This is a genomic window from Niabella ginsenosidivorans (assembly GCF_001654455.1).
Lineage (GTDB): Bacteria > Bacteroidota > Bacteroidia > Chitinophagales > Chitinophagaceae > Niabella > Niabella ginsenosidivorans.
The window spans coordinates 3,114,258-3,575,630 of sequence record NZ_CP015772.1; the positions used below are offsets into that span (position 1 = coordinate 3,114,258).

Consider the following 461,373-nt stretch of genomic DNA (forward strand, 5'->3'; position numbering starts at 1 on the left):
GTGCACAAAATTGGGAGTTACAATGGATACAAAATGCATGCGCCTGTCTTCCGGCAGTTCCCGTTCTTTTTTAATCATTTCTTCATAGCTGGTATAAATACGGTCTTCGGGCAGGTACAGCATCCTGCCGGATTCCCTGGCAACATCAGGATGCTCGCTCAATGCACCGCAGCACAATTCAATTTGTCCGTCCATATTTAAACCGAGGCGGTGCACAGCACCAATAAAAGCATCTTTACCACCGCCAATCATACCCACACGCAATTTCTCTCTTTTCATATAGTAATTTTTAGTTAAAAGGAATGGTTACGAATATACATATTTCTGCCTAAAACAAAGGGCTCCGGCAAACAGCTCCCGGGATGAACGCATACATCTGTAAACAATTATGCCACAGATGCACGAATCAATAAAATACATTTTTCCCTTCTAAAATGGGCACCAATAGCGCCAAATGGCAACCTTTTGTGGCGATTGACAAAAGGTTGAAAAGAAAATAGATGAGTTGATGGTCTGGTATTGTATCAATACTCCGCAACTCATCCGAAAGTTCGGATAAGACAATAAATCACAATTACTGCACGAACCCCCTGCTAATAGGAGAAAAAGTTGTGTATGCAGCATAGCCGTCCGGTCAGGTGGGCATTCGCGGCATTGTGAATTACCTTTATTCATAGCCCATTTCAGTAAAAAATAAAGTGATGCGCCTGGCCTGAGACAGATTCCACTTTTTCTGAGCTATTATTTAGCAGGGGCTCTCAACGGCACTGCATCTGGCAGCACCGGTTCCCCGCCCGGCTCCTATACTGCCGTTCCGGCAGGGATATCCGCCTAAGCGGGGCAGCCCCTCTGCTCTGGTGCCAATGGCATCTGTTGCCGACTCCTGTTATGAACCGGTGCTGCAAATCTTTTTTCTACCACTAAAAAAAGAACGATATTGCGGCGGAATTGTTAAATGATGAAGACCTTTATAGCTACTGCTCTTATATGCATTTTATTGATAGCATGTCAGCAGCCCCATAAAAAAAGCACCAATACCCCACCGGTAGCCGTGGATACCGCCGCTGAAAAGCTACCCCCGGCACAACCGGAGCTTCCCCGGCTTACCTACTCTTTTATAAAAAAGAAAGTATGGCAATCCATGAAAGACAGTTTTCCGGGAGCCGCGCATCTTGATATCCTGACGGCAATTAACAGAACGGATTCTGCTCATATACGTAACCTGGACAGCATTCTGGTACCAAGCGATTATTCATTGCCGCTAACAGCCTATCTGCCTTTCCCAACGGAGGCCGGTTTTTTAAGCGATGTTCATAAAATCATTGTATTTTCTATACCCGCACAGGCCTTTGCTGCCTATGAGAACGGGAAACTGGTGTGGACAGGGCAAACCAATAGCGGGCGTAAAACAAAGCCCACCCCACCCCGTTTGTATTTTACCAACTGGAAGGCCAGGCAAACCATCAGCACGGTCAGTGACGAGTGGAAGCTGAAATGGAATTTTAATATACACAACACCTGGGGCATCGGGTTTCATGAATACGGGCTGCCAGGCTATCCTGCTTCTCACAGTTGTATGCGTTTACAGGAAAAAGATGCAAAATTCCTGTATTACTGGGCCGATCAGTGGATCCTTAAAGGCAATCAGTTACTTGCCTGCGGAACACCTGTAGTGGTTTATGGCACTTATCCCTTCAGTCAGCCCCGCCCCTGGTTCCGGCTGGCCGATGATCCGTCTGCATTAACCATTTCCGCCGGCCTTCTCAAAAATCAGGTAGCACCTTATATTCCGGAAATAATAAAGAGACAGCAGCAAAGGGATTCTGTAATAACAGGCATCTGAGTATGCGGTCCGCTTTGCCATTTTGCGGCGCACTTTGTTTTCAGATCAAAAAAAAGGGATACGGATTAAAAAAGAAATGCTCCAAGCAGCAGGTTTTGGTCGCATTCATTTTAGAAATAGTCAACCTTCTCTATAAGCAATTACAATTGCTAAATTATAATGAATCCTCACGCTGTTATGTTTTTTTCGGTAGAATAAGCCGTTACCGCTGCGAATACGGCAGTTTTTTCGCCGGGAGCTGTTAAATGCCCTTCTTTGTATGCTCAGAATACCACCTCAGCCCCCCCAACGGGGTAGCCCTGGCAGGCCAGTACCCTGCCTGCCGCCACTTCTTTATCAGCAAGCACTTCATTGTAAGCCATCCATATGTTTCCCTTTGTACAGGTAGCCACGGCAGCTTCCGCACCGGCCGGATACACAACTATAAGGCACCATAATACGAACTGATTTGCCGCCTCAGTTGGCGTTCCGGTACTTCCAGCCGGTTACTGAACATAAAATGAATGTTCAGCCGGTCTTTATTATTTTCCTGCAGTTGCTTCAGCGCATGATAAAAGATCGTATCCTTTTCTGACCGGTTGCTGTAAAGCAGAATGATCTTTGCCTGCGGGGCACCCAGGAGGGTCCTGATCAATGAATAGCAGGGCGTAATGCCGCTGCCGGCAGCAAGAAAACAACGTTTTTCTTTCTGTCTGTCAGGGTAAAACAAAATAACCGCTAATGCCGGTTGTTTCCAGAACAGCCCCTTCAGCAGTTTTATAGATCAGCTGCCTGCTGAATTCCCCGTTATCCGGCTTCTTAACCGTAAATGATAAAAAGTCGTCTGTATACGGGCTTGGCGAAAGAGAAAAGGACCGGCGCTGCTCGCCCAGGTAGTTATAGAACACCAGTGTGATGAACTGCCCCGACCGGTAAACAGACTTCCATCCTTCCAAAGGCGCCACAACAAAGGTTTTGGCATCAGCAGTTTCAGCTTTTTTAATATTGTGCCATTCATCCGGCTAAAAATACTAAACAGATCCGGCATGTTACAGGTTGTATAAAACACATTGGCGCGGTAAAACCACGCCAATTTTTATACCACGAAAAAAACACCTGATGTATTGTTGTTTTATATACTGGACCTGTTCAGACCTTTAGAGTTCATCATAAACAGACTGCTTCTTTTCTTTGCATCAGTACCAATAAAAAAAGCTGCAAAAGATCAGCAAACAGCCTGACAATATAAAGATAATGCTTATTAAAGCCCGGACAGAACAGGAATTGTCCAAAAGGCTATAACGATCGTCCAACAAGGCAATTGTGAGGCTGAAACAATCAGCCCCTGAAGCAGATACAACCGCCCCATTTCTGACCCTACGCCGGGATATGCTCACAAAGCAACCGCTTTGTGCCTGAGCACAGCAACAGGATCGCCTTCTGTAAAACAACGTATAATTGACCCTGAAATACGTAAGTTTGCAGGAACAGCAAAACCAAAATAACCCAACGCCGCCACATGAAAAGAATAATTTTTCTTCTAAGCCTGATAATGTTCCTGCTTTCAACAGGATGCCATACAGGATCTTTCAGAAATTATTCAAATGCTGCCAGTGAAGAATATTATGATACAACCGTAGCACCTCCCTATGTTTCAAAGCAGGACGCTGCTATTCAACCGGACAATTGCACCCGTGGCACTCCTACACCTGTTGTTAAAAAATCGGTTTATTCCAATGCCCGTTTTATCCTGAAGAAGGATAGCCTTACAGGTATTGAAACCGTATCCTTAAAAAATAATGACCGGCTTACCATTACCAATACCGGATGCGAGTATTATACCCTTATTTTTCGCTTTGAAACTTCAGCATTCAGCCAGGATTCTGTTTCAAAGGCATATTGGTTCAAAGCGGGAAGCATGCTGATGAAAAGCATACTGAAAGGGTTGGATGCGCCTATTAACCTGAAAAAAGGCATTGACAAACTGGATCATATTATTAAAAAAGACTCCGTCACCCATTACCAGAATCTTTCCTATGAAAAAGAGATCGATTTCGGAGCCGGCGATATAAGAAGCATTATAGTAGTAGAGCCGGTGCAGTGGCTGGATAATGGCATCAGCGCTGTTACCATTTCTTTCTCTGTTGGCCCGTTATAGTTTTGCGGCATTTTTTGCATCTGATTGCCAATGCCCTTCTCAGCAGTATCTCTCATTTCCGGGCAGTACAGCAAAATTCACCGGTTGGTCATTCAATGCGGCTCAGGCTGTATATTTGTATAATCAGTTATATAATTAATTATGGAAAAAATATTCTATGCGCGTACCGGAAAAATGGCATTGGGCAGCCGGTTGCGGACGTTGTCTTCCCTGTTTACAGAGGAAGCTGAAAAGATTTACACGCAGAATCATATCCCGCTCAAACCAAAATGGTTCCCTGTTTTTTACATGCTTTCACAGAACGGGGAACAGACCATCACCCAAATAGCCATTGCCATCGGTCATTCCCAGCCATCAGTAAGCAGGATCGTACGGGAAATGACCGCAAAAGGGCTCTTAACGGAAAATAAAAAACCGGGCGATAAACGCCAGACCCGTATAGCGCTCTCCCCCAAAGGCAGGGCGCTTGTTCCGCTCATAACGGACCAGTGCACAGACGTTACTAATGCTGTTGAAGAACTGACCCGTGAAGCCGTACACAACTTATGGGAAGCCATTGATGAATGGGAGTTTTTACTGGAACAAAAATCACTATCGCGCAGGGTGCTGGAACAGCAAAGGCAGCGGGAAAGCAGTTACATACGCATTGCAGACTATACCCCGGAGTATCAGTCAGCGTTCCGTTCCTTAAATGAAGCTTGGATCTCCCGTTATTTTGAAATGGAAGCTGCTGATAAACGGGCCCTGACCAACCCCCGCAAATACATTCTTGACAAGGGAGGCTGTATACTGGTAGCCCTGTATAAAGACGCGCCCGTTGGCGTATGCGCGCTCATAAAAATGAACGACCCCGAATATGATTACGAAATGGCAAAGATGGCCGTTGCTCCGGCCGCACAGGGCAAGAATATCGGTAAGCTGCTGGCCGGTGCAATTATTAACAGGGCCAAAAAAATGGGCGCCTCAAGACTTTATCTGGAAAGCAATACGCGCTTAAAACCGGCAATCAGCCTGTATTACAAGCTGGGTTTTAAAAAGATCAACAACCGCCCAAGCCCCTATAAGCGGGCCAATATACAGATGGCACTGGAACTGGAATGATAACTGTGCTGCCAGCTAAACCGTTTCCGGCAGTTCCTTCAGCTCTTCCAGCAGGTACTTGGTTATGTTACCGGGTTTGGTTGATTTGCAGGTAAGGTAGTAGGGATAGGCAATTGTTTTTTTCCGGACAATCACCTGGAACCTCCTGCCCTCAACAGCAGCGATCAGTTTTATCAGATCTCCCTCTTCCTCCTGTTCCCCAACCACCAATGGGAAGCGGATGGCAAAATGATCCAGGTGCTCCCGCAGGAAACATTCCACAGACTGGTGCAGGAAAGATCTGATCGAAAGCCCCCGGTAATTGGAATAATAGATAGCTCCCTGATCTGTCGCAGCCAGGATCGGGTCCACATCTTCAACCATCACACGTCCGTAATACAGGCCAAACGGCATACAGACGGCATTGGCAGCAAACCGGTCGCCCCCCACATGCGTGCTTTCAAATACGGGCATTTGCCGGTCATGATTTTCGATAAATTTAAAGACCGGGAACCCGAATTTAGAGCAGCATTTATCTTTTTTACCATTGGTGCATACTACAAAAAAGGGAGTGGTCTCCCAGATGGATTCGGGGTTGTCAATATAATATTCCAGCCGTATTGCAGCCAGGTCTTCCGGAACAGAATACAGTGTAAAATACCGTTGCTGTAAACAATCTACATAAATCAGTTTAACGATCCTGAAATTCGTTTTTTTATTCCGGATCAGTAAAAGCTTTGCTCTTTTGCGCTTTGCCAGCTCTTCCAGGGCGGCTATAAATTGCTGATCAAAATGTGCCTGGCTGATCTTTTCCGGAAACGGATCGCTGTGCTCTAATAAAATAAAGCCATTGTAATTAGCCGCGGACCCATGAATATCTTCTTTGAAGTACCGGGATGCAGCGCTGCAAAAGAATACGTTTTGTGTTTTTGTTTTGCTCAAAAAAAATCATTAATTGGATGAACTGTCTGCTTCTATATAAACAACACCTTCCCTGATAAGTTTAGCAATTGCTGCTTTTTTCACATCCTCGTCTGCTGCGCCCGGCAAGTCCCGCAAAGTAAAGGATTGGGTATCAAATATAAAATCGATCAGCGGTTTCAGTGTCTGCGGGAACTGGATGGTTTTACCAAAACACTTTATAAAGCAATTTCCTTCCTGCCCGCCCCGTTCAAAAAAAACGGTACTGTTCAGGCTGATCACCGAACTGCTGCTGAGGTCATCCAGGTTCAGCAGGCTTTCAAAATAACGGTTCAGCAACTGGGGCTGCAATTTCTCATATTGCACAGTGAGCTTTCTGATCCCATCTTCAACATTCAGTTTATCAATAGTGCCCTTTAGCAAGGCCGTTTTTTCTTTTATTTTATCCGGCAGATCATCCCGCCAGAAGGGGACCGCTTCCCTGAAGGCTTTTTCATTTTCCAGCTGTGTAAATAACTCGGCAAAATACCTTATCCATGTAAAGGACAGGATGCCGATAGTGATATGGGATGAAATACCATCATCGGCCACCGCATCATGCACATACCCGCGGGGCACATATAAGAAGTCTCCGGGGCTTAGCCGGATCGTCTGGATGGGCTCTTTAGAATATCCTTTACTTATAAAACCCTGGTTCTTGGTGGGCAGCTCTTTCTCAAACCCGTACAGATGCCAGGTTTTTGTTCCCGAAATCTGCAGCACAAATACATCGTGCGTATCCCAATGCGGATTAAACCCCTGCGAACGGTTGGGCGTAATATATAAATTTGCCTGGACCGGCGCATTAAATTTCCGGGACAACTCCATACAGCAGGCTGACAAATGATCAAAATAACGCTGGCCGGCCTGAATCACAAATGTGCCCCCATCATTGAACAGGGCAAATGCTTTTTCCGTATTTATGATCCCGTCTCTTTTATGATGGCCAATAGGCACGCCCTTGAGGGTATATTCCCCAGAGGGAATTTCCTTACCATTCTTTACGATGCGCAACGAGGGATAGAATACATCCTGCCGGTCCAGGAAATCAGATATTTCCAAAGAGGTAAGAATATCGCTGTAGTGCTCTTTATCATTCCGCTGCACATGCAGGATATCTTTTTCATGATAGGCATTAAAAAAGTCTTCAACAGTATATGGAGTTACTATTTTGCAAAAAAAAGAATTCATCATCTGTTATTTTTTACCTGCCAAGATAATAAAAAAGCTGCAGCAAAGATGCCGCAGCTTTTCAGCTAATACGATTTTTTTTTGAGAATGAATCAGGCATTATCAGATCCGTCAGCATCACTTCCGTCGCCATCTGCGCCACCATCACCATCGGCACCGCCATCACCGTCGGAAGCGTCTGAACCATCGCCATCACTTCCATCACCATCAGCACCATCACCATCCATTTCAGCATAACTGCCCTCCTCACTGCGCGTTACCTGTAATTCATCCTCATTAAATAATGTTTCATTCAATTCCATAATCAAAGTTTAAGAGTTTCGAAATAGTTTACATTAGTAAGATAGTTCTTTTTTTTTCAAATAAAAATTTTTTAAGTCAAATTTAATATTCTTATAACGCGGAAAGCGATGAGCCTTTAGTTATCAGTTTTTGGTTTTCAGTTATCAGTATTATTGGCTGCCGGGGAAAATGAATGGTCTGAAACTGCTGCAGTATACCTGACTGATTTTTTAACTATCTTTCTGATCATTTTTATTTTAATATGAAACAGGACAACCAGAAATCACAGCATATATTAAACGCGGCTTCAAACCTCGTGGGCATTTGTTTTATCCTGATCACTTCTTTAAGGCTTTTCAGCAACAAGGGCAGCAAAACCATTATGGATGAAGTGGCTGCTATTGCCATTTTATTTTTTATGGCCAGTTGCATCCTTTCTTTTCTTTCCCTGCGGTCTGCCGGTGCACAAAGCCGCCGGCTGGAGAATATAGCGGATTACATTTTTCTCACCGGGCTGGCGCTCCTGTTTATCACTACCCTTTTGTTTGTGTTCAATATTATTCCGTAAAAGATTGTCAGTTTTCAGTTATCAGTTTTTAGCACTCAGCTTTTACCGCTAATGATCAAAACTGCAACTCAATAAATCCACCGTTCGCGCAACTCATTTCCCTGCCTTTGCCCAGCTGTCCTTTAAAGTAACGGTACGGTTAAAGATGAAATGAGCCGGTGTGCTGTCCGGGTCCAGAGTAAAATAACCTTTACGTAAAAACTGAAAACGGTCATGAACGACAGCATTCTTTAAAGCCGGTTCTGCCAGGGCTCCTTCTATGATTTTTAAGGATTCTTTGTTGATGTAGCCGGTAAAATCTCCTTCTTCACCGGAAGGATCTTCAACGGTAAACAGGCGGTCATATTCATTGATCTGAACAGGAAAGCAATCCTTTGCATTTACCCAGTGCAGCGTGCCTTTTACATGTATGCCGGAGCTGTCCTCCCCGCTTTTGCTGTTAGGGAAATAGGAACAGTTCAGCTGCAGGATGTTGCCTTCGTCATCTTTGATTACCTCATCGCACCGGATGATATAGGCACTTTTTAAACGCACCTGCTTTCCCGGTGCCAGGCGAAAATATTTTTTGGGAGCCTCCTCCATAAAATCCTCCCGCTCTATATATAATTCCCTGCTGAAAGTCATTTCCCTTGTGCCGGCCCCGGGATCTTCCGGATTGTTTTCCGAATGTAAAATTTCCTCCACGCCTTCATAATTGGTAATGACTACTTTTAAAGGATTAAAAACCACCATCCTGCGCAGGGCAATTTTATTCAGGTGTTCGCGGGCACAAAATTCGAGCAACCCTAATTCAACAACGTTTTCTCTTTTTCCAACGCCAATGCGCTCTGCAAAATCGCGGATGCTTTCAGGAGTATAGCCTCTCCTTCTAAGCCCGGAAATGGTAGGCATCCGGGGATCATCCCATCCACTTACATATTTTTCATTTACCAGTTGCAGCAGCTTCCGCTTGCTCATGACCGTATGGCTCAGGTTACGGCGGGCAAACTCATACTGTCTGGAAGGAAATATTTCCAGCTTTTCGATCAGCCAGTCATATACTTCGCGGTGCGGCACAAACTCCATCGTGCAGATGGAATGTGTTACATGTTCAATGGAATCGCTTTGCCCGTGCGCAAAATCATACATCGGATAAATATTCCATTTGCTGCCGGTACGGTGATGGTGAGCGTGCTTGATCCGGTATAAAATGGGGTCACGCATGATCATGTTCGGGGACGTCATGTCAATTTTTGCGCGCAGCACTTTTTCTCCGTCCTGATATTTCCCGTCCCGCATCTCCTCAAACAACCTCAGGTTTTCCTCAACAGATCGTTCTGCATATTGATTTCTGCGACCGGGTTGTGTGGGCGTGCCTTTTTGTGCGGCTATTTCTTCGCTGGTGCTGTCATCAACATAAGCAAGGCCTTTTTGAATTAACCGGACAGCGTATTCATACAACTGATCAAAGTAGTCGGATGCATAAAACTCATTTGCCCATTCAAAGCCCAGCCATTTTATATCCTCCCGGATACTGTCTACATATTCCGTTTCCTCTGTTACAGGATTGGTGTCATCAAAACGCAGGTTGGTATATCCGCCGTATTTCTGCGCCAGGCCAAAATTCAGGCAGATGCTGCTGGCGTGGCCAATATGCAGGTAGCCGTTAGGCTCCGGCGGAAATCTTGTGACAATGGATTTATATTTTCCTGACGCCAGGTCCGTTTCCACAATCTCCTCCAGGAAATTCAGGCTTTTTTTCTCTTCTGTTTTACTTGCTTCCGTCATAAAATTCTTCAATACTGTCTGCAAAGGTACTTAATTGTCCGTAAACGAATTATCTCCATCTATTAATCGGGTGTATAACATTTTGGAGAAAGGCATGTGCCAGGCGAAAAATCCCGGTTCATGCCCACGAGCCGGGAAAATGCCATACGCGCCTGTTCATTTCTGTGCGTTCCATAAAAGCCCTGAGGAGTCCCCCGTTTCCTATTCGGTTTCCCGTTTCAGATCCGCCTTCATCAGAAAGACATTGTAATCTTTCCATACCGACATCAGAAAATAAAGCGTTGTGTCATTTTCAGGCGGATAAATAAAGGATCCGTATAAACCGGGATAGTCCGAAGAGCGGACCAATATTTTCGGGGAGCTCCATACTCCCTGGGGGTCAATAGCATCGCGCAGCACGATCGCTTTCCGGCTCACGTCCAGATACAGCATGATCCACCGTTGCAGCCGTTTATTATAGATCACCGACATTTCGCCGGCCGGTGCTTCAACAACGGGATCTGCCGAGCTTTCGGCCTGCTTTACCCAACCCTTCCTGCGGGCCCAGTATTCATATTCATTCTGAAAAGCAAGTTTGTTTTCCGGCACCCTTAAAAGATAGATAGCACCCTGCCGGCCGGCCGGCGTTCCATACAGGTATACATACCCGTCTTTTTTTGCCAGTGCGGCCTGAGCAAATTTACTATCCGCTGCAAAGCATACGCCGGAGCGGTTCCACGTATTTCCGTTGTCCTCAGAAAAAAAGAGTGCCGAATAATTGGTACGCCATTTTCCCGGCACCCCCCAGCAGTTGATATTCATGCAATGAACAATATCCCTGTTTCCGGCATGAATGGCTGCAGTAGGTATCATGGTATGATCACCCCTGCAATCCGGATCATGACGGCTTGGAATGATCTCCCGGGCTTCTGTTCTTCCTGTAACCGTGCGCATGCTATCGAACGTGATCCCGTCAGACAGTTCCTTATCCGCAGAAAAGGCCAGCACATTGGAGCGCCAGTCACCGGCATCCCCCGGACCGCCCGGTCCTGGTTCGAAATCACGGCCATAAGTATCCCCGAAAAAAAGCCCTACAGTGCCATTGCCCATTTCCCAGGCAATGCCCAAATCAGTGCCTCCTACATTATAAAAATGATCCGTCCGGTTCGGACCGGGAATCGTGTCCGTTGAGCGGGCAGCACCGGTTACCCGGGCCACCCTTTTTACATTACTGGGAACGATCGTTCCCTGCAGGGCACCTGACTGCCCGCATACCCCCAGAATGCCGCTCACCGTGACCCCCAGCAAAATACATTTCAATGATCGCATCACAGATAATTGTAAGGGTAATAACCCTAACCGGTAATAGCAATACCTCTCACATCAATGCTGCCATGTACCGCCCGTACACTGGCTTTTTTATTTTTATAGGACACCGTACCAAACCCTGTTGCTGTTGCAATAAAACAGGTAAAATCACCAATCTTTGAATCCACATACAGTTTTTTTTCCACAGCATCGTACCGCAACCCTGTTAAAGCCTGTAACAGGCCGTAGCTGGACATTGCCCTTGCATACCAGTGCCCGCATTCATATTCATTAAAAGGATTACGGACACGGCCGTCATACCTTCTGCGGCATGCCCTTACAATATCAAGTCCTTTTTCCACCTCCCCCATCAACATCAAATGCGCGGCCACCTGGTATTCAATACCCGTCCATACTTCATTGCTGTAAACAAAAGGTAAAGACAGTTTTCCGCCTTTAGGCCAGGTGCATAACAATAAACCGCCTTCATTGCCCAGGGCATAAGCCGGCCGCTGCGGATTAACATGACCTTTAAGAGTGGCCTTTAAATTATATTTATGCACGGAAAGCAGGTGGCTGGTTATTTTACTTTTGTCAACAGGATCTTCCAGTCCGCATACCGTTGCAATCCAGCTTCCCAGTACCCCATCAGACAAACAACCTTTGCCATACTGGTACTTCGGCCCTTCCCTTTTCAATATTTCTATGGCTTCCTTTGAATAATTTCCGCCAAAAGATTGCGCCTGGGCAGGGTTCTGTGCTTTGAGGCCCTCCCACTGTATCTGCTGGAAGAAAAACTCGCCATTGAACAACCGGGTTTCCAGGAACGCTTTCCCTTTCTTTAACAATGAGCTGTAAGCACTAACATCCTCATTCAGGAATTGCCCCATTGCTATGATGGATTGCAAAGCCCCCAGGTAAAAAGTGGTACACATAGGATCAGGGCCCCAGAATTCAATATCATAAGTATTATGATGTGGCTCCTCCAGTACGCCTTTTCCCATAGGGTCCCAGGTTGCTATACAAAAATCAAGGCTCCGCTTTACAAGCGGATAGATCTTTCTCAGCCAGGTAGGGTTTCCGCTAATGCGCCATTCCCTGTATACTTTCATAATACCTCCCAATTGTCCGTCTGCCGCTGCATGGAAATCGTGTTTTACGGGACTGATCGGCATGTTGGCCCGAAAGGTCTGGTGCCCCTGAGCGCTCTGGTCTTCACAGAATTCTGTATTCCGCAATCCTATTTCCAGTCTTGGAAATAAATGGCAGATGGCCTGGGCATAATTCCACACATGCGTACAGGTTCCGTGGCAGCAGCCGCTTTCATCGCCACACCCTTCCCAGGCCCACATGCGGCCATCGTACTGACGCAAGACCGTAGGTGATTTTAATATGGTCAGATTGGCTGCAACAGCCTCCAATACTTCCGCAGGCAAAGTGCTGCTGTAAAATGCCTCTTTAAACAAGGTTGATTTATGTTTAAGTGCATCATACTGCTGCTTCCAGTATCCGGCTACGGCCTGCACGTCTTTAAACTTAGATGCATACCAGGGTTTGTATTTGTCTCCTGTAAATTTCGGGTAATCTTCCAGCCCGGACTCCAGCGGCGTAATGCAACATTCAGCGCTATGGCAGTTTTCTTTTCCATCCGGGCCTTTGTCCTGTATCCGCAGATCTGATTCGGGAACATACCAGGCCATCATTATCCTTATTGTTTTACGGCCCCCGGGAGCCAATGTAAAAGGCACAAACAGGGAAGCCCCCGGCGCATCACCCTCTACCGGAGGGGTATTGCTTACTTTTCCGGCTTCTATCGTATTCCAGATCATTGTTACGGGGTCGAACCAGCCTCCCCTGAACCAACAATAATCGACTATGGGATGCTCATTTTCCGTAGTATAAATCGCAAAGTCTGTTTTTGTGAATGGCTTATCCTTGCCTGGCTCCTGGGTAAGGATAAACCCGTTTTCCAGTTTGCGGATACCTGCTTTTTCACCCCTTGCCACAAAGTTTTTGGCATTGTAAGAAAAAACAGCTTCTATGGTTTTTGAAGATCTGTTTACAAACTGGTATTCCAGTGCGCCCACCGGCAACCCGGAATTATCCTCATCTCCCGGAATAAAGGGGCTCCAGCCGTTTATTGCTACATCTACCGGCATCTCACTGTCTTTTAACTGAACGGTACCAAAAGGGAACCTTGCTATAAATGAAGCACTGCTAAAACGGGGCAGCCCGTAGCTGGTACCACCTGCCCCGTTTCCGGTACCCCGCTGACCGAATATCTTCCATTCCGGCACCGGCCCTTCCAGCACTTTTGCCAACGGCTGGGAACCTTTAATGGCCAGGGCAGCAAATACATTCGGCTCAAAAAATATTTCCGGCCGGTTGCTGATGGACATATGCGAAACTGCGCCGGAGCCTTCGAGACAAAACATGCCGGCCCCCAGCCCCCCAATGGGGAAAGCCACCCGGTTAAGGTATTCATCCCTGTACGGGCTGTTAAAGGCCCTGGGCGTTCCGGGCGCTTCCTTTTTTTCCTGCCGGTCGTATACAGTATTCTTCTCGCCGGGTACAACTGCACCCGCTACTCCTGATGTGACCGTGGCTAACCCGCCCAATCCTACTTTTTTCAGGAACGTTCTTCTGCTCTTATCATTATTCATTATGCTCTTTTTTATTTTATAAATTCCGGATCGTTTATGCAACCACATACCGGTATTTGTGTTGGGGCCGGGGATAACCGGGGCTGAACGCCTTGCATTGCCTGATCTCATAAAACAGATCTTCGTCAATTGTTTGAGCCAGCGCTTCAAAAACAAGCTCCTTCAGTTTCCCGGGGTCTGTCTCTACCCGCGCGTTAATGGTCATTCCGGCAATATTGCCTGTTCCTGCACTGCTGCTGAACTGTAATGTATGAAGCGGCCCTGTCTGATTACCGATTATATAATCATTGCCTGTACATTCGATCAGGATCTTTATATGACCAATTGCCATTCCTCTGCCCAGTAAACTGTTCAGTTGCTGAAAATAGCGCTTCAGCAACAGATCCCAATCCACTCCCTTTCCCTGCAATAGCACAGAAGCATTGAGCCAGCCCATTACAGCTTCTCCTTCTGCATACCTGTCATAGTCTACATCTATGATCCTGCTTCCGGAAACAGAGCTCCCGCAAACATATTCCATCCATTCTTTCACTCCTGTTCCATTCCGGGCGCTCATTGTCAGCACCTGCTGCTCCGGGTACATCAGTTTTAATTTTTCTGTCAATACCCCTAACCGCTCCGGCGCAATGGTATCTGTTTTGGAAACAAGTAGCACATCACTTTCTTCAAGCTGTTGCCGGTAAATATAGGCGGCTGACGGGTGCATGCCTGCTGTACCACCGTCAAGGATATTTTCCAGCTTCCCGGGATCGGCAACCACTGTAAAAGGAGCCATATCCACAACCGCCCGCATCTGTTCTTTTAGCGGCTGCAGGATAGTGGCAGAAATGTCGGTGCAGCTGCCTACCGGTTCGGCAATGATCACATCAATAGTTCCCTTATAATCCATCAGGCTGTTGACCACGTCAATAAACCCGCTGTAATTACAGCAAAAGCAGCTGCCACTCACTTCCTTAATAACGGTATTGTTTTTTGCCAGAAAATGGGTATCCACCAGTTCTTCAGCCTGATCATTTGTGATCAGCCCTACGGATGCCCCTTCCGCTGTAAAAAGCGCTGAGGCCTGCTGTAGTAAAGTTGTTTTGCCGGCGCCCAGGAATCCGCCAACGAAGATCAGTCGTGTCCTTTTCATTTTGAGGAATATTTTAATAAAAAATTATAGAGCAGGGCAGCCAGTGCGGAACCGCAGAACGGGGCAAAAATATACACCCAGAAAAAACCTCCGGCATTGTCCGGAAAAGCTGCCTTTCCCCAGCCTGTAAAGAAAGAAACCAGTCTTGGACCAAAATCCCTTGCAGGATTAAAGCCGGCCTGTGTTACAGATGCAAAAAGGCAGATCAACACTGCTAACCCAGCCCCTATATACAGCGCAGCCAATTTTGATCCGCCGTCCTTATCGCTCTGCTTACGGCTTACTGTAAGAATAATGGCTGTTAATAAAAAGGTACCGGCGGCCTCTGCTGCCATTGCAGATAAAACAGGATGTGGTGCATAAAACTCTCCGAACATGCGGGCTGTAACCACTGATTCATATGTACCTCTTGTAATATGACGCATGGCTTCATACTTTTGAATAGCATTTCCCAACACCATATGCAAAACGATGCCGGCCATAACCGAGCCCGCCAACTGGGCGCCAAAATACATTGCCAGCTTGTTTTTCTGAAAATTTCCGGTGATGCTCATTGCAAGGCTTACGGCCGGATTAAAATGAGCACTGCATACAGACCGAACTGCATAAATTGCAATGACAACGCCACATCCCCATACTGCTGCAATAGCAATAATGTTGGGCAGCCAGTTAAACAAAATGGATACAGCAACAGCGCCGCATCCTAAAAAAACCAGGATAAATGTACCGGCAGCTTCTCCTGAAAATTCTTTAAACGCGCTGTTCATACAATAAGGATTTTAATATATCTATGTTTATATCTGATGCACCATTGCTTCAGGGGCCAATTTATCCGATATAATTTTTATTAACTTCCCCTGCCTGCTGAACAATGCTACAAAAGGGAATCGTTGTATCTGATAATATTGCTGTACAACAAATGTATATCCTTCCGATCCGATTTTTATATTCGGATAAGCAGACAGATGGTATGAATCAGCAAATGCCTTCACTTCCCTTATATGCTCATAGGAGATCAGCACTACCTGCTTATCTTTCCATCTGTTCCTGTTCTGCAATAACGCCGCAACAAATTCTTTACAATGATCACATGTAGGTGAAAAATAAATCAGGAGTAACGGTCTGTTCTTCTCTATCTGCTGATACGTAAATCCGGTCCCATCCACAAGCCTTATTTTAAAGGGCGGGATACCGGTTCGCGTACCCTGACAAAAAGCAGTGCCTGACAAGCCAAAGCAAAACAATAAACACAATAAATATTTCAGCATGCTGGAAAATATTCAGTTAGTAACCCGGGTTCTGCTTGTATACACCAAACGAATAATTCATCTGAGGCTGCGGAATCGGCATAAACTCATCACGCCCCGGAGTAAATTTACCATCCTTCAGCCAGGATCTGCCGCGCGGATATTCTTTGGCAAAATAAGCGTTCAGCGTGGATGCCGCTATTCCCCACCGGACGAGATCGTACCATCTTACACCCTCCATGGCAAACTCCAGCCGGTTTTCAAACATCAATGCCTTCCAGGCAAACTCATTCGTCCAGTTACAATTTACTCCATTCTGGTATAAACTGATATTGTAAGGTAAGGTGAGTGCGCCATTGGCAAATTTCAGTCTTCCCGTACTGTTTGCAGCCCGCTGCCGGATCGAGTTGATGATGGGCAATGCCTCCAGCTCTCTTCCCAGCCTGATCAGTATCTCCGCTTTCTGAAGGAGGACCCTGTCGTATCGTATGGCAATTTCATTCTTGGAATTCCACATCCAGAACAGGTTTACAAGACCGGGAGAATTGGATTCCACGTTTTCTTTTAACGAATTAAAATAACCATAATTCGCCGGGTCCCGCGATCCGCTGCTGTCAAACAATAAGTTCTGCTGGTATTTCCAGGGCAGGCCCGGTATGGCTACGGTATGACTGATACGTGGATCCCATTTATTATTAGAGAAGTAGGTTTTTTTGTTTTTATCAGTAATTTCTTCTTCATTAAAATCATCAAACATCGGGATGCCTTTTGCATCTGTTTTAAACGCATTTACCATGTTATAGGAAGCTTTATGAAAATCGCAGCAGCTAAAGTATGGCGGCCACCAGGGTTCATTTAATGCTGTACCTCCATTTAAATTTCCATTGGGAGTACCATCACTGTGCGAATATTGCCATTCAAAGATCGATTCGGGCGATTTGTTATCATAATCAAAAAGAAAGTTGATGGCATAATCCGGTGCCAGGCTGTATTTACCGCTGTTGATGATACCATCGGCAATGGGTAATGCCTTGGTCAGCGTTTCTTTGTTTATATTCACCACCTTATTACTCATATCCTGTTCATAAGCCATCCACATCAGGCATTCCAGCATCAATGCCTGTGCTGCATACTTGGTAGCACGACCCACTTCATCTTGTTTTTCCGGCAAGTCTTTGGCTGCTGCTTCAAAATCATTGTAAATATTTTGCCAGATAGCAAGGTCATTCGTAGCTCCATCGGGCCGGTTAGGCACTTTCTTAATATCGTCTACTGAAACCGTTTCATCAAAATAAGGGATCCACTTATACCAGCGCTTCAGATTCAGGAAAAAATAACCCCGTAAAAATCTCACTTCGGCAATTCTTTGTTGTTTTAAAGGATAATCCGATTCATTAAGGCTATTAAGCGCTGTTAATGCATGATTACAACGTGAAACGCCTTCGTATTCTGCATACCAGATGCCATCATTATTGCCGGTAGCTGCATTGTTTAATGAAAACACCTCCCATTGGTACCAGGGCAACTGATCTCCAATACCCCCGCCACCTTTATAAGAGTCATCCGATTTAATATCGGCCAGCCAGGGGCTCATACGGGCATTAATAGTACCTTCGTGTGGCAACCAGGCATATGCTGCCAACACCAGCCCATCTACCTTATCAGCAGTGCTCACATTTGCTTCGGTAATAGCACCTTGCGGTGTTACCTCTAAAAATTTTTTACAACTACCTGCTGAAAAAATAATTATTGAAAATAATATATAACGTTTGATCTTGTTCATCTTCTTAATTTTTATTTGTGGCTCAAAATATTTTGCAATAACTTAAAAAGATATTTGAATACCTGCCTTAAAGATCCTTGGAATGACATAGGGATTGGCATAATCATTACCCTCGGGATTTTCAGGGTCGGGCCCCGTAAATTTCTTACTCTTGATCATCAATACATTTTGTCCCATCACAAACAGGTATAAATGGTCTAAGCTGATCTTTGAAATGAGTGATTTTGGGAAATTATATCCCAATTGAACATTCCTGAGTTTGACATACTGGCCGGGCTCAATAAAATAAGTAGAAGTTCTCAGCTCATCATTTGAATTATTCCAGGAAAGCGCCGGAATGGTAGAGCTTGTGTTGGCGGGCGTCCAGGCATCCAGCACCCGGGTAGGGTGATTAAACCCGTTTTGCACCCACACATTCCAGAAATCACTATAACTTTTCCAACCGTTATAAACTTTCACACCCGCCACGCCCTGCCAGAACATCGAAAAATCGAAGTTTTTATAGGCCAGGTTTACATTAAGCCCAAATTCAAACTTTGGCCGGTTGCCATTACTGATCCAGACACGGTCATAGTCGTAATCAATCTTACCGTCTGGTTTCCCATCCGGCCCGGAAATATCTTTATAACGTATCCTGCCAATGCCTTTGCCTGGCTGGTCAGGGCCGTTATCCACTTCCTGCTGGTTTTGGTACAATCCATCCGTTACAAACCCATATACAGATCCCCATTGATGGCCTGCAATTCCATCCTGCTTTTGCGCCGTACCACCATAGATATATGTTACGGAAGCCGGCAAATCATTTACCATATTCCGATTATAAGAAACATTGCCTGCCAACTGATACCTAAAATCCTTATTTGCTGCACTATTATAAGCAAGCGTTAGCTCCACCCCACTATTGGTCATATTAGCTGCGTTAATATTTTGATATCCTCCTTCTCCAATGGTACCCAAATAAGGAGGTGTTATCAACATTCCGTACGTGTATTTGCGATAAAAATCCAAAGCACCCGTCAGTGTTTGATGCAGTAATCCGAAATCCAAACCAATATCAGCTTGGGTAGTTGTTTCCCATTTTAAATTTGGATTTTCAGTTTGTAATTTGTAAAATCCCGATGGCAGATTGCCTGTTTCATTACCACCAATGGCATAAGAAGTAAAATTATAATTCACACCATAAAAAGCATATTTATTAAGTGAGTTAATATTTGAAAGGGTGCCGTTTTTCCCCCAACTGGCCCTTAGCTTTAAATCAGAAAGCACATTATTATCCTTCAAAAAATCTTCCTGGCTGATGCGCCATCCGGCAGAAATAGCCGGAAATAATGCATAAGGGTTATTGGAACCAAATTTTGAGGATCCATCATACCGTACAGAACCGGATAATAAATACTTTGAGTTAAAAGAATAATTAAATTTTCCAAAATAGGATAATAAGTTGTATTTATCTCCGCCACCTGCCACACTCATATTTCCTGTTGCTGTTCCTGCATAGGCAAAATCATAATTTTCAAAAGCCAGCCCCTGGCGGTTCGCGGTCATATTTTCTGAAACATATTTGTTAGCATCTATACCTGCTACCGCATCTAAACTATGTTTGTTTTTTCTCAGGCTATAATTTAAGGTATTGGCCCAGTCAAAAGCAGCTTCCCTCCAATACCATTGATCTACACTATTGATATTGTTGACCTTTCCTCCTCCTTCCTGAAAGGTAAACTGTATATTACGATGATAGCCATCTGTATAAATCAGCCCTAACTGGGTACGAAACACAAAATCCTTAAGAAACCGGATGCTGGCATGTACATCACCTATCAATTTATTATAGTTATTTCCATTATCTTTATTCAGCGTCAGTTCACGCACCGGGTTCCAGTAATCATCCATACCAAGGGCTACAGCAGAACCACCCCAGCCACCAGTAGTAGTATGCACAGGTATGATGGGCGGTTCTATCAACGCCTGATGCATTTGGTTATTATTACGTTCTATCAAATGCGAGGCCTCAAAGTTTTCACCAATGATAATTCTGTTATTCAGCAATTTATATTCCGTATTTACCCGTGCAGTAAACCGTTTAAATCCGGTGTAAATCTGTGTTCCCTGATTTTCGGTATAATTCAGCGAAAACAAAGAGGTGGCTTTTTCGCTGCCGCTTGAAACCGTCAGCTGATGATTTTGCTGCAGCCCCCGCTGCGAAATGGCATCCAGCCAATTGGTATTGGCCGAGGGCATGGTGGAATCTGCATTCAGGTATTGAATAGGGTTTACTTTGTCCAAGACGGGGATTCCGTTGGCATCTTTATGCCAGTCATATTTGTATATTCTTGTGGAAGTATTGGGATCCAGTCCTGTGTTTACCGCCGCCTGCCACATTGCCTGGCCGTACTGTAAGGTATTCAGCATCTGGGGTTTATTATTAAATTCGGCAAACCCCATAGTCGTGCTGTAATCTATTTTTGTTCTGCCTGCCCTGCCTTTTTTTGTTTCTATCAAAATAACGCCGGCCCCGCCCTGGGTGCCATAAATACTGGCCGAGTAAGCATCTTTTAAAACCAGTATTGAAGCAATATTTTCCGGATTCAGATCTCTTAAATTCATATAGGAGGGCATTCCATCTATTACTATAAGAGGAGATGTATTTCCAATATTGGTTATACCTCTTAGTTGTACCCCTACATTGCCGGTAGGATTACCATCTGTAGTAATGTGCAAGCCGGGTACCACTCCCTGCAGCGATTGCAGCACATTGGTAACGCCCTGCCCCTTGGTGAGCTCTTTGGAAGTGACCATTGATACGGAACCTGTAAGATCAGCCTTTCGCTGCATCATGTACCCGGTGTTTACCACTACTTCTTCCAGTTGCCGGCCTGCTTCATCAGGCAGCAATGTTATAATAACCGTTCGCTGGTTCCCGGGAGCCACATGCTGTGTCTGATATCCCACAAAGGATATTTCGAGGGTATCCTGTGCATTATTCATTTCAATTATAAAATTGCCGCTCCGGTCTGTCACGTTACTTTTAGAGTCCGATCGTAATACTTTTACAGTAGCGCCAGGTATGGGTTTGTTTGCCTCATCCTTTACGGTACCATGCAGCACCCAGCTGTTTCCCGGAATCGTATCCTGCAAATAAACACTTTCAAAAAAGCCCCTTGTCTTAAGCCTGTGGCTGCCATAGGCAGCATTGCATAGCAGGGAGCTATAAAAAATCCATACAGCAAAAAAGCAGCATTGCCATAGAGCATACCTGAGTGGATTGTTTTTTTTGGGATTCATGACATATAATTAAAATAAATAAAAAAGCAACCTTCATTATAAGACGTCTTTACAACATCCATAGCTTAATCGTTTAAACATATGCTAATAACAAGAATAACTGACCCAGCCCTCTTATCAGTCCTTTAGGCAGCCTCTCTTTTATCAGTTTATGATCACCGGATCGCAAGGCATATCGTTAAAAAATGCAATTTTCTGCAAACACCTTCTAAATTTACCAGAAACACCGCCAAGCTTAATCGTTTAAACAAATATAAAAAAAATTATCTTATTTTCAAAAAAAATTAACGCTCCGTAAAGCGCTGAAAGTGCGGCTCCGGGAAGAATTGAGAGCAGCCGTTTTCCTGCGGAGTCGCAGGGTATCCTGCTATCTGATTGAATTTAAAAAGCCCTGAGAAACAGCACCGCCTTGGCATGCACTACCTGCAAACAATCGCCAGAGCCCCTGCTGCTATTATGCAAAAAGAGCTTTTTCTTACATATTTCTGCGGTTACCTGCTGCAGGCCTGAGCATTTATCTGCTTTTTATTACTTCCAGGGCGATAGCATTCACCATCAGCCTTTTACTTTATACCCCTTAACAGCATAATAAAGAATGAACAGGAATAACGGAATAGGAACGAAAAAGCCTGTAGCCATACCAAATGTATCTGCAACCAGCCCCATCAGTGGCGGAAATACGGCCCCGCCGGCAACAGCCATAACCAGGAACGATGCTCCCTGCTTTGTTTTTGTTCCAAGCCCTTTAATAGCCAGCGCAAATATAGTGGGGAACATGATCGACATAAAAAAGAATACCGCATAAAGTGCAATTAAAGACACCCACCCCTGTTCTGAGGCAACCACAGGCAGTAAAACGCACACCGCAAGAGCATACAATGCCAACAACTTTGTTGGCTTAACGTATTTCATAAGAGCGCTTCCGGTAATCCTTCCTGTCATAAATAACAAAAAACCCAGCGATAAAAAGTAGGGGCCATACTGCACATCAAAATGCGGATGCATGTCGTGGTCAGTAACAAAATTGATCAGGTAACTGAAAACCCCGGTTTGTGCTGCCACATAGCAGGCCTGTGCTATAAAGCCCAGAACAAAATGGCGGTTTTCCCATAATGGTTTCTTTGAAATATATGCGGGGTCCTCAGGGTCTGTTATTTCAATATCTGACTCAGCACCGGGGGTGGCAGAAACACCATGACCGCCATGAGCTGCATTTTCGTCCTCTTCCGTGATCTCCGGCAGCTTCAGCCGCATAAAAATAAATGCCACTACCAATACGGCCAGGCCAATAATGGCAAAAGGCAAAACAATGGACATCATTTTCTCGCCTTCAACATGGCTTTGGTTGCCATAAATATATAAAGCGATCAATGGCCCAACCACCCAGGCAAGACCGTTGAACGACTGGGAAAAATTGATCCGGCGCTCAGCAGTTTCGGGCGGCCCTAATTTTGTGGTATAGGGATTGGCGGCCGTTTCCAGCGTGGTGAGCCCGGCGCCGATGATCAGCAGGCAAAGCAGGAATAATATAAAAGATTGCAGGGGCGCAGTGGCTGCAGCAAGCAAGGCACCTGCGGAAAAAAGAATAAGCCCGAATATGACCCCTTTTTTATAACCATACTTTTTCATGAACAGCCCGGCAGGTATGGCCATACCAAAATAAGCGCCGTATAACGAAAATTGAATAAAGCTGGATTGCCATTTTTTCAAATGCAGCATTTCCTGAAAGTTCTTGTCCAGGGTATCCAGCATGCCATGTGCCACTCCCCAAAGAAAAAACAATGCACTGATCGCCGCAAACGGCGCCGCATAATTAATGCCATCTTTTATAAAAAGAGATCTTTTTCTGCTCATGTTTTACTGTATAAAATTTATTCTTAAGTTATTATTGCTGTTCATCGTTATTTAATGGCTCAAAACAACAGGCTGATCCTGTTTGAGGCTTGAGATTTGATACGCTCCGGGCTGCTTCCGATCTTCCCCGTCCAAGGCGTTAAAATACATATTTTTCCCGGAACACCTCAATCCATATCAATATCCGGCATAAAAATGTAAAGATCATTTAATACCAGGCAATAGATCGTAGATCTCAAATCGGCAGAGCTATCAGTTCTCTGTTTTCAGTTAATAGCGCTTCCTGCATACTGTGAACATGAACTATCGACTATGAACTATCAGCCACAGGCTATTTATACAACGGTCCATAAACCGCGCAGGCCCGGTAATCTGCACCTTCGGGATCCATTCCGTAAGCGCCCCAGGCAGCAGGACGGAATATCGTATCCGCATCCACGTTGTGCATGGATACCGGTATGCGCAGCATGGATGCCAGTGTGATCAGCTGCGCGCCTATATGGCCATAGCTTATAGCCCCATGATTAGCGCCCCAGCCCGCCATTACGGAATAGACATCCTTAAATGGGCCCTGGCCGGTAAGGTTGGGAACAAACCAGGTGGTTGGCCATATGCGATCAGTCCGTTCATTCAATACCTGGTGCACTTTTTCCGGTAGGTCGATGGTATAGCCTTCCGCGATCTGCAATACAGGACCCTGCCCTTTTACCAGGTTCAGGCGGCACATGGTAACCGGCATGCCCCCTTTTGTAAGAAAGGTAGAGGAATAGCCGCCGCCCCGCATATAATCCCGGTTGGAGGGGCTCCAGGTAGTGGCGTCCAGGCAGGCCTTTGCTTCCTTATCCTTTATTTCCCAGAAAGGCTTCATAGCCGGCTGGCCGTTTTTGGTCTGCTGCCCCGTTCCATCCAGTGTAGCGGAGCCGGAATTGATCAGGTGAATAAACCCATTGGCAGCAGGGCCATCCGGCTTCCAGCCGGATACCCGCTCTGTTGCCTCGGGGCTCCAATAGGTTCTTACATCTGCAAAGATCTGGGCTGTATTGGTAAGCAAATAATTGAACAGCATTGAAACACCGTTATAACAATCATTTTCGGTTGCTACAATATATGGATTGCGGATGCCATTCCAGTCAAAAGAAGAATTCAGTATCGCTTCGGAAAAATCACCATCCGGTAAGAAGTCGGTCCACTGGCGCTGCCCCTGGAAGCCGGATACGATCGCATGGTGCCCCTGTGCTTCCTCTGCATATCCCATGTCTTTTAATCCTGGATTTCCAATCATCAGGTCACGGATGATCTGGGTCATCTTTACTACAAACTCCCAGTCCTTGTCTTTTTCCTTCCGTGATTTTATTTTTTCCTTCCGGTTATAATCTTTTCCTTCTTTACAGTTTTGCTTTACCCAGGCGATCGCTTTTTTAAATTCGGCCTGATCAAAAATATTCAGCTGAATTCTTCTTAAAATTTCAGAAGAATCCACATATTCATTCCGCATGCCCAGGTATTCCTGAAAGAACTGCGGATCAACAATAGAGCCGGCAATGCCCATTGAAACAGAACCAATAGCCAGATAGGATTGGCCCTTCATAAGGGCTACGGCCATGCCCGCTTTTGCAAAATTCAATAACTTATCCCGCACATCCTCCGGTATGGCCGCATCTCCCATATCCTGCACGTCCCTTCCATAAATGCCAAAACAGGGTAATCCTTTTTGATTATGCGCCGCCAATGTTGCTGCCAGGTAAACGGCGCCCGGGCGCTCAGTACCGTTAAACCCCCAGATGGCCTTGGGAAGGGTCGGGTGCATGTCCATAGTTTCTGAACCATAGCACCAGCAGGGCGTTACAGACAGTGAAACGCCCACATTATTCAATTCGAACTTCCTGGCGCACGCTGCCGCCTCCTTTACGCCCCCGATCGTAGTGTCCGCAATAACACATTCAAGCGGGGTACCATCCGGGTATCTTAATTCTCTGGAATATAATGCCGCCACGGCTTTTGCCATTCCCATTGTGGTGGCTTCCAGCGATTCCCGGATTCCGCCTAAACGGCCGTCAATAACAGGCCGGATGCCTATTTTAGGATAGTTGTTTATTTTTTTAACTGCCATAACTATTTTTTAAACGCTTTTTCAATATCATCAACAGAAACACCCAATGTTTTTTTAGCTATAGTGTCTAATGCCGCTTTAGCACCGGTAAAATGATAAACGCTGTGGTGATGCACTTGTTTTTCACCCGGTTTTAATAAGGCGGCAGGGGTAACACTTTCCATTTCATAAAATGGCCCCATTTGTGTTCCGTCGGCCAGGGGGCCATCGTTGTAGGCATTCATTGCATCACCACTAAACGGTGGCCTGTCTGTACGCCATTCCTGGTTCAGGTACCGGCCATTGGGGTCAATATCATATCTGATGATCGTAAGCACTTTGCCGGCTGCATCATAACTCCCCGCTATATTCTTAACCCGTTGCGGGGGGATGCCCAGTTTGCCCCTCGACTTTCCGTCTGCCATAAAGAACAGCAACCCGTTGCTGTAACGGACCCGCTCTTTTGGTATCTCGCCAAAATAATCTGTAGTGGCCACTTTACCCGCAGCATCCTTGTTATAAGGGATCACAATGGTACAGCTTTCTGAAGGTGTAAACATATCAAGGTTCCACATACAGGGTGCGCCCGTTTTTTCATTCCAGGTATTTTTGCCGGTATTGGTGATCGTGTTTACCGTCCTGAACGCAACGGACCGGCTCCCCGGTAAAAGTTCTATGCCCAGATCTTCCTTTATGGCCGCATTGTCAATAAGCGTTACAGAACGGTCTGCTTTTATCTGCAGGGATGTACCTGCATAGTTTACCAGGTTCATTTCTTTGCTCATTGTTACAGACGATGCGTCCGAAGCAACCAGTGCCCATGCTTCTGTGTCAAAAGGAGCCGGTGTTTTCCAGTTGGCAAATTCCATTTTTGCCCCTGGTTTAAAATAAAGAGAAAACGGCCCGCCTTCCGGTCCCAGCCATAAACGGTCCTCACCACCATAGGCATTCATGTGCGCGTCTGCGTCGCCGGTAAATGCTTTATAATTTACCCAGCCAAAGCTGCTGCCATCAGGGCCGTTGGCTGTTGAAGTAAACACCTTTGCCTGGTACCTGGGTGAAACAATGACCTGGCTGGCGCCATCAGCGCTTTTCAACACTACCAGCCCGCTGTCTTTTTGCTGTAAAAAGCGTAGGTCATATCCAAAGGTCCCGGAAGTATTGTTTGCCATAGTCACGTTCTCTTTTGTTGTATCCGTTTCAGCACCTGGTGATTTTGCTGCATTATTACAGGCTAACACAACAGCGCTGCTCATCAATATTGAAAAAAGACGGTAGTTCATCTGTTTATTTTGTTTGTGTTAAGATGATTGGGTCAATAGTTATTAATTCACTTCTAATACATCTGCTTCCGGAAGCCCGGGAAATTTCTGGTGCGGCTCTGTCTGGTACCAGTAGGCCACAGTAATAATGTCAGAATGCTGTGGCAGGTAGCGCCCGCCGGATCTCCATCCCAGGTCCTGTATCGTCACTTTCAGGTCCTTGTCGAAGCGGATGGGATCCATAATGTGCCAGCGATACATTCCGAAGCGCTGCTGCGATCCGTATAACCCGTCCGGTCTCAATACCTGATGCAATCCTGTATAAGGTGTTGAAAACTCCTGGTACTGATGGGTGCGCTTGTTCTCAAAATTATAGGAGCCGCAGAAATAGTCTTCTGTTCCTGTTCCAACAATGGTGGCGTGCTCTTTATCCCCGTCCATGAAGAATTTTATTTCGCCTTCTCCCCACCAGCCATTATTGGTAACGCCAACCCCCATAAAGGTGCCTACATACTGTCCCTTGCCTTTTACACCATCCAGTATGGTATGCAGTGAATTGGCATCCGGCTTACTGCGGCGGTATTGCGCATGGAAATAGGCTTCATCATTGCCTACTTCTGTAAGCGTGTAATCAACCTGGTAATATAAGCGCATCGGCTGGCTGTCTATATTCTGCATGGTAATTTTGCAGTTTTTCCTGAAAGGCATTTTCCAGTAACTGTTAAAAGCGCTGCCCGGGTTCACGGTGATGGCAAGCGAGTTAAGGGGAGAGAACTCATTCCATGCGATTCCAAAGAATGGCCCGACGGGGCTCTCCACAGAGGGGTCTGTTTCGCCGTCATAATAGATCCTGAAAATGGAAAAATTAAGGTTGCCGGTAGGCGTCATCCATATATGCTGAATAGCACCCGGCCCGGCAATATCAGCCATCGTGAATGTTTCACCGGGGTTAATGATTATAAAAGGGTTCACTTTCCAGCCTTTGCCGAGTTCGCGCGCCTCATTAGCGGCGTTGGCCACGTTCCGTTTTCCTTTGTCTGCCACGGGATCTGCCATGCCTCCTTTTCCTTTTTCACCCGTAAAATTCTCCGGGCTGATGGATCGGGTCTTGGCATCGGACAACCGGGAAAGTGTGCTCAGGTTCATATCCAATCCGTTGAATTTTCCTTCCTGGGACCAGGCAACAGTAAAAGCCACCATACATAAGAACAAGAAACTACTTTTTTTCATATTGACAAGTTTTAGTAAATGAATCAGAAAGCTTATACGTTTAAGCAAAAATAACAAGCAAAACAGAAACCACCAACTTAATCTTTACCGATTTTTGTGCAGGCCGCTGCTTTCTCCTTTTATTATGGAAGCCGGCACAATGATCCTTATGGATTTCCTGTTTTTGCCTTCAAAGGACTGTATCAGGGAGCGAACTGCATTTTCACTGATAGCCTGTAAATTCTGTTTGATATAAGTTATAGAAGAATAGAAAAAATCAAAAGTATCACTTTCATCAAAACTGATCACCCCAAGCTGTTGCGGTACCTTTATTCCTTTTGAATGAATGGCTTTCAATGCCTGAACAGAGATGCTGTTGGTTGCAAACACCAATGCGTCAATGCCGCTATCCGCCGAATCTGATAATTGATTGAGCAATGCTGCAATATGCTCCTTATAGCCCTGATAAGGCACTTTCATCAGCCACCTGGAATGGAACCGGATGCCCCCGGCCTTCAACGCATCCCTGTAACCCGCAATCCGGTCGTGCATATGCGTCAGTGGCGTATCATACGCAATCATACCAATTTTCCTGTAACCGTTCTTTATTAACAGCTTTACTGCGGTGTACATGGCATCATGGTTATCGGTCACGACCACATTCGTGTCTACTTCCTTAAAACCACGGTCCATCAAAACAAATGGAACGCCCTTATTTTTAAGCTCCTCGATCTGCGGCTGTGAGCCTGCCACAGGTGTAATGATCAGGCCATCCACCTGACGGTTTAAAAAAGTATTGATCAGGTTCTGCGATTTTTCCAGTTGCTCATCACTGCTGCCGAATAATACCGTATACCCGTTCTTCTGCGCTTCCAGCTCAATATTCCGTGCCAGCATAGCGAAAAAGGGATTGGAAATATCGGCAACGATCAGCCCGATAGTGTTTGTCTTCCCAAACTTCAGGCCGCGCGCTATGAGATTGGGCTGGTAATTCAGCTCAATAGCCACTTTCTTTATTTTTCTCGCAGCAGCCTCTCCTACCCGGGCCTCCTTTTCCTTACCATTCAGAACATAGGATACCAGAGCAGTGGATACGCCTACTTTTTGGGCAATATCCTTCAGTGATGTGCGTTTTTTAATCATATCTCTCAAATAGTATTAATAAAAATACAAGTCCTTTTGTATCTCTTTCAATTTTCAGCCATGTAATATTAGGAGCTCCCATCAACCAGCAGCAGCCGGGTTTAAAACGCAGGGTTAAGGCAGAATGATCACCGGGGCAAGCGCAAAAGGACTTATCCCTTCTCCACAATTACAGATACCAATTTACAGAGTTTTACAGATACATTTTCCTGTTTTAATAAATATTTTTGTTTATCGGTCATTCCGGACACAGCATGCTCCCAAATAGCAGCGGCTACATCCGGCATTTAACTGCATTACGATCCGGGCAGCTATTCCTGCTGAATACGCATTGCATTTAAGTAATAGAACCGGGTACCGTTATCATTCTCTTCTCCCGCCGTAATGGTGATGTATATATTCCCGTCCACGTCGGGTTTCACCCCATCTGTACAGGCGATGTCTGACGCATTATTACCTCTGAGCGTCAGTTCAATCGATTAAGCAACCATGGCCGGCATGCAGAAGCTTTCAGTTTATTATTTTTTTATAAACAGCACCCTGTCAAAAACAAAACCCGGATTCTTCTCTGCGCTTTTAAATAAAACAGATACGGGAATGAAATTGTCAGTGACGGCTACATCCCCTATCAGCAGGTTCTGCGGTTCATTTCCTTTATTTACAGCCAGCTTATTCCAGTCATGCACTTTCAGCGCATCTGCCATCTGCACCTGAATTGCACCGGTTGCAGCACTTACCTGATGCAGGTAAACCTTATACTCCCCTTTTGGGATCTCTGCAACATTGATGGTCAGGCTGGCATTATTTTTTTCTGCCAGCACTGCAACGCCATTTTTAAACTGCAGGTTCCCGTTATAAGTGAGGTGGCGCATCAGCCTTGTGTAAAAAGTAAGCGTGTCCGGCTCATACACTCTGGTTAAAGCGGTTGTGGGAGGAACAGGTGCCGCAATGGACTGATCTGCATAGTACATGGCTACTGATGTATAGTTCACCGGCCGATTATTGCCAACGGGGCCATGCTCAATACTGTGAAAGATACTTTTGTAAAAAGGCATTTTATCCATCAGGAAAAAACGGTAACCGCCCGTTCTTCCCAACGGCAAAGAATATTCCAGACAACCGCTTAAGGGGGCACCCAACCGCTGTGCCCAACCACCCGGTTGTGCATACCACCCGCCATTGAAATAATCTTCAGAACCGGTTCCATGGGCCGTCATTTGGCCGTCAATGGCTGTAGAATCGTCTCCCTCAAAGTACTCTGTAAAGTTGGTGCCATCTGTTGCCTGGCCCTGAAACAGGGTGCCGATGTATTGCCCTTTTCCCTGGCCTTGCAGGAAAACAAAGGGCTTTCCCGCCGCAGGGCGCTCCTGTTTCCAGTAAGCATAAAAGCGGCCTTCTTTTGCGGCATTGCGTTTTTCATTGGAGTAGTAGATAGTTGCCGTTATATTAACCGATTTTTCATCACCGGCTCCAGCCCGGTAAATCAATTCCGCTTTTGCATTTTTATCAAATGGCATGGGAATATAACAATACGCTTTTGCATTTGCAGCGCCCAGAAACAAGCTCTTCATTGAGGGCGTGCCATAGGCAAAACCAAAGAAATCTGCTACCGGTACATACACTGCCGGAACCGGCTCATCATCCCAGGTTATTTTCAGATCTACCTGTTTATACATCCCGGAAAATATGCCGGGCGGCTTTAATTCTATGCCCAGGATGCGGCCACCTTCTTGCAGGTCAAACAGCCGGCTGGTACTTCCGGGTACCAGTCGTATGTTTTTTACGAGGATGCGCGGGCTTTCTGCATAGCAGCTGGATACTGACCGGTCCTCGTTATTCCATTGTTCAATAGCTTTGCCCAGCAATTGCTGTGCCCGGGCACTGTATTGCTTTTTAAACGTTTGTACCTGATACCGCTTATCATACTCCCGGTACTGGATCTGGTAAAACAACATTTTCTTACCCCGGAAAACGATCTTGCAGCCGCTCTTATACGGAACGGGAATATAGCTGTAAAAGCCACCTACCTTATGATCTGCAACAGGTGCCAGAAAAGGTGCTACTGAATTACTGAAAAGATCCCTGAATTTTATGGAAAGGCCGGGAAAACGGCTGCCATCAAAATAAAAATCGAGCGTATCATCTGTTGGCGTTGGGGTCCATATCCGTTCAATAACGCCCTGCCCTTTCTGATCAAAGATAACCAGACCTCCAGCCGGTTCTTTACGGAGATAGGAGTAGTTGCCACCAAAACCATCATCATTTCCTCCCGTGGTATCATAAGATGAAACCTGCCGGACAAGACTGCCCTCGAGATAGCGGGATAGCGCTTTCAGGTCTGAAAGCCGCTCCAGTTCGGATTCAAAAGTGACCACTGTCTGTGCATGCACAAACAGCCCTTGCACAATCATCAGTAATGAGATACAGAAGTTTCCGGTTTTAAAACTTTTCATATTTTTTGCAATCGTCGTACTAAGGTATACTTAAACGTTTAAACAACCAAATAAAATCATAAATTCCCGGTTCTTTATTCGTATTTAAACATACTGCCGGTGCTCATCAGGCATCAATGTTATGCTTCTGCACTATGATGAGGCACGGATGATCTATATCCTGATCGATACCTGCACGCCTTCACTATGGTTTTCAAACTGCAGCAACAACGTACCGGAAGTTGCATCCCATTGATCCCTCTTTGCTTCAATGGTCTTCCCGTTCAGGCTTAACTGAATTTTACTGGGTTTTCCCGGAAGGTGAATACGCATGCTGTTACTGGTGTTTGAGGGGCTGCGCAAAAGAAAGCTATATGTTCTATTTTCATATTTTTCATCATATGCCCTTCCTGCAGCGGCTATTATTTTTGGCGGATCAGCCTGAACGGTTTTCAGATCATATAAAAAGGCCTGCTGCCCCGGCTTTACTTCTTTTGCAGGTAGTACGGGCAGCTCCGGATCCAGCAGATCAACTACCGGGCCATTGATCATCAATGATGTGGTGTCTGCATTTTCATCCATTACCGCTCCAATAATATAAGGGCCTCTTTGCAGTAAAAAATTATTTTTAAATACAAGCGGGCCTGCTTTTGCATAAACTCTATGGGCCTGTTCTGTTTGCTCCAGAAATTTACCATCTGCATTGCCCGTCAGCACTAATTCTTTCGGATCTTTTCTGTTTATACAGACCCATCCCTTACCTATCTTAATAAATTTTCCGTCATCAATAGTTGTAATGCCCATCTTGTTCAACAGATCCTCAGAGGGTGCATGACAGGACTTCCCTTTTGTATTCCACCACTCCTGTATATTCTGAAACGGGTCATTATCCCTGCCATAGTACAGCAGAACCCCACCATTCTTTACCCATTTTGCCAGTGCTGTATGATAGCTTTCACTAAGCGGCTTCATATTGGCATAGCTCATTATTAAAACCTTAATGTTTTTGAGCGCATTGGCATTTGCCAGGTTTTCCATATGTACGGTTGCTACCGGCACCCCGCGTTTTACCAATGGCAGTGCCATGCCATAGAAGTTGGATAACTGCGGGTCTTCATAACCTGCATGCGTAGGAAACCGTTGAAACATCATCGAGTTCGATACCAGGATCCCGATACCCTGGGTACCGCTGACTTTACCGGCAGACGCGGGCATACTGTTTAACGCATTGATCATTACCTGCATTTGTGTAGCATAGGCAGGAGATATGGGTTGTACCGCATCACTGTTCTCCAGCTTAAATTTGCCCAGGTAAATGCGGCTTGGCCAGGGCATTACCTCATAATCTGCAACCGTTGGATAAAGCAGCTGTGCCGTGAAAGTAGCTTCATAATTCCTTTTATAATCGTCCCAGGTACGCCGCGCATCTTCTATAGGGTCAGTCAGCAAAAATATTTTTTTACCGGTGGGGGCTATCATAGAAACCATAGCCCCATATTCTAAAAAGGCATTCTCAAAAACACGTTCCTTTTTAATTCCGTTATAATAAACCGGTTCCCTGGAAGTGCCCGTCCAAATCTGTGCTATATACCCATCCACCTCTTTTATGGAAGCAAGGCTTGCTTCAGGGCTAACAATCTGCCATGAAGAATAATTGAGCAGTGAATGCGTAGGCACATAGCATTGCACCTCTTTTCCAATACTTCTACTATAGGATTTTGCATAAGCAAAACATTCCTTTAAAGCATTGTAATAAAGATGATATTTCAGTTTTGATGAGCGATAAGTAGCTTCGGGCGATTCATGCTGTGGTCTCCATTCCGCTCCGTAATACTTTTTCCATTCTGTTTTGAACGCCTGGCTATATCCTGCCCTGGCCCAGAATTCGGGCTCCTCCAGGTAAATAGCGCCTGCACCGGCATCAATCGCTCTTTTAATATGCGTTTTTATGTACTGCAGATAATTTTCTGATGGTACAATATAGGGAACATCTTTTCCATGCCAGATGGTATCACCATTGCGCTGTACCTGCCCTTCATCAAAATGCGGTCTTCCATCAAACCGGCCTTTGAAATAATCCTTGTATTGTCCCCAGGCAATACCGGTCATAAAATGCACTTTATACCCTTTATCCTGCCAGCTTTTCACCCGCTCTTCAAAATTTCCGCCGGCATCGTTGATACCATACACAATGGCTATATCAGAACGCACATCATAAGCAGCATCCCAGGCGTTCGCTATCTGGAAGGCGGTTTTTTCCTGGGCGCTCACTGTTGCAGAAGCAAGCAGGGAATACAGGCAGGCAGAAAGAAGGTTCTTTTTTATCATGATATTCTATTGATGCATCTGTAAGGTAGCTTTCATTAAAAAAACATTATACGGCCCCCATATTGACCGGGTATAAAAAAGGGAGGTTCCTTTTTCACTCAGCGGATGAATAAAGGGAGCATACCCGGGCAGTGAGTCCCGGACCGGGATCATCTTTGCCCGGCTCCAGGGCCCCTGTAAGGTTACCGCATCCCGGTATACAAGACCGTTCCCTGAAAAATGGCGGGCAGGGTCCTGCCTGGCGTCATAGCTGTATAAAATGATCCAGCGCTGCAGCGTTTTATTAAAAATAAGCGAGGCTTCACCAACAGGCGCCGGAATGACCGGCGTGGCACTGCTTTCCCGGCCCTGTACCCATCTGTGCAGAGTACCATTCCAGTACTCATACCGGTTATGGCGGGTAATATCAGCTTCCCGGAAGCGCGCCAGATAGGCGGCGCTGCCACGCCCTGATAAGGAGCCAATCATATAGATCCAGTTATCTTTTTTTGCATAACAGATCTGTGAAAATCTGCTGTTGGAATCGAAAGTAACTCCGGTAACCCGCTCCCAGTTGCGCCCACCGTCATATGACCCGTACAGCGAAGAAAAATTGGTTAGCCAGCGGCCCCCGGGCGCATTCCATTTATAAATGTTCATATAATGGACAAAATCGCCATTGCCCGCATGTATGGCTGCCGTAGGAATAGAAGTTTGATATACCCGGGGATTGGCGTGTGCGCCGGCACAGATCTCCCGGGCCCGGCCGCTGTCATCAACTGCCATCTGATCTATTGTCATCCCATCTTCTAATAAAGTATCTGCCGAAAATCCCAACACGTTTGACCGCCAGTTGCTACCATTGCCACCGCCTTTGCCTGCCTGAAAACCGGCACCGTTGGTATCGCCAAAAAAAACGCCAAATCTGCCTTTGCCCATTTCCCATACAATTCCCAGATCCGTGCCGGCAACATCAAAACGGACATCCGTTCTGTTAGGGTTGGGCAGGGTTTCGCCGGGTAGCGACCCGCCGGTTACCCGTGCCAGGGGCCGGATATCCACCAGCTCTATTTCTCCGTCCGGTGGCTTGTGGCTCTGGGCTGCAACAGCACAACCAGCTGCAATAAAAAGAAAGGTTAAAAAAGTGTGCGGTACTGATCGTTTCATCATAAATTTTGTTCCTGTAAAACATCCCATGGGTCGTGCATCAACCGATAGGATGCCGGTAAATGTTCCTGCTGACCATCTTTGACAGCACAGGCTGCAAAGATACTTTGTAATGGAAATGGCATTAAGGCACATCTACCCTTATCGCTTCATTGTAATTATGTCTTTGAATATTTTCAGTTGCATAATTGATCCGCGCTGCGGCCCGGATGAATACGGTTCTGCCGGAAGGGATCGTACCCTGTGTTGTAATAGTAACCGGCTGCCCCAACAAGGCGTTGAATGCATCCCCCGAATATTCATTGATCGTTGTATACCGGTTATCCCACTCCCTGTACCCTACATAAGGCACCTCGCTTACAAATAACCGCACATCCGTAACGTTCAAAAAATCATCACTGTATCCTCCCATAGGCTCGATCTTGGCTTTAAAATCTGCAGGGCTTACTCCTCTTGTCACAATCACCGTTGCGGTGATTTTACCGTCTTTTACCGTTGGTGTGCCTACCCATTTTAACTTCAGGAATGGCTGTACTTTAAATTCAACATCTGTTACTCCGCTTATTTCAAGGGTCTTCGATTCATCAGATAAGGTATCCCCGTTTGTATTTACTCTTACAATAGGAATAAAAGCTCCGTCTACCCTGACATTATAAGTACCTTTAAAAATTTTTGTATTCTGAAAGACGCCCTCTTTCATGCAAAAGAAATCAAATGGCTCAGGCTTGGCGCTGCCTTTCCAGCTCAGCTCCAGCAAACGCACCCGTGTTCCTTCACTTCCCTGGTCGGTTAAAACAGGCTCACCGGTGGCCACATCCACTACTTTTCCTTTTATCGTTTCGGCAGGTACGGAATAATTATCTATTTTTTTACAGGACACGAACCATATACCTGTAAAAAATAAAAATAAATAAGCAAACTGTTTCATATTGATCATACTTTATTGCTAATAATAAGTTACCGTCCGGGTTGCTGATCTATAACAGGGCTTTTTGCCACTTCCCCCCCCGGAATAAGAAAATAATATTCCTGTTCTGTTATGCGGAATCTTTTCCGGGCTTCTTCAAAGCCTGCATCAAAGAAATATTTATTGGCAACGGAAGAATAAAACGGGTATAATCCCCTGTAGTAGGCTCCATCTGACTGGGTAAAACCGTTTAACCTGTCAGAATGCTGTGTACGCCACCGGCGAATGTCCCACAGGATCTTATTTTCAAAGGCTAATTCTTTACGACGCTCTTTGCGGATCAGCATTAAACCGCTCTGGCCATCAACATCACCAGGCCCTGATAACGGATCAGCGCCTGCCCTTTCCCGGATATCCCTTATAGCCTCATAGGCTACCGGTAACAGATCGTGCCCGTCTACCGACGACTCTCCTGCCAGCGACAGTTCGGAGGCGGCTTCTGCTGCATTTAGTAATACCTCCGCATACCGCATCAGTATAAAAGACTGCTCAGACCTGCCTTCCAGAACAAGCTCCTGCGGCAGATCCGGATTGAGCCATTTGCGTACGGTAAACCCGGTAAAGGCAGCAGTCATATCAGAAGTACCAAAGGGGCCGCTTTTTCCACCACCGTTCATTTTTGTCCCATCCGGCAAGGTCACCACTTCATGAGTGGTACCATTCTGGGAAAGGAATAAGGATTTTTTTCCTGCAAAAGCTCCCTTTGCAGTATAGGCATCTACCTGGTTATAGGTTTGTGGCCCGCCAATGCTATAGTTGGTAGCCCCGTTTACCGTTCGCAGCGGGGCTATTCCGCCAGCTACGCTTCCCGTAAAAATACCTCTGCGGATGTCGATCACTTCTCCTTTAAAAATATCCCCGGGCAGGATCACATTGGCTCTTAAACGCGGTTCAGCATTTGCAAAGATGTCTGTGATCTTATCAAATAAGATATACTTACCATTTGCATCCAGTACTTTAATGGTGCCATCGGGGTTTTTAGCGATCCCATCAAATAACTCCACAAAATCGAGCGTTGGACAATTGCCTGCGGAGTAACCATTTCCCCCCATTAGCTGCCTGGGAATATTATAAGCATCATACCCATGCGCCAGATCGGGCCAGCTATAGTCCTTGGTATAAATATTTTCAGGGCTTGAAGCGTCAAAGAACATATCTACCATATTCTGGTATTGCGCTTCTTTATTATTAGCCGCCCAATTCTTTTTATAGAGGGAATATTTGCCTGAAACTATGATCTGCTCCGCGGCTTTAAATGCCTCTGTAAAATATTTTTTTGAGGCAGCAGCTGCAGTGCCCGGGTCAAAACCAATGACGCGCACTTTTGTTTTTTGCCCGAACCCGGTAGTTCTGTTATATTTTGCCACACTGCCTGCAAACAGCATGGCTTCGGATTTAAAGCCCAGCGCAACATACTTGTTTGAATAGCCTTTAACGGGGCTGGTTTCAGGAAGGTTCTCAACTGCCTTGTCAAAATCTGCAAGCACCTGGTTCCAGGTTTCTTCTTCTGTTGACCGGGGCACTTCCAATGCGGCAGCATCATTTTCAGGATACTGCAGTACCCTGGTTACAAGGGGCACCCCACCATACCGCTTTGCCAGGGCATAAAAGACCATGGCCCGTGCAAAATAGGCTTCTCCTATGTAATCATTATATTCTGCGTCGCTAAAATTCGCCTTATAGTTGGGAAGGTTTTCCAGCAGGGTATTGGCATCTCTCAGTAAATTAAAGGCACGGCCCCAATACGCCCCGTTACGTGCCCAGCCCTCTGAAGTCATGGCCTCGCCTGCATCACGCCCTAAGGAAGACCCTTCATTGGTGCCCGGGGTTACCAGCCAGTCGTCAAAGAACTGCCGGGCGGGAGAATATTTAAAATCTTCAAAGGGCATCTGGCTGTACATACGGGACATATACAGCTTCATTGCATCGTTGTTGGCAAACAGATCCTGCTCCTGCACTATATTCTGAGGGGGTATGTCTAAAAACTTTTTGCAGGAAAAGAATGAAACGGCAACGCCGGCCATTGCTATGATCAAAAAAATAGATTTCGTTTTCATAACCGTTCTTTGTTCGTTTTAAAATGTAACGCTTACTCCTAAAGAAACCGTTTTATTTAACGGATACAGGTAGCCCCAGGTATCATTGGGATGTTCCGGATCTATATATTTTACTTTTGTAAACGTAACCAGGTTATATGCATTTGCATAGATCCTGGCCCTGGAGATACCGATCCTTTTGACCATTCGCAGCGGGAGGGTATACCCCAGCTCTATACTTTTTAAACGGAGATAGGCACCGTTAACGGAGTTAAAAGAGGAGTTCACATCCGGCAGCGAACCGGTATAGGCATAATGACCGGGCACCCACTGGGTTGCCGGATCATAGGGGTCTGCCGCAGGATCTGCAGGATGCCAGCGATCCATGAACTGAACCATAGCTCCGGATTCACTATTTCCCCACAGCGGCTGATAGAGCTGCTCCAGGTATTGAAATGTAGTTAATGCAGACCCCTGAAGCAGAAAATTCAAATCGAACCCTTTGTATGCCAGGTCCCCGATCAGACTGAAGTTCATTAAGGGTATATAGCCCATGTTCATCCAGTTGGTAGGGCCGTACTGGAGCGGATGTACATCCTGGTCATTAATTTCGCCATCGCCGTTCCAGTCTTCATATTTATAATCGCCGGGCAGGGTTGCCCTCCCTGTATATACAGGGCTATTGTAAATATCGTCCCAGGATGCATACTGGCCATTGCCCTGCAATCCCCACCACGTGCCCTGGTACCGGTCATTCTGGTTATTTCTCCAGTTGAGATAAGAGTTGCCAAAAGCACCGCTCTCAACATACAGCGTTTTAATACGGGTATAGGAAAGAATTCCCTTTAAGCCATAAGACAGTTCACCGATTGTGTTCCTGTGAGTGATTTCAAGATCAAATCCGGATGCCTGGTCGCTGTTTAAATTTTCCTGGGGTAGTCCTGCGCCAACAACAGTTGGTATGCCACCGTTGCGCTGTGCCAGCAACCCTTCTCTTCTCCGGTTAAAATAATCTACGGTAAAGCCTAATAAGCCTTTCCAGCCGGTAAAGTCTACCCCAACATCAAATGTTTTTGCCGTAAACCAGGTAATATAGGGGTTTACTATTCCTACATTATTAGCACTGGCCACAAAATTGCCATCAAAAACATACCCGCCGGTAAAGTTCCTTGAGTCTGTGGCGGAAGGATACAGGTATCCGGGAAACCATTGATAGTTTGATGCATTATCATCTCCTGTAACACCATAGGAGGCTCTCAGCTTTAACTGATCTATAAATGAAAGCGCTGAATTGTTCTTAATGAATTTTTCCTCGGAAAGCCGCCATCCTACCGAAGCTCCGGGAAAGAACCCCCATTGATATCCTTTTGCAAATTTTGATGATCCGTCATAGCGGAATAAAAATTCAGCAAGGTACCTGCCTGCATAGCCGTAATTAAACCGCCCGGCAAGGCCCATATTGGCATTGTTATAAAAGTCCTGAATATCATCATGAGTCCCTAAATACATATAACCAATCTGGCTGGATGAAACACCGGCAAAAAGATAAGGTAACTGCAATGCAAGATCCCGTTGCGCCATAAAGTTATCGCCCTGTTTTTTTTGCGCCTCCCAAACCAGGGTTCCGTCTACCTGGTGCTGGTCAAACCGGTTGCTGTAACTCAATGCGGTCTGACTAAGAATCTGGGTGCGGTAAAACGCTTCCCGTGTGGTGCGGTTGGGAGATTGCCTTGTAAATGACTGATAGGTATCGCTAGCTTCATCATACCTGTATTGCTCATATTGCCTTTGATAAATAGTACGATTGGAATTATTATAATCGTAACTGAAGAGCGTTTTGATATTTAATCCCTTCACACCGGGTATATCATATTGAAGACTTAATGAGGGTTGTACCCAATTGTTAACGATCTTCCTGAATCCGACAATATCCTTATCCATGAAGGAAATGGGGTTGTCTCCCTCTATTAAGCCCTGGTAGGGCTTTGTTGGATCATTATTTGCATAGGCAGGTATTTGCGGTCCCTGTCTCCAGAAAGAACGGATGATCCACCACGCATCCTGATAGGGGCGGTTAATGGTTTCGCTTACCAGGTTCACTCCCGCATCAAGTGTAAGGTAATTGGTAATCTTTGCTGTAATACTGGTCCGCAGGTTATATTTAGTGTAGTTCAGATCGTCTGTCTGAAAAAAGCTGCCCTGGTACATATACCCTCCGCCCACATAATATTTAATTTTATCATTACCCCCCGTGGCGCTTAAGTTATGTTCCGTTTGCGGGGCAAACTTCGCAAATACAAGCGGATACCAGTCAGTGCTTTTTCTGGTACCATTTCTGTACTCTTCAAAAATGTCATCACCAAAAACAGGCGTTCCGCCATTAATATTGTGCAGGGCTGCCTCGTTCCGCAATGTCATGTACTCATAAATATCTACTGTTTTAGGTAACCCTGAGGGGATCTGCCAGGTGTAGGTACCGTCATAGGATAGTGTGCTCTTATTGTTTGATCCTTTTTTTGTAGTTACCAAAACAACCCCATTGGCAGCCCGCACTCCGTATATAGCGGCTGAAGCATCTTTCAGCACAGATATATTTTCGATATCATTTGCATTCAGCCTTTGAAAATCGGTTGCGGTCCTTGGCACACCGTCTATAACTACCAACGGTGTACCCAACCCCCTTATATCAAAAGCATTATTGAATGCTCCGGGTTCTGCCGACCGTTGTACCACCCTTACCCCTGCTATCTTACCGGTAAGCATGTTCTGCGGGTTTTCATTCTTTGTTGTAATGATTTCTTTGGAAGTAATGGAGGATACCGCACCTGTCAGTGTTGTTTTCTTTTGTGTACCATACCCTACCACCACAATTTCATCCATGGCATTTGCTTCTTCCTGCTCCAGGGTTACCGTAAGATGGAATTGATTCCCAACCGCCGCTTCTTTGGTTGCGTACCCGATCGCCGAAAAAACAAGCACCACATTGCTTCCTGATACAGTAAGGCTGAACGCCCCGTTTTCATCCGTAATGGTACCTGTGGTACCTCCTTTTATCTGAACGCTTACGTTGGATAGCGGTGCGCTTTTTACATCCTGTACAACACCGGTTATTTTTTTGGGCTGATCTGTGTTCTGAGCAGACACATTTTTACAGCAAATGGCAAAACTATTAACCATTAACAGCAATAGTATATATTTCATAAAAGGGCTATTATTTTACTAACTAAAGAATATCAACTACTTCTTATTATTGAGCAAAATACCGATACGGGGCTATTACAGAATGCCTGCGACACAAGCACCAATTAGCAACTTCCAGCTACCGCCTATTACCACATCAAATAAAAAATCAGCAAGCGAAATTCAAAAATAGCAATTCAATCCAGGGTTTTATATGCAAAATCGTTTTTGTGATTCTAAATTACAACAGTCAAAATTAATTAACAAAATTTTTTTACGCAGAATTTCTGATAATAAGCTCAGGGGCAACAAAAACCCCGGTTTTCTGTTTGATTTTCTGACGACTATCCATTTGAGCCAAAAGCAATTGCATGGCACAATCTGCAATTTCCTGCACCGGCTGACTAACTACAGAAATAGCTGGGGAAGAAAAGCGGAAAAGATCAGTGTCGTCAAAACTCAGAACAGCTACCTGCTGAGGGATGGATCTGTTCAGGTCTTTAAGTGCTTTAATACCAAACATTCCGAGGTAGTTGGTAGAAAAGACCACAGCATCTATTTGCGGGTATTTTTCAAAAAACCGGGCTATATCTTTTATATACTTGTCTTTATCCTGGTAATAGGGAAGTGTTAGCAGCAATCGCTTCCGGAAAAGCTTTTGTTTCTGAAGAGTGTCTGTAAAAGCTTTTTCCCGTTCATGCATCTGTATCTGATCCAATGCTACATTAACAAATGCAATATTCTTTTTGCCTTTATCTAATAAATATTGCGTAGCCCTGGTGATACCGCCATAATTGTCTACCAGCACAAAAGGAATATTTTCATCAGGAAAATACCTGTCCAGCAATACTAAAGGCTTCCTGTTCTTTTTCAGTTTCAGTATCCCGCTTTTCATGCCGGTTGAGGGAACAATCAAAAAACCATCTACCTGTTTGGCAAGCACCTGCAGCAGGTCATTCCCTTTTTTATCGTCGTTCTCTGTGCTTCCATAGACCACCCGGTATCCGGCCCTGGCCGCTGCAAACTCTACTGATTTGGCAAGTGATGCAAAAAATGCATTTGCAATATCCTCCACAATCAATCCGATCACCTGCGTGCGGCCGGTACGCAGGCTTGCAGCTGCACGGTTAGGCACGTAGCCCGTCTTCTGTATAACGGCCTGCACATGCTTTACCATGTCTTCGCTCAAACGCATTTGCTCATGCTTCCCGTTAACAACAAAAGAAACAGTAGAAGGAGCTACCCCTGCAATCCTGGCAATATCTTTTATGGATAAATGCTTCACAAAAAGTAAAAAGGCTTTGCTAAAATAAAGAGTATGAATGATATTTCATGCATATAACGCTCCTCTGCGCAAAATATTTTTATCAGGGGCTTTCAACAGACTGCCAATAAGCAGGCTGTTTATGCATTAAAATGTCTGAGCCAGTGATATAATAGGGGGCATAAGCTCCCGCCCAGCGGGGGTAATTCTGTTGAAAACTGCTTTTTGCCTGCGCCATCAGACGTACCTGGCCGGAATCATCAACAGCGAGCCCGCCGGATGCTGATTTATACAACCAGTCCGTATGCCGCTAATTCCTGTTTGGTTTGCCCGTAATTCCGGTGAATGATGCCTTTGATCCCCAGCCCCTGTGCTACCTGTACAAATAATGGCCGGTCGTCAATATAAAGTATCTGCTCAAGGGGTACCTGTGCCATATCCAGGGCTACTTTAAAAATATCCACATCCGGTTTCCTTAGATGAACAAAGCTGGAGGATACAAAAAAATCGATAAAGCCGGTGAGCTGAAAGGTCTCGATCCGGTACCGGTTCAGCTCCCGCCCCTCATTGCTTACCACAACGGTCTTTAATTGGTATTGCGCTTTAAGCTTTTTCAACAGTTGGATCATATCCTCATAAGGCTGGGAATAGTTGTACATGAACTGCTTAAATGTTTCTTTGGAAAAGCTTCTTGGTTCGTAAAATACAATACGGTCCAGGTACTCATCCAGCAATAATTTGCCGGACTCATAAGTATCAAAGGTCAGATGGTGCCTGTCTTCCAGCTCAGCTGCGTTCAGCTTAAATTTTTCAACGGCCTCAGCGCGGGCCTTACGGTCCCAGCCATTGGTTAATAACACACCTCCGATATCTGTAAAGATGGCTGTAATTTTTTGAGACATGAATTGAGATTTGAGTTATCAGTCCCGATAGCTATCGGGATCAGTTATTAGTTTTCTGTTTTCAGCAGGCAGTAGCTTGTATCAGAGCCCGTACTTTCACTCGCCACTTCATGAACCATAAACTATGAACCACGAACTATTGACCATTGACTATACCCTCATACACCATTACGCAATGGTGATTTTCTTTTCTAAATAAACATCCTGTATGGCATTCAGTAATGCAATCCCTTCTTTTCTTGATTTCTGAAATGCTTTCCTGCCGGAGATCATGCCCATGCCGCCTGCCCGTTTATTGATCACAGCAGTGCGTACCGCTTCCATCAGGTCTTTCTTTCCCTCAGAGGCGCCGCCCGAATTGATCAAACCGGCACGGCCCATATAGCTGTTGATCACCTGGTAGCGGCAAAGGTCAACAGGATGATCTGATGCCAGCTGGCTGTACATCCTTTTGTCAAATTTTCCGTAAGAAACCCCATCCGCATTCAGCGCAAGGTACCCTCCGTTATTTTCCGGTAATTTCTGCTTTACAATATCTGCCTGTATTGTTACGCCCAAATGGATTGCCTGACCGGTCAGATCGGCTGATACATGATAATCTTTCCCCTCTTTTTTAAAGGCGCTGTTCCTTAAGTAACACCACAGCACAGTAGCCATCCCCAACTCATGCGCACGATCAAATGCACGGGCAATTTCTGTAAGCTGCCGGGTGCTTTCCTCAGAACCAAAATATACGGTAGCTCCTACTGCAGCAGCGCCCATATTCCAGGCGTCTTCTACCCTGCCGAACAATACCTGGTCAAATTTATTGGGATATGTAAGCAGCTCATTATGGTTGATCTTTACAAGAAAAGGAATCTTATGCGCATACTTGCGCGACACGGCGCCCAGCACTCCGAAAGTGCTGGCAACAGCATTACAGCCCCCTTCTATGGCCAACCGAATAATATTTTCGGGATCGAAGTATTCCGGGTTGGCGGCAAAGGACGCGCCTGCACTGTGCTCTATGCCCTGGTCAACCGGGAGAACAGAAAGATACCCTGTACCTGCCAGCCGGCCTGTATTAAAGATCTGCTGCAGGCTTCTTAGTGTTTGCCCGTTCCTGTTGGAAGGCAAAAATATTTCATCAACAAAGGCAGGATTGGGGAGGTGTAACTGGTCTTTGGAAACGGTTTTGCAGGTGTGGGTAAAAAGCGATTCGTTTTCCTTACCCAGCAATTTTACGATCTGGCTATAATTCATAACGCTTTTTTTATTACCCAAATGTAAGGTGAATTAGCTTATAGTCAATGGGGCATAGCTTATGGTTTGCCAGGGTTACCGGGTTGCATACAAAAAGCCCCGCCCGGTAATTACCAAAGCAGGGCTGCCTAAAAGGAGTCCTTTATTTAGTTTAAATGCGATTCAATTTTCTTTACAAAGTTGCCCTTGGGCTGAGCTCCTACCAGCTTATCTACCACCTGGCCGCCTTTTATAAAAAGGATGGCGGGAATGGAAGTAATACCATAGTTCATAGAAACCTGAGGATTCACATCTACGTTCACTTTACCTATATTCACTTTTCCTTCATATTCTTTTGAAAGCTCCTCAATAACCGGACCGATGGCACGGCAGGGACCACACCACTCCGCCCAGAAGTCAACTACGGTCAGCTTATCAGAGTCTAAAACCTCTGTTTGAAAATTGGAATCATTAAATTCTTTTGCCATTGCTACTATTTTAATTAATTAAGAGTTGGAAACCCAACAACAAATTTAGTTCCCAATTCAATAACAGGCAATATTGGCAAAAAGTTGTGAAGAAAATGTCAATACCCTGTACAATGCCTGACAAACAACCGCTAACAGGCGTTAATGAACCGCTGGTTGCTGTATACTATCCGGAGTATGCCTGTACCTGAATACCAGCATAAATATAATACCAATAATGAAAGCGTAGGCCGCAAAAATAAACCATACAGCCTTCCAGTTAGTACCATTATCTTCTGTATAATGCTGTATGAGCCACCCGCTGCCAAAACTTCCGATCATAGCGCCGATGCCATTTGTCATCATCATAAACAGCCCTTGCGCGCTACCACGGATCATGGCAGGCGCTTCCCTTTCAATAAAGAGCGAACCTGATATATTGAAAAAGTCAAAAGCCATACCGTATACAATCATAGAGAGTATTAAAAAAAACAAACCACCTCCGGGATCACCAATCCCGAATAATCCAAAACGTAAAAACCACGCAAACATGCTCATCAGCATAACAGTTTTAATCCCGTATTTCCGGAGAAAAAAGGGTATGGTAACAATAAAAACCGTTTCGGAGATCTGAGATATTGATATAAGAATATTAGGATATTTAACACCTGCGGTATTGGCAAAGGCCGGATCAAACTTAAAATGATCAATAAACGGCACTCCCCATTGGTTTGTAATCTGTAACGCAGCGCCCAGAAACAGTGAAAATATAAAAAAGATGGCCATTTTGGGAATCTTAAACAATTTTAAAGCTTCGATTCCAAAAGCCTGTGCAAGGGTTTGCGCGCCCTTATTATCCGGTTTGCAAGGAGGTAAGGTAAAACAATAAAGCCCGGTAACCAGTGCGCTTACGGCTGCAAAAACAAGCTGCGTAGCAGTAAGCGTCCAATGGAACAAATCCGTGAGCCACATAGCAGCGATAAAACCTATTGTACCCCATACCCGTATGGGAGGAAAGTATTTTTGCGGCTCCAATCCGTTATTCTTTAAAATATGGTAAGAAACTGTATTATTTAAAGATATCGTAGGCATATAGGTGGCACATACCAGCAGCATAGCCCAAAACATCCTGGAGGGCGTATCTATAGTAGAAGCATAATATAAAGCAGCAGCACCAATAATATGCGTTATACCCAGCAGTCGTTCAGCATTCACCCAGCGATCGCTGATAATTCCGAGGATCGGCGGCATAAATACAGAAGCGATTCCCAGTGTTAAAAAAATGGCACCTATTTCCTCACCCTTGAAATGAAGCGTTGCATACATATACCCTCCTATAGAAGTTAAATAAGCTCCCCAGATAAAAAACTGCAAAAAATTAATTATCGTCAATCTGAATTTTAAACTCATGGGCAATGGATGCTTTTAAGAGATAAAATTATGGGTTTCCGTTATATGTATTTCAAAATGTGAGAATTTTGTTGAGATTTGAGATATGAGAATTGAGATTTCAGTGTTCAGAACTCAGTCATCAGTGTCCGGATCAGGCATCGAGGATCCTGAGATGAACCACGGACCGTCCACAATTTAACTCCTGCGCCCTGCTTGCTGCCTGCCACTGCCCATGTCCTCAGTTTTCAGTCCGATCTATCAGGATCAGTTTTCAGATTCCCGTATTCCCCCCACTCCTTACTCCCATTTACTACTTACTGTTCCCCCATAATCCGGCTCGTTTTTTCAATACTTATTACCTTTGCTGAAATTTCATACTATGGCAATCGTGATGAATGAAGCAATTCTTCCAAAAGATCCTGATCTTAAACATATAGCAAAAAAAGTGTACGCAGGCGGGCGTATTACTGATGATGAATGTTTGATCCTGTTTGAAAAGGGCAGCCTTGGTTTTACAGGCGCTCTTGCCAATTATGTACGTGAAAAACTGCATGGCGATATTACCTATTTTAACCGCAACTTCCACATTGAGCCTACCAATGCCTGTATCTATACCTGTAACTTTTGCAGCTACAGCCGCGTATACGCGCACCGGGATGAAGCCTGGGAACTGGGCCTGGAACAGATGCTGGATATTGTAAAAAAATACGACAATGAGCCGGTTACCGAGGTGCATATTGTAGGCGGTGTGCACCCGAAAATGAACCTTGAATTTTTTGCGGAGTTGTTGAGAAAAATTAAAGCGCACCGCCCCGATCTGCATATAAAAGGATTTACCGCGGTAGAGCTGGACTATATGTTCCGCAAGGCAAAAAAAACGGTTGAGGAAGGCATGCAATACCTGAAAAATGCGGGCCTTGAAAGTATGCCCGGCGGAGGTGCCGAGATCTTTGCGCCGGAGATCCGCAAACAGATCTGCCCGGATAAGGTAGATGCCGATGGCTGGCTGAAGATTCATGAAACCGCGCATAACCTGGGTATGCATACGAATGCCACCATGCTGTACGGACATATTGAAAGCTTTGCAGACCGGGTGGATCATATGCGCCGGTTACGGGAATTGCAGGATAAAACAGGGGGCTTTAACACCTTTATCCCGCTGAAATTCCGTAATAAAGACAATGACATGAGCCATGTGCCTGAATCTACTTTAATTGAAGATATGCGCCTTTATGCCATTGCACGCATCTATATGGACAATTTCCCTCACCTGAAGGCCTACTGGCCCATGCTGGGCCGGCAGAATGCCCAGCTGGCGCTATCCTTTGGTGTAAATGACCTGGACGGCACTATTGATGATACCACAAAGATCTATTCTATGGCGGGAGCAGAAGAGCAAACCCCTTCCATGACAACGGAGGACCTGGTTGTGCTGATCAAACAGGCTAAGCGCCGGCCGGTAGAAAGAGGCACTCTGTACAATATCATTAAAGATTATAGTGAAGCGGAGCCGGAATATAGTTAATCAATAAGAGAGCAGCATTCAGTTATCAGACAGGAAATTAAGATCTGAACGATCAGAAACCTCAGACCGATCCCCGGCTGATTAGGATTTTTACGGTTTTTTAAATAAATTGCTGGTAAAAATATTGCTGTCATGTCAAAAGTATCTAACATTCTTTCCCGTAAAGGCCATGCTGCCATCAGCATTCCCCCTTCCACTACTGTATACCAGGCGCTGGAACTGATGGCTGAAAAGAATATAGGCTCCCTTATTGTAAAAAACGGGGACGAGTACCTGGGGATCATAACGGAACGTGATTATTCCCGGAAAGTGATCTTAAAAGGAAAGCATTCCTCAGATACAACAGTGGCTGAAATCATGTCTACCGACCTGCCCAGGATCGCTCCTGAAGATTCCGTGGAGCATTGCATGGAGCTCATGAGCGATAAGAACATCCGCTATTTGCCCGTATTCAGCAATAATCAACTGGCCGGCGTCATATCCATCAGCGATGTAGTGAAGGAAACCATCCTGCAGCAAAAGGAAACCATTGACCATTTACAGGATTATATACACGGCAACGGGTAGCACCGGCCTCAATTGCTGACGCCGGTTAACAAAAGGTTCTCCTGTCAACATACAGCCACTTTTATTGTTTAAAACAGATGAAAGCAATGTGCGCAGCCTGATGGCGGTGCAGTTACTACTGCACCGCTTCCAAAGCTCCGGGGTTTACGAGGCTCTTTTGATTTGATAAAAACAGTTGTTGCGTCAAAGAAGCGAAGCCGGCTGCAGATCAGCCATCCGGCCTTTTGATCTGGCTGCTTTTTTATGGCTTTTGAAAATCTCTTTTATGGTTCTTTTTTCTTTTCTTTTTTGCGGGGGTAGGTTCCGTTAAAAGAGCATTGCAGCGCTCCCAGCCTTGAACCACAACCTTCTACTTCCTGAAGGGTAATGCTGTTCTTTTCAAAAACAAATCTGAGCACGCAGGGGTCACCTCCCTGGCGGTAGACCGCTGTAGCCGGAGCATTAAAAACAGCTTCCCCTTTCAGTTCTCCCATGCATTGTTTGTCTCTATCTTCCAGGTGGATAAAAAAACGAAAGCGACCTTCCCGCTGCCCATCCCGTATGGAGATCAGTTCTGTTTTTCCTTTCCCGTAATCGCCTGAATATTTCTCCTTCCGGGGTAATGTATCAATCGGGTTAACCAGTTCCGTAGTGCCATCGCCCAAACTATCCGTCATGATCAGCATAAATTTTCCGGCAGCTTTATTCAGCACAAACACATCATTCCCCGTAATCTCAATTCCGTTTGCCAGTTTCTGGGTCGCATTTTTGTTGATGTTGAGCCTTGGGTCAATAGTTACAGATACAGTCTTATCTGTGCCCCTGGAAAGCTTTATCACCGGCAGCCCTGCAATAAACTTCTTTTTTTTATCGTACGCTGTGATCAGCAATATTTTTTGAGAAGGAGTCATACCTCTTGAAAGCAGATAAAAATCCCCGCTTCCCGCATCAATTGACCCAACCGGGTAGTACCGCGGCCTGGCGTTAGCGCCAAAAGCAGCAATAGTCAGTGAATCGGGAACAAACTGATGAAAAACCTGTGGCGCTATCAGGTTAGAATCATTCTCCTTTTCCGAAAAAGTAGAATCACCATATGTAAACGGGAGCGTCAGTTTAGGGTATACCTCCATAAATTCATCCATATTTACTTCATCTCCCCCGGTCATGCTCTTTTTTTTCTTTCCCCCGCACGCCGTGGCCAACAGGATGAGCATCAGCAGAAAGCAATAAAAAGGTCTGTTCATACATGATTAATTATGGAACAAAGTAAATAAAATCCTGCCTGATATTAAGAAAAATAAATTTTACCGGAATAGAAAAATATTTTAGATTAGCCTAAATTTTTGTTTAGATGGAATTAAAAATATCCCCCGCCGAGGAGAATTATATAAAGGCCGTTTATCACTTACAGCAAAATGAGCAGCCGGTGAATACCACCGGCCTGTCGGATCTGCTCAACACGGCCCCGGCTTCGGTTACAGATATGCTCAAAAAGCTAAAGCAAAAAAAACTGGTCAGCTACAAGGCCTATTATGGCTGCACCCTTACTGAAAGCGGGAGGAAACAGGCTCTGGCCATCATCCGCAGGCACCGGTTATGGGAATATTTTCTTTCCAAAAAACTGGGTTTTAACTGGGATGAAGTGCACGCAATTGCCGAAGAGCTGGAGCATGTAGGCAGTACAAAGCTGATCAACAAGCTGGATGCTTTCCTGGGGTTCCCAAGGTTTGATCCTCATGGTGACCCCATTCCTGATGAAAAAGGCAACATCATAAAAATGGAGAACAAAATGCTTACAACCGTAGCCTTACATACGCCCTGTATTGTAACGCAGATAGGGCTTCAGTCGAACGCCGTGCTGGAAATGCTGGATGAAAAAAATATTAAAATAGGTACCGTACTCGAAATAAAAAAACGTTTTCCCTTTGACCAGTCTCTTGAAATAAGAACAGGACATAAGCATATCACCCAAATTTCAAAAGAATTATCCCAAAATATTTTAGTAAAAGATTATGAGTAAGCATCATTCTGAACTTTCATTAAGCGAGGTACATGAATCGGTAGATACCACAGCATCCCACAAACCTAAATGGAGGCGCATTCTGGCTTTTTTTGGGCCGGCCTATCTGGTAAGCGTGGGCTATATGGACCCTGGTAACTGGGCTACTGATCTGGCAGGCGGCAGCCGGTTTGGGTACAGCCTGTTGTGGGTGTTGCTGATGAGCAACCTGATGGCGCTGCTATTGCAAAGCCTGGCCTCAAGGCTTGGGATTGTACGGCATAAAGATCTTGCACAGGCCAACAGGGAAGCCTATCCCAGGGGGATCAATTTTATCTTATACCTGCTTGCAGAAATAGCGATTGCCGCAACGGACCTGGCCGAAGTAGTGGGAATGGCAATTGGTTTGCAATTGCTGTTTGGCCTGCCGCTGATGTATGGCGTGTTGATCACTGTTCTGGACACTTTTTTACTGATGCTCTTACAGCGCTTCGGGATGCGCAGGCTGGAAGCGTTTGTTATTGGCCTGATCTTTATCATTGCCATGTCCTTTTTTATACAGCTGATGGTGGCCCGGCCCGATATAAAGGAAGTGGCAACCGGGTTTGTACCCAGGCTGGAGAACGACGCAGCGCTTTATATTGCTATTGGTATCATCGGCGCTACGGTAATGCCGCACAATCTTTACCTGCACTCAGCGCTGGTGCAGACCCGCAAATTCAAAAACACCGGCGATGGAATAAAAAAGGCATTAAAATATAATTTCTGGGATAGCGCAGTAGCGCTGAACATGGCCTTCCTGGTGAATGCCGCTATCCTCATTCTGGCAGCAACCGTATTCTTTAAAACAGGAAGAACGGATGTGGCGGAAATAAAGCAGGCTTATGAATTGTTGCCGGGCCGCCTGGGCAGCGAGATCACATCCAAGCTTTTTGCAGTAGCCCTGATCGCCGCAGGCCAAAGCAGTACCGTAACCGGAACACTGGCAGGACAGATCATCATGGAAGGATACCTCAAACTGCGCATCAATCCGTTAGTGCGGCGCTTATTAACACGGCTGATCGCCATTATACCGGCCGTGCTGGTCATTGCGTTTTACGGAGAGGGCGAAATCAATCAACTCCTGATCTTAAGCCAGGTAGTTTTAAGCATGCAGTTAGGCTTTGCCATTATTCCGCTGATCCATTTTGTAAGCGATAAAAAAACCATGGGGCAATTTGCCATTACTACCACCACCAAAGTAGCGGCATGGCTGATAACCGCTGTCCTTCTCTATTTAAACAGCAAAATGGTAGCAGACGAGATCAGCGCTTTCTTTACAGCCGATGTTTCCCTGTTCTGGAAGTTGATCGTCATAACAGGTACAGCAGGCCTCATTGTGCTGCTGGGCTATACCATTTATTATCCCTTCAGCAAAAGAAGCAAACGGGCCAGCTCCTCTCCTGTTCACCCGGAGCCGGCACAGCTTGATCTTTCAGATGGTTTGCGCTCACATGACGTAATAGCTATTGCAGTGGATTTTGGGAAAAATGACAGCCGTTTAATTGCACAGGCATTAAAACAGGGCTCCCCCGCAACAAAATTTGTATTAATACATATAGTGGAAAGTGTGGCCGCGCGGTTTAATAACAAGGAAATAAAAGATCAGGAATCCAAAACCGACAAAATCTATCTTGATAATTATGCAAAACAAATAAGACAGCACGGTTTCAAGGTGGTTTGGGAGCTGGGCTATGGCAGCGCTTCGCGGGAAATACCCGGAATTGTAAAACGCCTGAATGCCAGCCTGCTGGTAATGGGCGCCCACGGGCACAAGGCCATTAAGGATTTTATTTATGGCAGCACTATTAATAATGTGCGGCATAATGTAAAGATCCCGATCCTGATCATCAATAACGATGAACATCCTGTAAGCAGGTCAGAATAAGATCACAGGTTCTGCAGCTTAACGCCTGATTTGTCCGATGAAGTTTTGAAACACATTGATCTGTCCTTTAAGCGACACAAATACGACTACAAATATGATCCCGAACACGGCACCCCACAAATGCGCACCATGATTGATACGGCCACCACCCTGCCGGTCGAGGTAAGCGGAGATCAATAAATAGATGCCGCCAAAGATCCATCCCGGAATATCTACGGGAATAAAGAAAAAACGGATGGGCATGGTAGGATACAGAATAATGCTGGCAAAGATGACCGAAGATACGGCACCGGAAGCGCCCAGGCTGCGGAACTGGTAATCATCCTTATGCTTAAAATAATCCGGGATGCTTGATATGATCAATCCCCCGATATAAAGAATGATATAGTAAAGCGTGCCTTCAGCACCAAAAATAACAGGGTTGTAAAAAAAATATTCCAGGAGACGGCCAAACGAATAAAAAGCAAGCATGTTAAAGGCCAGGTGCATCAGGTCGGCATGGATCAGGCCATGCGTCAGAAAACGGTAGTATTGATGTCTTTTTGAAATAGCTGGCCCAAAAAAGATCAGTTCGTCAATAACTTTGGCATTACTGAACCCCCATAAAGAAACGGCTACGGTAATAATGGTAATGATGAGTGTAACGGTTATTTCCATTGGCTAAAAATAGCTACAATTCCCAATATCTCATTCTCAATTTCTCATTTCTTATTTTTTATTCCTTATTTATCATTTAAGAATGATGATATTTTTCATTTTTCAGGATAGTGCAGGCACGGTACACCTGCTCTGCAAGGATGAGCCTTACCAGCTGATGCGGAAATACCAATTGCGATAAGCTCCATAAGGTATTTGCCCTTCTGTGAACGGTTTCATCCAGGCCAAAAGCACCACCAATTAAAAAAATGATCCTCCGGGTGCCTGCATTGGCACGGTGCTGTAAAAAAGCTGCCAGTCCTTCTGAGGTCATTTGCCGGCCCCGCTCTTCCAGGGCAACCAGGTAATCTTCTTTTGCAATTTTGGAAAGAATGAGCTCCGCCTCCTTCTTTTTAAGCTCTTTGGGTTGCAGCTGCGCAGCTTCTTTAGGCACAGGGATCAGTTCCCATTCCAGCTTAAAATAATTCCCGATCCTGCCGGAAAATTCTTCTACTCCACTCTTTACATAATCTTCATGGTGTTTGCCCACCGCCCAGAATGCGATCTTCATGCGTGGTTTTTTTGTAAAACTATGGCTGCAAACCCATTGCAGAAAAAGAATTAGCAGGTTTTTTACAGGTGTTTTGTAAAAACCAAAAAAACACCTATCTTTGCCCCCCATAAATCGGCCCCGTAGCTCAACTGAATAGAGCATTTGACTACGGATCAAAAGGTTTCAGGTTTGAATCCTGACGGGGTCACAAAAAGTCTCAACGGAAGTTGAGGCTTTTTTGTTATCAAGAAATGATCCAAATTGAGGCTTTACATATAATTTATTTTCAATTAATTAAGATATTTTGATTGAAAAGTTTCATCAACTTTTTATCAGGAATTAATATTATTTTAAACAGAAGCTTTTATATCTCCATTTTGCTATTTCTACCTCGATTTTGAAAATTTGCAAACAAAATGCATAAAAAGATTTCAGGCAGAATAGCTGTCATATTTGATAATTTGATATCATTAATAAAAAAGAGCTTATAGCAGCTCTTCATCAGTGAAGCTGCAATAAACCTCATTAGATAACGATCAAGGTGATCTAACAACGTAATATCCAATACTCGCCACAGATTTTATTTTTTGCGTGATATACTGACCGGCTGTGCCCAGCGTAAAATTTGAACTTGGATGATTGTGAGATATAATGATGCTTACAGCATTTGCCTTTAAAGCAGCCGCAAATACTAATTCCGGATCCGCAATAGTACAGTAATACCACCGGAAGCGATGTTATCCGGGCTCCAAATAGTTTGTAGCAGATTTGCTGCATCTTTGGATGAACTGATTTTAAGACGTTCAGATGCTTTCACTGTTACTTTGCAGATCAACTCCATTTCAGCAACATTTTACCAGGCTGCAGATGTTATGGCATTTTCCATAATTCAGTCGTTTGAAAGTTAAAAATTAATTAACCCATTGCAAGCCTGTTACAGATACGTTGCCGGGCTTTGTGAAAAGGATTAGTGAGACAATAGAAAATGTGATTATATATAGAAGCTCGTTTAGAGCTGAATCAGGATTTGTACATGCTCAGTCGTTCAGTAAGTTATTCAAAAGCTAAACCCATCTTTCTCCTTTGGCGTTCAGGCAGTCGTTTAATTTAAAAACTCAATCGCTAAACTTCATTTTGACTACAACAATCCGACTTTTGGCTACATCTGTTTTTTGACTTCGTTGCAACTTTGCTTCAACAAAAAATAATTAAAATGAAAATATTTGTAACAGGGGCTTCAGGATTCGTCGGCTCTGCAGTAGTCAGAGAGTTAATCAGCGCAGGGCATCAGGTAATTGGCTTAGCGCGTTCAGAAAAATCTGCAAATATTGTCAGCGAGGCAGGTGCGGAAATTTTGTTGGGAAAACTTGAAGATTTGGACCTTTTAAAACAAGGTGCTTTAAACGCTGATGGTATTATTCACATGGCATTTTTTCACGACTTTATGCTAACAAACGACTTTTCGCAATTTATGAAAGCTGCGGAAATGGACAAAAATGCCATCAATGCAATGGGCGAAACGCTGATCGGCACAGGCAAACCAATAATAGTAACTTCAGGAATGCTGGGCTTGCCCCTCATCAACGGATTTGCAACAGAAGAAAGCACCACGCAACATTCACCACGCACTTCGGAAGCTACCGCTTTGGCTTTGGCAGAAAAAGGCGTTAACGCTTCAGTTATTCGTTTAGCACCGTCTGTTCACGACAAAGGTGACCATGGTTTTATTCCGTTCATTATTTCGCTTGCCCGCAAAAATGGCGTTTCAGCTTATCCTTCCGAAGGAACGAATCGGTGGTGTGCCGTGCATCGTTTGGATGCTGCAAGGGCTTTCCGTTCAGCAATAGAAAAAGGCATCAAAGGAGCATTGTATAATGTTGTTGGCGACACAGGCATTAAACTTAAAACAATCGCAACATTAATTGGCGAAACGCTGAACCTGCCCGTTACATCTTTGTCGGGAGAAGCGCTTACAAAACATTTTGAATGGATGAGTAATTTCATCACAATGGATAGCCCTGCCACAAGTTTCAAAACACAAGAGCAATTAGGCTGGAAACCTGAACACATCGGTTTGTTGGAAGATATGCAACAGAATTATTTTTAAATTTACGTTATGGAGCAGCGGCAACCAGTAAGAATAAGAACGATCAGCGAATTTCACCGGTTAAGAGGTTTGCCTAAACCAGAACATCCGCTTATCAGCGTGATTGATTATGCTTCTGTTAACCGGCCTGCAAATATTGACGAAGTGAGTTGGATTTTTGATTTCTATCAGGTTTCGCTTAAGCGGGGAATTGACGGAAAATTCAAATATGGGCAGCAGGAATACGATTTTGATTTTGACGAGGGTGTAATGTTTTTTATAGCGCCCAACCAGGTTTTCAGCATTACAATTGACAGTCATTCAGCAACAAAACGTTCGGGCTGGATGTTGCTCATTCACCCCGATTTCTTTTGGAACACTTCGTTGGCGAAAAACATCAGGCAATATGAGTTTTTTGATTATTCCGTGAATGAAGCCTTGTTTCTGTCAAACAAAGAAGAAAAAACACTCAACGGAATTATAGAGAATATCCGGCAAGAGTATCATTCCAACATTGACAAATTCAGCAAACAAATTATCATTTCGCATATTGAAGCATTACTCAATTATTCTGAAAGGTTTTACAACCGTCAATTCATCACAAGAGAAAAAGCCAGCCATCAGATTTTGGAACGTTTGGAAAACTTATTGACTGATTATTTCAACAACGATGATTTGACTTCAAAAGGTTTGCCCACAGTTCAATACATTGCAGATACATTAAACGTTTCACCAAAGTATTTAAGCAGTTTACTTAAAGTGCTGACCGGGCAAAGCACACAGCAGCACATACACGAAAAGCTGATTGAAAAAGCAAAAGAAAAATTATCAACCACAAATCTTTCAGTAAGTGAAATTGCTTATGCATTAGGATTTGAACATTCCCAATCGTTCAGCAAATTATTTAAAACAAAAACCAGTCTTTCGCCGTTGGAGTTCAGGCAATCATTTAATTGACACCTGGCAATGTGAATGATATTTTTACGATGTTATACCAATAATAAAAAGTTATGGATATTCCGCTTATTAAAGAGTTTTATTATAATGTATCTATTGAGAAAGTTTGGGGCGCTTTAACTGATAAGGATAAAATGAAGAACTAGTATTTTCCTCAACTAAGAAAATTTGAGCCTGCGGTTGAATATAAATTTCAGTTTGACGATAATAGCTCCGAATATCAAAAAGAATGGGTTGTAACCAAAGTGGCAGCAGGCAGAACGTTAGCACATAGCTGGGCTTATAAAGGCTATCCGGGAAGTTCAGAAGTTATATTTGATTTATTTGCGGAAGGAAACAAAACCCGGCTAAGGGTTACTCAAACCGGCCTGGAAAGTTTTCCCGATGACCCGCAATTTAAAAGAGAGCGGTTTGAATGGGGATGGGATACTCTTCTCGGACATAACCTGAAGCACCTTCTTGAAAAAGGCTAAGAAATCGGAGCGCCTCTATGCCTCCAAATAACTCAGCAGCAGAAAGATAACTTTGCTCACGCTATAGTAAGCCTGTGCACAGGAGCCTTTGGGTCACTTTTGCCTGCTTTTCCATAATTATGAGGACATGGGTTGGTAGTTTAAAAAGATCATCCCGGTATTGTATTGCCTCACTTCGGCAAGTTTTAAATTTTTCGGATTTACTTCCGGGGTAAAAAGGCTTCTACCTCCGGCAGTTAATACAGGGCAAAGCTGGATGTGATATTCATCAATAAGATTTTCCTTCATTAATGCCTGTGCAAGGGAAATGCTTCCCCATAAAACCATGTTCTTACCCGGTAATGACTTAAGATGCTGAATGGCCGGAACGGCATCGCCGCTGACGATTTCCGCATCCGGCCATTTGCCCCAGGGAGCTACTGCAAGGGTATTGGAAAAGACCATCTTTTTTGTCCCGTTCAGCTTGTCAGCAATAACTTCCTGGTCAGTGGTCGCCGTTGGCCAGAAGTCAGCAAAGAGCTGATAGGTTTTGCGGCCCAGCAAGATGGTATCAATAGTTTGCAGAAACCGTAGCTGGTCCTGATCTGAATACGTATTTTCTTCAGGCGACAGCCGGGTAAAAAAATCCAGATTTCCTTCCCTGTCGGCAACATATCCGTCTAAGGACACCCATTCCTCTAAAATCAGTTTTCGCATACTATTTTTTTGTTTAATTGGTATAGAATGATGCTCTCGCTTAATTGTCTGTTGGTTGTCAAACTTATTAAGTTACTACAAAATCAGCAGGGTGCAAACCCGTCAAAAAAGCGGGCAATTTGCGCCCGAATGAGCCATAATTGTACCCATCTACATTGCAGGAAATTATTTTTCAAAAAATTTGTGATCTTTGTCCCCGGCTTTGAATGTCAGTCGTCATTAAGATGAATCAAAAATTATAAATGATGAAAGAATTCTTATTATTATTCAGGGCAGACTATAAGTCTATGCCGAAAGAATCGCCGGAAGAAATGCAGGCAACTACGCAGAAATGGATGAACTGGTTTGCCGGGATTGCAGCCCAGAACAAATTTGTGGGAGGCACCCACCTGAATGATTCCGGGAAAGTGGTAAGAAATGGCGATGTGATCTTAGACGGGCCATACGCTGAAATCAAAGAATCCATTATGGGCTATACCCTTATTAAAGCGGCATCGCTTGATGAAGCTACGGCATTAGTAAAAGATTGCCCGATCCTTGCTTTCGGAGGTAATGTAGAGATCCGGGAAACGCCCGATTGCGGTTTTAGTGAAGAAAAAAATATGTAATAATCTTTTAAAGGCTCCTGCTGAAATGCAGGAGTTTTTCTTTTGTGATGAACCACAGTGAAATACCCGGACATTTATTTAGAACAGAGTATAGCAAAATAGTAGCCGTGCTCTGTAAAATATTTCATTTGAAACATATTGAAATAGCAGAAGACATCGCCAGCGATACCTTCCTGAAAGCATCTGAAAGCTGGGCTGTTCAGGGAATACCAGCCAACCCGACCGCATGGCTTTATACCGTTGCAAAGAATAAAACCAAAGATTATTTCAAACACATCGCTGTTTTTGAAACTCAAATCCAGGAAGCGATGAGGCCAACCGGAATTGAAACAGAACAGGAGTATGAGTTTAGCAGCCAAAACATTTCAGACAGTCAGTTAGCCATGATCTTTGCGGTTTGCAATTCATCAAATTCTATCGGAGCACAAATTTGCCTGGCACTTCAAATCCTTTGCGGCTTCAGCGTGGAAGAAATTGCCAATGCTTTTCTTGCAAAACCGGAAACTATAAAAAAACGTTTGCAAAGAGCACGGACCAATCTTCGGAATGATCATTTTCAGATATCCGTTTTAAGTGAAGCTGAAATCAAATTGAGATTAGACACTGTTTTAAAGACTTTATACCTGCTTTTTAACGAAGGTTATTTTTCAAAAACCAACAACCTGATCATTAGAAAGGACCTTTGCTCAGAAGCAATCAGGCTGGCATTGGTGTTGACAGGAAATGCATTAACCGATACTCCGGAAACAAAAGCTTTGCTGGCTTTAATGTGTTTTCAAAGTTCACGGCTTGCGGCAAGGACAAACGATTCCGGCGAGGCCATCCTTTTTGATGAGCAGGACAAAAATTTGTGGGATAAGGCCTTAATTGAAAAAGGCAATTACTATTTGATAAACGCGTGCAAAGGAAATGAAATTTCAAAATATCATTTGGAAGCAGCCATTGCTTATTGGCACACCACGCCAACGGATCAGAACAAATGGCAACACATCCTTGGCTTGTATGATCAACTGGTTACTATTGAATATTCCCCTATAACAGCATTGAACAAACTATTTGCATATGCTAAAGTTCACGGGCATGCCGGCGCCATAACCGAAGCTGAAAAATTAAACCTTGCCGGAAACAGCTATTATCACGGACTATTAGGCTATTTGTATGCAGGTACAGATGCTGATAAGGCAATCCTGCATTACGAAGAAACCATTAAACTGACAAAATCACAAATGGAAAAACAAACTTTGCAGAAGCAAATTAAAAAGCTAAGGAAGAAAAGAGCAGCAGGTGACAGAATTTGAACTATAAAGACTTGATTGTCTGAATACAGAATAAAATTGCATTATGCATAAAGTAAATTATATGTAAGCTATTCTTCGGCCAGCTTACTGCTCTGCTTTTTTCCAGCATTTTTCATACAGAAGTAACATTTTAATCAGACCTAAAAGTTTCCCGAAAACGCAACGCTTTTTTTGTTGATCTGTAATGAATTTCACTTGTATGCTATTCCCCGCTGCTCAGAAGATGCGGGAACGCAGAGGGGTTGACCAAAAAGTCTGTTTATAGTAGCTTGCCGTTCTGAACTTGTTTCAGAATCTATTGACAATAAAACGCCATTTTAGATGCTGAAATAAATTCAGCATGACAAAAGAAACTTTTTGGTCAGGGCCCTGCAGAGAACGATTGTCAGTGCTGTTCAGCGATTTCTACGGGAGTATTGAATGGCACCAGCCCTTTCTTTTGGTTCTACCGGGATGTCGGAAGTGCCATATCCTAAAACAGGTCCATCTGTTTTTAGAGACTTTTTAATGCTCTGGCTATTGAGTCGCAACACTTTGTTTAGATCTGTAATAAATTTCATTTGCATATTAACCCCAAAAGATCATCACAACTACTTCCACATAAAATCCTTTAAGACTACCTCCTTTAAAGCTGTCAGCCTATTCTGAATAAATTGGAGGGTATTAAAAATATCAAATTCCCATAAACCTGAAAGGCGCTGCTTCCCGGAAATTTGAATTTGACAAACCGTTGAAGGTAGCGTACTGTTTCAGGTCCAGCCGCATCGTTCTCACACCTCCGTTCGGCCCTTTATATACTATGCGTGTACAGGCGGCAGCTTCCTTTTGAACGAAAAGAAATGCTGCAATAAAAAATACAAGTACGTCTTTCATCATTCAACCGTTTATTTAATGAATAAAGTCTATATAGAACTATGTTATAATATTATACTTTATTGGGGTTGAGCCTATTGATCATTCGTATGGATAGCATCCCGGGAAAATACGTAAAGGCACAGCAATAAAGGGCTGAGCAGCGCAATTCATCTTCTCAAAATACACCTGGTAAGGTGTTTGAATTTAGTTGTCATAATTTTGCATTATATATTTAAAATAATAAATCATTTTCTCATAATTTCCGATACTGATGTATTCGTTCGTACTATGAATACTTTGTTGCTCAGCACTATTAATTTTAAAGGGGATAAACCGGTAAATATTTTTGCTGACAATCTGGTATTTATACGCATCTGTTCCACCTACGGTAAGATAGGGCGTTGTTAAAACACCAGGGAATACCTTTTGAATGCCGGCCTCTATCATTTGATAGGCTTTAGTGCTGGTCTGTGATACAGCGGAAGCCTCTCTTGTGTTATCGATCTCTTCCACCTCCACATCAAAGCCTTTTGTGGCGTTTGCAATATGCTCTTTCACCTCCTTAACAGTATTGCCGGGAAGTAACCTGAAATTAACTACAAACGATACTTCCGGTGAAAGAACATTAGTACCGTCACTTCCTTTCATCATGGTTAAAGCGGTGGTAGTACGAACCAATGCATTCGTAGAATTATTCTTTGTTAATTGAGACAGTAATGCTTTTTTTAAAAGCCATTTGTTGGCAATAGCCAGCCGGGTGGTAAAGGACATAGTGCCGCCAACATTATTAAAAAACTCCTGTATAAGCGGGGTAATGACCGGCTTCATCTGGTTATCTTCTAATCGCTGCATGAGGATAGCCGCCTTACCAATGGCGCTTTCCAGAGGGGGCATGGAAGAATGCCCGCCCAGGCCTTTAACTTTTATCCTTGCAGATAAAAACCCTTTCTCCGCACAACCGATCAATGCAACATCAGTATCTATCCCGCCGATACTTCCCTTTTCTAATATTACGCCTCCTTCATCATAAACCGCATCAAATTCCAATCCTTTTTTTTTAAAGTCCTCTGCAATTTTTACGGCTCCTTTTCTTCCCCCGACTTCTTCATCAAAGCCAAAGGCCAGATAAATATCCCGCTTAGGGGCATACCCTTCTTTTATCAAGCGGGTCATTGATTCCATTAAAGAAAAAAGCATTCCCTTCATATCCAGGGCTCCTCTTCCATAGATCCGCCCATTGGCAACCGCCCCTGAAAAGGGCGGATAATCCCATTCTTTGGCTACTGCTGTCACAGCCGGTACTGCCTTATCCTGGAGTCTGAAGATCTGTTCTTCCTTATTTTTAACGGGAGCATCTCCGGGAGGAACCACATCCATATGCGATAAAAACAAAATGGGTTTCAGGGCAGGGTTGGTGCCCTTCCATTTAAAAACCAATCCATAACCGTTCACCTCATAGTTTTCCGTTTGCTGATACACTAAAGGATAATTATTTCTCAGATATCTTTTGAACGCATCAAAGCTGGTATAATCAAAATCGCCCAGTTCGCCCGTAGAGACTGTCGGAATTTTTAGACCCCCGGAAAAGCGGTAAATGGCTGAATCATCTCTTGATATATTCACCGCTTCAGCCTGGTTTACCGGTATTTTTTTAAATGAATAGGTAAAGGTTTTAATCAGGACAAAACCGATTAAAACAGCCAGAATGATTAACAACCATAAAAGGATTTTTCTCACAGCTTTCATGTTAATAGCATTTATTCTTAATTATCAAACAATATTTATAAACTTTAGCAGCAGCAGTCCTGGTTAAAAAAAGCAATTCCCGAACGTCATTTTATCAAAATCTTACGCCTATCCGGGATTGGCCGCTAAAGCCCGCCTGCACTTTCTCATAATACGTGACTGCATCGGTTTGATAAAACTGAAATCCTGGTTACACCGATCAACAATATCAGTTTTTACTTTTTATATCGTTTTCTCAATCCTATTAATAAAGCCGCGTGGCCATGCTTTTCCACCTATTCTGTAATTATTATTACGTTGTAAACAATGTTTTTTTTACTAAAGGGAAATATTCTTTGAGCCTTTACTGAAGGGCTTAATAAAATGGCAGAAAAAACAGCAGCGGCTTGCATGCATTTCAGAATAAGAGGATTGTTATTAATGCGGTCTGCCAAATTTACGATTTAAATATCAATAAAAACCAAATCAATGCAGTCGTTTTTGCAGCCTGAAAGGTCAAAAAATGCGTACCGGGGCAGCAAATATTTCAAACCAACGCCCGCTGATTGGTGTTCTTTATGTAATAACAATATTCCGGATCTGTCAAAAAAAAATCCATGCTGATTGTACAACAAGATGAATGAACCAATCAATCGTTTCCGGTTTATCAAACAAGATACACCCTCAATCTGACTGTCTATCCTGCTATCCGGTGTAAATAGAACTCTAAAGTACGGGATGCCCCAAACTGGTACCTTTTTGCACTTTTTGATATTTCCATATTTACCGGTTATATACAATTTGTATCAGTTTGTATAAAAATATATTTCAAAAGTTCATTTGATATTGTACTACTTATTTTAGTTTTATGAGCTATAGCAATTTGTAGATTTCATGAAAATATTATTAACGTTTCTTGCCTGTTTTACATGTGCATTCCCGTGTTTTTCAAATAGTCCCGGCTACGGCATTATTCATAACAAGATCAATAAGACCATAAGCATTACAACACAAAATGGTCTTTCGGCTATACTGATTGGTTATGCAGAGGGTTGTTATATCCGTAAGCTATTAATAAAAGGGGAAAACAAATTATCTTCTTCGGGTGTTTATACAGGTTTCATAACCGGTTCTACTGCTTATACTTCCAAGCAGCTTTCAACAAGTCCTGATGTTTTCACAAATGCAAACAGTGCACAAATCACTAATATTACTTACGGTAATGGCAACAATAACGTTATGGAAACCTGGAATTTCGTGGTCACAAAAAAAACAATAGAATGGAGGATCACAAGACAATATACGGGTACACAGGTAATGGAGGACATTGCATTCCCCAAATGGAATTTTGCTGGTCTTTCCGTTTGGAAAGGTGGCATTATTGATAACGGTGGCATGGTTTGGTGTAAATATTTAAGTACGATAAATGATACATATGGCGTGCATACAGGCGGCACTATATATTGGAATGACAAAAACGGCGATGCCCTCTCAATCCAGGGAAAGGCCTTAAAGGGGAATTATATCGCTACAAAATATTCGCATAGCCCCGATAATGAATTTACCAGTACGCAGATCGTCTGTACACAACCCATAAGACAACGGCATAATTTAAGCCGGTTTGTACACGCCCGGCCTGATGTATTTGCGCCGGTGATCACCACAAAAGGAACGATCAGTGCACAGTATACCATTAGCTATGTTGATTATTTTAAAACATACAACAGGGGAAACTTACAAAACATCAATGCCGCTGCGGTAAGAGAATTGCTAAATACAACTGCAAGATACGGTGTAGTGGATAATAACATTGTGGGCGGCAACGGATGGATCACCAACTGGAAATGCCTGCATGAGCCTTTTTTCGCGCAAGTGGCTTTAGCTGTTGCAGACAGCAATTATACCAACAATCTTGCTGCCACGCTGGACCAGGAAGTGGCTTTAGCCCTACAGCCCGATGGACGCGTACTATCGCGCTGGCACAATGCACCGGGGGATGAAATTCCGGGCACTTTTAATGACAGCACCGGTTATTACGAAGCCATGTGGGGCTATACCATCGATTCGCAAACAGGATATGTGATCAATGTTAGCGGGTTATTTAATCTTACAGGAAATCTGGAGTGGCTGAAGAATCATGTGCGCAGCTGCCGCAAAGCATTGGACTGGTTAATCCGTCGCGACAGCAATGGTAATGGCATTTTTGAAATGATGAATAACAATATCAGCGAAGCAAAATGCAGCGACTGGACGGATATCGTATGGGTTTCTTTTGAAAACGCTTTTGTAAATGCGCAGCTATACGATGCTTTAAGGAAATGGGCTGAATGTGAACGCATATTAGGCAATATGGAAGCGGTTACCAGATATGAAACCATTGCTCAAAAATTAAAAGAGCAGTTTAACAGACCCGTTAAAGATGGCGGCTTTTGGTCAGAAGAAAAAAAGCAATTTGTTTACTGGAAAGACAATGACGGTTCGGTACATGGCGATAACCTGGTAACTCCTGTTCAATTCATGGCTATTGCTACCGGGCTTTGTGATGATAAAGAGCGTATTCATAAAATCTTACACCAAATTGAAGAACGCACCGTGGCAGAAAATCTTTTTCACTGGCCTTTGTGTTTCGACTCATATAAGCAGGAAGAAGTTTCCGGTGGTAACTGGCCTTTTCCTCAATATGAAAACGGGGATATTTTCCCGACCTGGGGGTATATTGGCGTACAGTCTTATATTCATTACGACAAGCAACTTGCTTTAAAGTACATTATTAATCTTTTAAAGCAATACGAAAAGGATGGGCTTTCATTCCAACGCTACAGCAGGGCCACACAAAAGGGGTCAGGCACAGATATTTTATCAGGAATATGTACCGGCATTACCGCGTTGTATTCAGACATATACGGTATTCAGCCCCGGTGGAACCGCTTGGTTATTTCACCCAATTTAGTGCCCGCGCTTTACGGAACGGATTTTACATATCCGTTGCGGGGCAATGATTATAAAATACAGCTGAATGAAAAGAACTATCAGGTTCGTTTTTCTTCTTATACGATAAATTACAACACCAGCTTCGGCATAGCCGGAGATAATGGCAGTCTGAGGTTCTATCCCGGCGATCAGGATAAAATATCCTTATCTGTATGTAATATTTCTAAAAAAGGCATAACGCTTTCGGTTATTGATTTTAATAAGAAGGGAATAAATTTCGGCATAAAAGAAAAAGGCAGGTATAATATTTCCTTAAGCGGGCTTACTCCCGGTACAGCTTACCCAATAACAATTAACGGTTCTGAAAAAACAGTAACCGCTGCAAAAGACGGCGTCATACATATTACAGGATACCAGATAAAATAATTGTTCAGCCGTAAACATATATAATAGCATGAAACTTCAGATACTTTGCCCGCAATGGGGACAGGAGGAACTGTCTGTTGAAGATTTTATTATAAAAGTAAAAAAAGCAGGATATGACGGCATCGATACATGGGTGCCTGGAAACAGAAGTGAACGGAACAGGTTAATGCGGCTATTAGATCAATACGGCTTAATGATGGTAAGTCATCAGCACCAGGCAGGCGGCTGTACAATTGACGAATTTTGCAGGTCATTTGAATACTACCTGTATTTGTCTGCAGAAACCCATCCTGTTTTAATTAACTCACATTCCGGCAAAGATTATTTTTCACTGGAAGATCAATGTCGGCTAATTGATATTGCTGAAAATTTTTCTTTAAAATACAAGATCCCGGTTGCGCACGAAACACATCGTGGCAGGATGTATTATTGCCCGCAAAACGCAAAAGAATTATTCAGGCTGCGCCCCTCTGTAAAACTAACGGCAGACTTTTCACATTGGGTTTGTGTAACGGAAAGTTATTTGGAAAATTTCGGGCCAATCCTGTCTGAAGCAATCGATAAAACCATTCATGTGCATGCAAGGATAGGGTTTCCCGAGGGACCGCAAATACCCGATCCCCGTTCAGAGCATTGGAAAGAGCCTGCAACTAAATTTATGGAATGGTGGAGACAGATCATCATTAATAGAAAGAACAAAGGGGCCGGAACTTTAACCATCACCTGCGAGTTTGGCCCGCCGCCTTATATGTGGACGGACAGCAATAACAACCCTGTGGCATCTCAGTGGGATGTCAATATGTATATGCAGCAATTATTACGCAAAGCATTTGAAAGCACAGAAGTATAAACAAACTCCTGTACTTTCAATCAGCCTATTTCTTATAGATTAACGGATTCTGAGCATTATCGTTCAGCAGATCCCCCACCTTTAAAGCAGCCACCTGTTCATCACTTAATATATTCCGGATGCCATTAAACGTAGCGCCATCGGGCATATAAGCGCAGGTCATGGCACGACGAAAACCATTGGTCATATTGGGGCCTGCGCCATGAATGGTTAAACCATTATGAAAGGAGCAACTGCCGGCCTTTATGGGAGCCGCCACTGAATTCGCTTTTCTGAAAGCAGGATACACATCAAAAACAGCATCCATATTTTTCCCGATGCCTAATTTTTCAAATGTTGTATGCTGATAAGATCCAGGAATAAAATAGAGGCAGCCATTTTCTAATGTAGCATCATCCAGCGCCACCCAGATAGACAATGCCCTGCGATCGCTGAACGACCAGAAAGGAGTATCCAGGTGCCATGCAGTAGGGTTTGCCCAGGGCTTTTTTATCAGTGCCTGATCGTGCCAGATACGTGTTCCATCCCAACCAGCAAGTGCTGCCACCATTTTGCCGATTCGTTCATCAAGCATTATCTGCTTTACCTTCCTATTGGTCTGCCAAAGGTTTAATAGTTGGTCAAATACTTTTCCAAAGTAGTCGCTATCTTCATTAATGCCATCATCCTCTCCTACTTTCACTTCGCGGGAAGGCATTTTTCTTCCGTTTCTATCCTGCACAGCCTCAGTTACAGCTTCACGCCAGAACTTCAGCTCATCATTATTTAAAAAATCATCAATTACCAAAAAACCATTTTGACGGTAACTTTCAATTTGTTCAGGGGTTAAATCTGTGTTCATAAACTACATTTTTTAATTATGAATATTTTAATATATGTTGCAAGCGTATTATACATTAAAAGAACACTGTCACCCGGAGGCAACCATAAAAGCGTTGCATTTAAGTTCATTCGGATGACAAGTTGTTTTTAATAGCTTCCAACACTTGTCATTAACAGCCTGACGAGCCCTGATCCGATTGTAATCTTACCCTTCGTCAGGCGGACATACCTTCACCTGGTGCCATTTAAAAGTCTAAACGGTATGACACATCAAATCTATTATCTGCAGCTGTTTAGGAAAAGCATGAAACAATTTTTTCTTTGTACGTTTTGATATTTTTAAAGCAAACCCGTCATTACTCAGAACATACTTTAAGTATTTTACAATTATGATGCAATTAAAGACGCTCCCCTATATATCCCTCGAAACTCAGTAACGGATTATAAAATACAGCCAAACCGGAGGCTATAATAATGCTGCCGGATTCATAGACAAGCATCTGACCTGTAAAACGTTTGAGTCAGCCGTTCTTTTACTAGAATTCAATACAGTTTCTGATATAGCTATGCCGGCATCTTTTCCTTTATTGATTTCAGAAAGCTGATGCGATAATTTTTTGGAGAAATACCCGTTTTTTTCTTAAACAGTCTGGAAAAATAATAAACCGATTCAAAGCCAGTCTGGTCAGCTATTTCATCAATATTTAACACAGTTGATTCCAGCAATTCCTTTGCCCGGTCTAATCTTAACTGTTGATGATATTGCTGGGGCGACTGCCCGCTGACCTCTTTAAATTTTTTTCTGAATGCTGAATAACCCATTGGCAGTTCCCTGGCAAGGCCTTCCATGTTTAAAGCCTTTTCAAATGACTGATGCATTAAAAATTTAGCCTTAGAAATCAACCTCGCAACCGGGTCATTGTCATATTCCCTGGTAATAATGGCATTATTTACCTGACCCAACAGTTGCAATAATAATCCGGACAATTGCTGCGGGTAACCCACCAATGATTGCTTTACCAAATCCAACATTCTGTTGAAGAGTGCCAATAACTCTTTATTCAAGCCTACTTTAACAATGGGTTGCCGGGAATTAAAAAATCCCTGCTTCATCAGCTCATCAGCATATGAACCATGATAACCTATCCAGTATTCTTCCCATCCTGATTTTACATCCGGTTTATAACGATGCCATATACCAGGGAAAAGGAAAAAACAGGCACCTTCTTCTATTTTTTCCGGTTCAGTATGTGCCGAACAGAAATTGCCCATGCCTTTGCTGATAAATACCAGGTAATAATCATTCAAAATCCTTCCCCTGTCCCAGGTTAGCTGGTGGCTCTGAGGATGCACTCCGGATGGGTAATTTTCATTTGCTTCCACTTTAGAATAGCCTACTGTAGTGGCATACAATCCCCACTTTTCCTCTAAGGGCCCTATTGACAGATATTTAAAAAAACTCTTACTCATACCCATTCCTGAAAACGAATGATTAACTTAATTCATTGACTGAACCCGGTTCTTTTTCATTTTTTCATCCATTTGCCGGTTAAACCGGCCACTCTTTTTACAGCAGAAATTATCAGTTCATATGTGCCCAGTACATTCAAAAATAGGCTTACTTTTTTATTTCACAATCCTGTTTTTGCTTTACCAGTCAAAACCGCAGCCTGCCATTCCATAACGACTTTACATTCCGGCCCTGCAGCATAACCCGGTATTTTTTTATCCTTTGTTCAATACTCCCGTTTACCGCCGGTTTTATCGTCTTGAACAGCCGTAACACATCAAAAAGCCGCTGCGATGATCCCGCAGCGGCCTGTTATTTTTACTTTAAGGCATTGCTTCCGGTTATTTACTGTACTTCTATTTTTTTGGGCACTTTCTTCCTGGCCTCTTCTTTTTTAGGAATGGTCAGCTGCAAAACACCATTTTCGTATTTTGCCTGAATACTTTCTTCATCCACAACATCTTTTGGCAATTGAAAAGTACGCTGGAAGGATTGATAGCTGAACTCCCTGCGGGTATAATTTGCCTTTTCTTCTTCATTATTTGTCTGCTTTTCTGAAGAAATAGTCAGCAGGTTCCCATCCAGCGTAATATGAAAATCCTTTTTGTCCATTCCGGGAGCCGCTACTTCAACCTCATAGTTGCCATCTGTTTCTTTTACATTTACTGATGGCAATGTGGTTTGTGTAGATGAAAAGTTTTTATTCCCCCAGTTAAAAAGATCGCGGCTCCAGAAATCATCCAACCAACCGGAGAAACCGGGTAAAGCTCCTTTGTTTTCGTTCCATTTAACAAGTGACATAATCAACCTCCTTTTTTTAAATGGTTAATCAGTAATAAAGATCCTGACTGTGTTAATAACAGTCCTGTCAATAAATAATCAAATGATTTACCATTGCCGGCATAGCTGAAAAATTTTCAGTTTTCCCGACAATTTATCAGCTATACAATGACTTTCTTTTTGCCAGGCAAGGCTTACTCTTTCGTTTAATACTGAACTGGAAAAGAGAATATCGGTCTGTATCCTGTTGGTTATAAAACAAATAGATTTCTGTTAGTAATAGTTTCGCCTTCCGAATGCCAGGAGCGGGAACAGTTTATTGCTGACATAACAATGGTATCTTTATACAGCAGGTCTGTTAACCACTACCAGGGGCATTACAAAACCGGTCCGTTTGTATAAAAAACAGGTGCTGCTTTCATACGCCTTTAATAAATCAAATGAACATTGATCATATTTTCATTTTTACGGATGACAATGGCAGCATAGCCGATGAGCTGGCTGATCTTGGGCTGACCGAAGGTGGCAGCCGTAATCATGAGGGACAGGGTACTGCAAACAGAACCTTTGTATTTGAAAATTTTTATCTTGAAATCCTTTGGGTACGGGATGAACAGGAAATAAAAAGCAACAAAATACTGCCTACGGGCCTGCATACAAGAGCGGGCCTTGGAACAACTCCCGCTTCGCCCTTTGGGCTCTGCATTGAAAATACGGATGAGACAGAAGCACTGTTTAAAAACGCTTTTCCATACCAGCCGGATTATTTTCCACAGGGAAAGACAATTGATATTTTGAACAGGGAGCATAACCTTTATTTGCCATGGACGTTCAGGTTACCCTTCAAACGCAACAGGCAGGGGCTTCCGGCACCTGTTAGCCATAACACCGGTATGAGCGTTCTTACAGAGGCAGTCTTCTATTACCCGGCAGCCGATGACCAGGGTTTTCTGGATCACTTTACCGGACAAAAGGCAATCCGGTTTCAGAAGGCAGATAATACAGGGCTAACGCTGACTTTTGATAAAGGAAGGCAGGGCCTTACAAATAAATTGGATGCGCTACAATTAACCATCCTATATTAAGAGAACAAGCCCATTGCCATAACGCTTTAAGCAGGCTGGTAAATCATCTGCCATAAACATTCTGGCCATAATCCCTGAATGGTACCAGAAGAATTTTGCGCCCGGATTCCCTGCAGGGTTTTCAGGATGATTGTAAACCATTGACGCTATATCCGGAGCTGTCAGCAAGGATATTTTACATATTCGCGAGGCGGCACACCAAACTTCTTTTTAAACGTCCTGGTAAAATGTGCCTGGTGGCTGTACCTCGTCAGGTCGCTTACTTCGGAAATGTTTTTTTCACCGGATAGGAGCAACTGCCTGGCCTGTTCCATTTTCACTTCTGCTACCATGCCAAATACCGTAGTGCCAAACACTTCTTTAAACCCTTTCTTCAGGGGAAATTCGTTGGTACCTGCCGGGCAAGGTCAATAAGCGAGCAGGGGTTATGCAGTTGCTTTAGTATCAGCTCTTTGCATGATACATTTTTTCTGTATCAGCAGGCTTTAGTGAACAGAACACATTACAGTCGTGCGTGGCCAGCTGTTCCAGTTGCAGCAACAGCAATTCAATCATTTTTGCTTCCAGGAAAAGGCGTTTGTACATTCCTTTTTTAGTACAGTTGATGATAGCGTTGATAATGTGCAGCATTGCGGGTGTTATAGGCATATGATGCTTGCCCAGTAACGCCGGCGATTGCTTCCGGATCAGGTGCAGAAAATGATCATACGCAGTTACATCCTGCAGGTACTTTTTAAAAACAGCGGATACACTGCACCTGGAATGGATGGATTGTTCCGTTGTCGACAACTTTACCGTAAAAGGATATACGGCAACATTTGTAAAGCAGGATACAGTTTTACGGCATACTATTTACCGGCTTAATCACCCGGTACTGCCCGGTGATAGTTTACAATGCATGATCAGGGGCAGGTTACACTGCCAGGGCTTTACCAATGGCGACTCGCAAAAAGAGCTCACCTTTAACGGAAGCTTCCTGTCGCACAATATCCTGCCTTTTTTTGGTTATGATGACCGGCGGGAGCTGAAGTCCAACCAGTACCGGCCGCAATACGGCTTGCAGAAGCTGGCCTCCCGGCTACCGGATACTACAGACCAATTGGCTTCGCGGCAGTTGTTCGCTTCCACACAGGCTAACACGATCAATTACACCTTTACGATCAGCACTTCTGCCGGTCAAATGGTTGTGGCGCCGGGGCTGCTGCAAAAAGAATGGCAGTCCGGCAGGCGGCAGTATTTCCGCTTCGTCAATCAGGCACCCGCTCTTTTTGATTTTTCCATCCTTTCTGCACGCTACGCGGTAAAAAGGAAGCGTGTTGACATAGCTGGTCAACCTGTGGATATAGAGGTCTATTACCATCCCGGGCACAGTTGGAATACGGATCACTTTATCACCTCAGCAAAAGAAGCACTGGCCTATCTGGATACGGTATTGGGCAGGTATCCTTATACTGTTTTGCGCATTGCAGAAAGGTCCTATTATGATGAAGCGCTGTATGCTTACGGCAATGTCATCACATTACCCGAAAACCATGGATGGACGGCTGATATACGCCGCCAGGAAGACCTGGATTACCTGCATTACAGCACTACAAGGTTGATTGCGGAGCAATATATGAAACAGGCTAATATCAGCCGTACACAGGGCTATCCTGTTATTACACGTTCTATTCCCGGTTACCTGGCCATACAGGAATTAAACCATTTTTACGGGGAGGCAGCGCTGCAAAAAAGACTGGGAAAAAATCATGATACCTATCTGAAAGGCCGGGCCAAAGAAGAAAATACAGAGCCCGTATTGATGCAAAGCGACGAGGAAGCGGATTATGTGTCCGAGCAAAAAGGCAGCTATGCGCTCTACCAGTTGAGCCGGCTGGCCGGAGCGCAACGGGTGAACGGGCGATCACCGCTTTTTTAGACACGCAAGGATCGCCGCCGTGCAGGTAAATGCAGGATTATTTTACCGGAACCTGCTGGCCGCAGTAGGAAAAGATCATGAAGCGTTCCTTAAGGCTGCATTTGAAAGCAATGAGGTGCTTAAGCCTGATAAAGAGGCTGCCGGTACAGCCCGGTAGCATTCAACAAAAGAACAGACCCACCATCATCGTATAAAAACCTAATACAATGGCTGATAAAAAGATCCAGACAGCAATCACTGATGCGGTAGCTGATACCCTGTTCATTCCGCTTTTTATGCGCTGCAGGGAAACACATCGCCATGATGCTATAATAAAAGACCCGCTTGTCTGTGAAATCATCCGGCAACTGAACTATGACTTCTCCAGGTACAGCAAAGGTATCATGAGCCTTACCGATGTTGCTATCCGCGTAAGACATTTTGATAATAAGATGTGGACATTTATTAACCGTAAAGCAACCTATAGTTGTTTTAATAGGCTGCGGGCTGGATACAAGGTATTACAGGCTGAAGGACGTAAATGCCAAAGCCATCTTTTATGAGCTGGATCTACCGGAGGTAATAGCCTTACTCAAGCAATTGCTGCCGTCTGCAGCCAATGATCTTTACCTGCCACACTCTATGTTTGAGACCGGCCGGGGATGGCTGCTCAAACTCATTCCCACCTTTAAGTATAGGGGCAGGATACTGAGCTACCGGGGGAGCCGCTGATCAATTCCGTCAGCACCGCTCAATCGTATTTATAGAAACACAACCCATAATCCAAAAATTTTCAAAGGCGTTCTTCTAAAGAATGCTGCTTATAATACATTTTCTAACTTTATTACCGGTAATTCTGCGGGTAATTCATCTGGCCTGATGGCAGAAAGATCAATTTCACAATCGTTTCCAACATTTTTCACTTTTAAGGACCGGTCTGCTCCCAGCAGATACGCCCCGGCACCGGCAGGCATGTGCATATTCTTTACTACTATTCTGCTTTTATAGTCTGGCAGAATACAAAACAGATCCTTTCCTTTACGGGTAAAAAACAATTCTATTGAAGCTGTATCCTTTTTAGGAGTCACCAGGTCAGGAACACTATACCCGGCCATATAACTTTTGTCGCTCCTGGCAGGCATACGGCCCGCACTCCATTGATAGGGTTGTTTATAGGCGGTTGTACCGTAAATTGCAGCTCCGTTTATTTTAAGCCAGTTCCCCATTTCTGTCAACCGCTGCTGCATAATAACCGGAATGCGGCCATCCGCTGTAGGGCCAATATCTAACAGAAGATTTCCTCCCCTTGCTACTATATCAACTAACAAAAGCAACAACTCCCTGGCGCTTTTATAATCCTTTAACTGCTCATTCCGGTTGTACCCGTAAGAATGGCCAATGCCCTGACTTTCTTCCCATACAACATCCGCGTTCATACCCCCGCCGTATTCTGAAGTAGTATAAGTAGCGCCGGTATTCTTGCCCCTGGTATTGCTGCCCCACCGGTCATTTACAACCACTTCCTTTGCTACAGGAGATTCATTAAACAGCCAGGCCAGCAGTTCGGGGCTGTGCCAGGCACTATCCGGAAGCTCCCATTCACCATCGGCAAAAATGAGGGACGGCTTATATTTAGTAACCAGGTTTTTTAGCTGGGGCAACATATGCTCCGTTACAAACCGCTTCCGGTCTTTTTGCCAAAGGGGATTAAACCATTCATACAGGGAATAGTAATATCCCATCTTTAACCCCGCAGCTCTTACGGCGCTGGTAAGGTCTCCCAGCAGATCCCGTTTGGGCGTGCCCGTTACCGCATTCCAGGGGCGCCCCCAGTTGCGATCTGCCTCTGCGCTATTCCAGAGACAATAGCCTTCATGGTGTTTTGAAGTAAGCACTACATATTTTGCTCCGGATGCTTTCAATATATCGGCCCATTGCTTGGGGTTAAACAACTCTGCTTTAAACAGGGATTCAAACTGCGGATATAAAAAGCCGGCCCCATAATTCTTCTTATGAAAGGCCATAAAATCCTTTTGCGGCTCGCCCTGTATCCGGTACCAATACCACTCTGCATAGCTAAGCCCGCTATTAGGGATTACCGGGGCATATGACGGAACTGCATAAAGCCCCCAATGGATAAAAATGCCGAACTTATCCTGCTGAAACCACTCCGGGATCTTCCGTTGGTTAAGAGATGCCCAGTTGGGCGCGTACTTTTGTGCGGGCACCACACTCCAGGTTATAACAGCTAAGAACAGCAGGCAACGTTTTTTCATTATTATGGATATTTCTTTTGGAATGGCACCGAAGATAGAGCAATTTGTGCACATTATTACTGCACTTCTTCCCATTGTGGTTGATAGCCGGCCCTGAAGGTATTCACCAGAGATCTCGGTGTTAAAACAGTTACATTTTTTAATGGTGGCTGTGCAATTGTCTTCTTATATCCAAAGGGGGTCCATTGATGCAGCAGGTGGTTTGCGACCAGGTAAGGCTCGCTCTGATACAATACAAAAACGCCATCCGGAAGACGGCTGAATGCCTCTTCGTAAGTAACTTTCTCTCCTTTTTTATTAATGCGCTCTTTATGAAGCACAGCATCAATTTCTTTTACGGGAGTTTTTTCGGTAAACCCATATTCAGGGTTGCCTTTTAACCAGCAGGCCTTAAAATGATTGAATGCCTTTCTCCTGCATTCAAAACAGGGCCGGTGGCCAGCGGCAAATGCAGTGGCTTCATCCAGGAAAAATAGTTCCGTATACCGGTTTGGCGCCATTACCACTCTTTTTCGCCCTCTGAACTCCAGCAGGCATGTGATCCATGCCTTCAGCCTGAACCGATGGGTAATCTGTTTCTTTTCATTATGAATCCTTCCGCGGTTGCCCATCCAATGACCGCGGGCTTCCGTAAAAATTAAACGGCCCAGTGGATCTACCCTGTTTTGCAGCATTTTTTATTTAAAGTTACGAATTCAGGTGCAAGCTGTTAGCAACAGATGATTAATGCTGAATGCGACTCTCTGCCCCTGACGATTGCAGATCAGATCTATCACATACACCTGCCCGCCGTAATTTTTTTTATCTTTTTTAAAGTAAAACAGAAGCCATCCCGTCTTCCTTAAAAAGGCCCATTTTTTAAACAAAAAACAAAAAAAATGAAACACAGATTTTTATTTATTCTTCCAAGACTGGCAATACTTGCAGTATTGATTGGTACCGCATCCTTAGTGCTTTTTCTCTTGTTTAAGTTACTGTTACTGGTAATAGCAATAGGTGTGATTGCCGCAATTGCCGGAAAGATCATTTCAAAAGCAAGAGCAAAATGGATGGAGAATGCCGGCTTGTCCACAGGGCGGGAGCCTTACCACCGCCAACTACATGGCCCTGCCACGCTGCAACCTGTTGCCAGCAACAGGCGTCACGCCCAGCCTGCTATTATTCCTATTAATTAAACTCTATTTACTCAACGATAAAACAAATAATCATGTTTACCCATCAATCGATCAATGATCAAGCACAAAGCCCTTTTGAAGCCCGTTTTAAGCATTGTGGTGGCTTTTGGGGCAGAAAGTTTGGCCGTCATGGCTACGGCGGTCATCCCTGGGCTCATAAATTACAGCAGTTTATGAACAGCCGAAAGGCCGCAAATATTGAAGAAACAGATCAGGCTTATGTCCTGTCTTTATATGCAGCCGGGTTAAAAAAGGAAAATTTCAGAATATCTGTAAATGATGACGTGCTTACAATTAAGTATGCAACAGATGAAACCGGCAGTGAGGTACAATATATTCTTCAGGAATACCAGCCAGGTTCATTTGAACGTTCCTTTCAATTAAATGATAAAGTGCTTACTGAGAACATAGAAGCGGTATATGTAGACGGCGTTTTAAAAGTAACACTTCAGAAAAACCCCGAAACCACAAAACCGGCTCAGGAAGTTAAAGTGGCTTAGTTTCAGATTTGCTTTGTACGCGCTCCGGGTCATGCATCCGGAGCGTTTTTGATAACAGGCTTATACTACCCTGTTTTCCGTATAAGGTAATAAACAATTGCGGTAATGATGAGTGCAATTGCCCAGTAAAGTCCTGCATCAGAGCTATTTCTGCCGCCACCTTTATCATATCCGGATGCAGTTTTTTTATAACTCTCCGGATTATTCTTTTTTGTTAACGTTCCGCTGCTGTACGATTTCGCTGTATAATGATCCGCAATCCTGTTAGCAGAACTGTGATCGGTTTTTTTGTTCATCAGCTTATTCAGCCGGTCTTTAAGATCATCCAGATCCATGTTCTTTACAGTCACCTGGTTATTTAAACCAGCCTGTATTTTTTCCCATTGCGGGCTTTCCGTTCCCTGATTTCTTTTTATAACATCAAAACCGGTGTAATGCGCATTATAGGCATTGTTCGTTTTTAGCGTTGTGATTTCTTCTGTAAAAGGAACAGTTCTGGCAAAATCTTTTATATCATTTTCCTTCAATGTTTCTACAAAAAATTGAGCATCTTTCAGGTTCATCCCTCCCTTATCCTGCACCAGTCTGACAGCCTCCAGCTTCTTGCCCTTGCGCAAAAGATCCATGACAGGGTTAATATCAATAGCGGGCTTTTCTGATCTTAGTATGGATAGCCGCTTACCCGGCTCCGTGGTATCCGCAATTTTATCCACGAAGTCTTTAGCGCTTTTCAGATCCCATCCTGTAGCATTTCTTACGGTTATGACAGCATCTGTTTTCCTGCCTTCCCGTAAAAAGGTCAAAACCTTTTTAAAATCTACCTTTTCCGTATCGGTAGCAGCATGGCTGTCTTCAACATTTTTCATTCGTTACAGCTTTATCTTTCCTATACGGATAAATGTAATTAATATTTTTTTAAAACAAAGAAGCCCCCCTCTTTTAAAACAGCCCGGGACTTTGAGTAAACAAAAAAGAGGCTGCTTCCTGCGTTTTAAAGACAAGGCAGAAAACAGCCTCTGACGGTTAGCAACGGCCCGTTATTTCACATTTACTCCATAGTGCTGCGCTGACCACCGGAGAGCATCAAAAGCTCCTGTACCAGTATTTCCGTAACCTGTTTTTTTTGCCCGCTCTTATCTTCATACCGGCGGTTCACCAGTTTGCCTTCAACGGCAACTTCCCGGCCCTTTTCAAGATATTTTTCGGCAATATCAGCCACTTTTCCCCATGCTACCAGGTTATGCCACTGGGTTTCTGTAACCCGTTCTCCCTTTGCATTTTTATAGACCTCGTTAGTGGCAATACTAAAACGGGCAACCTTTTTACCGGTTGTGGTTGCTTTTACTTCCGGGGCATTCCCCAGGTTACCGATCAGTTGAACTTTGTTTTTTAATGCGTACATGATTTTCATTTTTGTGCCTGCCGGGCAGGCGGTTAAACAATTTTTTATTTCAATTGAATCAATTGCAATTCAACAACCCAAAGATGCAGCCGGTAACAACCCTTATTCGGTTTTTAAACGTTTACTTACGTAAGTAAGCGTTTGTAAACGTTTGTAAACGGATAATTTTGTATATTGTATGCAGAAAACCAATTGAATATGCCAACAGTAACCTCTGAAGAAAAACAATGCCTTTTTTGTAAAAAATCAATAAAAGGCCGGGCCGATAAAAAATTCTGCGACGATTATTGCCGGAATAATTACAATAATGCCGCAAAAGGAGCCTCTGTAAACCTTATCCGTAATATCAATAATGTGCTTCGTAAAAACCGGCAGATCCTCAGCGAACATTTAAAAGAAAACGGGAAGACGATAAAGATCCACCGCGATAAATTGCAGTCGGCCGGTTTTCAGTTCAGGTACAATACCAATCAATACCAGACCCAGAAAGGCCAAACCTATTTTTTCTGTTATGATTACGGATACCTGCCCTTAGAAAATGACTGGTTCTTAATTGTTAAACTGGAACCTGGCATTAGTCTTTAACTATTATTTTTTTACAGGCCCAATCTGATCAGTACAGGATATTAACAATTTTTAGTCCGCAGAATTATGTAACTTACTGGTGTATTGCATCATCAACAAAACAGTTTTATATGAAAACAAGACCTGCCCTGCTGTTCCTGCTGATCATTACAGGCGTTGTCTGTTCCTGCTCATCGCAGCAGCAAATAAGCAACCGGGACTCTAAAATTGCCCAGCTGATTGATGAGCAGACCTATACTTTTGTGGCACAATCGGTACTTCCAACAGAAGACAGCCGTTATAATGTGCGTAATATGTTTCCCAACAGCAGCGCCAATCTTTACCAGCTGACCTCCCGCTATGATCTGAAGATCACGCAGGATTCGGTTATAGCCTACCTCCCGTTTTTCGGAAGGGCCTATACGGCACCCGTTGACCCATCCAAAGGCGGCATACAGTTCACTTCCACAAAATTCAGCTATAAAAAAACAATGCGAAAGGGAAGTTATGAAATCGATATCCGCCCAAAAGACAATAACGATATACAGGCATTATACTTAACTGTTTCACCTTCCGGTTATGCTTCTTTAAGAATTACGAGCCTGAATAAAACGCCCATTTCCTACAACGGGGTCATCGGACCGAATAAACAGAATAAATAAAAGGAAATCGTATTTTTTTAAAAATTATTATTTTCGGGGGCGTTATGAGCGTACCCGGAAAAATAAGAATATACATACGGTCCACCTTCGTTTGTGTGTTTGTTTTTGCAACACTGTTTCTGTATGCTGCCGGAACAGGCAGTGATACTGCTGATAAAAAGAGCTCTCCCCGGGAAGCCTTACTTTACCTGAACAGCCTTACTGGTCTGCAGCAAAGCAAATGGTGGCCTAATGTGGAACCCTCTTTGCTGATAGAAAATTTAAAAACATTCACCACACAACCTTTTGCCTTTTATGAAGGAAGGGCCACTAATTTTTGCGCCTATTCCTCCATCACTTATATTCCACTGACCTATGACCCGATGGGCTTTGCAAAATTTATGATCGCGCTGTATAAAAACGGGCAGGCAAGTATGGGGAAGGAGCAGTTCAGGCCCTCCAAGCCTGTAAGACAGGAAGCCGGGCTTTTAAGGTACAAGGGCTCACTGGATATCAACGCCGCCGGGCAGATGTGGTTCCTGACCCTTGCGGATCATTTTAAAGGCTATCTGAATTTTTTTAACCGCCGGTTCCGGAAGGGAGGTGAAAATACTTTCTGGGCATCGACCAATTATGCAAAATTCAACCGGATGCTGCGCCGGTTATTTCCCGGCACCATTAAAACCCGAGGTTCAGACCTGTTTAAGCCATCCATCAGGCATCTTCCGGAATACCTTGAAAAGCAACTGCAAAAAGGGCTTGTTTTCCTGTACCTGAACAATAAGAAGCTTTATAAAAAAACACACAGGCGGTCAATGATCAGCACACCTACCCATTACGTGTTGTTAACATCCATTCATACCTTGCAGGATGGCAATATAGAATTTGTATACTGGGACTATGGGATGAAGACATTGCAGCAGTTGCCGCCAGGCTTTTTGGATAACATTATTTACGGAGTAACAGTATGGCAGAACAAGACAGAATAGCCTTTAAAAAATACACAAAGACATGCCTGGTCCTGCTCCTGGCACTGGCGGGGTCCTGCGGGATCTCAAAGAATTTTCCTGAAAAGTTTTATGCGCAGAACGAGTCCAGATTAGTAGGTATAAAGACGGATTTTCAAAAGCTGCACGCGGCACATCCCTTTTCTGTTCTTTTTGAGGAAAGAACCTTCTCCAATATTTCCTTTGAATTTATTGAAGATTCCATAAAATATATTTATCATTTCAATATCAACGGGCCGGCATTCAAAGACAGCCTGATAGCTCATCATTATGATCCGGCTGCAGTAATACAACTGATCAATGATATGCGTTCTATCCAATGTACCTGGATCGCTAATATTGATTACTATGAAAACCTGCAGCCCCGTAAATTAGTGCAGATGACGGTGCGCAACAAAGCGCTGAACAGCAGAATAAAGGGAGAAAGCTACTGCACACTGGTATTCTTTGAACTACCCCAACCTTTCAATGATAAAGGGGTTTTTCTCGACCGGTCAGATAAAAAAAGGCGCAGACAGATCAACGGCCACATTCTCCGGAAAGTAAACGACCGGGTAGGCTATGCTATTACCAAGCAATATCGTTAACAAACCGACATGAAATTTTTCAGGCTTAAAATACACAAAGGAAGCCTGAAAAATGTCATCAAAGGTTCCTCTTGGCCAAAAACAATAATAAATATACAAGAGAAAATATACACAGTTGTTAGTAATTCTTGATCTAAATTAACTTCCGTTAAATTTCAAGTTGTTATTTTTGCCGGATGGTAAATTCGAAAGAGTGTGTTCGTTTTGCTATATTGGATATGAATGAAGGGCATTCCAACCAGGGCATGCGCTGTATAAAAGATATCGTGCACAGATGGGCAAACGAAAAACGGGTTGAATTGATTTATGATGTCTTTGAAGTTCGTTTAAAAAATGAGCTGCCGGACATGACCTACGACATTTACATTTCAAGCGGAGGACCCGGGGACCCATTGAGCAGCCGCTTTGACGACTGGGATATTCAATGGAACAAATGGTTGAATGAAACCCTTCGCTGGAATGAGAACCCGGGCAATGACCGGAAAAAATTCGTTTTCTTTATCTGTCATTCCTTCCAGTTGGCCAGCCGTTATTTTAATGCGGGGCTGATCTGCAAACGCAAATCGACCTCCTTTGGGGTTTTTCCTGTTCACCTGCTGCCGGAAGGAAGGGTGAATGTGATTTTCAAAGATCTGAATGATCCTTTCTATGCAGTTGACAGCAGGGATTTTCAGCTGATACAGCCCAATCTTGACCTGCTAGGTGAAATAGGAGCCTATATTACCTGTATTGAAAAAGAGCGGCCGCATGTTCCGTATGAACGGGCTGTAATGGGCATTTCTTTTAACCCGTATATGTTTGGCACACAGTTTCACCCTGAAGCGGATGCAGAAGGGATGCTGAAGCATTTCCAGTCGGAAGAAAAAAGAAAAACGGTCATCGACAACCATGGTGCGGCTAAGCTGAACAGTATGATCGATCAGCTAAAAGATCCTGATAAAATCATGTGGACGAACCAGCATCTGCTTCCCAATTTTCTTAATGAGGCCCATGAACATATAATGGAAGTAAATGCTGTGGCCTGATTTCCTCCTGATGGATCTCAATTATTGTATATAATAAATGCGCTCCGGAATGAAGCGCATTTATTTTTTATGAATACCGACACTCAAAACTTCAGATCCGGCCAGCCATCACGGTAAGTACGTTTTACATATTGATTCGCAGGCTCAAAGTTGGTTACCTTCATATTTGGCCCATCCCATGTTAAGGTAATGCCGCGGCCGGGAAATTTGCCTTCCGCATCCTTATAATTAAAGCTGCGGATAGCCAGGTTACCCATAAGGATGCTTTCTGTTAACGGTACAGCATATCCTATAAACGGAGAATCCACCATTTTATGCCCTTTTTCATAACCGGCAATGCAGGCGTCTACCCATTGTTTATAGTGCCCTTCAGCGCCACCCGGTATGCGCGGATATTTTTTGGGCACTTTAATATCCTTTGTTTTGGAAGTAGGCAGTAATGTAGGGTCCAATCCGTATACACCGCACATCATTTTTCCTTTGGTACCAACAAAAAGCACACCATTGCCTTTATCGCCATGGCCGCCCATGATTTCATTAGGGCCTAATTCATCCGGGCGCTCCGGCTGAATGCCACCATCCATCCAGTGCAATTTTATATCTTTTCCGTTTTTGCTTTTGTATTTAAAATGAACAGAAGAAGATACAGGCGGACTGTCCGGGAAGTATCCCTGCTGGAAATTACCTGTATAAATGGTGCTGGTGCTGCAGGTTACTTCGGTAGGAAAGCCCAGCCCTAATACCTTAAATACCGGGCCTACAATATGACAGGCCATATCGCCCAAAGCGCCGGTACCATAATCCCACCAGCCCCGCCAGTTAAACGGAACCACGTTACCTTCATATTCCCGGTAAGGAGCCGTGCCCAGCCAGAGATCCCAGTTCAATCCCTCCGGAACAGACGGCTTCTCGTTGGGCCATGCAATACCCTGGGGCCATACCGGCCGGTTGGTCCAGCAATAAACAGATTCTATTTCGCCAATCAGCCCTGCTTCATACCATTCCCGCAAATCGCGCACCCCGTCATTAGAAGAACCCTGGTCGCCCATTTGCGTTACTACCTTATAGCGCTTTGCCGCTTCTCCCAGCATTCTCGATTCCCATATATCATGTGTCAGCGGTTTTTGCACATACACATGCTTATTCAGTTGCATGGCATGAAACGCAACAATGGCATGTGTATGATCCGGGGTTCCTACGCTTACTGCATCAAAATGCTTACTTTCCTTATCAAGGAGCTCCCGCCAGTCGTTATAGTATTTGGCTTTGGGAAACAGTTTACGGTTTTGCGCTGCCTGCCGGTCATCCACATCCACCAGAAATGCTATTTCAGCATTTCCGCTCTTTGCAAAATGACGAATGTCGTCACCGCCTTTTCCGCCGGCGCCCACACCTGCCACCAGCAGCTTATCACTTGGTGCTACATAACCGCGCCCCAGAACATGACGGGGAACAATAAAGAAAGCGCTTCCTGCAAGCGCTGTGTTTCTTATAAATTTTCTTCTTGAATAATTCTTTTTTTGATTCATGATGACAAAAAAGATTTAATGAAATATGATTGAAAAAAAATGATCCTCAAATACACTTTACTATAAGGTCAGGCTCCATCCTTCACGGTAATCCCGTTTCACAAAGCGGTTGGCCTCATCAAAGTTGGTGATCTTCATGTTCTGTGCATCCCACAGGAGCTTTTTGCGGCCTGTAAATTTACTTTTGCCCCAGCCGGATATACTGGGATCCATATACAACGCGCTCCGGATGGCCAGGTTGCCCATAAGAATGCTTTCCGTAAAAGGCCCGGCATATTCAAACGGAGAGCTGGTGACTCCTTTCCCGTAACCATCAATGCAGGCATTTACCCATTGCAGATAGTGCCCGTCCTCACCGCCCGGTACCCGGGCAATTGTTTCTTTTACGGCTTTTGCGCTTTCATTTTTTGAAAGTGGCAGCAGCCTGGGGTTAGCTCCATAACAGTCTGCAAGCAATTTGCCTTTTGTACCAATGAATAAAACGCCGCCATCCCAGTTGCCAAACTCTTCTTCAGGCAACAACTCATCAGGACGTTTCGGCAGCAAACCTCCATCATACCAGGATACTTTCAGTGTGCCTTTTTTGTCTTTCCTGGGATACTCCAGGTGAATAATAGACGCTACCGGGCAACTATCAATATTATTGGCTTCCTGGTTCATCCCCGTCCATTGATTGGCAATACTGCATTCTGCTGAAGAGGGATAACTTATAGGCAGGATCCTGAAAATAGGATCCATAATATGGCAGGCCATATCGCCCAGCGCACCGGTACCGTAGTTCCACCAGCCCCGCCAGTTAAAGGGAACATAAGCAGGGTTATAATCATCTTTGGGCGCCGTGCCCAGCCACAGATCCCAATCCAGTTCTTTGGGCACTTCGAAATTCCCTTTTGGCTTAGGCACTCCCTGTGGCCATATAGGGCGATTGGTCCATGCCTGTGCTTCAATAATATCGCCAATCAGGCCCGCATCATACAATTCTTTCATCCGGCGTACCCCATCGCCCGATCCGCCCTGGTTTCCCATCTGGGTGATCACTTTATATTTCTTTGCAGCCTGTGCCAGAATACGCGCTTCATAAATATCATGTGTCAGCGGTTTTTGAGTGTATACATGTTTTCCCAGTTGCATTGCTGCTAACGTAGCAACAGCGTGCGTATGATCCGGCGTACTGATACTACAGGCATCAATGTTCTTTGCCTCCTTTTGCAGCATTTCCCTGAAATCTTTGTAATAGCTGGCTTTAGGGAACCTTTTTCTTGAATTTGCAGCAGCACGGTCATCCACATCGCACAGCGCTACTATATTCACTTTCGGGCTTTTAGCAAATGATGCCAGATCCCCTTCTCCTTTACCTCCGGCCCCGATACCTGCAATATTCAGCTTATCAGACGGAGCTATAAACCCTTTTCCTAAAACATGCCTGGGTACAATAAAAAAAGCAGTTCCTGCAAGGGCTGAGTTTTTGATAAACTTTCTCCTTGAATGATCATTCTTATCCTTCATAATGGCTTAAAAAAAATTTAACAAATCAGATTTAAGGGAAGTAAAGTAGGCATTTTCTCTGATAAAACTTGAGATGCGTATTATTTTTTTCCATTTTTTTTGAAAAATGGCTAATAATGCTGATCAACGACCCGGCTTTTTAATTCATCCTTAAAAAGAACTTCCACCTTAAAGTTCATGGGCGCATAATATTGTTCCAAGATCTTACGGATCTTATCTTTTGATTGTTGCATATATACCGGATTGCCCTCCATCTGTTTCCGGGACTCAGCGTACAGCTTTTTCTGAACCGTGGCATAATAAGTTTCATCCGGCGATTCCAGCATACCCCTGCGCGTCATCGCATCTGCCCGGTCCATTCGCAGCTCGTAGCTGAGCAGTTGCGGAGCAGGGATAACAATGTGCACCACTTTATTTTTTTCTTCTATATTCACTTGCTGTTTTTCCAGGCTCACTCCGTATTTAGCTATATAAGGGATTGAAATATTGACGGTGCGCTCCATAAACATTTTTTTGAAAGCATCTGTCATAGTGCCATCGTTGGTAATATTCGTGGTCTTAATATTGGCAGTGCCCTGCACTTCCAGCGAAGCCAGCTCGGAAACCTCCTTAACAAAGGCCGCATTCAGCGCAATATTTTCAATCGTTTTGGTGCCATTCTTTTTTCCCAGCAAATACGCCAGCACCCCTATGGCAACCGCACAAAGCACTATGATAAACGGTAAACAGCCTTTCTGCATTTTACAAAAATTATAAAAGTTTTAATCCGGGTTTAAAATTAACCGATTATACGCTAAAACCTTGTTATTAAATACCGCTTTTAAAAATCCGCCTATGATTTTAAACATTTCGTTGTATATTGGCCTGTCTTATTTAATAAATTTTAAAAGGCCATTTGAATGGAAGAATTGCAGATCAAAAAACAAGCTAAAAAATATGATGTAGTAATTGTTGGTTCCGGTGCAGGCGGTGGCATGGCGGCATACGTATTATCCAAAGCAGGCTTAAATGTCTGCATGCTGGAAGCGGGCCCCATGTACAATCCGCAGAAAGAAGTTTTCCAGCTAAAAAGACCCTGGGAGTCGCCCCGCAGAGGCCGCGCTACCAAATACCGCCCTTTTGGCGATTTTGATGCCTGTTATGGGGGATGGAATATTGAAGGAGAGCCTTACACCAAAGAGAAAGGCACTGAATGGGAATGGTTCCGGGCGCGCATGCTGGGTGGCAGAACCAATCATTGGGGCCGTATTTCACTGCGTTTCGGGCCAAGGGATTTTAAAGGCTACAGTTATGATGGTGTGGGTACCGACTGGCCCATTGGTTATGATGATATAAAACCCTACTACGACAAAGTAGACCAGTTGATCGGGGTGTTCGGGAGCGTGGAGAACCTGCCAAATGAACCGGACGGTATTTTTTTACCACCGCCCAAACCACGGCTGCATGAGCTTTTTATAAAAAAAGGCGCCCAGAAATCGGGCGTGCCGGTGATCCCTTCCCGGCTTTCTATCCTTACCAAAAAATTAAATGATGAAAGAGGCTCCTGTTTCTTTTGTTCACAGTGCGGCAGGAACTGTAGCATGGCCAAAGCTGATTTTTCCTCTTCAAACGTATTGATATACCCGGCATTAAAAACAGGTAAACTGGAAGTAATCGCCAATGCCATGGCACGCGAAGTGCTTACGAATACGGACGGAATGGCAAAGGGAGTATCCTATGTGAATAAAGAAGACATGCTGGAGTACCAGGTAGAAGGGCGCGTGGTGATACTGGCTGCCAGCGCCTGCGAAACAGCCCGGCTTTTACTGAACTCAAAATCCCAGCGACATCCAAACGGATTGGCAAACAGCAGCAATGTGGTGGGCAAATACCTTCAGGATAGTACAGGCGCTGCCATGGGGGGTATATTCCGGAACTTTTTGGACGAAAAAGATATAATGAAGATGGCGTAGGCGGTATGCACGTTTACTCTCCCTGGTGGGGCGATAATAAGAAGCTGGGATTTCCACGCGGCTATCACATAGAATATTGGGGGGCTTTGGTCAGCCGGCCTATGGGTTTGGAATGGGGCTGGAATCATTAAATGGTAAATACCCCGTAAACGGTAAAAAGAAAGAGGCCGGTGGTTATGGAAAATCCTTCAAGGAAGACCAGCGCTATTTCTATGGTGCTTCCGTAGGTATGGCCGGCCGCGGAGAAGCTATTGCGTTTGAGCATAACCGCTGTGAAATTGATCCCAATGTAGTAGACAAATACGGCATTCCTGTTTTAAAGTTTAATGTTACATTAAGCGATTATGAAATAAAACAGGCCAAGCATATGAAGGAAACCTTTAAAGAGATCATGCACAATATGGGCGCGGTGATCACTTATGGTGATGACGGTCCTGAAAACAACTATGGTATTGACAAACCAGGATATATTATTCATGAAGCCGGTACTGCACGTATGGGCGATGATCCTAAATCCTCGGTACTGAATAAGTGGAGCCAGGCACATGATTGTAAAAACCTGTTTTGTGTAGACGGCAGCCAGTTTACATCACAGGCTAATAAAAACATTACCTGGACCATTCTGGCCTTAAGTATGCGTGCAAGCGAGTTTATTATTGATGAAATGAAAAAACAGAATTTATAGTCCCGATAGTTATCAGGATGAACATTGGACATCAGATATCCAGCATACAGAAACATTAAATGTACAAACAATGAAAAGACGTGATTCACTCAAATATATAGCAGCCGGGGCACTGGCTACCGGCACCCTGGCCATTGGATGCAAGCCGGGTGAGAAAAAAGACAATTCGCCCGCAGCTACTACGGAAAAAAAAGCCGGCCTCCACCGTTATGAAGATGAAAAAAGGTACGAGGAGGAGGTAGAAAAGCTGCCGGACTTTTTTAATGCGCATGAGATGGCTACCATCACCCTTCTTGCAGATATTATCATTCCTAAAGATGAAGTAAGCGGCAGCGCCAGCGATGCAAAAGTGCCGGATTTCATCCAGTTTACGGTAAAAGACCAGCCTGAGCTTCAAACGCCTATGAGAGGCGGTTTACGTTGGCTGGACATGCAGTGCCTGAACAAATACGGGAAAGCTTTTAAGGACTGTTCTTCTCAGCAGCAAATTGAAATGGTTGATCTGATCGCCTACCCGGACAGGGCAAAAGGCAAGCCGGAACTGGCACAGGGTGTGGCCTTTTTTTCAAAGCTGCGCGATCTTACCGCCACCGGCTTCTACACCTCTGAAATCGGCGTAAAAGACATCGGTTATGTGGGCAGCCAGCCCAACCAATGGAACGGGGTGCCGGACGATGTGCTAAAACAATATGGGTTGGCCTATACCGAAAAAGAATTGAAAGAATGTGTAAGCTTTGCATAAAGATGCTGTAGTCAGAAAGCTGTGAGGCGTATCAGAAGTCGTTATATTATCCCGATTGCTATCGGGCCGATATGACGACTTCTCTTTTTTTGAGACGCCCCTGCTTTTATTGATCGCATGCCGGTATTGGATTCTCCACCTGCACAGTGATGTAAAGCCAGGGTTAGGTTCCTTTTTTCAAAAATCGTAATTTCGACCGGTGATTTCGCAAAATACCATACAGGAAATATTGTCCCGGATCGATATCCTGGATGTAGTGGGTGAATTTGTAAAATTAAAGAAGCGGGGTGCCAATTACCTGGGCCTCTGCCCTTTTCACAATGAAAAGACCCCCTCTTTTACGGTTTCTCCCACAAAAGAAATCTATAAATGCTTTGGCTGCGGCAAGAGCGGCAACACCATCAGCTTCATTATGGAGCATGAAAAATACAGCTATGTGGAAGCGCTGAAATGGCTGGCAAACCGGTATGGTATAGAAGTGGAAGAAACCTTTGCCAGCGATGAGCAGCGGGAGCAATACCAGACGGCAGACAGTCTTTTTATCATTAACAATTTTGCGGAACAATTTTTTACAAAAGCGTTAACCGCGTCTGAAGAAGGAAGGCTCATCGGCCTCAGCTATTTTAAAGAACGCGGCTTTCGTGAAGGCATCATTGAAAAATTCAGGCTGGGCTATTCCCCCAATGAAAGAGATGCATTTACAAAAGAAGCGCTGGCAAAACAATACAACAAAGAACTGCTGCTGAAAAGCGGGCTGGTGGTGGAGCGCAACGGCACCCTGATGGACAACTACCGCGGGCGCGTGATCTTCCCCGTGCACAATCACAGCGGGAAAGTAATGGGTTTTGGAGCGCGCATCTTAAAAACAACGGATAAAGCGCCCAAATACATCAATACACCGGAAAATGAAATTTACATAAAGAGTAAGATCCTGTATGGTTCTTATTTTGCAAGGGCCGCTATTGAAAAAGCCGATGAATGCCTGCTGGTAGAAGGCTATACAGATGTCATTTCCCTGCACCAGGCCGGTATTGAGAACGTGGTGGCATCAGGCGGTACCTCGTTAACGGTAGACCAGCTGCGGCTCATAAAGAAGTACACCAATAACCTTACGATCATCTATGATGGCGATGCAGCCGGCATAAAAGCCGCATTGCGGGGGCTGGATCTTGCCCTGGAAGAAAGCCTGAACGTAAAGCTGGTTCTGATCCCTGACAAGGAAGACCCGGATAGCTTTGTAAACAAGGTAGGCGCCGGTGCTTTTACAGAGTTCATCAAAAAGAATAAGAAAGATTTTATTCTTTTCCAGCTGGAATCTTCGCTGGCTGCAATCGGGGATGACCCGGTAAAAAAATCAGAGCTGGTCAATAAGATCGCAGAATCCATCAGCCGTATCAACAAGGCGGAAGATTTTACCAGGCAGCAGGATTACATCAAGGAATCGGCAACCATTTTAAACATTGATGAAGCAGGCCTGCATGCCCTGGTCAATAAATATATACGGGACCGTGTAACAACGATGGAACGCAAGGCGCTGAGCAATGCGGAAAAAGAAAAGAACCAGTCCGCAGCAGAGATTTCCAATTATGATGATGCCACTTTTGACCTGCTGTTCAAAGATCAGTTGCAGGAAAAGGAGCTGGCAAGGATCCTGCTGGAATATGGCAACCGCCCATGGGATGAAGCTACGCTGGTAGCACAATATGTATTTGATGAGATCGATGAACTGGAAATAGAAGACCCCGAAGTGAACCTGCTGATCTCTGCAATAAAAAAGCTGCTCCAAAATAATCCCGGCCAGCTCAATGATAAATATTTTATTTATAATGATGATAAAAAGCTCAGTGCTTTTGCTGTATCCCTGCTGAATCATCCTTATGAGGAAAGTGAACGGTGGGCAAAAGATTTCAGTCCCAATACCGGTTACCAGAAGGATCTGTTCAGCCAGTCTTTTGAAGATTTTACAAGGGTGATCAGCAAAGGCAATGAAAATGATCTGAACAAATACAAGCTGATCTCTGAAGACCGCACGCATCAAAAAGTAGCATCGGCCATTCAGTACCTGAAGCTAAAAAAGATCAAGCGCATGTTGCAGCAAAACCAGAATGATATGTCCGGCGAAATGAGCGATCACAAATTCCGTGAGCTGCATTTCATTCATAAATCCCTGAAAGATATGGAACGCGAGATCACAACCCTTCTGGGAGCGGTGATTATACAGTGATCAGTTTTCAGTGTCCTGTGAGGGAGGCAGAAAGCATGGACCATTGACCTCCGGTTATTTCCCGCTCCGGAGCCACATCGGCTTCTTCTTCAGGATCTTTTTGTAAACAGGACAATCTTCCGAATGGCAGCCCGGCAGGTAACCGGTGCTCATTAAGAACTCATTTACGATCTCACCACCGGTAAATTTAAAATGCCTTTTAAACAGCTTTACCCATTCTTCTTTTGTTTTGGGGTGATGATGATCCAGCCATTTTTTAAAGGAGCCAAATTCTTTTTGCAGTTGAACAATGGTTTTGGCGTTCTCAATAGCTGCATTGATCTTTAAACGGTTACGGATGATGCCCGCATCCTGTAACAATGCATCAAACTTTTTCTGATTATATTTACTTACTTTCTGAATATTGAACTGGTCAAACGCTCTATAGAAGGCGTCCTTTTTCTTAAGAATAGTTTCCCAGCTCAGGCCTGCCTGGTTGATCTCCAGCACCAGCCGTGCAAAAAGTTCATTATCCGACTCCAGCGGGAAGCCGTATTCAGTATCATGATACGTTTCATGAACGGTTCCTTTCCCTTTTTCCTTTACAAACGTGCAATAAAATGACATGCTGCAAAATGCAAAAAAAATTTTGAAAAATATTTTGTAGTTACTGTTGCGGAACCTTATCTTTGCACTCCCGTTAGCAACAACAACATGTTGCAAACAAATAAAAAAGGGAGTTTAGCTCAGCTGGTTCAGAGCATCTGCCTTACAAGCAGAGGGTCGGCGGTTCGAACCCGTCAACTCCCACCAATAGAATCAAGCACTTACAGAAATGTTGGTGCTTTTTTGTTTCAGTGATAGCAATCAAACAACAAGGCTTTTCCAGGATCAAGTTAAATATTTGGGGGAATTAGAAGCCATTGGTTCATGGTGCCGGCAAATCTGTCTGCTGCACTTTCACCGAAACCGGGAAAGAAAGGATTGCAAAAAATAAAATGGCTCATACCATTTACCATACTGAGCATAAACAGCAACTCAATTTCTTAATTCATACTATACTTTTTCGGCTTTTCTCCATTGTACGCGGCAAATATTTTAGAGAAATGACTTAGATTAATGAATCCGAGTTTATTGGCAACTTCTTTAACCGTAAATTTTCTTTGCTTTAGCATTCGTGCAGCCTCCTTCATTCTAAAAGACTGATAATAATTGAACACGCTCGTTCCGAATATTTGTTTGAATAATCGTTTTAATTTTGATTCACTCATATTTGCCATTTTCGCCAGTTGTGTAACGGTGGGAGGATTGCTAAGATGTTTCAATAAAATAGCCCTCACTTTATAAATTGCTTCCACGTCTGAAATATTTAAAGAATCTAAAGGAGATTTTTGCCGGCTTGTTAATTTAATAAAAAGATGGCAGATCAGTTCTTCCGCTTTTACTTTATAATAAAAATGCTGAAATATTTCCGGGATCTCAGCAACAGCAATCTCATCTGCTATCCTGGCAATTGATGCAGACATGCGCCTGTCTAGAATTATCGTTTGCTTCGTGTCGATGATATTTTCAAGAACTGAATTTTCAAATTTTTCATCTACCAGCTTTCTTAAATACAAAGCTTCAATAATAATCAGTATTATTCCAAAGTCGGTATTTTCAGGAATTTGTATACCGGTACTGAGCCCAATGGCAAGTACCCCGGCAGCCCCGGGTTCTGCGCTTATAGTACCGCCCTTTTGTAAAACATTCTGAAGGGCTAACACGATTGTATCACCGGATTTCACATCAGCTGTTTTTGCTTTTTTAATAGTCAAATCATGTTTAAATTTACAATTGCTGATCAGCATTTCCAGCCCTGGCGAAAACCTAAATCGCTGAAAATAGCCCTGACCGTATTTTTCCGGTATATAGATCCGGTCATTTTGAATGTCACAATTTAAATACCGGGCAAGCGCCTGCAATATTCCAATAGTCCCAAATCCGCCTGATTCTTCTTTATATTCTATATTAATCTTCATACATGCCTCTTATTATAAAACATCAAATCAATTGTTATAATTACCAAGAGTTCAGGAAGTTATTTTTCAAATAAAAAATACAGGAAACAAAAGAAATCCCTGATTCATCTTAATCATCATCTAAGTCTTAAAAAGCCAGGGCAGGTACTGCAAACCTTATTACAGTACAGAAGCCAAATAATATATAATAATTGTATGGTACCTGCATCAACCTTTAGCATATCGTTTTTATTGATGCGTTCTCTGTTATAATAAACAGAAGTAATTTTACGATCGTATTCGAAGCTCCCTGAAGTCTGTTTCAACCGCTATGCTATAAAATTGCTGTATTGCTCCCGGCGCTTCGGGGCGCGGGTTATCAATACCCAAAGGATCTGCCAGGTGCTCACATTGCATACCGGCTACAAGAAGATTTTGAGCATATCCGGCAATATGGGTAAAAAGAAAAATACTGCTGAATAATGCAACCTGTTTACATACCGTTTTAATAATGACCATTATTCAAATAATAAATATTTATAAGTATTAACTTTTATTATTACCGGAGCTTTTAAACAGCAGTTGCAATTGCTGCCCCTGCGGATGAAGCTGAAAAATGCTTTGTGCAGCGCCTTTTTTAAAACTGCCTTTTTTTGCAATCATCTGATAACTTATACCCTCAGACAGGGCATTTACCAGATGCCGTTCTATGGATACAAACGGCACGTTTTTATCTTTTGCCACAGCCAGATCTAAAAACCATTTAACTGATGGGTTGCCTGTTACGGAAATTTCCAGCTGATCTTCTTTAAAAAGGATCTGCAGCGTTCCTTTTATATTTTTTAATGGCCAGCTTACCTGCAAAACACCCTCCATTTTATCTGTAATAACAGGATCGTTCCCGGTTATGTCCACCTCTTTATTATTTATTATGGTCTTAAAACGGAGGCCTGCAAAAAATTCTTTGCTGCTCCACAGATAACCGTCAACAATCGGCAGCGTAAAAAACCTGCATTCATTGGATGAGACTGGCTTTGTAAAGTACGGAGACATCAGATTTTCGTTGAACAGGTGAATATCCCTGAAACGAAGCGTCCCCTGCTGCCATAACAAATTAGCCCTGTAAAACCTGCTGTCAAACCAAACTGTTTTTTTATCACTGCCCGGAAGGTCTTTATTGACAGTAACGGCTGTTGCAGGTGTCACCCTGAAATTTTTTTTGAACCATGCGCCTGATTCGGCCAGCGTTTCTACTTTTATCTTCCCCTGATCGCGCAGCTGCTGCATCAGGGAAAACTGAATTTCCAGGCCGTTTTTCATTGCCGGCCAGGTAAATGAATTTTCCTGACCGGCCTGTGTATATGCGAATGCCATCGATGCGCCGTTTACAAACTCCCGTAAAAACCAGTGCACCCAGGTACTGTCGCCGCCTGCATCTCCATAAACCGGTTCTAACGTAATAACGCCCTGGCGTTCATGTTCCAGGCCGGTATCATATTGACGCACCGGGTCGCTTCCCAGCATCCGGAAAACAGGCACGGGTATCTGGGCAGCCTCATTTTGCGCCGGCATGTATGAATTCACTTTGCTTGGATAATAAGCCTGGTTCCAGTAGCCACCCCAAAGCGTATAGCCGTCGGTGCCGTATTGGTCTTTACAATTTGCAGACGCTACAATGTGATATTTTTCATACATATAGTTAAGGCTGTGCGCATCAATGAACCAGGAAGCGACTGACTTTGGATAATAACCAAAGACTTTTTTGAAATCAGCCATGTATACATCAATCAGCTTTTCTCTTTCAGCAGGCGTATATCCGGTGGAGAAGCCTACATCGGCATGCCAGTCCCATGGATAGCGCCCACGCCATTTAAGCCCTGCTTTTTCTACCAGCGGCTGCGGGATCTCCCACCAGGCCCCTACTTCAAATTTAGTCTCAGGAAGGGCTTTTAATAGCTTCTCGTATTGAGGATCGGTCAACGCGTCATACTGCAGCAAAAAAGTGCCGCCAAGCTGATACTTTTCCATTAATGCAATCTGCTTTACCACCGTCTGGTACAGTACCTCTTTTGTTATATTAACGTCCCGCGGCTCAATATCGCGGATGAAATTGACGATATTTACAATACGGGGGCGCTGAGAATAGGCCTGCCCTGTACACGTACACAAAATGATAATCGCAAAAACAATTTTTTTCATTAGTTATTTACTTTTTACTTTTCCCGGTAAAGCTTATCCGTAAAATATTATTTACAGATATACCGTTTTTCTTTTGAAATCTTTATAAATAATCAGTTGTCTTTGTTACACATTTATAATAATGAAGGGTAATGCTTTCTGATAATAGCTTTAGCGGCCGCGGAAAGACTATCAACGGGAACCGGCCTGTCCCGGCTTCTGATTCCTTTCTGATTTATCTCGCCTAATAAGCTCCAGTTGCGGGTACTGCCTGACACAGGCTCCTCAGCCGGCACATCATAGCGGGTAAAATCTATTACTTTTTCATTTTCCCCGTTTGTACCGCTCAATAATGCCAGCCTGAAATCTTTATTCATAAACCAGCGGATTTTTTTGCCCGCATCTGACCCGCCGATACCCGAACCCGTTTCTTCAAAACGATAATCGAAATTATTACGCTTATAATGTTTGCGCCAAAGCATTCCAAATTCGCCCTGGGTCATCAATTTTACATCTGGCCAGCGCTTTTTGGTTTTATGCAGCCATTCTGTTAAACAGGACATATCATAAGGCAGGCACAGCTCCCAGCAGTTGGTTACCCATGCGAAACCATTTAATTTAAACCCCTCATCGAAATGAATAGCGGTTGTGTGCATCATTTCCTGAATACCGGTCTTTTTGCCGTATTTTCCCAGGGTTTCGATCGGCCCCACTCCCATCCGGCTGTTAAATCCATCCGCAAACCCTGCCCGTCTTGCGGCCAGGAAATCAACCGCCCAGCCGTCAAGATTTACACAGTCAATAAAATCTTTTCCGGATTGCGCGGGCTTGCAAAAATGTGCTTCGGAAGGATAATAGGGATACGATACAGAACCATCTCCATCCTGGTTGTCTATAGCATACTGGCTCCAGATATTTCCCTGGCACACATGAATATTTTCCTTTTCTGACAAATATTTCTGATTTGCCGAGGATAAAAATCCCGCGAGTATACTAAGAGGCCGGTAATGATGTCCCACTATCTCTGTAATTCTGGCCAGTCCATCATGCAGATCTTTGTTTACCTGGTCAGTCGTATTATACGCGTTGGCAAAATAAGCCCCAGGGATGAATGTGATTTCATCTCCATACCGGTAATGGTAGCCCGTAACAATTTTCCGGATCTGCCTGTAATTATCCGTAGTATCGTGAAGCGCTAACCAGCTAAACGCCCAGGTAATCCTTGCATCTGGAAAAGCAGCGCTTATAGCATTCCGGAATGCGATCACTTTATCCGGCGTATGCTGGTCACGCTCGTCCTGCCCGATGCTTTTATTCCTGGTAATTTCAATCTGATTGACGCGTATAACGGTATTAAAAGTAAGAAAACGATGCCCCGTCAGAGAAACTTCTTTATTCAATACCGGCTGTCCCAAAAGATTGCCTGCATAAAAAAGAAAAAGGAGTATACTATTGAATACGACAGATATTTTCATACTTTACATTTATTTTATTCCGGCAATATCAAAAGATCAGATTTTTGTTTCCGGCACCTGTTTTTAAGCCCTAAAAATGCTGCCGCTTTTTTGCCCAATCTTCAGACAGTATCCATCTAAAGCAGGGTTCTGTCCACTGAACAGCTACATTTTTTATATGATCCACTCCAAACCCGTGACCACCCCTGGCATATAAGAACATCCTTACAGGAATACGATGCTGCCTCAGGGCCGCTTCCAGGTATAAACTGTTCTCTACCTTCACGGCATTATCATCAATGGCCGCAACCAGGAACATGGGGGGTGTTTGACCGGTTACCTGCAGCTCGTTTGAATATTCTTTTATTTTTTCGGGTGTAATATCCGGACCTATTAAATGATCCCGCGATTCCAGATGTGTCAGGCTGTCTGCAAAGCTTACCACCGGATAAACTGCGATCACAAAATCAGGTCTCAGGCTCGTATGGCCGGGATTTTCCAAGTCGGTCTTCATAAAATGGGTTGCTGCGGTAGTTACCAGATGTCCCCCGGCTGAGAAGCCCATAATGCCTGTTTTCGCCGGGTTGATCTTATACAGTGCTGCATGTTCCCTTACATACTGTATGGCTTTTTGCGCATCGGTAAGCGGTACAATCTCCTTATGCTCCATCCTGTCTGCATTCGGAACGCGATAATCCAACAGAAAGGCTGTAATACCTGCTTCATTTAATTTTTTGCAGGCAGGTATGCCTTCCCAATCGTTGGCGCGACCGCCATATGAACCGCCGGAGCAGACAATGACTGCAATATCTGATTTCTTTTTTGAAGGCTGATAAACCGTGAGCTTCGGAATCTCTGTGCCTTCCCTGGCGTAAAGGATTTTCCCGTCAGGATATAAAGGAACAATTGTCTGCGAAAGCAAGACGCTGCTTCTTAACAGCATTATGCTACATACAAGGACGACTTTTTTTTTCATACTTATTATTACTATTTATAAGGCGCTCCTCATTACAGGTTTGAATACAAACCGATTTGAGATAAACACTCAATATATCCGGCTTCCCGCCGTTACAGATTTCAGTGCTTACCAACCAGGGTTCTGCTCTAACTGATCATTGAGCGATACCTGCTTGGTGGGTAATGGCAAGAGATAGTTTTTCTGCGCATTAAAGGAACGCTGGGAACCTGGCTGTAACAACTTAAACCCGTTTTCTAACTGGTTCGCAGGGCTGTTATAAAACTTGCTGGCATAGCTGCTTCCATCAATTGTTATTGTCTTCAGACTCCATTGGGTGCCTGTAACTTTAATGCTCAGCACAGATTGCGGCAATTCAGTTTCTGCAGTTTTCCACCTGCGCAGATCATCCCACCTAAATCCTTCAAAGGCCAGCTCCACGGTCCGTTCTCTCCTGATCTCTGTTCTCATATCCAATCCATTTTGGTTTACAAGAGCATTGGTTAAATGTGGCATGTTCACTCGGTCTCTTAACGCATTAACGGATAAGTCCAGATCGGCATCGGATATTGCCCCGTTACGTTCAAACCTGGCCTCTGCATAGATCAATAACACTTCTGCATATCTCAATACATTCCAATCGAAAGGACCGGTGGCATTGGGTCCCGGAGTTGGCACCTCGGAAATAAATTTATAGAGCATATAGCCGGAATTGATGTTTCTGTTATTATCGACACCCGGCCATTGCGGACGGTAAGTATCGTATTGCGGCCGTATGATGCTTTTTGCCGGCAGAATAAGAGACTGCGTCATACGGGGATCGCGGTTATAGTACTCAGAACGGCAGGAATCATAGCCTTTAAACAAGGAAGATTTTCCTATTGGCAGGCCATCTGCACACAGGTACATATCCGCTATTTTTTTAGTGGGGTTCAGGTTTCCCCAGGATACGCCATATATAAACCCGTTGGGATTAATATTCAACCGGTATTTTTTTGCTATAATGGATTCAGGGTTGTCTTCGCTGGTTTGATCAATAAATAAATACCGGTAGCTCTCAGCTCCTTTACCAGTGTATAATGAATACGCTTTACTGTCGATCACCTTTTTTGATGCTGTAACAGCCTCGTCTAAAAGCACATCTGCATCACCGGCTCCATGGTATTTCCTCCATGTTCCTTCAAACAGGCATATACGGGCCTTTAACGCCAGAGCCGCTTCCTTGCAGATCCTTCCTGTTTCAGCATCGGGTTTTGCCGGTAAGTATCCGATTGCGCGATCAAGATCAGATAGGATGGAATCGATCACTACAGCCCGGGCAGCCCGGGCTTCGTATACTTCAGGATCAGAGGGCAGCAGCACCTTATTAATAAGCGGAACCCCTCCAAACAACCTCACTAATTTAAAATAATCATATGCCCGGAAAAAATACCCTTCGCCCAGATAGGCGGCAATCTGCTCTTTGATGGAAGCGTTCTCTCCCTGTAAAATCAGTTTATTGGCATTCCTGATATCCCTGTATGCATTATCCCAATTGCCATCCTGCTCAGGGGCTACATTCGTTCCCGAGCTGACTGCGTCTACGCCGGTTCCGAATGAAATATCAGACATATTATCGTTATAATTGGGATCATCCAGTGTATTTGCATAGAACCAGTTTGCCGCCAGCTGGAAATCCTTTTTTGTTTGCCAGTACGTAGGATCGCTAATTTCTGATTGCGGTTGCAAATCAAGAAATTTCCGGCACCCGGTTACGAGCAGTAAAATAAGAACAGTGGTGATATAAATTACCGCAAGCTTTTTTATATTTCTAACTTTCTTCATTATAATCCGTTTTAAAAGTTAACACTAGCGCCTAATGAAAATGTCCGGTACATAGGATAATTATTCTCATAAAACCCGTAATTATTAGGATCGGGATTGGATTCTTCAGGGTCATACATTTTGTCCCAGGTACCTTTTGCCCATTCAAAAACGTCCTGTCCGCTTACATAAATCCTGAAGTTCTGAACCGTTAATTTGCTTAGCTTCAGATTTTTGAATGTATAGCCGATTGAAATGTTCTTCACCCTCAGATACCTTGTGTTTTCGAGCCACAGGCTGGAAAACTGATAATTGTTTCCTTTTACAGTCTCATTATTCGATAACCTGGGATACTGTGCGTCTGTGTTTTCCCCGGTAAAAGTTTTGCCATAAAAATAATCCAGCGGCTGAAACCAGAAATATCTTAACGGCACGCCAAAGTTGCCATTGCCCCTCCAGACATATTTATTTCCCGTACCCTGCAGTATGAAAGAAAAATCAAAGTTTTTATAATGAACCCCTCCGGTAGCGCTATAGGTAAACTTCGGAATTTGCGAGCCCAAAAAAGTCGCATCCCCGTTAACCCCTTTTGACTTATCCCCATAGGCCGTGATTTGCCCATCACCATCAATATCCTCATACATAACGTCTCCTATACCCAAGCCGCCATATCCGTTTGGCCGGGCAGCAGGCACTATGCCTTTTCCTGCATATTTTGCTGCATAAGCATCCAGCTCTGCCTGTGACCTGATAACAGATCCTTTATAGCCAAAATAAGAATATAACGGGTAGCCTTCTCTTGCGGCCGTTAATCCTACATTATAGGTATCCTGCCCCTGCAGGTCGGTTACTATATTGGTGTTGTAATTCAGAATGGTGCCCAGGTTAAACCGGACATCGCCTATTTTACTGTTCCACGATGCGTTTATCTCCCATCCCTTATCCAAGAGGCTGCCTGCATTTAAACTGGGTGCTACAGCGCCAAGCGTAGAAGGATAGGTAATACTAACCAGCATATTCCTGTTATTCTTGCGGTAGATATCGAAAGAAAGGGAAAGCCTGGATCTGAACATTGACAGATCAACGCCGATGTTTTTCGTTTCAATGGTTTCCCAGGTACGATCCGGTGAAGCAATGCCTTTTAAAGAAGCCATTTTTGAAATAGTACTTCCGTCTATCGGGTATTGGCCTGAAATATCAATGAGCTGTATATAATCAAATAATCCGAGTGATGGAATGTCCTGGTTTCCGGTCTTGCCCCAGGAGGCTCTTACTTTGAACAGATTGATCATATCCGCACTGATCAGGTCTTTGAAAAAAGGCTCTCCGGAAATTTTCCATGCAGCAGAAATACTGGGATACATTTCACTCCACCGTTTATCCGGTGAAAATTTTGAGCTGCCGTCTTTTCTGAAAGTTCCTTCCAGGTAATATTTTCCGGCAAATGAATACCCGCCCCGTCCAAAATAGGACAGCAACGACCAGGGATTATTATCCCAATAATTGGCGTCGGCGGCACTCAGATTTTTAGGATCAGATAACGGCAGGATAAATATCTCATTGCTGGTAAAGTCTGCGCCGGACATATATCTTGATTCCCGTGTAAATTTTTCCGCCGATCCGCCCAGCATCAGCTTTATGGCGTGCTTTCCAAATGTTTTGTCATAATTTGCATAACTGCTGAAGTTCTTATATACGGAGCTCCAGTCATAATAAAAAGCAGAATTGGGATTATTGCGAATGAGCGAGTTGACGCTATTATCCCAGTTATATTCCTCAACCGTGGCAAAATACGTTTTCTCATCATATCTTTCCAGATTAACACCCAGCTGATTGGTCCACACCAATCCTTTAACCGGCTCCCAGTCCAGCTTCACGTTATTTCTCCATCTGGAATTTCCAACCGTCCTGTTTCCTCCCATTTCCAGTTCCTGTATATTATTGCCATACCCCTGGTAAGAATAATAATTTCCTGAAGGGTTCCGAAGCGGTACATAAGAAAATATTTTCAGCCCTATATTTATATCCTCGCTAAGCATGGAGGGCTCTTTGGTTTTAAGATTATCGTAGGTTAAATTCAAATTCAGCTTCAGGTTATGCAATATATTAACCTGTAAATCAGTTCTGAGGTTATCCCTAACTGAGTTATTAACTCCTGCTACAATATTTCCGTTATCCCTGCTGTCTCCAAAAGAAACCAGGTAAGTGGCATTTTTACTTCCTCCTGAAACACTGATATTATGAGTAGGCCTGGAAGATGTTTTAAAAAGAGAGCCGTACCAGTCCCGCGACTGATAAAACATGGGGTAGGATTCAACGCTCCAATTCTCCCCGGGACCGTATCCCGGATCATTCGCTGCAATCTTCGCCAGGGTCTCATCTGAAAATGTTTGCGGATCGCCATCATTTTTATTGGCTTCGTTAAACATTTTTACAAAATGCTCCGTTGTAGCCGGCTTTTTCAGGATCGCCGGTTTTTTAAATGCCAGGTTAAAGGAATAGGACACCTGTGGCTTGTCAGAAGCTTTTCCTTTTTTAGTGGTGACCAGGAGAACGCCATCCGCAGCCCTGGCGCCATATATTGCCGCTGTAGCATCTTTTAAAACGGTAATATCCTCAATATCTTCCGGGTTAATCAGATTCAGATCCCCGGGTATGCCATCAATTAACACTAATGGAACATTGCCATTGATCGACGAAACGCCGCGGATCGATAATTGATAGCCCTGCCCTCCGGGCCTTCCGCTGTTGCGACTAATTGTGACACCCGGTATCAGGCCCTGCAATGCTTCCAAAGTTCCCGCAACAGGCCTTGAAGTGATTTTATCTGACCCCAGCCTCGCTACAGAGCCGGTCAGGTCACTTTCTTTAAGCTTTGTTCCGTAACCAATAACCACCACTTCCCCAAGCCCGGTTGTTGCTTCTTTTAAAACAATTTTAAGCATCTCATTGCCGGTTACCCGTAGTTCCTGGCTTTGATAGCCGATCCTGCTTACCACTATTATTGAATTGTCCGGAGCATCAATCTCAAACATGCCCTTTTCATTTGTTAATGTGCCCTGCTTTGTGCCTTTTATAATAACGCTCACACCCTGAAGCGGGGTTCCCAGACTGTCTGTCACCAGGCCATGGACCAGCATTTGCCGCAGCATTTGTTTTGAAGAGGTTACTGCAATTACTTTGTCATTCATAATCCTGTAAATCAGGTTATTGGAAGTAATCACCTTTTCAAGTAACTTGGAGAGCGGGATATCTTTTGCCTTTAAACTGATCCGCACATTGGGAAGAACAGCATCGGCATTATATATAAACCTGTAACTCGTTTTCTTTTCTATTATCTCAAAAGCTTTATGCAGGCTTACGTTATCAAAATTGACGTCAAGCTTAACTTCTTGCGCATATGTTTTTGCGGATACCTGAAAATAGCTTAATAACACCAGAAGAATTGTTAGTTTCATATAGGTGATCGTTCTTTTGTATGCCTTATTTCTGAAATAAAACAGCCAGAATGTTTTTTTCATATCTTTACATTAAGTGATTTATTTAGTAAAAGCCTGCTCTACCCTGCATGAAAATGGAGAGCCAGGTTGCTGAATGAACAGTATGGGAAATGTTCCAGCATTTCCCATTTTTAATTCTATGGGTATATGCGTTTATGGTTCCATCTTATATGGCATCGTTAAATTGTTAAAAAATCAGTTTGCTGTATCTGGTTCATTATTTATCTATAATATAAACACTATCCTTTTCTTTACTATATGTAAAGGGGGCTATAGCCTGTAATTCACGCAAGGCCTCGTCGGGCGTTTCATCATTAAACCTTCCGGTGAATTTGTACGCGCCGATCTGTGCCTTTTTAAATACCATTTTAATACTGTACCGTCTTTGCATCTGCAACGCGAGGTCATAAAAAGAGATATCTTTAAAGATGATCTTTTTTGCCATCCACGCCGTATCTGGTATGATATTGGTTTGCGGGTCGGGGAGTATAGATGATTTTACAAGCAATTGTTCGTTCACAGCATCAGGTTCTGCCCCCGAACTGTTTGATACCGTTATTTTCTGGTTAGGCACCAGAACTATTTTTTCCCGTTGCTTTTCTTTTTCCTTAAACGTAATTTCAATAGATCCGCTTATTAAAGAAGCTGTTGCATGCGGATCTTCGGGATAAGATTGCACATTAAACACCGTTCCCATATCGGTAACATTAAAATTCTTAGTATGTACAACAAAAGGATGCAGCGAATCGTGCTTCACATCAAACAAGGCTTCACCAACAAGCGTAACTTCTCTTTTACCGTCATTAAACCCCGTGTTATATGTAATTGTAGAATAGGAATTCAGCCATACCTTGCTCCCGTCAGGTAAGATCAAACTGGTTTTTGATTCCGCCTGTGTTGACATCTGTACAGTTTTCAGACTGTTTTGGTTATGCAGGAAATTATTTTTCGTAAAGAGCAGGAATGCTATAAAACCGAGCGGTAATACAATAGCCGCTGCGGCCGCAATTCTCTTACGCCAATACTTTTTTCCACCTGGCAGGCCTTTTAATGCATTTTGCGGCTCAATAAGATTTCCCTTCTTTCCTATCTGGATGTCTGAAAAAACTTCAGTATCCAGCGTACCATAGATATCTTTTAACGCCTGTCTTATTTCCTGCCCGTACCGTTCTTCATTTAACAGCGACATCAGCTCATCAAATTCTTCCCGGGAGGAAATTCCTAAAGCAAACTTGTTTAAAAGATCGTGAATACGCGACATACCTAATTATAGACGTATGCCAGCAGGATATGTACTACCGGTAAAATAGTTTTTTTTTACGGTAATGTATTTTTTGGGGAAAGCACCCGAACCGGAGCCATAAGACTTATTCAATAATACGCATTATTATGATCATCAACATTTTGATTTGATTCATTAAACGGCCCTGTATCATGCTATTGAAAAAGACCGGTATTACCCTGAATGTTTTTTTACGTAATGCAGGATTTGCTGTACTGCTTTGGCAAGCTGGTTTTTGACTGTATGAGGAGAAACATTCATTAAAGCCGCTATTTGATTTCTCTGAAGGCCGTCCACTTTACTCATCAAATATACCGATCTGCGTTGTGGAGATAAATGCTGTATAGCCTGGTGAATGACCTGATGAAATTCCTTCGCTTCTAAATCATTCCGGGGATCAGCACTGTATACAGGATCAGTTCTTTTCCACAATGCGTCCTTTTTTTTCTGATCAGAAGCGGCGGCACGTAAATAATCCAAGATCTTATTTTCCGTAATGCGATATAAAAAAGACGAAATATTATTAATTTCCGGTATCTGGTTGCGTATCGTCCACAACTTTAAAAAAACTTCCTGTATAATATCTTTAGCCAAAGCATCTGACTTTAGCATTTTAACTGAGAATGCATATAATTTCGATTCATATTCACGAAACAGCTCATTAAAAAGCGCTTCGAGCAGGTCGTCAGAACTGTTTGTACCATTATGAAGTTCGTCATTATGCATAATGCTTTTATTGAATAAATGGAATGGGGGATAATCTGTTTTTTTGAGCTGACCTGAAGCGCCCGGGATGCATTCTCAGAAATATAAAGCCAAATACATACAGGTGCCAATATACGATTTTTTGACCGCGCTGTAAATTATAATCCGGGAAATTACAATTTTCTGTACCACGGATGCTCACATAAAAAACTTAAACCCGGATCAAAATAAATAAAATTCAGCCAGATGCGTAAGATTGGAACTATACGAGGAATTGATCTGAAGCTTAACATAGCGCCCGCTAACAGGCGTGGAAAAGAACACTTTTTGCAACGCACCATCATTCAGCAACGTTCCCGTAAATGCCGTTTTCCACACCTGCTTATCTTCACTTAAAAACAGCTGGATATCCTGCGGCCTCCCCGAGTTTACGCCCTGGCGGGCAACAAATGCCGCTCCGCTCACCGATTGTGAAGCTCCGATGTCAATTATTATATAATGAGGCGGGCCAGGTTGGGCGCCCTGCCATTGGCTATGCCAAAATGTATTTATGTTACTATCCAAAACAAAAACCGCCCTGCCGTTATTAGCCCCTTCCCCATAGCTTTCCTGAGATGAAAAATCGATAACGCTCCATCCTTTCCTGTTAAATAAAACAGGTACTATATTAATGATGCAGAAGCTGGTCCGTAATTTTTCGTTGATATTAATGGATGCATTTTTGATGGTTACAGGCAATATATATGTTTTTGACAGATCGTCCGGCGCATTTATACCTTTTGTAATGATGGTAATCTTTAACGGTTCAGTGCTTAACCGGCCCTTGCCAATGGTTGCCGCCGCCGTATTTAACCGGTAACTTTTTTCGGGCAGTAAGCTATAGCTGGTATTATTGGCCAGGTTAAAGCTGTCTGCCAAAGCCGCATTAACAGCGAAGCTAACGGATACATCTTCGGAAGGATAACCCTGTCCGCCATAATCAGCCCCGTAAATAATGGTGGCCGTATCCCGGGCATTAGAAAAGTTATAAGTAACCGGCCCGTTTGCGGCCTGGGGCATATATACTTTTATATAATCTGACAAAGGCTGATCGGGTAAGTTTATTTCCTGTTTGCACCCGGTAAAAAGCATACCTAAAATGTATACAAGGCTGAAATATCTGATTGCTGCCATATTCATTATCTTTAGTTTTTATTAATAATATTACCAACCGGGATTTTGAACCAGCACATGATTCCTGTCCAGTTCATACTGGCTGATGGGCCACCAATAGTAAGAAGGCCGGAACAGGTGAGGCGTCATAGTGGGCACCACTTTATAAAAATCATCCCCGTCTTTACTGATATCCATTCCATGGAGTGTGCCCATAACCTGCGGGGCAATTTTCCATCTTCTGATGTCAAACCAGCGATGGCCTTCGTATGCCAGTTCTATCCTTCGTTCGGCACGTATCCGGTTACGCATTTCCGCCTGGCCGGCCGGAACAGGCAATGCATTGGATCCCGATCCATACTGGGGTATGCCGGCACGTTCACGGACCAGGTTCAGGTATTTCAGAATATCAGGGTTACCAGGGCTGTATTCGTTGAGCGCCTCAGCATAGTTCAGATAAATTTCTGCCAGCCGGAATAATGGCGCCGGCCTGTCCTGCCGTTGCCCGTTCCCGCCGGATCCGATGTTGGTAGACGGCCCTACATTTTTACGCACCAGGTACCCTGTTTTTGAAAAATCGGTCGGATGCCCGTTCCTGCCATTTGGCCCCGATACAAAAAAGCTTATCGGGGCGGCTGCAGACATGGTACCTCCCTGCCAGATGCTGTTATTATAAGTAACATCTCTGTAAAAACGCGGCTCACGATTCATATACATATTAAAAATTTTCTGCCCGTTTACATCTGTAAAACCGCTTGGATTATACAGTGATGATTCGTTGGGCAACTTACCATCAGACATAAAATAAGCATCGATGCTTTCCTGCGTAGGGCCAATACCGCACCATCCGCCAGCCTGCCGTGGTTCGCAGTGCACATCCCACTGCGCCAACCCATTTCCCTTCCTTGAAAAGATCTGCTCATCATTCCATCCCTGAAAGAAGATACCCTGCAGGGATTTTACAGGATCGCCTGAAGGATCTTTATAGAGGGAATAAATTCCAAGATCGATAACTGCCCGGGCAGCGTCGGCGGCTTTTTTCCATTTTTCAGGATCTCTGGTTTGCGAAATATAAGGCACGCCTTCGGTGTTTTTAAATCCTGATACATCCGTGTTGCCATTATATTGCGGGCTGGCAGCATATAGCAGCAGGCGCGCCTTTACCGCCAATGCCATTCCCTTAGTTGCCCGGCCCCATTCTGCATCATTGGTCTGCCCGTTTCTTTGTGGTTGCAACGGCAATACTGATGCAGCTTTATCCAACTCCCCTGCTACGTAGTTCACACAGTCATCATATGGACTGCGCGGTATCTGCATGTCGCTGGACGGCGCATCAGGTGCTATAACATCATCGCCAAGCAGGATTACAGGGCCATATTGGCGCATCAGGCAGAAGTAATAATAAGCTCTTAAAAACCGCGCCTCCGCTTTATACTGATCAATTAACTGCTGACCGCTCAGATTACGTATTTCATCGTTTTCATCAATATGATTCATAAAATAGGTCGCTGACCTTATGGCCTGGTAATATGGCGACCAGAAATCGGGCGTGGTGTTGGTAGGGCTAAGATTACCTATATTTATGGGATAATTAAAAGAACCCGACCATGTCAGATCTGCTTCATCTGAAGTGCCCACCCAGGGTACGGCATGAATAGCCTCCCATTCATCCGGAACATAGCTGTATACATTTGCCAGAAATTGTTCTGAAGTTGCTTTCTTTTTAAAGACCTCATCCATCGTGATCCTGTCATTGGGCACCTGGTCTAGGAATTTTTTACAGGATGCGCAACAAAGCGCACAGCTGAGTACTAGTAGAAAAACTGTGGTCTTTATATTTTGATAATACTGTATCATGATATTATTTTTTTAACTGTTGAACACCGGTTTTTAAAAATTACATCTTAAGCCCAGGTTATAGGTTTTTAATAACGGGTACTGAGATCCGCGGCCGTCACCCAGCTCCACATCCCAGAGCTTAAAACCGCTAACGGTTAAAAGATTGTAGCCAATAAAATATAAATCGAAGCTGGACATACCCGCGCGCTGCAGCCATTTCATATCCTTAAATTCGTAATTAAGCTGAACGGTTTGCATTCTTAAAAAAGCGCCATTTTTAACCCACCAGGAGCTTCCTTCAAAGTTCATATTGTCTGCCCCGTATGTTATCCGGGGATAAAAAGGATGAGGGTCAGGATTGCCGGGTGCCCATCTGTCAGATATCGCGGCCAGTAAGTTGCCTCTTTCGCCGCCATAGGTAAATGGCCGGAACCCATCTCCGTATAAGGCAATATCAACATTACTGATTCCTTTGAACCAGGCTGCAAGTGACCAGTTTTTCCAGCTGAATGTAGGCCCAAAGCCATACACGATCTCAGGTATGCTTCCGTAACCAATCGGCGCCTGGTCGTAAGAATCGATCCTTCCGTCACCATTAAGATCTTTGTATTTAATATCTCCCGGCTTATTCGTTCCGGGCTGGTAGGGGCTGTTGGCAATTTCATCTTCCGATTGGAACAGGCCTAATGCAATGTATCCGAACCGTTGTCCTAATTTTCGGCCGATACGTTGCTGCCAGGGATAAGGCCAGGGTGCGTTTGCATCATCCAGTACAAGGGCCCGGTTCCAGGTAAAATTTCCTTTGAACCCTAACTTAAATTCTTTACCCAGTGGTTTGTTGATTTCAAGCGTTGCATCTAACCCCTTGTTATTAACAGCGCCAAGATTGGCATAAGGAAGGCTGCCGATGCCTACAAACCACGGAACATCTCCACGCTGCCTGAATATACCTCTTCTTTCCTCTCTGAACAGCTCTGTGGTCAGGGATATGGCATCCTTCCAGGTTCTGAGCTCAATGCCCAGGTTATATTTCTTCGCGCGTTCCCAGGATACATCCACAGCATAGTCTCCAAAGCCCAAACCTCCAATCGAGTTGTTCGTATTATTGCGGCCATAATCATAGCCTCCGCCATTGCCTACTGTTGCTATGTATGCAAATCGTCGTCCTCCGATCTGGCTGTTGCCTACTTCACCATAAGTAAACCTGAATTTAAGGAATGAGATCACATCTTTAATATTTTCAAGGAATTTTTCCTGTGAAGCCACCCAGCCTACACCATACGAAGGGAAAAAGCCAAACCGGTGATCAGGCGCAAAAGTTTCCGATCCGTTATAGCCGAAATTCGCTTCAGCCAAATACCTGGTGTCATAAGCATAAGTAAGCCGGCCTGCCAGCCCCATATATCTATAAGGTATGGAGCTGATAAAATCTCCGGCAAAAGCATCTACTTTGTCTGATTGATTATACAAAAGCAATCCGCTTACCTGGTGCTTTCCGAATGTGCGGTTATAATTGATTGCCGATTCAAGGTAAAATTGTCTTGAGCCGCCATTTTCTCTCGAATAACCCAGATAATTCGTGCCGATTGCCGTTTGTGTTAAATCAAGCTCCCCCTCCTCTCCTCTGCCTGTTGCCAGGTATGCATCAACCGACTTGGTTCTGGCAATATTATGTGCGTTATTATTATCAAAGGAAAACATACCCGTCATTGAAAGCCCTTTGGTAATAAAGTCGAAGTTTTGTGTAACACGTATATTACTAAGCAACTGGCTTTCAAATCTTGTAGCATAGCCTGATTGTGTCAGCATCGTATAGGGATTTCCCATATCACCCGTACGCGGCTGCGAAAAAAGCCCGTTGGAATATTTTACCGGAATCGTTATAGGCGGCATTACATATGCAGCATTAAAGATAGCGCCTGTTGAGCTGCCGGGATAATTGCCGTTACTGATCCAGCCGGAGGCTCCAAAATCAACCTTTGTCGATTTTGTTAAATTAAGCGTCAGATTTGAAGTGAAATTATAGCGGGTGAACCTGATCGCAGAATTATACTGTGCCAACTGGTCGGTCCTGAACATTCCGGTTTCATCATAATACCCTATCGACAGGTAATACTGGGCCTTATCTGATCCGCCGCTTGCATTTACCCGCGCCCTGCGGTTATTCCCGTACCGGTTAAAAATAACATCGAACCAGTTAACATTTGGCGCCAGATCGGGGTCGGTGCCATTAGCAGTTGCATCAATACGTTCCTGTGAATACCTGGGCAACGGGTCTGAAGGATTACTGTTCCGGTAAGCCTCATTTGAAACCTGCAGGTAAGTAACGCCGTCTGCAAATTTTGGGAGCCTCGTAAATTCAGACAAGCCATAGTCAATCTGCGCATTGATCCTGGTTTTGCCGCTTCTGCCCTTTTTTGTTTCTATGAGAATAACCCCATTAGCACCTCTTACCCCATATACAGCGGTAGCAGATGCATCTTTCAGCACTGTGAAGCTTGCTATATCTTCGGGGTCAATGTTATTAAACGATCTTTCCACACCATCTACCAAAACCAGAGGAGAACTGCTGGTAAACGTAGAGATTCCCCGTATGTATATTTCGGAATTATCGAAGCCCGGCTCACCGCTTCGCTGAACACCTATAATTCCTGCAATACGACCGGCTACCAGGTTGGTAAGGTTCGCTACAGGCATTTTCAGTTCTTCTGCATTGACCGAGCTCTGAGCCCCTACTGTTGTAATCTTTTTCTGCTTTCCAAACCCTACAACTACCACCTCATTCATTTCGGAGGACAGCTGTTTTAAAGTAACATCAATAATCTTACGATCATCAACAGGCGCTTCCTGTATTTCATACCCCGTAAAACTAAATACCAGGGTATCCCTGTTTGGGGGAACAGTTATCTGATATTCACCTGCAGAATCGGTGTGTGCGCCTACAAATGAACCTTTAACGATAACGTTAACCCCGGGCAACGCCTCGCCTTTTTCATTTATAACTTTTCCGGATACCACCCGGTCCGCCTGAATGGTAGCGGCCGGTACCGCATCTTCTTTTGTTGCTGAATAGGAGGGTTGGGTAAATGACAGATAAATAACAGATAACATGAAAAGCCTCAAACAGTAACGCTTACTGCTTTCAGCATTTTTTTTCATGAACGTTAATTTTCTTTTGACAGCCACACTTTTTTTTGCAGGTGCCGGCGTTAAGAAGATTTTCATAAAACAATCATTTGATTTTAGATTTGAAAAATCGTTTTTGCAATAATTAAAAAACAAACCTGTCTTACAACAACCATCCATAATAATTGTGAAGTGGCAGCCTTTTTAAATTCCCATGGTTAGCATAAAATCAACACAAGCATTCCTCAGTTTTTGTTTAGACTTTTGTGCAAGCATCCGTTTATACTTTAATTAATTTGCAGAACAAAAATATTTTCATTGATCCCGAAACCATCCCGTACTGTCATGCTTATATTTTTTATCACCCGTATGCAGCCGATAAGGACCTTACCGGATAGTCATTCATAACCTCATGCACATCAACCGCTTATTAGCTATCTCCTGAAAGAAGATACTGTTCAGAAGTTTCGATTTCCGGTATCAGGATTGGCCGTTTAGAACTATTAAGTGACCCGATACGGATATTTTTTGAGAGACAGATTTTGCAGGCAGGGCGATAATCAGTTTACGATAATACAACTTCTGTATAACGCCGTACATACACGGCAAAACCCGGATCAGCGTTTTAACCGGTAAAGAGAGTGTGGGAAAACTCTTGTTTTTTATGTTGAGCGGAGAAAGAACTATAAGTCTTAACGAAGCGCTTTTTTATCTCCTTTATGAAGTCCGATCTGAAATATGAGATCGGCACCAAAGGTCCCGGAAAAAGGGAATGCCGGAGGCCTGGCTTATTTACTTGAAACCTAAATAGAGAACGGCAGAATAATAGCTCTTCCGTTTAAGCCCGGCAAAACCTTACCCGCAGCTTTTTTAATTGTAAATTGTATACAGGAGAATCACCGCCAGTTTTATAGTATAAAAAACAGATCCATGAACCGATCAGTCACTAAAAACAGCGCAATAATTGTGTCCCTAAAATTTGGGACAGCCATTGTTTTTTAATTGTTACATTTTTGTAAAAATTATTCACAACCCTAATTAAACCTTAAGCCTCCCTGACCGGAGGCTTTTTTGCTGATGCATTAAATTAAGACGATGTGCTCTTTTCATTTCAATTTATTATCAGCTACTCTTAAATACCCAATAGAACTGTAACGCCCATTACCAGGTTGTTGTTTCTTTTCATTCCTAAGTACTCCTTCTGTTGTATTTGCAGGATCGTCCTATTGCAGCTCTTATAAACATGCCTTCCTGATCTCCGCGATTATTTCCGGTTGTGCAGAGTCGCTCTCTTTATCAAAATCAGAAACGGAAAATGACAGAACTCCTTTAGTAATCTGACAATCTGCAGGTACGCTTCCGCCATTTTCTTTCCCGGCGCTCATTACATTATTCAGGAGCCCATTTCAACGGCGCCAGATATAATCCTTTTTTATCCCAGCCGGTATTGGAAATAAACCAGCCTTCCTTTTTATCGTAAATAATTTCAGCAGCATGTACCGGCAGGCTGCCCACCAGATTCTCAACCGGAAAATTTTCGGGATCGGCAGACCAATAAATATCCGTCTGGTTATATGCCGTCATAGCCCGGCAGATAAACAGGTAAAATAATTTACCACGGCGTACAACAAAGGGGCTCTCGGCATCACCACCCCAATCTACCTTATAAGGTTGTATGTGCACCACTTTAGGGCCGCTCCAGTGTAATAGATCAGGTCCCATTCTTACAGCTACTACGGAGCGATGATCTATTTCATTAAAGGTGCGCGTATAGTAGTAATAATAGCTGCCTTTGTATTGCATTACATAAGAATCCCGTGCATGCCCCGCATCGCTGAAAAAAGGATTCAATGCATACCGCTTCCAATGGTACAGGTCTTTGCTGGTGGCCATACACAGCTGGCCCCAGGATGCATAATCCGGCGCATGCTGCTGCAAATTCCCTATATTATAGAACATATGATAAAGACCTTTTTCGTAAAACACATAGGGTGCCCACAATACCCGCTCTGCTCCTTCTTTTGCCGTAAGGGCATAATCATGGTCTTCCCATGTGGGCTGGGTGAGCGACCGTGCGGTAATATGAAAAAATTTTGTTTCCCCGCCCCAGGGCCGTACCGGGTGATGTCCAATAATGCCATATGCATGCCAGATGCCCTTACGATCCCTGATAAACGTATGATCATTTGTGTACCAGGTTGTATCTTCTTTTGACCGGGTATCATTGGGATCAAAAATATGGACCCAGGCTCCGGCAATCAGGGGTTTTTCAGGCCCTTCATTTTGTGCCCCTGCTTTATTCAAGCAAAGCAAAACAAAACCTGCTGCTAAAAATATCTTGCTCATATTATTAATTAACTCAGTTGTGCAGCTGTTCCTGTAATGAGGATCCGGTTTACCGGAATCAACTCCGTGCACTACTTCCGGGTACGGTTTACTGCTTTCAGTTTCACATTTACCAAATCCGTGGCTGTTGACAAGTGGCCAATAAATAGCATAGCGCACACCGGCCAGGCTTTTACTCATGCCGCTGCCCATTGGGCATTGGGTGATGAAATAGTGCGCACCTGTGCTGCCGGCCAAAAAAAGCGCTGCATAAAAAATATAATGATCGCTGTTGTTTTCATTTTGCCGCTTCTTTTACAAATCGTAATTTGGCTGCCTGCATGCCGTTCAAATCCGGTTTAAGTGCAATGATATAATATTGATTATTTACTTTAATGATCTCGGGAGCTGCTACCGCTAACTGCCCCACCTGATACCGGTCATTATCAATACCAAAATCCAGCGGGTTGGGCGATGAATATTGTGTATTTAAAGCATTTTTGCCATAATTCTGATTACGGAAAAGCACGTATTGATGATCTATTTTAACTACAAAAGGGCACTCAGATGCACCACCGTACCAGCTGGTTTGTTTGGCCGGTGAACCACCGTCTGAAACAATTACAGGTTCACTCCAGGTTTGCATATCCGCCGACTGCCGGCAATATACCGCCGACTTTATAGCAATAGCCGGATCGTCTTTTAATAAATGTGCACTATAATAACAATAATAGGTATGATCAATTTTTATCACCATTGGATCGCGGGTATTTGCCATGTTGCCGGAAAACAGCGCAGGGGTACCTTTTGTATTCAAAGCACGCTTAAAATTTTTTCCATCAGTGCTTGTGGCCAGACAGATATGATTCCAGTCGCCATAAAACATATAATATCTATTTCGCTCACTAAATACATAGGGAGCCTGCAGGCCGCCCTTAGTTTCACCCACGGTCGTATCCGCCATCATAGTTATTCCTTTGGGTGACCAATTGGTATCGGTGATATTTTTCCCTTCCCAGCCAAAAAATAAACGTGTATTTCCTCCCACTCTGGTACCGCGTATGCACGACCATAATTGCCAGGTACCATCTGCTGCCTGCCAAACTCCAAAATCTACAGGTTCCTGTTTGGGAGAGGTGTATTTACCAAGATCGGGATTAGTGGTAATTGTCCACCAATTGCCATCGATTACCGGAACATAGCGGTAAGTTGTCTTTTGCCCAACAGTGGTTAAACTTACCATATTTATTGCCATGATGATTGCCCATGTTCGAAAGTATCTGTTTTTTATATCGGTCATCATTCTTTCTTAATTGAATTTTTATATCTTTTATGCGGAAGGTTACATGACTGAGATATATGTATGTTTTCAGTATTTCCCAAAAACACGTGGGGTGAATGAGCTGTTAACGATGATTTTACAAAACGGAAATAGATACCCTTAACATTGCTTAAGATAAAAGCCGGTATTGGGAAACGGGCTATTGATCCTTATTGAACACTTTTTTTAACGCTTCATTGATCCATTGCTCGCTTTTTGGAAAATCTTCATAAGAATGAAGGGCGGAAAGCAATACATCATCCGGTTGAACGCCTGCTGTTTGCAGGATCGCATAGTCCTGTAAGGATTCTGAAAATACTTCCCATCGTATGGAATCATAAGGTCCGTCAGGACCGGGATAAACGGCAAAGGGATCACCGGCTGCAATGCCGGGATAGGCATAGGCGGCTCCTTCTGTAAAAGGATCGCCGGCTTCTTCGCGATCCAGCTTATACCAGAAATTATATCCCCAGTGTAAAAATCCCTGCGCCTTTAAACGATAAAACAGCCAGCCGCTCATGCGTATTTTAGCCAGAGGTGTATCATATAACCGGTTCAGCCACTTATTGCGGGGGCCGGTACAGAAATAGACCCAATGCGGAATATTTTCTTTCCGGTAAGCTTCATCGGAACTGATGATCGGCACAGGGATGTCGGTCAGGTGCTCCCTTCCATAACGTACGTCGCTTAAAGCATCCATCACCTTCATCCAGGGTGCCAGCCGGCGCAGGATATCCCTTGCTTTTTTATAATTATCTATGTGTTCCGACCAGGGCTCATCTGATAGGTGGAAATACGAATCATTCAACATATTTTCCTTTAGCAAAAAATCATGCAGGCTGGGCAGGTACTGCTTTAAAAAATTAATATAAATGCCGGATGTTGCCGGAAGGTTTTCATCCCACAAAAGGCGATATGCATCCCCTTCTTTTTTGTAAATATGCATGGCGTTCTGTACCCCCCAGTATAACCAGAGATGCGCCCACTCAAACTTTTTATATCCCAGTTCCCTGCACATGGCTACAAACCGTTTTACCAGGGACCAGTCAAATTCATACCTGCCGGGGCTGGGTTCCTTTACGATCAGCATCTGGCAGGGCTGTTGAAAGACGGCCCTTAATTCAAAAAAATTCTGGATAAACGCCACATCGTTACCATGTTCAATCAGGTTTTTCATGCAGGCACGCGTTAATTGCCACCACTTTTCGTCAAATAGCTTTGTCTTATATTGTAAGGAGATCGCTTCCCCGCGCCACCAGTGCGTTACATGAAAGTCCTTCCTCGGCTGAATGACTAAAGAGCCCACTCTTACATTTACATACAATGTGCTGCTCTTTTCTTCCCTGCCTTCCTGCCAGGTCAGCCGTACCGGGTAGCGGTGTATGCCCGGGGCCAGCGTTGCAGGAATATGAAGGGTAATCCAGAACGAGCGGCTTTCAAATGGATTGGCTTCTGTTTTGTTTACAGGGTACAGAGGATCGGGCAGCCAGCCTGGTAAATAACCTGTTCCATCCAGTTCTTCTTTGCTAACATCTGTGTTAAAATGCGGCATGGGAACCAGCCCTACCAATCGCACCTGCGGATTCACTTCTGCGGCATTTTCTACATTACAGGAAATGTGAGTCTGATCTTTCATATTACTATGAAAAGCGACCTGGAAAGAAACGCGTCCGCTCCGCGCTGCCAGGATCTCCAGCTCCGGAGTTGTTTTTACAGGAGATTGAGGGAATACACGTTGCAGGGAGCTGACCAGCCATGTATCCATATTGCGTTGAATAGTATCCGAATTTGCATTTGCAAAAAACAGGCAATGTACATTCAGAAAAACAAGTAAGGGCTTTATTAAAAATTTCATAACGATAGGTTCTTGTTTTTATTCAGTTAATTATTTTTTTATTTATCGTATAAGAAATACTTTTTCATAATATCCGGCTGCTTTATATTTTATAAACCGCGTTTGGCAAATATCATTGTATCATTAATGGAGATACGGCGTTGGGTCAAATTTATAACGATATACATCTCCTTGTGTATCCAGCGCCAATATATCCTTGCCTATCACTGCTATTTTTTCATACTGGTTCCAGCCGGTACCAACCAGTATTTTATCTCCCGGAACTGCATCGGCGGCCATTTTGTATAACCATAAATTTCCTTCCTGTTCCAGTGCCAGTAAATAATCACCCCATGCCAGCACCTGCCTGTAATTAGCAAACCCCGTTCCCACGGTGGTTTTGGCTGCTTCAACTCTTGAAAGCAGTGGTTGCCGTAATAAATCACCAGTACTCTTGTCTACCAGTAAGAAATAGTTTTTAAACGGTATAATCGTTGTATACTTATCCCAGAAATCGCCCAGCCACCACTGAGTCCATTCCGGACTGGCATTTTGCATAGTAAGGTCGGGCTTCCATTGCATATAAAACAGTCCGGCCCAATAGGGCGTATTCCGGATTACCGCATCGGTTTCATTTATATAATACAGGTTTTCCGCATCAGGCCATTTTATTTGAGGCCAGGTTTCAGTAAGCAATCTGGATTCAGGGGCAAAAGTGCCATCTGCATTGGGTGTGTATACATGAACCGTGTTGTCTTTATAGCGCACCACCAGGGTGTTCTGCGTACCACGTGCCATTATGATCCTGTTTTTATCATTCCAGTCCAAAGCATCACCCAGAGACAGTGCTTGTTGGCGCTCTTCAATAGCTGCCATATAAGAACGGGTAAAAATATAGTAAGTAGTGCCATTGGTTTTGTTGATTTTTTGTCCATCTGCATCTGTAACACCAAGGGGCAGCATATACGCCTGAAAGGGGTTGACATCCCCTGTTTTAATATGCAGGGTAAGCGCAGGAGTTGATCGCTGACCGGAAGAGATGACTGCGGTTTTCTCAAACTGGTAGCTTCCGGCCGGCAACAGTTCATACGTGGTATTGTGCCGGAGATTAAAACTATCCACCAGCGCTTTGTTAACATCAAAGCGGATTGTTAAATCCTTGCCTTCCGTTAGTGGCCCACCCAGATATGCGCTATAAGGAAACGTGTATGTAGTATCTGCCAGCGGAAGCCCCGTTATATAAGGATTATTCACCACGGCCCGCGGCATGTATACATTACTATAAGCAGCAGGATCACTGATACCACTATGATATTTATCACAGGATGCAAGCAATGCGGCTATACACATAATGACAAAACCTGTTTTATTTTTCATTTTATAATCATTTATTTTATCATCCAGATAATTGACGAACTATGTTTAGCTGTTACCAATACATGCTTTGTAAAAGGTTGGGGTCTTTATCCAGTTCTGATTGCGGCACGGGCCAGAAGTAATCTCTGGGTGCAACAAAAATCCGTTTGTCTGCAACAGCGCGTTTGTAAAAAGAAGGGTCCTGTTGCGAGGTACCGTTGTTAATGCTCAGCCCATACAGGTTGCCATTGTTGGTTTTGGCTGCAATCTTCCATCGCCGGCAATCGAAATACCGGTGCCCCTCGAACGCCAGTTCTATTCTGCGTTCCAGCCATATTTGCTCACGCATCTGATCTTTAGTAAGGCCGGTTGAAAGGTTCGGCAGCCCGGAACGGTTTCTTATGGCATTTACATATTTGTAAACGTCTGTAACTGGTCCCTGACTTTCATTCAGTGCCTCCGCATAATTTAAATATTGTTCTCCTAAACGGAAGATTATAAAAGTTTTCAGATCCCATCCCGTGTTGGTTTGAATATTGATCAGTGGGTTGGCAAATTTTCTCAGTACATACCCGGTTTTGGAGAAATCCGTAGTATTTTTAGAAGCCCCATCTTTACCTGAAAAATACATTTGTATGGCCGACCCTTTCCATTTAGCGCCGGAATAATGAATGCTGGCATAAAAACGGGGTTCCCTGTTTATATACATATTACTTACACCTGCTTCCCAGTATTTACCAGCTCCGGCAGCAAAACCATTCTCTGTATAACCTGTGGCCGTATTAATGACAGGAGAACCATCCGCATTGTACCCTGTAATCATGCTGCGGCCCAGTGTGTCCCGGTAAGCATCTATTAATTGCTGTGATACCGATAAAATGGAATAGCCTCCATAACTTATAGGACTGGAACAACGCTCCAGGTGCTGAAAGGCCTGGAAATTCATTGCCCAAAGCACTTCTTTATTATTATTTTGCAAAAACAGGTTGGTGTAGTTTTCCACAGGATCATTACCTGGTGCCGTGTACAAACCATATCCTGCGCTTTCACAGGCATCAATACAGGCTTTGGCAGCATCTGCTGCCAGTTTCCATTTACCGGCATCAAAGGCCTGCGGGAAAAGTGCTCTTCCATCAGGGCTTTTAAAGTCTTTAAAATCTGCATTCCCGTTAAATAACGGGCTTGCAGCATATAATAATACCCTGGCCTTTAGTGCCAGTGCAGCCGCCCTGGTGGCTCTGCCTAATTTATCGCTGGTTACCGTAATTGGCAATAATCCTGCAGCCACATCACAATCTTTTACAATATAGTCTACACAGGAATCAATGGTGGAGCGGCCGATATTCTTGAAATCATCGTTGGGGTTCATTGCCATATCCATTATCGGCATCGGGCCATACAGCCGGAACACACAAAAATTATCATACGCTCTTAAAAATCGGGCTTCTCCGATCCAGTGATCTTTGTCTTCCTGTGTATATCCTTCCTGCAGGGGTAGTTGATCAATATTTTCCAGGAACAGATCCGCTTTCCGTATTGTTTGGTAGGCAAACTGCCAGCAATCCAAAATATTCTGCGCGTTCCAGCCGCCTCTGTTCATGTAATGCACATAACTACCGGGATATGTGATCTCCATCTCATCAGAAGATCCCGTCCAGGGTGCATGGTTGGGTGGATCAACGGGGTTGATATCCCAGGGTTGCCCTGCATACATGGAAGTAAGAAAGGCCTGTGTATAAAGACGATTGGTAAACACATCTTTTAATGTAAGATCTTCATCAGGGGTTTTGTCCAGATACCGCTTGCAGGAAACCAGCATGCATGCAGTAATGATGATGAGTAAGCATTTTTTTCTCATTCTTATATTTTTAATGCACTAATTAAAATTGATTTGTAATCCAAAATTCAGGGAACGTTGCAGCGGGTACATACCCAGGTTACTGCCATCTCCATTATTGGTACCATTATTGGATTCCGGATCCAGGAACTTCAGGTGATCAAACGTAAGCAGGTTGGTTCCATTGATAAAAATCCTCAAAGCACTCAAGCGGTATCGCTTTATCAATCCCGGAGGAAAGCTATACCCAACTTCTGCATTTTTTAACCGCAGATAGGCCGCATTTCTCAGATACTGCGAAGAATTCTGAAAATTATTGGAATTATTAGTAGGCGTGGCTGCCGGATAACGCGCATCCGGATTATCGGGCGTCCACCGGTTGTTATAATATTCCTCCAGTATATTATAACTACCCGGCCCTCTTAAAAAAGGATATATAGACGGACCTACTATAAAGATACTGGTTCTTGCGGCGCCTGAAAAAAACGCACTCAAATCCACCCCTTTCCAGGCTACAGTGCCTCCAAAACCATACACAATTTCGGGCGTACGGGGATACCCGTTCAGATACATATAATCATCAGCATTTACCACCCCATCTCCATTTACATCCATAAACCGGATGTCTCCCGGGTAAACAGTACTGGCAAACTGCTGCAGCGGGCTCTGGTCAATCTCTTCCTGATTCTGAAAAAGACCGATTGCCTGTAATCCGTAAGGAGCCCCGATAGGATGGCCTTTGCCTGATTGGTACGGTACATGCTTTACCGGCTCGTCATTTTCAATCACCTCATTATGTGCATAGGTAAAATTACCTATGATGGAATAATAAACGCCATCACCTGCCGGTTTGTTCTGGATTTTCAGACTTGCATCTATTCCCTTGTTTTTTACTTCACCCAGGTTGCCATAGGGAATGATCCAGGGGAAAAAACCTGACACAAAGGGAATCGTTTGCCGTTGCATTAATATACCTGTTCTTCTTTCATGAAAGGCATCTACCTGTAATTGAATTATGCTGCTAAACAGGCTGATGTCTGCTCCTATATTCTTTTTCAGAGAAGATTCCCAGGTAATATCCGGTACGCCGATCTGGCCTTCATCATATCCCGGAAATGCCTGCTGACTGGAACCGAACCAATAAGTATTGGCATTTTTAGTGACCCGGGTCAGGTACAGGAAACGGGTACCGCCTATCTGATCATTTCCGACTTTACCATAAGAACCACGGATCTTTAATTGATTGATCACATCTGTATTCCAGAATTTTTCATTAGAAACGATCCAGCCGGCAGAAACGGAAGGGAAAAAACCAAAACGTTTTCCGGGAGGAAAATTTTCTGAACCATTAACCCCAAAATCAAACTCGACAAGATAGCGGTTATTATAAGCATATGTTGCTCTTCCCGCGTAGCCTCTTCTTCTGTAAGGCAGTCCATTAATAGAACCATCTGCAACCAAATTAGTATACTCATTCTGGTTGAACAACAACAGGCCATTTACGTCATGTTTGCCGGCAAATGTTCTTTGATAATTCACAGTAGTTTCAATATAGGAATTCCGGTTATTACCAGATGTGAACGGGGCATAGCCCAGTGTGCCTCCTTCCCGGACAACATTATACCGGTCTTCTCCGGTGGCCTCATCCTTTCCCAGGTATTGTTTTATTTCATAATCCTTGATCCGGTTAATGCCACTAAAATTGTAGTAGTCATAAGCAAATTTTCCGTTAATGCTTAATCCTTTTGTAACCAACCGGGACAAATCCCATTTTACACCAAAAGTACTTTGCAGTGTATGCCTGGCCTGATCGGAATAACCATGCTGAGTAACAAGCGCCCAGGGATTTCTGCCCAGATAGGAGGCACCACCGGCAACAGATCCGTCCGGATTGGTAACAGGATATTGAATGGGGGAAATCACGCCAAGAGAACTGAAAATATCCGGGGCACTTGACCCGGGATAATGGCCATTCTGAATGATCGCACCCAGACCTACAGTCATACTCAGACTTTTTGAAAGATTCACATCAATATTCGAACGGAAATTATACCGCTTTACATTTGCATTGGTGTTGTACTGATTCAGGCCATCCGTTTTATAAATTCCGGATTGCAGCAGAAAACCTACATTCGTATAATACTTTACAATTTCGGTACCTCCGGAAACGCTCAGGTTGTTCATAGTCTGATAAGTATGCTTTTTCAGGATCGTATTGGTCCAGTCTATATTCGGATGAAAATAAGGGTCGCTGCCATCTGCATACTTCTGCAAATCTTCCGGCGTATATTGCGGGGCCAGCCCTACATGTTCCAATGCTTCATTCAGCAGGCCCGCATATTGTGTTCCATCAATATACTCCGGCAGGCGAAGAGAGGTCAGCTGTGCGGCCTCGGTTCTTAAGGTAATTGCGGGTTTACCGATCTTTCCTTTTTTGGTATTAATCAGAATCACCCCGTTAGCGCCTCTTACCCCGTATACGGCAGTTGCTGATGCATCTTTTAATATGGTAAAACTTTCAATTTCCTCAGTAGTAATATTATTCATATCCCTTTCCACGCCATCTACCAACACCAGCGGGGCCTGGCTTCCTGTAAATGTGGCCACACCCCGTATAAAAACCTGCGCCTGATCGTACCCCGGTTCCCCGCTGCTTTGCCGGGTAATGATCCCCGGTAATTTTCCACCAATAGCGTTAGATAATGAAGGTGCTGCTACCTGCTGTAACTGTGCCACCTGTACCTCTGACACGGCGCCGGTTACCGTAAGTTTCTTTTGGGTTCCATACCCCACCACCACCACTTCGTTCATTTTCTGGGAGGCCTCATCGGGGTGCATTGTAATGGCAATATTGTTCAGATTGCCGGGAGCTATCTTTTGGGTAAGGTACCCTACAAAGGAAATTTCCAACGTGTCGGATTCATTATGCATTTCAACCATAAAATTTCCGTTCAGATCAGAAAGCGTACTGCGGGCGCCTGCCCGGGTGAAATTAACAGAAGCTCCGGGTATTGGTTTTTTGGTTTCGTCCGTTATAGTCCCTTTTAATACCCAGCTTTTTTCAGGGATCGTATCCTGAAAAAAAAAGGTGTTATTGCCTGGGAAAGACGCCGCCTTTTTAGTTGCCGCCCATACCGGCTGGTGAATGATCAGCAAAGCAATCATACAGAAAACAAGCCAATAACAAAGTTGCAAACAACCAGGGGAAATGTGGTTTTTTTGGTTCATAAAATATAATTGAATAAATGGAAAACAATCTTCACCCTGCTTCCTTTCCGGAAGCTTAATCGTTTAAACAACTATAACCCAGAACTCATAAACAGGCCAAGTCAATCATTATATTCGCTTTCTTCTTTGTAACAGCTATCAGAATATCAGGGTTTCAGTTTTAATCGTTTAAGCAAACATAAATATTTTTTCTTTTTTTTCAAAAAAAATCTATCAGATCCATGCAATAACATTAAAACTCCTATTGGCTTATTATTGGAACAGGCCAGCGATCTGTTCTGAAAGGAACCAGAGGAAGGCCGTCTTTATTGAAAATATTGCCGATCCCTGTATCCGAAAATCCATAACGCACCGCAACAGGGCGTGCCACCTTTTTACTCTGTACCTCAATGATGTTGTCTTTTACTACTGCTGTTGCCGGATAAAAAATACGGTCGGCCCCCGCTATCAGTAAAGCGGAAGGTTGCTTGCCTTTTATGACCAGCCCGCCAGCGGCATCTGCAACTTCGATTACGGCTTTATCCTTCTGAATGTGCCAGGTTTTTATTACAGGGCTTTTATAAATGATACCGGGCAACCGGTAATGATCGCCCAAAGCCCAGTTGGCCAGCCGCTGCCCTACGTCGTGTTTGTTGGCCGGATGTACGTTGTGCACGTCCGATGTAAGATCGGTTGTAACCACCATTCCTGTATGCGGATAAGCAGCACTCTCTGTCTGCGCCTCCCGTAATAAAGCACCGGTATTTTCACGTGCATATTTATAGGGCGCGATCTGTACAAAATAAAAAGGCATCTGGTACTGCCAGGTCTTCCGCCATGCATCGATCATTGCAGTAAACAACCGCCTGTATGCATAGGCATTAACCGTATTGTTTTCACCCTGGTACCAGATCGTACCAGCCACACTAAAATTACTGATGGGCGCAATCATCCCATTATAGGCATATCCCGGAAGATTCGGACACTGACCATTTGCTTCAATTTTTGTTGCCGCTGCTTTTAAAAAAGGATCGTTGGTGATAACTGCTTCAGGCGTCCAGACCTCTGCAGCAGTCCCCCCCCAGGCCGCTTCAATCAACCCGACAGGTACGTGCAAATCCTTATTGAGTTGCTTTCCAAAAAAATAAGCTACCGCACTAAATGCCTTCAGGCTGTTGCTGTCGCAGGATTCCCAGTGCCCGTTACAGTTTTTCTGTGGCGAAGCGGCTGTTGCCTTTGCGATCCTGAAAAAACGGATACCTGCATTGTCTGCATGCGGCAACTCCTGCTGTATATCTTTCAACCCCCAGTTGCCACACATTTCCATATTGCTCTGCCCGGAACAAACCCAGACTTCACCGATCATTATATCCGTGAGCGTGATGGTATTGGCGCCCTTCAGTATCAACTGATAAGGTCCCCCGGCGGCCGGTGTATGAATCACCAGTTGCCAGTCGGCATTACCATCCGTGGTCACTACAGGATAGGTCTTCTGATCCCAGGAAGTGGTAACACTGATCTGCTCACCGGGTGCTCCCCATCCCCATAATTTTACATCGGCCTGTTGCTGTAAAACCATATTATTGCCAATCACATCAGGTAATCTTATCGCGCTTTTTGCGTAAAACGATAGCAGCAAAAACAGAAGGATGCACCCTATGTACTTCATTATTTTTTGTTTAAGGCAAAATGGGGTAATATATAGCTATAAACCTGATAGTCCATTTCACTCCAGGCACTCTTATTGGGAAAGGGTGTACCCGGGTACAATTCCTTATGATCAGGAATGAACCGGATCCGTATGCGTATGGCAGAACAATCTTTCGTTAATGCTGCCGGTATCAGGAATTCATCATCCCGGAAACGCCGATCGGAGGTTTTCACCACATATTTACGGGCGCCCAGCTCTTCTTTGGGTCTTGAATCAACCCAGGTGTTGGCACCTGCAAGATACCAGGTACCGGCTCTTTTCCAATCTGGCTCTTTTAAGTTCTTATCATCCGGAACGGGAGCAACAAATACTTCGGCTGTCTGGTTGGGATAACTGTAATCCAGTGTCCGGCGCAGCAGAACGCCTCTATTATCTTTCCGGATATGCACGGTAAACTCAGAAATACCATTTGTAATGCGGCCGTCTTTGGTTTGCGCGGGGTAAATTTCTTTCCCGATCAGCTCTCTGTAGTCCGCTCGTTTTGAAAGATCATAGCCCCATGCATGCGCGGGATAGGTATCCGGTCCCCATTCGTACCTGGATGTAACTGATTGCACCGCTGAAGCCCGGGGTGACCGGTATTGATGCACCTGTTCATCGGTAGTGTTTCCAATATCCAGTGAATCTGTTTTTATTAAAGAAGGAGCCGGTAATCCGTACCAGTAACAGACGCTTTCATAATGTTCTTCTGAAACATTTTCACTATGTTCAAAACGGATGACTGCCCGTTTCCCAAAGGGCATAAGGTCCGCCCATAAAAAACGATAGGCCGATTGGATCAGGTCTTTTTTATTGACGGCCGTCTTTCTTTCTGTTGCCCCGCAGGGATGCCCGGCAAAGGGCAGCGTCATATTTTCACCACCCCAGTAATCACCACCACCGGCCCACTCCTCCGTACCGGTGCCATATGCCTGTGGTGTCTGGCTGTCATCAAAAAAGAAACGGGGATCTCCTTCTAACGTATGCAATTCTGCATTGTGCGAAAAGATAAAGGAGGTGCCCATAAAACTTCCGGACCAATCCTGCTGCCCTTCGATCCCCTTTGTATCCAGCCATACAAGATCCTGACCATATGCAGGTTTTGGAAAATCCTGATACGTTGCGTGAAAATAACTGCTGGAACCTGGTAAAAGACCGGGTTTGTTTTCATAGCGGATCTCATAGCTGATCTTTGCAGCATTGGCAGGAATATCTGTTAATTCAAATTGAGCCGATTGAAAGAAAGGCATCGGGTAATAACAGGCCAGTGTTATTTTGTTCTGTGCATAATCATAACGGACATTTACCGGCAATCCTTTTACGAGATATTCTTTCTTATCCCTGTTAAAAAAAGTGCCTGCACCAAAAAACAAGCAAAGGGGTGCATCAACAGATGCATAGGGCCGGTCATCCCAGGTTATCCGCAGCCGCGCCCGTTCCAGAACTTCTGCCTGATCTAAGGGAAGGGTCAATTTAACTGCTCTTACAACCGATAAGGCAGACCGGATCTGTGCGATTTTTACTGTTTGCTTATCGAGCTGCACCGTGCCGCTGCGTTTCTTAATATGCTTCGGGGCAATATCTGTTCCGGCACGGTTTATAAGATCCGTCACATCCCGGTCCGGTAGCTGATTGCTATTCCATGATTCCGGTGAACAGGACAGTGCCTCAGGATTTGCATACAGATGATAAATATAGTAGCCGGTTCCATAAAATGTGCGCGAATAGGCAATCTGAACCGAATCTTTAAAACGCATGGGCACCCATATCAGGTCTGCCCCTTTGGTGCTGCCCCAGGTCCAGGCCAGCGGTGGGGGTAATGCTTTTCCGGGAATAAAAGCTGTAGAAGTATATTTCTTTACTGCATCCACCGGATCGGCCGTCGCCGTTTCTGACACGCTATTATCTTTTCCGTCAACTATAAAATGCCAGGGACTGCCATGCCAGTGATTCGCCCGGAAAAAATATAAAACACCATTGCCTTTTACATCCAGGGTCACATTTTCATCTTCCTTTTTCATAAACAGAAAATTTGATGCATCTGCTGATCCACCGCCCCGGTCGTAGGTACTACGCATATAGGCCCTTACGCCAATACGCTGCTGCGGCAATAGCTGCCACATCCTGAAAGCATCATACCCTGCAGGCACTTCCGGCAAAAGCTCTTTTTTTACATTTTGTGCTGCTACAGAACCTAACAGGCAAAAGCAGCAAATCACTAAATAGTTTACCCATTGTATCATGTTGTACTGGCTGTTTGATGAATTTATTTTTTCTGATACCGTCTTACTCTTAAAGCGGCCTGCTCTTTATGACCTGCAAAACCTTCTAATTCACACAAACGCATTGCATAGGTTCCTATAAGGGCACTCGCTTCCGGCGTGCAGCGCTGATACGTACAGGTTTTTAAAAATTTACCCACCCATAAACCTCCTGTAAATCTTGCATTTCTTCGTGTAGGTAGGGTATGATTGGTGCCGATCACTTTATCACCGTATGCTACATTTGTTTCCGGGCCCAGGAACAAAGCTCCGTAGTTTGTCATCTTTTCCAAAAAATAATCAGGATCTTTTGTCAGCACCTCAACATGTTCACAGGCCAGTTCATCGGCTGCCTGTAACGCCTCTTCGTAGTTATCTACAAGGATGACCGCGCCGTACTCCTGCCAGGCGGCACCGGCGATAGCCGCCGTAGGCAGTGTTTTAAGTTGACGCTCTATTTCACTGATCGTTTCTTTCGCAATTCTTTCAGAGGTCGTAATTAATGCAGCCGGCGAAGTGGGACCATGTTCCGACTGCCCCAGCAGATCACAGGCGACCAGTTCTGCATCCGTGCTTTCATCAGCGATCACCAATACTTCAGTGGGCCCTGCCAGTAAATCAATTCCTACTCTTCCAAACAGTTGCCGCTTGGCTTCGGCTACGTACGCATTACCTGGGCCAACAATCATATCTACAGGTTTTATGGAGGCGGTACCAATGGCCATAGCAGCTAATGCCTGAACGCCCCCCAGTATGTAAATTTCATCGGCTCCGGCAAAATGCATAGCGCAGACCGTTGCTTCTGGAATCGCTCCCCGGGCGGCTGGTGTACAGGCAATCACCCTGTTTACCCCGGCCACTTTGGCTGTTAACACACTCATGTGTGCAGAAGCGATCATCGGGTAACGGCCTCCGGGAATATAACAGCCAACACTATTTACCGGAATGTTCCTGTGCCCTAAAAACACACCGGGCAACGTTTCCACTTCGATGTCTTTTATGGCAGATCGTTGCTGTTCTGCAAAATGCCGGATCTGTTCCTGAGCAAATAAAATATCATCGATCTGCTGCTGAGGAACACGATTAATGATTTGCCGGATCTCGTCTTTTGTAAGCCGGAAAGCTGAGGGTGCCCACTGATCAAATGATTCAGAATAACTGCGCACTGCAGCATCACCCTGTTCTTCAATATCTTTAATAATCTGCTCAACAGTTTCTTTAATTTTCGTCTCCGCGGCTTTCAGCTCCGCATCTGATTTCCCTTTTTTGATATACCGGATCATTTTTTATACTACTTTTTTTGTTGAATTATTCTCCTGATGGTTTTGTTTGTTTTTGTGCCACAGCTGCGGGTTCACCAAAACGGGGTGATCCATCCGCATTCCAGGTAAACTTTTGTATCCGCGGGTTTCTTGTACCGCCGCAACCCTGGCCGGAAGCATTATTGGCATGATAGATGATCCAGTCTTCCTGCTCATCCTTTGATTTAAAAAAACCATTGTGTCCCGGGCCAAATACATTATTCCGGATACTCTTTGAAAAAACAGGAACTGGTTTTTTTATCCAGTCTGCCGGGTTTAGCGGATCGCCTCCGGTCTTTAACCGCAGCTGGCCCAATCCATAATCATCCGTTGCGCACTGGCTCACGGAGAAAATGATAAAGAGATCGCCGGATGGACCGATCAGCGCTTCCGGCCCTTCATTTACCTGGCCACCTGTTTTTTCCCAACTGTATTCCGGCATTGAAATCTGGATACGATGAGTTTTAAGCGTCCATGGATTTTTCATTTCTGCAATATAGATCCGCTGAATATTATCTTTACCGGAAGCCGTCCCGCTCCATATAAAATAGAGCTTTCCGTTGTACTCAAAAACAGAGCCGTCGATTGAAAAATAATCGGCATCCGGATCGCCTATTTTTCCTTTGGCGGTCCATTGCCCTGTCAGCGGATCATCAGCAGTATTTTCAAGAACGAAACAACGTTGGGTGGACAGGTCTGCCGAGGCGCCCGCGGAATAATACAGGTACCATTTTTGATTCAGATAGTGCAATTCCGGCGCCCAGATATTTTTTGAATCAGGGCCACTGGCTGGTGGTGACCATACTGTTTTTGCCGGTGCCTGTGCCAATGCCGAAATGGCTGCTGTTTTCAAAATCGTAATATTCACCCCGTTCGTGGCCATATAATAAAAGACGGTTCCTTTTTTATATACCCATGGGTCTGCTCCTGAAGGCAGCAAAGGGTTATAAAACAGGCTATCCCTTAAAGAAGAGACCGGTGCTGTGTATTGTTTCGGGGCACTGCTTTTTGCACAGGCCAGCCAGCTTATAAAAAGGGCCAAAGGCAATACAATAATGATGATAACTTTTTTCATTTTTTAATTTTTACTGATGAGCATTGTTAATATGCCCGGAGCTTTTTTATTAAAATTATTCCAAATTACCGCAGCAACCCTTAACTATGCTCATGATATGACGGGTAAGCTGCTGTTATCAAAAACGAATGTCATGGTGAGGCAACCATAAAAACATTGCATTTAAGTTCATTCGGATGACAAATTTTTTTTAATCGTCATCCCGAGCGCAGCCGAGGGATCTCTGTATTCTCAGAGAGATTCCTCCGCTCATTCCGCTCTGCTCCATTCGGTGCCAATGACAAGATATGTAATGCACTATATTTCAACTAATTTCAAGTTGTGTTTTGTAGCCAGTTTCAATAAATACTGTTGCTCGCGTTGCTTTAATTGCTGTTCATATTTAGCAGCTCCTTGTTCTAAATAAGCTGTCCCTTTAGTCAGTAAGTTATAAAATGCAATAGCAATTTTTCTGGCTCCTGCTTTTATTGCAATTGCGGGACCTTTCCTGGCGCGTATTCTGCGTATAAATGTTCCAATGGCTATATGTTTGCTATTGAGCAGCGATTGTGCGATCTCCCTGAATATCTGGCCCACTCTGGAACTGTTTTTCATTTTTGCTTTCCTGCTGCGGCTGCCGCTTTGGTTATGATCAGGGGAAAGCCCGCACCAGCTTACATAATGCTTTTCCGTAGGAAATCTACTCAGATCGGTACCTGTTTCTCCCAGCAGCTTCAACATAGAATAGTTGGTTACTCCCGGCAGACAGCCCGCATCTACACCGTATATATTGAGCAATTTTTGATTTAAATCCTTAATCATTGGCTTATGATGGCGTACGGGCTTCTCCTTATGTACCGGCGCTACAAATGAACTACCTTGCTCCAGAAAAGAAAGCAACACTTCCATACGCTGATCTACTATGAGTATTTGCTGCTCATGAATTTTCCAAAGCCTGAGGTTCTGTTCCAACAAGAACAGCCAGCTTTCATTGTAGTTGCCTTCTAAGGCCATCAATACCTCGTCTGCCTTTTTATCTTTTATACTTTTGTGACACAGGCTTAATAATACCTTTCCGTCCCTTTCCCCTCTAAGGATCGCCTCTATCATACGGATACCACTGACACCAGTAATCTGAGAAATAACCTCCGTCAATTTGATGTTCATCAACTCTAATGCCTTCTGCATTTTATTTACATAACTGCTGCCCATACTGATAATATCTTCCCGCTCCCGCATTAGCATCCGGAGTTCTTTCAATCTACCGGCCGGTATATAGCTTTGCCGTACCAATCCTGCACTAAACATTTTCTGCATCCAACAGGCATCCGCAACATCTGTCTTCCGACCTTTTACCTGCTTTACCTCTTTGGGATTTACCAGGCATACACAGAAACCGGCTTGCTCCAGCAGCTCAGGCAGCGCAATCCAGTAGACGCCTGTAGCCTCCATACATACATTTTTCACCTGCTGGCTCCTAAGATCTTCAATACACTTACGATAGCTAAACGTAAAAGTATCGTAACTTTTAACCGTAATCCCATCACAGGAAACGAAGATTTTCTTTGAGCCGATATCTATAGCGGCTGCACACGCATTGTGTTGTTCAAAACTGACTAAATTTGACATAACTACTTTTTTAAGTATTAATTAAAAAAAGCAGGTTACAGCTCAAAGAGGTTCAATAAAAAAGCAATGTGCCAAACGGGAATGCTGCTGCAAACAGTATCACCAAACATTAATGCACCATTCTTTGAAGCAAGTGTCGACAGGAGGTACAAAACACTAATCGATACGACGGCTACGCTGCTGTAACCTGCTTCTTTCAAAGATACCACTTGTCATTACTCATTAATTTTGATCCCTAATTAACAAGTCGGAATGACGTTCCTTATGTAGATTCATTTCCAATAACTTACAACACTTGTCATTAACAGCAATCATAAAAGCGTTGCTTTTATGCTCATTGAAATGACAATTATCCAATCGTCATCCCGACCAAACCCGCTTTCAGCGGGAGCGCGGAGAGATCTCATCTATTATAGAGATTTACCTTCGGTGAAATTGTTCTCCGCTTCGCTTCGGTCGAATCCGATAGCTATCGGATGACGGCATTATATATTGTTGATCTTCAAAATAATACAGGGTGACATTACTTTTAGTCAGCCTCCAATGCATTCACTATTTCTGAACCGGTTCCTGCTTACTTCATTCTGTTATGAACAAAAGCCGCTAATGTTCATCCCCCCATAATCCGGGATCATTGCCCTTATTTTTCCGCCATTCATTCCGCCAGCGCTGTATGTCTACCGGCCCGATGAGTGGCATGGGTCTGCGCGCTGCTGCACCGGGGATCGCCGGGACCCTCATTGCCTTATCCTGATACCAGTAAGCCACGCTGGCCAGATCCAGTGTCAGTACATTATTGCTGCCATGTTCTATTGTAAACTTCAACGCCTTATTAAAATAAACAGGATCTGCAATATTGAATCTGTAAATATGCGTACGCCCCAGGAAACCCATATCCTCATTTACCCTGGCGTACCCGAAATAAGGGGTGGCATAAGGTTTTTGGGGAGCACCCCATGACGTATTAAAATAGTCTTCTGTACCTGTACCATTCATTGCAGGTAAGGTGTCATTGTCAATAAACAGCATATCATCCCCTTCCCCGTACCAGTAAGGTGTGGGTGATTGTACATAATAGTTCACACCGGCAAAATGCCCCCTGCCTTTAATATCAGCAATTATATAATTACCGGCGCCGGTTTTGTTGGGCCTGTTCGGACCAAACATCCAGTGTTCATTTTCTACACTATCAGCGGAGGTCATCAGTTGCCTGTTATACCAGGCATGAAAACGGCCGGCATGTGCCGGTAGTTTTTTCATTTTTATATAATCGATATAGAAATAAAATGTATTGATAGTCTTATCCGCCTGATTTTCGATTTCTATACGCGCGCCTTTACTGAAAGGCATGGCAAAATAGCTTACCAGGCCCATTCCGTTTGCGGGAGTAGCAGCCAGAGGCGCCGATGTAAACAGATAAGATTCATTCCAGCCCTGACCAAAGAACGGGCCGATGGGTGATTCAACAGAAGGATAATCATTACCGTCCCAATACATTCTAAGGATCACATCATTCCGGCTCAGCACACCGGGCTCAGGCCCCATTGTGACCCAGATATGATCAATGATGCCCGCACCGGTTACCTGAAAGAGGGTCCGTTTTTCGCCGGGTTTGATTTGCTGTATATTATCATGATTATCCCCCGACCGGTCATAACTGCTGACACGCCTGGATTGCAGGTGCTTTTTTATCCTGATGAGGTCCATCATTTCCTGGGAGAAACCCGATTTTGCAGGCAATAGTGCATTGAAAAGAAAAAGAGCATATACGATCCGGTAAACCGGAAGACAGCTGTTCCCCCGCTCCATGTCAACAACCTCCGGTTTAGGTGACAGGCGCCGGAAAATTGTTAGCTGCTTAAGAAAAAAAAGATACGCGTTCATTGTTCGTTCCCCCATAATCCGGGATCATTTCCCTTGTTTTTCCGCCATTCATTCCGCCAGCGGTGTATATCACCTATATTGATTAATGGTTTTGGTTTCCGTCCTTCCTTATCAGGGATCGCAGCAACAGGTGCTGCTTCGCTCTGATACCAATAGGCCACACTGGCCAGATCCAGCGTTAGTACATTATTATGTCCATGTTCGATCGTGAACCGGAAGGAGCTGTTGAAAAAGAGCGGGTCATTGATATGAAAGCGGTATAAATGGGTCCTTCCCATCCAGCCGATAGCATCATTTACCCTGGGATAACCATAATAGGCATTTGAAAACTTTGTTTTGGGGCACCAGGCCGTATTAAAATAATCTTCCGTTCCGGTACCGTGCAATGTGGGCTCTTTGGCACCATCAATATAGATCATATCATCTCCTTCCCCGTACCACATGGGTGTAGGTGATTGCACATAATAGTTGACCCCCACAAACTGCCCCTGTCCTTTTATATCAGCGATCACATAATTATCCTGTCCCGTTTTATTGTAACCAGATTTACCTAATATCCCCCATTCATTTTCTCCTTCTTTTTTTGAAGCGCCCATCAGCTGCCTGTTGTACCAGCTGTGAAAGCGGCCGGTATGCGGCGGCAGTTTTTCCATAGCGGTATAATCTATGTAGTAATAGAAGGCATCAATATTTCTGCCGGACTGGTTTTCAATCTCGATTCGGGCGCCCTTTTCAAAAGGCATATTAAAATAGGAAACCATTGCCCTGCCCTGTACAGCGCTTGCGGAAAGTGGCAAAGCATTATAATCATATGCTTCATTCCATCCCTGGCCAAAAAAAGGACCGATCGGCGCCGCTACGGACGGGTATTCCTTTCCGTCCCAGTACATGCGTATGAGTATATCATTGCGGCTTAATGCAGCAGGGTCCGGCGCCATAGTGATCCAGATATGATTGATGATGCCAGCGCCTTCTACATTAAAAATGACTTTCTTTTCATTATTCCCGATCTTTATAAAATCATCCGTTCCTCCAGACCGGTCGTAGCTGCTTACTCTTTTTGAAGTAAGCCCCTGCCGTATCTGTGTAAGCGCCGAAAGATCATTGTTCAATGCCTGCGCATGTAAACAATCAGGCAGCAGTAAAATGATCCATAAGATCCATACTATCTTCAATGCAGACCATTTGTGTGTCTTCAGGTCTGCACCTGTCTTTCTTATATCAACGTCTTGTTTCAACATGTTACTAAGGTTTGGCTGTATCCAGCATCTGATGAATCAACTTTTGAGCAGGAGCCCCGATCGACGTATTTTTAGTCAGGTCCCAGTAACTCTGGTTTTGCACAATCTGTGTTTGTGTAGTTACGATCCAGCTTTGGATCCAACCCGTTAACGTGCACCATGCACCCCAGCCGGCATCTGAGTTAGAAGCCCAGTATTCCCATTTCCCATAATCAAATGCCCGGAACCACGCCCCATCCAGGTCTTTGTGTTTACTACTTTGTACCTGTATGCGTGTTAAAAAATCAGATAACTTCCGCGTGGCCTGCAGATAGTCCCTATTCCCTGTAGCAAGCGCTGCTTCATGCAGACTGAATAAGGCAAAGTTGTTGGTGTACAGCATACAACCGATCTGCTGCCCGTTTTTGGTAATCAACGATCCTTCATCTGAACCATAATCATTGTTTGTTTTCAGCTCCTTAAACATCCCTTTGCCTTTGCCCAGCTCTTCACGGATAATACCACAGCTGTCCTGGTATTTCAGTAACTCCCTGATCATTTCATCCAGCCATTGCCGGTGCTCAGGGGTATCTTCCACACGTACCAGCCAGGCCAGCGGCAGGATCATGCGCGCCCGCTGCGTTTGCAGACTGCTCCCCCACTTCCATTGATCAGGATAGTCCTTCATCGTAATGGCAATCGCTTTTTTGGTACGCTCCAGCAGCGGCTGATACCCCGTCTTATGATACAACCACAGGTACAACGCCCACATCCACGATTCAAAATGCGGAGAAGGATGTTCCAGGTCGCGGTTATAATAATAGCGCCAGCCGTTTTTTATAATATCCGCTTCTTCCAGCCGTTCTCCCCGGAACCCCTGCCGGCCCGTTGTTCTGAAATTAGCCAGGATCGCCGCTGCCAGCTCCTTGTTCCACTGACCTGTTTTAAGATACGCAGCCGCACCCAAAGCTCCCAGTATCGCCCGGGAGTTATCATCGCCATAAAAAGTACCGGCATTGGTAGTGGCCCACCCGATCAATCCGTAAGCCGGACTCTGCGGATCACTCTTTGGTCCGGCCCGCAGGTTGGACGTCTTAAACAAATAATTAATAATATTTACTGCCCTGTTCTTATAATCCGTGTTGCGCAGCAACCGGCCGGCGGCGGCAAGTGCCATGCCGGCTTCCCCCTGTACATCCGCACGCATCCAGTAACGGTATTGCTGGCTGCCGTCATAGTAGATGGTGGACGTGTGCCCTTCCAGGATACCCAATGAACCATCACCATTGGGCTGATCCTGGCTTACCGGTGGCCCTACCGGTTTTAATCCATCGCTGCCGTATTTCTCCCATTCCTTCTTCCAGACGGGATGAATGTAGAACCTGCCATTTGCATACCACTCCACCCCTTTCTGAATACTATTGCGCAGGGCATTGGCCGGCAGCTGTCCTGTCCGCCCAAACATCGGCCGCACATCCGGCTTCCACTGTTTAACAGCTGCTGATGCTCCTGTAAGTTGTGATACGATATAAGACAATACGCTTCTTACCGGCAGTTCCGGCCCATAGCGACCCGTTTTAAAATTACTGAACGCAGTAGTACCAATCAGCACCCCGTTCTTACGGAACAACAGCGGATACGTAAGGGTACTGTCCAGGCCCAGTTCTGCTTTGTCCACACCCACCACTTTTGCCAAAACAATCAACGGGTCCTTAACCGTTACCGGTAATACATGGCAGTTCTGGATGCCCAGCAAGGCCATACGTGGTGCGGCTGATCCAAACAGATCGGTTGTGACCACGCCTCTTTCCAGATGTGTTTCCAGCGGCTTTGAAGGAATATCCAATCCAGGATATGCCGCCGGATATTCTACATACAGCCGTAATCCCCGGGAGGCTGCTGTGTGCAGCAGGGCTTCACTGATCCGGTTCTCAGGATCCATTTCCGGATAATGAACGGCAGTGATCAGCACACCGGACCCTGCGGGTGCAGCCCGGATGGCCGCTCCCGGTGTCTTGTATTGTTTTAGCGGGTACCCTTCTTCTTTTAACAGCACATACAGATCATTCTGCTCACTGCCATAGTAGGCGATGCTTTTTTTACCGGTCTGTGCATTGACCATCATTCCTGCCCCCAGCCAGAACAGCAACCCAATTATATATTTTACTTGCATACATTTAATCATTTAACAAGAAGTGCATCTGTTTTATAAAACTGCTGCTGTAATAATGCTATAGCAGCTTCCTGTATCCGCTCACAGGCATCCTGTTCCAAAAAAGACCATTTTCCCGGCCCGGTTTCATAACCTCCTTCTTCAAAAGCCTTTACCGTAGGTACATATCCTATATTGTTTTCTGAAAATCCCGCAACAAGGGTCTGTTCAAAAGGCGACTGTCTTTCAATCTCCAGCGCTGTTTCCACAAAGATTTCTCCCGGCAAAAATAATACCGCCAGGGAGGTGCCGAAGTGGATCAGGCTGATACGGGCAACAGCATCCAGGGAATTGGTAATTCCTGATCCGTTTCTGATGGATAAGGGAATATTGATTTGTTTCAGGGAAAATGCCGGGCTTTCAAGGAACATTTCCGAACCGTTTTCTACCAAAGCAGCCATCGCCATTCCATGCGCTTTTGAATAGGCGGCACCCATAGAAACCGTAGGAGGATTAATATTACCAGCCGCACCGTTCAAAAAAAGGGCCACGCCATTTTTGCCGGTGCGTTCCAGCGCCGCACACAATTCTCCGGGAAAATCAGCCGATACCCGCGGGATACACATTTCGTGTACAGGATGACAAACAGCCTGCACCACAGTTGCCACACAATGCTGGTTTTTATTATTTAACTGCAGCCATTTAACCCTCCGGTCTACAGGTTGCCCGTTCATGATAGCACTATCAAGGGGTTGCAATGAATCCGAATTTACAATCCCCTCCGGTGTTTTTACCCGCCGCTGCACTGCGTGATCTTCCAGTAATGAAACCCCTGCTGACAGTTCACAGGGTAACATCTTGTCTGCAGCAATTTCTGTTGCTTCCCGTATATTGGTTTGTATTTTTTTTATCCAGCTTTTAAAAGCATCCGTCTGGTAAAGACCGGTAAGGCCCCCTGACTCCGGGGCACTATGGGTATGTGTACAGCAGAGCACGATCTTTTCAGCGGGGATCGTTCCGGCCATTCCCTGTTTAAAAGTATCCCATCCACCAACAGAAGTATCCGTAAGCGATAGTAAATCGAGCGATACGATCGCCACTTTTTCCGTGCCGGATTGCAACACCAGCACCCGTGCTTTTAATGGCGTCCGTACCGATTCAAAAGGAGCATATGTACCCTTTACGGATGAGGTCAGCAGTCCTATTTCCAGAGGTGGGGTGATGTCTGTTACAAAGGTTCCGGCGTATAATGCTGCTTCACTCATGGCTTTCTTTTTACCCAGTTATAGGCCTGCAGCCAGAAATTAGTATAGCTCTCCCACAATTCAAAATTGATACCCCAGTGTGGCGCCGGATCAGACATATAGGTCAATACCCGTCCCGCTCCATAGGTTCCTGCAACCAATAACGGATGACCGGTTTCTTTCACCCGTACAATCACTTCTCCTTCTGGTTGTTCCTGAACCTCGTTATAGCCAAATATGGGCGGAAAGCTGCTCCACGAAAGTCCTTTTACAACCGGATGCTCCGGCAGCACTACTTCTGCTGTAAAGCCCGCTGAAGATTCTACCAGGTCTTCGGTTGACAAACATCCTACCGGCAATGCTTCCTGTAACACGCTTCTTCCCCAGCCCGACCTGTTTTGAACGCCGCTGAATGACAACCAGCCACCCAGCATCATCATTCCGCCACCACCCCGGATCCACTCTTTGATCACCTGCAAACGGTCGGGAAAAGTAACTACTTTATTTTCCCTGCGCGCCCTGTCAAAAAAACTCGGATATAAATGAAAGCACTTGGCTTCCACATCACTGATGATGAGTACCGCTGATTGCTCCAGATAGGTTTCCAGCCTGCCCGGTTCCAGCCGGTACAGCTCCCAGTTAGACAGGGGTGTTACATCTGCCTCCTGTTCCAGTGCTTCGGTAAGCCGTTCACCATAAAAGTGCAGATCTGCGTCTTTTGTTTCCGTGCCAAACGGTGTTTCAATAAATGTGGGTCCTACATGGAATACCCAGTCACCCAGGTATAAAACATGTTCTTCTTTTGTTCTCACTACTTGTTTTGCTCTCATGATTGTTTATACATTAAATAGTTATTATGCCGGTTGTTTATCATTTATTTTTCAGTTCTTTTTCCCGGGGTCGCATTGCATCGCCGGTTTGTTCGGCCAGTTGATGCAGGTACCTGCCCGCCATTTTCCAGAATATGATAAAGAGGATCAGGGCTAAACCCAGTGTCAGTATTCCTGAAACATAACGGGCAAACCAGGTATGCGTCAACCCCAGTATCATTAGTGAAACGGATGTTGTACCAAGAACAGCAATACCCAGTCCTTTGAAAATGGGAGCAACAGCAACTCCATTGCCTGTTGTTGCTGCGGATGCAAAGGGACGCCAGAAACCCAGGGGTCGTGCCCGTTGATAAAATGCCTGCAGCAGCGGAGCCGGGTCCGGTTTTGTGAGTAAAGCCACGATGATCCAGAGGAATGTCGTCAGCCCCATAACCAGCAGGGTTTGCCAATACCAGGGTATGATCAACCGCTGCGCCCCGGTTATGCCAAAATAGAACAGCAGTTTGGGGCCCAATACCACGATACAAAATATAACCGCCCCGCCAAAAGAAGCGGCAATCCTTGCCGGTCCGTTAAACCGCCACCACCACCATTGCGCCCAGTTAGCCGGCAATTCAGCAGCACTGAGCGACAGCATAAAAATGGCTACATCGGTAATGATCTGTACCTTATATACAACAGCAATGGCAATGCTTAATATCAGCAGCATGGAAATTTTACCAATAAGCAGGTAATGCCGTTCACTGCGGTTATGCGCCATCCACCTGCGGTATATATCGCTGACCATTACCTGGCTTCCAAAATTCAGATTATCCCCCACAGTGGACATCGTTGCCGCCAGCATGGCAGCCACCATCAGCCCCATTGCACCGGTAGGCAGCAGCAGCTTCATTAAACGGCCATACACCAGCTCCCGGTCGGCACCCGGCAGGCGCAGCTCGGGCCATAGTACTGCGGCGCTGATACTGGGCAGCGTCACCAGCAATAACAATACAAACATGGAAATTGCCGCCACTACATACATGGTTAATGCTTCTGCCGGAGTGCGTGTAGACAATATACGCTGTCCTTCCATTGCTCCGCCCATTGGCGCTGCATCCCCTCCATAGCCAATGCTCTGGCCCAGCAGCCAGCCCAATGCAGCAGCCAGGGGAAATACCTCCTGTTTTTGCGGGGGAATGCTCCGGAGTATTTCTGCGCTTTCCGGGCCGAAGGCCTGTTCAATGGCTTTTACCATTGCGGCAGCACCGCCAAAATGATGCAGTGTAAGAAAGAGCAGCAGTAAGGTGCCGGTAAAAAAGATCAGCATCTGTATAAAATTGGAGATTACGACCCCTTTATATCCCGATGAAAATACAAACAGCAATGAAACGGGCACTACCAGGCATAAGGTCTGAAAACGGGTCAGATCAAACGCCGGGCCCATAATTTTGTAAGCTGCCAGCAAGGTAATTCCGGTCCATGCCGGCATTGCGATAAATGATGTTCGTATTGCGATCCATAACCGCATAACTCCAGCAGCTCTTTTCGGGAACCGCAGGTCATAAAACTCCAGTGATGTAAAGAGGTTCAGCCGCCTCCAGAAAAATGCGAACAGCACACCTCCCAAAAACAACGCCAGGCCAAAACGGCTCAGGTACCACCAGCAGATAAAACCACCGGTTGCCACGGCAAGTCCTCCATAACCGGTAGCGGCATCGGGGCTTACCAAAGCGGCAGTGTAAGAAACACCGTTTAGCCATCCCGGGATCTTGCGGCCGCCCAGAAAAAAATTATCCATGTTCTTATTGGCAAAACGCCGGTGCCAGAGGCCGATACCCAACATCAGCAGCAGGTATCCGATAACAATCCAAATATCAAGATGCTTCCAGATCATATTTTAAAAACAAAAAGTTTGTACTCCTGATTATTTCCATCCGGGGTTCTGTTTCAGGTTCTTGTTCAACACCAGCTCATTGGAAGGCAATGGCAACAGGTAATCCCTGCCGGGGTTGAACTGCCAGCCGCCGGATGCCGGTGTATTTTTTAATGGGAAAATATAGCCGTCTGCTGAAACGGCAATATTGTTTAAGGGCGGATCAAATGGTTTACCCACAAACTGCTGATATTTGGCTCCATATAAAGGACGCCGGATCAGCTGATCTGCGCTCCAGCGCATCAAATCATCAAAACGGTAGCCTTCCAGCGCCAGCTCCACCCTTCTTTCCCTGCGTACTTCATTCAGCAATGGTGACAGCTCCGGAAATTCCCAATGCGGGTCCGTAAATCCGACATTGGCACTTAAATGCGGCATGCTGACACGGTCTCTTAAAAGATTGATGGTCTGGTCAAGCACCTGTTGTGTTCCCTCACCCAGCTCCGCTTTAGCTTCCGCATAATTTAAAAGTACTTCAGCATACCGGAAAACGATACTGGCTGTGGAACTTCCGGTACCATCCGCATCATCGGGTGCAATGCCCTTAAAAATTTCGAACCCTGTTGTACACCGCCCATCGCCTAATAAATTAATATCCGGCAGGATAAAGCGGCCTGTAGTATCTCCGTTGGTAATGATCCTGGGGTATCCGGGCAGCAAAAATGTTTGCGCAAGACGCGGATCCCGGTTGGTGATCTGGAGCTGTAACGTATTATCGCCCCGGTATAAGGAACTGATAGCGATCGGCTTGCCGTCTGTACACAAATAATCATCCACCAGCTGTTTGGACAGTCCTGTATTTCCCCCGCCATAGGCCATCATGTTTTGCCCAAAATGGGTCAACCCAAGTGCTTTGTCAAATTTTTTCCATAAGATCATTTCCGGATTGTTGGAAAGATCTTTCTGATTAAAAAGCCGCCAGTATCCAAAACGCGGATCATCGGTTATCGGGCTGATCGAATAGTAGCCTGCATTCATCAGCTTCAATGCTGCGTCTGCTGCCTTTCTCAAATATTTAGTATAATCAGCGCCTTCCACACCAAACACTGTTCCGTTATGATACTTTTCCCAGGTACCTTCATATAATGCCACGCGCGATTGAAATGCCAGGGCCGCGCCCCTGTTAATCCTTAACGGTTCCGCCTGACCGGGAGCAGCCAGCAGGGCTACCGCCTGATCAAGATCCTGCAGGATTGAATCAACAATAATATTCCGTTTTACCCTGGGCGCCTGCAACGCTTCCATGTCTTCCGTTGTAAGCGGCCGGTTATACCAGGGAAGATCACCAAACTGTTTCAGCAGACTGAAATAAAACCAGGCCCGCCAGAAATAGATTTCTCCTACATAAGTATTCGTTTGTGCCGGATCATCGGTTGACGTCTGATAATTGGCCAGAAAATAATTAACCGCACGGATATTTCCCCAATCCCAGCCGCCACCGGATGGCGGCACAGTGCCGGTACCGGATAATTGTGCGCTGTAATTATAATTCCCGTGCACCAGGTTATCCGAGGCATTGTCCAGCCAAAAGATACCCCCGGTATAGGCGCCGGGAAACCAGCCCGGGAATGCCGGGTAAAACTGGTTGGAATACAATTTCATTTCAGTAGCCGTAAATTTTAACTGGTCATCAGGGATCTGATCCAACGGCGGTTTATCCAGTATTTTATTACAGGAGCTTACAGCCAGCACTCCGGTTAACAGACAGGTAATGAACAATATCCATTTATTCATGATCATCTTTTTTTCATTAAAAATTGATATTAGCCCCAAATGAATAGGTTTTGAGCAGCGGATAGATTTTCCCGGTTCCCCATGAACCATTTACCACCTCCGGGTCATAGTTCTTATTGATCCGGGAAAACGTGAGTATATTATCTCCGCTAAAATAAAGACGGATCCTTGCTTTGCCGGTAAGCTTCAGCAGCTGGGAAAAGTCATATCCTATCTGCAGGTTCTTGACCCGCATATAAGCACCACTTTGCAGGTAACGCGTCTGTACCTGATGATTTTTGGCGGCTTCTGAGGACGTATAAGGCCTGGGCCAGTAGGCACCGGTATTATCAGGACGCCAGTAATCCAGTGTGGTCAGATAAACATTGTTCCCGAAATTCGGAACAAATCCCCAAAAAAGACTTCCGGAATTATTCCCCGCATCTCCACCCAGCCACAGATCTCTTTTAGCAACGCCCTGCAGGAACAAAGCAAGATCAAAATTTTTCCAGTTGGCGCCCAGATTCACGCCATAGCTGTAACGGGGCGTATTGTTCCCGATCACTTTCAGGTCGCCATGATTGTCGAATGTATTATCCCCTATATTAATTTTGCCATCGCCATTCAGATCCCTGTATCCAATATCTCCCTTATTCCATTGGCCAAACAGGTACGACTGATCCGGCATGCCCGCAAGATCTGCATCCGTCTGTAAAATGCCTGCTGTTTCATAGCCCCAGATATCGCCAATAACAGCCCCGGGGTAATAACCGGACAATAATTTATTCGGGTTATAATAACGTACAATACGGGATTGGTAATCAGACAGTACAACGGAAACATTATAATGAAAATCATCCCCGATCTTATCCTGCCAGTTCAGGCTCAATTCAAATCCCTTTGTACGCATGTCCGCATTATTCTGATAAGGCACCGCAGCGCCCAGTGCAGCCGGTAATACAGAAGCAGGCCCCAGCATGTTCAGGGTGGTACGGGTATAGATATCAAAGGTCAGGCTTAATTTGTTGTGTAAAAAAGCTGCATCCAGACCGAAATCAAGTGTACGGGAGGTTTCCCATGTAAGACCCGGACTGATCAGCCCCGGCGGGTTGATATAGCCCGGTCTTTCCCCATTCAGGATATATCCCATATTGGTGCCGATAGGGATCAGTGGCAGGTATTGATAATTGGGTACGTTCTGGTTGCCCAGAGAGCCATAAGACACCCGCAATTTAAACTCGTTCACCGCTGCCTTCAGCTGTTGCCAGTAATCTTCGCGTGCCAGGTTATACCCCACAGAAACGGAAGGAAAGAATCCGAACCGGCTGCCCTCCGCAAACCGGGAAGAACCATCGTACCGGCCATTTAATTCAACAAGGTATTTCTCATCATAATCATAATTGAGTCTTCCGAACGTACCCATTGTAGCGTATTGCGTCAGCTGATCATATACATTCTGCGTACCGGTAGCCGTACTGATCGAGGGAATTTTATCCGTGATCAGGTTGGAGCGGTTGCCGCTTACGTTAAACCCCTTATACGTTTCAATCTGTGTACCTGCCAGTAATTTAAAATGGTGCTTGGCCAGGTTCTTCAGGTAGGAAGAATAGAGATTGAGCGTATTATAATTATCTGCCACGCCTCCTTCTCCAACAGCATTTACAGAAGGGCCAATGTTGTAGGTAGTACCATCAATATTCCAGGAATAAACATAGGCGCTGTGATCCTGGTAATTCCTGGCCTGATTATTATACGAATAATCCAGGTTGATTTTCCAGTTCTTTACAGGCTCTGCTTCCAGGGTACCGGTTATGGAAAGATCGTTCAAACTATTGATGCTTCTGCCACCGCTCGTCAGGAATTCTACATTGGATGCGTTGCTGAAATGTCCGTCAGGATTGCGCAGCGCCCAGTTGGGCCAACGGGTAGAAGCCATATGTACCCAGTTTCCTAACTGACTGGCATAAGGATAAGGCAGGTCTGAGTTCTGTCTGGAGAACCGGGTGATCAGCCCCAGCCTTAACCATTTTGTTGGTTCTGTGCGGATGTTGCCGGTTACGTTATACCGCTTGAAATTTTCGTTTGCATACCGCAGCTGACCATCTTCATCATAATAGCCAAAACCTACATAATACGTAGTATTACCGGCGCCCCCGCTAATATTCAGATCATGTTTCTGGCTGAACGACCAGGGTTTGAAATAAGCACGGTACCAGTCTACATTATCCGTATTCAGCGGTGAGGCATAGGTGTATTTATTGGGATTCGCCGGGTCCGGGGTGCTGACGGGCCAGGTACCGGGCTTGTTGATGTTATCCTGTATTTTGCTGATAATATCATCAGAAAAAATAATCCCCTGCCCACTGTTTACTGATGCATCATTTAATGCATGCGCAAATTGCAAAGAATTTGCCAGCCGGGGTAAGCGGGTATAAGCGCTTTGTGCCACCATGGAATTAATGGCAATATTTGATTGTTCTCCCTTCTTACCTCTTTTTGTTGTAATGAGTATCACACCATAAGGTGCCCGTGCCCCGTAAATAGCAGAGGAAGCTGCGTCTTTTAAAACAGATATATTATCAATATCCTGTGCATTGATATTATTAATATTGGTAACCGGAATACCATCTACCACGTATAACGGGCCACCACCGGATAAAGAGGTATTGCCACGAATATTGAAAGAAGCATCAGTACCGGGCCCTCCGGGATCACCGGTAGTGGTCACATTCAGGTTGGCTACTTTTCCCTGCAGGGCCTGCCCCAGATTTACAACAGGCCGGTTCTGCAACTCTTTGCCACTGATCTGGGTAACGGCGCCCGTAAGATCTACTTTCTTTTGTGTGCCAAACCCCACCACTACCACATCACTGAGTTGCTGCCCTTCTGTATCTGCATAAAGGATTACTTCAACTTTCCTCTGGTTCCCTACCAGAAGTGTTTGTGTTTTATACCCGGTAAATGAAACGATCAGAGAGTCGTCAGTACCTGTTAGTTCTATTGAAAACGTTCCTGCCCGGTCGGCGACGGTACTGGTACCGGATTTCTGAGCCTTTATGGAAGCACCCGGCAATGGTTCGTTCCGTTCATTACGGACACTGCCGGCAACCTGAAATGCCGGTGTCTGGCCCCATATACGCGAAGCGGCAGGCAGTGCCAGCAATAAGAGCAGCACAGCCTGTCTCATCCATTTTTTCGTGTTGCTTTGCATAATTGATTTATTTTAATCCGATAAACATTCATTTACGCATTTTTTAATGTTCCATTACAATCCCTTCAGCCGTTCTTCCGGTGGTGGTAAGGATGGCAGGTCATTTTCCGGTTTATCCAGATAGAAATAGGCGGTAGCCGTGCACTGATCGATGCGATAAAAATTCACCCATTCATCTTTTGGGAACCGGTCATTAAAAATATCCGGATAACCGGGCGTTTCCATTAGCTGGATCAGCCCCTTTGAAGTCATCACCGATACCGGGCGGGCTTTACCACCGGCTTTTATAATTGCCCGGATAGAATCCCGGCCACCGCCACCCATCTGCTGAATAGCAACTTTACAACTGGTGCTGAAAAAAACAGGATCGGGTATATGATACCGGTAAAAGGCGAACTGCCCTTTCTCTTTATCCACAACCGGCGCTCCCTGATAAAGATGCGCAAAGGCGCCCAGGTTCCATGCAGATCCGATATAGTCTTCTGTACCGGTGCCGGCCAGGCTGGGATGAGCCTGGTCTCCGTCCAGGTATATTTTTACTTCCCCTTCTCCAAACCAGGTGCTTCTGTAAATTTTATCAGTAGTGATGCCGATGTTTGCTCCCAGAAAACGGCCCCTGCCGGTAACCACGGGCAATACTATAAAATCCTCGCCCAAACGCGTATGGGCATTGTTACTCCAGTATGCATGGAAATAGGCACCGTTTTTATCCGGTACTTTGAGAGCGGTAAAATTGATATCATAGAACAGCAACTGCCTGCTTTTTGATTCATTGATAAATACGATTTTTGCATGTTTTCTGAAAGGCATCGGAATATAACAGTTGAATGATTTCCCCTCCGGATCTGAAAACAGGGCACTTTGGAAAGCTGTTTTTCGTCCCAGGCCGATACCAAAGAAATCACCCAGTGGTGCCGATACCGCAGGTTTTGCTGCATGGTCCCAGTACATTTCGATCCTGATGGAACGTAAGGATGCAGGGCTCCTTTCAATAAAGGTCATCCAGATACGGTTGATGATGCCGGCGCCTTCGTAATCCATCAGTACTTTGCTATCTCCGGGCTCGATCCACTCTGACGCATGCCCTTTTGCGCCTTTATTTTCGATAGCGCCCCCACCCTTCGCTCCTGTAGGATTTTCAAAGCTGATCCAGCGCGTATCCGCATCCGCAGGTATTTCAAAAAGCTGCTGTGCTGCCGGATGTAAAGGAAGCAGGGACACCAGGAGCAGGATGGTATAAATCGTCTGTTTCATTTATTCTTTAAATTATTTATGCTTTTAGTATTTCATTTTTTTGTGGCAATACGACCAACACTGTTAAGCATCATCCGGTACTATTCATTACCAGCCCGGATTTTGAACCAGCTTGGGATTTTTCTCAATCTCTCCTAAAGGAACCGGCCAGAAATAATCTTTCTTTTCAAATACCCGTTTTTCAATAACTGTTCTTTTGTAAAAAGCGTCACTGGCCATGTTAAAGGGGATGGCAGGATCATTGCCCGTAGCTTCTTTGATCACTCCGTTTACATTCAGTCCGTAAATATTTTTATTGTCAATCGTTTCCGCTGTCATCCAGCGATGGGTATCAAAATACCGGTGCGTTTCAAAAGCCAGCTCAATGCGGCGTTCATGCCGTATGGCGGTACGCATCTCCTCCTTTGACAAACCCGCCGTTAAAGCCGGCAGTCCTGAACGATCCCGGATCAGATTAACATATTTATAAACATCAGCTACCGGTCCCTGGGCCTCATTCAGCGCCTCTGCATAATTTAAGTATTGTTCGCCCAGCCTGAAGAAGACCCACGTACGTATCGGATCCGATTTTGGCTGCATCACAAATGCCGGATTGGTCAGTTTCTTCATCATATATCCTGTTTTGCTGTAGTTATCACCACTGGCAACGGGGCGGCCATCCAGACCTAATTTCCAGAACTGCAGCGGCGTGCTTCTTTTTTGCGGATCCCTCAGCCATTTATATTTCTGACCGGTGAACATGATGCTGGCGTAAAAACGCGGCTCGCGGCCTACATACATCGTGCGGGTTCCCGCCACATAATCGTTGGTTTCTTCAGCAGCCTGTCCTGATTCATCATAGCCGGATGCGGGATTGATGACCGGTGTCCTGTCTGCATTATATCCCAGGATGGGTTGTGTACCGTTTGCCATCTGGTAATCATCAACAAGATCCTGCGTGGGAGTTTGTAAAGGCCAGAACGCACCGGTCATCCCCCTGGGCTCACTATACGCATCAATATTCTGGTAGCCCGGGTCATCTCTTGTCCAGAACACCTCGTCATTAAAGTTTACATAAAAAATCTCCGCATAATTCCGCTGCGGGTCATTACCGGCAGACCGGTATAATTTATATCCGGCTGTTTCGGCCTGGTCAATACAGGCTTTGGCGGCATCAGCTGCCGTCTGCCAGCGGCTATCGTCTTTTGAAGGAAAGAGCTGCGCTCCATCCTGGTCTGCCAGCGTTACACCTCCGTTCCATAATGGACTGGCCATGTACAAAAGAACACGTGCTTTTAAAGCCAGACAGGTAATCTTACTGGGTCGTCCGTAATCCGTGGTTGCTGTGATCCTGGGCTCCAGTTTGGCGGCAGCTTTATCACATTCATCAGTAATAAAGTGAACGCAATCTGTAATCGGCTGGCGCTTAAAAGCAAGCAGATCATCGTCCAGTCCAACCGTTTTATCAATAATAGGTACCGGACCATAGGCCCGTACCAGGCAGAAATAATAGAACGCCCTCAGGAAAATGGCTTCTCCTTTCCACCGGTCAATTTTTGCTGCCGTGGCCAGTTCAGAAGGCGTCAGCTGATCAATATTTTCCAGGAATAAATTCACTTTCCGGATAGCGATGTAGCATTGCCCCCAGATATCATTTACATTAGAAGTGGGGTTCCAGTTGCCAATATTGATGTTATTGGCAAAATTGGGATCATAGCTCATTTCCATTTCATCGGATGCGGCAGTAAAAACATTGTAGGGCGCTGAACCTGCCGGCGGATTGTCTACCAGCTGTAGTTCATAAGGAAGGTGCGTGTAAATATTGGTCAGGTATTGTTCTGTATATACCGGGTTGGTAAATACATCCTTTAATGACAGATCACCATCCGGCGTTTTGTCTAAAAAACCTTTTTTGCAAGAGGAATAAGTAAAAAGCAGTACTATATATAAACTTGCCAGTATTTTATATTTCATATATGAGCTTTATTGGTTTTAAAAATTAACATCAATCCCGAAATTGTAGGTACTGGTTAAGGGATAGGCGCCCGTACTGAAGTTCGATTCCGGATCTACAATTTTTATTTTATCCCAGGTAGCCAGGTTCGTTCCCTGTGCAAATACCCTGATGTTTTTAAACGTCCATCTTTTTGTAAGCGGTGCCGGCAGCGTATATCCGATCTCTGCATTTTTGATACGCAGGTAGTCGCCACTGCGCATCCAGACGGTAGAGCCAATGTAATTATTAGTACTCACGGGTCTTACGGCAGGGAATTTTGCGTTGCTGTTATCGGCGCCGGGTACCCAGCGGTTATCATAAATTTCCGAAAGCACATTGTAAGTGCCCGCACCGCCTGAAAAGGCCCACACCGTATAAGCCTGGTTGCCGGAAGACATAAAGTAATCGCGGTGGGCCGCTCCTGTAAGAAATACAGATGCATCAAACCCTTTATACGCAAGCGTGGTACCAAACCCAAACAGGATCTGCGGCTCGGCGCCGTATTTGCCAATGACCGTTCGGTCTGCTTCATTGATCCTGCCGTCCTTATTGATATCCTGGTATTTAATATCACCGGGCCGAATGACTGATTGTAAAGAAGACTGATCCGGGCTATTATCAATATCTGCCTGGTCTTTAAAAAAGCCGATGCCCACATAACCCAGATTGGCGCCAATTGGATAACCCCGGAGCTCCTGCCAGGGGTATAAGGCCGGGGCCAGGTCATTTTCTATGATCGTATTCTTTGCATAGGTAAATGTACCGTTAACCGCATAATAAAAACCACCCTTTGTGGTACGTTTAAACTGCAGACTGGCTTCACCACCTTTATTGGTGGTAATGCCTACATTGCCAAAGGGCAATGTGTTGGCCGGATATCCTGCATAGACCGGTACGGATCCTCTTTTTAATAACTGGTCCTCCCTGCGTTCATGAAAGACATCAGCTGTTAAACTGATTGTTCCATCCAGCAGCTCCAGGTCAAACCCGATGTTTGCCTTATAGGCTTTCTCCCAGGTCACATTCATATTGCCGATAAAGCTTTCCGCCTTTCCTCCGGGGTTCACATTTTGATCCTGCCCGAAATAATAACCGGGCGCATTTTTATCAAAGGTGGAAAGGAATAAAAACCGGTCACCACCAATGCGGTCATTACCGACCAGGCCATACGAACCACGGATCTTCAGCAGGTTTACAACATTTTTATTCCAGAAACTTTCATTGGATAATAACCAGCCTGCACCAACAGACGGGAACAGGCCATATCGATTGTTCTTGGGAAACTGCTCAGAACCATTATAGGCGGCATTTATTTCCAGTAAATAACGGGTATCATAACTATAGGTGAGCCGGCTTACCAATCCCTGTCTTCTTTCCGGGAGATTCGCTTTTGAATCTGTTGTGTTTACATTTACAAATTCTCTGCGCTCTGCTGCAATCATACCAGACACGCTGTGCTTTCCAAAAGTACGTGCGTAATTCAGGATAGTTTGTACGTAGGTGGTCTTATAGTTCTCATTCAGGAGATAGAAGCCCAAAGGGGTCTCTGTAGAAACGATCTTATACACATCATTGCCCTGATCATCTTTTGTATAATTATATAATTCAGGCGTTCGCTGTCTTACATTCTGCGTAATGTCTACTACATCATAGGCTACCAGGCCGGTTAGCGAAAGCCCGGGAGTAATGGCTGAAAGATCCCATTTGGCAGACAAATTATTGACGAGTGTTGTATAGAACTGTTTGGTATATCCGGTTTGTGTGGTGATGGCATATGGATTCAGCTGAATATTTCCAAACCCACCGGGGCTGGATCCATCCGGGTTTACAACAGGATAGGCATTTGGCGGGGTAAACATAATTCCCTGGAAGATCTGCCCGGCTGTGCGGCCCGGATAATTGCCGGTGGAAATAATACCCGACAAGCCCAGGGATATGGTAAAGGTTTTTGATACCTTAAAATCTGTATTTGCCCTGAAGTTATAACGTTTGATGGCCGCATTTGTATTGTACGGTACCTTGGGATCCTCATTATAGATGCCCTCCTGTATGGTATATCCGATATTGGCATAATACCGTACCGCTTCTGTACCTCCGGAAATGCCCAGGTTATTAATCGTTTGTGCCGTATGCTTCCTGAAAACCAGATCCTCCCAGTTGACATTCGGATACAGATAGGGATCGGACCCGTCCCTGTACTTCTGCAATTCCGCGTCAGAGTACTTGGGGGACTGGTCCACATTCTGCAGCGCTTCATTGACCAGCTGCGCATATTCATACCCGTTAATATAATCCGGTAATCTCAGTGGCGTAACCACGGCAGCTTCTGTTCTTAAAGTAACCACCGGTTTTCCTACTTTTCCTTTTTTGGTGGTAATCAGCACCACACCGTTCGCACCCCGGTTACCATATACGGCAGTAGCAGAAGCATCCTTTAATATCGAAAAGCTTTCAATGTCCTGTATGTTCATCGTGGTCCAGTAATCCTGAAGCTCGCGCTCGGCACCATCCACAATAATGAGCGGTTTGTTGACCCCGCTTTGGGAAACCAGTCCGCGGATAAAAATCCGCGCTGCATCATAGCCCGGTTCGCCCGATGTTTGCCGTGTAATTACCCCTGCCAGTTTACCACCAATGGCATTGGTTAATGAGGGCGTTGAAAATTTTTGTATTTCGGATACATTCACTGAAGACACGGCACCGACCATGGTCACTTTTTTTTGTGATCCATAACCCACCACCTGTACCTCGTTGAGTTTCTGCCCTTCAACATCCGGAACCATACTGATCGTAACAGCAGGGTCATTCCCCAGGAGGATTGACTGAGAAATATAACCCACAAAGGAAACCAGCAATGAGTCGCCGCTTTTGGCTTCAATGATAAACTTACCATCCAGATTGGTTGAGGTACTCTTTCCGCTCTCCCTGATGCGTATGGAGGCATTGGGAACCGGGTTCCTGTTCTCATCCAGTACCAGGCCATTGAGTACATAGGACGGAAGCGTATCCTGTAAATCAGGATGTGTGGATGCTGTAAAATGGGATACCGGTTCCTGTGCAGTAAGCGTTGCATTTGCAACAGAAAAGGATAAACAAAAAGTAAAAGCAATCAGTCCGTGTTTGGATAAAAACAACCAGCGGCCTTTCCGTTCCGGAATCATTTTGCCCACAGGCAATGCATTCAGTATGCGGTTCTTGTTACATTTCATAATCTGAGCAATTTTTGTTTTAGCAGTTAAAGGATCTTTTTTATTTATTCAGCGTTACAGACAGGCAATATCTTTCCTTCGTATTTTGAATACGTATTCAAAATAACTCAAAAAAAATCAGCCTTTTTTTCTTACTGTATTCCGGATCACTAAATGCCCCTTCATCGCAATGATCTGTGGCTCTGCATTTTTATCGTCTATTTCTTTCAGTAACAGTTCTACCGTACTGGTTACCATATCTTCCAGTGGTTGTTCCCAGGTAGTCAGCGGGTAAGGCGTCCATCCCAGCATCCGGATATTATCAAACCCTACCACGGATATATCTTCCGGTATCCGGAAACCGACCAGCCTTACGGCATCCATTACGCCCAGTGCAATAATATCACTGCCGCAAAAAATGCAATCAATATGTTTATTACGGGTCACCAGTTCCTGGGCCGATTGGAACCCGCTTTCATAGGTATAGCTGCCCGGCACAATCGCCAGGTCGGTAATATTTCGTTCATCCAGCACTTCCCGGAAGCCCTTTAGCCGGTCAATTGTTGTGGAAGTATCGGGCGGGCCGGATATAAAAGCAAACCGCCGATGCCCCATTTCCACCAGGTAAGTGGCGATCTGCTTTGCCGCCAGGTAATTATCGCAGTACACCGCACTGCAATCCAGACCATCGGTATAGCGGTTAAAGAGAATGGATACAATGCCGTTCTGTTTCAGCTTTCTTGTGGCACCTTCTGATAAAAGCGCATCCGTAACAATGATCCCCTCAACATTATATTCCAGTAATTTCGCAATTTCTGCTTCCTGTATAACTTCGTTCTCCGAGTTATTAAAAATAAGCTGGTAACCCAAGGGTGCAAACCGCGTATGAAAAATTTCCAGTACAGCCGCATAAAAAGGATCACGGATGTTCCGCATAATGATCCCTACCATCATCGTTCTCCGGGTAATCAGGCTCCGGGCCTGGGCATTGGGCTTGTACCCGATCTTTTCAGCAATCTCCAGTATTTTCTTACGTTTCTTCTCGGAAACATTGGCGCCGCCGGCAAACACTCTTGAAACAGTGGCCTGTGATACACCTGCCATTTTTGCTACATCTTCAGATGTATAGTTTCTGCTGTTCTTATGGATTGTTTTTGCCAATGTTGTATTGCAATTTTACCAGATTGAATACGTATTCAATCCAAAAATAAATAAAATACTGAAATGAACAAATATTTTTTATTGCTTTTTCTTTTCACACAGTACGCGGGTTAATACAAGGAGAACTGGATTATAAAGAACAGTTGCTGATTAACCGGAGCAAAACAGTAAATTTATTCTCCGGCAAGTGCAGGCACCAATAGCCGTCAACTTAAGGTATTAGAGGAAGAAATCGTCAGATTTGTCGGCCTCTGTATAAAGGCTATTGTAAGACAAATATTTTCTTTAAAAGCTATTACAGGAAGCAGCATACCAGCGTGATCCGGAACAACGGAAACTTATATTACGCCGCGCTGCGGCTCTGTGATGGTTTTCGATAGGTCTATGCACATTTCTGGTGCGCTGCGCCTTTACCATGCGTTATGCTGAAGCCTGGCTGCAGAACAGCCAGATATCCGTAGCAGCCAACAACCCCGGCCTTAAAAAGGCGCGCAGCGCCGCAATATTAAAAATGTGGTTGAACGGGTGCGATCAATGACCGGAGGGAATGTTGCTGACGGAGCTGAAAAACTGATACCTGTTAATGGAAGCGCTTTTTTGTTTCGTATATAAAAGGGACCGGGGTTTTGGCATAGAGAGGACTCTAAAAAACAAAAAGCCGGAGATATGAGAAAAAAGATATCCCTGAGGCAACCCGCAGGAGCACACCTTAATATAAAAAAAGACCGCCTTTTACAGCGGTCCTGCATATACCTGTGTTTTAGATCTCATGCTTTTAAATGTTTGGACCAGCATTCTTTACTGCTGTAGGTACTAGGTTGGCATAACATTCAAAATTGCGCATAAATGCTTCCGCAAGATTTTTTGCCTGCGCATCATAAGCAGCAACGTCATCCCAGGTATTTCGCGGCGTCAAAATTTTTGAATCCACGCCGGGGCAGGTATCAGGTACCATCAGGCTAAAAACCGGGTCTTTATGATATTCCACCTGGTCAAGTTCCCCCTTCAATGCTGCCCGGATCATGGCTCTGGAATCAGCCAGCCGCATCCTGAAGCCGGTACCGTAAGCACCGCCTGTCCAGCCGGTATTCACCATCCATACTTTTACGCCATCCCGGCTGATCTTGTCTCCCAGCAGCGCAGCATATTTGCCGGGATGCAGAGGTATGAACGGGGCACCAAAACAGGCGCTGAATGTGGCTTTGGGCTCAGTAATGCCTGCCTCTGTTCCGGCAATTTTAGCCGTATAGCCGCTTATAAAATAATACAGCGCCTGCTCCTTTGTTAAACGGGCTATGGGCGGCAGCACCCCGTAAGCATCACAGGTTAAAAAGAAAATATTCCTGGGCGAATCGCCGCTTTCTCCGGGTACAGATTGCGCAACAAAATCAAGGGGATAAGCAACCCTTGTATTTTCTGTAATGGAGGCGTCGTCAAAATCAATAATATTGGTTCCGGGGTAGAAGGTCACATTTTCAACCAGGGCGCCTGGTTGAATGGCATTATAAATTTCCGGTTCCTTCTCTTTAGAAAGATGAATGCATTTTGCATAGCAGCCTCCTTCAAAATTAAATACCCTGGTGCTGTCCCAGCCATGTTCATCATCGCCGATCAGCCGGCGGCTGGGATCTGTGCTTAAAGTGGTTTTGCCGGTGCCGCTCAGGCCAAAGAACAGGGCTGTATCTCCTTTTTGCCCAACATTGGCGGAACAATGCATGCTTAGCACATTATGGGTTTCCGGCAGCAGGTAATTCAAAACAGAAAAGACCCCTTTCTTTATTTCACCGGTATAACTGCTGCCGGCAATAAGGATTAGTTTAAGCTTAAAACTTATAACGGTGGCGTTGGGCTGCCTTATACCACAACGCACAGGATCCAGCTCCAGCCCGGGAACAGAAAGAATATGCCATTCCGGTGCAAAATGCTCCAGTTCCCGGGCTGTGGGCCGGAGAAATAAATTATGGGCAAACAGGTTCATCCAGGGCAGCTCATTGACCACGCGGATGTTTAACCGGTATTCGGGCGCAGCGCAGGCGTAGCAATCGCGTATCCAAAGCTCGTGCTGCTGGTTTAAATAATGCTGCACATCTTCCAGTATCCGGTCAAAATACGGTTCATCAATAGGGTTATTGAAATTGCCCCAGTCAACAGTGGCAGCCGTTATCGTGTCCTTCACAATAAATTTATCCTTTGGAGACCTGCCCGTAAACCTGCCGGTACTGATCACCAACGCCCCGGTATGGCTCAACATGCCCTGTTTATTACTGAGGGTAGCTTCTACCAGTTCTTCCGGGTCAGACTGATAGTGTATGGTTTTGTTTGTGTTAAGGCCGATAGCAAGCAATTGTGCCGGCGGAATTTCAAATGGCTTTGTAAGCATGTTGGGTATTGTTTTTTTGTTTAGAGCGCAAAAATATAATTTGAAAAAATCTAAAAAAAATATATTTTAAACAAAAAAACAATTCTTTAAGAATCAATAAAACCATATATGTTAGATTTTATTCAAAAATTAAATAAAAAACTAACAATCGTTTATATACTTAATTCTCACACAGGCTTTTACGCATGACAGGCACAAGACATCATTTCAGCGAAAACCATGGATTATAAACCTGCTGTTTAAGCTGGTTGCCTGCTGTTTTTAATGGCCGGGGTTACCGAACGTTTATTGCAGCTAAAAAACGCACGCTCAGAAACAGGCCTTAACAGCAGGATGAATGACGGAGCCCGCAGTTTTAAACTGAAACCAAGAAGGAAAAGAAACAGGGCATTGAATATAAGGGGTTGTTTTTTTCTTTGCCTTCATTTTACTAACTTTGCGGCGGTCCGCCGGCCGGCGGTCAGGGTTCTTTAAAATTTTCCCGTTACTAACGGGATCTTATCAAGAAAGGCAGAGGGTTTGGCCCAATGAAGCCTTGGCAACCTGCAAAAGATCATTGAGCAAGGTGCCAATTCCAACCAGTCCGTCAGTTGGCGGATGGAGAGATAAGTCAGTCAGCTATTAAATAAGGTATTTACAATAAGAGCTCATCTGGTTTATCGGGTGGGCTTTTTTGCGGACAACACCGGCTTCCTGTTATAATTTTTTTTGAAATGAAACAAAACGCTACTAACTTCGTTGTCCTCATGAAACAAATGACAACAAGATCAATTACTGTTCATTGCATTACTTCTGTAATGTGTTGTTGCATTTGCTGTATGCCTTAGCAGGCATATACAATTATTTATCCCCGAAACGGGTTGCAGAACCCGGTATACTTTCCAGCTTAATTATCCACTTTATCTAAATTCATAAAACGATTATGAGCAACCAATTACATTTCGACACGCTACAGGTACACGCCGGTCAGCAGGCAGATCCCACTACCGGAAGCCGTGCAGTGCCTATTTACCAAACCACTTCTTATGTTTTTAAAAACGCAGAGCATGCCGCCAATCTTTTGGTCTGAGGGAATTTGGCAATATTTATACACGCATCATGAACCCCACTACGGATGTATTTGAGCAGCGTATTGCCGCGCTGGAAGGCGGAGTGGCAGCGCTGGCCACCGCATCCGGCCAGGCGGCTCAGTTCTTGGCGATCACAAACCTGTTACAGGCAGGAGAAAACTTTGTAACCTCTCCCTTTTTATACGGAGGTACGTTTAACCAGTTTAAAGTATCTTTTAAAAGGCTGGGCATTGACGTGCGTTTTGCAGCAGATGACCAGGTAGAAAGCTTCCGGCCTTTAATTGATGACAAAACGAAGGCTATTTATATTGAAACACTGGGTAATCCCAAGCTGAACGTTCCGGATTTTGAGCAGTTTGCTGCATTGGCCAAAGAATATGACCTTCCGCTGATCGTGGATAATACCTTTGGAGCGGGTGGCTATTTGTTTCAACCCATTAAATACGGCGCCAACATTGTGGTGGAAGCTGCCACCAAGTGGATCGGCGGGCACGGGACTTCTATTGGCGGTGTTATTGTGGACGGCGGTAATTACAATTGGGGCAATGGCAGGTTTCCCCAGTTTTCTGAACCATCCGAAGGTTATCACGGATTAAACTTCTGGCAGGTATTTGGAGAAGGCAACCCGCTGGGGCTGCCCAATATAGCTTTTGCCATACGCGCCCGGGTTGAGGGGCTGCGAGATTTCGGTCCGGCCCAGAGCCCGTTTAATTCCTTCTTGTTGCTGCAGGGGCTGGAAACGCTTTCACTGCGCGTACAACGTACCGTTGATAATGCGCTGGCCCTGGCAAAATGGCTGGAGCAGCATGACCAGGTCGATTTCGTCTGGTATCCGGGTCTGGAAAGCAGCCCCTACCATGAGCTGGCAAAAAAATATTTACCCAATGGTGCCGGCGGGGTATTGCAGTTTGGCATTAAAGGTGGCCTGGAAAACGGAAAAACATTTATCAACAGCTTAAAGCTGGTAAGTCACCTGGCCAATGTGGGAGATACCAAAACCCTGGCCATCCATCCCGCCTCCACTACCCACGAGCAATTGAGCGAGGAGGAAAGAAAGGCGGCCGGTGTTCTGGATAACCTTATCCGCATCAGCTCAGGCATTGAACATATTGATGATATCAAAGCAGATTTTGAACAGGCATTTGCCGCAGTATCCAAATAAACTTATCAGCGGCCTGTAAGGGTTTAAACTCCTGCAGGCCTTCTTAAGAAAGAATGCAACAAAGAACATTTACATATCCGGCTCCTTTCCAACTGGAAAGCGGGTATATTTTTCATAACCTGCGCCTGGCCTATACAACATATGGGACCATTAACGGGGATCAATCCAATATCATATGGATCTTTCATGCGCTTACCGCCAACAGCGTTCCGCATGAGTGGTGGCCGGAAATGATCGGGAAAGGAAAGATTTTTGATCCGGCAAAGGATTTTATTATCTGCGTAAATATGCCCGGCAGTTGTTATGGCAGCAGCAGCCCGCTGGATGTAGATCCTGCTACCGGCAGGCCCTACTATCATGATTTTCCCTTTTTCACGATCCGTGATATGGCAAGAGCCTACCAGCTTTTGCAAAAAGAACTTGGCATCACCCGGATAAAAATAGGCATTGGCGGCAGCACAGGCGGTCAGCAGTTACTGGAATGGGCAGTATTGGATCCGGAGTTATTTGAATACATTATTCCCTTAGCTACCAATGCAATGCATTCTCCGTGGGGCAGGGCGTTCAATGCGTCGCAGCGTTTTGCTATTGAGGCCGATCAGACCTGGCAGCGCCAATCGGACGATGCAGGATTAAAAGGTATGGAAGTGGCACGGGGCATTGCACTGCTCTCCTACCGGAATGCCACGGCTTACAATAAAACACAGTCGGAGCTTACGGATGACCTCCTGGAATCTTTCCGGAGCGAAAGCTATCAGCGCTACCAGGGAACAAAGCTGGCCGCACGTTTTAATGCATTCAGTTATTATATGCTCAGCAAAAGCATGGACAGCCATAACCTGGGCCGTGGGCGTGGCGGTGTTATAAAAGCGCTGGAATCAATAAAAGCAAAAACGCTGGTGCTGGCCCTTGAAGGCGACATCCTGTTTCCGCCGGAAGAGCAGGATTTTATAGCAGAGCACGTCCCTGATGCTATTGTGCGGCATATTCAATCCGATTACGGGCACGATGGTTTCCTGCTGGAATTTGAACAGATTACTGAAGCAATCAAAAAATTTATAACCCGTCACGCTGAAGGGGTGACAATAAAATAAAAATAATGAGCGAACATAAAGAGCTGGTGATCGGCTTATTCGGATTTGGTGTTGTAGGCGAAGGGCTTTATAAGGTATTGCAGCAAACACCGTCATTAAAGGCGGTGATCAAAAAAGTGTGTATCAAACACCCGGGCAAAAAACGGAACGCGCCTGAAGACCTTTTTACAACCGACCGCAATGCTTTATTAAATGACAGGGAGATCAACCTGATCGTAGAAGTAATTGATGATGCAAAAGCCGGTTTTGAGATTGTGAGCACGGCTTTAAAAAACGGGAAGGACGTGGTGAGCTCTTCCAAGAAGATGATCGCTGAAAACCTGAAAGAGCTGCTGAGGCTTCAGCAGGAAACAGGTGGCTCCCTGCTATATGAATCCTCGGCCTGCGCCTCCATACCGGTGATCCGTAACCTGGAGGAATATTATGATAATGACCTGCTGCACAGCATCCGCGGTATTATAAACGGCAGCACTAATTTCATCCTCACAAAAATCTTTGAAGAGCATCTTGCTTTTAAAGATGCGCTGCTGCTGGCCCAGCAGTTAGGATTCGCGGAAAGTGATCCTACGCTGGATGTTGAAGGGATAGACGCCTTGAACAAATTAACGATCCTGCTGCTGCATGCCTACGGGATCCTGGTACGCCCGGAACAGCTCCTGTTCAACGGCATCCAGAACATTGCCAAATCCGATGCACAGGTTGCCCGGTCGCGCGGCCAGCAGATCAAGCTGGTGGCACAGGCCCAGAAACTGATCAATGGCGGTGTGGGCGCTTATGTATTGCCCCAGTTTGTGGCCCCGGAAAGCCCGCTGGCTTTTGTAAAAAATGAATACAACGGCGTGGTCATTGAAAGCGGCTTTGCAGATCAGCAGTTCTTTTACGGTAAAGGCGCAGGCAGCTTTCCTACAGCTTCTGCGGTGTTAAGTGATATTTCGGCGCTGCGCTACTCCTACCGTTATGAATATAAGAAGCTGTACCATCACAAGCCGCACCAGCTCAATGACGACATTTACCTTAAGGTGTTTGTAAGCTTTACAGACCTGGCCTATATTCCCAAAGAGGCATTTGAATGGATTGAAGAATGGCACGCACAGGAAAGCCGCAAATATTTATCAGGTGTTATTGCACTGCAAAAACTAAAAGAGCAATCCTGGTGGAAAGAGAACGGCACTTCTTTAATTGTGGAAGCCGATGGCATTATTGAGGACATTGAAGAGCGCAAGCTGAAAAAGAAGAGTCTGGAACTGGCGGGGCTGCTGTAAGAGAAATATGAGGAGTGGGCGGTGAAAAATGAGAAGTAAAATGTCAGCTGTCACCTGTTCAATTATGAAACCACAGCGTCCAGCCTCTAACATAAAATCTAAAAACCCCGTGCCATTGAGGGAACATCCAGGCCGGCAAAATCATTTTCCAGGTATTTATAATAGCCGGTTATGGCAATCATGCCGGCGTTATCAGTACAATACTGGAAATCCGGAATAAAAGTGTTCCAGCCCTTTTCTTTTCCTAATTCTGTAAATGCCTTGCGCAGACCACTGTTGGCAGATACGCCTCCGGCAATACAAAGATCTTTTATGCCCAGATCTGCCGCTGCCTTACTGAGCTTTTTCAGTAAAATAGAAATGATCCTGCTCTGAACAGAGGCACAAATGTCATTCAGGTTCTCATCTATAAATCTTTTGCGCTCCAACTCTGTTGCTGTAAATTCTTCTTTGTACACCTGTGCTGTTCCCGCGTTCCTTAGAAAATAAAGGATCGCTGTTTTCAGACCACTGAAGCTGAAGTCATAACCGGGAACCCGGGGCTCAGGAAATTGAAACCGGTGCGGATTACCTGTTTTTGCATATTGATCGATCAATGGTCCGCCGGGGTAAGGCAGTCCTAATAATTTAGCTGCCTTGTCAAACGCTTCGCCTGCGGCATCGTCTACAGTTTCTCCGATCATCTCCAGTTGCGTTGGCCGGGTGCATTTTACAATTTGCGTATGCCCGCCGCTAACCGTCAGGCACAGGAACGGGAAAGCCGGTTTCTGATCAGGGATCAGATTCGCCAGTACGTGGGCCTGCATATGATTAACGGCAATGAGCGGTTTATTCAGCGCCAGGGACAACGATTTTGCAAATTGCCCGCCTACCAGCAGGCTCCCGATGAGGCCCGGCGCCTGTGTAAATGCAATGGCATCCAGGTCTTCCAGTTGCAGCCCGCTTTGCCGCAAGGCCACATCCACTACCGGAACAATGTGCTGCATATGCGCGCGGGACGCCAGCTCCGGCACTACCCCGCCATGTTCCGCATGTACCGCCTGTGTGGCAATCCGGTTTGAAAGGATTTTTCCATTGCTGCAGACAGCTGCAGACGTTTCATCACAACTTGATTCTATTGCCAGTATATTTATTTTATTCATTTTTGATTGATTCATGCCAAAAGCATTTAGTCTTCAGTTCTCAGTTTTCAGAATTGAGATACTGATAACTGATTTCTGATCACTAACTTCTGATCGCTACCACGGGATCCATCTTTGCGGCCTGTACCGCCGGGATAATTCCTGCAATAATACCCACCAATACACAGATCAGGAATGTCCATATCATATTACCAACAGATATGAATACCGGAAAGTTCAGGGCGTTGCTTAAGATCTGCGCCAGCAGGTATACCAGCAGTAATCCGATGATTCCGCCAAGCATACATAAAAAGGCGGATTCCAGCAGGAACTCTGTAAGGATGATCTTACGTTTGGCACCTAACGCCTTCTTTAACCCGATCTGCGGGGTGCGTTCCTTTACTGTTACAAACATAATATTGGCCACACCAAACAAACCAACAACCAGGCTGATGCCCCCGATTACAGCTCCGCCTATATTCAGGCCAACAAAAGCGCTTTCCACTTCCGCACCGATGTCATTGATATCATTCAGTGCAAAGTCATCTTCCTGCCTGGGGCTTAGCTTATGCAGACTGCGCATGGCCACCATCAGCTCATCTTTTAATCCTTTGCTGGTAATTCCTTCCCTGCCCTGCACCATAATCACCGGGTCTGTTTTAAGCTCATTATAGATCGTTCTGCCAAACTGAAACGGAATGATCATACTCTGGTCAAACCCCCAGCCACCAATCATTTGTTTACCCTGTTTTGCTATGACTCCTGCTACCAGTATTTTTTTACCGCCTACCGATACGGTTTTATTGATCGCCAGTTCCGGTTCATTAAACAGCTTTTCGGCTATTTCATTGCCAATGACCGCTACGTTTGTGCCATAACTGAATTCTGCATCGCTGATATAACGGCCATAAGCCATTGTAAGTGGCTGGATCTTTATAAAATCTTCGCTTACGCTGTAAACATTAATACCGTTGAGCACAGATCCCAGGTATTCAACGCTGCTGTTGCCCGTGCTCTGTAAAGTAAAGGCCACATATTGTGCATCAGGCGTGCGGTCCCGGATCTGCTTTACCTCCTCATACTTCGGTACCGGCCGGTTCACATATTTCCACCAGGGATAATCAGGGCCGCCATGATAATCCCATTTATCCACATAGATTGTATTGGATCCAAGCGATTTGATCTCATTCTGAATATTCCGCTGTAAGCTGTTCACCGTAGCCAGTACGCCAATGATGCAGAAAATACCAATGGTTACGCCAAAAAGGGAAAGGAATGTGCGCAGCTTGTTCTTCCACAGCTCCTGCATGGCCATGCGAAAACTACTGCCCACAATTTCCAGCGTACGTCTGAACATAGGTTACAAATATAACCAGGTTTTTATTGCCGTGGCACAGCCCGGACATATAAAAAAACAGCATCTCAATAAAAATGTTTTCAAATACGTAGTTAACTACATATATTTGTGCTTTGTAAAAAAACAAAGTATGTTCTTTATTCAGACACTCAACAACGCGCATTGCAAGGAGATCATCGATCTGGTTATATCCATTCAGCAGGAAGAGCTGCATTTACCCGTAACTCTGGAGGGGCAACCTGATCTTTTTGATATTGAAACCTGTTACATTCAGACAGGCGGCAATTTCTGGGGTGCTTTTATAAATGGCCAGCTCATAGGCACCATAGGGCTGCTCCAGGCCTCTGAACAAACAGGAGTGATCCGCAAAATGTTCGTCCGGAAAGCCTTCCGGGGCTCCGGGTATGGCATTGCGCAGGCGCTGTTAAATACACTGATCAGCTATTGCCGGGCAAAGGGCCTGCAAACCCTTTACTTGGGCACTATTGATGTATTGAAGGCAGCTCACCGGTTTTATGAAAAGAGCGGGTTTACCCGTGTGGATGTAACGGAGCTTCCCTCCTGTTTTCCAAGGATGATGGCTGATAATACATTTTATTATCTTGCCCTTAAAACAGACCAGGCATGAATACCATTGATGAGGCCGGTATACTGGCGCTGGCCACAAGGCTGCAGCGCCTCAGCGAAAAAATAAGAGCACAGGGAACAGCGATCTATAACGCCTGTGGCATCAGCTTTGACCCTAAATGGTTCCCGGTAATTTATGCGCTGCACAAAAAAGGGGTCTTGAGCGTTGTAGAACTGGCCCAGGAAATAGGCTACACGCATCCTTCCACTATCAGCCTGTTAAAGGAACTGACCAGGAACAAGCTGGTTCGCTCTAAAAAAGATCCGGGGGATGACCGCAGGCGTTTGCTGTACCTGTCGTCCGCCGGCCTTACGCTTGTAGATCACATGAAGCCGGTATGGAATTTAATAATACAGGCTATAACAAAAGTTACCGATACCAAAAACAATCTTTTTAAAGCCATTGAAGAGGTAGAAGAACGCGTAAACCGGTCGGAGATCCTTACGATTGCCTTAAGCCTGCCCCGTGCAAAAGAGTCTGTCGGCAAATCCGCATAAACTTATTCCTGTACAATTTTCGAGCGGTGCAAAATCCTTTGCAGCACTGCTTCCTGCCAGGCCGGGCTGTGCCTCCCATTTCCTTTTCTAAAAAGGGAAATATTTTTTTGTTATAAACATTCCTACCCTTACTTTTGCCGCGGAGAGATGGCAGAGCGGTCGAATGCGGCGGTCTTGAAAACCGTTGACTGTAACAGGTCCGGGGGTTCGAATCCCTCTCTCTCCGCTGAGAAGGTCTTCATCAAGAAGACCCTCTTTTTTTTCGTAAATTAATATCCCCTTTTTTTCATTCTTAAATGATTATTTACAGCTTCCCTAAAAAAATTTCTTTACAATCAAATCAGGTAGCTGTTACAATTTAAAAAAAGGGGTACTTTTTAAACAACCTTGTGTTAATGTAACTTTTTTAATTCCGAAAGAACAGCTCCTCCGACAACTTTTGCAGATTGCGGGATTTGTCCTGTTACTACTCTCTGGTCAACAGCTACGGCTGGTTGCCAAAGTTCTGATTTTTCAAATTTTGCTCCGCGTTCCTTTTTTACAGTTCACATTTGAAGCGGTGAAGTCTTTTTCCATAGCTGACCGGTTTTATGATGTATAGACGGGACTGGTACCTCCGGCGACATCGTACACTGCGCCCGTAATTTTATCGGCTGCGGAAGAAGTTAAAAAAGCTACCGCCGGAGCCACATCTTCAGCCTTTAACCACGGAAGGCCCAGGGCATCACTTTTCGCAAGATGGGCAGCAACTTCGTCTTCCGATACCTGTTTGTTTTCATATCTCCTGCCCATTGCTACCTGCCATCTCTTCTGGTTTCTTGTGAGCTTGGTATCAACCAGTCCTGGTACTACCACGTTTACGTTAATGTTATATTCACCCATTTCCAAAGCCAGCGATTTGGCCAATCCCACAAGTCCCCATTTGGTTGCCGAGTAGGCGCTTCCGTGCCACATGCCCCGCATACCTTGCGTGGAAGAGATGATAACAACCTTTCCTTTTTTGTTGGGAATCATCAGTGGCAGAAATGTTTTCAGCGTATTGACCGTACCTTTTATGTTGGTGTCCACAATATCATCCCAATGCTGCTGCGAGGACTCTATAAACGGACTGAATGCCTGAAGCGCTGCATTGGCTATAAGGATGTCTATTGTTCCGAATTTTTCTTTGATTTCAGCAGCGATTTTTTCCAGTTCTTCCACATTTCGGATATCGCCCTGGGAATAATAGAAATTGGTTCCTTCCTCCTCAACTAATTTTTTTGTTTCGAGAAAATCATCCTCAGTTGATTTTTCATATTCTGCAACAGGGCTTAACTTTTCTAAAATATCAATGCCATAAACATCAATACCTTCTTTAGCCAACGCTACCGAAAAAGCTCTGCCCATGCCGCGGGCTGCGCCGGTAATAACTGCTGCTTGCCTTTTTTTGTCCATGATCAAAATGTTTTATCTGATTTGTTGATTAAAATTCCTTTTCATGGTGTCAGCGGCTGGCCGACTTTTTATTGTTACAATTATCTTCCACCGTTTCATAACACAACGGATTTGCTTCTTCCGTTTTATTACGTCAAAAATTTGCTGATAAGCGTTTTTTATAATCTCTGCCGCTGATTTATTATATCATTTAGATTAAAAGAACACTGTCACCCGGAGTTTCCCATTTGTAAAAACAAAATTAATGAGGCTATGACAATTATTCTTACAGGTCACCCTGAAGATATCATTCAGAACTTCAATATTTCCCTGTTCCAAAAATTCCTTGTTAAATCAGATTACTACTGCTTTATTTTCCGGTTTTGTCATAATGCCTGTTTATATGCTTTGTTTGTTTTATACAATGTTAGCGGTTCGCTGTTATTTTTTCGGCTATTATTTTTATTACTTTATCCCAATAAGTTTTTGTTTCTTCCCGTTGGCTTCCGTTTAATAGTTTTTCAACATGAAATGCAATAGTTGTTTTGTCCTTGTTTGAAATCACTCTCATTTGCAGGGTTGCTTCATTTGCCCAACCTTTCAGCTTCCATTTTGTTCTTATGTGTGAAAGGTCTTTAAACGTTGAAAATTCTTTGCCCGTACCTTTGAGCCAAAGTCTGGCCCCACTTTCTGAAAACAAAAAGGCCCAAACTTCGTTTGCATTTAATGGCACACTTTTTCTAATGCCAAACTGCCAACCTGTATCTTTTGTCTGTCCGGCAATTTTTACTTTTTCCATATCAAAACATTCTTTTTAATCAGCTTTACATAAGACAAGAAAATTGAAAACACCGGATTAATACAAGTACAGTTCCCTGAATTTCGGGATATCCACATTTAGTTTTTCAGTCAGGAAATTTTCTACAGTTCCGTTGTCTTTTTTAATCCTGTCGATACCAGCCTGTAAAAACTCTTTTTTTACGGAAAACAGGCTAAGCAACGCCGGTTTGGCTTTAATGTACGTGGCAAATTTGGCTTCAATGTATTTATTAGACATCAGGTAGTCGTTCATAATATCGTTTTCATCCAGTCCCAGGGCATATAATATCAATGCGGTTGCCATTCCCGTCCTGTCTTTTCCTGCGGTGCAATGATAAAGCAACGGTATATTGCCTGACGGGTTCTGCAGCAGGACGAACATTTTCCGGTATTGTTCAACAGCGGCAGAGTCGCTTACCAGCAGCTCGTTCATCTGCATCATCGCCTTGTCTATCTGTGTGCTGTCAAGGCTCATCAGTCCAGTGAGGTTGCCAGGCGTAATGGAATATTGAAAATCGTTATGGAGCGATGCCGGATGTTTGTCCGGAGCTTCTTTAATTTCCTCGGGGCTACGAAAATCCACGACATTTATTAACGGAACGGAAGAAAGATAATTAAGGTCGGTATCGGTCAGCGTACCCAAATCGTCCGAACGGAATATTTTTCCCCATTTGACATATCGGTTATCCTTAGTTTTATAGCCGCCCAGGTCGCGAAAGTTAAACCCTCCGCTCATCGGCAAATGTCGCTCTGCAAGGATGGCACTACCCTGTGGCGTTACCAGCTCAAAGTAATACCTTTTGTCATCTGGTATGTCAAGTGTAAAATCACCTGAACCATTTCCTGTCAGGAGCGGTTTGAAAAGATCGATGGAATCCACGGATGGACCTGCGTAAAGTTCCCATTTATCAGACAGCGAAGCAACGAAAGTAGCTTGTTTCGTTTCTTTATCCCTCGTTATGCCTGCATTGACGCTGACGTCGGCTCCTTTGTAGCCTATCTCTGGTTTGGGGCTGCTTTTACAGGATGTCAAAAGCGCGATAACAATGAACTGTATTATTATTAAAAAGTATTTCATGTTTTTGGAATGATTAAAAGGCAAAGATTCTTTTTTATCTCCTTCCTGAAGTACTTTGAGTCTGGTTTTTGTTTCGCTACTGTCAAGAGTCGTAATGTCTATTCGTTAAAAAAGCTCCCGCAAATATTTCAGACCCGATTCCGCCACATCCACTGCTTCGCCCTTGCGTCCGTCCCATATCATTTTGGACATAGAAGTGGCAAACCCCTTGACCTGATCGGCTGAAATATGCGGTGGCATTTCCAATGCGTTAGGATCAGTGAATACGCTGACCATTGCAGGACCATCATATACAAATGCCTCTTTTAAGGTGCCCTCCAATTGGTCAGTATCTTTTACCGTCCAGCCCCTGATGTTCATGGCTTCCGCTACTTTTTCAAAATCAGGGTTTACCATATCGGTCTGCCAGTCGAGATACCCGGCAACCTGCATTTCCAGTTTTACCATACCCAGTGTCCTGTTGTTAAAAACGATAATCTTTACAGGGATCCTATATTGGCTGATAGTCATCAGATCGCCTAATAGCATGCTGATGCCTCCATCACCGCAAAGCGCAACCACCTGCCTTTCGGGATGGGATAATGCTGCACCGATGGACATAGGCATTGCGTTAGCCATTGACCCGTGATTGAACGAACCGGTAAGATAGCGGTTCTTTTTGCCCTTGATATATTTCGCTGCCCAGGTAGCACACATACCGGTATCTACCGAAAATATGGCATCATCAGCCGCCAGCTCATTGACCAGGCAGGCTACATATTCCGGATGGATCTTTTCTTTCCCGGATTTACCTTTTATATAGGATTCATAATTTTTTTCCACCTCTTTGTGCAGGCTGGTCATCTTATTTAAAAAGCGGTCATCATTCTTTGTTTCTATCAGCGGAAGCAATGCTTTCAGCGTAGCCTGTATATTACCACAATATCCATAATCGGCTTTGCATCTGCGTCCCAGGCGCTCCGGTTTTTCATCTATCTGCACCATAATGTTTTTTTCCGACAGAAACTCACTGTATGGAAAGTCAGTACCAAGCATCAGTACCAGCTCGGCATCGTGCATCGCTTTGAAGTTGGATTTCGCACCCAGCAGCCCGGTCAGCCCCACTGCATAAGGATTGTCTTCTTTGTCGTAAAATATTTTCCCCCTTAACGTAAATCCTAAAGGCGATTTAATTTTTCCAGCCAGTTCCAGTACTTCCTGCTGTGCATTTCGGCTGCCATAGCCACAGTACAACATGACTTTTGAATATTTATTGATCAGATCAGCCAGCTCCTTCAGGTTGCTTTCAACAGGCAAAACCTGCGGATTGGTATAGAAATTATGGCTGGAAGAATGGCTGTGTGATGCCTGCATGGCAGCTACATCACCCGGCAATCCGACTACAGCCACACCTTTTCGGCTGATGGCTTCCTGGATACCGTTATGAAATGCCTGTATGGCCTGCTGCGGCGTATTGGCCATAAAACAGAACTTGCTACAATCATCAAACAGTTTGGTTACATTGGTTTCCTGGAAATAGGAGGTACCCAGCTTATCGGAAGGAGCCGTCGTGGCTATCGCGATTACAGGATTGCCGGAACGGTTGGCATCATACAGCCCATTGATCAGATGCACATGGCCCGGACCGCTGCTGCCCATACAGCAACCAATACCGTTCAGCTCGGCATCCATAGAAGCGGCGTAAGCTCCGGTTTCTTCATGGCGTACGTGTATCCATTGCAGCCGTCCGTCCCGGCGTACGGCATCATTTACCGGATTAAGACTGTCGCCTGTTACAGCATATATTCGCTTAACCCCGGCTCTTACGAGGGTTTCGACTAAAACATCAGAAACATTTTTTGGCATAAGAAAGAATTTAAATTATTTAACCAAATTTCTTTTATGAACGAACCGATATTTTCTGCATGCTCATACTTTGAAATAATAAGACGTTTTTCAACCATGCCTCGATCTTTTCAGAGATACAATTTACAAATAGTTCAATAGAATTTTTATTGAAATCCAAAAAACTTAATCCTGATGACAACAAAAAGGGAATAATGTTGCCAACAAGATAAAGGAACATCAGCTTAATAGAGACAATGATTTTATTACAAATGCAGGAATGGAATAACGGTTGGATAAATATTGTCTATCCTTTTCGTGCCCCGGTTGTGCTGACAACAGCAGGTTGGGATATTTTTGTAATTTTATAACATTTAAGAGCCAATTAACAGGAAAAGTGAACCATGCTGACAAATCAAATTGAATGGGAAAAAAATCAGCCACCTGATGCATTAAAAGACTTCGTTGAAAGTTTTTGGATGCTTGCCAATCATTCTGATACAGAACATCAGATAATAGTATTGCCGGACGGCAGACTTGATATTATCTTCTCTATGACAACCGACAAAAATATATTTGCCACTTTAAAAGGCTTGGAAACAGAACCTCAACAAACATCTATTTTACCCAAAACGCGTTTATTGGCTGTAAGTTTTAAATTACTCGCTGTTGAATATTTGTTAGACAAAAAAGTTGATTCATTGCTCAATTTAGGCATTCGGTTTCCAGCAGGATTTTGGGATATAACAGCTAATGATTGTGGCAACTTCGATTTATTCAGCAACAAAATTGCGGCAAAAATAACTTCACTTATTAAACCCAATATTGATAACAGAAAACGACAATTATTTGAATTAATTGATGCTTCAAATGGCACTTTGACGGTAAAGGAATTATCGGAAAGAGTATTTTGGAGCAGCCGGCAAATCAATCGCTATTTCAATCACACCTTTGGGATTTCACTAAAATCGTATTGTAAAATATTTCGCTTTAAATCATCCCTGTCCCATATTAAAAAAGGCAAACTGTTTCCTGAACTTAATTACTCAGACCAAAACCATTTTATAAAAGAAGTCAAAAAAATGTCGGGAGTAACCCCTAAAGAACTTTCTAAAAACGAAAACGACCGATTTTTACTATTATCTACCCTTCAAACAGTATAATTTTAAAGGCATCAACACCTTATAGTCCTATTCCCTTTTACTTTCAAAGTACTTAGCCATTAAAAACGACCGATTTTTACTATTCTGTGCTATAACCCGAAAGTAATTTTGTATCGTAATTTAAAAGTCTAATGCAATGATACAGGAGAACGGGAAAGACCAAATAATCATTATTGGTGCAGGCATTGCCGGTTTGAGCCTGGCTATACAACTCACAGAAAAAAAGATACCCTGTGTTGTGCTCGAAGCAAGAGCAAGTTTTGGAGGAGCAACCAGTGGCGTAAGGATTTCGGCCAAAGGAGTGAAAGTGCTCGAGAATATGGGCATTCGCAACATAGGCGAAAGCACAGAAAAACTAGTAATGTATTTTGGCAACACCCAGGTAAAGTTTGATGTAAAAAACACCCCGGGCGCAAGCCCTGCCATTATAGTAACCCGATTGGCTGTTTTTGAAAAACTTCGTGAACGGATCAATGAGCTGGGCATAAAGGTCATCTATAATTTTAAGTTGGACAATGCGATTGAACATGCAGATAGCGTAGAAGCTGTTTCCTCAAATGGCCAAAGCATCAGCGGTAAATATTTGGTGGGTGCAGACGGTGTAGGTTCCAAAGTAAGAAGGTTGCTGAACCCGGGCAGCAATTCAGATAAAAGATATGCAGGATATTTGGGTATCGGGTTTATCTATCCGAGTGATAAAAAAGTAGAAATGTCACTGTTTAATAACATCAATGGCAATATCGGGCTTGGTTCTATCGGCAAAATAAAACCAGGCGATGCCTATAACAATAATTTCCTGTGGATGCATATACACATGACCGAAACAGCAGCAAAAGCCATTACCGACAAAGAGGTATACGAACAGATAACGGAGCGGGCAAAAAACTGGACGCCCTACCTGCAACAAATTTTTCAGGAATGTAAAACCAACCCCAAAACGGTGTTGTATCACCAACCTGTTTACAATGGCAGTGTACCCGATAAATGGTATAGCGACAGAATGTTTTTGATAGGCGATGCGGCTCACCCTTATGGTCCGGGCGGGCAAGGCATCAGCCTGGCAATGATGGACGCAGAAGCATTGTGCGATTTGTTAGCCAATGGCATGACTGAAGAAAAGAAAGCCAATTTCCAAACTGCAAGAGCCTCTATTGCAAAAGAAAAAGGTGAAAGCGCTGAAGAAAGAAACAAACCTGAAAATCAGACTTCTACCAAATGGGGACTGATGTTTAAAAGCATTTTAATGAAAGCATTGCATTTGTTTAGTGGTGGTAAAATGGAATTATAATTTTTTATAATGAAAGAACCTCATCCATAATATCAAGAGCAAATCTCCACCTGCCCTGTAAAGAAATCTTATCAGATTTTTGCCCATACCCATTTAAAAAACCAAAGAAGAAAAAAGAAAAATGAAGAGAGACCGGGCTTGCTCTTTTTTCATATCGTATCATTTATTTCTGTTTTGCAACCATTTGTATAAAAACAAAAGGCAGCCCGTCTTTTTAATAAGCCCTGGAAAGATATTGAAAAAGTATAGCAGAATTTGTGCAATCGTTAGCGCATATCAGAGGCAACAATTGAAATACAGATAAAAAAAATTTGAAAACAACCGGAACACCTTTAAAAACAGAATATCTTGTTGTACTGCTAACAATGGGATTACCTGCCTGATACCTGAGTTTTCTGTATCCTCAATCCTGGCTGATCAACATATCTGCAGTTCCATTAAGAAAGCGTTAAAAACAGCTTTTAGAAACATGTGATCTTCAAAGCTAAGCTCTTGCAGAGTTTATAGTATTAAGAAAATAGCTCTGGTCTCATAAAGCACTATTTATCAGTTTTTGCCAAAAAAGGCTAAAAACGGGGAATAAGGAAATATAAAATTTTTCTTTAATAAACTGGTATGACTGTTGTGCCTATAAATGTAAACAGGTTATGACTAACAGATTACATCCAGCAGATGTAATTGCCGAATTCTTTAAGGGTACCGATTACCTGGTTGCAGGCAAAACGTATTATGCCGCATTGCCGGACGACCTGCAGGAGTGGTACTGTTATACAAAAGATGGAGGGCATTGCATTCTCGTTCTTACAGAAGACCAGTTTGACGAAAGCAGGCCGGATCTCCAGAACGATCTGTGCTTGCGTCCTGCACCCGTAAAAACTGTTTTAAGAAAGTACCATATATTTAAAGGATATCCGGTTGTTGACCTGCAATGTGATTCCTCAATTGAACCAGCTTCCGAGCACGAGTATTAATGATAAATAGCAGATATCTGAAAATTCAAACCATGCCTCTTTCCGTCAAAATCTGTAGCGGATACACCGTTATAGCAGGCCAGCTGAAAGACGCTGCAAAGAATCATATCCTTAAAAAAGAAAGAATAAAAGTTCTTTAAATTAAATCTATCAAAGATGTACAGGCCTTTGCTGATAAAACATTTACCGGTTTTGGATTCAGCCAAAAGTATTTCGGCAAAGTATTGGTAATAATATTTATACATATACAATTGCAGATCGAAATCAATAAAACAATCTTTAAATGTCAGGAATATGATAGTCAAGCAAATCCCCGGTGTCCCCGAGCAGGTCAGGGGAGGATATCACGATACGGAAAGCAGCAGATGCTTTGAAAATGAAGAGAACGCTTACCAGGAGTTTTCCTTTTTAAAACAGCGGTTTCTCAACATCAATCGCTGGAAGGAATATGCAGGGGAAGGAAGCGCAGATTTTTGCCTTTACAACTCTGAAGGGAACCCTGTTGAACGGCCTCCCGTAGCAGGTGATTATATCCGCATCGATATTCCCGGACCAGGAAATATTGAAGCTAAAGGGTTTGACTGGGTACAGGTAAAAAAGATCAGCACCGGGTTTTTAAAAGAAAACGAAAAAGAGAACATGCTCATAGAATGTTCTCCATCTATTGATCCTACGCAGCCTGATCCTGGTCATATTGCCCATTTTTACAGCGAAGATGCAACTTCCACTTTTATGATTTCAAAAGATGAAAAATGTATTTACGCCTGCATTTACGGCAGAAATGAACAACCCAATTTTAAAAATGCCGGTATACCGGATAAAATCAGAAACAGCCTTATTGCAATTGGCGGTATTGCAGGGATTTCAAAAATGGAATGGAAGGCTTTAACAGAAGGACTGCTGAAAGAGAGGTAGGGCTAACTAAGAAGTTTGTTTATAGTAGATGGTCGTTCTGTACTTGTTTCAGAATCTGTTGATAATCACACGCCATTTTAGATGCTGAAATAAATTCAGCATGACAAAAGGGGCTTTTTGGTCGGCCCCAAGAAGTCATTATTCAAATCTGATCTTTTCGATGAATTCATTAATATTCTCTTTGGTTTCGCCTGTTTTCTTTTGCACTCTTCCGAGCAATTCATCTTCTTTACCTTCTTCATAAAGCAAGTCATCATCGGTCAGATTTGCCCATTTTTGTTTCAGGTTTCCTTTGATAATGTTCCAGTTCCCTTTAATCTTATCATTTACTGTATTCATAACTCCTCCATTTTAAATTAAAAAATCGATTTGATATTTGCCGGGTTCATTCATCCCTTAAGCGACAGGTTTCAAATTTGATGCCAGTACCCTGATATGCCCGGAAACTGTTACTATCCTGCGCCTGTTATACTTCTTCAATAAATCCATACTATTAATTTTTAATCGTTAATGATTTTAATCACCGGGGCCGCAAAGGCTGCGCCTGTTATATTGCCGGTAAATTCAAACCGATGCCTTCAGTTGCTGTAATAGCTTTTCCTGGAACTCCATTTTAGCGGCGGTAAAATCAGGAGCGCTGATCCATAAATTCAGCATTACCTTATAGCCGTCCGGCTCCAGCGATGAAACACCAATTCGCTTTGGCGGCACAGACAAAACATTTCCTGCATCTGTTATTGCTGCTTCCATTACTTTTTTCACCTCTCCGTAGTCGGTGTTGCTGCTGAATTTTATTTCAATATCCAGCCTGCGGTTTCCAGATGCGCTTTCATTAATGATCACCTCGTTGGATAATTTACTGTTGGGGATCACGATGATCCGGTTATCAAAGGTCGTCACGATCGTATAAAAAATCATGATCTCTGTAACCGTGCCTTCGTGCCCCTGGGCTATAATAGTATCGCCTGCCTGAAATGGCTTTAAAAACAGGATCAGCACACCACTGGTAAAATTTTGGAGGGTGCCTGATAAGGCAAGGCCTGCCGCCACACCAAAAGAAGTTACCAGGGCCGCAAATATCGTCATCCTGATACCGGCGATCTGCATTACAGCAAGGAGTAGCAGCATGCGCAACAAAGTGACCAGCATACTACGGAGAAAGGGTCTCAGCGAGCCGTTTATCTGCCTGCGCTCCATCCATTTCCGGAGATAGCCCGAAAGTGCCCGGATAACCCACAACCCAATAAATAACACAATTGCAGCAGCCAGTACAGCCGGCCCTTTATCAAGCAGCCAGGCATACATCTTCTGCAACAATGCCTCCGCATTCATTTTTGTTTCCTTTTTAATGAAAATGCTGCCATTATTCGGAACCTTCTGTCTTTACGATCTTGTTATAGATGCCGAATAATAAAAAGGGAGCGGCCCACTGGCCAATAAACAATGCACGATGATCCTGCTTGCAGATCTTTAAAGTAAGGGAAGTGACCATAGCAGCCACAGACGCCCACAGGTAAATATCTGAGGGAACTTTGGCGGTTTGCTGTTCAATGGTTTCAGCCACTTTTCCTTCTGAATGACTAAACATAATATATTTTTTTATAGTTAAAAATCAGTTGCAGTGGGGGCTTTTAAAAAGCACTCCGGGAGCCAGCACACAAGCAATAAGTTGTTGCCGGAATTATTATAAACTTTTTATTCAGCTCAAATTGCCTGCCACGACCGGGTATTGAGGCCAGGTTAATTATAAAACAAACGAAAAAAAGACCTTCCTGCTGTAAAAACATTCTAAACCTGGCTATTCTTAAATCCAACCGGCTGCTATCCTTTTCCTCATGGGGATGAGGCTCTACATAAAGTGTCGCAGATTTTTCCTTTATCCTGCTCATCGAAACAGATCCGCCTCTCCGTTTCATATCCTCCCTCATCTCCACGCGGTTGCATACCGGTACGGTATAATGTTTGAAATCAGAATAGCAGTTGCTGTTCATTGCCCCGGCTATAGCTGGCTATGAACAAAGACTTTTTACAAACCAACACTTTTAAAAGATGAAAAAAACAGCAATTGCCGTACATGGTGGCGCCGGGCCAGTTACAGAACTCATCATAAAACAGGAGCAACAGTATAAAAAAAAACGCTCTCGGCTTCAGCGCTGGCGGGTCATACAATCCTTCAAAAAGGAGGAACAGCTGTTGATGCTGTTGTAAAATCAGTAAGCATACTGGAAGATGATCCCTTATTTAATGCCGGCAGGGGCTGCTTTAAATGCCAAAGGAAAACCGGGCCTGGACGCAGCTGTTATGTGCGGGCTGACCGGGAACGCCGGTGCGGTAACAGCACAAACCCAAATAAAGAACCCTGTTTGTATGGCAAAAGCTATTATGGAACAAACGCCTTATGTATTGCTGACTGGTGAAGGCCCGGAGATTATACAAAGATCCCGTTACCGGGATACTGTTCCCATGGATTATTTCCTTACCCAACATCAGTTAAAAAAATATTTCGCTTATAAACACAGCAAGCCCAAACAAAAAGGCAAATATATAGCTGCCGGTTATACTGAACATGATCTGAAAGACACGGCAGGCGCGGTTGCTTTAGACGCGTATGGAAATGTAGCCGCAGCCGCTTCAGCCGGTGGTGCGCCCAATTGTATACCCGGCAGGGTAAGTGATAGCTGCATTATAGGCGCCGGCTGCTATGCCAGCAATCAAACCTGTGCCATCTCCGGTACGGGAGACGGAGAATATCTGATCACAGGCCTTACAGCGCATACCATATCCATGATGATGGAGCTGACAGGGTGTTCTCTCAGAGCCGCTTCCAGGCTGGTCATTGCAAAATACCCGGCAGATGAATGCGATGCAGGGATCATCGGAGTTGACCGTGAAGGGAATATTGCCATCAATTTTAATTCGGAGCGCATGCTCCGGGCATGGATTGATACAAACAACACCCGTTTTTGCTCCTTATATAATAACCATTGAGCAGGAGCACTCACTAATTTCAATCTTATTAGCATTACAGGGGAAACAGAGCAACTGTTTGTGTGGAATATATTCCACGATTAATGCATGTGAATACGCTTAATCAATAAGAACAGCGCTTTAAAACAGGTAACAGGCGGTCATAATAACCCAGGAACGATAATTGCGGGCACCAATAATAATACTTCAGGTTATAGCAATACGAACCAAACCGGGAAGTATAAATACCGTCATTTTTCAGAAAGTAAGATTTTGCCCGCTGAACTTTTTGAATACAGGTACTGTTCTACCGGCCGTTCAGCTATAACCTGTTTTTAACTATTAAATTTTAAAGTATGAAAACAATAAAAAAATTATTACCAATCGCTGCCGCTGTAATACTCTGGAGTTGTGGCAGCCCGAATTCCAATGATAGTACGGCCCGGGCGGATAGTGCTAATGCAGCAACTATTGACAGTGCCACTACGGATACTGCAGCCGCTTCTGTTAGTAAGGAGGACGCTAAATTTGCGGTAGATGCTGCCAGCGGAGGCATGGCAGAGGTGCAGTTGGGGGAGCTGGCACAAAATAAAGGCACAGACCCCCGTGTAAAAGAGTTTGGGAAATTGATGGTAACGGACCATACCAGGGCAAACGATGAACTGAAGATGTTAGCAGCCACCAAAAATATAACATTGCCTCCTGCACCGGATAACGATAAACAAAAGGCAGCCGCCGACCTGTCTTCAAAAAGCGGATCCGATTTTGATAAGGCTTATATTAAACAAATGGTGGAGGATCACCGAAAGACAATTGATCTTTTTGAAGATGCCCAGAAAAATGCAAAAGATGCCGATATTAAAGCATTTGCTGTTAAAACGCTTCCTGTATTAAGAACGCACCTTCAGCATATCCAGAGCCTGGACAAAGCAAAATAAGGCTGACCGGGGCTTTTCAAAATGCGATCATGGTACTTTAGCATAAAGCCTTGTCCTGCGCCTGCCTGTGCTGCATTACGGAAAGTGCTGCCTGGCAGGCTTACTGATTTTATTAGCTTATAAAATACGATCTATGGTTACTATGGATGGCGAAATATTAAATGATCTGCTGCGTGTTCACAAAGACCGCATTTCAGGCTATGAGCGCGCCATCGCCGAATTGACGGATGCGGAAGATGCCGACCTTAAACAGCTGTTCCGGAATTATATTGACAACAGCCAATCTTTTATTACCGAGCTGTCAGCCGCATTAACAAAAATGAATGAGCCTGTAGCCGTGAGCCCTGCAGCAACAGGAAAAATCTACAATGTGTGGATGGAGATCAAGGCTTTTTTTACCGGGAATGACCGGCAAACGATCCTTAATAGCTGTGAAGCAATGGAAGATGCTGTAAAGAAAGCCTATGAAAGCGCGCTGGATCCCTCCTCACTGCTTCCTGAGACCTTTTTATTGATCAGCCGGCAAAGCAAACAGTTGCTGAAAGCCCACAACGAGGTAAGAAAATTAAGAGATGCCTGAAAAAATGCACGGCGCGCAGACGACGATCTGTGATTGTTTTACCGATAGATAAACAAGCACAATGAGTGGGCCTGGCATACCTGTTCAATTTACCCCCTGGAACTGTTTTAATTTATTATACAGGGTTTTCCGGTCTATATTTAACATTTCGGCTGCCTTTTTCTTATTAAAGTTTACTCTTTGCAGAACGTTCATAATAGCCTGGTATTCTGCCCTGCCGGCTACGTCTTTCAGCAGGTCCTGTGTAGGTGATACTGCGGACGCCATAGGTGCCGGATCCTGCGTTAAAACATTATCAGGCACAGGAGTATGGGTAATGATTTCAGGTAGCAGCGTTTCTTCAGTAATGGTACCGCCAGGAGGGGTCAGCAGCACAGCCCTGCGAACGGCATTGCGCAACTCACGCAGGTTGCCCGGCCAGTCGTATCTCTGAAAGGCAGCAAATACATGTTCAGAAAAACCGTTTATCTTTTTTTCACTTTCTTCACAGCATTTTTTCAGGAAAAATGTTGCCAGAGGCCGGATTTCATCAGGTCGGTCGCGTAAGGCTGGCAGGTGAATGGCAAACTCATTAAGCCGGTGATAAAGGTCTTCCCTGAATTTTCCTTTCTGGCACGCAGCTTTAAGATTTTCATTGGATGCCACTATGATCCGTACATCTGAACCTATTTCCCTGTTTCCTCCAACCCGCTTGAATTTCCGTTCCTGGATGATCCGGAGCAGGATGGCCTGGATATCTGACGACAGGTTTGCTATCTCGTCCAGGAAAAGTGTGCCGCCGTTTGCCATTTCAAAATGCCCTTCTTTATCCTGTAATGCTCCTGTAAAAGCACCTTTTACATGACCAAAGAGCTCACTGCCGGCCAGCTCCCTGGAAAGCGTGCCACAATCAATAGCCACAAAGGGCTGTTTTGAGCGTTTGCTGTTCTGGTGTATGGTACGTGCTATCACCTCTTTTCCCGTGCCACTTTCTCCATATAAAACAACACTGTAATTGGTAGGTGCCACTACATTAACCTGTTGATAAAGATCTGCTGTTGCATCGGAGGTGCCGATATAATAATCCTGCTCAAACAGGATGGCTTCATTTTGAGGAAGAGCTGCCTGTTCTCCTGAATACTCCCGGTTCAGCATTTTTTTAAGAATCTCCAGTACTTCTTCAGGAACCAGCGGCTTAGGTATATAATCAAAAGCGCCCAGGCGGGTTACTTCTATGGCAGGTCTTATATCAGAATAACCGGTAATGATCAAAATAGCCACCTTGCTGTTGATCTGTTTTAATTCTCTTATCAGTTGTATACCGTCCATATCTCCCAGCCTGTAATCTGCAATTACTGCATCAAAATCACCGGTTTTATATTTGGCAATACCTTTATTACCGGAGAAAGCAGTTTCAGTAACATATCCTTTTTTAAAAAGATATCTCGAAAGAAGATGACATAAATCCACATCATCGTCTATAATGAGGAGCTTATTGGGCATATTTTACTTTTTTTTAGTATACCCAATTTACCGCGTAAATCATGCCGATTTTTCATTTTATCAACAATGTGGATTAAAAAATATTATTTTGGCAAAATAATTGTCGATCTTATTAGAGTGAACAGTCGTTTTTATGCATATAATTCCGTATCCGCATCGCCTGAACTTTTGTTTAAAACACTGATTATTGATGACGAAGATGATATGTATTTCCTGCTGCGCAACATTCTGAGGCAGCGCAAGATCGAAGCGTTATGGGCAGGTTCTATAAGTGATGCACTGGATACGCTGCAACGGGAACCGGATATCTTTTTAATTTTTCTTGATAACCGTTTGCCTGATGGCCTGGGGTATCAGCACATTCAGCAGTTTAAGGCTATTTCCCCTGCTTCTATTGTTATGATAACTGCCTATGATACCAGCTACGACAGAAAAATGGCAAAGGATTACGGGGCCGATGATTTTATCGGAAAGCCTTTTACCAAGGACTCAATATTAACAATAGTAGACCGGATCATCTCATCCCGCGCTTTATAAAACAATGCTATACAAGATTCAGGGCTACTGTAAATGTAGTGCCCATTCCCTGCTGGCTGTCTACCTTTATCGTACCCTTATGATTCAGGATGATGTTTTGTGCATTGGTAAGGCCCAGCCCGTTCCCTTTTTTCTTTAATGTAAAATATGGTTCAAAAAGATTTTGCAGTGTGTGCTCATCCATACCTTTACCATTATCACTGATTTCAATAACACATTTGTCTGCTTCCTTTCTGGTAGCAAGCGTCAGAACGCCTTCTGCACCGTTCATAGCTTCTATAGCATTTACAATAATGTTTAAAAAAGCAAGCCGGATCCGTTCTTTATCCACCATTACGTCGCAGAGATCATTGGAATAATTTTTTACAACACGTATTTTTCTTAATAATACCCGGTCCTTAGCCATAAAAAGACTTTCATCCAGAATTTTGTTAATGTCTTCTTTCTGTTTGTCCAGTTGCATGAACTTGGTAGCGTTCAACAGATCGGAAACCATCTGGCTGATCCGCACAGAGTTCCTGCTAATGATCTTAATTAAAGACTGAGCATCCTCATCTTTTTCAAGACAGGCCACGTCCCGAAGTTGCTCGGTTGCAAGGGATATATTGGTAAGCGGGTTCCTGACTTCATGCGCTACAACCCTTGCCACTCGGCCAATGGTAGCTAACTTTTCAATCCCCTTCAATTCATTCAGCGCGGTATTTTTTTCGCTCAGTTCCTTAATATTACTTTCAAGCTCCTCCCGGTACTGATTGGCAATATTGTTGGCCTTTTTTTTCTGTTTATACTGGCTGTTAAAGGTAATGACAGCATATATTATGGCTATTGCTGCCATGCACAGGGACAGTATGGTCATAGCAGCTGTACTTGTATAAAAATTATTGAGTTTTGACATCCTTTTTTTCATAAGCTGCTCTTCCTGCACGGTCATCACCTGTATTTGCCGGTAAATACTATCGGTCTGCGCCAGTTTCGCGGGCCCTACTGCAGAATTCTCCAGCTTTACGGATGCCTTCTGATGCAGCCTGATAGCTGTTGAAAGCTCAGAAAGGCGCTGATCTGTCATTATCTTTAACCGGGATTCATTTGCCGATTGTACAGGGTCTGTTCTGGTGAGTTTTTTTATTTCAGCATGCAGCATTGCTATGGAATTGCGGGCATCATAAAAGCCGTTCAGGAATTGAGGCAGCCCATTAATAATATATCCCCGTACGTTGGATTCCGCCGTGCCTATCATCATTTTTACATCCCCGATCTTGTTGATCAATGTATAATTATCCACGATCCAGTTCTTCTCCTGTTGCAGTCTCCGGTTGGTAGAAAGGATAAGGATATAGGAAACCAACAGCAACAATGATGATAGTGCATATCCAAGTCTGATCTTATTTAAAGACAATACCATAAATAAAGTGTTTTTAACCGGTATGGACTAATGAGGGACGGGGGTATACACCCGTACCGGACGTTAACTTTTGAAAAAGAAGAGTTTTTTGCCGGATTAATTTTATTGAAAAGCAATATCAGAATCCGGCAATATCCGGCGCGCTTACAAAAGCGCTTTTGATAAAAGTAATCTATTTTTTTAACAATCGCCGTATGCCGGATGGAAGTTTTTATAAACCCCTCTGAATCTTAACAGTTTACAGTTTTTGTGGAAATAATTCCACACAATCAACAGCATTCCGGACTGTTTATCCCTGTTTGGGCTGCCGGCACCGGGCATTTACAGATGGCGGATTATTTGTTGCTATAACAGAAACAAATCAATTTTTATGTACACTCTTGGAATTAATGCGGCTTTTCACGATAGTGCTGCGTGCATGGTAAAAGACGGAGCACTGGTTGCAGCAGCAGAAGAAGAACGGTTCACACAGATCAAACACGGTAAGCGCCCCATTCCCTTCTCCGCTTACGAGCTGCCTTATAATGCCATTGCCTATTGTTTGCAGGCAGCCGGCATTCATCTGAATGATGTGGATCATTTTTCTTATTCATTTGACCCGGCGCTGATGGCCGGTTATCCTGCCATTACTTCCAGCGAGATCCGGCTGCCGCTCACAACCCGCGCCGGTTACAGGGAAAACAGCGAAGCATCGCCCTGGGAATCCTTGTTCCTGTCCTATATCATCAATGCACCGGCACACCTTATTGATGGCTATCCGCATCATTTACAAAAAGATTATCATAACAGCACCATCAGGCCGGGACGCTGGCATTTTATTGACCATCACCTGTCGCACGCTGCAAGTGCCTTCTTACCTTCTCCCTTTACGGAAGCGGCCATACTTACTATTGACGGGAGAGGTGAGACCGCCACCACTACATTTAATGCAGGTACGGACACTGACATTCAGCGGATCAAACAGGTAGACCTCCCTCATTCCCTGGGCCTGTTGTACGAACGGGTCACCACTCACCTCGGCTTTCTTCATTCATCTGATGAATACCGTGTAATGGCATTAGCATCTTATGGGAAGCCCCGGTTTGTAAATGATTTCAGGGAAATGATCACCCTGCATAAAGATGGTACCTATACAATCAGCCAGGAAGACTTTGATCAGCGGTTCGGTGCCGCCCGGAAAAGAGGCGCATCTTTTACCGCACATCATTTTGACATTGCCCGCTCTGCGCAGATAGTGCTGCAGGAAGCTGCGCTTGAACTGGCCGGCTGGCTAAAGAAAGAAACAGGCATGGAGCATCTTTGCCTGGCAGGTGGTGTAGCGCTGAACTGTGTGCTCAATGCCCACATCAGGGATTCCGGAATGTTCAGGGACATCTGGATACAGCCAGCCGCCGGCGATGCGGGAACGGCTTTGGGCGCGGCTTTATGGACAGACGCGCAGCTAAATAACGGACATTCATCACGTGGTTTTAAGATGGAGCATGCTTTCTGGGGGCCGGGGTATACAGATGAAGAGATCGAGGAATTCTTAAAATGGACAAAGACTCCCTATAAAAAAATGCAGCATGTAGCAAAGGAAACAGCAGAGCTTCTGGCGCAGGACCATATCATTGGCTGGTTCCAGGGACGTATGGAATTTGGTCCGAGAGCGCTTGGCGGCCGTTCTATACTGGCTTCGCCAATAGCGCCTCATATGCAGGCACGCCTGAATGAGCTGAAAGACCGTGAAGATTTCAGGCCTGTAGCACCTGTGGTGCTGGAAGAACAGGCAGCTGCCTGGTTTGAAGCGGCCCACCCCTCTCCTTTTATGTTGTTTACACACCAGGTACGGGAGGATAAAAAAAATAAAATACCGGCAGTCTGCCACATTGATGGTTCTGCAAGAATACAAACAGTTAAGCGCGAGCAGCATCCGCGTTATTATGAAACGATCCGGGAATTTGAAACACTAACAGGAGTACCGGTATTGGTGAACACTTCTTTCAATTCTTTGGGCAAACCCATTGTCTGTACACCGCGCGATGCCCTCGAATGCTTCTGGACCACGCCCTTTGATGATCTTATTATTGGCGATTGCCATGTTAGTAAATTATAATGCATTATGTACACACTTATTTCTGTTGTTATTCCAACCTTTCAGCGGTCAGCGCTTCTTGGCAGGTGCCTGCAGGCGTTATCGCGCCAAACGCTTCATAAAAACTGGTTTGAAGTAATGGTTGTAAGCGATGGCCCGGATACAACCACCGCCGCCCTGGTAAACAGATTTAAACAATCGACCGATCTCCCAATCGAATACAGGGCGCTGCCGCATAAGGCAGGCCCCGCAGCAGCCCGTAATACCGGGTGGATCAATGCCTGCGGCAAATACATTGCATTTACCGATGATGATTGTGTTCCTGATCCTTTATGGCTGGAAACGCTGCTGAAAGCCTTTGAAAACGGTAAAGGCCAGGCTTTCTATGGTAAAGTAAAGGTGCCGGTTACCAACCCGCCCACAGACTATGAATGGAACACCCGGCAATTGGAAAAGCCGCAGTTTATAACAGCAAATGCAGCCTGCACAAAAGCCGCTTTGTGGACTACCGGTGGATTTGATGAACGCTTTCGCATAGCCTGGAGAGAAGACAGTGATCTGGAATTTGCCTTGCGCAAGGAAGGTATCTCCCCCCGGTTTCTTCCGGAGGCACTGGTGGTGCATCCTGTAAGACCTGCCCAATGGGGCATTAGCATAGCAGAACAAAAAAAAGCACTTTACAATGCGTTGCTTTACAAAAAACACCCGTTGTATTACAAAAAATATATACGGCAGTTTGTTCCACCGGCTTATTATACAATGGCATTTGCCGCAGTGCTTGCCGGCCTATTCTTTTTATTAAGAATAAACGGGATCGCATTTGTTTTCCTGCTGGTATGGGCAACCGGCTTCACCGCATTTGTTCTGAAAAGGCTCCGGCATACCAAACACGCTGCCGGCCATGTTTTAGAAATGATCTGCACCTCCGCCTGTATTCCTTTTTCCTCCATTTACTGGAACTGGCTGGGGCGCTGTAAATTCAGAAATAACTGTTTACAACAAGGTTAGCAATGAACATTGCAATTTTCAGAGTATTGAAACTGGGTGACCTGCTTTGCACCGTCCCTGCTTTCCGGGCATTGAGAAATGCCTTTCCCAGGGCACATATTATATTGCTGGGCATGACCTGGGCGGCTTCTTTTGTAAAAAGATTCAACAGCTATATTGATGAGTTCATGTACTTTCCGGGCTATCCCGGATTGCCGGAGCAGGATGCGGCACCCTCCGCCATCCGGGATTTTTTTAACCGTATCCGGAAAAAAAGGATCGACCTGTTGCTGCAAATGCAGGGCAACGGATCTGTTGTAAACGAACTCCTGGAACAGTTTCATCCCGCGCTGCTTGCCGGCTTCTGCCTTCCGGGCGATGTAAGGGAACAGCAAAGAACCTTCCTGGCTTATCCCGCTCATCTGCATGAGATTCACCGCCTCATTGCATTGCTGCAACAGCTTTCCATTCCTGATGCAGGCAACGAGCTGGAGTTCCCGCTTACCCCGGAAGACTTCAGGGCCTTTGAACAGATAAAAAGCAGTCATTCTTTAAAAAATTATCTCTGTATCCATCCCGGATCAGCCGCTGCCAGCCGCCAGTGGCCCCCGCTCCATTTTGCGCACATAGCAGATCATTTTGCAGCGCTTGGCTATACCATAGTTCTGACCGGCAGTGCTGAAGAGAAAAAACTTGCTACACATGTATCTGACCTGATGCACCATGCAGCAACCAACCTGGCAGGTGAAACAACATTGGGCAGCCTGGGTGTATTGTTAAGCAGAGCGCAGGGGTTGATCACAAACTGTACCGGTGTTTCGCATATGGCGGCTGCGCTTAAAGTGCGGAGCGTTGTAATCAGCATGGATGGCGAACCCTACCGCTGGGCGCCTCTAAATGTTCAGTTACATTATACGATTGACTGGACAACTACTGCCGACTACTCCGCTGTAGTTGCGGAAGCGGAACGGCTCTTTTCAGCATCCAGCAGTCTTTGAGCCGCCGCAACCACATTTTCTGCAGAAACCGGCGCCCCGTTCCATTGATAGTGCCGGTGCATAAACTGAAGCAGCTCATTGCTGCTTCTGAGGTTATCCGGCACGTCAAAGAACAAAACGGCAGCGGCCACCATCCACGGCAAATGCTGAGGGTTTGTTTTTGCATAAAGTGCTATTACAGGCGTCTGAACCGCGGCTGCAATGTGCAGCGGCAGGGAATTGATACTGATGAGCAGGCTACTGTTGCTAACCAGGGTGATAAACGCGCCCAGGGTGAGCCGGCCTGCTATATTAAAACAGCGCGGTCCTATCTGCTGCTGTATGAAGGCCGCCTCCTCTGCATCCTCTTCATTCCCTGTAAGCAGCAAGGGTTTGTTAATGTGCTGAACTAAAGCCCTGCCTATAGCCACCCATTTTGTTACCGGCAGTCTGCGTTTGGGATCCCGGGTTCCCGCATGCAGCAGGCAGCACCCTTCCCCGGCAGGAACTCCGCTTTCAGCGATCTCTTTCATACAGCCGGGGGCATACTGCCTGCCGGTTTGCAGCAATAATCTTTTGTTGCGCGTATACGCCCCGATTGAAGCAACCAAATCAAGATCCCGCTCTACCTGATGTTTATCCATTATTCTGAGCGGCTCCGGATCCGGTACCCAATGGGTTAATAAGCGGTATGGATTTTCCCGGCAATAGGCCAGGCGTACAGGGATGCCTGCCATATAAGCCAGCATGGCCGAAGGAAGCGGGTTCTGGCTGCTCACCGTAAAGATCACTGCAAGATCAAAACAACCGGCCCTTAACTGCTGCGCCAGGCCGGTGAGGGCATCTTCATCACCACTGTGCTGTACCCAGGGAACATCAGATAAAAGCACTTCATCGATCTCGGGAATAAAAGAAGCAATCGCCCCTCCCTGCCGGGAAGTCAGTAGGGTAATAGCTGCTCCATAGGTTTCTTTTAATGCCCTGATGGCCGGAGCGCTCATCAGCACATCGCCCATGTTATCCAGGCGGATGCACAGTATCTTCCGGATCAATTCAGGCGCCATCATATCAGGATACGGTCTTAAGGGCCAGTGAAGGATTGATCTTATGGATCATACCTGAGGTGGAACAGCCGGGCATTAACGGCAGGATATGAACGCTTCCTCCGTTTTTCCTTACCAGCTCTGCCTCGGGCAGCTCTTTTGCTGCATAATTGCCGCCTTTTACATAAATATCCGGGCGGAGCAAGGTGATCAGCTCTGTTGCGGTATCATCTTCCCTGTTTCCAAAAGGAACAATATGGGTAACACATTCCAGCGCGGCCAGCACCGTTTTTCTGTCAGCAAGCGGGTTAATGGGCCGGTGAGCGCCCTTCAGCCTCCGCACGCTTTCATCAAAGTTAAGCCCTACGATCAACACATCTCCCAGCGCCCGCGCCTGTGAAAGAAAACTGATATGCCCCCGGTGGAGAATGTCAAAACAGCCATTGGTAAAAACAATTTTTTTGCCCATGGACCGGTATACGGAGCCTATAGCTGCTATTTGCGCCGGATCTGAAATATACCGGGTGTGCAATGATAAAAAAGCATTCAATTCAGGTGCTGTGCAGGAGCAGGTACATCCGGTTTTCATCATTCCAACTGCGGCAGCTGTGGTAGCAATATCTGCTGCCTGTTGTTCCGTGCACTCAGAAAGCACCGCCAGCACAAATGCGCTGAAAAACACATCGCCGGCTCCTACTACATTAGGATGTTCCAGCCGGAAAGGAGCACAATGGCCCGCCTGTTCTCCTTTCCTGAAAATAACAGCCCCGTCAGCATCTGCCGTTAAAGCAAGCAGCTGCGCATTTGTGATCTCATATAAACGCTTGCCCAACCGGAGCATCTGTTCTATACGCCCTTTACTCCTGAAAGGAATGTTCAGCAGTTCCACTGCTTCACTGTAATTGGGCTTAACAAATGATGGTGCAAGCGCGCTGAACAATTGCAGTCTTTTGGAATCGACTGCCACATAGCTGCAGTATTGTTGTTTTAATTGTTTTAAAACAGCTATGATCGTTTCTGTAAGAATGCCCTTATCGTAATCAGAAACAACCACGGCGTCATGATTCCTGAACTCACTGGTTAAAACAGCCTTAAGCCATCCGGTTGTTTTTGCTGACACAGGAGCGGATGTGCCCTGGTCATAGCGCGCAAGCAGTTGCCGGGCGCTTATGACCCTTGTTTTTACGATAGTGCTCCGTTCCGGATCCCTTAGCACATGAAGATGGAGGTGCTGTTCTTCCATCATTTTAATCACCTTTTCTGCGGCGGCATCATCCCCTGTTACGCTGCAATAGGTAACCTGCGCTCCAAGAGCTGAAAAATTAAGCGCTACATTGGCACTGCCGCCCAGTGTGTACCGGCTGTTGGTTACATCCACTACCGGTATGGGGCCTTCCGGGCATAAACGCTCTGTTTCGCCCTGTATATAATGATCCAGGATCAGGTCGCCGACCACCAGAATCTTCCATTGTTTAAATTGTTCTGTTATCTTGCTGGGTAAGTTGTTCATATACTACGTTTTTAAGAATAACGGCCGTTGCTTCAAACAAATCCGGCACTGAAAAATCCGGTATACGGTATGGCCCGGTCTTCCATTCGGTTTCCCCGCCGTTGTCTAAAAGTATCGTCCGGCAGCCCGCCCGCTTACCGGCTTCCACGTCATCCAGTATATCTCCCACCATCCAGGATTGCTCCAGGTCAATCCCTTCCGCTGCTGCGGCTGCCAAAAGCATCCCCGGTAACGGTTTGCGGCAGTTGCATTCAACATTATAGGGAACCACAAGCCCTGCCGGGCTATGAGGACAGTAAGAAATACGATCAAATGAAACAGCGGCGGCCTTTTCAATAGCTTCCATAACTGTTAGGAAGTCTGCCTCCGAATAATAGCCCAGCGCAATTCCCGGCTGATTGGTAACCAGTATGATCTTATACCCACAGGCGCTTATTAATTTTATAAAAAAATCGGCACCCTTACCCAACTCCACCCTGTCCGGGTTTACATTGTAAGGAATGTTCTTTATAAACGTTCCGTCTTTATCTATAAATACCGCCCGATGCATGGATCCGTAAAAATTTTAGTATTAAACCACCTGTTTTATTCCAAAATCTGCAACGCTTCTTATTTCTTCATAGACCGCAGCCATTTTACCGGCAATGCCCTGCCAAGTGAACAGGGTTTGCACCCTGCTGAGTCCGTTACGGCCCAGCTGTCTTAAATATTCAGGCCGTTTGCTGAGATAAAGAATACTGTCTGCAAGTGCTACAGGATCTTCAGGAGCTACCAGCAGGCCGGTTGCTCCTTCTTTAACGCTGTAAGTAATGCCGCCTACGCCTGATCCAATAACCGGCGTCTGGCAGGCCATTGCTTCCAATGGTGTAATGCCGAAAGGTTCGTACCAGGGCGTTGTAATAAAAATATCAGCGGCCGAATAATAATATTTTAATTCCTGCTGTTCTTTTTTTCCTGCAAAAGAAACGCGATCTGCTATGCCCAGTAGTTTACAAAGATCCTGCAGCCGGGCCAGTTCCGGCTGTCCGGCAACATCCTGCGGATCCCCTCCTACTATAATCAACCTGAACGGCAGGTCTTTTTTACATAAAATATCAAGCGACCGGATCACATTTTCTATTCCTTTTCTTGGAACCATCCTGCCCAGCTGTAAAAGTGTAAAATCTTCTTTGGGTATATTTATATGTGCCCTTGCCTCTTGCTGAGGGATGCGGTAAAACTGGGCTGTATTTACCCCACAGGGTATCACGCTTATTTTTCTTTCAGGAGCACTATAAAATCTGGTCAGATCTTCTTTATCCTGCGGGCATTCTGCTATTACCCTGTCAGCAAAGCGGATGGCATCTGTTTCTATCTGTATGCGTTCAGCAGGAAAACGGTCATTGCTTCCCTGAAAAAGCCGCCGTATATGCCCCAGGGCATGGAAGGTGACCACAAACGGAATACCCATGATCATTTTTACTTCCATTGCTACCAGCGCAGACATAAAAAAATGGGCATGGATCAGCTCATAGTTTTGTCCTGTATTGCGGATAAAATCAATAAGATGCCGCCGGAAGTCTGCCATGTAAGGCAGCAGGTTCTCCTTTTCAATATACCGCCTGGGGCCGGCCTCAATATGGACCACCCGTATCCCCGGGCTGCAACAGACAACCTGTGGCAACTGCTCATTTTCCCATCTTGTAAAAATATCCACCTGATATTGCAAACGGGCCAACTCCTTGGCCAACTCCGTTACGTATACATTCTGACCGCCGGCATCCGTTCCGCCAGGTGTTGCCAGCGGGGAAGCATGCTCACTTATAAATGCAATTCTCTTTTCCATAAAATAAAATTTAACTGTATGAAAAGGCCCGTTGAGGAGCGCCGTTCTTTGCTATTGCTTTTTCAAAGACTTTTGCCCACCGGCTTAAGAACGGCTCTAAGGCAAACAGTTCCCGGGCAGTTTCCCTGCCTGCAGCGCCTATCTTTTTTGCCAAAGCAGGATCTTTTAAAAGACAGCCCATTTTTTCTTTCAGATATTCGATATCTGTATGAATAAATCCGTTTTTACCGTTCTCAATAACCGTAACCAGTTCGGTAGTGGCCAATCCTACAACCGGAACGCCATGCATCATTGCTTCGCAAACCGCCAGTGCCAGGCTGGTATGCCGCACCGGGTGAAAAAGAAAACGGTAATTGCTTCTAAACAGCGGCAGCCGCGGATGCAATATTTCGCCAATCGCACTCCTTCCATTGCCCATTCCTGCAAGATCCAGTGGTATAACCTGCCGTACCTCCCTGTATACATCCCAACCCAGCGTCCGGCCCCTGTCTTCAAGATGATTGATGACCACCAGTCCTTTTGGAAGCATGCCCTTATAGGGTATATTAAAATCCAGCACACCATGAGGAATTACCGTAACCGGCGTTTGATTATTATTCCACATCAGTTTGTTAAAATGGGTCACATGCACCAGCAATATTTCCGGGTCATCTACCCAATGCAATGTGTTTACTGCAGATTCATGCGGTGTATTGTGCTCCAGAAAAATCCTGGGCAGTTTTCTTTGTTCCGATGAAAGTATCTCATACTGGTCCTTTAAATAATTACGGGCCGACTGGAATAATACCACATCGAATTCAAGATTCCTAACTTCTGCAGCGGGTATTTCATGCACATTAGATCCAAACGGAAAGGTATTACCCCGGCCGCAGTATCCTTCTTCTGCCATTTGCTTAACAGGAATATATAGTTCAAAAGGACCCTGCGACAGGTAAAAAAGGTAGGAACCATGCACATGCCAGGTAAAAATCCGGTATCTGTTTGTTTTTGTAGTCATCCGGGAAACGTTTTTACTTTATTTCCCAAACATGAAGCCATTTCATTTTTAACAGTTATCTATAGCAGATAGCACATGGAATGTTGCTTTTTCTGCCCACATCTGCAGCCGGTGTTCCTTTTTTTCCTCGGTCGGCGCACCTTGCAAAACAATTGCAATAACAGAACCGGTTTACACCGTAAGACAATTACAAACAAGTATTTTTCACCTTATTACTGTAAGGCAACATTTTTGATGCGCTAACAATAAAGAAAAAATCATGTCAGCAACAGTAATAAAACAGGCATCCCCAAAAAAGGTACAGACGGATAAAGCCCGTAATGACTACAACGCCTTTAAAGAGTTCAAAGGAAAAATTTACACCGGTATGCAGGTAGGAAGAAGCCATAAATGGAATTATGATAAAGGCATATGGCAGGAACGGAAGGCAACTCCGGATCAATGGGACATTACTTATTCAGTTACCAAACGGCGTGCGGGCAAAGCACCGGAAGGTTCGGGTGTGCCGGTAGGCACGGGATACCATTGGTTCATTTTATCGCATCAGTTTGTGCATAAGCTAAACGCCAACGACTACAGCACAGCTATGACCGGAATAAAACTAAAGATCGCCCATAAGCGGGCTGACAAGGATAAATGGAACATTTCTGAAGCGGCCAAACGGAAGCTGCTGATAAAACTATTAAAAGAATTTATTATAAGCCTGGAAAAAGAACCTGAAAAGACCGAAGTGATTCCCCTTAATTTTACTTTCCAGTCTAAAGTATATAAAGGCAGGGCAGTACCCATGCTCACAACCTGTGCTAATGGCATCTGCCAGGATCTGGATATTACTTTGAATGACCAGCATTTTGGTATTATACGGTGCACGAAGAATGGATGGCGCATGACCAACATAAAGCCCCAGCAACTTGTAAATACCATTGGTGAACAGATAGCACTCTGGTATGAATAAAGTTTTGCCGGGGTGCACAATACCTGGCTTAGGGAACGCTTCGTTATTAAAACCATACAATAACCGGCAGGTCTTTTGAAGAGGCTATTAAAAAATAAACAGTATGACAACGCATTCAAAAAAATCAGGAAACAAGGTAGAGAAAACAATGCGCGAAATGAAAAAAGGCACGCTCAAAAGCGGCAGCGGTAAAAAAGTAACCAGCCATAAGCAGGCAATTGCCATTGGTCTTTCGGAAGCCCGGAAGGAAGGTGCCAAGGTGCCTGAAAAGGCCGCTTCTAAAAAGAAGGCCAAGGCATAATACCGGTAGCAGCGGTGGTGCAGCGTTTATTGTTTATTATTGTTTAATGAAACCGGAAAGATAGCACAAGGCCATTCTGCAAATACCATAGCGCCTGCTGCATAATACAGCTCTAGAAAAAGCCGGGTTCTTGTAACCGGCAATTTCAATACGGGTTACTTTGGAGCCCCCAGCGCATCGATCAATAGTTTTGCAGTATAGACAATTGCCCGGAGCATGATTTTTTCCGGTGATCCGGAGAATACAGATCTTCCTGAAAAAAGCACAGATCCATTCTTTATTCCACAGACAAACATTGTACCCACGGGTTTTTCAGGCGTTTCGCTTCCACCGGGTGCAGTTAAACCGGTAACCCCTACGTGAATATCAGCCGGTATCAGCGGTATCAACCCCCTGGTTATAGCAGCGGTTACCTCAGCAGATTCGGGTGTGTATTTTTTTACCAGCCGGTCTGGCACTTTTAATACCTTTTCTTTAAGAGTGGCATCATAACACACAAAGCTGCCTTTAAGAAAAGCGCCTGCATCCGGCAGCAAAGAAAATTCAGCAGCAAGCCGCCCGGCTGTGGCGCTTTCTGCAAAAGCTATGGTCAGTTTTTTTTCCAGCAGTAATTTTCCACATTGTGTGAGATACCGGTTTATCATAAACTTAAAATTTAAATACTGTTTCCATACCTGATACTATTTGGCTTGATTTTTTCGTAATCGTTATAAGAGGTGCTTACACTGCACAAATCAAAAGGCCGGGAACGTAAGGTTGCAAAGCAATATACAAATTATACGTATTCTTAAACCTTCTGCTCTTTGCGCTCTTTTCCACTATCAGGATCAAAGAAAAAATACATTTCATACAACCCCTTATAAACATATTTCCAACTTCAAAAAACAGAAATCATGACACAAACAAAACCAGGAAGATCAATGACTTCAGAAAAAAATGCTACAGGCAGCAGTGCAAAAATAACTCCTGAAATGAAAAACAGTGAGTTTCACCGGTTTTTTGTAGACGAATTAAAAGACATTTACTGGGCGGAACAGCATTTGGCAAAAGCGCTGCCTAAAATGCAAAAAGCCAGCAGCAGCAAGGACCTCGCAGCTGCATTTGAAAAACATACAAAAGAAACAGAAATGCATGCCACTACACTTGAAAAAGTTTTTGAGCTTTTAGAGGAAAAAGCGGCTGCAAAAAAATGTGATGCCATGAAGGGATTGCTGGAAGAAGCAGATACTATTATATCCGATACAGAAAGCGAAAGTTTTACCCGTGACGCAGGGCTGATACTGGCAGCACAAAAAGTAGAACATTATGAAATTGCCACATACGGTACTTTGTGCGCCTTTGCCCGGCAAATGGGTCATAGTGAAGCAGCCAAATTACTACAACAGACGCTGGATAATGAAAAAAACACTGATGCCACACTGACAAAAATTGCAGAGAGCTTTGTAAATGAAGAGGCAGTGGCAGAATAAGCCGGCATAGTTTGGGTTCTATATTTCAAAAAAAACCGTTTGTCAGCAGGCAAATGGTTTTTTATTGTTAGGACCGGTGGGTAAAAAACACCATCAATTGTAGAAAAATTTCTACAGCAGCATTCCTTATTTCCTCTGCATTATTTTCCGGGTTTCTTCTTTTTAGTTTTATTTTCCGGCTCAAAAGCTTTTTCCAGCTTTTGCATAGGAGTGGATACAGGGCCTTTCATTTCATCCTGCGGATCCGTTTTATGCAACGTTTCCGGATCGGGTTTTACTTTATTTTTCTTATTTTTCATAATCCAGGTATTCAATTTCTATTATTATAACCGCAAAACAATGCCAATAAGCCTGTTTGCAGCAGCGCCTTCAGCCTTTGCAACTTTGGCGTAATCCTTGAAAATTTTATACAATTGACCGTTTTACCTTTAAAAGATAGTTCTATGCATCCTACAGACAATACCATCCAGGAAACGGAGGCACTGAATGACCTGTTACAGATCAATATGGATAAAATAACGCTTTACGAAAAATTAAAACGCTATTGCGCCGGCTGCTATCTGGCGGAAATTATTGAGGAGCTGATTCAACAAAGCCGTTCTTTCGTCGAAGTTCTTCGCTCCTGTATACCGGAAACAGCCTATAATAACCCCGGGGTCCTTAGCCATACCATATACCGGCTCTGGAATGATCTGCGTGCATTATATTCTGTTAATGAAACCCTGGGGCTGCTGGCAGCGCTGGAATACAACGAGGATGCAACCATAAGGGCGTATGAAATTGTATTGTCGGACCTTTTTCAAAATGATGCGCTGTGCAGCCTGCTCAAACATCAGAAAGAGCTGTTACTTAACAATCAGAAAACCATCAGGCTCCTGCAGTTGCCCGGCAAAACACCAGACCAATAGCCGGGCCGGGGCCATAAAAAGACCTGACTGTTGATTTTTTTGCGCACTTAATCCATCCTGCTGTTACTCTTTTTCTTCATATTAAAGGTTGGAGCAGCTGTTGCGGCAGTATTTCCGGCCGGGGCAGCGCTCACAAATATTGGTGCTTTTATTGTTATACTAAGGTAGTTGTAGCACCATTATAAAATAAAGCCTCATGATCAGTAAACAACCCATCAACAGCACTTAAAAGAGCCCTGCCATGCTCTTTATAATTGCAGTTGCCCTGTTGTTGGCAAGTTTACTGTATGCACCTATGGAATGCCCGCTCAAACATTTAAAATAAAAAGATGGAAATACAAATAATTGATACAAAAGTGTTGACTGGCCCCAACTATTGGTCTGTTAAACACAGCCGGCTGATCCAGATGAAGATGGACCTGGGAGCCTATGAATATAAGCCCACGAACCAGTTGCCTGGTTTTAAAGAGCGGCTCGTGCAACTGTTGCCGGGGCTATTTAAGCACCGATGTTCGCCCGGATACGAAGGCGGTTTTTTAGAAAGAATGACAGAAGGCACCTGGCTGGGTCATGTTATAGAACATGTAGCCCTGGAATTACAAAGCCTTTCTGGTATGGATGTGGCATTTGGGAGAACGCGTTCAGTCATCAATAACCCGGGCATATATCATGTTGTATTTGCTTATACAACTCCCAAGGCCGGGATATATGCCGGCCAGGCAGCAGTTGAGATAGTGCAGGCTGTAGCGTTGAATAAAGATTGTTTACTTGTCAAGCACCTGCACACCTTAAAAAAAATAGCTGCGGAAGAAAAATGGGGCCCCAGCACTAACGCAATTGCAGAGGAAGCTACCAAAAGAAATATACCTGTTACCCGGCTTAACAAGGGTTCTTTAATTATGTTGGGACAGGGTATAAAAAGAAAAATGATCTGGGCCGCTGTTGCAGACAATACAAGTGGCGTAAGTATTGATATTGCCGGCAATAAGCAACTTACAAAAGAACTTTTAATGGCGGCCGGCATCCCCGTGCCCAAAGGATCCACTGTAAAAAGTAGTGCCGGAATTACGGCTGCAGTAAGGTCCGTTGGCCTGCCCGTAACCATAAAGCCGGTAAGCGCCAACCAGGGAAAAGGGGTTACTACCCGTCTTTATTGCTGGCAAAGCATTCTTGAGGCTTTTGAGAATGCCCGGAAATACGCGGAAGAAACAATGATAGAGCAACACATAGAAGGCTATGATTACCGGCTTTTAATTGTTAACTTTAAACTGATTGCTGCATCCCTGCGGCTGCCGGCAAGCGTTACCGGCAACGGGCGCTCCACCATACAGGAACTTATAGATGAAAAAAACAAACATCCCTGGAGGGGGACTGGGCATAGTCTGCCCCTTACCCTTATTGAAACAGATGAAGAAACACATAGGCTGCTGCAATCACAGCAACTTACTTTTCAAACTGTATTGCCCCCGGGGAAAGCGCTGCAGTTAAAAAACGCTGCAAACCTGTCCAAGGGAGGCTCGGCGATTGATGTAACAGACCTGGTACATCCTGATAACAGGAAAATAGCTGAACAGGCGGCCCGTTTACTGAACCTGAATATTTGTGGCGTGGATATTATTTCAAAAGACATCAGCGTTCCTTTTTATGAAAATAACGCCGCGATACTTGAGCTGAATGCATCCCCGGGTTTGCGCATGCACCTGTTTCCATCGGAAGGCCAGCCGCGGAACGTGGCAAAACCAATCGTTGACCTGTTGTTCAAACCGGGTGATAATGGCCGTATACCGATTGTGGCAATAACAGGCACCAACGGAAAAACCACTACCACCAAGCTAACAGCGCATATTATGACGCAGGCAGGGCGCCGCACAGGCCATACCACAACCGATGGCATTTATATAAACGGGGAAAAAATAATGAAGGGAGATTGTAGTGGCCCCCGCAGCGCAGGTGTTGTACTAAAGGACCCAACGGTTGAATGGGCCATCTTTGAATGTGCCAGGGGCGGCATTTTAAGAGAAGGGCTCGGCTTTGACAATAGCGCCATCAGCATTGTTACCAACATTGCAAATGATCATTTAGGCATTGATGACATTCATACTATGGAACAAATGGCCCGGGTAAAACAGGTGGTACCCTTAAGCACCTGCCCGGAAGGATATGCTGTACTGAATGCCGATGACCCGTTTGTATATGCAATGAAAGCAGCAATAAGCTGCAATATTGCTTTATTTTCAACCAATGGTTTTACAGAAGCGCTTGCTGCGCACAGTCTGAACGGAGGCCTGGTTGCTTTTACTGAAAACCAGCACCTGCTGGTAAAAGAAGGCAGCGAAGTAAAAATAGCTGTTGCGTTAAGTGATATTCCGCTTACAGAAAATGGTTCTATGAAATTTATGATCCAGAACGTGCTTGGTGCCACTCTTGCTGTTTTTATTTCGGGCATCGGGGCAACTCAGATCATTAACGGCCTGCGCACATTTTTGCCGGGTCCCGAACAGAACCCGGGCAGGATGAATCACTTTACTATAGGAAAGGCCCATGTCATTATTGATTACGTCCATAACATTCCGGGTATTGAGGCGGTGCATGAATACCTGGCGCAGACTTCTTTTTCCAGGAAAACAGGAATCATATCGGCAACAGGCGACCGAAAAGAGGAAGACATTATAGCATTTGGCCGATGGGCAGCAAAAACCTTTGACTTCATCATCATAAATGAGCAGCATGTAAGCCGTGGCCGCTCCAATGCTGCGCTGACTGCATTGCTTTATAAAGGAATTAAAAGGGAAATGCCCGCGTTGCCGGTAGCCACCGTTTACGGTGAAGCTCCTGCCCTGGAATACGCTCTTAATAATGCCTGTGCCGGTGAACTGATCTTTGCCGCAATAGATAATATTGAATCTGTAATCCAGTTCATAAATACCCTGCAGGCGCAAAGTGCAGCCTCCTCATTTGCCAAACAACCACAGCTCTATTCATTATCCATACCTGAAAGCATTGCTCCAATTGAATTATTAAAGTAAACAGATAATGGCGCTTTTCAAACAATTGGAGCAGGTGCCCTGTAATACAGCAGGTAACAGCAAACATTCGCAGCTGGTATATATTGCCTACAGGGAGCAGGGGATCAGGCGCATAAAAAAGAACAATGCCTTCATTTATACCCAAAACGGCAGGGTAGTAAAAAACAAAAAAACACTTTCCAGGATCCGGGGGCTGGCAATACCTCCTGCATGGACAAACGTATGGATCAGCGATAAAGAAAACGGGCATCTTCAATGTACGGGTGTTGATACTATGGGCAGAACACAATACAGATACCATTCCTTATGGAATACTTTGCAGAAAGAAACAAAATTTCACCGCCTGCTGCAATTTGGCAGGGCGCTGGGCCGGATCCGGAAAAAGGCAGATACCCATCTTTCCGGGCACAGGCTAAGCAGGCAAAAAATACTGGCTACCGTAGTCAGCACGCTCGACAAAACCGGGCTGAGGCTGGGCAATACTTTTTATGAAAAGCTTTATGGCTCTTTTGGCTTATCAACATTACAAAACAGGCATACGCGAATCAATGGCAATAAAGTCACCTTCAGCTTTAAAGGCAAAAAAGGGATTTATCAGCACGTTTCAATAAAGAGCCGGCGGCTTGCCCGGGTTATTGGTCAATGCAAAGAAATTCCCGGAAAGGAATTATTCCAGTACATTGACGAATCCGGCGGGCGGCACCCTATAAAAAGCGAAGACGTAAATGCTTATATCAGAAAAATTTCCGGAGGTGATTTTACCAGTAAGGATTTCAGAACATGGACAGGTACTGTAAGCTGCATCCGGCATCTTTTGGAAAAGGGACCGGCTAAAACAAAAAGTGAAGTAAAAGAAAATATTATATCCGCACTGGAAGAAGTATCCCAAACGCTTGGAAACACAAGAACTGTATGTAAAAAGCATTATGTGCATCCCCTTATCTTGAACCTGTATGAAACCGGAGATTTATTCCGGTATGCCTCCCATAAGCCTGACCAGGAGGACGACCCGGAATCCGTGCTGCTGCAGCTCCTTGCTAAAGAAACATAACCCCCTTTATTATTTCCGTAAAAGGCTATCCACCTGCCGGGCATACCGAAGATGCAGCTCCCATACCGGAAGTTTGGCCAACGCCCACTGCACAAGATCCTGGTCTGCGCCGCCGGATACGTATTGCCTGAACTCATTTATGCCTTTCATATGATCTGTTACCATCCATGACATGTATTTTTTATCAAACCGCTCTCCCTCCAGTGAGCGCAGCTCATTATACTTCTTTTTTTTATCATCACCTAAAGCAGTGGTCAGGGAAATATTTTTTTGCCGGGCCAGGGTCAGTATTTCATTATTAGCTCCTGAGTGGTCCCGGATCATCCTAAGTCCAAAATCCCTGACGCTCTGCGCCCGGGCATTGTTTTGAGCCAGCTGGCCCAATTGTATTTCCATTATTCCTCCGTTAATGGCGGTCATTGCAAAGTCTGCATCTTTTTCAAGTATTCTCATAGAAGGGTTAGCGGTATCGCTTTTATCAAACAGCGTTTCATTAGCAGCCCCGATGGTCCTCCTGTTGTCTGATGCAGTATTGCAGGCCGGCATCAGCGTTCCTGCCAATAGCGGCAACCCTATTATAAAATTCAAACAGCGTTGTTTCATAAAAATGGTTTAATCTGCAAAACCTTTTTACCCGGCACCGGCGCCTCTGTTCTGCCGTTTTCTTAGCAATAAGCGATACCATCCTGTTATCTTACGTGCAATCTTACTACCGGAAATGCCTGTTTCCATCTTAACATTGCCGGACACTCTGCTGGTCCTGTTTCCATTGATACCCGTATTTCCCTGTTGATTCAGCATATCTGAACCCGGTTTTGCCGTATAAAACGGTAGTATTTTTCCCATTATTTCTCATTTTTAACAATTGTAAAAGCTTATCCGTTAATGATCTCGCCTCCATTAGGGTGCAATACCTGTCCGGTGATAAAGCTGGCATCATCACTGGCCAGGAATAAATAACATGGTGCAATTTCATTAGGCTCCCCGGCCCGACCCATTGGCACATCGCTGCCAAACGTGGCAACCTTATCTTTGTCAAAAGACGAAACAATCAAAGGTGTCCATACCGGTCCCGGTGCTACTGCATTCACCCGGATGCCTTTCCTAACCAGGTTACCTGCAAGACTTCTTGTAAAACCAACAATAGCCCCTTTAGTGGATGCATAATCTATTAATGAAGAGCTGCCCCTATATGCGGTTACCGATGTGGTATTAATAATGCAGCTTCCTTTTTTCATATAGCCAACCGCATATTTTGATAACCAGAAACAGGAAAAGAAATTGGTGTAAAATGTTTTCAAAAGCTGTTCTGTACTGATTGCTTCAACAGACTCCTGCTCCCATTGCGTACCTGCGTTGTTAATTAATATATCCAGCCCCCCAAAGCCTTTATTGTTTCTTCAATGATCATGATACACTCTTCTTCTTTACTGATATCCCCTCTGATCAGGCTGCAGGAGCCTCCTTCGGCGTTAATAATACGCTGTGTGTCTGCCGCATCAGCATCTTCATTCAGATAAGCAATGGCCAGGTGCGCCCCTTCCTTTGCCAACAATAAGGCAATTGCTTTTCCGATGCCGCTGTCTCCGCCTGTGATCAATGCCTTTTTACCTGCCAGCCGGCCTCCTTCATACTGCTTTGGCTGGCTTTGCGGCCGGGGATGCATCTCATTTTCAGTGCCGGGTTTTTCCTGTACCTGTCCGGGGCGTAATGGTTGCTTCTTTTCCTTTTCCATAACATTTGTTTATAGATTATTTATAAAAGGGGAGCTCCATACTCCCCTTTTTATCTGTCCTCCGCGGTTAACGATGCGCCCGGGATTTTCTTCCTGCACCACGACTGCCTCCATGAGCAGCTTCGCCGCCTTTTTTTGCAGCCTGTGTCCGCTGTGCCTTGCTCATAGCTGCAAACCCCCGTTTTGAAGAGCCATTGGATGAAGAACGGTGCCCTGAAGCTGACTGGCCCTTTGACCGGCCTGATGAAGTGGAACGCCTGCTACGGCTGGCAGTGCTGCTTTCTCCTGACCGGAAACGGCCTCTGCTATCCCTGGTCCTTCCGGATTCCTCTTCCGCTTCCTCCTCTCCTTCTTCCTCATTGTAGTCCTCATCATCATGGTCGTGGTTGTCTTTTACTTCATAATCATCATATTCATCTTCATAATCCGAAAAGTCATCATCATATTCATCATCGTCATTGGCGTCTTCAAACCCGTGCTTATAACCCAGCTTGTATACTTCTTCAAAAACAGAAGTATCCGATTGATGGCTCTTACTGCTCCGTGCACCTTGCTTTGCTTTCATAATAAATGCTTTTTAAGTTTAGAAATAATCTTGAGAATATCCTTTAAAAACAAAACAAGCAACAGGCCAGCTCCTGTATATTATAAATACCCCCGGAAAAGTTGCCGGCTTTACCAGGGCTGTTTTAAAGCGCAGAACAGGCCGTATGCCTGTCTTACAGCGTTTTTACCACGTTAGGGCATTACTAACTTTTATACAGTTCTTTCAATATTTTTAGCAGGACCGTAATCTATTACCTACAGCATATGGCAGGTTCCGGTAAATATTGCAACATACTATGGGGAAAAGCCTCCCCAGGAGCCTTATTCTTTCTACGGGCTATAGATGGTCAGAAAAATAATCCCAATATTGTATAGTAGATCACTAAAAACATAAAAAAGCCGAGGACTGCTGCATTAACATGTTTATTTTCCATTGGATACAATATTAACAGGTGATAAAAATTTATTTTAAAAATGGCGCTACCCCCCTATTTATTCACTACCCGCATTCTATTAATATCAAAGTCATCACAGGATAAAGAAACTGCAAAATGAAGCACATAAGCTGCAAAGTCTATGGGCTTCATCCTTTTTTTAAATTTCTTAACCGGCAACCGGCCTTTGCCGGCAGGCATTTTCCCGTTTTTTTCGTAAGCATATAAGGTAACGCTGAACCCTTCTTTACTAAATGAAATTTTTATGTTTACGGGGGCAAACCGCTCCGGATGGTAGTTCGGAAATTCAGCAGTCAGCAATTCTTCCACTCCTTCTCTCAGATCAAGGGCAGCATAGCCAACCAGGCTATGCGCTGCCATTTCAAAAGGCTGCTCTTTCATTCTGTATAAATTTTACCGGCCTGTTAAAAACGGGGGCTATTACAAAAGGCCCCCGGTGCTACCGGGGGGCCCAGATTTTCTCATCTTCCTGCGCTGGCATTATCCAGTTCAGGTTCTACGGGTTTTTCTCAGTGCGTATCTTTCGATAGTTTCACCACCCCGGAAGAAAATCTATCAATATCATTTAAATAATTATGCCAAAAACCGGGCAGCCATTTATTTTAAGTTTTTAGTACTTTTTTATCTACACAGTGTGTATTGTTTTCTACAGTTTATTATCCTCAAAAGGCGAAAGATACCGGGGTTTCGGTCTTTTATAAAAAAAGCCCCAACAGGCAGCTGCAATAATAAAAGCAGCCGTAAGCCCTATCCTTATACCCCGGTTAAGCTTCTTATTCTTTTGGGGCGGGCGTTTGTTTATAGCGGGAATTTCCTTTACAAATTGCGCTATATACCCGTCTGAATATATGCCGTAAGCATCCAGCAATATCCCCCGTGCTCCATCCGGGGTCTGTAAAAGATACAACACAGAGTTGTCTGCCGGATCACTTCCCCCTTCAAACCGGTAAAAATTCTTTATGATAACTTCCCCGGGTGCGTACGCCTTTGGCGCTCCGTTATAAGAAAGGCCACTGCCGGTTATAAAAAAAGATCTGGTATAGCCTTCCTTTGCTGCATGCTTTATGCATTCACTGATCGTGCTCATTTTTTGCGAAGAAGTCTCTTTTTTCATCATTGTTGTTTACCGTCTGCAAAAACAAAAATGCTGCCGGCATTATAACAGTTTTCCGGATAAGGCTCCTGCATTCTGTACGGCATAGCCTGCCTGATCATTATCAAAATACAGATATACATCCAGTTCTTCTGCCTGCCATTTCCGGCACTTTTTCGCCCAGGTTTCAAGCATTGAAGCAGTGTACTTTCCCTGGTATTTACCGGCAGGCCCGTGCAAACGGATGTATACAAAATCGGCAGTGGTGATAAGCGGGCTGGTTTGCCTGTTCAAATCGTAAATACAAAAAGCGCAGTTATATTTTTTTAACAATGCATATACCTGCTCGTTATACCAGGTAGCATTCCGGAACTCAAAACTATAACGATATTTACGTGGCAGTATTTTTAGAAATCCTTCCAGCCGCTCCGCATTTACCTTCCATGCAGGTGGCAGTTGAAACAATACAGGTCCTAATTTCTTTTTAAGATGCTTTATATGAGTAAAGAAAGGCTGCAGATCCTTTTTACCAAGGTTCAGCTTTTTCATATGGGTAAAAAAACGGCTGCCCTTAACCGCAAATAAAAAATTTCCCGGCACCGCAGCAGCCCAGGCGCTAAAAGTTTCCGCGGCAGGAAGCCGGTAAAAACTGTTGTTTATTTCTACGGTTCTGAACACCTGTGCATAATAGTTCAATTGATCTTCATTCCTGACGGTATCCGGGTAAAAAACTTTCTTCCAGTGCCGGTAATGCCAGCCGGAGGTTCCGATGTTTATTGTTCCTTTAGCCATTATTCTATTTTAAGTATAAAACTGATCCGTCCGTTTGTTTCAATATAGACCCTCTGAACCCGGCTCAGATCTTCGCTTTTGGTTTCCAGCCGCAGGCTTTCCAAAAGATCTGTGCGGCTTAGTGCCGCCCGCCTCATATTATTCCAGAGAACAGTACCGTTATCATACAGCAGCAGCGGCTTGCCTGCAACCAGCTGACCAAATTTTCCGCTGGCCTGCGCCCACCAGGCTACAATGCGGTTAACCAGGATCATAACTGCAGAAGCCGCCACCGTAGCCCAGTAGGGAGAGGCGCCTACAATGCCCCGGGCCAGCACAGACCCCATTGCAATGATAATAATCGTATCAAATGCAGAGCGTTTATTAATGATGCGTATACCACCCAGGCGGATCAGCAGCAGGCAGATCAAAAATGTAACAAATGCGCGGGCCGACATTTGCCCTATGCCCAGCTCTTCGCCTTTACCAAATACCCAGTAAATAGTATTCATCCTTCATTCTTTTTAATTTGCTTTGTTGCTTCTTTGGCATTTATAAATCCCTGCGGCCGGAAGTCCTTCCCTTCTTCCCTGTTGTAATTGATAAAAAAATCCTCAAGCTCCCGCAGCAGCTTTTCCGGCAGCTCACCGGTACACCCTGTATTCCATTCATAGCCCGTAACAACAGGAGTAAATAAATACCGGTCATTACGTATCTTTTCTCCATCCTTTTCTATCTGCACTGCCTTTATAGCGCCCAGTAAGCGGCATTCGATCATACAGCCGGGAAATGTTTTGAGTGATGACAATACAAAAGCGTCCAACGGATCTCCATCTTCGCCTTTAGTACCAGGTATAAAACCAAAGTCAAAAGGGAACACCATCCCTTCCGGCAGCAGTTTCTTCAAACAAAGCATACCATATCTGGAATCATAATCATATTTTTCCCTGCTGCCTCTGGGCGTTTCTATAATGATAAATGTTTTGTACTTGCTCATAGCCGGAATTTATTATTGCTGCATCACTATTGTCCAATCTTTTATTTCACTAAAAAATTGATGCCAAACTACAGCTTATGGTACAGGAAGTATTTTGTTTTTAAGTTTCCTATCTGGAATAACAAGCGGATCATCAACAGTCAACCAGGATTAAGAAGAGGACAGATATTTGCGGCAAATTTTATTTTTGGTAACTACATGGCAAAACAGTTTCTACAATTCTATATTGGATTGATTCTTTTTTTATGGTATCCTGTCAGCCGGCAAGCCCGGATCATTTTTTTGACCAGGCAGTATTAAACAGTAATCTTGTAAGCGACTTTGAACCTTATAGCTTTGGCAAAGCCCTGGAGCAATACACTGTTGAGTATCCGGATGTACCGTCAGGTAAGAGGAAAGAAAAGGAAGCCCGGCAGGTTGTACAAACCAAGATACAATCCATAGAAGGCGCTCTGGCCAGGGTAAAAGCCCTGGATGCCGGCGATGATGAGATGCGGGCTATAAAGCAGAATTCCATTGCGCTTTTTTGAAACCGCGCTTCCTGTGTACAAAAACGAATATCTGAAATATGCCAAACTATGCGATGAAAAGTCTGCATCGCCAGAGAAAGAAGCGTTATTTAAAAAAGTAGAACAGGAGGATTTTCCAAAAGTAAATGCCTGATGGACAGCCTGTACCGGAAAGGGAAACTGTTTGCCGATAAACATTATATAAATGTCAATTGGGGCAGGTAAAAAATCCGGCTGCCTGCTCTGCAACAATCCTACCAATCATTACAGCTGTTTTCATCCTCCGTTTTGCGGGTCGTATTTTGCAAACTCATTTGTATCGGTAAATGCTGATGCGGTCATTCCTGGAGCAGGAATGACCGCCTGGTTCCAGCCTGCTGTAAAATAAACCCCTCTTTTTGCCTGCAATACCGGTACTCCACACCTGATATGTATTCAATAGTATCCGAAGCTTCTTTTTCAATTTCGTAATCATAGCTTAGCAGCCGATCCTTTAAACTTTTGTATTGGGTTTCTGTAAAAAGCTCCGGGTTTTCACCGTTATTAAAAAAACCGGCATCGTTCAGTTGCTGTTCACGATCTCTTGTTTCCGTTCTGAATAATTGTATATCGTAACTCATACTGCCGGTCTGTTTTCATTATTGTTACGCATTATCTTTCAACAATTTCTTTTACATAATCCCCATAATAATCTATTTCCAAAGCCTGCCGGTTCAGCAATACCCGCCATCTTTTAAATGTATTAAAAAAAACGATCAGCATCAACAACATTGCAATAAAGGCCAGAACCGCCAGCAAATACTGGCCATTAGGCAGGTAAATCTTCATGATCTGTTCATAGCCTGCCCAAAAAGTGATCAGCGCCATAAATATTCCGGGAATTGCAGCACACAACGCATATTTCTTCCGGTTAAGACGGATCAGCATCGTTGTACAAACGATCAATCCGCAAGCTGCCAGCAATTGATTGCTGATGCCAAACAATGGCCAGATGGAGCTGATATTTCCTGTATAGACCAAATAGCCCCATGATAAAGTAAAAATAAGACTGGTGATCACAATGCCGGGCAACCAGTTCTTATCATCGAATTTCGGAAAGATAGTACCGATCATTTCCTGTAAAAAAAATCGTCCCACTCTTGTTCCTGCATCAATTGCCGTCAGAATAAAGACCGCTTCAAACATTATTGCAAAATTGTACCAATAGGCCATCACATCATCCATAAAAGGAATCTTATCAAAAATGTGCGCCATGCCTACTGCCAGAGATACCGCGCCGCCCGTTCTTCCCATCAGGTCCACCCCAATCTTAGAGCTGATATGACCCATATCCACGGTAACCCAATCCGGGTTCTGTGCAATAAAGCCGGCATATAACCCTTTGGGAGTGTTGATACCGAAATAATCGCCCGGCATCAGCGTACAGGCCGCAATCAAAGCCATTAATGCTACAAACCCTTCCACCAGCATGGCTCCATATCCTACAAAAAGAATCTCCTTTTCATTATTCAGCATTTTAGGCGTTGTTCCGGTAGCTATTACCGCATGAAAGCCGGAAATAGCCCCGCAGGCAATCACAATAAATATAAAGGGTAAAACGGGCCCGCCAATTACTGGCCCGCCTCCGTTAACGAACTTCGTAATCGCCGGCATCTGCAGGTCCGGATGAATGATCACTACGCCTACGGTGAGCATTATAATAGTTCCGATCTTTAAATACGTAGACAGATAATCTCTGGGTACCAGTAGCAACCACACCGGCAAAACAGACGCCAGGAAGCCATAAACAGTTATGGCTACAGCGATGGTTTCCATTTTCCAGTGAAAAAGATCTCCGATTTCTTTAAATTCCATCAACCGGTGCCCGCCCACAATTGCCGCAATCAACAAAGCACCTCCCAAAATACTTGCAAATGTTAAACTGTTTTTTTTATAGCGCATAATAAGCCCCATAATGATTGCGATCGGCAAAGTAGAGATTACCGTAAATAAAGACCAGGGCGCCTCATACATGGCACTGATACAGGCAAGAGAAAGACCGGCCAGCGTTAAAATAAGAATAAAAAGAATGGCTGTTCCGGCAATGAGCCCTGTGGTTTTTCCAACTTCCTTACCGGCAATGGATGCCAGGCTTTCTCCCTTGTGTCTTACAGAAGCAAACAGCACAACCATATCATGCACACCGCCTGCCAGCACGCATCCGATCAGGATCCATAAAGTGCCGGGCAGGTACCCGAATTGCGCAGCCAGTACCGGGCCCACCAGGGGGCCTGCCGCCGCTATGGCGGCAAAATGATGCCCGAAAAGTACATTTTTGTGAGTAGGCACATAATCCTTGCCGTTAGAGAATTCGTATGCAGGCGTTGTATTCTTTGTATTAATACGGAGCACCCTTTGCGCAATAAAAATACCATACACCCTGTAGGCAATAGCAAAAAGCAATAAACCACAGAAGATTAATGTGAGCGCATTCATCCCGTTCAGGAAACTCATATATTTTTAAATTTAAAAACCATTCATTGCTTTATTATTGATATAACCATATCTTATTTATAAATTTCTTCAGGCCAGTGAAGCGCTACTCCCTGCGCTTCCAGGTACGCCTGAAAATCTTTTAGTAATTGTTCGTTTTCCCGGATTGCATGCGGTTCCGTCTTTTTTTGAAGGGAAAAGGCAACTGCTGCCCCAACGGCTTCGCCAATGCCCCACTCAACTGGGTGCAAACGGTAACAGCCGTTTGTGATGTGCGTGGTACCTATATTTTTATTTGCCGGTAAAAGGTTCCGCACCCTTTGAGGCAACAGCGCCCCCAGGGGAATCTGAAAAGGCAGGGAATCAAAATCTATATAATTATTTTTTCCTGTGCCGGGGTGCAGGTCAATATGGTAATACCCAATACCAACAGTATCAAAAAAAGAAGCTGCTTTTCCTGCATCAGCTGCTGAAGCTACCTGTTTCCGGTTCTCCTTTCCCACATGTTCTTCCAATACCCTGAATACAGGCCGGATACGGCGCGACTCGCGTATATACGGATACTGCGCTAATCCATCCGCTGTGCCCAGCATATCCGTGCGCAGCAGCAACCCCGGCCATCCCTGCCCTCCATCGGGCCGCTCCACTTCTGTCTGAAGCCAGTAGAGCAGGGACCTGCTGAGCTCTTTTCCTTTTGCTACCTGCTTATTAAACGTCCGTTCATCCACATCAATAATATTACCTAAAAAATAATCATTTTGGGGCCAGTTGATCAAACTCAGGTTGCCTTTATAAAGCCCCTCCTTAAAATTCCTGTGATCAATAATGCGCCGGTAATTCCAGAGATTTAAAACACCTTCTGTTGTTTTACCTGTTGGATCAAACCCCAGCTTTTTGGGCTTTAGTGTGGACGGGCTGGAATAATATAAGGATAGCAATTTTCCGGGCCATGACGGTTTTAACGGGGGAATAAAATCTTTCCAGAAATTATAATTTTCAGGTTTATCAATGCGGTGGTCTTCACCTTCCCTGTATTCCAGTACAAAACAGTGGGTAAAAGCCTGGTTATTTTTAGGATCAGCTACCTCCGCTGCATGCAGCTCTTTTGTCTGGCTTTTTGATTCTGCACCGGAAACATATTCAACCCCCGCAAGAGGTAATAAGTCGCCCAGTTCCGTTGCATCAATAAAATAGGCAGCTTTGAGTACCTGCTCCTGTCCTGTATCCAGGTTCCGGCATTTCATATAGTGTACAAAATCGCCGCTGCTATCTGCTGCCACCACTTTTGTACGCAACAGCAGTTCCAGTTTTCCTGCGTGCAGATAAGGCAGCAGGAAACTGTTTAAAACCGTCAGCGCCACCCGCGGTTCATGGCATAATTTAGAAACAGAACCATTTCCCGGGTTAAAAAACCTGGCGGCTTTTGCCTGCGCACTAAGCGGATAAAAACCGGTATAAAATGCACGGATCCGGGCCCGCAACTCCAGATACGATTTTGTTGCGCCAAATGATTCTATCCAGGGATGTTCATCAGGGCAGCTTACTCCCTGTTGGGTCAGCTGCCCGCCGATCCAATGCGTTTCTTCTGTCAGCACAACGGAAAGTCCGTTCCTCAATGTCGCCAGTGCAGCAGCACAGCCACCCATTCCTCCGCCAGCAATGACCACATCCGCCTTCATTTCCCTTGTGCCGGAAGTCAGCGACTTTTGTAATTTATGAGCAGCAGCCAGGTTATTGAGTCCCATCAGTGCTCCTGTGCCAACTCCTAATGAGCTTATAAAATGCTTTCTTTTCAATTTGCAAAGAGTAATACAGAAATAATGACCCGTTATAAAATTTTCTTTGGAACTGATCGCAAACCCGGGTGCCCGGTACATCAGCCTATTTTTTGCTGCTGCTTTAACAGGTTATTTTTTAACGCTGCATAATCCACTTTCTGCACGCTGCTCTTATTATCAATTGCCATTACCGCTGCTGTAGCTGCTGACTCGCCAAGGATCATGAACACAGGCTCCATCCGTATGGAACCATAGGCCACATGAGAGCTGGACAGGCAAACCGGTACCAGCAGGTTCTGACACTCAGCTGCTTTTGGCACAATTGCCCGGTAAGAAATATTGTAAGGTTTGGGAACCGCTACCCCAAAATCACCCTCATTCTGAACAAAGCCCTCTTTTGTTACATACCGCTGTATGTTATGAGAGTCCAACGTATAAGAGCCCATCCCTATAGAATCCGTAACCGCCCGTTCCCCAAGGATCTCCTGCTCTGTCATCACAAAATCACTGACCATTCTCCTTGCCTCCCTGATATACAGCTGGAACGGCCAGTTTTCATTATCTGTAAACTCATCTTTGGCCAAACCCCATTTATTAAATTCCTGCTGCACCTCACGGGGTATTCGCTGGTCTGTGGCTATAAAATAAAATAATCCCTGTTGATAGTTCCTGTGATTTTGTATGATTTGTTTTCGCTGCGTATAGGACGCATCCGGGTACAGGTAATTCATCCCGATATAATCCGTGCTAAATGGTCCGTGGTTATTCGTATCTGTTTTCAGATTGGGGATCGGATCAAATTTCCGGAACAGTTCCCGCCATCCGCTGTTAAAAACCCGGACCAACAGTTCATATTGTGTCGGATCATATCCCGAAGGCTGCGGAAATGCGACCTTGTTTTCCGGATGCGATGAAAAGCACATCCGGTAACAATACGCCTGCACTTTTTTATCGCCCGAACCATAGGCGCCGGGCGCTTCCCCTGAAATGCCCGGCAACAGCCCGCTTGAAGGTTTGCCGGGGATCTTATAGGGATCGATCCTGGATTTAAAATAATGGTCGTGATGGAACACGCCTGTAAGCACGCCTGCCCATTTTTCATTATACACACCAGCAGCCTCCCGTCCTATTGTAAAACTGACACTGGCAGCAGCCATCAGATCGCCCTCATAAGTGGCATCAATAAAGATCTTACCGGCATACACATTGCTTTTTACTGTTTTAAAGGAAATGATCTGCCCATGCTTCATCTGCACTCCATGAGGGCGCTCCAGCCATTCATCCCGGAACACGGCTATACCGTTTTCATGAATAAACCCCTCGAAGACTTTCTCCGCCGCATGTGGCTCAAAGATCCACATAGTCCTGTTTGTGCCATCTATGGCAGGAGTGCCCTGCCCTTTATTGCCATATGCTTCTTTTTGCTGCCATTGCCAGGATTTCGCATCTTCATAGTGCAAATAGATCCTGTGGTAAAACTCCCGGGCTAATCCACCGATCACCGCTTTATTCCCGGTATCTGTAAAGCCCAGTCCTCCGGAAGTCATGCCGCCCAAATGCAGTTCAGGGCACACGATCATTACGGTTTTACCCAACTGCTTTGCTTTTACAGCAGCGGTAACGGCTGCAGAAGTACCTCCATAAATAATAACATCGGCCTCCCGTCTTTCTCCTGTCCGCGCAAAAGGCTCCCAACCGGGAATACCCCCGGAAAGAACGGCTCCGCCACCTATTGCCAATGATTTGACGAAATTTCTTCTTTTCATGAGTGTAAGTTTTTTTTAGTTGGGTTTCCATCAGTCCGCTTCCCCCAGCAATGGCCCTTATTTCATCATTTCATCAATGACCTGAACCTTGCCGGCTGTTCATTTCCCTTTTTAATTGTTCGTTGCTATTTACCAAAGTAATCCTTCCTATTTTTTAGCCTTTTCCAGAAACGGGTCTTCCCGCAGCCATTGCTGAAGGCCCTGCACATCAATTTCCTGAACAGTTTTTTTCATGCGGATGGCCATAGAGGCTGCCATTGCAGCAGATTGACCCAAGACCATAAATACAGGTTCCATACGGATGGAACCATAGGCAATATGACTGGAAGACAGGCAAACGGGCACCAGGAGATTAGTGCATTCGGCTGCTTTAGGAGTTATGGAACGGTAAGCAATGGGATACGGCTGCTTTACATGCACTTCCACATTGCCTTCATTCTTTACCATCCCGTTTACCGCGATCCGGTCACAATTATGACTGTCCATGCCATAAGAAGCAAGACCTATGCCATCGGCCACCGTTACTTCACCCGTGCAATTATGCTCTGTCATCACATAAGCCCCGATCATCCGCCGGGCCTCTCTTACATACAACTGCGGTGTAAAATGGTCAAATTCCTTATACTCATCTTTCGGGTAGCCCCAATTGCGGATAAAATTCCGTAAGGTATCCGGAACTCTTTTATCTGCAGACATAAAATAGAGCAGTCCTTTTGTGTAGGCTATTCCCTCACGGATCATTGCTGCTCTTTCCGCATAACCAGCTTCTGCCCAGCCCTGGTTCATACCGATCATGTCTGTTGAAAAACCGCCACGATTGTTCACGTCCGTTTTACGGTTGGGCATTTTGCTCCAGATAAAATAGTTGTTGACCGACCGCATTTCCGGCTGTGCTTCAAGAAGCCGGACCAGCAATTCATATCTTGATGAATCATAATCAGCGGGGCGCGTAATGGGGATGCGGTTGGCTGCACTGTCTGTAAGGCATATCCTGAAATTGTATGCCTGTACTTTTTTATCGCCCGTTCCTGCCGGAACCGCCTGATTCCCGGAGATCCCCCAGAGCAGCCCGCTTTGGGGATCTCCGGGAATTTTATAAGGGCTGACCCCATCCGGGAACTGGTGATAACCCGATTGTTTATGGTATTCTGGCAACTGAAATCCATTTAAGGTTTCACCGTAGACCTTATTATCTTCCCGGCCGATAAAATAGGAAACACCGGCTTTGGCCATCAGGTCGCCCTCATAGGTGCAGTCTATAAATTGTTTAGACCGCACGATAACTTCTTTGTTCTGCCCCTGCCGGGAAAAACGGGCTTCCACTATCAAGGCGCCTTTCTTTGTCAGTTCAGAAAGCTGCGTTTGCATGAATACCGTAATTTTCCCTTCTGCTAAAAAATCATTCATTACCGCTGATGCAACCCGTGGCTCAAATGTCCATTGTTCTCCGGATTGTTGATATTTCTTAGCTACCCTTTGGTAAAACTGCCGGGAAAAACCGGTGATCGCATCTTTTGTACCCGCATCCGTTTGACCAAGTCCCCCTGTGGTCAACCCGCCAATCCAGTTTCCAGGCTCAATCAGCAAAACGGTATTGCCACACCGGGCAGCGGTATAAGCAGCTATAACACCTGCTGCAGTACCGCCATAAATACAGATGTCGGTGGTATAGGAACCGGGAACTGCTGCTCTGCCGGCAATGGCTGTATTACCCATTAGAAAACAGCTCCACATTACAACCAGTAACACAATCGTTTTATGCTTCATTATTTAATACATTTATTGTTGAATACTATTCATTTCCAATAGTCCTGCTTTCCTGCTAGTAGCCGGGGTTTTGATCTGCCTGGGATAGGGCACCATTATTATCAATTTCTTCCTGCGGGATCGGCCATAATAACCGGGCATCAATAACCGTACGGCCTACCAGGCCCATTGCCTTCTTTACGGTTCCTGTTCTTTTCAGGTCATTCCATCGTTGTCCTTCTACAATAAATTCCAGCGCTCTTTCCTTTAGCACCGTGTCGCGGAACTGCTCCTGGTTCATCCCGGGCTTAAAATCCGCCACAGAAGGTGCTAAGGGGCTGTACCCATAGGCCCGCCTTCTTATCCAGTTCAGGCGTTCCAGCGCCAGGTCAGTAGGCCCTCCGTTTGCCATACAATCGGCTTCTGCAAATATCAGGAGGGCTTCTGCATAACGGTAAACAGGATCGCTCGATGTTGCCAGGCCGGAAGCTTCCGTAATAAATTTTTTGAACAGCACGGGCGTTGCAGAAGGAAGTAAAACAGAGTCTCCGCCCGGGCCCAGGTACTTTGTATATAAGTTGAAACTTTTTCTGAGATCCTGATCATCCCAGGTGGCAAGAAAAGACTTCATATTCGGCAGCCAGGCATAAACACCCCCGCTGCTGTAATTATAAGGAGGCGTATTGGGCCGGTGCAAATAACTGGGCAGTGTGGATTGCCGCGAATCTGAATGATGAATGGACAGGACATCTTCTGAGCTTGTTGTTACTGCAAAAATTTTATAAAAGTCATCGGGTTTCTGTACACTTACCAATGTGTATACGCCGCTTTTAATGATATCATCGGCTTCTTTTGCGGCATCTGCCCATTGCTCCCTGGTTAAATATACATTTGCCAAAAGCATTTTCGCCGCCCATTTGGAGGCTTTGCCGGTTTCGCTGCCGACAGATTCCGGCAACCCGTTCACCGCTGCTGTTGCGTCCTCTATAATGAGTTTATACACTTCATCCTCCGGCGACCGGGGCACATCCACCTGGCTGATATCCACACTTTCTTTTGTCTTTAAAGGCACCGGGCCAAACCCCCTGACCAGATTAAAATAAGACATCCCTCTTAAAAAATGCGCTTCTGCAAGGATTCTGTTTTTTGCGGTTTCATCCATATCAATACCAGGCACATTTTCCAGTACGGAATTGGCGCGGTTGATGGTTTGATAAAAAGAAGACCAGATGTCGCCTGCACGCCCGATATTGGCAACATCCAGGATCTGGCTAAATACTGATATCGGGGCCTGGGATCCGCGGCCTTCCTCATAATCTGAGTGGTTGACCAGGAACAGCCAGTAATTGATCCCATAATTATCGGCCAGGGAAGAATAGACCCCTGTAATAGCGGTTTGCGCATCAGATGCATTTTTATAATAATTCGCTTTTGAAATAAAACTTTTTGGAATTTCCGTTAATTGCTTTTTACAGGAGCCCAGTAAAGCAATAAACCCTATATATATAATTATCCTTTTCATCAGTCTGTTTTTTATATTTTTTAATGGTCTTGTGAGCTTTGAAACAATCATCCTGCTTTGTTTCGTGCTGAACTGTTTATTGCTAAAAACGAAGTTCAATTCCGGCGCCAAAGACCCGGGCGTTGGGATACCCGCTTTCATCCGTACCTATAAACAGGCGATCTTCTATTGATTGGGAATCGCTTCCCCTGGTATTGACTTCAGGATCCAGGCCGGAATATTTGGTAAAGGTGAACAGGTTGGTTGCCTTTACATAAATACTGGCATAGTTCAGCCAATCCAGCTTCATCTTTTGAACGGGCAGGCTGTAAGATAACTGAACCGACTTTACACGCAGATAACTGCCATCCTCAATAAACCGGTCCGATGGCCGCATCTGGGTCAGCGAGCTCAGCCTGGGATATTTTGCGTGCGGATCAGGGTTATCTGCTGTCCAGTAATTGCCAAAAAGATCTGCAAGCTGGTTCTGGGTGCGCTGAAAGGAATTCAGGTTGGTAAATGCGGTAGCAAAGAAGATGTCATTTCCTTTTACTCCCTGTAAAAACACGGAAAGGCTGATGTTTTTGTAGGAGAAATTGGAATTGAACCCATATTCATATTTCGGATACGGGCTTCCCAGAATTACCCGGTCCGCAGGGGTAATGGCACCATCCTTATTCACATCAACAAATTTGATAAATCCTTCATCATCCAGACCGTCTTCCAGGTACCCGTAAAAAACACCCAATGGCTGGCCCACCCTGGCTAAATTATAACCGGGCAAGCCGGAGGTTTGCCCGGCTGTAACAATATCGCTGCCACCTGCGATCTTCATTACTTTATTCCTGTTTGTTGATAATTGCGCTGCAGCGTACCATTTAAATCCACCGGTTAATATATCGGCATTCAGGCTGAACTCAAGACCCTGGTTTTGAATTTCCCCAAAGTTCCTGAGCATATAGCCAAAACCGGAAGAGGGTGGAAGAGGCACAGAGGCTAACAGGTCTTTGGTATTTTTCTTATAATAATCAAAAGTGAAACCCAGGCGGTTATTTAATATGCCCAGGTCCATTCCCAGGTCCAGCTCATTGCTGGTTTCCCATTTCAGCTGACTGTTGGCAATGCCCGATGGAGCATAACCCACGCTTTCTGTGTTCCCGTTATAAATATATTTTACGGGAGATAACCGGTCAAGCGACTGGTAAGGCGAGAGCGCCGTATTTCCCGTAACCCCATAACTGGCCCTCAGCTTCAGGTTGTTTATAAAAGCCAGATGATCTTTTATGAACCGTTCTTCGGATATTCTCCATGCCAGTGCCCCGGAAGGGAACAAGCCCCATTTATTGTCTTTTCCAAACCTGGAAGATCCATCGGAGCGAATGCTGGCCGTCAGGAAATACCGGTCCAGGAAAGAGTAATTCACCCTGCCCAAACCTGAAACCAGGCTCCATTGCTCGATACCTGAAGAGGGCGGATTGATCGTCTCTGCCGATCCCAGGTTATAATTCTCCGTATTATTGTTGGCGAAGCCCGATACCGATATCCCGGAATTCCGCGTCATATAGGTTTGATAGGTAAACCCACCTGTGGCCGTCAGTTTATGGCCTCCGGAAAATAATTTTTCATAGGTCAGTACTTCTTCATTCAAAATGGAATTCCAGTAAGTGCTGCTGTTGGAAGCGCTGCCTCGGTCATTGGGGTATATAATCGGACTGAACTGGTCATTAATTGAATTCTCATATTCAAGCCCGATCCTTGACACAAACGAAAGTTCTTTTGTTAATTTAAAAGTAAAGGCATTGTTCAGAAGTATTGTATTGGCAAGCGTCCGGTTCTTATAAGGCTTTGCCCATAACATAGGGTTTCTCATATCTCCCGGATCCGTAAAAGGATAGGCTTCTCCTATGCGTACCGGCAACCCGTTCTCATCATAAACGGGACTGGTAGGAGGTGCAGACAGGGCCCCGGAAAAAAGGTTATTCCCCCTTCTTCCGTTGTCTACGGGCACCGTATACTGTTCCCGTCTGGATAAATTCAGATTCACCGCTACCTTCAGCCAGCTTTTAATTTCATGATCCAGGTTCAGCCTGAAGGAACCTCTTTTAACTCCTGAGTTAATAATGATCCCCTGCTGATCATAGTAATTCCCGGACATTGAATAGTTGGTCCGGTCATTCATTCCTGAGAAACTCAATGTATGATTCTGAACCGGTGCATTCCTGAAAATAGCATCCTGCCAATCGGTTCCGGCCCCCTGTATATCATCCAGGTTAAAGTAGGGATCCTTCCCATCGTTTTTTAAAAATTCATTTACCACCGTGGCGTACTGCCGGGCATCTAACAGATCAAACCGCCTGGCCGTTTGCTGAACCCCGTAATAGCTGTCAACCCCGATTTCATTTCTGGCACCGCCCCTCCCCCTCTTGGTGGTGACCATCACAACACCATTGGCGCCCCTGGCACCATAAATAGCAGTTGCGGAGGCGTCCTTCAGAATATCAATGGATTCAATATCTGCCGGGTTCAGAAAATTGATCCCTCCTGCTATGGGGAACCCGTCCACTACATACAACGGATCATTACTTCCGATCATGGAATTGCCTCCGCGCACCCGCACCTGGATCCTGGATCCGGGCGCGCCGGAATTATGGGCTACAGATACACCGCTTGCCCTTCCCTGAAGCGCCTCCCCGATATTGTATACAGGTACTGCCTGCAGCTCCTTATTGGAAACCTGGGCCACAGAACCCGTCAGGTCTTTCTTGCGCTGTGTTCCGTAGCCTACCACAACCACTTCATCCAGTTTGTTCTCTTCCTTATGCAGCATAATATTGCTGATCTCCTTATCTTTTACGGAAATTTCCCGGGTGGTATATCCCACAATTGATACTACCAGGATAGCGTTATCATTTGCCACCTTAATGGTAAAGGAGCCATCCGCCCCGGTAGTAGTACCATTGGTAGTCCCTTTCTCTACAATATTTACGCCAGACAGTGGCTCGCCGGTTTCATCGGTTACCACACCTTTCACATTCAAAGAAACCGTTTCACTGGGGTATCCTACGATCACCACCATCCCGCTGTTCATTTTTTTGTAGGAAAGGGAAGAGTTTTGAAGCAGCTTGTCCATAACATCATCAATAGTGGCCTTTTTGGCGTAGATGTCTATCTTCCGGCTGTTCAATTCTGCATTATCGTTATAGAAAAATCGGTATTGATACCGGCTTTCAATATATTTTATTACGGAAACAATCGTCTTTTCCTTCAGATCCAGATCTATTTTCTGCTGGGAACGCCCCTCCAGTGCAAACACCTGCAGGGAACTGAACAGAATTAATAAAACGGAGCCATTCATTACCAGAAAAAATTTCGCACACAACAACCCTACCCCACCTGTAGCAGGGTGATCATTTTTTTTCATACATTTGAGTTTGAATTAATAATTGATACCAGCAAATTGCACCTTGCAATTTTTCAATTGTTTAATTTGAGTGGAGATGTAGCAGCATTTCCACTTTTTTCTTATATATGCATAGGCATTTTTTTTATTATTAAAGTTGATTTATCTGATAATTATTGTATCGTTATTGATCCGGTATTGTATGCCGGCCGACAGTTTAAAAGACTCCAGCACTTCGCCCAGCGTTTCTTTGTAAATCTTTCCGCTGAACCGCATTGCCCCCAATGAGGGAGAAGCCAGTATAATCTTAACGCCATACCATTTTTCCAGCATAGGAATGATATCTTTTAAAGGCTGCTGGTCAAAATGAATATGACCTTTTAACCATTGTGTTTCTAAAAATCCGGAATCGATCACATTGGGCTGTACTTTGCTGATCGCAATCTCAGGCAGCGCCTCATGCTGCTCTTTTGTAAAAGTCTTATTGTTCCTGTTTTCATTTTTTATAACCAGCTTCTCACTGGGATGCAAGACAACCTTTTCACTTTCCTTCTGATTGATCAGCACTTCCACCCTACCCCTTATCAGTGTTGTTTCAGAACTACATTCATTTTTATACGCCCTTACATTAAACTGGGTGCCTAAAACCTTAACATCCATTTCCTTGGTATGCACCAAAAAGGGCTTATCCTTATTTTTGACCACATCAAAAAAAGCTTCTCCATTCAGGTAAACTTCCCTGTTTTGCCGCCCGAAATCATTGCGGAACCGGAGCTCTGTTTTTTCATTGATCCAGACCTTGCTTCCATCCGGCAAAACCAGGGAGGTCCTGGATCTTGCCGTTGTAGCTACTACCTGCATGGAGCCCGTATTACCCTTGTAGTTCAGCAGTACCAGCAACCCTATACCTGTTAAGAAAATTATGGAAGCCGCAATCCCTGTCAGTCGCCACCGGCTCCCTTTTTTAACCTTGCCGGCGTTCTCCATCTTTTTATTAAATGCATCAAGTGATTTTTCTACTGAAGCCTCGTCTGTAAATCCCGACGCTGTCAAACGATGATCAAACAACACATCCAGACAGGCTTCAATAGCCTCAATTGAAGCAGACTCATTAATCAGCCTTTTTAATTCCAGTTGTTCATCAAGATTAATGATCCCTTCCTTTCTTTTCAATAATAGCTCGAACAATCGGGTTGGTTCCATTTGATTATCGTTCTGTTATAAAGACGCTTTTCAGTTATCCAGACCCTGAAAGCAAATCCGTTTTTTTTTATTATATGGAAAAAAGATAGCCGCAAACAGATGCTGTGCCGCAACCAGATCATAAGAGATAGCAGATGAGCACATGGCGCAGACGATCAACTATCTTTAAAGTGTCAGGGAACAAAATCGCGCTGATCATAAATTTGGCAGAGCTGAATTTGTCTTGCAGGGGGCTGATGCTATAACAAGGCTAAGAAACATCCGTGCACCAGTGGCAAAATAACAAATACTGCTGCAAAATAAAGATACCCGGCCCTCTCTATCTATACCCTGTCCTGGCTTTGGATGGCATACTGGAGGTATACTCCGGCAGAGCTTCAAAAAGCGCTGTGGCAATTCTTTTATTGGCAATCATCATCTGGGTCTCCACCGTTTTAACTGAAATGTTCAATAATCTGGCCACTTCAGAGTATTTCAACTGTTCTTCTTTAACCAGTCTGAATACAAGCAGGCATTTGGGTGGCAGGGAACCAATGGCCTCCTGAATCAGGCGTATATTCTCTGCAGAAACCAGCTTGCTTTCCGGTGTAGCCATGGTATAGGTAAGCTCATCCTCAATTACATCTGTAAATACCAGCTTCTTTTTTCTCATAAAATTCATACAGCCGTTTTTTGAAGCAATGAAGATATAACTGGAGATATTCTCTATGGCGGCAAGCATCTTCCGGTTTTCCCATAACTTTAGAAATACGTCATGTATAATCTCTTCCGCTCTTTGCCTGTCCTTTACTATAGCAAATACAAATGGAAAAAGGCCGGGAAAAAAATGCCTGAATAATTCATTAAAGGCGGCCTGATCATCCTTTTCTGCAACCAGGACAACCAGTTTTTCAATCGTTTTCAAATCTGCAGGTATTTTGTTAATTATAAAAAACAGTGTTCTGAACCTCCAAAAACCCGATCCCGAATTTACGTTGTTTTCTCTATCCGGACAATTCCATTTTAATTTTTTTGGACCAGGAACAGGTATTATGCTGTTCTTTAGTAGCAGATAAAAAACAGCAGCGCAACTATTGCGCTCATCAATACCTGTGCATTCCTGACTGAATACGCATGTCACAGTTGGTGAGCAAACCACGCACAACAAACAGCCTGTGGCTTTAAAAAATAAATAGTAGCTTGCAGGAAACGATGGCTCATTTTGAATATGAAAGAAAAAAATCTCAGAAGCAGCAGCTGGTTTGGCCGCACAGGTAAAGATGGTTTTATTTACCGGGCATGGATGAAGAATAACGGCATTCCCGATCATGAGTTTAAAAAGCCCGTTATTGGTATCTGCAATACCTGGAGCGAGCTAACCCCCTGCAATGCCCATTTCAGGGATCTTGCGGCATCAGTAAAACGGGGCGTGCTGGAAGCCGGTGGTTTTCCTGTTGAATTTCCGGTAATGTCGTTGGGCGAAACGCTGATGAAACCTACTACCATGCTTTTCCGTAATCTGGTCAGCATGGATGTGGAGGAAAGTATCAGGGGCAACCCGCTTGATGGTGTGGTGTTGCTTTGCGGATGCGATAAGACAACCCCGGCCCTGGTAATGGGTGCCTGTAGTGTAAACCTGCCAGCCATTGTGGTCTCCGGCGGGCCTATGTTAACCGGCAGGCATAAAGGGCAACCTATAGGCACCAGTGATGTATGGCGGCTGGCCGCGGGTCTGGAAGAAGGCTCCGTCAATGAAGAGCAGCTGCGTTCAATGGAAGGTGATCTCTGCCGCAGCCAGGGGCATTGTGCGGTAATGGGCACTGCATCCTCAATGGCCTGCATGGTAGAAGCCCTGGGCTTATCCCTGCCCGGCAATGCAGCCATTCCTGCAGTAGATGCGCACCGTAAAGTATTAGCGCAGTTATCGGGCGGCCGGATCGTGGAAATGGTCAAAGAAAACCTAAAGTTATCCGATATTTTAAAGAGGGACGCTTTTGAAAACGCAATCATTACCAATGCAGCCATCGGCGGCTCTACCAATTTCATCATCCATCTCCTTGCCATAGCGGGCCGCGCCGGTGTTCAGCTGGAGTTAAAAGACTTTGATACCCTTTCGAAAGATATTCCGCTGATCGTAAATCTTCAGCCTTCCGGACAGTTTTTTATGGAAGACCTTTATTACGCAGGCGGATTGCCTGCTGTTTTAAAAGAGCTGAACAGTTTTCTTCATAAAGATGCAATGACCGTAAACGGGAAAACGATCAGCGAAAACTACGCCAGTGCGGAGTGTTATAATAAAGACATCATCGGTACAATTGACAAACCGTTTAACAGTGCTACCGGGCTTGCGGTATTGACCGGTAATATTTGTGAGCAGGGGGCAGTCATAAAGCCATCCGCCGCAAGTGCGCACCTGATGCAGCATACAGGCCCCGCAGTTGTTTTTGAGAACATTGAGGATTACAAACAACGCATTAACAGTGACGGTTTGAAGGTTGATGAGAACAGCATACTGGTCTTAAAAAATGCTGGGCCAAAAGGATATCCGGGTATGCCGGAAGTTGGCAATATGACCCTGCCTAAAAAGTTATTGCAAAAAGGGATTACAGATATGGTGCGTATTTCAGACGGCCGGATGAGCGGCACGGGTTTTGGCACCGTAGTATTGCATATTGCTCCGGAGGCGGCAGCAGGCGGCAATTTCAGCGTACTGAAAACAGGAGATATCCTTACACTGGACGTTCCCAAAAGAACCTTGCAGGCTCACTTAAGCGCAGAAGCGCTTGAACAGCGAAAAAAAGAAAGAAAGCCTCAGCAATTCCATGCAACAAGAGGCTATGTAAGCCTTTATATCCAACATGTACAGCAGGCCCATTTGGGAGCTGATCTTGATTTTCTTACCGGCGGCAGCGGCAGCAATGTTGCAAAGGACTCTCATTAAAATGCGAAATAACAAAATGGACTTTAACAATAAAGTAGCTATTGTAACAGGCGCCGGACAAGGGATCGGCTTTGAGATCTGTAAACAGTTGGCAGGGCAGGGAGCTTTAGTGATCCTGAATGACCTGGATGCCCAACTGGCGCAGCAAGCCTGCACGGTTATCGATCAGCAATGCCCCGGTCGTGTTCATGCAGTGCCCGGCGATTGCAGCAACATGGCGGTTATTAACCAGATGGTGGAATATGCAACCGGTAATTTTGGCCGGCTGGATATTGCAATCGCTAATGCCGGCATTACCTTATTTGGTGCTTTCCTGGATTACCGGCCGGAAGCCTTTGACCAGGTAATGAAGGTAAACCTGGCAGGTTCCTTTTTCCTGGCGCAGGCAGCAGCCCGTAAAATGAAGCAGCAGCCCGGCGGGGGCTCTATCCTTTTTATGTCGTCTGTTACAGGGCATCTGGCACATAAGGGGCTCGTTGCCTATGGTATGAGCAAAGCCGCACTGGAAATGCTGGCAAGGAATTTAGTGATCGAGCTGTCCCAGTACAGAATCAACATCAACACCGTTGCCCCCGGTGCCACATTAACAGAGCGCACTACTGAAAATAAAAATTATGAAACCGCCTGGCAAAAAATAACACCTGGCGGCCGGCCCGCTACCGTAGCGGATATCGCCAACGCGGTACTGTTCCTGGTACATGAGCGGTCAAGGCATATTAACGGGCAGAATATTGTAATTGACGGAGGATGGACAAGCGTAGGAATTCAGCCGGAATAAGGAGCATCCCATGATCGAAGTTGCCTGCTATCAAAGAGCACAATTAGGAGAAGGCCCGGTTTGGGATGAACAAACCGGTTGCATCTACTGGATCGATATTATTGCCGGCGTTGTACATCAGCTGAACGTTCAAAATAACAGGTATCAGTCCTGCCCCATCGGGCAGATGATCGGCGCTGTTACATTATGTACCAATGGCAATCTTTTGGTAGCAGCAAAACAGGGGCCCGGTATTTTGAACCTGTCCGACAAAACGTTTGTCCAATATCCCTTTCAGGAAACAGGTACAACCAATAACCGCTTTAACGATGGCAAATGCGATGTAAATGGGCGGTGGTGATCGGTACCATAGCACTGGACGAGGCAGCCGGAGCCGGAAGCCTTTATTCTATGGATGCCCATTTCCGCTTTAAAAAGCAAATCGGGAATCTGATGATTCCTAACGGGATGGGCTGGAACAATGATCATACGAAATTTTATTTTATTGATACGCTTTCTTATTCGGTTACAGCATATCATTTTAATGCCATCACGGGCCGGTTATCCAATAAGAAAACGATCATTTCTATTGATGAGAAAGAAGGAGCTCCCGATGGAATGACAATTGACAATGAAGGAATGCTCTGGATTGCACACTGGGATGGTTGGCAGGTAACACGCTAGGATCCCGGCACGGGAAAGAAACCGCTGTCAGTGCCATTGCCTGTAGCAAGAGCCACTTCCTGTACGTTTGGCGGAAAAAACCTGTCTGATCTTTATATTACGAATGCTTATGACCGGTTAAATGAAGAACCATTAAACATTCAACCCTGGCAGGGGCACTTTTCGTCTGGAGGAACTGTGGTTTTAAAGGAGTTCCTGCCAATCGTTTTAAATACTAAAAAATGAACAGTTCTTTATATCAGCAAAGCATCCGGTTAACAAAGAAGGCAAGGAATTAAGAACCCAATAAAAATGTTTGACAAGTTTTATTATTCTGGTAAAGATTGGTCACAAAAAAATGGACATACTTTGCTGCGGGCAAGAGAGCATATCCATTGAATAAAACCTGTTAAATCGCACAGCCTCAAAAGCACTTTGGTGGCTCATGTTCAACTAGCAACGGCTCAATGACGATCCGAGATCAAAATGCAGCATTATGAATGCTCAGGTCAACAACGTTGGCAATTTTGAATGCGCAAAATTATGCTAATAAGCCGGCAAACTGAACAGGCAGCGACTTAACCCCGGTTAACATCTGGAAGAAAATAAAGAAAACATACCTGTTTTATCTATATCCTGTAAATCATCTAAATTTAATGTTCAAAGCTTTTTAAATGTTTAATCATTAACAAAAACATTTTAAACACATCAAACCGTGCACGGGCAGCAAAATTAAATACTTCTGCTCCTGAAAACAGGGCATTACAACCCTATAATACTGAAGCACAATCACATAAATGATTTACAATTATTATGGAGCTATTTTGCAATAATAAACCGAAGGCACTGCAGACAGCAGTTAAAATATAGTAGACGTAGCCTCCACTGAATATCCCGAGGGCTGTAGCAATTTGGGATACTGTAATAAAATTTCTCCTGGTGAAATCTTCTTGTATTAATACACTTCCTCCCCGGCAGGGTTTTCGCTTCAACCCTGCTAACTTAGAGCTTTCATCTTATTGAATATACAAAGCAATCAAAGCCCCGACCCTTTATGGCGTGGTAAAGCCATATTTCCTATAAACAGCTTTTGCGGCTGCGCTTTTCAGGAATTCCATAAACTCTTTTGCAGCTATCGGGTGTGGTGCATTCTTTAAAAGGCCGGCCATATAAGTAGCCTGTATGTTTTCATTATCGGGGATCGGCACCAGCTCCACAGGATGATTGATCAGTTTCTGATAATATGCCTCAGAATACCACACGGGCCCGGCATCGCTTTTTTCATATAAAACCCACATAGGAGTTTGCCGGTGGTGGATCTGGGTAAGCCGGGTTGTTCCGGCTTTGACCTTGTCTTCCATAATTGTTTTCTTCAGCGCCTTTCCACCGGCCTTTATATAAGCAGCTTCAATACGTTTTCCGATGCCTTCAAATGCAGGGTTGGGCATTGCAACCAGCACGTCCTTTCGTCCAAGATCTTTTAAGCCGGCTATCCGTTTCGGGTTGTTCTTTTGTACCATAATGGCCAGCTTATTGTACGCATAGGCAATAGTGTCCGCAAAAAGATCGGCCATTTCATCAATCCTTGTTTTCCCGGCGGTATATACATCCGGTTTCAATGTAATGCGCATATTGCCCATTGTTAAAGAGCCTCCTTCTATCTGTTTGGCAAGTACCCCGGGTGGCAGGGTCTCCGCAAATATGCGGGTATATTGAGGATATGCCTTTTTAAACGCAGTCAGCAGCTCGTCAACGCACATGAACTGGTTGCCCGCAAAAAACAGCACCAGTTGTGGGTCATTGATGTCTCCGAAAAGATCCGGAACATTATCCACACCCGGAACTGTAAACAGCACCTTGCTTTCAGGGGGGATGTTCCAGGGTGGATCAAATCGATACTCCTGCGCTTTTACAGTATTTCCCAATACCATGCAAAAAAATATTCCGGTAAATAGTTGCTTCATTTCATTCCTTTAAATCTACTTATGATATTTGTTACAAAAAACACGCGGATCTTTTAAGGTTTTATAACAGACCAGCCCTCTGCCTGGCGCAGGATCAGCTCTCCGTTACCGCTGGGAACAATTGCAATAAAATCATAGAGCTGCTCTTTGTCAATCTTGCGCTCATGTAATGTATTGGCGCACTGGGCTACAATCACCCCGCGCTCAACCAGATTCTTTAAAGCTTCTTCGTATTTGCTTCCTTTCAGGTAGGCATCCGTACCCCCGCTAAATGCGATCAGCTCTGCTTTCAGCTTTCCCTTCAGCCGGGGATCATTCAGCGCATTGTTAAGGTTCCGCAGCACTTTTTCAATGATCTTTGGATCATTGTTATCCATCTGGTAAATGGCATGATATACTTTTTGTTTGGCCACTGCTCCGGTGAACCGTTTATTCTCCTGCTGGGCAGGTGTCAGTTGCTGTGCAGTTGCAGTAATGGTTAATACTGCGCTGAAAAGGATCAATAAAGCTTTTTTCATTTACTACTGGTTTTAAAATTAAAATACTCGTTATTCTATTATTCCCGTCATTTCCGGGCCCTGTATTTATTTATAAGCAGCCTGTGCCAGTTCTATGGGACCAAACGGACCGTATTTATGCTGCCGTTCTGAAAAACTGTCTATATAAGGGCCATAAGGTGCATCAACCGGTTTCTTTTTTAGCACCGGCCAGTCTGCGCTTTGGTCAAACTTCGGCCGTGGCTTGCTGAGCACATAAGCGGCTACATCCCAGGCTTCCTCATCGGTTAATTGCGGACTAAGATAAGTAGTTCCCTGCGGCATATTATTTTTTACAAAGCCTGCAAAACTGCGTATTCTGAACAACCCTGCTCCATCATTAAAACTATGAGCGCCCCATAAGGGCGGATATGTATATCCTGTACCCTCAATGTTCAGCATGCCTGCACCATCAGCACCATGGCACCGTTCGCACTGGGCGCGGTATACAATGCTGCCTTTTAACGGGTCTGCAGCCCGGTTCAGGAAGGGCAGCCGCATGATCGATGTTCCTTTATAGGCTTTTCCTTTGGGCACATCCTCCCCTACCCATTTCAGATAAGCATAAATAGCCTGCATCTCTTTTGAGGCGGTATCCAGCGGTTTCCCGTTCAGGCTTCTCTCAAAACAATCATTTACCCGCATATAAATATCCTGTATGCCATCGTTCCGGGCACGATACAGCGGATAAGTAGCAAAAACTTTCCCGAAATTATTACCAAAAGGAACCGTTCCTCCGTTCAAATGACAGTTCTGGCAGTTCATTCCATTGGTAAGGGTGGCTACAGTTCCTTTGGGGCCCATGTAATAAGAGGTATTTGCAATGAGCCGGTACCCGTATTCAATGAGCTTTCCTTCTTCCGTATAATCGGGGATCTGATAATGGTTCCATCCCCACCACGTCGTATCCGGAGACTGACTGCCGCTCGCTTCCTTTTTTATGCCATTACCTGCTTTTTTCCTGGTGTGTTCAGATAAGATCAGCACCGCAGCAGTTATAAAAAGCAGGAACGGTATCCAGAAAATCCTCATCGCTTACATTTTACTTTCCATACAAAGCTATAAGAAGCTGCTCCTCCGGGGAAATCACAAAAGTCAATCGCCGATAACTTTAAGTTATAACAGTTACAGTTTGTTATACCTTTAGCCCGTAGCACTCCTGCAAGGAGCTAAGAGTGCCCCGGTAAGCCGTTCCCCTGCCTGTTTTATTCACCTTCCAACTGGTTTTTGTACTGCTGAATATGTGCTTTTATTGTATCATCTGGTTCAGGATATTGAATCTCTTTATAATTTTTTAATACGTCCAGCATAATGGAGGCTACCAGGTAACGGCAAATATCCTTATCATCAGCAGGAATTGCATACCAGGGCGCTTTGGGGGTGCTGGTATGCCTTATTGCTTCCTCGTAGCAATGCATATAATCCTCCCAGCGCTTTCTTTCTGCAAGATCCCCGGGCGAAAATTTCCATTGATGCTTTTCTTTTTCCAGCCTGCGTAAAAGACGGTTGCGCTGTTCCTTTTTGCTCAGGTTCAGAAAAAATTTAAACACTATGGTACCATTCTCCACCAACTGCTCCTCAAAATGATTGATCTGTTCAAACCGTTTTTTCCAGAAATTACGGGGGAGGTCTTCCACCCGCTCCAGTCCGGGTATACACTCATTAAGCAGGTATTCCGGGTGCACCCGGGTTACCAGCACATTTTCATAATGCGTGCGGTTAAACACCCCAAACTTTCCTTTCTCCGGCAAGGCAATCTCATGACGCCACAGGTAATCATGCTTCAGCTCCGGCTCCGTAGGTGTTTTAAAGCTGTTGACCACCACACCACGTGCATTAAAAGCCTTAAACACTTCGCGTACCAGGCTGTCCTTTCCCGCGGTATCCATTCCCTGCAAACATACCAGTACACTATACCGGTTATGAGCATACATCTTATCCTGCAAGGCGCTTAGCTGCTTGCGTATTTTTTTCAGCGCTTTCTTGGCAGCTTCAGGATCAATGGTTCCGGACAGATCAGTGGGATATTGATCCAGCTTAAAATTATTGTAGGCAAGCAATTGTTTGCGTGTAACTTTTTTCATAAAAATCATCTGAATAATGATCTGAAGATAAACAATCTTTATCAGAAAGTACCGGGCTTCAGGCAGCCGGTGTATTCACCGCTACAGCCCTTTTATGATTACGCTTCAGGATGACAGCATGCAGTATGAGGGTAAAGCTGATGATCGTAAAACCAAAATAAAAGCCGTTATTGAGTGTCTTATTTTCCTTTAAAATAACAAAGACCATCAGTATGCCATAAAGAGGTTCCAGGTTATAGGATAAACTTACCGTAAAAGCTGATAACTTTTTTAAGGCATTCATGGAGAACTGAAAAGCGATTACCGAGCAGAACCAGGCCAGCACCAGCAGCCATAAAAAATCACTCAGGGAAGGCAGTAAGGTATTTACAGGAAATGCCTTCAGATAAAAAGGCAGCACCATTGACAGCGTAACAAAGCCACCGGTCATTTGCCAGGTCAGCACAGTTTGCATATTCACCCTGCGCATAGAAAATTTTAAAAGGATCGGGAACAGTGCCGCAAAGAAAGAAGAAATAAACCCCAGGATAATGCCCAGCTTATACTGCGTATCAAAATGAAAAATAAGATAGATGCCCAGTACCGAGCAAAGACCCAACAGCAGCTCTGTTCTTTTCACCGGCTGGCGGCTCAGCAAAGGCTCCAGGATCGAGGAAAAAAAACCTACAGCCGATAAGCATACCAACCCGATAGAAACATTTCCATATTTTATGGAAGCATAAAATAATACCCAGTGAACAGCCGATAAAAAACCGATGCCTCCTATTTTTAGCGCTTCCTTTACCGGCAGTCTTTGTATTTTTCCGGTAAGGCCCATTAAAATCCATAAAGTTACAGCCGTTATCAGCAACCGGTACCACACCAGCAGCCCGGCATTTAAAGTGATCAGTTCTCCCAGGATTCCGGTAAAACCTGCCAGCAGCACTGCAATATGTAACTGTAAGAACGCTTTTTTCATCAGAGCTGCAAGCTAATTAATTTAACCAACTTTGATGGCAAACATTCATTCCCTTATTTTTGTTAATAACAAATGTTAGCCGCTAAAGAAAAATTTTATGGAAATAAAAGTAACATCTGAAATCGGGTTATTGAAAAAGGTATTGGTGCACAGCCCGGATAGCGGCATAGGCAAGGTCATACCTTCAAAAGCACAGGACTGGCTTTTTGAAGACATCGTGCATCTGGATACGATAAGACGAAAAGAATACGACTACTATACAAAACTATTGCTGTATTTCCTGGACCCGGAGCTGATTAAAGGGAAGCTGAAGACAATAGATGCTCCAAGGAATAATTACAATTTCTACAAGCCCGGAAAAAAAGACTTCCATAATTCCCGGAATGTAATAGAAATACAGGTATTGCTGTCAGACATTCTGAAGAATGCCACCATCAAACAAAAACTGGTTGCCTCCGTTTGTGCCATAGAGAACTGCTCCTACAAGATCCAGGAGCTGCTACTACAGCAGGAAGCAGCCGAACTGGCAAAAATTTTTATAAGCGGAACGGGCAATGACCTGGATATGCTGTTTCCTCCTGTCCCTAATTTTATCTTCACCCGTGACATCGGCATTGTAATCAACGATCACATCGTTTTAAACAAGCCTGCCAAAAAAGCAAGGCTGCGTGAAGCGCTTTTAATGAAATATATTTTCTTTAATCACCCGCTTTTTAAGGATTATAAAGACAGGATCATTGAGCTGGAAGACAGTCCCTATCACTTTCTGCTGCCCGTTGATGCAGACGAGTACAACGTTACCCTGGAGGGGGGCGACGTAATGGTGGTAAGCAAAGAGCATGTGATCATAGGCATCAGCGAGCGCACCAGCCTGGCAGCCGCGCACCAGGTAGCCACGATCCTTTTTAAAAAGAACATCGTTCGTAAGGTTACACTGGTGCAGATTCCGCAAAAAAGGGAGTACATGCATATTGATACCCTTTTTACCCAGATAAAGAAAGACACCTGGGTGATGCTGGGCTCCTTTTCAAAGAAACGTGCCCAAAAAGAGCTGGATGATGCCATCCTGAAAGCCATTGAAGACCAGAAGCCGGAAACGGTCACCACTATTATACAGTTTAAAAAAGAGCAGGTTACGCGGCCGGTTTATTTTAACAGCCTTGAGGATCTGCTGACAGACATCAGCAAAAAAGACCTGAAAGTAAAAGGGCCGGTAAAGATCATTCACTCCGGCAATGATGAATTTCCTTTTGACCTGCGCGAGCAATGGACGGACAGTTGCAACTTACTGGCTTTAAAAGAAGGCGTAGTGGTAGGATACGACAGGAACGACAAAACCCTGGAAGCCTTTCGCAAAGCAGGTTTTAGCATTATTGATGTTAAGGAATTGCTGCCCCGGCTGGAAAGTGGCGCACAGACCGCCGAAAAGCTGCAGAACGTTTTCATCACCATTCCCTCTGCCGAACTTTCAAGGGCCAGAGGCGGTTTTCATTGTATGAGTATGCCGCTGTTAAGAAAAGATATTTAAAAAGAAGCTGAAAGAAGAACTGATATATGCAAACCACATCCCATTTGTTAATGATACGGCCCATCGCTTTTGGTTTTAACCAGGAAACAGCGGTCAATAATTCCTTTCAGAAAGACGTAAAGGACTGGAATGCCAATGAAAAAGCCCAAAAGGAGTTTGATAATTTTGTGACCCTGCTGAGGGCGCATCACATAGAAGTGCTGGTAGTGCAGGATCAGCCGCAACCGTATACGCCGGATTCTATCTTTCCGAATAACTGGATCTCTATGCACAGCGACGGACAGATTGTGCTGTACCCGATGTTCGCTCCCAACCGGCGCGCAGAACGGGCAAAAGGTGTTACGGATAAGCTGAAAACCCATTTTACCATCTATTCAACAGTAGACCTTACCGGTTATGAGAAAGAGAACCGTTTCCTGGAAGGAACCGGCAGCATGGTATTAGACCGGGTGCACCAAAAGGCCTATGCCTGCTTATCGCCAAGAACAGATAAAAAGATCCTTTATGATTTTTGTGAGGTGCTGGATTATACGCCCGTGCTTTTTCATGCTTTTGATAAAAACAATGCCCCGGTTTATCATACCAATGTAATGATGTGCATAGCCGAGGATTATGCAATTGTTGCCGGCGATGCCATCACCAATATACCGGAACGGAAAGGGGTTTTCAGCACACTGAAAGAAACCGGCAAGGAAATTGTGTCAATAAGCATTGACCAGATGGAACAGTTTGCAGGAAATGCCCTGCAGGTAAGGAACTCCGAAGGGCAGCGGTTCTTAATTATGTCGGACAGCGCTTATCATTCCTTAACCGCTGAGCAGCTAAAAAAACTGGAGACCTTTAACCCCATCCTGCATGCTCCGTTAACAACCATTGAACAAAATGGCGGGGGCAGCGCCCGATGCATGATAGCAGAGATTTTTCTGCCTCCGCACCATTTATCGCATCAAGAATAATAACAATGAAAAAAGAGATCCTGATTTTTCTTTTTACCCTTATAGCAGGTGCTGCTGCCGCGCAAACCACCTACAGAGACAGCCTGGAGCGTTTTTTGAAAAACTACGTAAAAGAGCACCAGGTGGTTCCGGAAGTGGATAAAAAGTATTTTCGCTTTTTTCCTGTTGATGAACAATACCGGGTTGTTGCAGATTTTACGCCCGCTACAGATACAGCCTGGTTTGAGATACCTACATCAAGCGGAAAAAATAAAAAATACAGGGCCTATGGCCGCCTGCATTTTTCCATAAACGGGCAACAGCTGGAACTGACAGTATACCAGTCTCACTTCCTGATGCAATACAATCAATACTGGAATTATTTGTTCCTGCCGTTTAAAGATGCTACCAATGGAAAAGAGACCTATGAAACAGGCCGTTACTTAGACCTTAAAACAACGGATATTAAAAATAACAGGCTCACGCTCGATTTTAATAAGGCCTATAATCCTTACTGTGCTTATGTTGCAACCGGCTATAGCTGTCCTGTACCACCAAAGGAAAATCATTTACCGGTTGCCATAAAAGCCGGTGAGCAAAAATTTGCAAAACCGCACCGGTAACAGGCAACTTCAGGTTCTGCAATTTATGATTGAGATCGATACGTCTGATGGGGAAGCCCCTGAGATCCCAGCAAAGAAATCCGGTCTGTGGAGCACGCTGCATCTATAAGCTCCTAATATGCAAGTGAAATTTATTATAGACCTGAACAAAGCGTTACGGCTAAGTTGCCGGGCATTAAAAATTCCTAAAAGCAGATGGATCTATTTTAGGATGTAGCATTCCCGATACCCCCGGATTTCCAGGCAGCACCAAAAGAAAGGGCCCGTGCCATTCAATGCTTCCGCAGAATTTGCAGAACAGCGCAGGCACCGTCCATCTGCGCTTCCGCCATTGGCGGAAGTCTGCGTTCCGAAGGTTCGGAACAGCGGGACGTAACACGACCAACAAAAAATCGTTGCGTCTTCGGGAAACTTTTCGGTCTGATTAAAATGTCATTTCCGTATAACCAATACTCTGGCGCATTTTCAGACCCAAAGAATGCCCAAATTACCCGGCCAGGGTACGTTTCAGCCCCTCTTTAAAGGAAACAGGCACATAGCCCAGCTCTTTTTTTGCCTTTGTAACATCAAGGCCGCTTTTCAGGGGCCGGCGGGCAAGCTCATTCAGTTCAGCCGTACTCACCGGCTTTAACCGGTGCGATTGTATATTCATAAAACCGGCTACAGCCATTGCCATCTGGTAAGGGGTTACAACCTCTTCCCCGCTTAAATGGAAAATGCCGGTGGCTCTTTTATTGATAATAGCGCTGATCCCTTTTGCAAGGTCTTCCGCAAAAGTAGGGGTGCGCTCCTGGTCATTCACAATACGGAAGGGTTCATTATTTTGTAACTTTTTTGCTATCATGTTAAGAAAGCAATCCCTTCCATACAAAGGTTTTCCATAAACAAAAACCGTCCTGACGATGGCCCAGCCATATTCATATTCCATAACAGCCTCCTCTGCCTCCCGCTTGGTTTTTCCATAATAGCTCAGCGGATCAGGAGCATCTTCTTCCTTATGCATCCCTTCCTTCCCGTTAAAAATAAAATCAGTAGACAGGAAAATAAAAAAGCTTTTATAATCCGCCGCGTTCAGCAACAGTTGTACCGTGCCGGCCATATTGGTTTCATAGGCCTCCGCCTGGTTCCTTTCGCAATCATCCGGTTTGCTCATAGCGCCGGAATGTACTACAACATCCGGCCGGATGCGTTCAAATGCGGTATGCACGGCATAAGGATCCGTAAAGTTGCATTGTATAAAATGATAACCGGAGCTTTTAAAACCGGAAAGATCTGCCGACCTGGAGGAGGCAAAAACGGCATCCCCTTCTTCCAGCAATTGTTTAACCACATAGCTGCCTACCAACCCGTTTGATCCTGTTACTAAGACTTTCATAATGCAATAATAGGGTTTCTGACCGGGAATCTGACATTTGAAAAGACCCGGTGAGCACTACAAAATCGGAAGCCGCAGGTAGTCCGCCCCAAACCTTTTAATGCTAATTAAAATGCAGCTGTTTGAAATGATTGCTGTAACATTAATTCCGGCATCGTATCAAATAAACTATAAAATAAAGCGCCCCGGAAAATTCCGGGGCGCTTTATTTATTTTAACCGCTGATTAACGGCTCCCTACTATCTGCTATTCACTTTTCACTATCCCAGATAGGATTTTAAGGCGCTGCTGTAGCGTGCTTTTTGTAAGCGTTTGATGGCTCTTTCCTTGATCTGGCGGATGCGCTCTTTTGTCAGGTCATATTTCTGGCCAATCTGCTCAATGGTAACCCCATTTTCGCCATCCAGCCCAAAATAAGCATTTACAATTTCAGCCTCCCGTGGAGAAAGCGATTTCAGTACCCTGCGAATCTCGTTGCGCAATGAATCTTTCATTACGTCATCATCCGTATCAGAGCCCCCTTCCAGCAGATCACCCATGGCCACGTCTTCGGCTTCATGAACCGGTGCATCCAAGGAGGTATGGCGGGTATTGCTTTGGAAAATATTATTGATCTCGGTCTCACTCATTTCCAGAAGCTCAGACAACTCTTCTGTAGAAGGTTCCCTTTCATGCTCCTGTTCAAACGCCATATAGGCCTTGTTGGCCTTGTTATAGGTTCCGATCTTATTCTGTGGTAAACGTACCAGCCTGCCCTGCTCTGCCAAAGCCTGTAAAATGGATTGGCGGATCCACCATACGGCATAGGAAATAAATTTGAACCCCTTTGTTTCATCAAAGCGCTGAGCGGCTTTGATAAGGCCCAGATTTCCTTCATTGATCAGATCACTAAGAGAAAGCCCCTGATGCTGATATTGCTTTGCTACAGACACAACGAAACGCAGGTTTGCCTGAACCAGCTTATCCAGCGCCCGCTGATCGCCCATTTTAATTTTTTGAGCAAGAGTGGTTTCTTCCTCAGGCGTGATCATAGAGATCTTAGAGATCTCCTGAAGGTACTTTTCCACCGCCTGGGAATCGCGGTTAGTAATTTGTGTAGCAATTTTTAGCTGACGCATAGTCGAATTTAATTATAATATACCGGCGCCTGACCGGATTTTTATAGAACAATATTAATGAATATTTAAAAACGCCCAAAGATACGACAGAATTTGTGAAAAACCATGTCGCAGATTGAACTTATCTTAATATAACAGTTTTTTTAAAAGATAGTTATAACTGATTAAGACGTTTTTACGGGCGTTGTTCCTGCGCGGTTTTTCCGGTTTAGGATAAGGATCATAACGACCCCGGCAATAATCAGCAAAACAGAGATCAGCTCGGCCTGCGTCGGCTCTATACCCAGCAGGTGCATTTTTACATTTACCCGTATCTTTTCGATCAGGAATCGTTCTAATCCTGTAAAAATCAAATAAATACCAAATAGCATACCGGCTATTTTAAACCGCCTCCTGAGCGCCCACAGGATGCCGAAAAGGATCAGCGCCATTATCGTCTCATAGAAGGAAGTGGGGAAAACCGGCACCGGAAGGTGAGTGCAGAATTTTCCGGCACAATTGGCCAGCGGAACACCGGCTTCGTTTACATTGTGCGGGAAATCATAGGCAAAGACCCAGTCCGGTAAAAAGCTTAAGAAACCAGGCTTGGGAAAAAATGCATGATGTGTTGAATTGCCTGCAAAATAAGCCGATTGCTGTGCCACAGTAGCGTTAAAGTCATTCAGTGTGGCAGGGAATACCCCTCCGGTTGGGGCTGTCTTAAAAGCAGCATTATAAATGCCCCAGTCCCCGTCACCCGCTACCTGGCAGCCGATACGGCCGATGCCGTAGGCCAGCATCATTACAGGCCCCATTACATCAATAAAATGCAAAAAATTAATATGGTGCTTGTGAGTATACCACCAAAGAGCAATGCCTGCACAGATCAGTCCGCCATAAAAAGTAAGGCCCGACATTGAGAAAAAGGAAGACGGGTCTTTTAAAAAGGTGTCCCAGTTTTCAAAGGTATCAAAGATCTTTGCACCCAGTAACCCAAAAATAATGGCCAGCATCGTCAGCTCTCCTACCCGGTCGTGCGGCCAGACCCTGATGACGCGTGTTTCCGGCTGTGCCAGCTTTTGCCTGTTCTTATCGCGCCATTTAATAAAAGCAAAAATGGCTCCCAGTGCAAGGCCGGCAAGCCAGTTCCCCTGTGCAGAAAAAATATAGTCCTGTGGATTTATGTTGTTTTCCTTTGTAAAGAAAAGCCCCAGTATTTTGTACCCCAGCACAAAGCCAAGCACAAAATTGATCAGCAATTCATTGACTGATGCGGGCTTGCCCACTACTACCTTTTCTTCAGTAGGCCCGAATATTCCTTCCTTACTTTTGCGCTTCAGCTCTTTGGTAAGCACAATGGAAGAGATGATAAAAGAAACTGCAACAAAAAAGCCAAATGAATTTACAAAATGCAGAAAGTTCCAATCGACTCCGAAAGCATCTTTAAAAAAGTAATACAGATTAGGATACATGCGTAAAAATTGAGCACAATATTACAAATATAATGCAGATTAAAGGTTTTATATGAACAGCATTCTTATTTAGACCATTCCGACAGCTATCAGAATTCCCGTATAATGCCCTATCAGCATAAATATCCTTTCCGGGCCAACCGGTATAACCTCATTATCCGGAAAAATACCTTTTCTTTAAAGCAGGCCGGCAAAAGAAAAGAAGCCTCACAAATAAACTATTGTAAAGCTTCTTTACCAAAAAATTCCGGTTCCTGATCAAACCAGCAGATTAATCGCAATATTCATCAAATGCCGCCATAAGATTCTGGGCAATCATTTCTGCGGAACGGCCTTCGATCTGGTGCCGTTCAATAAAATGAACCAGCTCTCCATCTTTAAACAAGGCAATGGAAGGAGAAGATGGCGGATAAGGCAGTAAATGCTCTCTTACCTTATTTACTGCTTCAATATCGAAGCCTGCAAAACTCGTTGTCAGATGATCGGGTTTCTTTTCGGCATTAGCCACTGCCATTAGCACACCAGGCCTTGCAGTACCGGCGGAACAGCCGCAAACTGAATTAATAACTAATAAGTTAGTTCCTTGTTGGGTCAGGGAAGCTTCAACTGCTTCAGGCGTTGAAAGACTTTCAAAGCCGTTATCAGTCAATTCCTCCCGCATTGGGATCACTATTTCCTGTGGATACATATTTATAATTATTTAAGATTGATAACGCAAAAATAATTAAAAGGTTGCATTCCCGGCAGTGTAAGGGAAAGAGGGTATAACATTTTCCTGATCTATGTGCAAATTCCTGGCTCACGGATCGTTCAGATTTAAGACCATGCATCAAGGGGAGACGCATAAATTTATTTTTACTGAAACGGGCTGTGAATAAGGCCAATTCACAATACCTCAGGATGTCCGGGATACGAATAAGTGCCATTGGGCGCTATTTGTATCTATTTTAAAAGAAAAAAACGTATTTTATTGATCCCTGCCCGACGCAGCCGGGTATCTGTGGCATAATCGTTTACCGATTTATGCGCTCACCCTGGACCATTGCATGAACAGCCCGGTCACCTGATCCGTGCATTTATAACGGCATCTTTCCTGATTTTTTTGACAGGCAGTTTTTTAATTTAAGACATTATGTCATACTTATTATACATCAAATGACAAAATTTCATATCCCTGTAGATTGGTTGTTAATTTGTTGCAGGAATGGCAAGTCAATATTTTAATAACTTAAAAAATTAATAACAATGACCAACGTAAAATTTAACGGAACGCCTTTCGAAAGAACGCTGACCAGCCTGGTAGACGATTTTATTACTGAAATGCCGGCTATTTTTAAAACAGAAGTAAAGAACCCTAATATAAAAGGGTTTGCACCGGTGAACATTATTGAAAAAGAAAACGAATACCAGATTGAGGTAGTAGCCCCTGGCTTTGAAAAATCCGATTTTAAGATCAGCCTGGATCAGCACGTACTTTCCATTTCTGTTGATAAGAAAGAAGAGACAAATACAACAACAGACAAAACCATACGGAAAGAGTTTTATTTAAGATCTTTTAAAAGAACTTTTACTGTTGATGATAAACTGGATACAGATAAAATTGAGGCCAAATATGTTAATGGAATCTTAATAGTTACCATCCAGAAAAAGGAAAATATAAAACCGGCGTCTAAAGATATAGAAGTTCTTTAATGATAAAAAGCATATAAGTTTTTCTCATAAGCAGTTAGTTTTGGTTTAGAGCCCGTTGTTTCTACAATGGGCTTTTTTATTGAGTTCATACGATTTTGCCTGCTGATGAAACCTTACTGATTAATAGTTCGTCCTAAAACAGTAAATTCGCAAACCATTATAACCAAACATTGGGATTATGTTTAGAAAACCTGTGCTTTTTGTCTTTGTTTTACTTGTTTGGGGAAAATTTTTAAGTGCTCAGATTCCTAATGACTCTACCCGGCAGTCTTTTGATTTTACTCCGAATCTGTATCACGGTATAGATACCTCTTTAAGAATAATTAATTTATATCCGTTCTTTTCCCTTCATGTTGATTCCAGCTTATCCTATCAGCTGCAGATCAATAAGCCGTTAAAAAATTACTATTGGTACCTGAGGGATGCACCGGTTGGTTTAAAAATAGATAAAGACAACGGCCTGCTGACCTTTAAGGCCAATAAGTCGCTTTTTATGTCGGGAAGGTTGAGCTATGATAAAAAATATGAAGTAAAGATCGGTGTTCAGAACCTGTCTAATCCCAAGGAACTGGTAGACACTTCTTTTACCATTTCTTTTTACAGTACAGATATTGTTTATCCCCGGGTGAAACCCTCGGTGGTAAGCCCCGTTTATATTGAAGAAGGAAACAAGCTGAGCTTTAACGTGCTTTGTGATAATGGTAATTTTCCTATTGAACGGATACTGGTATCCAGTAATATTTCCATCGGCAATTTTAAGTTGCCCAAAACCTGCGACGACGCATTTGAATGGACACCGGATTATGATTTTGTAAGCGATAAGGACTCCGCCGGTGTTAAGATCGTGAACCTGCTGTTTATGGGCACTACCCAGTTTAATTTTACAGATACGGCGCGTATAAAAGTTATTGTGAAAAATGCATTGAATTTTGATATTGCCACAAAGGAATATAAGAATGCCGTGAACAATATGAATGACTGGATCCTTCGGTATAAATACACTTTTTTACAGATCGACAAAAAGCTCAAAAGCACAAAAGGCGTCCGTTCCGGGTTTGACATCACCACGGCTACCACTACCACAACCGGAACCGTAATGGCCGCAACAGATCCTAATAAAGGCGTGTCCAAAATATTACCGGGCGTGGGTGTTGTGGCAATGCCGGTAAAAGAAGCGGTGGCACCTCAAAAAACGATCGAACAAAACCAGGCTACCTTATTAAGAGCAAATATTAAACGGCTGCAATACGTGCTGTTTGATAACAAGCTCAATGGAGATCGTGATCCGGATATTGCTGTAAAAACTGAAACATTGAAAAAAGAATTACGGCAAAGCCAGACCCAACTGGCCGAAGTGCCGACAGAAACAGCAGAAACAATGTCGGAAGAGCAGATCAATAAATATTTTGAAAGCCCCAAGGTTCAACGAAAGTACCGGTTAAAATAACCTTCTTTTTTTCTACCGGAACTCAAACAAACTTTCTCCGCTTATCACAAAATATGCTGCACCAGACTGTTGCTCATATCCTGTAAACAAACCGGTAAACCCGCTGAATGCAGGCAGTATAAGATAATCCTCCGCATTAATAAAGCAAGGCAGACAAACGGCCTGCCGGGCTTTTCCTTTTATAGTATACCCAGGGTGGAGGTGGCCGGAAATGGAAAAATGATCTTCATGGGCCGCTTTCATTTCATGAATAAAACGGAATTCCTTTACAAAATACTCTTCCGTTGTCTTTGTAATTGCCAGGCTGGAATAATCAATTTTTAAATGCCGGTCGTGGTTGCCGGGCACCAGCAGGAACGCTAATTGCCGGTAGGCGTTCCGCCATTCGTTAAACACTAAAATATCCCTGTTAAACTGATGATGGAACAGATCCCCCGCTACCAGTACCTGTTCCGGTTCAAACTGCCCGATCAGGTAAGAAAGCCGCTTCAGGTCGTCCTGTAAAACATCCCGGGAAACAGGTATGCCATGTTGCCGGAAATAGCCCGTTTTTCCCAGGTGCAGATCTGCCAGGATCAACATTTTCTGTGCGGGCCAGTAAACAGCCCTGCACGCGGAAAGGATGAAGAGCTCCTCTTTGATTAATAATTCTTTAGTGGGTGTTCCGGGCATTTCCTTTCTTTACTTTTTTTAACGCTTCTTCCTGCATACGCCGGATCTTTACATCCAGTTCCTCGCTGCTTAAATTCTGGCGGAGACTATCTACCTTAATAGGGAAGCTTAATGGCGTAAAAGATCTTGCATGCACAATGACCATTTTGCTCTTAAGGATCCGCTGCAGCGCGGCCAGTAACCGGAGCTCTTCCAGTTGCTGGTAAAAAACCTCATCAAAAGCCTGCCTTAATAAAAGGTTGGATGCATCATACTGTTCAAAAATGCGGAAGATGAGCCCTGATGAGGACTGCAGGTTTTTATTGGTTTTTAATTTTCCTGCATAATTCCGCAGTACCAGTCCTGCAATTACGGCAATATCCCTGAACTTGCGGCCAGCCATTTCCGCAGCATTGATGCTTTTACTGATATCCGCTGTTAAATGTTCTGCAGAGAAGATTTCCTGAACCCGCTCCTTTGTGAGCTCCAATGGCTGATCACTTAACAACTCAAAGCCATAATCGTTCATTGCCATTGAAAAAGTAATCGGCCGGGTCCTGCTTAACCGGTATGCAATCAGCGCAGCCATTACCTCGTGCACCAGCCGCCCTTCAAATGGATACATATAAATGTGGTACCCGTCTTTTGTCCGGATCTGCTCCACCAGGAACTCGTCTTCTTTTGGCACATGCGACACTTCCTGCTGCTGCGCAAATAAGGGTTGCAGAGCTTTTAATTCCCTGTCCCGTATACCGGGGGTTAATGCCTGTGTATATTTATGCCGTAATACCGCGCTCAGGTTGGAAGATAACGGCAGCCTGCCTCCCAGCCAGCTTGGGGTGATGGCCCGCTTTGCCTTGCTATGACGTACCAGTACCGTCATATCTTTGATCATCACAAACTCCACAATTTTCCCTGCCAGGCCAAACTTATCGCCCGGTAAAAGTTTGGAAACAAAATATTCCTCTACCATACCAATATAGCCGCCGCTCATGTATTTCACCTTCAGCATCGGGTCGCTTACAATAACGCCCAGGTTCATCCGGTGCATCATAGCGATCCTCCTGTTCTTTACCGTATACAGGCCGTCAGCAACCACCACTTTCTGAAATTCCTCGTATGACTGCAGCACTTCTCCGCCCCGGGTCACAAACCGTAGCAACCATTGCCACTCCTCCGGTTCCAACTGCCGGAAACACCAGGTCTGCTTTACCTCTTCAAAAAGCGCTTCCTCCCTGAAACCCTCTCCCACGGCCAGTGTTACCAGGTATTGCACCAGCACATCAAATGCCAGCACCAGCGGCACCCGGCTTTCAATGATCTTTTTTTGAGCCGCTTCTTTTAATGCAGCCGCCTCTACCAGCTCCAGCGAGTGGGTAGGCAGGAAATAGATTTTTGATGTTTCAAAAGGCGAGTGACCGCTGCGCCCCGCCCGTTGTAAAAACCGGGCGACTCCTTTTGGAGAACCGATTTGTATCACGGTATCTACAGGCTTAAAATCCACGCCCAGGTCCAGTGAGGAGGTACAGATCACTGCTTTCAGTAACCCTGTATGCAGCCGGTCTTCGATCCATTGCCGCAGTTCTGCGTCTACAGAACCATGATGCAGCGCTAACTGCCCTGCAAGATCCGGCTGCACGCTCAACAATACCTGGTACCAGAGCTCCGACTGACCGCGGGTATTGGTAAAGATCAATGTAGTGCGGCTTTCATTAATAATGGGGACCAGCCGGTCTGCCATTTTGGTGCCAAGGTGCCCGGCCCAGGGCAGTATTTCAATTTCATCCGGGATTATGGAAATGATCTCGGTCTTTTTTTCTTCTTTTGTTTGAATCTTTATCTTTTTTTGCCCGCTCCAGGGCAGCAGCACGGCTAATGCTTCATCTATATTTCCGATAGTAGCGGAGATGCCCCAAACACGTACCCCCGGCGACAATTGCCGCAACCGGGCAACTGCCAGTTCGGTCAGTACGCCCCGTTTACTGCCCAGCAGTTCATGCCATTCATCAACCGCAATGCATTTCAGCGATTTAAAAAGCGGGGAATTGTTCTTTTGCGCAAATAATAAATGCAGGCTTTCCGGGGTGATCACCAGTACCTCCGGCATCTTTCTTTTTTGCTGCTGCCGCTCTGCAGCAGTAGTATCGCCATTCCGCACGCCTACCTCCCAATCCAGCCCTATTTGCTCCAACGCCGTTTTCATAGCCCTGGCCAGGTCCTTTGCCAGCGAGCGCAGGGGCGTTATCCAAAGCAACTGCAGTCCCGGCCGGTATACTTCCTTATGATTCAGGTAATGAATAATTAACGCCAGAAAAACGGAAAATGTTTTTCCGAAACCGGTGGGCGCCACCACCATTCCTGAATATCCCTGCTCAAATTTTTCCCAGGTCTCTTTCTGAAATGAAAAGGGCGTCATAGCGGAAGCCTCCATCCAGTCTGTAATAATGGTAAAGCCGGGTGATGTTTCAAAAAGTGATGCAGACTTCCGTTTACTATTCATGAATTGTCTTATACGTTTACATTCTTGCTAAATTACAGGCGAAACCATTAAATTTAATAATAAAATGCATTTAAGAACCACAGAATCTTTCTGGCTGCTCAAAAACGGGTTGCTGCACAGTTACCCTTCTTTGCAGGAAGACCTTGCTGCAGAGATCATCATTATTGGGGGTGGTGTTACCGGCGCTCTCATCAGCCATGCCTTGCTGAATCAGGGGTATGAAGTAGTGATCCTTGACAAAAGGGATGCCGGACAGGGCAGCACTGCTGCAACAACGGCGATGCTGCAATACGAGATTGACGTGCCGCTATATAAACTGGCCGGGCAAATAGGTGAAAAAGAAGCGGTAGATTGTTACCGTGCCGGTATTGAAGCCATTGACACATTAGCGCAACTGATCCATGATGAACAGATCGATTGCGGGTTTCATAAAAAACAATCGCTGTATTACGCGCACAATAAAAAAGCCGCCGGCTGGCTTTTAAAAGAATATGAAATAAGGAACCGCTACCAGTTGGGCGTACAATGGCTGACGGCTGACGAAATACATAACAGTTACCGGCTAAAAACGTACGGAGGCATCCTGTCTGAAAAAGGGGCAAGCATGGACGCCTACCGGTTTACCCAGCAGCTCATTTATAAAAACATAAGACGGGGGCTGCGTATATTTGATCATACATTTTTTGAAAAAATTGATTACAGTCCGTCCGGAGCAACCATTTATCTTGAAAACGGGCATAAAGCACGCTGTAAAAGGATTGTTTTCTGCTCGGGGTTTGAAACGGTGCATATGTTCCCGGAAAAAACAGCCAGCCTGTTCAGTACTTTTGCCTGTGTAAGCGAATGTGCTATAAAAGTGCCCCCGGCCCTTTCTGATGTCCTGGTATGGAATACAGAAGATCCTTATTTATATTTACGGACAACCGATGACGGCAGGCTTTTGATAGGAGGAGAAGACAGCCAATATAATTCCGGAGTATTGCGGGAGCAGCTTAAGGAAAAGAAGTCAAAACGGCTCTTAAAAAAGCTGAACGCTGTGTTACCAGGGGTTGCCTTCACAGAAGATTTTTCATGGGCAGGATGCTTTGGGTCTACAAAAGATGGGCTGCCTTATATAGGCACACATACACAATATCCCGGGGCTTATTTTGTTTTGGGCTTTGGAGGAAACGGCATTACCTTTTCTGTACAGGGTATGCAACTGATACAAAAATTATTGACGAACGAGCCGGATACCCTGCTGTACTATTACCGGTTTGGGAGATAACGCTTCAGATTTTTTCCAAATATTATACAGAATAGTGCTTTGAATAAAAAACCGGCTTACTTTCGCACCTGCATGGATAGGATCTCTATTATAACCGTTCATTATAACCAGCCGGAAGTAACTGTAGCATTTTTAACATCTGTCAGGAAATATTGCGCAACCCTGCCTGTAGAAGTGATCCTGGTGGATAATGCACCCGTTCAGGATTATGAGCCGCGGTTTAAAACAGCTTATCCGGAACTGGTATACATACGGTCTGATCAGAATACAGGGTTTGCCGGTGGCAATAACCTGGGCATCCGCCAATCAAAAGGGGAATATATTCTGCTGCTGAACAACGATACAGAACTTACAGAAGGCTTCCTGGAAACACTGATCGAAACAATGGAATCCAATCCGCAAATCGGCTTATTATCGCCATTGATCAAATTTTTTCATGAAAAGGACCGTATCCAATATGCCGGCTTTACAAAAATGAATTATTATACCGGCCGTAATAACACCATTGGATATTATGAGCCGGACCGGGGACAATACCATAAAGACTACGAAACAGGATTTTGCCACGGAGCTGCCATGCTGTGCAGGAAACAGGACCTTCAAAAGGCAGGATTAATGGAAGAGCTTTATTTTCTTTATTATGAAGAACTGGATTGGTGCGAAAAATTCAAACGCATCGGAAAAAAGACCTGGTTTACGGGTAAAGCACAGATCTATCACAAAGAATCCGCCAGCGTTGGTAAAATGAGCCCGGTAAAGAGTTATTTTATGACGCGGAACCGGATGCTGTACATACGGAGGAACGCTCCCTTTTTTCCGAAACTGGTCTTTACTTTGTATTATTCGCTGCTGGTATGCCCGGTAAAAATAATAAAACTGTTGCTGCAGTCCAATACCAGCCTGGCTCTGCAAACCTTCAGGGGATTAAAATGGAATTTTACACATTCAAAAAACAGTGACCATTTGGGTTATCCAATACCATGATACTGCTGTTCTGGATATTATTACTGATCATTTTTTACTCTTTCTTCGGGTATGGGCTCCTTTTGTATGGCATTATCCGGGTAAAGCGGCTGTTCAGGAAGCAAAAAACGCAGTCCTTACCCCCTGCTCACCGGCTTCCTACGGTAACTCTTTTAATAGCCGCGTATAATGAGGAAGATTATATTGAAGAAAAAATAAAAAACTGCCGGGAGCTCAATTATCCGCAGGAACTTTTAGAGCTGCTTTTTGTGACTGATGGTTCCAGCGACAGCACGCCTGATAAAATTGCACAGCATGCCGATATTACTCTGTTTCATACCCCCGGGCGATCCGGAAAAATGGCCGCTATAAAAAGAGTGATGCCGCATGTAAAAAGCGAGATCATTGTTTTTACCGATGCCAATACCTTTTTAAATACGGATGCCCTTCTGAAGCTGGTAGCTCATTATCAAAATCCAAAAGTGGGCGCCGTGGCAGGAGAAAAAAGGATAGCCGTGGCAGAGAAAGCAGATGCCAGCTCGGCCGGGGAAGGGTTTTACTGGAAGTACGAATCTGCGTTAAAAAAATGGGATTATGAGCTGTACAGTAATGTGGGCGCGGCAGGTGAGCTGTTCAGTATCCGGAGAGCGCTTTACCAACCGGTAGAAGCCGATACCATCATTGATGATCATATGATTGCTATGCGCATAGCTGAAAAAGGTTATATTATTGCCTATGAACCTGCGGCCTATGCCATAGAAACCGCCTCGGCCAATACCAAAGAAGAACTGAAAAGAAAGATCAGGATCGCCGCCGGCGGTATCCAATCTATTGTACGGCTAAAAAAAGCAGCCAACCCTTTTCATAACCCGGTGCTGACCTTTCAGTACATCAGTCATCGTGTGCTGAGGTGGACGGTTACCCCTTTTTTTATGATCCTTTTATTGCTGGTGAATGGTTTTATGGCGCTGTCAAAAAAGTACCCGGATCTTTATACCTGGTTCCTGTATGGCCAGCTATGCTTTTACCTGCTGGCCTTTCTGGGTTTTTTATTTGAAAGAAAGAACATAAAGATCAAAGCTTTTTTTATCCCCTATTATTTTGTAATGATGAACTATGCGGTAATGGCGGGCATTTTCCGGTATTTTGGCAAAAAGCAAAGCGCTGCCTGGGAAAAATCCAAACGTAAATAACGGGCAGTTCATAATGTTATTTATTTGTCCAGGTGGTTTGTGCGGGCACTCTGCAAAAATAAGGGAGCGCATGAAACAAGGTCAATTGTGCCTATACCCCTCCTCCAGTGTTTTTGTCTCGTAGAAACGACCCATCTGTAGCCCCATTGGTCCGGTTTTGAGGTGTGTCGTAGGTATGCCCCATCTTCCTTATAATACTTTCTATCTCTGTACCTATCGTGCGAGCACATCTTGAAAAACAGTTCTGATCACAACGGGCACCAGTTTTTCAGCTCCGTCAGCAACATTCCCTACGGTCATCGATCGCACCTTCTTCACCATATTTTTCATATTGCGGCGCTATACGCCTTTTTGAGGCTATGGCTGTTTGCTGCTACGGATATCTGGCTGCTTCGCAGCTATGCTTTCTTCACAGCGCATAGTAAAGGTGCAGCGCACCGGTACTATTTATAGATCCATCCCAAACAATCACAGAGCCGCAGCGCGCGGCGTGATATCAATTTCCTCCGTTTGGGGTTATCCGCCGGTATGTTGCTGCCTGTAACAGCTTTTGAAGAAAATAGTTGTCTTTATACGATAGCCTTTATACAGAGGGCCGATAAATTTGACGAGCTCTTCCTCTCATACCTTAAATAGATGGCTATGGTGCAGCCACCAACCACGGCCCGGCTATAATGTGTGCTGACAGCTTCCGTATCTGGCTGTGCACGTTAGTTTAAAAAAGGCCGTTAAACAGCCCGGTGTTACGAATGCAGGTGTTTAAAGTATCTTTTATCCTGTTGCATTCCCGCCGCGATACCCCGGTCAGACGGGTATTTCAGCATGAAAAATAAAAACAGGTAATCAGCAGATCCTGATCCGCCAGCCGGCAGAACCCATCAGCTATCCTGCCGTGGCTTCTTTTTCCTTTACCACCACAAGGTCGTTCAGCTCCACCTGCATGGGCAGCAAACCGATCTTTACCACGGCACGCCTGCCTTTTATTTCCAGCACTTCGCCTACCTGGTGATTGCGCTTCATTTTTACTTTATCGCCTGTTTTTATTTCACCGCCAATCTCCTGATACTTGGAGTCTATTTTTTTCTGGATCTTACTGACCGCTTTTTTCTCATTACGGTTAAACAAAAGGTTATTGATCTGTTTGATGAGCTTTTGTTTGTCTTCCTCTTTTTTCCATTCAATAGTAATCTGTTTCAGCTTGCGCTCCATATCCTTCAGATAGGCGATCCGCTCCTCTGATATTTTATTCTGCTCACGCAGCACGTTCATTTGCTGGCGGTGCTTTTCCTTATCCATCACCCGTTCCATCTCTTTTTTCAGGCGTTCATTTTCCTTTATCAACCGTTCCAGTTCTCTGTCTTTTTTAGCCAGATCCCGCAGATCCTGTTCTGTCCGGTTCAATAATTTATCCAGGCGGTACTGATCATCGTTCACCATTTGCCGTGCCTGGTTAATTAAACGTTTGTCCAGGCCAATACGCTCAGCGATCGAAAAGGTATAAGAGCTGCCGGGTCTTCCCACCACCAGCTGGAACAACGGCAGCAAGTTCCTTTCATCAAAAGCCATTGCTCCGTTTACAATACCATGTGTTTTGCCCGCCATCACTTTCAGGTTCAGGTAATGCGTGGTTACGATCCCGTAAGAATGCTTTTTCAACAGCTCCAGCAAAATAACTTCAGCAAATGCACCGCCCAGGTTAGGATCGCTTCCGCTGCCCAGTTCATCAATAAAGAACAGTGTTTTACCATTGGCATGCTCCATAAAATATTTCATGTGGATCAGGTGGCTGCTATAGGTGCTCAGCTCAAATTCCAGGCTTTGCGTATCGCCAATGTGGATCATCAGCTGTTTAAAAATACCAAATTCACTATCCGGATGCACCGGTACCAGCAGTCCGCTCTGTACCATCATCTGCAGCAGGCCAACCGTTTTCATCGTCACTGTTTTACCGCCTGCATTGGGCCCGCTTACCACTAATATCCGCTGGTTTTCATTCAGCGTTATTGAAACCGGGTAGGTTTGTTTTTGTGCCCGTTTGTTGTATAAATAAAGCAGCGGGTGATAGGCATTTACCAGGTGCACCTGGGCCTTATCCTGCACCACAGGAAAAGCTCCATGAACATCCAGGGCAAATTTTGCCTTGGCACGGATAAAATCATACTCCCCGATAACAGCATGATAGGTAGCCAGCAAACCGGCGTGAGCAGATAGTTTTGCGGTCAGCTGCCTGAGGATACGGTCGATCTCTTTCCGCTCCTCATGTTCCAGGCCGCTTACTTCATTATTCAGGTGCATGGTTTCTTCCGGTTCAATAAAAGCCGTTTTACGACTATCGCTTTCTCCATGCAAAATACCTCTTACTGCACGTTTTTGTTCTGCAAACACGGCAATTACCCGGCGGCCGTTCATAAAGCTTTCTTCGATCTCTGCCAGGTACCCCTGCTTATTCAGCTTAGCTACAATCTTGTCAAAGATTCTGCGTAATTCATTCCGCTTGCGGTAAAGGCTCATGCGGATCTCCTTCAATTCCGGTGAGGCACTGTCCTTTACCTGGCCAATCTCATCAATCACCTCATCAATCAAAGCGATGATGGCCTTTTCATAATAAGTATCCTTTATAACAGCATGCAGCCCTTCATAGGCCAGCTTGCGCTCGGCATCAAACCAGCGGAAGATCTTTTCAATACTTTCCGCCAGCTTCCTTACCTGTAGCAATTGCTCTCCGGTCAATAAAGCACCGGGGATAGATAATAATTTTAATTCCTTTGCAAGATTCAGCACATAATCATTCGGAAAATGAATAGCATTCTGGATGAGCTGCTTAAACTCATAGGATTGCCTCAGCTCCGCATCAATAAACCGCTTTTGTGTATGTATGCGCAGCTCGGCTGCCTTGCGCTGGGCATAATCCGTCTCGCAATACTTTTTGAGCAGGTCTCTGATCTTGTCAAACTCCAGTTGTATATAAGCCGATTCAGGATATAACTTCATAACGATCGTTCCGTTTTTCAAATTTGCAAAGGTACGAATTTGATTGCTGGATATTGGATACTGGTTTCTTGCTGCCTGACGCCTGGGCCGGTATCCGGGATCGGAGACCTGGTATCTCATATCGGGCGTCCGGCTCCCAACTTTCAGCCCGTAACTTTGTTATCATAACAGAGATTTTTACCGGAAAAGCAAAGTTTGTACCTTGCACCTGGTTATTTTAAATTATTTTATCTGAAAATAGCATTTCCCATATTATTAATGAGCCTTGCATTGAGCGCTTGTGCCCAGAAGAAGGAAAAGCCGGTAATTTTTGCCGGGCCTTCAGTAAAACAGTCCACTATGAGTCAGCAAACAGATACAGCTACATTTGCCAACGGGTGTTTTTGGTGCACCGAAGCCATTTTCCAGGATGTGAAAGGTGTGCAGTCCGTTACAAGCGGCTATACGGATGGCCATACTAAAAACCCAACCTATGAACAGGTTTGCACCGGTACCACCGGTTTTGCAGAAGCATTACAGATCGTTTATGACCCGTCCGTTATTTCTTTTGATGAATTACTGGAAATTTTCTGGAAAACGCATGATCCCACAACCCTGAACCGCCAGGGCGCAGATGTGGGAACGCAATATCGCAGTGGTATTTATTACCATAATGCGGAACAAAAGGAAAAGGCAGAATATTATAAGGCGGAACTGGATAAAAGCGGTGCTTTTGACAACCCGGTTGTTACGGAAATAAAGCCGTTTACGGTCTTTTATAAAGCGGAAGATTATCATCAGAATTATTTTAACAATAATGAAAATAAAAACCCTTACTGCACCATGGTGATCCGGCCAAAAGTAGACAAATTCCGTAAAGTGTTTAAAGACAAGCTGAAATAGCTGGCGGAATACAGTTCTGGGGTTTCAGCATTGAGACGGCATTAATTTCTGAAGTCTTATTGCTCAAGTACCAAATCTCAATGAACCCGTACAACAAACGTTAATTATTGTATGATGCCGTAAAAAGAACCTACCTTTGCGCCTTCCAAAATTAAGGAGTCATAAATGTTAGATTTAACCAATTTTGATCAGAACGGGGTCTCCAATCCTAACAATAATGTTTTTGGTTTACCCAGTACTGAAGAAAATGCAGATCTTATAATTATTAATGTGCCCTGGGAAGTTACGGTAAGTTACAGGGCCGGAACAGCAAGAGCCCCGGAAAACGTACTGAAAGCCAGTATGCAGGTAGATCTTTATGACCCGGATTTTCCGGATGCCTGGAAAAGAGGCTACTACCTGCAGCCAACTGACAGAACTATTTTACTGAAAAGTGATTTTCTGCGCAAGGAAGCCGAGCTCTATATCGACTACATTTCCAAAGGCGAAGAGTTGCTGAAGAACCAGTTCATGTGCCGTACCATAAAAGAGGTAAATGAAGGAGGCGCCTATCTGAACAACTGGGTATACGAACAGGCCAAAGGCTACTATAACCAGAACAAGCTGGTTTGCCTTTTAGGAGGTGACCACAGTACCCCGTTGGGGTTATACAAGGCCCAGGCAGAAAAGCATGGTGCATTCGGAATCTTACAGATCGATGCACACTGCGATCTGCGCAAGGCTTATGGAGGTCTTGTATATTCCCACGCCAGCATTATGTACAATGCCCTCAATGAGGTTCCCGAAATCAAAAACCTGGTGCAGGTGGGCGTAAGGGATTTTGGAGAAGATGAATGGGAATATATTAAGAACAGTGACTACCGCGTTATTACCTATTTTGACAAAGAAATAAAAGAACGCCAGTACGGTGGAGATACTTTTAAAAATATTGCAGAGGAAATAGTCAGCAAGCTGCCCAAAAAGGTACATATCAGCTTTGATATTGACGGATTGGATCCCAAGCTGTGCCCGGATACCGGAACACCCGTTCCGGGAGGCTTTGAGCTGGACCGGGTCTTTTTCCTTTTCAAAAAAATAGTGGAAAGCGGGCGTGAACTAATTGGTTTTGACCTGGTGGAAATAGGCATCGGAGAAACCGACTGGAATGCCAATGTAGGTGCCCGTGCACTTTATAAGCTCTGCAACCTGCTGGCCGGCAGCAATTAATAAAAATAATTCCCCCTGGAATCTGTCATAACCCCGCTTATTGAACCATCGTCCGCAAAATAATGATCCTGCAGTAAAAACCGGGGAGGTGTACCAGTTTGAAGTACCCAACGCCCGTGTACTGATGTACCAGGTATTTGCCTATTGCATCATTCTGTTGAATATGCTGGGCCAGTTGTTTATAGACTACCGGTACAACAGCTCTAATCTAAAGGTCAGCATTCCTGTATATCTTACGCTCTTTGTGCTGCTCATTTTATGGGATGTGTACCTGCTGCGTAAAAAAAACACCCTGCAATCCCTGGGCATTATCATTTTAATCATCGGCTCCCGGTGGTATCAATATACTATGGGCTGGGGATTTGTTATCAACATGCTGTTATGGTTCCTGTACCTGGTAGCCCGCCGACGCTTGATAATAGCTGTTTCAAAGGAAACGGTACGTTATCCTTCTTTCCCTGTAAAAAAGATCGGCTGGAACCGGATCAGTAACCTTATTTTAAAAGATGACATTCTTACCATCGATTTAAAAAATAATAAAATCTACCAGCATTTTGTAAAATATACAGATCAGGTGGTTGATGAGGAAGAATTTAACGAATTTTGTAAAAGGCAGCTGGAGGGAAACCGGGAATTGAGAATTGAGAATTGAGATTGAAGCGGTCAGTTCCGGGTTATCAGTAATCAGTTTTTAATTCCGGTAGCTACCGGTATCAGTAGTCAGCCTTCAGGCGTGCGTTTGTATTCACCCCAGGAACAATATTAAATATCAAACTTCAAATCAGCAATGAGTTTAGCAACATCGCCCTATCTTTTGTATTCCGATGGCAAGGGGAATATTTTTGAAGACGAAAGTCTTTATGCGATCGGCCGCAGCGGCTGGGACGCATTGCCGGTTCCTGTTGAAGACTGGATCGAATTACCGGAAGGTGGCTCTCTTTATGAATTACCTGACAGAATCGGCATAGGAATGGATGTGCAGACGGGTGAGCTGCGCCTTTGCGAAAAAGGCTGGGCCGTTGCTGCCTTCATTCCGCCTGCCCATACCGGGTTTTATATTTCTGCTTTTGAAACAAAACCCGGGGCACCTACCCTCCCGCTCTTTTGCTACACGGCAGCAGGCTGGCGGAATGGAAGGTTCTATGTACCTGCTATTCGTATTGAGCAGGACATTCGCCAGGAATGCGCCGGTTTTGATGCAGAAAAAGTGCAGCTGGGTGTGGAACACCTTACCAAAGCTTACCCGCATAACCGCCTGGTGCACCACCTGGCCAATAACTGCGCACTCACCTACCATTGCCCGGCCGCAAGAAATTATTTTATTGGCCGCTGGGAATGCCCCGTGCCCGCTTCACCGGCCTGCAACGCCAATTGCGTGGGCTGCATTTCCCTGCAACCGGATGAAGAAACCATTGTATCTACACAGGACCGGCTGAGCTTTAAGCCCACCGTTGAAGAAATTGTGGAATTTACCGTTCCCCACCTGGAAACAGCGCCTTACCCCCTGGTCAGCTTCGGACAGGGATGTGAAGGAGAGCCCCTGCTGATGTGGGAAACACTGGAAAGAGCGATCATTGAGATCCGCAAGCACACCTCAAAAGGCAGCATCAACATCAATACCAACGGTTCCCGCCCCGATGCGGTGAAACGCTTATGTAAGGCGGGCTTAAATTCTATCCGCGTAAGCACCAACAGCGCGCGGAGCGAGATCTATATGCCTTATTACCGCCCGAACAACTACCAGTTTGAGGACATTGTGGAAAGCCTGAAAGTAGTGGACGGCTTTGGCGGGTGGACCTCCATTAATTATTTTGTTTTTCCCGGAATGACCGACAGCATAGCCGAGTATGAAGCCTTACGGAAACTGATCAAAACCACCCATCTTAAAATGATCCAGTGGCGCAATTTTAATATTGACCCGGACTGGTACCTGGGTAAAATAAATGTAGGCGATACCGGTGAATGCATGGGCGTAAAACAATTAATGGAGCTGATAAAAGATGAATTTCCCCATTTAAAATACGGGTACTATAACCCACCGATGGAACGCATCAAAGGGAAATACGAAGTGGATTTTGCCCATTGAGCCGTTCTTTGTTATTCCTCAGCATAAAGAAGCACAGGCAACTGCTCCCTATAAATTTGCAGCCAGGTTGCTGCAACTATTGACCAACCATGCTCTATCGACTATGGACTATGAACGCCCAAAAGCACCGGTCTGGCACAGAGTTTGAACCATTTTTAAAATCCACCTAATTCCTGATTATGTTCCGTTTCCTGCTTCAGCCATTCTTACTCCTCTTTGTGATCAGCGGCATTGCTTCCTGCGCTTCTTCAAGAACCGCAGCCCAATCTTCCGGAGACGAAGCACAACTGAGCCCAAAGGAGCTTTTAAAAGAAATAAATGCCGTCCGGGCCCGTGGCTGTAACTGCGGCGGCAGCAGGTATCCACCGGTGCCCCCTGTAAAATGGAATAATCATTTAGAAAACGTTGCGGTTACCCAGAGCCGCTATATGCAACGAACCGGTCAATTGAAGCATACGGGCGCTAATGGGGCTACGCTCCAAAAACGGGTCAGCAATGCCGGCTACCGGTGGAGCTATGTGGCTGAAAACATTGCCATGGGACAGCGCACCACCCCGGATGTGGTACAGGCGTGGATCCAAAGCCCCGGGCATTGCAGAAATATTATGAGCGCCAGCGTCAGTGAAATAGGAGCTGCCGTTTCCGACTATTACTGGACACTTGTTCTGGCTGCTCCGCAGTAGCTTTACCAACATCATCTGATAACTGATGATTGGTAGTTTATGGTCGATGATTTGTTTTGATGCCTGATATCTGACAACTGATGACTGAAGATTGACAACTCACTGCTCAACGTCTGGCTTTTCTTTATTCCCGAAGGCTTCATCAAGTATCATATAAAGCTCCGGGTGTTGCTCTTTCAGCTTTTCCGGTTTCTGAAAAAAATATTCCGTCATTACGGCAAAGAACTCAGCTTCATTAGTGGCCCCGTAAGGGTTGATGTCATTCATTTTTCCTTTACGGATGTCCTGTATGTACCGGTGCATATACTGTACCCAGGGTTTTATATTCTGATCCTGCAGGATCAGCTCCGGAACGCCGTCTGTTGCTCCATCTGACTGATCCAGCAGGTGAGCAAATTCATGGATGGCCGTGTTGGAGCCGGAATTACGGGAAAACCCAGAACGCAGATAAGGGAGCGACAGGATCATTGTCCGGTGCAGCGGCCCGTTGCCTACCATTCCGGAGATCGAACGATCACCTTTTTCCAGCTCATAGTCTTTACTGAACGCATCCGGGTATACCAGCACTTCGTTAAGGTTGTTGTAAAACCAGTTACGGTACCTGAACAAAGGAATAACAGCTGCTGCGCCAATCAATACCCGGTCTTCATCGGTTACACCAGCACCTTTCACAGGAGTGATTTTAATACGCTCCAGGAACTGGTGCACCCGTTCCGCAAAATCCGACTGATCCTGTTCCTTTAACTCTTTATAAAAATCAACCCGCTTTTCCAGTACTGCTTCAAGGGTCTGCTGCATGGGAGGAACATCAGGAAAGGATACTTTCCGTGATTTCCGGTAGGCTTTTATGCACAGATAAAACAGTAAAATGCCAATTATAAAAATGAGCGCGCCCGGGATCATTTTTCAAAATAGTTTTTAAATTATTCACCCAACAAAAACCCCGTGCCGCTGACCGGTACGGGGCTCAATTCTGAAAAACCTGTCTGGCCGACAGGCTACAATAAAACTTACACTAACTCTGCCCTTCTCTTTCCCTTTGCAGACGCCGCAGCGCTGCGCTCATTTTCACAACACTTTTCAAATCGGGTTGCTGTCCACACATGATCCAGCTCCACACTATCCTTTCCAGTGTACCCTTGATCGGTAAGTCGGCACCAGCTACGCTCCCTGTTCAAATCGGTAACGATTTTTGAGGTAGACTTCGGATGCGCTACCCAGAATTTAGTGTTCTCTTTCAATGAAGGCATCACGTCATTCAAAATACCATTCAACTGGCTTTCATTCACGGCAAAAACCAATGCAAAATCCAGCTTCCTTGACCGGAGTAAAGGAGTCATGTTTTTGGCAAATGATAATTTACTGAATTGTTTTTCGATTGAAGACGGAAGTCCTTGAATTAAGAGATTTTTTTCTTCTGCGTACTGTAATTTTTCGAACACTGTTTGAATCATAAGAACTCTGAAGGGGTTTATTAAAAAAAATCTAACTTATATCCAACATCTGGCAAACAAGATTCACACAATAGAGTGCAAAGGTACGCAAAATTGAAATGTTGACCAACACTTTTAAAACTAAACCCCTACTTATAACAAAATAAACTAATAATACATTAAATATATATTTAATAATTATTTTCCGACAGGTCGGTAATATTTCATGGCTTCCGGCATGAACTTTTGCAATTGCTCAATCCTTCTTTCCGGGCCCGGATGGGTACTGAGGAATTCCGGGGTTGATCCGCTGCCGGCCTTTGCCTGCATCCGCTGCCACAACCCAATCGCTTCCTGTGGATTGTATCCTGCCATAGCTGCCCATATGATGCCATAGTGATCTGCCTCCAGTTCCTGCTTGCGGGAAAAAGCGAGAATGCCCACCTGTGAACCTACGCCTACTGCAGCACCAAAGAGGTTACGCATTCCTGAAGATGTTTTATTGGCCATGAAAGCATCCAGGATATTTGCCCCGTATTGCGTAGCTATTGTCTGGCTCATTCGTTCATTGGTATGCCCGAATAAGGCATGACTTACCTCATGCCCCATTACATTGGCCAGCGCTGCCTCATTCTGGGTAATGGGCAAAAGACCGGTATATACCACAATTTTTCCTCCCGGCATGCACCAGGCATTTGCTTCGTTGCTTTGCACAAGACGGGTTTCCCACTGATACCCGCTCAGATCATTAGACAGATTATTTTGCCTGTAATAGCTGTTTACGGCGTTAATGATCCTTTGTCCCACCCGGTTTACCATTTCTGCATCCCGGTTATTGGCGGCAGCCGATACCACTTTATTACTGGAAAGAAATGACTGATATTCCGTAACGGCCATCTTCTGCAACTCGGCCTCCGGCAACAGTTTCATCTGGCTCCTGCCAGTGATGGCGTTTGTTGAGCAGCTGTAAAGTATTGCTGCAGCAGTTACCATAAGGATTAGATTTCTGATCATGGCTATACCAATTTTTGTTTTGATTTAAACAATCATTATACCAAAATCACCCCAGGGGAGCAACAGGATCTGATAAATGATGTATAGAAAGAAGAATACAGGAAATGTTACCCGTTATTATGACGCTGCTTTCTGCGGTCCCTGTTTTTAAAAATAGGCACTTTGCTTTCCCCACCGCGGATAATGCGGCCGATATTTTTCTGGTGCGTCAGGATAACCAGTAAAGCCACCGCGACGGCAAAAACCCTGTAAAAATGATTATCTACATTAAAAATCACCAGGATAAATACCGGAAAAGCCAGGCTGGCAAGAATAGAGCTTAGTGAAACAAACCGGGTCAGGTACAACACCAGTAAAAAAACCCCGGAACAGGCCAGAGCCGTCCACGGGCTTATACCAATAATTAGCCCAAACAGGGTAGCAACCCCTTTGCCTCCGCGGAAATTGGCCCACACCGGAAAGATATGTCCCAATACAGCCGCCATTCCAAAGATTAACTGGATATTCAAAAAGGCAATTTCATTGCTGGCATATTCCGGCAGGAACAACGCCAGCTTTACGGCCAGGAATCCTTTCAGTGAATCACAGACCATTACAAAGGAACCCCATCTGGGCCCTAACACCCTGAATGTGTTGGTGGCGCCTGCATTACCGCTTCCGTAATCCCTGATATCGATCCCGAAAAAACCTCTGCTTACCCATACAGCAGTAGGTATACTTCCCAAACAATACGCTAATAAAAAAAGAAGTACATAATTCATGTATATCCGGCTAAATGAACTACAAAGTTAATAATAAAAAATCAATGCTTCCTAATTAAAATCAGACAGATAACAGGTCTTTCTATACAGAAAGCCTGATACACAACCAGTTATTTTTCAAAACTTTATTTGTTAAAATTAAACCTGCTTCCGCGGCACAGCGCACCATATCTTCCTCGTCTTCCGCCAGTATGCCGCTTAACAATAAAATTCCGCCCGGATTGAGTTGTTCTTTTAACCGGGGCAGCGCTGGCAGCAGCACATTTTTATTAATATTGGCAAGGATCACATCAAAATGACCTCCCTGCCCTGCACTGTCAGATTGCAGCAGCCGTATTTCCCGGCAGTTATTGATGTCAAAATTTTCCCTGGCATTGGTAATGCTCCATTCGTCCAGGTCAGTAGCCAGTACACCGGCGGCTCCGAGTTGCGTTGCCAATATGGCTAAAATACCGGTACCGGTACCAAAATCAAAAACGTTTTTATTTTTAAAACTGATAGCCTGCATCTGTTGCAGCATCAGCCATGTAGTAGCATGGTGGCCGGTACCAAAGCTCATTTTGGGATTAATAAGGATCTCGTGCTGCACCTGTTTATTCGCCGGATGAAAGGAAGCCCGCACTGCTACAAAATCTGCTACCACAACGGGCTCAAAGTTCGATTCCCATACCGCGTTCCAGTTTTGCGCTTCCAGTTCATGAAGCTCATAGGGAAGCGCCTGTTGCTGTATCAGGTCATGCAGCTTTTCCGTTGTTATGGTGCTGCTGCTGAAAAAGGCCTTCAAACCATCTGCATCTTCCTCAAACCCGTCTGCCTCTTCAGCAAGAGAGGCGATTATTTTTTCAGCGGTTTCCCCGCTTATGTTCTTAAATATTACTTCAATATACTTTTCGCTCTGCTGCATTTTAAAAACCCGTTTAGCTGCTCTACAACTGCAGCCGGTAAATTAGTGAATTTACGAAACTATCTTTATGTACTCCTTATCTGAAAAAGTATTTTTTTCCGCTGGCTCTACATAAAACACAGAAACCTGTTTAAAAAAAGCCTTAATAAAAAATTAGCTGCCTTATAAATCCATACTTCTGCTTTACTTTAGTTATATTAGCAAAAAAGAGTATGTCAGGCAATCCCAATCAGTTAAAACGGTCGCTGAATGCAACTATGTTATGGGGCCTGGGAGTGGGCTATGTTATTTCCGGTATGTATTTTGGCTGGAACCTGGGGTTAGAAAAAGGAGGCACTTTAGGCATGGGCCTGGCTACCTTATTCATCACTCTTATGTACATCACCTTTACTTTTAGCTATACAGAGCTGGCCTGTGCCATTCCCAAAGCCGGCGGAGCTTTTGATTATGCAGACCGTACGCTGGGCAAGCACTGGGCTTTTTTTGCGGGCATGGCGCAAAATATCGAATTTATATTTGCTCCTCCGGCTATTGCATTTGCCATAGGCGCCTATTTTAACCTGTTTTTCCCGCAGTTTTCCATTTTATCTATTGCCGTTACAGCTTATATCCTTTTCACCGCGCTCAATATTTCCGGTGTAAAAGCAGCAGCCACTTTTGAGCTGATCATTACCATAATGGCAGTGGGGGAGCTGTTGCTGTTTGCCGGTATTACGCTGCCACACTTTGATGCAGCCCATCTGCAAAAGAATGCGCTTCCCAACGGGTGGCAGGGCATTTTTGCCAGTATTCCCTTTGCCATCTGGTTCTTTTTAGGCATAGAAGGCGTTGCTAATGTGGCCGAGGAAACAAAAAATCCGCAAAAGACCATTTTAAAAGGCTTCGGTTCTGCTATCCTTACCCTGGTGCTGCTCTGCATTCTCACTTTTGCCGGTTCAGTGGGCGTTGCCGGCTGGGAAGCCGTTGTTTATACCAAAGAAGGCGCCCCCTCCGACTCCCCTTTGCCACTGGCCTTATCACATATTGTAACCGGAAATAATTTTTTATACCATATGCTGGTAACCGTGGGCCTGTTTGGCCTGATCGCTTCCTTCCATGGTATTATTTTAGCTGCCGGCCGCTCCACATTTGAATTTGGAAGAGCCCGCTTTGCACCCGTGTGGCTGGGTCGTGTAAACAGCAGGTTCCGCACGCCTTCTAATGCATTGCTGGCAAATATGATCATCGGCATTGTTGCCCTGCTTACCGGCAAAACCAGTGAGATCATTATCCTGTCTGTATTAGGCGCCCTTACCCTGTATATCATTTCGATGATCGCATTGCTCCGGCTGCGGCAAAAGGAGCCCGGGCTGTCGCGGCCATTCAGGGCACCGTTTTACCCGGCTTTCCCGTTAATGGCACTGCTCCTTGCTATCATTTCTTTTATCGCGATGATGATCTACAATTTCCGGTTAACATGGCTCTATTTAGGCATTCTTCTTATAGGTTATATCTTATTCCGCCTGTTCCATAAACGATCGTAATGACAACCAAAGAAATTTTACACTATGTAGCCAATCATTCATCCGGCAAAGTAAAGATTGCGTACACGGATATTGATGGCATCCTGCGGGGAAAATACATCTCGGCAAAAAAGTTCCTGGGCATTGCTGAAAAGGATACTTCTTTTTGCGATGTCATCTTTGGCTGGGATGCGGGTGATGTGGCTTACGATAACTGCGGGTACACCGGCTGGCATACCGGCTACCCGGATGCCCCTGCAAAAATTGATCTGGCCAGCTTCAGAAAGATCCCCTGGGAAAATGACCTGCCGTTCTTTCTGGGGGAGATCATCAGCACTGACGGCACAGCTGCCTGTGTTTGCCCCAGGCAACTGTTAAAAAAAGTGCTGGATGACGCCCTGGAGATGGGATACGTTCCAGGCGCTGCCCAGGAATTTGAATGGTATAATTTTTCTGAAACCCCGCAGACCGCAGCCGACAAAGAATACAGGCAGTTAACTCCGCTAACACCCGGCATGTTCGGCTATTCTATTTTAAGAAGCTCCTTAAAGAACCGTTTCTTTTCTGACCTGTTTGAAGACCTGAGGAAATTTGATATTCCACTGGAAGGCATCCATACAGAAACCGGTCCGGGCACTTATGAAGCGGCTATTGAATATGCAGACCTGGTAACGGCTGCCGACCGGGCCACTCTTTTTAAAACAGCCGTAAAGGAGATTGCTTACCGGAACGGTATTATGGCAACATTTATGGCAAAGGTGAATGAAACGCTTCCTGGATGTGGTGGCCATGTGCACCAGAGCCTCTGGGACAAAGCGCGCCGGAAGAATATTTTTTATAATGAAAAAGACAACCAAAAAATAAGCGAGCTATTCCGGCAGTATATAGCGGGACAGCTTTACTGCCTGCCTTATATATTGCCGATGTTTGCGCCCACCATTAACAGTTATAAGCGGCTGGTTGAAGGCGCCTGGGCACCTACCACGCTTACCTGGGGCATTGATAACCGAACCGTAGCGCTGCGCGTGCTGCAGCAAAGCCCTGCCGCCTGCCGGCTGGAAACCAGGGTCATCGGGGCCGATGTAAATCCTTATCTGGCAATGGCCGCTGCCATAGCATCGGGCCTTTACGGGATCAGGCATCAATTAAAGCTGCAGCAGCCGGCCCTTACAGGCAACGGGTATCTTGAAACGGCTTATGGTGTATTGCCCCGTACCCTGGAGCAGGCCACCACTGCCATGAAAAGCGCTACTGTTGCCAATGAGCTGTTTGGCGAAAAATTCACCGCCCATTTTGTAAGCACGCGCGAATGGGAATGGAAGCAACACTTAAAAGCAGTAACGGATTGGGAAATGAAACGTTATTTTGAGATCATCTGATGAGTACCTGTTTCAATACCTGCATTTCCCGGAACAGACCGCCTTTACAGTGCCGGGCTTCTTTCAGCAGTTCACCAATTTTGAGTTCCGTTGAAGCTGATAACAGCAACACTTCCAAAGCAATCATTCATATTATTTTTGAATATGGCATTTGACAAAATCTACCAGTATAATTTCCCCACCACCATCCGGTTTGGTGCAGGCGCCAGTAATGAACTGGGCGACTATTTAAAGAAAAGCGGGCTTTACCAACCCCTGATCATAACAGACCCTGTAGTAGCGCAACTGGATTTTTTTAGAAAGATCCTGGCAAATTTGCAGACGGCCGGTATTTCTGTTGAAGTGTTTGACAATATTCACAAGAACCCTGTAAAGTCTGACGTTTATAAAGGAACAGAACGCTATGATGCCACCGGCAGGGACGCTGTTATTGGTATTGGCGGGGGCGCTGCCCTGGATGTGGCGCGCGCTATTGTGCTAAGAGTATACCACCGAGAGGATCTGTTTAAATACGATGACCTGATCGGCGGAGACATTTATGTAACCAATGAGGTGCCGCACTTTATTACCATACCTACTACTGCGGGCACGGGCAGCGAAGTAGGGCGCAGCGCCATCATTGCTGATGATGAAACGCATCAGAAAAAAATATTGTTCTCGCCCAGGCTGCTTGCAAAGATCGTATTTGCCGATCCCCTGCTGACAATGGACATACCACCGGCCATTACGGCAGCTACGGGCATGGATGCGTTAACGCATAATTTAGAGGCCTACCTGGTCAATATGGAGCATCCCATGTGCGATGGCATTGCGTTACAGGCCATTTCCCTGATCCGCCACTCCATTGAAAAAGCCGTCCACCACCCGGATGTGGAATCAAGAAGCCGGATGCTGATCGCTTCTCTTATGGGGGCCGTGGCCTTTCAGAAAGGATTGGGTGTAGTGCATTCCCTGGCCCACCCGTTATCCTCCTTATTAGACACACATCACGGGCTGGCCAATGCCATAAACCTGCCTTATGGAATGCGGTTCAACCTTCCGGGGCAGGAAGCTAAATTCAAAAAAATTGCGGAAGCACTGGAATTAAAAGATACCAGCGGGGATGCGGTGGTTAATTACCTCTTTGATCTAAATTACGCTATTCACATCCCACATCAATTATCCGCCATTGGGGTAACGGAAGCGCATATTGAGGCCCTCTCCGATCTTGCGATCGCTGATTTTGCGCACCCCAATAACCCCATACCTGTGTCAAGAGAAGATTTCCGTAAACTTTATTTAGAAGCTTTATCATGAAGATCGGATTAACTTATACCGGGTCAGAACAGAAACACGCGAATTACAGTAACTGGATCAAAGGATCCGATGCCATTGAGGTGGTTACGCTTTCCGCAGAAGCCGGCAACCTGGATGAAGTGGCTTCCTGCGATGGTATTGTGTTTTCCGGTGGTGTGGACCTGTCGCCCGAATATTATTCCGGAGCAACCCTATATGCCAATGCGCCCGGCCGTTTTAACAGGGAGCGGGATATTTTTGAAACCGCTGTTTTCCGGGAAACACAACAAAGAGGCATTCCTGTACTGGGCATCTGCCGGGGCATGCAGCTGATCAATTGTATTTACGGGGGCACATTGATACAGGATCTGGGAACAAAAAACGAGGTGCACCGGGTGGCAAATAATCTTGATAAAGTGCACGGCATTACCATTGTTTCCGGCAGCCTGCTGCACCAGGTGATCGGCAATGAGCACTGCGCCGTCAACAGCGCCCATCACCAGGCCATTGGCGCAACAGGTGAAGGGTTACAGATTACCGCGACCTCTGCAGATGGTGTTGCAGAAGCCATGGAGCGCACAACAACCGCCCACCAGCCTTTCCTGCTCTGTGTTCAGTGGCACCCGGAGCGCATGTATCATTTTGGATTACAGCATACGCGCCCCTCGGAAGGGATCCGGAAAAAATTTTTGGACGCAATAAAAAATCAATAAAAATGGAGGTCATCAACCCCACTACGGAAGAACGGATCACAACGCTTACTGAAGACAATGAAGCAACCCTTCAAAAAAAACGGGATCGTTTAAGTATGGCGCAGCCTGCCTGGCAGGCCCGGCCTTTAGCGGAACGCATAACCGTTGTAAAAAAGTTCAGGGACCTGTTAGCCGTAAACAGGGAGCCCCTATCGCAGGTGCTGACCAGCGAGACAGGCAAACCACTGGCACAGTCGCGCAATGAGATCAATAGCGCTACTGCCCGTATTGACTGGCTTGCAGACAATGCTGCAAAATACCTGAGCGATGAGATTATGCAGGAAACACCCGACATTGAAGAGCGCATTGCCTATGAACCTTTAGGTGTTATTGCCAACATCTCTGCCTGGAATTACCCGTATTTAGTAGGTGTAAATGTTTTTGTGCCCGCATTGTTAGCCGGTAATGCTGTTTTATATAAACCTTCAGAATACGCATCACTTACCGGACTGGAAATAGAACGGTTGTGGAAGGAGGCCGGGCTGGAAAAAGATCTTTTCTTAACAGCCATCGGCACCGGCAGCATTGGTGCGCTTCTTTTAGAAATGCCTTTTGATGGTTATTTTTTTACCGGCAGTTATAAAACAGGCGCGCATGTCTATAAGCAGGTGGCCGCCAAAATGGTGCCCTGCCAATGTGAACTGGGCGGCAAGGACCCATTGTATGTGACAGATGATGTGGCAGATATTACAGCTGTTGCAGCGGCTACCGCAGACGGTGCTTTTTACAACAACGGGCAAAGCTGCTGTTCCGTAGAGCGCATTTATGTGCACGAAAGCATGTATGAGCAGTACGTTGATGCTTTTGTAAAAGAAGTAAGCTCCTGGAAAACCGGCGCGCCTACCACAGAAGGCGTTTACTTTGGGCCTCTTACCCGCAAGGAGCAGCTTGCTGTTTTAGAAGCCCAGGTTGCGGATGCAGTGCAAAAAGGAGCACGGGTGCTTACCGGTGGAAAAAGAGGCGAGGGAAAAGGTTACTATTTTCAGCCGACCATTCTTACTGATGTTACGGCGGCTATGCAGGTAATGCGGGAAGAATCATTTGGTCCCGTCATCGGCATTATGAAAGTAAAAAATGATGAAGAGGCCATTGCCCAGATGAAAGACACTGAGTATGGCCTTACTGCATCTGTATACAGCGCTTCCCGTACAAGGGCTGAGCATATCCTGCGCCAGATCAATGCCGGAACCGGGTACTGGAACTGCTGCGACCGGGTAAGCGCTGCATTGCCCTGGAGCGGACGGAATCATTCAGGTTTCGGCACTACTTTATCGCACGCCGGTTTAAGAGCTTTTACAAACCCGAAAGCCTATCATTTAAGAAAAGTATAAAAGAATCCAGGTTGTACCCATAACAGGATCATTTGAGCTACTGTTATAAGAGCCGGCTTAATGTGTAGATCAGCAATCCTACCAGGCCACCAACCAGGGTACCGTTGATACGGATAAACTGTAAGTCCTTTCCCACTTCCAGCTCCAGCTTATTGCTCAGCTCCTTGCCCTCCCAGTTGCCTACGGTATTGCTGATGAGCCGGCCGGCCTGTTCCGTATTTCTCAGAATATAGGAATAGGCGTTGCGGCGGATCCATCCGTCAATCCGGTCCCGCAATACTGCGTCCTGCTGCAGACTTTCTTCAAGATCTTTTATGGATCTTCTGATATAGTTCCGGAGAACGGAATTACCGGATGAAAGATCCCGTACAATGCTTGTCTGCGCGCTTTTCCAGATGGATGTTGCATAATCCTTCAGCTTTTCTTCTGAAAGTAACTGGTCTTTCAGCTCCTGCAATTCTTTTTGCCATTGGGAGCTTGTTTTTAAAGCAGTTGCAAAATTCAATAACTGTTTATGAATATCCCTGCGGATCTTATGGTCCGGGTCTTTTTCAATTTCATCAAGATATTTTGCAATACCGGCGGTCAGTTTGGAGGCAATATAATTATTAACAAAGCCCGGTATCAGAAAATGACTTTCCTGTTTTACTTTTTGTTTTACCAGGGCCTCATTATCGATCACGTAATTTTTTACCTTGTTTACCAGAAAACCAAGCAGGCGTGCATGATCTCCACGGTCAATTATCAGCGTCAGCCCGTTTGCTGCAATCTCGTTAAACTGAATATCCTTTAGCAATGCACCCGACTTTTTGGTGATAAAGCTGACCACCATTGCTTCATCCGCCTTTTCCACCATCTGTTTTAAAAGATGCCCTGCTTCTGTAACCAGCAGCTCAATATTTGTCTCCTTACTGAGCCAGTTCGCTATAAAAGAACTGATCTGCAGTTTGTCTATATAAGGCCGCAGCGTTTTTGCATTTAAAAAGTTGTCCACTACAAAATTGCCCAGGTTATTGCCAATGTCCTTCTTTTTATTCTCAATAAGATTGGTATGCGGTATGGGCAACCCCAACGGGTGATGGAACAAAGCGGTTACCGCAAACCAGTCTGCCAGTGCGCCTACCATTGCGGCCTCGGCAAAAGCCTTTACATAACCGATCCATGCGTCTGTCCTTGTTTTCAACAGGTACACGCAAACAACAAACAGCGCCATCATTAACAGGAACAAACCTGTTGCCAGTGCTTTGTGCCTGCGCAGCTGCGTCCTTTTAAACGTGTCTGTTGATCTGTGATCTTTATTCATCATTATCCAGGTATAGGAACAATATCTTTATATACAAACAACAAGTATGCCCGGTTTTGCATTACAGCTAAGAGAGTAACGCCCATCTGCCGAGCGGGCAGGTAACGAAGATGTTATTTGTACCAAAACTGACAAAAAAATAATACCAATACTATTTTAAAAATATAAAAAATTGCTGTGATTCAATTTATACCTCCCTGCTGAATGTTAATTTTGCCGCGCATGAACTATAAAACAGAAGCCGGAAGAACCCTGCGCCTTGCGTTTCCTATTATTTTGGGCGAGCTGGCCCAGATTTCTTTGCACCTGGTAGATACGGCTATGATCGGCGCATTAGGATACAGGGAACTGGCCGCAGCAGCATTGGTATTAAATGTGATCAATATTCCTTTTGTGCTGGGCATAGGAATTACTATTTCTGTGGCACAAATGGTATCCCTGGCACATGGACGGTTCGACCGGCAGCTGATATCGCATTACCTGTATAATGGTTTTATTCTTTGTACCCTTACGGCTGTTCTTATTTCCGGCGCCTTAATAGGCGGTACACACATATTATACCACCTGGATCAGAAAGATCCGCAGGTAGTGGCTTATGCCATTCCGCTGATGCGGGTAATGGGGCTGTCTATTATTCCCATGATCCTGTTTATGACGCTGAAACAATTTGCAGACGGGCTGCAGTATACCAAAACGGCAATGGTGCTGTCTGTAAGCGCGGTGCCTTTAAATGCCCTGTTAAACTGGATCTTCATATACGGGCATTTCGGTATTCCTGAATTCGGCCTGATCGGCGCGGGCTATGCCACGCTCATAACCCGCACCCTTATTTTTATAGTGCTGGCAATTGTAATACTCAGGCACCGCATCTTCCGGCCCTACATCAGGGTGGCAAAGAACCAATGGAAATTACGGTGGAGCACTATACGGCAATTATTGAAAATAGGTATTCCCAGCAGTCTGCAGATCGGAATGGAAGCCGGTGCTTTTGCTGTTTCAGGAATTTTAATGGGCACCATTGACGCCACTACACAGGCGGCACACCAAATCGCTCTCAGCTGCGCCTCTTTCACTTTTATGGTGTCGATGGGATTGTCGCAGGCAGGGTCTATACGCGTAAGTACGGCATTTGGCGCCAGAGACCTGAAGCGCATTTCCGTAATCGGTAAAAGCACCATTGTGCTGGCATTGATCTACGGGTCATTCTGCTGCCTCCTGTTCATCCTGCTAAGAAAACAGCTTCCCCTGCTTTTCAATAATAATACAGAGGTGCTTTCCATTGCCGCTACGCTCTTATTTATGGCCGCCATTTTCCAGATATCTGATTCCATACAGGCCATCAGCGCCGGGCTTTTGAGAGGCATCAAAGATGTAAACGTGCCTACGCTCTTTATTGCAATTGCTTACTGGGCCTTAGGCATTCCTATCGGATCCCTGCTGGCTTTCCGGTTTCATATGGGCGGTGTGGGCATCTGGCTGGGGCTGATTGCCGGTCTTAGTTTTTCTGCCCTGTTCCTTACGATCCGCTTTTTACGGAAGGCTTCGTCAAGCTGTTACTAACAAATGTTGTAAGTTGTTGAAGATGCCTCTACATAAGGAACGCCATTCCGGCCGGATGGAGCGGAGGAATCTCTCTGATAATACAGTGATCCCCCGGCTTCTCCCGCTATCGCGGGCTACGCCCGGGATGACGATTGAAAAAATTGTCATCCCAATCAGCTTAAAGGCAATGCTTTTATGGTTGCCTCAGCCTGACATACCTTCACTTAGTACAATTTAAATCTAAATGGTATAAAGACATTCTTTTTCTGCAGCCCCCATACATCAACGAAATTCCAGATCTGTCATAAAGAAAAACTGTCTGTATCTTTCAGGCCTTATACCTAAAAACCGATCTGATCCGGATTCAGCCCCGACCATCCTTCATTCTTTATTGCATGGATAGCGCTTAGATCTGATGCATCAATGGTGAATCCTTCCACATCCAGATTGGCTTTAATATAGGCCGGCGTTACTGACTTGGGCAGCGGCAGTATCTCATTCTGCAAACAGAACCTGATGCAAAGCTGCGCCACGCTCGTCTTATATTTTTCAGCGATCTTCCTTAACAGTTCATGATTCAGCAAACGGCCGGAACCGATCGGGCTCCATGCTTCCACCAGTACCTGTTCTCTTTTACAATAGCTGACCACTTCATCCTGGGTATACCCGGGATGGTACTCGATCTGGTTCACCATAGGGAACAGGGCAGCTGTTTCTTTTAAGGCTTCCAGGTGCTTTACCATAAAATTAGAGACCCCGATCGCTCTTACCTTTCCCTGCCTGTACAGATCTTCAAAAGCCCTCCAGGTTTCCGCATTGATCGCTTTCCAGTTATCAAATTGTTTGCTGTTGGCTGGCCAATGGATCAGGTATAAGTCCAGGTAATCGGTCTGCAGCAGCTCCAGCGACCGCTCAAAAGCGTTTAGAGTGGCCGTATAGCCCCTGTCTTTATTCCACAGCTTTGTGGTAAGAAAAATGGTTCTCCGGTCAATGCCGCTGGCTTTAATAGCATCTCCAACACTCTTTTCATTATTATAGGCACTGGCCGTATCTATATGCCGGTAACCGTTATTTAATGCAGTGGAAACGGCATTGAACGTTTGCTCCCCCTTTGGCACCTGCCAGGTGCCAAAGCCTATAACCGGAACAGAAAGATGATTGCTTAAAATAAAATCCTGCATAAATCATTTTTTTGAGCTGTAAATTTACCTGCAGTAACTAAAATAATTATTGTTTCTTTGCAACACATATTAACGCCTGACATCCATCGTCAACCACTAATGCAGCAGTATCATTTTATAAAGATCCATACACCCGATGAGATCCCCTTTGGACTATTGCTGCTGGCCGATGAAACAAAAGAAGCTATTAAAAAATACATATACCGGTCAGATGTCTATCTTTTAAAGAATAAAAACAATGAGGTCATTGCGGTATGCGCGCTTTACCAGCCGGACGCAGATCCCCTTGAAATAAAAAACATGGCTGTTGCAAGGCGCTGCCAGCGTAAAGGCATTGGTTCCTTCCTGATTGAGCAGATAAAAAAGATCGCAAAAGAGCAGGGTATCCGTACATTGATCGTTGGCACCGGTGATGGAAGCCTGGGCCAGCAACGCTTTTATAAACGTAACGGGTTTACAGCATATGACACCAGAAAGAATTTTTTTATTAAAAATTATCCTGCTCCGGTTATTGAAAACGGTATCCCGTTAAAAGATATGATCCTGCTAAAACAGGATATTTAAGCAGAAAGCACGACCTTCATAATAAACCGTACGATCATGAATGAAGTTATCATAAGGGGTTACAGGGAAGAGGATCTGAACGCTGTTACGGGGCTGACGAACCAGCTGGGCTATCCCACTACTGTGGATGAAATGCAGCAAAGAATGCTCCGGCTGTCCGGAAAGGAAGATTACAGAACCGTTGTGGCTGCTGTAAACGGTGAGGTCGCAGGCTATGCGGGATTGATAAAAGGATTTTGCTGGGAAAAGAACGGCTGTTTTGTACGCATACAGGCTTTAGTGGTCAACAGCAATTACCGGCAAACGGGGATCGGTAAGAAATTGATCGCTTCCACAGAACAATGGGCCAAAGCCATTCATGCAAAGGCCCTTATTTTAAATTGCGGAATAAATCCCGAACGGGAAGGTGCACGTCTGTTTTATCCCAAAATAGGATTTGAAGCCACTTCCAAAGGCTATTATAGAACCATTGATTAACCCATTCCTTTATGAGCAATGCACGATTGCAGAAAATACTTAAATATGCTATAGCGCTTATATGGCTGATCAACGGATTATTTTGCAAGGTACTAAACGCAGTGCCAAGGCATCAGCAGATTGCAGAGAAAATACTACGGATTGAAAATGGCCGCACGATCCTTGTTCTGATCGGCGTCAGTGAAACAGCGATGGCCTTCTGGATCCTCAGCGGGCATCGCTCCCGCTTAAACGCCATTGTTCAGATAGTTGTTATTGTTTTCATGAACACACTGGAAGCTCTGCTGGCACCGGAGCTGCTTTTGTGGGGTTATGGAAACGCTTTTGCGGCACTACTACTGGTAACGGCCATTTATTTGTCTGAATTTTACTTCAACAAAAAAACCAGCTGAACATGCTTCCTTTCCTGAAAAATCATCCGTTTCCGGTAACGGCTTTTTTTGTAAGGTCCATGGTACTTACATTTGCTTTACCCAGGGAGCAACTGGCCCCGCTTATACCGGAATGCCTGTTACTGGATGAATATGCCGACCGATGGGCTTTTTTAGCCGTTGCAATAGTACAAACAAAAAACCTTCGCCCTTCAGGCTTCCCGGCATTCCTGGGACATGATTTTTTTCTGCTGGGCTACCGCATTTTTGTAAAATATATTAATAACAAAGGAAACCGGTTAAGAGGCTTATACATCCTCAAATCGGAAACCAACAAAAAGAGGATGGAATTATTAGGCAACCTGTTTACACAATACAGCTATACAACCACTGATATCGATTACAGGGCCGGCAACCAACATTTTTCTGTTGTCTCCCGGCAATCCGGCTTTTTATTACAGGCCGGTTTAACAGATGGAGAAACGTCGCTGCCGGCCGGATCTCCGTTTCCCGACTGGAAAACGGCACGGCGGTATGCCGGTCCGCTTCCGTTCACTTTCAGTTATAATAAAGAGAAAAGAGAAGTATTAATCATCAAAGGCGTGCGACAGTACTGGACACCCCAGCCATTGCAGATCGATAACTACCAGATTCCTTTTTTAGAACAACCGGCATTTAAAAATGCCCTGCTTGCAAACGCTTTTATCATCCAAAACATTCCTTACCGGTGGGAAAAAGGGAAAAAGGAAATATGGGCACCTTAAGAACGCCTTTCCGGGGCGTTGGCAATATCCTCCGCTTCAACTGGCACTTTTATGTCATTGCTGCTGTTTTTATGATAACAGCAGCAGTTTTTACTGCATTTCTGGAGTCCCCCTTCAGGAGCATTCTTTTTTTCATGGTCCTGTCGGCCGTTTTAGCCATCCTTACCTCGCTTATCCTTTCCTGGTACATTTATGACTGGTACCCTTTATATGCGTTCAACTGGATACAGGAAGATGACGAGGCGGTCAATATTATTAACATTCATGCAGGGCTTGATGAAACCAGTATTATGCTCAGAAAGAAGTTTCCCAAAGCAACAATAACTATCATGGATTTTTACGACCCGGCGGTGCACACCGAAGTTTCTATAAAGCGGGCAAGAAAACGGTACCCGCCACTGTCCGGAACACGTACCATACAAACAACTTCCATCAACTTTTCTACCGGCAGCGCCGATAAAATTTTTCTGATCTTATCGGCACATGAAATAAGAAACAATAAAGAACGGGTTCTTTTCTTTAAAGAATTAAAACGCCTGCTAAAACCGGATGGCAATATTTATATCATGGAGCATTTAAGAAATTTTGAAAATTTCATGGCCTATACCATTGGTTTTTTACATTTTCACTCTTACAGGGCCTGGCGCACTACTTTCCGAAAGGCAGGTTTACCGGTTATTAAAGAGTTGAACCAGACACCGTTTATAAAAGTTTTTGAATTAAAAAAAAATGGAGTTACAGGTTAAAATAGCAGGGAGCATAATGATCCTGCTGGCAGTTATTCACGCCAGTTTCCCCAAATATTTCAGATGGAAGGAAGATTTGAATTTCCTCAGCCCGGTAAACCGGCAAATGATGCAGGTGCATACATTTTTTGTAGCCCTGGTGCTTTTATTAACAGGGGTGCTCTGCATCAGCTCATCAGCTGAACTAATAAACACACCGTTGGGTAAGAGCATCTCCCTGGGCATAGGAATTTTCTGGGCCTGCAGATTACTGATCCAGTTCTTTGGCTATTCCTCGGAACTATGGAAAGGAAAATCGTTTGAAACAATGGTGCATATTGTGTTTTCGCTGCTATGGATTTACTTTACTTTTTTATTCTTAAAAATACCGCTGTATAACAACTTCTGGTGAAACGGGCTGCTTTATTTTTTTATGAAAAAGCAGCAATCCGCAATTACAGAATTCCTGATCTCATGTATATTATTTTCAGAGGTTATTTAAGTCAACCAAAATTTTCCCATTACTATGATCATTGCAATAAAGATGTGCGCTTCTAGTGATTCGGCCAAACGTTCATAACCCGTTGTCAGTTTTCTGTTATTCATCAATCATGCAAAGATTCGTTCTACAATATCAGAAAAGCGTCCCGCATTTATCGCATTCATAGCATTTAACGATTTTTATATTCCTTTTTAAATGCATCTTTATGCACTTATCTGATTACTACTGAAAACTGCCAGCTGTAAATAGTTTTATGAGGCACATAAGCATCTGTGCTATTAATTGATGATTGCTCCTTTACTATCCGCCAGTTTTTTACGCCATTCCCGGAGCTCTTCTGGTGTTAGTCTGTCCCAGTCTGTTACTTCTCCAACAATTTTCAGCGGTGCCTGGCTGCGATAAGAACGTGTGGGATTACCCGGAAATTTTTTATCCGTAACGTTCGGATCGTTTTCAAAACTTCCTGTAGGCTCTACGATGTAAACCCGTTCCCGCCCGTCACCTTTTGCCAGGGATGCAGCGAGCCCTGCACCATTCACCAGGGCTGTGAAATAAATATGATTCATAGTAACTTCAGGATGGTAATTGGACTCAAACCCTGCTGTCAGCAAATCGCCGGTTTGTAAATCCGCTCTGGTTCCGTGATAAAAGGGTCCTTTGTCAGGTAGCTTGTCCCTGAATGTAATTGCCAGATCGTTGTTCTTTTTTGCATTGTCAGGGTCGTTCAGGGCTTCATAGCATCTGGCAATGTTTAAATACAGAGAAGGAAAAGCGCCCTTAACTGAGTCGTTGTTTACATTTAATGCAAACTGCAAAGCTGTTTGGAACCATTTTAATTTGCCGGGAACATCTTTTTGATGCCGGGCCACATAAAAAGCAGCGGTATATTTCTCAAAGTCGTTTATCGCTTCATTCCATGCCTGAAGAAACAGCCTGCCCGCTTCTTCAGATTTGCCTGCTTCTTCCAGGTCCATACCCTGGATGCAGAGTTTCACAACATTGTTATTCGGGTTAAATTCCATTTACTAATTGTTTTTGTTATTTATTGTAACGCCAACTTAGTTACCTGTTCTCAGACCGTTAACGGTTGCTTTTAATTCAAATCACTTGTTTCTCCCTCTTGCAGGTTGAACAGGAACTACTTCATTATTTTTACATTGTTAAAAAAATCGGGCTCCCCACTCTGCATCTGACTTCGACCCGACAGCGCGTTTTATAGCCTGTCCATTCCCGGTTGATCTTTTGCCTTCCTGTTTTATTATTTTCTGTTTAAATGGTTAATGGTATCATTCATTAATTTTATATACTTCAGAAAATAGGTTTCTAAAATTTTTAATTCTCCGGACGAAAAAAAGGCTATCAGTTTTTCTGTTTCACTTTGAAACTGTTTATAATAGGGTTTTAACAAGGCCTGTATCTTTTGGGCGTCCGGCACAATAAATACTTTACGTCTGTCATTTTCATCAAATTGCCTTTTTACGAGTTTTTTTTTCTCAAACCGGTCAATTAAACCGGTTACCGCACCTGTAGTTAATCCTGATAATTTAGCAAATTCACCTGCCGTCAGTTGGCCTTTTTGCAGAAAAAAGCCTAAATACTTATGGTCTGTTCCTGTAAAACCCGCTTTCCGGGCAATAATCTCATGCATTTGAAGCGCGGTATAAGCGTACTGCTGGCTCAGCTTTCTTAATTCAATGACTTTTTCATTATCCATTTTAATCTTTATAATCAAGTATCTTAGTAACAAAGATAAGTATGAAAAAAGATCTGTCGTCAGTTTTTTCATGTTTCTTATGTCCGCTTCAAACAAATTTTAGTGCTGCAATTAGCTTCAACAGTTGTTTTATTCTTTAATAATATTGACAATCTGCTATTTATTCAAAAGTTGTAAAACATTGACCGGTATTATTTTGAACCTAAAAAAAGTTGGCCTACCTTTGCATCATGTTTTTATTGCGGCTCATATTACCTGCATTGTTCCTGTTGGGGTTGTTTTTTGTCCCCGGCCTGAAAGCAGGTGCCTGTGGAATGCATCATAAAACAGGGCAAACAGAACAGCAAAAAGAAACGGAGCCTCAAACGGACTGCTGTAAAGAGCATTCCTCTAAACACCAGCAACACCAACACCGGCAGAACGGTCACAGGCATTGTAATAATGACAATTGTACCAACAATCTTTGTCATCCGGTGTCTGTTTCCAGTCTGCATGCAGAAGAAACTATAGAAATCGTTGCACCTTCTGAAGAGGTTGCCCAGTACGTTATCCGGAGCAACGACATGCCGCTTTTTTCCTACACTTATTCTATCTGGCAGCCTCCCCGGCTCGGTTAATCAGCATACTCAGGATAATAAACAGCATCACGGGGATGTAAGGGGTTCTTACATTTCAAAGGTTATTATATATGCCCCATCCGGCGCATATATAAGATTGATTCATCTGATTAACAATACAAACATGCAATCTATAAAACAATGGTCGTTAATGGCCGTAGCCGGTCTTATGAGCTTTTCCCTGTTTGCAAAGGCCCAGATAAAAAACGCAAAAACAGAAACAGTAACCATACAGGGCAGTTCACCGGCCTGTAAAAAAATGATCGAATACGCGGGCAACCGGAAACGCATTGCCCGGCTGACCTGGAACGCAGATACAAAAACCGCGCAGCTCACTTATAACGCCAAGGCCACTACAAAGGAAGCAGTTCTAAAACGCGTAGCTCTGGCCGGGTTTGATAACGAAGTGTATAATGCTCCTTTATCTGCTTACAGAATGTTGACCAGCGAATGCTACTATAAAGGCGCGCCACAGACAACGGATATAAATACAACAGACAGTACAAAAGATGCTTCAAAATTAGCGCCTTTGTACAGGGCTTATTTTGCTATCAGCAATGCATTAGTCCGGTCTGATGAAAAAACAGCCGGGCAGAAAGCCGGCGAATTACATCATCTTGTAAAAGCAGTACAGATGGACGCGCTAAGCCCGGAAGAGCATACGGCCTGGATGCATATAAAAGCACCATTGAATGAGCAATCTGCAGCGCTGAAAGCAGCCGCCGGAATTGAAAAGCAACGGGTGACTTTTGCAGCATTGAGTGAAAGCGTTTACCAGCTGTTTAAAGCCTCAAAACTTCCTTATAAAATATATTACAATGAATGCCCGATGTTCCACGGCGGGGCTACCTGGCTGAGCAGGGAAGAAAGCATCCGCAACCCTTATTATGGCGCTGCCATGATGACCTGTGGTGCTACCAAAGCCGTCATCGGTCAGTAATAAAAGAAAGCAGGAAACAGCGGTCAGCTTAAGAATACACTTTACCTGACCGCACCTGCACAACTGCAGGCAGGCCGTTCTGTCCTTTTACGGCCAGGCAGCATCAATCAATAAGCATTTGAAAAGAAGAATAATGAAAAGAAACAGCAACCGGTTCATAGCGTTCGCTTTTTTCATGGCGCTCACCTTCAGTGCTACAGCACAACAAGTAAAACGTTATGACCTGTACGTTACAGATACAATGGTGCATTATACCGGCAAGCACAAAATGGCCATTGCCGTAAACGGCCAGATACCCATGCCCACCCTGGAGTTCACCGAAGGCGATACCGCAGAGATCGTTGTGCACAACCGGCTGAAGGAACCGACCGCCCTGCACTGGCATGGCGTTTTCCTTCCCAACCGGGAAGACGGGGTGCCCTATCTTACACAAATGCCCATTGAGCCGGGCACTACCTATACCTACCGTTTCCCGGTCATCCAGAACGGCACTTACTGGTATCATAGTCACTACGGCTTCCAGGAACAGATCGGCATGTATGGCTCCCTGATCTTTAAAAAGAGGGTGGCTGATCCCGGCTTCCGGAAAGGCATTGACGACCTGCCATCAGTGCCTGTTATTTTAAGTGACTGGACCGACATTATGCCGCACCAGATTCACCGTATGCTGCGGAATGCCAATGACTGGGCTGCTATTAAAAAGAACGCTGTTCAGAGCTATGGAGAAGCCCTGAAGACCGGGCATTTTAAAACAAAGATTATTAATGAATGGAAGCGCATGACGGCGATGGATGTAAGCGATGTATACTATGATAAGGTACTCATTAACGGGCAAAATGAAAGCCAGCTCTCACAGTTCAGGGCAGGCGATAAAGTACGGCTGCAGCTCTCAAACGGCGGGGCTTCCACCTATTTCTGGATCAATTACGCGGGGGGAAAAATGACCGTTGTGGCCAATGACGGCAATGATGTAACTCCTTTAGCCGTAGACCGCTTTATTTTACCGCCGTCAGAAACAATGGATATTGTGGTAACCATCCCGGAAAACGGTATCTCCTATGAGCTGCTGGCTACTTCAGAGGACAGGACCAATACCAGTTCTCTTTTCATCGGAGAGGGGAAAAAACAACTGGCCATGCATTGGGGACGATTGAAATATTTTGAGGGGATGAAGATGATGAACGACATGATGCGTATGGATGGAAGCATGAAAGACATGGGTATGAAAATGAGCCTGCAGCAAATGGATATGAATACGGTAATGTATCCGGAGATAACGGGCCCCGAATTATCCCAACGGCAGCGCAGAGCAAAAAGAAAAGCGGAAAAAGGGAAAGAGCAGGATCAGGACACAATGGCCGGCAAAATGCAGGAAATGCTAATACACCACCACAAGGATATGCCAATGAATGCTGATGCTACAGATACAATGGATCATAAAAAGCATACGGATAAGAGCATGGATATGTCAGATCACGGTGATGACCAGCATACAGCCCCCGGTATACCCCCTGCCCTAGTTACCTTGAACTATAACATGCTGAAGGCGCCGCAAAAGACCACGTTACCTCAAAATGCCCCGGTAAAAGAACTGCATTTTACATTAACCGGTAATATGAACCGTTATGTATGGAGCCTGAACAATAAAGTAGTTTCTGAAACCGATAAGGTACTTATAAAAAAAGGAGAGATTGTACGCATCATACTCTACAACGGGTCGATGATGCGGCATCCGATGCACCTGCATGGTCATGATTTCCGGGTGCTGAACGACAAAGGGGATTATGCTCCCTTAAAGAATGTGATCGATATTATGCCTATGGAGACCGACGTAATCGAATTTGAAGCCAATACAGAAGGAGACTGGTTCTTTCATTGCCATATCCTGTATCATATGATGGCGGGCATGGGCCGGATCTTTACCTATGAAAACCAGCCGGCAAATCCGCTGGTTCCCGATCCCCAGAAAGCGATCAGAAAACTTTACCGTGACGACCGTCAGTTTTTCCTTGGAGCTGAAAATGAATTTGCCTCTAATGGTAATTTTGGCGCCGCAGCGCTGAACAATACCCGCTGGTCGTTAAATGCGGAATGGAAGCTGGGATACGATGTGTCTGATGGTCATGAAATAGAAGCCAACTTTGGCCGTTATTTAGGACAGATGCAGTGGCTGCGGCCGTATATCGGGCTGGAATGGAAATACCAGCAAGGAAAACATATAGAGAAAAATATGTTCGGACAAACCTTCAGTCATGATGGAAAGGTCTATTATAATGCAGGTATTGCCTATACCCTTCCTATGCTGGTGACTTTGCGTGCCCAGGTAGATACAAGGGGCATTTTCCGCATCATCCTGAACCGGGAAGATATTCCTTTAACGCCGCGTTTACGCGGAGCCTTTTCCGCAGATACCCAGAAAGAATACATGGGCGGCCTGCGGTATATTGTTACAAGGCACCTGAGCGTATCTGCAAACTATACTACCAACTACGGGTTCGGTGGGGGTATTGTGTTTAATTACTGATCCGGTAGAATCTGTACAAACAGGGAGCAACGTTGTATAAAGCAGCGCCGCCCCCTGTTTTTTATATCGTTTTTCATCAGGCATTATAAGCATTTTACGGGCGCCTAAGTAATGCTGCTATTACCGTCATAGAGCTATGCCTCATTTACCGGCAAAGGGAAACAGATGTGCACTAAATATATTTTGCTATTTTTGTACACCTGTTCTTCTTTATACGATTTGAATGTTTTTACTATTTTATGATTATTCCTCCGATCATTGGCCTATTACGATAATTTGCTCCATTATTGCCGGTATTGGCTTTTATTTTTTTGAACCGCTATGAGAAAAGATCTGAAAAAGTCAGATTAAATGATGCGGCCGCAATCAAAAAAGTGGGCTTAAGGATACCGATACTATATGAACACTGTTATTTTGCATATTCAAACGACCCGGTATTGAAAAATAATCTCCGGCGGGTGCAATGGAAAGTTATCCGTCTTAAATTATTGAAAGACTTCAGCTCAACAGATCCCTGTTGCAATATTGATCCGGTTAATAGCGGAATTGTACTCTATTATATCCCAATCTTAAAAGGGGTCAGGCATACATACAAAAGCCAAAGGATCTATAAAGACTTTACAACCATCAGAAATGCTTTTGCCGATCAAAAAGTGACGCTGTATATTGACCAGAATGATTTGAATAAATATGTATTTGAAATTGAAGATTAAGAAAGCGCTCCTCCGGTGGTAAAACCGCATCCAATGCCAGGAGCTGGCTAAGACATCTTTTAAAGCAGTAATTTTGAAAATAGCTCATTGCGCATAATGCCTTTACAGGTATGGGACAAAGGGTTTTCCTTACCCGGAGGGGCCACATTTATAACAAAAAGAGATAAAACAGGAGGCTGATTCAATGATTGACGATCTGAACCTGAAAGAGCTGCGGAAAGCGCGCCGCATCGGATACTATTTTCGCTATCCGTTGCATCGCAATAATTTTCATGTTCTCGAAGCCGGGGATCATATTTACGGGCATTATACGGCAAAACCACTTTATGGTCAGCTCACCCCGGAAGGCCGTGTCGATAAATCGTCCGGATTCAATGGGGATGTGGCGGTACTTTTTGTACCATTAGCAGCCAAAAAACCGGATTTTCCATACAACGCCCGGCAACATCCGGTTACCAACGGGAAAACGGAATTGGGAAAAGATCAATAAGATGGCAGCGGAATACCTGGCAAAACAATTGGGAATAAAGTGATCCGCAGGTTTATTACCGGTAATTACAGATATTCCCAAATGGTCTTTCAGAAAGTATTTATCATTATACGTAGTTCCGATTTTCTGAGCCTATTACCGTCTTCGGTAAGTTTAACGCATTATAAGTGATCGTCAAAGGATTTGTTCCGGCCATGGGTGGCCACACTGCTATTACCATTATAGGTATAGCCCCTGGTATATCCGCCGCTTACACTTTGCAACTGGTTGCCTTTCGTTCCGTAATTATAGGTGATGGCAGTCGCACTGCTCTTAGGCCAGGTAAGGGCTGTAATATTGCCCATTTTATCATAGCTGATGCTGTCCTCATTGTACCCCTCATCACTGATCCCCTTTGTTATACGGTTGGCCCGGTCGTAAGTATAGGTATAAGTTCGGTGGGTTTGGGTACCCGCACCGCTTTTCCAAAGCTGCTGACCAATGTTTCCGTTATACTGTTTACCAGCGGCAACGGCATCATCGTATTTCAATTCTTCAGTAAATAATGATGCTGACTGTTTGATTACCCATCCACGGGCATTAAAGAAGGTTCCGATCGTCTGGTTACCTACCTTTTTTTGAGAAAGCTGCCCTACCTGGTTATAGGCAGCAAGTATGAACGCAACGAAGTAAAACCCTCCGTGGAAGTGGCAGTTAAAATAGCGGATGCCCTCGAAGTATCACTGGATTATCTGGCCGGTAATACCGACCTGCTGCTGGAAAAAAATGTGGTAAATAAAATTATCGACATCCAAAAACTAGATGCAGAAGATAAAGCGCATGTGTTCGCAATGCTCGATGCTTCCCTAAGAGACCATAAAACTAAAAAAGCGTATACTAATTAAAACAATAATAAAAGCCCGCGATTAGCGGGCTTTTGATTTTTTCCTAACAAGTTTAGTTGCGCCTCCGGGGTACTCGAACTCATACACATAAGGCATCGCAGTAGAGAACATATCTCTATATTTTCGCTTGGTCATATTGTAAATACTAAGTATATAGTAATAATGTTTCAGCCATCCTTTTTTTAAATCAATTTGATAATGATAAAGGTGCTGTTTTGTATTTTGCTGTTCCGTATAATCAAATGAAATATAAACAGTTCTGGTTACCGTATCTAATAACTTGTTGTAGTCAGAATCGCTTAATGACAAATGCCCAGGATAGTAATCCGCCTGTATTCTTTCTTCACCATTTAGGGTTACAGCAATAAAATTTAACCCAGATATTGAACTGACAATCTTTTCATCTATTGAAATAATTAAATCAATATTTTTCTGAGCATTCAATCTGATGCAACTTAATAGAAGTGCTAAACTATATGCAATTATTTTTTTCATCTTCTTAGTATTCGCTCTACGGTTCTAACAGGCAATACAAGGTATGGTGTAGTGGTTCCTCCCTTATAAATTATAACCCCATTACCGGGTTGGCTAATATTTGTTGAACCGTTTGTTTGTGTGGCAGATGCCTGTCCTCTTGGCCCAACTATTATATTAGTGCCATATTGGCTAAAAGTAGGTAAACCCACATTTGAGGGCTTTGTCGCATCATGGCTATAAATCTGCCCATTTTGCAGCACCGTCCCTGTAACATGAGAGTGGATTGTTGTTTCTGCATCTGCTGGCGTTTTTCCTGATGGTAAATCAGATAACTTCTCATCAGCTTGTAATTCATTATTAGAATTAACAAATGCGGCTGGCCCAGAATCCCCTCTCAAAACAGTGCCATCTTTCATAACGATTGAGGACTCACCATGTAAGCCCCCTTGAGGATCCGCAGTAGTTTTTGCCTCTGTGCGCTTTATAACGTCCAAAGATTCATTTAATGCAACATCGCTTGGAAGCGCTTTTGCAGAACTTACATCACTCACCTGAGTAGTACCTCCTCGTCTATCTATTCTCGCAATATCTCTGGCCTCTCTATTATTAATCACAACATATTTTTTCTTATCATCTATTCCATCTGTCCCTATTTTTCTTCCAGATTCGTCATAAAAATCTCCCGGCCACATACCGTCAGGGTCAATAAACCTGATTGGGTTATTAAATGCAAAGGTATATGGGCTGTGTCTTCTTCCTAATTCGCTGGCCGGGTCTATCACATGCCATCTTCCAATCACCGGATCATAGAATCTCGCTCCATAGTCATACTGTCCTCCGTCTGTACCACCCAACTCCTGCTGTTGCTCTTTGCCATTGTACAAATACCGGTTGGGCGTATTGGCAACTCTGGCTACACTCATACCAAATGGATAATAATCCGTTTGCTGTAATACAGTACCCGCTTTATTGAAAACGATCCGGGTATTACCTAAATGGTCTTTCAGGAAGTACTCATAATTATAGGTAGTGCCACTTCTCCGGGCAACACCTTCCGCTGTCTGTAAAAGATCTATAGCCGGGCTGGGAGTTGTAGAGTTGGTGATGTATTCAATGCCATCAATATACCACCTTGTTTCTGTTGATGTGGTCTTTTTTAGCTTGTTGCCATCAGCATCATACACATAACTTACAGTAGCACTCCCCGTTACCGTCCTCGGTAAATTTAATGCATTATAAGTGATCGTCAAAGGATTTGTTCCCGTTATGGTGGCTACACTGTCATTGCCATTATACGTATAGCTCCTCGCATAACCGCCGGATACACTTTGCAACTGGTTACCTTTGGCCCCGTAATTGTAGGTAATGGCCGTAGTGCTGTTCTTGGGACGCTTTAACTTCGTAATATTGCCCATTTTATCATAGCTGATGCTGTCCTCATTGTACCCCTCATCACTGATCCCCTTTGTTATACGGTTGGCCCGGTCGTAAGTATAGGTATAAGTCCGCTGGGTTTGGGTGCCGGCACCGCTTTTCCATAGCTGCTGGCCGATGTTACCATTGTACTGCTTATTGGCCGCTGCTGCGGTACTATCATATTCAGCTCCATCGTAAACAAAGGAGCCGATTGCTTTTTGACCTATTCACGGGCATTAAAGAAGGTTCCGATCGTCTGGTTACCTACCTTTTTTTTGTGAAAGCTGCCCTACCTGGTTATAGGCAGCAAGAATGAACGCAACGAAGTAAAACCCTCCGTGGAAGTGGCAGTTAAAATAGCGGATGTCCTCGAAGTATCACTGGATTTTTTGGTGGGCAAAACCAATGTCGAGATCGACTCCAAAGCCCTGAAGCGTTTACAGGATATTCAAAAACTCAATGACACCGATAAAGCTACCGTGTTCGAGATAGTAGATGCGTTCCTCAGAGACAGAAAAACTAAAAAAGCTTATACCAATTAAAACAATAAAGCCCGGTTTGCCGGGCTTTATTGTTACTGCCTTTTTTAATTAAGAAGGATGTAAATCAAATACGTGACCAACGTATTTATCCAACAACAAAAACAATACAACTAAAATCAACAAAACTATTGCTATAGTTATGGATACTTACACATGCTTCTTTTGTGTATTAACAAACTACTATAGCTTCTCCTTCCTAAAAAGCAAAGATTTGTAATTGACAATAAGTCGGATTATAATCAATACTTTATTGCAATATCGAAGTTGGTAAAAAAAATTATTTTCCTTCTACTACTTGTATGCTCTCAAGTGTTTTAGAATATAACAAATTATCGTAATCCTCTCTCCATTCACTTAATTTGTAATAAGCTTTTAAGGCATTTTCATATCGCACCGGCGCCACAACAGTTTCATACTGTAGTTTATCAAACTCCAATTTGCTTATAGTTTTTACTTTCTCTCCTTTATAATTTACAATCATTGCATTAGGAAAAGTACCCAACTTATAGTAGGGAAATTTAATTTTGCTCAAATCAGGAAATACATTTCCAATAATCTTCCAAAACTTATGGTATAATAAAGCATCCATTGTATATCCCAAAAATAATATCTTATCCTTAACTACTTCTTCCAAACTTGGCCAATCTCTACCAGAATAGATATTCTCATAAACAATAATAATAAAATTATTTTTGTTAGGTATTTTGACAATTTGACCAAATCCGGTTTTTTCTTCACTTACGGGAATAGTAAATATATCACCTATTCTAAGCTTCATTGTTCTTTTAATTTTTTATCTTTTTTAATAACATTTTTCTTATTTGAAGTACCTCCATTAGGATTTGGTTTATTTGTTGGCCCGCCACGTTTATCAAGAGCTCTTTGTTCTTTTTTATCTAAATTTCTTCCGGGCCTTCCTCTATCAATTTTTTTGAACTCAAAATCTGATCTGGGATTTGCTCTAGCATGTTCTTTTTGTCTTGCAGCATACCTGGCTTCGCTCTTTGCTTGACCAACATAAGGCTTTGCTATATTACCAGTCTTATCCACACGTTCACATACTATTCCTTCTCCTTTTAATAATCTTATACCTCTTCCTGCTCCGTTTGTAACCACAACAACAGTTACCTCTGCCCCTGTTTTGCCAACTACCTTTCCCAAACCATAAGTTCCTTGGTCATTCACAGTTTCATATGCATTTATTGCCTGTTTGGCCCGCCCGTGGTTACCAATTGTAACTGCGTCCAGAGCATAGTCTACCAGATTTTCCGGTTTTACCATGTTTGACAGAGTCTCTCCAGGATGTGTCACAGCATGATAGGCATCTTTAAAATATCCAGTGAACCCATCTCGTACTCCCGGCCAAAAGCCTTTAGCTGGAGGATCATCACCACCGCCGTCATATTCATCAGGATCGTCACCTAACGGATCACTATAGGTTATCGGATTATCATAGTTAGAAGCATATGGTGACCATGCTTCCATATTTTCTATCTCCGGATCAATCTGCCACCACCGACCAGTTATCGGATCTAACTCTCGATATTGAGCTTCATAAGTCCCCAACTCATCATTCTTTTCAATACCGTTATATAAGTATTTATTCTTAGGACCACTCAGATACCTGCCAATTTCCATTCCAAATGGATAATAATCCGTCTGCTGATATATAGTACCCGCTTTATTAAATACGATCCGTGTATTTGCTAAATGGTCCTTAAGGAAATACTCATAGCTGTAAGCCGTTCCGCTTCTTCTTGCAACGCCTTCTGCTGTATGTAAAAGATCTATAGCCGGACTGGGAGTTGTGGAGTTAGTAATATATTCAATGCCATCATAAAGCATCCAATGTACATCCACTTTTAATAACAAACAACACTCTTATTAAAGATGCTTACGTTCTAACTTTGATGTAAGTTTTGAAGGATAAACCACAAGAGAATTGCAGACATCCAGATAACTTGAAGTGAGTTACAAAAAGATTTTAGTACACTAAACTTATCAGAAACTTTTTTGGTATAAAACCAAAAGACCTCTATTGACGCTCCCACCCCAGATATGTTAACCTTAACATCACTTTTTTTACTTAAATAGTAATGAAAAAAAATTTTTGAAATAAAACTAATGATAAATATAAATTTCAATACTGTCATATAAACTATTTATTAGGTAAGCCTCTTGTGTAATTATCGGTATTGAAACTCCAACCTTTCCTCCCAATACAATATTCCAAAATGAGTTTAATTCATATTTGAATTCAGATTTGCTATAGCCGTTTGAATTATTTGTAAACTCTATAGTAAAGCCATATGCTGAAAAGCTTCTTTTCGATATGTTATTAACCTGCCCCAAAGAAGTTGTTTCTTTAAAGGTCTCTTTGGAGATACCAAATTCTTTAGCGTTTAATGAAAAACCTCCTGTTCCTTCTGTTCTAACCCCAGTGGATATATTTTTACCTAACAAAGTAAATTCACCAGAATTTTCATTCCCTAGTTTCCCTTCCCAACCAACTAATGTGCCTTGGCCTCCACTTATATTCCCTCCTCCAATCGAGCTGCCATTCCAATTATTTAAAGAACTCGTTCCAACACCCAAGTCAGCGGTTACAGCACCATTTATTTCTACGCCAGATAAATATGATTGTTTGAAAACTGCGTCACCAGTTCTTATTTCAGTACCACCAAGCATTGAAACAGTTTCACCATTTCCAAAAAGCTCTCCGTCTCCTCGCATTACTGAGCCGTTTTCCCTTAATTGGTAAGTTGCGAGAGTTTCATTAGTACGATAATCATACGATCGCAAAATTGTATTACTGTTTACATGCGTATATCCTTTTTGATTCCCAGAAGTATTAAGCCATATATATTGTCCCGTTTTTTGATTTTGGTACCAATCGGTAGGACTCATTCCATCCGGATCTACAAACCGTATCGGGTTATCAAAAGCAAAGTTATAAGGAGAGTGACGTCGCATTTTATCGCTGGTTGGGTCTACCACATGCCATCTTCCAATTACCGGATCATAAAACCCTGCTCCATAGTCATACTGACCTCCATCTGTACCGCCCAGTTCCTGCTGTTGCTCCTTACCATTGTACAAATACTTGTTTGGAAGGTATGGCTGTTTTGAAAAGCTCATTCCAAACGGATAATAATCCGTTTGCTGTAATACTGTTCCCGCTTTGTTGAATACGATCCGGGTATTACCTAAATGGTCTTTCAGGAAGTATTCATAATTATAGGTAGTGCCACTTCTCCGGGCAACACCTTCCGCTGTCTGTAAAAGATCTATAGCCGGACTGGGAGTAGTGGAGTTGGTGATGTATTCAATGCCATCAATATACCACCTTGTTTCTGTTGCCGTGGTCTTTTTTAGCAGGTTACAACAATACACTCTGCCCGAGTGCCGATGACGTGACAATAACAATATCGAAAGACCTTAAAAGGCTGAACTATCCTGATCTTTGTTTCGTAATGCGCCTTGCAATGGCTGAAAAAAATTATTCTTGCTGTTTCTCCTAATTCAACCCTTTTTTTAGTTTTTCAAACTCAATCCTGTATGCAGGCAATGCGTCCTGCAATTCTTGTTCATAAATGTCGACCAACTCATTAATTCTCGGATTATTCATAATTTTCGCGGCAATTAATCCCATACACGCTCTAAGAGGATATAACCATTGATGTATAGAAAGCTTTCTGGGGTTCTCATTGAGTAGTTTGTCAATTTGATCAACCGTGCTGTTTTTATTAAAATAAGAAAGTACATATTTTTCAAATCTCTTGGGGATAACTTTTATTAATGTCTGTATATCATCTTCGGTTTCTACTAAATATTCCATTGACTTTCCAGATCCGGTAGTATTACCGTTGTCAAAATATTCTATTAGCTCTCCCAGACTATTTTCTAATACTGGAGTATCTTCGTAATATTGTTTTTCCTTCGTTGCAACTTTGTGATAAATATCCAATATAGAAGGTATCTTAATTGACCATCTTGGTTCAATGAACACTCCATCTTCATTTTTATGAATCAAAAAATAAAAGCTTTGGACGCAATCAGTTGTAGTCCTTTGAAAGGCGTTTTTCCGTTTAATAAAATCAAAACCGTGTTCTTTAAATGCACCACACATGCCTTCAAATAACTCGGTTTTTACTTTTTGGATTGAAATGATTTTATTCATTTTTAATTACTTTTAATGGATCACTTGGATCAAATCGAGATACTTTATAAGGCGTAGAAGTTGAGTTAAACGTTTGACCACGAACGTTCTCAGGCAACTTCTTTCCGGTTAGAGTTACATTTTCACCCGCAGCAGCTCTACTTTGATTAGTAGAAAGTTTCGCATTTCCTGTTTTTGTTTCATTAGTGTATATAGCTTTACCAGTTTTATTATCAATAACAACATTATCATAAACTGTTCTTCCACCTTTTTCTAGCCTTCCACTCACTTGAGTAAGTACTGTTTGACCTTCTTTTGTTGAATTTTCAAGGGATTTTGTCACAATTTTTTCGCCTTCTTTTCCTGCAACTTTATTAGCTTCTAGAATTGCAGTTTTTGTTACACTTTTCTCCGCGGCTTTAACAAAAGCTCCTTCGATTTTACCTCCAGGTATTACGGAAATGACTGTTTCTGCAAATGCTTGTCCCCGTGGTTTGTTTTCTGTAAAATTGCTCTCATAACTTTTACCTGAAACGACTTCTGCTATTGGCACTAACGGATTTAAAGTCTCATTTATCCAGTCTCCAACATTTTTGGCAATTTTACTCAAGGTAGGAAATGTAGTAACGCGAAGAGGCTCAAGCCCGTCTAAGTCTATTGCATTTGGTACTTCATTTCCTGCAAACTGATATGGAGTATAATAAGTAAAATCATTCGCTAAAGGATCAATCGCATGAAAACGTCCGATCACCGGATCATAAAACCTTGCTCCATAGTCGTACTGCCCTCCATCGGTACCACCCAGTTCAGGTTGCTGTTCTTTGCCATTATATAAGTAGCGGTTTGGGGTATTGGCAACTCTGGCTACACTCATGCCAAACGGGTAATAATCCGTCTGCTGTAATACCGTGCCCGCTTTATTGAATACCAGTCGCGTATTACCTAAATGATCTTTGAGGAAGTATTCATAATTATAGGCCGTTCCGCTTCTTCGGGCAACACCTTCCGCTGTATGTAAAAGATCTATGGACGGGCTGGGAGTAGTGGAATTGGTAATGTATTCAATGCCATCCATATACCACCGCGTTTCTGTGGCCGTGGTTTTCTTTAGCTTATTTCCCGCTGCATCATATACGTAACTTACAGTAGCACTCCCCGTTACCGTCTTTGGTAAATTTAATGCATTATACACAATCGTCAAAGGATTTGTTCCCGTCATGGTGGCTACACTGCCATTGCCATTATACGTATAGCTCCTCGCATAACCGCCGGATACACTTTGCAACTGGTTACCTTTGGCCCCGTAATTGTAGGTAATGGCCGTAGTGCTGTTCTTGGGACGCTTTAACTTCGTAATATTGCCCATTTTATCATAGCTGATGCTGTCCTCATTGTACCCCTCATCACTGATCCCCTTTGTTATACGGTTGGCCCGGTCGTAAGTATAGGTATAAGTCCGCTGGGTTTGGGTGCCGGCACCGCTTTTCCACAGCTGCTGGCCGATGTTACCATTGTACTGCTTATTGGCCGCTGCTGCGGTACTATCATATTTCAGCTCCATTGTAAACAAAGGAGCCGATTGCTTTTTGATCCATCCACGGGCGTTGTAGTAGGTCCCAATTGTCTGGTTGCCCACCTTTTTTTGAGAAAGCTGCCCTACCTGGTTGTAAGCGTAGGTAATGGTATCGGGGGCCTGGGTATTGATCTTTTCGATCGCCCGTATGATCCTGCCGGCATGGTCGTATTGGTTGGTAGTGGTAATCGTGACCACAGGTGTAGTAGTATTGCCATTGGCATAGTGTTTCCGGGTGCTGGTGGTGACTTCTCCAACAAAGTTTAAGGTATTAGTGGTTACATCCGCTCCATTTAAAAGGTGTTGTTTGACCACCTTGGTTACCCGCTCCTTTTCATCATAATAACTGGCGGCATATAAATACTTTGCGCTATCCAGCACATTGGTAACGGTGATCGTCGGAAGCCCTTTTACATTGCTCCTTTCCAATGGGCTGGTGTCATTGGGCACATTAAATAAGGCCCCATAAGGATTTGCATTGACCGTGCTGTTCAAAAAACTGTAATCATCATAGAAACTCACGGTAAACAGGGTTGTTAAAGCAGTAGGAATTGCTGTATTGGTATACCCCCAGGATTTGGTATTGTCCCGGATCTCGTACAATTTGGCCTGATTGCCGGACAGCGTGTCCAGGCTGGCCCTGGTGGACACATTACTGGTTTCCCCTGTCATGATCAACCTGCCCAGCGTATCATATTTCATAAAGCCCCATACGCCACGGGCCCGCTGCATAGAGTCCTGGTTAAAAATGGGGCAATCTCCTTTATTATATACCGTATATTCCCAGCCCTTACCGGGGATCTTTTTTTCGATCAACCTTCTCCGGCCGTCGTAATGGTATGCATAGATATAGTTCCCAAAATTGGCATCTTTCTCGGTAAAACTGGTAATAGTTTCCAGGGCTGGTGGTACTACATAAGCCAATTGATTAAAGTCGTCATAAATATACTGGGTCACCATATAGGTGGGTGCATTGAGCGTATCGCCCCCATCCTGTACTTTTTTACAGACTACAAGCCCTTCTTTATCTTTGAACTCGATCACCCGGTTGCGGTTCTCATCCCAGGTAATATTCTTATATAATTGTCCTGCTCCATAATAACCCGGGCTGCCGGCACCGGTATTGACATTGCCGGATACCGTTATATTCCATAATCTTACTTCGTTTGCACTATTGATCTCATAATTGTTTCTTATCGTATGGCCGGCCCCCGGCTTCCAGCTATCGCCCGGGGCGGCTGTTTCCAGTACCCGGTTCAGGGGCGAAGCCTCAAACAAGGTCTGGCTGAACGGGTTGGTGGCTATTTTTGGAATAGAACCGCTGCCTGCACTGCTGTAAAAAGAAGCCTGGGACGTTACAGCTGTGGGTTGGTAAGCCCCTGTCTGGCTGCTATGCTCATAAGGCAGGTAGCTTTTATCCTGCCGGCCAAAAGCGTCATAGGTAACAGGGGTGATCACATCTTTTTTATTGGGAGAGTTCCGTACGGCAATATTTTGCAGCGGTCTTCCCAGGCCGTCAAAATACCGGATCTCGGCCCGCATGCTGTCTACGGGCAAAGCCGCCAGGTCAGCTGCTGTCTTTACGCCTTCTTTTACGATCATACGGGTATAAATATAATTTTGATCAGTTGAGGGAGTGACCTGGGCGTCTATCGCTGCAAAGGTCAATATAAACGACAGGGAGAGCAGTATGTATTTATACATCGTTAAGCAGGATCTATTCTGATTTAAGAATTGCATAATAACTATTTTACAGTTGACCAGCTGAAGTACATCTCTTTTCATCCTTTACAGCGTTCAGCCTACTTTCTTTCTCATTCATAAAAAATACGTTATAAGTTGCTGTCTAATCCTTAATTACATTGGTCTGCGTATCTCCGTCCACATCTCGCTGGGTAAGGGTATAACTTGTTCCAGGCAGCAGGGTAATTGGGTCTGAAGTAGCAGATGGAGCATTGGCAGGCTTACTCCAATATGCACCGGAACTCATTAAAAATTCTAAAACGGCGCTTTTCAGAGAAACGGTTGAACATTCAATCTGGTACTCACCCGGAGCAACTGATAAAGTAACCGTACCGCTGGCTTGTGACGAGAAATTACCAGACAGTACCACGGCACCGTTCTGTATAAACTGGATCTTGGTATTTAGCCCGCTTGAATGTGCTGTAAAGCTATTCCGTAACACAATAGATGCAGGAGTATTAGAACAGGTTCCGTTTGCATTAGCATAGGCCTGCCCATTTGCCGCTATATCGTCTAATGCCTGCTGATCGGCATTTGCCTGGCTGATAATAGATGAATATGTACCAGCAGGCACTGTATAAGTGACTTTGGTACCACCATACCCTGCACTACAGTTATTGCGCACATATTCACCGCTTGCAGCAGTACTATAATAAATTGGTCCATTTTCCTGCGATTGGGAATATTGATAATTATACCGTTTTACGATATTACCATCCTTATCTTTAATCAGGCTCAATCTGTTAAAATCGTCGTATTCATAATAGAGCGTATTTCCCTGCGGATCTGTTTCAGACATCATACCGGTTAATGGAGCATACGTATAAGTGCTTATTAAAGCATTTTTGGTACGACTATCTGTACGCAGCGTATTTAACAGATTACGAATATTGGTATTATTATTTACAATACCGGTCGCAGTCCGAACCTGCTCTTCAGGTACTACAGCATTAACGGTATTATAATCACTACCAATAATTTTGGCTACAGGATACCGGCCGTTATAGCCCCATAAATAAACTTCTTTGGCATTGTTTACTTTTTGCATTTCAACAATATTTGAATACGCATCAAAGCGGCTATACAAGTAGACAGGAACATACCTGCTATCCGGCGCAAATACAGATTTCGGTGCAGAGAGGCCATTAGATGCGCTGTTTGAAAATTTAAAGGCGGAACTGTTCACAGGTGCCATCGATTGCAGCTGCAGTTGTTCGCTCAACAGTACCGGTTTATCATTTCTATACTTATTTATTTTGCCATCAGTAACAGAAAAATTTCCGCTCTTCTTCTTCAAAGATACCTGCTCAACGGGTGCGGATAATATGTGATGGGTCTGCATACTATCAATGAATGCCGTTCCGGTTAAATAATCAAGAGGGTACAGGTATTTAATCACCAAACTATCGCCATTGCTTTGCCCGACAGAGCGCATGGTTAATTGTGCATGAAGCGGGTTATCGTAAACATAGGATATTGATGTAGTAAAAGAACTATCCGTATTTGTCTCATAAATATCTTCCCTTGTTCTGTTAATATAGTACCATGAGGAGATCAATTTATAGGAAGATAGCTCAAATACGGCAGGAATAATTTGCATGATCCCGTCTGGCAGATAATAGTGTGCTTCAGGCTTTATACACTGAACATTTAATCCCAGGCCATGGTATTCATTAGGAAAGGTGGGCGGTGTATAATGTGCCCCTGATTCCGAATAATTCTGATCATAATTGGGTGGTGTATATAAAAAAGTATAATAATTTGTTTTTTTTCTTTTCAATTTAAATTGCTGGCTGCTCATTTTTGAATACTCAGATTCACTCATAAGCAGTCCTCTTTGCCAATCATAACTTGTAGGAGGCGCTGGCGGCAAAGTAACATAGGACACAAGATCCTTAACGAAAGAATATTCGTAGTCTGTATATCCATTAGGTTTGGCATTATCTCCATCATATACCCGCACGTTCGTATACAAGATCGGGCTGCCCTGCAAACCGTTTAAGGGACTTATAGTTTGTGAATTCTGAATATAATAAGTACATTGTCTTTCCTCATAGTTACCACTGGCTTCAAAATCCCTTGCATATTTTGTAGTATAGTAACTATAGACTGGCCTGGCAGCAATTTTTCCGCTGGAATTAACAGACCCGAACTGATTATATTCATAACTTTTATCAAGTACAGCCGGTTTTGTTGTATCCTCATCGTTAAATTCCCTGATCCTTTTTATCCTTAATCCGCCAACCTTTACATTGGCGATAATTGTTGTATCATTTCCCGGAATAGTTACCGGCTTTTCTTTCCAAAACAAGGTTACATATCCGTCTTCAAAGGCTCCGACTTCTGTAACGGCTAATGTATAATTACCGGCTAATAAATTTAAGAAGCCCGAAACTGCTATCCCTTCATGAATCGATTGAAAAGATTGATTGACCCCATTGCCCGAGAGAGAGATGTTGAATTGAGGTGTTGCCAAATTGGGAGGGGCAGGCGTTAAATAGGAAATAGTAATACTTCCGGGAATAACATTGGAAGGAATTGTGAAGCTTTTTTGCTGATGCTGATGATCCGGGTCATAATATATAGCAACGTTCCCTCCTCCATAGGAAACGGTATCATTACTCAGACCAAGCGTGTCCTTCGCTTCGTTTAATTCGTAATCGAAAACTGAGATTCCACCTGTTGGATATTTTACCCTGGAAAGGACACCTTGTGAAGTATAATTTTGATCAGGCATACGTGAAGCGCCACTGAATCCATAGACCGGATAATCAGGATATTTTCCTCCATTAGGAGAATAGTAGCCCCAATGATCAGCTGAAACGTCAGACATCCTGTTGGGCAGCTGGTTATTTCCATAATAGGAAAAAATATATGGAGGAAGACCTTCCTGTTGTATCGAAAGTAATTTCAATCTGCAGTCATCCGGATCGGATATAGTAGAACTGCAGGAAGTATAATTATCTATATTAAAATATCCGTAAGTGAAGGTATACTTTTTGGAATAACTTCCCGTATCAGTAAATATCTTTATTTCCTTTAAGGCAAAATTGCCCGGAACGTCTAACCGGGGGCAGGTTTCGTAGGAAAACTGAACCCGGTCACCTTTATTTGTTTGAATTGATTCTATTAATCTTCCGTCTACCTGGGTAGAACTTTCGGTTCTGGTTTCATAATTATTATCAAATCCATTGGTATTTGTTGTTGCGGCCTTGTACCTTGTGTATGATTTGGGATTATTATAAGAATAGGTAACCGGCTTATATAAAAATGTTATAGTATCATTTTTTATAGTTATAATTTTTGATAAATAAAATGTTTTATTAGTGCTGGAACTGGTGTTTGGGCTAGGAGAAGGGTGTCCTGTAGAAAAATAACTAAAATACGTAATATCTTCTCCGGCATCATTAAACAGATATTTGGTTCCCATTTCATCGGTAAATACAAATTTGTGTTGTACGTACTGGATGTCAATTGGCTCATAGGGGATCGTATGATAATTTTGATCCATCCCAAGAAAAAACTTTCCACTTCTGCCACCAATGCTATAATAAAATATATCTGGTTGTCCGTCGTAGGGAGATTGTGATGAATTTCCGTCTCTATTTGTGATGATATTATTTCCGGTCAGCTTCATACATATATTATAATCACTGTTTTCAGAAGAATCAGGGTCATTATAATTGGTATAATGGGGGGTTAATTCTCTGTCCTGTGGAAAGGGGAGCATTCCATATCCTCTGCCACCATTTTGTATTCCCGGCAAATCCGGGCTACCTACTATATTTGATGAGATCATTCCTCCTGACATAATCGTCCATCCTAATCCAACATTTCCGGCCTGTTCGCTTACTTTAACCCCGGAAGAATGGTAATTAACGGTTATTGGCAATGTGCCCGTACCGTAATTGATTTCATATATTGGAATGTGTATATCAGGAACTCCGGTTGTCAGCCCAACAGGAATTTCAGTAAACTTAAATAAAGAGTAGGCCTGTGGGGTCATGGATTTTATATTCGGTGCCAGTTCCTGAGACAGAGATATATTTGCTAAAAGAAATGAGCAGCTTAGTAGGATAAAAAATTTAGTAGCGTTCATATTTATTGTTAACGTTTTTTATCTGTCACCAACTTACTTAATTATAGTTATTGGATCGGCAGTAATTCTATTATTAATGTTTTAGCTTTAAAATAACGGTCCCTCCACGCAGCAGCGTTTCTACCCATTAAGCATTAATTTTTAAAAGGTTTATAAATTCAAGGACAGTCAAAATTAAAGCAGCACATTCAAAAACGGCTATCCGGAAATACGTATTTTTAGCCCGGGAAATACGTATTTTTTATCAGTCCGGACCGGAAAAAGCAATTAGTACAGGGTAACGCTCACCATCGGAACAGGTTTCTGTCATAAAAATTAGTGACAGGAACCGGATAGCATTCCGCAAATTCTTTTTTGCCATCCTGGTGCAAATATTTTATATTCGTTTTCAAACAACCTTGATCTTTGCAGGTGTAAATATTCCTTTAGCTGACTGCCGGTTTCCTGTGGATGTTTTTACCTGACGAAGCTATTTTTAGAAAAACAGTTAAACTAACTTTTAGAGATGACCGCCTCAACCAAACTATTGATCGTAGATGCCCGGGAAATTATCAGGGCCGGACTGTATTATATCCTGCATCATTCCGAAAAGACCGCTCATTTTAATATATTCCAGGCAAAGGACCTGTTTGAAGCCAAAGTATCCATTACGGCAAATGCGCCCGATCTCATATTGCTGGCTTACCAATCAGCAGCTACAACGGAAGACAGTTTGTTTGCCTGGCTGAAAGAATACAATGTATCCATTCCTGTAATAGTACTGTTCGACTATCCGCAGCCTTTATTCCCGGAAAAAATGAAGGCCACTAACATAAAGGGATATATACTAAAAGACATAGGATCTGAAGAACTGATCCATTCCATTGAGCAGGTATTGGAAGGGCAACCGTTTTTCTCCGGGCAGGTTCAATATGTAAGCAAGCATCTCTTGCCTGAAAGTATTCTTAAGGAACTGCATATAACCAGGCGGGAGCAGGAGATCATTGGGTTTATCATTAAAAAATTAAGTTCAAAGGAAATTTCTGAAAAATTATTTTTAAGTAAGCGAACGGTTGAAACCCACCGGCAGAATATCCTTAAAAAATTCAGGGTCAAAAGTACATCAGCGCTGATCCGGGCGCTGTTAATGTAAAATGCCAATAAACCGTAATAACAGGCTGTCACCCTGAGTTTTTTACTTGCGTTGCAAAAACATCCGAACGTTCGGATGAGGCAATGACATGCTCTTTACCGTCACCTCAACCGAAGCGGAGCGGTCTCTTCATTGATTAGATGCCTCCCCGCCCGAACGTGCCGTTCGGTACGGGCGGGGGCTGCGCTCGGCATGATGATAAGTGTGATTACTCTCTAACGCATAAGGCAATAGGTCATTGGCAACCTGCCGAAGGGTATGGTTCGTCAAGCCCGTCCGACTAGGTCATCGGGCGGGCTCACCATGACAATCATTTTTATCATCCGAATGTTCGGATTTAATAAACTGAAATCCTGTTTATTTGAGGCTTATAATGACAGGCACACCACGACATTACTTATTGAGCGGGTTTTAATGTCTAAAAGGTATTACAGTGCGTTTGTTAAAGTGACAGCCAACCGACCCGACCATACGCAATATATGTGGTCTTCAGGGATCACAGGCGCTCTATCAGCTGCAGTACCCGCTTCCTCACCAATTCATTTTTCTTTTCGTATAAAAACGTATCATAAATTTCAGTGCCGGGCACAGAAGTGCCATCATGGGTGTTGACTTCCTTTTCAAATTGCTGAAACTGAAGATCCCGTTTTTTGATCCAGTTCCTTTCTTCCTTTTGCAGCGCTGACCGCTTTGAAGGAGACAGCTTGCTTAAAAGATTTTTATAAGCTACATTCAGTAAAGAATCCAAACCATCATATAAACGCCTGTTGCATTGATCTGTATGCCCCGTGGCATCAGCGCAATGCTGCAATTGTTGTTCATACAGCCTGTCCACATCTGCCCGGGTCTGCGATTGCGCATACAGGCTTATTTCAAGAAGCAGGAAAACAAACAGTTTTTTATACCGGTTTTTTTTCATTTTTTAAACTTTTGCATTTATAAAACAGGCAGCATTATTGCACTATTACATCATCCTTCATCAGGATCACATTCCCGGGATTTTTCCGGTCCGTGACCCGCACGATCGCGTGCAGTGTTTTACCTTTGAGTGCTGCAGGTATGGTATAGGTTGCTGTAACGGTCACATATTTCCCGTTCTCGGCGCTTACGCCGTCCGGTGCCTTCTCTGCAAAAATATCGGGCGCATGCAGCAGGGTCTTACCGGCATCATCATTCAGCGTCATTTCACAGGCGGGATAGGCTTTATTATCCGCCAGCGTATAGTTTGCTATATTGTATGCTACCAGTGAAAAAGAAGAATTTCCCTGTACCCTGTTATCCTTTAGCGGCTGCATATTGGCATCTACAAGAGCAAACCGTTCAGCTGTGAACCCATTATAGGTTACTGATAGCTTTGTATTCAGATCTTTCGAAAACCCTTTACTGAAACTGCACCCTTTACAACCGGATAATACCATTATTAAAATAACAGCATATAAGACAATATTCCTTTTCATAATTTCAACTTTTTACTTTATAAATACTTCTCAAAAATCATCTCATTTTACTACGGTCAGCAACGGCCTGTAAACCGGCATTTCCATGCCAGGGGTCAGGTACAGCTCATTTTTCGATCCACTGATAACAGGAAGCTATAAGAGTTCAAATTCCATTTTTTTATCTAACGTAAGAGTAAACGTAGTCTGCGGTTTAAATACGTAAGGAAACATATTGGTTCCGTTACCCAGCTTTGTAACATAGGCATGGTACTCCTTATTGCCCAGCACAGGGTTCTGATACGTAAAAATGATCAGCAGGCTTTTGAATTTAGGATCAAATGTTACAGCAGATGAAGTGCTGCCGGATCTGAGCGCCCCAAGATTATATACTTTACGGGTACCGGCTGTGGTATCTTTTGCAATATCCTCTTTTTTAGTGCCCGTAATACCATATACATACAGCACTTTGAAATCATAATCACTTTGATTGGAAATTTTAACTGAAGTGACTTTATCACCGGAACCAGGATCGCTATCCTTTTTACTGCACGAAAAAAGCAGTACCAGGGATATGACTGCAATTAAATAAAACGATTTTTTCATAAGGAATGATTTTGAGCTTAAAAATAATTGCCTGATAAAAATCAATGCGTGTATTGTTTCTCGTACAAAGTTGGGAAACCGGCAAAAAGAAAACAATCCCCGCAAACAGGGTATTTTTATACTACCCGGAAACGGGTAGAAAATTACAGCAATCCGTTCTCTACGGCTATTTTGATCAATGTTGCCGTATTACCGGCACCCAGCTTGCGCATCAGGTTTTTGCGATGCGTTTCTGCCGTAAGCGGGCTCATAAAAAGCAATCCGGCTATTTGTGCAGTGGTTTTACCATCGGCAATATGCAGCAGTATTTCTTTTTCCCGGCGCGTTAGCCTTGGCAATGGCGCGCCGCTGCCCTGCTGACCAGGCAGGGTAAGCTTTTCCTGGATACCGGCCCCCAGGTACATACCATTGTTGCAAACCGTATCAATAGCAGTTATCAGTTCCCCTGCGCCGGCGGTCTTGGCTATATAGCCGGATGCGCCATTCTGTATCATACGTGCTACACCGCTCCGCTCATAATGTGTACTTAATGCCAGGATCTTTATAGCAGGAAAATCTTTTTTGATCATTTTACACAATTCAAACCCATTGATCTCCGGAAGATTAATATCCAAAAAGATCACATCAACCGCGGGCTGCTTTTTTAAATAGGCAATGGCTTCTCTTCCCCTGGTGAAAGCTGCTGCAACCGTTATTCCCTCCCGGTTTTGAAACAGCGCTTTTAATCCCTCCAGCACCATAGGGTGGTCATCGATCAGCAATATATTTTTTGTTGTCATTTTTTATTTGTTCTCAGAACACCTTCTTCGTTTATGAAAAAATCTTTTGACCGGTTGTTCACGGTTACTGTAATGCGGATCGTTGTTCCCTGTCCGGGCTCAGATTCAATTACCATATCCCCATGCAAATAACTGATCCGGTTCCGCACGTTCATCAGCCCCACCCCTTCTGCCTGCTCCGGTGTGTTTTTAAAACCGACTCCGTTATCTTCAACTGTAATAAATACTTTATCTGCATCCTGCATACAATCCACTATAATTTCAGTAGCATCCGCATATTTGAGCGCATTGTTCAGCAGTTCCTGTATGATCCGGTAAATGATCAGTTGCTCATTCTGCGGCAGGCTTTTACTGATGTTACTACTGTAAAAATGAATCCCGGTTCGGCTGGACTGCAGGCTGTCGCACAGATCCCTGAGCGCTGCGTTCAGCCCGAAACGCAACAGGTTCTCCGGCATCATATTATGCGCTATACGCCTCAGCTCACTGCCCGCACCGGAAAGCTGGTGAATTACCCCGTCAATAGAACGATTCCCCTCCTGCCCATTAATGCTCTGCAACCGCAGCCGGGCACCCGTCAGCATTCCTCCCAACCCGTCATGCAGTTCTTTCGACAGGCGGCTGCGCTCTTTTTCCTGCCCTTCCAGCATGGCGTTATAAACGGCTAACTGCTTTTCGTTCTCCTTTTGTAAAAGCTGCTGCCGGGCCAGCTTTTTGCGGTTATTAAGGATCACTGCAGCACCGGCCAGCAGCAACAGGGTGATCAACAGCCCGGCCGCCAGTAATAAACTGGTAAAGCGGTTCTTATTTAAAGTAAGCTGCTGTTGCCGGGCTGTACTTTGTAACTGTAAGATCTCCTTCTCCTTTTTTTCTGCCTGGTATTTATTCACCAGGTCATTGATCTGCACCAACTGGTTGCGTTTGCTCACCGTATCGGATAAGGCCGTATACTTTTCCAGCCAGCCTAATGCCCTTTTATCATTACCGGTAGCCTTTTCAATTTCCCATAAAGTCTTATATTCTGTCAGCCGGTTCAGCGCTATTGTATCGTGCAGATCGTCATTTACTTTTTTAATGCTGTAAGCCACCTTTTTTGCATCCCCAAATTTCTGCTGCATAAACAAAAGATCATACTTTGCAAACAACACATTTACCAGGCTTGCCGTATCATTAATTTTTTTACCTGCATCCAGGGCCTGGTCGTAATTAGCAAGCGCATCGGAGAAGTGGCCGGATTCTTTTTCCCAATAGCCCAAAAAGTAAAAATATTTAAGCCAGGGGTAAGACATGGGAGTGTTTTTAAGGATGCGGTAGGCCGAATCAAAGCAGGGGCGGGCTTCCTGCAGCCTTTTCAGGCGGGTTAAACAAAAACCGAGGCGACTGAAGTCGGTGGCATAAAACGTTTCTTTTTTTTCTATATGCGTATCAAAAAGCTCTTTTTTATAATAAACGGCAGCTTTTTCATAATCATTAAAATTCAGGAAAGTAACGCCCAGATCAGAATAGATGCTTGCGATCCTGGCCTGGTTACCTGCTTTTTCAAAATAAGGCAGGGCTTTCGTTAAAGAAACAGCGGTGCTGGTTTCCAGGTTGCCCTGCCGGTCGTAAACAGCGCTGATCTGGTTCCAGATGGTGCCCAGTAATTCATTTTTCCGCTTTGCCGTATCAGTGATCGGAATATCTTTTGCTGATTGTAAAACGGCAAGGGCTGAATCCAGCAGCCGCATATTCATCAGCGCAGAGCCTTCCTCGAATTTGGCCCAGGCCATTCCAAAACCATTGCCTGAACTCCTGAAAACCCCGAATGCTTTACGGGCATACGGTAAAGCCGCACTGTCGGCCCCTTTATTCAACCGCTGGTAATAATCTGCAATACGCACCAGGGTATAACCGGCTTCATTACCGGATTGTATGGCCAGCGCACGTTTCAGGCTGTCGAGCCGCTGCGGGCTGGCCAGGGGATCCTGGCAAAGCCCGCTGACGGCACCACAGAACAGCAGGTATACAGCCAGTAAATACCTGTATGTGACAATGAAGTATCTCTGTTGTTCCTGCATTAGGTAAAAGATGGTTACTCCCCATTAATAGCAACAATCCTTCCAAACTTTTGCCAGGTATTATCTGTTTTCAATTGTCAGTTATCAGCCGTCAGCATTGAGCATCCACGCTATGGACTATATACTCCTCCTATTCGCTGCTGGCTGCTCCTGTTTCCCTGCTTCAGGCAAAATTGAGAATTGAGAGATGAGATTTGAGATGCCATCAACTACTGAGCCTGGATGATGAACCAGCCATGAACTTATGAGCCATGAACCATGCCCCCCTACACAAACAATCCCCAGTCATCAGTAAACTCATCTTTCTCAAAAGTGCCCACCCATACTTTAAATAACTCTTTAAATACATCAATCTCGGTGCGGATCAGCTCCACATACTTTTCTTCAACAGCGCCCTCAGCTCCTAATGACAATAAGGAACTGGCAACGGACTGGGCATTTTTGCGGATAATGGCAGCATTTTCCATACGCAGCACATACATACCCCCTACTTCCGAGCTTCTGATCTTTGCGCCTACTTCATAAGCGTCGCCTAAAACCATTTGCTTAAAATCGTCCGTATAGGATTTCAGGTGGGCATCATCCGAATGGAAATCATTTCCAAGCGCTCCGTTCAGCATTGTTATGATCTCCCGCCACTTCAGATAAAGTGCTTTACAGGCTTCACGGGTAGGCCGGGGCTTCCATTCCTCTCCTTCTTCATCATAGCGGCTGAATTTTTCATCATCCCAATCGGGCAAATCGGTAAGATCATCGTTACGCATGGCTGGTTAATTTAATTCTTCCTTTAAATACAAACCGGTATAGCTGTCTTTTATTTTTACCAATGCTTCCGGCGTGCCTTCAAACAGGATCCGGCCGCCACCGTCGCCGCCTTCCGGGCCTAAGTCAATAATATGATCTGCCACTTTTATGACGTCCATGTTGTGCTCAATTACCAATACGGTATTTCCTTTATCTGCCAGCTTATTCAGCACGCTCAGCAGGTGCTTGATGTCTTCAAAATGCAGCCCGGTAGTAGGCTCATCCAGTATATAAAATGTTTTCCCTGTATCTTTTTTTGAAAGCTCCGTGCTCAGCTTTACCCGCTGCGCTTCCCCCCCGCTAAGGGTTACAGCACTCTGGCCCAGGGTAATATATCCCAATCCCACATCCTGCAGGGTCTTTATTTTCCGGTAAATAGAAGGAACGGGCTGAAAGAATTCCACCGCATCATCTACCGTCATATCCAGCACATCGGAGATCGATTTTCCTTTATAACGGATTTCCAGTGTTTCCCGGTTATACCGTTTGCCATTGCATTTTTCACAGGGCACATATACATCCGGTAAAAAATTCATTTCGATCACGCGCATGCCGCCGCCTTCACAAACATCGCAGCGGCCGGTTTTTACGTTAAAGGAAAAACGGCCGGCATTATAGCCCCGGATCTTTGCTTCAGGCACGGAAGCAAACAGGGCACGTATATCCGTAAAAAATCCGCAATAAGTTGCAGGATTGCTCCGCGGGGTTCTGCCAATGGGCGACTGGTCTATTTCCACCACCTTATCAATGTGCTCCAAACCTTTAATGGACTTGTGGGGCATCGCCTGCATTTTGCTGGCCGGAAAACAATGGTTGCTTAACAGCGGGTAAAGGGTATCATTGATCAAAGTAGATTTCCCCGAGCCGCTTACCCCTGTTACCACGATCATTTTCCCCAGCGGGAATTTCACATGCACATTCCTGAGGTTATTGCCACTGGCGCCTTTCAGTTCCAGGAACTGCCCGTTGCCTTTTCGCCTTTCTTCAGGAACCGCTATTTTTAAATGCCCGTTCAGGTAACCGGAGGTAATGGTATCTAATTTCAAAATTTCTTTGGGCGTACCTTTTGCCACTATACGCCCGCCATGGTAACCCGCTTTTGGTCCTATATCAATCAGGTAGTCGGCTGCCAGCATAATGTCTTTATCATGCTCTACCACCAGCACGCTGTTCCCGATATCCCGCAGGTTTTGCAGGGACCGGATCAGCCGGTGATTGTCGCGCTGATGCAGCCCTATGGAAGGTTCATCCAGGATATAGGTAATGCCCTGCAACTGGGAGCCGATCTGCGTCGCCAGCCGGATCCGTTGAGATTCGCCACCACTAAGGGTTCTGGACGGGCGGTACAGGGTAAGATACGTCAGCCCCACATCCAAAAGGAACTGCAGCCGTTCGCGGATCTCCTTCAGAATATCCTTGGCAATAAGATTCTGTTTTTTGGTCAGGCGTTTTTCAAGCCCTTTCAGCCATAAGGCCAGCTTATCAAGGTTCAGAGAACTAAGCTCTGCAATATTCCGGTCATCGATCTTAAACCAGAGGCTTTCTTTTTTCAACCGGGATCCGTTGCATACAGGACACGGCTTTAGCCTCATAAACTGCTCTACCCACTCGCGCAGCCATTCCGTTGTCTGCGTTGAAAAAAACCATCGTTTCAGCATGGGAATAATGCCTTCATAATTTCCGGTATAGGTATCCGGAATGGAATCATCAGACCCATCCAGTTCCAGATCATGACTGGCATTGCCATCTCCATACAACAGCATATCCAGTTGTTGTTCCGGCAAACCTTCTATCGGTTTTGACAGGCTGATTTTATGCTTTTTTGCAAAACCCACTACCTGCTGATACACACTGGCATTGCGCTCTTCTCCCAAAGGTGCGATCCCCCCCTCACTGATGCTCAGCTTCCGGTTGGGCAGCACCGCATTCAGGTCAATAGCATAGGCCGTACCAATCCCTTTGCAATAGGGACAGGCACCATAAGGCGAATTAAAGGAAAAAGTGTTGGGCGATGGCTCTTCGTAACTGATACCGGTGTCTTCACACATCAGTTGCTTACTGTACTGCACCGGTTGCTCTTTTCCGTTCTCCAGTAAGAACAGCAGTTCCCTGCCCAGCCGCAGCGTTTCCTGAACGCTTTGGCTAAGGCGTGCCCTGGATGCATCATTCACTTCCAGCCGGTCTACCACCAGTTCAATGTCATGGATCTTATAACGATCCACCTGCATTTTGGGAACAAGGTCCTTTATTTCACCATCTATCCGGACTTTTAAATAGCCCTTCTTGCGCACCTCCTCAAACAGCTCGCGGTAATGCCCTTTGCGCCCACGCACCAATGGCGCCAGCAGGTTGATCTTTTTATCCCGGAAGCGCTCAAAAATATTTGCCACGATCTCCTCCTCGCTCCACTTTACCATTTTTTTTCCGGTATTGTACGAGTAGGCCTCGCCGACCCGGGCAAACAGCAACCGGAAAAAATCATACACCTCAGTGATGGTGCCAACGGTTGATCTCGGATTTTTATTGGTGGTTTTCTGCTCAATAGAAATTACAGGAGAAAGACCGCTGATCTGATCCACTTCCGGGCGTTCCATGTTCCCGATGAATTGCCGGGCATAGGCCCCAAAGGTTTCCATATAGCGGCGCTGCCCTTCAGAATAAATGGTATCAAAAGCCAGGGACGATTTTCCGCTTCCGCTGATGCCGGTGATGACCACCAGCTCATTTTTAGGAATAGCAATATCAATATTTTTCAAATTGTGCACCCGCGCGCCGGTTACCTCAATTACTTCATTTTCAGGTTTCAAGTGTATATAACGTTTGGAATTTTTCAAAAACAGAGCACAAATATACTAACACCGGATTGCTTTAGCTGATTAAATAAATCATAAGCAAAATTTAAAATATATATTTTTTATTCTCCGTTTTCTTTGTTTGGCATAATAATTTCAGTACAGAATATCAATTAATCGAAATTAAATAAAACAAAAAAGCATTTATGAAAAGAAAGTCGCTTCTTACAGTATTTTTAGCAATTGCTATAACAACTGTAACGTTTGCCCAGGTTTCCACTACTCCAGAAGTTCCAAAAAACTATAAACCACAACCTAAAGAATTACTACCTATGCCCGATTCCTTAACAGATGAGAGCATCTTTCCGGTGCTGGGAGCATTTAACCTGGCCGATAAGGCAGGAAATGCAGCACAGGTAACAATAACAAGGGACCCTGACAACAAAGGAATTATTTGGGTAAACGGACTGCCGGAAGGAAAGTTTAAAGCATTACTAAAAGGATCACCGGCTACTTATAAAATCCCCGCACAAAAAACACTGGCCAACGATGAAGCTACCGACGTTGCAATGGATGTTGCTGATACGGCAACTGCAGCAGCAAAGCCCAAAAGCAAGGTGGTAAGCGGCCGCTCCATACAGGAAGGAACATTGATCTACGATCAGGATGCCAATACTTTATATGTGAATATCGGCAATAAGTTTAATGAAGATAATCCTGCCATTGTTTTCCCTGAAATGAATGCAGGCACAGACAGCACAGCACTTGCCACAACAGAGAATACTACAAGTGCCGAACCGGTAAAAAAATCCAAAAAGGCCTCAAAAAAGCCTGTTATAAAAAGCGTTACATATACCGGGTCTAAAATAGATGCACCAACAACCCAGCCTGAGCCGGCCGAACCTGCTTCTACAGATTCAACCGGCACACAAAATTAATCCGGATCAATTTAAAATGTTAAAATACAGGGGTTGCCGGTTTTAAGGCAACCCTTTTTCTGTGAAAAGCCTCTTTTGGCAGAACCATTAACTAAAATATGTTTTGGCATATTATTTGGCAAAACATGAATACAAAACAAAACAAATGAAACAATTAAGAAATTTATCGCTTGGATTGGCTCTGACCGGTCTTACACTTGCAGGTTGCGACTCAATGAACCGTACTCAAAAAGGTGCTGTTATAGGAACCGGTGGCGGTGCTGCTATGGGTGCCGTTATAGGTAAAGCAGCCGGAAATGCCGGATTAGGGGCCATCATTGGCGCTGCCGTAGGAGGTACTGCCGGGGCACTTATCGGCAAAAAGATGGATAAACAGGCCGAAGAAATCAAACAGGAAGTACCCGGTGCCAAAGTAGAACGGGTAGGCGAAGGCATCACTGTAGAGTTCAATAGCGCTGTACTATTTGGTTTCGACCAGTCAAGCATTACTGCACAGGCACAACAAACATTAAACGAGCTGATCAAAATCTTAAATAAATACCCGGATACAGACCTGGAAATACAGGGATATACAGATAATACGGGTACTGCAAAATACAACCAGGCACTATCAGAAAGAAGGGCTTCTTCCGTTGCCAATTATTTAGGCAGTAACGGTATTGCTCTGGAGCGGATGACGACAAAAGGCTTTGGTTTGAATAATCCCAAATACAGCAATGATACGCCTGAGGGCCGCGCACAGAACCGCCGGGTAGAGTTTGTAATCTCTGCCAACGATAAAATGAAGGCCGATGCGCAAAAAGAAGCCGGCTCAGGCACAAACTAAACAACAGATAAAAGACACGAATCACTAAACCTTTAATGTTATGAAAATGAAAAATCAATTATTAAAAACCCTGGCTGTTGCAATAGCCGCCGTTACCCTTTCAGGCTCAGCTATGGCTCAGGTTGAAATCGGGATCAGGGCTGGTGCTAACTTTTCCAATGCAGCAATTAAAAGCGGAAGCAATGATTGGGACACAAAACTGCAGCCTGGCTGGCATGCCGGCTTAACGTTTGACATTCCGGTGGCTGATGAGTTTTATGTGCAGCCGGGTGCACTGTACAGTTCCAAGGGCTTTAAACTGGAAAGCAACGGTGCCGTAAATTCAGAAACAAAGTTCAATGCTTCTTATATTGAAGTGCCCGTTAACTTTCTTTACAAACCGGAGGTAGGCAACGGCAATCTTTTATTAGGTGTTGGACCTTATTTAGGCATTGGTTTAGGTGGTAAGGTAAAGGGTGATTTTTCTGCGGGCTCTTTTAGTTACAGCGATGATGCCAAATTACAGTTTGTAAATGATGCTGATGATGCAGACAACAACAAATTCCCTTATGCCAAGCCCATTGACTTTGGTGGCAATCTGCTCTTTGGCTATGAATTTGCCAACAAACTATCAGTACAACTGAATGGCCAGCTGGGGCTGATCAATGTAGCTCCTAAAAACGGATTTTACGACAAAATGAAAACCAGCCAGTTTGGTGTTTCACTGGGGTACAAATTCTAAACCTGCGGATAAGCAGCTGTAAAACCGCTTCCTTTAAGGAGCGGTTTTTTTCATATCCGGCATCGTTATCTTTGAAGTATGATCCAAAAAGGAAATACCTTCATCAGAAAAGCCATACCGCAGGAAGCTTCCTTAATTCATGAGCTGGCGCTTGACATCTGGCCCAAAGCTTTTGAAGAAATTTTATCACCGGAACAGATCCGGTATATGTTCCGCATGATGTACGCAACGGATGTGCTGAAAAAAGAAATGGAGCGGGGCGTGGAATTTTATATCCTGAATCATGAAGGAGCCGCCGCCGGTTACACGGCTATTGAACAGAAAAATGAAACGGCCTGGAAACTGCATAAGATTTATCTCTCTCAAAAACTCCATGGCAAAGGATTTGGAAAATACCAGTTACATACAATGGAGGCCATTGCCCGGAATAATGGCGCTGAATACCTGTGCCTGAATGTAAACCGCTATAATAAAGCTCTTGATTTTTACAGATCGCAGGGATATATCATTACAGGAACGGAAGATATTGATATTGGCGGCGGCTATTTTATGAATGATTATGTTATGCAAAAAAGATTATAAAGAGCCACAACAGCTGCTGAAATAAATAGCCGGTACCACTTCTCCGTTTTCACAGCAGGGGGCTAACACCGGGTATCATGCGCAGGTATTAGATCCGGGTTCTTTGCTCTGTGTATGAAGCTGCAGGCACAGCACTGGTAATAAATAAAAAGACAGGCATCCGGATCAGACAATTTTTTTTCCGGTTACGCTGTCCAAATGATTCTCTCCTTTCCGGATTTATAGCGGCATATTCTACGTGCTTAAAACTGAGATAAATTACAATTCATTAATTATCAATGAAATGCGAAGATATCAGGGTGCCAGATGCCAATCATTGGGGCTTGGGTAATTCCTCAAATTCAGGCGTCGTTTTACATTTTCCAAAAAACGGGGCAATCCTCTCAACGGCTTAAATACCAACCTGCAAACAGGTTATTCTTTAAAATAAATTTTAATTTTACAGACGCTTAATCTGGGTGCAGAACATCCAGGTGTTTTCATAAAAAAATCAATTTAAAGAATGAGCAACGCTACTACTTTGTTTGATAAGGTTTGGGACGCGCACGTGGTGCGTCATATTGATGACGGTCCGGATGTTTTGTTTATCGATCGTCATTTTATTCATGAAGTAACCAGTCCTGTAGCTTTCCTTGGACTGGAAAAAAGAGGTATTCCTGTATTGTACCCGCAGCGCACTTTTGCAACGGCTGATCACAACACCCCCACAATGCACCAGGACCAGCCGGTTAAAGACCCGCTATCCGCCAACCAACTGGCAGCGCTTTCCAGCAATGCGGCTAAATGGGGCATCTCTTTATGGGCATTGGGCAGTCCCAAGAACGGGATCGTGCACGTAGTAGGCCCGGAGAACGGTATTACACAACCCGGGATGACTATTGTTTGCGGCGACTCCCACACTTCCACCCATGGTGCTTTTGGCTGTATTGCCTTTGGCATTGGCACTTCAGAGGTAGAAATGGTGCTTTCTTCCCAATGCATTATGCAGCCCAAGCCCAAGAAAATGCGTATTACCATTAATGGCAAACTGGGTAAAGGCGTATTACCCAAAGACGTAGCCCTTTATATGATCTCCCGGATCACTGCCAGCGGCGCTACCGGTTATTTTGTGGAGTATGCCGGTGAAGTTTTTGAAAACATGAGCATGGAAGGCCGCATGACGGTTTGCAATATGTCTATTGAAATGGGCGCCCGCGGCGGTATGATCGCCCCGGACCAAACCACTTTTGATTATGTAAACGGCAAAGAAAAAGCGCCCAAAGGCGAAGCCTGGGACAAGGCGCTTGCCTACTGGAAAACCTTAAAAACAGACGAAGACGCTGTATTTGATAAAGAATTACATTTTGATGCAGCTGATATTGAGCCGCAGATCACTTACGGTACCAACCCGGGTCTGGGAACGGGCATTACCCATCAGATACCCAAAGCATCTGAAGTAAAGGACGGTGAGGCTTCCTATAAAAAATCACTGGCCTATATGGATTTTGAGGAAGGCCAGCCCTTAATTGGTAAAAAGATCGATTATGTGTTCCTCGGCAGCTGTACCAATGGCCGCATTGAAGACTTCCGTGCCTTTGCCTCCATTGTAAAAGGCAAGAAAAAGGCAGACAATATCACCGCATGGCTGGTGCCCGGCTCACATATTGTAGAAGAACAGATCAAGGCGGAAGGCATTCTGGATATTTTAAATGAGGCAGGCTTTGAATTACGGCAGCCGGGCTGTTCCGCCTGTCTGGCTATGAATGAAGACAAAATACCCGCCGGCAAATACGCGGTAAGCACCAGCAACCGCAATTTTGAAGGCCGCCAGGGGCCCGGCGCCCGTACACTGCTGGCCAGCCCTTATGTAGCGGCTGCCGTTGCTGTAACCGGGGTAGTAACCGACCCGCGTGAACTGATGACCGAAGGAGCTATGGCATAGCATGGTTCACCGGTAAAATCCGGTGCTATAATAAATAAAGATAAAAATCTGAAATCTAAAATCTTATCCTGATCCTGATAGCTATCGGGACTCAAATCTCAAAACCTGAATTCTAAAATGGCATACGATAAATTTACAGTGCTCACTTCTACAGCAGTTCCCTTACCCATTGAGAACGTGGATACCGACCAGATCATTCCGGCCCGGTTCCTGAAAGCTACCGAACGCAAAGGCTTTGGCGACAACCTGTTCCGCGACTGGCGGTATAACAGTGACGATACTCCCAAAAAGGATTTCGTTTTAAACAATCCCATCTACTCCGGGAAGATCCTGGTAGGAGGTAAAAATTTTGGCAGCGGCAGCAGCCGTGAGCATGCCGCCTGGGCGATTTACGATTACGGGTTCCGGTGCGTGGTGTCCAGTTTCTTTGCAGACATCTTTAAAGGCAATTCCCTGAACATTGGCCTGCTGCCCGTTACGGTAAGTGAAACCTTTCTCGACAAGATCTTCAAAGCCATTGAAGCCGATCCTAAAACTGAAATTGAGGTAAACCTTCCGGAGCAGACCATTACGATTCTGGCTACCGGCGACCAGGAAAGCTTCGACATTAACGGTTATAAAAAGCACAATATGCTGAACGGGTTTGATGATATTGATTATCTTCAGTCAGCAAAAGAAGACATTAAAGCATTTGCCGAAAAAAGTTTGTATTAGACCTGCTGCTATTTTTTATTAAGATCTTTTAACAATAGTGCCCACCCTGGCGAAGCAAAATATATTATTGTTGATCCTTTGTCAGGCCCAGGATGACTTCCGGAAGAAATGAAACAACGATATATTGAAATAATGGATACCACCCTGCGCGATGGAGAGCAGACCAGCGGGGTATCCTTTTCAGCATCAGAAAAATTAACGATCGCACAGCTCCTTTTAACCGAAGTAAAAGCAGATCGTATAGAGATCGCTTCGGCACGGGTTTCGGAAGGCGAATTTCAAGCCGTAAAGCGCATTACCGGCTGGGGCAGCCAGAACGGGCATTTGCAGAAGATCGAAGTGCTCACTTTTGTAGACGGTGATACCTCCATCAACTGGGTGGAAAAGGCCGGTGCCAGGGTAATGAACATCCTTACAAAAGGTTCATTAAATCACCTCACGCACCAGTTAAAAAAAACACCGGACCAGCATTTTAAGGACATCGCTGCCGTTATCAAAAAGGCACAGAAAAAAGACATTGATTGCAATGTGTACCTCGAAGACTGGAGTAACGGTATGCGCCATTCAAAAGAGTACGTGTTTCAATACATCGATTTTTTGAGCCGGCAACCGGTAAAAAGAATTATGCTGCCGGATACTTTAGGCGTTCTCACTCCTTCTGAATCCTATACCTTTCTTTCGGAAATTACCCAAAAATACCCGCAGCTGCATTTTGATTTTCATGGGCACAACGATTATGACCTGGGGGTGGCCAACGCGCTGGAAGCTGTTAAGGCAGGCATCAGCGGCCTGCACCTTACTATTAACGGTATGGGTGAGCGGGCCGGAAACACGCCGCTGGCAAGCATTATAGCCGTACTGAACGATTTTCAAAAGGATGTAAAGACATCCGTAAACGAAAAAGCCCTTTATAAAATAAGTAAGCTGGTAGAAGCCTTTTCAGGCTTCCGTGTTTCACCAAACAAACCTATTGTTGGCGAAAATGTATTTACCCAAACAGCAGGGATTCACGCTGATGGCGATAAAAAGAAAAACCTTTATTACAATGACCTGATGCCGGAGCGGTTTGGCCGCAAACGGAAATATGCACTGGGTAAGACCTCCGGAAAGGCCAATATTGAAAACAACCTGGCGCAACTGGGCATACAACTGGGCAATGAGGATCTTAAAAAAGTAACCCAGCGCATCATTGAACTGGGAGATAAAAAAGAAACGGTTACGCAGGACGATCTGCCTTTTATCATATCAGACGTGCTGGACAGCAATACCACGCATGAAAAAGTGCTGGTAGAGAATTATGTGCTTACGCATTCCAAAAACATGCGGCCTTCCACAACCATCCGTATAAAATTTGAAGACGGTGTGGTGGAAGAGAACGCCCAGGGCGATGGCCAGTATGATGCATTTATGAATGCATTGCGGAAAATATATGCACAGAAAAAACTGCCGCTTGCAAAATTGGTGGATTATATTGTACGCATCCCGCCGGGAGGTAAATCAGACGCATTGTGCGAAACAATCATTACCTGGAACTTTGATGGGCGCGAGTTTAGCACCACCGGGCTGGACAGCGACCAAACGGTAGCTGCGATCAAAGCCACACAAAAAATGCTGAACCTGATATGAAACCATTAAATTGGAAAACGTTTTGAAAATAGCCGGAAACCTGAAATATTTTATACCGCTTTTTATTTTACTGTCTGTAGACCTGTTCCTGATCATCATGGATCTGATCAATTTTTACCATCCCTTTCCGGACCCGAAAATATTCGACATTGGCCTGAACGAAAGCTATGCAGAGACTTATCAGAATTTTAAGTGGATCTTAATGATCATCGCCCTGCTGATGCTGGCCCTGTTCCGGAAAGAAAAGCGCTATTTTACGTGGATACTGGTGTTCATAGTGCTCTTCCTGGAAGATGTGTTTAGGGTGCATGATGTGATGGCCAATGCACTGTGCAGTGCGTTTCAGTTAGACAGCCAGCGAAGCGAAAAGATCATAGAACTGGTTTTAGCCCTCTTTCTCGGTATTGTTTTTCTGACACCGGTTTACCGGGCATACAAAAGCGGTGATGCTACTTTCAGAAAATATTCGAAAGCAACTTTTATACTTTTATTATTATTTTTATTTTGCGCCGTTATATTGGACCAGGTGCACAGGTTATCAGTAGTTGAATACAACTGGAAATACAATGCGGCATTTGGTATGTTTGAAGATGGCGGGGAACTGATTACCGAGAGTTGCTTAACGGGCTACCTCTTATCAATAGCGTTTAAACAGCAGGCATCAATTTAAATTTGTAAAAAGCAAATGACATGGGGCCGGTATATGCAGGGGAAACAGCAATAACAGGCGCACACTTTGTTAATAACGGATCGGAGAATCAATCGGACAAAGTACATACCGGAACAACAGCCTATAATTTAAAGAAGATCTTCTTCTTATAAAGAAAATAACATAGCCCCCATTCCAGGACAAAGATGCAAAGCGATGAAATAATGGCTTTGGGCATTTCCGGCACATATGCCAGTTGCATAAGACCACCGCTTAAAGCAGTGATATATTCATTAAACCAGCGGTGGCCTACAATTTCGAAAAACAAATAAATAAAAATAGAGTTCATGCCAACTACCAGGAAAAACTGCAGGTGCTTCCTGTGATTCCGGATATCGATCCACCAGTAACAAAACGCCAGCCCCAATAAACACCATCCCAATGAAGCCAGTGTAAAAGAAGAGGTGGCTATACGCTTTATGATAGGCGTAATGCCGGCAGCATCAAGCCCATATCCAAGGGTCAGGCAAATAATACCCCAAACCAGGAGCGGTTTTATTTTACTGGCTTTGCTGCTTAAAAATAATTTCCCTGCCAAAGCACCGGCAATCGTATGCACTGCTGTGGGAATGCAGTTAATAGCCACCCAACCGTCCGGGTTTATTTTATTCATCAGCAGCAGGTCTGCATAATTTCCGAAATTGTGCTGATTGGTAAACGGCTGATCAAAACCGGGAATACCGGTAAACCGGTATAAGATTTCCGTTGCCAGCAAAAGGAAAACACAAACTATGATTTGTGTGGTTACGCGCCATTGAAAGATCAAAAAAGCAACCAGTGTTGTAAACGACAGCTGGGTAAGCACATCCCACAGTTCAAAGGATAAACCTGTTTTCCGGACGGCATAATCCAATACGCCCCAAAAGAACAGCCAGGCACTGCGCCGTAATGTCTTTTTCAAAGACCGGTTCCAGCTATAACCCAGTTCTTGTTGTTTTTTGAGCGAATAAGCCATCGCAACACCGGCCATAAACATAAAGCCCGGCTGAATAAGGTCCCAGAAATGCAGGCCATGCCAGGGATGGTGAAAAAACTGCTGCATAAAACCCTGAAACCAGCTCCCGGCCGATGCATCGGATAAGTGCTCATATAAACCGGTACTTTCCAACGCCAGTAATACCATAATGAATCCACGCATAAAATCAAGAGAAAGTAATCGGGGCGATGACTGTTGCATAGGTTAAATATACTTCATTTCTTTATCAGACATAGATTTTCAAACAGAGGTAAAAGACCTGTTTTTTACAGAGTATGTTACTGAACAGGAATGCAGCGGGATAAAAGCAAAAGGTATTTTACAATATACAGCTCTTAGCCGGGACGCTGTAAGGCCGCATTATAGTTTTTTTTAAAAAACAGGTACGCTTCCTTATCTTAGGGGCCTGCTGAAATGACATTTTAAAAAATTTCTAATAAAGCAGGCCATTCAACTAAAATCAAAAAAATTTACGAATGAAAAAAAATATTCTCATTGTTCCCGGGGATGGCATCGGACAGGAAGTAACTGCCGTTGGTAAAAAAGTGCTGGATAAAATTGCCGCAAAATACGGCCATGACTTTTCTTATGATGAAGCATTGATCGGTCATGCAGCCATAGAAGCAACCGGCGCCCCCCTTCCGGACGAAAGCCTGGAAAAAATGAAACAATCAGATGCCGTATTGTTTGGCGCTGTAGGCCATCCCAAATATGATAATGATCCTTCCGCCAAAGTACGGCCGGAACAGGGATTATTAAAGATGCGCAAAGAGCTGGGGCTGTATGCCAATCTGCGGCCTATAAAGCTATTTGATGAGCTGTTAAGCGCTTCCAGCATCAAGCCGGAAATTCTGAAAGGCGCAGACATACTCTTTTTCCGTGAACTGACCGGTGATATCTATTTTGGGGAAAAAGGCCGTAAAGATAACGGGGATACGGCTTTTGACATTGCCCAATACAGCCGTTTTGAAGTAGAGCGCATTGCACGCAAAGCATTTGAAGCCGCCCGCACCCGCAGAAAAAAGCTTTGCTCTGTGGATAAGGCGAATGTTCTGGAAACAAGCCGCCTCTGGAGGGAAGTAGTGCAGCAGGTGGCCAAAGATTATCCGGATGTGGAAGTAGAATATCAATTTGTTGATGCAATTGCCATGCTGCTGATCAAAGATCCGAAAAAGTTTGATGTGATCGTTACTGCCAACCTGTTTGGCGACATCCTTACCGATGAAGCCTCACAGATAGCAGGCTCTATGGGCATGCTGGCCTCTGCCTCTATTGGCGATGGCACCGGTGTTTATGAGCCCATACACGGGTCTGCGCACGACATCACTGGGAAGGGAATTGCCAATCCGATGGCCTCTGTCCTGTCAGCCGCGCTGCTGCTGGATATCTCATTCGGTTTGAAAGCAGAAAGTGAAGATGTAATCAACGCAGTAGACCAGGTCTTAAAAGCGGGCTTCCGTACCGGCGACATTGCAGATGCAACCACTCCTAAAGACAAAATATTGGGCACAGAGGCAATCGGGGAAGAATTATTAAGCAGGATATAAATTGCTATACCTGCTTTTTAACCAAAAAGGCTGTCTATTGCAGCATGCTGTTCTGTCTGCCGGTTGGCGGATCAGCATATATTGGCAAGCAACCGCTGTTTCAGATGCTGCAATACCCGTCCGACCAGGGTCATTCGGGCGGGAATTCAGCATGACAAAAGGGGCTTTTGGTCAGCCCCTAAATCTAACCTAAAGCAATGGTCAGAAAAAACATTGTCATTCGTCATATTGGTTTTACCCCTGTTCTATACTAAGCTTTAGCAGGCACCAATCAGGTTGCAGTTTTGATGTTTATCGTCATTCCATCGTACCACCGCACATTTCATTGGTGCTTTTACCTTTAAGCCGTATCTGAATCACCCGGTCGTCAGCGCCCTCATTTACATGATATTGCTGCCCATCGGCAGGTATGATTGCCACGCGCCATACATCATCGCTAAATACACCGGAACCACCCGGATCTCCGGTAGACTCAATAAAGTGGTGCCAATTAACAGGTAGTTACCATCCGGAGAAGAGGTTGGATAGGCTTCTTCATCCGTGCTTTGGCTTACCAACTTAAAACGTTACCGCCCTGAAATAATCCATCTGCAGAGTAGTGCCGCGGTCGGCTATAAAGCCTGCCAGATCCAGTGCCCCCTCGCTTGTGGCCGGCATGCTGTGCACTTCTTTATCATTAATGAAAAAATGCAGGGTGCCCGTGGTTAATGTTATTCTTAGTTTATTAAAAGAGTCCGTCTTAATAGCACTGCTGAGCGTCCAGCTCACGTATTCTGTATAGCTGTCCTGATCGCCATTCGGATACCCGTATATTTCAAATTTTCCATTATAGGAAATTACAAACCCGAACTCATAATAATTATTATTGCTGATCTTCTTCAGGTTCCATAACAAGCCTCCGCTACCCCATCCATCGTTCCCCGTTTGTGCTGTTTTTATGGATGCCTCAATGGCTGACCTGGCCGGAGTTCCCGTAAAAACAGGATTCTCCAGCCAGCTGCCATAGGAGCCCGTTGAGCTGTTGCGGAATGTATAATAGCCGTCACTGATTGATAATACAATGCCGTTAGATGGCGTACCGGTTCCCCATTTCCCGTCATTACTGCTAAAATCTGTTTCATACAAAACAGTTTCTTTAGGTTTTACGTCACTCTTTTTGCAGGCAGTAAAAACAATAACTGTCAGGAGCAGAAAGAAAAAAATGTTCTTTTTCATATTTGTTTAGTTTGTAAGTTTTGAGATGTGTGAGCTGTCAGCTATCAATCCCGATCAGGATCAGTTATCAGTTGTCAACGATCAGCATTGCAAGTGCAGCACCCATGAACGATGAACCCTCAACCAATACAATAATGCGAAATGTAATCATCCGGTCGCTACCCTGTTCACTTCCTACTTCCTGATCCATGGACTATTGCCCCACTCGCCACTTGTTACTCCCTACTTCTCCTAACAAGCATCCGAATAAACTATGGGGCCATCGGTCATAAGCAAGATCCAGTCTTATCCTACCGTTCTCTTCCAAACCGTTTTTGCATTTCGCCTACAATCTTTCTCACCGTAGCCTGTGCCGTATTAAAACCATTGGTGCCATTAGGATTTGCCCTATATTCCCTGGACTGCCACAGCGTTTCACCGGAAGGATCCTCAATAGACGCAGCAGCACGAACGGTTACTCCGCCCCAGGACCAGGCCGTCATACCACGGTGTGTTTGTACATTCAGATCCAGTACCAGGTCAGCCTCTTTTTTGGAGCGGACCACTTTCCAATATCCCCATTCCTCCAGTTGGCGGATCATTTCATCCTTTACCGTACCTGCATGCTCCTGTTTGTTAACGGAACTCACATAAATTTTACTCCCCTGTTGCAGGAACTGTTGTCCTTTAATGGTATTACCAATAACCAGCAGGGTTATCAATAAGACCACGGTTCTTAATCCTTTCATTTTGTATCCGTTTAAAAAGTTATCGCATACGGGTCAGCCCGGCTTCAGTGATCTGTATTTTTCTCAGATCCAGTCGATTCTGTCGTAAAAAACGCTCGTAAACAGCATCTGAATCTGCCTGCATTTGCTTTTTATTTCCTCCTTTGCGGGATGCTTCATAAGGCTCATTGGCAAAAATGAGGTCATAGATCATATACTCAGCGGCTTCCTGCTTTTTGCGTGCACTCCATCCCCTCATGTCCAGGTTCATGGCTGTTTGTGCCTGTGCCGCCTTTATCTGCCAGGCAGCAGGGTCCGCGCTCCTGCCGTTGGCGATCCGCCACATGCCCAGCATATAAGCAGCAAAGGCATCCGCATAATTGTGCTGTACATCCAGTCCCGCTGCTTTCAGGTATTTTACATAAGCAGGGAACGGGTTGTCCCGGGTCAATGCCTTTTCCAGTTCCCTGCCGGGCACTGGATTTTTCCTTTTAAGGTTGTCAATGATCGATTGCCTTACAGAAGCTGATACCTGCCCCTGCGGAGTAAACAGGAAATCGCCGGAGGCAGCGCTCCGTTTGGGTGTGCTGGATGCCGTTTCGCTCAGGTTCCGGTTTCTGTTATCCCGTTCCAGGTTTTCCATAGCCATATTACTATAGATATTGCTCTGGATGGTCATAAACTGGGTCTGGCTTTGAAGGAACAATAACTGGTCAGAAAATACCTGTGCCGGTACTGTGAGGCCGGCAAGCAGGAGGCTGCACATTAAAACGGCTATACAACAAAAATGGTTTCCCCGCGCTTTCATATTGCTGGTTTATTTACTGAACAATTATTTTTCGGATCTCAATTTTGGATGGGTTAAATCCTGGTGCTAAATTCCTTTCAAAAATGTCGAAAAACAATCGGCAAAAACCTTCATTTTTTATATCCATGAAAACCGTTAGATGAAATACAGGAATTCAGGGATTGGAAGGTTGGCCAATAACATCGATTTTTGTTACTTATAAAAGCAGTCATTGAACCGGTTAAAGAACAGAAACAGCTCCTGTGCCGCCAAGATCTCCGCGTTGCTCTTAACGCTGCTGATCATGCTGCCGGCTTATAGTCAGCCTATTGAGCCGGTCACTCTCCAACTGGACAGCCTGCAGCACCTGTTGGAAAAGGCATCGAGTGATACGGCAAAAGCAACCCTCCTGTACCAGATGGGCGATGAATGGTCCCTGGCCGATACAACAAAAGCACTACAACTGGTACGCAAAGGGCTGCTGCTGGCCGGTAACCATCCTTTTTATACAGGCCTCGGTTATTTTTACATCGGCAGGGTTTATATGGATCATGATCTTTTACCGGCCGAAAAAGCATTCCTGCAATCGAATACCTATTTTGAAAAGGTGCATACTCCCCAATCCTGGTCCTACCAAAGCCGCTGCTGGGCGAACCTGGCCAACATCAACCAACGCCAGAACAATGAAAAATCATATATCGACCTGCTGTTAAACAAGGCAATACCCCTTGCTATAAAAGCGGGCGACAACCTTCGCACTGCCAGGTACTATATGAATGTAGGCATTCCCTTTATGGAAGACCGTAATACACAAAAGGCAATTTCTTATTTTCTGAGATCAAACGATATACTGAAAAAAAGTGATCCGGGCAGTGTGCAGTTTGCAGAAAACTATACCCTTTGCGCAAAAACCTATCTGTATGCCCATAATCTAAATGCAGCCAAAGCCTATTTAGACAGTGCTCACAACATCCTCCGGGGAAAACCGCTCTCTGTTGAACAGCTATCCTACTATTCCATAGAGAGCATGTACTATATTGATAAAAAGGATCTTGAAAAAGCGTCAAAAAGCATCGGCAAGGGCCTGGATATTGCCAACCAGCTGCATGACAACATCGGCATCAGGGACCTGTTATATCAGAAAGCCAGGATCTATGATGAACAAAAAAATTACAAAAAGGTAAAAAGCACGCTCTTCCAGATCCTTTACGGAAAATTTATAATAACGGATGGAGACAGGAAGCAGCTCTATCATGATATTGCAGCCACCGAAGCCAATATGGGGCATATGGACAGTGCCTATAACTGGCTGCTGCAATACAGTGCACTGGCGGATAGCATCAGCAAAAAAGAGGCCGAGAAACAGATTGCTACTTTTGAAGCAAAATTCAATTATACAGAAAAGGAAAAAGAATTGCTGGTGATCAGTAACCGCGCCAGGATCCAGCGCCTAATTATGTGGATGAGCATCGGGGGCCTCCTTGTGGTATCACTACTGTCCGCTCACCTGTACCGCTTAAGAAAAACCAAAGCCGAGCAGGAAGTACGATCATTGGAACAGCAGCAGCAAATAGCATTAACAGCCGCATTGCTACAGGGTGAGGAAAAAGAGCGCGTGCGGCTGGCACGTGATCTGCATGACGGCTTAGGCGGAATGCTGGCGGGGGTAAAGATCAACCTGACCAATGCCATACAGGATCATACATCCGAAGAGCTCAATAAAGTGATCGGCCAGCTGGACGGATCCGTAACAGAGCTGCGCCGTATAGCGCGCAATATGATGCCGGAAGCATTGCTGCGCTCCGGCCTGGAAACAGCCCTGGCTGATCTTTGCCAGTCTGTTTCCACCGAAAAACTGCGGATCGATTTCAGCTTTATGAACATCAGCCCGCACATTCCTATGCAGGAGCAGATCATCATTTACCGCATCATACAGGAACTGCTGGCCAATATCGTAAAACATTCTCTTGCATCCGAAGCGTTTATACAATGCAGCCAGAACGGAACGCTATTTTATATTACAGCAGAAGATAACGGTAAAGGCATCAACCAGACCCTGCCGGCCGGCCGGCGCGGCATCGGGCTCGACAATATTCAAAGCCGGGTCGATTTCCTGGAAGGAAAAATGGACTTCAGTTCCCAACCCGGAAGAGGCACTGTGACCAACATTGAAATAAAAGTACATGACGGCAAATAAACTATCTGTGATCATTGTAGAAGACCATTCCATTATTGTGGAAGGGCTCAGCAGCATTTTGAACAATGCAGCCGGGCTGGAGCTTACCGGTACTTTCCTGAACGCAGAAGATGCCCTGGAATTTCTGCAAACAAACCGGGCAGACGTTGTATTGCTCGACATCAGCCTGCCGGAAATGTCCGGCATTGAACTTTGCCAGCTTCTTAAGAAACAGGACAGGAACATAAAGATCATCGCCCTCACTAACCATACGGAAAAAAGTGTGATACAGGAAATGCTGCAAAACGGGGCCGATGGCTATCTTTTAAAAAACACTTCCAAGCAGGATCTGGTAACGGCTATTGCCCAGGTAATGAACAACCAGTTCACCATGCAGTCGGAATTGCAGCAGATCCTTTTCAGCCAGGCACCTAAAGACAAAGAGATCCCGCGGCTTACCACGCGTGAAAAGGAAATATTACAACTGGTAAGCCAGGGAATTACCACCAGCGCTATTGCAGCACAACTATTCATCAGCCCCCAGACCGTTGAAACGCACCGGCGCAACCTGATGCAAAAATTTGAAGTGAACAATTCTGCAGCGCTTATCAAAAAAGCAACAGAAAAAGGATTGCTGTAAAGGGAGCACTATGAGCATTGAGAATCAGTACCGGACCGGAACCAGGATTTGAAGCCTGTAATTTCAGTTATCGCAGACCTTGCAGGTCAGTGTTCTGTGTTCAAAGGCGGTATTAATTTTTACAGGATGAATGCCCCATCTCCCGCGCATATTCATCAGAATATAAGTAGATCCTGCCTGTTATCAGCATCCTTCCCTGTTCCACTGCAATAAAAAACCCCGCAGATGCGGGGGTACTCGAATCATTTAAATATCCCTTTCCTTAGTTACTGTTGGCAATTTTTGAAGGAGCCGCACTGTGTGCATAGTAATCATCTGCATCATCAATACGACCGGCACCAATAAAATGGGTGATATAATAGGTTTCGTATAAATCACTGATGGTTACGCCGCGGCTTGTAGATGCATGAACAAACTTATTGTTACCAAGGTACATTCCTACATGAGATACGCCCCCGGTTGTATTAAAAAACACCAGGTCTCCCTCCCTCAGTTCGGTAGTGGAAATTTTGCGTACCCTGCCGTATTGCTCGCGTGCTGTCCTGGGCAGTTCAATCCCATAAGTTCCTCTATACATTTCACGTGTAAAAGCGCTGCAATCAATTCCGTTTTTTGTAGTGCCTCCGTATACATAGCGGGTACCATACCAGTTATCCATTGTTGCCAGTAATTCATTGGATATGGAATTGGGCAACACATTTAAAATAGCAGCGTACTTCTTCTGCAATTCAGTTGCAGGAAGCGTTCTGGGCATCACTACTGCATGCACTGCTTTAATATCTCTCACCTCTGAGGAAGCAATGGTTCTTTCAATACGCTCCATGCGGGTATCACTTTTTGAATTCCCCGGCGTAATGGTAACCTGTGCCATATAAGCCTGTTTTGCCGCTGCAGGCGTTTGCTGGGCAGCAGAAGCAGTATTTGTATTCTTTTTATCGGCTGATCCAAAAAATTTAGCAGTGGTTGAACAGCTAGCCATCAAAACCATCACACTAAAGCCAGTCAATATAAATCTCAAAATGTTGCTTTTAAAATTAATTAAAAATCAGAAATAATTGCCATTCAGGTAAAACCCCGTCTAACATCTAAACAGAAACGAAAAATGTTAAAGTTTATTGCATTTTTGTTTAATATTTTTATTTCATATATATAATTAACTTGTATTAAATAATTTACAAACATCAGTTTGTTATAAAATTTAATATATGCTACTTATACAGGAAACGATCGTTCGTATCTAAACTTCTCCCCTTTTCTGTTGTTACCCTTACCGGATGTGCATAAAAAGTACATGCCTGTTTTGAATTTTTGTAGCATTTTAGCACTATGAAATTTTCCCATTTACACGTTCATACCCAATATTCTTTGCTGGATGGAGCTGCCCCCATCAGTTCCCTGTATAAAAAAGCTATTGCAGACGGAATGCCGGCGCTGGCTATCAGTGATCATGGTAATATGTTTGGTGTCTTCCAGTTTGTGGCAGAAGCGTATAAGCACCTGGATGAAAATGGCAAGCCAAAAGTAAAACCGGTGGTGGGCTGTGAGTTTTACATTGTAGAGAACCGCCATGAAAAAACATTTACCAAAGAAAAAAAAGACAGGCGTTATCACCAGATACTCCTGGCCAAAAACGAAACCGGCTACAAAAACCTGGTTAAGCTTACCTCCCTGGGTTTTATTGAAGGACTGTATGGAAAATATCCCCGTATTGACAAGGAACTGATCCTGCAATATCATGAAGGGCTGATTGCAACCACCTGCTGCCTGGGAGCCTCCGTTCCGCAGGCCATCCTGCGTAAAGGAGAAACGGAAGGTGAACAGGAGTTTAAATGGTGGCTGGATCTTTTCGGGGAAGACTTTTATGTAGAACTGCAGCGGCATGGCATTGGCGATCAGGATAAAGTAAACCAGGTGCTGCTGAAATGGGCCGCCAAATACAATGTGCCCATCATCGCCAGTAACGATTCCCATTACGTAGAGCAGGATGATTTTAATGCGCACGATATCCTGCTCTGTATCAATACCGGCGAAAAGCAATCGACCCCAGCCTTCCGGGGCGATTTTGCAGATGATGACGTGAACATGAAAAACATGCGGTTCGCTTTTGCAAACGACCAGTTCTACTTTAAGAATACGGAAGAAATGAGCAAATTGTTCCAGGACATCCCGGCAGCAATTGATAATACAAACGCTATTGTAGATAAGATCGAATTACTGGACTTAAAGCGCAACATCCTGCTGCCCAACTTTCCCATTCCGGACGATTACAAAAAATATACGGAGGACGAAAAAACGGATAAAGGTATTGTTTCTGCCGATTCCCTGAACCAATGGGAATATCTGCGGCATCTGACTTATGAAGGCGCACAGAAAAAATACGGGGTCATTACCGATGAAGTAAAAGAACGGCTGGATTTTGAATTATTCACCATTAAAACAATGGGCTTTGCAGGTTATTTCCTTATTGTAAGCGACTTTATAAAAGCGGGAAGGGATAATGGCGTGTTTATTGGCCCCGGGCGTGGCTCCGCTGCAGGTTCTGTAGTAGCTTATTGTATTGGCATTACGAATATAGACCCGATAAAATACGACCTGCTGTTTGAACGCTTCCTGAACCCGGACCGTAAATCCATGCCGGATATTGATACGGATTTTGATGATGAAGGCCGCCAGAAAGTGATAGACTATGTGGTACAGAAATATGGTAAGAACCAGGTAGCCCAGATCATTACGTATGGCACCATGGCCGCCAAAATGAGTATTAAAGACGTAGCGCGCGTAATGGATCTTCCCCTGGCAGAATCAAACGCCCTGGCAAAACTGGTTCCGGAAAAACCAGGCATTTCCCTTAAACGGGTGCTGCACGCCCCCATTCAGCCAAAGGCCGGGGAAAAATCGCTTATAGAAAAAGAAGGGTTAGGTGCAGACGATATTGAAAATGTAAAAAAGATCCGCGAAATATATAATGGCAGCGACCTGCAAAGTAAAGTATTGCATGAGGCTGAGATCCTGGAAGGTTCCGTAAGGAATACCGGCATCCACGCCGCAGGGATTATTATTGCTCCCAAAGATCTCACAGAGCTGCTGCCGGTAAGCACTGCAAAAGATTCAGACCTGTGGGTAACGCAGATCGAGGGTAGTGTGATTGAAGAAGCAGGTGTTATCAAAATGGACTTCCTGGGCTTAAAAACGCTCACCATTATTAAGGATGCATTAAAACTCATAAAACAGAACCATGGTATTGATATTGATATTGACAGCATACCGCTGGACGATGAAAAAACTTACGAGCTTTACCAGAAAGGAGAAACCAATGCCACTTTCCAGTTTGAAAGTGCCGGAATGCAGAAATACCTGCGCGAGCTGAAGCCCGACCGTTTTGGCGACCTGATTGCTATGAACGCCCTGTACCGCCCCGGCCCTATGGCTTATATTCCGCAATACGTTGATCGTAAACATGGCCGCGAAGAAGTTACTTATGATCTTCCTGAAATGGAAGAATATCTGAAAGATACCTATGGTATTACTGTATACCAGGAACAGGTGATGCTGCTGAGCCAGAAACTTGCCGGATTTAGTAAAGGAGATGCAGATGTATTGCGCAAGGCAATGGGGAAAAAGCAGAAAGCCGTACTGGACAAAATGAAAAAGCAATTTGTGGAAGGAGCCGCAAAAAAGGGCCATCCCGCAGAAATCCTGGAAAAGATATGGACCGACTGGGAAGCTTTTGCCCAATATGCATTCAATAAATCGCACTCCACCTGTTATGCCTTTGTAGCTTATCAAACCGCTTATTTAAAGGCGCACTATCCCAGCGAGTACATGGCCGGGGTGCTGAACAACGCCGGTTCGCTGGAAAAGATCACTTTCTTTATGGAAGAATGTAAACGCATGGGATTGCCTGTACTGGGGCCGGATATTAATGAATCGCAAAAAGGTTTTGCGGTAAATAAAAAAGGAGAAATCCGCTTTGGGTTAGGAGGCCTAAAAGGCGTAGGTGAAGCTGCGGTGGAAAGCCTGATCAAAGAAAGAGAAGAAAACGGGAATTATACATCCATCTTTGACATGATCAAGCGGGTGAACCAGCGTACCGTAAATAAGAAAACCCTGGAAAGCCTGGCGTATGCAGGTGCCTTTGATTGTTTTAAAGACCTGCATCGTGCACAGTATTTTTATGTACCGCAGGGAGATACTACCAACGGACTGGAAAAAATTATAAAATACGGGCAGATCTGCTCTGCCCAGGCGCAAACAAGCACCAATACGCTTTTTGGCGACCTGGCGGAAGTTATGGAGGTGCAGGTACCGAAGATTCCTGACTGTGCCCCCTGGCCGCTGGTGGTGCAGTTAGACTATGAGAAGCAGGTAACAGGAATCTTCATCAGCGGGCATCCCCTGGACGATTACCGGTTTGAAATGGAGCACTATGGCATCTCCAAAATTGCTTTCCTGAACGATTACAGGAACGGGGAAAAAGAAAAAATAAGCTCTGCTGTCAGCTTCAAGATTATGGGGCTGGTATCGGATGCACAGCACCGTATTTCCCGGTCCGGTAATAAATTCGGCAGCTTCATCATTGAAGATTACAGCGGAAAGCTGGACCTGGTGCTGTTTTCAGAAGATTATATGAAATATGCGCCTATGCTGCAGCTGGGTGCCACCGTTTACATAACCGGTTATTTCAAACAACGGTTCAATGGTGAATACGACTTCAAAATAGCTTCATTATGCCTTGCGGAAAGCGTTATCAAAAATCAAACAAAGAAATTGACTATTGAGCTGCCGGTGGAAGAGATCACAAAAGAAACGGTCCAGTTTATTCAAACAAATATTAAAACGCATAAAGGTCCCAGCATGCTGAAACTTTCTATTAAGGATAAAACGGAAGATATACAGGTAGATCTTATGACACAGGGAAAAGGGTTTGAAATGAACACGGAGCTGATCGAATACCTCTCCAAACAAATTAACTGGAATGTAGCAGTAGAACTGAACTGATGTCCTATCAAACAAAGTTTTGGTTTGCAAACGCCTGATATCTGGTGTGAGGCCCCGCGGCTAAAAAAAGACGCTGCCGGCATCCGGGATAATCCAACATTCAATTTTACCGGGTCACTTAAAATTATTTCAATATCAGTACCACCTGATGCACATTCTGGTAAATACCTTCGGAAATGCTTCTGTTGGCCAGGTAATAAAGAAAACTATGTTTGCCCGGCAGGGCTATGATCAGGTCTGCTTTGTTAGATGCCGTAAAGGAAAGAATACCCTTGATAATATTCCTATCAAAAGAATAATAAACACTGTACGGGATATCCGTTAAATATTGCTGTATATGCTCCTCCCACTCTTTCTTTTTACTATCTGTCACCTCCGTATCTCCCTTCGTATTTACATTTAAAATCACCAACCGGGCATCTTCCTGTTTAAGTATGGATCTAAACCTGGAAAGCCTGTCCAGGTTTGTAATACGGCTCACATCACAGGGAATAAGTACCTTTTTAACAGGCTTATAGTCATATCCGCTGGGAACAATTAAGGTTTTGACAGGGCTTGTTCTGGCAATGCCTATAATATTGGCAGAAACAACGCTATTATTAGAAACGGCTTTATCATCACTGCCCAAAACAATCAGCTCAACAGTTGCGTCATTTTTTACCAGATCAATAGTGCTCCGCAAAAGCGATAGCCCGCTTACGGTTGTCGTAACTTTCATATCAGGAGCCTTTTCAACTATCAGGCTGCGCAGATGCTCTAATAATATTTCTGTATTTTCCTGCTGGCTGTTTACGCTTTCTTCATTAACAAAGGCATAACCATCGGCAATGGTTACATAGTCAAACATAGATTCATAAGAAGTCTTTAAAAGCACAATATGGTCATATCCATACTGTATGCCCCATTCAGCAGCAAACTTTACTGCATTTTCAGAGGTTGACGTAGCATCAACCGGTACAAGTATTGTTCTCATTTTGTAAGATATTAATCTTTACAATCTCACATTCAGTTGAGATTGGTAATCATTTTTTTTACAAGGAAAAGCGCGTTCCTTATTTCTTCTTCACTTAAATCACCAGCCGCCTGTTCGTACAGTTCCAATGCCCAGGGAAATATGATTTTCCTTTTTTGCTTTCCCTTTTGGGTAAGAAAGATCTGCTTATTCCTTCTGTCTTCTTTATTTGCCACCCGTTCTACCAAACCCCGTTTTACCAGGTTGTTAATTAAATAAGTGATGCTTGATTTGTCTTTGCTTACAATGCTCCCTATCTCCTGCTGGTTAATGCCGTCATTACGCCAAAGAAGCCCTATAATTTCCAGCAGCTCAAAAGAAAGGTCCGGGTCATGTTCGTTGATCTTTGCCTGAATTTTCTGACGCAAACGACTTTTCATTTCGTTCATAGCCCACCCCAATTCAAGCGCAAGCTCAGAAATCGTATAGGATTGTACAGCCATTTTACCAGGTATTGCATCCATTTATTAATTCGATAAAAAACAGGTCAGGATTACAACCCTGATCAGGGAATCATTTTTGTTTACGCCTGCCTTTTATCCTCCTCTTTCCTGTAAAGATAATTAAATTAGTTTGAATTTAAACTATTTAAATAGATACTGTCCTGAGAATTGTTATAAAATTGTCTTATTTATTGTTTCAATTCCATATTCTCACTTGTCCCACTAAATTTGTGGACAATTTAAAACTCAAAACAATTATGAAGCAAACAATCTCTATCCTGACCCTTGCAGTATGTTTAGCTGCCTGCGGAGGAGCATCCAGCGACCAGGCTAAAACCGAAGAACAAAAAGAAGCCTCAGTGGCTACCGGCAACACCTATGTTATTGACACCGCCATTACCACTGTTGAATGGAGGGCCACACATAAAGGAGGCTTTGCTCCCCGTTTTGGTACAATCAGCGTTAATGACGGTACGCTTTCCGTAGAGAATGGCACTGTTACCGCAGGTAATTTTGTAGCAAATCTGGCGGCGTTAAAAGTAGACACAGCTTCTGTTACAGAACCCGATAAAAAAGCGGCAGATCTGGAAACCCATTTAAAAAGCCCGGACTTTTTTGATGCAGCCAGATACCCCACTGCAAAATTTGTAATTACTAAAGTGGCCCCTTACGACAGTACACAGCAAAAGAGCCTGCTGCCCGGTGCCACCAACCTGATCAGCGGCAACCTTACTTTAAAGGACAGTACCCTGAATATTACATTTCCTGCGCAGATCACCGTTACTGGTCAGGAGGTAACCGCACATGCAAAATTCACTATTGACCGCAGTGCCTGGGGTATCCATTACAAAACAGAAGGAAGTCCGGAAAACTGGGCCATCAGTAAAGATGTTGAAATCGGGTTTAACCTGAAGGCTGTAAAACAATAGACAGCAGGAAAAAAATAGCGGGAACCAGATCTTAAATCATTATTTATTATCCGCCTCGCATAACATAATATTTCATTTCTGCTATCTTTCGCATAAAGAGGTTGTCCCAGATAAAACCGGGACAACCTCTTTTTTTCAGATCAATGCGCTGAAACAGCTTTTAATCCTATAATAGAACCGATCAGGGTTGTAATAAAAAACAACCTCCAGAAAGTAGCCGGCTCCTTAAATATAAGAATGCCCATTAAAGCAGCCCCTACCGCTCCGATCCCTGTCCACACGGCATAGGCCGTTCCGATAGGCAGCGTCTGGATGGCTTTCATCAGAAGCAGCATGCTTGCCGTAACCGAAACAAAAAAACCGGCATACCATCCGTATGCCGCAGCCCCTGAAGCATCTTTAGCTTTTCCCAGGCAGGAAGTAAATGCCACTTCAAATACTCCTGCAATAATTAAAATGATCCAGTTCATGGTTGTACTACTTTCTGCAAAGAAAAGTATTAATAAAATAAAATTTTTTAAATGATAAATATCTCTGAGGGCGTTTAAACCTTATTCTCAACCAATGCGGTTGTTATGCGGATACTGCCACAAAAAAAGAGGCTGTCAATAAAGACAACCTCTTTACTATCAGAAAAGACCGGATTATTCTGCTTTACCAGAATTTTCCTGATCCAGTTTCTTTCTAATATCTGCCAGAGCGCTCAGATCACCCAGTGTAGCTTTTTCAACTTTATTTTGAATATTCTTCACTGCTTTTTTAGTCTTTTCAGCTTCAGCCCTTGCTTCTTTCTTCACTGCTTCTTTCTCATCATACGCAGCCTGTTCCCAAACACGCGCATGGGATAAAACAATGCGTTTTTCGTTACGATCAAATTCTATAACCATAAAGGGAGCAGTTTCATCCAGGCTCACAGATTTTCCATCCTGTGTAGCCAGGTGACGGTTGGGAGCAAACCCTTCCAAACCGTAGGGCAATTGTACGGTAGCGCCTTTGTCGTCCCTGCGTACAATGGTTCCTTCATGCACACTGCCAATAGCAAAAGTGTCCTGAAGGGTGTTCCAGGGATCTTCTTCCAGTTGTTTGTGCCCCAGCTGTAATTTGCGGTTCTCTTTATCAATCCCCAGGATGATCACATCAATCTTATCGCCTACTTTAGTATACTCATTAGGATGATTGAAGCGTTTCAACCAGCTCAGGTCGCTGATATGGATCATACCGCCAATACCAGGCGCCAGTTCCACAAACACACCATAATTGGTAATATTTTTCACCTCACCGGTATGCTTGCTGCCTTCTGCAAATCTTGTTTCTATATCGCTCCATGGGTCTTCTGTTAACTGCTTAATAGAAAGGCTCATTTTGCGGGTATCTTTATCAAGCGTTACGATCTTGGCTTCATGCTCATCGCCCAGCTTAAAGAAGTCTTTTGCATTTACAGGAGTGTTTGCCCATGTAATTTCACTTACGTGCACCAGGCCTTCCACACCAGGGGTAATTTCCAGGAATGCACCATAGTCTTCAATATTCACCACCTTACCTTTTACGGTATTACCTTCTACAATTCCTTCCGGCAATACATCCCATGGGTGCGGTGTTAATTGTTTCAGACCAAGGCTGATGCGTTTCTTTTCATCGTCAAAATCCAGTACCACCACGTTCACCTTCTGGTCAATCTTCAGTACTTCATTCGGATGAGAGATCCGTCCCCAGGAAATATCAGTGATATATAACAGGCCATCCAGTCCGCCCAGGTCCATGAACGCACCAAAGTCCGTGATGTTCTTAACCGTACCTTCCAGTACCTGGCCTTTTTCCAGTTTACCGATGATCTCTGCACGTTGTGCTTCAATATCGCTTTCAATAAGCGCTTTGTGAGATACAACAGCGTTCTTAATGGTTTCGTTGATCTTCACCACTTTAAACTCCATTGTTTTTCCAACAAACTGGTCGTAGTCGGTAACAGGTTTCACATCGATCTGAGAGCCAGGCAGGAAGGTTTCCATCCCAAACACATCCACGATCAGGCCGCCCTTGGTTTTTGAAGTAACCAACCCGGTAACTACTTCTCCTGTTTTGTTCACTTCCACGATCTTTTCCCATGCACGGGTAGTGCGGGCCTGTTTGCGGCTCAGGTTCAGATGACCGTCCCTGTCTTCTTTCTCTACAATCATCACTTCCACTTCATCACCCACTTTTAAACCGGGAAGATCGCGGAATTCGTTCAAAGAGATCAGGCCATCGCTTTTAAAGCCAATGTTCAGCACCACGTCTGTTTTAGTGATCCCTACAACAGTTCCGTTAATGAGCTCACCGTCGTTCAGTTGTACAAAAGTGTTTTCATATACTTTGTCATACTTTTCTTTTTCTTCTTTTGAGTAAGAAGAAACGTTCCGTTTGTCCACACTCCAGTCAAAATCATCGTGTGCGCTCTCCTGTTCAGCAGGCGGGGCTTCAACTGTTGCGGGTGTTTCAGCAGGTTTTGCATCTTCTACAGGTGCAGTGGTTATCGCTGTAGATGCTTCTTCCACCGGCTCTCCGGCAGTGCCCGCATTCTCCTGTGCATCAGCGTTTAATTGTTTAACAAATAAATTTTCAAACATAAATAAATCCGAAGGGTTTTAAATTCGGACTGCAAAGTTACGTAATTTCACAGGAATTGCCTAATCTGTTTATCACCTCTAATCCGTTGATTTTCATTAAGTCAGCACAATTACTACTATCGGCATCCTTGCCACGCTCGCTTGTACTGCAGTACCTGCATCCGCTTTTTTGGCGGAACTGGTATGCTTATCTAATACCAAAGTATGGAACAGGAGAGAAATGCTGGTTGAATGCCCCGACGGCATATCATTAGATTTGGACGTAACACTTCTTGTGATCAAAGATATCGGGCAGTGGTACGTTAAAGTCTGATACACATGCATTACATTAGACATGATAATAAGGAACAGGTTCTGCATCTTTTAATCCTGTTAATGCTTCTTGCAAGCTGCAATTTCATAGCAGGAAAATAAAAAAGACAGATTTCACAATCTTTACGGACAACGGATAACCGGCAGCTGACTGGTAATTTACGGCTTCAGTTTTCCGGAGGTTTTGTAACAGGGCTTACAGTTTCTGAACTCAGCAGTCCCGTTTTCAAAAAAGGCAAATTATGGCCCGGGGTTTGAAGAATAAATTTCAGTTTTAGTGCTTAACTTCAACAAATATTAACCGGTTTTAGTTGCCGGCTGACGTATTTCGGTTACTGCCCGGCCCTGCTAGCAGCAAATATGCGGGCGGAGCCATAAAAACAAACAATAACGCTTGTTCTATTATTACTGATTTTGAAAATCAAGAATACAGAAATGAAAACAGATAATACAAGAGTTTATAAAATGTCATTTGCAGGTGTTTATCCGCATTATATCACAAAGGCAGAAAAGAAAGGCCGGACAAAAGCCGAAGTAGATGAAATTATATTTTGGCTTACAGGATATAATGCACAAACATTGCAGGAGCACCTTGATCATAAAACCAATTTTGAAGATTTTTTTGGACAGGCGCCGCAAATCAATCCCAATGCCTCAAAAATCACAGGTGTAATTTGCGGCTATCGCGTTGAAGAAATAGAAGACACGCTGATGCGGCAGATCCGCTATTTAGATAAAATGATTGACGAACTGGCAAAAGGCAAAGCCATGGAAAAGATTTTAAGGAAATAAACCGGCAACCGGAATGTCTGCTTTGCTATAAGAGGCAAACAATCATACCGCACTTTTCGGGCAATCTGCTTCTGATAAGGAGGAAATACTAAAAATGACTGGCTCATATGGACAATATTGCCATTTTACAGAGAACTCCAGAAACGTCTGTAACTTTAATCAGCATAAGCCAAACGATATACAAAACACACTTAGATCGTTAAAGTGCTATTCCAACCCTGCAAATGAAGCAAACAACCTTTATAATAATTTTTATCAAAAGCGGGCAGGTTGTTCAGTTAGGCCTTATCAACCGGATAGGGAAAAGAACAACGCCGCTAATAAATTTTAGCTTACACAAAAGCTGACGGGAATATTACGCATAACCCCCATTGAAGTGAACACAGGTTATACCCGTTGAACATTCCGCCTTTGCATTTCTCATTTATTATTTTACATTTCTCCACTCAGGTACCCTTTTTCTTTACCCTGCTTGGCGCATTTTCGTACCACTTCCGGTCATATTTTACAAAAAAGGAAAGCCAGATGCTCCTTGACATACGCATGAGCACCGGCTGAATGCAAATGAGGAACACTGCATTAAAAGCCAGCCAGTAAAGCCACCGGTCATCATTAATACCAAGCCCGATAAAGACCCACCATGCTACCAGCGTAGCCACGCTAAGCGCCACGCTTAATGCATAACTGACATAGCCGGCTCCAAAATAAAACCCGGTTTCCAGCTCAAAGGGCTGTTTACATACCGGGCATTCCTTATACATCCGCATTGTGGTTTTCAGTTTGTACGGATTGTTTACCTCAAACATATGACCTCTCCGGCAACGCGGACATTTTGAGGCCACCACATTCATATACCCCGGCACACGGTCTTTATCAGCATCTGTTGTTGCTATATTTCTTACTGTTTCCATGATCTGTTCATTTTAAAAAGTTATTTCTGAATGCATCAGGCGTTATCCCCTCGTACTTTTTAAAAAAGCGGTTAAAATAGGAATTGTCCTGAAAATCCAGCTCATAAGCGATCTCTGCTACGGTCATATTCACATTGGTCAGCAAGCGTTTTGCCTCCAGCAGCACCCTGTTGCGGATGAGCTCACCGGCCGTCATGCCCAGCAGGTCCCGGCACAACGCGTTCAGGTGGTTGGGGGTGACGTACAATAAATCTGCATATTCCTTTGGCAGCCGCATTAATTTATAATTTGAGTCGATCAACCGGCGTAAATGCTGCAAAAGTACTTTTTTTTGTTCAGGAATTGCTTTTGTGCTTCGCCTGGTGAGCCCGTTTTCCATGAGCAGAAAAACTTCCAGCAGCCATACACGCACCATATCCTGCTGCGGAGCTTCTCCTCCGGCATACCGGATCACGTCTTCCAGCAGCCGGACTATTCTGGTATGTAATGCCTCAGGCAACCGGAACACACACTCATCAACTACGCCGCTGAAAAAAGAAAAACGCTCCGGGTAATAGGGGTTCAATAGGAAATCCCTGAAAAAATGCTCCGAAAAATTAACCACATAACCAGTGACCGCTGATGTAAAATGCCAGCTGTGCACCTGCCCCGGAGTCATACAGTACACCTGAAACGGCTGTACTTCAAAACGGCTAAAATCTACCGTATGCGTTCCTTTTCCGGAGGTAAAAAGTACCATATGGTAAAAAGAATGCCGGTGCGGCCGGTGCAGGTGCTCATAGTGCTGTTCCAGGTACAATGCAAAAGGAGCTGCCAGGAAATCGGACCGCTGTAATGCTTCCGGTTGCAGGCTCCGGATGGAGTAAACAGGTATTTTCTTTGTGCTGCCCATTTGCTGCGCAAAGGTAAACCGGAAGCCGTTCCTGTCCCGGACTAAAAGTGGTTATTTATGGTACTTTTTACTGATCTTGCTAATTGAAGAGGGTTCCTGGTAAAAAATACCATCCTTTGAACAAACATTCTGTCAATAAAAAAGCCCCTGATCGCCGCTTCAAAAGGAGCCGGCTAATACTTTAATTCAATTTTATTATTTGCCCGGTTCACATCTGCCATGCGCTGCGATGGGTCAATTTCTCCTACCTGTATATCTGTCAGCCGGTGGTCTGTGGAAAGGGTGTAATATTTATTGGTCCAGGGCCAGGGCTTATGAGTGACCCATTTGGAATAGGGATCATTTTCCCTGGGCTTGACATTGTACATAAGATCCAGCGGAATAGTATGCATTTCTGTTGATCCATCCTTAAAAGTAATTACAAAATCTACCGGCATCGGCATCAGGCCGTCATCACGCAAACGGATCTGTGTTTTACCGCCTTCTTCCCAAAGGCTGTCAATGGCATAGTCGATCGTTTTAGTGCTGTTGATCCAGAATTCCTTGTACCAGTCCAATTTTGTACCGCTTGTCTTTTCAGCCACCCGTATAAAAGCGTCCGCATCAGGGTGTTTGAATTTCCACTGGTCATAATAGTTGAGGAATACCCTGTCTCTTACCCCCGCGCCAATAATATAGCCCAGTTGTTCCAGGAAGATGGCGCCTTTGGCATAACTGCCTATTGTATAGGCCCTGTTGGTATTATAATGATCAGCATGCGTGCTCAGGGGCTCTTCCATCCGGCTCTTTACAATACTAAAATAGCTTTTATAGGAGGCTGCCTGCGGAAAAGCTGCCGTATCCCCGTTTAACCAGTTGGAGATTCTTGCATCTGCATAGTTGGCACTGCCTTCATCCATCCAGGGATACATACTTTCATTGGTGGCCAGCCTGCCGTAAAACCATTCATGCATCCATTCATGCAGCCAGGCGCCAGGGCCTGCTAACAGGGTAGCCATAGGATATTCCATGCCTCCATCGCCACCGGTTATAAAGGAATATTGCTTATAAGGATAGGGCCCAAATGTTTTTTCAATATAAGGCAATGCTTTTGCTGCATTCGTAAGGATCTTCTCCCATTCTTCCGGGGTCGATTTGGCTGCTTTATATAAGAGGTGAAAAGTAAGATCTTTTCTTATCTTTTTTGTTTTATGAATAAATTCCGGATCAGCCGCCCACATAAAATCATGTACCCGGGGCGCTGAAAATTTCCAGGTCAACTTGTCGCCGGCAGGACGGTTTACTTTTACACCGGCCTCCTCATACCCATAGCCAACCTGGTTGGCATTTATTAAATAGCCCGTTCCTCCCAGGATATAATGCTTATCGATGGTAATATTCACTTCAAAATCGCCCCAAACACCATAAAACTCACGTGCCACATAAGGTGTAGGGTGCCAGCCCTGACGATCGTACTCGCACATTTTAGGGTACCACTGGCTCATGGAGTACCGTACTTTGGTATCGGGGTTATCCCTGCCGCTTCTTCTGATCTGCAAGGGTACCTGCGCTTCAAAATTCATGTTAAAGGTTACCTTTTGCTTTGGCAAAATGGGTTGGGTTAGCTTTACAATCAATAGGGTTCCCTGCACTTCATAGGGCTGCGGCACCCCATTCATGGTGAGCGACTGTACCTTCTGGTACCCTATTTCATCAGGTTTCAGCTTGCTGATCCGGTCTGTTACCCGCGCATCCCAGTCCGGTTTATCACCTATGAGAATGGTGCCCTGCCTTTTACTGCGCTCATCCATCATGCTTCCCGGCTGAAACGCGTTCCAGTATAAATGATAAAATACACGGTCTAAAGTGTCCGGAGAGTTATTCCAGTATTCCAGTTGCTGCCTGCCCGTAAACCGGTTGGTGGTTACATCCATATTTATGTTCATCACATATTTTACCTGTTGCTGCCAGTAACAATCCTGCCCTTCTGCCGCTGCAACCAGGAACAAGGATGATAAGATCAAGAAACACTTAAGCGTACGCATATTAAAAAATTGATTTTCGCCGGAAAGTAATTAAAAAAATGAAACAGGAAAGGCCAGAAAGGAATAATGGCCTTAATAAAGGAACAACGGGTTGTGGGTGCTATAATATCTTTCCTTCAAAACTGTCAATACCATACATTACCCGTTCCTGTTAATTCAATGCAGCACGTATCCCCGCCCGGGCAGGCATAACAGGTTTTATAACAACAGCTTACAGGGGAACCGCAGGATTATAAAAAATTACCTGAAGGAGTGCGTTATAAATTATTTTGCGATTTTTACACGCACAAAAATCATTTTTAAATATGAAAACGTTTGTTATCATTGCCTGTTGCACTTTTTTATTCAGTTGCAAAAACAGTAATACAGCAAAAAATGAATCAAAAAGCGATACCGCCACCGGCAACAGTACTACCGAAAAGGCTGGAAAGGCCTGTTTTCAGCTGGCTTTAAACCGCGATACTTTTGATCTGCGCTATACCAGAAATAACGATACGATCAACGGAACAATGCGTTTCAATTATTTTGAAAAAGATAAAAGCGCGGGTACTATCCACGGTATTTTTAGCGGGGATACTTTAAAGCTCTTTTATGACTTTCAGTCTGAGGGTAAATCCAGTGTCCGCCAGATTTACTTTAAACAGGAAGAAGAACAGCTGATCATGGGCACCGGCGATGAATATACAAAAGGTGATAGCGCATTATTGAAAGATCCTTTAAAGGTACAGTTCAACGGAATGATTTATAAGAAAACCGGTTGCGGAAAAGAATAGGTAATACTTACCGGCCCAGCTCATTGCGCAATCGTTTTATCTCATGCTGCAACGCATGTATCCTGTTCAGCAGGTGCGTTATGGCTTCCAGCCCTTCCATATTAATATCCATATCATAATGCATGTGCATGTATTTCTCCAAATCGGCCAGTTGCTCAAAGCTGATAAAGTAAGCGTCCTGTTCCTGTTTTAATTCAATAAGCCCGTATTCATCCAGGGAACGGATAAAAGAGGCTTCAATACTGTAATAGGAGCAACATTCTTCTATTGATATCTGATTTGCAGTTTCCATAATTCATTATTTCTTTTCAGCCTCCCTGGCCAGCTCTTTAAACAATTCTTTTTCCTTTTCTGTAAGGTTCCGGGGCAGCCGGATCTGGTAGGTTACATACAGATCACCAAATACGTCATCTTTTTTATATACAGGAAAGCCTTTCCCCTTCAGCCGTACCTTTGTGCCGTTCTGCGTTTCAGGGGCGATCGTCAGTTTTACTTTGCCGCTCATTGTATCAATCGTTTCATTTCCGCCCAGAACGGCTTTATACAGGTCTAAAGGCACATCCAGGTACAGGTCATTGTCCTTACGTACAAAGGGAGTATCATTATGGATATCGAACGTAATATAAAGATCTCCGTTAGGGCCACCGTTCACTCCTGGTGCGCCGTATCCGGCAATCTTTATTTCCTGCCTGTTCTCAATTCCGGCAGGAACGGTTATGCGGATGTTCTTACCATTGACCGTAAAGGTTTGCTGATGCGTTTTATAGGCTTCAGATAAATTGATCTGTAAAGCAGCCCGGTAATCCTGGCCCTTGAATTTTGTCTGGCGCCGCCTTCCGCCATCGCCTCCGCTGCCAAACATAGAGGCAAAGAAGTCAGAAAAATCGCCTCCATCGTCAGTGTTAAATGCATAGTGCTCTCTGCCGCTAAAAGGATTGCCGCCGCCGGAATATCCGGAAGCCTGCTGCTGCCTCTTTGCTTCCTCAAACTGGTCTGCATGCTTCCAGTCTGCCCCATACTGGTCGTATTTCTTCCGTTTTTCCGGATCGCTCAGTACTTCATGCGCTTCATTGATCTGCTGAAACAGCTTGACAGCTTCTTTATCATTGGGGTTCAGATCCGGATGATGTTTCCGGGCCAGTTTCCTGTATGCTTTTTTTATATCCTCTGCTGTTGCATCCTTATTAACACCAAGAATCTTATAATAATCTATGTAATCCATCTGTTCAAAAAATATGTGTCAAGTTAATACTTAAATCAATAATTTCCAACAGAGTTCCTGATTCCGGGTTATTTACTTAACAAGAAAAAGCAGTATAAGCGCAATGCTTACAAATGAAATCACCCATAAACTGATCAGGGATGTTTTAAGAATAATTGCATATTTTTCTTTATACAAACGATCTTTCATGAAGAGATACATAACGACCGAATAAACACCGTTTGCAACAATCCAAACTACAGGAAACAGAATATAAGGATTCATTTGATGTGGTTTAGTGCCGATAAAAATAATTGAAAAAGCATGCAGGGCAATACTGTTCCTGTTAAATTCTTATTTTTTTAATATTTGAAAAAAATACAAATATCTACCGTTCTCTAAACCAGCCTGTAGCAATTGCTAATAAATGTTGGCCGTTCTGCTCAATGTAATTATTTTTACTCAAAAGTTGAAATAAATGGAGGTAGCAATTGAACCATCATGGAAGAAAGAGCTGGAGGCCGAATTCAAAAAACCTTATTTTGAATCGCTTGTACATCACCTGAAGACAGAAAAACAGGCCGGAAAAATTATTTATCCTGCCGGAAAAAATATTTTCAACGCCTTTAATACCACTCCATTTAATAAAGTAAAAGTATTGTTACTGGGGCAGGACCCCTATCATGGACCCGGGCAGGCCCATGGTCTTTGCTTTTCTGTTCAGAAGGGCGTACCGCCACCGCCGTCTTTGGTTAATATTTATAAAGAATTGCATGACGACCTGGGAGTGCCCGTTCCCCGTACCGGCGACCTGACCAAATGGGCACAGCAGGGGGTTTTTATGCTCAATGCTTCATTGACCGTACGCGCCGGTGAGCCCATGAGCCATGCAAAAATCGGCTGGGCGATCTTTACCGATGCGGTCATAAAAAAAGTGTCGGAAGACAAGGAACATGTTGTATTTATTCTATGGGGAAAATTCGCCCAGGAAAAAGCGGCGCTGATCGATGCTTCCAAACATTGCATTATCAAATCCGCGCACCCTTCTCCGTTATCCGCCAATAATGGCTTCTTTAAAAGCAAACCCTTTTCAAGAACCAATGAATACCTGGTGGCGCATGGTATTGACCCGATTGACTGGAGGATTGAGGATTGAGATCAACTGATAATCTTCAGTTATCAGTTATTAGTTATCAGCATGTAGTTATCAGAACAGGGGGCAAAACTCCTGCCTGATATTCCCCACTTACCAGGATCAACCATGAACTATTGACCATGAACCATCAACCTACTTGCTACTTGCCATTTGCTAACTACCAGCTAACCTGAAACCCTTCTTCTCTTTGCCCCTTTCCTTTCATGAAGTATATTTGCGTTATATGTACCAGCTGTTACGCAAATTTTATTTCAATTTTGATCCTGAACGTGCTCATTATATGGCTATGCGTAACCTGCAGTTGTTTACAAAAACCAGAGCCGGTAAAAACCTGGTCCGTTCATTTACAGAACCACCTTTAAAAGAAACCCATTTTTTGAATCTGAAATTTAAAAACCCGGTTGGCCTTGGTGCAGGTTTTGATAAAAACGCCGTTTTTTTAAACGAGCTGGAAGCGCTGGGCTTCGGATTCGTGGAAATAGGCACGGTTACTCCCCTGGCACAGGAAGGTAACGGAAAGCCACGCCTCTTCCGGCTTCCGGCAGATAAGGCCCTGATCAACCGGATGGGGTTTAATAATGACGGAGCCGAACAGATAGCGCGGCGCCTGGAAGCCTGGAGGGAGCAAACAGCCGGCAGTAAAAATCCCTATCCGCTCATCATTGGAGGGAATATTGGCAAAAACAAGAACACACCAAATGAAAATGCCTGGCAGGATTATGCGATCTGCTTTAATAAGCTACATCATTTTGTAGACTATTTTGTAGTAAATGTCAGCAGCCCTAATACACCGGGGCTCCGGGAACTGCAGGATAAGGAGGCACTCAGAAAAATATTGCTGAACCTGGAAATGATCAATAACGGAAAGGCTTTTGCCAAACCCATCCTTTTAAAAATAGCGCCGGATCTTACCCAATCACAGGTTGATGATGTTATTGCACTGGCGCTTGAAATAAAACTGGATGGACTGGTGGTTTCAAATACCACAATTGACCGCAGCCACCTGCAGACACCGGTTACAACATTAACCGAGATTGGTGCAGGCGGGCTGAGCGGTAAACCGTTGCAATCCAGGAGCACTGCGCTGATCCGGTACATTACGGAACAAACCAACCACCAGATCCCCATTATAGGATCAGGTGGAATTTTTACAGGACTTGATGCCCGGGAAAAACTGGATGCGGGTGCATCACTGGTTCAGATATGGACCGGTTTCATTTATGAAGGCCCAACAATTGTAAAGAACATCTGCAAAGACTTATAAACCAAAAAACCTTATGCATCTTTTATTTATTTCCACCTCCGAAATCTTTTCTATGGAGTCGCTGATCAGTTTCCTGATCCTCGCCATCCTTGAAATTGTTCTCGGTATTGACAACGTTATATTTGTCAGCATTATCTTAAATCGCCTTCCGAAAGACCTCCAGAAAAAAGCGCGCCGTACCTGGATGTTTACCGGCATTATTACCCGCTGCCTGTTGCTGGCTGCGCTGAGCTGGCTGCTGAGCCAGAAAGGCAAATACATCATTCCCGAATCCTGGTTCGGCAAGGGGTTTGATCTTGCCAGTATTGTAATGCTGGCAGGCGGCCTGTTCCTTATTTATAAATCCGTAAAGGAAATTCACCATAAGCTGGAGGGGGAAGATCCGGCAGCAACAACAAAAAATCAGCCGCAACTCAGCTTTGGGCAGGCCATTGGTCAGATCCTTATCATTGACGCCGTATTTTCATTCGACAGTGTCATCACCGCAGGAGGTACTGCAAAGCATCTTGAAATCATGATTGCGGCCGTAATTGTAGCCATGTTTGTCATGTTCCTGTTCAGTGCCAGAATATCCAGCTTTATTATGCAGCACCCCACTGTAAAAATGCTGGCGCTGTCTTTTCTGGTCATGATCGGGGTAAGCCTTATTGTTGAAGGCTGGAATGCAGATATGGCCCATGAGCTGCACTTAAAGAATTACATCTATTTTGCAATGGCCTTTTCTTTTATTGTAGAGCTCCTGAACCTGTTCATGCGCAGAAAACAGCAAAAGAATGCAGTGCATTTAAAAGGCCCTGTTTTGCCGGGCCAGGAGGAAAAAAAATAAGCTCCTATACTTGCTTCCGCGTTTAGCTTTTGTTTTATCTTGTAAAAAGCCGGGTGGCTGAATCCTGCTGTTTTGAAATGAAGCCAGCTTCCAGTCGCCATTCTGCCGGCGAACAAACACATTGGTATTAATGGAGCGGCGGCGTTTCGACAGTTTTTTTTGCCAGCGGAACTTTATTCCTCCGGTTACAATAGTTACAGCCGTATCGGGGTTCAGCACCTGATCTGCCGGCTTTCCCACAGCAGCTCTGCACCGCGGAATAACCGGAGGCCTGCAAGCTGCTGATGCGCTCTGAGATTCTCTTCTATCCCTTTGAGATGCCGGCCATTGAAAGTAATATAATCACAATCTTCTGTAAAAAGTTCCCGGAACAATTCAGGAGTAGGCTCCCTGAAAATTGCGCTCATTTTCTCCAGTTTTTCATTAATGATTGCTTCGTCTCCCATAACCTGTTTTTGCACAAACCTAATTTACTCAATTGCTGCGGGTAAACCTTTTTAGGCTGCAAGGCGGTTATTACCGGCGGGTAGACTAAAAAGAACGGCAAAATTCCACTGGCCTGCCTGTTGGTTAAGCAGCATAAAAGTTATCGCGGAATGAAAAATCTTTTTTATATTGCGCGCCCTTTTATTCCAATTCGGGATGTAGCGCAGCCCGGTAGCGCGCTTCGTTCGGGACGAAGAGGCCGCTGGTTCGAATCCAGTCATCCCGACCAACATCAAATGGCGTCATGTGCCTTTACATAGCGCCATTTGATTTATCAATGCTTAGTTTTTGTAAGATAACGCCCGGTAAACAAGGTTTTCCATCATTAACATTCATTTTATAGCGTAACCGGGCACTGCCGGGGCTTTTATTCCGGGCAAAAAATTAACCAGGATCTGGACCTAACCGTATATGAAGCAATGTCTTGTACCTCATCATTTTTTTTTTACTTCCAGGGTTTTGATGGGGCAGATGCTCTAACCGAAGGAGCTTTCTCAACAGAGATTCTGTTACAACTTCCACTGATCAGGATACAGCTATTTTGGTATTCCTTCTGAACTTTGCCCTACTAAAAAACAGCGGCATTTTTTGATCCTGAAAAATTCATGTATGCCAAAAACTTTATCAACAATTAAACAGTAAACATATGCAAACGATACTAGGAGCCAATGGGCAGATTGGTGAAGAGTTGGCAAAAGCGTTAAAACGTAATTTCACTTCCGCCATCAGGATTGTAAGCAGAAGGGCAAAAAAGGTAAATGATACCGACACGGTCTTTCCTGCGGATCTGTCTGTTCGTGAAAAAGCTATTGAAGCGGTGAAAGACAGCGAGATCGCTTATTTCACTTTAGGGCTTCCGATCAGTTCGGATCTGTGGGAAAAACAGTTCCCGCTCATTACGAGAAATGTGATGGATGCCTGTAAAATCAATGGAACAAAACTGGTGTTTTTTGACAATACCTATATGTATCCCCAGGATGGCCGGGTGCTTACAGAAAATACCTTTTTCGCTCCTGTAGGAAGGAAAGGCAAGGTAAGAAAAGAGATGGCAGAAATGATTTTAAAGGAAATGCAGTCGGGCGAACTGGAAGCGGTGATTTGCCGGGCTCCTGAATTTTACGGTCCCGGCAAAACGCAAAGTATTACCAATACCTTGATTTTTAACAACATCAAAGAAGGCAAAAAACTGAAAGTTCCATTAAGCGCCGATAAAAAGAGAAGCCTGATCTGGACGCCCGATGCAAGCCGGGCCACCGCATTAATCGGGAACACACCCGATGCTTTTGGTCAAACCTGGCATCTTCCTGTTGATGAAACGCATCCCACCTACAGCCAATTTATTGCATTGGCTTCAGAAATTTACGGCCAGAAATTGAAATACGCCGTTGTGCCAAAATTTGTTTTTAAGATCGGTGCAAAATTCAATCACCGCATAAAAGAGCTGCAGGAATTACTTCCGAGATATGAGCATGACAATGTATTTGACGATTCAAAATTTAAAAGGCGTTTTCCTGATTTCGAGGTAACAACTTACAGGACAGGGATCGAACAGATCAAGAATGGGCAGCTTTCCATACAAAATTAAAAATAGTAATTTAGTGATGGATAAATATGAAAATAAAAATATGAAAGCCCCGGAAAAAGTTTCATCCATAAGTGCATTGCATCAGTTTTTGGGATTGAAAAAACCATCCAATCCGCTGATCAGCGTATTTAACTTTGATAATGTAAAACTGGAGCCGGAAACTATTCTCAGTGCAATAACAACGGATTTTTATGTAGTTGCCTTAAAGAAAGATTGTGCAGGCGGTAAATGTAAATACGGTCAGCAGTATTATGATTTTGACGAAGGGGTTATGTACTTTATTGCTCCGCATCAGGTATTACAGTTTGAAGATGTTCTCCTGAACGGCGTGAAGGGGTTCGTACTGGTTATGCACCCTGATTTTTTTCAGGGCTACCCTTTGGCATCGCAAATCAAAACCTATGGCTATTTTTCATATGCAAGCAATGAAGCGCTTCATCTTTCAGAAAAGGAAGAAAAATCCATAATGGATATTATAGAAAATATCAGCCGGGAAACCGATGCCAATATGGATGCATTTACACAGGATCTGCTGGTGTCCAATATTGACCTGTTGTTGAAATATTGCGACCGCTTTTATAACCGGCAGTTTCTTACCAGAAAAAAAGCCAGCAGCGATTTACTTACAAAGCTGGAAGCCCTGCTGGATAATTATTTTAAAAATGATCAATTGGTTGTATATGGCATTCCTACCGTCCATTTTGTGGCCAATGCATTGCATTTAAGCCCCAATTACCTCAGTGATATGTTACGGGTACAAACCGGCCAGACCACTCAACAGCACATTCAAAACCGGTTAATTGAGAAAGGAAAAGAACTTTTATCCACCACAGGAATGTCTGTATCTGAGATTGCTTATCACCTTGGCTTTGAGCATCCGCAATCTTTTCATCGTTTGTTCAAAAACCGTACCTCGGTTTCGCCGTTAGAATTCCGGGCTTCATTTAACTGAAAAATTCATCCGAAGAAAAATGAAATCTTAAACAGAGATTTTGTTACAAACTTCATTGATCGGGCTACCGGAGCCTGCTATTTTTGACACGAATTTTGCTACTGATCAATAACAAATTCATCAACAATGAAAGAGCTCCTGCTAATAGTAACCAACGTAGCTATGTATGCAAGCGGCAGGCTGAAAACCGGTTTGTGGCTGAGCGAACTGACCCATATATATCACAGTGCAAAAGAAAAAGGCTGGGGCATTACCATTGCAAGCCCTAAAGGTGGAAAAGTACCCATTGACCCGGAAAGCCTGAAACCTTTGGTTTTGGATAAAATTTCAAGGGATTATTACGAAAATCCGGCTTTTATGGATGAGCTGAACCATTCCGGAAGTCTGGAGGCCGTAAAGAACGATGCTTTTGATTGTGTGTATCTGGCAGGCGGGCACGCTACAATGTACGATTTTCCGGATGATGCCACGCTGCAAGCGATCATCAGCAATCAATACGGGAAAGGAAAAATGGTAGCAGCTATTTGCCATGGTGTAGGCGGATTGCTGAATGTGAAACTCCCCGATGGTGAATATTTGATCAGGGGAAAATCAATGACCGGCTTTGACTGGTTTGAAGAAGCGATAGCAAGGCGAAAAAGAGAGGTTCCTTTTAACCTGGAGGCAGCCATTAAGGAACGTGGAGCTGATCTGAAAAAAGCGTTTATACCTATGACTTCAAACGTAGTGGTGGACGGCAATCTGATCACAGGGCAAAATCCTTTCAGCTCAAAAGAAATGGCAAAGGTGGTTATCAGGGAACTTGAAAAACAATATTATTAAAATGACGCAGAGCAGGTCATTTATTCAACATTCATCACAAAAAATTTTATTATGCCTCAAATTATCCCGGCGGAAAAAGATCCGCAAATATTAACAGGAATCAGAGCATTTCTGAAAGAACTGAATAGCAGTGGCGGAAAGCCAATGGAGGAAATGGAGCCCGATGAAGCAAGAAAAGTGCTGGAAAGCGCCCAAAAATCTGTAAAAGTTGATACTTCCGGTATAACCGAAAAAGAAAAAGAAATCGTACAGGATGGCATTACTGTGAAAACCGTAATCGTAAAACCGGAAGAGGCAAAAGATACAGTGCTGCCGGTGTTTCTTTTTATTCACGGTGGCGGCTGGGTTTTGGGAGATTATCCGACGCACAGAAGACTCGTGAGGGATTTAGTGGTGAACAGCGGTACAGCAGCGGTTTTTGTAGACTATACCCGGTCTCCTGAAGCAAAATTTCCAACAGCTATCAATGAAATTTACGCAGTTACAAAATGGGTAGCAGCAAACGGTGCAGCAATAGGTGTGGATGGATCAAATTTAGCCATTGCCGGAAACAGTGTGGGTGGCAATATGGCTGCCGTAACCTGCCTGATGGCAAAAGATAAAGGCGGACCGGCTATAAAATTCCAATTGCTTTTATGGCCTGTAACAGATGCTGATTTCACCCGTGCATCCTGGCAGCAATACGCAGAAGGGCGATTTTTGACTGCAGGAATGATGAAATGGATGTGGAATCATTATTTACCCGATACAGGCAAAAGAAAAGAATATTACGCGTCACCATTGCAGGCATCATCGGAAAAGCTGAAAGGCCTGCCGCCGGCTTTGGTACAGCTGGCGGAAAATGATATTCTTTTTGATGAGGGATTAGCTTATGCCCGCAAATTAGATGAAGCAGGTGTGCCCGTAACCATTCAAACCTGCAACGGGCTTATTCATGATTACGGCCTGTTAAATCCGTTAGATCACATTGAAGCTGTCAAATTCTCAATAAAGGAAGCGGCATTAGGGTTACGCAAAGCATTGTTTTCTTAACATCTGAATTCATGTATCAGTTACTCCTGACTACAAACATTAAAATATTAACAGGTCCAGGTCAGTTTAAGGCCATATAAACAAAGTATCAAGGTACGGTTATGACCATGCTCTCTACGCAGCTCTTATCGTATAAAGGCCTCCTCAAGAAAAACAGCCGAAGGCCTTTGTGAATATGGTCTTTTCATATTAAAAACCCAGCAATCATCCCAACCCTTTTACAACGCAACAGGTCTTTTTGCTGCTGCGTTGTATTATTTTCAGGCTTTCTATAAACCATTGTTTATTAATTGCTCCTTTATTAATATTAAATGAAATAAAAGCGCATAAGCTACGTTCCTCATTCAGATTTTGCGGGCAATATCCTTACTTTTGCAGCCTCAAAAAATAATAAGAAAATGACGGAACTGGCGCCATGCCCATTATGCAAATCCCTATATACCTACCAGATGGATAACCTGCTGGTTTGCCCTGAATGCGGACATGAATGGAACCCGGAAGACAATGATACAAATGAAGATGCGCTTGTGGTGAAGGATTGCAACGGGAATATACTTCAAAACGGCGACACCGTTATAACCATAAAAAACCTGCCGGTGAAGGGCGCTTCCCAAAGTATAAAAGCGGGAACCAAAGTAAAAAATATCCGCCTTGTGGATGGCGATCATAATATTGACTGTAAGATTGACGGTTTCGGAGCTATGGCGCTCAAATCAGAATTTGTGAAGAAAGCCTGATCTGATCCGCCGTGAATCCGATTTGCATATACACCCCATCAGGCGGATTCATTTTCCTGGCGAGTAAAAGTTCTGCCGGGCTGACCCAATGGCTGCTATACTGAAGGAATAAGCCTGATGAAGCGGCGCGCCACAGGAAATGGATAAAAATTAAAAATACCTTTACTTTTATCTTCCAGAAGAAGAACAACAGCACCTTTAACAAATAGCAGATGGATGATCCGCAATTCAATTTCCAGGTCAGAAAGAAAATAATCCTTTTTGCCTCCCTGCTGCTTATCGGCATTATTATTATTGCCCTCAACACCTGCGGGAACGCTCAATGACAAACCTATCCTTTAATCTTACCCAACCTAACAGGCGCACTTGTACAGCGGAACCAATCAGTATCTTTGCATTCAGAAATCTTATATTCAGATATGTTCAGGCATAAGGGAAAAAGCAGGCGGCTGGTGCACAATCTCAAACTGGCATCACTCTTATCTTTTGTTGCAGGCATTGTAAATGTAGCCGGGTTCTTTGCGGTACAGGTGCTTACCACTAATATTACAGGGCATTTTGCCTATTTTGCAGATGGAGTTGTTAAAAAAGATGCAGCTGCTACATGGGTGTTCCTGATCTACATTATATCTTTTCTTTCAGGGGCTTTTGTTTCCAGCACCATTGTTGAAATTACAATAAAGCGCAACCAGCGTTATGCCAATGCAATACCTGTGTTTACTGAAATACTGCTGCTTACGGGCGTTGCGCTGTCAGGTACCGGCGTTGCGCAAAAGCATGCGTACATCATCGCCTGTACGCTTTTATTTGCCATGGGACTGCAAAACGCGCTGGTAACCCGTATTTCCAATGCGGTGGTGCGCACTACGCATCTTACAGGGCTGTTTACTGACCTGGGCATTGAGCTTTCCCAGCTATTCTTTTACCGCAAGCCGGAGCAAAAAAAGAAACTGAATGCGTCCATAAAATTACGTTTTGCAATCATCAGTTTCTTCTTCTTGGGGTGTATTGCAGGCGGTATCGGCTATATTAAATACAATACCGGTATTCTGTACCTGGCTGCGGGCTGCCTGTTTGTAGGCATCATTTACAGTGACGTCCGGTACCGGCTTTTATTGCTGAGGAAAAATTTTCCCGATCTGAAGATCCATTCCGGTAAATAAACGATAGCCTGTGACAGTAACAATGGGCCCTTAAAACGCGGTTTCAGTTAAAAATGCAAATCTTTTTGTGTCCGGGCTTTGTGCGCCCTTACTACAGGCACAGAAGGCAGTGTTAAAACAAAAGTAGTGCCCCCGGCGGCATCGCTTGTAAAAGTCAGTTGCCCGCCCATTATATCTGTAAACTCCTTACAGAGCATCAGCCCAAGCCCCGTTCCTTTTTCCGATTCAGTTCCAAACCTTGGTCTGGACTCCAATGAGAATATATGCGGTTGCAATGCTTCAGGAATGCCGATACCATCATCCCTTACTATGATCCTGCAATCAGTGCCATCAATTTGGGCCGACAAACAGATATTACCTTCTTTTGGCGTAAATTTAATGGCATTCATCAGCAGGTTCCGCACAATGAGCTCAAGCATCTGCCGGTCTGCCATAACTCCCGCATCCTCCGGTAAATCAGACCGGAAAGTGATCTGCTTCCTGCTGCTGATGCTGCGCGCCAGGTCATTAACAGACCGGAGCGCATCACTAACGGCCAGGGGCTGAAGGTTTGCATGAAAGTGTTGCTCCTGGTTTCTTGTCCATAAAAGAATATTGGAAAGCATTATAGACGTATTCTTCGTCATTACCAGCAACTGGCTGTTTATTTCCTTTTTCTCTTCTTCTTCCAGGTCAAAATCTGCCAGCATTTCCAGGTAGCCCTGCAAGGAAGCCAACGGTTCTTTCAGATCATGCCCAAGTATGGATAAAAGCCTGTTCCTGGTATTGTTTGCCGCCCGGAGCGCGGCGGATTGCGCTACCAGTTCTTCACGCTGACGGTTATATGCTTTCCGGATGTACGCTGTAATCAGGAAAGCAAATCCTGCAATAATGCAATAAGAAGTAGCCAGGTCAACATACCTGCTGGTTGCATTCCGGTAGGTCAGCCGGATCATTCCCGGCTGCATCAGTTCCACGGTCATCAGGCCGGTGATCAGCAGCACATTCAATGGCAGCCATATGTAATACTGCCGGGTGGGCGAAGTGGCCACTGAAACCAGGAAGGCAAGCAGGAAGATGGTATAGGTAGGCCCGTTGATGCCGGAATTGAAATAATAGTTGGCAATAAGGGCTATATTTACAAAAACCTGGAATAGAGCCACACTTACCGGGTACAGCCCTTTAAATCTTGACAGGTAATACAATACGCCGGCCACCACAGATACCCCGCTTAACAGAAGCGGTACCCGGGGAATGCCCAGGTAAACAGCAATGGGAATATTAACGGAGATGCAGGCTATAAGCCCGATGCATACCGCATGAAAGATCCTTGCTTCCAGGGTAAAAAAAATACTGCTGCCTATTAACCATTTGCAATAACGTACCATATCATCCTTTAATGTGATCCTCTTCTAAAAACTTGTCTTTTGGCGCTGCTTCACCAGCCGGCGGAGTATACAGGAAGGCCTACCATGATTTATATACCAGTGATATGCGATCTTTGCTGTGCTCTGTTCATGCCTTTTTCTTAACCCGTTCAATAAAAACGCTGACCATTGGATACTGCTGCACTATAAAACCCGGAACCACCCAAACAGTCAGATTTAATAGCGTAAAGATATAACGATTTCTGAACCTGCTCAATATTACCCTTCTTATTGTATTTTTATCCTCAATTATGAGTATTGAAACAACTGAACCAAGATCATTGCCGGTACTGGACAGCGAAGAGATCCGCGTATTGGGAGCGTTGATGGAAAAGTCAAAAACCACCCCGGAATATTATCCCATGACACTGAATGCACTCACCGCTGCCTGTAATCAAAAAACAGCGCGGCACCCGGTAGTGAATTACAATGAGCAGACGGTTGCCCTGGTGCTGGATCGTTTAAAACGGAAAGGCCTGGCTGCAACAGTAACCGGCGGTAGCAGCAGGGTGGTAAAATACAGGCATACGATTGCATTAAATTACCAGTTTACCCCTGATGAGCTGGCTGTATTGTGCCTCCTCTTTTTAAGAGGGCCGCTTACCCCCGGTGAGATCAACAGCAATGCAGGCAGGCTGTATGAATTTGATGACCTGTCTGAAGTGCAAACCGTACTGGAAAAACTGTCCGCAGGCGCCATACCTTATATACGCCAGTTGCCGCGCCAGCCGGGACAAAAAGAAGCCCGTTATATGCATTTATTTGCCAATGCAGCTACCCTTGAAACCTATACCTCAGAACCCGCTGCTGCAGCCTCCGCGCCTGCTAATAACGCTATAGAAGAGCGCTTGGGCGTGGTAGAACGGGAACTGGCAGCCTTAAAAGCAGCTTTTGAGCAACTCATGAAAGAGCTCAACGGATAAAGAGCATCCCCCGTTCCCGGTTTCGGCATTACGGCTTATGTAAAATAAAAGATATTTTTGTCTTTTATTAAATTTGAAGCTATCTTCGCACTGAAAAAGAAAAAATGTTTTCAAAGACTTGTGAATATGCAATACGGGCAGTCCTGTTCATTGCCCATAAATCGGAGGGTGGCAATAAAGTAAGCATTAAAGACATTGCCAGAGGCATTGACTCCCCGGAGCACTTTGTTGCCAAGATCCTGCAAAACCTCAGTAAAAAGGGGTTGCTCCAATCACAGAAAGGCCCTGCCGGCGGGTTTTACCTGGATGATGCCAGCAGGAAGCATTCTCTGGCGGATATTGTAAAAGCCATAGACGGTGATAAGCTCTTTTCAGGCTGTGGGTTAGGATTGAAGCAATGCTCGGAAACACGCCCCTGCCCCATTCATAATGAATACAAAGAAATAAGGAAAAAGCTGATCTCCATGCTGGAAAAGGCAAGGGTGGGCATTTTCAGCGAGGAGCTGGCAAAAAACATGCTCTTCCTGAAACGGAAATAATTTTCAGATAATAAAAGATAAAAAGGTATTAATATCCTTTATATGAAATCACAAGGCTATTTAAAAAAGATCATCTCCTGTGCGTTCGCCTGTCTGGCAGGAATGGTGCGGTTGCAGGCGCAGACAATGCGTCCTTACAGGTTTTCGCTTGATTCAGGCGATGGGCCCCTGTTCATTTTGCTGGTACTTGCATTGTTCTTATTTGCTATTGTACTGTTATTGCTGGTTAAAGTGCAGCAGATCAGAGAACTGCTCCGGAAAAAAACAGGCAGACCGGACGCCTCCTTTTTAAAAGAATGCACTGGCAGCTTAAGCAGCCGGCAAATTGAAAGGGTACTGCAGACCAAGATCCCCAAAAATACTGTACGCATCCTGCTGGTAGCCTGGACCAGCCTGTCAGCTACAGATATTCCGTTAAATACATTTGCGCAGGCAGCAGCAGATGCAACCCATAAACCGCTTTTAAGCCAAACGGGCATCCTCATTACCATTGTACTGTTGCTGATCCCCATTTCATTAGCAATTGTGCTATTGACCATTAAATTAAAAAATGTATATACCCGGTTTCAAAACAGGCAAAATCTGGAAAAGGCCGGTCAGCTGGCAGCTTACCTGGATCATTTACCGGAACAAGAGGCAGCCCGGCTGCTGAGCAGGAGAAAACAGGCGCTGGATTATCAATTATCGAACAGGGAATTATCCGGTGATCAGCCTGCTGAGGATAAAAGGGGCCTGCTGAGCATCAACGGGGAGCCCGGCCTGCCCATAGTTGCGGTGAAACAAAAAGCGCAACAGCGTCCGAACATAGACCCGGAGTTGGGGCGCCTGGTGCTGTGGTACCTGGGCTGCGCCACATTCTGGCTGTTATTCGGCACTACCGTTGGGGAATATATAGGGATCAAATTTGTAGCGCCGGATGCGGATCATATAAGCTGGCTCAGCTTTGGCAGGTTACGGCCGGTGCATACCAATTCGGTTTTCTGGGGCTGGGCTTCGCTGGGCATGTTGGGGCTTGGCTATTATATTGTGCCACGGGTATGCAATACAAAGCTGGCTAATATAAAATGGGCATGGTACAGTTTATACCTGATCAATGCGTCAGTAATAGCCGGCACGATCTGCCTGCTGGCCGGCATTAATAATGGCGGCGGTGAATACCGCGAATACATCTGGCCGGTAATGCTGCTGTTCGCGATCGGGCTGGTCTTAACATTGATCAACTTTATGAAAACCATAGCCCGGCGCACCACAAAGGAAATTTACATCTCCAGCTGGTACATCGTTTCATCCATCATCTTTACCATTGTTATTGCATTGGTAGCTTATATCCCTTACTGGCAAAACGGACTGGGTGAGACCATAGCACAGGGCTATTATATGCACCAGGGTGTGGGAATGTGGTTTATGCTGTTCACGCTTGGTATTGTATATTACTTTCTGCCGCAGCAATTGAACAAGCCCATTTATTCCTATAGCCTGGGTATCCTCGCCTTCTGGACGCAGATCCTATTTTATACCTTAATAGGAACACATCACTTTGTGTTCAGTGCTATTCCCTGGTGGCTGCAAACCGTTGCCATTGTAGGAAGTGCCGGCATGGCTATTCCGGTCATTGCCGGAACCACTAATTTCCTGATGACGTTTAAAGGAACCTGGTATAAGGTCAAGGGCAGCTATACGCTCCCCTTCTTCCTGGTAGGCACCGTATTTTATTTTACAGGCTCTATGCAGGGGACAGCAGAAGCGTTTCGCGAAACAAACCTGATATGGCACTTTACTGACTTTACTGTGGCACACTCCCACTTGACCATGTATGGCATCATTTGCTTCTTTTTGTGGGCAGCCATATACGCGCTCATACCCAGGCTCACGGGTAAGGAGGCTCCGCAGATCACCATCGGGGTGCATTTTTGGCTGGCATTCATCGGCATGCTGTTTTATACAATTCCACTGATGTATGGCAGCACTTTAAAAGGCCTGTTGTGGAAAGAAGGGAAACCTTTTATTGATGGTGTAGTGCTGATGGCACCTTACTGGCTGTGGCGTGCCATCGGCGGCAGCCTGATGTGGCTGTCGCACCTGTTCTTTGCCTATAATATATACAGGATGTTGTCCAGGAGCTATATAGTAGATGTAAAAGAAGCGGCTATAGAAAAGCTGGAAAAGGACAATAACCTCTCCGCACAACCCATTGCATAATTTTCATTAAACCGGCAGCATGAATTTTTTTAATAATCATAAAAAACTTTTTGGAACCGCAGCATTGTTTTTTATTGGCCTTACTGTTATGGTGGCTATACTGCCCGCCATCAATAACCAGCAGCACAATGCCCCGCTGCCCGGCGCCTCCCCCCTGAGTACGGACGCCAGAAAGGGAAAAGCAATATTTGTAGCTAACGGCTGCGTTGCCTGTCATACCCAACAGGTGCGTAATGTGGATATGGATAAAGTTTGGGGAAGCCGCCCCAGCCTTGCGGCAGATTATGCAGCTATTCACCGTACCGATTTCTGGAGAAATACCGCTACCCTGATGGGCACAGAACGCACAGGGCCCGATCTTACAGATGTAGGCAACCGGCAGCCCGGCAAAGACTGGAACCTGGTGCACCTGTATAATCCCAGGGCGGTAGTAAAAGAATCAGTAATGCCCGCATATACCTGGTTATTTACCGTAAAAAAAGAGCCTGCAAAAAATGATGTGGTGGTTAATGTACCCGCCGGATTTATGAAAGGTGCAGATGGGAAAATAGTAGCCACCAAAGAGGCGCTTTACCTGATCGCCTATCTGCAATCCCTGAAGCAGACTCCGCTGCCTGACGGCAGCTCTGCCCCGGCATTTTTATACAAATCCGGAAAGAAAACGGTACCGGGAAACCCTGATGCAGTACCCGAACTGGACGGGAAAGCATTATTTGCCGCTAATTGCCAGGCCTGCCACCAGGAAAACGGGGAAGGGCTGCCGGGCGCTTTTCCGCCGCTGAAAGGAAGCCCGGTTGTATTGGGCGATGATCTGGAAAAATATGTAGACATTATTATGAACGGCTACGATGCCCGGCCTGAATATGGTGCAATGCCTTCCGTAGGAACCAATATGAGTTTTACAGAAAACGAAGTAGCCGCTATTATTAACCACGAACGTACCAGTTGGGGAAACAATGGCAAAAAAGTAACCCCTGATGAAATAAAGAAAATTATAGAACTGGTAAAATCCAAAGCTCAGAAATAATGAAAAGAAAAACAACAACCTCCTTATTGTTGCTCCTGCTGTTGCACCTGGCTGCAATAGCCTGCCCGGTATGCGAGCGCAATCAACCCCGGGTTTTAAAAGGGATTACCCATGGTGCCGGTCCCAATAACAGATGGGACTATATAATCGTATGGACAGCCGTTGTTATTGTACTGGCAACCCTGTTCTTTTCGGTAAAATGGCTGATCCGGCCCGGGGAAAAGTCCGCCAGTCACATTAAAAGATCCATTTTAAACAACCTGTAAGATGCATAAAAGCATTATATACATTTTTATTGATGAGGATCCCCAACCCGTTGCTGCAGTAGCCGCACCTGTAAATTTTGAACTGGATACACGCAAACTGGTTGACGGAGAGCATGTATTAAAAATTGTAAGCAAAGACCCAACCGGAAAAGAAGGCATCCGGAAAATCCCTTTTACAGTACGCAACGGGCCTTCCATTGCTATTGAGGGTATCAAAGAAAACGCTATAGTAGACGGGGTGGTGCCATTAATGGTCAATGCCTATGGTAAAGGGGATCAAAAGTCCTTTTTAATAGAGGGCAGCGAAACACCACAAAGCATTCCTGCATGGGTGTGGATACTCATCATCAGCTTTACAGGCTGGGCATTATTTTACCTGGCAAGGTATTTTTATATGACCTGATTATTTTATCATGACTGAAAAAAAAGATATTACAACAATTGAAGACATCCGCCTGCTGGTGGACACGTTCTATGGAAAGGTGAGAGCAGACGTCCTGATCGGCCCCATCTTTAACCGGGTCATTACAGACCGGTGGCCGGAGCACCTGGAAAAGATGTACCGTTTCTGGCAAACCGTATTACTGGGCAAGCACACCTACTTTGGAAGCCCTTTTCCACCACATGCCCGGTTGCCGGTGGAGCAAAAACATTTTGACAGATGGCTGAAGCTCTGGCAGGAAACGCTTAATGAGCTCTATACAGGCCCCGTTGTTGAGGAGGCCTTATGGCGAAGCGGAAAAATGGCAGTAATGTTCTTATCAAAAATAGCATACTACCGCGGCAGCGCCGAAAAACCCCTGGTATAAACAACCGTTTTTTTAATCCGTAAAATAAAATCAAATGATCGTTAAATACCCCTTTGCTGTTCCTTTGGTCTTTATATGGATCGGGTTCCTGTGCGCGATCAGCTTTATGGAGGCCTGGCTTAAGTTCAGGGCTCCGGGCATTACCGTGCCGCTGGGGCTGGGCATTGGTAAAATAGTATTCACGGCGCTCAATAAGGTTGAACTCGTTTTAGCAATTGCCATCGGGCTGGTTATTGTTACCGCCAAAACTCCTGCGTGGTCAAAAATGAACCTGTTATTTGCACTGCCGCTTTGCCTGTTAATACTGCAAAAGATCTGGTTATTGCCTTCATTAAATGCAAGGGCTGAATTGGCGATACAGGGAGTGCCACAGGCCCCGTCCTGGTTGCATTTTTATTTTGTTACCTGCGAAATCCTGAAGCTGGCGGGCCTGACCACATTTGGCATTTCTTTATTTGTAAAACCAACATAAAACAGAGGGCTATAAACACAGGATATAACGCCCTTACGCACCGGCGGGGAAGAAAACGGATCCCGGAAATGCGCAGGGTTTTCAGAAAATTTAAAAAGCACATAAATGCGCTCCTTCTCATTTTTAAAAACAATAAAAAAATAGATGATGAATATTTCTAAAGATGATAGCATTGGTACAATTGCAGCCAGCGACCTGCGTACCGGAATTGTATTTGAAAAATTCGGACTGGATTTTTGCTGCAATGGAAACCGGTCCATAGAAACGGCCTGTAAAGAAGCACAGGTCGATCTGAACAAAGTATTAAGTGCTCTTAAAGAAATTGATCCCCAGGGGAAGCCTGGTGTTGATTATAACACCTGGCCGCTGGACCTGCTGGCCGATTATATAGAAAAAAAGCATCACCGGTATGTATCAGCACAAATACCGGCAATAGAAGGCCTGCTTGAAAAAATAAATACCGTTCACGGGCAAAAGCACCCGGAGCTTTCTGAAATAAAAAAACTTTTTTCTGAATGTGCAGGAGAGCTGACAATGCATATGAAAAAAGAGGAGCTGATGCTATTTCCTTTTATAAAAAAAATGGTACAGGCCAGCCAGTTGCATACCCGGCAGCCATCCGCCCCGTTCGGCTCTGTGCAAAATCCCATATATACGATGCTGCACGAGCACAATACGGAAGGAGAGCGCTTCAATACCATCAGGTTGCTTACCAGTGATTATACGGTACCCCCGGATGGCTGTAACACCTACCGTACGGCATACCATGCCCTTAAGGAATTTGAAGAAGACCTGCACCTGCATATTCACTTGGAAAACAATATCCTGTTTCCCAAAGCAATTGACCTGGAAAAATCATTCTCCTATTTATAAAGAACCATATGAAAAGAGCCGAACAGATCATCCAGCTTTCCCGCGATCATCATTTCGGGTTACTGTTTTGCTGGAAAATCAAACAGGGCCTGTGTTTAAAAGTGGCCGCAGCGCGCATACAGGCATACATCCGTTATTACTGGCAGGAGCAACTGCAGCAACATTTTCATGAAGAAGAAACCCTGCTTTTCGGCAACAGGGAAGACCTGCTTTGCCGGCAGGCTATGAAAGAGCACAGGGAAATAGAGCAACTGATACAGCAAATTGCCGGGGGCAACCCTGATGTGGCGCAGTTCCAATCACTTGCAGACCTGCTGCATCGCCATATACGTTATGAGGAACGAACGGTTTTTCCCCATCTGGAAAAAACACTTACAGATGAGCAACTGAATAACGTTGGGAAAGCACTGCAGCAGTTGCATACAGCGCCCCCGGCTGACAACTTCCCGGACCCTTTCTGGGCCAGCCCCCAAAGCTGAAACAACAGTTTAAGGTACCCTTAACCAAGAAGCACAGGAGCAACATCCCGGAGGCCAATGCGGACCTGTTTCCTTAGTAAGCCGTGCTCCGTTTTTCAACTTATTATAACTTTGGTTGTTTAAATGGAAAACAAAAACCATTTGCCTGAACTTGATAAAGATTACTGGAATAACCGCTGGCTGGCAGGAGCAACCGGCTGGGATGTAGGCTATGCCACACCGCCCATTGTACAATTTATGCAGCAGGTACCTGATAAGAACATAGCGATACTGATACCGGGTTGCGGCAATGCCTATGAGGCTGCAGCGCTTTTGAACCTGGGTTTTACCAATCTTACTTTAATAGATATTGCACCTGCCGCAGTAGCAAACCTGCAACAGCTTTTTGGTAACCAGGTCACTGCCGTGTGTACCAATTTTTTTCATTACGAAGGGTCTTATGACCTGGTGCTGGAGCAAACATTCTTCTGTGCATTGAACCCTTCATTAAGAAAAAACTATGTTGCTAAAATGCACCAGCTATTAAATACAAATGGCAAACTGGCCGGGGTGTTGTTCAGCACCCGGTTCCCTGACCCCGGCCCTCCGTTTGGAGGTACAAAGCCCGAATACCGGCAGTTGTTCTGGTCAGGTTTTAAGATCATTCACCTGGAAGCATGTTATAACAGCATTCCTCAAAGAAAAGGCCGTGAGTTATTTATTGAGTTAATAAAGAAATAATTGAATAGATTGCATTGCATAAAATTTTATTATGTCTGCATTTATAACACAGCCCTGGCCCTGGTATATAGCCGGTCCGCTCATAGGGCTCATGGTTCCGGCACTCCTGCTCCTGGGCAATAAATCACTGGGCATCAGCTCTTCATTACGGCATATTTGCGCAGCCTGTTTTCCATCCAAAATACCTTTCTTCCGGTACAATTGGAGGAAAGAGGTCTGGAACCTGTTTTTTGTGCTGGGAATTTTAACAGGAGGGGCCATCGCTGCCCTTTTCCTTACCGGCTCTGAGCCGGTGCAGGTGGCACCAGCGCTGGTTGCTGACCTGGCTAAATACGGCATTCACGATTACAGCAACCTGGTGCCGCTGGACATTATCAACTGGCATGCATTGTTTACAATACGCGGCTTTTTACTGATGGTCGCAGGTGGGTTCCTGGTAGGTTTTGGCACCCGATATGCCGGAGGCTGCACCAGCGGTCATGCTATTATGGGATTATCCAACCTGCAATGGCCCTCCCTGGTAGCAACCATATGTTTTATGACCGGGGGATTCGTTGTAGCTAACCTGATACTTCCATGGGTGCTTTCTTTATAACTTAAAAATGTTCAAAAAATGATCAGGGGAGATAATGATCCGGTATTGAAAAATCAGGATGAATTTATTGCAACAACTGCTGCAGAAAAAACTGGAAAAGGGTATTCCAATATAAAGTTTCTGATTGCAGGAATCATTTTTGGTATTGTGCTGACAAAAGCCCAGGTCATCAGCTGGTTCCGCATACAGGAAATGTTTCGCTTCCAGTCTTTTCATATGTACGGAGTGATCGGCAGCGCCGTTGGGGTGGGAATGCTCTCAGTATTCCTGATCAAAAAATTCAACATAAAAACGATCTCAGGGGAAAAAATTGAAATACCTTCTAAAAAATTTAATAAGGGACAGATCTTTGGCGGGCTGATCTTTGGAGCGGGCTGGGCGCTTACCGGTGCCTGCCCGGGCCCTTTGTACGCCCAGATCGGCACAGGAGCCACGGTAGTCATCATTACCCTGCTCAGCGCGATTGCAGGCACCTGGGTATATGGAAGGATCAGCCAGAAACTGCCGCACTAAAATTTAAGATTTCTCCTGATTTGTCCGGATTATCCGGTTTTTCATGTCATTATTCCCGGTACTTTTACAGTATAAAACAGGCCTGTCTATGAAGGGGATACTTATTTTTGCAGCACTGGTCCTGTCTGGAATGATCAGTTCCGGGCAGACAGTCATTCATCAATCATTAAAAAATAAGCTGGATACTATTCTGATAATGGATCAGGGCATCAGAGAATACATAGTGGGCAATCCCACCGAAACAAGAAAGGACACGATCTCCAAACTACTGAAAATACCACGGGATTCGCTGGACAGGAATGGCTGGGGCATTATGAATAGCATCGATAAAATGAACCTGGCAAAGGTTGAAAAAATTATCGCCCACTATGGTTATCCAGGAAAGTCGCTTGTTGGTGAGCCCACCAATACTGCTGTTTTTTTTGTAATACAACATTCCGACAAAATCCCCTTTTACTTACCACTGATAAAAAAAGCTGCTGAAACAAAAGAACTCCCGTTCCGGTACTATGCGATGATGCTGGACAGAAAGCTGGCAGGCGAAGGAAAAGAACAGGTCTATGGCACCCAGGTTTTCAGTCAGCAGATCACTGATCCTGGAACAGGGGAAAAGAAAATGTTTGACTATGTTGTTCCGGTCAGAGACCCAAAAAATGTAAACAAAAGGCGGAAAGATGCCGGCTTTGATTCCACCATAGAAGAAAATGCATTAAGGCTTGGTGTAACCTATAAACCCTACACCTATGACGAAATCTATAAAATCACCGGTCAAAAGAAATGATCAATAGCGTTTTACTTCCACCAGGTGATCTATTTTTTCTTTCGTATTCCAGGCCGAATGAATGGCCAGTGCCGCACCAACTGCCGTAGCCTGTGATACGGACGCAGCATACACTTCCAGCTGCGGGAAGGCCTTTGCCAGCAGGTTCATAAAGATTCCGTTGCGCGCGAATCCCCCGTCAACATACAGCTGCTTTACCGGTGTATTGCTCAATACCAGCCGGGTTGATCTTTCCTGTTTCCTTACCAGGTGGGCGATCAGTTCATGATAGGCTTTCTGTATGGTTGCCCCTTCTGAGAAACGGAATGCAGCAGTGGGGTTAACGCCGGGCGCATCAGCCAGTAATTCCGGATCATAACGGATATCATGTAAACAGGCAGGGTTCACATGAAAATGATCCGCCAGTTTTTTGACCTCCTGCTCATGCTCATTGCCTGCAAACAATCTTGATGATTTTAACGGGCTTCCTTCATAAGTAAGGTACGATAAGCAATCCTGCCTGAGCTCTGCTACAGTAAGCGGGGCTTTATTAAACGGGTTCATAGAAATGCACCAGGTTCCGGTAGAAAGCAGTAAAAAGGGGGCTTTGATCACCTGCATATAAGGAATAAAGGCAGCAGAGCTGTCATGCAGGCCAACCCCGCATTTTAACGGCTGTCCCTCAATCATTGCATTAACGGTGTCTTTTGATGAAAAGACCGGCGCCAGTTTCTGATCCAGACCCTCGGCTGCAACCCAGCGGTGATACCTGTTTTCCTGAAAATTCCATAGCGCGGTATGACACCCGATGCTGGTAATATCGGAAAACAGCTGCCCGTGGATCAGGTAGCCCATATATTGGGGCAGGTGCAGGGAGGTATGTATTTGCCGGAATAATGCCGGTTTCTGTTCTTTTATCTGGTATAGCTGCAACCCTGAATTCAGGTTGCCTAAAACAGGTGATGCCGTTTCTGTTGCAAACAGATCGGCACCGCCGTATTTTGCATAAAAGGCCGTTTCCAATTCCCCGGGGAAAGGTTTTAAATAATTATACAAAGGCGCAATGGCCTTGCCGGAAGCGCCTAAATGCACAAAACTGGCGCCATAAGCAGAAAAACTGACCGCTTTTATTTTTATACCGGGGTCTTTTAATTTGGCAGCCAGTTTGCCCTTTACCCATTGGGTCAGCAAACGGATATCATCACAGGCAAAACCATCTTCATCAACCGTTTCCTCAAAGGAGTGGCAATCCTCTTCCACAATCTGATAGTCCTCATTAAAGAAAAAAAATTTCTTATTGGTTTTTCCAATATCGAAAACTGCTATTCCTGGAATCGCGCTCATTTATATATAGAATCGAGATTTGAGTGTTCCGATTTGAGTGTTGAGTGTTCAGTTAGCATTGCATTCTTCAGATCCCGCTTCCTGCTTTCCACTTGCGGCTTCCTACTCGCCACTCCCCATTTACTATTGACCATTGCCTCTATAACCCGGTTGCCACCGCATGCTCCCCGCGCTCTTTTACCAACTGCTCCCGCACTTTCAATTGCCGGTACAAACCAATAGGATCCAGTGCAGCACCTGCTTTCAGCCTTGCTGCTGCCAGCAGGGGGCGCACATCTGTGCGGTAGGCTCCCTGCAGCAGTTCCTGTGCCAGCACCACATCATTGTTCTGTTGTGCGGCTTCCAGTTTTTTCGGATCAACCAATAATGCCTGGGCATACGCTATTTTTATGGCTTCCACGCTTTGCAGCAGATCTTCCAGCGGGTCTTTTACGTTATGACTGGCATCTATCATCCAGCCCAGGTCTTTTGTATGATCCATTCCACGCGCATCCATTCCTTCTACCAGCTCTTTAAAGATCAGGAACAACTGATAAGGCTTAATGCTTCCCACTGTAAGATCATCATCGCCATATTTGCTGTCATTAAAATGAAAACCGCCCAGTTTTTTCTCATTCAGTAACAGGGCTACGATCTGCTCAATATTTGCATTGGGCAGGTGATGCCCCAGATCAACCAGGGTATAAGCCTTATCGCCCAGCTTGCTTGCAAACAGGTAAGACTGTCCCCAATCTCCTACTGTTGTTGAATAAAAATTGGGCTCATACGCTTTATATTCTACAAACATTTTCCAGTTATCCGGCAGGGCATCATAAATAATACCAAGGCTGTCCAGCGTGTTATTAAATGCTTTGCGAAAATTCAGCTGTCCGGGAAAGCAGGAACCGTCTGCCAGCCACACTGTCAGGGATTCAGCGCCCAACTCCTTTCCATATTTTATTACTTCGATGTTGTGATCGATTGCCTGCTGACGCACCGCTTTATCTACATGCTGTAAGGAGCCAAACTTATAGCTCAGTTGCTGACCCGGCTGATCCTGGAACGTATTGGAGTTCATGGCATCAAACTTCAGGTCCAGTTGGGCGGCCAGTTGTTTCAATGCACCTGCATCTTTGGGAATATCCCAGGGAATATGCAGGGAAATAGCGCCGCTCGATCTGTTCAGCTGGTGCAGCAATCCCACATCTTCCAGTTTCTGTTCCAGGGTAGAAGGTTCGCCCTTTCCGGCAAACCGCCCGAAACGCGTACCGCCATTCCCCAGGGCCCAGGAAGGGATCGCTACCTGGAAGTCTATCAGCTTTTTTATAAGGGCATCTGCATTTGGAATACAGCCGGAAACAAATTCAAAGTTTCGCTGGTGTTGTTTCAGTAATGCCTCGTTATGCTGCTCTATCTGCAATTTCGTTAATAACATAAATGTATTTTTTTCAATCAACAATCAGGGCCCTGATAAATATACAACTATCAAAGCCGGTTTTCGTACACCTGTTCACCAAAAGATTAAAAAACGAGTTGACCGGCTAGACAACCATCAACTCTTGTATTGCTTGTTATATGAAGACGTTTTTTTATCTCAGGAAAGCCGCTGCTACTCCGCCATCCACATTCAGCACATTACCGGTCGACTTATTTAACAACCCGCTTACAAATACAAAACAGGCGTTGGCAATGTCTTCCGGCAGGATCATTTCATTCATGAGCGTGCGCTTTGCATAATAGGCAGGTAATTCTTCTACTGTTATGCCATAAGCTTTTGCCCGTCCTTCTGCCCAGCCACCGGCCCAGATGTTGGAATCGGCGATCACCGCATCGGGGTTCACGCTGTTTACACGGATCTTATCGGCTCCAAGTTCGGCAGCCAGCAGCCTCGACAGGTGCGCCTGTGCGGCCTTTGCAGAACCATACCCTGCATTATTAGGCCCTGATACCACCGCATTTTTTGAAACGATATTGATTATATCTCCTCCCATCTCCTGCTTCCGCATAACAGCAACACCTTGTTTGGAAACAATAAACTGCCCCTTAACAAGGATGTCATACAGCCGGTCCCATTCTTCAATGGAATGGTCTGTTATAGATTTTGAAATGCTGATACCTGCATTATTGACGATGATGTCCACGCCTCCAAACGCCAGCACTGCTGCATCCATTGCTGCTTTTACAGAATCACTGCTGGTTACATCCAGCATCACAGCAGCTGCGGTATCTTTGCCAAACTGTTTTTGAAATTCGTTCCTGGTTACTTCAACCCGCTCCGCGTTAATATCATTAATGATCACACAGGCGCCTTCTGCAGCAAACTTTTTGGCAATGGCTTTTCCTATGCCTCCCCCGCTGCCTGTGATGAGCGCTATACGCCCACTCAATGGCCTGGGCTTTGGCATGCGTTGCAGCTTTGCCTCCTCCAGCAGCCAGTATTCAATATTAAAAGCTTCCTGCCTTGGCAGGGAGGTATAGGCAGAAATGGCTTCTGCCCCGCGCATTACATTAATGGCATTGGTATAAAACTCCGCTGCTACCCTTGCCGTTTGCTTATCCTTTGAAAAGGCAAACAGGCCTACACCCGGGTAAATAATGATCACCGGGTTGGGATCGCGCATGGCAGGACTGTCCGGGTGTTTGCAGGCATTATAATAATCTGCATACATTTTCCGGTAGTCTTCAAACAGTGGTGCTATTTTTTCCCTGATGGCCGTTACATCATCCAGCGCTGCATCCGGTGCCAGGTTCAGCACCAGCGGACTGATCTTGGTACGCAGAAAATGATCAGGGCAGGAAGTGCCCATAGGCGCCAAACGATCCAGGTCATTGGAATTAATGAATTCCAGCACTTTTTCATCATCTGTAAAATGGCCTACCATCTTTACGTAGGAGGAACAAAAACCTCTTAATACGGGAGCCAGCGCCGCTGCTTTTTTCAGCCGCTCTTCTTTTGAAAGTGCCGTTACCTTTTCTCCGCCGAACACCGGTCCGTTCTTTCCGATATGCGCTTCAATATATTCAGCGCATTTTTCAATCACTTCGAGGGTATTCAGGTAGCTTTCATAAGCAGTATCACCCCATGTAAATAACCCGTGCGACCCCAACATAATACCCCGGATGCCGGGGTTCTCATCCAGGCATTGCTTCAATTGCAACCCCAGGTCAAAGCCCGGTCTTTGCCAGGGCACCCATCCTATGGATCCGCCAAACAGCTCTGCTGTTATTTTCTTTCCGTCCTTTGCAGCAGCAACAGCAATAGCAGCATCCGGATGCAAATGATCTATATGCTTAAACGGAAGGAATGCATGTAATGGCGTATCAATAGAGGGGGCTTTTGAATTAAGGTCATAAATACAATGATTGAACAGCTCTACCATCTCATCTTCCTGCTCAATGCCCCGGTAAATTGCCTTAAGGCTGCGTAAACGGTCTACATATAAGGCGGCCAGCCCTTCTTTTTTTAAAGTGCCCAGATCCCCCCCGCTGCCTTTTACATAAAGGATCTCCTTTTGCTCATTGGTAAGCGGGTCATTGGCCATTACCTTGCAGGAAGTATTACCGCCGCCATAGTTGGTCAGCCGTAAATCGGCCCCTAACAAATTAGAACGGTAGATCAGCAATGCCACTTCATCACCTTCCAGCGCTGCGGCCTTTGCATCATCCCATAAATAGCTTACATATTTAAACGTTTTTGCTTCAACACTCATATACTATCAGATTATTTTTTATACATTATCTCAATGAATTTCCATAGCCCACCAGCAATACGGACACCAGAATGATCAGGATTCCACATACAACGGTAAACAACGTTTTCCTGCTCACCCCTTTCCACTCTTTTAATACCAGTCCCCATACATTAGCGATCAATATAATAAAAGCCATATGCAGGATCCAGGAGCTGGGGCCATTTCCTAATTTGCTCTCCCCCATTCCATAGAAAAAGAACTGCAGGAACCAGGTAGTGCCTGCCAGGGCGCAAAAAATAATATTCGCCAGGATGGGCGTACGGGCATTGGTATAATCACCAAAGGTTTTATTACGGGCATTCAGGATCAGGCACCAGATCAGGTTGGTGGTCAGCCCTCCCCAAAGGATCACTATATAGGACACATTATTCTGGAAAAGGAACTCACCCTGACCAGGATGCGCCGCCTTCCACAAGGCATTGGCGGCATCCGCCATTGGTTTTCCGGCTTCAATACCAAAATTAAAGCAGGCGCTTAGTATGCCTGAAATGATGGCTACCAGCAAACCCAATCCAAACTTATATTCATCTTTACCGGATAAATGATCAGCTTCTTTGGCTGCGGTATTCTCCAGACCGGGAATCGCTTCACTATCTGCTGTCGCTGCCGTTGTCAGCTCCTTCTCTTTGCGCATGCCGGCTTTCCCAGAAACGATGATGCCCATGATACAGACCAGTAATCCTCCCATCACCACCCTGCCCCAACCGGTTTCAAACAGCATTCCTATTGTATCTTTCCCATCAGCCGGATTGACCTGGTAATACAAGGCGGGGATCAGCGCACCAAAGACCATGCAAAGCCCCAGGATGATGCTGCTGCCCAGCGATACGCCCAGATAGCGCACGCCCAAACCATACGTTAGTCCGCCAATGCCCCATAGCAGTCCAAACAAATAAGCATAGCCCAGTGTGCCGGGCTCCGTGGTTTTAATGATCTCCCAAAAACCGGGAACGGTTAACCAGGCGGCTAAGGGCGGAACGATCAGCCAGGAAAAAATACCTCCTGCCAGCCAGTAAGATTCCCACGACCATCCTTTTACCTTTTTGTAAGGAATATAAAAACTGCCGGAAGCGAAGCCACCGATAAAATGAAAAAAAACTCCTAATAATGCATTCATGAACGGCCTTTAATCAATATAGTTAAGCAATCCTTTGCCCTTCAAAGATATTTGATACCGGTTATCCAACCGTCATGCACTGTCATGGGTAGCCTCCTGTACGGGCACGAACCTAAAAAAACCGCTCTCCTCAAAAAGAAAGCGGTTCATCAATATAAAACCTAATCAACTATTAAAAACGATATCCCACGGAAATGCCAAAGCCTCCATTCCTCAGCACCGCACCATTGTTACCACTATGATCCCTTGGCTCCAGGTTCGTAAAGCTGGTTTGTCCGTTTAACTGCAGGGAAACCCGGTTCGCAAATTCGTAACCGATCAGCACATTACCCCCTACATCAAAACGCCTGCCATACAAAAGAGTATTGGGGTCATTGTTGTCCTTTGCATAGTCATTGGTAAAATACAAATCGCCGGTGGTTGTTTCTCCCTTATAGCGGCTTTTGTAAGTACCTCCCGCAGCGTATGCAAGGTAGGGGCCTGCTCCAATCATAAAATGACCCGCACCGGCCTGCGGCTTAAAAATAAAATTCAGGGGCACCTGCACATTATAAACATTCACGCGGGTATAATCACCGGAGCCTTCTGTTCCTGATACATTCCCTGTATTCATATACTCATCTGCATCATAGGTTAATTTTGCACCGCTCATGCTGAACAATGCAGCCGGTTGAAAAAACGCTTCATAGCCTATAGGAATGTCAAAAGTAACGCCCGCATTCACACCAGGCGTTAACTGGGCGCCTGTAACTTTATATCCGTTTTCATCCCTTATATACAAGCTGGAAAGATTCAGCCCTGCTTTAACTCCTACATCTACCTGGGCCATAGTAACACCTGCAATGCTGATGGTTATGGTTAGAAAAAGCAATTTCAAAAAAGACTTGTTTTGTTTCATAAAATAAAGATTTGATTTAAAATTCCCTGCTACTACAATGTATCAGACGTTCTTTGGACAATAAATAGTTTCATAAGTAGCCTGATCCCGTGGATTTTATCATTTCTTTTACAATTGAGGGCTTATGTAAAATTATTTATACAAATAAAACAACCGGCCCGGCTGATTGTTTATACCGGCCGGATTACCGGTACTACTGATTCGCACAGTTGCTTACCTGGTCATAACAGGCAGGTACATGCTCCAATCAATCGGGATCATTGGTTTAAACAGTTCCGGTATATCCGGAACAGGGCATTATACGGGTATCCTGATAGCAATCGGCAGATAGCCTTATATAAAAATCCTTTTTATATAAGATTTTGTTAACAGATAAGAGGCTGTCAAAATAAAAAAACCGCCATATCGGCTGAAGCGAAGCGAAACGGAGATATCTCATAATCAATACAAAACATTTTATGAGATTTACCTTCGGTGAAAAAGTTCTCGGCTACACTACGTTTCGAAATCACGACTTTTGATACACCCCCGCCAGGTTCTTTTTAATCCTTTTTCTTACCAGCAGGCATTTCACCGGGGGCAGGCTCTTTCCAGTCCAGTTGCAGCAGCGCAGAAGTATCAGTCCTTACCTTATACCGCAGCAGATCGTCTTCTTCCAGCTTTTCACCCAAAGAAGGGATCATTGTTTTTAATTTTTTCTTCCATTTGCCATGGAACCGGTCCGGAAAACATTTTTCCAGCAGGTTCAGCATGATGGACACTGCCGTTGATGCGCCCGGGGATGCGCCCAGCAAAGCACCAATCGTACCGTCCTGGCTGGCAACGATCTCCGTTCCAAATTGTAATGTGGCGCCTTTTTCAGGGTCCTTATAGATGATCTGTACGCGCTGCCCGGCATCCTCCAGCTTCCAGTCCTTAGCCTTGGCATTCGGGTAAAATACCCGCAAAGATTCAATACGGTCTGCAAATGAAAGACGGAGCTGCTGTATCAGGTATTTTTCAAGATCATAATTCTTTAGCCCTACCTTCATCAATGAAAAAATATTCCAGTATTTGATGGATTCAAACAGATCCCAGTTGGATCCCTCTTTCAGGAACTTCGTAGAGAACGTAGCAAAAGGGCCAAACAAAATAGATGTCTGATCACCCATCACACGGGTATCTAAATGCGGCACGCTCATGGGTGGGGCGCCTACAGAAGCCTGCCCGTATACTTTTGCCTTATGCTTTTTTACTACTGCCGGGTTATTGCACACCAGCCACTGACCTCCTACGGGAAAACCACCATACAGCTTACTTTCAGGAATATCGCTGTCCTGCAGCAGGGCCAGTGATCCGCCGCCGGCGCCTATGAATACAAAGCGGCTGTAAACGATCATTTTCTCCCCGGTGGTCATGTTCTTCACTTTTACCTTCCATCTGCCATCATCCTGCCTGATCAGGTCGTATACCTCATGCAGCAGGTGCAGCTGTGTATTTCCGCGTGCCACCATATTATCAATAAAAATCTTGGTAAGAGCGCCATAATCCACATCTGTTCCCAACTCCGTATAAGTAGTCGCGATCTTTTCCTTCGGATCGCGCCCTTCTATCACCAGGGGGATCCACTTTTTGATCAGGGCAGGGTCTTCTGAATACTGCATTCCCCGGAACAATTTGTAGTGCTGCAGCGCCTCGTGTCTTTTACGCAGGTATTTTACATCCTTACTGCCCCGTACAAAACTCATATGCGGCACTGTGCGGATAAAAACCCGGGGATCCCGGATCTGTTTTTCTTTTACCAGGTAAGCCCAGAATTGTTTTGATACTTCAAACTGCTCAATAATATCCAGGGCCTTATGCGTATCAATAGTGCCGTCTTCTTTTTCCGGGGTATAATTCAGCTCACAAAGCGCGGAATGACCGGTACCGGCATTATTCCAGGCATCAGAGCTTTCCCCGGCCACTTTCCCCAGACGTTCAAAAATATGTATGGTATTTCCCGGTTCCAGTTCATTAATAAAAGCGCCCAGCGTAGCGCTCATAATTCCCGCACCAATCAGTACCACATCTGTTTTTATTTCCTTTCTTTTTGCCACTTTCAGCGATTTTATAATTCAAAAGATGCGCAAAATTAAAAGAACTGAAGGATCGCAATAAACTGATTTTATGATTTTCTTTATTTTTTTACAAATGCTCCGGTATGAACAGTTGTTTCCCGGGCTCCTGCCAAGAATTTTAATACGCTTTCAGTTTGCAGAGAATCAATTGCTATCGCCCCTAAATGATTCCTGTTCATTCACCGGTGTAAAACACTAACTTTAATTCAAAAAACGATGATCTGGAAGCAACCTGTTGATCTCGGAAGCTTAAACAATCCCCCGGAATACATGGGCACTTTTTTAGATATCCGGTTCACGGATGTAACAGAAGATTCGCTTACAGCCACTCTGCCCGTTACCAAAAAGGTACTGCAACCTTATGGCATTTTGCATGGCGGGGCCTCCGTAGTCCTTGCTGAAACGGTGGGCTCCTATGCCAGCGCGCTGGTCATTGACCCGGATCAGTTTATGGCGGTTGGTCTGGAGATCAATGCCAACCATTTAAAACCCGTTTTATCCGGCATTGTAAAAGCAGTTTGCCGCCCGCTGCACCTGGGCAGGAAAACCCATGTATGGGACATCCGGATCTTTAATGACCAGGATCAGCTTACCTGCATCAGCCGGCTGACCGTAGCGATCATTTCCAAACAGCAGTTTGAATAGATGTATCGCCCGGGCAGACTTTTGAAAATTTACAAGGTGAAACTGACAAAATGACCCAGCGTCCATCCGTGGTACTGCATTTGATGTAGTTTGGAAAAATTGCAAGTAACTATGGTACAAGAAAAAGGCTCTATTTCTATTCATACGGAGAATATTTTTCCGATCATTAAAAAATTCCTCTATTCTGATCATGAGATCTTTCTTCGCGAATTGGTTTCCAACGCAGTAGATGCTATACAGAAAGCAAAGCGCCTGGCAGCGCTGGGCCAGTTCAATGGTGAGATCGGCGCGCCCCTGGTAGAAGTAAAAGTGGATAAAGCCGCAAAAACCATTACCATTTCTGACAATGGGATCGGGATGACGGCCGACGAAATAAAAAAATACATCAACCAGATCGCGTTTTCCGGCGCGGAAGAGTTCATGGAAAAGTTTAAGGAAGCAAAGGATGCATCGGAGATCATTGGTCGCTTTGGCCTGGGCTTTTATTCTGCTTTTATGGTAGCCAACAAAGTGGAAATTCAAACCCTCAGCTACCAGCCAGGGGCAGAACCTGCAAAATGGACCTGCGACGGGAGCACTGAATTTGAGATCAGCGAAGGCAGCCGTACTACCCGTGGAACGGATGTGATCCTGTATATAAATGATGAGAACTCTGAATTCTTAGAGGATCACCGCATTGAAGGCATTTTAGATAAATATGCAAAATTTCTTCCTGTTCCGGTGCAGTTCGGAACAAAAACCGAAAATGAACCGGATGGCGAAGACGAAGAAGGCAAGCCAAAATACAAAAGCATTGAGGTACCCAATATTATCAATACCGGTGTGCCTATCTGGACAAAACCACCCAGCGAATTAACCGATAAAGACTACCTGGACTTTTACAGGGAACTGTACCCGATGAGCGAGGACCCGCTGTTCTGGATCCACCTGAATGTGGACTATCCTTTTCACCTGACCGGTGTTTTATATTTCCCCAAGATCAAGAACGATATTGAGCTGCAGCGTAACAAGATCAAGCTGTACAGCCGCCAGGTGTTTATTACAGACGAGGTAAAGGATATTGTTCCGGAATTCCTGATGTTGCTGCACGGTGTGATTGATTCGCCGGACATTCCGTTGAATGTGTCCCGCTCCTTCCTGCAATCCGACGGGAATGTAAAGAAGATCAACACCTATATTACCAGGAAAGTAGCAGATAAATTAGCAGAGCTGTTTAAAAATGATCGTAAAAGCTACGAGGAAAAGTGGAGCGACATCGGCGTGTTTGTAAAATATGGCGCCATCAGCGAGCCAAAATTCTGGGAACGTGCAAAAGATTTTGTACTGCTGGTCAATACCAAAAAAGAATATTACACATTAACCGAATACAGGGAAAAGGTAGCCCCTGCCCAAACTGACAAGGACGGGAACGTGGTGTACCTGTACACTCCCAATGCAGAAAAACAGGACGCCTATATACAGGCCGCCAATAAGAAGGGCTATGATGTGTTGCTGATGGACAGTCCGCTGGACAATCATTTTATCAGCCATCTTGAAAGAGACCTGGAAAAAGTGCAGATCAAGCGGGTGGATGCGGATGTACTGGAAAAGCTGATCGATAAAGGAGAAGAGATCACCAGCAACCTGTCCGAAGAGCAGACAAAAGAAATAAAGGAGATCTACGAAAAGGCGATTACCAAACCGGGCATGGAAATAAGCGTGGAAAATCTTTCGCCGGAAGCAATGCCTGTTAGTGTAACCATGGATGAGTTTATGCGCCGGATGAAAGATATGGCAGCACTGGGCGGTGGTATGAGTTTTTACGGGGCAATGCCTGATAAATACAAAGTAGCCATTAATGCCAATCACCCGTTGGCTACCAGGATCCTGGCGGAAACCAACGAGGAAACCCGCAAGGCATTAGCCCAACAGGCGTTTGATCTTGCCCTGCTGGCACAGGGCATGCTGACCGGTGCAGACCTGACCTCCTTTGTAGAAAGAAGTGTGCAGATGATCTAGGTTAGCACGGGAAAATGCTTTTTGCAGAAGGTGACTAAAAAGAACCCTTGATTGTCACCCCGAAACTTCGGGGGAGCCTGACGAAATATAGACAATCAAGGGGTTAGCCTTCGTCAGGCTGACATTACTTTTAGTTACCTCCTGCTTCATTCATCTGCCCGCTGTAAACAGGAAATATCGAAGATTTCCTGCGTTCGCCCGCCGTCAATATCGACTGAAGCGAAGCGGATATCTCATAATCAATACAAAACATTTTATGAGATTTACCTTCGGTGAAAAAGTTCTCGGGCTACATGCGTTTCGCTGAAATGACGACTTTTGATACACCCTCAATATTCCGTTTTTATTCCGTGCTCTTTTCCCCGTTCGCCGGCAGGAATCGCATTCTACTGATGTTTCTATCTTCCTGCAATCTGCTCCTCAGCCTTTCTCTATAAAGAACCTCCGGTAAATTCCGGGGAAACCCTTCAGCATGTCCTGTGCTACAGCAACCCCACACCGGTGACCCGCGCCGAAGGCTTCTTCCGGTCCTGTCTCCGGATGCAGTGAACCTCCCTGTTTTCTCAACAGATCGGCAGGGCAGATAAGTGTAAAACAGTGATGATCAAATATGCCTGGGTAAAAGCTAAAAGAGGGAAATTGCATTAACGGGCTCCCGTTAATACTAAAGGCGGGTTCGGTTAGCTGTGCCATACATAAGGCTTTTTGTGATTTATAAACAAACCGTTTCAAACCATCCGTTCATTATCAGCAAGCAACAGTTTGTTATTAAAAACAATACGCTATAGTTAAAAATTAAAATTTATATTAGCGGCTATCAGTATCTGGAACTGAGGATGTATTTTTTCTGTATTCTTCCTTAAATTTGCAAACAGCCAGAAATGACCCTGCTTTCCCGGTTGTAAGAAATTGACTATGTCCCTTGAAACGAATTAGCGGAAAGATCCATCAGCTCAGGAGCAGTATGAATCTTTCAAAGATCATTGCTCTTGTAAAGGCCTCTTCAAAGAACAGCCTTTATCTTGTTGTGCTTTTCATTCTGGCTGAATCCGCCGTTTTCTTTACTTCCCTGTACCTGTTAAAAAAGCTGGTCGACATTGTGGCGCATGTTCAGCAGCATTCTGAACAAAGCTACCGGCAGATCCTCATTTATGTAATTGCCGCGGGTGTTGCAGGGGTGGTTTACTTAATGATCCGCTCCTATAGCGCCTATCTGGTTGAGGCACAAGCTGCCAGGGTAGCGGAATACGTAAATGAGCAGATCCATACAAGGGCAGTAAACCTGGATCTGTCGTTTTATGAAAGCCCCTCTTACTATGATACGCTGAAACGTGCTATGGACAGTGGTGCGGAGCGGCCCAGCCTGATCATTACCACCCTGATAGAGCTATTAAAAAACGCAGCCTCACTGGCCGCCGTGGGCGCTGTTCTGATCCTTATTAACTGGATGCTGCTGCCACTGCTTGCACTTTTTATTCTGCCAACGCTTTTTGTGCGCTTACATTATTCAAAAAAGCTGAACGACTGGCGCATAGCGCAAACACCCCTGGAACGAAAATCTGCCTACTACTCCACACTGATCACAACCGATACAGCGGCTAAAGAGATCCGGGCTTATGACCTGGGTAATTATCTCAAAAACCAGTTCGTAGCCATCCGTAAAACCCTGATGAAAGAAAAGCTTGCGATCAATTTAAAACGCACCCGGCTCGAATCATTTACCACGGCTATGTCCAACATCGGTGTTTTTGTCTGCATCGGGTTTATTGCATTAAAAACCGTCAGTGGTGAAACAAGCGCCGGCGACATTACCTTATTCCTTGTGGCGTTTCCCCAATCCTTTACCATACTGCAGAACATTGCCGCCGGCATTTCTCTTTTATTTCAAAACAGCATCTATGTAAACAGCATCTTTGAGCTGCTGGAACTGAAAGACCGGCTCAGCGAGCCCCGGGAGCAGCCAGCCCCGCTGCCGCAACAGGGAAAGGAATTAGTGCTGGAGAATGTATCCTTTACCTATCCGCATGCGGCAGTGCCCACATTAAAAAATATTAACCTCAGCATTCCTTCCGGCAGGATCATTGCGATCGCCGGCCTGAACGGAGCCGGCAAATCCACTCTCATTAAACTGCTTTGCCGCTTGTATGATCCCGGTTCAGGAAAAGTGCTGCTCAACGGAACGGATATACGGAACTATGATGCCCATGAATTCCGCAAAATGATCGGCGTTGTATTCCAGGACTTTAACAGGTACAGCTTTACGGCCGCAGAAAATATATACCTGGGCAATATACAGGCTCCTTTTGATGAAAGGAGAGCTAAGGAAGCGGCAGAGAAATCCGGAGCCGCAACGTTTATCAATTCCTTCCCCAAACAATATGATACAGTAATGGGGCGCCTGTTTGAAGACGGACAGGAAGTGAGCATCGGCCAGTGGCAAAAGCTGGCCCTGGCCAGGTGTTTTTATTCAGATGCCCAGTTTCTCATTCTTGATGAAGCCACCAGTGCGCTGGACGCAGCTTCTGAATCAGGGCTTTTTGACACCCTGAGGGAAAAGCTGGACAACAGAACAGCAATCGTGATCAGTCACCGGCATTCTTCCCTCAAACACGCCGATTACATTTATTTCCTGGACGGTGGTACCATTGTGGAACAGGGTACTGACCAGGAGCTGATGGCCCTGCAGGGCGCTTATGCTAAATTATTTACAGAAAAAGACCTCTCCACTCCACAATGAGCAAACACAACTATCATATAGCTATTTTATCCTGTTGTATTGACGACTGGGGAGGCAGTGAGGAGCTATGGGCGCGCAGCCTTCCCCTGTTGATTAATGAAAACTGCAATTGCAGGCTTTATAAGAACAGGATTAACTTTCAGCATCCTGAAATAAAAAAATTAAAAGAGCTGGGCGTTCGTTTTTCAGAGCTGGATCCGCAACGTTCAGGTATAGGAAACGTGGCAAGAAAAATGCGGCAGATCATGAATCGCCTTACCGGCCATACTCATCAGAACCCGCTTACCTTTAGTCCGCTGCCTGCTGTTTTTCATAAACAGTTGCGCAAAAACCGTCCCGATTTTGTCATTATTGCCCAGGGAATCAATTTTGACGGGCTGGAATTTGCTTATGAATGCAGGCAATTGAACATTCCCTACGCCGTAATTGCGCAAAAGGGAGTGGATTTTTACTGGCCGCCAACCCGGTACAGGGAAGAGATGAGAAGAACGCTGCAGGCTGCGCAAAAATGTTATTTCGTATCAAAACATAACCAAACGCTTACAGAAGAGCAACTGGGCCTGCGCCTGAAGAATGCGGAGCTGGTCTCCAACCCGGTAAAGCTGCCACGCGCACCACTGCCTTTTCCATCTGCCGGCAATGGCTACAAGCTGGCCTGTGTGGCCCGTTTATTTATTATTGACAAGGGACAGGATATTTTACTAAGGATACTCAGTAAAGAACCCTGGAAAAGCCGGAACATAGAGGTTTCCTTTATTGGCTCGGGGACTGACGAGCAGGGGCTAAAAGAGCTGGCGGCGCTGCTCAATATAACCAATGTAACGTTCCGGGGCCAGTTGAATAATATTAGCCGGGTTTGGCAAACCCATCATGCACTTTTACTACCTTCGCGTAGTGAGGGCATGGCGCTGTCTGTTCTGGAAGCAATGGCTTCAGGCCGGCCGGTGATCGTTACCAACGCGGGGGGTCACGCCGAGATCATCCGGCATGGCATCAACGGGTTCATCAGCGATGCAACGGAAACCGCTTTTGCTGCAAACATGGAGGAAGCCTGGCAACAAAAAGAGCACTGGGAAAAGATCGGGTTACAGGCCTCTCAATTTATTAAGGATCATGTACCTGAATCTCCCGAACATAATTTTTCATTATCAATTTTGAAACTGCTAAATGATCTCTAAGCCTCTCGTATCTGTTATCATGCCTACATATAACAGAGCCACTAAAATATTGAATGCAATTAACAGCGCATTAGGGCAAACATATACCAACATCGAAATACTGGTAGTAGACGACGGCTCAGCAGACGCTACCCGGGAAGTTTTAAAGGACGTGCAGGGAATCCGGTACATCCGGCAGGAGCACGGCGGGCAGGCCAGGGCCCGCAACACCGGCCTGGCGCTTGCAAAGGGCGAGATCATCGCTTCCCTTGACTCAGATGATATCTGGTACCCGTCTTTTTTAGAGAGATGCGTAGATAAGCTGACTGCGGACAACCTGGATTTTGTTTTTGCCAACTGGGACCAGGAAACGGGGGAGGGCGCTACTGCCGATTTCCTTACCCAGCACATTTATATCCAACCCTATTTTCATAAGATGAAAGACGGATGGGTAAACCTTACCAATGATGAGATCCGGAAAGTGTATTTACAGGGCTGCCCCTCCCCCTCATCGGCGCTGATCATACGGCGCTCCATAATGGGCTCCGGCTGGAACCCGGAAATAAAGATCGGGGACGACTGGTATCTATACCTTAACGTGATCCTCTCCGGAAAACGAACGGCCGCTTTTACCCTTGACCGTTTATGGAGAAAATGCATCGATCAGAAAAATATATACGACGGGCGCAAAAGAAGCGAGGTACTGGAAAACCTATATATAGCAGACCTCCACAAAATGATTACCGCATTCAAAGACCGCCTTACTCCTGAGGAATTAAAGTTTCTCCAAAACAAGCATGTATACAGTCTTGTAGAACTGGCCAAACATAATCTGATCAGGGAATTCAACCTTGTAGAAACGGGGAAACTCCTGGGGCGCTCTTTCAGCATTGATGCGGCCCATGCTTTTAAATCGATTCCCGAAGTGATCAGCTTTGGACTGAAAAGAAAGCTGGGCATTTACAGAACCAAAAGGGATGGCAGGAGCAAAGCAAACTAAAGGGCATATGGAGGCACAGAACATGCATTTGGAAAAGCTGCAACAAAGCATTCATGCCGCTGTACATTATCTGGCCGGGCACCAGTTACCCAACGGGGAGTTTATGACCTATATAGCACCTGATGACAAAATGCGGCAATGGTGTGTGCCGGACAGTAACACCTTCATCCCCGCGCTGATCGGCAATTGCCTGATGCCGCTTGAAGCTTCCTTTCCGCCAATAACAGCAATGCTGGATAAAACGGTGGCCTTTCTGCAATATCAGATGATGAGGGGAGGTGTCTGGCATTTTTTCCCTGCGTGGCACCCGCAGTTCAAACGCCTTCCGCCAGATACAGATGATACGGTAACCATTGCTGCCCTGTTGCGTAAAAGAAAAAAGCTCATTTTTGATAATACCCCCATGCTCCTTGCAAACAGAACCAGAAACGGGCTCTTTTACACCTGGTATACCCTCCACCCTACCTTTATAAAATTTCCCCGTACTTACTGGCGCCTGATTCTGAGAGAGCTGAAGCACCCGCTAAGTACACTCCTGTACTGGATAAAAGGAGACCATAAGCGAAATGATGTAGATGCCATCGTAAACGCGAATGCCATTTACTATTTGGGGTATAACAAAACAACTGAACCGGTGGTGCGGTATCTTGCAGCCATCATCCAAAATAATAAAGAAGCCGGCAGTGACAAATGGTACCTGAACCCTCTTGCCTACTTTTATTTTATATCAAGGCTGTATACAATACCAGGCGTTCCGTCTATACTTACAAACATTAAGCCCCTGATTATTAAAAAAATTATAAATGCTATTCACAACAGTGCTGCGTTTGCAGACTGTGATCTGGAAATGGCGCTTGCCCTGTCTGCACTGGTAAACATGGATTATAAAGACCCCGGTTATCTTGCCGGGCTTGCAGCGCAGTTAATGGAAAAGCAGCAGACAGCAGGCAACTGGGAAAGGTATATTTTAGGTACGCACCCTAAAAAAATTATCGGGTGGGGCAGTGAAGAAGCCACCACGGCGCTTGCAGCAGAAGCCCTGTATCACTATCAGCTATCTTTACAAAATACAATGCGGGAAAATCATGAAGCTGTTTAAGATCATACGTTCTGCTGAATGGTGGGAATATAAATTGCCTCCGCTACTGGGGATTGGCTACGCCACAACCCTGAAATGTGGCGGGCAGATCTATGATTACTGGAGATGGCTGTTTGTTATCCTGCTTTCCTTAGTAGCGGGCGCTGCCTATGTAAGCATCATTAACGATGTTACAGATCTTAAAGATGATATTATGGCCGGTAAAAAAAACCGGATGCAGCATTTGCCTGTTTATTGCCGCTGGCTGTTGCCGCTGCTTTGCCTGTTACTGGGGCTTTTCTTTGAGTATACGATCTACTATCCGGATACAATTTCAATGATCCTGTACCTGGTTCCCTGGGTATTGTTCAGCCTTTATTCCTTTCCGCCTTTCCGGCTTAAGAACCATGGGTTGCCCGGCATATTGTGCGATGCCGGCGGATCACATGTTTTTACCAGCCTACTGATGATCAGCAGCATGTCTTTTGCTATGAACCGGCCGATCGACATTGCCTGGCTGACCCTGACGGGGATCTGGGCGCTATGTTATGGCTTAAGAGGCATTCTCTGGCATCAGTATACCGACAGGGAAAACGATATCCGCTCAGGATTGAATACGGTAGCTACCCGGATTCCTCCCCAAAAATTCAGGCCACTGGAAACAACTATTTTTCTAATTGAATTACTGGTTACATTAGGTATTTTCCTGTATCTTTCCAACCTGTGGATCATCATCGCATATGCATTTTACGTGCTGCTTTGCTTTTTGCGCAGCCGGTTCCTGGGCCAGCGGCCGGTTGTTATATTAACCAGCGGCAATATGCCCGTGCAAATTTTACAGCTGGATTATTTTCAGTGCATCTTTCCGGTTACTTTACTGATCTGCGCTACCATTACAGACAGAGATAATCTGCTTCCGCTGACCGTTCACCTGGTGCTTTTCCCGGACACACTTATCAGGATGGTTAAAGACCTTAAAGCCGTCCTTTATACAATAATAAAAACTAAAAAACTGAGCGCCTGATGGAAACAGTGGATAATCCTGCCGGGCGGGCGGAATTACTGCCGGCACAGATCCCTGATCTTTGATGCTTCAATGGTTGCCTCAGGCCTGAAATTATCTGATTCCATATATTTTTCCAGGCTGTATAATAATTGCCTTGCTTCCGGCCGCTGCCCGGCATTACTGAGCAGGTCTATTGATGATACAAGCAACCGGCCTTTGCCCACCCTGCATTCAAAAAGCAATGCCAATGATCTTGCGGTAACCCAATCATCAATGACCCTTACAATAGGCGTTAATCCCTTCTGAACCGAATCCAGGATCATTGCACCGGAATGGCTCATTGCATCCCACCATTGCCAATCACTGTAGTAATCTGTAGGAAAATAGCTGAATGCCGGGTGACGGGGATTGCACAGTATGCCTAATGTATGCGGCGGCTGGCCATGCGTCCAGGCAGTGTTCCAGAATATACTCGAAAAGCCAACAGCAATATTACCGCCTTTATCTTTTTTAAGGGCGCCTTTCTTTAAAGTAAGCAACACCCTGGCGCCTTTATTCAGTTGGGAAACCGTTTCGCTATCGAATGTTTGCGTAATAAAAATATCTTTTGCAATGGCCGGGTTCCCGGCAGGGTATACATAAAACGTCCATGAGTTTTCATAACCGGCTACAGACACGGTTAACGTAAGTTTTGATGGCTGCAGAACAGATGCTAACTGCTGCCTGATTACCCCTAACTGAAAACCATTTCCGACCGGGATGGTTGTTTGCTGTGAAAATTTACCGGCAAATAATAGCTGGCCTGCGGCATTTTTAACTGACCAGAGCGGGATGATGCCCTTCAGCGGCTTTTCATTAAAATTAGCCAGTTCAACCGGAACGTCCAAAGCTTCGTTATTTAAATACACCATCTTTGAAAACCTTGCCAGGGGCACCACAGCATTGCAGAACCGGCTGTATTCTTTACTGCTGATATACCCTTTGTCCTTCCAGAATGCATTCACAACCCCTACCAATGCCGTTCCCTGGCCGGGAAAATCTCCAAGGCCCAATAATTGAAATCCCCCAAAATTTTTTGTGCGTAAAGCCGCTTCAATATCCGCTTTATAGCAGAGTACCTGCAGTTTTCCTGAAGCCAGCAAAAAACTGTCAGCAAGATGCTTCATACCATTGGCTTCAAGTGCTTGCCGGAATATTTCAAAGTTTTTTGCTTTTAAGATCCCGGTGTATTGCGGAATTTCCCTGAAATCGGGATAAACACACCATTGCCCGATCTCATGACTGATGGTGGGATGCTTCCATTTTGCAATGATCGCAGACCAGTCATAATTGGTCCTGGGAGGCTCATTGTTTATAATGCTCTTTAAACCGGCGCCCCATGCCTGTATGCGGGGGTCCGGAGTGCTGTTATAATCGCTTTCAGGAATTATGGGCCAGCCTGCACCGGTAGTATACAGCCGGCGCGGATCCCTTTTCTTCCAGGAGGTTACAAACCGGGTAAGGTACCCGGTCATATGTTTCCCCGCAGGTTCATTGCCATACGCCAGCATGCAAAAGGACGGGTGGTTGCCATAAGTTTTTACAATGCGCCGGCTTTCGTCCTCAATAAACTGATCCAGGGGGTTTCCATCGCCTATAGTGGCTCCCTGGTTTGCCCAGGAAGAGCACTCTATCTGCAGATAAAACCCTGCGCTGTCGGCTTCAGCAAAAGCGATCTCCGGCGGGCACCAGGAGTGAAACCGGATATGGTTCAGCCCGTAGGAACGGCATACTGCAAAAATATGACGCCAGTAGGAAGCCGCTGCCGGCGGGTACCCGGTAAGCGGAAACACCGCACATTCCAGTGTTCCGCGAAGGAAAGCAGGGCGGCCATTAATAAGAAGTTGCTGGTCATTGGATGTAAAACTGCGCATTCCAAATGTGACCGCTTTTTTATCGGAAGCTCCATTACCCGCAACCGTTACCTGCATTGCGTACAGATTGGGGTGGAACTCATCCCAAAGCAGGGGATGATCACCCATAGGATAAATAACGCTGACCATATCACCACCATTGCCTTTAACCCTTATATCCTGCAATAAAGGTGTCAGCGGCACTGCGTTCCAGCCACCCCTGAAGGCCGTTAGCTCTAAACGGGCATTGACAGCGGCAGTGTTTAAATTCTTTAATGAAATAACAGCCGTCACCTGCTTTTTTTCAATATCAGGGAACAATTGAACGTCATCAATATATAATCGCGGGCGGGACAAAAGCATTATTTTACCCGTTATCCCATTCCAGTTGGTCTGCGTATGATCCGAAATACTATGCGAGTTCACGCCTACGTTTACTTCATTTACCCGGTTATCTACACGAATAGTAAGATAGTGGACACCGGGTGATAACAACGAATCGATGGAGTACTCATGCGGAGTGCCCAGCGCATTTTGCGTCCCAATCTTTACAGTGTCGATCCATACGGTGGTTTGCCAGTGACAGCGCTCCAGAAAAAGGCTGATGTGCTTTTTGTTCCAGCCAGGCGGAATATGAACGACCTTCTGGTACCAGGCTGCGCCTTTATAGTACTTATTGGGCTGCAACCAGAAAGGCACTTTGATATTACCCGGATTGCGATACCGGGCATACCGGGGCTCAAAAAACCAGGAAGAGTCCACAATATCCCCGGTCCACGGGGTATTTATAGAAACAGCATCACCCAGGTTGTTGGTGGCCATTGAGCCAGGAAGGCGAATGATGCCCGTAAGTTTTTTGGCATACCATTGCCGGCTAACCCCTATATCCTGCACATCCGTTTGAAAATGCCATGTTCCGGACAGGTTGATGGAATTTTCATCCTTCGCAACAGGGCGTTGCGCATTTATAATAATACAGTTGTTCATGAATAGCAACAGGAACAATATTCTTTTACAATACTCGCTTTTTGTCACCTGTATTTTTTTTATAGCGATACCGGGCCTTTCCCAACTGAAGTTTTTTTTCATTGACCACAGGCATCCCTGTTTATTTTAAATCGTTTTATGGCTGCCTGGCTATCGGGAGAAAAATGTGCCGCAGCAGCAGGAAAGCAGATCAACAGCGCACATAACACAATTGCGCTGTTATTTCCACCACAGTAACGCAGCAGCGCTGATCCCCTGTAAAGGTATTTTAAAAGCCGGTGCTTTTAAATGGATGATCTTTTGCCTTCAATGGATAATTTTATGGTCTGCTTCCGTGCAGATCCGTCAAGGGTATCAGATGCTGTTCACTACAGGGTAATTTTGTACATAGCCAAAAGACGGTCAGGCGTTCAGTGAATACCCCGATACTGAAATATTAAGGGAGTTACCAATCTTATAACACCAGCCGTTCTAACAATTGCTGTGTAAGATTTTCTGTTGTTGTCGTCATTCCCGGGTGCGCCCTGGAGCATTGGATCATGGTGCTGCGGGCAGCTGTCAGCCAGCGGAACCTGGATGCAGCATCCAGCAGGGCAATCCCCGACCCTGACTGCCTGTCTCCTGCTGCAATCCCGCAGAAGGCGCGCAGGTTTTCTTCAATCCCCTCCATATTGATCTCAGCGCACAGGTGCCATAATTTTTCTTTGTTTAATGAAACAGCGCATTCAATGAACCCCGTTTTTTTACAAAACACAATAACGCCAACGTTGATGAACTCCTCCCGCTCTACACGGGGCACCACGCGTATAACCGCATACTCATACACCAACAGCTCTTGCATCCAGCGCAGTTTTTAAAAAGGTAAAAGAATTTTTTAACCGCCAGTTCAGGAACTGGAAATAAACCTCCCTTGCCGCTTCCGGATCGCCATATGCTTCCTCATAAGCTAACCATTCCATGGGAATACTATTTACAATAGTATGCAGCAGTTGTTCATTCAGGGCGCTCCTGCAAAAAGCATCTGCCTCTTCCAGTTTTGAAGCATGCTTCAGCAGTACATGATCCTTGATCAGCGGGAACGGGTTTTTCATTTGTTCCCGCCAGCTGTTCCAGTTATGATGAAAATACAGGCAGGCACCATGGTCAATCAACCAGAGCTCATTATGCCACATCAGCATATTGGTGTTCCGTACCGTGCGGTCCATGTTCGTCAGGAACGCATCCAGCCAGACAATCTTGGAAGCAAGCAGCGGATCAACTGTGGTAACGGCAGGGTCAAATGTAAGGGAGCCACTTAAATAGTGCAGGCCCAGGTTCAGACCCTGGCTGGCTTTCAGCAGATCCTGGATCTCCTCATCGCCCTCAGTTCTGCCAAAAGCTTCATCAAGATGAGCCAATACCAGTTCAGGCACTTTCAGTTGTAAGCTTCTTGCCACTTCCCCGCCAACCAGTTCCGCCACCAATGCCTTTACTCCCTGGCCCGCGCCACGGAATTTCAGCACATAGAGGAACCCATCATCAGCTTCTGCTATAGCGGGCAGTGAGCCGCCCTCCCTTAAAGGAGTTACATACCTTGTTACCTGTACCGAACGGATTTCGGACATAAAACATCAATTTTCATCCAAAAATAACCAATACCTTTTAATGCAGGCCATTTATGTAAACCTCCTGCCCTATAATAAATTTGTTCTTTATTTTTAATGCAGGTATGGAGCAGCTTTTTCAGCATATAAAACAATATTACCCTTTAAGCGCGGCAGCAAGAGAGGCACTGGAACAAAATTTTGAAGAATCAGTGCTGGCCAAAAACAAATTCCTTATCACTGAAGGAAAAGTTTGCCGGCATTTATATTACCTGCAGCAAGGTGCATTACGAGGTTTTATTACTATTGACGGAAAAGAGATCACTAACTGGTTTGGGTTTGAAAACGCTTTTATTACTTCTTTTCACAGCTTTATTACCCAACAGCCCTGTCTTGAAAATATACAGTTAATAGAAGGCTCCATTTTATGGCGCATTTCAAAAGAAAGACTTACGGAGCTGTTTGACCGCTACCATGAAATTGAACGGCTGGTGCGCATTATTTATGAAAAATACTATATCCGCCTGGAGGAGCGCTATGTAAACGCCCAGTTTAAAACCGCCGCAGAACGCTATGAGCGCCTGCTGCATCAATCCCCGCATATTATAGAACGGGTTCCGCTTGGCTATATTTCTTCCTACCTGGGCATCAGCCAGGAAACCTTAAGCCGCATACGGAGCCGCTTTTAACAAACGCTTTTTTCATTTTTGACAAATGTCAAAAAAAGCATTTGGCGGTGCTGCTACATTTGTTCTCATAAATTTAAAATTATGAAACAGTATCAACAACCATCCAATGCGTTTATTGCGGCTTCCTGGTCGGCACTGCTGATAGGAGTAACTGCTTTTATTATTGGTCTATGGAATGCCGATATGGAACTGAATGAGAAAGGTTACTATTTTACCGTACTGCTGTTTGGCCTTTTTTCTGCCATATCTGTACAGAAAGCAGTACGGGATCAGTTAGAAGGTATTCCTGTTACCAATATCTATTACGGAATTTCCTGGTTCACTACCCTGCTGTCTATTATACTGCTGACGGTTGGGCTATGGAACGCAACGCTTACAAAAAGTGAAAAAGGGTTCTATGCCATGTCTTTTACGCTAAGCATTTTTGCGGCCATTGCGGTACAAAAAAACATCAGGGACAGCAAGAGCGCACAGCCGGAAGATCCTAAAAACAATAGTACTGAGCCCCATTCATTATCCGGTAATCACCCGTTTTAAAACAGGTTCATAAATAGTTCTGCTAACCTTGCAAATGCGCCAGGCGACAGGTTTGTCGCCTTTTTGCTATTATAACCGCATGGATCATAACTGAAACCAGCAGCTCTGTTTTTAAAAAAATAACAATAAGAGTTGTGCTGAAAAGAAAAGTTGTAACCAGCGGGTTACGACCTTTCTTTTTATTTGTTATACAAATAATTCTTATCAGAAAAACACGTCCAGGCGAATGGCCCAGCGGTTCAGCGCCACTTTACCATCCTTCCAGTCTTTATGGGTTGTACTATCCGTAAACCCGTTTTTCCAGCCCGAGACTAAAGAACAGGTTTGTTTTTTCAGCAAAACGGTATTCACTACCGGCACCTGCCAGCAAATCCATGTTCACAGGACGCCCATAAAAATGATGCTGTGCAAACAGGAACAGTCAAGTTAGCAAGCAGCTTATTGTTAGCAGTAAAGGTTTTCTTATTTTAAAAATTTGCACAAAAGCAGGGGTTTAAGCCAATCTGAACAAATCCATGCAACCAGAATAAAACGCCATGTACCAGAGCTGTTATTTAGCATACCAGGCCTATATGACATTTACTTCCGGGTGTAACTGCACGCCATATTTCCGGAAAACAGTATCAGTGACCAGGTTGCAAACTTCCAGCAGCTCCCGGCCTGAAGCGTTCCCGTAGTTCACCAGCACTAGGGCCTGTTTTTCATGGATCCCCGCATCTCCTTTCCGGTAGCCCTTCAGCCCCGCATGCTCAATCAGCCAGCCTGCTGCAAGCTTCATGGTTCCATCGGCATTTTCATAGGCCATCATATCCGGCCAGGCTTTTTTCAGAGAAAGATATTGTGATTGTTCCACTGAAGGATTTTTAAAGAAGCTGCCCGCATTACCGATTTCAGCAGGGTCAGGCAGCTTTGATGAACGTATATTTATTACAGCCTGTGCAATGGCATTGATGGAAAGTTCTGTAACGTTCAGCCGGTCCAGTTCCTGCCGGATGGCACCATACTCAATATGAAAAACGGGCTTTTTTTGTAACCGGTACGTTACGTCAGTAATTACAAACTGATCCTTATAGCTATTTTTGAAAACACTTTCCCGGTAGCCGAAGCTGCATTCTTCCTTGCTGAATACTTTTGTAGTATGATCCAGCCTGTGCACCGCGGTCAGCTCACAAAACACCTCTTTTATTTCAACACCATAGGCACCTATATTCTGCATAGGCGATGCACCCACGCAGCCGGGGATCAATGCCAGGTTCTCCACGCCTGCATATTGATGTTTTAAACAATGCAACACAAACTGATGCCAGATCTCACCCGCAGCAACTTTTATAGTAACAAAATCATCGTCATCACTAACCACCTGGTACCCCTGCAATTCATTTTTTATGACCAGCCCGTTATAATCACCGGTCAATAAGATATTGCTGCCCCCGCCGATGATCAGCGTAGGCTGCTCCTTTTTTTTTGCCCAGAGCAACGCTTCTTTTAATTCCTCAACGGAAGCTGCCTTTGTAAAATGGCGGGCATATTGTTCAATGCCAAATGTATTATACGGTTTTAACGAAACAGTATCCAGAATTTCCATAGCTTTAATATACCGCAAAATAGCATTAATTCTTTATGGAGAAAAGATCATCTGCAATTATTGGTGCCACAGGACTAACAGGATCATGGCTGCAACAGTACCTGCCGGAAGATCCCGGATTTGATATCATACGCACTCTTGTACGATGGCCCGTGGAGCCGGTTAGCCCAAAACAGGAGGTAAAGCTGGTGGATTTCAGCGATGCTGAATCTGTCTTACTGGCACTGACCGGTGTAACCGTTGTTTTCTGTGCTATAGGCACTACCCAAAAAAAAGTAAAGGGCGATCAGCAGCTTTACCGGCGGATAGACCACGATATTCCGGTACGCGCTTGTAAATTGGCTATGGAGACGGGGTGCCGGAAATTTGTTTTGGTATCAGCTGTTGGGGCAAACCCTGAAAGCAGGAATTTTTACCTGCGGCTGAAAGGCCAGACAGAAGCGGATATCATTGCAACAGGAATGCCTGCTGTTCATATTATGCAACCCAGCCAGCTCCTGGGAAAAAGAGCAGAAAGCCGCCCCCTGGAATCATTTACACAAGCCATTATGAAACCTTTGTCCGGCTTATTTTCAGGCTCCTGGATCAAATACAGGGCCATTGCAGCAAAAGATGTTGCCCGGGCAATGATCATAGCAGGAAAGAAAGAGGAAACCGGTGTATTCCGCTATACCTATAAAGAAATGATGGAACTGATTCATCCTGCCAGTTGAGCGCCAATAAAAATGTTCTGTTTAAGCCAATGAACCATTGAGCGTTGGCCAGATAACAATAACTATACTTCCCAGGGAGATAACGGTGCAGCATACAAATATATTTGTAATACGCAAGTAAAATTTATTATAGACCTGAATAAAGCGTTGCGGCTCAATAGCCGAAGCATTAAAAAGTTCTTAAAAGCAGATGGATCTATTTTAGGATAGGGCATTCCCGACATCCCGGAAGAACCAAAAGAAAGGGCTGGTGCCCTTCAATGTTCCCGCTGAACAGCGCAGGCAACCGTCCATCTGCGCTTCCGCCAATGGCAGAAGTCTGCGTTCCGAAGGTTCGGAACAGCGGGACATAACACGCAAGTGAAATTCATTACAGACCAACAAAAAAAGCGTTAAGTTTTCGGGAAACCTTTCGGTCTGATTAAAATGTCACTCCCGTATAACACCCATCAAAAACCGGGAAGTTGCAGAGCGGCATAATATTAGCGTTCTTTTAAACAGAATATTTGTGCCCTGATAGTGGCCCCCGGGTGAGAGACCGGAGGCAGGGAGCAACAAAAACGAAAATCACTTTCCACCCCTTGCAAAATATATGCCTGCTGCAGGTTAATGTACCGCCGCTACCGCCTATTGCTCCGGCCCCCATTTACGGGCAAGGAAAGTTGCCGGGCTGTTCTTTAACAATACCAGCACCAGCCCTATAAAACAACTCAATAGTATATAACTGACCGCTAATGTACGCTGACTATGAATGTTGAGCATGCTTACTATCCCGTAACTGACCAGGGAAGTTACTATATAAGCGCCGCCGCTGGTAACTCCGCCTGATATACCGGCATTGGCCGGAAACCGTGTAAGACAGTAGGTAAAATAAATATTATAAACAAAGCCCATTAAAAAATGCAGCAGCATTACAAAGCCCATCAATGAAAAAATAGTGCTGTAAAAGGCTGGCCCCGCAAGCATTATAAGGGCAATGCCCAGCTGAATGACGGTAGCAACAGACAGTTTTCTGAAAAAATCCCGGTGGATCATCCATTTGCTCAGGATACCGCCCAGCAGCAGGGATATACCCGATAATAAGGCACTGTAACCGGTTGCTATTGCCGAATAATGAAAAACCGTTTCAATAATAAAAGGGGCAGACATTCCAAAAACGATTGCCATAGAATAGCTCAGCCCCAGCACCAGCACGCCGTAGCTGAAATCCCTGGCCTGTAACATATGCACGTAGGTTTTAAGCACCGACCGTAAATGAAACGGCCGGAACTGCTTTAACGTTTCCCCGCTAAAGAATAATTCTAACAGGAACAGCAGGAAACCGTAAAAGGCAAGAAACCAGAAATTGGCCCTCCACCCGAAATTATGTTCCAGATAGCCTCCCAAAAATGGCGCCAGTATCGGCGCTGCCGACCATATTATGGATAGCAGGCTTGTATAATGTTGTTGTTGCGTTCCTGTATACAGGTCTATAAACAAAGACCGCTTCGCTACCATTACAACAGAAATAACAACGCCCTGCACTGCTCTCATTACAAAGATCAGCTCAACGGACCGGGTCATCACTATGATAACATTGGCCGTTGCAAAGATCAACAGGGCTGCCAGGCAGGCCCTGTAGCGGCCAAAACTATCCACAATACTGCCCACAAACAACTGGGACACGCCATAACTTACCAGAAAAATGGTTAATGTGAAACGGATATCGGCCGTAGTGGCATTGAGGTCTTTTACCATTTGGGGAAATGAAGGCACATACACATCCATGGCAAACCCGGAAATGGGTATTAAGATAAACGCAAGTACGGTGGGGACCCGGCTGTTTTCATTTGTAATGCTCCGCATAAATTACTGCAATTTGAGCGCACAAAGCTATGGGCGGCAGCCAGGGCAGCCCATACGCAATCCAAATAAATTTGTATAGAAATCAAATATTTTCACCCACTGCGTTTATACTCCATCGGTGTTTTCCCTGTTTGCTTTTTAAAGAACTGGGAAAAATGCTGGGTATATTCAAACCCCAGCCCGTTACTGATCTCGGTTATATTCCAGTCAGAATGCTTTAACAGGTCCATTGCTTCAGCAGTTACTCTTTCATAAATGATCTGCCGGGTCGATTTCCCCACCAGCTTCTGAAGGCTGTGGTTTAAATGATTGACGTGCACATGCAACGCATTTGCGAAATCTGCAGGGGTCTTATACACCAGTGAGCTTTCGGGCGAATCTACAGGAAACTGGTTATTCAGCAAACGCAGAAAATTAGACAGCAGCCGGTCTGTACGGTCGTGCTCCGTTACCTTATGAGCCCGTGCATCATGTATGCGGATTGCCGTGTAGATCACCAACCGTATGAGACTTTGGATGATTTCCCTTTTATAATAAAACCCGCCACAACGCTCTCTTTCCATAGCTTTAAAGTACGCGGAAAGTATTTCATATTCTTCATCAGTTAAAAAAATAAAAGGGTATACCGTATCCGTTAAAAAGCCCTGCGCTTTTTTAAACTCCCGTTTCAGATCAGGCGAAAGATATTGTTCATTAAATATACAGACGTAGCCGTCCTGGTTCTCCCGGGTAACCTTATACCCGAACTTCATATCCGGGGCCGAAAAGAAAAGTGCCGGCCGGTCAATAAGCACCTCCCTCGTATCCGTCAGCAAAACAGCATCGCCTGCCGAAAGACAGATCTTATAATAATCCCTCCTCCGGAAGGGCAGGGTATACAAACAATTGCGCCTTCTGAGCACATTAAAATGCCGCGATTTTCCTTCTGACTTTATAAGATCTTCAGGAATAGTGCGACCGGTTGACTGGTAATATTGAATGATCGATTCCAGTGACTCCATACTGCAAAAGTAAACAATTCAAAGATGTTTCAAAAGCGGATCCTCTACCGGAAATCTCTTTGAGGCTGACCTAAAAAGTAATGGCGTCCTGAGGTTTCCATTTGTAAAACAAAATCATCCGAAAGTTCGGATGAGGCAATGACAATTATTCTTACGGGTCACCTTGAAGATGCCTTCCCGGACCTGTTCCGGGATCTGTTTTTATTTCAGGGTCCAAATTAGCGATCAATAGATGCCGAAACAAGTTGCCAATGACAGATGGAATTATGCATTGAGGACCAATGATACGTTCGTCATCCGAATGTTCGGATCCGAGCGAAGCCGGCGAGGCTCTGAAATATTGAAGTGTTCGATGATTGAGAAATCCTTCGACTTCTTCCGCTATCGCGGAATGCGCTGCCAATGACACATTTGTAAGTAACTGATTTGTACTATTCTTTTCGCATCCACATGTATACCTTATTTAAAGCTTCCCTGGTATTTTTTTTATTTGTACCTTTTTGCTTGTCCAAAAAGGTACCCAAAAAAGACTCCCGAAATCGGTTACGGCACGATTTCGGGGAGCACTTCTATCGGCTTCAGCATATAGTGGTATGTTTCGCTGAAAGCGAAACCGCTCAGCTGTTGAATTGCTATCATTAAGCTGATATAGCCCTACATTTAGAAAACGCTTTCAATTTGAAAGAACAAATAAATACGTCATCGCATCATTGATTTGGGCCACCAATAATTTACTCAGGATGACGACAGGAAGATTTATCATTGCCATTTTGTTTTTGCAGCATAAATAAAAAACCTGGCATGACAAAAACCTGACCAAGGATGAGGTTACAATCGGATCATGGTTCGTCAGGCGCACCATGACATTCGTTTTAGCAATACACTTGTCATCCGGATGTCCGGATTTAAAGAACTTAATTTTCCTTTTATAGATGCCTCAATATGACAATCAATAGAGCCTTTTTAGTCAGCCCCCAACGGTTCAGCAAAAACCCGGGAATATCCTTCCATATTTTGTAAATTACATTATGAATTGGGAAATTCAGGCACTATCAGCCACGGCATTAGGCATTGCGCTGGCCGCCTGTTGCGGCTTCCGGGTATTTGTTCCTTTGCTGGTTGCCGGTTTAGCCAGCAGGCTGCATCTTTTCCATTTTGCGGATCATTTTGCCTGGCTTTCCTCTACTCCTGCTTTAATAACGCTGGGGGCTGCCACTGCTGTTGAAATTGCCGGTTATTATATTCCTTTTATTGATAATATCCTTGATACGATTGCCGCACCAATGGCAACCATTGCCGGCACTGTGCTGGCAACCGCTGTAATACCGATAGACAGTGAATGGATCAAATGGCTTGTTGGAATTATTGCCGGCGGCGGAAGCGCAGGGCTGATTGCCTCAGGAACAGGGCTCCTGCGCCTGTTTAGCACAAAAGCTACTTTAGGAACAGGAAATATATTTGTAGCTACCGGAGAAAATGCAGCTGCCATTGCCGGCAGTGTGCTCAGTTTTTTAATGCCGGTAGTGATGGCGGTGCTCTGCCTCCTTTTTATGATATGGATATTCAGAAAAATGCGGAAAAAGATCAAAAACCGCCGGGCAGTACGGTCTGCCTGATCCGGCCTTAAGGTGAAGCGGTAGCTCTTAAAATTTCCCTTTTGCCCGGCGGACCTTTTAATTTCTCTACTTTAAACCCTGCCTGCATCAAGGCCTTCCGTACAACCGATTTAGAGCAGTAAGTGGTTAAAACCCCTCCTTTCTTCAGCCGTTCTTTTAATTGTACAAACACCTGCTCCGTCCATAGTTCCGGCTGATCCTCCGGCGCAAAAGCATCAAAAAAACAAAGATCAAAAGAGGCCTGCGACTGCCATCGTAACAGGTCTGCCTGTTGTTTTTCAAGAATAAAAAAATCATTGATCGCTACCGGCTGTCCCCATGCAGCCTGCATTAACAACCGGTACAGGGTTTCCGCTCCCAGTTGTCTGCCATAATTCAGCTCCCGGAAAACTGCTTCTTCCAACGGAAACAGATCCAGTGCTATATAACGGATCCTTATTTTTAATGTCCCTGCCTGTATAGCGGAAAGAAAGGCATTCAGCCCGGTTCCAAAGCCCATTTCAAAAACAGACAACTCTTTAACCGGACGGTTTGCCAGGTAATGCCGCAACCCGGCTTCAATGAATATATGTTGTGATTCCGTATAAGCCCCGAAAACAGAATGAAAAGTAATGCCTGTATTTCCCAGGCTGACTGAATGAGAGCCATCGGCTGTAGTTATGATAACAGGGTTCTTCTTTTCCATTATTCGTGTACCCGGAGTATTACAACTTTACCATCCATAGTCGTTACAACAATTGTATGATCATCTATAAACTGCAGGTCGTGCACCAGGCAATTGGCTACCTTATGCATCCAGACCGTTTTCCCGGTTTTCCGATCAAATGCGGTGATAACGCCTTTATCACTAAAAGCATATACCCGCCCCTTACGTTCAATGATCTTTGACGGGTTCAGCTCATAACCAAACACATTTTCAGTTTTCCATACAATATGTGCACTGTCTGCCTTTGCGTCCACACCAATCAAATGCCCCTGCATGGTCTTTGCATATACAACAGCTCCGTCATTGGAGATACCCATCGATTCCCGCACCCAATCCTCCTCCCATTTATGCTTCCATAAAAGCGTTCCGTTACCCGCATCCAGGGCGCGCATAAAGCGATCAGGAGCCACAATAAAAATTTTGCCATTTGCCGCTACAGGCGTACAGGAAGCCGGAGAGAACATACGATTGCTGTATCCGTTATTATAAACCCACACCGCCTTACCGGTTTTGCTGCTGACAGCATAGAGCTCATTCCCCCAGCTTCCAAAAATCAACCGGCTATTATAGTATAAGGGCTGTGCCTTTACAAAATTTTTTACGCTGTCATATTCCCATATAATTTTGCCGGTATTTATATCCAGAGCCCTGAATTTTCCTTCAGATGAGCCAAGAAATACTTTATCCTCATTGATAACGGGCGTTGCTACAATAGCTTTATCAGTAGGGGTTGCCCAAAGCAATTTTCCATTTTCCGCATTTAAACAATAAATGGTCCCGTCAGTTGAGGGAATGATCAACCGGTACCCCTCTATTACAGGGGCTGCATATATTTTACCATTTGTTACAAAACGCCAGACCACCTTATTGGCAGCGGGGTCCAGTGCCAGGATGCGCCCGCGGCTGTCTGGTGTAATGATCCGGCCTTTATACAGTACAAAGCCGTTGCCAATATCTGAAGAATCCTGGAACCGCCAGCTCTCTTTTACCTGCGGGTACTGCCCGTTAACGGCGTAGGAGGGCCGGTCATAGCTGCGGGTTTCTTTTTCAAAATGATGATCCTGTAAAATTGCCGTTGCCCAGGGCGCTTTTAATATTGCCCCCGGGTTCTTTTCCTGGTAGGTAACTTTTCCATTATCAACAGTTACAATATTATACCCGCCCGTACTGTCCTTTGCCCTTAAATTGGAGCGCCCCATAATCCCCGGGATGCCTTCAAAATCATATTGCCTGTTCTGGTGCCCGTGCCCGCAGATGTACAATTGAATATTATGTTTCTTTAACCGGTCTGCCACTTCATACCAGTTATTCAGAGATGCATCCAGCGGGTAATGGTCAATAAAAATAACCGGTTCCCTGCCGGGGATCGTTGCCAGAACAGAATCCAACCAAACGATATTTCCATAAGGGATCTGCCCGGGGCTCATTTTCATATTAGGGCCGCAATTAGCACCAAGGAAATGGATACCGCCATATTCAAAAGCAAATACCTCATTACCAAATACGCGGTTGAATGTATTGGTACCACTCTCAGACCAGTTATCATCATGATTACCGGGTATAATATATAAAGGCTTGTTCAGTGAGTCCAGTATTTGTTGGGCCAGCTTTATTTCGGCATCCGCACCAAATTCAGTTATGTCGCCGGATGCGATCACAAACCTCAGCTCCGCGTTGGCATTGATATCGTGCACCGTTCTTCTCAGGTCTTCATCCGCATTATTGGAACCGATGTGCAGATCTGAGATATGCGCAAACTGAAAACGGGATTGCGCTAACAGTGTATTTACAAAAACGACCAGTAAAACAGCGATGAAGATCTTTTTCATTGGAGAAAGATAGGGAACATATTGCGATCCGCAAATTACAGGGCGCATAACATTTTTATGTTTAGAACGGATGACCAGGGCAATGCATTACCCCCTCGGGGAGGGTCTTCAGGAATCGTATATACCCGATTATCAGCAGCAATCACCCGGTTCATTTAATAAAAGGCACCGGCAGGTTTACGTCTTTGGCCGGCTGAAAATAAAAAACCTGTGAGGCCGGCAGTGAGCTACTGCTAAAACATCACAGGTTGTGTGGAGGCGACCGGACTCGAACCGGTGTCCAAACATATTCCCCAAAAGTCTTCTACATGCTTATTTCTTATATTATTTGTCGGCAGTAAACAGGAAAAGAACAAACCAATTTACTGCTTAGCTGTATAGGGCTTTTGCTGCAGGCACAGCCTGTTGCAGCAGCATCCTGTATTTGTTTGATGAGTCGGCGGCGGAGCGTGGTAACAGAACAACCGTGCTCAACGCGGCCCAAATGACTACTTAATCACTGATTAGGCAGCCATGGCATATTGATTATTGCCATTTATAGTTTGAGTATTCAGATTAACGGGCTAATTACACAACGCCCGGCATGCTTCCACTTTCAAAGACCTATGCTGTCAACACCAAACGCCCCCAATTAACTGATTCCGAAAAGACAGCTTGCAAAGATACGGATAAAAATTGAGATAACGATAAACCCTCTCCGACAGACGTATAAACCGGCCACGAATGCACAAATGGTCCCGGCTGGATACACTAACCTGCGTCCGATTCTATAATAAGGAAGTGACATTTTAATCAGACCAAAAGGTTTCCTGAAAACGCAACGCTTTTTTTGTTGGTCTATAATGAATTTCACTTGCATGTTATATCCCGCTGTTCCGAACCTTCGGAACGCAGACTTCCGCCAATGGCAGAAGCGCAGATGAATGGTTGTCTGCGTTGTTCAGCGATTTCTGCGGGAGCACTGAACGGCACCAGCCCTTTCTTTTGGTTTTTCCAGAGATGTCGGAATGCTATATCCTAAAATAGATTCATCTGCTTTTTGAAACTTTTTAATGCTCTGGCTACTTAGCCGCAACACTTTGTTTAGGTCTATAATAAATTTCACTTGTGTATAATATATAAAAAACAAAGAAGTCATATAGCTTTCAGCGATCCTATGTGCCAATACCGGGAAAGATCAACGCGTCCTGCGGCATTACAGCAGCCGGTATTCTGTAGCTCTTTTTATCAGCCCCGCCACATTTTTGGCTTTTAGCTTGTGCAGGAGGTTACGGCGATGCGTTTCAACGGTTAAAGTGCTCAAAAAGAGCGTAGCCGCAATCTGCTGAGAGGTATCCCCGTTTGCAATCATCTTCAGGATCTGCTTCTCTCGTTTGGTAAGCGAAGGGATTGCAGCCTCTAAATCGTGGTGAGAAGGCCGGGCCATGATCTCCTTCACTTCATCGCTAAAGGCGGTCTTGCCTTCCTGCACTTCTGCAATGCATCTTAAAAGTTCGGCGGCAGAGGCATTTTTTAAGAGGTACCCGCTGGCACCATTCTGCATCATTTGCAGAATGATGCTGCGCTCTGCCTGGTTACTAAGCCCGAGTATGATGGTTTCCGGCGCTATTTTCTTTATTTCCTTACATAGTTCTATCCCGTTGGCATCGGGCAATATAATATCCAGTAATACAAGGTCTACAGGCTGCTCCTGCAGGCATTCAATAATCTCTTTGCCCCGTACGCAGCTAATGATCCCTCCGATGCCTTCATCATTTTTTAACAGGGTCTTTAGGCCTTCCACAACCACCGGATGATCGTCCACAATAGCTACGGAAATTTTATTATGCAACATGCAATTCTATATTTATAGTGGTTCCTTCATTGGGAACGGAATGAATATCCATATTTCCTTTTAAATAATCAACACGATTCCGGATATTGATAAAGCCGATGCCCTTTGCTTCTTTAAGAGCAGCTACATCAAATCCCCTGCCATCATCTTCAGCAGTAATATAAAACACCGGCCCGTTCTGGCTGCATTGCAGGATCACCTTACGCGCAGCAGCATGGCGCACGGCATTGGACAGTATCTCCTGTACAATGCGGTAAATAGTTGCCTGGGTGGCCGCTGGTAAATTCCCGTCAAGGTTATAGGCCTGGAACTCGATCTGTGTGCTGTTACCGGACAGGGATTCACAAAGATCCCGGAGCGCTGCTTCCAGCCCTATCTTCAGCAGGCTTTCCGGCATCATGTTCCTTGCGATCCGTCTTAGCTCGGACACAGACTGATCCAGTTGGTGGATCACGTCGTTTAAATGCTGATCTTCCATTTCTGACTGCCTTGAAAGGTTTATTTTAACACCGGCCAGCATACCGCCCAACCCGTCATGAAGGTCGCGGGCCACCCGCTGACGTTCCCGCTCCTCCCCTTCCAGCATTGCCTGTGTGATCTTCAGCTCCTGCTGCTGCTGCACTTCCTTTAATTGCTGCCGGTAGTTAATTTCCTTTTGTACAGCCAGCTTTTTGGTATTCCGGTAATAGAAAATAAAAAATGCTGCAACAAAAAAGAGCAATACAGTCGCAATCCCCAACACCCAGTTATTCAGCCGTTGGGTTTTTGCAGTAAGGGACGCTTCCTTTTTTTCTGCTTTCAGTCGGTCAATCTGTTTCTCCTTTTCCGCAGTCTGAAACTGCACGTCTAATTTACTTTGATTTTCAATCGTCTTGCTTTTATATAAGCTGTCGTTTAAATCGGCATATTTCAAAAGCCACTGAAAAGCCTGCTTTTCCTGTCCTAACCCAAGATAACTCTGGTATAATCCCTGAAAAATTTCAAGCCTGCTGCCGGCAAAGCCCATTACTTCTTCATCGCGCAAAAAACTGTTCAATAATTTCAGCGCATCCCGGTATTGATGACAGGCGATAAGGCTTTTTATCTTTGCAAATAACATTTCCTGTATTACATAAACCTTATTGGCGCCGCCTGCGGCCTTTATACCCTTATCAAAATTTTCAATCGCCTCTTTATACGCCTTTTTATGATGAAGATATAGCCCTGTTAACAAATAATAACCTGCATAAAGCTCTGACTCCGGGTAAGGGGATAAGAGCACTTTTAAAGTATCTGAAACCCTTTTGATCTGATCAAATTCTTCCAGGTAGAAGTAATTTTCACCCGCCCTGTTATAGGCAGCGATCAGCCTTGATGGATCTGCATGAATATTCCTTAACACGGCAATGGCCCTGTTTATATAATCTTCCGCTTTTTTGTACTGTTCTATATTCATAAACCCTACCCCCACCCCAAGATATTGGGAGCCAAGGATAGCGCTGTCGCCGGACTTTACTGCCAATGGAACGGACTGGTTCAGCACAATACCTATAAAAGCCTCATCATCATCTTTACGCTGCTGCAATACAGCATACCGGTACAGGGCTTCGCTCCTGTTCTTATATGCCTCCCTGTTTGGGTAACCACTTAATAACTGATCTGCTTTCAGATAGGCCGCTTCGCTTTTTTCGGGCTCATCCGAATAATACCAGGCGCCTAAAACCGAATAGTAGCAGGCTCGCAGATAGGGATACTTTTTGCTTAATACATACCCGCTACTGATGTGCGCCCACGCTCTGGCCGTATCTTTCAGTAACCAATAGGACGCCAATGCAAAATGAGCCCGGGCTTTTATACTGTCAGATACCTTTTTTTGTAAAACGGCATTAATACTATCGATATCCTTTTCTATGTTCAACGGTTGTTGTGCCCTTAACAGAGTACATACGCAACAGAACAGGAAAGTATTAAAAACAAGTTTCATTGAATCAGAAATTTAATTATGTGCCCAAATTCAATTCAATATTTATTGAGGTACCTTCACCAATTTCAGAATGAATATCCATTTTGCCTTTTAAATATTCCACCCTGTTCTTAATATTGGAAAAACCGATTCCCTTTGTTTCGCTGATCTTCGAAACATCAAACCCCCTGCCGTCATCATCGGCAGTAATGTAAAACATTTTCTTATGCTGACTGCACTGAAGAATGATTTTTTTTGCAGTAGCATGGCGTACTGCGTTGGATAATATTTCCTGCACAATACGATAAATATTTGCCTGGATAGCTGCCGGCAGGTGTTCCTCAATATCATAGGCCTGAAACTCGATCTGCGTGCTGTTATCCGACAGGGATTCACAAAGATCCCGGAGCGCTGCTTCCAGCCCTATCTTCAGCAGACTTTCCGGCATCATATTCCTTGCGATCCGTCTTAGTTCGGAAACGGACTGATCCAGCTGGTGGATCACCTTGTCTAAATGCTGATCTTCCATTTTTGATTGTCTTGAAAGATTAATTTTAACGCCTGCCAGCATGCCACCCAACCCGTCATGAAGGTCGCGGGCCACCCGCTGGCGTTCCCGCTCTTCCCCTTCCAGGAGCGCCTGGGTTATTTTCAATTGCTGCTTTTGTTCTATATCTTTTACCTGCTGTTGATGGTTGATCTCCTTTTGCAGGGAAATCCTTTTATAATAAACCCCGTAAGCGATTGCTAAAATCAGAAGAAAAACGCAAGCAGCAGCCAATAAGCGGTTAGCCGATTTTTGCCGCTGGGTTTGCAATGCCGCCTTGTCTTTTTCCGACTGCAGGGCGAGTATCTGTTTTTCTTTTTCGGCGGTGCGGAATTTTGTTTCCAGTTCGTTTGCCCTGTTTTTAATGCCCGCACTGTAAAAGCTATCAAGGATGCTCGCATACTGTTCCATTCCGTTAAAAGCTTTTTTGTATTCGCCCATTCTTTCGTAGGTCTTTGACAGTTCGTATTGCATGGTCATCCGGTTGTTGATATACGATGGCTTGCTGTACTGCATCGCATTGAGCAATAGATCCCTTGCCTTCGCATATTTTCCCTGTTGGGTATATACCCTGTATTGCTGAAACTGCAAGGATTGTTTTTTGTAATCATTCTTCAACTTTTCAGCAAGCGCAACGCCTTTGTCGAGGAGAGCGATAGCAACATTGTAGTCTTTTTTGTTGAAATGGTTCATGGCGGCATATTCGTAGTAGTCCATCAGAAGGTCGTGTTCGGGATAGGGCTTCAGCAGCTGGTAGACGCTGTCAAGCATCCGGTCTCCGGGCTTGTGTTCATAAATATAGTGCCGGGCAGATTCTATGTAGATGTTGACCACCGTCCGGTTTGCCTTGCTTTTGCTGTGCGCGATGCTTGCAAGCGCGAGCGAGTCGTACAGATCGGCTTTGCCAAACTCCTGTATATTATCAAACATCAGCCGGATGTTGGAATATACCTGCGCTGTTTCTTCGGCAATGCCGGACTGTTTGGCAAGTGGCAGGGCTTTGTTAATCAGTATATCAAGATAAGCCGAGTCCCTGTCTCTGTATTGTTCCAGTAAAGCCACATTCATCCACAGCTTTGCCCTGTAAAAGCAGGCATCCGGCGTATGGAAGCGCTGAAGCAGCGTATCGGCTTTGCGGTAAAGGTTTTCACTGTTATCTATGTCGGCATCAAAAATATACCCTGCCCAATAATACAGGTAAAGGGCTTGCAGATAACTGTTATTACCCGCAAGCAACCTGCCTTTGTCGAGGTAGTTTTTTGATTTTGCCGAATCCTTTCCCGACCAATAGTCTGACAACAGGAAACCGGCTATCGCTCTCAGGCTGTCGGTATTGCCCGATGCCAGGACGACACTCAAACTGTCGGTATATTTTTTTCATCGAGCGGTACAAACTGTGCCCGCGCCGCTACCGGTAATACCAAAACGGCAATGAAGATACAGAAGATCAGTTTCCTGTAAAATATGTTGTGCGGACGTTTCATTACGGAAAGGTAAAAACAGCTTTTCGATATAACCAACTAAAAAGAAAAAATACCAAAAATCCGGTAGGTAAAAACCCTTCAATTAGTAATGTTATTAAATTATTTAAGATAAATAGCACTACTGTCAAAAACTACTCAAAAACCAGTAGGAAAAATTACTCATTTCCGCGGATTGTTTGCTTACCCGGGTGCTTTTAGCTTTGTGCTATTACCTTATTCCAATAAAATTCTCAAAAAAAATAATTTCTACCATGAAAAAAGTATTCTTATTAATGGCCGTTGCTACCTTATTGTTCTCCTGCAGCAAAAAAGACGGAAATGCTGCGTCCGGAGAAAACGGGTTTTATATGAAAGGTACTTTTGACGGAAAGGAAATGGATTGTGGAAATTATCTGGCAGGGCATTTAAATCACATCAATAACGGCAATGGTACAACTTCCGTTCAGTTGATCCTTGACGGACGTTGGTACAACACTCCATCCCCCAGCCCGTCTGACATTGGTGGTTATGAATTAGTCATAAATAATTTCCCCGAGAAAACAGGTACTTATCTTATGGCGCCCAGTGGACAATATGTATATGAATCCCATGGATTATTATGGATTTCCATGGACGAAGCCAGCGAAAACACAAATATTTACGGAACTGTTGGTGATGGCATTAGAGGGAAAACATTCATTGAATCTTTTATAGACAATATTGTTGCAGGTACGTTTGAGTTTAAAGGAAAAAACAATAACAGCGGCACAAAAAGTGTAACCAAAGGAAGTTTTAGAATGAAGTACGATATAAATAATATATAAATTCAATTGCAATATTAGAGCCAGAGCGCGCTGTACCAGAGACTGGCGCTCTATTCTTCAGCATCTGTAAGGTTGAAATAATGCAGCTACAATATGTAAAGTCTTTGACTTTGCATAGCGAACGAACGGGAAGTAAAAAGAGTTAAAAAAAGAAAGTTCCTTTTGCAAACCAGTTTATATTAAAAACCGTGCTGTTGCCGACAAGGATCGTAAAGATATATTTATCAGCTTCTTTCATTAAAAACAGCTTTATTATGAAAACTATAAAATTTTGTTGCCTTACCGTATTAATGATCGGCCTGGCCACCACCACGTTTGCGCAATATAAAACAGCCGAAAGAAATGACACGGTTTACCTGTTGCCCAAAACCCCTTTTGATGCAGCCGCCACAAAGCGCGCGCTGGAAAAGGGCACCTGTACCATTAAAGGAGTAGCTTTTGCAAGGCCTATAGTTAATGGTATCAGGATGGGAAAGAAAATCCTGGCCAATAAGATTACCGTATACCTGTTCCCGCTGACCCCCTATTTTGAAGAGCATTTAGCACAAAAAAAACAACAGAATCCCCGGAAATTAAAATTTGCTTTCGTTTCTCCAGAGTGCGTGCAACTAAAGCTGACCAGTATCACCAATAGTTCGGGCGAGTTTATTTTTCCTGATATGAAGCCGGGCAGGTACTATATTGAGGGCCTGCTTCCATGGAGCGAAACCGGGGTGACCAGTGAAAAAACCGGGTATATTGATGACCCATACGGCGGAGCAGATGTATATACTAAAAGGCAATACAGGAACGATTATGAAGATTATATACATGCAATAGTAGAAATAAAAAAGGAAGGGGAAACCGTCAATATAAAATTGAGAGATAATTCAGTTAAATGGTGAATTGCTGCATAACTCAATGCAGCGGTAATAAGAAAAAGAATACGCTCCCTGACAATTGAAAACACGCCTGACCGGAATTCATCCTGGCAGGCAATACAAAAACAGAAACATGAAAAAGATAAAGATCGTCCGTTCGCTTATTTTGGCATTGCTTTTAATATCCGTAAAACACGGTATGGCACAGGACAAAGCAGCAAAGGAAAAACAGGAATTGTTGCAGGATGCAATAGCAGCGCGATATACGAAAGACGCTAGTTTTGCGCAATATAAAAGAACCGCGATCAATAATAACCTGAACTATTGGGTGGGCAACAAGCTGGCTGACCTGATCGCCAAATGGGGTCCGCCTACAAGAACCACCACCGATGGCGGCGATGGAAATATCATTGTATATGAAAACACGCAAAGCCGAACAACCGGTTCATACAGTGGCGCCCAGCTAAGCTGGAACGAATGGGGTGAAATAACCAATTATAAACCCGCCCAGGATACCCGGCAATCCTATTCCTACACTGATTACTGGTATGTATATGCAGATAAAAACAATATAATCACCAGGGTGGAAAAGGGCCGGAAATAAATCTTAAAAAATTGCCTGTATAAAATACCTGTATCTAAAAAAATAAACAAATGGAACTTTCCGGGAATAAAAAATCGCCACGCCTGCGTTTCAAAAAAGAAACACGCAATAGTTGGAAAATAGCTGCTTTTGCAGCAGGCACGCTGTTTTTCTTATTCTATGTTAATTACGCAAAAGCCCAACAGCAATATTTTCAAATCAATACACGAAAAGAGAAAAACACGTATACCAATAGTATCCAAACCATCGGCGCGCTCAATATTGTGGCACCCCGTGATCAATATGGGGCTATTACATTGGACTATCCCGGGAAAACGCCTCATCAATTGTACACATCGGTAATGAATTATCTCAAAGCCACGCAACGGTTCGTTGTAATAGCAAACGGTGATGATGCCACTGTAAAGTACAGGGATTTCTTTTATATAGGGAAAAAAGATTCGTGCAAAGCAGACCTGATAGCGCTGAATTACATTACAATTTATACACTGGAAAATAAGATAAAGTTTTCCTTAGATGAGTACAATATTTTTTCTACCGTAAACGATGCGCAATTAGAAATATCCAAATTCGGAGAAGTCTCTTCCCGGCAGGATGTTCCGTTCAATTATTATGAGTACGTACAACCCGCCCCGTATAAAGATGCGGCACAATACAGAACAGGCGGGCTGGTAGGACTGGCCACCAGAAAAGCCGGTAAAAAACACCAACCCGGATTAGCCTACCCCGAAAGTATTTATGATCCCGAAGGCAACATTGTAAATGCCGCTAATAAAAGAATAATCGAAGTCTTTTTTAACAGTTATATCATCAGCCTGAAAAATTATCTGGATAACAATTTAAAGTAAAACAACATCTATGGAACCTTATTTCAATTATGAAGGAATGGAGCTTTTGGAAGGTAGTGGGTGCCCAAAACGATGCGGAACTGGTAATGAACTTAAAGATACAAACGCATAGCGGAATGATCGCTACATCACATGGGGAGGAGTAACCATACGGATAGCGGCAACAATTGAAGATCCGGCCGGTAAAAGCGGCTGGAAATCCAGGAAATATAAAGCCTGTTCCACTGTAATCAACGGTTATAATTCCTCAGCGGCCCTGTTAGTAAAATAGTTAAAGAAATGAAACAACGATTCGGTAAATAAAAATGATGCAGTATAAAATCCGGAGCCTGATGCTGATGCAATCTGAGATTTTGTACAGCATTCGTTATCTCATTCATTCTAATTTGTTTTATCAAAAATATTGATTATGAAATATAGATCTGTTTTTTTTATAGCGCTCTCTTTTGTTTTACTAAGCATATCCGGATGTAAGAAAAATGACACCGGTAGTGAAGATAATGCCAATGGATATTATTTAAGAGCCAACCTGGACGGAGTATTAACCGATTTTTCAAAAGGCGCAGGGTTTACTTTTATGAGAGATGATGCAAGAATATCTGTGATTGATTTAGGTGGGTTTTCGGAAGTTTATCCCAAAGGAGAAATGAACCTGCCGTCACATAATTAGCCTTTCTCCAATAAATAACCGTCGGCCTGTACTTTTCTTAGCAGCAAACAGAAATATTGTTTAACCCGCGTACTAAAAAGCATTAAAATATTTTAAAATCATGAAAAAGGCGATCCTTATACTCTTAGTGCTGTCTCCAGTATTATTTGGATGTTCCAAAGATCACAATGAAGATCCGGCAAATGAAGCAGCTTCTTTGACCGCAACTGTCGGGGGTGCAAAAAAGGATTTTGGGGTGGGTGCAAAAGCGCATCAAAACAATGAAAAGGCCATAAGCATTGTGGGGTCTACTGCCGCGCTTCAGAAAGGAAAACAATCGGAATCGCTTCAGCTGGCCATTTTTGAGTCTGCTGAAAAAATACATACCGGTACTTATAAGATGGACGTTAGTCTTTGCAAGATCCTGGTTACTTATAGCATTGTAAAACCTGATGGAACACAGCTTAACTTTTCGGCTTCATCAGACTCCTATACTCCATATGACGCCTTTACCATTACCATTACTTCTATAAATGATAAAGAAGTAAAAGGAACTTTTTCGGGGAAAGTGGTTGGCGGGGGCACTACCCAAACCATCAGTATTACCAATGGTGTTTTTTCTACCTCGCTAAAATAGATCCTAATGTCATGTCAACTAAAATGCAAGGCAATATTTCCCGCAGATCTCGCATCTGCCTGCCTCCCTTCGGGAGGTAACCGGCAGGCAGGGAAAAGCGCAGAATGATTTGATTATCTGCGTCCCGATGACTATCGCATGGGCGTCAACTTAAGGAGGTATGCACAGGGGTGGAAAGGATGGAACCTGATCTATATGAAACAGGTATCAGGAGAAAACAGCGAGGAGAACAATTCATCCAGCACTCCGCCCGATGTACCGTTGAAATGGACTTTTTCTGATTGGGGCGTGCCGGTTGCTACTGCTTTTACGGGCAAAAAAACAGGCATTCAAAAAATGCCCAATTTAAGACGCATCCTGTATGGTAAAGCAGGTGCTTATTAAACAGCCCTTCCTGAAAAAATCTATACTTATTTTATGAAATCATTTGTACAAATCATTCTGCTGGCTAAAAAGGCTCAATGAGAAAATAGATCTGCGTGTTACCCGTGATAACGGGAGCATTATTTACCATTTTTAAGAGCAGTTAAACAAAAACTACACTAAACCTGCAAGCCAGGTGGTTTGCTCGTTCATACTTTTCAAACAGGAACCTCACAAAGATGCTCCCCGGTACCGGCAAAAGGTTTATTAACTTTCCACACATACCACTTTTTTGCCGTTGATTTCTCGAAAGGAACTAATATTCCAACGGATTCATGCTCGTATGACGTATACGTATTACAGGGATCGCTGAAGCTCCTATATAGGGTTTACCTGAAAATGCGAGTGCTTTGAGAATTGAATAATTGAAAGCAGTTGAACAACTACTGCTGAATACGTGATTGTAACGAGGCTTTTTCAGAGCGGAATCTGGCTTTTTTGAGCTCAAAAATACAAGACTTTGTAAATCAATGCAGCCCCAAAACGTAGGATTTTGTAAGAAAAGTATCGATTTTGAGGCAGAAATGAATAGATCAAAACTCAATACTGATATGAGTTGTAGATATTACAGGGGAACCCTATATAATACGTTATCCTGTATTTATACAGCTCATAAGCTCGATAAGCACCATCATTGTTTAAACGATATTTATCCGGAGCATGCCGTTGCGGATTCTTAGGCAGCGACTTTATTGAAGTAAGTATTCCGGCTTTTACATTTTCTGCATTTTGCAAAGAGTCCTTCCTGATGTAATTATAAGCTTCCCGAAGATACTGTTTCGCTTCATTATCTATGACAATTTTTAGCCGGGGCTTTACCATGCCTGCATTTCTTTCTCCAGTTCCTTTATTGACGTAAACTCCCCCTTATCCATGCGCTGCATTGCTTCATCCAGTTCTCTATTGCATTGCTCAATAGTAATGCTTTGCAGGGAGTCATTGCCCGGTCTTAAAAAAGATTTCATCATTGCCAGCAATGATTTTTTTTGCGGCTCGTTTAACCGGGTAAAATAATGTATCAGCTCCTTATCTAATACGCTTGCCATAATATTCAATCTTTTTATAAATTTACGAAAGTCTGGCAATACCATTAGTAAAACTATTTTGTTACCAGGAATAGATTGCCTATTTAAACAACCGGAATATATCCAGCCCCAGCGCATAGGCCATTAATCCTAATAACAGCACCATGCCCACCATTTGCGCATATTCCATGAACTTATCGCCGGGCTTGCGTCCAGTGATCATTTCGTATAATGTAAATAATGCGTGCCCCCCGTCAAGAGCGGGTATAGGCAGTACGTTCATAAAGGCGAGAATGATGGAAAATAAGCCCGTCATCGTCCAGAACCGCTGCCAGTCCCAGCTGCCGCCAAAGGTTTTTCCAATACTGATGACGCTGCCTAAATTATCGCTTACCTTATGCTCTTTGGAGGTGAATAATAATTTAAGATTTTCTACATATTCCACCAGTCGTTCCACTCCATACCGGATACCCGCGGGTATGGACTGGATGAACCCGTATTTTCTGGTTTCAAAGGTTATAAAGTTGATACCGGGCTGTGGATAATAGCCCAGTTTACCCGTCTCGTCAATGGAAGCACCAACTTTTACGGAATCCGTATTATTCCGGATCACAGACAATGTAACTGTTTTGCCTTTATAATTGCCCAGTGCCTTTGCAAAATCGCTAAAGTATTCAACCGGTTTACCGTCAATGCCCACGATCTTATCGCCTTTTATTAATTTGCCGGAAGTAAATTTAGCCTTTGAAGCATCTACACTGTCTACCACGTTCGGGAAACGGACCGAAACAAAATTTTTAAGCTGATTTTTGGTCAGCTCGCTTAAAAAGCCCGGGGGAAAGCTGATCAGCGTATCCTTACCGTTCCTTTTTACGGTAAGCGTATTATTCTCATTCAGCATCAGCGTTTTTGGAAGATCATCAAAGTATTTTAACTCTTTATCATTCACTTTTGTGATCAGATCGCCATCCTTCAATCCCACTTTTAAGGCCATAGAATCTGCCGTGATCCCATATTTCATATTAGCTACCGGAAGCTTTTCCTCACCCCATTTATACAGGATCATAGAAAAGATAATCAGCGCCAGTACAAAGTTGATGATCACACCGGCCAGCATAATGATGAGGCGCTGCCAGGCAGGTTTTGAGCGAAATTCCCAGGGCTGCGCCGGCTGCTTCATGGCCTCTTTATCCATACTTTCATCAATCATACCACTGATCTTTACATAACCACCCAGTGGCACCCAGCCAATACCGTATTCCGTTTCCCCGATTTTCTTTTTCCATAAAGAAAACCAGGGATTGAAGAACAGGTAAAATTTTTCAACACGGCACCCAAACCATTTAGCGGTAATAAAATGCCCGAATTCATGTAAAGCAATCAGAATGGAGAAAGACAATATAAACTGGCCTACGTTTGCGCCAAATGCCGACCAGTTAAATGCTAATAAGACCATGTATTTGTAATATGATAATTTTTAATTAATGCGCAAAGATAATGGTTCATGGCGTATGGTTCATGGTGCTGAACCATGAACAATGAACTATGAACACCATTTCACAGTTTAATAATATCAGCTGCCAGGGTTCTTGCTTCTGCATCACTCTCAAAATAGTCGTTCAGCGTTGGTTTCTGGATATAATCCACCTGCCCCATCACTTTTTCAATAACATCCGTCATTTCCAGGAACCCGATGCGGTTCTTTAAAAATGCATATACCGCTATTTCATTGGCAGCATTCATGATGCAGGGCAGGTTACCGCCTGTTTCCAGCGCCTCTATTGCTAATGCCAGGTTCCTGAACGTTTTCAGATCCGGTTCCTCAAATGTGAAGGTGTTCATTCGTTTAAAATCAAAACGCGGATGATCATTCCGGATGCGGTTAGGAAAAGCCATTGCATACTGGATGGGCAAACGCATATCCGGTAAACCGATCTGTGCTTTAATACTGCCGTCCTCAAACTGTACCATGCTGTGTATGGCGCTTTGCGGATGAATGAGCACCTCTATCTGGCTGGGTTTTAAATTGAACAGCCATTTGGCCTCGATCATTTCCAGGCCTTTATTCATCAACGTGGCGGAATCTATTGAGATCTTTGCGCCCATCTCCCAGTTGGGATGCTGTAACGCATGCTCCCGCTTTACATTGACCAGGTAATTGGGCTTGCGCCCGATAAACGGCCCGCCGGAAGCAGTAAGGTAAATTTTTTCAATCCGGTTACGGGTTTCTCCGATCAGGCATTGAAAAATTGCGGAATGCTCAGAATCTACGGGAATAACAGGTACCCTGTTTTCAACAGCCATGTTCATTACAATATCTCCGGCCACAACAAGGGTTTCCTTATTAGCCAGCGCTATGGCCTTGCCATTTTCAATGGCCTTAATGGTTGGCCTGAACCCTGCAAACCCTACAATGGCCGCCAACATCAGGTCATATACATCCATGCCGGCTACCTCTTCCAGCGCATCTTCACCGGCAAAAACCTTTACATCGGTTTTTGCCAGCGCCTCTTTTACATTGCCGTATTTATTTTCATCGCCAATAACAACAATATTCGGGTTATACACCAGGGCCTGCTCTATCAACAGCTGGTCATTTGAGTAGGCCGTTAATACTTCAACAGAAAATTTGTCCGGATTTTTTTCTATTACATCCAGCGCCTGCTTTCCGATAGAGCCTGTTGAACCAAAAATGGCAATTCTTTTTTTTATGTATTCCTGTTCCATTAAATATTATGAAGATACCCTTTTACAAAGCGGCTAAGTTAAGCGCTGTTTTAAGAATAAAAAAATGCTTAGTTTTTTGCCCATTGGGAAAGGGCATCGGCAATGGTACGGTCATTACTGAGGCGGGGCACCTTATTTTGCCCGCCCAGTTTGCCAATGGAGCGCATATAATCAATGAACCCGTTCTTTTTCACCGGGGTTATGGTTAGCTTTTGCAGGATATTGCCAGTGATCAGATCGTTATAATAAGCGTTCTTTTCACGTAAATAAGTGTCTATTTTCTCCGCAAACTGCTGCATATTCCGGGGCTCATTTTCAAACTCAATGAACCATTCATGATAGGATTTACCTTTGTCCTTGCTGATGTACGGCGCCACGGTAAATTCAGTAATGTGCACATTCCCCTCTTTAGCAGCTCTTAATAAACTGTATTCCACCTCTTCCCCGATCACATGTTCGCCAAAGGCAGAAATAAAATGTTTGGTCCTGCCTGTAACTACCAGGCGATAAGGATCCACCGACACAAACCGGACCATATCTCCAATATCATACCCCCACAAACCTGCATTGCTATTAATGATGAGCGCATAGTTTACGCCTGCTTCTACCTCGCCCAGTGACAGGCGCCTGGGATTTTCCTTACCGATTTCCTCTGAAGGAATGAATTCATAGAAAATACCGCTGTTGGTATTCAGCAATAGACCCGGTTCTGTCTGCGTGTCCTGAAACGCAAAAAAACCTTCAGATGCGGGAAAGGTTTCAATGCCATCCACTTTTCTTCCGATGCTTTCAAACAACTTTGGTTTATACGGTTCAAAATTCACGCCGCCATACACCATTACGGAAAAGTCCGGGAACAGCTCTCCCACCGGTTTACCGGACCGTTTGATCAGCTCATCAAAATACATCTGCATCCAGGGCGGTATGCCGCTGATCAGCGTCATGCGCTGATTAATGGTCTCATCAACGATCTTATTCAGCTTGGTTTCCCAATCTTCAATGCAGTTGGTTTCATAATCCGGCAACTGGTTCCTGCGCAAATAGCGGGGCACATGATGGTTAACGATCCCGCTGAGCCTTCCTGTAGGAATACCGCCTACCCGCTCCAGTACCGGGGAGCCGCTCAGGAAAATCAGCTTTCCATCGGCAAAAGCCGTATTGCCGGTTTCGGCCATATAACACAATAAAGCGTTACGGGCGCCATTGATATGATTGCTGATCGACTCTTTTGTTATGGGAATGTATTTTGTACCGCTGACGGTACCGGAGGTTTTGGCAAAATAAACAGGCTGGCCCTTCCATAATACATTGTGCTTTCCGGCCTTTATTTCTTCAATATAAGGCTTTAACTTTTCATAGTCCCTTATAGGAACAGACTGTGTAAAAGATTTATAATCATTTATTTCTGTAAATTTGTGCGCTTTGCCAAACTGGGTGATCCGGGCCGTTTTTATAAGCTCTTTCAGCAAAGCATCCTGATCTTCAACAGCAGTGAGCATGCCCTTTTTGATGTTCTTGGAAACAATTGATGCAAAGGGTTTGGCGAGTAACGATTTGATTTTCATTGCACTGATCTGTTTTTTCTACACCTGTGGATTACAGCAAGTACAAATATAATGCTTGTTTGGAGAGCAGGAATATTATTTACGATATCTCTTTGGGAAATTAAAAAATCTCCTTACCTTTGCCGTCCTAATTTTTAGACAATGATAGCAATTATTAAGGTAGCAGGTCAACAATTTAAGGTTGAAAAAGATCAGACCCTGTTTGTACCACATATTGAAGGCAATGCCGGTGATGCGGTAAACCTTGACGTTTTATTGACGCATGCTGACGGAAAATTATCTGTTGGCGGTGACATTGCCACAAAAGTAAGCGCGGAAATTGTAGACCATGTAAAAGGGGATACAGTGATTGCCTATAAAACAAAAAGAAGAAAAGGCTTTCATAAAAAGAAAGGGCACCGCACTGCATACACAAAAATTAAAGTAACCAATATTGCTTAATCAAAGTTAACAGGTTGATCGATTAACAGGTTAATAAGTTCATTAAGTTACGATACTTAAAAACTTTTTCTTTTTACTGGTTCAACTAAAAAACATTTAAACTTATAAAAAATGGCACATAAGAAAGGAGAAGGCAGCGTAAAGAACGGACGCGACTCAGAAAGCAAACGTTTAGGCGTTAAGATCTTCGGAGGTCAGCCTGCTGTTGCCGGTAATATCATCATCCGCCAGCGCGGCACTGTTTATCATCCCGGTAAAAATGTAGGCGTGGGAAAAGACTTTACCTTATTTGCATTATCTGACGGTATAGTAGAATTTAAAAAAGGCCGTAAGAACAGGACCTTTGTATCTGTTAACGAAGCCCAGGCTTAATATGCTTTTTGCTGTTACTGAATAAATTGTGGAAAAAAAATTTGGCGAGATTAAATAATTATCTAATTTTACCGCCGATAACCCATTTTATTTACTAAACATTAAATTCAAAAAAAATGGCAACAGCTAAAAAAGCAACAGCTAAGAAAGCAGCTCCTAAAAAAGCGGCTCCCAAAAAAGCAGCAGTAAAGAAAGCGGCTCCTAAAAAAGCAGCAGCAAAAAAGGCAGCTCCCAAAAAAGCAGCAGCAAAAAAAGCAGCTCCTAAAAAGGCAGCAGCAAAAAAAGCAGCTCCTAAAAAAGCAGCAGCCAAGAAAAAATAATACATCCATTTTTTCTGAAAGGATTTCAAAGCCTTCCGCATTGGAAGGCTTTTTTTATTGCCTTCACTTTCCTACTTTGCAGCTATGAACAACAGCGCCATTGCAGAGCATTTCACCCTTCTTTCCCGGTTAATGGATATACACGGAGAAAATGCCTTTAAATCAAAGACCTATTCTATCGCGGCTTTTTATATTGAACGGCTGGAAGAGCAACTGACGCATATTGACCGTGATAAACACGGCAGCATCAAGGGCCTGGGCGCCTCGGTTGCGTCCAAAGTGGCGGAGCTCATTGATACGGGCCACATGACTGCACTGGATGAACTGATGGCCAATACCCCGCCCGGCATTGTGGAAATGCTGGAGCTAAAAGGATTAGGCCCGAAAAAAATACATATTATCTGGAAAGAAATGGGCATTGGATCCATTGGTGAATTAGAATATGCCTGTAATGAAAACCGTCTTACCCGTTATAAGGGCTTCGGAGCAAAAACACAGATAAAGATCCTGGAGTCTATCAGTTTCTATAACCAGAACAAGGGCCATTTTCTTTATTCGCAAATACACGAGATTTACCCGTCCATTCAAACATACCTTGAAAACCTTTTCGGGAAAGGCGCTGTTTGGAACACGGGTAATTATTACCGGCAACTGCCCACTTTATATGAGCTGGAGTTTATTGTAGCAGCGCCCTTAGAAGGTGTAATCAAGAAATTCCAGACAGCTTACCCCCCGGAGCTTCTGGAACAAACGGACCATTCAGTGCTTTATAAGCTGAACAACGGACTGCGGCTGAAGATCTATTCCATTCAAAAAAATATTCCGCAGTTCTTATTTGAAACATCTTCTTCCCCGGGGTTTGCCGAAGCCTTTAAGAAAAAATATTACCCGGAAGATTTTGAAACAATACCATTCAGTGATGAAGCTGCTATTTTTGAAAAGGTACAGCTTCCTTTTATTCCGGCGCCCCTGCGTGAATCAGTAACCATCATTGACCGGGCTGCAAAAAATGAACTGCCCCAACTGATCGAGGCAAAAGATATAAAAGGGATCATCCATAACCACAGCAACTGGTCCGATGGCCTTTTTACCATTGAGGAAATGGCAAAAGCGCTTATGGCAAAAGGAATGGAATACCTGGTTATATCCGATCACTCAAAATCGGCCACCTATGCCAACGGGCTTACGGAAGAACGGATCCTACAGCAGCAAAAGCAAATAGACGAGCTGAACAAGCAACTGGCCCCCTTTAAGATTTTTAAGAGCATTGAGTGCGACATACTGGGTGACGGTAGCCTTGATTACAGCAATGAGGTATTGAAGAGCTTTGATCTGGTAATTGCTTCCATTCACAGTAATTTATACATGAGCGAAACAAAAGCGATGGAACGCTTACTGCGGGCCATTGAGAATCCTTATACCACTATACTGGGGCATTTAACCGGCAGGCTGCTGCTAAGCAGGAATGGTTACCCTATTGATCATAAAAAGATCATTGATGCCTGCGTTGCCAACAATGTGGTCATTGAAATCAATGCCAACCCCCACCGTCTTGATCTTGACTGGAGCTGGATCGAATACGCGCTCAGCCGGAATGCCCTGTTATCTGTTAACCCCGATGCGCATACCATCGAGGGCTTTGATGATGTGCAGTATGGCGTTATTGCTTCACAAAAAGGAGGGCTGACCGCTGCCTCCAATCTTAGCAGCTTTTCCTTAAAGGCATTTGAAGAGTTTATTACAAAGCGGAAAGCCGCTATCAACAGATAGCAGCCTGCAAAATCCGCAGACGGGCGCAGAAAAAATGTAATCAGGCCACTGTTCTGCAAATGTTGCGAAACAATGCACCCGCTTTAAAGCACCGGCAATTTTACAAAAAAGGTAGTGCCAATGCCCGGCTCTGTTTCAAACCAGATACTGCCGTTTGCTTTTTCTACAATGCCTTTACACATGGCCAGTCCCAACCCTGTTCCGGAGCTTTTGGTGGTAAAATTGGGGGTAAAGATCCTTGCCTTCATGGTTTCGCTGATGCCTGCTCCATTATCCTTTACACTGATGATCACGGTATCATTATCCAGGCGCTCCCTAACCTCCAACACGCACCTTGTATTCCCTTCACAGGCATCAATGGCGTTTACAAACAGGTTGGTGAACAGCCGGTTCAATTGCGTTTTATCTGCCTTTACCTGCACCGGTATCGGTAAAGGGTTCCAGTGAAAGGTCACTTCCGGGTTCTTGCTGTAAATATTTTCCAGTGGCTGCAATACTTCATGCAGGTCGAATGCTTCTGCCTTTACATGGTTGATATTGGCAAACTGGGAAAAATCTGCTGCTATCTTTGAAAGGTGATCAATCTGTTCCACCAGTGTTTTTGCCACACTTGAGGTCAGTTGCTGAATATTGGGGCTTTGCTCATTAATGGCCTTCTGTAAATATTGCAGGCTCAGTTTCATAGGCGTAAGCGGGTTCTTGATCTCATGCGCTACCTGCCGTGCCATTTCCCTCCATGCTTCTTCCCGTTCTGATCGTGCCAGGGTATCTGCGCTTTCTTTTAATTGCGCCACCATTTTATTATATTCCTTTACCAGCTGGCCTATTTCATCATCCCGCTCCCACAGGATCTCCTCATTAAGGCTGGATAAACTGATCTGCTTCATTTTATTACCAATAACGGTGAAGGAGCCGGTAATACGGTTGGTAATGAGCAATGCCAGCAACCCTGTAAGCAGGAATATAAATGCATACAGATTGATCAGGGTGATCAGGAATGTTGAAATTTCCTGGCTCAATTCCTGCTGCGATGTAAAATAAGGGATGCTCAGATACGCATAGGGCTGCGCGCTGTTTTCTCCTACCGGCGCATAGATCGTATTATAGGAAAGATTAGACACGCGCTCCTTTTGTGTATACTCAACCCTTCTCAGGCGCAACAGATAATAATAAGCACGCGGCATCATACGGTCACTTAAAACACCCCGGCTGTATATATCCGGCTGACTGGAAGCCCGCAGCACCCCGGTCTGATCATATACATTTACATCCACGCCATGAATATCAGAAACCCTTTTTATTACTCCATTCAATACATTTGCGCTGAACAGGTCTTCATTGCTTCCTTTTGACTGTAAAATGGTTCTTACACTATCATAGGTTTCATGCGAGCTTAATTCATTCAGCATGATATTCATGGTACGGCTTAATTTGTCATTGTTGGATTCTTCAAAGCGATTGACAAAAAATGAAATAGTGGCGGCTCCCACCACCAGAAATGCCAGCACGTTGATGAGAATAAAGGTGCCATGGATCTGGCTTCGGATCGTTGGGAAAAAAGTTGCATTTTTTACAGACCGCTGACCTATAAAGATGCTGAGAACAATCATCAGTAAATTGATGAGCGCCGTCAGGAACAGGAAGGAACAGAAGATATACGAGAACAGGGTAATGGCTTCCAGGAACATTTCGCTCTTGCGCACCATTACAATTACTTTTGATGCGCTGGCGCGGTACCACAATTCATTATACCCGTCTTTTTCCCGTATCTCAAAGCGCCGCTGGGGCATCTGTCCGGGCGTAAGATAAGACGTAAAGGGGTATTTTTTAGAAGAGGATCTCAACTGATTATCCTGGTAAATAGCATACTGATATACCAGCGAGTTGGAATATTCCCAGCTGCGGAATTGCTTAAACAATTCGGGCCTGATGTTCGCTACAGCAAATTTCCGCGGGTTGGATACAATATAAATCGTACCCAGCAGGTGGCCCGTTTTTGCGTTGGATATGACCCGCCGGGTTATATAAGCAAAATTGTCAAACTCCGATTCATAAAAATACATGTCCGGTAATGAAGTAGGCCTGGATTTATTGGCAATAATATTGTTCAGCGCCTCTACGGTATAAGGGGCCTGGTTAAACAGCGGGTTATTTAAACTGTCGAAAAAATAAAGATTGGTCACATAGTTATTCAGGTACCCGATGTAATTCCGGTTACGGATACTATCCCGCATGTGCTCATTCTCCTGCTGATCATAAAGCCTTTTAAAATTGTTCCGGAAATAATTACTGTCCAGGTATTTATTCGCAATGCTGATCAGCCGTTCACTGGCGGGGTCTGTTTGCGTTGCCAGTTTTTCAATATATTTTTTCCGGAGGGAAAGTTCTGCCTTATTGATCTCCTTTAACATCAGCAGGGAGAGGCTAACGGAAAATACAAATATCCAGAGCACCGTTCCAGAAACACTGAACTGCACGTACCGGTATATTACAGCTTCTTTTGTAAACACAAACGTATATACCAGCAGCCATACCAGTACCGGCAGGTAAAAGATAACGACCTCGTCTTTTTCAATAAGCGTTATAAACAGCAGGCCCAGCACCGCTATCAGCAGATAGATCAGTAATAAATTATCCTTAAATGCTGCAAGAATGAATTTATAAAGTGTGCGGCTGAGGTAATAAAATCCAAGACATAAGCAGGCCAGAATGATAAATCCTACGGCAGTAAAAACAGAAAGACTGGATACATTGGTAACGTCAAATGATATTTTGGACCATGCGATCAGCGTTTTTATAACCCCGGCAATGCTGAAGGTGGCTGCAATGAGTATGACAAGGCAACTGATACCAGTTATCCAGATGGTCTTTTTACTGTATTTATATACATTGAGCGTAACTGCCGACAACCGGTTCCACACAAACACACTTATCCAGCAAAACAAAAGGCTGTTAATTAAAAGATCGCCCAGTGTTGGAAGTATGTCCCCTGCACTGTAAACAGCCGGATCAAAAAGTGAGAATTCCCCGGACCTCCACCGGGCCGTCATTAAATACAGCACGATGCGAAAAGCCAGAAAGCTTCCGGTTAAGAAATAGATCTGGTTCAGATAATTAACGGGAGCCAGCCGCTTTGCCAAAATAAGATAAAGGGCCAGGAAGAACAAAAAGAGCCCTGTAATTTTCATCACTACAGACAGTTCCGAATCCCGGGCTACTTTAACGCTGGCTTTATATTTCAGGTAGAACAGCGGGGTTCCGTCCGCGCTTTTCACTGCAAAAGGGGTTGGGGTCAGTGAAACGTCCATTATATTATTCATTGTTTTATCAAACGGGAAATCATTTTTAAAATATTCCGTTTCAATAAAAAATGAAGACTTGATCAGGATCAGGCAATAGGCATTAAAATCCGTATATCCGGGAACCGGTTTGCGCAGCGAATAATAGTAGCCGTTGGGCAGCTTTGCTACCTGCTCATCCCTGCTGCTGTACAACAGCTCATCTGAAGGTATCACAATGCCTGTGTTCCAGAAACGCAGGAACTGCTTATTGGCATCTTTTTTATAAATATAGAAATAAAACGGGCCATCGTATACGCTCATCAGATCGTTCAGGCTTTCCCGTGATTGCGTAAGCCGTTTCATCAGTTGCTCATCCTTCAGCAGTTGTTCAAAGCCGGCAACGCGTTTTGCAATCTCTTTTTCAAAGAAGGCCGTTTGCTGATCGAGGGATGTTTTTTTTACAAATTTTGAACTAAGCAGCATCCCGGTTAAAAAAACCATTACTGATGCTGTTAACAGGATCAGCTCCCAAAAATATTTGTTTTTACCTTTCAACTTTATTTACCGGCTTCTTCCTTCTTCTTTAGCTTTGTTCCAGAGCGCGTCCATTTCGGCCAGCGACAGGCGGGCAAGAGCCGTACTCTTTTCGCCTGCCAGTTCCTCCATCCTTGTAAACCGGCTGGTGAATTTTTTATTGGTACGCTCCAAGGCCGCTTCGGCATCTATTTTTAAAAAACGTGCGTAATTGATCAGTGAAAATAATAAATCTCCGAATTCATCCTCAACCCGGGATGCCTGGCCTGACTGAACTGCCTCCCGGAGCTCTGCTGATTCTTCCTCCACCTTTTCCCAAACCTGTGCTGCCGTATCCCATTCAAACCCCACCTGCTTTGCTTTTTCCTGCAGGCGCATTGCCTTTACCAGGGCCGGTAATGACCGGGGCACACCACTCAGCACCGATTTTTTCCCCTCCTTCAGCTTCAATTGCTCCCAGTTCTGCTTTACATCTTCTTCCGACTTTACTTCTTTCAGCCCTTCCATACCTTCCCCGGCAGGGTAAATATGGGGGTGCCGCCTGATCAGTTTTTCGGTGATCCCGTTGAGCACCTCGTCAATTGTAAATTCCTTTTGCTCAGACGCAATCTTTGAATAAAAGACTACATGCAGCAACAGATCGCCCAGTTCTTCCCGGATGCCTTTCCAGTTCTCTTCAATAATGGCATCTCCCAGTTCGTAGGTCTCCTCTATGGTCATCTGCCGCAGGCTGTGAATGGTCTGCTTCCGGTCCCACGGACATTTTTCACGCAGCTCATCCATTATTTTTACTAATCGGTCAAAAGCTTCCTGCCTCATATTTTGTAATTCAAATTCTTTACCCCTTCAGAATTAATATAAAATTTTTGTTTACATTAAACAAATTATAAATCTCACAATCAATTATCAACACGTAGCTATATCTATTTTTTGCCTGGATCTGGTTCAGTAAAGAACCGATGCATGAACAACAACTGATACTGAATGGCATTTTGCCAGTAGTCACCATTATGCGCTCCGGGTCGGGTAATATAATCATGCGGAATATTGCGTAACAACAGCTCCCTGTGAAGATTTTCATTCACTTTATAAAAGAAATCTTCTGTACCGCAATCGATCATTATTTTTAATGTATTGGGCTGTATCAGGTAAAGCATGTTTATTACCGTATTTTTTTCCCAGCGTTCCGGAAACTCAGCATACCTGCCCAGCCGTTTGGCGATATCCCAGTTATTAGGAAAGGGCCTTATATCAACACCGCCGCTCATGCTTCCGGCAGCACCAAAAACATCCGAGTGTTTAATAGCCAGGTACAGGGCACCATGACCACCCATACTTAGCCCTGTGATTCCTCTTCCGGAAGCCTTTGGAATCGTTGAATAATTTTTATCAACCCAGGCAATTAATTCCTTTGCAACAAAAGTTTCATATTTAAAGGATGGATCTACAGGGCTGTCCCAATACCAGCTTCCATACCCTCCATCCGGGCATACCAGCAGCATTTGATACTGGTCGGCCGTTTCCATTACCCCTTTCATTTTTGCATACCCTGCATAATTACCGCTATAGCCATGCAGCAAATACACAACCGGGTATTTCTTTGACCGGTCATAATGATCCGGTACTGCAACCACTGTTTTTATGTTCTTGTTCATAGCAGGGCTGAATACGTCCAGGGTATCTACTTTTGCAGCAGAGACACGTAAAAGCAGCACCAGGAATACAGCCATTAAACCCCCTTTCTTCATTCGCATATATTTAGAGCCAACGAATTTAGCCAAAAAATCAAAAGTATTCTGTATAAAAAAAGGCAGCGAAACCAACCGCCGCCTTTGAAAACCAACGAACGGAAGCTCTAAAAATGTTTGTGACGGCTTAGCGCATGCTTTACACCGGGATAATCATTGATCAGCGCCAGCTCATAATCGGGGTTGGATTTCAGCTTACGGATGAACTCCACCAGCCTCAGGGAATCATCGGCCGTTCTCCACATCTGGTCGTGCGCCAGGATCACCAGGTTATCGGGCACCATGGTTTTCTTGCTGGCAAATAAATTATTGACCTGGTTATACAGCTGGTCAGCCGTTTGAACGGCTTTGGCGTTTTTGTGATTGAACTGCCATTCCAGGTCCCATCCTATTAAAACGAAGCCGCCTTTTGACTGCAAGGTATCGATCACCCGCTTATTCTTTAACAGATCTGTCCGGGTAATGCTGTCAATCCGCCAGGCATTGCGGCCCGGTGTACGGGCAATAGGCGCCTTAAGCGCCATTAATGCCTGCGCCCTGTTAAAATCCGAGATAACCGAGTCGGCATGTGTATAAAACGGGGTGAATTTGTTTCTCCAGGCATGGGAATAGCTATGATTGCACAGTTCTATTCCCGGAAAAGCCTGCATTTTGTTCCACATCAGTTTCTGCTCCGGGCTGGCATCAGTATGCAGCCCTATAAGGAACATGGTAGCAGGCACATTCTCATCCTTCAGGATCGTTAAAAGATTTTTGGTGCCCAGATTGGGACCATCATCAAAGGTTAGATAGACCTTCTTTTTATTAGACGGCGGCGCCGTAACGGTATCTTCTGTTTTAGCGATAGTGTCCGGGGCATTCGTGCTGTCTGCTCCTGTATCCGGCCTGCTGGTATTGGTGTTATTGTATGGGTTACATGCCCACAGGAGTACCAGGGCAAAAATACAGGGGGTTAGCCATTTCAATTTTGAAGAGGGAGGCTCTTCCTTTTTAAAAACATCTTTCATAGAATAAACATCCTTTTTAAATAGTCAAAAATCATCACATAAAGGTTAACAGTCTCTTTATAAGCAGGGTTAGCAGCAAAATAAAAGCCTATAAGCTGCCTGCTATAGACTTTTCATATGTGCTTCCTTTACGTTATGTTGCAATTGTAAAGCTATTAAATCGTTTAATGATCACAAAATAATCTTTATAAAGAGCGGGCGCATCTGATAATCATCGGTCATCAAAATATTGTTTTGTATAAACCGGGATTGAAGCATAATAGACCGCCCCTACGGGTAGGTTGTCCAAAAAAGATGATAAAGTTCGTCATCAGCAGATTGTATTTTGAGGCATAACAGTTTGAATTGGATATAATTATGAAGAATCAAAGAGAATAAAGATTGGAGAAAAAGATAAACCCAATTGGAAAAATTAAATGAAAAACTCGGAAGGTTATTAAATCTTACCAGCAGGAGTTACATTGTCAGAAAGCAAAGACAAGGGATTTATTGAAAAGCAAAGAGCAGTTTAAGTAGGTCCACCTGAAAAGGCGTAATTCAGTAGGGTCGCATTTTTAAAGAGAAAAGAGCAATAAATAAGCCTCTCTTTGGAGCAAAATTTGCCAAAAGGGAGGCATTATCATTTTGTTTTGTATATGTCAAAGTTACTTCTTTTAGATTTGTAAACATATCGCGTCGCATACAAACCACTGGGCAGGCACGGGCAGCTTAGCCACCTTGCCTGCCAACTCCAAAAATCAAGCGATGCCAGCGCACCGCAATGCATATGTATGGCCTGAATGTACCAAAAATAACCCAAAAATAACCCTGACTTCAATTTTGAGCTCTCAAAAACCTAAAAAACACAAAAAAATCTACAATATTATTGTGGCCCCCCTTGCTTTGCCAATTTTCAGGAATAGCAAATTATAGACCAACAAAAAAAGCATGATGCCCTTACAGAAAATTTCAGATCTGATTAAATGTCACTTCTGTATAAAAAATGAAAATCCGTTCCGTATAATTTCCTGCTATTCTAAAGAAACGCAGGAACTACGGCCTGCATACAGCACCGGATGCAAGATCCGGCTTAAAAGTAAAACAGTATTTTCCTGATCATGTGAAATGATCGGATCGAGGTATTTCATATACAGCAGACGATTGTTACCAGCTGCCCCCGGCACCACCGCCCCCAAAGCTGCCACCACCAAATCCACCGAAGCCGCCGCCCCCACCGCCGGACCAACTTCCTCCTCCACCGCCCGACCAACTTCCTCCTCCACCGCCCGACCAGCCGCCAGGCAAAATCCATCCGCCACCGCGGTAGCCCCTGCGGGAGACATACCCGCCATTATTACCGCCGCCGCGGCTCATAAAGGCCACAAAAATGATCACTACAATAATGACCAGCAAAATAGTTCCGAAGCCCATTCCATTTCCTCTTTGATGGTAGCCTTCCGGCGCTTTAAACTTACCGGCCGCTGCCTGTATGAGCGCATCGGTTCCTTCATCCAATCCCCTGTAATTCTGCCCATTTTTAAAATCTGGGATGATGATCTGATCCACAATTTGCGAAGCTATCAGGTCTGTAACAGCGCTTTCCAGTCCATACCCCGGAGCAATAAAAAGCCCGCGGTTACTTTGCCCGTCCTTTTCGCCGGTATTAATAAGGATCACAATACCATTATTGAACTGCTTACCACCAACGCCCCACTTCCTCCCTAAAGCAATGGCATAATCATCCCTGGAGTGCCCTTTCAGGTCATCAACGATTACAACGGCGATCTGGGTAGAAGTACTGTCGTCATAGGCGACCAGCTTCTGCTCCAGCGCCTGGTTTTGTTCAGGAGTGAGGAAATGACCGGTAAAGTCGTTCACCAGCCTTGGTGGCCCTGGCTGATCAGGAATATCTTTGTCTATTTGTCCAAAGGACAAAAGGGAAACAAGTAAAAAATATAAAAGGAAAATCTTTTTCATTAATTGTTAATTGCCAAAAGCAATATCATCCGGAAGTTCATTATGATCCGTTTCCCTGTCATAAGGAAAATGGTGATGCAGCCCTGCTCCTATCTTTTGCACATATTCGCTGATCCCGGCTGCAAAATTCTTTTTATTAAAATGCTGAAGGATCTCTTTTACCAGATTATCCCAATAGGCTTTACCGGTTCTGCTGTAAATACCTTCATCACCAAAAATGGCCATCTGCCGGTCTTTTAACGCAATATATAACAGCACCGCATTCCGCTCTGCCGTTTGTTCCATTTTTAATTTGTAGAAGATCTCCGCCGCGCGGTCCACAGGATCCACATATTTGTTATGACTTTCCATGTAAACACGGATCTCTCCACTGGTCTGACTTTCTGCCTGGCGGATTGCATTTACGATCTGCTCTTTTTCAGCAGCGGTAAGCACATCTTCCGGTTTTTTACTGAACATCGGGAAAGCCATATTATCAGAATTTTATTTCCACATTTTTATCCGCGCCAGGAACAGCCTTAAAGCCCTCCATGGGTTTAAAACCCAAAAGCCCGGCAGTAATATTTGTTGGAAAACTCCGTACAGATTTATTGTAAGCTGCTACTGCACCGTTAAAATCTTCTCTTGCCACCTTTATTCTCCGCTCATTACCTTCGAGCTGCGTCTGTAATCCGCGATAGGCCTCTGTTCCATGCAATACCGGATACTTTTCAATAGAAATGATCATCCGGTTAGAAGCAACGGCCAGCGAATCCTGTAATGTTGATTGCCTGTTATAATTCTCTGCCGTTAAATTACCGCCGGATTGCTGTAAGGCGCTGCTGCGCGCATTGATCACATCCACTAATGTATTGTGCTCAAAATCGCTGAGCCCTTTTACAACATTTACCAGGTTAGGGGTAAGATCCAGCCGCCGCTGATAGGTACTTTGCACTTCGGCCCATTTTTGCTGCACGTTTTCCTGTTTCCTTACCAAAGAATTATAGGAAACAACACCATACAGCAACAGGACTATTGCAATAACAACAATGTATAGGGTTGATTTTTTCAAACTACTCAACTACTCCTGCTTGTTCTGTCAATTAAAGATTAGAATTGCACGGTAGGCGCTTTATCTGCACCGGGATCCGCTTTAAACCCTTCCTTGGCATGGAAGCCAAAAAGACCACCCAGTATGTTCATAGGAAATGAACGCACTTTTGTGTTATAGGCCTGTACTGCCTGGTTAAAAGAGAGGCGCTTGGCCCGGATATCATTTTCAATGCCTTCCAACTGGCCCTGCAATTGCTGAAAATTCTGAGTGGCCTTCAGATCAGGATAATTTTCCACAACAGCCAGCAGCCTGCTTAACGCGCTGCTCATTTCTCCCTGCGCTGCCTGGAATTTGGCCATATTTTCAGGGGTCAACTGATCTGCATTAATATTTACTGATGTTGCTTTTGCCCGGGCATTGATCACATCAGTCAATGTTTTCTGTTCAAAATTAGCAGCCCCTTTTACGGTATTTACCAGGTTGCCTACCAGGTCATTTCTTCGCTGATATTCTGCCTGTACATTATTCCAGGCGTTGTTTACATTTTCCTGTTCTTTTACAAGGCCATTGTAGCCGCGGCATCCCATAAAGCCCACAATGACCAAAAGAATAACAACAATTAAAGTAACTCCTTTCATATCTTTCGTTTTAGGGTTTTTGATAAATCAAATTTATAATAAAAATCACACTAAGCTGTTAATATCTTTCCCTGCCGGAGGGGCTTGTCGGTAAGTGCACCAAAAACAGCGGTAAAAACCGGCTTCCTAACCTTATGGCTGTATTTTCAGCAATACTTTTTTATCCAGGAACCACAACATTCCCTTATCCCTGGTACCTAAAAAGATATCAGGAGTGCCTTTATAGTCCGGCTTGCTGAAATGCAATTCTGCATGCTGTGCGCTATCCAGCCAGGGAAAATCAAACTGTTCCCTGGAATAATTTCCTTTTGGGAAGCCTGCATTCATATATGCCGTCAGTATAGCTGCATATGTTTTCTCATCATAAAACAATACTGCTTCGAGGCCTTCTGTGGTCTGCCCGTTCCATTTAAAAACAGCACCGGTGGTCGGATATTTTTTCAGGTCGATCAACTGTGCAAGCCTGGCCGTATCTTCAGAAATGGCCATGCCTGTTCTTATTGATAACGCCGGAGGCGCTGCTTTAGCTTCTGTTTGCTTTGTGCTATTATTACAGGCTGTTATAATAATCGCTCCAAAAATGCACAGGATCATTCTGTTCATAAAAGACTATTTTATTGTTCTCCGTTTTACGGAAGCCTCCGGATAGGAAAAAGGGACCTTTTACAGTAAAAGCAATACCCTGGGAATAAAAATGATCAGTCCCGCAATCAATGCTCCTGCAGAAACAATCAATACTGCGGCAGCAGACAGGTCTTTGATTATTTTAATAGTTGCCCTTTTTTCCGGCGATACAAAGTCGCAAAGTTTCTCTATAGCCGTATTTACCAGTTCCGTTGCCATTACGGCAGCAATGCAAAGCACTATGACCAGCAGCTCTGAACCGGAAACTTTTAATACGATGCCCAAAAGCAATGCAAAAAAAGCAGCCACAAGATGAACCCTGAAGTTTTGTTCAGACTGTATCACGGCCTTCAGACCACTAAAGGCATAGCTGAAACTTTTCACCAGCTTTTTTATTGAAAAGGAATTGTTCATAAATAATAGCAAAGCTACATTAAATGAAACAGACATTTCAGTAACCGTACACATATTGCATGTGCCAAAATGAGCCATGAATGCACAAAGGAACGGCGCTAATTAAAAAACATTCCCGAAAAGCCGGGGCGGATCTATTTCCAGAAAACTCTATTTTATTTTTAAAAATTTCCCGCAGACAACGCTCCTGCCTGCGAGGCAGTGAATTTCGCAGAAGGGGTGTCTTTTAGCAAGCGTTCTTTGGTCTGCTTTGTAATACTGGTCGGATACCGTCTATATAACTTATACAGCTGTTCTGCAGATCAAACCACACAAGCTATTGCTTCTTACTGCCCGTTTTTTCAGCAGCTTTTTTCTTTTCTTCCGTTTCCTTCTTCTTTGCTTCCTCTTCCAGCGCCAGCCCCAATGCCGTCATGGCGCACTTCCTGCAACCCAGCGCTGCCCCGCCTTCCAGCGCTTTTTTTGCCATTTTGCTATCACCTATAGCAGCATAATAACCTCCCAGAACAGCATAACCGTTCACAGCCCCTAACCGAATTGCCCTGTTGATACTATTCATGATCTCCGGGTTGGGTGCGCGCTTTTTTACAATAGTCTTCCCGGAAAGTATTGCTTCAACGCCCACTTCATCCAGTATTCTTAAACCGGAATAATCAAGACAGGCACGTGCCAGGCCGCTGTCACAAAGTGCTTTCATTGATCTTGTCATTGATGCAATTTCATCCTTAAAGGCCCGGCTGTTGTTTCCTTTCAATTGATAATACTGATACATCCACCCGGCCATCTGATCTGATTGAGCAGGCTCTGTTCTCCGGGTTATAATCGCTGTGTCTGGCTGCAACTCCCAAATAGAACCTTTTACCCACTGGGATGCGCCATAAAGCCGGTCGTCTTTTAAAACAAATTTAAAGATGCCTTTATCCGGGTATACGATTACAGTATCCTCTTTCTGGAAATAATCTTCTTCTTCCCAGCCTGCAATATCTACAATACCATTTCCATAAAACGTAAAATAATCATAAAGAGCGCTGTCTGATGTTGCTTTAAAATAGCCCAGCAGCTCGTTTGTAATTTTCTGTGAGTGCCCTTTTGCCGGAATGCTCCCAAGCAGCAGCCATATCATCAACAGCTTTTTCATTTTGGGGATTACCGTAGTGGTCTTTGTGGTCTTGTTTATAAAATTTTCCATGGTTATTATAAATGAGCGCTAAAGATAATCAAAGAATATTTCAGGAAGTTTTTTCTTTAAAATCCCGCTGGCGGCGCTGAGTTTGCAGAAGGGTGCTCTTTCCACGGGCGCAAATAAAAAAGCATGAAGCCCTTTTGACTGCATGCTTTAATTATTTTCCGGATCTTTCCTTAATTACTCCTGGATTGCAGCAATACCTGGTAAAACTTTTCCTTCAAAAAATTCCAGCATGGCGCCACCACCGGTAGAAACATAGCTTACTTTATCAGCAAATCCGAATTTATTTACTGCTGATACGCTATCGCCGCCGCCGACCAGTGAGAAAGCACCGTTTTGCGTGGCTTCAGCAACCGCTTCCGCAATGGCTTTAGTGCCGGCCTGGAATTGAGCCATTTCAAAAACGCCCATAGGCCCATTCCATAAAATGGTTTTTGAGTTTTTGATGACGTTGCTGAACTGGGCCCTTGCCTCGCCGGCAATATCCAGCCCCATCCAGCCATCCGGAATATTATTGCTTAACGCTTCAGAAACATCTGCATCCTCAGCAAACCTGTCGGCAATAATGCTATCGCCGGGTAAATGGATATTGACACCTTTTATTTTTGCTTTTTCAAGAATTTCCCCGGCAGTATCCAAACGGTCTTCCTCGCAGAGGGAAGCGCCTATTTTGCCGCCCATTGCTTTATAGAATGTATACGCCATGCCGCCGCCAATGATAATGTCGGTTGCTTTTTCCATCAGGTTCTCAATGATCAGGATCTTATCGGAAACCTTTGCCCCGCCCAGGATGGCGGTAAAGGGTTTTTCACTTTGGTTCAATACCCTTTGCGCGCTGTTTACCTCATTTTCCATCAGCAGGCCGAACATCTTTTTATCTGCCGGGAAAAATTTTGCAATAACAGCGGTTGAAGCATGCGCACGATGCGCTGTTCCAAAGGCGTCGTTCACATATACATCGCCCAGCTTGCTTAATTTTTCGGCAAAAGCTTCATCACCTTTTTCCTCTTCTTTATAGAAGCGCAGGTTTTCCAACAGCAGCACTTCACCGGGGCGCAGCATATCTGCTGTTAAGTAAGCCTGCTCCCCTATACAATCATTGGCAAACAGTACCGTGGTACCACCTAATAACTCACTAAGATGGTTTACCAGGTGCTTTAAAGAGAATTTATCTTCCGGCCCGTTTTTAGGGCGGCCCAGATGGCTCATTAGAATTACTTTACCTCCATCTTTCAATATCTTTTGAATGGTAGGTACTGCCGCTTTCATACGTGCGTCGGAAGTGATCTCCATCTTATCGTTCAGCGGCACATTGAAATCTACGCGTATCAGCGCTTTCTGGTCTTTGAAATTATGATCTGAAAATTTTGACATTATTAAAGAATTTGAGGTTTCAGATTTGAGTCCCGATGGCTATCGGGATGAGCTTGAATCAAATGGATGCCACATGCACAGCAGTACAACTGAGCGTAGCAACAAGGATGCCCTCTGTACTGCAGCCCGTCCAATAAAAAGAAAAAGCGGAACGAGGTGTTCCGCCTTAGTTCTTTATTACCGGATTACTTGCTGATCAGTTTAGCAAAGTAGTCTACTGTACGTACCAGCTGAGATACGTAGCTCATTTCATTATCATACCAGGAAACAGTACGTACAATGTGCTTGTCTCCTACGTTCATTACTTTTGTTAATGTGGCGTCAAATAAAGAGCCATAGTGCGTGCCGATCACATCGCTGCTCACGATCTCATCTTCATTATAACCAAAGCTTTCATTGGCAGCTGCTTTCATTGCTGCATTGATCTCCTCGGCTGTGGTTGCTTTTTTCAGGATAACATTCAGCTCGGTAATAGAACCGGTGATGGTAGGAACCCGCTGTGCACTTCCATCCAGTTTACCTTTTAAGTTGGGCAGTACCAATCCGATTGCCTTTGCAGCACCGGTGCTGTTGGGTACGATATTAGCTGCGGCGGCTCTTGCCCTTCTCAGATCGCCTTTTGCATGCGGAGCATCCAAAGTATTCTGATCATTGGTATAAGCGTGAATGGTAGTCATAATACCCAGTTCGATGCCAAATGTGTCATCCAGTACTTTTGCCATTGGCGCCAGACAGTTGGTTGTACAGGAAGCACAGCTGATCACTGTTTCGCTGCCATCCAGGATATTGTGGTTCACATTGAATACAACGGTTTTCAGGTCGCCGGTTGCGGGAGCAGAAATAACCACTCTTTTTGCACCAGCTGTTAAATGTGCTTCTGCTTTTGCTTTATCGGTAAAGAAACCAGTGCATTCCAGCACAACATCTACATCATGATCTTTCCAGGGAATTTGGGAAGGATCTTTTTGTGCATATATTTTTACTTCATGACCATCTACGATGATTGAGTTTTCGGTGCTTTTAACATCTTGATGAAAGCCTCCCTGGGCGGAGTCATATTTTAACAGGTGCGCTAATACTTTTGGGCTTGTCAAATCATTGATGGCAACAACATCGATACCCTGTTGATTGTAGATTTGACGATAAGCCAAACGGCCAATTCTTCCGAAGCCGTTAATGGCTACTTTTACTGTACTCATAGTTGTGTAAATAAATTTAGTTAAGTAAGAACTTTTTTTGGAGGCGTAAAGTTACAGTATTTTGTATGGAATACATATTAAAGAATTTCAATTTTTCCGGGATTTTTATTAAAAACAAATTATTTTTTAAAATTTATTTGGCGAAAAGATAGCGTACAATTATCTTTGCACTCCCAAAAAACGGGTATGCCGCGTTGGTCAAGGGGTTAAGACGCATCCCTTTCACGGATGAATCACGGGTTCGATTCCCGTACGCGGTACAAACTTTTTCCATAGTCGGAAAAACTAACAGAAATTGGGGCTGACCTTTTTGGTCAGCCCTTTTCTTTGTGAGAAAAGGGCTGAGTTGTAATTTTAGTTACCACACAAAAATTACAATGGCTAAAGTAAAAACTTCTGTAGTATTTAAGCAATATAGTCCCCAACAAAATTTATTGCTGCCTCCATATTTGGAAGAGTTAATTGGCAAAGGTCACCTGGTGCGAGTGGTTAATGAGGTAGTTGAGTTAATGGATATCAGCGATTTAATTAATTTGTACAAGGGTGGCGGCACCAGTAGCTATCATTCCCGGATGTTGCTAAAAGTATTATTGTATGCTTATTGCGTTAAGATCTATACGGGCCGCAAAATAGCTAAAGCCCTGAACCATGACATTCATTTTATGTGGCTTTCAGCTATGAGCCGTCCTGATTTTCGTACTATTAATAACTTTCGCAGCAGCAAAGCCAAACAGGTAATAGAAGCATTGTTTAAAGAGCTGTTGGAGTTTTTGGTAGCTCATCAGTATATTAAACTGGAAAATTATTTTTGTGATGGAACAACATTGCGTGCAGATGCCAATCAACACAAAATGGTATGGAAGAAAAATGCAGAGCGGTATGGTCTGAAGGCTATAGAAAAATGTCAGGAGTTGTTTAAGCAAATAGATGAGCTGAACCAGCAGGAAGATAAAGCCTATGGGCAAGCTGATCTGGAAGAGCATGAACAAGCCGTTACCGTGAGCCGGGAAGCAATAGCCCAAAAAGTAGCTACCCTCAACGATGTCATCCGCAATACTGTTGTAAAGAGCAAACGACGCAGGGCCACCACACTGAAAAAGAAGTTAAAAGATGCTAAAGGCAAGATAAAAAAGTATAACAATCAGATTCACAAAGCCGGTAACCGTAGTGGTTACAATAAAACCGATACCGATGCCACAGCCATGATGATGAAAAATAAGGCAGAAGTACTGCCGGCCTACAACGTACGGGCAGGTAGCGAGGATCAGTTTATTACCGGCGTGAGCGTTCATCAATCGACCAATGATGGAGCCTGCTTTAATGATCACCTGCACACCATAGCCAACCAACAACCTTGCAAACCTGACAGGATTATCGCCGACAGCATCTTTGGTACCGAGCAGAATTATGAACTGCTACAACAAAATGAAATAGCCAACTATATGAAGTTCCCGCTGTATCATAAAGAACAAACCAAAGCGTATCAGCAAAATTCTTTTCTGAGGGACAACTTTGTTTATGATATACTCACAGACACTTATAGCTGCCCCAATAAGCAGCTGCTTATTTTTAAAGGCAAACACCAACAAACGCATAAACGCACAGGTTACAGATCAGAGGTAAAAGTCTACGAATGTAATAATTGATGGTTAAAGGCCATTTAAGCAAAACAATACAGCGTTCGTCGACAAAAACCGTCATACGTCTGCTAACAAAAGAAGTATAAAGAACCAAACCTAACTTTGTAGTTACATAAAAGGCTACTTATTTGACAATAAAATACCCAATATTAAAACATTGGTTCTATTGGCTGCTTTCTTTTGGCCTGCTGTCAGTTATTTACGGAACGGCTTATGACAGCTATGAACTGGGCGCAAAAGTAATCCTGATGCTGCTGCCCGTGCACATGTTCTATTTCTACCTTATTACCTATTGGGTGCTGCCACGGTTCTTCTTCCGTGACAAATACGTTAAAACTTTTTTGCTGTTGCTGCTGTTGTTACCTGTGATTGCGGTACTGTACAGGCTGGATGAAATTTTCATATCCAACCCCTACATTTTTCATTATTACACAACCCGGCATATAAAAGTGGATTGGCCCGAAATGAACCAATCATGGTTTAAGCAGTTGTTGCGCCCGCTGGATTTTGCCAACGCCATTGAACGCACCAACACAGTGGTGTGGATTTGCGTAACACTCAGGTTTTTCATCTTATGGAACGAGCGAAAACAAGCGGTGCTACAGGCCGAGCTTAACTTTTTAAAAGGGCAATTGCACCCTCATTTTCTCTTCAACTCGCTGAATAACCTGTACGCGCTTTCTTTGGACAACGCACCCCAAACGCCCGGCATTATCCTGGGCCTCTCCAATATACTGCGGTATGTGCTTTACGAGTGCACGGCAGAACGGGTATTGCTGAAACGGGACATTGAAGTGCTGAACGACTATATTGAACTGGAAAAGCTTCGTTATGAAGACCGGCTGGAGCTGAATGTAAACATCAATGACCAGGTAGGCAATGCGAAAATAGCGCCGCTGCTGATGCTTCCTCTTGTTGAGAACGCCTTTAAACATGGAGCTGCGGAAACCACCGATATGCCGTGGATCAATATTGAATTATATGTTACCGGAGACAACCTGGCTTTCAAGATTTCTAACAGCAAACCCGAACAGCCGGATACAAACAGTTCCGGCCAAAAGGTTAACGGGGAGATAGGGTTGCTTAATTTACGCAAACGGTTAGAGCTGTTATATCCCGGCAAACATTCGTTCCGGTATTTTGATGAGAGCGACTGCTTCATTGCCGAACTGAATGTTCAACTGTCTTCAAACAATAAAAAATAAGAGATGAAGATACGCACACTGATAGTGGATGATGAGCCTCATGCCATGGAGATTATAAGAAGGTACGCTGCGCATATTCCCGAAATAGAAATTGTGGGAACCTGTAGTAACGCCATAGAAGCTTTTCAAACCATTCAGCATAATAACATTGACCTCGTATTCCTCGATATTAAAATGCCCCGTCTTTTGGGTACCGACCTGGTGCGCAGCCTGAAAACGCCGCCGCTGATTATTTTCACTACTGCTTACCAGGAGTACGCCATAGAAGGGTTTGATCTTAATGCGATTGACTACCTGCTAAAACCCATTCCACTGAAACGCTTTCTCCAGGCTATTGATAAAGTGATGCACTTTCTTAACGGCGACGGTAAAAGAGGGGCGGCACAGCAGGACGCGGAAGCCCCGGCGCAACAGGCACCCGACCATTTCTTATACCTGCGCATAGAACGGCGCTTAATAAAAGTGAACACAAGAGATATTTTATGGATCGAGAGTATAAAGGATTATATTAAAGTGGTTACAAAGGATAAGATATTCCAGACAAAGCAAAAGATAAGCGTAACAGAAAAACTGCTGCCAACCGGTGAATTTATGCGCATTCACCGTTCGTTTATTATTCCCTTAAATAAAATGGAAGGGTATCATCCCAATCACCTTCTCGTTGCCGGAAATGTAATCCCCATCGGGCGCAATTACAAGCAGGTTTGCGCTGAGAAGTTCAATCCCGGAACAGAAATATTATAGGTAATGATACATAATATTGAAGCCGGCTAAAAGGTTCGGTCTAAAGATATGCGACTAAGATTCAAAGGCACAAAGCCTTGGTCTTCAGGGTTTGATTTTCTTCGTGGCAAAATATTATACGAAACGGATTTTATTTTAAACGAAGTCCGGTTTATCGGAAGCCCTGCCTGCCCAGGCAAGGCTATGGATATCCAATCGGTATTACCGGCAGTGCGCCACATATGGCCGTGTACTGGTCGTTATTGATTGTCCAGCCTTTTTCGCTGATCAGCTTCTTGATTAAAAGCGGGTTTACGATTCCGGGCGAGTCTTCTTTTTATAAAATATGTGCTTTTTATAACCCGCATTCGTCAATAAAACCCTGCATATAACGATGAAAGCTTATATACATCGCTGCTGTTTGTATGGGTGTTGAAATAGCGCCAATCTTGCATTTTATCAGTGAAAAAGAGTAAGTCGCACACTTTTTTTTAAAAAAATAAAATAATAGATTATGAAAAGTATTTTTATTATCGCTTGCACGCTAATACTGTTCGCGGGTGGCCTGAAAGCCGCGTCCCAAGCTCCTTGCAAAGAAAAAAAAAACAACTCCTGGGTTACCGAAACCGGCCCGCGCACCAATCCCTACACCATCATCCGTTTGTACGATGAGCAGCACAAGCAACTCCTTGAAATTGTAATGAACGGCTACAGGTTAAAGACGAACCCGGCCATGATTAAAAGATTAAGCCGCCTTGCTAAAGCAGCTAATGCGGATGATATAGCCTTCATCGCAGGCATATTGCGCATCAGCGAATGCCGGGTATCCGCTGTAAAAAAAGCCGGTGCACAACAAGGGTATTGTAAAAATTAAATAAATCATAAAAATCAAGCTAACAGGCAATGCGCATGGGTGTCGGTTGGTGAATTGATGAAAACTATAGTCTGGCAATAACAGAATGAAAACAAAAATCAAACATGAAAAAATCAGTAACCATTATCAGTTGTATCTGCATAGGAATATTTTCACTAAGCGTGTTATATATCTCCATTTTAGCCTGGGCAAATCCCGGAGCTGTAATGAAATTTGTGGAAGTCGAACTAAATAATAATGACGCCCTGAGTTCCATACGCGGTGTATATGGTGGTGTGGGCTTCTTTTTGATAGGTGTAGCCTTAATTATATCCATCCGAAATCTGCAACACGGCTTGCTTTTCTTTACGGCTTTTTGGCTAATGTATGCTGTTTGCAGATTGCTCACCATATATATTGACGGGCCTTTGGGAGCATTTGGAAATACCTGGTTGAAAATCGAGCTAACCTTTGGCCTGCTGAGTTGGGTATTGTACCTGTTACGTAGATATGTTTTGAAAATAAAGATAACTCGTTTTGCTAATGTATAAGCTTGCCCTTTTTGTGACAACAATAAAAAATATTAAATAAATGAAACGCCCATGTTAAAATAATTTTTCCATAAACAGGGGGATGTATATAGGGCGTTCCATGAGACCACTGGGAAAAATTAAAAAATAAACGAATGAAATTATTAAAAGTTTCAGGCCTGATTATCGGCATTGTTATTCTGTTGGTTTTAAGCAGTGGCCTGTACATCAATTTCGCTAAACCTGATGTAGGAGCCGCTCCTGACATAAAAGTTAGCATGGATAGTAGCAGCATTGAAAGGGGAAAATACTTAGCGACAAATGTTGCAGTATGTATGGACTGCCATAGCCAGCGCGATTGGACTTTATTTAGCGGTCCGGTTTCGAAGGATAAAGAAGGAATTGGTGGAGAAAAGTTTGGTTCAGAGGCCGGTTTTCCCGGTAATATCTATTCTACTAATCTTACACCCTATCAACTATCTTCCTGGACGGATGGCGAAATCTATCGTGCAATAACCAGTGGTGTGAGCAAAAACGGTCGGGCGCTATTTCCGGTAATGGGCTATCATCGTTTTGGGCAGATGGATAAAGAAGATGTTTATAACATCATCGCTTATTTACGAACCTTGCGGTCTATACCTAATGATGTTCCTGAAACCGAACTGGATTTCCCTGTAAGCCTGCTGAACAAATTATCTCCAACGCCAGCCACACACCAAACAAGACCGCCAGTGAGCGATACCGTTCGATACGGGGCTTATTTAGTTAATGCCGCCGGCTGTGTAGACTGTCATAGCAGGCAGGAAAAAGGGAAGATTGTTCCCGGCAGTGAGTTTGGCGGCGGTATGGAATTTCGCCAGCCCGCAGGTATCATCCGTGCGCCGAATATTACCATGCACCGCGAAACGGGAATAGGTGCCTGGACGGAGGAACTTTTTGTAAACCGATTCAAAGGGTATGCCGATAGTGGTTATCATCCTAAGACATTGTCGAAAGGAGATCTTAATTCACCCATGCCCTGGACAATGTATGCAGGCATGAGCCGGGAAGACCTGCAGGCCATCTACGCCTATCTGAAAACTGTAAAACCAAAAGTATCACCCGTTCAAATAAGAAATTATGAACAATAGAGCTATACATTCTTCATTCCGGTACCGGTTGAGCTGCTTCATCATGTTCACCTGCCTTTTTGCTGCACATGCCAACGGGCAATCCGGTACCGTTATCTCCTTAGAAAAAATACAGCAGCGCTACGCCGGCAAATGGCCAAAGAATATGAGCTACATCAAAAAAATAGTATCACGCCGTTATGGCCGCACAGACAGCTCTACTCACTATTACGCTTACCTTTTCCCGTTGTATACCCGCATAGATGACCGCAGCCCGAATAATGGTAATAGCAGGATTTTAAAAGGCGATAGTACCTGGTATTTTCGCTACCACAGGAAGGATGGCAATGGGCAGGGGCATGCACGCCGCTATTTTTCGGATTATATGCTGGGCGAAATTTATTGGGATGATATTGAGGGGCTAAAGAAAGTACTTGCCTATAGCAAAATTGATTTTACGAAACAGGCAAAAGGCATCTGGGAAGGTAGAACAGTATATGTTATAGGTGCTACTACGCTGGAAGACCGGTACCATGCACAGGTATGGTATGATGCGGAATATTTATACCCGGTGCGTTTTTTTGAAGGGGGCACTGGCAATGTCCTCTACTCTCACTATGAAATAAAAAGACAAGGTGAAGTATGGCAGCCCGTAGCAACAAAAGAGTTTGTTAACAAAAGGCAAACCGGCGAAGTGCGGTTTGTTAATTTTTCTTTCGACCGACAACTTTCAGAAGCATTATTTGACCCTGAAAAGTATGGTACGTTTCATTGGGCACAGGAATGAACAGGCATCGGACAGGATGGCGTACGAAAAATCGGGGGTGAGGTACTTTGAGCCTTTGTGGCATATCTTCTAAATTGACCTTTTCGGACAGCCTCTGGGAGTGAGGTCTTTTAGCGAAAATGCTTGGCGCATAGCGCCGTAATATGATATCAGAAATTTTTAAAAAAATATAATCGTGAACAAAAACTTATTAATAGCAGCCTTATTATTTATTGGTTGCTCCAAAAATTCAGAAGAAAGCCAGGCGCAAGGCTGGGGAGCGCAACCGGCGTTGCCTGTGGTGCAGGGGCAGGCAACATTTTCGATGTCGGGCAGTGAATATTACGTCAATGTAATGGGAAACACCATACCGAGAATGCCGGTTTTCCCATCCTTATCTGCCAAAGGCGGCACAGCCAGGGGTTATGTGGCCGATTTAAGCGGCAAGCCTTTGAAAGGCGCCCATGTGGGGGTATCGTCCTCGCTCACCGGCGGGTTTTATTCCAACGGAAGCGGGCTTACTGATGACAACGGATATTACGAGTTTACCATTCCAACAGGGGCTGCTTATTTCTTTGGCACAGCTGTTACGGTAACATATAATGAAACCCCGGCGGTGATGGCACTGTACCCTGTTGGTGGCACTACTGCTTTCCCTTCCGGTAGCGGCGTTGTCAAAAACTTTGTGTTGCTGTCCTATGGCCCGGCAAACCCGGATGAAGTGGCGCAGCAACCGAATAATGAAAGCAATTATTATGGCGGGGCGCTGTCGTTCAACTTCAATATTAATTATGCCGGAGACCCACAAATTCCGGAATACCTGCCTGAAAACGGGGTGATTGAAATAGAGCTGATACCCGTTGGTATAGGGCTTTACGGAGAAAGCAAATCATTTAAGATTAGGAAAAAAATCGGCAATATGAACACATTCAATATTCATAATATACCGGTAGGAAAATATACCATTAACGCTAAAATGAGTGATGGGCGCAAATTAAAAATGAGGGCAATCGGCACCAAAGCCAATGTATATGAACATCTCGGGCTTAAGCCGGATAACGCGGTGGGTACCTCTACAGTAACCTTCACCCCCAATCATCAATATACGCCGGTGATGGTGCCCTCTTTCAAAGGTAACTGGGACGCGCTGGAGATTGGTTTGAAATTATAAACAAAAGATGAATACTGTTAAGTTAAATATGAGTAGTCAGTAGTGAGTAATTGCGGAGAACAGAGTTGGCATTATTCGCGGCAAAAGGAAATCAGGCGTAAGCAAATATTCACAGATGATTTGCCAAGCAGAGCGCTGATAGTAATTCCCGCCGGAAATAGCTGGCGACAATTTCCGGCTGCCCTTTTTTGCTCTACTTTTTTGGGCAAGCAAAAAAGTGGAAAAAGAAAAACTTGTCATTCAAAGAACTTGACCTACGGTTATTTATGTCTCAAGGCTGACAATCCTTTTGATACAGCCTCTTTTTGGGGGCCATAAAAAAACTCACAAAAAAAAGGTGGCAAAATATAGTTTATATATGAATTTGATTTTAACGTGTTAGCAAATACGTCATTGGCGGCGCAGCGAGAAATCTCCTCATATATTCAGGAGATGCCTCCTTACAGTCGGCATGACGGTACGAAAAACTTTTATGCCCCCTTGTTTTAATACACTCCATTTTTAAACAAATAATGATTATGAATACTCAAAAACGCTTTATAAAATTTTTTCTTCTTGCAGGACTGATTGTTTTAGGCATCTCCTGTAAAAAGAGCGATACACACACGCCCGGCAAACCTGCCGAACCTATAAGAACCCCGCCCGGCCAGGTAATGGGCACGCCTACCAAAGCTACCATTGGCGCGGGCGGAGGAGTCATCGCCATGCCCGACCAATACATTTCCCTACAGGTGCCTGCCGGGGCGGTGGACGCGGATACCGAATTTTCCATACAGGAAGTAACGCCGAACGCGGCAGTAAGCACCGGGCGCCTTTTCAGGATATTGCCGGAAGGCATCAACCTGAAAAAACCGGTGGAGATTACCTTCCGTTATACCGATGCCGATATTGCCGGCAGCAGCGAAGATTATCTCTACCCCTGTTACCAAAGCAGCGACGGGCTGTGGCACAAAGTAATGGACTGTACACTAGACAAGGCAAACAAAACCATAAAAGTAGCTGCTACACACTTTAGCGACTGGGGCGTTTTTCGGGATATCGCTATTCATTCGCCCAAAGCGGAAATAGGCGCTAATGAAGAAATAGACCTGGAAGCTTTTGTACTGGACGAATATACAGAAAACGACAAGCAGGGCGACGGTGTATTGGCTCCTTCATCGCTGAAGCCGGAACAAATTGTGGAATGGAAGATCGTGTACGGGGGTGGTACCATTTCAGGCGGGAAGAACCCCAAAATCAAATACAAGGCGCCGGATACCAATCAAAAGACGGAGGTGATGATTGAGGTAACCGTAAAAAATGTAGTGAAGCGATCTGACCCTAAACGGCCGGGTAATGGCGGGCTGATGATTGTAAGAAGAACACTGACCATCTTACCGGAAGAGTATGTAACCTGGACGATAGGCGGTAAAAAGTACACGGGTATGTTTTTCGCTTTAGGCGTATTTGACGGCCATGCTATTTTTACAGCCACGGCAGTGGAAAGTGAAATAGCTTTTCATACTAACGGGACAAAGCTTGGCAAATACAGTTTTGGCAAGCTGGACGATCCTAAAAAATCCACCTTTTCCGGCACTGATAATCTTGTAACGTATCGGAGTGATTACACGGAGTGCGATACCTATAAGCATGTTATTGGAGAAGGTGCTGTTGTTTTTGAAACTTTTGGCGAAAGCGGCGGAGGAATAGTGCAGGGAACATTTGAGGGAACACTATATAATATTAAGAATTGCGACGTTACCGCCCGGCATGTTGTTGGTACTTTCCGGGTAAGAAGGACGTACTAAATTATAACTGACAAGAGAATGAAACACATATCCATCATCTGCCTGTTGACAATTTCTTGCCATCAGGCTTTAAAAAACAGCAGCGCCGAAAGTCTAAAGCAGGAATTGCAGGCCGTAGAGCAGGCGTTTTCCGATGCTTCCGCGCAAAAAGGATTTTATCCCGCCATGCTGGATGTGGCGGCTGACGACATCGCGCTGTTTGACAGCGGCGATACTGTGTTGCACGACATGGCATTTATCAAAGAAAACGTACGCAAATATCCTGATGGCACAAGGCCGCCTTTTACCATCACCTGGAAAGCCGAAAAAATTGAGGTGGCGGCAAGCGGGGATTTGGGTTATACCTACGGTTGGTACACCATGACCATAAAAGACAGCCAGGGAAGGGATAAAACAACTAAAGGGCTTTACAATTCGGTATGGAAAAAAATAAACGGGGTATGGAAGCTGGTAATGGATTGATATTTTTAGCCAACACACAAGGCTGAAATGTCACCCCGGCCGGGAAGCAAGTCTATAAAGATTACTGAACGCTTTTTATAATTGCGTCTATTTCTCTTTGCATTTGTTTGGACATATTTACATTTCTCACCGAGAAATGATCGGCTTCCGGTACTACTATCACTTTTATATTTAACCCTAATTTTTCTGTTTTGGCTTTATAAGCATTAGCAGCTTCGTTTAAAGAAAAATTGTCGTTGCCGCCAACATAAATGTAAACCGGACCGGCTAATTTTTTAAGTTCTTTGGCATGAGCAAGTGTATATAAAGCCATATCATAATCTTTCCATGCTTTTACAACAGCAGGATTAATGATTCCTGTTTGAGTATCCATTAATGGAATGGGTCTTCCATGCGCATCGGGAATTCCAAATGCTGCTTCAAAAGATTGCTGTTGCCCCCCGTCACCTTCAAATCTTTCTAACTGAATAACTTTTTTTATCGTGGACTTGTATTGGCCGTTTACTTTCATAAATCCTCTTTCCTTCCCTTCGTTATCGAAAAAGAAATTTTTATCCTTATATAAATTTACCCCTGTAAAATTACTGAAATCTATAGGGTCAGGAGAAGTAACCCATGTGCCGCCAAATTTTGAAGGGAAATGTAATGCCAGCCATAGCGAGCCATAGCCGCCACTGCTTTGCCCGGTTAAAAAATGAAGTTTAGGATTTTTATCCACCCTGTAATTGGCCACTAAATAAGGAATAAATTCATTTACCAGCGCTGTTCCCCAGGCTCCGTTTACTCTCGAATCTATAAAGGCATGCAAGCCATAGGGCGTTTGGGCTTCAGGATTTAAAAAAACATATATCTTTTCTTCACCTAAACCCACGCCATAAATCTCACGCGCTTTAATGTGCATGGCATTATAATGAGTTCCACCCCAACCCGGGTTAATAAAAATGACAGGATAAGTGCGGTTTTTATATTTATGATAAGATGGCGGTAAGTATAGGCCGGCTACTATGTACGTATTTTTATTTTTTGAGGAGGTCAGCGATGGCGATAGAAATTTAACCATTTTAGTAGAATCATTTTCTTTAAATGGCTGTTCTTCCATAGCAGAATTCAATACCAGATTGACAGTTGTCTTCTTCCCTTTTTCTACTTTTGCCACTTCTTCTTTTCTGGTATATAAATTACCAACCGCCAACTTTCTTCTTTCATAAATATTGGTGTCTAAAATGGCAATCATCCTGTAATAGCCATCTGTCAGCTCGTCCATTCTTTTATTTAAAAAGTTGGCAGATTCGGATAAAGTAATGGTTCTTTCGGGAGTCCAATTATTAACCGGTATCGAAAAGGCCGCTTCATTTTCAGAAGCGTCATTACCGAAATGCTGCGCAGTATCACTCAATGTGTACACTAAAAGTTTGCCGGTATAGGGCCCTTTTAAATTAGGGGATAGTTGTACATTAATAGTAAGCTGCGCATTTGCGTTAACGGAAAATACTCCGATGAATACCGCTAAAGAAAATAATTTTCTCATCTTAAAAATGATGTTATTCTATACAATAATAGGTCATTTTTTATCTCTCCGCTCGAGATAGATTACCTGATTTTTTTTGGAGCTGTTACTTATGCCTGATGTAGGATTCCTTCTCATGATAAAAGCAGGAAGTTTATTATCATTGTTTTTTACAATAACGGTTCACCAGTTTTTTATGGAATCCTGAAATCCTGGCAATGAAGTAGTGCAATCCAAAAAACGGGGTCATGAGCGCTCCGGAACCTGCACTTATTTTTGAAACCACCGCCAATGCTAGCAGGCTTTTGGGCATTTTTCCTGGTCGGTTTTCCCGTCAGCAGCACAAAAAGCCTATCATTCAATGGAATTCTTACGCCTTAATACTGCGATCACTTCTTTATCCGTGCAGCAAAGCCTCCATTCCGTGCGATTTTGATCCTGAACTCATCACCCTGCCTCACTGTTTTTGTAGTAGCCCGGTAATCCATTGCCTGGGTAGGTGCATTGATGCCGTCTTCAAAAAGATCCATTTTGTATGGCGTATCCGTGTTAAGGAAATCCAGTTTTATTTTAAAGGTTTTCCACTTTTCGGAATCATTTGTGATACCCCCGATAAACCATTCATCGCCTTTTCGTTTGGCTACAATTACGTACTCACCCAATTTTGCAGCCAGTACTCTTGTTTCGTCCCAGGTGGTTGGCACAGATGTTATAAAGCCTGTAACATCCGGGTTCTTATAATATTGGGTAGGGTTATCCGCCAGCATTTGTATGCCACTTTCAAACACAACAAATAAAGCCATCTGATAACAACGTGTACCTACCGCTGCTGAATTAGGCCTTTTGGAACTATACACTTCCGGCTGCATGCTGATCATTGCGCCGGGAGTATAATCCATCGGCCCTACCGAATTACGAATAAACGGGAGATATACACTATTATCGGGTGTGGCGCCTCCCATTTGTTCCATACCCCTTACGCCCTCATAGGAGATCACATTAGGGTAAAGATATTCCAGCCCTGAAGGTTTAAAAGCACCGTGAAAGTCTACAAATAAATGATACCTGGCGGCCTCTTTTGCAACCCGCTCATAATAATTCACCATCCATTGGTCAGACCGGTCCATAAAATCAATCTTCACTCCTTTTACGCCCCAATCACTAAACGTTTTAAAAAGGCCGAAATTCTTTTCCACCGTTAGCCAAGTCAGCCAAAGTATAATGCCCACCCCTTTTTGTTTACCATATTCCAGCAACTGGTGCAAATCAACTTTGGGATTAGGTGTAAACGGATCCAATGTACTGGCCGCCCAACCTTCATCCATAACAATGTACCTGACACCCTTCTTTGAGGCAAAGTCTATAAAATATTTATAGGTATCCAGGTTAAATCCTGATTCAAAATTTACGTCCGGGCCGTATGGCGAAGCGCCATTCCACCATTCCCAACTGGCCTGGCCCGGTTGAATCCAGGAAGCATCCTGCAGCAGACCGGAACCGGCGAGTTTCGCATTCATCGTATTGGTCAACATCGCTCCTTCATCTTTAGAGATCAAAAAATAGCGCCAGGGATAATCTCTTTTACCATTGGTTTTGGCAATATAATCCGCTTCTCTGGTAATTTTAACGCTGCGATCACCATCTTCCCCGAATTCAAGAGGCATTTTTGGGAAAACGGCTTTTATACTATTTGCGGAAGCTGCCGTAAAAAACATTCCGGGATAATCCCTCAAATTCGTTTCCGACATCAATATTTTTATCCCGCTTTTTGTAACTCCCAGCCAGGGTAACAGACCCATTTTTTTTGATTCCAGCCACGCCGGTATATTTTTTACAACATATGGTTCTTCATACGCTGTTTTAAATGAGCCGGGTTGTTGCATATGAAACTGAATAGCATTATTAAAAGATAGCTCCAGTTTTTCATTCATTATTTCCTGTTCTCCTTTTAAGCCGGTCAGATACCGATACGCCACCCCATCATCAAACAATCTGAATTCTATGGACACTCCGTTTTTGAAGGAGAGCAGTACCTTCCGGTAAACGGATTGTATATGAGAAAACTTCAATGGTATTACGGGTCTGATGTCTTCATTTACTAATTTTTCTTTTTTACTACGCAGCAGCCACCGGTCCGGCAGCTTCTCCCCACCGAACTGTAACCCCAGGCAGGCCTGATCAATAACTTTTTCCCGCCCCAGCAACACAGAAAAACAAACGCTGTCTTTTACAGCAACAACCAGTTTTATCTGTCCGCCGGGCGACGTATATTGTACTGTTTGGGAACCGGAAACCTTATTGCCTAAAATAAGGCAGAGCAGTACAATAACAGATTTAATCCTAAACATAAATGTTTCTATTTTTTAAAAAGCAGGGTCTCGTTTTTATTTTAAAAACCGCTTTCCCTTTCGTCAAAATTAATTAAGCGCTGCCTTTAACGCTGAAAAAATATCCTGAAACCTCTGTATCACTTAAAGCCGCTATACAAAGTAAGCTTAACTTTCCATTATCAACGACAGGATTTAACAATTTCAATTCCAGAGCCGGCCCGGCTTATTACAAGCTAATATCAGCCTTAAAACAAACCAATGGCTCTATTGATATGAGCAAGCAAACCCGAAAATAATGCCATTGATATAAATTCAAATGGGGTAGTTTATGCAATGCGTCTAACTTATTGCTTCAGACATTTTTTAACTAAAAAAACGGGCGGGTCGACAGCCTGCCCGTTTCTTTATACTCCGAACATCATCTATCAATCAGGATTGTTTTGCTCTTCACTTTGTGGAATAGCAAAGAGATAATAAAAGCTGTTAGGCGCAAAAGATGATCCATCAGGAAATTTTAGTGACGTATGGTCTTTCGCTGCAACTTTTTTTGTTTTCCCGTCAGGTGTGGTAATCGTTACCTGTTTGGGATTCCCGCCTCATCTACACAGGCTTTCCGTACAACAGGCAGCTGGTTCCTGATGATATCTGAAAGCGCAAAGCCCTCTCCCCATAATTCTTTCCTGCGTTCGGTTAATATTTTTCCGATCAATGCAGACCTGTTTAAAGATGCAGGTAATCATTCGGCATTACGCGCTTTCAGCAATTCATTTAATACCGTAACAGCAGCGCCTGTATTACCCTGCCTTGCCTGTGCCTCCGCCTCAATCCGGTTGGGCCGTTGCGGCTATTATATGCTGATGTAAACAACACGCGCCGTTGTATAATCTGTTAAATGCAAAGGCATTTTTATCGGAGGCATATTGACAAGCCCCACTGCTCTCTGGCACAGGGAATTTACTCCTGTTCCTGTAAAAAAATATTCAGAAATACAATCCGGGTTGTTTTGAAATATGAAAAGTTTATACGCTTAATGATTGGAATATCTTGCTCACTATGAGGAAATAACGCCCTGTATTTTTAAAAGCATAATAATGGGCTGCCGGAACTGAAGATCATTAATGCTGGTATGATTGTTGTCTTTATCTGAAATAAAGTCTGTTATTTTTCTAAATACATTTATATGCTACGTTGGACTATTACCTTTCTGATCGTTGCCATCATCGCAGCGGTTTTAGGATTTACCGGTATTGCGGTTGCTTTCGCCGGTATAGCCAAGATCCTGTTTTACATATTCGTTGTATTATTTATTATTTCTTTTTTTCTGGGCAGAAGCGGTAAAACAACGGAATAGAAAAGAGTTTTTGGATAAGAGCCTAAAGCAGCCAACAGGCCGTCTCTTATAAGGGAAGAGGCTCGGTATAGTTAAAATTCCAGCAAGCGTTGAATGCAATCCTTATTCCGGGCATCTTTCAGAAGATGCTTTTTTCATCCGGCGATGTTATAACCTGGTTCGCCTAAACCTATTTTTAATAGGACCAGGGCCGGTGATGATCATCTTTCCAGGATTGCAACCTGTTTGCAGGAGGTACGGCAACAACACAATGTCTGTTGCTGAGACCCCTCATTCCGGAAGCGGTCGTTCCGGTTTTTCCTATACAGGTTGTCTTCCGGCTGAAAACCAAAGGAAAACAGCGGCGCTAAGGCTTGTCATCTATAATCGGTATTTTTAGTTAACTTTATAATGTTATCCATTTTTTACAACTCAACCCATTATTATGGCCACAGCGAAAAAACCTGCTGTAAAAAAAGCAGCTACCAAAAAGCCAGCCGCAACGAAACCGGCTACCAAAAAAGTTACAAAAGCTCCTGTAAAAAAAGCGGCACCAAAGAAAGTTGCTGCTAAAAAGGTTGCACCAAAGAAGAAAAGGAAAATAAACCCTGCCTTGTTACAGCCTCTTGCACCCTCTCCTGCATTGGCAGCTGTTATTGGCAGTAAGGCGGCTTCCCGCCCGGATATCATTAAAAAAGTATGGGTCTATATTAAAAAGCAGGGACTACAGGACAGCGCAAACAAAAGAATGATAAATGCGGATGATAAATTAAAAATATTGTTCGGCGGTAAATCGCAGATATCAATGTTTGATCTGGCTAAGGTCATCAGCGCTAATGTAAAATAGCCGCGTATTCAAACCGTCATAGCGGGGGAACTTTTCTGTTCCCCTTTGTTTTTACTGATTAATTGCGGGCATTTGAGCAAACCTGACTATTGCTCTAACCCGTCCAGCTACTGTTAACCCGGTGCTTCCATGTATCTTTTTAATTTGTAGAGGCGGTAATAGCTTTTTCCCTCACGCAGGTACTGCATTGACAATATTACTGATTGAATGTATTAATTCTTTTCGGTTCTTCATCTGAAAAGTAAACGGCAATATCCTGTAACACTATAAAATGGCAGCGTTTTTGTTTTATAGACTTATCATCTAATAATCCTTTAAACAAATTATTATGGCAAAATATTCTAAAAAAGCGGGAGAAAAAGTGGAAAAAGCCATGCATGAAAAAAAGAAAGGCACCCTGAAAAGCGGAAAAAGCGGAAAGAAAGTTACCAGCAGAAAGCAGGCTATTGCTATTGGTTTATCCGAAGCAAGGGAAAAGGGAGCAAAAGTGCCTAAAGCGCCTGCCAAGAAAAAAACGCCCGCTAAGAAAAAGACTGCGACAAAAAAAACAGCTTCCAGGAAAAAAGCCTGAGTAACCTGCTTTGTATTGCTTTTTAACCAGCCTGCACGCTGCGGATGGCAGTTTTATGGCTAAATACAACAATTTTTATTGCCCGAAGGCCCCTCTATATTATTGATGAAAGAAGACCTGCAAAAATTTGCAGGCCAGCGCATCCTGGGCGCTGCGGGGAATGCCAAAATTGAGATGAACGCCCTGAAAGGGAAAAAACTGGTTGAAATAAGGACGTTTGGAAAACAGACCTTTCTTGTTTCAGATGAAATCAGCATCCGGGTACACCTGTTGCTATTTGGTTCTTACAGTATAAATGAGCCAACCAAACCGGAAGGACGGCTTCGGCTGGCTTTATTTTTTAAAACAGGAGCCGTGTTTTTTTACACCTGCTCGGTTAAAATAATAGAAAATGAGGCGTTGATGACAATTGACTGGGAAGCCGATGTGTTAAGCGATACCTGGGATCCAGCGAAAGCCGAAAAAAAATTACAGTCAGTACCTGACAGGATGGTTTGCGATGCACTTATGGATCAGCAGATCTTTTCCGGGGTCGGGAACATTATTAAAAACGAGGTGCTTTTCCGCATCGGGGTTCAACCGGAAAGCCTGCCTGGAAAGCTCACTCCCCAAAAACTAAAAGAACTGGTTTCTGAAGCCAGGAACTACAGCTTTCAGTTTCTGGAATGGAAAAGAGCTTTTGTATTAAAAAAGCACTGGCTGGTGCACACAAAAAGCATCTGTCCCAAATGTGGACAACCACTGGTTAAAAAACATACAGGCCTCGGCAAAAGACGTAGCTTTTATTGTGCAACCGACCAGGTGTTATACAGATAAAGCAAGCTTCACCAGGTACAACAAAATACACCGGCCAGGTGGCTATCCCTGATGATCTTATAGCTACAATGTTAGCTTACAAAACATTTAAGCATCCCTGCTCTCCAGCCTGTTACAGAACCGTTTCTTCTCTGAAAAACGCAGGGGTCGCAAATAACCCCGTTTATTGTCGTACACAGCCTCCTTCAACGTTAAATTTTACCCCCATTTTTGTAATGTAATCAGGTGGAGCAGCAACCACTGTAAAAACGGGCGAAACCGAAAAGCCATACGAGTAGGAAGCAAAAACATTTTTTATGTCAGATAATACTGTTTCGTTGCACAGAGTACTGAAAGCATCCCCTGAAAAGATCTACCGCGCTTTTACCGAAGCTGCAGCCATCGCCTCATGGCTCCCCCCATATGGTTTTATTTGCACTGTTCATGAAATGACCGTGGCGCCGGGCGGGTCCTATAAAATGTCATTTCAGAATTTTTCAACCGGTAACAGCCATTCATTTGGCGGTAAATATCTGGAGCTTCAGCCCAATGAATTTTTAAAGTATACCGATACATTTGATGACCCCAATCTGCCTGGGGAGATGGTCACGACTGTATGGCTCCGGAAAACCATGGCGGGCACAGAAATAAAAATCACACAGGAAGGAATTCCTTCTGCTATACCGGTAGAAATGTGCTATCTGGGCTGGCAGGAATCATTGGAAAAGCTGGCAAAACTGGCAGAGCCCGAGATACCGGATGCCTGATCTGCAGCGCTGCCTTCGGCTGATGAAAGGCCCGGCCAGACGGGCACTGACCATGGCGCGTCGTGCCCATGGCACTTAACGCTTTACAGGGAGGTCTTTGATTTCCGGAATAAACCTCCGGAGTTGTTTTGTGGAATCAGCCCCATGGCTTTCCCGGGTTGAAAACTTTGCCGGCGCATTACCTGGAAATTGCTATAATTAAGTGCAGAGGCGTAGCCCCGGCAGAATGTGCTAACGAGGAAACTTCAGTTCGTTATTACAATAATAATAGCGGAGAGCTGCAGGCTCGGGGGATACGGGCTGAAAAGACGATCCTTCCAACTGATAACATCCGGCGTTTTATTGAGGGTCAGGCGCTGTATCAGCCGCTTTATCCCTCTTGGGCTAAGCAGTTATTACTTTAGTTATTATTTTCCCGCTGCGGAAACTGCTATCCCATCCTGTTCCTGCCGGCTTCCCACTGTGCCCGCCCGGCACCAGGGTGCACATGACGGTCGCTGTGGTAGGAAGACCGTACCAGCGGACCACTTTCCACATAATCCAGCCCCATTTCATAGCCGGCATCCTTATAAAAGGCAAATTCATCAGGATGCACAAAACGCTGTACCGGCAAGTGTTTGGGAGTAGGCTGCAGGTACTGGCCAATGGTTACCACATCACAGCCATTATCTTTAAGATCATGCAGGGTTTGCAGCACTTCTTCCCTTGTTTCTCCAAGCCCCAGCATAATGCCGCTCTTGGTGCGTGCACCGCCGGCTTTTAAGATGCGGATCACTTCCATGCTGCGCCAGTATTTGGCCTGTATGCGCACTTTACGGGTAAGGCGCTCTACGGTTTCAATATTATGGGAGATGACTTCCGGTGCTGCTTCCATTACGGTATGAATGTCTTCTTTTTTTCCTTTAAAATCAGGGATCAGGGTTTCCAGGGTCGTTTCCGGGGTAAGTGCCTTTACGGCCCGTATGGTATTGTACCAGATAGATGCACCTCCGTCCTTCAGTTCATCCCTGTCTACAGAAGTAATTACCGCGTGCTTTACCTTCATCAGATAAATGGCTTCCGCCACGCGTTGGGGCTCGTCATAATCCACCGGCAGTGGGCGGCCTGTTGCCACGGCACAAAAGCCGCAACTGCGGGTGCAGATGTTTCCCAGGATCATAAAAGTGGCCGTACCATCGCCCCAGCACTCGCCCATATTCGGGCAATTACCGCTCTCACAAATAGTGTGTAATTTATGTTGATCCACCAGCCCGCGTACATGCTTATAGCTTTCGCCAATAGGCAGCTTTACACGCAGCCAATCGGGTTTTTTTACTTTACTTGTTACAGGTAACTCAATCATAGCACGAAAATAATACAATTTAAGCTGAATACCGGAAGCTTTTGCGGTTGTGGGCTTCATCAGTGCACCACCCGGCAGGAGCTCCCGCTGTTCCGGGCTCCGGTTGCCTCCGGAGGTAGCCCTTCTATACGGGTTCACCTGTTTATTAACAACGGCTACCATTGTTTTGTTCAGGGCCTTCTACAGGGCTGTTTCCTGACCTGCATATTCCGCCAGAAGTTTTAATCCAGGCATATTAAAACTATCTTTACATACTAAATTATTTGAAATGACCTCAGAAGTAGTATATAATGGCGATCTGCGTACAACCTGTACTCACTTAAAGAGCGGATCGCAGATTGAAACAGATGCACCGGTTGATAATAACGGAAAGGGAGAGCGGTTCTCCCCAACAGATCTGCTGGCTACCGGTCTTGCAGCCTGCATGCTCACCGTTATGGGCATTAAAGCCCGCAGCATGGATTTTGATCTGAATGACATAAAGATCGAAGTGCAAAAGATAATGGCCGAAAATCCCAGGCGCGTTGCCGGCATTGACCTGAAATTCCATATCCCTGAACATCTTATCCAGCTGGATCCCAAAACGATCACTATTTTAAAAAATACAGCAGCTACCTGCCCTGTTAAAAAAAGCCTGCATCCAGATGTTGTGATCAACATGGATTGGGGTGCCTGGAGTTAATGTATAGCAGGGGCATCATCCTTGACAGAAGGATCTTTTCTGCTGCCCTATATTCTTTAACCCTTGCCGGCATTTTCACCAGCGGTGGCAGCGGCCCCTGCTTGCATTCCTTTAAAACTTGTAGGCAACGGACCCAATGAACTGGCGCGGCATCTGGGGTATAAAATTGCTCCAGCCTTTCCAGTATTGCTCATTGGTAATATTGTTCACCTTCAGCCCGATCCGGAAATGAGGAAGATCATAAGTAAGGTGCCCGCCCAGGATCGTTGCCGCCGGCAGCATTAACTGGCCGTCCATATTACTGTTGATGGCATAGCTTTCACCGGAGTAATTGACGTTCATACCAATGCCCAGTCCTTTTAAAGCAGTCTCTGTAAAGGAATAGTTGGTCCAGAAATTAGCGGTATTATATGGGCCGGCCGGCACGGGACGCAACCCGTTTACATCCTCAGCGGCTTTTTGCATTTTACTGTCGTTATAGCCGTATCCTGCCAGGAGCGTCCAGCCATTTACAGGATTGGCCAGCACCTCCACTTCTATTCCTTTACTTTTTTGTTCCCCGTCCTGGATGCTGAAATTACCATCAGCCGGATCCTGGCGTACTATATTCTTCACCAGTATATTATAATAGCTTACTGTTCCCATTAATTTATTATCCAGCAGCACATATTTTATACCTATCTCCTTCTGATCAGCTTCTTCCGGATCAAAGGTCTTGTGATTCCTGTCTTCACCAAACTGGTTGGTAAACCCGTTCTGGTAATTGGCAAAGAGGGACAACTGGTCTTTTACCGGCATAAAGATCAGCCCGAATTTGGGGGAGAATTTCGTCTGCACCTTATTGCCCACCCTGTCATCAAAATTATCTACCCGCACCCCGGCAGATACAATAAAGTAATCTGTAATATTGGCCACATCATTTATATAACCGCTCAGCACATTTGAATGCGTGTTATAAGGCAATGCCTCTGTATTTCCCCTGGTTTCATAAGCATTGAGCACACTGGCTTTATCAAATGCAAGGTTATTGGGCGATCTTCCATCAGCGCCAACCACATCATACAACTGGGGAAAAGGGAAAGCACCATGCATTAACCCGTAAAAGTAATAATAGGTTACATCAGAGCGGTAACTCAGGTAATCTACACCAATAACAGCCCGGTTCCGTACCTTTCCGAAGGTGTAATCTGCAACAAAGTTCTGCTGTACATCGAAGGTTTTCGTTTCTCCCACCGGGCGCCATACCATGCGTGCCACACTGTCGGCTCCGGGTGTGCCAAAGTCCGGGTTACCTGTCATAGCAGATTTCAGAAAACTGGCGGCATAGTTGGGTACCAGGTACTGGAAAGGCGCATAGCCGTTATTGTGGCTCAGGCTGTATGTCAGTGCCGTTTGCGAGGTCCAGTTACCGGATATTTTATAGCTGGCATCTGCAAAATAGGAGTTGGTATTGGTTTGGGAATACAGGTCATTGGATATAAAGGAACGGTCATAATCTACTTTAATATCTTTTACATTATCGGTGCCGAATGCCTCTTTTATTGTTTGGGGTATTTTTGCCAGTAGGGCGTCCTTATTGTTGGGGTACATGGCGGATATCATGCTGCTCAGCGGTCCATTGATCATGGACGGGGTTAATATAAACATAAAATTGCCGCCATTGCTGTTGCCCTTTGTTCCTACAATTTCCGCATCAGCGTTCAGCGTAAACCGGTCATTGGGCCTGTATACAAAAGAAGGAGCTATAATATAGCTTTTCTGGAAGCCTGCGTCCTGCCAGCTATCCTGGTTCTGCCCCGCTACATTAATGCGGGCAGCCATTTTATCTTTCTGCAAAACAAAATTAGCGTCAGCTGAAGCCCGCATAAAGTTATAGGACCCATACGCCACATCCACATAACCGCCATTATAAAAATAAGGGCGCTTTGTAATACGGTTAATTAAGCCGCCGTATGAATTGATGATGCTTCCAAACAAGGTGCCGGTAGGGCCCTTTATGACCTCTATCTTATCCAGGTTGGCCATATCCACATTGGTATTTACAATATTGGGCAAACCATTACGCGCTTTTGTAGTGGTCATAAATCCACGGCTTACAAAAAGCGAACCACCATCCGGGCGGTTGGTCGCATCCCAGAGCTTTGTTACGCCAGTGGCATTTTTCATGGCGTCTTCCAGGGTCATGGCGATCTGTTTTCTCAGGATCACATCCGGTATAGCTGAAACCACCTGGGCGTTTTCCAGGTTATCCAGCGGCATTTTGCTGGAATAAGAGCTCGCCCTGTTCATGATCTTATTGGTTTCCACAACCACTTCATTAAGTTCTTTAGCCGTTTCACCTATAGTAAAGTTCAGTTCTGCATGGCCGCCGGCGCTTAAGGAAACCGGTTTACTTTCCCTGACATCGCCGGTCAGCGAAACTTCTACCACATAGTCTCCCGGCTTAATATTTTTAATCCGGTATGCTCCATCATCTTTTGATACAGCGCCCCATTTGGTATCTTTTATTACAATGCTTACCCGGCTTACGGGTTGCCCGTCGGAGGTTGTTACTTTACCATAAATTTCAGCGTTCTGAGCCCTGCCCCAAAAGGCGCTACAGATAAAAAGCAACGCCAGTATACATTTATTTATCATCCTGTATTGATTATTGCGGCACAAAGCTATTCTACACTTACCCGGCGTGTTTTCGAAATGCGGAAAAAATATAATGGAAAAGAAATTCTGTATTAAGGAAATAAGCATGCCGGCTTCCGAACAACTCCGGTAACTATTTTAATAAAACGTAACTTGTACGTATGCAACCAGTATTAAAAATCGGGATGCTTTGTATCGTGTTTGCAGTAACTGCTTACAGGCTGCCCGCCCAATTCTCTTCAGCAGCCTTTAAAGTGATCGCTTTTTATACGGCCAAAAACGATCCCGCCCATATCAGTTTTGTACACGAGGCCAACCGCTGGTTTCCGAAAATTGCCCGGCAATACCATTTTCAATACGATGCTACCGATAACTGGAACAACCTGAACGACTTTTCTTTCCCGTTATGCTGTTGTCCTGTTCCTGGATACAAGACCGGAAAAACCCGGACAACGTGCTGCATTTGAACACTATATGAAAAAAGGCGGTACCTGGATGGGATTCCACTTCGCGGCTTTTGCATTACCTCAGTCCGCCTATACTGATGACTGGCCCTGGTACAATAATGATTTCCTGGGGTCCGGAAATTATGTAAGCAATACCTGGCGCCCTACGGCTGCAGTATTAAGGGTAGCAGAAAAAAAACATCCTGTAACAAAAGGGCTGCCCCCTACGTTCCGATCGGCACCCAATGAATGGTACCGCTGGCAATACGACCTGAGAAACAATCCGGATATCGACATCCTGGTTGCCATCGACAGCAGCAGTTTTCCTCTAGGAACAGGGCCCAAGCCCCAGGAGATCTGGCACAGCGGCTACTACCCGGTTGTATGGAGTAACAAAAAATACAGGATGGTTTATGTGAATATGGGCCATAACGACATCGACTATGAAAACAAAACCAATAAGGAATTGTCTTTTACGTTCAGTAGCCCCGTGCAAAACAAATTATTGATTAATGCGCTTCTTTGGTTAGGTAAAAAAAACAGTACAGACAAAAAGCAGCCTGCAAAAGAGCGGCATTAAGCACTTCGGGGTTCAGGTCAACCCGGATACGGCAATATGGTTTAAGCAGCGCAAAAAATTTAAGAGACGCTGTACCTCTTCGCCTGTTCATAATAGCCGTTGTGACTGACAAAAAGACGATGTATCATTTGCAGCACAGCATAGCGGCGCCCACAGCCCGGCAAACAGGCTTAACCTACCGTCATCCTGAAGATCGGCTTTCAATATAGGCAGCTAATTTATCAAGTGAGGAAGCCGTACCTGTTTCATTATCTTCCGGCAGGATGCCTTCAGGAATATTTTCAAATAAAATACTTACCAATGTTGAAGTTTCCTGTTCTGTCAGGGTGATTGACATGGTCATCTCATCTTCAAAAGCCGGGTTATCACTTTCAAAACGGATGGCCTGTACAATCTTTTTACCGGGAACAAGCTCAATAAACCGTGCGTGGAAACGGTCTTCATTGGAGCTGGTCTTTCCAGGTGCTGTTGTGCCTGAGGAAGAATAATACAAAGACATCTTATACCCGCCGCCGGCCCTTCCGTCAAAAGAATGTACTTTACCCCTCATATTACCGGGCGCCATCCATTGTTCCAAAGCCCGCGGGTTCATAATAGCTTCGTAAACCTGCTTCGCCGGAGCCTTTATATTTTTGAAATTCTGAGTGCTGTTCTTCATTCCATTTTATTTAGCAACCCTAAAAAACGCAGCTTAATAGTGAATGCTCTCGTCCACATTATATTTCATACCCGGGTAATTGAATATCCGGCGCATTAAACCGATCTGTCCGAAAAGGTAAGATTCCCGGTCAATGCCCATACCCACCATATTCAGCTTGTTTTCCTCCACAAAGGATACGCCCATGGGAAACGGACAGGCCTCCAGTAATTCTTCATCTGAAATGGCCAGTAACCGGTCAAACAATTTTGGAGAGATCTGATGCCACTCTTTTTTCAACACATCCAGCGACGGATAAACTGCATTTTCATCCAATGCTTTTGCATCTTTAAACAGAGCCTCATTAGGGTCCCTGTCTTCGATGCCCAGTATATTGGCCAGCCAGTAGCGGCAGTTTACCAGGTTTCCGGTCATCCAGACAATATGATTGGTCCTGCCCTCCGCTCTTTTTACGGCATCGGCTTCGGAAATGCCTTCCAGCACGTTATTAAAATTTTGTGTATGCATCCGGAAAGCGGGAATAACAATCTCTAAGAATTTACTTTTTGATTTCATGATTAACAGGATTGAAAATGAAAAGAAAGATTGCCGGACAGTAACAGGACCCACAGCCGGCAATCCTGAAAATTTATTGGTTCTGGTCCCCGGCGGTACGGTAGCTGATCATCCATTGTACACCAAACCGGTCTGCAAAGCTGCCCCAATAGTCGCCCCAGAACATATCAGTCATCGGCATTTCCACTTTACCGCCTTCTGTAAGCTCTTTAAATAAACGGTCGGCCTCTTCCCGGGAATCAACAGTGATGGAAATATAACTATTATTGCCCTGGTTCATTTTGTGCCCCATAGACGGGCAGATATCGGAAGCCATCAGCACGCTGTCGCCAACAGGCAATGCCACATGCATTACCCGGTTCTGCTCATTTTCAGGAAGTTTTTCCATGCCCGGAACCGCATTCATGCGCATAATGCCTCCCAGGAATTCGCCGCCAAATACAGATTTGTAAAAAGTGAAAGCCTCTTCTGTAGTTCCGTCAAAATTTAAATAAGGATTAAGTTTTGTCATTTTATTTATTTTATTGGTTTAAGAATATTTTGTTGGCGTTTAAACGTTATATAGTTCCGTTATAGGCGGCTTCCAGAGCTGCAACATCCAGCTTCTTCATTTTCATTAAGGCGCTCATCATCCGCTGATTTTTTTCCGGCTCGCCTTTACCCATCATTTGCCCCAGTTGCACGGGAATAATCTGCCAGCTGAAACCAAATTTATCTTTTAACCAGCCGCACTGGCTTTCTGCCCCGCCATCTGCTGTAAGCTTCTGCCAGTACTGATCAATTTCTTCCTGGTCTTTACAATCCACTACCAGTGACCCTCCTTCTGTAAAACCAAACCGGTGCTCAACAGAACTATCCATACAGCCCAGTTTATACCCCTTCAGCAGGAACTCACCGTGCTGCACGTTTCCTTCCTTGTCCAGGCTATCTGCGGCATATTTCAACAGACCTAGTTCTTTTGAATCGGGAAATACAGAGGTGTAGAAATGAACCGCTTCTGCTGCACGGCCATTCTGGCTACCGGTAAACATCAGTGTGGGCACATATTTTTGTGTTATCTCCCATTGATCATTGGAATATAGTTGCCAGGATACTCCATATTTATCCTGTACCCATCCATATCGCGGGCTCCAGGGATAGGATCCCAGATCCATTAATGCCTGGCCGCCATTGATCAACTGATCCCAGGCTGAATCCACTTCAGCCGGATCTGTTGTAACCATCATAAAAGAAAGCGATGGATTGATCTGAAACTCCGGCCCTCCATTCAGCAGCATGAACTTCTGACCACTTAATTCAAAAGTAACCACAATACCGGAATCGGCTGTAATAACTGCATCGCGGAAAACAGTTGTATAAAAATCAGCTACTTCCCGGGCGTTGCCGTTTAACCAGATACAGGGATAAATAGAATGCTTCATAACTATTATTTTAACTGGGTTATATTATTTTACAGGCCGGCTGCGTTTTGCCGCGGCTTTTTCTTCTGCATCTTTTATGCGATACCGTACCATCTGTTTTATCAGCTCTTCCGGCAGCGGGTGCTCCAGGGGGAATTGCACTGCGCCCTCAGAGGTCTTATACCCTGTTAACGCATTGGCAAATGCTTTTATTGGCGCCCCGGTTGGATAAAAACCGATATGATGCGCATAGGCAGCATAATAAACCAGAACCGTCTGCGCTTTTATTGCCGGTATATTATAACTGATCACTTCCTCCGCATCTGCCGGTGCCGCCTGCTTTATAATATTCCGGATCTGCTGCAACTGCTTTTTTTGAATACCGGAAACGCTGTTGATGTAACCTGCAACTGTTTTGAATTTTTCAGTCTGCATTTTTATTCATTTGATAGGTAGTTAATTTCTTTATTCTGCCATGCTCCAGCTCAAACACATCTCAAAACAACGCATCCAGCAGATTCCCGTTCCTGAAATGCGCCTGTACTCTCGCTGCTGCTATTACCACATCGTTCTCTTCGGTTATCCCTGAAATGGTTATTACCGGCAGGACGGAAAATGCGTTATTTTCAATTTCCCTGTCAAAGGCTGCCTTGCCCTGCAGGTGAAAAAAACCGGCATGTACCATTCCACATTTTATGTTAACAGGAAAGAATTTTTTCACGACCGTCTTCGCCGAAGCCCTCCATATACTGCGTTACAACTTCTTTATTCATATCCATTGTTTTTATTCTGATATCGGTGTACGCAGCCCCACGCCACAGGATCACTTCACCAGCGCGCCGTTATAAATGCATGCAGCGCTCCCTGTTACCCAGGCATACAGCTTACTGCCTGCTGATCATATCCCATTTTAATAAGTATGATGGCGGAGCGAACCTTTCACGCTCATCCGTTATCCTGTTACCGGTGGGGTCATACCGGCCTCATCCATAAAATATCCATACCGGTTCCCGGCCCGGCTCATTGCTCATTTTTTAAACTGCAGTCCCTGTTTCCTCAGAACCGCTTTCAACTTCGGTATTGTTGACGGACCCATTCCGTGAAGCGCTAAAATTTCCTTTTCAGAGAGCACGGCAAGTTTTGCAGCGCTATCAATTCCTTTTGCTTCCAGCGCCCTGCGTGCAGGAGCGCTGATCGAAACGAACAGGCTGTTCTCCGGCTTCCTTTGCGCCTCGCAAACAGGGCAAACCGGACAAAGACTGGTTTTATAATACTGATGCCCCTGCGGACAAATCCTTACTGTACGATCTTTTGCCATATCCCGGTTATGCAGCCTGATAAATAGAACAGATATGCTCCAACTGATGTGTATGCCGCCGGAGATGATAGGTCCCAAAACAAATCCATTCAAGCCCTGTAAATTCAGCAAGGGTAGGAAAAGGAACACCTGTATACAGCTTCTCCAACCGGTCACCGGTAATATTTTCTATTATTTCCTGCACCCGCTTTTTTATCTGAGCCACCTGATGCTGCCGGTCAAAAGGCCCGTTACCGGGCACTGCATTGGGTGGCGCGTTGAATTTTTTTCCAAAATCCAGAAATATTTCCTTTAAAACAGGTTCGTATTGATCAACAGGCCTTTCCGTAACCACCTGCGGCTGTTGCTGTACATATACAATACCTGATAAAAATTTAATTACGTGATCGGCTACCTGGCCCGGTGTCCAGCTTCCTTCAAACGGAATCTCATTGTAACGGTCCTGCGGTACATTTTCCAGTAAAAAAATAAATGCATTTGCCGCCAGTGTAAAATCCAGCCCCATCTTTTTTGCATCAATCGTACCTGTTTCCATTATGTAGTATTTTAGATGTATAATTGTTTATCCAAAGCAACCGGTTCAATTCAGCACATCTGCACGATGCCCTTGTTCTGCCAGTGAAAAAGTAACCTTACGTACATCGATTGGTTTTGAAGATTCAATACGTAATATATTATCGCAATCTTCCAGATCAAAATTGATCTTTGAATGCGGGAATAAGGATTTTAAGTTCCGCACCAGCAGCCTTGCCGTTGCTTTATCCGGTACATCGGTTTTAAAGATTTCAATTAATTTCATGGTATGCGTTTAGAATAAAAAACAACCCAATACATCATTTTATAATTCAGCCGTACCATAAGGCTTTTGATCCCGACACTAATCCTCTGCAACCAGCCTGCAGCGCTCATCATTTCTAAAAAAGATACTGCAGGGAACCCTGCTTATAAATCCAATTTTTACCTGTAAAATCTTCTGTACAAACCTACGCCCTGTAAAAATGAAAGTAAATACGCAAATACGACATTATCTGGGGTTGATTGCGACAATTTGTATATTTATATTTGTAATTACTAAAATGCAATATGAAATGAAGGACAAGAAAAATGTTCATTTTGTTGTCCGGAAGCAATGAATATTTCCCATACGCAATTCCCTGTTTGCCGGGTAAGCGTCTGGCAATTGAAAAACAAAAAGATCAGATGAAAAAGATAGTCATCCTGTTACTTAAAGGCGCTAACCTGTCTTCTATTGAAAACCCAAGGCAGGGGTTTGAAGAAGCCAATGCATACCTGGTCAATAGCAGCCGGGCTCCTTTATTTGATATACAGCTGGCAGCGCTGGAGCCCAGGGTGCAACTGAACAACGGGCTTTACGAAGTGCAGGCCCATCAACTGGTGCATACAATAAAAAAAGCAGACCTTATTCTAATTCCGGCATTGCAGGAACCTGTTGCTACCTATGTTCAGGAGAACCAGGCCATTATACCCTGGCTACTGCAACAATACCGTTCCGGCGCTGAAATAGCCAGCCTTTGCATGGGTGCTTTTTTGCTTGCCGCTACTGGCCTGCTGGATAATAAAAACTGTGTTACGCACTGGAAAGCCGGCAACCAGTTCAGCCAGTTGTTTCCCAAAGTGCGCCTGCTGACCGATAAAATACTCACTGATGAAAATGGCGTTTATACCAGCAGCGGCGCCTATTCTGCTTCCAATCTTATATTGTATCTTATTGAAAAATATGCAGGGCGCGAGGTAGCTATTTATTGCTCCAAATACTTTCAGATCGACATCCAGCGCAGCAGCCAGTCGCCCTTTATCATCTTTTCAGGGATGAAAGATCATAATGATGATGCCATACGGGAAGCCCAGGAATACATAGAAAAGAATTTTGAGGAGCGGCTGCCGGTAGATACCCTTTGTGAGCGATTTGCGATCGGCCGCCGCACTTTTGAGCGCCGTTTCAAAAAAGCCACCACAAATACCATTGTGGAATACATTCAGAAAGTAAAAATAGAAGCCGCCAAGAAATTACTGGAGCAGGGCCGCAAAACCATACAGGAGATTATGTACGATGTGGGTTACAATGATGTAAAGGCTTTCCGGGATGTGTTTAAAAAGATCACAGGTATGACACCGGTTGATTATAAGCTCAAGTACGAGAAAATAAATGTATGATACCAGTTAGATTTTAAAAATGTACGTCTTCCTGCCGAAGGATATTCTCAAATGAATCCTGACCGCCTTCCCGGTCAGGGCTTCAAACAGCAGGTTCCTCAGCGGTGCTACAAACTGTTATACCATTTACATTAAAAGAACACTGTCACCCGGAGTTTTCCATTTGTAAAAACAAAATCATCCGAAAGTTCGGATGAGGCAATGACAATTATTCTTATGGAGCACCCTGGAGAGGTCATCCCGGACTTATTCCGGGATCTGTTTTTGTTTCCGGGTCCAGATCAGCGATAAATAGATGCCGAAACAATTCCGAACTATCGGAACGGCATGACAAAAAAGAAAGATTGATTTTCAAAACAATAACACATCTGTGATTGACAGCTTGACGAAGGGTGATCATGGTTCGTCAGGTTGTTAATGACAAGTGCCGTACGTTGTTGGAAATAAACCTACATAAGGAACGTCATTCCGAACGGATGGAGCGGAATGATCGGAGGAATCTCTCTGATAATACAGGAATTACGCCGGCTTCTCCCGCTATCGCGGGCTGCGCCCGGATGATGATTGAAAAAATTGTCATCCAATATGCGTAAATGCAACGCTTTTATGCTTACCTCAGCCTGACATACCTTCACCTGGTGCAATTTAAAAGTCTACTGGTATTCATGTGTAGTAGCAATATAAAAAAGCATGATAAAATAAATATCCATTTATACAGGATCAAAGACCCGGAACCTTTCTATAAAGCTGTATTATATTTACGACTAAAGATCTGCAGCAGCCGGTGGTGGGGTTTTTGGAAGAATTCATCCACTTTTTTATTAAACTGGCGACTGTGATCAATCAATGTGGCATGCCCGGAATTGGGAACGATCCATAATTCAGCATTACTGATGCCGGCAGCGATCTGCCGGGTATGCGCCACGGGGATCAGGTCATTATCCCCACCAATGATCAATGCGGGGCATTTGATCTTTTTCAGCTCTTCTAACGCAATATTGGGCTGCTCATAGTCCAGCATAAAAATTTTGTAATCATTCCTGTCATTTACATCTGTTAACGGCAGCCGTTTTTGCCAGGATTGGTATTCTTCCACTCCTTCCAGCCATACATCGGGCCGCAGGCCCACGGAATCAGCCCAAAGATTGGCCCCGGAACTTGCCAGCTTGAGCACTTTATCCGGGTGGCGCATGGCCAGTTCCAGGGCTATGATCCCTCCATCGCTCCAGCCCAGGACATAAGCAGATGGAATATGCATTGCTGTAAGCAAGGCCGCATAATCATCTGCCATCATTTCAAAACTAAGCGAATCCGAGGTATCTGCTGAACGCCCGTGCGCCCGGCTATCGGCCAGGATCACCTTATATTTTTTTGAAAAATAAGGGACGTTATTTGCAAAAGCGCTCATATCGCCGCCATTGCCGTGAATCATTAGCAACGGCTTACCCTTACCATATACTTCTGTGTACATATGAATACCGCGGATATCATAATATTTCCCCACATTGTTATTATACCCGTAAGTCATTACCCGCAGCCGGCCGCAGCCGGCAGCGCCCAAAAGCAACAGGCCTGTAAATAACCAGGTTCTCAGCCAAAATAATTTCATCATCCCAATTCATTTATTTACCGGGCTGATAAAAATACTATAGTTTACCCATCGTTTTATCAATTTTCAAAAATCACCTTTCCTAAATGAAGCGCCCTTCTGTTTCCCCGATCTTAACCAAAATAAAACAATCGTTACCGGTTATTGTATTTTTTATGAGATATTGAAAAAAGCCTTTTAATTTAGCCGCTTTCTTATCATAAAAAAACACATATGAATTTTACAGTGAGAAAATGCAGCGGCTTTATCATAGCCTTACTGATACTGTTCCTGAACAAAGCCATTGCCCAGAAGCTGCAGTGGTCTGCCGATGGGAACAGCTTTTACAGTTTTTCTGAAAATGGCATTTCAGCTATTGACCCTGTAAATCCTGCTAACAATAAAGTATTTATGACCGGGCAGGAGCTTACGCCGAAAGGAGCCTCAAAAGCCCTGAATGTACAAAGCTTTACCATTTCCCCGGATGGTAAACAGATCCTTCTTTTTGCAAATACCCAACGCGTCTGGCGCCAGAACACCCGGGGCGATTACTGGATCTATAACCGGGATTCAAAGATGCTGAGCCAACTGGGTAAAGACCTGCCTGCCGCATCCCTGATGTTTGCAAAATTTTCTCCGGACGGAACGAAGGTGGCTTACGTATCCAAACACAATATTTATATTGAAAACCTGGCAGATCACAAGCGCACACAAATTACCCAGGATGGCACTGACCGCATGATCAATGGTACATTTGACTGGGTATATGAAGAAGAATTCGGCTGCCAGGATGGTTTTCGCTGGTCACCGGATGGCAGCAGGATCGCTTACTGGAAATTAGACGCCAGGGGTATCCGCAATTTTTTAATGATCGACAATACGGATTCCCTTTACTCGTTCACGATTCCTGTGGAATACCCCAAAGTAGGACAGGACCCCAGCTCCTGTACGATCTGGTTTTATGACCTGGCAACAGGAAAATCACGCCGGGCACAGGTGGAAGGTGATCCTGTCCAGCACTATATTCCAAGAATGGAATGGGCGCCCAACGGTAAGGCAATTGTGCTGCAACAACTGAACCGCGCGCAGAATGAAAGCCGTTTGTTTTTGGTGGATGTTGCCGGTGCCAAAGGCAAGGTTTTTTATACAGAAACAGATCCTGCATGGATAGATATCAAAAGCCGGTGGAATGAGAATGATCCTACTGGCTGGGACTGGCTGAACGATAAAGGCGATTTCCTGTGGATATCTGAAAAAGGAGGTTGGCGCCAGATTTACAAAATAAACCTGGATGGAAAAGAATCATTAATTACAAAAGGAAATTATGATGTGATCAAATTTGATTTTTATGATGCCGCTACCCAAACCATTTATTATACCGCGTCCCCGGATAATGCCACACAAACTTATTTATATAAAATAAGCAGCAATGGCGGACAGGGAGACCGGGTTACGCCAACTGCCCTTGCCGGAACCAACGAATATACCATTTCGCCTAATGGTAAGCTCGCATTGCTGAACCATAGCAGCGCCAATGAAATTGCGTATGGCGCCGTGGTAAGCCTGCCACAACACCAGGAGCTGGTAAAAGCGCCCAGAACAAAAGCTGCTGCTCCAAATGATCCTAAAACCGAATTTTTTAAGGTAAAAACCGCAGATGGTGTGGAGCTGGACGGCTGGATGGTAAAGCCGGCCCATTTTGACACAACCAAAAAATACCCGGTTGTATTTTATGTTTATGGTGAGCCGGCATCGCAAACTGTTGTTGACAACTATAGCGCCGGTAAGAACTTTTTGTATAATGGCAGCATGGCGGAGGATGGCTATGTTTATATCTCTATTGAGAACCGTGGCACCCCTGCTCCCAGGGGAAGAGAATGGCGCAGATCTATTTACAAAAAAATAGGGCAACTGAATATCCGTGACCAGGCAATGGGCGCCCGGGAAATTTTAAAATGGAACTTTATTGATACCAGCCGCGTTGCCGTGTGGGGATGGAGCGGTGGCGGATCCTCTACATTAAACCTGCTGTTCCAGTATCCTGATATCTACAAAACCGGCATTGCCATTGCAGCGGTCACCAACCAGCTGCTATACGACAATATTTACCAGGAACGGTATATGGGCGTGCCTGTTGCTTCCAATGAAGATTTTGTAAAAGGCTCCCCTATTACCTATGCAAAAAACTTAAGGGGCAACCTGCTATACATACACGGAACCGGGGATGACAATGTGCATTATCAGAATGCCGAAATGCTGATCAATGAACTGATCAAAGACGGGAAACAATTTCAGCTGATGTCCTATCCCAACCGCACACATTCCATTTCGGAAGGAGAAGGTACAAGAGAGCACCTGTCCACTTTATATACCAATTACCTGAAAACCTACTGCCCTCCGGGTGGCAGGTAAGACCAATAAGGTTTTAAAAACCTTCGCCACCGTTGGTGTTGAATACAGCTTATGTGCCCGGGAAAGGCACCAATGGCATAACAGAGCTTGTTGGTGTTTCTATCGCTGCGAAGCCAGTGTCCAACACTAACAAAGGTGCAAATAGGGCAGGATGCAATGCAAGAGATGAAATAAAGAGCACCTAATACTGTCATTAATATAAAAATATACTACCGAGTAAATTCAAAGTTAAATTTTAATTTTACTCGGTAGCAAGTATTAATCAAGAACAGGTAATATACCTGAAGCATTTCCTCTAAAGAAGTAAATTGAACGCCCTCCCGGTTCTGGTAGCCTTCCTTTCCGGCATATATCAGATAATTATGTTTTGTTTTCAGGTCCTTAATGCATTGGTAAAAGCCGCTAGCGGGAACGGGTGCTTTGCTGTACTCGATTTCAATACAGGCAACAGGCCGTATTCCCTTTACCAGCACCAGGTCTGCTTCTGCCCCATGCTGGGTACGATAATAAAATGCCCGGAGCTTTTTGGGCAGATGCCTGATCACTTCTTCTACCACATAGGATTCCCTGCTACCGCCGATGATGACATTACCGGGCAGTTCAGCCGGTGATGCAATACCGCATACAGCGTGCACAATACCCGTATCCCGCACATATATTTTGGCGGACCGTACAATTCTCTTTTGGACATTGGCTAACCAGGGTTGTAACCGGCGGATAAGGAAGGCCCCTTCCAGGAAATCCAGGTAACGTTTTACGGTTGGCCCACTGATGCCAAGCGACCGGGCATACTGTTCATTGTTAAGCAGGGTGCCGGTATTGGCTACCAGCATTTCCCAGAAATTACGAATGATAACAGGCGACAGGTTGGCTCCAAACAGAAAAGATCAATCCCACTCTACATAGCTGCGGATAAAATTGTCGGCCCAGCGATGAAACGATGCATCGTTCCGGGCAGTCAATGCAGGAGGAAACCCTCCACGAAACCAGTGCCGCTGCAGGCTATACCGGCTATCTCTTGCTTCCGTTAAATTGACCGGTGTTAATTCGACATATGCAAAACGCCCGCCAGGCTTTCTGAAACACCTTTCACAAGATCGGGGCTGGCAGATCCTGTTATTAAAAAGCGCCCGGTTTTGCGGTACGCGTCAATTTCCGGCCACAGTGCCGCAAACAGGTGTGGCATCATTTGTATTTCATCCAGCAATATGAGCCGGTGCCGGTTTGCTTCAAAAAAAGTTCGGGGTCAGCCAGCCTGCGTTGATCTGAAGCTCGTTCCAGGTCGAGGTACAATACGTCCTTTTTCAGCATCCTGGCAACATTTTTAGCCAGTGTTGTTTTTCCTACCTGCCGGGGGCCAATAGAGCTACAGCCGAAAATTTCCGGAGCAGCATTTTTACTTCCGGTATTACTTCTCTGTGTATCATAATTAAAGGTAAATAGATACGAGTAAATTCAAAATACCATTTTAATTTTACTCGGTATTAAATATCTATAAGGTTTTAAAAACCTTATAGATATTTAAAAAAATGCCCGCCAATCAGCGGCGGGCATTTTCATATTGAACAGCGCTACTTTTTAATAGTCATCGTTCAGCGCAAAGGTTGTTTTCCGGTACATCCAGTCGCCACCGGTAAAATCCGGGAACTCAACCGTCTGGTGGCCCAGGGCAATAGACTGCTCGCTTAACGGGGTAATAGCGCTCCACGTTGCAGAATCATACACATCAATGGGTGTAGGTAATTTTCTTTTTGCGGACTCTATAAATGCATGGATCACAAAAAAGTCCATGCCTCCGTGACCGGCTCCTGCCGCATCTTTACCGTATTTTTTCCAGAGCGGGTGATCATATTTGTCTAACCACTCCTTGGCATCATCCCAGGTATGCGGTTTGGAAACGCCTTCTACGTACATGCCGTTATTCACATCCATCCACAAACCTTTGGTACCCTGTACACGGAAGCCCAGCGAATACGGGCGGGGCAGGTTGGTATCATGCTGCAGAATGATCGTTTCGCCGTTTACACAACTGATCTGGGTGGTAACAATATCTCCCAGCTTAAAGTTCACCTTTGCATTTTTATGGGTAGGGCCGCCAACATCCACAATATAATTATGCAGGCCTCTTGATTTGGTGGCAAAGGAATTCAGCGACAGGAAGCGGTTACCCCTGTTAATATTGATGTAATGCGCCAATGGCCCGATGCCGTGGGTAGGATACAGATCTCCATTCCGCCAAACGGAATGATCCGTGCGCCATCTGGATTCGGAATACCCGTCTACATGGCCAAATTCTGCACCTCTACCATAAGGGGTTTTTCCATCATTGAATTTCACACCCCTGAGATCATGCTGGTACCCGCCCTGCAAATGGATCATTTCCCCGAGAATATTCTGGCGCACCATGTTCAGCACAGCCAGCACATCCCGGCGGTAACAAACATTCTCCAGCATCATTACATGACCATTATGCTGTTCTGCCGCTTTTACCACATCCCAATGATCCTGCAGGGAAATGCCTATGATCACCTCTGATCCTACATATTGAATGCCGGCTTCCAGTGCGCCAATGATCATGGGTTTGTGCAGTTCCCAGGGGGTGGCAATAATAACAGCGTCTATGCCTTTTTTGGCATACATTTTCTTCCAGTCGTCAGGGCCGGCTGAATAATATACAGGATGCTTTTTTCCGGCAGCAGCCACTTTTTCTTTTGCAGCTGTAATGGTTCTTGGGTCAATATCACAAACGCCTACCACATCCACATCATTTCTTTTCAACAGTAAGTCCAGGTGCCAGATGCCCCGTGCACCAACGCCCACTATGGCAACTTTTAATTTAGTGGCAGCAGTTGGTTTCAATACGGTTTCGGACGGCAGTATGGCAACTGATGCAACACCTAAACCTGCGGTTTTTACAAAATCTTTTCTATTCATATGCTCTTTTATTGTGTTTCAATAACCGCCCTGTTGAACAGACCCGGTATCGTTTTAAAATACAAACCATCAATTTCCTCAGCTCCATCTCCTGCCTGGAGTTCCAGCATCCGGCACCGGCACAATAAAATATCTGATGCACTCAGCCGGTCTTACTATTCAGATTTAATTAATCCATTAGTTCACAAGCAACTCTAAGGTACCATGAATCCTCTATTCCATCAAAGATACAGGGCCCTTTTTGCCGTTCAACCGTTTGCACAAAATTCAACCAGGCCCGTTTTATTGCAACGGGCGGATCCAGTAGCTATACCGGTAAGTTCCCGGAATGATCCAGTATTTTTTCAGCGGCATGGAGCCCCAGCTGTCAATTCCCTGTACACCCATTTGCTTCAGGTCCACATGCATATAAATAACAGCAGCTTTCTGCAACTCACCGGAATGAAACTGTTTTTTAACCGGGGCCGGATCCAACTGCTCAATGCTATAGGGTAATGCGGCTACAGACAGCACGCTGTCTGCAAGCTCAAAACGAACGCCCATGCCTTTGCTATTGGTCATGCTGATCCAGCGGACATCTGTTTTATTACCACTTTCCTGCGGACGCGCATACGGGAAATACTGCTGATCAATGGTCTGGCTGTATTTTCCGATATTGCTGGCCGTATGCCGGTCCCAATAGTTTTCCCAGGGGCCCCGGCCATACCATTGAATTTTTGAAAACTGCCCGTTAAGCTCCAGGTCATTGCCTACGCGCATTAGAGATTTATAATCGCCTTCAGCAAGGCTGTAATTATTTTTTACAAGCAAGGTTCCATCACCATATACGATAAATTCCTGTTGTGTTTTTGTCTTTCCACCCGGCAGTATAGCCGTAAACTCAACTTTATATTCATTAGCAGACACCTGCTCTGTTTTTGACTGTACTCTGGTAACCTTTTCATACACATTGCGCCAGCTGCGCAGTGACTGGTTCAGGCCGGCGCCAATGTCATTATCTGTTGGCGCGCGGTAGAACCCCGGCTGCGGCCCTTTTGAGATAACCGTTATCCCTCTTAGATCGTATTGTACCAGCGTACCCCTGCCCAGGTCAAAAACTGCTGTAAAGTCATGCCCTTTTAAGGTGAGCAGGTTTCCGTTCCTGCTTCCCGTAATGGCAGCTTTTGTTGCGGGGTGGCTGTATACGGCAGGAGCGCCGTTCCAGGCAAACTGCGCTGCCGCAACTTCATAATCTTTCTCAAGGAAAGGCTCCTTATTTTTCAGACGATAATAGATATTTAAAAAATATTCTTTCCCTGCTTTCGGCCGGTAGAGAACAGGCAATTCAATGCGGGCGCCGGTTTGCGGCTTTATGTTCAGATCGGGCCGGCTTCCTTTTTCGACTACGTTCCCATCTTCTGTAATTTCCCAATCCAGCCTTATATTGGAAAGATCTTTAAAGAAATAACCATTGCTCACCTCCACAGCATTATTCCCTTTATAGATGGTTGCAATATGCTGGTAGACCCTTTTTACTTCAACCGCCATTGGTGTCAATGTGCGATACGCCGTTACCACTCCTTTTACACAAAAATTATTATCACTGAAATTTTCG

The 461,373-nt window shown here is 44.5% G+C and carries 401 protein-coding genes, 5 tRNA genes, 1 other RNA gene, 5 pseudogenes and 2 riboswitches (2 of these 414 running past the window's edge); of the genes and pseudogenes, 176 read left to right on the plus strand and 236 right to left on the minus strand.

What is annotated here, in order from left to right; translation table 11 throughout:
- Positions 1-279 carry the 5' portion of a Gfo/Idh/MocA family protein gene (locus A8C56_RS12970; RefSeq protein ID WP_067756719.1) on the minus strand. Its footprint begins 882 nt before the window's first position, so only the first 279 of its 1,161 coding nucleotides appear in the window; its start codon is at positions 277-279; its stop codon lies off the left edge, out of view.
- A gap of 718 nt (positions 280-997) precedes the next feature.
- On the opposite strand from A8C56_RS12970, the gene A8C56_RS12975 reads away from it, so the two are divergent.
- Positions 998-1,843: a L,D-transpeptidase gene (locus A8C56_RS12975; RefSeq protein ID WP_218917184.1), complete on the plus strand. Its 846-nt coding sequence runs from the start codon at positions 998-1,000 to the stop codon at positions 1,841-1,843.
- A gap of 348 nt (positions 1,844-2,191) precedes the next feature.
- On the opposite strand, the gene A8C56_RS25500 is transcribed toward A8C56_RS12975, so the two are convergent.
- The 3 genes from A8C56_RS25500 to A8C56_RS12985 are packed head-to-tail and all read right to left on the minus strand — an operon-like array spanning position 2,192 to position 2,787.
- Entirely contained in the window at positions 2,192-2,278 is an 87-nt protein-coding gene (locus A8C56_RS25500; RefSeq protein ID WP_157098115.1) for a 2Fe-2S iron-sulfur cluster-binding protein, read from the minus strand.
- The gene (locus A8C56_RS12980) at positions 2,265-2,552 is read right to left on the minus strand and encodes a ferredoxin reductase domain-containing protein (RefSeq protein WP_067756724.1); all 288 of its coding nucleotides are present in this window, start codon (positions 2,550-2,552) and stop codon (positions 2,265-2,267) included. Before A8C56_RS12980 ends, A8C56_RS25500 begins: the two co-directional genes overlap by 14 nt.
- Complete coding sequence (locus A8C56_RS12985; protein WP_169818776.1) at positions 2,539-2,787, minus strand: hypothetical protein; 249 nt, start codon at positions 2,785-2,787, stop codon at positions 2,539-2,541. Before A8C56_RS12985 ends, A8C56_RS12980 begins: the two co-directional genes overlap by 14 nt.
- Before the next feature lie 554 nt (positions 2,788-3,341).
- Here A8C56_RS12985 and A8C56_RS12990 point away from each other — a divergent pair.
- Positions 3,342-3,980: a hypothetical protein gene (locus A8C56_RS12990; protein WP_157097973.1), complete on the plus strand. Its 639-nt coding sequence runs from the start codon at positions 3,342-3,344 to the stop codon at positions 3,978-3,980.
- Positions 3,981-4,121: 141 nt separating this feature from the next.
- Entirely contained in the window at positions 4,122-5,081 is a 960-nt protein-coding gene (locus tag A8C56_RS12995) for a bifunctional helix-turn-helix transcriptional regulator/GNAT family N-acetyltransferase (RefSeq protein ID WP_067756733.1), read from the plus strand.
- Between the two features lie 15 nt (positions 5,082-5,096).
- On the opposite strand, the gene A8C56_RS13000 is transcribed toward A8C56_RS12995, so the two are convergent.
- The 3 genes from A8C56_RS13000 to A8C56_RS13010 form a co-directional block, all read right to left on the minus strand.
- Positions 5,097-6,002, minus strand: coding sequence for a sucrase ferredoxin (locus A8C56_RS13000; RefSeq protein ID WP_067756736.1), 906 nt, complete (start codon positions 6,000-6,002; stop codon positions 5,097-5,099).
- A gap of 9 nt (positions 6,003-6,011) precedes the next feature.
- The gene (locus A8C56_RS13005; RefSeq protein ID WP_245645454.1) at positions 6,012-7,214 is read right to left on the minus strand and encodes a cupin domain-containing protein; all 1,203 of its coding nucleotides are present in this window, start codon (positions 7,212-7,214) and stop codon (positions 6,012-6,014) included.
- 89 nt (positions 7,215-7,303) lie between these two features.
- Complete coding sequence (locus tag A8C56_RS13010; RefSeq protein ID WP_067756739.1) at positions 7,304-7,513, minus strand: hypothetical protein; 210 nt, start codon at positions 7,511-7,513, stop codon at positions 7,304-7,306.
- A gap of 242 nt (positions 7,514-7,755) precedes the next feature.
- On the opposite strand from A8C56_RS13010, the gene A8C56_RS13015 reads away from it, so the two are divergent.
- Entirely contained in the window at positions 7,756-8,061 is a 306-nt protein-coding gene (locus A8C56_RS13015) for a hypothetical protein (protein WP_067756741.1), read from the plus strand.
- A 93-nt stretch (positions 8,062-8,154) separates the two neighbouring features.
- Here the strand turns inward: A8C56_RS13015 and A8C56_RS13020 are convergent, their stop codons facing one another.
- The 24 genes from A8C56_RS13020 to A8C56_RS13140 all read right to left on the minus strand — a co-directional run bounded on the left by A8C56_RS13020 (position 8,155) and on the right by A8C56_RS13140 (position 46,114).
- Complete coding sequence (locus tag A8C56_RS13020) at positions 8,155-9,828, minus strand: glutamine--tRNA ligase/YqeY domain fusion protein (protein WP_067756744.1); 1,674 nt, start codon at positions 9,826-9,828, stop codon at positions 8,155-8,157.
- A gap of 201 nt (positions 9,829-10,029) precedes the next feature.
- The gene (locus A8C56_RS13025) at positions 10,030-11,136 is read right to left on the minus strand and encodes a DUF4185 domain-containing protein (protein WP_067756747.1); all 1,107 of its coding nucleotides are present in this window, start codon (positions 11,134-11,136) and stop codon (positions 10,030-10,032) included.
- A gap of 26 nt (positions 11,137-11,162) precedes the next feature.
- Positions 11,163-13,778, minus strand: a complete 2,616-nt coding sequence (locus tag A8C56_RS13030; RefSeq protein WP_067761989.1) for a GH116 family glycosyl hydrolase — start codon at positions 13,776-13,778, stop codon at positions 11,163-11,165.
- Positions 13,779-13,812: 34 nt separating this feature from the next.
- Positions 13,813-14,910: a GTP-binding protein gene (locus A8C56_RS13035; RefSeq protein WP_067756750.1), complete on the minus strand. Its 1,098-nt coding sequence runs from the start codon at positions 14,908-14,910 to the stop codon at positions 13,813-13,815.
- On the minus strand, positions 14,907-15,677 hold the full coding sequence (locus tag A8C56_RS13040; RefSeq protein ID WP_067756753.1) for an MIP/aquaporin family protein: 771 nt from the start codon (positions 15,675-15,677) through the stop codon (positions 14,907-14,909). The genes A8C56_RS13035 and A8C56_RS13040 overlap by 4 nt, the downstream gene beginning before the upstream one ends.
- A 27-nt stretch (positions 15,678-15,704) precedes the next feature.
- The gene (locus A8C56_RS13045) at positions 15,705-16,076 is read right to left on the minus strand and encodes a TlpA family protein disulfide reductase (RefSeq protein ID WP_169818777.1); all 372 of its coding nucleotides are present in this window, start codon (positions 16,074-16,076) and stop codon (positions 15,705-15,707) included.
- A 118-nt stretch (positions 16,077-16,194) separates the two neighbouring features.
- Positions 16,195-17,940, minus strand: a complete 1,746-nt coding sequence (locus tag A8C56_RS13050; protein WP_067756756.1) for a RagB/SusD family nutrient uptake outer membrane protein — start codon at positions 17,938-17,940, stop codon at positions 16,195-16,197.
- Between the two features lie 42 nt (positions 17,941-17,982).
- A complete protein-coding gene (locus A8C56_RS13055; RefSeq protein WP_084490195.1) occupies positions 17,983-21,222 on the minus strand; it encodes a SusC/RagA family TonB-linked outer membrane protein in 3,240 nt (1,079 codons plus the stop codon).
- Between the two features lie 555 nt (positions 21,223-21,777).
- Positions 21,778-23,076 carry a sugar MFS transporter gene (locus tag A8C56_RS13060; RefSeq protein ID WP_067756758.1) on the minus strand — a complete coding sequence of 433 codons (1,299 nt, stop codon included), beginning with the start codon at positions 23,074-23,076 and terminating at the stop codon, positions 21,778-21,780.
- A gap of 331 nt (positions 23,077-23,407) precedes the next feature.
- Complete coding sequence (locus tag A8C56_RS13065; RefSeq protein WP_067756761.1) at positions 23,408-25,186, minus strand: L-fucose isomerase; 1,779 nt, start codon at positions 25,184-25,186, stop codon at positions 23,408-23,410.
- A 2-nt stretch (positions 25,187-25,188) separates the two neighbouring features.
- Positions 25,189-26,448, minus strand: a complete 1,260-nt coding sequence (locus tag A8C56_RS13070) for a DUF6786 family protein (RefSeq protein ID WP_067756764.1) — start codon at positions 26,446-26,448, stop codon at positions 25,189-25,191.
- Between the two features lie 42 nt (positions 26,449-26,490).
- Entirely contained in the window at positions 26,491-27,657 is a 1,167-nt protein-coding gene (locus tag A8C56_RS13075; RefSeq protein ID WP_067756767.1) for a glycoside hydrolase family 172 protein, read from the minus strand.
- Positions 27,658-27,741: 84 nt separating this feature from the next.
- The gene (locus A8C56_RS13080) at positions 27,742-28,779 is read right to left on the minus strand and encodes a LacI family DNA-binding transcriptional regulator (protein ID WP_067756770.1); all 1,038 of its coding nucleotides are present in this window, start codon (positions 28,777-28,779) and stop codon (positions 27,742-27,744) included.
- A 518-nt stretch (positions 28,780-29,297) separates the two neighbouring features.
- Positions 29,298-31,232 carry a glycoside hydrolase family 172 protein gene (locus A8C56_RS13085; protein ID WP_067756773.1) on the minus strand — a complete coding sequence of 645 codons (1,935 nt, stop codon included), beginning with the start codon at positions 31,230-31,232 and terminating at the stop codon, positions 29,298-29,300.
- Between the two features lie 153 nt (positions 31,233-31,385).
- Positions 31,386-33,539, minus strand: a complete 2,154-nt coding sequence (locus A8C56_RS13090) for a hypothetical protein (protein ID WP_157097974.1) — start codon at positions 33,537-33,539, stop codon at positions 31,386-31,388.
- Between the two features lie 6 nt (positions 33,540-33,545).
- Positions 33,546-34,688: a DUF4185 domain-containing protein gene (locus tag A8C56_RS13095; RefSeq protein WP_169818778.1), complete on the minus strand. Its 1,143-nt coding sequence runs from the start codon at positions 34,686-34,688 to the stop codon at positions 33,546-33,548.
- A gap of 121 nt (positions 34,689-34,809) precedes the next feature.
- Positions 34,810-35,613, minus strand: coding sequence for a DUF3823 domain-containing protein (locus tag A8C56_RS13100; RefSeq protein ID WP_067761994.1), 804 nt, complete (start codon positions 35,611-35,613; stop codon positions 34,810-34,812).
- A gap of 29 nt (positions 35,614-35,642) precedes the next feature.
- The gene (locus A8C56_RS13105; RefSeq protein ID WP_067756779.1) at positions 35,643-37,709 is read right to left on the minus strand and encodes a RagB/SusD family nutrient uptake outer membrane protein; all 2,067 of its coding nucleotides are present in this window, start codon (positions 37,707-37,709) and stop codon (positions 35,643-35,645) included.
- A gap of 18 nt (positions 37,710-37,727) precedes the next feature.
- Positions 37,728-40,889: a SusC/RagA family TonB-linked outer membrane protein gene (locus tag A8C56_RS13110; protein ID WP_067756783.1), complete on the minus strand. Its 3,162-nt coding sequence runs from the start codon at positions 40,887-40,889 to the stop codon at positions 37,728-37,730.
- A gap of 253 nt (positions 40,890-41,142) precedes the next feature.
- Positions 41,143-42,153: a LacI family DNA-binding transcriptional regulator gene (locus A8C56_RS13115; protein WP_067756786.1), complete on the minus strand. Its 1,011-nt coding sequence runs from the start codon at positions 42,151-42,153 to the stop codon at positions 41,143-41,145.
- Positions 42,154-42,419: 266 nt separating this feature from the next.
- Positions 42,420-43,034 carry an HAD family hydrolase gene (locus A8C56_RS13125; protein WP_067756792.1) on the minus strand — a complete coding sequence of 205 codons (615 nt, stop codon included), beginning with the start codon at positions 43,032-43,034 and terminating at the stop codon, positions 42,420-42,422.
- Positions 43,035-43,202: 168 nt separating this feature from the next.
- Positions 43,203-44,276, minus strand: coding sequence for a class I fructose-bisphosphate aldolase (locus tag A8C56_RS13130; RefSeq protein WP_067761995.1), 1,074 nt, complete (start codon positions 44,274-44,276; stop codon positions 43,203-43,205).
- A gap of 146 nt (positions 44,277-44,422) precedes the next feature.
- On the minus strand, positions 44,423-44,743 hold the full coding sequence (trxA, locus tag A8C56_RS13135) for a thioredoxin (protein WP_067756795.1): 321 nt from the start codon (positions 44,741-44,743) through the stop codon (positions 44,423-44,425).
- A gap of 141 nt (positions 44,744-44,884) precedes the next feature.
- Positions 44,885-46,114, minus strand: coding sequence for a nucleoside permease (locus A8C56_RS13140; protein WP_317041069.1), 1,230 nt, complete (start codon positions 46,112-46,114; stop codon positions 44,885-44,887).
- A gap of 379 nt (positions 46,115-46,493) precedes the next feature.
- Here A8C56_RS13140 and mqnE point away from each other — a divergent pair, with 379 nt between their 5' ends.
- Both mqnE and A8C56_RS13150 read left to right on the plus strand, forming a co-directional pair.
- Entirely contained in the window at positions 46,494-47,639 is a 1,146-nt protein-coding gene (mqnE, locus tag A8C56_RS13145) for an aminofutalosine synthase MqnE (protein ID WP_067761996.1), read from the plus strand.
- 132 nt (positions 47,640-47,771) lie between these two features.
- Positions 47,772-48,206, plus strand: a complete 435-nt coding sequence (locus tag A8C56_RS13150) for a CBS domain-containing protein (protein WP_067756801.1) — start codon at positions 47,772-47,774, stop codon at positions 48,204-48,206.
- Between the two features lie 263 nt (positions 48,207-48,469).
- On the opposite strand, the gene A8C56_RS13155 is transcribed toward A8C56_RS13150, so the two are convergent.
- A complete protein-coding gene (locus tag A8C56_RS13155) occupies positions 48,470-49,429 on the minus strand; it encodes a hypothetical protein (RefSeq protein WP_067756804.1) in 960 nt (319 codons plus the stop codon).
- A 107-nt stretch (positions 49,430-49,536) separates the two neighbouring features.
- On the opposite strand from A8C56_RS13155, the gene A8C56_RS13160 reads away from it, so the two are divergent.
- Positions 49,537-50,205 (plus strand): metal-dependent transcriptional regulator, encoded by a 669-nt coding sequence (locus A8C56_RS13160; protein WP_067756806.1) that lies wholly within the window; start codon positions 49,537-49,539, stop codon positions 50,203-50,205.
- Complete coding sequence (locus A8C56_RS13165) at positions 50,198-52,111, plus strand: Nramp family divalent metal transporter (RefSeq protein ID WP_067756809.1); 1,914 nt, start codon at positions 50,198-50,200, stop codon at positions 52,109-52,111. Before A8C56_RS13160 ends, A8C56_RS13165 begins: the two co-directional genes overlap by 8 nt.
- A gap of 18 nt (positions 52,112-52,129) precedes the next feature.
- On the opposite strand, the gene A8C56_RS13170 is transcribed toward A8C56_RS13165, so the two are convergent.
- Both A8C56_RS13170 and A8C56_RS13175 read right to left on the minus strand, forming a co-directional pair.
- Positions 52,130-52,768 carry a rhomboid family intramembrane serine protease gene (locus A8C56_RS13170; RefSeq protein ID WP_067756811.1) on the minus strand — a complete coding sequence of 213 codons (639 nt, stop codon included), beginning with the start codon at positions 52,766-52,768 and terminating at the stop codon, positions 52,130-52,132.
- 76 nt (positions 52,769-52,844) lie between these two features.
- Positions 52,845-53,318: a 23S rRNA (pseudouridine(1915)-N(3))-methyltransferase RlmH gene (locus A8C56_RS13175; RefSeq protein WP_067761997.1), complete on the minus strand. Its 474-nt coding sequence runs from the start codon at positions 53,316-53,318 to the stop codon at positions 52,845-52,847.
- A 116-nt stretch (positions 53,319-53,434) separates the two neighbouring features.
- Here A8C56_RS13175 and A8C56_RS13180 point away from each other — a divergent pair.
- Positions 53,435-53,508, plus strand: a tRNA-Arg gene (locus A8C56_RS13180).
- A 328-nt stretch (positions 53,509-53,836) separates the two neighbouring features.
- On the opposite strand, the gene A8C56_RS25505 is transcribed toward A8C56_RS13180, so the two are convergent.
- Positions 53,837-54,010, minus strand: a complete 174-nt coding sequence (locus tag A8C56_RS25505; protein WP_084490427.1) for a JAB domain-containing protein — start codon at positions 54,008-54,010, stop codon at positions 53,837-53,839.
- 503 nt (positions 54,011-54,513) lie between these two features.
- Between A8C56_RS25505 and A8C56_RS13185 the strand changes: the two genes are divergently transcribed.
- From A8C56_RS13185 to A8C56_RS24120, 3 genes and pseudogenes are all read left to right on the plus strand, one after another.
- Entirely contained in the window at positions 54,514-55,407 is an 894-nt protein-coding gene (locus A8C56_RS13185) for an SDR family oxidoreductase (protein ID WP_067756814.1), read from the plus strand.
- 9 nt (positions 55,408-55,416) lie between these two features.
- Positions 55,417-56,343 carry a helix-turn-helix domain-containing protein gene (locus tag A8C56_RS13190; protein ID WP_067756818.1) on the plus strand — a complete coding sequence of 309 codons (927 nt, stop codon included), beginning with the start codon at positions 55,417-55,419 and terminating at the stop codon, positions 56,341-56,343.
- 224 nt (positions 56,344-56,567) lie between these two features.
- Positions 56,568-56,816, plus strand: a pseudogene (locus tag A8C56_RS24120) (SRPBCC family protein); the annotation flags it as partial.
- A 117-nt stretch (positions 56,817-56,933) separates the two neighbouring features.
- Here the strand turns inward: A8C56_RS24120 and A8C56_RS13200 are convergent.
- Positions 56,934-57,512 (minus strand): dihydrofolate reductase family protein, encoded by a 579-nt coding sequence (locus A8C56_RS13200; RefSeq protein ID WP_067756820.1) that lies wholly within the window; start codon positions 57,510-57,512, stop codon positions 56,934-56,936.
- Between the two features lie 242 nt (positions 57,513-57,754).
- Between A8C56_RS13200 and A8C56_RS13205 the strand changes: the two genes are divergently transcribed.
- Together A8C56_RS13205 and A8C56_RS13210 are read left to right on the plus strand one after the other, a co-directional pair.
- The gene (locus A8C56_RS13205) at positions 57,755-58,120 is read left to right on the plus strand and encodes a YciI family protein (protein WP_245645457.1); all 366 of its coding nucleotides are present in this window, start codon (positions 57,755-57,757) and stop codon (positions 58,118-58,120) included.
- A 128-nt stretch (positions 58,121-58,248) separates the two neighbouring features.
- Positions 58,249-59,418 (plus strand): RNA polymerase sigma factor, encoded by a 1,170-nt coding sequence (locus tag A8C56_RS13210; protein WP_245645459.1) that lies wholly within the window; start codon positions 58,249-58,251, stop codon positions 59,416-59,418.
- A 672-nt stretch (positions 59,419-60,090) separates the two neighbouring features.
- Here the strand turns inward: A8C56_RS13210 and A8C56_RS13215 are convergent.
- Together A8C56_RS13215 and A8C56_RS13220 are read right to left on the minus strand one after the other, a co-directional pair.
- A complete protein-coding gene (locus A8C56_RS13215; RefSeq protein WP_067756829.1) occupies positions 60,091-60,294 on the minus strand; it encodes a hypothetical protein in 204 nt (67 codons plus the stop codon).
- Positions 60,295-60,477: 183 nt separating this feature from the next.
- Complete coding sequence (locus A8C56_RS13220; RefSeq protein WP_084490428.1) at positions 60,478-62,010, minus strand: M20/M25/M40 family metallo-hydrolase; 1,533 nt, start codon at positions 62,008-62,010, stop codon at positions 60,478-60,480.
- Between the two features lie 882 nt (positions 62,011-62,892).
- Here A8C56_RS13220 and A8C56_RS13225 point away from each other — a divergent pair.
- Together A8C56_RS13225 and A8C56_RS13230 are read left to right on the plus strand one after the other, a co-directional pair.
- The gene (locus tag A8C56_RS13225) at positions 62,893-65,355 is read left to right on the plus strand and encodes an alpha-L-rhamnosidase-related protein (protein WP_067756835.1); all 2,463 of its coding nucleotides are present in this window, start codon (positions 62,893-62,895) and stop codon (positions 65,353-65,355) included.
- A 28-nt stretch (positions 65,356-65,383) separates the two neighbouring features.
- Positions 65,384-66,205, plus strand: a complete 822-nt coding sequence (locus A8C56_RS13230; protein ID WP_067756838.1) for a sugar phosphate isomerase/epimerase family protein — start codon at positions 65,384-65,386, stop codon at positions 66,203-66,205.
- Positions 66,206-66,230: 25 nt separating this feature from the next.
- Here the strand turns inward: A8C56_RS13230 and A8C56_RS13235 are convergent, their stop codons facing one another.
- The 3 genes from A8C56_RS13235 to A8C56_RS13245 all read right to left on the minus strand — a co-directional run bounded on the left by A8C56_RS13235 (position 66,231) and on the right by A8C56_RS13245 (position 69,338).
- Positions 66,231-67,046: a phytanoyl-CoA dioxygenase family protein gene (locus A8C56_RS13235; RefSeq protein WP_067756841.1), complete on the minus strand. Its 816-nt coding sequence runs from the start codon at positions 67,044-67,046 to the stop codon at positions 66,231-66,233.
- Between the two features lie 545 nt (positions 67,047-67,591).
- Complete coding sequence (locus A8C56_RS13240; protein ID WP_067761998.1) at positions 67,592-68,497, minus strand: helix-turn-helix domain-containing protein; 906 nt, start codon at positions 68,495-68,497, stop codon at positions 67,592-67,594.
- Between the two features lie 385 nt (positions 68,498-68,882).
- Positions 68,883-69,338, minus strand: coding sequence for an Hsp20/alpha crystallin family protein (locus A8C56_RS13245; protein WP_067756844.1), 456 nt, complete (start codon positions 69,336-69,338; stop codon positions 68,883-68,885).
- A 419-nt stretch (positions 69,339-69,757) separates the two neighbouring features.
- Between A8C56_RS13245 and A8C56_RS13250 the strand changes: the two genes are divergently transcribed.
- Positions 69,758-70,402, plus strand: coding sequence for a VOC family protein (locus A8C56_RS13250; RefSeq protein ID WP_067756847.1), 645 nt, complete (start codon positions 69,758-69,760; stop codon positions 70,400-70,402).
- 161 nt (positions 70,403-70,563) lie between these two features.
- On the opposite strand, the gene A8C56_RS13255 is transcribed toward A8C56_RS13250, so the two are convergent.
- Complete coding sequence (locus A8C56_RS13255; RefSeq protein ID WP_067756850.1) at positions 70,564-70,758, minus strand: helix-turn-helix transcriptional regulator; 195 nt, start codon at positions 70,756-70,758, stop codon at positions 70,564-70,566.
- 88 nt (positions 70,759-70,846) lie between these two features.
- A complete protein-coding gene (locus A8C56_RS13260; protein WP_067756853.1) occupies positions 70,847-71,191 on the minus strand; it encodes a hypothetical protein in 345 nt (114 codons plus the stop codon).
- Between A8C56_RS13260 and A8C56_RS13265 the strand changes: the two genes are divergently transcribed.
- The 3 genes from A8C56_RS13265 (at position 71,169) to A8C56_RS25510 (ending at position 73,031) form a co-directional block, all read left to right on the plus strand.
- Positions 71,169-72,320, plus strand: coding sequence for a M1 aminopeptidase family protein (locus A8C56_RS13265; RefSeq protein WP_157097975.1), 1,152 nt, complete (start codon positions 71,169-71,171; stop codon positions 72,318-72,320). The two genes, A8C56_RS13260 and A8C56_RS13265, sit on opposite strands and share 23 nt — an antisense overlap.
- Positions 72,321-72,526: 206 nt before the next feature.
- Positions 72,527-72,862, plus strand: a complete 336-nt coding sequence (locus A8C56_RS25070) for a hypothetical protein (protein WP_067756859.1) — start codon at positions 72,527-72,529, stop codon at positions 72,860-72,862.
- The gene (locus A8C56_RS25510) at positions 72,828-73,031 is read left to right on the plus strand and encodes a hypothetical protein (RefSeq protein ID WP_394330816.1); all 204 of its coding nucleotides are present in this window, start codon (positions 72,828-72,830) and stop codon (positions 73,029-73,031) included. The genes A8C56_RS25070 and A8C56_RS25510 overlap by 35 nt, the downstream gene beginning before the upstream one ends.
- Positions 73,032-73,120: 89 nt before the next feature.
- Here the strand turns inward: A8C56_RS25510 and A8C56_RS13275 are convergent, their stop codons facing one another.
- Together A8C56_RS13275 and A8C56_RS13280 are read right to left on the minus strand one after the other, a co-directional pair.
- Positions 73,121-74,575, minus strand: coding sequence for an alpha-L-fucosidase (locus A8C56_RS13275; RefSeq protein ID WP_067761999.1), 1,455 nt, complete (start codon positions 74,573-74,575; stop codon positions 73,121-73,123).
- Positions 74,576-74,631: 56 nt separating this feature from the next.
- Positions 74,632-75,249 (minus strand): hypothetical protein, encoded by a 618-nt coding sequence (locus tag A8C56_RS13280; protein ID WP_067756862.1) that lies wholly within the window; start codon positions 75,247-75,249, stop codon positions 74,632-74,634.
- A 204-nt stretch (positions 75,250-75,453) separates the two neighbouring features.
- On the opposite strand from A8C56_RS13280, the gene A8C56_RS24500 reads away from it, so the two are divergent.
- Together A8C56_RS24500 and A8C56_RS13290 are read left to right on the plus strand one after the other, a co-directional pair.
- Complete coding sequence (locus A8C56_RS24500; RefSeq protein ID WP_157097976.1) at positions 75,454-75,750, plus strand: hypothetical protein; 297 nt, start codon at positions 75,454-75,456, stop codon at positions 75,748-75,750.
- A gap of 32 nt (positions 75,751-75,782) precedes the next feature.
- A complete protein-coding gene (locus tag A8C56_RS13290; RefSeq protein WP_067756868.1) occupies positions 75,783-76,250 on the plus strand; it encodes an Hsp20/alpha crystallin family protein in 468 nt (155 codons plus the stop codon).
- Positions 76,251-76,315: 65 nt separating this feature from the next.
- Here A8C56_RS13290 and A8C56_RS13295 read toward each other — a convergent pair whose 3' ends face one another.
- Positions 76,316-77,116, minus strand: a complete 801-nt coding sequence (locus A8C56_RS13295) for a hypothetical protein (protein WP_067756871.1) — start codon at positions 77,114-77,116, stop codon at positions 76,316-76,318.
- Positions 77,117-77,298: 182 nt separating this feature from the next.
- Positions 77,299-77,652 (minus strand): single-stranded DNA-binding protein, encoded by a 354-nt coding sequence (locus tag A8C56_RS13300; RefSeq protein ID WP_067762001.1) that lies wholly within the window; start codon positions 77,650-77,652, stop codon positions 77,299-77,301.
- Positions 77,653-77,850: 198 nt separating this feature from the next.
- On the opposite strand from A8C56_RS13300, the gene A8C56_RS13305 reads away from it, so the two are divergent.
- The 5 genes from A8C56_RS13305 (at position 77,851) to A8C56_RS13325 (ending at position 81,476) form a co-directional block, all read left to right on the plus strand.
- Positions 77,851-78,237: a hypothetical protein gene (locus A8C56_RS13305; protein WP_067762003.1), complete on the plus strand. Its 387-nt coding sequence runs from the start codon at positions 77,851-77,853 to the stop codon at positions 78,235-78,237.
- A 110-nt stretch (positions 78,238-78,347) separates the two neighbouring features.
- Positions 78,348-78,878, plus strand: coding sequence for a DUF4251 domain-containing protein (locus A8C56_RS13310; protein ID WP_067756874.1), 531 nt, complete (start codon positions 78,348-78,350; stop codon positions 78,876-78,878).
- Positions 78,879-78,922: 44 nt separating this feature from the next.
- Positions 78,923-79,846: a hypothetical protein gene (locus A8C56_RS13315; protein WP_157097977.1), complete on the plus strand. Its 924-nt coding sequence runs from the start codon at positions 78,923-78,925 to the stop codon at positions 79,844-79,846.
- A complete protein-coding gene (locus tag A8C56_RS13320) occupies positions 79,825-80,451 on the plus strand; it encodes a hypothetical protein (protein ID WP_067756880.1) in 627 nt (208 codons plus the stop codon). The genes A8C56_RS13315 and A8C56_RS13320 overlap by 22 nt, the downstream gene beginning before the upstream one ends.
- A gap of 176 nt (positions 80,452-80,627) precedes the next feature.
- On the plus strand, positions 80,628-81,476 hold the full coding sequence (locus tag A8C56_RS13325) for a glutamine amidotransferase-related protein (protein WP_067756883.1): 849 nt from the start codon (positions 80,628-80,630) through the stop codon (positions 81,474-81,476).
- Positions 81,477-81,559: 83 nt separating this feature from the next.
- Here A8C56_RS13325 and A8C56_RS13330 read toward each other — a convergent pair whose 3' ends face one another.
- The 3 genes from A8C56_RS13330 to A8C56_RS13340 all read right to left on the minus strand — a co-directional run bounded on the left by A8C56_RS13330 (position 81,560) and on the right by A8C56_RS13340 (position 85,251).
- Positions 81,560-83,005 carry a Gfo/Idh/MocA family protein gene (locus A8C56_RS13330; protein WP_067756886.1) on the minus strand — a complete coding sequence of 482 codons (1,446 nt, stop codon included), beginning with the start codon at positions 83,003-83,005 and terminating at the stop codon, positions 81,560-81,562.
- Between the two features lie 60 nt (positions 83,006-83,065).
- Positions 83,066-84,511, minus strand: coding sequence for a Gfo/Idh/MocA family protein (locus A8C56_RS13335; protein WP_067756889.1), 1,446 nt, complete (start codon positions 84,509-84,511; stop codon positions 83,066-83,068).
- A 110-nt stretch (positions 84,512-84,621) separates the two neighbouring features.
- Positions 84,622-85,251, minus strand: a complete 630-nt coding sequence (locus tag A8C56_RS13340) for a DUF4230 domain-containing protein (RefSeq protein WP_067756892.1) — start codon at positions 85,249-85,251, stop codon at positions 84,622-84,624.
- Between the two features lie 159 nt (positions 85,252-85,410).
- Between A8C56_RS13340 and A8C56_RS25075 the strand changes: the two genes are divergently transcribed.
- The 4 genes from A8C56_RS25075 to dnaG all read left to right on the plus strand — a co-directional run bounded on the left by A8C56_RS25075 (position 85,411) and on the right by dnaG (position 90,114).
- Entirely contained in the window at positions 85,411-86,463 is a 1,053-nt protein-coding gene (locus A8C56_RS25075; RefSeq protein ID WP_245645461.1) for a GMC family oxidoreductase N-terminal domain-containing protein, read from the plus strand.
- A 76-nt stretch (positions 86,464-86,539) separates the two neighbouring features.
- A complete protein-coding gene (locus tag A8C56_RS25080; protein WP_245645463.1) occupies positions 86,540-87,148 on the plus strand; it encodes a GMC family oxidoreductase in 609 nt (202 codons plus the stop codon).
- Positions 87,149-87,218: 70 nt separating this feature from the next.
- Complete coding sequence (locus A8C56_RS13350) at positions 87,219-87,890, plus strand: gluconate 2-dehydrogenase subunit 3 family protein (RefSeq protein WP_067756894.1); 672 nt, start codon at positions 87,219-87,221, stop codon at positions 87,888-87,890.
- Positions 87,891-88,089: 199 nt separating this feature from the next.
- Entirely contained in the window at positions 88,090-90,114 is a 2,025-nt protein-coding gene (gene dnaG / locus A8C56_RS13355) for a DNA primase (protein WP_067756897.1), read from the plus strand.
- A gap of 54 nt (positions 90,115-90,168) precedes the next feature.
- On the opposite strand, the gene A8C56_RS13360 is transcribed toward dnaG, so the two are convergent.
- Positions 90,169-90,720 carry a DNA-3-methyladenine glycosylase I gene (locus A8C56_RS13360; RefSeq protein WP_067762004.1) on the minus strand — a complete coding sequence of 184 codons (552 nt, stop codon included), beginning with the start codon at positions 90,718-90,720 and terminating at the stop codon, positions 90,169-90,171.
- A 108-nt stretch (positions 90,721-90,828) separates the two neighbouring features.
- Here A8C56_RS13360 and A8C56_RS13365 point away from each other — a divergent pair.
- Positions 90,829-90,906 (plus strand) — tRNA-Val (locus A8C56_RS13365).
- Positions 90,907-91,139: 233 nt separating this feature from the next.
- Here the strand turns inward: A8C56_RS13365 and A8C56_RS13370 are convergent.
- The 36 genes from A8C56_RS13370 to pckA form a co-directional block, all read right to left on the minus strand.
- Positions 91,140-91,910: a helix-turn-helix transcriptional regulator gene (locus tag A8C56_RS13370; protein ID WP_169818779.1), complete on the minus strand. Its 771-nt coding sequence runs from the start codon at positions 91,908-91,910 to the stop codon at positions 91,140-91,142.
- A gap of 471 nt (positions 91,911-92,381) precedes the next feature.
- Positions 92,382-92,612 carry a hypothetical protein gene (locus A8C56_RS13375; RefSeq protein ID WP_067756903.1) on the minus strand — a complete coding sequence of 77 codons (231 nt, stop codon included), beginning with the start codon at positions 92,610-92,612 and terminating at the stop codon, positions 92,382-92,384.
- Positions 92,613-92,639: 27 nt separating this feature from the next.
- Positions 92,640-94,292 carry a hypothetical protein gene (locus A8C56_RS13380; protein ID WP_067756905.1) on the minus strand — a complete coding sequence of 551 codons (1,653 nt, stop codon included), beginning with the start codon at positions 94,290-94,292 and terminating at the stop codon, positions 92,640-92,642.
- A gap of 113 nt (positions 94,293-94,405) precedes the next feature.
- Positions 94,406-95,746: a DUF3863 domain-containing protein gene (locus A8C56_RS13385; protein ID WP_067756908.1), complete on the minus strand. Its 1,341-nt coding sequence runs from the start codon at positions 95,744-95,746 to the stop codon at positions 94,406-94,408.
- Positions 95,747-95,816: 70 nt separating this feature from the next.
- Positions 95,817-96,701, minus strand: coding sequence for an alpha/beta hydrolase (locus A8C56_RS13390; protein WP_067756910.1), 885 nt, complete (start codon positions 96,699-96,701; stop codon positions 95,817-95,819).
- 108 nt (positions 96,702-96,809) lie between these two features.
- Positions 96,810-98,504 carry a RagB/SusD family nutrient uptake outer membrane protein gene (locus A8C56_RS13395; protein WP_084490200.1) on the minus strand — a complete coding sequence of 565 codons (1,695 nt, stop codon included), beginning with the start codon at positions 98,502-98,504 and terminating at the stop codon, positions 96,810-96,812.
- An 11-nt stretch (positions 98,505-98,515) separates the two neighbouring features.
- On the minus strand, positions 98,516-102,004 hold the full coding sequence (locus A8C56_RS13400; RefSeq protein ID WP_067756913.1) for a SusC/RagA family TonB-linked outer membrane protein: 3,489 nt from the start codon (positions 102,002-102,004) through the stop codon (positions 98,516-98,518).
- Positions 102,005-102,200: 196 nt separating this feature from the next.
- Positions 102,201-103,244, minus strand: coding sequence for a FecR family protein (locus A8C56_RS13405; protein WP_067756916.1), 1,044 nt, complete (start codon positions 103,242-103,244; stop codon positions 102,201-102,203).
- Positions 103,245-103,439: 195 nt separating this feature from the next.
- The gene (locus tag A8C56_RS13410; protein ID WP_067756919.1) at positions 103,440-103,991 is read right to left on the minus strand and encodes an RNA polymerase sigma factor; all 552 of its coding nucleotides are present in this window, start codon (positions 103,989-103,991) and stop codon (positions 103,440-103,442) included.
- A gap of 201 nt (positions 103,992-104,192) precedes the next feature.
- Positions 104,193-105,143 (minus strand): BT_3987 domain-containing protein, encoded by a 951-nt coding sequence (locus A8C56_RS13415; RefSeq protein ID WP_169818780.1) that lies wholly within the window; start codon positions 105,141-105,143, stop codon positions 104,193-104,195.
- A 30-nt stretch (positions 105,144-105,173) separates the two neighbouring features.
- Positions 105,174-106,979, minus strand: coding sequence for a RagB/SusD family nutrient uptake outer membrane protein (locus tag A8C56_RS13420; RefSeq protein ID WP_084490201.1), 1,806 nt, complete (start codon positions 106,977-106,979; stop codon positions 105,174-105,176).
- Between the two features lie 33 nt (positions 106,980-107,012).
- On the minus strand, positions 107,013-110,186 hold the full coding sequence (locus tag A8C56_RS13425) for a SusC/RagA family TonB-linked outer membrane protein (RefSeq protein WP_169818781.1): 3,174 nt from the start codon (positions 110,184-110,186) through the stop codon (positions 107,013-107,015).
- Positions 110,187-111,476: 1,290 nt separating this feature from the next.
- Positions 111,477-112,433, minus strand: coding sequence for a glycoside hydrolase family protein (locus A8C56_RS13430; protein ID WP_157097978.1), 957 nt, complete (start codon positions 112,431-112,433; stop codon positions 111,477-111,479).
- A gap of 277 nt (positions 112,434-112,710) precedes the next feature.
- A complete protein-coding gene (locus A8C56_RS13435; protein ID WP_157097979.1) occupies positions 112,711-113,655 on the minus strand; it encodes a glycoside hydrolase family protein in 945 nt (314 codons plus the stop codon).
- Between the two features lie 238 nt (positions 113,656-113,893).
- The gene (locus A8C56_RS13440) at positions 113,894-115,588 is read right to left on the minus strand and encodes a DUF4091 domain-containing protein (RefSeq protein ID WP_067756930.1); all 1,695 of its coding nucleotides are present in this window, start codon (positions 115,586-115,588) and stop codon (positions 113,894-113,896) included.
- A gap of 123 nt (positions 115,589-115,711) precedes the next feature.
- Complete coding sequence (locus A8C56_RS13445; protein WP_067756933.1) at positions 115,712-116,944, minus strand: DUF1735 domain-containing protein; 1,233 nt, start codon at positions 116,942-116,944, stop codon at positions 115,712-115,714.
- A gap of 52 nt (positions 116,945-116,996) precedes the next feature.
- The gene (locus A8C56_RS13450) at positions 116,997-118,781 is read right to left on the minus strand and encodes a RagB/SusD family nutrient uptake outer membrane protein (RefSeq protein ID WP_067756936.1); all 1,785 of its coding nucleotides are present in this window, start codon (positions 118,779-118,781) and stop codon (positions 116,997-116,999) included.
- An 18-nt stretch (positions 118,782-118,799) separates the two neighbouring features.
- Positions 118,800-121,925 (minus strand): SusC/RagA family TonB-linked outer membrane protein, encoded by a 3,126-nt coding sequence (locus A8C56_RS13455; RefSeq protein WP_157097980.1) that lies wholly within the window; start codon positions 121,923-121,925, stop codon positions 118,800-118,802.
- A gap of 304 nt (positions 121,926-122,229) precedes the next feature.
- Positions 122,230-123,636 carry a sialate O-acetylesterase gene (locus tag A8C56_RS13460; protein ID WP_067756942.1) on the minus strand — a complete coding sequence of 469 codons (1,407 nt, stop codon included), beginning with the start codon at positions 123,634-123,636 and terminating at the stop codon, positions 122,230-122,232.
- Positions 123,636-125,900, minus strand: a complete 2,265-nt coding sequence (locus tag A8C56_RS13465; protein ID WP_067756948.1) for a DUF2961 domain-containing protein — start codon at positions 125,898-125,900, stop codon at positions 123,636-123,638. The genes A8C56_RS13460 and A8C56_RS13465 overlap by 1 nt, the downstream gene beginning before the upstream one ends.
- Positions 125,901-125,923: 23 nt before the next feature.
- The gene (hisD, locus tag A8C56_RS13470) at positions 125,924-127,201 is read right to left on the minus strand and encodes a histidinol dehydrogenase (RefSeq protein ID WP_067756951.1); all 1,278 of its coding nucleotides are present in this window, start codon (positions 127,199-127,201) and stop codon (positions 125,924-125,926) included.
- Positions 127,202-127,226: 25 nt separating this feature from the next.
- Entirely contained in the window at positions 127,227-128,294 is a 1,068-nt protein-coding gene (locus tag A8C56_RS13475; RefSeq protein WP_067756954.1) for a glycoside hydrolase family 43 protein, read from the minus strand.
- A gap of 297 nt (positions 128,295-128,591) precedes the next feature.
- Positions 128,592-129,902 (minus strand): IS110 family RNA-guided transposase, encoded by a 1,311-nt coding sequence (locus A8C56_RS13480; protein ID WP_071609340.1) that lies wholly within the window; start codon positions 129,900-129,902, stop codon positions 128,592-128,594.
- Positions 129,903-130,505: 603 nt separating this feature from the next.
- Positions 130,506-131,711: a glycoside hydrolase family 172 protein gene (locus A8C56_RS13485; protein WP_067762012.1), complete on the minus strand. Its 1,206-nt coding sequence runs from the start codon at positions 131,709-131,711 to the stop codon at positions 130,506-130,508.
- A gap of 71 nt (positions 131,712-131,782) precedes the next feature.
- Positions 131,783-133,027, minus strand: coding sequence for a glycoside hydrolase family 172 protein (locus A8C56_RS13490; RefSeq protein WP_067756960.1), 1,245 nt, complete (start codon positions 133,025-133,027; stop codon positions 131,783-131,785).
- Positions 133,028-133,031: 4 nt separating this feature from the next.
- Complete coding sequence (locus A8C56_RS13495) at positions 133,032-135,179, minus strand: hypothetical protein (RefSeq protein ID WP_067762014.1); 2,148 nt, start codon at positions 135,177-135,179, stop codon at positions 133,032-133,034.
- Between the two features lie 8 nt (positions 135,180-135,187).
- A complete protein-coding gene (locus A8C56_RS13500) occupies positions 135,188-136,423 on the minus strand; it encodes a hypothetical protein (protein WP_067756963.1) in 1,236 nt (411 codons plus the stop codon).
- Positions 136,420-137,232 carry a glutamine amidotransferase gene (locus A8C56_RS13505; protein WP_067756966.1) on the minus strand — a complete coding sequence of 271 codons (813 nt, stop codon included), beginning with the start codon at positions 137,230-137,232 and terminating at the stop codon, positions 136,420-136,422. The genes A8C56_RS13500 and A8C56_RS13505 overlap by 4 nt, the downstream gene beginning before the upstream one ends.
- 40 nt (positions 137,233-137,272) lie before the next feature.
- Positions 137,273-139,108 (minus strand): sodium:solute symporter family transporter, encoded by a 1,836-nt coding sequence (locus A8C56_RS13510; protein WP_067756969.1) that lies wholly within the window; start codon positions 139,106-139,108, stop codon positions 137,273-137,275.
- A gap of 30 nt (positions 139,109-139,138) precedes the next feature.
- Positions 139,139-140,881, minus strand: coding sequence for a RagB/SusD family nutrient uptake outer membrane protein (locus tag A8C56_RS13515; RefSeq protein ID WP_169818782.1), 1,743 nt, complete (start codon positions 140,879-140,881; stop codon positions 139,139-139,141).
- Between the two features lie 16 nt (positions 140,882-140,897).
- A complete protein-coding gene (locus A8C56_RS13520) occupies positions 140,898-144,071 on the minus strand; it encodes a SusC/RagA family TonB-linked outer membrane protein (RefSeq protein ID WP_067756972.1) in 3,174 nt (1,057 codons plus the stop codon).
- A gap of 54 nt (positions 144,072-144,125) precedes the next feature.
- Complete coding sequence (locus A8C56_RS13525) at positions 144,126-145,325, minus strand: glycoside hydrolase family 172 protein (protein WP_067756976.1); 1,200 nt, start codon at positions 145,323-145,325, stop codon at positions 144,126-144,128.
- 87 nt (positions 145,326-145,412) lie between these two features.
- Complete coding sequence (locus A8C56_RS13530; protein WP_067756978.1) at positions 145,413-147,278, minus strand: RagB/SusD family nutrient uptake outer membrane protein; 1,866 nt, start codon at positions 147,276-147,278, stop codon at positions 145,413-145,415.
- A gap of 18 nt (positions 147,279-147,296) precedes the next feature.
- Entirely contained in the window at positions 147,297-150,509 is a 3,213-nt protein-coding gene (locus A8C56_RS13535; RefSeq protein WP_218917185.1) for a SusC/RagA family TonB-linked outer membrane protein, read from the minus strand.
- 117 nt (positions 150,510-150,626) lie between these two features.
- A complete protein-coding gene (locus A8C56_RS13540) occupies positions 150,627-151,649 on the minus strand; it encodes a LacI family DNA-binding transcriptional regulator (RefSeq protein ID WP_245645466.1) in 1,023 nt (340 codons plus the stop codon).
- 775 nt (positions 151,650-152,424) lie between these two features.
- A complete protein-coding gene (gene pckA / locus A8C56_RS13545; protein WP_067756981.1) occupies positions 152,425-154,029 on the minus strand; it encodes a phosphoenolpyruvate carboxykinase (ATP) in 1,605 nt (534 codons plus the stop codon).
- Between the two features lie 495 nt (positions 154,030-154,524).
- Positions 154,525-154,641: riboswitch (SAM riboswitch) on the plus strand.
- 310 nt (positions 154,642-154,951) lie between these two features.
- On the opposite strand from pckA, the gene A8C56_RS25295 reads away from it, so the two are divergent.
- Genes A8C56_RS25295 through A8C56_RS13565 form a run of 4 tightly spaced genes read left to right on the plus strand, consistent with a single transcriptional unit; the run spans position 154,952 to position 158,617 of the window.
- The gene (locus tag A8C56_RS25295) at positions 154,952-155,098 is read left to right on the plus strand and encodes a PLP-dependent transferase (RefSeq protein WP_262492412.1); all 147 of its coding nucleotides are present in this window, start codon (positions 154,952-154,954) and stop codon (positions 155,096-155,098) included.
- Positions 155,099-155,127: 29 nt separating this feature from the next.
- Complete coding sequence (locus A8C56_RS13555; RefSeq protein WP_262492413.1) at positions 155,128-156,261, plus strand: O-acetylhomoserine aminocarboxypropyltransferase/cysteine synthase family protein; 1,134 nt, start codon at positions 155,128-155,130, stop codon at positions 156,259-156,261.
- A 53-nt stretch (positions 156,262-156,314) separates the two neighbouring features.
- Positions 156,315-157,355, plus strand: a complete 1,041-nt coding sequence (locus tag A8C56_RS13560; protein ID WP_067756986.1) for a homoserine O-acetyltransferase family protein — start codon at positions 156,315-156,317, stop codon at positions 157,353-157,355.
- Positions 157,356-157,360: 5 nt separating this feature from the next.
- Positions 157,361-158,617, plus strand: coding sequence for a homoserine dehydrogenase (locus A8C56_RS13565; protein ID WP_067756989.1), 1,257 nt, complete (start codon positions 157,361-157,363; stop codon positions 158,615-158,617).
- A gap of 98 nt (positions 158,618-158,715) precedes the next feature.
- On the opposite strand, the gene tsaD is transcribed toward A8C56_RS13565, so the two are convergent.
- Together tsaD and A8C56_RS13575 are read right to left on the minus strand one after the other, a co-directional pair.
- Positions 158,716-159,759, minus strand: coding sequence for a tRNA (adenosine(37)-N6)-threonylcarbamoyltransferase complex transferase subunit TsaD (tsaD, locus tag A8C56_RS13570; RefSeq protein WP_084490204.1), 1,044 nt, complete (start codon positions 159,757-159,759; stop codon positions 158,716-158,718).
- An 82-nt stretch (positions 159,760-159,841) separates the two neighbouring features.
- Positions 159,842-161,095 (minus strand): ABC transporter permease, encoded by a 1,254-nt coding sequence (locus A8C56_RS13575; RefSeq protein WP_067756995.1) that lies wholly within the window; start codon positions 161,093-161,095, stop codon positions 159,842-159,844.
- 130 nt (positions 161,096-161,225) lie between these two features.
- Here A8C56_RS13575 and A8C56_RS13580 point away from each other — a divergent pair, with 130 nt between their 5' ends.
- The 3 genes from A8C56_RS13580 to A8C56_RS13590 all read left to right on the plus strand — a co-directional run bounded on the left by A8C56_RS13580 (position 161,226) and on the right by A8C56_RS13590 (position 162,446).
- Positions 161,226-161,723, plus strand: a complete 498-nt coding sequence (locus tag A8C56_RS13580; RefSeq protein ID WP_067762018.1) for a GNAT family N-acetyltransferase — start codon at positions 161,226-161,228, stop codon at positions 161,721-161,723.
- Complete coding sequence (locus A8C56_RS13585) at positions 161,720-162,220, plus strand: MarR family winged helix-turn-helix transcriptional regulator (RefSeq protein WP_067756998.1); 501 nt, start codon at positions 161,720-161,722, stop codon at positions 162,218-162,220. Before A8C56_RS13580 ends, A8C56_RS13585 begins: the two co-directional genes overlap by 4 nt.
- A 141-nt stretch (positions 162,221-162,361) precedes the next feature.
- A tRNA-Ser gene (locus tag A8C56_RS13590) sits at positions 162,362-162,446 on the plus strand.
- A gap of 362 nt (positions 162,447-162,808) precedes the next feature.
- Here A8C56_RS13590 and A8C56_RS13595 read toward each other — a convergent pair.
- From A8C56_RS13595 to A8C56_RS13610, 4 genes are all read right to left on the minus strand, one after another.
- A complete protein-coding gene (locus A8C56_RS13595) occupies positions 162,809-163,654 on the minus strand; it encodes an SDR family NAD(P)-dependent oxidoreductase (protein ID WP_067757001.1) in 846 nt (281 codons plus the stop codon).
- A gap of 406 nt (positions 163,655-164,060) precedes the next feature.
- Positions 164,061-164,432: a hypothetical protein gene (locus tag A8C56_RS13600; protein ID WP_067757004.1), complete on the minus strand. Its 372-nt coding sequence runs from the start codon at positions 164,430-164,432 to the stop codon at positions 164,061-164,063.
- Between the two features lie 57 nt (positions 164,433-164,489).
- Entirely contained in the window at positions 164,490-165,530 is a 1,041-nt protein-coding gene (locus tag A8C56_RS13605; RefSeq protein WP_084490431.1) for a tyrosine-protein phosphatase, read from the minus strand.
- Between the two features lie 105 nt (positions 165,531-165,635).
- On the minus strand, positions 165,636-167,375 hold the full coding sequence (locus A8C56_RS13610; RefSeq protein ID WP_067757007.1) for a thiamine pyrophosphate-dependent enzyme: 1,740 nt from the start codon (positions 167,373-167,375) through the stop codon (positions 165,636-165,638).
- A 383-nt stretch (positions 167,376-167,758) separates the two neighbouring features.
- Between A8C56_RS13610 and A8C56_RS13615 the strand changes: the two genes are divergently transcribed.
- The 4 genes from A8C56_RS13615 (at position 167,759) to A8C56_RS13635 (ending at position 171,691) form a co-directional block, all read left to right on the plus strand.
- Positions 167,759-168,517 carry a helix-turn-helix domain-containing protein gene (locus A8C56_RS13615; protein ID WP_067757010.1) on the plus strand — a complete coding sequence of 253 codons (759 nt, stop codon included), beginning with the start codon at positions 167,759-167,761 and terminating at the stop codon, positions 168,515-168,517.
- Between the two features lie 136 nt (positions 168,518-168,653).
- Positions 168,654-169,805, plus strand: coding sequence for an FAD-dependent oxidoreductase (locus A8C56_RS13620; RefSeq protein WP_067757013.1), 1,152 nt, complete (start codon positions 168,654-168,656; stop codon positions 169,803-169,805).
- 647 nt (positions 169,806-170,452) lie between these two features.
- On the plus strand, positions 170,453-170,776 hold the full coding sequence (locus tag A8C56_RS13625; protein ID WP_067757016.1) for a hypothetical protein: 324 nt from the start codon (positions 170,453-170,455) through the stop codon (positions 170,774-170,776).
- 294 nt (positions 170,777-171,070) lie between these two features.
- Positions 171,071-171,691 carry a hypothetical protein gene (locus A8C56_RS13635; RefSeq protein WP_067757022.1) on the plus strand — a complete coding sequence of 207 codons (621 nt, stop codon included), beginning with the start codon at positions 171,071-171,073 and terminating at the stop codon, positions 171,689-171,691.
- 138 nt (positions 171,692-171,829) lie between these two features.
- On the opposite strand, the gene A8C56_RS13640 is transcribed toward A8C56_RS13635, so the two are convergent.
- The 3 genes from A8C56_RS13640 to A8C56_RS13650 all read right to left on the minus strand — a co-directional run bounded on the left by A8C56_RS13640 (position 171,830) and on the right by A8C56_RS13650 (position 173,279).
- On the minus strand, positions 171,830-172,030 hold the full coding sequence (locus tag A8C56_RS13640) for a CsbD family protein (protein ID WP_067757025.1): 201 nt from the start codon (positions 172,028-172,030) through the stop codon (positions 171,830-171,832).
- 225 nt (positions 172,031-172,255) lie between these two features.
- Positions 172,256-173,023 (minus strand): mechanosensitive ion channel family protein, encoded by a 768-nt coding sequence (locus A8C56_RS13645; RefSeq protein WP_067757028.1) that lies wholly within the window; start codon positions 173,021-173,023, stop codon positions 172,256-172,258.
- A 31-nt stretch (positions 173,024-173,054) separates the two neighbouring features.
- Positions 173,055-173,279 carry a hypothetical protein gene (locus tag A8C56_RS13650; protein WP_067757031.1) on the minus strand — a complete coding sequence of 75 codons (225 nt, stop codon included), beginning with the start codon at positions 173,277-173,279 and terminating at the stop codon, positions 173,055-173,057.
- Between the two features lie 461 nt (positions 173,280-173,740).
- Here A8C56_RS13650 and A8C56_RS24505 point away from each other — a divergent pair, with 461 nt between their 5' ends.
- The 4 genes and pseudogenes from A8C56_RS24505 to A8C56_RS13670 all read left to right on the plus strand — a co-directional run bounded on the left by A8C56_RS24505 (position 173,741) and on the right by A8C56_RS13670 (position 176,176).
- A complete protein-coding gene (locus tag A8C56_RS24505; RefSeq protein ID WP_157097981.1) occupies positions 173,741-173,899 on the plus strand; it encodes a hypothetical protein in 159 nt (52 codons plus the stop codon).
- Positions 173,860-174,679 (plus strand): annotated as a pseudogene (locus A8C56_RS13660) (isoaspartyl peptidase/L-asparaginase). The gene A8C56_RS24505 and the pseudogene A8C56_RS13660 overlap by 40 nt, the downstream one beginning before the upstream one ends.
- A gap of 335 nt (positions 174,680-175,014) precedes the next feature.
- Positions 175,015-175,596 carry a DUF4142 domain-containing protein gene (locus A8C56_RS13665; protein WP_067757037.1) on the plus strand — a complete coding sequence of 194 codons (582 nt, stop codon included), beginning with the start codon at positions 175,015-175,017 and terminating at the stop codon, positions 175,594-175,596.
- Positions 175,597-175,729: 133 nt separating this feature from the next.
- On the plus strand, positions 175,730-176,176 hold the full coding sequence (locus A8C56_RS13670) for a PA2169 family four-helix-bundle protein (RefSeq protein ID WP_067757040.1): 447 nt from the start codon (positions 175,730-175,732) through the stop codon (positions 176,174-176,176).
- An 84-nt stretch (positions 176,177-176,260) separates the two neighbouring features.
- Here the strand turns inward: A8C56_RS13670 and A8C56_RS13675 are convergent, their stop codons facing one another.
- Entirely contained in the window at positions 176,261-177,658 is a 1,398-nt protein-coding gene (locus tag A8C56_RS13675) for a sigma-54-dependent transcriptional regulator (protein WP_067757043.1), read from the minus strand.
- 66 nt (positions 177,659-177,724) lie between these two features.
- Between A8C56_RS13675 and A8C56_RS13680 the strand changes: the two genes are divergently transcribed.
- Complete coding sequence (locus A8C56_RS13680; protein ID WP_245645468.1) at positions 177,725-178,195, plus strand: response regulator; 471 nt, start codon at positions 177,725-177,727, stop codon at positions 178,193-178,195.
- 7 nt (positions 178,196-178,202) lie between these two features.
- Here A8C56_RS13680 and A8C56_RS13685 read toward each other — a convergent pair whose 3' ends face one another.
- The gene (locus A8C56_RS13685) at positions 178,203-179,597 is read right to left on the minus strand and encodes an ATP-binding protein (protein WP_067757046.1); all 1,395 of its coding nucleotides are present in this window, start codon (positions 179,595-179,597) and stop codon (positions 178,203-178,205) included.
- 370 nt (positions 179,598-179,967) lie between these two features.
- Between A8C56_RS13685 and A8C56_RS13690 the strand changes: the two genes are divergently transcribed.
- The 3 genes from A8C56_RS13690 to A8C56_RS13700 are packed head-to-tail and all read left to right on the plus strand — an operon-like array spanning position 179,968 to position 183,656.
- Positions 179,968-181,692, plus strand: a complete 1,725-nt coding sequence (locus A8C56_RS13690) for a carbamoyltransferase family protein (protein ID WP_067757049.1) — start codon at positions 179,968-179,970, stop codon at positions 181,690-181,692.
- 6 nt (positions 181,693-181,698) lie between these two features.
- Positions 181,699-182,679, plus strand: a complete 981-nt coding sequence (locus tag A8C56_RS13695; RefSeq protein ID WP_067757053.1) for a glycosyltransferase family 2 protein — start codon at positions 181,699-181,701, stop codon at positions 182,677-182,679.
- A gap of 2 nt (positions 182,680-182,681) precedes the next feature.
- Positions 182,682-183,656, plus strand: a complete 975-nt coding sequence (locus A8C56_RS13700; protein WP_067757056.1) for a glycosyltransferase family 9 protein — start codon at positions 182,682-182,684, stop codon at positions 183,654-183,656.
- Here the strand turns inward: A8C56_RS13700 and A8C56_RS13705 are convergent.
- From A8C56_RS13705 to A8C56_RS13725, 5 genes are read right to left on the minus strand one after another with little or no spacing between them, the layout of a single operon-like run.
- Complete coding sequence (locus tag A8C56_RS13705; RefSeq protein WP_067757058.1) at positions 183,599-184,702, minus strand: glycosyltransferase family 9 protein; 1,104 nt, start codon at positions 184,700-184,702, stop codon at positions 183,599-183,601. The genes A8C56_RS13700 and A8C56_RS13705 overlap by 58 nt on opposite strands.
- Before the next feature lies 1 nt (position 184,703).
- On the minus strand, positions 184,704-186,188 hold the full coding sequence (gene rfaE2, locus A8C56_RS13710) for a D-glycero-beta-D-manno-heptose 1-phosphate adenylyltransferase (RefSeq protein WP_067757061.1): 1,485 nt from the start codon (positions 186,186-186,188) through the stop codon (positions 184,704-184,706).
- Complete coding sequence (locus tag A8C56_RS13715; RefSeq protein ID WP_067757064.1) at positions 186,151-186,738, minus strand: D-glycero-alpha-D-manno-heptose-1,7-bisphosphate 7-phosphatase; 588 nt, start codon at positions 186,736-186,738, stop codon at positions 186,151-186,153. Before A8C56_RS13715 ends, rfaE2 begins: the two co-directional genes overlap by 38 nt.
- Before the next feature lie 21 nt (positions 186,739-186,759).
- Positions 186,760-188,013, minus strand: a complete 1,254-nt coding sequence (locus A8C56_RS13720) for a glycosyltransferase (RefSeq protein WP_067757067.1) — start codon at positions 188,011-188,013, stop codon at positions 186,760-186,762.
- A gap of 10 nt (positions 188,014-188,023) precedes the next feature.
- Positions 188,024-189,010: a glycosyltransferase family 4 protein gene (locus tag A8C56_RS13725; protein ID WP_067757070.1), complete on the minus strand. Its 987-nt coding sequence runs from the start codon at positions 189,008-189,010 to the stop codon at positions 188,024-188,026.
- Between the two features lie 259 nt (positions 189,011-189,269).
- On the opposite strand from A8C56_RS13725, the gene A8C56_RS13730 reads away from it, so the two are divergent.
- The gene (locus A8C56_RS13730) at positions 189,270-189,965 is read left to right on the plus strand and encodes a hypothetical protein (protein ID WP_084490206.1); all 696 of its coding nucleotides are present in this window, start codon (positions 189,270-189,272) and stop codon (positions 189,963-189,965) included.
- 103 nt (positions 189,966-190,068) lie between these two features.
- On the plus strand, positions 190,069-190,266 hold the full coding sequence (locus A8C56_RS13735; RefSeq protein WP_067757073.1) for a DUF6496 domain-containing protein: 198 nt from the start codon (positions 190,069-190,071) through the stop codon (positions 190,264-190,266).
- 155 nt (positions 190,267-190,421) lie between these two features.
- On the opposite strand, the gene A8C56_RS13740 is transcribed toward A8C56_RS13735, so the two are convergent.
- Entirely contained in the window at positions 190,422-190,910 is a 489-nt protein-coding gene (locus A8C56_RS13740; RefSeq protein ID WP_067757076.1) for a CinA family protein, read from the minus strand.
- A gap of 249 nt (positions 190,911-191,159) precedes the next feature.
- On the opposite strand from A8C56_RS13740, the gene A8C56_RS13745 reads away from it, so the two are divergent.
- Entirely contained in the window at positions 191,160-191,735 is a 576-nt protein-coding gene (locus A8C56_RS13745) for a YciE/YciF ferroxidase family protein (protein ID WP_067757079.1), read from the plus strand.
- Positions 191,736-191,875: 140 nt separating this feature from the next.
- Here A8C56_RS13745 and A8C56_RS24685 read toward each other — a convergent pair whose 3' ends face one another.
- Complete coding sequence (locus A8C56_RS24685; protein WP_169818783.1) at positions 191,876-192,034, minus strand: hypothetical protein; 159 nt, start codon at positions 192,032-192,034, stop codon at positions 191,876-191,878.
- A gap of 144 nt (positions 192,035-192,178) precedes the next feature.
- Between A8C56_RS24685 and A8C56_RS13750 the strand changes: the two genes are divergently transcribed.
- From A8C56_RS13750 to A8C56_RS13760, 3 genes are all read left to right on the plus strand, one after another.
- Positions 192,179-192,643, plus strand: coding sequence for a DUF2383 domain-containing protein (locus tag A8C56_RS13750; protein ID WP_067757082.1), 465 nt, complete (start codon positions 192,179-192,181; stop codon positions 192,641-192,643).
- Between the two features lie 329 nt (positions 192,644-192,972).
- On the plus strand, positions 192,973-195,669 hold the full coding sequence (cphA, locus tag A8C56_RS13755; RefSeq protein WP_067757085.1) for a cyanophycin synthetase: 2,697 nt from the start codon (positions 192,973-192,975) through the stop codon (positions 195,667-195,669).
- A 7-nt stretch (positions 195,670-195,676) separates the two neighbouring features.
- The gene (locus tag A8C56_RS13760) at positions 195,677-196,720 is read left to right on the plus strand and encodes a DNA topoisomerase IB (protein WP_067757087.1); all 1,044 of its coding nucleotides are present in this window, start codon (positions 195,677-195,679) and stop codon (positions 196,718-196,720) included.
- A 9-nt stretch (positions 196,721-196,729) separates the two neighbouring features.
- On the opposite strand, the gene A8C56_RS13765 is transcribed toward A8C56_RS13760, so the two are convergent.
- The 9 genes and pseudogenes from A8C56_RS13765 to A8C56_RS13805 all read right to left on the minus strand — a co-directional run bounded on the left by A8C56_RS13765 (position 196,730) and on the right by A8C56_RS13805 (position 202,317).
- The gene (locus A8C56_RS13765; protein WP_067757090.1) at positions 196,730-197,323 is read right to left on the minus strand and encodes a DUF4142 domain-containing protein; all 594 of its coding nucleotides are present in this window, start codon (positions 197,321-197,323) and stop codon (positions 196,730-196,732) included.
- A gap of 27 nt (positions 197,324-197,350) precedes the next feature.
- A complete protein-coding gene (locus tag A8C56_RS13770; RefSeq protein WP_067757093.1) occupies positions 197,351-197,566 on the minus strand; it encodes a hypothetical protein in 216 nt (71 codons plus the stop codon).
- Between the two features lie 29 nt (positions 197,567-197,595).
- Positions 197,596-198,455: pseudogene (locus tag A8C56_RS25515) on the minus strand (SDR family oxidoreductase).
- Positions 198,456-198,522: 67 nt separating this feature from the next.
- Positions 198,523-199,020: a hypothetical protein gene (locus tag A8C56_RS13780; RefSeq protein WP_067757095.1), complete on the minus strand. Its 498-nt coding sequence runs from the start codon at positions 199,018-199,020 to the stop codon at positions 198,523-198,525.
- Between the two features lie 469 nt (positions 199,021-199,489).
- Positions 199,490-199,837 carry a hypothetical protein gene (locus A8C56_RS13785; protein WP_067757098.1) on the minus strand — a complete coding sequence of 116 codons (348 nt, stop codon included), beginning with the start codon at positions 199,835-199,837 and terminating at the stop codon, positions 199,490-199,492.
- A gap of 68 nt (positions 199,838-199,905) precedes the next feature.
- Positions 199,906-200,009: riboswitch (TPP riboswitch) on the minus strand.
- A 93-nt stretch (positions 200,010-200,102) separates the two neighbouring features.
- On the minus strand, positions 200,103-200,573 hold the full coding sequence (locus tag A8C56_RS13790) for a hypothetical protein (protein WP_067757101.1): 471 nt from the start codon (positions 200,571-200,573) through the stop codon (positions 200,103-200,105).
- A 39-nt stretch (positions 200,574-200,612) separates the two neighbouring features.
- Positions 200,613-201,341 carry a DUF72 domain-containing protein gene (locus tag A8C56_RS13795; protein ID WP_067757104.1) on the minus strand — a complete coding sequence of 243 codons (729 nt, stop codon included), beginning with the start codon at positions 201,339-201,341 and terminating at the stop codon, positions 200,613-200,615.
- The gene (locus A8C56_RS13800) at positions 201,341-201,832 is read right to left on the minus strand and encodes a DUF421 domain-containing protein (protein WP_067757106.1); all 492 of its coding nucleotides are present in this window, start codon (positions 201,830-201,832) and stop codon (positions 201,341-201,343) included. The genes A8C56_RS13795 and A8C56_RS13800 overlap by 1 nt, the downstream gene beginning before the upstream one ends.
- Entirely contained in the window at positions 201,829-202,317 is a 489-nt protein-coding gene (locus tag A8C56_RS13805; protein WP_067757110.1) for an inorganic diphosphatase, read from the minus strand. Before A8C56_RS13805 ends, A8C56_RS13800 begins: the two co-directional genes overlap by 4 nt.
- Positions 202,318-202,562: 245 nt before the next feature.
- Between A8C56_RS13805 and A8C56_RS13810 the strand changes: the two genes are divergently transcribed.
- The gene (locus A8C56_RS13810) at positions 202,563-202,847 is read left to right on the plus strand and encodes a hypothetical protein (protein WP_067757113.1); all 285 of its coding nucleotides are present in this window, start codon (positions 202,563-202,565) and stop codon (positions 202,845-202,847) included.
- A 317-nt stretch (positions 202,848-203,164) separates the two neighbouring features.
- Here the strand turns inward: A8C56_RS13810 and A8C56_RS13815 are convergent, their stop codons facing one another.
- The 9 genes from A8C56_RS13815 to A8C56_RS13855 form a co-directional block, all read right to left on the minus strand.
- Entirely contained in the window at positions 203,165-203,446 is a 282-nt protein-coding gene (locus A8C56_RS13815) for a hypothetical protein (protein ID WP_218917186.1), read from the minus strand.
- A 31-nt stretch (positions 203,447-203,477) separates the two neighbouring features.
- Positions 203,478-205,319, minus strand: a complete 1,842-nt coding sequence (locus A8C56_RS13820) for a carbon starvation CstA family protein (RefSeq protein ID WP_179946941.1) — start codon at positions 205,317-205,319, stop codon at positions 203,478-203,480.
- A gap of 53 nt (positions 205,320-205,372) precedes the next feature.
- Positions 205,373-207,175 carry an FAD-dependent oxidoreductase gene (locus tag A8C56_RS13825; RefSeq protein ID WP_245645472.1) on the minus strand — a complete coding sequence of 601 codons (1,803 nt, stop codon included), beginning with the start codon at positions 207,173-207,175 and terminating at the stop codon, positions 205,373-205,375.
- Positions 207,175-208,842 (minus strand): FAD-dependent oxidoreductase, encoded by a 1,668-nt coding sequence (locus A8C56_RS13830; protein ID WP_067757119.1) that lies wholly within the window; start codon positions 208,840-208,842, stop codon positions 207,175-207,177. Before A8C56_RS13830 ends, A8C56_RS13825 begins: the two co-directional genes overlap by 1 nt.
- A gap of 147 nt (positions 208,843-208,989) precedes the next feature.
- Positions 208,990-210,609 (minus strand): FAD-dependent oxidoreductase, encoded by a 1,620-nt coding sequence (locus A8C56_RS13835; protein WP_084490208.1) that lies wholly within the window; start codon positions 210,607-210,609, stop codon positions 208,990-208,992.
- Between the two features lie 55 nt (positions 210,610-210,664).
- Positions 210,665-212,110 (minus strand): RagB/SusD family nutrient uptake outer membrane protein, encoded by a 1,446-nt coding sequence (locus A8C56_RS13840; RefSeq protein ID WP_067762025.1) that lies wholly within the window; start codon positions 212,108-212,110, stop codon positions 210,665-210,667.
- Positions 212,111-212,192: 82 nt separating this feature from the next.
- A complete protein-coding gene (locus A8C56_RS13845) occupies positions 212,193-215,510 on the minus strand; it encodes a SusC/RagA family TonB-linked outer membrane protein (RefSeq protein ID WP_084490210.1) in 3,318 nt (1,105 codons plus the stop codon).
- A 141-nt stretch (positions 215,511-215,651) separates the two neighbouring features.
- Positions 215,652-216,692, minus strand: a complete 1,041-nt coding sequence (locus A8C56_RS13850) for a FecR family protein (protein ID WP_084490211.1) — start codon at positions 216,690-216,692, stop codon at positions 215,652-215,654.
- A gap of 319 nt (positions 216,693-217,011) precedes the next feature.
- Positions 217,012-217,596, minus strand: a complete 585-nt coding sequence (locus tag A8C56_RS13855) for an RNA polymerase sigma-70 factor (RefSeq protein WP_084490434.1) — start codon at positions 217,594-217,596, stop codon at positions 217,012-217,014.
- A 303-nt stretch (positions 217,597-217,899) separates the two neighbouring features.
- Here A8C56_RS13855 and A8C56_RS13860 point away from each other — a divergent pair, with 303 nt between their 5' ends.
- The 3 genes and pseudogenes from A8C56_RS13860 (at position 217,900) to A8C56_RS25520 (ending at position 221,278) form a co-directional block, all read left to right on the plus strand.
- Positions 217,900-219,612, plus strand: a complete 1,713-nt coding sequence (locus tag A8C56_RS13860) for an IlvD/Edd family dehydratase (RefSeq protein WP_067757128.1) — start codon at positions 217,900-217,902, stop codon at positions 219,610-219,612.
- A 1-nt stretch (position 219,613) separates the two neighbouring features.
- The gene (locus A8C56_RS13865; protein WP_245645474.1) at positions 219,614-220,390 is read left to right on the plus strand and encodes an SDR family NAD(P)-dependent oxidoreductase; all 777 of its coding nucleotides are present in this window, start codon (positions 219,614-219,616) and stop codon (positions 220,388-220,390) included.
- A gap of 10 nt (positions 220,391-220,400) precedes the next feature.
- A pseudogene (locus tag A8C56_RS25520) lies at positions 220,401-221,278 on the plus strand (SMP-30/gluconolactonase/LRE family protein).
- A gap of 806 nt (positions 221,279-222,084) precedes the next feature.
- Here A8C56_RS25520 and A8C56_RS13875 read toward each other — a convergent pair.
- The 5 genes from A8C56_RS13875 to A8C56_RS13895 all read right to left on the minus strand — a co-directional run bounded on the left by A8C56_RS13875 (position 222,085) and on the right by A8C56_RS13895 (position 226,574).
- Complete coding sequence (locus tag A8C56_RS13875) at positions 222,085-222,996, minus strand: molybdate ABC transporter substrate-binding protein (RefSeq protein WP_067757132.1); 912 nt, start codon at positions 222,994-222,996, stop codon at positions 222,085-222,087.
- Positions 222,997-223,049: 53 nt separating this feature from the next.
- Positions 223,050-223,514, minus strand: coding sequence for a DsrE family protein (locus tag A8C56_RS13880; protein ID WP_067757134.1), 465 nt, complete (start codon positions 223,512-223,514; stop codon positions 223,050-223,052).
- A 66-nt stretch (positions 223,515-223,580) separates the two neighbouring features.
- On the minus strand, positions 223,581-224,564 hold the full coding sequence (locus A8C56_RS13885) for a c-type cytochrome (protein WP_067757137.1): 984 nt from the start codon (positions 224,562-224,564) through the stop codon (positions 223,581-223,583).
- Between the two features lie 173 nt (positions 224,565-224,737).
- Entirely contained in the window at positions 224,738-225,616 is an 879-nt protein-coding gene (locus A8C56_RS13890; protein ID WP_067762033.1) for a PPK2 family polyphosphate kinase, read from the minus strand.
- A gap of 58 nt (positions 225,617-225,674) precedes the next feature.
- Complete coding sequence (locus tag A8C56_RS13895; protein ID WP_067757140.1) at positions 225,675-226,574, minus strand: DMT family transporter; 900 nt, start codon at positions 226,572-226,574, stop codon at positions 225,675-225,677.
- Positions 226,575-226,671: 97 nt separating this feature from the next.
- Between A8C56_RS13895 and A8C56_RS13900 the strand changes: the two genes are divergently transcribed.
- From A8C56_RS13900 to A8C56_RS13910, 3 genes are read left to right on the plus strand one after another with little or no spacing between them, the layout of a single operon-like run.
- Positions 226,672-228,102 carry an arginine deiminase family protein gene (locus A8C56_RS13900; RefSeq protein ID WP_067757143.1) on the plus strand — a complete coding sequence of 477 codons (1,431 nt, stop codon included), beginning with the start codon at positions 226,672-226,674 and terminating at the stop codon, positions 228,100-228,102.
- Positions 228,103-228,128: 26 nt separating this feature from the next.
- Positions 228,129-229,058, plus strand: a complete 930-nt coding sequence (gene ctlX, locus A8C56_RS13905; protein WP_067757146.1) for a citrulline utilization hydrolase CtlX — start codon at positions 228,129-228,131, stop codon at positions 229,056-229,058.
- Between the two features lie 5 nt (positions 229,059-229,063).
- Positions 229,064-229,660, plus strand: coding sequence for a DUF1684 domain-containing protein (locus A8C56_RS13910; protein WP_067757149.1), 597 nt, complete (start codon positions 229,064-229,066; stop codon positions 229,658-229,660).
- Positions 229,661-230,147: 487 nt separating this feature from the next.
- Here the strand turns inward: A8C56_RS13910 and A8C56_RS13915 are convergent, their stop codons facing one another.
- From A8C56_RS13915 to A8C56_RS13930, 4 genes are all read right to left on the minus strand, one after another.
- Positions 230,148-231,035 (minus strand): SDR family oxidoreductase, encoded by an 888-nt coding sequence (locus A8C56_RS13915; protein ID WP_067757152.1) that lies wholly within the window; start codon positions 231,033-231,035, stop codon positions 230,148-230,150.
- 260 nt (positions 231,036-231,295) lie between these two features.
- Entirely contained in the window at positions 231,296-232,153 is an 858-nt protein-coding gene (locus A8C56_RS13920) for a sigma-70 family RNA polymerase sigma factor (protein WP_008585204.1), read from the minus strand.
- 164 nt (positions 232,154-232,317) lie between these two features.
- The gene (locus tag A8C56_RS13925) at positions 232,318-233,604 is read right to left on the minus strand and encodes a prolipoprotein diacylglyceryl transferase (RefSeq protein WP_067757155.1); all 1,287 of its coding nucleotides are present in this window, start codon (positions 233,602-233,604) and stop codon (positions 232,318-232,320) included.
- 271 nt (positions 233,605-233,875) lie between these two features.
- A complete protein-coding gene (locus A8C56_RS13930; RefSeq protein ID WP_067757158.1) occupies positions 233,876-234,292 on the minus strand; it encodes a BrxA/BrxB family bacilliredoxin in 417 nt (138 codons plus the stop codon).
- 557 nt (positions 234,293-234,849) lie between these two features.
- On the opposite strand from A8C56_RS13930, the gene A8C56_RS13935 reads away from it, so the two are divergent.
- A complete protein-coding gene (locus A8C56_RS13935) occupies positions 234,850-235,296 on the plus strand; it encodes an Hsp20/alpha crystallin family protein (protein WP_067757161.1) in 447 nt (148 codons plus the stop codon).
- 178 nt (positions 235,297-235,474) lie between these two features.
- The gene (locus A8C56_RS13940) at positions 235,475-236,743 is read left to right on the plus strand and encodes a hypothetical protein (protein WP_067757164.1); all 1,269 of its coding nucleotides are present in this window, start codon (positions 235,475-235,477) and stop codon (positions 236,741-236,743) included.
- Positions 236,744-236,755: 12 nt separating this feature from the next.
- On the opposite strand, the gene pdeM is transcribed toward A8C56_RS13940, so the two are convergent.
- The gene (pdeM, locus tag A8C56_RS13945) at positions 236,756-237,415 is read right to left on the minus strand and encodes a ligase-associated DNA damage response endonuclease PdeM (RefSeq protein ID WP_067757167.1); all 660 of its coding nucleotides are present in this window, start codon (positions 237,413-237,415) and stop codon (positions 236,756-236,758) included.
- Positions 237,396-239,894 (minus strand): ligase-associated DNA damage response DEXH box helicase, encoded by a 2,499-nt coding sequence (locus A8C56_RS13950; RefSeq protein ID WP_245645477.1) that lies wholly within the window; start codon positions 239,892-239,894, stop codon positions 237,396-237,398. The genes pdeM and A8C56_RS13950 overlap by 20 nt, the downstream gene beginning before the upstream one ends.
- 64 nt (positions 239,895-239,958) lie before the next feature.
- Here A8C56_RS13950 and A8C56_RS13955 point away from each other — a divergent pair, with 64 nt between their 5' ends.
- From A8C56_RS13955 to A8C56_RS13965, 3 genes are all read left to right on the plus strand, one after another.
- The gene (locus tag A8C56_RS13955; protein WP_067757169.1) at positions 239,959-241,161 is read left to right on the plus strand and encodes an NAD(P)/FAD-dependent oxidoreductase; all 1,203 of its coding nucleotides are present in this window, start codon (positions 239,959-239,961) and stop codon (positions 241,159-241,161) included.
- Positions 241,162-241,233: 72 nt separating this feature from the next.
- The gene (locus tag A8C56_RS13960) at positions 241,234-242,145 is read left to right on the plus strand and encodes a glycosyltransferase family 2 protein (protein ID WP_067757171.1); all 912 of its coding nucleotides are present in this window, start codon (positions 241,234-241,236) and stop codon (positions 242,143-242,145) included.
- Entirely contained in the window at positions 242,142-243,317 is a 1,176-nt protein-coding gene (locus tag A8C56_RS13965; protein ID WP_067757174.1) for a glycosyltransferase family 2 protein, read from the plus strand. The genes A8C56_RS13960 and A8C56_RS13965 overlap by 4 nt, the downstream gene beginning before the upstream one ends.
- Positions 243,318-244,199: 882 nt before the next feature.
- Here the strand turns inward: A8C56_RS13965 and A8C56_RS13970 are convergent.
- On the minus strand, positions 244,200-246,308 hold the full coding sequence (locus A8C56_RS13970) for an endonuclease MutS2 (protein WP_067762038.1): 2,109 nt from the start codon (positions 246,306-246,308) through the stop codon (positions 244,200-244,202).
- 339 nt (positions 246,309-246,647) lie between these two features.
- Here A8C56_RS13970 and msrA point away from each other — a divergent pair, with 339 nt between their 5' ends.
- The 5 genes from msrA (at position 246,648) to A8C56_RS13995 (ending at position 251,165) form a co-directional block, all read left to right on the plus strand.
- A complete protein-coding gene (gene msrA / locus A8C56_RS13975; RefSeq protein ID WP_179946942.1) occupies positions 246,648-247,190 on the plus strand; it encodes a peptide-methionine (S)-S-oxide reductase MsrA in 543 nt (180 codons plus the stop codon).
- 165 nt (positions 247,191-247,355) lie between these two features.
- The gene (locus tag A8C56_RS13980; RefSeq protein ID WP_067757177.1) at positions 247,356-248,396 is read left to right on the plus strand and encodes an agmatinase family protein; all 1,041 of its coding nucleotides are present in this window, start codon (positions 247,356-247,358) and stop codon (positions 248,394-248,396) included.
- Positions 248,397-248,436: 40 nt separating this feature from the next.
- Positions 248,437-249,048 carry a hypothetical protein gene (locus A8C56_RS13985; RefSeq protein WP_067757180.1) on the plus strand — a complete coding sequence of 204 codons (612 nt, stop codon included), beginning with the start codon at positions 248,437-248,439 and terminating at the stop codon, positions 249,046-249,048.
- A gap of 135 nt (positions 249,049-249,183) precedes the next feature.
- Positions 249,184-250,482: a radical SAM protein gene (locus A8C56_RS13990; RefSeq protein ID WP_067757184.1), complete on the plus strand. Its 1,299-nt coding sequence runs from the start codon at positions 249,184-249,186 to the stop codon at positions 250,480-250,482.
- 179 nt (positions 250,483-250,661) lie between these two features.
- Positions 250,662-251,165, plus strand: a complete 504-nt coding sequence (locus A8C56_RS13995; RefSeq protein ID WP_067757187.1) for a CAP domain-containing protein — start codon at positions 250,662-250,664, stop codon at positions 251,163-251,165.
- Between the two features lie 99 nt (positions 251,166-251,264).
- On the opposite strand, the gene A8C56_RS14000 is transcribed toward A8C56_RS13995, so the two are convergent.
- The 5 genes from A8C56_RS14000 to prmA form a co-directional block, all read right to left on the minus strand.
- Positions 251,265-252,068: a M90 family metallopeptidase gene (locus tag A8C56_RS14000; RefSeq protein ID WP_067757189.1), complete on the minus strand. Its 804-nt coding sequence runs from the start codon at positions 252,066-252,068 to the stop codon at positions 251,265-251,267.
- A gap of 107 nt (positions 252,069-252,175) precedes the next feature.
- Positions 252,176-252,505 carry a hypothetical protein gene (locus A8C56_RS14005; RefSeq protein WP_245645479.1) on the minus strand — a complete coding sequence of 110 codons (330 nt, stop codon included), beginning with the start codon at positions 252,503-252,505 and terminating at the stop codon, positions 252,176-252,178.
- A gap of 291 nt (positions 252,506-252,796) precedes the next feature.
- Positions 252,797-253,612 (minus strand): M48 family metallopeptidase, encoded by an 816-nt coding sequence (locus tag A8C56_RS14010; protein WP_067757195.1) that lies wholly within the window; start codon positions 253,610-253,612, stop codon positions 252,797-252,799.
- 107 nt (positions 253,613-253,719) lie between these two features.
- A complete protein-coding gene (gene plsY / locus A8C56_RS14015) occupies positions 253,720-254,373 on the minus strand; it encodes a glycerol-3-phosphate 1-O-acyltransferase PlsY (RefSeq protein ID WP_067757198.1) in 654 nt (217 codons plus the stop codon).
- 82 nt (positions 254,374-254,455) lie between these two features.
- Positions 254,456-255,277: a 50S ribosomal protein L11 methyltransferase gene (gene prmA / locus A8C56_RS14020; RefSeq protein WP_067757201.1), complete on the minus strand. Its 822-nt coding sequence runs from the start codon at positions 255,275-255,277 to the stop codon at positions 254,456-254,458.
- Positions 255,278-255,489: 212 nt separating this feature from the next.
- Here prmA and eat point away from each other — a divergent pair, with 212 nt between their 5' ends.
- Together eat and A8C56_RS14030 are read left to right on the plus strand one after the other, a co-directional pair.
- Entirely contained in the window at positions 255,490-256,800 is a 1,311-nt protein-coding gene (gene eat, locus A8C56_RS14025) for an ethanolamine permease (protein ID WP_071609341.1), read from the plus strand.
- The gene (locus A8C56_RS14030) at positions 256,800-258,158 is read left to right on the plus strand and encodes a glutamine synthetase family protein (RefSeq protein WP_067757204.1); all 1,359 of its coding nucleotides are present in this window, start codon (positions 256,800-256,802) and stop codon (positions 258,156-258,158) included. Before eat ends, A8C56_RS14030 begins: the two co-directional genes overlap by 1 nt.
- Here A8C56_RS14030 and A8C56_RS25300 read toward each other — a convergent pair.
- Complete coding sequence (locus A8C56_RS25300; protein WP_262492414.1) at positions 258,151-258,285, minus strand: hypothetical protein; 135 nt, start codon at positions 258,283-258,285, stop codon at positions 258,151-258,153. The two genes, A8C56_RS14030 and A8C56_RS25300, sit on opposite strands and share 8 nt — an antisense overlap.
- A gap of 17 nt (positions 258,286-258,302) precedes the next feature.
- Between A8C56_RS25300 and A8C56_RS14035 the strand changes: the two genes are divergently transcribed.
- The 3 genes from A8C56_RS14035 to A8C56_RS14045 are packed head-to-tail and all read left to right on the plus strand — an operon-like array spanning position 258,303 to position 261,516.
- Positions 258,303-259,454 (plus strand): iron-containing alcohol dehydrogenase, encoded by a 1,152-nt coding sequence (locus tag A8C56_RS14035; RefSeq protein ID WP_067762044.1) that lies wholly within the window; start codon positions 258,303-258,305, stop codon positions 259,452-259,454.
- A complete protein-coding gene (locus A8C56_RS14040; protein WP_067757206.1) occupies positions 259,451-260,146 on the plus strand; it encodes a gamma-glutamyl-gamma-aminobutyrate hydrolase family protein in 696 nt (231 codons plus the stop codon). The genes A8C56_RS14035 and A8C56_RS14040 overlap by 4 nt, the downstream gene beginning before the upstream one ends.
- A gap of 2 nt (positions 260,147-260,148) precedes the next feature.
- Entirely contained in the window at positions 260,149-261,516 is a 1,368-nt protein-coding gene (locus A8C56_RS14045; RefSeq protein WP_067757208.1) for an aldehyde dehydrogenase family protein, read from the plus strand.
- 43 nt (positions 261,517-261,559) lie between these two features.
- On the opposite strand, the gene A8C56_RS14050 is transcribed toward A8C56_RS14045, so the two are convergent.
- A complete protein-coding gene (locus A8C56_RS14050) occupies positions 261,560-262,822 on the minus strand; it encodes a DUF445 domain-containing protein (protein WP_245645481.1) in 1,263 nt (420 codons plus the stop codon).
- Between the two features lie 219 nt (positions 262,823-263,041).
- On the opposite strand from A8C56_RS14050, the gene A8C56_RS14055 reads away from it, so the two are divergent.
- Positions 263,042-264,379: an MATE family efflux transporter gene (locus A8C56_RS14055; RefSeq protein WP_067762046.1), complete on the plus strand. Its 1,338-nt coding sequence runs from the start codon at positions 263,042-263,044 to the stop codon at positions 264,377-264,379.
- Positions 264,380-264,702: 323 nt separating this feature from the next.
- On the opposite strand, the gene A8C56_RS14060 is transcribed toward A8C56_RS14055, so the two are convergent.
- Entirely contained in the window at positions 264,703-265,542 is an 840-nt protein-coding gene (locus A8C56_RS14060) for an aldo/keto reductase (RefSeq protein ID WP_067757214.1), read from the minus strand.
- 57 nt (positions 265,543-265,599) lie between these two features.
- On the opposite strand from A8C56_RS14060, the gene A8C56_RS14065 reads away from it, so the two are divergent.
- From A8C56_RS14065 to A8C56_RS14090, 6 genes are read left to right on the plus strand one after another with little or no spacing between them, the layout of a single operon-like run.
- The gene (locus A8C56_RS14065; RefSeq protein ID WP_218917187.1) at positions 265,600-266,106 is read left to right on the plus strand and encodes a GNAT family N-acetyltransferase; all 507 of its coding nucleotides are present in this window, start codon (positions 265,600-265,602) and stop codon (positions 266,104-266,106) included.
- Positions 266,107-266,142: 36 nt separating this feature from the next.
- Positions 266,143-266,583, plus strand: a complete 441-nt coding sequence (locus tag A8C56_RS14070) for a GNAT family N-acetyltransferase (protein WP_084490215.1) — start codon at positions 266,143-266,145, stop codon at positions 266,581-266,583.
- A gap of 11 nt (positions 266,584-266,594) precedes the next feature.
- Positions 266,595-266,975, plus strand: a complete 381-nt coding sequence (locus tag A8C56_RS14075; protein WP_067757219.1) for a DoxX-like family protein — start codon at positions 266,595-266,597, stop codon at positions 266,973-266,975.
- A gap of 2 nt (positions 266,976-266,977) precedes the next feature.
- Positions 266,978-267,718: a DUF2071 domain-containing protein gene (locus tag A8C56_RS14080; protein WP_067757221.1), complete on the plus strand. Its 741-nt coding sequence runs from the start codon at positions 266,978-266,980 to the stop codon at positions 267,716-267,718.
- Positions 267,682-268,464: a class I SAM-dependent methyltransferase gene (locus A8C56_RS14085; protein ID WP_218917188.1), complete on the plus strand. Its 783-nt coding sequence runs from the start codon at positions 267,682-267,684 to the stop codon at positions 268,462-268,464. Before A8C56_RS14080 ends, A8C56_RS14085 begins: the two co-directional genes overlap by 37 nt.
- Entirely contained in the window at positions 268,448-268,855 is a 408-nt protein-coding gene (locus A8C56_RS14090) for a hypothetical protein (RefSeq protein ID WP_067757227.1), read from the plus strand. Before A8C56_RS14085 ends, A8C56_RS14090 begins: the two co-directional genes overlap by 17 nt.
- Positions 268,856-269,223: 368 nt before the next feature.
- Here A8C56_RS14090 and arr read toward each other — a convergent pair whose 3' ends face one another.
- Entirely contained in the window at positions 269,224-269,637 is a 414-nt protein-coding gene (gene arr / locus A8C56_RS25415; RefSeq protein WP_067762049.1) for an NAD(+)--rifampin ADP-ribosyltransferase, read from the minus strand.
- Positions 269,638-270,203: 566 nt separating this feature from the next.
- Positions 270,204-270,659, minus strand: coding sequence for a MarR family winged helix-turn-helix transcriptional regulator (locus tag A8C56_RS14100; RefSeq protein WP_067762051.1), 456 nt, complete (start codon positions 270,657-270,659; stop codon positions 270,204-270,206).
- A 314-nt stretch (positions 270,660-270,973) separates the two neighbouring features.
- On the opposite strand from A8C56_RS14100, the gene A8C56_RS14105 reads away from it, so the two are divergent.
- The 5 genes from A8C56_RS14105 (at position 270,974) to A8C56_RS14125 (ending at position 275,943) form a co-directional block, all read left to right on the plus strand.
- Positions 270,974-271,276 (plus strand): hypothetical protein, encoded by a 303-nt coding sequence (locus tag A8C56_RS14105; RefSeq protein WP_157097983.1) that lies wholly within the window; start codon positions 270,974-270,976, stop codon positions 271,274-271,276.
- 124 nt (positions 271,277-271,400) lie between these two features.
- Complete coding sequence (locus A8C56_RS14110; RefSeq protein WP_067762053.1) at positions 271,401-272,216, plus strand: DUF3347 domain-containing protein; 816 nt, start codon at positions 271,401-271,403, stop codon at positions 272,214-272,216.
- 133 nt (positions 272,217-272,349) lie between these two features.
- The gene (locus A8C56_RS14115) at positions 272,350-274,740 is read left to right on the plus strand and encodes a multicopper oxidase domain-containing protein (protein WP_067757233.1); all 2,391 of its coding nucleotides are present in this window, start codon (positions 272,350-272,352) and stop codon (positions 274,738-274,740) included.
- Between the two features lie 437 nt (positions 274,741-275,177).
- A complete protein-coding gene (locus tag A8C56_RS14120; RefSeq protein WP_157097984.1) occupies positions 275,178-275,453 on the plus strand; it encodes a hypothetical protein in 276 nt (91 codons plus the stop codon).
- Between the two features lie 184 nt (positions 275,454-275,637).
- Positions 275,638-275,943 (plus strand): hypothetical protein, encoded by a 306-nt coding sequence (locus A8C56_RS14125; protein WP_067757238.1) that lies wholly within the window; start codon positions 275,638-275,640, stop codon positions 275,941-275,943.
- A gap of 161 nt (positions 275,944-276,104) precedes the next feature.
- On the opposite strand, the gene A8C56_RS14130 is transcribed toward A8C56_RS14125, so the two are convergent.
- Positions 276,105-276,473 (minus strand): hypothetical protein, encoded by a 369-nt coding sequence (locus tag A8C56_RS14130; RefSeq protein ID WP_067757240.1) that lies wholly within the window; start codon positions 276,471-276,473, stop codon positions 276,105-276,107.
- Between the two features lie 87 nt (positions 276,474-276,560).
- Here A8C56_RS14130 and A8C56_RS14135 point away from each other — a divergent pair, with 87 nt between their 5' ends.
- Complete coding sequence (locus A8C56_RS14135; RefSeq protein WP_245645483.1) at positions 276,561-276,827, plus strand: helix-turn-helix domain-containing protein; 267 nt, start codon at positions 276,561-276,563, stop codon at positions 276,825-276,827.
- A 21-nt stretch (positions 276,828-276,848) separates the two neighbouring features.
- On the opposite strand, the gene A8C56_RS14140 is transcribed toward A8C56_RS14135, so the two are convergent.
- Positions 276,849-277,322: a hypothetical protein gene (locus tag A8C56_RS14140; protein WP_067757245.1), complete on the minus strand. Its 474-nt coding sequence runs from the start codon at positions 277,320-277,322 to the stop codon at positions 276,849-276,851.
- Positions 277,319-278,719, minus strand: a complete 1,401-nt coding sequence (locus A8C56_RS14145) for an RHS repeat-associated core domain-containing protein (protein WP_067757248.1) — start codon at positions 278,717-278,719, stop codon at positions 277,319-277,321. Before A8C56_RS14145 ends, A8C56_RS14140 begins: the two co-directional genes overlap by 4 nt.
- A 345-nt stretch (positions 278,720-279,064) precedes the next feature.
- Here A8C56_RS14145 and A8C56_RS14150 point away from each other — a divergent pair, with 345 nt between their 5' ends.
- Entirely contained in the window at positions 279,065-279,262 is a 198-nt protein-coding gene (locus tag A8C56_RS14150) for a hypothetical protein (protein ID WP_218917189.1), read from the plus strand.
- 277 nt (positions 279,263-279,539) lie between these two features.
- Here A8C56_RS14150 and A8C56_RS14155 read toward each other — a convergent pair whose 3' ends face one another.
- The 6 genes from A8C56_RS14155 to A8C56_RS14180 form a co-directional block, all read right to left on the minus strand.
- On the minus strand, positions 279,540-280,040 hold the full coding sequence (locus tag A8C56_RS14155; RefSeq protein ID WP_067757253.1) for an Imm26 family immunity protein: 501 nt from the start codon (positions 280,038-280,040) through the stop codon (positions 279,540-279,542).
- Positions 280,037-281,134, minus strand: a complete 1,098-nt coding sequence (locus A8C56_RS14160) for an RHS repeat domain-containing protein (RefSeq protein ID WP_067757256.1) — start codon at positions 281,132-281,134, stop codon at positions 280,037-280,039. The genes A8C56_RS14155 and A8C56_RS14160 overlap by 4 nt, the downstream gene beginning before the upstream one ends.
- A 249-nt stretch (positions 281,135-281,383) precedes the next feature.
- A complete protein-coding gene (locus A8C56_RS14165; protein ID WP_218917190.1) occupies positions 281,384-282,400 on the minus strand; it encodes an RHS repeat-associated core domain-containing protein in 1,017 nt (338 codons plus the stop codon).
- A gap of 379 nt (positions 282,401-282,779) precedes the next feature.
- The gene (locus tag A8C56_RS14170) at positions 282,780-283,442 is read right to left on the minus strand and encodes a hypothetical protein (protein WP_067757262.1); all 663 of its coding nucleotides are present in this window, start codon (positions 283,440-283,442) and stop codon (positions 282,780-282,782) included.
- Complete coding sequence (locus A8C56_RS14175; protein ID WP_169818784.1) at positions 283,435-286,734, minus strand: DUF6443 domain-containing protein; 3,300 nt, start codon at positions 286,732-286,734, stop codon at positions 283,435-283,437. Before A8C56_RS14175 ends, A8C56_RS14170 begins: the two co-directional genes overlap by 8 nt.
- A 106-nt stretch (positions 286,735-286,840) precedes the next feature.
- The gene (locus A8C56_RS14180; protein ID WP_157097986.1) at positions 286,841-290,836 is read right to left on the minus strand and encodes a DUF5977 domain-containing protein; all 3,996 of its coding nucleotides are present in this window, start codon (positions 290,834-290,836) and stop codon (positions 286,841-286,843) included.
- A 505-nt stretch (positions 290,837-291,341) separates the two neighbouring features.
- Between A8C56_RS14180 and A8C56_RS14185 the strand changes: the two genes are divergently transcribed.
- The gene (locus A8C56_RS14185; RefSeq protein WP_067757271.1) at positions 291,342-291,968 is read left to right on the plus strand and encodes a response regulator transcription factor; all 627 of its coding nucleotides are present in this window, start codon (positions 291,342-291,344) and stop codon (positions 291,966-291,968) included.
- Between the two features lie 496 nt (positions 291,969-292,464).
- Here the strand turns inward: A8C56_RS14185 and A8C56_RS14190 are convergent, their stop codons facing one another.
- From A8C56_RS14190 to uvrA, 7 genes are all read right to left on the minus strand, one after another.
- Entirely contained in the window at positions 292,465-292,887 is a 423-nt protein-coding gene (locus A8C56_RS14190) for a lysozyme inhibitor LprI family protein (RefSeq protein ID WP_067757273.1), read from the minus strand.
- A gap of 34 nt (positions 292,888-292,921) precedes the next feature.
- A complete protein-coding gene (locus tag A8C56_RS14195) occupies positions 292,922-293,425 on the minus strand; it encodes a hypothetical protein (protein WP_157097987.1) in 504 nt (167 codons plus the stop codon).
- A gap of 135 nt (positions 293,426-293,560) precedes the next feature.
- Complete coding sequence (locus A8C56_RS14200; RefSeq protein WP_157097988.1) at positions 293,561-294,010, minus strand: hypothetical protein; 450 nt, start codon at positions 294,008-294,010, stop codon at positions 293,561-293,563.
- A 143-nt stretch (positions 294,011-294,153) separates the two neighbouring features.
- Complete coding sequence (locus A8C56_RS14205; protein ID WP_067757282.1) at positions 294,154-294,789, minus strand: response regulator transcription factor; 636 nt, start codon at positions 294,787-294,789, stop codon at positions 294,154-294,156.
- Complete coding sequence (locus A8C56_RS14210) at positions 294,786-296,846, minus strand: tetratricopeptide repeat-containing sensor histidine kinase (RefSeq protein ID WP_067757285.1); 2,061 nt, start codon at positions 296,844-296,846, stop codon at positions 294,786-294,788. The genes A8C56_RS14205 and A8C56_RS14210 overlap by 4 nt, the downstream gene beginning before the upstream one ends.
- Before the next feature lie 266 nt (positions 296,847-297,112).
- Entirely contained in the window at positions 297,113-297,610 is a 498-nt protein-coding gene (locus tag A8C56_RS14215; RefSeq protein WP_067757287.1) for a hypothetical protein, read from the minus strand.
- A 6-nt stretch (positions 297,611-297,616) separates the two neighbouring features.
- Positions 297,617-300,457, minus strand: coding sequence for an excinuclease ABC subunit UvrA (gene uvrA / locus A8C56_RS14220; protein WP_067762055.1), 2,841 nt, complete (start codon positions 300,455-300,457; stop codon positions 297,617-297,619).
- Between the two features lie 191 nt (positions 300,458-300,648).
- Between uvrA and A8C56_RS14225 the strand changes: the two genes are divergently transcribed.
- From A8C56_RS14225 to A8C56_RS14260, 8 genes are all read left to right on the plus strand, one after another.
- Positions 300,649-301,380 carry a hypothetical protein gene (locus A8C56_RS14225; RefSeq protein WP_067757289.1) on the plus strand — a complete coding sequence of 244 codons (732 nt, stop codon included), beginning with the start codon at positions 300,649-300,651 and terminating at the stop codon, positions 301,378-301,380.
- Positions 301,381-301,525: 145 nt separating this feature from the next.
- Positions 301,526-302,206, plus strand: coding sequence for an OmpA family protein (locus A8C56_RS14230; RefSeq protein ID WP_067762059.1), 681 nt, complete (start codon positions 301,526-301,528; stop codon positions 302,204-302,206).
- A gap of 40 nt (positions 302,207-302,246) precedes the next feature.
- A complete protein-coding gene (locus tag A8C56_RS14235; RefSeq protein ID WP_067757292.1) occupies positions 302,247-302,927 on the plus strand; it encodes a porin family protein in 681 nt (226 codons plus the stop codon).
- A 78-nt stretch (positions 302,928-303,005) separates the two neighbouring features.
- A complete protein-coding gene (locus tag A8C56_RS14240; protein ID WP_067757294.1) occupies positions 303,006-303,509 on the plus strand; it encodes a GNAT family N-acetyltransferase in 504 nt (167 codons plus the stop codon).
- A gap of 502 nt (positions 303,510-304,011) precedes the next feature.
- The gene (gene leuC / locus A8C56_RS14245) at positions 304,012-305,430 is read left to right on the plus strand and encodes a 3-isopropylmalate dehydratase large subunit (protein ID WP_067757296.1); all 1,419 of its coding nucleotides are present in this window, start codon (positions 304,012-304,014) and stop codon (positions 305,428-305,430) included.
- A gap of 117 nt (positions 305,431-305,547) precedes the next feature.
- A complete protein-coding gene (gene leuD, locus A8C56_RS14250; protein WP_067757299.1) occupies positions 305,548-306,144 on the plus strand; it encodes a 3-isopropylmalate dehydratase small subunit in 597 nt (198 codons plus the stop codon).
- Between the two features lie 108 nt (positions 306,145-306,252).
- A complete protein-coding gene (locus A8C56_RS14255; protein ID WP_067757302.1) occupies positions 306,253-307,770 on the plus strand; it encodes an alpha-isopropylmalate synthase regulatory domain-containing protein in 1,518 nt (505 codons plus the stop codon).
- A 22-nt stretch (positions 307,771-307,792) separates the two neighbouring features.
- Entirely contained in the window at positions 307,793-308,440 is a 648-nt protein-coding gene (locus tag A8C56_RS14260; RefSeq protein ID WP_157097989.1) for a hypothetical protein, read from the plus strand.
- A gap of 121 nt (positions 308,441-308,561) precedes the next feature.
- On the opposite strand, the gene A8C56_RS14265 is transcribed toward A8C56_RS14260, so the two are convergent.
- Positions 308,562-309,656, minus strand: coding sequence for an acyltransferase family protein (locus A8C56_RS14265; RefSeq protein WP_067757307.1), 1,095 nt, complete (start codon positions 309,654-309,656; stop codon positions 308,562-308,564).
- Positions 309,657-309,931: 275 nt separating this feature from the next.
- Between A8C56_RS14265 and leuB the strand changes: the two genes are divergently transcribed.
- Positions 309,932-311,002 (plus strand): 3-isopropylmalate dehydrogenase, encoded by a 1,071-nt coding sequence (gene leuB / locus A8C56_RS14270; RefSeq protein WP_067757309.1) that lies wholly within the window; start codon positions 309,932-309,934, stop codon positions 311,000-311,002.
- A 380-nt stretch (positions 311,003-311,382) separates the two neighbouring features.
- Here leuB and A8C56_RS24690 read toward each other — a convergent pair whose 3' ends face one another.
- From A8C56_RS24690 to A8C56_RS14285, 4 genes are all read right to left on the minus strand, one after another.
- The gene (locus A8C56_RS24690; RefSeq protein ID WP_169818785.1) at positions 311,383-311,559 is read right to left on the minus strand and encodes a hypothetical protein; all 177 of its coding nucleotides are present in this window, start codon (positions 311,557-311,559) and stop codon (positions 311,383-311,385) included.
- A gap of 1 nt (position 311,560) precedes the next feature.
- The gene (locus A8C56_RS14275; RefSeq protein ID WP_067757311.1) at positions 311,561-312,217 is read right to left on the minus strand and encodes a hypothetical protein; all 657 of its coding nucleotides are present in this window, start codon (positions 312,215-312,217) and stop codon (positions 311,561-311,563) included.
- A 290-nt stretch (positions 312,218-312,507) separates the two neighbouring features.
- Positions 312,508-312,945, minus strand: coding sequence for a hypothetical protein (locus tag A8C56_RS14280; protein WP_067757314.1), 438 nt, complete (start codon positions 312,943-312,945; stop codon positions 312,508-312,510).
- Positions 312,946-312,964: 19 nt separating this feature from the next.
- On the minus strand, positions 312,965-313,732 hold the full coding sequence (locus A8C56_RS14285; protein WP_157097990.1) for a hypothetical protein: 768 nt from the start codon (positions 313,730-313,732) through the stop codon (positions 312,965-312,967).
- 211 nt (positions 313,733-313,943) lie between these two features.
- On the opposite strand from A8C56_RS14285, the gene A8C56_RS14290 reads away from it, so the two are divergent.
- Together A8C56_RS14290 and A8C56_RS14295 are read left to right on the plus strand one after the other, a co-directional pair.
- Positions 313,944-315,908 carry a tetratricopeptide repeat-containing sensor histidine kinase gene (locus A8C56_RS14290; RefSeq protein ID WP_157097991.1) on the plus strand — a complete coding sequence of 655 codons (1,965 nt, stop codon included), beginning with the start codon at positions 313,944-313,946 and terminating at the stop codon, positions 315,906-315,908.
- Positions 315,895-316,527: a response regulator gene (locus tag A8C56_RS14295; RefSeq protein WP_067757321.1), complete on the plus strand. Its 633-nt coding sequence runs from the start codon at positions 315,895-315,897 to the stop codon at positions 316,525-316,527. Before A8C56_RS14290 ends, A8C56_RS14295 begins: the two co-directional genes overlap by 14 nt.
- 262 nt (positions 316,528-316,789) lie before the next feature.
- Here the strand turns inward: A8C56_RS14295 and A8C56_RS14300 are convergent, their stop codons facing one another.
- Complete coding sequence (locus A8C56_RS14300; RefSeq protein WP_245645486.1) at positions 316,790-317,545, minus strand: C40 family peptidase; 756 nt, start codon at positions 317,543-317,545, stop codon at positions 316,790-316,792.
- Between the two features lie 308 nt (positions 317,546-317,853).
- Here A8C56_RS14300 and dnaE point away from each other — a divergent pair, with 308 nt between their 5' ends.
- On the plus strand, positions 317,854-321,525 hold the full coding sequence (gene dnaE, locus A8C56_RS14305) for a DNA polymerase III subunit alpha (protein WP_067757327.1): 3,672 nt from the start codon (positions 317,854-317,856) through the stop codon (positions 321,523-321,525).
- 124 nt (positions 321,526-321,649) lie between these two features.
- Here dnaE and A8C56_RS14310 read toward each other — a convergent pair whose 3' ends face one another.
- Positions 321,650-322,498, minus strand: a complete 849-nt coding sequence (locus A8C56_RS14310; protein WP_067757329.1) for a universal stress protein — start codon at positions 322,496-322,498, stop codon at positions 321,650-321,652.
- Positions 322,499-322,530: 32 nt separating this feature from the next.
- On the minus strand, positions 322,531-323,001 hold the full coding sequence (locus A8C56_RS14315) for a MarR family winged helix-turn-helix transcriptional regulator (RefSeq protein ID WP_245645488.1): 471 nt from the start codon (positions 322,999-323,001) through the stop codon (positions 322,531-322,533).
- Between the two features lie 236 nt (positions 323,002-323,237).
- Here A8C56_RS14315 and A8C56_RS14320 point away from each other — a divergent pair, with 236 nt between their 5' ends.
- The gene (locus A8C56_RS14320; protein ID WP_067762063.1) at positions 323,238-323,909 is read left to right on the plus strand and encodes a YceI family protein; all 672 of its coding nucleotides are present in this window, start codon (positions 323,238-323,240) and stop codon (positions 323,907-323,909) included.
- Between the two features lie 140 nt (positions 323,910-324,049).
- Here A8C56_RS14320 and A8C56_RS14325 read toward each other — a convergent pair whose 3' ends face one another.
- Together A8C56_RS14325 and rpsA are read right to left on the minus strand one after the other, a co-directional pair.
- Positions 324,050-324,379: a DMT family transporter gene (locus A8C56_RS14325; RefSeq protein ID WP_067757332.1), complete on the minus strand. Its 330-nt coding sequence runs from the start codon at positions 324,377-324,379 to the stop codon at positions 324,050-324,052.
- A gap of 174 nt (positions 324,380-324,553) precedes the next feature.
- Entirely contained in the window at positions 324,554-326,512 is a 1,959-nt protein-coding gene (gene rpsA, locus A8C56_RS14330) for a 30S ribosomal protein S1 (protein WP_067757335.1), read from the minus strand.
- A gap of 747 nt (positions 326,513-327,259) precedes the next feature.
- Here rpsA and A8C56_RS14340 point away from each other — a divergent pair.
- On the plus strand, positions 327,260-327,616 hold the full coding sequence (locus tag A8C56_RS14340) for a DUF2200 domain-containing protein (protein ID WP_067757341.1): 357 nt from the start codon (positions 327,260-327,262) through the stop codon (positions 327,614-327,616).
- A 446-nt stretch (positions 327,617-328,062) separates the two neighbouring features.
- On the opposite strand, the gene A8C56_RS14345 is transcribed toward A8C56_RS14340, so the two are convergent.
- From A8C56_RS14345 to A8C56_RS14355, 3 genes are all read right to left on the minus strand, one after another.
- Entirely contained in the window at positions 328,063-328,527 is a 465-nt protein-coding gene (locus A8C56_RS14345; protein ID WP_067757343.1) for a DUF983 domain-containing protein, read from the minus strand.
- A gap of 7 nt (positions 328,528-328,534) precedes the next feature.
- Complete coding sequence (locus A8C56_RS14350; protein WP_067757346.1) at positions 328,535-329,419, minus strand: helix-turn-helix domain-containing protein; 885 nt, start codon at positions 329,417-329,419, stop codon at positions 328,535-328,537.
- Between the two features lie 173 nt (positions 329,420-329,592).
- Complete coding sequence (locus A8C56_RS14355; protein WP_067757348.1) at positions 329,593-331,443, minus strand: M1 family metallopeptidase; 1,851 nt, start codon at positions 331,441-331,443, stop codon at positions 329,593-329,595.
- A gap of 305 nt (positions 331,444-331,748) precedes the next feature.
- Between A8C56_RS14355 and A8C56_RS14360 the strand changes: the two genes are divergently transcribed.
- On the plus strand, positions 331,749-332,216 hold the full coding sequence (locus A8C56_RS14360; protein WP_067757351.1) for a hypothetical protein: 468 nt from the start codon (positions 331,749-331,751) through the stop codon (positions 332,214-332,216).
- Between the two features lie 7 nt (positions 332,217-332,223).
- Here A8C56_RS14360 and A8C56_RS14365 read toward each other — a convergent pair whose 3' ends face one another.
- Positions 332,224-332,508, minus strand: a complete 285-nt coding sequence (locus A8C56_RS14365) for a chaperone modulator CbpM (protein WP_067757353.1) — start codon at positions 332,506-332,508, stop codon at positions 332,224-332,226.
- 6 nt (positions 332,509-332,514) lie between these two features.
- Complete coding sequence (locus tag A8C56_RS14370) at positions 332,515-333,438, minus strand: DnaJ C-terminal domain-containing protein (protein ID WP_067757356.1); 924 nt, start codon at positions 333,436-333,438, stop codon at positions 332,515-332,517.
- 457 nt (positions 333,439-333,895) lie between these two features.
- Here A8C56_RS14370 and ung point away from each other — a divergent pair, with 457 nt between their 5' ends.
- From ung to A8C56_RS14390, 3 genes are all read left to right on the plus strand, one after another.
- A complete protein-coding gene (gene ung, locus A8C56_RS14380) occupies positions 333,896-334,573 on the plus strand; it encodes a uracil-DNA glycosylase (protein ID WP_067757362.1) in 678 nt (225 codons plus the stop codon).
- Positions 334,574-334,796: 223 nt separating this feature from the next.
- The gene (locus tag A8C56_RS14385) at positions 334,797-335,837 is read left to right on the plus strand and encodes a quinone-dependent dihydroorotate dehydrogenase (RefSeq protein WP_067757364.1); all 1,041 of its coding nucleotides are present in this window, start codon (positions 334,797-334,799) and stop codon (positions 335,835-335,837) included.
- 13 nt (positions 335,838-335,850) lie between these two features.
- Entirely contained in the window at positions 335,851-336,663 is an 813-nt protein-coding gene (locus A8C56_RS14390; RefSeq protein WP_067757367.1) for a TerC family protein, read from the plus strand.
- 212 nt (positions 336,664-336,875) lie between these two features.
- Here the strand turns inward: A8C56_RS14390 and A8C56_RS14400 are convergent, their stop codons facing one another.
- Complete coding sequence (locus A8C56_RS14400; protein WP_157097992.1) at positions 336,876-337,124, minus strand: nuclear transport factor 2 family protein; 249 nt, start codon at positions 337,122-337,124, stop codon at positions 336,876-336,878.
- A 177-nt stretch (positions 337,125-337,301) separates the two neighbouring features.
- Between A8C56_RS14400 and A8C56_RS14405 the strand changes: the two genes are divergently transcribed.
- The 6 genes from A8C56_RS14405 (at position 337,302) to A8C56_RS14430 (ending at position 342,277) form a co-directional block, all read left to right on the plus strand.
- A tRNA-Pro gene (locus tag A8C56_RS14405) sits at positions 337,302-337,378 on the plus strand.
- Between the two features lie 417 nt (positions 337,379-337,795).
- A complete protein-coding gene (locus A8C56_RS14410) occupies positions 337,796-338,734 on the plus strand; it encodes an NAD-dependent epimerase/dehydratase family protein (RefSeq protein WP_067757375.1) in 939 nt (312 codons plus the stop codon).
- 16 nt (positions 338,735-338,750) lie between these two features.
- Positions 338,751-339,686, plus strand: a complete 936-nt coding sequence (locus A8C56_RS14415) for a helix-turn-helix domain-containing protein (RefSeq protein ID WP_067762065.1) — start codon at positions 338,751-338,753, stop codon at positions 339,684-339,686.
- 126 nt (positions 339,687-339,812) lie between these two features.
- A complete protein-coding gene (locus A8C56_RS14420; RefSeq protein ID WP_067757378.1) occupies positions 339,813-340,508 on the plus strand; it encodes a type 1 glutamine amidotransferase domain-containing protein in 696 nt (231 codons plus the stop codon).
- 51 nt (positions 340,509-340,559) lie between these two features.
- Entirely contained in the window at positions 340,560-341,540 is a 981-nt protein-coding gene (locus A8C56_RS14425) for an alpha/beta hydrolase (protein WP_067757381.1), read from the plus strand.
- Between the two features lie 398 nt (positions 341,541-341,938).
- Positions 341,939-342,277: a zinc ribbon domain-containing protein YjdM gene (locus tag A8C56_RS14430; RefSeq protein ID WP_067757384.1), complete on the plus strand. Its 339-nt coding sequence runs from the start codon at positions 341,939-341,941 to the stop codon at positions 342,275-342,277.
- 95 nt (positions 342,278-342,372) lie between these two features.
- Here A8C56_RS14430 and A8C56_RS14435 read toward each other — a convergent pair whose 3' ends face one another.
- On the minus strand, positions 342,373-342,606 hold the full coding sequence (locus A8C56_RS14435; protein WP_157097993.1) for a hypothetical protein: 234 nt from the start codon (positions 342,604-342,606) through the stop codon (positions 342,373-342,375).
- A gap of 90 nt (positions 342,607-342,696) precedes the next feature.
- On the opposite strand from A8C56_RS14435, the gene A8C56_RS14440 reads away from it, so the two are divergent.
- Positions 342,697-343,440, plus strand: coding sequence for a YoaK family protein (locus A8C56_RS14440; RefSeq protein ID WP_067762067.1), 744 nt, complete (start codon positions 342,697-342,699; stop codon positions 343,438-343,440).
- Positions 343,441-343,487: 47 nt separating this feature from the next.
- Here the strand turns inward: A8C56_RS14440 and A8C56_RS14445 are convergent, their stop codons facing one another.
- Positions 343,488-344,807, minus strand: a complete 1,320-nt coding sequence (locus A8C56_RS14445) for a sensor histidine kinase (protein ID WP_067757389.1) — start codon at positions 344,805-344,807, stop codon at positions 343,488-343,490.
- A gap of 290 nt (positions 344,808-345,097) precedes the next feature.
- Here A8C56_RS14445 and A8C56_RS14450 point away from each other — a divergent pair, with 290 nt between their 5' ends.
- From A8C56_RS14450 to A8C56_RS14515, 14 genes are all read left to right on the plus strand, one after another.
- The gene (locus A8C56_RS14450) at positions 345,098-345,769 is read left to right on the plus strand and encodes a YceH family protein (RefSeq protein WP_067757391.1); all 672 of its coding nucleotides are present in this window, start codon (positions 345,098-345,100) and stop codon (positions 345,767-345,769) included.
- Between the two features lie 104 nt (positions 345,770-345,873).
- A complete protein-coding gene (locus A8C56_RS14455) occupies positions 345,874-346,308 on the plus strand; it encodes an RrF2 family transcriptional regulator (protein WP_067757394.1) in 435 nt (144 codons plus the stop codon).
- Between the two features lie 42 nt (positions 346,309-346,350).
- Complete coding sequence (locus A8C56_RS14460) at positions 346,351-348,507, plus strand: cbb3-type cytochrome c oxidase subunit I (protein WP_067757397.1); 2,157 nt, start codon at positions 346,351-346,353, stop codon at positions 348,505-348,507.
- A 19-nt stretch (positions 348,508-348,526) separates the two neighbouring features.
- Entirely contained in the window at positions 348,527-349,534 is a 1,008-nt protein-coding gene (locus tag A8C56_RS14465; protein WP_067757400.1) for a cbb3-type cytochrome c oxidase subunit II, read from the plus strand.
- Positions 349,534-349,800 (plus strand): hypothetical protein, encoded by a 267-nt coding sequence (locus A8C56_RS14470; protein ID WP_067757403.1) that lies wholly within the window; start codon positions 349,534-349,536, stop codon positions 349,798-349,800. Before A8C56_RS14465 ends, A8C56_RS14470 begins: the two co-directional genes overlap by 1 nt.
- 1 nt (position 349,801) lies before the next feature.
- Positions 349,802-350,203 (plus strand): cytochrome C, encoded by a 402-nt coding sequence (locus A8C56_RS14475; protein WP_067757406.1) that lies wholly within the window; start codon positions 349,802-349,804, stop codon positions 350,201-350,203.
- A gap of 10 nt (positions 350,204-350,213) precedes the next feature.
- Entirely contained in the window at positions 350,214-350,609 is a 396-nt protein-coding gene (locus A8C56_RS14480; RefSeq protein ID WP_067757408.1) for a group III truncated hemoglobin, read from the plus strand.
- A 34-nt stretch (positions 350,610-350,643) separates the two neighbouring features.
- Entirely contained in the window at positions 350,644-351,081 is a 438-nt protein-coding gene (locus tag A8C56_RS14485) for a hypothetical protein (RefSeq protein WP_067757409.1), read from the plus strand.
- 144 nt (positions 351,082-351,225) lie between these two features.
- Positions 351,226-351,954 (plus strand): iron-sulfur cluster repair di-iron protein, encoded by a 729-nt coding sequence (ric, locus tag A8C56_RS14490; protein ID WP_245645491.1) that lies wholly within the window; start codon positions 351,226-351,228, stop codon positions 351,952-351,954.
- 8 nt (positions 351,955-351,962) lie between these two features.
- Complete coding sequence (locus tag A8C56_RS14495; protein WP_067757414.1) at positions 351,963-352,433, plus strand: hemerythrin domain-containing protein; 471 nt, start codon at positions 351,963-351,965, stop codon at positions 352,431-352,433.
- A gap of 141 nt (positions 352,434-352,574) precedes the next feature.
- Positions 352,575-353,153, plus strand: coding sequence for a methyltransferase domain-containing protein (locus A8C56_RS14500; protein WP_245645493.1), 579 nt, complete (start codon positions 352,575-352,577; stop codon positions 353,151-353,153).
- Positions 353,154-353,184: 31 nt separating this feature from the next.
- A complete protein-coding gene (locus A8C56_RS14505) occupies positions 353,185-353,748 on the plus strand; it encodes a YeeE/YedE family protein (RefSeq protein WP_067757418.1) in 564 nt (187 codons plus the stop codon).
- Between the two features lie 18 nt (positions 353,749-353,766).
- A complete protein-coding gene (locus A8C56_RS14510; RefSeq protein ID WP_084490219.1) occupies positions 353,767-354,261 on the plus strand; it encodes a DUF6691 family protein in 495 nt (164 codons plus the stop codon).
- Positions 354,262-354,349: 88 nt separating this feature from the next.
- Positions 354,350-355,042 (plus strand): DUF6624 domain-containing protein, encoded by a 693-nt coding sequence (locus tag A8C56_RS14515; protein ID WP_067762071.1) that lies wholly within the window; start codon positions 354,350-354,352, stop codon positions 355,040-355,042.
- Here the strand turns inward: A8C56_RS14515 and A8C56_RS14520 are convergent, their stop codons facing one another.
- From A8C56_RS14520 to mqo, 6 genes are all read right to left on the minus strand, one after another.
- Positions 355,043-356,365 (minus strand): FGGY-family carbohydrate kinase, encoded by a 1,323-nt coding sequence (locus tag A8C56_RS14520; RefSeq protein ID WP_067757421.1) that lies wholly within the window; start codon positions 356,363-356,365, stop codon positions 355,043-355,045.
- A 139-nt stretch (positions 356,366-356,504) separates the two neighbouring features.
- The gene (locus A8C56_RS14525) at positions 356,505-357,779 is read right to left on the minus strand and encodes a TIM barrel protein (protein ID WP_067762074.1); all 1,275 of its coding nucleotides are present in this window, start codon (positions 357,777-357,779) and stop codon (positions 356,505-356,507) included.
- A 154-nt stretch (positions 357,780-357,933) separates the two neighbouring features.
- On the minus strand, positions 357,934-360,054 hold the full coding sequence (locus A8C56_RS14530) for a bifunctional aldolase/short-chain dehydrogenase (protein WP_067757425.1): 2,121 nt from the start codon (positions 360,052-360,054) through the stop codon (positions 357,934-357,936).
- Between the two features lie 25 nt (positions 360,055-360,079).
- Positions 360,080-361,213 carry an L-rhamnose/proton symporter RhaT gene (gene rhaT / locus A8C56_RS14535; protein WP_067757428.1) on the minus strand — a complete coding sequence of 378 codons (1,134 nt, stop codon included), beginning with the start codon at positions 361,211-361,213 and terminating at the stop codon, positions 360,080-360,082.
- 172 nt (positions 361,214-361,385) lie between these two features.
- Positions 361,386-362,111 carry an outer membrane beta-barrel protein gene (locus A8C56_RS14540; RefSeq protein WP_067757437.1) on the minus strand — a complete coding sequence of 242 codons (726 nt, stop codon included), beginning with the start codon at positions 362,109-362,111 and terminating at the stop codon, positions 361,386-361,388.
- 542 nt (positions 362,112-362,653) lie between these two features.
- The gene (gene mqo, locus A8C56_RS14550; RefSeq protein ID WP_067757443.1) at positions 362,654-364,189 is read right to left on the minus strand and encodes a malate dehydrogenase (quinone); all 1,536 of its coding nucleotides are present in this window, start codon (positions 364,187-364,189) and stop codon (positions 362,654-362,656) included.
- Between the two features lie 237 nt (positions 364,190-364,426).
- Here mqo and A8C56_RS14555 point away from each other — a divergent pair, with 237 nt between their 5' ends.
- Entirely contained in the window at positions 364,427-364,855 is a 429-nt protein-coding gene (locus tag A8C56_RS14555; RefSeq protein ID WP_067757445.1) for a hotdog fold thioesterase, read from the plus strand.
- A gap of 111 nt (positions 364,856-364,966) precedes the next feature.
- Positions 364,967-366,853, plus strand: a complete 1,887-nt coding sequence (gene htpG, locus A8C56_RS14560) for a molecular chaperone HtpG (RefSeq protein WP_067757449.1) — start codon at positions 364,967-364,969, stop codon at positions 366,851-366,853.
- A 420-nt stretch (positions 366,854-367,273) separates the two neighbouring features.
- Here the strand turns inward: htpG and A8C56_RS14565 are convergent, their stop codons facing one another.
- Positions 367,274-367,546 carry a hypothetical protein gene (locus A8C56_RS14565; protein ID WP_067757451.1) on the minus strand — a complete coding sequence of 91 codons (273 nt, stop codon included), beginning with the start codon at positions 367,544-367,546 and terminating at the stop codon, positions 367,274-367,276.
- Between the two features lie 229 nt (positions 367,547-367,775).
- Between A8C56_RS14565 and A8C56_RS14570 the strand changes: the two genes are divergently transcribed.
- Genes A8C56_RS14570 through A8C56_RS14590 form a run of 5 tightly spaced genes read left to right on the plus strand, consistent with a single transcriptional unit; the run spans position 367,776 to position 373,849 of the window.
- A complete protein-coding gene (locus A8C56_RS14570) occupies positions 367,776-369,590 on the plus strand; it encodes an ABC transporter ATP-binding protein (protein WP_084490221.1) in 1,815 nt (604 codons plus the stop codon).
- Positions 369,587-370,768 carry a glycosyltransferase family 4 protein gene (locus tag A8C56_RS14575; protein ID WP_067757457.1) on the plus strand — a complete coding sequence of 394 codons (1,182 nt, stop codon included), beginning with the start codon at positions 369,587-369,589 and terminating at the stop codon, positions 370,766-370,768. Before A8C56_RS14570 ends, A8C56_RS14575 begins: the two co-directional genes overlap by 4 nt.
- Entirely contained in the window at positions 370,758-371,747 is a 990-nt protein-coding gene (locus tag A8C56_RS14580; protein ID WP_067757459.1) for a glycosyltransferase family 2 protein, read from the plus strand. The genes A8C56_RS14575 and A8C56_RS14580 overlap by 11 nt, the downstream gene beginning before the upstream one ends.
- A gap of 7 nt (positions 371,748-371,754) precedes the next feature.
- Complete coding sequence (locus tag A8C56_RS14585) at positions 371,755-372,846, plus strand: hypothetical protein (protein WP_157097994.1); 1,092 nt, start codon at positions 371,755-371,757, stop codon at positions 372,844-372,846.
- A complete protein-coding gene (locus tag A8C56_RS14590; protein WP_067757464.1) occupies positions 372,833-373,849 on the plus strand; it encodes a UbiA family prenyltransferase in 1,017 nt (338 codons plus the stop codon). Before A8C56_RS14585 ends, A8C56_RS14590 begins: the two co-directional genes overlap by 14 nt.
- Before the next feature lie 35 nt (positions 373,850-373,884).
- Here the strand turns inward: A8C56_RS14590 and A8C56_RS14595 are convergent, their stop codons facing one another.
- From A8C56_RS14595 to A8C56_RS14610, 3 genes are all read right to left on the minus strand, one after another.
- Positions 373,885-376,758, minus strand: a complete 2,874-nt coding sequence (locus A8C56_RS14595; protein WP_245645495.1) for a sugar-binding domain-containing protein — start codon at positions 376,756-376,758, stop codon at positions 373,885-373,887.
- Positions 376,759-377,164: 406 nt separating this feature from the next.
- Positions 377,165-377,551 (minus strand): DUF3037 domain-containing protein, encoded by a 387-nt coding sequence (locus A8C56_RS14605; protein WP_067757470.1) that lies wholly within the window; start codon positions 377,549-377,551, stop codon positions 377,165-377,167.
- Positions 377,529-378,314 carry a HipA family kinase gene (locus A8C56_RS14610; RefSeq protein ID WP_067757473.1) on the minus strand — a complete coding sequence of 262 codons (786 nt, stop codon included), beginning with the start codon at positions 378,312-378,314 and terminating at the stop codon, positions 377,529-377,531. Before A8C56_RS14610 ends, A8C56_RS14605 begins: the two co-directional genes overlap by 23 nt.
- Before the next feature lie 104 nt (positions 378,315-378,418).
- Between A8C56_RS14610 and A8C56_RS14615 the strand changes: the two genes are divergently transcribed.
- Positions 378,419-378,982 carry a Crp/Fnr family transcriptional regulator gene (locus tag A8C56_RS14615; protein WP_067762078.1) on the plus strand — a complete coding sequence of 188 codons (564 nt, stop codon included), beginning with the start codon at positions 378,419-378,421 and terminating at the stop codon, positions 378,980-378,982.
- Positions 378,983-379,063: 81 nt separating this feature from the next.
- Complete coding sequence (yiaA, locus tag A8C56_RS14620; protein WP_067757477.1) at positions 379,064-379,519, plus strand: inner membrane protein YiaA; 456 nt, start codon at positions 379,064-379,066, stop codon at positions 379,517-379,519.
- A 204-nt stretch (positions 379,520-379,723) separates the two neighbouring features.
- Here yiaA and A8C56_RS25305 read toward each other — a convergent pair whose 3' ends face one another.
- Both A8C56_RS25305 and murB read right to left on the minus strand, forming a co-directional pair.
- A complete protein-coding gene (locus A8C56_RS25305; protein WP_262492416.1) occupies positions 379,724-379,858 on the minus strand; it encodes a hypothetical protein in 135 nt (44 codons plus the stop codon).
- A 229-nt stretch (positions 379,859-380,087) separates the two neighbouring features.
- Positions 380,088-381,104, minus strand: coding sequence for a UDP-N-acetylmuramate dehydrogenase (gene murB / locus A8C56_RS14625; RefSeq protein WP_067762080.1), 1,017 nt, complete (start codon positions 381,102-381,104; stop codon positions 380,088-380,090).
- 35 nt (positions 381,105-381,139) lie between these two features.
- Here murB and A8C56_RS14630 point away from each other — a divergent pair, with 35 nt between their 5' ends.
- Positions 381,140-381,817 (plus strand): NAD(P)H-binding protein, encoded by a 678-nt coding sequence (locus A8C56_RS14630; RefSeq protein WP_067757479.1) that lies wholly within the window; start codon positions 381,140-381,142, stop codon positions 381,815-381,817.
- A 627-nt stretch (positions 381,818-382,444) separates the two neighbouring features.
- On the opposite strand, the gene A8C56_RS14635 is transcribed toward A8C56_RS14630, so the two are convergent.
- Together A8C56_RS14635 and A8C56_RS14640 are read right to left on the minus strand one after the other, a co-directional pair.
- Entirely contained in the window at positions 382,445-383,662 is a 1,218-nt protein-coding gene (locus tag A8C56_RS14635) for an MFS transporter (RefSeq protein WP_067757481.1), read from the minus strand.
- Between the two features lie 92 nt (positions 383,663-383,754).
- Positions 383,755-384,663 (minus strand): helix-turn-helix domain-containing protein, encoded by a 909-nt coding sequence (locus A8C56_RS14640; protein WP_067757484.1) that lies wholly within the window; start codon positions 384,661-384,663, stop codon positions 383,755-383,757.
- A 1,028-nt stretch (positions 384,664-385,691) separates the two neighbouring features.
- Between A8C56_RS14640 and A8C56_RS14645 the strand changes: the two genes are divergently transcribed.
- Entirely contained in the window at positions 385,692-386,279 is a 588-nt protein-coding gene (locus A8C56_RS14645) for a DUF4126 domain-containing protein (RefSeq protein ID WP_067757489.1), read from the plus strand.
- A 7-nt stretch (positions 386,280-386,286) separates the two neighbouring features.
- Here A8C56_RS14645 and mnmD read toward each other — a convergent pair whose 3' ends face one another.
- From mnmD to A8C56_RS14675, 6 genes are all read right to left on the minus strand, one after another.
- A complete protein-coding gene (mnmD, locus tag A8C56_RS14650) occupies positions 386,287-386,964 on the minus strand; it encodes a tRNA (5-methylaminomethyl-2-thiouridine)(34)-methyltransferase MnmD (RefSeq protein WP_067757493.1) in 678 nt (225 codons plus the stop codon).
- Positions 386,964-388,862, minus strand: coding sequence for an outer membrane protein assembly factor BamB family protein (locus A8C56_RS14655; protein ID WP_245645497.1), 1,899 nt, complete (start codon positions 388,860-388,862; stop codon positions 386,964-386,966). The genes mnmD and A8C56_RS14655 overlap by 1 nt, the downstream gene beginning before the upstream one ends.
- Before the next feature lie 202 nt (positions 388,863-389,064).
- Positions 389,065-389,443: a transfer-messenger RNA gene (ssrA, locus tag A8C56_RS14660) on the minus strand.
- A gap of 566 nt (positions 389,444-390,009) precedes the next feature.
- Entirely contained in the window at positions 390,010-390,648 is a 639-nt protein-coding gene (locus A8C56_RS14665) for a response regulator (protein WP_067757502.1), read from the minus strand.
- Positions 390,638-392,611: a tetratricopeptide repeat-containing sensor histidine kinase gene (locus A8C56_RS14670; protein WP_084490222.1), complete on the minus strand. Its 1,974-nt coding sequence runs from the start codon at positions 392,609-392,611 to the stop codon at positions 390,638-390,640. Before A8C56_RS14670 ends, A8C56_RS14665 begins: the two co-directional genes overlap by 11 nt.
- Before the next feature lie 16 nt (positions 392,612-392,627).
- Positions 392,628-394,496, minus strand: a complete 1,869-nt coding sequence (locus tag A8C56_RS14675; protein WP_067757509.1) for a sensor histidine kinase — start codon at positions 394,494-394,496, stop codon at positions 392,628-392,630.
- A gap of 376 nt (positions 394,497-394,872) precedes the next feature.
- Between A8C56_RS14675 and A8C56_RS14680 the strand changes: the two genes are divergently transcribed.
- The 7 genes from A8C56_RS14680 to A8C56_RS14710 all read left to right on the plus strand — a co-directional run bounded on the left by A8C56_RS14680 (position 394,873) and on the right by A8C56_RS14710 (position 399,406).
- A complete protein-coding gene (locus A8C56_RS14680; protein ID WP_157097995.1) occupies positions 394,873-395,424 on the plus strand; it encodes a hypothetical protein in 552 nt (183 codons plus the stop codon).
- Between the two features lie 254 nt (positions 395,425-395,678).
- Positions 395,679-396,308, plus strand: a complete 630-nt coding sequence (locus A8C56_RS14685; RefSeq protein WP_157097996.1) for a carboxypeptidase-like regulatory domain-containing protein — start codon at positions 395,679-395,681, stop codon at positions 396,306-396,308.
- Positions 396,309-396,417: 109 nt separating this feature from the next.
- On the plus strand, positions 396,418-396,888 hold the full coding sequence (locus tag A8C56_RS14690) for a hypothetical protein (protein WP_067757518.1): 471 nt from the start codon (positions 396,418-396,420) through the stop codon (positions 396,886-396,888).
- Positions 396,889-396,938: 50 nt separating this feature from the next.
- Positions 396,939-397,736 carry a hypothetical protein gene (locus tag A8C56_RS14695; protein ID WP_067757520.1) on the plus strand — a complete coding sequence of 266 codons (798 nt, stop codon included), beginning with the start codon at positions 396,939-396,941 and terminating at the stop codon, positions 397,734-397,736.
- Positions 397,737-398,145: 409 nt separating this feature from the next.
- On the plus strand, positions 398,146-398,406 hold the full coding sequence (locus tag A8C56_RS14700; RefSeq protein ID WP_067757523.1) for a hypothetical protein: 261 nt from the start codon (positions 398,146-398,148) through the stop codon (positions 398,404-398,406).
- A gap of 100 nt (positions 398,407-398,506) precedes the next feature.
- A complete protein-coding gene (locus A8C56_RS14705) occupies positions 398,507-399,022 on the plus strand; it encodes a hypothetical protein (protein WP_067757526.1) in 516 nt (171 codons plus the stop codon).
- A 138-nt stretch (positions 399,023-399,160) separates the two neighbouring features.
- Positions 399,161-399,406 carry a hypothetical protein gene (locus A8C56_RS14710; protein WP_067757528.1) on the plus strand — a complete coding sequence of 82 codons (246 nt, stop codon included), beginning with the start codon at positions 399,161-399,163 and terminating at the stop codon, positions 399,404-399,406.
- 579 nt (positions 399,407-399,985) lie between these two features.
- Here the strand turns inward: A8C56_RS14710 and A8C56_RS25525 are convergent.
- From A8C56_RS25525 to A8C56_RS14735, 5 genes are all read right to left on the minus strand, one after another.
- Positions 399,986-400,267 (minus strand): type II toxin-antitoxin system RelE/ParE family toxin, encoded by a 282-nt coding sequence (locus tag A8C56_RS25525; protein WP_067757530.1) that lies wholly within the window; start codon positions 400,265-400,267, stop codon positions 399,986-399,988.
- Entirely contained in the window at positions 400,261-400,491 is a 231-nt protein-coding gene (locus tag A8C56_RS14720) for a hypothetical protein (protein ID WP_157097997.1), read from the minus strand. Before A8C56_RS14720 ends, A8C56_RS25525 begins: the two co-directional genes overlap by 7 nt.
- 79 nt (positions 400,492-400,570) lie before the next feature.
- Positions 400,571-401,926, minus strand: coding sequence for an RIP metalloprotease RseP (rseP, locus tag A8C56_RS14725; protein WP_067757535.1), 1,356 nt, complete (start codon positions 401,924-401,926; stop codon positions 400,571-400,573).
- A 101-nt stretch (positions 401,927-402,027) separates the two neighbouring features.
- Positions 402,028-403,197 carry a 1-deoxy-D-xylulose-5-phosphate reductoisomerase gene (locus tag A8C56_RS14730; RefSeq protein WP_067757538.1) on the minus strand — a complete coding sequence of 390 codons (1,170 nt, stop codon included), beginning with the start codon at positions 403,195-403,197 and terminating at the stop codon, positions 402,028-402,030.
- Positions 403,198-403,265: 68 nt separating this feature from the next.
- Positions 403,266-404,762: a GH3 family domain-containing protein gene (locus A8C56_RS14735; protein WP_067757541.1), complete on the minus strand. Its 1,497-nt coding sequence runs from the start codon at positions 404,760-404,762 to the stop codon at positions 403,266-403,268.
- Positions 404,763-404,903: 141 nt separating this feature from the next.
- On the opposite strand from A8C56_RS14735, the gene rplU reads away from it, so the two are divergent.
- The 4 genes from rplU (at position 404,904) to A8C56_RS14755 (ending at position 407,665) form a co-directional block, all read left to right on the plus strand.
- On the plus strand, positions 404,904-405,203 hold the full coding sequence (rplU, locus tag A8C56_RS14740) for a 50S ribosomal protein L21 (RefSeq protein WP_067757547.1): 300 nt from the start codon (positions 404,904-404,906) through the stop codon (positions 405,201-405,203).
- Positions 405,204-405,314: 111 nt separating this feature from the next.
- A complete protein-coding gene (gene rpmA / locus A8C56_RS14745; RefSeq protein ID WP_067757549.1) occupies positions 405,315-405,575 on the plus strand; it encodes a 50S ribosomal protein L27 in 261 nt (86 codons plus the stop codon).
- Positions 405,576-405,691: 116 nt separating this feature from the next.
- Positions 405,692-405,895, plus strand: coding sequence for a hypothetical protein (locus A8C56_RS14750; RefSeq protein ID WP_067757552.1), 204 nt, complete (start codon positions 405,692-405,694; stop codon positions 405,893-405,895).
- An 84-nt stretch (positions 405,896-405,979) separates the two neighbouring features.
- On the plus strand, positions 405,980-407,665 hold the full coding sequence (locus tag A8C56_RS14755; protein ID WP_067757555.1) for a DNA polymerase/3'-5' exonuclease PolX: 1,686 nt from the start codon (positions 405,980-405,982) through the stop codon (positions 407,663-407,665).
- 83 nt (positions 407,666-407,748) lie between these two features.
- On the opposite strand, the gene A8C56_RS14760 is transcribed toward A8C56_RS14755, so the two are convergent.
- The 13 genes from A8C56_RS14760 to gap form a co-directional block, all read right to left on the minus strand.
- Positions 407,749-411,447, minus strand: a complete 3,699-nt coding sequence (locus A8C56_RS14760) for an ATP-binding protein (protein WP_245645499.1) — start codon at positions 411,445-411,447, stop codon at positions 407,749-407,751.
- 60 nt (positions 411,448-411,507) lie between these two features.
- A complete protein-coding gene (mazG, locus tag A8C56_RS14765; protein WP_067757560.1) occupies positions 411,508-412,299 on the minus strand; it encodes a nucleoside triphosphate pyrophosphohydrolase in 792 nt (263 codons plus the stop codon).
- A gap of 104 nt (positions 412,300-412,403) precedes the next feature.
- Complete coding sequence (locus A8C56_RS14770) at positions 412,404-413,228, minus strand: alpha/beta hydrolase (RefSeq protein WP_157097998.1); 825 nt, start codon at positions 413,226-413,228, stop codon at positions 412,404-412,406.
- Between the two features lie 107 nt (positions 413,229-413,335).
- Positions 413,336-414,235 (minus strand): polysaccharide deacetylase family protein, encoded by a 900-nt coding sequence (locus A8C56_RS14775; RefSeq protein WP_067757563.1) that lies wholly within the window; start codon positions 414,233-414,235, stop codon positions 413,336-413,338.
- 1,143 nt (positions 414,236-415,378) lie between these two features.
- Positions 415,379-416,191: a TPM domain-containing protein gene (locus A8C56_RS14785; protein ID WP_067757568.1), complete on the minus strand. Its 813-nt coding sequence runs from the start codon at positions 416,189-416,191 to the stop codon at positions 415,379-415,381.
- 6 nt (positions 416,192-416,197) lie between these two features.
- A complete protein-coding gene (locus tag A8C56_RS14790; RefSeq protein WP_067757570.1) occupies positions 416,198-416,662 on the minus strand; it encodes a TPM domain-containing protein in 465 nt (154 codons plus the stop codon).
- 4 nt (positions 416,663-416,666) lie between these two features.
- Complete coding sequence (locus tag A8C56_RS14795) at positions 416,667-417,242, minus strand: LemA family protein (protein ID WP_067757572.1); 576 nt, start codon at positions 417,240-417,242, stop codon at positions 416,667-416,669.
- Between the two features lie 38 nt (positions 417,243-417,280).
- Positions 417,281-417,862, minus strand: coding sequence for a LemA family protein (locus A8C56_RS14800; protein ID WP_067757575.1), 582 nt, complete (start codon positions 417,860-417,862; stop codon positions 417,281-417,283).
- A gap of 132 nt (positions 417,863-417,994) precedes the next feature.
- Positions 417,995-418,465 (minus strand): hypothetical protein, encoded by a 471-nt coding sequence (locus A8C56_RS14805; RefSeq protein WP_067757578.1) that lies wholly within the window; start codon positions 418,463-418,465, stop codon positions 417,995-417,997.
- A gap of 60 nt (positions 418,466-418,525) precedes the next feature.
- The gene (locus A8C56_RS14810; protein WP_067762083.1) at positions 418,526-418,900 is read right to left on the minus strand and encodes a diacylglycerol kinase family protein; all 375 of its coding nucleotides are present in this window, start codon (positions 418,898-418,900) and stop codon (positions 418,526-418,528) included.
- A 316-nt stretch (positions 418,901-419,216) separates the two neighbouring features.
- Entirely contained in the window at positions 419,217-420,089 is an 873-nt protein-coding gene (locus A8C56_RS14815) for a hypothetical protein (RefSeq protein WP_067757580.1), read from the minus strand.
- A 174-nt stretch (positions 420,090-420,263) separates the two neighbouring features.
- Complete coding sequence (locus A8C56_RS14820) at positions 420,264-421,460, minus strand: phosphoglycerate kinase (protein WP_067757582.1); 1,197 nt, start codon at positions 421,458-421,460, stop codon at positions 420,264-420,266.
- A gap of 185 nt (positions 421,461-421,645) precedes the next feature.
- On the minus strand, positions 421,646-422,659 hold the full coding sequence (gene gap, locus A8C56_RS14825) for a type I glyceraldehyde-3-phosphate dehydrogenase (protein ID WP_067757585.1): 1,014 nt from the start codon (positions 422,657-422,659) through the stop codon (positions 421,646-421,648).
- A gap of 188 nt (positions 422,660-422,847) precedes the next feature.
- On the opposite strand from gap, the gene A8C56_RS14830 reads away from it, so the two are divergent.
- From A8C56_RS14830 to A8C56_RS14880, 11 genes are all read left to right on the plus strand, one after another.
- A tRNA-Glu gene (locus A8C56_RS14830) sits at positions 422,848-422,919 on the plus strand.
- A gap of 117 nt (positions 422,920-423,036) precedes the next feature.
- A complete protein-coding gene (locus tag A8C56_RS14835; protein ID WP_067757588.1) occupies positions 423,037-424,305 on the plus strand; it encodes an IS1182 family transposase in 1,269 nt (422 codons plus the stop codon).
- Between the two features lie 122 nt (positions 424,306-424,427).
- Entirely contained in the window at positions 424,428-425,504 is a 1,077-nt protein-coding gene (locus A8C56_RS14840) for a sensor histidine kinase (protein WP_067757591.1), read from the plus strand.
- A gap of 3 nt (positions 425,505-425,507) precedes the next feature.
- Entirely contained in the window at positions 425,508-426,248 is a 741-nt protein-coding gene (locus tag A8C56_RS14845) for a LytR/AlgR family response regulator transcription factor (RefSeq protein ID WP_067757593.1), read from the plus strand.
- Positions 426,249-426,741: 493 nt separating this feature from the next.
- Positions 426,742-427,101 (plus strand): hypothetical protein, encoded by a 360-nt coding sequence (locus tag A8C56_RS14850; protein WP_067757596.1) that lies wholly within the window; start codon positions 426,742-426,744, stop codon positions 427,099-427,101.
- 104 nt (positions 427,102-427,205) lie between these two features.
- Positions 427,206-427,631, plus strand: a complete 426-nt coding sequence (locus A8C56_RS14855; protein ID WP_067757598.1) for a DUF4345 domain-containing protein — start codon at positions 427,206-427,208, stop codon at positions 427,629-427,631.
- Positions 427,632-427,765: 134 nt separating this feature from the next.
- The gene (locus A8C56_RS14860; protein ID WP_067757599.1) at positions 427,766-428,740 is read left to right on the plus strand and encodes a c-type cytochrome; all 975 of its coding nucleotides are present in this window, start codon (positions 427,766-427,768) and stop codon (positions 428,738-428,740) included.
- On the plus strand, positions 428,730-429,506 hold the full coding sequence (locus A8C56_RS14865) for a LolA-like protein (RefSeq protein ID WP_157097999.1): 777 nt from the start codon (positions 428,730-428,732) through the stop codon (positions 429,504-429,506). Before A8C56_RS14860 ends, A8C56_RS14865 begins: the two co-directional genes overlap by 11 nt.
- A 175-nt stretch (positions 429,507-429,681) precedes the next feature.
- The gene (locus tag A8C56_RS14870; RefSeq protein WP_067757603.1) at positions 429,682-430,656 is read left to right on the plus strand and encodes a peptidase associated/transthyretin-like domain-containing protein; all 975 of its coding nucleotides are present in this window, start codon (positions 429,682-429,684) and stop codon (positions 430,654-430,656) included.
- A 518-nt stretch (positions 430,657-431,174) separates the two neighbouring features.
- A complete protein-coding gene (locus A8C56_RS14875) occupies positions 431,175-432,443 on the plus strand; it encodes a hypothetical protein (protein ID WP_169818786.1) in 1,269 nt (422 codons plus the stop codon).
- Positions 432,444-432,461: 18 nt separating this feature from the next.
- Positions 432,462-432,905, plus strand: coding sequence for a YybH family protein (locus A8C56_RS14880; protein ID WP_067757609.1), 444 nt, complete (start codon positions 432,462-432,464; stop codon positions 432,903-432,905).
- Between the two features lie 61 nt (positions 432,906-432,966).
- Here the strand turns inward: A8C56_RS14880 and A8C56_RS14885 are convergent, their stop codons facing one another.
- From A8C56_RS14885 to A8C56_RS25310, 3 genes are all read right to left on the minus strand, one after another.
- Positions 432,967-434,139, minus strand: coding sequence for an alpha/beta hydrolase (locus tag A8C56_RS14885; RefSeq protein WP_169818787.1), 1,173 nt, complete (start codon positions 434,137-434,139; stop codon positions 432,967-432,969).
- A gap of 662 nt (positions 434,140-434,801) precedes the next feature.
- On the minus strand, positions 434,802-436,760 hold the full coding sequence (locus A8C56_RS14890) for a glycoside hydrolase family 97 protein (protein WP_067757618.1): 1,959 nt from the start codon (positions 436,758-436,760) through the stop codon (positions 434,802-434,804).
- A gap of 556 nt (positions 436,761-437,316) precedes the next feature.
- Positions 437,317-437,451, minus strand: coding sequence for a hypothetical protein (locus tag A8C56_RS25310; protein ID WP_262492418.1), 135 nt, complete (start codon positions 437,449-437,451; stop codon positions 437,317-437,319).
- A gap of 471 nt (positions 437,452-437,922) precedes the next feature.
- On the opposite strand from A8C56_RS25310, the gene A8C56_RS14900 reads away from it, so the two are divergent.
- From A8C56_RS14900 to A8C56_RS14920, 5 genes are all read left to right on the plus strand, one after another.
- Positions 437,923-438,093, plus strand: coding sequence for a DUF1328 domain-containing protein (locus A8C56_RS14900; protein ID WP_067757624.1), 171 nt, complete (start codon positions 437,923-437,925; stop codon positions 438,091-438,093).
- 424 nt (positions 438,094-438,517) lie between these two features.
- Positions 438,518-438,919 carry an SWIB/MDM2 domain-containing protein gene (locus tag A8C56_RS14905; RefSeq protein ID WP_067757626.1) on the plus strand — a complete coding sequence of 134 codons (402 nt, stop codon included), beginning with the start codon at positions 438,518-438,520 and terminating at the stop codon, positions 438,917-438,919.
- Between the two features lie 328 nt (positions 438,920-439,247).
- The gene (locus A8C56_RS14910; protein ID WP_067757628.1) at positions 439,248-439,490 is read left to right on the plus strand and encodes a DUF6496 domain-containing protein; all 243 of its coding nucleotides are present in this window, start codon (positions 439,248-439,250) and stop codon (positions 439,488-439,490) included.
- A gap of 78 nt (positions 439,491-439,568) precedes the next feature.
- Complete coding sequence (locus tag A8C56_RS14915) at positions 439,569-440,306, plus strand: DNA-formamidopyrimidine glycosylase family protein (RefSeq protein ID WP_067757630.1); 738 nt, start codon at positions 439,569-439,571, stop codon at positions 440,304-440,306.
- A gap of 296 nt (positions 440,307-440,602) precedes the next feature.
- Positions 440,603-441,052, plus strand: a complete 450-nt coding sequence (locus tag A8C56_RS14920) for an SRPBCC family protein (RefSeq protein WP_067757632.1) — start codon at positions 440,603-440,605, stop codon at positions 441,050-441,052.
- 430 nt (positions 441,053-441,482) lie between these two features.
- Here the strand turns inward: A8C56_RS14920 and lipA are convergent, their stop codons facing one another.
- Entirely contained in the window at positions 441,483-442,556 is a 1,074-nt protein-coding gene (lipA, locus tag A8C56_RS14930; RefSeq protein ID WP_245645502.1) for a lipoyl synthase, read from the minus strand.
- Positions 442,557-442,662: 106 nt separating this feature from the next.
- On the opposite strand from lipA, the gene A8C56_RS14935 reads away from it, so the two are divergent.
- Positions 442,663-443,076 (plus strand): OsmC family protein, encoded by a 414-nt coding sequence (locus A8C56_RS14935; protein ID WP_067757638.1) that lies wholly within the window; start codon positions 442,663-442,665, stop codon positions 443,074-443,076.
- Positions 443,077-443,187: 111 nt separating this feature from the next.
- Here A8C56_RS14935 and A8C56_RS14940 read toward each other — a convergent pair whose 3' ends face one another.
- Positions 443,188-445,713 carry a TonB-dependent receptor gene (locus A8C56_RS14940; RefSeq protein ID WP_067757640.1) on the minus strand — a complete coding sequence of 842 codons (2,526 nt, stop codon included), beginning with the start codon at positions 445,711-445,713 and terminating at the stop codon, positions 443,188-443,190.
- Between the two features lie 161 nt (positions 445,714-445,874).
- On the opposite strand from A8C56_RS14940, the gene A8C56_RS25095 reads away from it, so the two are divergent.
- The gene (locus A8C56_RS25095; RefSeq protein WP_245645504.1) at positions 445,875-446,180 is read left to right on the plus strand and encodes a hypothetical protein; all 306 of its coding nucleotides are present in this window, start codon (positions 445,875-445,877) and stop codon (positions 446,178-446,180) included.
- Entirely contained in the window at positions 446,137-446,739 is a 603-nt protein-coding gene (locus A8C56_RS14945; protein ID WP_245645907.1) for a ThuA domain-containing protein, read from the plus strand. The genes A8C56_RS25095 and A8C56_RS14945 overlap by 44 nt, the downstream gene beginning before the upstream one ends.
- A gap of 181 nt (positions 446,740-446,920) precedes the next feature.
- Here A8C56_RS14945 and A8C56_RS14950 read toward each other — a convergent pair whose 3' ends face one another.
- The 9 genes from A8C56_RS14950 to A8C56_RS14990 all read right to left on the minus strand — a co-directional run bounded on the left by A8C56_RS14950 (position 446,921) and on the right by A8C56_RS14990 (position 451,469).
- Positions 446,921-447,397: an SRPBCC family protein gene (locus A8C56_RS14950; RefSeq protein WP_067757642.1), complete on the minus strand. Its 477-nt coding sequence runs from the start codon at positions 447,395-447,397 to the stop codon at positions 446,921-446,923.
- A gap of 33 nt (positions 447,398-447,430) precedes the next feature.
- The gene (locus tag A8C56_RS14955; RefSeq protein WP_067757646.1) at positions 447,431-447,952 is read right to left on the minus strand and encodes a DinB family protein; all 522 of its coding nucleotides are present in this window, start codon (positions 447,950-447,952) and stop codon (positions 447,431-447,433) included.
- 73 nt (positions 447,953-448,025) lie between these two features.
- Positions 448,026-448,463, minus strand: coding sequence for a VOC family protein (locus A8C56_RS14960; RefSeq protein WP_067757649.1), 438 nt, complete (start codon positions 448,461-448,463; stop codon positions 448,026-448,028).
- Between the two features lie 46 nt (positions 448,464-448,509).
- Positions 448,510-449,373, minus strand: a complete 864-nt coding sequence (locus A8C56_RS14965) for a VOC family protein (protein WP_067757652.1) — start codon at positions 449,371-449,373, stop codon at positions 448,510-448,512.
- 24 nt (positions 449,374-449,397) lie between these two features.
- A complete protein-coding gene (locus tag A8C56_RS14970; RefSeq protein WP_067757655.1) occupies positions 449,398-449,787 on the minus strand; it encodes an iron chaperone in 390 nt (129 codons plus the stop codon).
- Between the two features lie 61 nt (positions 449,788-449,848).
- Positions 449,849-450,037, minus strand: coding sequence for a hypothetical protein (locus A8C56_RS14975; protein ID WP_067757658.1), 189 nt, complete (start codon positions 450,035-450,037; stop codon positions 449,849-449,851).
- 342 nt (positions 450,038-450,379) lie between these two features.
- The gene (locus tag A8C56_RS14980; protein WP_067757661.1) at positions 450,380-450,670 is read right to left on the minus strand and encodes a helix-hairpin-helix domain-containing protein; all 291 of its coding nucleotides are present in this window, start codon (positions 450,668-450,670) and stop codon (positions 450,380-450,382) included.
- Between the two features lie 7 nt (positions 450,671-450,677).
- A complete protein-coding gene (locus A8C56_RS14985; protein ID WP_067757664.1) occupies positions 450,678-451,205 on the minus strand; it encodes a DinB family protein in 528 nt (175 codons plus the stop codon).
- Between the two features lie 45 nt (positions 451,206-451,250).
- Positions 451,251-451,469, minus strand: a complete 219-nt coding sequence (locus A8C56_RS14990; RefSeq protein WP_067757667.1) for a hypothetical protein — start codon at positions 451,467-451,469, stop codon at positions 451,251-451,253.
- 401 nt (positions 451,470-451,870) lie between these two features.
- On the opposite strand from A8C56_RS14990, the gene A8C56_RS14995 reads away from it, so the two are divergent.
- A complete protein-coding gene (locus tag A8C56_RS14995; RefSeq protein WP_067762087.1) occupies positions 451,871-452,845 on the plus strand; it encodes a GlxA family transcriptional regulator in 975 nt (324 codons plus the stop codon).
- Between the two features lie 739 nt (positions 452,846-453,584).
- On the opposite strand, the gene A8C56_RS15000 is transcribed toward A8C56_RS14995, so the two are convergent.
- Positions 453,585-454,457, minus strand: coding sequence for an alpha/beta fold hydrolase (locus A8C56_RS15000; RefSeq protein WP_067757670.1), 873 nt, complete (start codon positions 454,455-454,457; stop codon positions 453,585-453,587).
- A gap of 210 nt (positions 454,458-454,667) precedes the next feature.
- On the opposite strand from A8C56_RS15000, the gene A8C56_RS15005 reads away from it, so the two are divergent.
- Positions 454,668-456,845, plus strand: a complete 2,178-nt coding sequence (locus A8C56_RS15005; protein ID WP_067757673.1) for a S9 family peptidase — start codon at positions 454,668-454,670, stop codon at positions 456,843-456,845.
- Positions 456,846-457,054: 209 nt separating this feature from the next.
- Here the strand turns inward: A8C56_RS15005 and A8C56_RS15010 are convergent, their stop codons facing one another.
- From A8C56_RS15010 to A8C56_RS15020, 4 genes and pseudogenes are all read right to left on the minus strand, one after another.
- The gene (locus A8C56_RS15010) at positions 457,055-457,678 is read right to left on the minus strand and encodes an ATP-binding protein (RefSeq protein WP_067757676.1); all 624 of its coding nucleotides are present in this window, start codon (positions 457,676-457,678) and stop codon (positions 457,055-457,057) included.
- 209 nt (positions 457,679-457,887) lie between these two features.
- Positions 457,888-458,156, minus strand: a pseudogene (locus A8C56_RS25530) (AAA family ATPase).
- A 267-nt stretch (positions 458,157-458,423) separates the two neighbouring features.
- Positions 458,424-459,779, minus strand: coding sequence for a Gfo/Idh/MocA family protein (locus tag A8C56_RS15015; protein ID WP_067757679.1), 1,356 nt, complete (start codon positions 459,777-459,779; stop codon positions 458,424-458,426).
- Between the two features lie 282 nt (positions 459,780-460,061).
- A protein-coding gene (locus tag A8C56_RS15020; RefSeq protein WP_067757681.1) for a glycoside hydrolase family 2 TIM barrel-domain containing protein crosses the window boundary here: on the minus strand, positions 460,062-461,373 show its 3' end. It continues 1,847 nt past the right edge of the window; only the last 1,312 of its 3,159 coding nucleotides appear in the window; its start codon lies off the right edge, out of view — the gene reads right to left on this strand; the stop codon is at positions 460,062-460,064.

Coding starts and splice junctions, on each gene's coding strand:
- A8C56_RS25500 (WP_157098115.1), bottom strand. CDS start 2,278: ATGGTGCCTTATAGTTGTGTATCCGGCCGGTGCGGAAGCTGCCGTGGC.
- A8C56_RS12990 (WP_157097973.1), top strand. CDS start 3,342: ATGAAAAGAATAATTTTTCTTCTAAGCCTGATAATGTTCCTGCTTTCA.
- A8C56_RS12995 (WP_067756733.1), top strand. CDS start 4,122: ATGGAAAAAATATTCTATGCGCGTACCGGAAAAATGGCATTGGGCAGC.
- A8C56_RS13005 (WP_245645454.1), bottom strand. CDS start 7,214: ATGATGAATTCTTTTTTTTGCAAAATAGTAACTCCATATACTGTTGAA.
- A8C56_RS13010 (WP_067756739.1), bottom strand. CDS start 7,513: ATGGAATTGAATGAAACATTATTTAATGAGGATGAATTACAGGTAACG.
- A8C56_RS13015 (WP_067756741.1), top strand. CDS start 7,756: ATGAAACAGGACAACCAGAAATCACAGCATATATTAAACGCGGCTTCA.
- A8C56_RS13020 (WP_067756744.1), bottom strand. CDS start 9,828: ATGACGGAAGCAAGTAAAACAGAAGAGAAAAAAAGCCTGAATTTCCTG.
- A8C56_RS13025 (WP_067756747.1), bottom strand. CDS start 11,136: ATGCGATCATTGAAATGTATTTTGCTGGGGGTCACGGTGAGCGGCATT.
- A8C56_RS13030 (WP_067761989.1), bottom strand. CDS start 13,778: ATGAATAATGATAAGAGCAGAAGAACGTTCCTGAAAAAAGTAGGATTG.
- A8C56_RS13035 (WP_067756750.1), bottom strand. CDS start 14,910: ATGAAAAGGACACGACTGATCTTCGTTGGCGGATTCCTGGGCGCCGGC.
- A8C56_RS13040 (WP_067756753.1), bottom strand. CDS start 15,677: ATGAACAGCGCGTTTAAAGAATTTTCAGGAGAAGCTGCCGGTACATTT.
- A8C56_RS13050 (WP_067756756.1), bottom strand. CDS start 17,940: ATGAACAAGATCAAACGTTATATATTATTTTCAATAATTATTTTTTCA.
- A8C56_RS13055 (WP_084490195.1), bottom strand. CDS start 21,222: ATGAATCCCAAAAAAAACAATCCACTCAGGTATGCTCTATGGCAATGC.
- A8C56_RS13060 (WP_067756758.1), bottom strand. CDS start 23,076: ATGAGCAGAAAAAGATCTCTTTTTATAAAAGATGGCATTAATTATGCG.
- A8C56_RS13065 (WP_067756761.1), bottom strand. CDS start 25,186: ATGGCAGTTAAAAAAATAAACAACTATCCTAAAATAGGCATCCGGCCT.
- A8C56_RS13070 (WP_067756764.1), bottom strand. CDS start 26,448: ATGAACTACCGTCTTTTTTCAATATTGATGAGCAGCGCTGTTGTGTTA.
- A8C56_RS13075 (WP_067756767.1), bottom strand. CDS start 27,657: ATGAAAAAAAGTAGTTTCTTGTTCTTATGTATGGTGGCTTTTACTGTT.
- A8C56_RS13080 (WP_067756770.1), bottom strand. CDS start 28,779: ATGATTAAAAAACGCACATCACTGAAGGATATTGCCCAAAAAGTAGGC.
- A8C56_RS13085 (WP_067756773.1), bottom strand. CDS start 31,232: ATGAAAAGTTTTAAAACCGGAAACTTCTGTATCTCATTACTGATGATT.
- A8C56_RS13090 (WP_157097974.1), bottom strand. CDS start 33,539: ATGATAAAAAAGAACCTTCTTTCTGCCTGCCTGTATTCCCTGCTTGCT.
- A8C56_RS13095 (WP_169818778.1), bottom strand. CDS start 34,688: ATGATGAAACGATCAGTACCGCACACTTTTTTAACCTTTCTTTTTATT.
- A8C56_RS13100 (WP_067761994.1), bottom strand. CDS start 35,613: ATGAAACAGTTTGCTTATTTATTTTTATTTTTTACAGGTATATGGTTC.
- A8C56_RS13105 (WP_067756779.1), bottom strand. CDS start 37,709: ATGAAAACGAAATCTATTTTTTTGATCATAGCAATGGCCGGCGTTGCC.
- A8C56_RS13110 (WP_067756783.1), bottom strand. CDS start 40,889: ATGAAATATATACTATTGCTGTTAATGGTTAATAGTTTTGCCATTTGC.
- A8C56_RS13125 (WP_067756792.1), bottom strand. CDS start 43,034: ATGTCTCAAAAAATTACAGCCATCTTTACAGATATCGGAGGTGTGTTA.
- A8C56_RS13130 (WP_067761995.1), bottom strand. CDS start 44,276: ATGAATTATAGCCAGATCGTAAAATTGCTGGGTAAGGAAAACGAATCG.
- trxA (WP_067756795.1), bottom strand. CDS start 44,743: ATGGCAAAAGAATTTAATGATTCCAATTTTCAAACAGAGGTTTTAGAC.
- mqnE (WP_067761996.1), top strand. CDS start 46,494: ATGGCAATCGTGATGAATGAAGCAATTCTTCCAAAAGATCCTGATCTT.
- A8C56_RS13150 (WP_067756801.1), top strand. CDS start 47,772: ATGTCAAAAGTATCTAACATTCTTTCCCGTAAAGGCCATGCTGCCATC.
- A8C56_RS13155 (WP_067756804.1), bottom strand. CDS start 49,429: ATGAACAGACCTTTTTATTGCTTTCTGCTGATGCTCATCCTGTTGGCC.
- A8C56_RS13160 (WP_067756806.1), top strand. CDS start 49,537: ATGGAATTAAAAATATCCCCCGCCGAGGAGAATTATATAAAGGCCGTT.
- A8C56_RS13165 (WP_067756809.1), top strand. CDS start 50,198: ATGAGTAAGCATCATTCTGAACTTTCATTAAGCGAGGTACATGAATCG.
- A8C56_RS13170 (WP_067756811.1), bottom strand. CDS start 52,768: ATGGAAATAACCGTTACACTCATCATTACCATTATTACCGTAGCCGTT.
- A8C56_RS13175 (WP_067761997.1), bottom strand. CDS start 53,318: ATGAAGATCGCATTCTGGGCGGTGGGCAAACACCATGAAGATTATGTA.
- A8C56_RS13185 (WP_067756814.1), top strand. CDS start 54,514: ATGAAAATATTTGTAACAGGGGCTTCAGGATTCGTCGGCTCTGCAGTA.
- A8C56_RS13190 (WP_067756818.1), top strand. CDS start 55,417: ATGGAGCAGCGGCAACCAGTAAGAATAAGAACGATCAGCGAATTTCAC.
- A8C56_RS13200 (WP_067756820.1), bottom strand. CDS start 57,512: ATGCGAAAACTGATTTTAGAGGAATGGGTGTCCTTAGACGGATATGTT.
- A8C56_RS13205 (WP_245645457.1), top strand. CDS start 57,755: ATGATGAAAGAATTCTTATTATTATTCAGGGCAGACTATAAGTCTATG.
- A8C56_RS13215 (WP_067756829.1), bottom strand. CDS start 60,294: ATGATGAAAGACGTACTTGTATTTTTTATTGCAGCATTTCTTTTCGTT.
- A8C56_RS13225 (WP_067756835.1), top strand. CDS start 62,893: ATGAAAATATTATTAACGTTTCTTGCCTGTTTTACATGTGCATTCCCG.
- A8C56_RS13230 (WP_067756838.1), top strand. CDS start 65,384: ATGAAACTTCAGATACTTTGCCCGCAATGGGGACAGGAGGAACTGTCT.
- A8C56_RS13235 (WP_067756841.1), bottom strand. CDS start 67,046: ATGAACACAGATTTAACCCCTGAACAAATTGAAAGTTACCGTCAAAAT.
- A8C56_RS13240 (WP_067761998.1), bottom strand. CDS start 68,497: ATGAGTAAGAGTTTTTTTAAATATCTGTCAATAGGGCCCTTAGAGGAA.
- A8C56_RS13245 (WP_067756844.1), bottom strand. CDS start 69,338: ATGTCACTTGTTAAATGGAACGAAAACAAAGGAGCTTTACCCGGTTTC.
- A8C56_RS13250 (WP_067756847.1), top strand. CDS start 69,758: ATGAACATTGATCATATTTTCATTTTTACGGATGACAATGGCAGCATA.
- A8C56_RS13265 (WP_157097975.1), top strand. CDS start 71,169: ATGGATTGTTCCGTTGTCGACAACTTTACCGTAAAAGGATATACGGCA.
- A8C56_RS25070 (WP_067756859.1), top strand. CDS start 72,527: ATGGCTGATAAAAAGATCCAGACAGCAATCACTGATGCGGTAGCTGAT.
- A8C56_RS13275 (WP_067761999.1), bottom strand. CDS start 74,575: ATGAAAAAACGTTGCCTGCTGTTCTTAGCTGTTATAACCTGGAGTGTG.
- A8C56_RS13280 (WP_067756862.1), bottom strand. CDS start 75,249: ATGCTGCAAAACAGGGTAGATCCACTGGGCCGTTTAATTTTTACGGAA.
- A8C56_RS24500 (WP_157097976.1), top strand. CDS start 75,454: ATGAAACACAGATTTTTATTTATTCTTCCAAGACTGGCAATACTTGCA.
- A8C56_RS13290 (WP_067756868.1), top strand. CDS start 75,783: ATGTTTACCCATCAATCGATCAATGATCAAGCACAAAGCCCTTTTGAA.
- A8C56_RS13295 (WP_067756871.1), bottom strand. CDS start 77,116: ATGAAAAATGTTGAAGACAGCCATGCTGCTACCGATACGGAAAAGGTA.
- A8C56_RS13300 (WP_067762001.1), bottom strand. CDS start 77,652: ATGTACGCATTAAAAAACAAAGTTCAACTGATCGGTAACCTGGGGAAT.
- A8C56_RS13305 (WP_067762003.1), top strand. CDS start 77,851: ATGCCAACAGTAACCTCTGAAGAAAAACAATGCCTTTTTTGTAAAAAA.
- A8C56_RS13310 (WP_067756874.1), top strand. CDS start 78,348: ATGAAAACAAGACCTGCCCTGCTGTTCCTGCTGATCATTACAGGCGTT.
- A8C56_RS13315 (WP_157097977.1), top strand. CDS start 78,923: ATGAGCGTACCCGGAAAAATAAGAATATACATACGGTCCACCTTCGTT.
- A8C56_RS13320 (WP_067756880.1), top strand. CDS start 79,825: ATGGCAGAACAAGACAGAATAGCCTTTAAAAAATACACAAAGACATGC.
- A8C56_RS13325 (WP_067756883.1), top strand. CDS start 80,628: ATGGTAAATTCGAAAGAGTGTGTTCGTTTTGCTATATTGGATATGAAT.
- A8C56_RS13330 (WP_067756886.1), bottom strand. CDS start 83,005: ATGAATCAAAAAAAGAATTATTCAAGAAGAAAATTTATAAGAAACACA.
- A8C56_RS13335 (WP_067756889.1), bottom strand. CDS start 84,511: ATGAAGGATAAGAATGATCATTCAAGGAGAAAGTTTATCAAAAACTCA.
- A8C56_RS13340 (WP_067756892.1), bottom strand. CDS start 85,251: ATGCAGAAAGGCTGTTTACCGTTTATCATAGTGCTTTGTGCGGTTGCC.
- A8C56_RS25075 (WP_245645461.1), top strand. CDS start 85,411: ATGGAAGAATTGCAGATCAAAAAACAAGCTAAAAAATATGATGTAGTA.
- A8C56_RS13350 (WP_067756894.1), top strand. CDS start 87,219: ATGAAAAGACGTGATTCACTCAAATATATAGCAGCCGGGGCACTGGCT.
- A8C56_RS13360 (WP_067762004.1), bottom strand. CDS start 90,720: ATGTCATTTTATTGCACGTTTGTAAAGGAAAAAGGGAAAGGAACCGTT.
- A8C56_RS13375 (WP_067756903.1), bottom strand. CDS start 92,612: ATGGTCATTATTAAAACGGTATGTAAACAGGTTGCATTATTCAGCAGT.
- A8C56_RS13380 (WP_067756905.1), bottom strand. CDS start 94,292: ATGAAAAAAATTGTTTTTGCGATTATCATTTTGTGTACGTGTACAGGG.
- A8C56_RS13385 (WP_067756908.1), bottom strand. CDS start 95,746: ATGAAAATATCTGTCGTATTCAATAGTATACTCCTTTTTCTTTTTTAT.
- A8C56_RS13390 (WP_067756910.1), bottom strand. CDS start 96,701: ATGAAAAAAAAAGTCGTCCTTGTATGTAGCATAATGCTGTTAAGAAGC.
- A8C56_RS13395 (WP_084490200.1), bottom strand. CDS start 98,504: ATGAAGAAAGTTAGAAATATAAAAAAGCTTGCGGTAATTTATATCACC.
- A8C56_RS13400 (WP_067756913.1), bottom strand. CDS start 102,004: ATGAAAAAAACATTCTGGCTGTTTTATTTCAGAAATAAGGCATACAAA.
- A8C56_RS13405 (WP_067756916.1), bottom strand. CDS start 103,244: ATGTCGCGTATTCACGATCTTTTAAACAAGTTTGCTTTAGGAATTTCC.
- A8C56_RS13410 (WP_067756919.1), bottom strand. CDS start 103,991: ATGCATAATGACGAACTTCATAATGGTACAAACAGTTCTGACGACCTG.
- A8C56_RS13415 (WP_169818780.1), bottom strand. CDS start 105,143: ATGGCAGCAATCAGATATTTCAGCCTTGTATACATTTTAGGTATGCTT.
- A8C56_RS13420 (WP_084490201.1), bottom strand. CDS start 106,979: ATGATACAGTATTATCAAAATATAAAGACCACAGTTTTTCTACTAGTA.
- A8C56_RS13425 (WP_169818781.1), bottom strand. CDS start 110,186: ATGAAAATCTTCTTAACGCCGGCACCTGCAAAAAAAAGTGTGGCTGTC.
- A8C56_RS13430 (WP_157097978.1), bottom strand. CDS start 112,433: ATGAGCAAGATATTTTTAGCAGCAGGTTTTGTTTTGCTTTGCTTGAAT.
- A8C56_RS13435 (WP_157097979.1), bottom strand. CDS start 113,655: ATGGTAAGTTTAACCACTGTTGGGCAAAAGACAACTTACCGCTATGTT.
- A8C56_RS13440 (WP_067756930.1), bottom strand. CDS start 115,588: ATGAAATTTTTAATAAAGCCCTTACTTGTTTTTCTGAATGTACATTGC.
- A8C56_RS13445 (WP_067756933.1), bottom strand. CDS start 116,944: ATGAAAAATAAAACAGGTTTTGTCATTATGTGTATAGCCGCATTGCTT.
- A8C56_RS13450 (WP_067756936.1), bottom strand. CDS start 118,781: ATGAGAAAAAAATGCTTACTCATCATCATTACTGCATGCATGCTGGTT.
- A8C56_RS13455 (WP_157097980.1), bottom strand. CDS start 121,925: ATGATTGCTTTGCTGATCATTCACCAGCCGGTATGGGCGGCAACTAAA.
- A8C56_RS13460 (WP_067756942.1), bottom strand. CDS start 123,636: ATGAAGTACATAGGGTGCATCCTTCTGTTTTTGCTGCTATCGTTTTAC.
- A8C56_RS13465 (WP_067756948.1), bottom strand. CDS start 125,900: ATGATACAATGGGTAAACTATTTAGTGATTTGCTGCTTTTGCCTGTTA.
- hisD (WP_067756951.1), bottom strand. CDS start 127,201: ATGATCCGGTATATCAAAAAAGGGAAATCAGATGCGGAGCTGAAAGCC.
- A8C56_RS13475 (WP_067756954.1), bottom strand. CDS start 128,294: ATGAAAAAAGTTATCATCATTATTGTATTGCCTTTGGCCCTTTTTATA.
- A8C56_RS13480 (WP_071609340.1), bottom strand. CDS start 129,902: ATGTCAAATTTAGTCAGTTTTGAACAACACAATGCGTGTGCAGCCGCT.
- A8C56_RS13485 (WP_067762012.1), bottom strand. CDS start 131,711: ATGGAGCGGGGGAACAGCTGTCTTCCGGTTTACCGGATCGTATATGCT.
- A8C56_RS13490 (WP_067756960.1), bottom strand. CDS start 133,027: ATGTTGAAACAAGACGTTGATATAAGAAAGACAGGTGCAGACCTGAAG.
- A8C56_RS13495 (WP_067762014.1), bottom strand. CDS start 135,179: ATGCAAGTAAAATATATAATTGGGTTGCTGTTCTGGCTGGGGGCAGGA.
- A8C56_RS13500 (WP_067756963.1), bottom strand. CDS start 136,423: ATGAGTGAAGCAGCATTATACGCCGGAACCTTTGTAACAGACATCACC.
- A8C56_RS13505 (WP_067756966.1), bottom strand. CDS start 137,232: ATGAGAGCAAAACAAGTAGTGAGAACAAAAGAAGAACATGTTTTATAC.
- A8C56_RS13510 (WP_067756969.1), bottom strand. CDS start 139,108: ATGATCTGGAAGCATCTTGATATTTGGATTGTTATCGGATACCTGCTG.
- A8C56_RS13515 (WP_169818782.1), bottom strand. CDS start 140,881: ATGAATAAATGGATATTGTTCATTACCTGTCTGTTAACCGGAGTGCTG.
- A8C56_RS13520 (WP_067756972.1), bottom strand. CDS start 144,071: ATGCAAAGCAACACGAAAAAATGGATGAGACAGGCTGTGCTGCTCTTA.
- A8C56_RS13525 (WP_067756976.1), bottom strand. CDS start 145,325: ATGAAACAGACGATTTATACCATCCTGCTCCTGGTGTCCCTGCTTCCT.
- A8C56_RS13530 (WP_067756978.1), bottom strand. CDS start 147,278: ATGAAATATAAAATACTGGCAAGTTTATATATAGTACTGCTTTTTACT.
- A8C56_RS13535 (WP_218917185.1), bottom strand. CDS start 150,509: ATGAAATGTAACAAGAACCGCATACTGAATGCATTGCCTGTGGGCAAA.
- pckA (WP_067756981.1), bottom strand. CDS start 154,029: ATGCTTACAAAGCCATTTGAAATTCCGCCGGCACAATTGCTTGCTATC.
- A8C56_RS25295 (WP_262492412.1), top strand. CDS start 154,952: ATGAGCAACCAATTACATTTCGACACGCTACAGGTACACGCCGGTCAG.
- A8C56_RS13555 (WP_262492413.1), top strand. CDS start 155,128: ATGAACCCCACTACGGATGTATTTGAGCAGCGTATTGCCGCGCTGGAA.
- A8C56_RS13560 (WP_067756986.1), top strand. CDS start 156,315: ATGCAACAAAGAACATTTACATATCCGGCTCCTTTCCAACTGGAAAGC.
- A8C56_RS13565 (WP_067756989.1), top strand. CDS start 157,361: ATGAGCGAACATAAAGAGCTGGTGATCGGCTTATTCGGATTTGGTGTT.
- tsaD (WP_084490204.1), bottom strand. CDS start 159,759: ATGAATAAAATAAATATACTGGCAATAGAATCAAGTTGTGATGAAACG.
- A8C56_RS13575 (WP_067756995.1), bottom strand. CDS start 161,095: ATGTTCAGACGTACGCTGGAAATTGTGGGCAGTAGTTTTCGCATGGCC.
- A8C56_RS13580 (WP_067762018.1), top strand. CDS start 161,226: ATGTTCTTTATTCAGACACTCAACAACGCGCATTGCAAGGAGATCATC.
- A8C56_RS13585 (WP_067756998.1), top strand. CDS start 161,720: ATGAATACCATTGATGAGGCCGGTATACTGGCGCTGGCCACAAGGCTG.
- A8C56_RS13595 (WP_067757001.1), bottom strand. CDS start 163,654: ATGGACAAAAAAAGGCAAGCAGCAGTTATTACCGGCGCAGCCCGCGGC.
- A8C56_RS13600 (WP_067757004.1), bottom strand. CDS start 164,432: ATGGAAAAAGTAAAAATTGCCGGACAGACAAAAGATACAGGTTGGCAG.
- A8C56_RS13605 (WP_084490431.1), bottom strand. CDS start 165,530: ATGAAATACTTTTTAATAATAATACAGTTCATTGTTATCGCGCTTTTG.
- A8C56_RS13610 (WP_067757007.1), bottom strand. CDS start 167,375: ATGCCAAAAAATGTTTCTGATGTTTTAGTCGAAACCCTCGTAAGAGCC.
- A8C56_RS13615 (WP_067757010.1), top strand. CDS start 167,759: ATGCTGACAAATCAAATTGAATGGGAAAAAAATCAGCCACCTGATGCA.
- A8C56_RS13620 (WP_067757013.1), top strand. CDS start 168,654: ATGATACAGGAGAACGGGAAAGACCAAATAATCATTATTGGTGCAGGC.
- A8C56_RS13625 (WP_067757016.1), top strand. CDS start 170,453: ATGACTAACAGATTACATCCAGCAGATGTAATTGCCGAATTCTTTAAG.
- A8C56_RS13635 (WP_067757022.1), top strand. CDS start 171,071: ATGATAGTCAAGCAAATCCCCGGTGTCCCCGAGCAGGTCAGGGGAGGA.
- A8C56_RS13640 (WP_067757025.1), bottom strand. CDS start 172,030: ATGAATACAGTAAATGATAAGATTAAAGGGAACTGGAACATTATCAAA.
- A8C56_RS13645 (WP_067757028.1), bottom strand. CDS start 173,023: ATGAATGCGGAGGCATTGTTGCAGAAGATGTATGCCTGGCTGCTTGAT.
- A8C56_RS13650 (WP_067757031.1), bottom strand. CDS start 173,279: ATGTTTAGTCATTCAGAAGGAAAAGTGGCTGAAACCATTGAACAGCAA.
- A8C56_RS24505 (WP_157097981.1), top strand. CDS start 173,741: ATGAAAAAAACAGCAATTGCCGTACATGGTGGCGCCGGGCCAGTTACA.
- A8C56_RS13665 (WP_067757037.1), top strand. CDS start 175,015: ATGAAAACAATAAAAAAATTATTACCAATCGCTGCCGCTGTAATACTC.
- A8C56_RS13670 (WP_067757040.1), top strand. CDS start 175,730: ATGGTTACTATGGATGGCGAAATATTAAATGATCTGCTGCGTGTTCAC.
- A8C56_RS13675 (WP_067757043.1), bottom strand. CDS start 177,658: ATGCCCAATAAGCTCCTCATTATAGACGATGATGTGGATTTATGTCAT.
- A8C56_RS13680 (WP_245645468.1), top strand. CDS start 177,725: ATGTGGATTAAAAAATATTATTTTGGCAAAATAATTGTCGATCTTATT.
- A8C56_RS13685 (WP_067757046.1), bottom strand. CDS start 179,597: ATGGTATTGTCTTTAAATAAGATCAGACTTGGATATGCACTATCATCA.
- A8C56_RS13690 (WP_067757049.1), top strand. CDS start 179,968: ATGTACACTCTTGGAATTAATGCGGCTTTTCACGATAGTGCTGCGTGC.
- A8C56_RS13695 (WP_067757053.1), top strand. CDS start 181,699: ATGTACACACTTATTTCTGTTGTTATTCCAACCTTTCAGCGGTCAGCG.
- A8C56_RS13700 (WP_067757056.1), top strand. CDS start 182,682: ATGAACATTGCAATTTTCAGAGTATTGAAACTGGGTGACCTGCTTTGC.
- A8C56_RS13705 (WP_067757058.1), bottom strand. CDS start 184,702: ATGATGGCGCCTGAATTGATCCGGAAGATACTGTGCATCCGCCTGGAT.
- rfaE2 (WP_067757061.1), bottom strand. CDS start 186,188: ATGAACAACTTACCCAGCAAGATAACAGAACAATTTAAACAATGGAAG.
- A8C56_RS13715 (WP_067757064.1), bottom strand. CDS start 186,738: ATGCATCGGGCGGTATTTATAGATAAAGACGGAACGTTTATAAAGAAC.
- A8C56_RS13720 (WP_067757067.1), bottom strand. CDS start 188,013: ATGGAAAAGAGAATTGCATTTATAAGTGAGCATGCTTCCCCGCTGGCA.
- A8C56_RS13725 (WP_067757070.1), bottom strand. CDS start 189,010: ATGACTACAAAAACAAACAGATACCGGATTTTTACCTGGCATGTGCAT.
- A8C56_RS13730 (WP_084490206.1), top strand. CDS start 189,270: ATGTCAGCAACAGTAATAAAACAGGCATCCCCAAAAAAGGTACAGACG.
- A8C56_RS13735 (WP_067757073.1), top strand. CDS start 190,069: ATGACAACGCATTCAAAAAAATCAGGAAACAAGGTAGAGAAAACAATG.
- A8C56_RS13740 (WP_067757076.1), bottom strand. CDS start 190,910: ATGATAAACCGGTATCTCACACAATGTGGAAAATTACTGCTGGAAAAA.
- A8C56_RS13745 (WP_067757079.1), top strand. CDS start 191,160: ATGACACAAACAAAACCAGGAAGATCAATGACTTCAGAAAAAAATGCT.
- A8C56_RS24685 (WP_169818783.1), bottom strand. CDS start 192,034: ATGAAAAATAAGAAAAATAAAGTAAAACCCGATCCGGAAACGTTGCAT.
- A8C56_RS13750 (WP_067757082.1), top strand. CDS start 192,179: ATGCATCCTACAGACAATACCATCCAGGAAACGGAGGCACTGAATGAC.
- cphA (WP_067757085.1), top strand. CDS start 192,973: ATGGAAATACAAATAATTGATACAAAAGTGTTGACTGGCCCCAACTAT.
- A8C56_RS13760 (WP_067757087.1), top strand. CDS start 195,677: ATGGCGCTTTTCAAACAATTGGAGCAGGTGCCCTGTAATACAGCAGGT.
- A8C56_RS13765 (WP_067757090.1), bottom strand. CDS start 197,323: ATGAAACAACGCTGTTTGAATTTTATAATAGGGTTGCCGCTATTGGCA.
- A8C56_RS13770 (WP_067757093.1), bottom strand. CDS start 197,566: ATGGGAAAAATACTACCGTTTTATACGGCAAAACCGGGTTCAGATATG.
- A8C56_RS13780 (WP_067757095.1), bottom strand. CDS start 199,020: ATGAAAGCAAAGCAAGGTGCACGGAGCAGTAAGAGCCATCAATCGGAT.
- A8C56_RS13785 (WP_067757098.1), bottom strand. CDS start 199,837: ATGAAAGAGCAGCCTTTTGAAATGGCAGCGCATAGCCTGGTTGGCTAT.
- A8C56_RS13790 (WP_067757101.1), bottom strand. CDS start 200,573: ATGATGAAAAAAGAGACTTCTTCGCAAAAAATGAGCACGATCAGTGAA.
- A8C56_RS13795 (WP_067757104.1), bottom strand. CDS start 201,341: ATGGCTAAAGGAACAATAAACATCGGAACCTCCGGCTGGCATTACCGG.
- A8C56_RS13800 (WP_067757106.1), bottom strand. CDS start 201,832: ATGAATACTATTTACTGGGTATTTGGTAAAGGCGAAGAGCTGGGCATA.
- A8C56_RS13805 (WP_067757110.1), bottom strand. CDS start 202,317: ATGAGCAAGTACAAAACATTTATCATTATAGAAACGCCCAGAGGCAGC.
- A8C56_RS13810 (WP_067757113.1), top strand. CDS start 202,563: ATGGTATCCTGTCAGCCGGCAAGCCCGGATCATTTTTTTGACCAGGCA.
- A8C56_RS13815 (WP_218917186.1), bottom strand. CDS start 203,446: ATGAGTTACGATATACAATTATTCAGAACGGAAACAAGAGATCGTGAA.
- A8C56_RS13820 (WP_179946941.1), bottom strand. CDS start 205,319: ATGAGTTTCCTGAACGGGATGAATGCGCTCACATTAATCTTCTGTGGT.
- A8C56_RS13825 (WP_245645472.1), bottom strand. CDS start 207,175: ATGTACCGGGCACCCGGGTTTGCGATCAGTTCCAAAGAAAATTTTATA.
- A8C56_RS13830 (WP_067757119.1), bottom strand. CDS start 208,842: ATGAAAAGAAGAAATTTCGTCAAATCATTGGCAATAGGTGGCGGAGCC.
- A8C56_RS13835 (WP_084490208.1), bottom strand. CDS start 210,609: ATGAAGCATAAAACGATTGTGTTACTGGTTGTAATGTGGAGCTGTTTT.
- A8C56_RS13840 (WP_067762025.1), bottom strand. CDS start 212,110: ATGAAAAGGATAATTATATATATAGGGTTTATTGCTTTACTGGGCTCC.
- A8C56_RS13845 (WP_084490210.1), bottom strand. CDS start 215,510: ATGAAAAAAAATGATCACCCTGCTACAGGTGGGGTAGGGTTGTTGTGT.
- A8C56_RS13850 (WP_084490211.1), bottom strand. CDS start 216,692: ATGGAACCAACCCGATTGTTCGAGCTATTATTGAAAAGAAAGGAAGGG.
- A8C56_RS13860 (WP_067757128.1), top strand. CDS start 217,900: ATGAAAGAAAAAAATCTCAGAAGCAGCAGCTGGTTTGGCCGCACAGGT.
- A8C56_RS13865 (WP_245645474.1), top strand. CDS start 219,614: ATGCGAAATAACAAAATGGACTTTAACAATAAAGTAGCTATTGTAACA.
- A8C56_RS13875 (WP_067757132.1), bottom strand. CDS start 222,996: ATGAAGCAACTATTTACCGGAATATTTTTTTGCATGGTATTGGGAAAT.
- A8C56_RS13880 (WP_067757134.1), bottom strand. CDS start 223,514: ATGAAAAAAGCTTTATTGATCCTTTTCAGCGCAGTATTAACCATTACT.
- A8C56_RS13885 (WP_067757137.1), bottom strand. CDS start 224,564: ATGAGGATTTTCTGGATACCGTTCCTGCTTTTTATAACTGCTGCGGTG.
- A8C56_RS13890 (WP_067762033.1), bottom strand. CDS start 225,616: ATGAAAAAAGTTACACGCAAACAATTGCTTGCCTACAATAATTTTAAG.
- A8C56_RS13895 (WP_067757140.1), bottom strand. CDS start 226,574: ATGAAAAAAGCGTTCTTACAGTTACATATTGCAGTGCTGCTGGCAGGT.
- A8C56_RS13900 (WP_067757143.1), top strand. CDS start 226,672: ATGGAAATAAAAGTAACATCTGAAATCGGGTTATTGAAAAAGGTATTG.
- ctlX (WP_067757146.1), top strand. CDS start 228,129: ATGCAAACCACATCCCATTTGTTAATGATACGGCCCATCGCTTTTGGT.
- A8C56_RS13910 (WP_067757149.1), top strand. CDS start 229,064: ATGAAAAAAGAGATCCTGATTTTTCTTTTTACCCTTATAGCAGGTGCT.
- A8C56_RS13915 (WP_067757152.1), bottom strand. CDS start 231,035: ATGAAAGTCTTAGTAACAGGATCAAACGGGTTGGTAGGCAGCTATGTG.
- A8C56_RS13920 (WP_008585204.1), bottom strand. CDS start 232,153: ATGCGTCAGCTAAAAATTGCTACACAAATTACTAACCGCGATTCCCAG.
- A8C56_RS13925 (WP_067757155.1), bottom strand. CDS start 233,604: ATGTATCCTAATCTGTATTACTTTTTTAAAGATGCTTTCGGAGTCGAT.
- A8C56_RS13930 (WP_067757158.1), bottom strand. CDS start 234,292: ATGTATCCACAGGAAATAGTGATCCCAATGCGGGAGGAATTGACTGAT.
- A8C56_RS13935 (WP_067757161.1), top strand. CDS start 234,850: ATGACCAACGTAAAATTTAACGGAACGCCTTTCGAAAGAACGCTGACC.
- A8C56_RS13940 (WP_067757164.1), top strand. CDS start 235,475: ATGTTTAGAAAACCTGTGCTTTTTGTCTTTGTTTTACTTGTTTGGGGA.
- pdeM (WP_067757167.1), bottom strand. CDS start 237,415: ATGCCCGGAACACCCACTAAAGAATTATTAATCAAAGAGGAGCTCTTC.
- A8C56_RS13950 (WP_245645477.1), bottom strand. CDS start 239,894: ATGAATAGTAAACGGAAGTCTGCATCACTTTTTGAAACATCACCCGGC.
- A8C56_RS13955 (WP_067757169.1), top strand. CDS start 239,959: ATGCATTTAAGAACCACAGAATCTTTCTGGCTGCTCAAAAACGGGTTG.
- A8C56_RS13960 (WP_067757171.1), top strand. CDS start 241,234: ATGGATAGGATCTCTATTATAACCGTTCATTATAACCAGCCGGAAGTA.
- A8C56_RS13965 (WP_067757174.1), top strand. CDS start 242,142: ATGATACTGCTGTTCTGGATATTATTACTGATCATTTTTTACTCTTTC.
- A8C56_RS13970 (WP_067762038.1), bottom strand. CDS start 246,308: ATGAAGTTATATCCTGAATCGGCTTATATACAACTGGAGTTTGACAAG.
- msrA (WP_179946942.1), top strand. CDS start 246,648: ATGAGTCAGCAAACAGATACAGCTACATTTGCCAACGGGTGTTTTTGG.
- A8C56_RS13980 (WP_067757177.1), top strand. CDS start 247,356: ATGTTAGATTTAACCAATTTTGATCAGAACGGGGTCTCCAATCCTAAC.
- A8C56_RS13990 (WP_067757184.1), top strand. CDS start 249,184: ATGAGTTTAGCAACATCGCCCTATCTTTTGTATTCCGATGGCAAGGGG.
- A8C56_RS13995 (WP_067757187.1), top strand. CDS start 250,662: ATGTTCCGTTTCCTGCTTCAGCCATTCTTACTCCTCTTTGTGATCAGC.
- A8C56_RS14000 (WP_067757189.1), bottom strand. CDS start 252,068: ATGATCCCGGGCGCGCTCATTTTTATAATTGGCATTTTACTGTTTTAT.
- A8C56_RS14005 (WP_245645479.1), bottom strand. CDS start 252,505: ATGACTCCTTTACTCCGGTCAAGGAAGCTGGATTTTGCATTGGTTTTT.
- A8C56_RS14010 (WP_067757195.1), bottom strand. CDS start 253,612: ATGATCAGAAATCTAATCCTTATGGTAACTGCTGCAGCAATACTTTAC.
- plsY (WP_067757198.1), bottom strand. CDS start 254,373: ATGAATTATGTACTTCTTTTTTTATTAGCGTATTGTTTGGGAAGTATA.
- prmA (WP_067757201.1), bottom strand. CDS start 255,277: ATGCAGCAGAGCGAAAAGTATATTGAAGTAATATTTAAGAACATAAGC.
- eat (WP_071609341.1), top strand. CDS start 255,490: ATGTCAGGCAATCCCAATCAGTTAAAACGGTCGCTGAATGCAACTATG.
- A8C56_RS14030 (WP_067757204.1), top strand. CDS start 256,800: ATGACAACCAAAGAAATTTTACACTATGTAGCCAATCATTCATCCGGC.
- A8C56_RS25300 (WP_262492414.1), bottom strand. CDS start 258,285: ATGATTGCTTTGGAAGTGTTGCTGTTATCAGCTTCAACGGAACTCAAA.
- A8C56_RS14035 (WP_067762044.1), top strand. CDS start 258,303: ATGGCATTTGACAAAATCTACCAGTATAATTTCCCCACCACCATCCGG.
- A8C56_RS14040 (WP_067757206.1), top strand. CDS start 259,451: ATGAAGATCGGATTAACTTATACCGGGTCAGAACAGAAACACGCGAAT.
- A8C56_RS14045 (WP_067757208.1), top strand. CDS start 260,149: ATGGAGGTCATCAACCCCACTACGGAAGAACGGATCACAACGCTTACT.
- A8C56_RS14050 (WP_245645481.1), bottom strand. CDS start 262,822: ATGATGAATAAAGATCACAGATCAACAGACACGTTTAAAAGGACGCAG.
- A8C56_RS14055 (WP_067762046.1), top strand. CDS start 263,042: ATGAACTATAAAACAGAAGCCGGAAGAACCCTGCGCCTTGCGTTTCCT.
- A8C56_RS14060 (WP_067757214.1), bottom strand. CDS start 265,542: ATGCAGGATTTTATTTTAAGCAATCATCTTTCTGTTCCGGTTATAGGC.
- A8C56_RS14070 (WP_084490215.1), top strand. CDS start 266,143: ATGAATGAAGTTATCATAAGGGGTTACAGGGAAGAGGATCTGAACGCT.
- A8C56_RS14075 (WP_067757219.1), top strand. CDS start 266,595: ATGAGCAATGCACGATTGCAGAAAATACTTAAATATGCTATAGCGCTT.
- A8C56_RS14080 (WP_067757221.1), top strand. CDS start 266,978: ATGCTTCCTTTCCTGAAAAATCATCCGTTTCCGGTAACGGCTTTTTTT.
- A8C56_RS14090 (WP_067757227.1), top strand. CDS start 268,448: ATGGAGTTACAGGTTAAAATAGCAGGGAGCATAATGATCCTGCTGGCA.
- A8C56_RS14100 (WP_067762051.1), bottom strand. CDS start 270,659: ATGGATAATGAAAAAGTCATTGAATTAAGAAAGCTGAGCCAGCAGTAC.
- A8C56_RS14105 (WP_157097983.1), top strand. CDS start 270,974: ATGCATCATAAAACAGGGCAAACAGAACAGCAAAAAGAAACGGAGCCT.
- A8C56_RS14110 (WP_067762053.1), top strand. CDS start 271,401: ATGCAATCTATAAAACAATGGTCGTTAATGGCCGTAGCCGGTCTTATG.
- A8C56_RS14115 (WP_067757233.1), top strand. CDS start 272,350: ATGAAAAGAAACAGCAACCGGTTCATAGCGTTCGCTTTTTTCATGGCG.
- A8C56_RS14125 (WP_067757238.1), top strand. CDS start 275,638: ATGATTGACGATCTGAACCTGAAAGAGCTGCGGAAAGCGCGCCGCATC.
- A8C56_RS14140 (WP_067757245.1), bottom strand. CDS start 277,322: ATGAAAAAAATAATTGCATATAGTTTAGCACTTCTATTAAGTTGCATC.
- A8C56_RS14145 (WP_067757248.1), bottom strand. CDS start 278,719: ATGGGCAATATTACGAAGTTAAAGCGTCCCAAGAACAGCACTACGGCC.
- A8C56_RS14155 (WP_067757253.1), bottom strand. CDS start 280,040: ATGAAGCTTAGAATAGGTGATATATTTACTATTCCCGTAAGTGAAGAA.
- A8C56_RS14165 (WP_218917190.1), bottom strand. CDS start 282,400: ATGAGCTTTTCAAAACAGCCATACCTTCCAAACAAGTATTTGTACAAT.
- A8C56_RS14170 (WP_067757262.1), bottom strand. CDS start 283,442: ATGAATAAAATCATTTCAATCCAAAAAGTAAAAACCGAGTTATTTGAA.
- A8C56_RS14175 (WP_169818784.1), bottom strand. CDS start 286,734: ATGCAATTCTTAAATCAGAATAGATCCTGCTTAACGATGTATAAATAC.
- A8C56_RS14180 (WP_157097986.1), bottom strand. CDS start 290,836: ATGAACGCTACTAAATTTTTTATCCTACTAAGCTGCTCATTTCTTTTA.
- A8C56_RS14185 (WP_067757271.1), top strand. CDS start 291,342: ATGACCGCCTCAACCAAACTATTGATCGTAGATGCCCGGGAAATTATC.
- A8C56_RS14190 (WP_067757273.1), bottom strand. CDS start 292,887: ATGAAAAAAAACCGGTATAAAAAACTGTTTGTTTTCCTGCTTCTTGAA.
- A8C56_RS14195 (WP_157097987.1), bottom strand. CDS start 293,425: ATGAAAAGGAATATTGTCTTATATGCTGTTATTTTAATAATGGTATTA.
- A8C56_RS14200 (WP_157097988.1), bottom strand. CDS start 294,010: ATGAAAAAATCGTTTTATTTAATTGCAGTCATATCCCTGGTACTGCTT.
- A8C56_RS14205 (WP_067757282.1), bottom strand. CDS start 294,789: ATGACAACAAAAAATATATTGCTGATCGATGACCACCCTATGGTGCTG.
- A8C56_RS14210 (WP_067757285.1), bottom strand. CDS start 296,846: ATGCAGGAACAACAGAGATACTTCATTGTCACATACAGGTATTTACTG.
- A8C56_RS14215 (WP_067757287.1), bottom strand. CDS start 297,610: ATGCGTAACGATGATCTTACCGATTTGCCCGATTGGGATGATGAAAAA.
- A8C56_RS14225 (WP_067757289.1), top strand. CDS start 300,649: ATGAAAAGAAAGTCGCTTCTTACAGTATTTTTAGCAATTGCTATAACA.
- A8C56_RS14230 (WP_067762059.1), top strand. CDS start 301,526: ATGAAACAATTAAGAAATTTATCGCTTGGATTGGCTCTGACCGGTCTT.
- A8C56_RS14235 (WP_067757292.1), top strand. CDS start 302,247: ATGAAAATGAAAAATCAATTATTAAAAACCCTGGCTGTTGCAATAGCC.
- A8C56_RS14240 (WP_067757294.1), top strand. CDS start 303,006: ATGATCCAAAAAGGAAATACCTTCATCAGAAAAGCCATACCGCAGGAA.
- leuC (WP_067757296.1), top strand. CDS start 304,012: ATGAGCAACGCTACTACTTTGTTTGATAAGGTTTGGGACGCGCACGTG.
- leuD (WP_067757299.1), top strand. CDS start 305,548: ATGGCATACGATAAATTTACAGTGCTCACTTCTACAGCAGTTCCCTTA.
- A8C56_RS14255 (WP_067757302.1), top strand. CDS start 306,253: ATGAAACAACGATATATTGAAATAATGGATACCACCCTGCGCGATGGA.
- A8C56_RS14265 (WP_067757307.1), bottom strand. CDS start 309,656: ATGCAACAGTCATCGCCCCGATTACTTTCTCTTGATTTTATGCGTGGA.
- leuB (WP_067757309.1), top strand. CDS start 309,932: ATGAAAAAAAATATTCTCATTGTTCCCGGGGATGGCATCGGACAGGAA.
- A8C56_RS14275 (WP_067757311.1), bottom strand. CDS start 312,217: ATGAAAAAGAACATTTTTTTCTTTCTGCTCCTGACAGTTATTGTTTTT.
- A8C56_RS14280 (WP_067757314.1), bottom strand. CDS start 312,945: ATGAAAGGATTAAGAACCGTGGTCTTATTGATAACCCTGCTGGTTATT.
- A8C56_RS14285 (WP_157097990.1), bottom strand. CDS start 313,732: ATGAAAGCGCGGGGAAACCATTTTTGTTGTATAGCCGTTTTAATGTGC.
- A8C56_RS14295 (WP_067757321.1), top strand. CDS start 315,895: ATGACGGCAAATAAACTATCTGTGATCATTGTAGAAGACCATTCCATT.
- dnaE (WP_067757327.1), top strand. CDS start 317,854: ATGAAATTTTCCCATTTACACGTTCATACCCAATATTCTTTGCTGGAT.
- A8C56_RS14310 (WP_067757329.1), bottom strand. CDS start 322,498: ATGAGAACAATACTTGTACCGGTTGATGCTACGTCAACCTCTGAAAAT.
- A8C56_RS14315 (WP_245645488.1), bottom strand. CDS start 323,001: ATGGATGCAATACCTGGTAAAATGGCTGTACAATCCTATACGATTTCT.
- A8C56_RS14320 (WP_067762063.1), top strand. CDS start 323,238: ATGAAGCAAACAATCTCTATCCTGACCCTTGCAGTATGTTTAGCTGCC.
- A8C56_RS14325 (WP_067757332.1), bottom strand. CDS start 324,379: ATGAACTGGATCATTTTAATTATTGCAGGAGTATTTGAAGTGGCATTT.
- rpsA (WP_067757335.1), bottom strand. CDS start 326,512: ATGTTTGAAAATTTATTTGTTAAACAATTAAACGCTGATGCACAGGAG.
- A8C56_RS14340 (WP_067757341.1), top strand. CDS start 327,260: ATGAAAACAGATAATACAAGAGTTTATAAAATGTCATTTGCAGGTGTT.
- A8C56_RS14345 (WP_067757343.1), bottom strand. CDS start 328,527: ATGGAAACAGTAAGAAATATAGCAACAACAGATGCTGATAAAGACCGT.
- A8C56_RS14350 (WP_067757346.1), bottom strand. CDS start 329,419: ATGGGCAGCACAAAGAAAATACCTGTTTACTCCATCCGGAGCCTGCAA.
- A8C56_RS14355 (WP_067757348.1), bottom strand. CDS start 331,443: ATGCGTACGCTTAAGTGTTTCTTGATCTTATCATCCTTGTTCCTGGTT.
- A8C56_RS14360 (WP_067757351.1), top strand. CDS start 331,749: ATGAAAACGTTTGTTATCATTGCCTGTTGCACTTTTTTATTCAGTTGC.
- A8C56_RS14365 (WP_067757353.1), bottom strand. CDS start 332,508: ATGGAAACTGCAAATCAGATATCAATAGAAGAATGTTGCTCCTATTAC.
- A8C56_RS14370 (WP_067757356.1), bottom strand. CDS start 333,438: ATGGATTACATAGATTATTATAAGATTCTTGGTGTTAATAAGGATGCA.
- ung (WP_067757362.1), top strand. CDS start 333,896: ATGGAGGTAGCAATTGAACCATCATGGAAGAAAGAGCTGGAGGCCGAA.
- A8C56_RS14385 (WP_067757364.1), top strand. CDS start 334,797: ATGTACCAGCTGTTACGCAAATTTTATTTCAATTTTGATCCTGAACGT.
- A8C56_RS14390 (WP_067757367.1), top strand. CDS start 335,851: ATGCATCTTTTATTTATTTCCACCTCCGAAATCTTTTCTATGGAGTCG.
- A8C56_RS14410 (WP_067757375.1), top strand. CDS start 337,796: ATGCAAACGATACTAGGAGCCAATGGGCAGATTGGTGAAGAGTTGGCA.
- A8C56_RS14415 (WP_067762065.1), top strand. CDS start 338,751: ATGGATAAATATGAAAATAAAAATATGAAAGCCCCGGAAAAAGTTTCA.
- A8C56_RS14420 (WP_067757378.1), top strand. CDS start 339,813: ATGAAAGAGCTCCTGCTAATAGTAACCAACGTAGCTATGTATGCAAGC.
- A8C56_RS14425 (WP_067757381.1), top strand. CDS start 340,560: ATGCCTCAAATTATCCCGGCGGAAAAAGATCCGCAAATATTAACAGGA.
- A8C56_RS14430 (WP_067757384.1), top strand. CDS start 341,939: ATGACGGAACTGGCGCCATGCCCATTATGCAAATCCCTATATACCTAC.
- A8C56_RS14440 (WP_067762067.1), top strand. CDS start 342,697: ATGTTCAGGCATAAGGGAAAAAGCAGGCGGCTGGTGCACAATCTCAAA.
- A8C56_RS14445 (WP_067757389.1), bottom strand. CDS start 344,807: ATGGTACGTTATTGCAAATGGTTAATAGGCAGCAGTATTTTTTTTACC.
- A8C56_RS14450 (WP_067757391.1), top strand. CDS start 345,098: ATGAGTATTGAAACAACTGAACCAAGATCATTGCCGGTACTGGACAGC.
- A8C56_RS14455 (WP_067757394.1), top strand. CDS start 345,874: ATGTTTTCAAAGACTTGTGAATATGCAATACGGGCAGTCCTGTTCATT.
- A8C56_RS14460 (WP_067757397.1), top strand. CDS start 346,351: ATGAAATCACAAGGCTATTTAAAAAAGATCATCTCCTGTGCGTTCGCC.
- A8C56_RS14465 (WP_067757400.1), top strand. CDS start 348,527: ATGAATTTTTTTAATAATCATAAAAAACTTTTTGGAACCGCAGCATTG.
- A8C56_RS14470 (WP_067757403.1), top strand. CDS start 349,534: ATGAAAAGAAAAACAACAACCTCCTTATTGTTGCTCCTGCTGTTGCAC.
- A8C56_RS14475 (WP_067757406.1), top strand. CDS start 349,802: ATGCATAAAAGCATTATATACATTTTTATTGATGAGGATCCCCAACCC.
- A8C56_RS14480 (WP_067757408.1), top strand. CDS start 350,214: ATGACTGAAAAAAAAGATATTACAACAATTGAAGACATCCGCCTGCTG.
- A8C56_RS14485 (WP_067757409.1), top strand. CDS start 350,644: ATGATCGTTAAATACCCCTTTGCTGTTCCTTTGGTCTTTATATGGATC.
- ric (WP_245645491.1), top strand. CDS start 351,226: ATGATGAATATTTCTAAAGATGATAGCATTGGTACAATTGCAGCCAGC.
- A8C56_RS14495 (WP_067757414.1), top strand. CDS start 351,963: ATGAAAAGAGCCGAACAGATCATCCAGCTTTCCCGCGATCATCATTTC.
- A8C56_RS14505 (WP_067757418.1), top strand. CDS start 353,185: ATGTCTGCATTTATAACACAGCCCTGGCCCTGGTATATAGCCGGTCCG.
- A8C56_RS14510 (WP_084490219.1), top strand. CDS start 353,767: ATGATCAGGGGAGATAATGATCCGGTATTGAAAAATCAGGATGAATTT.
- A8C56_RS14515 (WP_067762071.1), top strand. CDS start 354,350: ATGAAGGGGATACTTATTTTTGCAGCACTGGTCCTGTCTGGAATGATC.
- A8C56_RS14520 (WP_067757421.1), bottom strand. CDS start 356,365: ATGAGCGCGATTCCAGGAATAGCAGTTTTCGATATTGGAAAAACCAAT.
- A8C56_RS14525 (WP_067762074.1), bottom strand. CDS start 357,779: ATGTTATTAACGAAATTGCAGATAGAGCAGCATAACGAGGCATTACTG.
- A8C56_RS14530 (WP_067757425.1), bottom strand. CDS start 360,054: ATGAGTGTTGAAGCAAAAACGTTTAAATATGTAAGCTATTTATGGGAT.
- rhaT (WP_067757428.1), bottom strand. CDS start 361,213: ATGAATGCATTATTAGGAGTTTTTTTTCATTTTATCGGTGGCTTCGCT.
- A8C56_RS14540 (WP_067757437.1), bottom strand. CDS start 362,111: ATGAAACAAAACAAGTCTTTTTTGAAATTGCTTTTTCTAACCATAACC.
- A8C56_RS14555 (WP_067757445.1), top strand. CDS start 364,427: ATGATCTGGAAGCAACCTGTTGATCTCGGAAGCTTAAACAATCCCCCG.
- htpG (WP_067757449.1), top strand. CDS start 364,967: ATGGTACAAGAAAAAGGCTCTATTTCTATTCATACGGAGAATATTTTT.
- A8C56_RS14565 (WP_067757451.1), bottom strand. CDS start 367,546: ATGGCACAGCTAACCGAACCCGCCTTTAGTATTAACGGGAGCCCGTTA.
- A8C56_RS14575 (WP_067757457.1), top strand. CDS start 369,587: ATGAGCAAACACAACTATCATATAGCTATTTTATCCTGTTGTATTGAC.
- A8C56_RS14580 (WP_067757459.1), top strand. CDS start 370,758: ATGATCTCTAAGCCTCTCGTATCTGTTATCATGCCTACATATAACAGA.
- A8C56_RS14585 (WP_157097994.1), top strand. CDS start 371,755: ATGGAGGCACAGAACATGCATTTGGAAAAGCTGCAACAAAGCATTCAT.
- A8C56_RS14590 (WP_067757464.1), top strand. CDS start 372,833: ATGAAGCTGTTTAAGATCATACGTTCTGCTGAATGGTGGGAATATAAA.
- A8C56_RS14605 (WP_067757470.1), bottom strand. CDS start 377,551: ATGCAAGAGCTGTTGGTGTATGAGTATGCGGTTATACGCGTGGTGCCC.
- A8C56_RS14610 (WP_067757473.1), bottom strand. CDS start 378,314: ATGTCCGAAATCCGTTCGGTACAGGTAACAAGGTATGTAACTCCTTTA.
- A8C56_RS14615 (WP_067762078.1), top strand. CDS start 378,419: ATGGAGCAGCTTTTTCAGCATATAAAACAATATTACCCTTTAAGCGCG.
- yiaA (WP_067757477.1), top strand. CDS start 379,064: ATGAAACAGTATCAACAACCATCCAATGCGTTTATTGCGGCTTCCTGG.
- murB (WP_067762080.1), bottom strand. CDS start 381,104: ATGGAAATTCTGGATACTGTTTCGTTAAAACCGTATAATACATTTGGC.
- A8C56_RS14630 (WP_067757479.1), top strand. CDS start 381,140: ATGGAGAAAAGATCATCTGCAATTATTGGTGCCACAGGACTAACAGGA.
- A8C56_RS14635 (WP_067757481.1), bottom strand. CDS start 383,662: ATGCGGAGCATTACAAATGAAAACAGCCGGGTCCCCACCGTACTTGCG.
- A8C56_RS14640 (WP_067757484.1), bottom strand. CDS start 384,663: ATGGAGTCACTGGAATCGATCATTCAATATTACCAGTCAACCGGTCGC.
- A8C56_RS14645 (WP_067757489.1), top strand. CDS start 385,692: ATGAATTGGGAAATTCAGGCACTATCAGCCACGGCATTAGGCATTGCG.
- mnmD (WP_067757493.1), bottom strand. CDS start 386,964: ATGGAAAAGAAGAACCCTGTTATCATAACTACAGCCGATGGCTCTCAT.
- A8C56_RS14655 (WP_245645497.1), bottom strand. CDS start 388,862: ATGCGCCCTGTAATTTGCGGATCGCAATATGTTCCCTATCTTTCTCCA.
- A8C56_RS14665 (WP_067757502.1), bottom strand. CDS start 390,648: ATGTTGCATAATAAAATTTCCGTAGCTATTGTGGACGATCATCCGGTG.
- A8C56_RS14670 (WP_084490222.1), bottom strand. CDS start 392,611: ATGAAACTTGTTTTTAATACTTTCCTGTTCTGTTGCGTATGTACTCTG.
- A8C56_RS14680 (WP_157097995.1), top strand. CDS start 394,873: ATGAAAAAAGTATTCTTATTAATGGCCGTTGCTACCTTATTGTTCTCC.
- A8C56_RS14685 (WP_157097996.1), top strand. CDS start 395,679: ATGAAAACTATAAAATTTTGTTGCCTTACCGTATTAATGATCGGCCTG.
- A8C56_RS14690 (WP_067757518.1), top strand. CDS start 396,418: ATGAAAAAGATAAAGATCGTCCGTTCGCTTATTTTGGCATTGCTTTTA.
- A8C56_RS14695 (WP_067757520.1), top strand. CDS start 396,939: ATGGAACTTTCCGGGAATAAAAAATCGCCACGCCTGCGTTTCAAAAAA.
- A8C56_RS14700 (WP_067757523.1), top strand. CDS start 398,146: ATGAAATATAGATCTGTTTTTTTTATAGCGCTCTCTTTTGTTTTACTA.
- A8C56_RS14705 (WP_067757526.1), top strand. CDS start 398,507: ATGAAAAAGGCGATCCTTATACTCTTAGTGCTGTCTCCAGTATTATTT.
- A8C56_RS14710 (WP_067757528.1), top strand. CDS start 399,161: ATGGGCGTCAACTTAAGGAGGTATGCACAGGGGTGGAAAGGATGGAAC.
- A8C56_RS25525 (WP_067757530.1), bottom strand. CDS start 400,267: ATGGTAAAGCCCCGGCTAAAAATTGTCATAGATAATGAAGCGAAACAG.
- A8C56_RS14720 (WP_157097997.1), bottom strand. CDS start 400,491: ATGGCAAGCGTATTAGATAAGGAGCTGATACATTATTTTACCCGGTTA.
- rseP (WP_067757535.1), bottom strand. CDS start 401,926: ATGGTCTTATTAGCATTTAACTGGTCGGCATTTGGCGCAAACGTAGGC.
- A8C56_RS14730 (WP_067757538.1), bottom strand. CDS start 403,197: ATGGAACAGGAATACATAAAAAAAAGAATTGCCATTTTTGGTTCAACA.
- A8C56_RS14735 (WP_067757541.1), bottom strand. CDS start 404,762: ATGAAAATCAAATCGTTACTCGCCAAACCCTTTGCATCAATTGTTTCC.
- rplU (WP_067757547.1), top strand. CDS start 404,904: ATGATAGCAATTATTAAGGTAGCAGGTCAACAATTTAAGGTTGAAAAA.
- rpmA (WP_067757549.1), top strand. CDS start 405,315: ATGGCACATAAGAAAGGAGAAGGCAGCGTAAAGAACGGACGCGACTCA.
- A8C56_RS14750 (WP_067757552.1), top strand. CDS start 405,692: ATGGCAACAGCTAAAAAAGCAACAGCTAAGAAAGCAGCTCCTAAAAAA.
- A8C56_RS14755 (WP_067757555.1), top strand. CDS start 405,980: ATGAACAACAGCGCCATTGCAGAGCATTTCACCCTTCTTTCCCGGTTA.
- A8C56_RS14760 (WP_245645499.1), bottom strand. CDS start 411,447: ATGGTTTTTTTAACCGGGATGCTGCTTAGTTCAAAATTTGTAAAAAAA.
- mazG (WP_067757560.1), bottom strand. CDS start 412,299: ATGAGGCAGGAAGCTTTTGACCGATTAGTAAAAATAATGGATGAGCTG.
- A8C56_RS14770 (WP_157097998.1), bottom strand. CDS start 413,228: ATGAAGAAAGGGGGTTTAATGGCTGTATTCCTGGTGCTGCTTTTACGT.
- A8C56_RS14775 (WP_067757563.1), bottom strand. CDS start 414,235: ATGAAAGATGTTTTTAAAAAGGAAGAGCCTCCCTCTTCAAAATTGAAA.
- A8C56_RS14785 (WP_067757568.1), bottom strand. CDS start 416,191: ATGAAAAAGATTTTCCTTTTATATTTTTTACTTGTTTCCCTTTTGTCC.
- A8C56_RS14790 (WP_067757570.1), bottom strand. CDS start 416,662: ATGGCTTTCCCGATGTTCAGTAAAAAACCGGAAGATGTGCTTACCGCT.
- A8C56_RS14800 (WP_067757575.1), bottom strand. CDS start 417,862: ATGAAAGGAGTTACTTTAATTGTTGTTATTCTTTTGGTCATTGTGGGC.
- A8C56_RS14805 (WP_067757578.1), bottom strand. CDS start 418,465: ATGAACAGAATGATCCTGTGCATTTTTGGAGCGATTATTATAACAGCC.
- A8C56_RS14810 (WP_067762083.1), bottom strand. CDS start 418,900: ATGAACAATTCCTTTTCAATAAAAAAGCTGGTGAAAAGTTTCAGCTAT.
- A8C56_RS14815 (WP_067757580.1), bottom strand. CDS start 420,089: ATGGAAAATTTTATAAACAAGACCACAAAGACCACTACGGTAATCCCC.
- A8C56_RS14820 (WP_067757582.1), bottom strand. CDS start 421,460: ATGTCAAAATTTTCAGATCATAATTTCAAAGACCAGAAAGCGCTGATA.
- gap (WP_067757585.1), bottom strand. CDS start 422,659: ATGAGTACAGTAAAAGTAGCCATTAACGGCTTCGGAAGAATTGGCCGT.
- A8C56_RS14835 (WP_067757588.1), top strand. CDS start 423,037: ATGGCTAAAGTAAAAACTTCTGTAGTATTTAAGCAATATAGTCCCCAA.
- A8C56_RS14845 (WP_067757593.1), top strand. CDS start 425,508: ATGAAGATACGCACACTGATAGTGGATGATGAGCCTCATGCCATGGAG.
- A8C56_RS14850 (WP_067757596.1), top strand. CDS start 426,742: ATGAAAAGTATTTTTATTATCGCTTGCACGCTAATACTGTTCGCGGGT.
- A8C56_RS14855 (WP_067757598.1), top strand. CDS start 427,206: ATGAAAAAATCAGTAACCATTATCAGTTGTATCTGCATAGGAATATTT.
- A8C56_RS14860 (WP_067757599.1), top strand. CDS start 427,766: ATGAAATTATTAAAAGTTTCAGGCCTGATTATCGGCATTGTTATTCTG.
- A8C56_RS14865 (WP_157097999.1), top strand. CDS start 428,730: ATGAACAATAGAGCTATACATTCTTCATTCCGGTACCGGTTGAGCTGC.
- A8C56_RS14875 (WP_169818786.1), top strand. CDS start 431,175: ATGAATACTCAAAAACGCTTTATAAAATTTTTTCTTCTTGCAGGACTG.
- A8C56_RS14880 (WP_067757609.1), top strand. CDS start 432,462: ATGAAACACATATCCATCATCTGCCTGTTGACAATTTCTTGCCATCAG.
- A8C56_RS14885 (WP_169818787.1), bottom strand. CDS start 434,139: ATGATTGCCATTTTAGACACCAATATTTATGAAAGAAGAAAGTTGGCG.
- A8C56_RS14890 (WP_067757618.1), bottom strand. CDS start 436,760: ATGTTTAGGATTAAATCTGTTATTGTACTGCTCTGCCTTATTTTAGGC.
- A8C56_RS14900 (WP_067757624.1), top strand. CDS start 437,923: ATGCTACGTTGGACTATTACCTTTCTGATCGTTGCCATCATCGCAGCG.
- A8C56_RS14905 (WP_067757626.1), top strand. CDS start 438,518: ATGGCCACAGCGAAAAAACCTGCTGTAAAAAAAGCAGCTACCAAAAAG.
- A8C56_RS14910 (WP_067757628.1), top strand. CDS start 439,248: ATGGCAAAATATTCTAAAAAAGCGGGAGAAAAAGTGGAAAAAGCCATG.
- A8C56_RS14920 (WP_067757632.1), top strand. CDS start 440,603: ATGTCAGATAATACTGTTTCGTTGCACAGAGTACTGAAAGCATCCCCT.
- lipA (WP_245645502.1), bottom strand. CDS start 442,556: ATGGTAGCCGTTGTTAATAAACAGGTGAACCCGTATAGAAGGGCTACC.
- A8C56_RS14935 (WP_067757638.1), top strand. CDS start 442,663: ATGACCTCAGAAGTAGTATATAATGGCGATCTGCGTACAACCTGTACT.
- A8C56_RS14940 (WP_067757640.1), bottom strand. CDS start 445,713: ATGATAAATAAATGTATACTGGCGTTGCTTTTTATCTGTAGCGCCTTT.
- A8C56_RS25095 (WP_245645504.1), top strand. CDS start 445,875: ATGCAACCAGTATTAAAAATCGGGATGCTTTGTATCGTGTTTGCAGTA.
- A8C56_RS14950 (WP_067757642.1), bottom strand. CDS start 447,397: ATGAAGAACAGCACTCAGAATTTCAAAAATATAAAGGCTCCGGCGAAG.
- A8C56_RS14955 (WP_067757646.1), bottom strand. CDS start 447,952: ATGAAATCAAAAAGTAAATTCTTAGAGATTGTTATTCCCGCTTTCCGG.
- A8C56_RS14960 (WP_067757649.1), bottom strand. CDS start 448,463: ATGACAAAACTTAATCCTTATTTAAATTTTGACGGAACTACAGAAGAG.
- A8C56_RS14965 (WP_067757652.1), bottom strand. CDS start 449,373: ATGAAGCATTCTATTTATCCCTGTATCTGGTTAAACGGCAACGCCCGG.
- A8C56_RS14970 (WP_067757655.1), bottom strand. CDS start 449,787: ATGCAGACTGAAAAATTCAAAACAGTTGCAGGTTACATCAACAGCGTT.
- A8C56_RS14975 (WP_067757658.1), bottom strand. CDS start 450,037: ATGGTACATGCCGGTTTTTTTCACCTGCAGGGCAAGGCAGCCTTTGAC.
- A8C56_RS14980 (WP_067757661.1), bottom strand. CDS start 450,670: ATGGCAAAAGATCGTACAGTAAGGATTTGTCCGCAGGGGCATCAGTAT.
- A8C56_RS14985 (WP_067757664.1), bottom strand. CDS start 451,205: ATGGAAACAGGTACGATTGATGCAAAAAAGATGGGGCTGGATTTTACA.
- A8C56_RS14990 (WP_067757667.1), bottom strand. CDS start 451,469: ATGAAATTAATTGAAATCTTTAAAACCGATGTACCGGATAAAGCAACG.
- A8C56_RS14995 (WP_067762087.1), top strand. CDS start 451,871: ATGAAAAAGATAGTCATCCTGTTACTTAAAGGCGCTAACCTGTCTTCT.
- A8C56_RS15000 (WP_067757670.1), bottom strand. CDS start 454,457: ATGATGAAATTATTTTGGCTGAGAACCTGGTTATTTACAGGCCTGTTG.
- A8C56_RS15005 (WP_067757673.1), top strand. CDS start 454,668: ATGAATTTTACAGTGAGAAAATGCAGCGGCTTTATCATAGCCTTACTG.
- A8C56_RS15010 (WP_067757676.1), bottom strand. CDS start 457,678: ATGCTGGTAGCCAATACCGGCACCCTGCTTAACAATGAACAGTATGCC.
- A8C56_RS15015 (WP_067757679.1), bottom strand. CDS start 459,779: ATGAATAGAAAAGATTTTGTAAAAACCGCAGGTTTAGGTGTTGCATCA.